The 461373-nt window shown below is 70.6% G+C and carries 340 protein-coding genes, 6 tRNA genes, 6 pseudogenes and 2 CRISPR repeat arrays (2 of these 354 cut by a window edge); of the genes and pseudogenes, 180 read left to right on the forward strand and 172 right to left on the reverse strand.

The window, feature by feature from the left end:
- Together AOM46_RS00965 and AOM46_RS00970 are read right to left on the reverse strand one after the other, a co-directional pair.
- On the reverse strand, positions 1-136 hold the beginning of the coding sequence (locus AOM46_RS00965; RefSeq protein WP_062204157.1) for an amidase. Its footprint begins 1289 nt before the window's first position; only the first 136 of its 1425 coding nucleotides appear in the window; its start codon is at positions 134-136; its stop codon lies off the left edge, out of view.
- Positions 133-1104 carry a D-2-hydroxyacid dehydrogenase gene (locus AOM46_RS00970; protein WP_062204160.1) on the reverse strand — a complete coding sequence of 324 codons (972 nt, stop codon included), beginning with the start codon at positions 1102-1104 and terminating at the stop codon, positions 133-135. Before AOM46_RS00970 ends, AOM46_RS00965 begins: the two co-directional genes overlap by 4 nt.
- Before the next feature lie 170 nt (positions 1105-1274).
- On the opposite strand from AOM46_RS00970, the gene AOM46_RS00975 reads away from it, so the two are divergent.
- Both AOM46_RS00975 and AOM46_RS00980 read left to right on the forward strand, forming a co-directional pair.
- Positions 1275-2189, forward strand: coding sequence for an aspartate/glutamate racemase family protein (locus tag AOM46_RS00975; RefSeq protein ID WP_062204164.1), 915 nt, complete (start codon positions 1275-1277; stop codon positions 2187-2189).
- 8 nt (positions 2190-2197) lie between these two features.
- A complete protein-coding gene (locus AOM46_RS00980) occupies positions 2198-2938 on the forward strand; it encodes a decarboxylase (protein WP_062204167.1) in 741 nt (246 codons plus the stop codon).
- A 52-nt stretch (positions 2939-2990) separates the two neighbouring features.
- Here AOM46_RS00980 and AOM46_RS00985 read toward each other — a convergent pair whose 3' ends face one another.
- Complete coding sequence (locus AOM46_RS00985) at positions 2991-3386, reverse strand: hypothetical protein (RefSeq protein ID WP_062204169.1); 396 nt, start codon at positions 3384-3386, stop codon at positions 2991-2993.
- Between the two features lie 84 nt (positions 3387-3470).
- Positions 3471-5225: an EAL domain-containing protein gene (locus tag AOM46_RS00990; RefSeq protein WP_078856356.1), complete on the reverse strand. Its 1755-nt coding sequence runs from the start codon at positions 5223-5225 to the stop codon at positions 3471-3473.
- A 358-nt stretch (positions 5226-5583) separates the two neighbouring features.
- On the opposite strand from AOM46_RS00990, the gene AOM46_RS00995 reads away from it, so the two are divergent.
- Complete coding sequence (locus AOM46_RS00995) at positions 5584-6798, forward strand: M6 family metalloprotease domain-containing protein (RefSeq protein ID WP_062204171.1); 1215 nt, start codon at positions 5584-5586, stop codon at positions 6796-6798.
- 69 nt (positions 6799-6867) lie between these two features.
- Here AOM46_RS00995 and AOM46_RS01000 read toward each other — a convergent pair.
- The 3 genes from AOM46_RS01000 to AOM46_RS01010 all read right to left on the reverse strand — a co-directional run bounded on the left by AOM46_RS01000 (position 6868) and on the right by AOM46_RS01010 (position 8358).
- Positions 6868-6941, reverse strand: a tRNA-Lys gene (locus tag AOM46_RS01000).
- A 109-nt stretch (positions 6942-7050) separates the two neighbouring features.
- The gene (locus tag AOM46_RS01005) at positions 7051-7413 is read right to left on the reverse strand and encodes a hypothetical protein (RefSeq protein ID WP_062204174.1); all 363 of its coding nucleotides are present in this window, start codon (positions 7411-7413) and stop codon (positions 7051-7053) included.
- Between the two features lie 18 nt (positions 7414-7431).
- Complete coding sequence (locus tag AOM46_RS01010) at positions 7432-8358, reverse strand: phosphatase PAP2 family protein (protein WP_078856357.1); 927 nt, start codon at positions 8356-8358, stop codon at positions 7432-7434.
- Between the two features lie 153 nt (positions 8359-8511).
- Here AOM46_RS01010 and AOM46_RS01015 point away from each other — a divergent pair, with 153 nt between their 5' ends.
- Complete coding sequence (locus AOM46_RS01015; protein ID WP_062204177.1) at positions 8512-9108, forward strand: histidine phosphatase family protein; 597 nt, start codon at positions 8512-8514, stop codon at positions 9106-9108.
- Between the two features lie 70 nt (positions 9109-9178).
- On the opposite strand, the gene AOM46_RS01020 is transcribed toward AOM46_RS01015, so the two are convergent.
- Entirely contained in the window at positions 9179-10603 is a 1425-nt protein-coding gene (locus AOM46_RS01020) for a hypothetical protein (RefSeq protein WP_062204178.1), read from the reverse strand.
- A 178-nt stretch (positions 10604-10781) separates the two neighbouring features.
- Between AOM46_RS01020 and AOM46_RS01025 the strand changes: the two genes are divergently transcribed.
- Together AOM46_RS01025 and AOM46_RS01030 are read left to right on the forward strand one after the other, a co-directional pair.
- Positions 10782-11141 (forward strand): hypothetical protein, encoded by a 360-nt coding sequence (locus AOM46_RS01025; protein WP_062204181.1) that lies wholly within the window; start codon positions 10782-10784, stop codon positions 11139-11141.
- Between the two features lie 76 nt (positions 11142-11217).
- Positions 11218-12081: a spermidine synthase gene (locus tag AOM46_RS01030; RefSeq protein WP_062204184.1), complete on the forward strand. Its 864-nt coding sequence runs from the start codon at positions 11218-11220 to the stop codon at positions 12079-12081.
- 352 nt (positions 12082-12433) lie between these two features.
- Here the strand turns inward: AOM46_RS01030 and AOM46_RS01035 are convergent, their stop codons facing one another.
- The 4 genes from AOM46_RS01035 to AOM46_RS01050 are packed head-to-tail and all read right to left on the reverse strand — an operon-like array spanning position 12434 to position 17209.
- Complete coding sequence (locus AOM46_RS01035) at positions 12434-13852, reverse strand: GH1 family beta-glucosidase (protein WP_062204187.1); 1419 nt, start codon at positions 13850-13852, stop codon at positions 12434-12436.
- A 57-nt stretch (positions 13853-13909) separates the two neighbouring features.
- Positions 13910-14833 carry a carbohydrate ABC transporter permease gene (locus AOM46_RS01040; protein WP_062204191.1) on the reverse strand — a complete coding sequence of 308 codons (924 nt, stop codon included), beginning with the start codon at positions 14831-14833 and terminating at the stop codon, positions 13910-13912.
- A complete protein-coding gene (locus tag AOM46_RS01045; RefSeq protein WP_062204193.1) occupies positions 14833-15858 on the reverse strand; it encodes a carbohydrate ABC transporter permease in 1026 nt (341 codons plus the stop codon). Before AOM46_RS01045 ends, AOM46_RS01040 begins: the two co-directional genes overlap by 1 nt.
- A 13-nt stretch (positions 15859-15871) precedes the next feature.
- A complete protein-coding gene (locus AOM46_RS01050; protein ID WP_062204197.1) occupies positions 15872-17209 on the reverse strand; it encodes an ABC transporter substrate-binding protein in 1338 nt (445 codons plus the stop codon).
- A gap of 233 nt (positions 17210-17442) precedes the next feature.
- Between AOM46_RS01050 and AOM46_RS01055 the strand changes: the two genes are divergently transcribed.
- The 3 genes from AOM46_RS01055 to AOM46_RS01065 all read left to right on the forward strand — a co-directional run bounded on the left by AOM46_RS01055 (position 17443) and on the right by AOM46_RS01065 (position 22565).
- Positions 17443-18480 carry a LacI family DNA-binding transcriptional regulator gene (locus AOM46_RS01055; RefSeq protein WP_062204200.1) on the forward strand — a complete coding sequence of 346 codons (1038 nt, stop codon included), beginning with the start codon at positions 17443-17445 and terminating at the stop codon, positions 18478-18480.
- A gap of 297 nt (positions 18481-18777) precedes the next feature.
- Positions 18778-19836, forward strand: coding sequence for a WD40 repeat domain-containing protein (locus AOM46_RS01060; RefSeq protein ID WP_158920168.1), 1059 nt, complete (start codon positions 18778-18780; stop codon positions 19834-19836).
- 35 nt (positions 19837-19871) lie between these two features.
- Complete coding sequence (locus AOM46_RS01065; protein ID WP_062204206.1) at positions 19872-22565, forward strand: WD40 repeat domain-containing protein; 2694 nt, start codon at positions 19872-19874, stop codon at positions 22563-22565.
- Between the two features lie 466 nt (positions 22566-23031).
- Here the strand turns inward: AOM46_RS01065 and AOM46_RS01070 are convergent, their stop codons facing one another.
- Positions 23032-24423, reverse strand: a complete 1392-nt coding sequence (locus AOM46_RS01070; RefSeq protein WP_062204210.1) for a glycoside hydrolase family 6 protein — start codon at positions 24421-24423, stop codon at positions 23032-23034.
- A gap of 571 nt (positions 24424-24994) precedes the next feature.
- On the opposite strand from AOM46_RS01070, the gene AOM46_RS01075 reads away from it, so the two are divergent.
- On the forward strand, positions 24995-27064 hold the full coding sequence (locus AOM46_RS01075; protein WP_062204213.1) for a glycoside hydrolase family 48 protein: 2070 nt from the start codon (positions 24995-24997) through the stop codon (positions 27062-27064).
- A gap of 141 nt (positions 27065-27205) precedes the next feature.
- On the opposite strand, the gene AOM46_RS01080 is transcribed toward AOM46_RS01075, so the two are convergent.
- The gene (locus AOM46_RS01080) at positions 27206-28045 is read right to left on the reverse strand and encodes a hypothetical protein (RefSeq protein WP_062204215.1); all 840 of its coding nucleotides are present in this window, start codon (positions 28043-28045) and stop codon (positions 27206-27208) included.
- A 235-nt stretch (positions 28046-28280) separates the two neighbouring features.
- Between AOM46_RS01080 and AOM46_RS01085 the strand changes: the two genes are divergently transcribed.
- Entirely contained in the window at positions 28281-29123 is an 843-nt protein-coding gene (locus AOM46_RS01085) for an SOS response-associated peptidase (protein WP_062204218.1), read from the forward strand.
- On the opposite strand, the gene AOM46_RS01090 is transcribed toward AOM46_RS01085, so the two are convergent.
- Entirely contained in the window at positions 29110-29745 is a 636-nt protein-coding gene (locus AOM46_RS01090; protein WP_078856472.1) for an NADAR family protein, read from the reverse strand. The genes AOM46_RS01085 and AOM46_RS01090 overlap by 14 nt on opposite strands.
- A gap of 215 nt (positions 29746-29960) precedes the next feature.
- Between AOM46_RS01090 and AOM46_RS01095 the strand changes: the two genes are divergently transcribed.
- Both AOM46_RS01095 and AOM46_RS01100 read left to right on the forward strand, forming a co-directional pair.
- Entirely contained in the window at positions 29961-30620 is a 660-nt protein-coding gene (locus AOM46_RS01095) for a ThuA domain-containing protein (protein WP_107079948.1), read from the forward strand.
- A gap of 265 nt (positions 30621-30885) precedes the next feature.
- On the forward strand, positions 30886-33984 hold the full coding sequence (locus AOM46_RS01100; RefSeq protein ID WP_062204224.1) for a ThuA domain-containing protein: 3099 nt from the start codon (positions 30886-30888) through the stop codon (positions 33982-33984).
- Between the two features lie 96 nt (positions 33985-34080).
- Here the strand turns inward: AOM46_RS01100 and AOM46_RS01105 are convergent, their stop codons facing one another.
- Both AOM46_RS01105 and AOM46_RS01110 read right to left on the reverse strand, forming a co-directional pair.
- On the reverse strand, positions 34081-35196 hold the full coding sequence (locus AOM46_RS01105; RefSeq protein WP_062204227.1) for a Gfo/Idh/MocA family protein: 1116 nt from the start codon (positions 35194-35196) through the stop codon (positions 34081-34083).
- Entirely contained in the window at positions 35193-35960 is a 768-nt protein-coding gene (locus tag AOM46_RS01110; protein ID WP_062204230.1) for a ThuA domain-containing protein, read from the reverse strand. The genes AOM46_RS01105 and AOM46_RS01110 overlap by 4 nt, the downstream gene beginning before the upstream one ends.
- A 292-nt stretch (positions 35961-36252) precedes the next feature.
- On the opposite strand from AOM46_RS01110, the gene AOM46_RS01115 reads away from it, so the two are divergent.
- The gene (locus AOM46_RS01115) at positions 36253-37269 is read left to right on the forward strand and encodes a LacI family DNA-binding transcriptional regulator (RefSeq protein ID WP_062204233.1); all 1017 of its coding nucleotides are present in this window, start codon (positions 36253-36255) and stop codon (positions 37267-37269) included.
- A 15-nt stretch (positions 37270-37284) separates the two neighbouring features.
- Here AOM46_RS01115 and AOM46_RS01120 read toward each other — a convergent pair whose 3' ends face one another.
- The 10 genes from AOM46_RS01120 to AOM46_RS01165 form a co-directional block, all read right to left on the reverse strand.
- Complete coding sequence (locus tag AOM46_RS01120; protein WP_062204235.1) at positions 37285-38331, reverse strand: ABC transporter substrate-binding protein; 1047 nt, start codon at positions 38329-38331, stop codon at positions 37285-37287.
- 55 nt (positions 38332-38386) lie between these two features.
- A complete protein-coding gene (locus AOM46_RS01125; RefSeq protein ID WP_078856473.1) occupies positions 38387-39265 on the reverse strand; it encodes an ABC transporter ATP-binding protein in 879 nt (292 codons plus the stop codon).
- Entirely contained in the window at positions 39262-40326 is a 1065-nt protein-coding gene (locus AOM46_RS01130; RefSeq protein WP_062204239.1) for an iron chelate uptake ABC transporter family permease subunit, read from the reverse strand. The genes AOM46_RS01125 and AOM46_RS01130 overlap by 4 nt, the downstream gene beginning before the upstream one ends.
- Entirely contained in the window at positions 40323-41381 is a 1059-nt protein-coding gene (locus tag AOM46_RS01135; protein WP_062204241.1) for an iron chelate uptake ABC transporter family permease subunit, read from the reverse strand. Before AOM46_RS01135 ends, AOM46_RS01130 begins: the two co-directional genes overlap by 4 nt.
- Positions 41382-41576: 195 nt before the next feature.
- Positions 41577-42395 carry an AraC family transcriptional regulator gene (locus AOM46_RS01140; RefSeq protein WP_158920170.1) on the reverse strand — a complete coding sequence of 273 codons (819 nt, stop codon included), beginning with the start codon at positions 42393-42395 and terminating at the stop codon, positions 41577-41579.
- A gap of 53 nt (positions 42396-42448) precedes the next feature.
- Positions 42449-42700 carry a DUF6480 family protein gene (locus AOM46_RS01145; protein ID WP_062204248.1) on the reverse strand — a complete coding sequence of 84 codons (252 nt, stop codon included), beginning with the start codon at positions 42698-42700 and terminating at the stop codon, positions 42449-42451.
- 280 nt (positions 42701-42980) lie between these two features.
- The gene (locus AOM46_RS01150; RefSeq protein ID WP_067225805.1) at positions 42981-44144 is read right to left on the reverse strand and encodes a ferric reductase-like transmembrane domain-containing protein; all 1164 of its coding nucleotides are present in this window, start codon (positions 44142-44144) and stop codon (positions 42981-42983) included.
- 266 nt (positions 44145-44410) lie between these two features.
- Entirely contained in the window at positions 44411-46813 is a 2403-nt protein-coding gene (locus AOM46_RS01155; protein WP_062204249.1) for an excinuclease ABC subunit UvrA, read from the reverse strand.
- Positions 46814-46884: 71 nt separating this feature from the next.
- The gene (locus tag AOM46_RS01160) at positions 46885-47295 is read right to left on the reverse strand and encodes a VOC family protein (RefSeq protein WP_062206217.1); all 411 of its coding nucleotides are present in this window, start codon (positions 47293-47295) and stop codon (positions 46885-46887) included.
- Between the two features lie 5 nt (positions 47296-47300).
- The gene (locus AOM46_RS01165; protein WP_062206214.1) at positions 47301-47750 is read right to left on the reverse strand and encodes a helix-turn-helix transcriptional regulator; all 450 of its coding nucleotides are present in this window, start codon (positions 47748-47750) and stop codon (positions 47301-47303) included.
- 163 nt (positions 47751-47913) lie between these two features.
- On the opposite strand from AOM46_RS01165, the gene AOM46_RS01170 reads away from it, so the two are divergent.
- A complete protein-coding gene (locus AOM46_RS01170) occupies positions 47914-49131 on the forward strand; it encodes an MFS transporter (protein ID WP_062204252.1) in 1218 nt (405 codons plus the stop codon).
- On the opposite strand, the gene AOM46_RS01175 is transcribed toward AOM46_RS01170, so the two are convergent.
- Complete coding sequence (locus AOM46_RS01175; RefSeq protein ID WP_062204255.1) at positions 49094-49852, reverse strand: class I SAM-dependent methyltransferase; 759 nt, start codon at positions 49850-49852, stop codon at positions 49094-49096. The two genes, AOM46_RS01170 and AOM46_RS01175, sit on opposite strands and share 38 nt — an antisense overlap.
- Positions 49853-49966: 114 nt before the next feature.
- Complete coding sequence (locus AOM46_RS01180) at positions 49967-50875, reverse strand: NADP-dependent oxidoreductase (RefSeq protein WP_062204257.1); 909 nt, start codon at positions 50873-50875, stop codon at positions 49967-49969.
- Between the two features lie 122 nt (positions 50876-50997).
- On the opposite strand from AOM46_RS01180, the gene AOM46_RS01185 reads away from it, so the two are divergent.
- Together AOM46_RS01185 and AOM46_RS01190 are read left to right on the forward strand one after the other, a co-directional pair.
- Entirely contained in the window at positions 50998-51441 is a 444-nt protein-coding gene (locus tag AOM46_RS01185) for a helix-turn-helix domain-containing protein (RefSeq protein ID WP_062204259.1), read from the forward strand.
- Between the two features lie 393 nt (positions 51442-51834).
- Positions 51835-53385 carry a polysaccharide lyase family 1 protein gene (locus tag AOM46_RS01190; RefSeq protein WP_062204265.1) on the forward strand — a complete coding sequence of 517 codons (1551 nt, stop codon included), beginning with the start codon at positions 51835-51837 and terminating at the stop codon, positions 53383-53385.
- A gap of 82 nt (positions 53386-53467) precedes the next feature.
- On the opposite strand, the gene AOM46_RS01195 is transcribed toward AOM46_RS01190, so the two are convergent.
- On the reverse strand, positions 53468-55402 hold the full coding sequence (locus tag AOM46_RS01195) for a serine/threonine-protein kinase (protein WP_062204268.1): 1935 nt from the start codon (positions 55400-55402) through the stop codon (positions 53468-53470).
- 308 nt (positions 55403-55710) lie between these two features.
- Here AOM46_RS01195 and AOM46_RS01200 point away from each other — a divergent pair, with 308 nt between their 5' ends.
- The 3 genes from AOM46_RS01200 (at position 55711) to AOM46_RS01210 (ending at position 58326) form a co-directional block, all read left to right on the forward strand.
- Complete coding sequence (locus tag AOM46_RS01200; protein WP_370592616.1) at positions 55711-56229, forward strand: hypothetical protein; 519 nt, start codon at positions 55711-55713, stop codon at positions 56227-56229.
- The gene (locus AOM46_RS01205) at positions 56226-57518 is read left to right on the forward strand and encodes a nucleotidyl transferase AbiEii/AbiGii toxin family protein (RefSeq protein ID WP_067225808.1); all 1293 of its coding nucleotides are present in this window, start codon (positions 56226-56228) and stop codon (positions 57516-57518) included. Before AOM46_RS01200 ends, AOM46_RS01205 begins: the two co-directional genes overlap by 4 nt.
- Before the next feature lie 79 nt (positions 57519-57597).
- Positions 57598-58326 (forward strand): VWA domain-containing protein, encoded by a 729-nt coding sequence (locus tag AOM46_RS01210; protein ID WP_062204271.1) that lies wholly within the window; start codon positions 57598-57600, stop codon positions 58324-58326.
- Between the two features lie 43 nt (positions 58327-58369).
- On the opposite strand, the gene AOM46_RS01215 is transcribed toward AOM46_RS01210, so the two are convergent.
- From AOM46_RS01215 to AOM46_RS01240, 7 genes and pseudogenes are all read right to left on the reverse strand, one after another.
- Positions 58370-59218 carry a hypothetical protein gene (locus tag AOM46_RS01215; RefSeq protein ID WP_062204274.1) on the reverse strand — a complete coding sequence of 283 codons (849 nt, stop codon included), beginning with the start codon at positions 59216-59218 and terminating at the stop codon, positions 58370-58372.
- Complete coding sequence (locus tag AOM46_RS01220) at positions 59215-60375, reverse strand: AAA family ATPase (protein WP_078856360.1); 1161 nt, start codon at positions 60373-60375, stop codon at positions 59215-59217. Before AOM46_RS01220 ends, AOM46_RS01215 begins: the two co-directional genes overlap by 4 nt.
- A gap of 85 nt (positions 60376-60460) precedes the next feature.
- Positions 60461-60592 (reverse strand): annotated as a pseudogene (locus tag AOM46_RS31305) (DNA-binding protein); the annotation flags it as partial.
- Between the two features lie 16 nt (positions 60593-60608).
- A complete protein-coding gene (locus AOM46_RS01225; RefSeq protein WP_062204277.1) occupies positions 60609-62822 on the reverse strand; it encodes a SpoIIE family protein phosphatase in 2214 nt (737 codons plus the stop codon).
- Positions 62823-62955: 133 nt separating this feature from the next.
- Complete coding sequence (locus tag AOM46_RS01230; RefSeq protein WP_062204279.1) at positions 62956-63861, reverse strand: carbohydrate ABC transporter permease; 906 nt, start codon at positions 63859-63861, stop codon at positions 62956-62958.
- Positions 63861-64760, reverse strand: coding sequence for a carbohydrate ABC transporter permease (locus AOM46_RS01235; RefSeq protein WP_062204281.1), 900 nt, complete (start codon positions 64758-64760; stop codon positions 63861-63863). The genes AOM46_RS01230 and AOM46_RS01235 overlap by 1 nt, the downstream gene beginning before the upstream one ends.
- A 113-nt stretch (positions 64761-64873) precedes the next feature.
- Positions 64874-66175 carry an ABC transporter substrate-binding protein gene (locus tag AOM46_RS01240; RefSeq protein ID WP_062204288.1) on the reverse strand — a complete coding sequence of 434 codons (1302 nt, stop codon included), beginning with the start codon at positions 66173-66175 and terminating at the stop codon, positions 64874-64876.
- A gap of 350 nt (positions 66176-66525) precedes the next feature.
- Between AOM46_RS01240 and AOM46_RS01245 the strand changes: the two genes are divergently transcribed.
- The 5 genes from AOM46_RS01245 to AOM46_RS01265 are packed head-to-tail and all read left to right on the forward strand — an operon-like array spanning position 66526 to position 71215.
- Positions 66526-67644: an ROK family transcriptional regulator gene (locus AOM46_RS01245; RefSeq protein ID WP_078856361.1), complete on the forward strand. Its 1119-nt coding sequence runs from the start codon at positions 66526-66528 to the stop codon at positions 67642-67644.
- Positions 67641-68771: a substrate-binding domain-containing protein gene (locus tag AOM46_RS01250; RefSeq protein ID WP_062204294.1), complete on the forward strand. Its 1131-nt coding sequence runs from the start codon at positions 67641-67643 to the stop codon at positions 68769-68771. The genes AOM46_RS01245 and AOM46_RS01250 overlap by 4 nt, the downstream gene beginning before the upstream one ends.
- Positions 68768-69535, forward strand: a complete 768-nt coding sequence (locus AOM46_RS01255; RefSeq protein ID WP_078856362.1) for an ATP-binding cassette domain-containing protein — start codon at positions 68768-68770, stop codon at positions 69533-69535. The genes AOM46_RS01250 and AOM46_RS01255 overlap by 4 nt, the downstream gene beginning before the upstream one ends.
- On the forward strand, positions 69532-70788 hold the full coding sequence (locus AOM46_RS01260; protein WP_062204296.1) for a sugar ABC transporter permease: 1257 nt from the start codon (positions 69532-69534) through the stop codon (positions 70786-70788). Before AOM46_RS01255 ends, AOM46_RS01260 begins: the two co-directional genes overlap by 4 nt.
- Positions 70789-70798: 10 nt before the next feature.
- Positions 70799-71215: an Imm10 family immunity protein gene (locus tag AOM46_RS01265; RefSeq protein WP_062204298.1), complete on the forward strand. Its 417-nt coding sequence runs from the start codon at positions 70799-70801 to the stop codon at positions 71213-71215.
- A gap of 8 nt (positions 71216-71223) precedes the next feature.
- On the opposite strand, the gene AOM46_RS01270 is transcribed toward AOM46_RS01265, so the two are convergent.
- The 3 genes from AOM46_RS01270 to AOM46_RS01280 form a co-directional block, all read right to left on the reverse strand.
- A complete protein-coding gene (locus AOM46_RS01270; protein ID WP_062204300.1) occupies positions 71224-71781 on the reverse strand; it encodes a hypothetical protein in 558 nt (185 codons plus the stop codon).
- A 246-nt stretch (positions 71782-72027) separates the two neighbouring features.
- Entirely contained in the window at positions 72028-72504 is a 477-nt protein-coding gene (locus tag AOM46_RS01275) for a hypothetical protein (RefSeq protein WP_062204303.1), read from the reverse strand.
- 53 nt (positions 72505-72557) lie between these two features.
- Positions 72558-73277: an SGNH/GDSL hydrolase family protein gene (locus AOM46_RS01280; RefSeq protein WP_062204305.1), complete on the reverse strand. Its 720-nt coding sequence runs from the start codon at positions 73275-73277 to the stop codon at positions 72558-72560.
- 362 nt (positions 73278-73639) lie between these two features.
- Between AOM46_RS01280 and AOM46_RS01285 the strand changes: the two genes are divergently transcribed.
- The 7 genes from AOM46_RS01285 (at position 73640) to AOM46_RS01315 (ending at position 123197) form a co-directional block, all read left to right on the forward strand.
- The gene (locus AOM46_RS01285) at positions 73640-83059 is read left to right on the forward strand and encodes a type I polyketide synthase (protein ID WP_078856363.1); all 9420 of its coding nucleotides are present in this window, start codon (positions 73640-73642) and stop codon (positions 83057-83059) included.
- On the forward strand, positions 83056-94737 hold the full coding sequence (locus AOM46_RS01290; protein ID WP_062204309.1) for a type I polyketide synthase: 11682 nt from the start codon (positions 83056-83058) through the stop codon (positions 94735-94737). The genes AOM46_RS01285 and AOM46_RS01290 overlap by 4 nt, the downstream gene beginning before the upstream one ends.
- A 244-nt stretch (positions 94738-94981) precedes the next feature.
- Positions 94982-101353: a type I polyketide synthase gene (locus tag AOM46_RS01295; protein WP_370592635.1), complete on the forward strand. Its 6372-nt coding sequence runs from the start codon at positions 94982-94984 to the stop codon at positions 101351-101353.
- 52 nt (positions 101354-101405) lie between these two features.
- Positions 101406-117839 carry a type I polyketide synthase gene (locus AOM46_RS01300; protein ID WP_062204315.1) on the forward strand — a complete coding sequence of 5478 codons (16434 nt, stop codon included), beginning with the start codon at positions 101406-101408 and terminating at the stop codon, positions 117837-117839.
- Between the two features lie 99 nt (positions 117840-117938).
- Positions 117939-119543, forward strand: coding sequence for a cytochrome P450 (locus AOM46_RS01305; protein WP_062204318.1), 1605 nt, complete (start codon positions 117939-117941; stop codon positions 119541-119543).
- Between the two features lie 380 nt (positions 119544-119923).
- Positions 119924-121690, forward strand: coding sequence for a carbohydrate-binding module family 20 domain-containing protein (locus AOM46_RS01310; protein WP_078856366.1), 1767 nt, complete (start codon positions 119924-119926; stop codon positions 121688-121690).
- Between the two features lie 79 nt (positions 121691-121769).
- Positions 121770-123197 (forward strand): serine hydrolase, encoded by a 1428-nt coding sequence (locus AOM46_RS01315; RefSeq protein ID WP_199823902.1) that lies wholly within the window; start codon positions 121770-121772, stop codon positions 123195-123197.
- A 215-nt stretch (positions 123198-123412) separates the two neighbouring features.
- On the opposite strand, the gene AOM46_RS01320 is transcribed toward AOM46_RS01315, so the two are convergent.
- Positions 123413-124177, reverse strand: a complete 765-nt coding sequence (locus AOM46_RS01320) for a class I SAM-dependent methyltransferase (RefSeq protein WP_062204321.1) — start codon at positions 124175-124177, stop codon at positions 123413-123415.
- Positions 124178-124565: 388 nt separating this feature from the next.
- Here AOM46_RS01320 and AOM46_RS01325 point away from each other — a divergent pair, with 388 nt between their 5' ends.
- Both AOM46_RS01325 and AOM46_RS01330 read left to right on the forward strand, forming a co-directional pair.
- Positions 124566-125015 (forward strand): Rrf2 family transcriptional regulator, encoded by a 450-nt coding sequence (locus tag AOM46_RS01325; protein ID WP_062204324.1) that lies wholly within the window; start codon positions 124566-124568, stop codon positions 125013-125015.
- An 85-nt stretch (positions 125016-125100) separates the two neighbouring features.
- Positions 125101-126561 carry an MFS transporter gene (locus AOM46_RS01330; protein WP_062204327.1) on the forward strand — a complete coding sequence of 487 codons (1461 nt, stop codon included), beginning with the start codon at positions 125101-125103 and terminating at the stop codon, positions 126559-126561.
- 116 nt (positions 126562-126677) lie between these two features.
- On the opposite strand, the gene AOM46_RS01335 is transcribed toward AOM46_RS01330, so the two are convergent.
- Positions 126678-127430 carry an SDR family NAD(P)-dependent oxidoreductase gene (locus tag AOM46_RS01335; RefSeq protein WP_062204330.1) on the reverse strand — a complete coding sequence of 251 codons (753 nt, stop codon included), beginning with the start codon at positions 127428-127430 and terminating at the stop codon, positions 126678-126680.
- A gap of 116 nt (positions 127431-127546) precedes the next feature.
- On the opposite strand from AOM46_RS01335, the gene AOM46_RS01340 reads away from it, so the two are divergent.
- A complete protein-coding gene (locus tag AOM46_RS01340) occupies positions 127547-128542 on the forward strand; it encodes an AraC family transcriptional regulator (protein ID WP_062204333.1) in 996 nt (331 codons plus the stop codon).
- Here AOM46_RS01340 and AOM46_RS01345 read toward each other — a convergent pair.
- The 3 genes from AOM46_RS01345 to AOM46_RS01355 form a co-directional block, all read right to left on the reverse strand.
- Positions 128520-129941: a DUF234 domain-containing protein gene (locus AOM46_RS01345; protein WP_062204336.1), complete on the reverse strand. Its 1422-nt coding sequence runs from the start codon at positions 129939-129941 to the stop codon at positions 128520-128522. The two genes, AOM46_RS01340 and AOM46_RS01345, sit on opposite strands and share 23 nt — an antisense overlap.
- A 62-nt stretch (positions 129942-130003) precedes the next feature.
- On the reverse strand, positions 130004-130390 hold the full coding sequence (locus AOM46_RS01350; RefSeq protein ID WP_062206228.1) for a helix-turn-helix transcriptional regulator: 387 nt from the start codon (positions 130388-130390) through the stop codon (positions 130004-130006).
- 92 nt (positions 130391-130482) lie between these two features.
- Positions 130483-131265: a cation diffusion facilitator family transporter gene (locus AOM46_RS01355; RefSeq protein ID WP_062204340.1), complete on the reverse strand. Its 783-nt coding sequence runs from the start codon at positions 131263-131265 to the stop codon at positions 130483-130485.
- A gap of 164 nt (positions 131266-131429) precedes the next feature.
- On the opposite strand from AOM46_RS01355, the gene AOM46_RS01360 reads away from it, so the two are divergent.
- Entirely contained in the window at positions 131430-132266 is an 837-nt protein-coding gene (locus AOM46_RS01360) for a tyrosine-type recombinase/integrase (protein WP_062204343.1), read from the forward strand.
- Positions 132267-132294: 28 nt separating this feature from the next.
- Here AOM46_RS01360 and AOM46_RS33750 read toward each other — a convergent pair.
- Positions 132295-132432 (reverse strand) — tRNA-Arg (locus tag AOM46_RS33750).
- Between the two features lie 1472 nt (positions 132433-133904).
- Between AOM46_RS33750 and AOM46_RS01370 the strand changes: the two genes are divergently transcribed.
- Positions 133905-137312, forward strand: a complete 3408-nt coding sequence (locus AOM46_RS01370) for an RHS repeat-associated core domain-containing protein (protein ID WP_158920172.1) — start codon at positions 133905-133907, stop codon at positions 137310-137312.
- Positions 137299-137754 (forward strand): hypothetical protein, encoded by a 456-nt coding sequence (locus AOM46_RS01375; protein WP_158920174.1) that lies wholly within the window; start codon positions 137299-137301, stop codon positions 137752-137754. The genes AOM46_RS01370 and AOM46_RS01375 overlap by 14 nt, the downstream gene beginning before the upstream one ends.
- A 797-nt stretch (positions 137755-138551) precedes the next feature.
- Here the strand turns inward: AOM46_RS01375 and AOM46_RS01380 are convergent.
- The 10 genes from AOM46_RS01380 to AOM46_RS01425 all read right to left on the reverse strand — a co-directional run bounded on the left by AOM46_RS01380 (position 138552) and on the right by AOM46_RS01425 (position 160885).
- Positions 138552-139973 carry a DUF234 domain-containing protein gene (locus AOM46_RS01380; protein WP_062204350.1) on the reverse strand — a complete coding sequence of 474 codons (1422 nt, stop codon included), beginning with the start codon at positions 139971-139973 and terminating at the stop codon, positions 138552-138554.
- A 225-nt stretch (positions 139974-140198) separates the two neighbouring features.
- Entirely contained in the window at positions 140199-145799 is a 5601-nt protein-coding gene (locus AOM46_RS35040) for a hypothetical protein (RefSeq protein ID WP_062204352.1), read from the reverse strand.
- Positions 145796-147451: a hypothetical protein gene (locus AOM46_RS01390; RefSeq protein ID WP_062204354.1), complete on the reverse strand. Its 1656-nt coding sequence runs from the start codon at positions 147449-147451 to the stop codon at positions 145796-145798. The genes AOM46_RS35040 and AOM46_RS01390 overlap by 4 nt, the downstream gene beginning before the upstream one ends.
- On the reverse strand, positions 147442-151776 hold the full coding sequence (locus AOM46_RS01395; RefSeq protein WP_067225810.1) for a serine/threonine protein kinase: 4335 nt from the start codon (positions 151774-151776) through the stop codon (positions 147442-147444). Before AOM46_RS01395 ends, AOM46_RS01390 begins: the two co-directional genes overlap by 10 nt.
- Positions 151776-153200, reverse strand: coding sequence for a hypothetical protein (locus AOM46_RS01400; RefSeq protein ID WP_062204356.1), 1425 nt, complete (start codon positions 153198-153200; stop codon positions 151776-151778). The genes AOM46_RS01395 and AOM46_RS01400 overlap by 1 nt, the downstream gene beginning before the upstream one ends.
- Positions 153197-155347, reverse strand: coding sequence for an N-6 DNA methylase (locus AOM46_RS01405; protein ID WP_078856371.1), 2151 nt, complete (start codon positions 155345-155347; stop codon positions 153197-153199). Before AOM46_RS01405 ends, AOM46_RS01400 begins: the two co-directional genes overlap by 4 nt.
- A 244-nt stretch (positions 155348-155591) precedes the next feature.
- Positions 155592-157721 carry an AIPR family protein gene (locus AOM46_RS01410; protein ID WP_234313578.1) on the reverse strand — a complete coding sequence of 710 codons (2130 nt, stop codon included), beginning with the start codon at positions 157719-157721 and terminating at the stop codon, positions 155592-155594.
- A gap of 264 nt (positions 157722-157985) precedes the next feature.
- Entirely contained in the window at positions 157986-158177 is a 192-nt protein-coding gene (locus AOM46_RS01415; RefSeq protein ID WP_062204358.1) for a hypothetical protein, read from the reverse strand.
- Positions 158178-158470: 293 nt separating this feature from the next.
- The gene (locus AOM46_RS01420) at positions 158471-159196 is read right to left on the reverse strand and encodes a PaeR7I family type II restriction endonuclease (RefSeq protein ID WP_062204361.1); all 726 of its coding nucleotides are present in this window, start codon (positions 159194-159196) and stop codon (positions 158471-158473) included.
- Between the two features lie 12 nt (positions 159197-159208).
- Positions 159209-160885: an Eco57I restriction-modification methylase domain-containing protein gene (locus tag AOM46_RS01425; protein WP_078856372.1), complete on the reverse strand. Its 1677-nt coding sequence runs from the start codon at positions 160883-160885 to the stop codon at positions 159209-159211.
- A gap of 165 nt (positions 160886-161050) precedes the next feature.
- Here AOM46_RS01425 and AOM46_RS35045 point away from each other — a divergent pair.
- The 10 genes and pseudogenes from AOM46_RS35045 to AOM46_RS01475 form a co-directional block, all read left to right on the forward strand.
- Positions 161051-161784, forward strand: a pseudogene (locus tag AOM46_RS35045) (transposase); the annotation flags it as partial.
- A 1409-nt stretch (positions 161785-163193) separates the two neighbouring features.
- On the forward strand, positions 163194-163895 hold the full coding sequence (gene cas6, locus AOM46_RS01435; RefSeq protein ID WP_062206243.1) for a CRISPR-associated endoribonuclease Cas6: 702 nt from the start codon (positions 163194-163196) through the stop codon (positions 163893-163895).
- Between the two features lie 77 nt (positions 163896-163972).
- Positions 163973-165334, forward strand: coding sequence for a hypothetical protein (locus AOM46_RS01440; protein WP_234313579.1), 1362 nt, complete (start codon positions 163973-163975; stop codon positions 165332-165334).
- Entirely contained in the window at positions 165334-166392 is a 1059-nt protein-coding gene (gene cas7i, locus AOM46_RS01445) for a type I-B CRISPR-associated protein Cas7/Cst2/DevR (RefSeq protein WP_062204366.1), read from the forward strand. The genes AOM46_RS01440 and cas7i overlap by 1 nt, the downstream gene beginning before the upstream one ends.
- Complete coding sequence (gene cas5, locus AOM46_RS01450; protein WP_078856373.1) at positions 166389-167084, forward strand: CRISPR-associated protein Cas5; 696 nt, start codon at positions 166389-166391, stop codon at positions 167082-167084. Before cas7i ends, cas5 begins: the two co-directional genes overlap by 4 nt.
- Before the next feature lie 8 nt (positions 167085-167092).
- Positions 167093-169471, forward strand: a complete 2379-nt coding sequence (cas3, locus tag AOM46_RS01455) for a CRISPR-associated helicase Cas3' (RefSeq protein ID WP_234313580.1) — start codon at positions 167093-167095, stop codon at positions 169469-169471.
- Positions 169468-169998, forward strand: coding sequence for a CRISPR-associated protein Cas4 (locus AOM46_RS01460; RefSeq protein ID WP_062204372.1), 531 nt, complete (start codon positions 169468-169470; stop codon positions 169996-169998). Before cas3 ends, AOM46_RS01460 begins: the two co-directional genes overlap by 4 nt.
- Positions 169998-170978: a type I-B CRISPR-associated endonuclease Cas1b gene (cas1b, locus tag AOM46_RS01465; protein WP_062204375.1), complete on the forward strand. Its 981-nt coding sequence runs from the start codon at positions 169998-170000 to the stop codon at positions 170976-170978. The genes AOM46_RS01460 and cas1b overlap by 1 nt, the downstream gene beginning before the upstream one ends.
- A gap of 10 nt (positions 170979-170988) precedes the next feature.
- Positions 170989-171252 (forward strand): CRISPR-associated endonuclease Cas2, encoded by a 264-nt coding sequence (gene cas2, locus AOM46_RS01470; RefSeq protein WP_062204378.1) that lies wholly within the window; start codon positions 170989-170991, stop codon positions 171250-171252.
- Positions 171253-171317: 65 nt separating this feature from the next.
- A CRISPR array of direct repeats spans positions 171318-172335; the repeat unit is 29 nt; unit sequence GTTGCGAACCCTCCGGGGTTGATGAGGAC.
- A 633-nt stretch (positions 172336-172968) separates the two neighbouring features.
- Positions 172969-173601 (forward strand): HAD-IA family hydrolase, encoded by a 633-nt coding sequence (locus AOM46_RS01475; protein WP_158920176.1) that lies wholly within the window; start codon positions 172969-172971, stop codon positions 173599-173601.
- On the opposite strand, the gene AOM46_RS01480 is transcribed toward AOM46_RS01475, so the two are convergent.
- Positions 173587-174063 carry a hypothetical protein gene (locus AOM46_RS01480; protein WP_062204384.1) on the reverse strand — a complete coding sequence of 159 codons (477 nt, stop codon included), beginning with the start codon at positions 174061-174063 and terminating at the stop codon, positions 173587-173589. The genes AOM46_RS01475 and AOM46_RS01480 overlap by 15 nt on opposite strands.
- A gap of 143 nt (positions 174064-174206) precedes the next feature.
- Here AOM46_RS01480 and murF point away from each other — a divergent pair, with 143 nt between their 5' ends.
- Positions 174207-175502: a UDP-N-acetylmuramoyl-tripeptide--D-alanyl-D-alanine ligase gene (gene murF / locus AOM46_RS01485; protein WP_078856374.1), complete on the forward strand. Its 1296-nt coding sequence runs from the start codon at positions 174207-174209 to the stop codon at positions 175500-175502.
- On the opposite strand, the gene AOM46_RS01490 is transcribed toward murF, so the two are convergent.
- The 7 genes from AOM46_RS01490 to AOM46_RS01520 form a co-directional block, all read right to left on the reverse strand.
- Positions 175499-176197, reverse strand: a complete 699-nt coding sequence (locus AOM46_RS01490) for a glutamate ligase domain-containing protein (protein WP_158920178.1) — start codon at positions 176195-176197, stop codon at positions 175499-175501. The genes murF and AOM46_RS01490 overlap by 4 nt on opposite strands.
- Before the next feature lie 110 nt (positions 176198-176307).
- Complete coding sequence (locus AOM46_RS01495; RefSeq protein WP_158920180.1) at positions 176308-176607, reverse strand: hypothetical protein; 300 nt, start codon at positions 176605-176607, stop codon at positions 176308-176310.
- 14 nt (positions 176608-176621) lie between these two features.
- Complete coding sequence (locus AOM46_RS01500; protein ID WP_067225813.1) at positions 176622-177008, reverse strand: S-adenosylmethionine decarboxylase family protein; 387 nt, start codon at positions 177006-177008, stop codon at positions 176622-176624.
- Positions 177005-178132 (reverse strand): hypothetical protein, encoded by a 1128-nt coding sequence (locus AOM46_RS01505; RefSeq protein WP_062204393.1) that lies wholly within the window; start codon positions 178130-178132, stop codon positions 177005-177007. Before AOM46_RS01505 ends, AOM46_RS01500 begins: the two co-directional genes overlap by 4 nt.
- The gene (locus tag AOM46_RS01510) at positions 178129-178824 is read right to left on the reverse strand and encodes a class I SAM-dependent methyltransferase (RefSeq protein ID WP_062204396.1); all 696 of its coding nucleotides are present in this window, start codon (positions 178822-178824) and stop codon (positions 178129-178131) included. The genes AOM46_RS01505 and AOM46_RS01510 overlap by 4 nt, the downstream gene beginning before the upstream one ends.
- Complete coding sequence (locus AOM46_RS01515) at positions 178821-179600, reverse strand: class I SAM-dependent methyltransferase (RefSeq protein ID WP_062204400.1); 780 nt, start codon at positions 179598-179600, stop codon at positions 178821-178823. Before AOM46_RS01515 ends, AOM46_RS01510 begins: the two co-directional genes overlap by 4 nt.
- Positions 179597-180721 carry an NAD(P)-dependent oxidoreductase gene (locus AOM46_RS01520; protein ID WP_062204403.1) on the reverse strand — a complete coding sequence of 375 codons (1125 nt, stop codon included), beginning with the start codon at positions 180719-180721 and terminating at the stop codon, positions 179597-179599. Before AOM46_RS01520 ends, AOM46_RS01515 begins: the two co-directional genes overlap by 4 nt.
- 235 nt (positions 180722-180956) lie before the next feature.
- On the opposite strand from AOM46_RS01520, the gene AOM46_RS01525 reads away from it, so the two are divergent.
- From AOM46_RS01525 to AOM46_RS01535, 3 genes are read left to right on the forward strand one after another with little or no spacing between them, the layout of a single operon-like run.
- A complete protein-coding gene (locus AOM46_RS01525; protein WP_199823903.1) occupies positions 180957-181466 on the forward strand; it encodes a hypothetical protein in 510 nt (169 codons plus the stop codon).
- Positions 181467-181487: 21 nt separating this feature from the next.
- Positions 181488-182288: a helix-turn-helix transcriptional regulator gene (locus AOM46_RS34505; protein ID WP_067225815.1), complete on the forward strand. Its 801-nt coding sequence runs from the start codon at positions 181488-181490 to the stop codon at positions 182286-182288.
- A complete protein-coding gene (locus AOM46_RS01535; protein WP_078856375.1) occupies positions 182285-183502 on the forward strand; it encodes a M20 family metallopeptidase in 1218 nt (405 codons plus the stop codon). Before AOM46_RS34505 ends, AOM46_RS01535 begins: the two co-directional genes overlap by 4 nt.
- 104 nt (positions 183503-183606) lie before the next feature.
- Here AOM46_RS01535 and AOM46_RS01540 read toward each other — a convergent pair whose 3' ends face one another.
- The 5 genes from AOM46_RS01540 to AOM46_RS01555 all read right to left on the reverse strand — a co-directional run bounded on the left by AOM46_RS01540 (position 183607) and on the right by AOM46_RS01555 (position 187544).
- A complete protein-coding gene (locus AOM46_RS01540) occupies positions 183607-183807 on the reverse strand; it encodes a DUF397 domain-containing protein (RefSeq protein ID WP_062206253.1) in 201 nt (66 codons plus the stop codon).
- Between the two features lie 100 nt (positions 183808-183907).
- Positions 183908-184801, reverse strand: coding sequence for an aminoglycoside phosphotransferase family protein (locus tag AOM46_RS01545; protein ID WP_062204406.1), 894 nt, complete (start codon positions 184799-184801; stop codon positions 183908-183910).
- On the reverse strand, positions 184798-186171 hold the full coding sequence (locus AOM46_RS01550) for a helix-turn-helix transcriptional regulator (protein ID WP_062204410.1): 1374 nt from the start codon (positions 186169-186171) through the stop codon (positions 184798-184800). The genes AOM46_RS01545 and AOM46_RS01550 overlap by 4 nt, the downstream gene beginning before the upstream one ends.
- 272 nt (positions 186172-186443) lie before the next feature.
- Positions 186444-186641: a DUF397 domain-containing protein gene (locus tag AOM46_RS31495; protein WP_078856376.1), complete on the reverse strand. Its 198-nt coding sequence runs from the start codon at positions 186639-186641 to the stop codon at positions 186444-186446.
- 15 nt (positions 186642-186656) lie between these two features.
- On the reverse strand, positions 186657-187544 hold the full coding sequence (locus tag AOM46_RS01555; protein ID WP_062204415.1) for a helix-turn-helix transcriptional regulator: 888 nt from the start codon (positions 187542-187544) through the stop codon (positions 186657-186659).
- Positions 187545-187943: 399 nt separating this feature from the next.
- Here AOM46_RS01555 and AOM46_RS01560 point away from each other — a divergent pair, with 399 nt between their 5' ends.
- The 20 genes from AOM46_RS01560 to AOM46_RS01660 all read left to right on the forward strand — a co-directional run bounded on the left by AOM46_RS01560 (position 187944) and on the right by AOM46_RS01660 (position 205149).
- The gene (locus tag AOM46_RS01560) at positions 187944-188393 is read left to right on the forward strand and encodes an ATP-binding protein (protein ID WP_062204418.1); all 450 of its coding nucleotides are present in this window, start codon (positions 187944-187946) and stop codon (positions 188391-188393) included.
- Between the two features lie 568 nt (positions 188394-188961).
- Complete coding sequence (locus tag AOM46_RS01570; protein ID WP_062204424.1) at positions 188962-189378, forward strand: hypothetical protein; 417 nt, start codon at positions 188962-188964, stop codon at positions 189376-189378.
- A gap of 27 nt (positions 189379-189405) precedes the next feature.
- Positions 189406-189867: an NUDIX domain-containing protein gene (locus AOM46_RS01575; RefSeq protein WP_062204427.1), complete on the forward strand. Its 462-nt coding sequence runs from the start codon at positions 189406-189408 to the stop codon at positions 189865-189867.
- A gap of 12 nt (positions 189868-189879) precedes the next feature.
- Positions 189880-190854 (forward strand): Scr1 family TA system antitoxin-like transcriptional regulator, encoded by a 975-nt coding sequence (locus tag AOM46_RS01580; protein WP_062204430.1) that lies wholly within the window; start codon positions 189880-189882, stop codon positions 190852-190854.
- A 221-nt stretch (positions 190855-191075) separates the two neighbouring features.
- Positions 191076-191567, forward strand: a complete 492-nt coding sequence (locus AOM46_RS01585; RefSeq protein ID WP_158920182.1) for a hypothetical protein — start codon at positions 191076-191078, stop codon at positions 191565-191567.
- 395 nt (positions 191568-191962) lie between these two features.
- Positions 191963-192433, forward strand: coding sequence for a hypothetical protein (locus tag AOM46_RS01590; RefSeq protein WP_062204436.1), 471 nt, complete (start codon positions 191963-191965; stop codon positions 192431-192433).
- A 172-nt stretch (positions 192434-192605) separates the two neighbouring features.
- Entirely contained in the window at positions 192606-193157 is a 552-nt protein-coding gene (locus tag AOM46_RS01595; RefSeq protein ID WP_234313582.1) for an SAF domain-containing protein, read from the forward strand.
- 41 nt (positions 193158-193198) lie between these two features.
- Positions 193199-193924, forward strand: a complete 726-nt coding sequence (locus AOM46_RS01600) for a hypothetical protein (protein WP_158920184.1) — start codon at positions 193199-193201, stop codon at positions 193922-193924.
- Between the two features lie 41 nt (positions 193925-193965).
- Entirely contained in the window at positions 193966-195276 is a 1311-nt protein-coding gene (locus AOM46_RS01605) for a CpaF family protein (protein WP_234313634.1), read from the forward strand.
- On the forward strand, positions 195273-196184 hold the full coding sequence (locus AOM46_RS01610; protein WP_234313583.1) for a type II secretion system F family protein: 912 nt from the start codon (positions 195273-195275) through the stop codon (positions 196182-196184). The genes AOM46_RS01605 and AOM46_RS01610 overlap by 4 nt, the downstream gene beginning before the upstream one ends.
- The gene (locus tag AOM46_RS01615; RefSeq protein ID WP_062204449.1) at positions 196181-197074 is read left to right on the forward strand and encodes a type II secretion system F family protein; all 894 of its coding nucleotides are present in this window, start codon (positions 196181-196183) and stop codon (positions 197072-197074) included. Before AOM46_RS01610 ends, AOM46_RS01615 begins: the two co-directional genes overlap by 4 nt.
- 40 nt (positions 197075-197114) lie before the next feature.
- Positions 197115-197336 carry a hypothetical protein gene (locus tag AOM46_RS01620; RefSeq protein ID WP_062204451.1) on the forward strand — a complete coding sequence of 74 codons (222 nt, stop codon included), beginning with the start codon at positions 197115-197117 and terminating at the stop codon, positions 197334-197336.
- A complete protein-coding gene (locus AOM46_RS01625) occupies positions 197329-197718 on the forward strand; it encodes a TadE/TadG family type IV pilus assembly protein (protein WP_062204454.1) in 390 nt (129 codons plus the stop codon). The genes AOM46_RS01620 and AOM46_RS01625 overlap by 8 nt, the downstream gene beginning before the upstream one ends.
- Complete coding sequence (locus AOM46_RS01630; protein ID WP_062204457.1) at positions 197715-198116, forward strand: TadE family protein; 402 nt, start codon at positions 197715-197717, stop codon at positions 198114-198116. The genes AOM46_RS01625 and AOM46_RS01630 overlap by 4 nt, the downstream gene beginning before the upstream one ends.
- Positions 198113-198577 carry a pilus assembly protein TadG-related protein gene (locus tag AOM46_RS01635; protein WP_062204460.1) on the forward strand — a complete coding sequence of 155 codons (465 nt, stop codon included), beginning with the start codon at positions 198113-198115 and terminating at the stop codon, positions 198575-198577. The genes AOM46_RS01630 and AOM46_RS01635 overlap by 4 nt, the downstream gene beginning before the upstream one ends.
- On the forward strand, positions 198574-201162 hold the full coding sequence (locus AOM46_RS01640; protein ID WP_158920186.1) for a BTAD domain-containing putative transcriptional regulator: 2589 nt from the start codon (positions 198574-198576) through the stop codon (positions 201160-201162). Before AOM46_RS01635 ends, AOM46_RS01640 begins: the two co-directional genes overlap by 4 nt.
- Before the next feature lie 581 nt (positions 201163-201743).
- Positions 201744-202490 (forward strand): DUF317 domain-containing protein, encoded by a 747-nt coding sequence (locus tag AOM46_RS01645; protein WP_062204465.1) that lies wholly within the window; start codon positions 201744-201746, stop codon positions 202488-202490.
- Positions 202491-202534: 44 nt separating this feature from the next.
- Positions 202535-203251, forward strand: a complete 717-nt coding sequence (locus AOM46_RS01650) for a DUF317 domain-containing protein (RefSeq protein WP_062204468.1) — start codon at positions 202535-202537, stop codon at positions 203249-203251.
- Between the two features lie 22 nt (positions 203252-203273).
- A complete protein-coding gene (locus AOM46_RS01655) occupies positions 203274-203942 on the forward strand; it encodes a hypothetical protein (RefSeq protein ID WP_062204471.1) in 669 nt (222 codons plus the stop codon).
- A 181-nt stretch (positions 203943-204123) separates the two neighbouring features.
- Positions 204124-205149, forward strand: a complete 1026-nt coding sequence (locus AOM46_RS01660) for a phosphotransferase enzyme family protein (protein ID WP_078856377.1) — start codon at positions 204124-204126, stop codon at positions 205147-205149.
- Between the two features lie 517 nt (positions 205150-205666).
- On the opposite strand, the gene AOM46_RS01665 is transcribed toward AOM46_RS01660, so the two are convergent.
- The 12 genes from AOM46_RS01665 to AOM46_RS01720 all read right to left on the reverse strand — a co-directional run bounded on the left by AOM46_RS01665 (position 205667) and on the right by AOM46_RS01720 (position 218471).
- The gene (locus AOM46_RS01665) at positions 205667-206284 is read right to left on the reverse strand and encodes a hypothetical protein (RefSeq protein WP_062204476.1); all 618 of its coding nucleotides are present in this window, start codon (positions 206282-206284) and stop codon (positions 205667-205669) included.
- Positions 206284-206865 (reverse strand): hypothetical protein, encoded by a 582-nt coding sequence (locus AOM46_RS01670; protein WP_062204480.1) that lies wholly within the window; start codon positions 206863-206865, stop codon positions 206284-206286. The genes AOM46_RS01665 and AOM46_RS01670 overlap by 1 nt, the downstream gene beginning before the upstream one ends.
- Complete coding sequence (locus tag AOM46_RS01675) at positions 206862-208070, reverse strand: hypothetical protein (RefSeq protein WP_062204483.1); 1209 nt, start codon at positions 208068-208070, stop codon at positions 206862-206864. The genes AOM46_RS01670 and AOM46_RS01675 overlap by 4 nt, the downstream gene beginning before the upstream one ends.
- The gene (locus tag AOM46_RS01680; protein WP_062204485.1) at positions 208067-208390 is read right to left on the reverse strand and encodes a hypothetical protein; all 324 of its coding nucleotides are present in this window, start codon (positions 208388-208390) and stop codon (positions 208067-208069) included. The genes AOM46_RS01675 and AOM46_RS01680 overlap by 4 nt, the downstream gene beginning before the upstream one ends.
- Before the next feature lie 115 nt (positions 208391-208505).
- Complete coding sequence (locus AOM46_RS01685) at positions 208506-209453, reverse strand: bifunctional lytic transglycosylase/C40 family peptidase (RefSeq protein WP_062204488.1); 948 nt, start codon at positions 209451-209453, stop codon at positions 208506-208508.
- Positions 209450-210304, reverse strand: a complete 855-nt coding sequence (locus AOM46_RS35785; protein ID WP_078856378.1) for a replication-relaxation family protein — start codon at positions 210302-210304, stop codon at positions 209450-209452. The genes AOM46_RS01685 and AOM46_RS35785 overlap by 4 nt, the downstream gene beginning before the upstream one ends.
- A gap of 89 nt (positions 210305-210393) precedes the next feature.
- Positions 210394-212583 (reverse strand): type IV secretory system conjugative DNA transfer family protein, encoded by a 2190-nt coding sequence (locus AOM46_RS01695; RefSeq protein WP_370592620.1) that lies wholly within the window; start codon positions 212581-212583, stop codon positions 210394-210396.
- Positions 212584-212777: 194 nt separating this feature from the next.
- Positions 212778-214562 (reverse strand): VirB4 family type IV secretion system protein, encoded by a 1785-nt coding sequence (locus AOM46_RS01700; RefSeq protein WP_062204503.1) that lies wholly within the window; start codon positions 214560-214562, stop codon positions 212778-212780.
- A complete protein-coding gene (locus tag AOM46_RS01705) occupies positions 214559-215455 on the reverse strand; it encodes a PrgI family protein (protein ID WP_062204505.1) in 897 nt (298 codons plus the stop codon). Before AOM46_RS01705 ends, AOM46_RS01700 begins: the two co-directional genes overlap by 4 nt.
- A complete protein-coding gene (locus tag AOM46_RS01710) occupies positions 215452-217044 on the reverse strand; it encodes a hypothetical protein (protein WP_062204510.1) in 1593 nt (530 codons plus the stop codon). Before AOM46_RS01710 ends, AOM46_RS01705 begins: the two co-directional genes overlap by 4 nt.
- Positions 217041-217334 carry a pilin gene (locus tag AOM46_RS01715; RefSeq protein WP_370592621.1) on the reverse strand — a complete coding sequence of 98 codons (294 nt, stop codon included), beginning with the start codon at positions 217332-217334 and terminating at the stop codon, positions 217041-217043. Before AOM46_RS01715 ends, AOM46_RS01710 begins: the two co-directional genes overlap by 4 nt.
- A 327-nt stretch (positions 217335-217661) precedes the next feature.
- On the reverse strand, positions 217662-218471 hold the full coding sequence (locus AOM46_RS01720) for a sigma-70 family RNA polymerase sigma factor (protein ID WP_062204514.1): 810 nt from the start codon (positions 218469-218471) through the stop codon (positions 217662-217664).
- 771 nt (positions 218472-219242) lie between these two features.
- Here AOM46_RS01720 and AOM46_RS33755 point away from each other — a divergent pair.
- The 4 genes from AOM46_RS33755 (at position 219243) to AOM46_RS01735 (ending at position 222338) form a co-directional block, all read left to right on the forward strand.
- Positions 219243-219506, forward strand: a complete 264-nt coding sequence (locus AOM46_RS33755) for a hypothetical protein (protein ID WP_158920188.1) — start codon at positions 219243-219245, stop codon at positions 219504-219506.
- A gap of 40 nt (positions 219507-219546) precedes the next feature.
- Positions 219547-220437, forward strand: coding sequence for a DNA methyltransferase (locus AOM46_RS01730; RefSeq protein ID WP_062206260.1), 891 nt, complete (start codon positions 219547-219549; stop codon positions 220435-220437).
- A gap of 105 nt (positions 220438-220542) precedes the next feature.
- Complete coding sequence (locus tag AOM46_RS31500; RefSeq protein WP_078856380.1) at positions 220543-220779, forward strand: AlpA family transcriptional regulator; 237 nt, start codon at positions 220543-220545, stop codon at positions 220777-220779.
- A gap of 50 nt (positions 220780-220829) precedes the next feature.
- Entirely contained in the window at positions 220830-222338 is a 1509-nt protein-coding gene (locus tag AOM46_RS01735; protein ID WP_234313585.1) for a tyrosine-type recombinase/integrase, read from the forward strand.
- A 130-nt stretch (positions 222339-222468) separates the two neighbouring features.
- Positions 222469-224193: a CRISPR direct-repeat array (repeat unit 29 nt; unit sequence GTTGCGAACCCTCCGGGGTTGATGAGGAC).
- Positions 224194-224992: 799 nt separating this feature from the next.
- Here the strand turns inward: AOM46_RS01735 and AOM46_RS01740 are convergent.
- Positions 224993-225065: transfer RNA gene (locus AOM46_RS01740), tRNA-Arg, on the reverse strand.
- A gap of 248 nt (positions 225066-225313) precedes the next feature.
- Here AOM46_RS01740 and AOM46_RS01745 point away from each other — a divergent pair.
- The 7 genes from AOM46_RS01745 to AOM46_RS01775 all read left to right on the forward strand — a co-directional run bounded on the left by AOM46_RS01745 (position 225314) and on the right by AOM46_RS01775 (position 233929).
- Positions 225314-226987 (forward strand): dynamin family protein, encoded by a 1674-nt coding sequence (locus tag AOM46_RS01745; RefSeq protein ID WP_078856381.1) that lies wholly within the window; start codon positions 225314-225316, stop codon positions 226985-226987.
- 46 nt (positions 226988-227033) lie between these two features.
- Entirely contained in the window at positions 227034-228773 is a 1740-nt protein-coding gene (locus AOM46_RS01750; RefSeq protein ID WP_078856382.1) for a GTPase, read from the forward strand.
- Between the two features lie 226 nt (positions 228774-228999).
- Positions 229000-230412 (forward strand): thioester domain-containing protein, encoded by a 1413-nt coding sequence (locus AOM46_RS01755; RefSeq protein WP_067225819.1) that lies wholly within the window; start codon positions 229000-229002, stop codon positions 230410-230412.
- Between the two features lie 251 nt (positions 230413-230663).
- A complete protein-coding gene (gene ettA, locus AOM46_RS01760; protein WP_062204520.1) occupies positions 230664-232328 on the forward strand; it encodes an energy-dependent translational throttle protein EttA in 1665 nt (554 codons plus the stop codon).
- A gap of 4 nt (positions 232329-232332) precedes the next feature.
- On the forward strand, positions 232333-232815 hold the full coding sequence (locus AOM46_RS01765; protein WP_062204523.1) for a thioesterase family protein: 483 nt from the start codon (positions 232333-232335) through the stop codon (positions 232813-232815).
- Complete coding sequence (locus tag AOM46_RS01770; RefSeq protein WP_062204526.1) at positions 232812-233468, forward strand: hypothetical protein; 657 nt, start codon at positions 232812-232814, stop codon at positions 233466-233468. The genes AOM46_RS01765 and AOM46_RS01770 overlap by 4 nt, the downstream gene beginning before the upstream one ends.
- A 74-nt stretch (positions 233469-233542) precedes the next feature.
- Complete coding sequence (locus AOM46_RS01775; RefSeq protein WP_062204529.1) at positions 233543-233929, forward strand: globin; 387 nt, start codon at positions 233543-233545, stop codon at positions 233927-233929.
- Positions 233930-233947: 18 nt separating this feature from the next.
- On the opposite strand, the gene AOM46_RS01780 is transcribed toward AOM46_RS01775, so the two are convergent.
- The 10 genes from AOM46_RS01780 to AOM46_RS01825 form a co-directional block, all read right to left on the reverse strand.
- On the reverse strand, positions 233948-235021 hold the full coding sequence (locus tag AOM46_RS01780; protein ID WP_062204533.1) for an ABC transporter permease: 1074 nt from the start codon (positions 235019-235021) through the stop codon (positions 233948-233950).
- On the reverse strand, positions 235018-235752 hold the full coding sequence (locus tag AOM46_RS01785) for an ABC transporter ATP-binding protein (protein ID WP_062204538.1): 735 nt from the start codon (positions 235750-235752) through the stop codon (positions 235018-235020). Before AOM46_RS01785 ends, AOM46_RS01780 begins: the two co-directional genes overlap by 4 nt.
- Before the next feature lie 70 nt (positions 235753-235822).
- Positions 235823-236842, reverse strand: coding sequence for an FHA domain-containing protein (locus tag AOM46_RS01790; protein WP_062204540.1), 1020 nt, complete (start codon positions 236840-236842; stop codon positions 235823-235825).
- 173 nt (positions 236843-237015) lie between these two features.
- Positions 237016-238239: a PP2C family serine/threonine-protein phosphatase gene (locus tag AOM46_RS01795; protein ID WP_078856477.1), complete on the reverse strand. Its 1224-nt coding sequence runs from the start codon at positions 238237-238239 to the stop codon at positions 237016-237018.
- Between the two features lie 911 nt (positions 238240-239150).
- Positions 239151-241622, reverse strand: coding sequence for a serine/threonine-protein kinase (locus AOM46_RS01800; protein WP_062204548.1), 2472 nt, complete (start codon positions 241620-241622; stop codon positions 239151-239153).
- Complete coding sequence (locus AOM46_RS01805; RefSeq protein ID WP_062204550.1) at positions 241619-242902, reverse strand: hypothetical protein; 1284 nt, start codon at positions 242900-242902, stop codon at positions 241619-241621. The genes AOM46_RS01800 and AOM46_RS01805 overlap by 4 nt, the downstream gene beginning before the upstream one ends.
- 181 nt (positions 242903-243083) lie before the next feature.
- On the reverse strand, positions 243084-244118 hold the full coding sequence (locus AOM46_RS01810; protein WP_062206270.1) for a glutamate ABC transporter substrate-binding protein: 1035 nt from the start codon (positions 244116-244118) through the stop codon (positions 243084-243086).
- Between the two features lie 68 nt (positions 244119-244186).
- Positions 244187-245653 (reverse strand): hypothetical protein, encoded by a 1467-nt coding sequence (locus AOM46_RS01815; protein ID WP_199823904.1) that lies wholly within the window; start codon positions 245651-245653, stop codon positions 244187-244189.
- Between the two features lie 207 nt (positions 245654-245860).
- Positions 245861-246484: a GNAT family N-acetyltransferase gene (locus AOM46_RS01820; protein ID WP_062206273.1), complete on the reverse strand. Its 624-nt coding sequence runs from the start codon at positions 246482-246484 to the stop codon at positions 245861-245863.
- A 59-nt stretch (positions 246485-246543) separates the two neighbouring features.
- A complete protein-coding gene (locus AOM46_RS01825; protein ID WP_370592622.1) occupies positions 246544-247431 on the reverse strand; it encodes a mechanosensitive ion channel family protein in 888 nt (295 codons plus the stop codon).
- Positions 247432-247647: 216 nt separating this feature from the next.
- Between AOM46_RS01825 and AOM46_RS01830 the strand changes: the two are divergent.
- The 4 genes and pseudogenes from AOM46_RS01830 to AOM46_RS01840 form a co-directional block, all read left to right on the forward strand.
- Positions 247648-248169 (forward strand): annotated as a pseudogene (locus AOM46_RS01830) (HNH endonuclease); the annotation flags it as partial.
- A 307-nt stretch (positions 248170-248476) separates the two neighbouring features.
- Complete coding sequence (locus tag AOM46_RS33760) at positions 248477-248704, forward strand: hypothetical protein (RefSeq protein ID WP_158920190.1); 228 nt, start codon at positions 248477-248479, stop codon at positions 248702-248704.
- Positions 248704-250767, forward strand: coding sequence for a 4-alpha-glucanotransferase (gene malQ, locus AOM46_RS01835; protein WP_062204559.1), 2064 nt, complete (start codon positions 248704-248706; stop codon positions 250765-250767). Before AOM46_RS33760 ends, malQ begins: the two co-directional genes overlap by 1 nt.
- A 46-nt stretch (positions 250768-250813) precedes the next feature.
- Complete coding sequence (locus AOM46_RS01840) at positions 250814-251029, forward strand: hypothetical protein (RefSeq protein WP_062206276.1); 216 nt, start codon at positions 250814-250816, stop codon at positions 251027-251029.
- 177 nt (positions 251030-251206) lie between these two features.
- Here AOM46_RS01840 and pepN (AOM46_RS01845) read toward each other — a convergent pair whose 3' ends face one another.
- The 4 genes from pepN (AOM46_RS01845) to pepN (AOM46_RS01860) all read right to left on the reverse strand — a co-directional run bounded on the left by pepN (AOM46_RS01845) (position 251207) and on the right by pepN (AOM46_RS01860) (position 258667).
- Positions 251207-253771 (reverse strand): aminopeptidase N, encoded by a 2565-nt coding sequence (gene pepN / locus AOM46_RS01845; RefSeq protein ID WP_062204561.1) that lies wholly within the window; start codon positions 253769-253771, stop codon positions 251207-251209.
- Positions 253772-254013: 242 nt separating this feature from the next.
- Positions 254014-254205 (reverse strand): hypothetical protein, encoded by a 192-nt coding sequence (locus AOM46_RS01850; protein WP_234313588.1) that lies wholly within the window; start codon positions 254203-254205, stop codon positions 254014-254016.
- Between the two features lie 660 nt (positions 254206-254865).
- Positions 254866-255861, reverse strand: coding sequence for a hypothetical protein (locus tag AOM46_RS01855; RefSeq protein ID WP_062204563.1), 996 nt, complete (start codon positions 255859-255861; stop codon positions 254866-254868).
- A gap of 214 nt (positions 255862-256075) precedes the next feature.
- Entirely contained in the window at positions 256076-258667 is a 2592-nt protein-coding gene (gene pepN, locus AOM46_RS01860) for an aminopeptidase N (RefSeq protein ID WP_062204567.1), read from the reverse strand.
- A 223-nt stretch (positions 258668-258890) separates the two neighbouring features.
- On the opposite strand from pepN (AOM46_RS01860), the gene AOM46_RS01865 reads away from it, so the two are divergent.
- Positions 258891-259538: a DsbA family protein gene (locus AOM46_RS01865; protein WP_062204570.1), complete on the forward strand. Its 648-nt coding sequence runs from the start codon at positions 258891-258893 to the stop codon at positions 259536-259538.
- 169 nt (positions 259539-259707) lie between these two features.
- Here the strand turns inward: AOM46_RS01865 and AOM46_RS01870 are convergent, their stop codons facing one another.
- Positions 259708-260349, reverse strand: a complete 642-nt coding sequence (locus AOM46_RS01870) for a superoxide dismutase (RefSeq protein ID WP_062204573.1) — start codon at positions 260347-260349, stop codon at positions 259708-259710.
- Positions 260350-260400: 51 nt separating this feature from the next.
- Positions 260401-260589 (reverse strand): hypothetical protein, encoded by a 189-nt coding sequence (locus tag AOM46_RS01875; RefSeq protein WP_062204576.1) that lies wholly within the window; start codon positions 260587-260589, stop codon positions 260401-260403.
- Positions 260590-260680: 91 nt separating this feature from the next.
- On the opposite strand from AOM46_RS01875, the gene AOM46_RS01880 reads away from it, so the two are divergent.
- Genes AOM46_RS01880 through AOM46_RS01890 form a run of 3 tightly spaced genes read left to right on the forward strand, consistent with a single transcriptional unit; the run spans position 260681 to position 262633 of the window.
- Positions 260681-261286: a biotin transporter BioY gene (locus tag AOM46_RS01880; protein WP_062204579.1), complete on the forward strand. Its 606-nt coding sequence runs from the start codon at positions 260681-260683 to the stop codon at positions 261284-261286.
- A 58-nt stretch (positions 261287-261344) separates the two neighbouring features.
- Entirely contained in the window at positions 261345-261821 is a 477-nt protein-coding gene (locus AOM46_RS01885; RefSeq protein ID WP_062204581.1) for a ribose-5-phosphate isomerase, read from the forward strand.
- Positions 261821-262633, forward strand: coding sequence for an Fpg/Nei family DNA glycosylase (locus tag AOM46_RS01890; protein WP_062204584.1), 813 nt, complete (start codon positions 261821-261823; stop codon positions 262631-262633). Before AOM46_RS01885 ends, AOM46_RS01890 begins: the two co-directional genes overlap by 1 nt.
- A gap of 69 nt (positions 262634-262702) precedes the next feature.
- Here AOM46_RS01890 and AOM46_RS01895 read toward each other — a convergent pair whose 3' ends face one another.
- A complete protein-coding gene (locus AOM46_RS01895) occupies positions 262703-263935 on the reverse strand; it encodes a GNAT family N-acetyltransferase (protein WP_062204587.1) in 1233 nt (410 codons plus the stop codon).
- A gap of 158 nt (positions 263936-264093) precedes the next feature.
- Here AOM46_RS01895 and AOM46_RS01900 point away from each other — a divergent pair, with 158 nt between their 5' ends.
- Together AOM46_RS01900 and AOM46_RS01905 are read left to right on the forward strand one after the other, a co-directional pair.
- Positions 264094-265251: a PP2C family protein-serine/threonine phosphatase gene (locus AOM46_RS01900; RefSeq protein ID WP_062204590.1), complete on the forward strand. Its 1158-nt coding sequence runs from the start codon at positions 264094-264096 to the stop codon at positions 265249-265251.
- A gap of 233 nt (positions 265252-265484) precedes the next feature.
- Entirely contained in the window at positions 265485-266312 is an 828-nt protein-coding gene (locus AOM46_RS01905) for a M23 family metallopeptidase (RefSeq protein ID WP_158920192.1), read from the forward strand.
- Between the two features lie 65 nt (positions 266313-266377).
- Here AOM46_RS01905 and AOM46_RS01910 read toward each other — a convergent pair whose 3' ends face one another.
- The gene (locus AOM46_RS01910) at positions 266378-267526 is read right to left on the reverse strand and encodes an acyltransferase family protein (protein ID WP_067225822.1); all 1149 of its coding nucleotides are present in this window, start codon (positions 267524-267526) and stop codon (positions 266378-266380) included.
- A gap of 523 nt (positions 267527-268049) precedes the next feature.
- Between AOM46_RS01910 and AOM46_RS01915 the strand changes: the two genes are divergently transcribed.
- Positions 268050-268262 (forward strand): hypothetical protein, encoded by a 213-nt coding sequence (locus tag AOM46_RS01915; protein WP_062204595.1) that lies wholly within the window; start codon positions 268050-268052, stop codon positions 268260-268262.
- 128 nt (positions 268263-268390) lie between these two features.
- Here AOM46_RS01915 and AOM46_RS01920 read toward each other — a convergent pair.
- Positions 268391-268461, reverse strand: a tRNA-Gly gene (locus AOM46_RS01920).
- Positions 268462-268639: 178 nt separating this feature from the next.
- Between AOM46_RS01920 and AOM46_RS01925 the strand changes: the two genes are divergently transcribed.
- The 5 genes from AOM46_RS01925 to clpX all read left to right on the forward strand — a co-directional run bounded on the left by AOM46_RS01925 (position 268640) and on the right by clpX (position 273336).
- A tRNA-Pro gene (locus AOM46_RS01925) sits at positions 268640-268716 on the forward strand.
- Between the two features lie 100 nt (positions 268717-268816).
- Entirely contained in the window at positions 268817-270265 is a 1449-nt protein-coding gene (gene tig / locus AOM46_RS01930) for a trigger factor (protein WP_062204598.1), read from the forward strand.
- Between the two features lie 216 nt (positions 270266-270481).
- Complete coding sequence (locus AOM46_RS01935; RefSeq protein WP_062204601.1) at positions 270482-271096, forward strand: ATP-dependent Clp protease proteolytic subunit; 615 nt, start codon at positions 270482-270484, stop codon at positions 271094-271096.
- A gap of 100 nt (positions 271097-271196) precedes the next feature.
- Entirely contained in the window at positions 271197-271847 is a 651-nt protein-coding gene (locus AOM46_RS01940) for an ATP-dependent Clp protease proteolytic subunit (protein WP_062204604.1), read from the forward strand.
- A 193-nt stretch (positions 271848-272040) separates the two neighbouring features.
- Complete coding sequence (gene clpX / locus AOM46_RS01945; RefSeq protein WP_062204606.1) at positions 272041-273336, forward strand: ATP-dependent Clp protease ATP-binding subunit ClpX; 1296 nt, start codon at positions 272041-272043, stop codon at positions 273334-273336.
- 104 nt (positions 273337-273440) lie between these two features.
- Here clpX and AOM46_RS33765 read toward each other — a convergent pair whose 3' ends face one another.
- Positions 273441-274640, reverse strand: coding sequence for a hypothetical protein (locus AOM46_RS33765; RefSeq protein ID WP_158920194.1), 1200 nt, complete (start codon positions 274638-274640; stop codon positions 273441-273443).
- A gap of 212 nt (positions 274641-274852) precedes the next feature.
- Here AOM46_RS33765 and AOM46_RS01955 point away from each other — a divergent pair, with 212 nt between their 5' ends.
- From AOM46_RS01955 to AOM46_RS02000, 10 genes are all read left to right on the forward strand, one after another.
- Positions 274853-277474 carry a valine--tRNA ligase gene (locus tag AOM46_RS01955; RefSeq protein WP_062206279.1) on the forward strand — a complete coding sequence of 874 codons (2622 nt, stop codon included), beginning with the start codon at positions 274853-274855 and terminating at the stop codon, positions 277472-277474.
- Between the two features lie 70 nt (positions 277475-277544).
- The gene (locus AOM46_RS01960; RefSeq protein WP_078856384.1) at positions 277545-279116 is read left to right on the forward strand and encodes a folylpolyglutamate synthase/dihydrofolate synthase family protein; all 1572 of its coding nucleotides are present in this window, start codon (positions 277545-277547) and stop codon (positions 279114-279116) included.
- Complete coding sequence (locus AOM46_RS01965) at positions 279116-279457, forward strand: DUF4233 domain-containing protein (protein ID WP_062204612.1); 342 nt, start codon at positions 279116-279118, stop codon at positions 279455-279457. The genes AOM46_RS01960 and AOM46_RS01965 overlap by 1 nt, the downstream gene beginning before the upstream one ends.
- 122 nt (positions 279458-279579) lie before the next feature.
- Positions 279580-279999 carry a nucleoside-diphosphate kinase gene (gene ndk, locus AOM46_RS01970; RefSeq protein WP_062204615.1) on the forward strand — a complete coding sequence of 140 codons (420 nt, stop codon included), beginning with the start codon at positions 279580-279582 and terminating at the stop codon, positions 279997-279999.
- A 354-nt stretch (positions 280000-280353) separates the two neighbouring features.
- Positions 280354-281373, forward strand: coding sequence for a rod shape-determining protein (locus tag AOM46_RS01975; protein WP_062206285.1), 1020 nt, complete (start codon positions 280354-280356; stop codon positions 281371-281373).
- Positions 281374-281479: 106 nt separating this feature from the next.
- On the forward strand, positions 281480-282532 hold the full coding sequence (gene mreC, locus AOM46_RS01980) for a rod shape-determining protein MreC (RefSeq protein WP_078856385.1): 1053 nt from the start codon (positions 281480-281482) through the stop codon (positions 282530-282532).
- Between the two features lie 3 nt (positions 282533-282535).
- Positions 282536-283237, forward strand: coding sequence for a rod shape-determining protein MreD (mreD, locus tag AOM46_RS01985; RefSeq protein WP_062204619.1), 702 nt, complete (start codon positions 282536-282538; stop codon positions 283235-283237).
- The gene (mrdA, locus tag AOM46_RS01990) at positions 283234-285621 is read left to right on the forward strand and encodes a penicillin-binding protein 2 (RefSeq protein WP_067225825.1); all 2388 of its coding nucleotides are present in this window, start codon (positions 283234-283236) and stop codon (positions 285619-285621) included. The genes mreD and mrdA overlap by 4 nt, the downstream gene beginning before the upstream one ends.
- Positions 285622-285637: 16 nt before the next feature.
- On the forward strand, positions 285638-286822 hold the full coding sequence (locus tag AOM46_RS01995; RefSeq protein WP_370592636.1) for an FtsW/RodA/SpoVE family cell cycle protein: 1185 nt from the start codon (positions 285638-285640) through the stop codon (positions 286820-286822).
- A 118-nt stretch (positions 286823-286940) separates the two neighbouring features.
- Positions 286941-288863 (forward strand): TIGR03960 family B12-binding radical SAM protein, encoded by a 1923-nt coding sequence (locus AOM46_RS02000; RefSeq protein WP_062204625.1) that lies wholly within the window; start codon positions 286941-286943, stop codon positions 288861-288863.
- A 580-nt stretch (positions 288864-289443) separates the two neighbouring features.
- Here AOM46_RS02000 and AOM46_RS33770 read toward each other — a convergent pair.
- The 11 genes and pseudogenes from AOM46_RS33770 to AOM46_RS02050 all read right to left on the reverse strand — a co-directional run bounded on the left by AOM46_RS33770 (position 289444) and on the right by AOM46_RS02050 (position 309240).
- Positions 289444-289701 carry a hypothetical protein gene (locus AOM46_RS33770; protein WP_158920196.1) on the reverse strand — a complete coding sequence of 86 codons (258 nt, stop codon included), beginning with the start codon at positions 289699-289701 and terminating at the stop codon, positions 289444-289446.
- The gene (locus AOM46_RS02005) at positions 289698-294140 is read right to left on the reverse strand and encodes an RHS repeat-associated core domain-containing protein (protein WP_158920198.1); all 4443 of its coding nucleotides are present in this window, start codon (positions 294138-294140) and stop codon (positions 289698-289700) included. Before AOM46_RS02005 ends, AOM46_RS33770 begins: the two co-directional genes overlap by 4 nt.
- 427 nt (positions 294141-294567) lie before the next feature.
- Positions 294568-295536 carry a MerR family transcriptional regulator gene (locus AOM46_RS02010; protein ID WP_107079951.1) on the reverse strand — a complete coding sequence of 323 codons (969 nt, stop codon included), beginning with the start codon at positions 295534-295536 and terminating at the stop codon, positions 294568-294570.
- Between the two features lie 108 nt (positions 295537-295644).
- Positions 295645-296490: a DUF899 family protein gene (locus AOM46_RS02015; protein ID WP_062204630.1), complete on the reverse strand. Its 846-nt coding sequence runs from the start codon at positions 296488-296490 to the stop codon at positions 295645-295647.
- 130 nt (positions 296491-296620) lie between these two features.
- Positions 296621-297580, reverse strand: a pseudogene (locus tag AOM46_RS02020) (family 43 glycosylhydrolase); the annotation flags it as partial.
- Positions 297481-300573: a glycoside hydrolase family 2 TIM barrel-domain containing protein gene (locus AOM46_RS02025; RefSeq protein WP_067225828.1), complete on the reverse strand. Its 3093-nt coding sequence runs from the start codon at positions 300571-300573 to the stop codon at positions 297481-297483. The gene AOM46_RS02025 and the pseudogene AOM46_RS02020, both read right to left, overlap by 100 nt.
- Before the next feature lie 89 nt (positions 300574-300662).
- Positions 300663-301523: a carbohydrate ABC transporter permease gene (locus tag AOM46_RS02030; RefSeq protein ID WP_234313589.1), complete on the reverse strand. Its 861-nt coding sequence runs from the start codon at positions 301521-301523 to the stop codon at positions 300663-300665.
- Between the two features lie 80 nt (positions 301524-301603).
- Complete coding sequence (locus AOM46_RS02035; RefSeq protein ID WP_062204635.1) at positions 301604-302614, reverse strand: sugar ABC transporter permease; 1011 nt, start codon at positions 302612-302614, stop codon at positions 301604-301606.
- 1 nt (position 302615) lies between these two features.
- Complete coding sequence (locus AOM46_RS02040) at positions 302616-304265, reverse strand: extracellular solute-binding protein (protein ID WP_107079952.1); 1650 nt, start codon at positions 304263-304265, stop codon at positions 302616-302618.
- 859 nt (positions 304266-305124) lie between these two features.
- A complete protein-coding gene (locus AOM46_RS02045; RefSeq protein WP_062204640.1) occupies positions 305125-307290 on the reverse strand; it encodes an alpha-galactosidase in 2166 nt (721 codons plus the stop codon).
- A 27-nt stretch (positions 307291-307317) separates the two neighbouring features.
- Positions 307318-309240 carry a glycoside hydrolase family 127 protein gene (locus tag AOM46_RS02050; protein ID WP_062204643.1) on the reverse strand — a complete coding sequence of 641 codons (1923 nt, stop codon included), beginning with the start codon at positions 309238-309240 and terminating at the stop codon, positions 307318-307320.
- A gap of 147 nt (positions 309241-309387) precedes the next feature.
- On the opposite strand from AOM46_RS02050, the gene AOM46_RS02055 reads away from it, so the two are divergent.
- Entirely contained in the window at positions 309388-310173 is a 786-nt protein-coding gene (locus AOM46_RS02055; RefSeq protein ID WP_067225831.1) for an alpha/beta fold hydrolase, read from the forward strand.
- A gap of 57 nt (positions 310174-310230) precedes the next feature.
- Here AOM46_RS02055 and AOM46_RS02060 read toward each other — a convergent pair whose 3' ends face one another.
- Entirely contained in the window at positions 310231-311253 is a 1023-nt protein-coding gene (locus tag AOM46_RS02060; RefSeq protein ID WP_067225936.1) for a LacI family DNA-binding transcriptional regulator, read from the reverse strand.
- Between the two features lie 78 nt (positions 311254-311331).
- Positions 311332-312582, reverse strand: a complete 1251-nt coding sequence (locus tag AOM46_RS02065) for an alginate lyase family protein (RefSeq protein ID WP_062204653.1) — start codon at positions 312580-312582, stop codon at positions 311332-311334.
- Positions 312583-312929: 347 nt separating this feature from the next.
- Between AOM46_RS02065 and AOM46_RS02070 the strand changes: the two genes are divergently transcribed.
- Together AOM46_RS02070 and AOM46_RS02075 are read left to right on the forward strand one after the other, a co-directional pair.
- A complete protein-coding gene (locus AOM46_RS02070) occupies positions 312930-317669 on the forward strand; it encodes a fibronectin type III domain-containing protein (RefSeq protein ID WP_158920200.1) in 4740 nt (1579 codons plus the stop codon).
- 148 nt (positions 317670-317817) lie between these two features.
- Entirely contained in the window at positions 317818-318822 is a 1005-nt protein-coding gene (locus AOM46_RS02075) for a hydroxyacid dehydrogenase (protein WP_062204660.1), read from the forward strand.
- A gap of 455 nt (positions 318823-319277) precedes the next feature.
- Here the strand turns inward: AOM46_RS02075 and AOM46_RS02080 are convergent, their stop codons facing one another.
- Together AOM46_RS02080 and AOM46_RS02085 are read right to left on the reverse strand one after the other, a co-directional pair.
- On the reverse strand, positions 319278-320297 hold the full coding sequence (locus AOM46_RS02080; protein ID WP_267887787.1) for a LacI family DNA-binding transcriptional regulator: 1020 nt from the start codon (positions 320295-320297) through the stop codon (positions 319278-319280).
- 135 nt (positions 320298-320432) lie between these two features.
- Positions 320433-321500 carry a LacI family DNA-binding transcriptional regulator gene (locus AOM46_RS02085; RefSeq protein ID WP_062204665.1) on the reverse strand — a complete coding sequence of 356 codons (1068 nt, stop codon included), beginning with the start codon at positions 321498-321500 and terminating at the stop codon, positions 320433-320435.
- A gap of 208 nt (positions 321501-321708) precedes the next feature.
- On the opposite strand from AOM46_RS02085, the gene AOM46_RS02090 reads away from it, so the two are divergent.
- The 5 genes from AOM46_RS02090 to AOM46_RS02110 all read left to right on the forward strand — a co-directional run bounded on the left by AOM46_RS02090 (position 321709) and on the right by AOM46_RS02110 (position 327970).
- Positions 321709-323403, forward strand: a complete 1695-nt coding sequence (locus AOM46_RS02090; protein ID WP_067225938.1) for a glycoside hydrolase family 43 protein — start codon at positions 321709-321711, stop codon at positions 323401-323403.
- Between the two features lie 286 nt (positions 323404-323689).
- Positions 323690-324997 carry an ABC transporter substrate-binding protein gene (locus tag AOM46_RS02095; RefSeq protein ID WP_062204669.1) on the forward strand — a complete coding sequence of 436 codons (1308 nt, stop codon included), beginning with the start codon at positions 323690-323692 and terminating at the stop codon, positions 324995-324997.
- Between the two features lie 109 nt (positions 324998-325106).
- Positions 325107-325982, forward strand: a complete 876-nt coding sequence (locus tag AOM46_RS02100; protein WP_062204673.1) for a carbohydrate ABC transporter permease — start codon at positions 325107-325109, stop codon at positions 325980-325982.
- Positions 325979-326860, forward strand: coding sequence for a carbohydrate ABC transporter permease (locus AOM46_RS02105; RefSeq protein ID WP_062204676.1), 882 nt, complete (start codon positions 325979-325981; stop codon positions 326858-326860). Before AOM46_RS02100 ends, AOM46_RS02105 begins: the two co-directional genes overlap by 4 nt.
- A gap of 48 nt (positions 326861-326908) precedes the next feature.
- Positions 326909-327970: a LacI family DNA-binding transcriptional regulator gene (locus AOM46_RS02110; RefSeq protein ID WP_062204679.1), complete on the forward strand. Its 1062-nt coding sequence runs from the start codon at positions 326909-326911 to the stop codon at positions 327968-327970.
- Positions 327971-328021: 51 nt separating this feature from the next.
- On the opposite strand, the gene AOM46_RS02115 is transcribed toward AOM46_RS02110, so the two are convergent.
- The 4 genes from AOM46_RS02115 to AOM46_RS02130 all read right to left on the reverse strand — a co-directional run bounded on the left by AOM46_RS02115 (position 328022) and on the right by AOM46_RS02130 (position 330697).
- Positions 328022-329017, reverse strand: coding sequence for a pirin family protein (locus AOM46_RS02115; RefSeq protein ID WP_062204682.1), 996 nt, complete (start codon positions 329015-329017; stop codon positions 328022-328024).
- Positions 329014-329487, reverse strand: a complete 474-nt coding sequence (locus tag AOM46_RS02120) for a carboxymuconolactone decarboxylase family protein (RefSeq protein WP_062204685.1) — start codon at positions 329485-329487, stop codon at positions 329014-329016. The genes AOM46_RS02115 and AOM46_RS02120 overlap by 4 nt, the downstream gene beginning before the upstream one ends.
- Positions 329488-329550: 63 nt before the next feature.
- The gene (locus AOM46_RS02125) at positions 329551-329937 is read right to left on the reverse strand and encodes a GNAT family N-acetyltransferase (protein ID WP_062204688.1); all 387 of its coding nucleotides are present in this window, start codon (positions 329935-329937) and stop codon (positions 329551-329553) included.
- Between the two features lie 103 nt (positions 329938-330040).
- Positions 330041-330697 (reverse strand): hydrolase, encoded by a 657-nt coding sequence (locus AOM46_RS02130; RefSeq protein WP_062204689.1) that lies wholly within the window; start codon positions 330695-330697, stop codon positions 330041-330043.
- Between the two features lie 195 nt (positions 330698-330892).
- Between AOM46_RS02130 and AOM46_RS02135 the strand changes: the two genes are divergently transcribed.
- Positions 330893-331357 carry a MarR family winged helix-turn-helix transcriptional regulator gene (locus AOM46_RS02135; protein ID WP_062204692.1) on the forward strand — a complete coding sequence of 155 codons (465 nt, stop codon included), beginning with the start codon at positions 330893-330895 and terminating at the stop codon, positions 331355-331357.
- 41 nt (positions 331358-331398) lie between these two features.
- Here the strand turns inward: AOM46_RS02135 and AOM46_RS02140 are convergent, their stop codons facing one another.
- Positions 331399-331809 carry a hypothetical protein gene (locus AOM46_RS02140; RefSeq protein WP_234313590.1) on the reverse strand — a complete coding sequence of 137 codons (411 nt, stop codon included), beginning with the start codon at positions 331807-331809 and terminating at the stop codon, positions 331399-331401.
- A 171-nt stretch (positions 331810-331980) separates the two neighbouring features.
- Complete coding sequence (gene dxr / locus AOM46_RS02145) at positions 331981-333192, reverse strand: 1-deoxy-D-xylulose-5-phosphate reductoisomerase (protein WP_062204697.1); 1212 nt, start codon at positions 333190-333192, stop codon at positions 331981-331983.
- 288 nt (positions 333193-333480) lie between these two features.
- Here dxr and AOM46_RS02150 point away from each other — a divergent pair, with 288 nt between their 5' ends.
- The gene (locus AOM46_RS02150) at positions 333481-334128 is read left to right on the forward strand and encodes a dihydrofolate reductase family protein (RefSeq protein ID WP_062204700.1); all 648 of its coding nucleotides are present in this window, start codon (positions 333481-333483) and stop codon (positions 334126-334128) included.
- Between the two features lie 173 nt (positions 334129-334301).
- On the opposite strand, the gene AOM46_RS02155 is transcribed toward AOM46_RS02150, so the two are convergent.
- From AOM46_RS02155 to AOM46_RS02190, 8 genes are all read right to left on the reverse strand, one after another.
- A complete protein-coding gene (locus AOM46_RS02155; protein WP_062204703.1) occupies positions 334302-336254 on the reverse strand; it encodes a TIR domain-containing protein in 1953 nt (650 codons plus the stop codon).
- Between the two features lie 78 nt (positions 336255-336332).
- Positions 336333-336785: a hypothetical protein gene (locus AOM46_RS02160; protein ID WP_062204705.1), complete on the reverse strand. Its 453-nt coding sequence runs from the start codon at positions 336783-336785 to the stop codon at positions 336333-336335.
- Positions 336734-337090 (reverse strand): hypothetical protein, encoded by a 357-nt coding sequence (locus AOM46_RS02165; protein WP_062204708.1) that lies wholly within the window; start codon positions 337088-337090, stop codon positions 336734-336736. The genes AOM46_RS02160 and AOM46_RS02165 overlap by 52 nt, the downstream gene beginning before the upstream one ends.
- An 88-nt stretch (positions 337091-337178) precedes the next feature.
- The gene (locus tag AOM46_RS02170) at positions 337179-338072 is read right to left on the reverse strand and encodes an anchored repeat-type ABC transporter permease subunit (RefSeq protein ID WP_199823905.1); all 894 of its coding nucleotides are present in this window, start codon (positions 338070-338072) and stop codon (positions 337179-337181) included.
- Positions 338072-338818 carry an anchored repeat-type ABC transporter ATP-binding subunit gene (locus AOM46_RS02175; RefSeq protein ID WP_062204711.1) on the reverse strand — a complete coding sequence of 249 codons (747 nt, stop codon included), beginning with the start codon at positions 338816-338818 and terminating at the stop codon, positions 338072-338074. Before AOM46_RS02175 ends, AOM46_RS02170 begins: the two co-directional genes overlap by 1 nt.
- Entirely contained in the window at positions 338815-339822 is a 1008-nt protein-coding gene (locus tag AOM46_RS02180) for a choice-of-anchor M domain-containing protein (RefSeq protein WP_062204714.1), read from the reverse strand. The genes AOM46_RS02175 and AOM46_RS02180 overlap by 4 nt, the downstream gene beginning before the upstream one ends.
- A gap of 102 nt (positions 339823-339924) precedes the next feature.
- Positions 339925-341490, reverse strand: coding sequence for an anchored repeat ABC transporter, substrate-binding protein (locus tag AOM46_RS02185; RefSeq protein ID WP_078856391.1), 1566 nt, complete (start codon positions 341488-341490; stop codon positions 339925-339927).
- Positions 341491-341586: 96 nt separating this feature from the next.
- Positions 341587-343569 carry a choice-of-anchor M domain-containing protein gene (locus tag AOM46_RS02190; protein WP_062204717.1) on the reverse strand — a complete coding sequence of 661 codons (1983 nt, stop codon included), beginning with the start codon at positions 343567-343569 and terminating at the stop codon, positions 341587-341589.
- A 481-nt stretch (positions 343570-344050) separates the two neighbouring features.
- Between AOM46_RS02190 and AOM46_RS02195 the strand changes: the two genes are divergently transcribed.
- Both AOM46_RS02195 and AOM46_RS33775 read left to right on the forward strand, forming a co-directional pair.
- Complete coding sequence (locus tag AOM46_RS02195; RefSeq protein WP_158920202.1) at positions 344051-346336, forward strand: protein kinase; 2286 nt, start codon at positions 344051-344053, stop codon at positions 346334-346336.
- 85 nt (positions 346337-346421) lie between these two features.
- Positions 346422-348758, forward strand: coding sequence for a serine/threonine-protein kinase (locus AOM46_RS33775; RefSeq protein ID WP_062204722.1), 2337 nt, complete (start codon positions 346422-346424; stop codon positions 348756-348758).
- A 14-nt stretch (positions 348759-348772) separates the two neighbouring features.
- On the opposite strand, the gene AOM46_RS02205 is transcribed toward AOM46_RS33775, so the two are convergent.
- Complete coding sequence (locus AOM46_RS02205) at positions 348773-349561, reverse strand: hypothetical protein (RefSeq protein WP_062204725.1); 789 nt, start codon at positions 349559-349561, stop codon at positions 348773-348775.
- 88 nt (positions 349562-349649) lie between these two features.
- Between AOM46_RS02205 and AOM46_RS31320 the strand changes: the two genes are divergently transcribed.
- On the forward strand, positions 349650-351428 hold the full coding sequence (locus tag AOM46_RS31320) for a tetratricopeptide repeat protein (RefSeq protein WP_370592624.1): 1779 nt from the start codon (positions 349650-349652) through the stop codon (positions 351426-351428).
- Between the two features lie 9 nt (positions 351429-351437).
- Here AOM46_RS31320 and AOM46_RS02215 read toward each other — a convergent pair whose 3' ends face one another.
- Positions 351438-352607 (reverse strand): helix-turn-helix domain-containing protein, encoded by a 1170-nt coding sequence (locus tag AOM46_RS02215; protein ID WP_062204728.1) that lies wholly within the window; start codon positions 352605-352607, stop codon positions 351438-351440.
- A gap of 157 nt (positions 352608-352764) precedes the next feature.
- Here AOM46_RS02215 and AOM46_RS02220 point away from each other — a divergent pair, with 157 nt between their 5' ends.
- From AOM46_RS02220 to AOM46_RS02250, 8 genes are all read left to right on the forward strand, one after another.
- On the forward strand, positions 352765-352998 hold the full coding sequence (locus tag AOM46_RS02220; protein ID WP_062204733.1) for a hypothetical protein: 234 nt from the start codon (positions 352765-352767) through the stop codon (positions 352996-352998).
- A 272-nt stretch (positions 352999-353270) separates the two neighbouring features.
- Complete coding sequence (locus AOM46_RS33780; protein WP_158920204.1) at positions 353271-353459, forward strand: hypothetical protein; 189 nt, start codon at positions 353271-353273, stop codon at positions 353457-353459.
- A 26-nt stretch (positions 353460-353485) separates the two neighbouring features.
- The gene (locus tag AOM46_RS32970; protein ID WP_158920206.1) at positions 353486-353818 is read left to right on the forward strand and encodes a hypothetical protein; all 333 of its coding nucleotides are present in this window, start codon (positions 353486-353488) and stop codon (positions 353816-353818) included.
- Between the two features lie 21 nt (positions 353819-353839).
- Positions 353840-354256: a hypothetical protein gene (locus tag AOM46_RS32975; protein WP_062204739.1), complete on the forward strand. Its 417-nt coding sequence runs from the start codon at positions 353840-353842 to the stop codon at positions 354254-354256.
- Between the two features lie 21 nt (positions 354257-354277).
- Entirely contained in the window at positions 354278-354646 is a 369-nt protein-coding gene (locus AOM46_RS02235) for a hypothetical protein (protein ID WP_062204743.1), read from the forward strand.
- Between the two features lie 105 nt (positions 354647-354751).
- On the forward strand, positions 354752-355183 hold the full coding sequence (locus tag AOM46_RS02240; RefSeq protein WP_062204746.1) for an Rrf2 family transcriptional regulator: 432 nt from the start codon (positions 354752-354754) through the stop codon (positions 355181-355183).
- Positions 355184-355270: 87 nt separating this feature from the next.
- Entirely contained in the window at positions 355271-355996 is a 726-nt protein-coding gene (locus AOM46_RS02245) for an NIPSNAP family protein (RefSeq protein WP_062204749.1), read from the forward strand.
- Positions 355993-356475, forward strand: coding sequence for a hypothetical protein (locus tag AOM46_RS02250; RefSeq protein WP_062204752.1), 483 nt, complete (start codon positions 355993-355995; stop codon positions 356473-356475). The genes AOM46_RS02245 and AOM46_RS02250 overlap by 4 nt, the downstream gene beginning before the upstream one ends.
- Here AOM46_RS02250 and AOM46_RS02255 read toward each other — a convergent pair.
- The gene (locus AOM46_RS02255; RefSeq protein WP_062204754.1) at positions 356456-357073 is read right to left on the reverse strand and encodes a TetR/AcrR family transcriptional regulator; all 618 of its coding nucleotides are present in this window, start codon (positions 357071-357073) and stop codon (positions 356456-356458) included. The two genes, AOM46_RS02250 and AOM46_RS02255, sit on opposite strands and share 20 nt — an antisense overlap.
- A gap of 116 nt (positions 357074-357189) precedes the next feature.
- Between AOM46_RS02255 and AOM46_RS02260 the strand changes: the two genes are divergently transcribed.
- A complete protein-coding gene (locus tag AOM46_RS02260; RefSeq protein ID WP_062204757.1) occupies positions 357190-358185 on the forward strand; it encodes a zinc-dependent alcohol dehydrogenase family protein in 996 nt (331 codons plus the stop codon).
- Between the two features lie 81 nt (positions 358186-358266).
- On the opposite strand, the gene AOM46_RS02265 is transcribed toward AOM46_RS02260, so the two are convergent.
- Positions 358267-359169, reverse strand: coding sequence for a LysR family transcriptional regulator (locus tag AOM46_RS02265; protein WP_062204760.1), 903 nt, complete (start codon positions 359167-359169; stop codon positions 358267-358269).
- 110 nt (positions 359170-359279) lie between these two features.
- On the opposite strand from AOM46_RS02265, the gene AOM46_RS02270 reads away from it, so the two are divergent.
- Complete coding sequence (locus tag AOM46_RS02270) at positions 359280-360191, forward strand: DMT family transporter (RefSeq protein ID WP_067225834.1); 912 nt, start codon at positions 359280-359282, stop codon at positions 360189-360191.
- A 101-nt stretch (positions 360192-360292) separates the two neighbouring features.
- Complete coding sequence (locus AOM46_RS02275; RefSeq protein WP_062204763.1) at positions 360293-361102, forward strand: ABC transporter ATP-binding protein; 810 nt, start codon at positions 360293-360295, stop codon at positions 361100-361102.
- Here AOM46_RS02275 and AOM46_RS02280 read toward each other — a convergent pair.
- Positions 361060-362370: a M14 family metallopeptidase gene (locus tag AOM46_RS02280; protein ID WP_062204766.1), complete on the reverse strand. Its 1311-nt coding sequence runs from the start codon at positions 362368-362370 to the stop codon at positions 361060-361062. The genes AOM46_RS02275 and AOM46_RS02280 overlap by 43 nt on opposite strands.
- Before the next feature lie 566 nt (positions 362371-362936).
- On the opposite strand from AOM46_RS02280, the gene AOM46_RS31325 reads away from it, so the two are divergent.
- Positions 362937-363506, forward strand: coding sequence for a transglycosylase SLT domain-containing protein (locus AOM46_RS31325; protein ID WP_234313593.1), 570 nt, complete (start codon positions 362937-362939; stop codon positions 363504-363506).
- A gap of 83 nt (positions 363507-363589) precedes the next feature.
- On the opposite strand, the gene AOM46_RS02290 is transcribed toward AOM46_RS31325, so the two are convergent.
- The 6 genes from AOM46_RS02290 to AOM46_RS02315 all read right to left on the reverse strand — a co-directional run bounded on the left by AOM46_RS02290 (position 363590) and on the right by AOM46_RS02315 (position 368956).
- Complete coding sequence (locus AOM46_RS02290) at positions 363590-364579, reverse strand: ABC transporter substrate-binding protein (protein WP_062204769.1); 990 nt, start codon at positions 364577-364579, stop codon at positions 363590-363592.
- A 111-nt stretch (positions 364580-364690) separates the two neighbouring features.
- Positions 364691-365461: an amino acid ABC transporter ATP-binding protein gene (locus AOM46_RS02295; protein WP_062204771.1), complete on the reverse strand. Its 771-nt coding sequence runs from the start codon at positions 365459-365461 to the stop codon at positions 364691-364693.
- The gene (locus AOM46_RS02300) at positions 365458-366423 is read right to left on the reverse strand and encodes an amino acid ABC transporter permease (RefSeq protein WP_370592637.1); all 966 of its coding nucleotides are present in this window, start codon (positions 366421-366423) and stop codon (positions 365458-365460) included. Before AOM46_RS02300 ends, AOM46_RS02295 begins: the two co-directional genes overlap by 4 nt.
- Positions 366424-366485: 62 nt before the next feature.
- Positions 366486-367034 carry a GNAT family N-acetyltransferase gene (locus AOM46_RS02305; RefSeq protein ID WP_062204777.1) on the reverse strand — a complete coding sequence of 183 codons (549 nt, stop codon included), beginning with the start codon at positions 367032-367034 and terminating at the stop codon, positions 366486-366488.
- A 474-nt stretch (positions 367035-367508) separates the two neighbouring features.
- Positions 367509-367970, reverse strand: coding sequence for a GNAT family N-acetyltransferase (locus AOM46_RS02310; protein WP_062204781.1), 462 nt, complete (start codon positions 367968-367970; stop codon positions 367509-367511).
- A gap of 47 nt (positions 367971-368017) precedes the next feature.
- Positions 368018-368956, reverse strand: a complete 939-nt coding sequence (locus AOM46_RS02315) for a chlorophyllase (RefSeq protein WP_062204783.1) — start codon at positions 368954-368956, stop codon at positions 368018-368020.
- A gap of 119 nt (positions 368957-369075) precedes the next feature.
- On the opposite strand from AOM46_RS02315, the gene AOM46_RS02320 reads away from it, so the two are divergent.
- Together AOM46_RS02320 and AOM46_RS02325 are read left to right on the forward strand one after the other, a co-directional pair.
- Positions 369076-369672, forward strand: a complete 597-nt coding sequence (locus AOM46_RS02320) for a TetR/AcrR family transcriptional regulator (protein WP_062204788.1) — start codon at positions 369076-369078, stop codon at positions 369670-369672.
- 223 nt (positions 369673-369895) lie between these two features.
- Positions 369896-372055, forward strand: coding sequence for a glycoside hydrolase family 36 protein (locus tag AOM46_RS02325; protein ID WP_062204792.1), 2160 nt, complete (start codon positions 369896-369898; stop codon positions 372053-372055).
- A 13-nt stretch (positions 372056-372068) separates the two neighbouring features.
- Here the strand turns inward: AOM46_RS02325 and AOM46_RS02330 are convergent, their stop codons facing one another.
- The 5 genes from AOM46_RS02330 to AOM46_RS02350 all read right to left on the reverse strand — a co-directional run bounded on the left by AOM46_RS02330 (position 372069) and on the right by AOM46_RS02350 (position 378504).
- Positions 372069-373256 (reverse strand): ROK family transcriptional regulator, encoded by a 1188-nt coding sequence (locus AOM46_RS02330; protein WP_062204795.1) that lies wholly within the window; start codon positions 373254-373256, stop codon positions 372069-372071.
- A gap of 28 nt (positions 373257-373284) precedes the next feature.
- On the reverse strand, positions 373285-375306 hold the full coding sequence (locus AOM46_RS02335) for a beta-galactosidase (RefSeq protein ID WP_062204798.1): 2022 nt from the start codon (positions 375304-375306) through the stop codon (positions 373285-373287).
- A gap of 54 nt (positions 375307-375360) precedes the next feature.
- Positions 375361-376161 (reverse strand): carbohydrate ABC transporter permease, encoded by an 801-nt coding sequence (locus tag AOM46_RS02340; protein ID WP_234313594.1) that lies wholly within the window; start codon positions 376159-376161, stop codon positions 375361-375363.
- Positions 376162-376250: 89 nt separating this feature from the next.
- Positions 376251-377204 carry a carbohydrate ABC transporter permease gene (locus AOM46_RS35060; protein WP_062204804.1) on the reverse strand — a complete coding sequence of 318 codons (954 nt, stop codon included), beginning with the start codon at positions 377202-377204 and terminating at the stop codon, positions 376251-376253.
- A gap of 22 nt (positions 377205-377226) precedes the next feature.
- Complete coding sequence (locus AOM46_RS02350) at positions 377227-378504, reverse strand: extracellular solute-binding protein (protein ID WP_158920208.1); 1278 nt, start codon at positions 378502-378504, stop codon at positions 377227-377229.
- A gap of 280 nt (positions 378505-378784) precedes the next feature.
- On the opposite strand from AOM46_RS02350, the gene AOM46_RS02355 reads away from it, so the two are divergent.
- Complete coding sequence (locus AOM46_RS02355; RefSeq protein ID WP_062204812.1) at positions 378785-379966, forward strand: ROK family transcriptional regulator; 1182 nt, start codon at positions 378785-378787, stop codon at positions 379964-379966.
- A gap of 486 nt (positions 379967-380452) precedes the next feature.
- Complete coding sequence (locus AOM46_RS02360) at positions 380453-381046, forward strand: transglycosylase SLT domain-containing protein (RefSeq protein ID WP_370592626.1); 594 nt, start codon at positions 380453-380455, stop codon at positions 381044-381046.
- Between the two features lie 56 nt (positions 381047-381102).
- Here AOM46_RS02360 and AOM46_RS02365 read toward each other — a convergent pair whose 3' ends face one another.
- On the reverse strand, positions 381103-383064 hold the full coding sequence (locus tag AOM46_RS02365; RefSeq protein ID WP_158920210.1) for a LamG domain-containing protein: 1962 nt from the start codon (positions 383062-383064) through the stop codon (positions 381103-381105).
- Positions 383065-383563: 499 nt separating this feature from the next.
- Complete coding sequence (locus AOM46_RS02370) at positions 383564-384649, reverse strand: hypothetical protein (RefSeq protein WP_062206299.1); 1086 nt, start codon at positions 384647-384649, stop codon at positions 383564-383566.
- Between the two features lie 171 nt (positions 384650-384820).
- Here AOM46_RS02370 and AOM46_RS02375 point away from each other — a divergent pair, with 171 nt between their 5' ends.
- The 13 genes from AOM46_RS02375 to AOM46_RS02435 all read left to right on the forward strand — a co-directional run bounded on the left by AOM46_RS02375 (position 384821) and on the right by AOM46_RS02435 (position 404054).
- Positions 384821-385276 (forward strand): hypothetical protein, encoded by a 456-nt coding sequence (locus AOM46_RS02375; RefSeq protein ID WP_062204820.1) that lies wholly within the window; start codon positions 384821-384823, stop codon positions 385274-385276.
- A gap of 812 nt (positions 385277-386088) precedes the next feature.
- Positions 386089-388350, forward strand: coding sequence for a glycosyl hydrolase (locus AOM46_RS02380; protein ID WP_062204824.1), 2262 nt, complete (start codon positions 386089-386091; stop codon positions 388348-388350).
- A 195-nt stretch (positions 388351-388545) separates the two neighbouring features.
- Positions 388546-389070 (forward strand): pyridoxamine 5'-phosphate oxidase family protein, encoded by a 525-nt coding sequence (locus AOM46_RS02385; protein ID WP_062204828.1) that lies wholly within the window; start codon positions 388546-388548, stop codon positions 389068-389070.
- A 125-nt stretch (positions 389071-389195) separates the two neighbouring features.
- Positions 389196-389735, forward strand: coding sequence for a GNAT family N-acetyltransferase (locus AOM46_RS02390; protein WP_062204831.1), 540 nt, complete (start codon positions 389196-389198; stop codon positions 389733-389735).
- Positions 389736-389882: 147 nt separating this feature from the next.
- Positions 389883-390662, forward strand: a complete 780-nt coding sequence (locus AOM46_RS02395; RefSeq protein WP_062206302.1) for a TIGR03936 family radical SAM-associated protein — start codon at positions 389883-389885, stop codon at positions 390660-390662.
- A 199-nt stretch (positions 390663-390861) separates the two neighbouring features.
- The gene (locus AOM46_RS02400; RefSeq protein WP_062204834.1) at positions 390862-394650 is read left to right on the forward strand and encodes an Rne/Rng family ribonuclease; all 3789 of its coding nucleotides are present in this window, start codon (positions 390862-390864) and stop codon (positions 394648-394650) included.
- A 231-nt stretch (positions 394651-394881) separates the two neighbouring features.
- The gene (gene rplU / locus AOM46_RS02405; RefSeq protein WP_062204837.1) at positions 394882-395205 is read left to right on the forward strand and encodes a 50S ribosomal protein L21; all 324 of its coding nucleotides are present in this window, start codon (positions 394882-394884) and stop codon (positions 395203-395205) included.
- Positions 395206-395219: 14 nt separating this feature from the next.
- On the forward strand, positions 395220-395480 hold the full coding sequence (rpmA, locus tag AOM46_RS02410; RefSeq protein WP_062204838.1) for a 50S ribosomal protein L27: 261 nt from the start codon (positions 395220-395222) through the stop codon (positions 395478-395480).
- Positions 395481-395614: 134 nt separating this feature from the next.
- Positions 395615-397057 (forward strand): GTPase ObgE, encoded by a 1443-nt coding sequence (obgE, locus tag AOM46_RS02415; RefSeq protein ID WP_062204843.1) that lies wholly within the window; start codon positions 395615-395617, stop codon positions 397055-397057.
- Between the two features lie 245 nt (positions 397058-397302).
- The gene (locus tag AOM46_RS02420; protein ID WP_062204846.1) at positions 397303-398808 is read left to right on the forward strand and encodes a bifunctional cytidylyltransferase/SDR family oxidoreductase; all 1506 of its coding nucleotides are present in this window, start codon (positions 397303-397305) and stop codon (positions 398806-398808) included.
- The gene (locus tag AOM46_RS02425; RefSeq protein ID WP_062204851.1) at positions 398805-400859 is read left to right on the forward strand and encodes a hypothetical protein; all 2055 of its coding nucleotides are present in this window, start codon (positions 398805-398807) and stop codon (positions 400857-400859) included. Before AOM46_RS02420 ends, AOM46_RS02425 begins: the two co-directional genes overlap by 4 nt.
- Before the next feature lie 160 nt (positions 400860-401019).
- Positions 401020-403749, forward strand: a complete 2730-nt coding sequence (locus tag AOM46_RS02430) for a CDP-glycerol glycerophosphotransferase family protein (protein ID WP_078856480.1) — start codon at positions 401020-401022, stop codon at positions 403747-403749.
- A 29-nt stretch (positions 403750-403778) separates the two neighbouring features.
- Entirely contained in the window at positions 403779-404054 is a 276-nt protein-coding gene (locus AOM46_RS02435; RefSeq protein ID WP_062204853.1) for a DUF6087 family protein, read from the forward strand.
- A 4-nt stretch (positions 404055-404058) separates the two neighbouring features.
- Here the strand turns inward: AOM46_RS02435 and AOM46_RS02440 are convergent, their stop codons facing one another.
- Positions 404059-405213: an acyltransferase family protein gene (locus tag AOM46_RS02440; RefSeq protein WP_062204855.1), complete on the reverse strand. Its 1155-nt coding sequence runs from the start codon at positions 405211-405213 to the stop codon at positions 404059-404061.
- 126 nt (positions 405214-405339) lie between these two features.
- Between AOM46_RS02440 and AOM46_RS02445 the strand changes: the two genes are divergently transcribed.
- Positions 405340-405984: an alpha/beta family hydrolase gene (locus AOM46_RS02445; protein WP_062204856.1), complete on the forward strand. Its 645-nt coding sequence runs from the start codon at positions 405340-405342 to the stop codon at positions 405982-405984.
- Between the two features lie 107 nt (positions 405985-406091).
- On the opposite strand, the gene AOM46_RS02450 is transcribed toward AOM46_RS02445, so the two are convergent.
- From AOM46_RS02450 to AOM46_RS02480, 9 genes and pseudogenes are all read right to left on the reverse strand, one after another.
- On the reverse strand, positions 406092-406334 hold the full coding sequence (locus AOM46_RS02450) for a hypothetical protein (protein ID WP_062204857.1): 243 nt from the start codon (positions 406332-406334) through the stop codon (positions 406092-406094).
- Positions 406335-406364: 30 nt separating this feature from the next.
- On the reverse strand, positions 406365-406889 hold the full coding sequence (locus AOM46_RS02455) for a hypothetical protein (protein WP_062204858.1): 525 nt from the start codon (positions 406887-406889) through the stop codon (positions 406365-406367).
- Positions 406890-406990: 101 nt separating this feature from the next.
- Entirely contained in the window at positions 406991-407599 is a 609-nt protein-coding gene (locus tag AOM46_RS02460) for a DUF5753 domain-containing protein (protein WP_370592638.1), read from the reverse strand.
- A gap of 15 nt (positions 407600-407614) precedes the next feature.
- Positions 407615-407827 (reverse strand): annotated as a pseudogene (locus tag AOM46_RS35970) (helix-turn-helix domain-containing protein); the annotation flags it as partial.
- Positions 407803-408336, reverse strand: a complete 534-nt coding sequence (locus tag AOM46_RS02465) for a DUF6879 family protein (protein WP_062204864.1) — start codon at positions 408334-408336, stop codon at positions 407803-407805. The pseudogene AOM46_RS35970 and the gene AOM46_RS02465, both read right to left, overlap by 25 nt.
- Positions 408320-408526 carry a hypothetical protein gene (locus AOM46_RS35065; RefSeq protein ID WP_078856398.1) on the reverse strand — a complete coding sequence of 69 codons (207 nt, stop codon included), beginning with the start codon at positions 408524-408526 and terminating at the stop codon, positions 408320-408322. Before AOM46_RS35065 ends, AOM46_RS02465 begins: the two co-directional genes overlap by 17 nt.
- 474 nt (positions 408527-409000) lie before the next feature.
- The gene (locus AOM46_RS02470) at positions 409001-409204 is read right to left on the reverse strand and encodes a DUF397 domain-containing protein (RefSeq protein WP_062204867.1); all 204 of its coding nucleotides are present in this window, start codon (positions 409202-409204) and stop codon (positions 409001-409003) included.
- A gap of 65 nt (positions 409205-409269) precedes the next feature.
- Complete coding sequence (locus AOM46_RS02475; protein ID WP_062204870.1) at positions 409270-409473, reverse strand: DUF397 domain-containing protein; 204 nt, start codon at positions 409471-409473, stop codon at positions 409270-409272.
- Complete coding sequence (locus AOM46_RS02480) at positions 409470-410300, reverse strand: helix-turn-helix transcriptional regulator (protein ID WP_067225841.1); 831 nt, start codon at positions 410298-410300, stop codon at positions 409470-409472. Before AOM46_RS02480 ends, AOM46_RS02475 begins: the two co-directional genes overlap by 4 nt.
- A gap of 252 nt (positions 410301-410552) precedes the next feature.
- On the opposite strand from AOM46_RS02480, the gene AOM46_RS02485 reads away from it, so the two are divergent.
- From AOM46_RS02485 to AOM46_RS02505, 4 genes are all read left to right on the forward strand, one after another.
- On the forward strand, positions 410553-410915 hold the full coding sequence (locus AOM46_RS02485; RefSeq protein ID WP_062204875.1) for an ATP-binding protein: 363 nt from the start codon (positions 410553-410555) through the stop codon (positions 410913-410915).
- Between the two features lie 400 nt (positions 410916-411315).
- Positions 411316-411669 carry a hypothetical protein gene (locus tag AOM46_RS02495; protein WP_062204880.1) on the forward strand — a complete coding sequence of 118 codons (354 nt, stop codon included), beginning with the start codon at positions 411316-411318 and terminating at the stop codon, positions 411667-411669.
- 33 nt (positions 411670-411702) lie between these two features.
- Complete coding sequence (locus AOM46_RS02500; RefSeq protein ID WP_062204884.1) at positions 411703-412161, forward strand: NUDIX hydrolase; 459 nt, start codon at positions 411703-411705, stop codon at positions 412159-412161.
- Between the two features lie 388 nt (positions 412162-412549).
- Positions 412550-414859: a beta-L-arabinofuranosidase domain-containing protein gene (locus tag AOM46_RS02505; protein ID WP_062204887.1), complete on the forward strand. Its 2310-nt coding sequence runs from the start codon at positions 412550-412552 to the stop codon at positions 414857-414859.
- 21 nt (positions 414860-414880) lie between these two features.
- Here AOM46_RS02505 and AOM46_RS02510 read toward each other — a convergent pair whose 3' ends face one another.
- The gene (locus tag AOM46_RS02510) at positions 414881-416953 is read right to left on the reverse strand and encodes a hypothetical protein (RefSeq protein WP_158920212.1); all 2073 of its coding nucleotides are present in this window, start codon (positions 416951-416953) and stop codon (positions 414881-414883) included.
- Between the two features lie 432 nt (positions 416954-417385).
- On the opposite strand from AOM46_RS02510, the gene proB reads away from it, so the two are divergent.
- The 5 genes from proB to AOM46_RS02535 all read left to right on the forward strand — a co-directional run bounded on the left by proB (position 417386) and on the right by AOM46_RS02535 (position 422574).
- Positions 417386-418504, forward strand: a complete 1119-nt coding sequence (proB, locus tag AOM46_RS02515; RefSeq protein WP_062204892.1) for a glutamate 5-kinase — start codon at positions 417386-417388, stop codon at positions 418502-418504.
- 190 nt (positions 418505-418694) lie between these two features.
- On the forward strand, positions 418695-419132 hold the full coding sequence (locus AOM46_RS02520) for a hypothetical protein (protein ID WP_370592627.1): 438 nt from the start codon (positions 418695-418697) through the stop codon (positions 419130-419132).
- A gap of 74 nt (positions 419133-419206) precedes the next feature.
- Entirely contained in the window at positions 419207-420493 is a 1287-nt protein-coding gene (locus AOM46_RS02525) for a glutamate-5-semialdehyde dehydrogenase (RefSeq protein ID WP_062204895.1), read from the forward strand.
- Positions 420494-420543: 50 nt separating this feature from the next.
- The gene (locus tag AOM46_RS02530; RefSeq protein ID WP_062204898.1) at positions 420544-421413 is read left to right on the forward strand and encodes a hypothetical protein; all 870 of its coding nucleotides are present in this window, start codon (positions 420544-420546) and stop codon (positions 421411-421413) included.
- An 81-nt stretch (positions 421414-421494) separates the two neighbouring features.
- The gene (locus tag AOM46_RS02535; RefSeq protein ID WP_062204901.1) at positions 421495-422574 is read left to right on the forward strand and encodes a hypothetical protein; all 1080 of its coding nucleotides are present in this window, start codon (positions 421495-421497) and stop codon (positions 422572-422574) included.
- Between the two features lie 27 nt (positions 422575-422601).
- Here the strand turns inward: AOM46_RS02535 and AOM46_RS02540 are convergent, their stop codons facing one another.
- Positions 422602-423735 (reverse strand): M48 family metallopeptidase, encoded by a 1134-nt coding sequence (locus AOM46_RS02540; RefSeq protein ID WP_078856399.1) that lies wholly within the window; start codon positions 423733-423735, stop codon positions 422602-422604.
- A 138-nt stretch (positions 423736-423873) separates the two neighbouring features.
- On the opposite strand from AOM46_RS02540, the gene AOM46_RS02545 reads away from it, so the two are divergent.
- The 5 genes from AOM46_RS02545 to AOM46_RS02565 all read left to right on the forward strand — a co-directional run bounded on the left by AOM46_RS02545 (position 423874) and on the right by AOM46_RS02565 (position 427732).
- A complete protein-coding gene (locus AOM46_RS02545) occupies positions 423874-424056 on the forward strand; it encodes a hypothetical protein (RefSeq protein WP_062204904.1) in 183 nt (60 codons plus the stop codon).
- An 11-nt stretch (positions 424057-424067) separates the two neighbouring features.
- Positions 424068-424691: a nicotinate-nucleotide adenylyltransferase gene (gene nadD, locus AOM46_RS02550; protein ID WP_062204918.1), complete on the forward strand. Its 624-nt coding sequence runs from the start codon at positions 424068-424070 to the stop codon at positions 424689-424691.
- A 22-nt stretch (positions 424692-424713) separates the two neighbouring features.
- Positions 424714-426507 (forward strand): LCP family protein, encoded by a 1794-nt coding sequence (locus tag AOM46_RS02555; RefSeq protein WP_062204922.1) that lies wholly within the window; start codon positions 424714-424716, stop codon positions 426505-426507.
- Positions 426508-426635: 128 nt separating this feature from the next.
- Positions 426636-427091: a ribosome silencing factor gene (gene rsfS, locus AOM46_RS02560; protein WP_062204924.1), complete on the forward strand. Its 456-nt coding sequence runs from the start codon at positions 426636-426638 to the stop codon at positions 427089-427091.
- Between the two features lie 23 nt (positions 427092-427114).
- The gene (locus AOM46_RS02565) at positions 427115-427732 is read left to right on the forward strand and encodes a histidine phosphatase family protein (RefSeq protein ID WP_199823907.1); all 618 of its coding nucleotides are present in this window, start codon (positions 427115-427117) and stop codon (positions 427730-427732) included.
- A 55-nt stretch (positions 427733-427787) separates the two neighbouring features.
- On the opposite strand, the gene AOM46_RS02570 is transcribed toward AOM46_RS02565, so the two are convergent.
- On the reverse strand, positions 427788-428642 hold the full coding sequence (locus AOM46_RS02570) for a helix-turn-helix transcriptional regulator (protein ID WP_062204929.1): 855 nt from the start codon (positions 428640-428642) through the stop codon (positions 427788-427790).
- A 113-nt stretch (positions 428643-428755) separates the two neighbouring features.
- Between AOM46_RS02570 and AOM46_RS02575 the strand changes: the two genes are divergently transcribed.
- From AOM46_RS02575 to AOM46_RS02590, 4 genes are all read left to right on the forward strand, one after another.
- Positions 428756-430267, forward strand: coding sequence for an MFS transporter (locus AOM46_RS02575; protein WP_067225844.1), 1512 nt, complete (start codon positions 428756-428758; stop codon positions 430265-430267).
- Between the two features lie 204 nt (positions 430268-430471).
- Positions 430472-430705: a hypothetical protein gene (locus AOM46_RS02580; protein ID WP_049575784.1), complete on the forward strand. Its 234-nt coding sequence runs from the start codon at positions 430472-430474 to the stop codon at positions 430703-430705.
- A gap of 99 nt (positions 430706-430804) precedes the next feature.
- Positions 430805-430877, forward strand: a tRNA-Ala gene (locus AOM46_RS02585).
- A gap of 184 nt (positions 430878-431061) precedes the next feature.
- Positions 431062-431496 (forward strand): VOC family protein, encoded by a 435-nt coding sequence (locus AOM46_RS02590; protein ID WP_062204932.1) that lies wholly within the window; start codon positions 431062-431064, stop codon positions 431494-431496.
- A gap of 112 nt (positions 431497-431608) precedes the next feature.
- On the opposite strand, the gene AOM46_RS02595 is transcribed toward AOM46_RS02590, so the two are convergent.
- Positions 431609-432199, reverse strand: a complete 591-nt coding sequence (locus AOM46_RS02595) for a TetR/AcrR family transcriptional regulator (RefSeq protein ID WP_062204935.1) — start codon at positions 432197-432199, stop codon at positions 431609-431611.
- A 184-nt stretch (positions 432200-432383) separates the two neighbouring features.
- On the opposite strand from AOM46_RS02595, the gene AOM46_RS02600 reads away from it, so the two are divergent.
- From AOM46_RS02600 to AOM46_RS02610, 3 genes are all read left to right on the forward strand, one after another.
- Positions 432384-433337 (forward strand): LLM class flavin-dependent oxidoreductase, encoded by a 954-nt coding sequence (locus tag AOM46_RS02600; RefSeq protein WP_199823908.1) that lies wholly within the window; start codon positions 432384-432386, stop codon positions 433335-433337.
- A 254-nt stretch (positions 433338-433591) separates the two neighbouring features.
- A complete protein-coding gene (locus AOM46_RS02605; protein WP_062204941.1) occupies positions 433592-434500 on the forward strand; it encodes a lysozyme in 909 nt (302 codons plus the stop codon).
- A 128-nt stretch (positions 434501-434628) separates the two neighbouring features.
- Positions 434629-435309, forward strand: coding sequence for a peptidoglycan recognition family protein (locus tag AOM46_RS02610; RefSeq protein WP_062204943.1), 681 nt, complete (start codon positions 434629-434631; stop codon positions 435307-435309).
- 18 nt (positions 435310-435327) lie between these two features.
- On the opposite strand, the gene AOM46_RS02615 is transcribed toward AOM46_RS02610, so the two are convergent.
- From AOM46_RS02615 to AOM46_RS02635, 5 genes are all read right to left on the reverse strand, one after another.
- Entirely contained in the window at positions 435328-436107 is a 780-nt protein-coding gene (locus AOM46_RS02615) for a 4'-phosphopantetheinyl transferase superfamily protein (protein WP_062204946.1), read from the reverse strand.
- Positions 436104-438458, reverse strand: coding sequence for an SDR family NAD(P)-dependent oxidoreductase (locus AOM46_RS02620; protein ID WP_062204948.1), 2355 nt, complete (start codon positions 438456-438458; stop codon positions 436104-436106). The genes AOM46_RS02615 and AOM46_RS02620 overlap by 4 nt, the downstream gene beginning before the upstream one ends.
- Positions 438451-439833, reverse strand: a complete 1383-nt coding sequence (locus tag AOM46_RS02625; protein WP_062204951.1) for a cytochrome P450 — start codon at positions 439831-439833, stop codon at positions 438451-438453. The genes AOM46_RS02620 and AOM46_RS02625 overlap by 8 nt, the downstream gene beginning before the upstream one ends.
- Positions 439830-445892: an SDR family oxidoreductase gene (locus tag AOM46_RS02630; protein WP_062204955.1), complete on the reverse strand. Its 6063-nt coding sequence runs from the start codon at positions 445890-445892 to the stop codon at positions 439830-439832. The genes AOM46_RS02625 and AOM46_RS02630 overlap by 4 nt, the downstream gene beginning before the upstream one ends.
- Before the next feature lie 67 nt (positions 445893-445959).
- The gene (locus tag AOM46_RS02635) at positions 445960-447507 is read right to left on the reverse strand and encodes an acyltransferase domain-containing protein (RefSeq protein ID WP_062204960.1); all 1548 of its coding nucleotides are present in this window, start codon (positions 447505-447507) and stop codon (positions 445960-445962) included.
- A 767-nt stretch (positions 447508-448274) separates the two neighbouring features.
- Between AOM46_RS02635 and leuS the strand changes: the two genes are divergently transcribed.
- From leuS to AOM46_RS02650, 3 genes are all read left to right on the forward strand, one after another.
- Positions 448275-451127, forward strand: a complete 2853-nt coding sequence (leuS, locus tag AOM46_RS02640; RefSeq protein ID WP_062204963.1) for a leucine--tRNA ligase — start codon at positions 448275-448277, stop codon at positions 451125-451127.
- 78 nt (positions 451128-451205) lie between these two features.
- A complete protein-coding gene (locus tag AOM46_RS02645; RefSeq protein WP_062204967.1) occupies positions 451206-451850 on the forward strand; it encodes a hypothetical protein in 645 nt (214 codons plus the stop codon).
- Between the two features lie 66 nt (positions 451851-451916).
- Entirely contained in the window at positions 451917-452762 is an 846-nt protein-coding gene (locus tag AOM46_RS02650) for a DegV family protein (protein WP_062204971.1), read from the forward strand.
- Positions 452763-452803: 41 nt separating this feature from the next.
- Here AOM46_RS02650 and holA read toward each other — a convergent pair whose 3' ends face one another.
- Entirely contained in the window at positions 452804-453799 is a 996-nt protein-coding gene (gene holA / locus AOM46_RS31520; RefSeq protein ID WP_078856482.1) for a DNA polymerase III subunit delta, read from the reverse strand.
- A gap of 48 nt (positions 453800-453847) precedes the next feature.
- On the opposite strand from holA, the gene AOM46_RS35070 reads away from it, so the two are divergent.
- Both AOM46_RS35070 and AOM46_RS31530 read left to right on the forward strand, forming a co-directional pair.
- Entirely contained in the window at positions 453848-454087 is a 240-nt protein-coding gene (locus tag AOM46_RS35070; RefSeq protein WP_078856483.1) for a hypothetical protein, read from the forward strand.
- A 148-nt stretch (positions 454088-454235) separates the two neighbouring features.
- The gene (locus AOM46_RS31530; protein ID WP_078856484.1) at positions 454236-454694 is read left to right on the forward strand and encodes a pyridoxamine 5'-phosphate oxidase family protein; all 459 of its coding nucleotides are present in this window, start codon (positions 454236-454238) and stop codon (positions 454692-454694) included.
- Positions 454695-454972: 278 nt separating this feature from the next.
- On the opposite strand, the pseudogene AOM46_RS31535 reads toward AOM46_RS31530, so the two are convergent.
- The 3 genes and pseudogenes from AOM46_RS31535 to rpsT form a co-directional block, all read right to left on the reverse strand.
- Positions 454973-456952, reverse strand: a pseudogene (locus AOM46_RS31535) (ComEC/Rec2 family competence protein); the annotation flags it as partial.
- Positions 456953-457184: 232 nt separating this feature from the next.
- Positions 457185-458063, reverse strand: a complete 879-nt coding sequence (locus AOM46_RS02660) for a helix-hairpin-helix domain-containing protein (protein WP_234313596.1) — start codon at positions 458061-458063, stop codon at positions 457185-457187.
- A 627-nt stretch (positions 458064-458690) separates the two neighbouring features.
- Positions 458691-458957 (reverse strand): 30S ribosomal protein S20, encoded by a 267-nt coding sequence (gene rpsT, locus AOM46_RS02665; protein WP_062204977.1) that lies wholly within the window; start codon positions 458955-458957, stop codon positions 458691-458693.
- 255 nt (positions 458958-459212) lie between these two features.
- Between rpsT and lepA the strand changes: the two genes are divergently transcribed.
- Positions 459213-461078, forward strand: a complete 1866-nt coding sequence (gene lepA, locus AOM46_RS02670; RefSeq protein WP_062204980.1) for a translation elongation factor 4 — start codon at positions 459213-459215, stop codon at positions 461076-461078.
- A 152-nt stretch (positions 461079-461230) separates the two neighbouring features.
- Positions 461231-461373, forward strand: partial view of a long-chain fatty acid--CoA ligase gene (locus AOM46_RS02675; RefSeq protein ID WP_107079956.1) — the 5' end (the start) only. It continues 1711 nt past the right edge of the window; the window shows 143 of its 1854 coding nt (coding positions 1-143); it begins with the start codon at positions 461231-461233; the stop codon falls past the right edge of the window.

Consider the following 461373-nt stretch of genomic DNA (forward strand, 5'->3'; position numbering starts at 1 on the left):
GCGTGAAGGCGTTCACCGCGGCCTGCGCCGCCTCGGCACGCTCCAGCGTCGCGCCCACGACCTCCACGGGGGACGCGTCGCCCGCCGCGTACTCGGCGGTCAACTCGGCGGCGGTCAGCGTGGCCAGATCCGTCATGTGTCCTCCGTGGGTACATAGCCGAGCTTCTTGTCCACGACATTGAACAGGGGCCGCCCCGCCAGCCACCGGTCGAAGTTGTCCAGAAACTGCTCCGCGAGATCGTCCCGCCAGCCGAAGGTGTCACCACTCATATGCGGCGAGACCATCAGCCCAGGCACGTCCCACAGCGGGCTGCCGGCCGGTAGCGGCTCCTCGTCGAACACGTCCAGGGCCGCGCCGGCCAGCCGTCCGGCGCGCAACGCCTCGGCGAGGTCGTCCGCCACCACATGCGCCCCCCGGCCGATGTTGATCAGGCGCGCGGTCGGCCGCATCAGCGCGAAGGCGTCCGCGTCGAACATGCCGGTGGTGGCCGTGGTGAGCGGCGCGGCGCACACCACCCAGTCCGCTTCGGGAAGGAGTTCGGGGAGTGAGTCGGCGGCATGCACCCGCCCGAACGCCGGGTCGCGGACCCGGGCGCGGCGGCCGACCAGCTCCACCACCACGCCGAGGGTCTGCAACATCGCGCCGATCCGCCGGCCGATCGGGCCCGACCCGACGACCAGGGCTTTACTGCCGTGGACCTTGGCCGTCTCACGGTGTTGCCAGCGGTGCTCCCGCTGGGCCTCCCAGCTTCCGTGAAAATCTTTCGCCAAAGCCAACACAAGTCCCGCCACATATTCGGCGATGGGACGGTCAAAGACGCCACGTGCGTTGGTGATCATGGCGTCCGATTCGATCAGTTCCGGAAAGAGCAGGCGGTCGACGCCGGCGCTGGCGGTGTGTACCCAGCGGGGCCGGGGTCCTTCGCCCGGCCAGGCGTGTCGGACCGCGTCGGAGGTGAAGTCCCAGACCAGCAGGACATCGGCCTCGGGCAGGCGTTTGGCCAGCGAGTCCGCGTCGCTGTGCAGCACTTCCGCGCGGCCGGCGATCCGGTCGAGTCGGGGCAGGGGGTCAGCGTCCAGAACCAGGACACGAGGTGCGGTCATTAGCGAGAAACCGTTTCGAAACGAATGGCTGTTTGAGTGAGATGACGAGGATTGACCACGCTAGGAACCGGAACTACCTTCGTCAATGAAGGCATCTGCGAAAGCCAGTATCCCGGCCGGGGTTTCCCCATCCCCGACGCCGCCCCTCCGTCCGTGAATCGGGGTTCGACATGGATGTCTCGTTTTTGGGTGGGCCGCAACCACAACGCGGGATCGGAGTCGTCGCACCATTCGATTTCGCCCTCGACCGCGAGCTATGGCGTTGGGTACCGGACGACGTCTCGCTCCACCTCACCAGGACGCCCTTCGTGCCCGTCGAGGTCAGCCTGGACCTCGCGCGGCTGGTCAGCGAGCACGAGACGCTGCGCGAGGCGGTGCGCGCGCTGATCGCGGTCAGCCCCGAGGCGGTGGCCTACGCCTGCACCTCGGGCAGTTTCGTCGGCGGGGTCGCCGGGGAGCGGGCGATGAGCGCGGCCATGGCCCAGGCGGGCGAGGTCCCGTCGTTCACCACCTCGGGGGCGCTGCTGCTGGCCCTGCGCGAGCTGGACGCCCGCCGGATCGCGGTGGTCACCCCGTACACCAGGTCCGTCACGGACGCCCTTGAGGACTTCCTCAGGGAGGCCGGAGTCCAGGTCTGCGGGCGCAGCTATCTGGGGCTGACCAGGGAGATCTGGCGGGTCGGCTACCGCGATGTGGTCGACATGGCCCGCGAGGCGGTGAGCGAGGGGCCGGACGCGCTCTTCATCAGCTGCACCAATCTCCCTACCTATGACGTGATCCCCCAGCTTGAGGCCGAGCTGCGGATGCCCGTGATCTCGGCCAACCAGGTCACCATGTGGGCCGCGCTGCGCCGCATCGGCAAGTCCGCCGTCGGCCCCTACCAGGCTCTGCTGGACGCGGCGGCGCGCAGCGGCCCGGCCTCGATGGCGCCGGTGCCGGTCGTCGAACCGCTCGCCCCCAGCCAGCCGATCGCCGACCCGCCGCTCCCCGAGCCGGCCCTGGCCGAGGCCACCGAGGCGGCCCAGAGCTACCCGGACGCGTATCCGGACGTCTTCCCCGACGTGTACCCCGACGAGGAAAGGTGAGGTGACGGATGGTCGCCACGGTCGGTTTCCTGTACCCGGGCCACTCCGCCGAGGACGAGTTCCCACGCCTTGAGGCGCTGCTGAACGAGGACGGCGCGGAGGTGCGGTTGCCGCTGACGCATACCGACATCGGCACGGACGCACACCGGGTCGACGCCCTGCTGGAGATGGGCTCGATGGACCGACTGAAGGCGGGCCTCGCCGAGCTGACCGCCGGACATCCCGTCGAGGCGGTGGTCTGGGCCTGCACCTCGGCCAGCTTCGTCTACGGGTACGAGGGAGCCCAGGAACAGGCGCGTCAGCTGTCCGCCGCGGCCGGGCTGCCCGCGTCCAGCACCTCCTTCGCCTTCGCCCGGGCCATCGCCGCGCTGGGCGTCTCGCGGGTCGCCATCGCCGCCACCTACCCGGAGGACGTGGCCGCGCTCTTCGCCGACTTCCTGAAGGCGACCGGCGTCGAGGTGGTCGCGATGCGCGGCAGCGGCATCATCACCGCCGCCGAGGTCGGCACCTGGGGAAGGGACGAGGTGGCGCGGCTGGCGGCCGAGGGCGACGATCCGACGGCCGAGGCGGTGCTGCTCCCGGACACAGCGCTGCACACCGTGGCCTGGCTGCCCGAGCTGGAGGAGGCGCTGGGCAAGCCGGTGCTCACGGCCAACCAGGTCACCGCCTGGGAGGGGCTGCGGCTGCTGGGCCACCGCCCCGTCTGCCCCGCGCTGGGCCGGCTCTTCACCCGTTCGGCGGTCTCCTGACGCTCCGGTGCTCTGACGCTTCGGCGCTTCGCGGGCTGAGCCGTCGGCGCTGTCAGGCCGCGCGCCGGCGGTGCTGCTTGCCGCCGGTGCGGAAGGCGTGAATGGCATGCCCGTGGCCCTTGGCCGTGCGCACCGCCTCTTCCCAGCTCAGCGCCCTGGTCCGCTGCTGGCCGGCCACGAAGAGCGGTCCTTCCGTCCTGCCGTCGAGGAGCGGCGTCAGCAGCTCGGTGGCGCGTTCGCTCAGTTCCACCGGGAAGCCCGGCGCCGGTCTCACGATCCGTCTGCTGTCCGGATCCACCTCCGCAACGGAGAGCGAGAGCAGATCCAGGATCCTGATCTCGGACTCCCACAACAGCTGCCACAGCGCGCGGTGCACCAGGGGGATCGACTGGTCGGTCAGAAGGGCGTCAAGGCGTTCCGGGGTGATGGTTTCAGCCACGATCGTCATGGCCTGGCAGTATTCCGCCATCTTCGGCCGCAGTACAGGGTTTCTGAGCGGTAGCCAGCGTGGTGGGGCGCGTGTCCCGGGGGATCAGCCGCGACCGGCCAGCATGGCGGCGAGGTGATCGGGCGACAGCGGTCTGGCATAGTGCCAGCCCTGGCCGGTGTCGCAGCCGATGCGCCGCAGCCGCTCCGCCTGCGCCGGGCCCTCCACGCACTCGGCCGTCACCGTGAGGCCCAGTTTGTGGGCCAGCTGCACCAGCGACGTCACAATGGTCTCGTCCGCCGGGTTGAGATGCCGCGCGGTACGGAAACCGCGCACAAAGGTGCCGTCCAACTTGAGCGCCCGCACGGGGAGTCGGCTGAGGTAGGCGAGGTTGGAATAGCCGGTGCCGAAATCGTCGATGGCGATCCGCACCCCCATGTCGGAGAGCGCCTGCAGTGCCTGCAACGGCCGGCCGGCCGATCCCATCACCGCGGACTCCGTCAGCTCCAGCTGCAACAGCCCCGACGGCAGCCCGGACTCGCGCAGCGCGCACGCCACGTCGTTGACCAGGTCCGAGTCCCATACCTGACGCACCGCCACGTTCACCGAGACGAACAGCGGCGGCCCCGGATGCTCCTGCTGCCAGCGGCGGGCCTGGCGGCACGCCTCGTTGAGCACCCAGCGGCCCAGCGGGACGATCGCGCCGTTCTCCTCGGCCAGGCCGATGAAACGGTCGGGGCCCAGCATGCCGAACTGCGGATGCCGCCAGCGCACCAGCGCCTCGGCGCCGCGCACGATGTCGTCGGCGAGCCCCACGATGGGCTGGTATTCGAGGGTGAACTCGCCGCGCTCCACCGCGTGGCGCAGCGTGGAGGAGAGCGACTGCCGGGTCATCCGGTGGGCGTTGCGCTCCGGGTCGAAGAGCGTCCAGCGGGCCTTTCCGTCGGCCTTGGCCCAGTAGAGGGTGGTGTCGGCGGCCTGCATCAGATCGGTGGGCGTGGTGGTGGCGCATTCTCGCTCTACCACGCCGATGCTGGCCGAAACCGCCAGGCGTTGCCCCTCCAGGTCGAACGGATGCTGAAGCGCCGCGAGCATGGCCCCGGCCAGCACCGTCAGCTGCTCGGTGCTGGTGGAGCTCTCCACCAGCACCGCGAACTCGTCGCCGCCGAGGCGGGCCACCAGATGCCCGCCGGCGCCGGTGGCGCATTCGGTGAGACGTTTGGCCGCCGCGCCCAGCAGCTGGTCGCCGACCCGGTGGCCGAGGGTGTCGTTGACGGCCTTGAAGCCGTCAAGACCCAGGTAGCAGAGCCCGATCCGGCCGGTCGCCGAGTCCGCCAGCGCGTTGTTGAGCCGTTCGAAGAACAGGGCGCGGTTGGGCAGCCGCGTCACCGGATCGTGCATCTCGATGTGCCGCAACCGGTCCTGGAGGTCCCGCCGCTCGCTGATATCGGCCACCGTCAGCAGCGCCACGGTGCGCTGCCCGCCGGTGGGCGCCACCGTGATGTCCGCCCACAGGGTGTGGCCGTCGGTGTGCTTCAACCTGCGGGTGCAGCGGAGGAGTTCCCGGTGGCCGGAGAGCACCGCGTGGTAGGAGCCCTGCGCGCGGTCGTCCAGGCCGAGGCCGGCCACCGAGTCCGCCGCGCGGCCCGTCAGCTCGTCCGGGGCGATGCCGAGCAGGGTGCCGAGCGCGGGATTGGCGGACAGGATCTGGCCGGATCTGCCCACCAGGGCCATGGGTAGCGCCGCGATGCGGAACGCGGCCTGGTAATCCCGGAGAACTTCACTCTCCGTGATGGCGTGGGGAGTCGCGGCCAGGCCGCCTCCGGGGGTCTGGCCCGGTCCTTCGGGGGGTCCGTTCACCGATTGCTCCGGGAGGGGATGGGGCGCCCGCGGATGGTGCCGTCGGGCACTCCCCGGCTGCCCGCATGGCGTATCCACGCTGGAAATGTGCCGATCATAGAGGTTCTGGCGTGGGCTGATCCAGTGCCAGGCGGGCCTGTCTCGATTCCAGGAATCTCCAGGAATAACCGCCTCCGACAAGTTTTCGAGCAGCTGATCGTTTCTGCTCGACGGCTGCGCCCTCCCGATCGTTCCCGACTGATGTGCACGCTCGGTAATCGCAACCCCGTTACCTGACCGGGCTATTGAAACAGGGCGTATCGCAGCAAAACCAAACAAGGTGGTCTCGGCGACTCCACAGGCTCGATGGGAGGTCGATGTGCGCCGTGATCACCGCCGACCCGCCGCCGTACTGACGGCGCTCGCCGCCCTGCTGGCCACCACCATGACCTCGGCCCCCGGCACCGGCGCACTCGCCGACGCCCCCTGTGGCCTGCCGCGCTCCGGCGCGCACCACTCGTTGGGCCTGGACACCTGGAACGCCGCCTACCCCAAGCCGGTGGGCTCGATCAAGGCCGTGATGCTCTTCCTGTCCTTCCCCGACGCCACCCCCAAGCTCACCCCCGAGCGCATCGCCGAGGACTACTTCCCGGCCACCAGCGACTACTTCGACCAGGCGTCCTACGGCCGGCTCAGCCTGGAGACGGAGATCGTCGGCGAATGGCTCGGCATGCCCGCCGACTCGGCGGACTACGGCATACAGCGGGACTGGCCGGCGGAGCTGCGCGCGGACTACCTCCACGACGCCCTCGCGGTGATCGCCCCCCGCGTCGACCTCGCCGCCTACGACATCGTCTATCTGGTCGCCGACCCGGACGCCCCCGGCGTGGACTCGGACGCCACCAAGGTGGTCAACTTCAACAGCCCGATCACCATCGGGGACGCCGAGATCCGTCGCCTGGTCACCGTCTTCGAGCACCGGCGGCCCGACCGGAACGTGCTGGCCCACGAGACCGGCCATGTCTTCGACCTCCCCGACCTCTACAACCGCCCCGACGAGGGCATGGGCGACTGGGACACCCATGTGGGGGACTGGGACCTGATGGGCAGCCAGTTCGGACTCGCCCCCGACCTCTTCGGCTGGCACAAGTGGAAGCTGGGCTGGCTGGACGCCGAGCATGTCGCCTGTGTGCGCCCGACGGGCACCAGCCTGCACACGCTCCAGCCGCTCGGCGCCCCGCTGGACGACAGCAGTCCGCGCGCCGACACCCGTCTCGCGGTGATCCGCACGGGCCCGGTCGAGGCCCTGGTCGCCGAGGCCCGCACCCCCGTCGGCAACGACAGCGGCATCTGCACCAGGGGGGTGCTGCTCTATCGCGTCCGCAGCGATGTGGCCTCCGCCGACGGCCCGATCGAGGTGGTGGACGGCCATCCGGACACCGAGGGCTGCCATGGCACCTCGGTACACCCCCGGCTGGCCGACGCGCCCCTGGAAAGCGGCGAGAGCTACTTCGACGAGAAGACCGGCGTGCGCGTGGAGGTCGGCGACCGCACGGCCACCGGCGGTTGGGATATCAAGGTCGCCAGGGAATGAGCCGGCCCGGTGCACACACGAGGAAGGCCCTCATCGTCGTTTCCGACCGATGAGGGCCTTCCCATCAGGTGCGCCGCCAGGGACTCGAACCCCGGACCCGCTGATTAAGAGTCAGCTGCTCTAACCAACTGAGCTAGCGGCGCCTGCTGACGTCGTAGACTTTAGCACCCCGATCCGGTGAAGCAAAAATCAGTTCCGGAGCCGCTCGGGCGGGCGTTTGCGCAGCCCACGGGCCTGCCGCAGGGAAGCGGCTCAGGAGGGGGAGCGGCGGCGCAGCAGCTGTCGCCCGAACTCGACCATCCGCTCCGTGTAGTCCTCGGTCCAGCCCGCGCGGTCCGCGATCGCGGCCGTGGACAGCCGGTCGAACCGCGCCGGATCGGCGAGCTGCGCGGCCGCCACCGCCTGGAACTCCACGGCCCGGTCCGCGGCGGTCTGGAAGGCCACGGCCAGCTCCGTCGCGCGGCCGAGCAGCTCCTGGGGATCGGTGATCGACTCCAGGGAGAAGAAGTGCTCCTGCTCCGACGCCCCGGCCGGCGGCTCGAAGAAGAGCGCCGCCGGCCGACGGAACTGAGGCCCTTCGCCGGCGGGTTCTCGACCCTGGCCCGAGTCGGACATGCGGGATCAGCCTCCAGATCAGGACGGGGGAGTGAGGTGGCGTTGTTGCTGCCCTGATCCATTGTGCCGCGCGCGCGGGACCGTGGGGGTGGCGCCGGGAGCGCCCGAAGCCGCCCCGTCCTCCATCGCGCGCGGGCGCGGGCGCCGGGCGTGCTCCTCGATGGTGGGGAGGGCGGCATAGCCGGAAGCGGCCTGGTCGGCCCCGCCGAAGCGAGCCCTGAGCCGGCCGGAGAGCCGCAGCAGCGGCCTGGCGATCAGCAGGCCGGCGATCATCACCGCGACCCCGGCGACCGCGTCCAGGAAGTAGTGGTTGGCGGTCCCCATCACCACGATGGTGGTGATCAACGGATAGCCGACGGCGGAGGCGCGCATCCAGAGCGAACGCGACCCGTAGTGCCACAGTGCGACCCCGCACCACAGCGCCCAACCGACATGGAGGCTCGGCATGGCGGCATACTGATTGGTGAAGTCGCCCATCCCGCTCGGGGCGCTCGCGTCGTCGGCCCACCAGCCCCAGCTGCTGTACTGCGACAGGCTGTCCACGAAGCCCTGGCCGCCCGGCAGCAGCCGGGGCGGGCTCGTGGGCATCAGCGTGAAGCCGATCAGGCCCATCATCGTGGACGCCAGCAGCCAGGTGCGCATCAGCCGGTACCGCACGGGGTGGTAGCGGAAGAGCCAGACCAGTATCAGCGGCGTCACCAGGTAGTGCAGCGAGGCGTAGGCGAACGAGGAGGGCACCCCCAGCCACGGCTCCTGGGTGAACAGCTCGTTCAGCGGCTCCTCGGCGTGCAGCCAGAGGGCACGCTCCAGGCGGAGAATGCTCAACCCGTTGTCCACCGCGGTGGAGACGTCACCGCGGGCCAGCAGTCTGGCGCAGGTGTAGGCCCCGTACGCGACCAGGATCAGCAGTAGTTCGGTCCACCAACGTGGCCGCTCTCGGGGCATGGGGGCGAACTCCGGATCATCTCGTCGTTGGCTTTCGGTAAGACGCACGCCAGTCCACCGTACGGCGAACTGCTGTGAAAGAGACGCCCGGGGAGCCCTCTACGGTTGCGTGGGGAATGATGTGTGGCGGTTGATACGGCGGAAAGGATCTCTATGCCAGCGCGCGTCCTGTTGGTCCGGCACGGGCGAACGGCCTGGTCGGTGTCCGGGCGACACACCGGGCTGACGGATGTCCCCCTGTTGGAAGAGGGCCGGGAGCAGGCCAGGGCGCTGGGCGAGCGGCTGCGCGCCGAGCCGTGGAACGGGCTGCCGGAGGCCCGGATCCGCACCAGCCCGCTGTCCCGCGCCAGGGACACCTGTGTGCTGGCGGGGTTCGGCGAGCGCGCCACCGCCTGGGACGCGTTGCGCGAGTGGGACTACGGCGAGGAGGAGGGGCTGACCACCGAGGAGATCGCCAAGGCGAGGGGTGGCAGCTGGGTGATCTGGCGGGACGGGGTGCGCGGCGGCGAGACCATGGAGCAACTCGCCGAGCGTGCCGACGAGGTGGTGGACTGGGCCCGCGCCTCCCAGCGGGACAGCGTGGTCTTCGCGCACGGGCATGTGCTGCGCGCGGTGGCGGCGCGCTGGCTGGGCCAGGAGGTCGACTTCGCGGCCCGGCTCCGGCTGGATGCCGGGGCGCTGTCCGTGCTCTCCTGGGCCTACGGGGAGCCTGCCGTCGAACGCTGGAACGACTCAGCGCATCTCGCCTGAGCCCTCCGGGGCCCTGGCGCCCCGCGCCCGTGGCCGGCGCGCGGCGCGGCCACGGGGGGACGAGGCCCGCTCACAGCGGGCGGGAGCGCTGGCGGCCGAGGAACGCGGCGACCGTGGCGTCCCCGCGCGCCGGGTGCAGCCGGCCGGCGGTGTCGGCCAGCAGCTCCGTGATCCTGGTGGAGCGCACCCCGTCCAGCAGGTCAAGCGTCTGGTTGCCGACCGTGGCCGCCTCCTCCGGCTCGCCGGCCCGGGCCAGGAAGCTCGCCAACTCGGCCGAGTAGAGCGCGCTGTTGCGGGCGAAGTGCGGATCGTTTCCGGCGGCGGTCACCGCCTGGCGGGCGCAGGCGCTGGCCTGTGCCCAGTCGCCGAGCAGGGCCCAGCACTGGCCCTCCAGGCTGGCGAACTCGCCGTCGCCGAAGAACGACATCCACTCCGGGGACTCGGGCGCATCGCCCTGCTCGTACGCGGTGCGGGCCGTGGAGAGGGCGAGTTGGCAGCCGCCGCGGTCGCCCATCCCGGCCCAGCCAGCGGCCTCGCGCAGCGCCAACAGGGAGCTCAGGCGCTCGGAGCCCAGGGCGTGCGCCGCTCGCGCGCCGGCTTGCGCGGCGCGCACCGCCTCCCGGGGGCGTCCCGTGTCACTGGCCAGGAACGCGGTGTTGCAGAACGCGTGCGCCTCCAGCGCGGCATCCCCGCCCACCCTGGCGGTGGCCAGCGCCTCCGCGTAGTACGAGCGGGCCTCGATATACCGGCGGGAATCATGGGCCAGCCAGCCGACGGAGATCGCCAGCTCTCCCGTGCCGTTGTGCAACTCGTCGCTGACGGCGGAGTTCTTGGCGCCGATGTCCAGCAGTTCGTAGGCCGTCCGCAGGGCCTCCCCGGCCGGCCGGTAGAGGGCGTCGGCGCCGTGTCGGTCGTCCAACAGCCGGATGTCCCGGACCGCTTGGCGCACGGTGGCGACCTCCGTCATCCCGGGGCGTCGGCCGCCGGCAGCGGCGGCGGGGGTGGTGGTGCCCAGGGCGGTCAGGGACGCGATGGCGGCGGGGCCGCCGGTCATGAACGCGCGACGCAGCACGTCGCCCTCCTCCGTGTTGTGGGTGTGCTCGCCGTGGGTGGCCGGACCGAGCTGAGGCCAGGGCGGCAGGAGTCCGCCCACCGCATGCGATGTGGGGGTGATGAGGGGCGGCGCGGCACGGGGCGGTGGGGTGGCCCGTGGGCCGCGCCCCCGGACGGCTTGCCGGGGCTCGAAGCCCAGGTCGGTCAGAGTGCGACCGGGGAACATATGAAGGAATACCCGTTCGTACGCGTAGTTAGGGCAGCGGATCTCGCCGGCTTCCACCCGCCCGATGTAACGCGCGTCACAGGAGACGCGTTCGCCGATCTCCCGCGCCGCCCGCCGCACGGCCGCCGCGAACTCCCCGGGGGACAGGCCGCCCCGCAGCTGTCGGAAGATCCGGTTGGGAGCGGCCGGTCGGGACGTGGATGATGACCTCGCCATGGCCGGGAAGGTACCGGTTGTATCGGGTTGCGTACGGCCCGTTCCGGGGGAGATCAGCCGCCCGCCCAACAATCTGCCATCAACTGCCATCCAAAGGAGGGGATCCCGGCCGTAGCCGTTGACAGTGGTCCGCCGTTAAACAAACGCACTCGAAACAGCACCCCTGGAGGAGGACCCCATGGCGGACACCGGCGAAGCGGCGGCCTGCGACCTGGTCACCGTCCCCGCACGGGAAGGGCTGGAGGCCGTCGATCTGCTACGTCTTCGGCATGGAGTAGGACCCGTTCTGCACGACAGGGAGGGCGGCACGCTGGGCTTCCTGGTGCCGCCGGGCACCGCCGCGCGGTGGAACCTGCCGGGCAGCGCCTGTACCCGAACGAGGGGGACGGAACAGGGCGGCGCCCGGCCGCCGGTCACCGGCAGCGGTTGGCTGGTGCCACCGGAGGGCGCGGTCGCCCGGTCCACCGAGCCCGAGCGACTGCGCGCGGCCATCTACGAGGCCGTGAACATGCTCGCCGTGGTGGACCGCTGCCGCTAGCCCGGCCCCGTCGACCGGAGTTCCCGACCCGAGGGGCGCCGCCCCGGAGGAACGTTCCTCGGGCGACACTGAGGGGGTGGCAGGAAGAAGAGCGCGGCGCTCCGTTGACCGGCGGGAGACGACCGAAGAGGTGGGCGGCGGCATCGCCAGGCTGGTGCCCGACCAGGATCGGGAAGGCTCCTGGGAGCTGTTGCTGGACGGCGCCCCGCAGTCCCATGTGGATCTCGCCGACCCGACCCGGCTGGTCTTCGAGTACCAGCGGCGCCTCGGCCATGTGATCGACCTGCTCGCCCCGGCCGGGCGTCCCGTCAGGGTGCTGCACCTGGGCGGCGGCGCGTTGACACTGGCCCGCTATGTCGCGGTGACCCGACCGCGCTCCACCCAGCAGGTGGCGGAACCGGACACCGAACTGACCGCGCTGGTCCGGCGCGAACTGCCGCTCCCCGACGGCGCCCGGGTGCGGGTGCGCGCCCAGGACGCGCGGGCGGTCCTCGCCAGGGTCGGCGAGGGCTGGGCCGATCTGGTCATCACCGATGTCTTCGCGGACGCGCGAACTCCGGCCCACTGCACCAGCGTCGAGTTCCTCGACGAGGTGCGGCAGGTGCTGGCGCCCGGTGGTCGGTACGCCGTCAACTGCACGGACGGACCGCCGCTGGCCCATCTGCGGGGACAGGCCGCCACCCTGCTGGCCAGGTTCGCCGAGGTGTGCTTGTTGATCGAGCCGGCGGTGCTGCGGGGACGACGGTTCGGGAACGGTGTGCTCTGCGCGGCGGACCACCCGCTGCCGACCCGCGACCTGGGACACCGGGCGGCCGGCGATCCGTTCCCCGCACGGCTGTTGACCGGGCGCGATCTGACCGACTTCACGGCCGGCGCGGCCCCGGTGACCGATGCGACGGCGCGCCCCTCACCGCCTCCGCCCGAGGGTGCCTTCGGCTGACGGGCACGAATTGTCAGTGTCTCGTGACAGAGTGTGAAGCCCATGGGGGATGGGACGGGTCACGAGGAAGGGAAGGCCGATGGCCGTGGCGATGGCGGTACGAGGAACGCATGGGCTGGGGCGGCTTCGCGCGCTGTGGCGCCCTTCGCGGCCGGCGGGGCCGCCCGCGGCGGGCGGGGCCCCTCGGCGCTGGCGCGCCCGATGGCTGCCCGGACGCGGCTGCCCCCGGCCCGGTCGTGTCACGCACGACGACGAGCCGGGGGCGAGTCTCCCCTGTCCCCCTCTCCGCGCATGGCCGAGGAGAGGCTTCCGGGTAGGACACGGGAAGTTTCTGCGGGGCGGAGCCCCTGGCTCAGTCCGCGGCCGGCAGCTGTCCGGAGCCGATGACATCCGCGTACCAACGGGCGCTGGCCTTGGGGGTCCTGCGCAGCGACTCGAAGTCCACATGCACGATGCCGAAGCGCTTGCTGTAGCCGTAGGCCCACTCGAAGTTGTCCAGCAGGGACCACAGGAAGTAGCCGCGCACGTCCACGCCCTGCTCGATCGCCTGGTGCACCGCGCCCAGATGCCCGTGCAGGTAGCCGATCCGCTCCGGGTCGTGCACGGAGCCGTCGGCGTCCACCTTGTCCTCGAAGGCGGCGCCGTTCTCCGTGATGTACAGCGGAATGTCGGGCGCCTCCTCCTGGAAGCGGCGCAGCAGCTGCCCCAGGCCCGTCGGGTCCACCACCCAGCCCATGTCGGTGCGGTCGCCCGCCTCCAGATGGAAGTTCACCGTCTCGGAGCCCACCCACGGCGAGTGCTCCGAGGCGCCGTGGCCGTCGTTGCGCGGGCTGGTGTCCCCCTCCACCGGCGCGGAGACCACGGTCGGCGTGTAGTAGTTGAGGCCGAGGAAGTCCAACGGCTGGTGGATGGCGGCCTCGTCCCCCTCCTTAACGAACGACCAGTCGCTGACCTGCCGGGTGTCCCGCTTGAGGTCCTCGGGGTAGCTCCCGTGCAACACGGGATCGGTGAAGATCCGGGTGTGCAGCGCGTCGATCCGGCGCGCGGCGTCCAGGTCCTCGGGGGAGTCCGTCCGCGCCCTGATCACACCGGGGTTGACGGTGATGCCCACCTGCGCGTCGCTCGGCAGCACCTCGCGCAGCACCTGCGCGCCGAGCCCGTGCGCCAGGTTGAGGTGGTGCGCCGACTTCAGCACGGACTCCGGCTCGGTGCGGCCCGGAGCGTGGACGCCGGAGCCGTAGCCGAGGAACGCGCTGCAGAACGGCTCGTTCAGCGTGGTCCACAGGCGCACCCGGTCGCCCAGCGCCTCGGCGACCAGCCGCGCGTAGTCGGCGAACCGCTCGGCCGTGTCCCGCTCCGGCCAGCCGCCGGCGTCCTCCAGCTCCTGGGGGAGGTCCCAGTGGTAGAGCGTGATCGCCGGGGTGATGTTCCGCTCCAGCAGCCCGTCGGCCAGCGAGCGGTAGAAGTCCAGCCCGCGCTGCACGGCGGGGCCGCGCCCGGTGGGCTGTACGCGGGACCAGGACACCGAGAAGCGGTAAGCGCCCAGACCGAGTTCGGTCATCAGGTCCAGGTCCTCGGACCACCGGTGGTAGTGGTCGCAGGCGACATCGCCGGTGTCGCCCTCGAAGACCTTGCCGGGGGTCCGGCAGAAGGTGTCCCAGATGGACGGCGTACGACCGTCCTCACGAGCCGCGCCCTCGATCTGGTAGGACGCCGTCGCGGAACCCCACAGAAAGTCGGACGGAAAAACCCGTGGTTGCTTTTCAGTCATGGAAGCGCTCCCATTCTTGCTCGTAGTGAGGGTATCGAACCGTGGCTGGCGAAGCGCTCAGCCCTTGAGTGCGCCGTTCATGATGCCGCCGACGATCTGCTTGCCGAACAGCACGAACGCGATCAGCAGAGGCAGCGTGCCCAGCAGCGCGCCGGCCATGATCACGCCACGGTCCGGCACATAACCCTGGCCGAGCCCGGTCAACGCGACCTGCACCGTCGGGTTCTGCTGGGTCAGCGCGATAATTGGCCAGAAGAACTCGTTCCAGGCCAGCACGAAGGTCAGCATGCCCAGCACGGCCATGGCGGGTCGGGCGGCGGGGAAGACCACGTGCCACACCACGCGGAGGCTGTTCGCCCCGTCCATCCGAGCTGCCTCGATCAGCTCCGACGGCAGCGCCTGTACCAGGTACTGGCGCATGAAGAACACGCCGAACGCGCTGACCATCGTCGGCAGAATGACTGCCTGGAGCTGGTCGGTCCACTCCAGCTCGGCGATGGCCATGAACAGCGGAACCACCGTGAGCTGCGGTGGCACCATCATCGTGCCGATGACCAGGAGGAGCAACAGGTTCTTGGCCCGGAACCGCAGCTTGGCGAAGGCGAACCCGGCGAGCGTCGCGAACAGCACCGTGGAGATGGTGATGGTGCCGGCCACGAAGATCGTGTTGAACATCGCCTTGCCGAGGTTGGCGTCGTTCCAGGCCCGGTCAAGGTTGTCGAACAGGCGCCCGCCGAACCAGAACGGCGGCGTGGGCTCGGAGAGCCGGGAGTTGGTGTGCGAGGCGGCGATCGCCGACCACACCAGGGGGAAGAGCGAGCCCACGGAGAAGACGATCAGGATCAGATACGTCAGCCAGCCGGCGCGCAGATGCCCGCCCGCCTGGTTGGCCTTCCCGCGCGGCTTGCGCGCGCTCCGCCGAGGAGCGGGTTCCGGCTCGGCGGTGGTGTCCGTCGCGACGGCGTCGGTGGTGCTGGCCATCACGCCTCCTCGCCATTGCTCTTGCCCACCAGGCGGGTGAGCAGCCAGTAGAGAAGCCCGATGACGATCAGCAACAGGAACATCGCCCAGGCGATGGCCGCCGCGCGGCCGAGGTGGAGGTTGACCCAGCCCGTCTCGTACAGATAGAGCCCGAGCGTCTGGTACTGGCTCTGCGAACCGCCGTTTGGACTACCTGCCAACAGCAGTGGCTCACCGAAGAGTTGGGTAGCCCCGATGGTGGAGACCACCACGGTGAAGATGATGGTGGGCCGGAGTGAGGGGATGGTGACATAGCGGAACTGCTGCCAGCGGGAGGCGCCGTCCAGCGAGGCCGACTCGTAGAGATCGTTCGGCACGGCCTGCATGGCGGCCAGATAGATCAGGGTGTTGTAGCCCGTCCATCGCCAGATCACGATGGTGGAGATCGCGAACTGCGAGGTCCAGGTGCCGGCCTCCCAGTTCACCGGGTCGATGCCGACCAGCCCGAGAGCCCAGTTGATCATCCCGTAGTCGCGCCCGTAGAGCATGGCGAAGACGAGGGTGGCCGCCGCGATCGAGGTGGCGTACGGAGTGAGCATGGCGACGCGGAACGCCATGCTGCCGCGCAGCTTGTAGTTGAGCACATGGGCCAGGCCCAGGGCCATCAGCAGCTGTGGCACGGTCGAGATGATGCCGATGGTGAACGTGTTGCGCAGCGCGTTCCAGAAGAACTCGTCGTTCCACAGGCGGGTGAAGTTGTCCAGGCCGACCCAGGTCATGTTGTTCGGGTCGATCAGCGACGACTGGTGGAGTGCCGCCCACCCCGTGTAGATGAGCGGGAAGAGCCCGAAGGCGGCGAAGAAGAGGAAGAAGGGGGAGATAAAGGCGTACGGGCTGTACTTCAGATCCCAGCGGTACCAACGGGACCGCCGCTCCAGCTTCTTGGCCTCCCGTTCGGTGGGCTCGCTTGACTTGTCGGATGTGTGGCGCGGGGCCGCGCCCCCCGAGGAGTCGGGGGGCGCGGCCTTGGCGTGGTCAGTCGTCATCTACCTGTCCTGGTCATTCCGCGAGTGCGTTGTCCAGCTGGCTCACGACGCTGCTCCAGGCATCGTCGGGAGAGAGCCCCTGCTGTTCGAGGGCGACCAGGCCGTTGGTGATGTTCTCCTGGATGATCTGGTCCGACGGGCCGATGATCGTGGTCGGGATCTCGGCGGCGGCCTGGGTGAAGATCTCGCCGATGGGCGCGTCCTGGAAGTACTCGTGGGTGGCCTCAAGCACCTCGGGGAGCTGGTGCGCCTCGGCGGAGCTGGGGAAGCTGCCGCGCTCGGCGAAGAGCTTGGCCTGCTGCTCGGGGGCGGTCAGCCAGGCGGCCAGCTTGACGGCCTCCTCCTTGTTGCTGCCGGCCTCGGGCACCCCGATGAAGGAGCCGCCCCAGTTGGACGGGCCCGGCGACTGGGCGACATCCCAGTTGCCCAGGCCGTTCTCGCCGGCGTGCTCCTGGATGTAGCCGAGCATCCAGGCCGGGCAGGAGGCCACGGTGGCGAAGGCTCCGTTGGCGAAGGCGCTGTTCCACTCGTCCTGGAACTGCTGCTGCTGGTCGGTCAGGCCGGCCTCGGCGGCCTGCACGGAGAGGTCCCAGGCGGTCTGGACGGCTTCGGTCTCCTGGTAGTTGATCTCGCCGTCGGCGCTGTAGTAGCGCTCCTCGTAGCCGGAGACCACCGCGTTGAACATGCCGCCGGCGGAGTCCAGATAGGCCACGTCGGCCGGCCCGTTGGCGGCGAACTCCTCGCCAACGGCGAGGTACGCATCCCAGTCGGTGAAGAGGGCGCTGACCTCGTCGCGGTCGGTCGGCAGCCCGGCCTCTTCGAAGTAGTCCGTGCGGTAGCAGATGCCGGTCGGGCCGATGTCGGTGCCGAGCCCGATCACACGACCGTCCTCGGAGGTCGCCTGATCCAGCTTCCAGGGCAGGAAGTGGCCGGTGTCCACGTCCTCGTACTCGTTGAAGTCCACCCAGCGGCCGTTGAGGTCGCCGGCCATCTCGGCGATGTTGCCGACCTCGATGGCCTGGATGTCCAGCAGGCCGCTGTTCTGCGCGAGACGGGTGCGCAGCTGCGTGATGTAGTCGCCGTTCTCGGCGATCGAGTCCTGCTCGATGGTGACGTGTTCGTTGAGCGCCATGTACTCCTCGTACAGGCCGGCCTCCTCGAACCCGAACTGTCCGAAGACACCGATGCGCAGGGTCACCTCACCATCGCCGTTGCCACCGTTGTCGCCGTCGTCGTCGTCACTGCTGCAGCCGGCGAGCAGGCCGGTGGCGAGAGTGGCGGCGACGCCGATGGCGAACATCCTGGTGGATCTGCGGCTGGGTCGGTAAGAAGTGCGTGCTCTATCGCGCATGACGCGTCGTCCTCCTGGCGCTCAGATGACGTTGCCGTTCCAGGCCGTGGTGCGGCTGTGGGGGGACGGGCCCGGGTTGGAACGTACGGGTTGTAGGGTTCGAGCGCGTGGGAGCGCTCCCAGATGTGGTGGGTTGAAGGCTTCCTGAGCCCTCGGCGAGTGTCAAGTCGTAGAACGAGTCGTCTCGGTATCCGTGATGTAGTTGGATTCTGGGGCGCAAACGGGAGGAACCGATGGCAGTATCAAGGCGCGGCGCTGGACGTGACGGAAGACCGACCCTGGAGCAGGTCGCCGCTCGCGCGGGCGTGGGCCGAGGGACGGTGTCCCGTGTGATCAACGGGTCCCCCCGGGTCAGCGAGCGCACCCGTGCGGCGGTTGAGCAGGCCATCGCCGATCTGGGCTATGTGCCGCACCGAGCGGCCAGGGCCCTGGCCGCCAACCGTTCGGACGCCATCGCGCTGGTGGTGCCTGAGGCGGAGACGAGATTGTTCGCCGAGCCGTACTTCTCCGGGATCATCCGGGGCGTGAGCGCTGAACTGGCGGACACCGACATCCAGTTGCTGCTCACGCTGATCCGAACACCCAAGGAACGAGCCAGATTCGCCCAGTACGCGGCCAGTCATCGGGTGGACGGCGTGCTGCTGGTCTCGGTCCACGGCGACGACCCCATGCCCGATCAGTTGGCTGAAATGGGCATCCCCGTCGTGATGAATGGGCGGCGTTCATCGGGCGAAATGGTCCCGCATGTCGACTGTGACAACGTCGGTGGCGCACAGTTGGCCGTGGAGCATCTGCTCGGTCGTGGGCGTTCCACGGTGGCCACCATCACGGGTCCCGCCGATATGTATGTGGCCCGCTGCCGGCTGGACGGGTACCGCGAGGCGCTGCGCGCGGCGGGGCGGGAGCCCGAGGAGGAGCTGACCGCCAAGGGGGACTTCTCCGAGGAGAGCGGCCATGCCGCGATGCACCAGCTGCTGCGGCGCCGGCCGAGTCTGGACGCCGTCTTCTGCGCGTCGGACCTGATGGCCATCGGCGCCCGGCGCGCCCTGCGTGAGCTGGGGCGTTCGGTTCCGGGCGATGTGGCCCTGGTCGGCTTCGACGATTCGGCGCTGGCTCGGCACATGGATCCGGCGCTGACCAGTGTGCGGCAGCCGATGGAGGGGATGGGGCGGGCCATGACGCGCGCCCTGTTGGCGGAGATCTCCGACGCCGGGCCCGACCGGCCCCGGTTGGTGCTGCCGACCGAGCTGGTGCGTCGCTCCTCCTCCTGAGCCGCCGAAGCCGTCCGTCGCGCTCCTCCGGCCGACGGGCGGCGACCTTCGGGCCGACGGGGGATCCGGCCGACACTCCCGGATCCCCCGTCGGCGGCCTTCCGATCGGCACCCGCCCGTAGAAGCGCTCCCACAGCGCAGGTTCTCGGCCAAATCGGCGCTGTCCGACTGCCTGCCGACCGCCGGCCGACCGCTGTCCAACCGTTCTCCGATCGCTGCGCAACCGCCGTCCGACCGTTGTCAGAAGGTTGTGCAAGGGAGCGTCCACTGTCGGTGCGGCGGTCTATGGTCCCTTGCATGGCTGTTCGACAACTCTGCGCGCCAGGCGATCTGGATCTTCGCCGGCCGTTGCCCGGACGGCCGGCCGCCGCGCAACGCGTCACCGCCGTCGCGGCCACGGCCGGGCTGTCCCGGATCGCCGTGGCCACCGCCGCGCCCTGGTTCCCCGGCCTCGCGGAGCTGCTGCTCTGCCGGGCGGGCGAGGTCGGCCCGCCCCGGCGGGTCCCGTTGGCCCGCCGTCCGCAGGGGGCGGTGGTCAGGGATCTGCTGTTCAGCTCGGGGGAGGCAGCGCTCACCGTCTCCCTCGGTGGCACCGAGGAGCAACAGATAGGTCAGATAGCGCACTTCGCGCTGGAGCCGGAGATATCCGAGCGCTGGCGACGTTCGCTCAGTCGTCCGGTCTACGGCGGCTTCGGCGAGAGCGACGCGCTGCGCCTCGCCGTCAGCCAGGACGGAAGGACCGTCGCCGGCTGTGATCAGAGCAGCCGGAGCGTGCTGGCCTGGTCGGCGGTCGACGGGGGCCGGTTGGTGGACGGTGCCGCCGAACCGCCCAGGGTCGGCGGCAGCGAGGCCATCGCGGTCGACGCGGACGGGTCCCGGCTCGCGTTCCGGCTCTGCCGCCCCTACGAGCGCGCGCCCGACGGCGGGATAGCCGTGCTCACCCCGGCCAGCGGGGAGTTGGCCGTGGTGCCCACCGGGCTCGACTGGTGCGCCGGCCTGGCCTTCGCGCCGGACGGAGGGACGTTGGTGGTGCTCGGCGTGGTCGCCGGGGCCGCCGAGGCGGTCTTCGTCGCGGTCGACGGGACGGTCGACGGGACGGGGGTCGGCGCGCGCCGCCGGTTGGGCCCGCTGCCCGGTGAGGCCAGCCAGCAGACGCTCCGTCCGGTGTGGGGGCCCGACGGCCCCAGGGCCGCGGTGCGCGCGGGCCGGACCGTCACGGTCTGGCAGCTGGACACCGGGGAACCCCTGTGCTCGGTGTCCGATCTCGGCCGCTCCACGGCCTGGTCGCTCACCCCCGACGGCCGCGCGCTGGTCGTGGCCACCCCGGCCGAGGTCCGTGGCCACGACCTCGGCTGACCGCCGACACGCCCGCCGAACCTAGGACCAACGCCATGCCCCCCTCGGACCACGATCTTCCGCACCCCTCGAACTCCCCGCACTCCTCCTGTTCTCCGCATGTCGATCGCGTTCCCGAGCCGCCGGGCCCGGATCTTGACCAGGGCCCGGATCTTGACCCGGAGCTTGACCCGGACCTGGACCCGGGGGCGCGGTCGCGGGAGCTTCTGTCGGCCCGGCCGAACGAGGCGGGCTGGTGGGAGATCTGCCGGCTGCTGGAGCGGCTTCCCGGGGACGAACTGCTCGCCCTGCGCCCGTTGGTGCTGCGCTGGCCGGCCGCCCAGCGTCCGATGCCGGACGACTGGTGGGCCCGGTGGACCGCGGGCGACATCCGCCCTTACCACGCCCTCGCCGGCACCCGGGCGCTCGGTCGTCTCGACCATGTGGAGACCGGCACGGTGCCCCGTCCGGTCGCCGAGGACTGGGCGGACGAGCCCGAGGAACAGCCGTCGGACGAGGAGTTCCTGGACTGCCCGGAGGGCGGCGAGGGCCGCGCCGCCTATTTCTACAACGGCGCGAGCGCGGTCGCCGCGCCCTCGGGTCTTGGCTGGTTGGCGATGGCCGCCGCGGCCGAGTGGCACCACAACGGCGGTGACATCGTCCGTTGGGAGACCACCAGGGACGCCCCGCTGGTCTGGTATCTCGACGGCGCCGGTCACCATGACGAGTCCTATGACTTGGCGATCAGCCCCGACGACGAGGTGGTGGTGGCGGCGGTCGAGGGCGCATGGGTCGGCTGGTCGGTGCGCACCGGGGAACGCCTCTGGCGGGTGTCGCCGCATCAGGAGCCGGTGCCGGACGGGCGTCCGGAACCGGTTGCGAACGGGTGGGGCGCCCCGACCGCCGATTCCGACGACACCGGCGCCGGCATGGATGATCTGGTCCGCTTCGGCTTCTCCGCCGACGGCCGGCGGGTCGCCGTGGGAACGGGAAGTTCCGATGTGGTGGCGGTGCTGGTCGGCGCCACCGGCGAGGTGCTGTTGCGGATCCCGGAGGGCGAGGACGCCTTTGGGCCCGTCGCCCTGGACGGCACCGGGAAGTTGGTCGCGCACACCGGTCCTGCCGGCCGGGTCGTGCTGCGCGCGGTGGCCGACGGGCGGGTGCTGGCGGTGGCCGACACGGGGCTCAGCTCGATCGCGGCGCTGGCTCTGGCGCCCGCAGGCGACGGCCTGTTCGTGGTCGGCGGCGCGGTCGGCGGAGTGCCCGAGCGGGCCGGTCTGGCCACGGCCGCACGCCCCGCCGCCAGGCTGTTCATGGTCGAGCGCCCCGCCGATGGCGGCGCCACGCTGGTCGGCGGCCGGCTGCTGCGCCCCGGCGGGTTCACCGAGGGCCTGGACGCCGACTCGCCGTCCGCCGCGATCACCGCGCGCGCCTGCTGGACGTCGAGCGGACCGTTCGCCTTCATCGGCGCCGACTTCGGTTCGCTGCTCTTCGACGGCGCGGGCCGCACCCTGTGGGCCGACCCGGCCGGGGCCATCGGTGGGTTCACCGCCGACGGTCGGGCCCTGGTGGTGGTCCAGGAGGACATCGACGCCTGGTTCCTCGACGGGCTGGCCAGGCCGGACGGCGACGAGGAGCCGGCCGGCGAGGAGCCGGGCCCCGGCCGGGTGCTGCTGACCGGGCTGCCGCCCGCGCTGGCCGGCCGGACCTCGGCGGATCCGCGTCCGGGGCCTGATCCGGAGCCGGACGAACTGCCCTGCTCCCACTGGTCGGTACGGGTCGCCGCGGTCGCCGACCGGGCCCGTGCGCTGGCCTTCTGCACCAAGCTCGACCGGGACTCCGTCGGCCGCCCCCAGGTGCTGTGCCGGTGGCCGTCGGACGACGCCGGGGAGGGCCGGGTCGACGCGCTGCTGCTGCCCCCGGTCGAGGGCGCCGCCTACCTCTCCGACCTGGCGTTCTCCCCACGCGGCGACGTGTTGGCGCGCGGCCTGTTGGGGGAGGAGACGGTGCTGGCGTTGGACGAGGTGGCGACCGGCCGCACCCGCTGGGTGTTCACCCTGCCCACGCTGCCCTGGGACGAGGAGGAACGACTCCGGTTGGCCTTCAGCGCCGACGGCTCGCGGCTGGTCATGGCGGCCCATGTCACGGGCCGGGTCGTGGTGGTCGATACCGCGAGTGGAAAGCCGGTGCTCTCGCTGGCCGAACCCCTGAAGGACACCGTCTCCTGGCGCGGCACCAGGGTCGACCTGGCGGCGCTGGACGCGACGGGCGAACGGTTGGCCTTCGGCGTGCGGGACGCGCTCAGCCGGGTGATCGTCCGCGAGGTGGGCGGCCCCGCCGTCCCCGTTCCGGTGCCGGCCGGGCTGCGGCAGATCACCGGCCTGGCCTTCTCGCCCGACGGCGAGCGGCTGGCGGTGGCCGGCGCCACCCATCGGGGGCACGCCGGGCTGTGGCTGCTTCCGCTGGGCGAGGGCGCCGGCGACGCCACGGTCGCGCCCACCACGGCGGTGCGGGATCTGCCGATACACGATCAACCGGACGGCCAGCTGGTGTGGTCGACGGCCGGCCCCCGCGCGTACTTCCCTGGCAGTCACGGTTGGGGCGTCCTCTGGGACGCGGCCACCGGCCGCACCCTGGCGGAGATACCGTTCGGCTGCGCCGACGGCGGCGTCGCGCTCTCACCCGACGGTCACACCCTGGTCACCGTAACCCAGTTCGGCGCCCGCCTCTGGCCGTTGCCAACACGGTGAGGCTCACGCGGTCTGGCTCGTGCCGTGCAGCCGACGTGGTGCGGCCCGTCGCGCGAGACCTGCGGTGCGGTCCACGGCCGTGTCATGCCGAAGCCGTTCGCTCCGTGCGGCGAGGCCGACGCCCGTGCGCGCGCTGCGTGTTGCTTGCGTCGCGCGGACTGCTCCGTGCAGTGCAGGAGCTGGCTGTGCGGTTGACGTCGCGCCGTCCGTCCCGAGGCGCCGGCCTTGCACAGTGAGCCCGTGCCGGGACGCCAGCGCCGCGCGGCCGTTTCGTGCCGTGCTGCTGGACTTTCGCAGCGAACCGGCCCCGGGCTGCTGATGCCGCGCAGCGAACCCGCCGTGTGTGGTGGGAGGCACCGCGCCCCCCGGGCCGGGGTGGGCCAGGGGGGCGCGGGCGTGGGGGGTTTTCTCTGGTTGTCACCAGGTCCTTCGGGCAGGGTTGGTCACCCGGTCCGAAGGGCTCGGATCACAGGGGCGGGTAGGCGTTCGCCAGCAGCTCCTGGAACTGCGCGGAGAACCAGTGCCCGGAGATCGGCGCGTCGGGCAGGGCACCCGACATGTTGTAGTTGTTGAGCGCGTTGCCCTCGTAGGTCGGGTCGCACATCCGGTCGAAGCCCTTGCCCTCGTCGTTCGGGATCTCCTCGCTGGAGCCGTCCGACTCACCCGGGGGCTTGATCCACACGTAGGCGTCGATGCCGGGCGCGGGCGAGGCCTCGGGGCGCTCGCCGAGACCGGCACCGGCCTGGTTGCACCAGTTGCCGGTCTGGAACCGCTTGTCGACGCGGCTTTCGTCGACATAGGTGTCCAGGTCGGTCGAGGAGCTGGTGCCGGTCGGACGGTCGGAACCGCCCCAGCCGCTGCGCGAGGTGTCGATCAGCATGCCGATGTCCGAGGAGAAGCCCTTGGAGACCAGCTCCTGACGGAACGCCTGGGCGAACGACTGGTTGTCGTTGTAGTTGTTCCAGTCGACCCAGGAGCCCTCGCGCACCGAGCGGCCGTTGACCGTGTCGGTGACGTCGTAGTAGGGCTCGACCGCCGGACCGAAGTTGGCCGTGTTGACGATGAAACCGTGCACGTTGTCGACGGAGGCACCGCCGGTGGTGGCGGTCTCCGCGAACAGTTCGGCCGAGGCGCCGAAGTTGTTGTCCCAACCGATCCAGCCGTAGTGGCCGGCGTCGATGTAGTTGTAGACGTTCTCGATCGCGCCGAGCTGCTCGATCGCGTAGGCGATGCCGTTGACGTAGTTGCCGTTGGCCAGCATCTCGTCACACTCGGGCACGGCCGTCTCGCGCGGGCTCACGTTGGTGACGAGGTTCGGCAGCGAGTCGATCTCGATGATCGTGACGATCCGCAGGTCGGCGTAGGCCGGGTCGCCGATGATCTCCGCGATCGGGTCGATGAACTCGTTCTGGTAGGTCGCCAGGTCGTCCGGCGCCAGCTCCCCGTTGGAGGCGAGCGCGGCGCAGTCACGTCCCGGCAGGTTGTAGACCACGACCTGGAACACGAAGTTCTCGTGGTCCTGGGCCTGGACCAGCGCGTTGTCGAGGTGCTCGCGCAGTCCGGTGCTGTTGCCGGCCGAACCGCCGTCGATCGCGGCGCGGCGGTCCAGCCAGACCGCGGTGGGCTGGTCGGCGATGGCCGAACCGCCCGGCTCGGCGGAGGCGTTGGCCGCCCAGTCGGGGTTCACATAGACGCCGGCGCCCTCGTAGGGGTTGTCGACGCGGGCCAGCGGCTGGGCGTCCTCGTTGGCCGAGGCCATGCCGAGGGTGCTCACCGTCATCACTCCAGCGCCGAGCAGGGCACCCGCGAGGAGCGCGGTCTTCCTGCGTCGATGCCGTGGGGGGTTGGTGCGGCTCATGCGGTACTTCCTCCAGATGGTTGCGTCGGCCCAACGGAGATGACGTGTTGGGGCCGTCGTGCGTCAGGCAGGGAAGGGCGAACCGGTGGGCTCACCTGGTCCGTGGGGCGTCGACGGGCGTGCGGGCCGGGGCGACCGTGTGGTGCCGCCGCACGGTCCCGTCCGTCGCCCGCCCACGGCGTACCAGGGGGCCCGGCCGGCGGCTGTGCAGCCCGCTGCGATGTCCCCGGCGATGGCCGGGAACGGTGGCCGAACTCTTCTGGGAGGTGGTGGGGGTGGTGGGGGACATGGGGGGTGCATTGGAGCGACTCCAGTCGTCCGGCGCCGGTGCACGACGCCTCGAACTCCTTGGGACCGCTCCCACTGGTTGAAGGGACCGTAGGCCAAACAACCCCCGTTCGCCAAGGGGTCGTTCAAGAATTCGCCGCTGACCTGCCCCTTAAGCATGGGATTTGTCGGAGGGGTTGACGTGTTCAGGCAATGCTCGGATTCTTGGGAGCGCTCCCACTGGCCGGGTGCGCGTCACCAGACGGGCGCCTTATCTCCCCCCACCGAGCCGCGAGGAGGGTCGATGCGAGTCCACCGTGGATCTCCCGTCGAGACTTCAACAAGAGCGAGATCACGAAAGAAGGGCCGCCGCCTCTGGGTGGCCGGTGCCGTGGCGCTGTCCCTGCCGCTGGGGCTGACCCTGGCCGGCAGTGGAACCGCCGCTCCGTCGGCCGCCGACGGCATAGACGCGCAGCAGTACGAAGACCAGTTCCTTGAGCTGTACGACAAGATCAAGGACCCGGCCAACGGCTACTTCTCCCCCGAGGGCATCCCCTACCACGCGGTCGAGACGCTGATCGTGGAGGCACCCGACCACGGGCACGAGACCACGTCGGAGGCCTACTCCTATCTGATCTGGCTGGAGGCGCAGTACGGCCAGGTCACCGGCGACTGGGGGCCGTTCAACGACTCCTGGGCGCTGATGGAGGAGTACATGATCCCCGGGGCCGTGGATCAGCCGACCAACAGCTTCTACGACCCCTCGTCGCCGGCGACCTACGCGCCGGAGTCCAACGACCCGTCGAACTATCCGGCGGCGCTGGACGGGAACGTTCCGGTGGGCGACGACCCGCTCGCCAACGAGCTGTCGTCGACCTACGGCACGGACGACATCTACGCGATGCACTGGCTGCAGGACGTGGACAACGTCTACGGCTACGGGAACACGCCCGGCGATCCCTGTGGGAACAACGCCGACGGGCCGTCGTTCATCAACACCTTCCAGCGTGGTCCGCAGGAGTCGGTGTGGGAGACCGTTCCCCACCCGTCCTGCGACGACTTCACGTTCGGTGGCGAGAACGGCTACCTCGACCTCTTCACGGACGACGCGGCGTACGCCACCCAGTGGCGTTACACCAACGCTCCGGACGCCGACGCCCGCGCGGTGCAGGCGGCCTACTGGGCCAACCAGTGGGCGACGGAGCAGGGCAACCAGGGTGCCGTCGCCGATACCGTGGCCAAGGCCGCTGAGCTGGGCGACTACCTGCGCTACTCGATGTACGACAAGTACTTCAAGCAGGTCGGCGAGTGCGTCGGGCCCACCCAGTGCCCCGCCGGCAACGGCAAGAACAGCTCCCAGTACCTGATGTCCTGGTACTTCGCGTGGGGCGGGGCGCTCGACGCCTCCGCGGGTTGGGCCTGGCGGATCGGCTCCAGCTTCAACCACTTCGGCTACCAGAACCCGTTGGCCGCCTACGCGCTCTCCAACGACTCCGCGCTGATCCCCGACTCGCCGACCGCTGGCGACGACTGGGGCACCAGCCTGGACCGGATGGTGGAGTTCTACCGGTGGCTGCAGTCGGACGAGGGTGGCATCGCCGGTGGCGCCAACAACAGCTGGGACGGCGCCTACGCCCAGCCGCCGGCCGGCACGTCCACCTTCTACGGCATGTGGTACGACGAGGACCCGGTCTACCACGACCCGCCGTCCAACGAGTGGTTCGGCATGCAGGCCTGGTCCATGCAGCGTCTGGCCGAGTACTACTACGAGTCCGGTGACGCGCTCGCCGGCGAGGTGCTGGACAAGTGGGTCGCCTGGGTGCTGCCCGAGGTGACCGTGGGCAACGGTGCCGACTTCGCGATTCCGTCCACCCTGTCGTGGTCGGGTCAGCCGGACACCTGGAACCCGGACAACCCCGGTGACAACTCCGATCTGCATGTGACCGTCGCCAGCCACTCGCAGGACGTGGGCGTGGCCGGTTCGCTGGCCAACGCGCTGTCGTTCTACGCGGCCGCCACCGGTGACACCGCCGCGCAGGAGACCGCCGCCGGGCTGCTCGACGCGCTGGTCGCGAACTCCGACGACCTCGGTGTCGCCACCGAGGAGGAGCGGACGGACTTCGGTCGGTTCGACGACGAGGTCTATGTGCCGGCCGGCTTCAGTGGCACCATGCCCAACGGGGATGTCGTGGAGCCCGGTTCGACCTTCGAGTCGATCCGGTCCTTCTACCACGACGACCCGAACTGGCCGCAGGTGGAGGAGTACCTCAACGGTGGGGACGCCCCGACGTTCACATACCACCGCTTCTGGGCGCAGGCGGACATCGCCATCGCCCTGGCGACCTACACCAACCTCTTCGGGGACGAGGGGTAGGAGGCCGCGAGGCGAAAGCTCGGTGGGTGATCCCCTCCATTGACCCACCGGTCACCGAGGGCCCTGGTGAGAGCGCACCAGGGCCCTCGGCATGTCCCGCGCGGGGCGCCCGGTGGCGCGGCGGTCACCAGCTCCTGAGGGTCACCAGCACCAGAAGAGAACGCAGGTGTCGTCCTCGTCGCCACCGCCGTCACCCTCGTCGTCCGGCGGTGGGGTGGGCTCCGGGTCCTGGGGCGGCGGGGGCTGCTCGCCGGGGTCGCCCGGGGTCGGGTCCTCGGTCGGCTCGGGGGCCGTCGACTCCTCCGGGGTGGGTCGGGGCGCGACGGTGCCGCCCTCCTCGACCGGCGTGGGCGCCTCGGCCGGGGACGACGCCTCGGCGTCCGTCGACTCCTCGGGCGGGGGCTCGGATTCGGCCGTCTCCGCCGTCTCGGCCGCCTCGGTGGAGGGTTCGCCCGGTGTCGGCTCCGATGCGGAGGAGGACGGATCCTGCGTCGCGCTCTCCAGCGGCGAGGAGCTGGCGACGGCCTCGATGTCCCGTTCCTGGGCCGAGCCGCCGGTGGGCAGCACCACCTCGCCGACCTCGGCGACGGCTATCCCCAGCACCGTCAGGCCCAGCACCGCCGCCAGCAGGTAGCGGCGTCTGGTGTTGCGGGTGGCGGCGTGGCCGGCGCGGCGGCGGACCGGCTGCCTTCTTCTCCTGCCCCTTCCTCTTTCCCCTTCGCTTCTGTGAACCAGGGTCGGGGATGTCCCGTCCGACCCCGGGTGGGTCTTGTCCTCCGCGGCCGGCGTCGGCACGGTCTTCGTCTCGGCGGCGTCGGCAGGGCCGGCCTCGGCAGGACCCGCTTCGGTCCTGGGCTCGGATGCGTCGGTGTCGGTCGCGCTCGCGTTCGGCGCGGACAGGGACCAGGCGGCCAACGCCCCGCAGCCGGGGCAGATCAGTGCGCCGTTGATATGACGGCGGCAGGCTTCGCAGTAGTCCATGGCTCCCCGTTTCGTTGCGATGGACCAGTGGGGGTGTCGAACACCATAGCGTCGGCCAAACCCGCGTCCTGGGGCGGGCGATGGTGTCCTGAGCGCGGTCAACCCCGGGGCTCCGGGGCGGTGTTGTCGGACCGGCCGGGGCGTTCGACGGGTCGTCGCAGGTGGCGGCGGGCGCGGACCCCGGGTCCGGCCTTCGGGCGCGCGTTGTCAGAGGGCCGCACTACTCTTGGGCGCCATGTGCGGAAGGTATGCGGCGAGCAGGCGGCCCGAGGATCTGGCCGGCCTCTTCGACGTCGAGCTGCTTGATCCGGCGGAGCCCCTGCCGGCCGACTGGAACGTGGCGCCCACCAAGGAGGTGTACGCCGTCCTTGAGCGGCCGGTGAAGGAGGCCGGGCCGACGCCGGTGCGTCAGCTGCGGAAGCTTCGTTGGGGGCTGGTGCCCTCCTGGGCGAAGTCGCCGGAGGGTGGCGCCCGGATGATCAACGCCAGGGCCGAGACGGTGCATGAGAAGCCGTCCTACCGCCGCCCCTTTGTGGCCCGCCGCTGTCTGCTGCCGGCCGACGGCTACTACGAGTGGGTCACCGGCGACGCCGAGCGGGTGGAGGAGGAGAAGGGCAAGCGCAAGCGCCCGAGGAAGCAGCCCTATTTCGTCACCCCGGTCGACGGCTCGGTGATGGCGTTCGCCGGGCTCTACGAGTTCTGGCGTGATGCCTCGCTCCCGGACGACCATCCGGCCGCCTGGTGGGCCACCTGCACCGTGGTCACCACGGAGGCGGAGGGCACCTCGTTGCCGGGCCGGGCCGTGGAGGCCATGGAGGCCGAGGGGGATCAGGCGGAGGGGCCGCGCACGCTGGCCGATATCCACCCCCGGATGCCGTTGACGCTGCCGCCGGAGCGGTGGGACGCCTGGCTCGATCCGGCCCTGCGGGAGCCGGAGGAGATACGGGGGCTGCTGGCTCCGCCGCCGCCCGGCTCCTTCCGCGCCTATCCGGTGTCCACCCGGGTCAGCAACGTGCGCAACAACGGCCCCGAGCTGCTGGCCGAGTTGGCGGGCCCTGAGGAGGTCACCCTGTTCTGACGCCTTCCCGGCCGGGGTCGGCGAGCGCCGCCCTGGCCGCCATCAGCGCGAAGCCCAGCAGGTTCTGGCCGCGCCAGCGGGACGGCGAGGCCGCCCGTTCGTCGTCCGCCGCCAGCCCGATGCCCCAGATCCGGTCGACGGGGCTGGCCTCCACGAGCACCCGTCCCGCCGTGGAGAGCAGATAGTCGCGAAGCTCAGGATGCTGGCCGAACTTCGCCGCGCTGGCCCGGACGACGATGTCGAAGCGCCGCGCGCGCCAGGTTTCCTCGTCGAAGGGGGAGACCTGGCGGCCCAGCTCCTTGGCCGCCGCCGGATGCGGCGCGTTGAGGACGCGGGCGGCCGTCTCCTCGTCGCCGAAGAGCCGGGCCTTGGCCGCCATCATGTAGTGCTCGGCGCTCGGGTAGGCGATGCCGTCGACGGTGAAGGGGACGGGCCACCACTGGCTGAGGTACCAGGGGCCCGGGCCGCCGTGGCGGGGGCGATGTCCCCAGAAGTAGAGGTACTTGAGGCGTTGCCCACCCCGGTCGAGCCGCCCCTGCGGCCCGGGCTGTTCGTGCTGGTCCAGCTGTTCGAGGCGACACAGCTCCTGGAGGTCACGGGGCGGCGGTTCGAGAAGGCCCATGCCGTCAGCCTGCCAGGCCACCCGCCGATCCGGCCAGCGGCCGGTTCGCCGCCCCGACCCGACACTACCGATTATTTTCGAAATGTTTCCCGGGACCGTGTTCGAAGCCTTGACGGCCTCGACAGCGCTTTCTACAGTGCTCGCGCAGTAAGCGGTTTTTTTCGAAATATTTCGAGGACGGGGGCGGCGCGGTGGGGAAGGAGCTGGGGAACCCTATGGCCCCCGGAAGGCGGCAGGTGCTTGTGGTGCGCGGTGGCTGGGAGGGTCACCAGCCCCGGGAGACCACCAATCTCTTCATGTCCTTCCTCCGTGAGAACGGCTTCCGGATCCTGGTCGAGGATTCCCTGGAGGTCTACGAGGACGAGAAGCTGCTCGCCCAGACGGATCTGATCGTCCAGTGCTGGACGTTGGGCGACATCACCCGGGCGGAGAGCGAGGGGCTGGCCGCCGCCGTGCGCGCCGGCACCGGCTTCGCCGGCTGGCACGGCGGGATCCTGGACGCCTTCCCCGACGACCGGGCCTACCGGCTGCTGGTCGGCGGACAGGCGGTGCCGGACATGCCGGGCCCGCGTTCGCAGCGGGTGCGGCTCTCCGGCGAGCACGCCGACCATCCCGTCATCGCCGGTCTGCGCGACTTCGAGGTGCCCACCCCGCCGTACTGGGTGCATGACGACCCGTTGAACGACGTGCTGGCGACCGTCACCTTCGACGCCGACGAGGCCAGGGAGCGCCCGGTCGCCATCCCCGCCGTGTGGACCAGGCGTTGGGGGCGGGGCCGGGTCTTTGTCTCCACGATCGGCCACGGCCTCGACGACTTCGCCGTCCCCGAGGTGCGTGCCATCACCGAACGCGGCCTGCTCTGGGGCAGCCGCTGACCGTCCCCCCACCAGAGCCCCGAGACCCCCAGGAACCCCGAAGAACCCCACGTCGCCCCCCAGCCGCATTCCCTCAAGGCCCGCGTACCCGCAGATTTCCCCGCCCGTGGCCCGGCCGCGCGGTGGGGGACCGGGCTGGTCAGGCCCATGGCCGACCCACCCGCCCAGCAGGGTCCTCACGCCCGGGGAGCCGCCCCGGAACCGAAGGAGCCCAACACCCCCACCTGTTCAGTGAGGAGCAGTGTTGAGAGCAACAGCCCAGCGAATGTTCAGACCGACGGCGCGCTTCGGCGCCGTCGCCCTGGCCCTCCTGGTGGGCGCCGGCGTCGCCGTCGCGCATCCGGGCCATGATGCCGAGAACTTCAACGCCCTCGTCTTCAGCAAGACGGCGGGCTTCCGGCATGACTCCATCCCGGCCGGGATCGCCGCCATCGAGGCGCTCGGCGAGGAGCACGGCTTCGATGTCACCGCCACCGAGGACGCGGCGGTCTTCAACGACGAGGACCTCGCCCAGTACGAGGTCGTCATCTGGCTCTCCACCACCGGCGATGTGCTCGACGAAGACCAACAGGGCGCCTTCGAACGCTATATCTCCGCCGGCGGCGGCTACGCGGGCGTGCACGCGGCGGCCGACACGGAGTACGACTGGCCGTGGTACGGCGAGTTGGTGGGCGGCTACTTCGCCGGTCACCCCGAACCGCAGACCGCCACCGTCCAGGTGGAGGACCCCGACCATCCGTCGACCGCCTCGTTGCCCGCCGAGTTCGAGCGGCATGACGAGTGGTACAACTACGCGCCCAACCCCAGGGAGGACGCGCGCGTCCTCGCCACGTTGGACGAGAGCAGCTACAACGGCGGTAGCATGGGGGACGACCACCCCATCTCCTGGTGCAAGAACGTCGATTCGGGCCGCGCCTGGTACACCGGCATGGGCCACACCCAGGAGTCGTTCCAGGAGCCCGAGTTCCTGGCGCATCTGCTCGGCGGCATCCAGACGGCTGCCGGCGCGCTGCCGGCGGACTGCGGCGGCGCCGTCGAACCGCTGGACGAGGGCTTCGAGAAGGTGACGCTGGACGACAACACCAGCAACCCGATGGAGCTGGCGGTCGCCGACGACGGTCGGGTCTTCTATATCGACCGCAACGGCGCCGTGAAGGTGATCGGCACGGACGGTTCGGTGGCCACGGCCGGCACCCTCTCCGTCTACACCGGTCAGGAGTTCGGCCTGCTGGGCATCGCCCTGGACCCGGACTTCACCGACAACGGCTGGATCTACCTCTACTACTCGCCGCAGGGCACCGAGGAGATCGACCGGGTCTCCCGGTTCACCGTCCAGGGCAACACCCTCGACCTCGCCAGCGAGGAGGTGGTTCTGACGGTGGACACCCAGCGTCAGGAGTGCTGCCATGCCGGTGGGGCCCTGGAGTTCGACACCCAGGGGAACCTCTACATCGCGACCGGGGACAACACCAACCCGTTCGCGTCCGACGGCTACTCCCCGATCGACGAGCAGGAGGGGCGGGCCGCCTGGGACGCGCAGCGCACCTCGGCCAACAGCGCCGTGCTCAACGGCAAGGTGCTGCGCATCACCCCGCAGCCGGACGGCGGCTACACCGTGCCGGACGGCAACCTCTTCGCCGAGGGCACGGAGAACACCAGGCCCGAGATCTACGCCATGGGCTTCCGCAACCCGTTCCGGATCGGCATCGACCCGACCACCGACGGCCTCTATGTCGCCGACTACGGTCCCGACGCCGGCAATGTGAGCGAGGACCGGGGCCCCGACGGCCGGGTCGAGTGGAACATCGTCAACGAGCCCGGCTTCTACGGCTGGCCGTACTGCGTCGGTGACAACACCCCCTATATCGACTACGACTTCGCCGCGGGAAGCTCGGGCGCCGCGTTCGACTGCTCGGCGCCGGTCAACGACTCGCCCAACAACACCGGGGTGACGGAGCTTCCGGCCGCCATCCCGGCGGAGCTGTGGATGGGCAAGTCCACCACGGGGTCGCCGGAGATCGGTGGCAGCGGTGCCCCGATGACCAGCGGTGCCTACCAGTTCGACCCGGAGCTTGACTCGGCCGTCAAATGGCCCGAGGAGTACGACGGCAACGTCGTCTTCGCGGACTGGAACGACAGCCGGCTCTTCTCGCTCACCCTCGACGACGCGCGTGACTCGGTCACCGAGGTGACGCGGATCTTCGAGGACATGGGCTTCAATCGTCCGCACGCCCTCCAGTTCGGCCCGGACGGGGCGCTCTATGTGATCGAGTGGGGCAGCGGTTTCGGCGGCGACAACAGCGACTCGGGCGTCTACCGGATCGACTATGTGCAGGGGAGCCGTTCCCCCGTCGCGAAGATCACCGCCGACCGCACCTCGGGGCCCGCGCCGTTGGAGGTCAACTTCGACTCCGAGGGGTCGCACGATCCGGACGGCACCCCCGTGACGTTCGCGTGGGACTTCGACGGTGACGGTTCGGTGGACAGCACCGAGGCCACCGGCAGTCACACCTACACCGAGCCGGGTCAGTACACCGCGCGGCTCACCGTGACCGACGCCGACGGCAGCACCGGGGTGTCCAACCTGACCATCGTGTCGGGCAACACCGCTCCGGTGATCGAGGTCACCGCCCCGGTCGACGGCGGCTACTTCGAGTTCGGGGACACCATCGCCTACCAGGTGTCCGTCACCGACGCGGAGGACGGCGAGGTCGACTGCCAGGACGTCGTGGTGCAGCCGGGGCTCGGCCATGACGAGCACTCCCACGGCTACGAGCAGTACCGGGGGTGCTCCGGCACCTTCCCGCTGCCCGGCGACGAGGGGCATATCGGTGCCAACATCTTCGGCACCGTCACCGTCACCTACACCGACAAGGGCAACGGTGACGCCCCGGCGTTGACCACCCAGGAGGTGCTGGTGCTCCAGACCAAGCACCGGGAGGCCGAGTACTTCGACAGCACGGGCCGTCTGGAGTCCGCCGGTGGCGGCGGTGACCCGGGTGTCTCCATCGAGGACACGGGTGACTCGGCCGGTGGCGGCAAGAACATCGGTCATATCGACAACGGTGACTGGTGGGCCTGGGAGCCGGCCAACCTCACCAACATCGACGAGATCAGCCTGCGCGCGGCGACCAACCAGCTGGGCGCGACCGTCGAGGTCCGCACCGGAAACCCGGACACCGGGCCGACGGTGGCGACCATCGAGCTGGACGCCACCGGCGCCTGGCAGGAGTACGACAACTTCACCGGGACGGTGAGCGGCGACTCGACGACCGAGAGCGGCCCGCTGTACTTCGTGAAGACGACCGGCGAACTCAACGTCAACTGGGTTGAGTTCATCGGTCAGGGCATCACCGAGGACTGAGCCCTCGTGATCCGCCCGCACGCGGGTGCCGTCCGGTCGTCCCCTCGCGGGGGCGGCCGGGCGGGGCCCGGCGGTCCGTCGCGCCGTCCGGCGGCGTCAGCCGAGCGCGGCCACCACGGACGGCCAGGCCGCCAGCCGCTCCCGCTCCAGTTCGCCGGCGTCGGCCGACGCCTCCCGGTGGGCGGCCTCCAGCAGGTCGACGATCCGCACCCGCCGATCCGTGGTCGCGGACTCGACCGCGGCGAACACCATGGCCAGCGTCCACACGTTGTCGTGCACCTCGCCCATCGGGCGCTGCCCGGTGCGCAGCGCGTGGACGAACTCGGCCAGCGAGCCGGCTATCCCCTTGCCGCCCGGCCCTTCCGCCTCCGTGTCCCGGCCGGCGGCACCCTCGATCTCGGGCGGTCCGCTGCCGTCCCAGCTGGCCGAGCCGTGTTCGGCGCTCAGCCGCCAGCTGCCGTTCCACGAGGTCTCGGCGCCCGGAGCACACCAACTGCCGGTGTAGACATAGCGCGCGCCGTTGGCCATCTCGAAGACGGCGGTCGCTGCCGCGTCCCCCTCGTACCAGCTCCAGGGCGGGTTGTACGACGCGCAGTGGACGGCGACCGGTTCGGCGTCGAGCAGCCAACGGGCGGTGTCGAACGCGTGGATCGCCATGTCCACCAGCAGCGGTTGGGCCATCGTCTCGCGGAACCCGCCGAACCTGGGCGCCCGGAAGAACTCCGTGCTGAGCACGCCGATCCGGCCCAGGCCCCGGGCCCGCGCCCGGAGGGCGTACAGCTGCGGGTGGTAGCGCCTGGACTGGCTGACCATGAAGAGCCGGCCGCTCGCCTCGGCGGCCGCGGTCAGCCGCAGCGCCTCGGGAAGCGTGCCGGCCAGCGGCTTCTCGCCCAGCACCGGCAGCCCGAGCGACAACGCCGTGAGCGTCACCGGCAGATGCGCCTCCGGCACGGTGACGTCGATGACGGCGTCGGGCTCGGTCCGTCGGGCCAGCTCGGCGAGTTCGGTGCCGACGGGCACGTCGGCGAGGCCCGCTTCGGCGAGCGCGGCGGTCGCCCGGTCCGGGGCGAGATCGACCAGCCCGACCAGGGTGGTGTCCGGACTGTCCCTGACCGCGCCCAGCCAGGCGCGGCCCATCCCGCCGGCCCCCACCACCAGCACCCGCAGCGGCTCGCCGTCGTCGGCGAGGGTCGCGAACCCGGGCCCGGTCACGCCGGCCCGCCGGCGTCCTCGAACCAACCGGCCTCGCTGTGAGTGAGCCGGGGCACCGCGCGGATCGCCTCGGGCGCCGCCCAGCCGACGGCGTTCGCGATCACCCGCCGCACCTGGGGATGGTGGTAGACGGGGTACTCCTGGTCGCCGGGGCTGAAGTAGAAGATCCGGCCGTTGCCGCGCCGGAACGTGCAGCCGCTGCGGAAGACCTCGCCGCCGCTGAAGGAGCTGATAAAGACCAGTTCCTCGGGCGCCGGTATGTCGAAGAACTCGCCGTAGGTCTCCTGTTGGTCGATGACGATCGGATGGTCGACGCCGGCGGCGATGGGATGGGCGGGGGCGACCGTCCACACCAGTTCGCGTTCCGCCGCGTTGCGCCAGCGCAGGGTGCAGGTGGTGCCCATGAGGCGGGTGAAGATCTTCGACCAGTGCCCGGAGTGCAGCACGATCAGCCCCATGCCGGCGAGCACCCGGCGGTGCACCCGGGTCACCACCTCGTCGGACACCTCGCGGTGGGTCAACTGCCCCCACCAGGTGAGTACGTCGGTCTCGGCGAGGGTGGCCTCGGTCAGCCCGTGTTCCGGCTCGTCGAAGGTCGCCGTGCGGACCGACACCCGTGCGCCCAGGTGTTCCTCGATACCCTCGGCGACGGCGCCATGGATGCCGTGCGGGTATCTCTTGGCGACCTCGGGATCCTGTTGTTCGTGGCGGCCCTCGTTCCAGACGGTGACGCGCAGGGGCGGGGGGAGTGACGATGACGACAATGGGCTCTCCTGTCGGGAGTACCGGGGTGGCGCCCCGCGTCGGCAGCGGGCCGGGCAGCCGGAGGCAGCACGGTGTCGATCAGTTTTCGAAAACAGGTCGTAGGGAAGCTAGATGTCGGGCGTCGGCCCGTCAAGGCAGGGGAAGGAACGAGAACTGGTCACTGTCCGTGGAGGCCGCGCCGACCGGCCGGCCCCGGGGTGACGGACTCGGTGTGGGCCGGGGGGTCCCCCGGATTACAGTGTCTCGAAAAGTATCGGAAGAGCAGAGAATGGACTCGTGACCGAAAGCAGGATGCCCCGCCCCACTCTCGCGCACATCGCCGAGATGGCGGGTGTGTCGATCTCCACCGTCTCCAAGGTCCTCAACGGCCGGGACGACGTCTCGCGGGACACCCGGGCCAAGGTCGATGACGCACTGCGCCAGCACCACTATGTGCGCCGGGGCACCTCGGCCTCCGAGCCGGCGATCCGCACGGTCGACCTGGTGCTGAGCGGGTTGGACGGCTCCTGGCCGGCGAGCGTCGCCAGCGGCATGGAGGCGGCGGCCTACGAGGCGGGGGTGCATGTGGCGATCTCCGTCGCCCGTTCGTCCGAGGCGGCCACCAACCACCGGGCGCAGGACTGGGTGGACCGGGTCCTGGAGCGCGGCAGCGCGGGTGTGGTGCTGGGGCTGATCGAGCCCAGCCAGGACCAGTTGGGGCGGCTGGCCCAGGCGCGGGTGCCCTGTGTGGTCATCGATCCGCTGAGCGATCCGCCGCCGGACGTGATGTCGGTCGGCACCACCAACTGGGCCGGCGCCTATGAGGCGACCACCCATCTGCTGCAGCGAGGACATCGGAGCATCGCGCTGGTCACGGGCCCGCCGCACCATCTCTACACGCGGGCCAGGACGGCGGGTTACCGTTCGGCGATGGCGGCCGCCGGCATCGAGGTGGCGTCCGGGCAGGTGCGGCACGGCACCTACGACCGGGCCAGCGGCGCCGAACAGGTGCGGGCGCTGCTGGAGTCGCCCGACCGCCCGACGGCCATGTTCATCTGCTCGGACCATATGGCCATCGGCGGCTATGAGGCCATCGCCGGCGCCGGCCTGCGGGTGCCGGACGACATCAGCGTGGTGGGCTTCGACGATCTGCCGGAGGCGCGTTGGGTCTCCCCGGCCCTCACCACGGTCCGTCAGCCGTTGAAGGAGATGGGCGGCAGCGCGCTGCGTACCCTGGTCCGGCTGATGAACGGCGAGGAGCCGGAGAGCCCCCGCGTCGAGCTGGCCACCACCCTGGTGGTGCGGAACAGCACCGCCGCCGTCTCGTAGGGCGGGGCCCGGCGTTCAGTCGCCGGCGACGGCCGAGGCCAGTTCGGGCAGCAGCGCGTCGAGGGCGAGCGGGATGCTCAGCACGCTGGCCGCGCTGAACGCCTGGGAGACGTCCCCCTCGCCGTCCAGAAAGACTGCGCGCTCGTCCCTGACCACCTGGAGGGACTGGATCAGCGGGTCGGCGAGCAGTTCGTCCAGGGTGTAGCCGATGGGGAAGAGCACCGCGACCTCGGCGTCCAGGACCTCCACCTGCTCGGTCGCGACCGGCGCGTAGAAGCCCTCGGACGAGGGGAGTTCGGCGACGGGCCCGTGCAGTTCGAAGCCGAGCTGGGCCAGCAGGTCGAAGCGCGCGTCGCCGGGCAGGCTGGCTCCGTAGGCGTCGCCGAACTTGGATCCGGTGACGGCGCCGACGCCCTCGAACTCGGGGTGTTCGGCGGCGGCAGCGGCGATCCGTTCCTCGACCTCCGTCACCAGCCGTTCGCCCTCCGCCTCCTTGCCGAGCGCCTGGGCGACCAGCCTGGTCTGGGTCTCCCAGGGGGTGGCGAAGGCCGGGGTGTCGGCGGGCGGCGAGACGGTGGGCGCGATGGAGGAGAGCCGTTCGTACTGCGACTCGTCGTTGGCGGAGCGGGTGTTGAGGATCAGATCCGGCTCCATCGACTGGATCTGCTCGTAGTTGACCGACTGGTTAACGTTCTCGATCACCTCGGGGGTCTCGTCCCCGAAGAGTTCGGTCGCCCAGGGGCCCACGCCCTTCTGGTCCTCGCCGAAGCCGAGCCAGTCGTAGACGGCGACCGGGGTGACGCCCAGGGCCAGCGCCGCCTCGGCGTCCGACCAGCCGAGGGCGACCACGGTCAGCTCGCCGTCCGCCGGCGCGGGGATGTCCACGGTGCCGTAGGCGGTCTCCACCGAGGCGAGCAGTTCACCGCCGCCGCCCCCGTTGTCCTCGGCGTTGCCGCCGTCGGCGCCGTTGTCGGAGGAGGAGCAGGCGGTCAGCAGCAGCCCGAGCACGGCGGCGCCGGTGGCGACGGCGGTGCGGCGGGGGGCACGGAACAGGGAGTTCATCGCGAAACGGTCCTTCGGTTTCGGGGGCTACGGGGGTTACGGGGGTGTGCGGGATTCAGGAGTGGGGGCGTCCGGTCCGGTGGGCGCGGTCGGCGCGGGGGATCACCAGCGGGGTGCCGGTCTCCGGATCGTCGATGACGCGGGCGGGAACGCCGAACACCTCGTCGACCAGCCGCTCGGTGACGACCTCGGTCGGCGCTCCCCGCGCCACGATCCGGCCGTCCTTCATCGCGATCAGATGGGTGGCGTACCGGGCGGCCTGGTTGAGGTCGTGCAGCACCGCGACCAGGGTCCGGCCCTCCTCGTGCAGCCGGGCGCAGAGATCCAGCACGTCCAGCTGGTGCGCCAGGTCGAGAAAGGTGGTCGGCTCGTCCAGGAGCAGCAGCGGGGTCTGCTGGGCCAGCACCATCGCGATCCACACCCGCTGCCGCTGCCCGCCGGAGAGCTCGTCCACCAACCGGCCGGAGAGCCCGGTGAGCCCGGTGGCGGCCAGCGCCTCCCGGACGGCGGCCTCGTCCCTGGTGGACCACGGGCGCAGCGGCGACTGGTGCGGATGCCGTCCCCGGGAGACCAGATCGACCACCGTGATGCCGTCGGGCGCCGTCGGGCTCTGCGGCAACTGGCCCAGCCTGCGGGCCAGTTCCTTGGTCTTCAGGCGCGCGATGTCCCCGTCGGCCAGGAGCACCCGGCCGGCCTCGGGGCGCAGCAGCCGCGCCAGGGTGCGCAACAGGGTGCTCTTGCCGCAGGCGTTCGGACCCACGATCACGGTGAACGAGTTGTCCGGGATGTCCACGTCCAGCCCGGTCAGGATGGTGCGCCGGTCGTATCCGGCGGTCAGCCCTCGGGCGCCGAGCGGCACACCGCCGGGGTGTGTGAGTTCGGTCAACGGATCGGTCCCGGTCTCGTCGTGGTAGATGGTCGTCCGGTCCTTCATGCCGTCCCCCGCCGGGCGCCGGACCACAGCAGCCAGACCAGATAGGCGCCGCCCAGGCAGACGGTGACCACGCCGACCGGCAGCTGGGACGGGGCGACCACGGTGCGGGCGATGAGATCCCCGCAGGTCAGCAGCAGCGCGCCCATCGCGGCGGCCGGCAGCGGCCGGATCCCGCCCGAGCGGGTCAGCCGGATCGCCAACTGGGGCGCCACCAGCGCGACAAAGGCGATCGGCCCGGCCACCGCCGTGACCACGGCGGTGAGTCCGACGCCGACCAGCAGCATCGCCAGCCGGGTCCTCTCGACCGGGACGCCCAGGGCGCGCGCCGCGTCGTCGCCCAGTTCGAGCAGCCGCATCCGGCCGGTCAGCAGCAGCGCGGCCGGCAGCAGCAGCGCGGTCGCGATCAGCACCGGCCACACCTCCGGCCAGCCCACGTCGTGGAACGAGCCCGCGCCCCAGGTGGCGGCCGCGATGGCCTCCTCAAGGCGGAGGCTGACCAGCAGATAGCTGTTGACCGAGGTGAGCAGCGCGCTCACCCCGATGCCGACGATGATCAGCCGATGGCCCTGGACGCCATGGCGGAACGCCAGCACATAGACCAGCAGTCCGGTGCAGACCCCACCGAGCAGCGCGCCCGCCGTGGTGCCCAACTCGCTGTCGCCGACCAGCAGCGCGGTGAGCAGGGTGCCGGTGTAGGCGCCGGCGTTGAAGCCGATGATGTCGGGGCTGCCCAGCGGATTGCGGGTGAGGGACTGGAAGATCGCCCCGCTGACGCCCAGCGCCGCGCCGCCGAGCAGCCCGAGCAGGGCGCGCGGCAGCCGCCACTCCCGCACCACCCGGGTGATCCCGCTGTCGGCGTCGCCGGTCAGCGCGGCCAGCACCTCGCCGGGTGCGATGGACAGTTCGCCGATGGTCAGCGACCAGAGGCACACCGCGAGCGCGGCCAGCGTCAGCACCGCGCTGACGGCGGCGACCCGCAGGTCGACACGGATCCTGGCGTCGGGCCAGGGCAGCCGTAGCAGCCGGGTGCGCGCCGGCCAGATCCGTTCCGTCGGGCTCATCCCGCGCCCCCCGGGCGGCGGCGGGTGAGCGCGATCAGCAGCGGTGCGCCGAGGAAGGCGGTGACCACGCCGACCGGCAGTTCGGCCGGGACCAGCACCCGGCCCAGGACGTCGGCGGCCAGAAACAGCACCGGCGCCGCCAGCAGTCCGGCCGGCAGCACGCGCCGCAGATCGGGCCCGACGACGGCCCGGACGCCGTGCGCGACCAGCAGCCCGAGGAACGAGATCGGCCCGGCGGCGGCCGTCGCCGCGCCACAGAGCAGCGTCACCGCGAGCAGGCCGGTCAGCCGGGTGGCCACCACCCGGGTGCCCAGCGAGGCGGCCGCGTCGTCGCCCAGCGCCAGGCTGTTGAGCGAACGGGGCAACGCCAGCGCCAGCAGCGTGCCGGCCGCGACAAACGGCAGGATCGCGAGCACGGTGTCCCACTGCCGGCCCTGGAGAGAGCCGACCTGCCAGAACCTGAGGCGGTCGAAGGTCTCGGGCCGGACCAGGGTGACGGCGAGGGCCAGACCGCTGAGCACGGCGCCCACCGCGACCCCGGTGAGCACCAGCTTCGCCGCGCCGTGCGAGCCACGCCCGCCGGTGCCGACCGTGTAGACCAGCACGGCCGTCGCGGCGGCGCCGGCCAGCGCCAACCACACCTGCCGGTTGGTGCCGTTCACCCCGAGGAACGCGGCGCCGAACGCGACCGCCGCGTAGGCGCCGGCGTTGACGCCCAGCAGTCCCGGATCGGCCAGCGGGTTGCGGGTCAGGGCCTGCATGACGGCGCCGGCCAGGCCGAGCGCACCGCCGACCAGCAGCGCCAACACGGTCCTCGGCACCCGGTATTCGCGGATCAGCAGCTCGTTGGTGGTGTCCCCGTCGCCGCGCCCGAGCAGGGCGTCGACGGTCTCGGCCATGCCGATGGAGCCGGAGCCGATCAGCAGGCTGGCCGCGACCAGGACCACCAGCAGCAGCGAGCAGCCGAGCGCCATGGCAAGCGCGCCGGGACGCGAGGACCGCTCGCGCACCAGGTCGTCGTCCTGCGCGACGGCGGGCGGCGCCGTGGGTGGCATGGTCGTGCTCCGGGCGGTGAAGGGGACGGCAGGGGGCTGGCTGGGATCCGACTGGGGTCTGGCTGGGGTCCGACGCGGGACGACCGGACAGGCGACGGCAGGGGAAACCGCCCACCAAGTTAGGTTAGGCATCCCTAAGTCGCCTCATGTTATGCGGGGGCCCGAAATGGCGCAATCGCGCCGATGTGACGTCGGCTATCGCGAATCGGACAGCTGCGCGTGATGGTGCGCGCTCGGCGCGTGCCCGGTCACCCGGCGGAAGGCCACGGTGAACGCGCTCGGGCTGGTGTAGCCCACGGCCCGCGCCACCTCGGCCACCGGGGTGCCGCCGGCCAGCAGCGCCAACGCCAGATGGACCCGGAGCACCGCGCGCCACGCGGAGAAGCTCAGCCCCGTGGAGTCGGCGAAGGCGCGGGCCAATGTCCGGGTGCTCACGCCCAACTCGGCGGCCCAGTCGGCCAGGCCGCGCTCGTCGGCCGGATCGGCCGCGACCGCCACCGCGATCTCCCGCACCCGGGGATCGTCCGACAGCACCACATGGTGGTCCCGCCGGGCCGGACGCAGCAGATCGAAGACGACCCCCTCGGCCCGCGCCCTGGCGTCCGGGGCGAGCTCGGCGTCCGTCAGATGCAACAGCAGCTCGTGCAGCAGCGGGGTGACCTCGATCGGGACCGGCTCGCGCGGCACATCGGTGACGGCGGAGGGGGCGAAGAAGCCGGCGTGGTAGCTGGTGCCGTCGGCCGCGCTGCCGGCGTGCCCGACGCCGGCCGGTATCCAGAGGCCCACCCGGGTGGGCAGCGCCCAACGCCGCGCGCCGATCTCGATGTTGAGGACGCCACGGACGCTCCAGATCAGCTCGTGCACCGGATGGCTGTGCGCGGTCCACCGGGTGGGGCGGGTCAGCGTCTCCGCCTCGCCCACGATGCCGAACGGGATGCGCGGCTCGCCCGCCGGGCTCCTCGTCTCGGTGCCCACCGCGTGCCGCGCGCCACCCATCGCCGTCCCCCTCCGCACGCCGCCGCCCCTTTTCGGCCAGCCAGCGTAGCCGGGGGCGGGGCGGCGTGCGGCTAATCGATCCAGATCCAGACCGCGTAGACGATGAAGAACGCCACAAAGAGCGCCGTCACCACGGACACCGCGGTGAGCGGCACGGCGGCCCAGCCCCGGCTCGGCGTCGGCTCCTCGTCGGGTCCGGTGAACGTGGTGCCGCTCTCGGCCGGCGGCGTCTCCCCCGGCGGGGTCTCACCGACGCGACCGGGGGCGCCGGGGCGGTACCCGGGCGTGTGATCCGGATCGGGGTCCGGGTTCGGGGCAGTCATGGCCGCCGGGTACCAACCTGAACGGTTACTACACCCCAACGCGGTCCCGAAAGCGGAAACCGGGCGACGGGGCGGGGACGGCCGGTTTATCGCCGGGAACTTTCTCGCCGCTCCCGGCGACACACCCGATTACGTTCACGAAAGACGCCAACGACCCGCTCCCGATCAGGTTCCCGACGGCGGGAAAGATCTTCTCCCATTTCCCCGTTCCGGGACCCCACGGCAATTCCCGGCGAGCGGGAAAGGGCCGCATGGAAAACCGTTGTCAGGTGACGTGACGTCAACTCCGGTCGGCGGGACCGGTCGCCGCCGGCTCCTCGTCGGAGGCATCCGAGGCGCCGGGGGCGTCGGGGGCCTCGGGGCTGTCGGGGGCGGTCCTGCGGCCCCCGGTGTGCCCTCGGGGGCGGAGTCGGATGACGACGGCGAGCACGGCGAGCGTGAACAGCAGCAGGCCCAGCCAGAGCACCCACTTCTCGGGCCAGGGCGGCGGAGACGAGCCGCCCTCGGGGGAGCGTCCGCCGTCGATGCCGGTGACGACGACCGCCACCAGGCCGACGAGGGTGGCCCCCACCACGATCCGGCCGGCCAGCCGCGCGCTGATCGGCAACGCGCGGTCGCGGCGGCTCGGCTCCCCCAGCCGGAGCCGTTCGCCCGACCGGGCGGGGGAGAGCAGCCGCCACAGCAGCAGACCGGCGATGGGTATCTGGGTCAGCCAGAGGAAGGTGCGGAACGGGCCGTCGTACCATGCCTGGCTGCTGTACAGCAGGGTGTGCCAGGCGCTGAGGATATAGACCACGATGACGAAACGGTGCACGGCCAGCCACATCCGTGGCCCGGTCCGGTGGCGCAGGTAGAACGCCAGGCCCAGTGGGATGGCGAGATAGAGGGCGAGCAGGCCGACCAGGATGGCGACCCGGCCGGTGCCGGTGGCGTATCCGCCGGGCACAAAGCTGTCCACAAAGGCGGTCCACACGCTGCGCCCGAACGACCAGCGGTCCCGGTTGTCCCTGATCTGGTCGGTGAAGAAGAAGAACGCGTGCATGAACATCAGCCCGATGGTGGTCAGGCTGGTGGTGCGGTGCCATTTCTCCAGGCGGGCGGCCGGCAGCCAACCCCAGCGGGGGCGCGGCCCGGAGCGCATCAGCCCGAACACCACGGTGATATAGGCCCAGATCATCGCCGACCAGCCGAACGCCTGGCACATCCAGTACATCCAGAACTTGTCCGCGTCCGCCAGCATCGGCATGATCTTGATCGTCGCCGAACTGCCGTTCTCCACGCGGACATAGAGCAGCCAGTAGATCAACCCGGTGATCACCAGGGCCAGTGAGGCGTCGGGCACGGCGCCCCGAAGATCGGCGCGGAGACCGGCCCAGTCGAAGCGGGCCCGGCGCTTTCTCTCCCGTTCCGGGGAGGAAACCGCCGATTCGGAGACCTCTGCCATCGCACAACTCCGTTTTCGGTATGGCTCGCCGACGGTCCATCACAATGAATGTCCCGTGGCGACATGGTGGCCCCGCGCTCCCTGCCGTGAAGAATAACGACGTTCGCCCCGCCGCGGAAGACATCGATCCGGTTCCGGATTACCCGTCACCGATGGGGAATTGGGCGAGAAAAACCGTGCCGGCCGGGAACTCTTCGGCGGTCGGAAACGACGCGGGCCCCGGACGCGCGGCGGCGTCCGGGGCCGGGACCGAACGGAGGGGAGCGTCAGGCGCCGACATAGGCGGCCAGATGCTCGCCGGTGAGGGTGGTGCGGTCGGCGACCAACTCGGCCGGGGTGCCCTCGAAGACGATCCGCCCGCCGTCGTGGCCGGCGCCCGGGCCGAGGTCGATGATCCAGTCCGCGTGCGCCATGACCGCCTGGTGGTGCTCGATGACCACCACCGACTTGCCGGCGTCGACCAGCCGGTCGAGCAGCCCGAGCAGCTGCTCCACATCCGCCAGATGCAGCCCGGTGGTCGGCTCGTCGAGAACGTAGACGCCGCCCTTCTCCCCCATGTGTGTGGCCAGTTTGAGCCGCTGCCGCTCCCCGCCGGAGAGCGTGGTCAGCGGCTGGCCGAGCCGGAGATAGCCGAGCCCGACATCGTCCAGCCGCCCCAGGACGGCGTGCGCGGCCGGGGTGCGTGCCTCGCCGGCGCCGAAGAACTCCTTCGCCTCCGCGACCGACATGGCCAGCACCTCGCTGATGTCCCGGCCCCCGAAGCGGTATTCGAGCACCGCCGACTGGAAGCGACGCCCCTCGCACTCCTCGCAGGTGGTGGCGATGCCGGCCATCATCCCCAGATCGGTGTAGATGACGCCGGCACCGTTGCAGTGCGGGCAGGCACCCTCGGAGTTGGCGCTGAACAGCGCCGGCTTCACGCCGTTGGCCTTCGCGAACGCCTTACGGATCGGATCCAACAGCCCGGTGTAGGTCGCCGGGTTGCTCCGCCGGGAACCCTTGATCGCGCCCTGGTCGATGGAGACCACCTCCGCTCCCTCGACCCCGGAACCGGCGACCAGCGAACCGTGCACCAGCGAACTCTTCCCCGACCCGGCGACGCCGGTGACCACCGTGAGCACCCCCAGCGGAATATCGACGTCGACATCCCTGAGGTTGTGGGTGGCCGCGCCCCGCACCTCGATACGGCCGGTCGGCTGCCGCACCTTCTCCTTGAGCGAGGCCCGGTCGTCGAGATGCCGCCCGGTCAGCGTGTCGCTGGCCCGCAGCCCTTCGACGGTGCCCTCGAAGCAGACCGAACCGCCCCCCGTTCCCGCGCCGGGCCCGAGGTCGACGACATGGTCGGCGATCGCAATGGTCTCCGGCTTGTGCTCCACGACCAGCACCGTGTTGCCCTTGTCGCGCAGCCGCAGCAGCAGATCGTTCATCTGCCGGATGTCGTGCGGGTGCAGCCCCACCGTCGGCTCGTCGAAGACATAGGTGACATCGGTGAGCGAGGAGCCGAGATGCCGGATCATCTTGGTGCGCTGTGCCTCGCCGCCGGAGAGGGTGCCGGCGGGCCGGTCGAGGGAGAGATAGCCGAGGCCGATCTCCACGAACGAGTCGAGCGTGTGCCGCAACGCGCCGAGCAGCGGCGCGACGGACGGCTCGTCCAGCTCCGACACCCAGGCCGCCAGATCGCTGATCTGCATCGCGCACGCGTCGGCGATGTTGACGCCCCCGATCCGTGAGGTGCGGGCCGGCTCGCTGAGCCGGGTGCCGCCGCAGTCGGGGCAGGCGGTGAAGGTGACCGTCCGGTCGACGAAGGCCCGGATATGCGGCTGCATCGCCTCCCGGTCCTTGGCGAGGAACGACTTCCGCACGCGGGGCACCAGCCCCTCGTACGTCATGTTGGTGCCCTCGATCTTGATCTTGGTGGGCTCGCGGTACAGGAAGTCGTGCCGCTCGGTCTCGGTGTAGTCCCGGATCGGCTTGTCCGCGTCGAGCAGGCCGGTGGCGCTGAAGAGCCGCACCATCCAGCCGTCCGCCTTGTAGCCGGGGATGGTGATCGCGCCCTCGGCGAGCGACTTGCTCTCGTCGAAGAGCTGGGCCAGGTCGAAATCGCTCACCCGGCCCAGGCCCTCGCAGCGCGGGCACATCCCGCCGAGGACGGAGAAGGTCTTCCGCTCCGCCTTGCGGTCGCCACGCTCCACGGTGATCGCGCCCGACGCCCTGACCGAGGGAACGTTGAACGAGAACGCGTTGGGCGAGCCGATATGCGGCTGGCCCAGTCGGCTGAACAGGATCCGCAGCATCGCGTTGGCGTCCGTCGCGGTGCCGACCGTGGAGCGGACGTTGGCGCCCATCCGCTCCTGGTCGACGATGATCGCCGTGGTCAGCCCCTCCAGCAGATCGACGTCGGGCCGCGCCAGCGACGGCATGAAGCCCTGCAGGAACGCGCTGTAGGTCTCGTTGATCATCCGCTGCGATTCGGCGGCGATCGTGCCGAACACCAGCGAGCTCTTGCCCGAGCCGGAGACGCCGGTGAACACCGTGAGCCGCCGCTTGGGGATCTCGATCCGGATGTTCCTGAGGTTGTTCTCCCGTGCGCCCGCCACCCGGATCAGCTCGTGGCTGTCCGCCGTGTGCGGTGCGGACGAACGCTCGTCCGCCGTCCCGGCCGTGCTCATGCTGTCTCCCTTGTCGCGGCGGAGGCCCGCCGTGGTGTGCTCTCGGCGGATAGCGTCGGGCCCGATCCGGGTCAGCGCCGCTCCTGGACGCGGATCAGATTGCCCGCCGGGTCCCGGACGGCGCAGTCCCGCACGCCGTACGGCTGCTCCGTCGGCTCCTGGACGATATCGGCGTCGCCGGCCTGCAGCCGCTCGAAGGCGGCGTCGAGATCGGCGCTGGCCAGCAGGATCGAGCCATAGGTGCCCTTGGCCATCATCTCCGTGATGGTGCGCCGCTCCTCCTCCGTGATCCCCGGGTCGGCCGCCGGCGGGTGCAGGACGATGGACGTCTCCGGCTGGTTCGGCGGGCCGACGGTGAGCCAGCGCATCCCCTCGTAACCGACGTCGTTGCGCACCTCGAAGCCGAGGGTGTCGCGGTAGAAGGCCAACGAGGCGTCCGGGTCCAGATGCGGGAGGAAACTGCTGTGAATGGTGATATCCATGCCCGTCACGCTAGACGCGGTGCCGGCGCGCCCGCTTCTCGATTCCTGATCGGTCGTGTCACCCGCTGCGCGACACAGGACGGCATGCCGGCGGTGGCCGGCGCCGCCTCCCGCCGGTAGACGCTGGGCGGCACCCCGACCAGCTCGGTGAAGCGACTGCTGAAGGTGCCGAGCGAGGAACAGCCCACCGCGAAGCAGACCTCCGTGACGCTGAGATCCCCCCGGCGCAACAGCGCCATCGCCCGCTCGATGCGCCGCGTCATCAGATAGGAATAGGGCGATTCGCCATAGGCCTGCCGGAACGCGCGGCTCAGATGGCCCGCCGACATGTGCACGCCCCTGGCCAGCGCCTCGACGTTCAGCGGCCGGGCGTACTCCCGATCGATCCGGTCGCGCACCCGACGCAGCAGCGCGAGGTCGCGCAGCCGCTGGGCCGGATCGGATCTGCTGGTCACAGGCGCGATGGTGCCATGCCGCACTGACAATTCCCAGCGGAGCGGAAACGGCCGGGAACGCGGGCCGGGGAACTTCCGCCGGCAGCCGCACGACCAGTCCTTGCATGGGCCGTCCGCGCCGGACCGGCGGCCCGGCCGACCGGCAGCCGAACGGAGGTCCCCCTTGGACGGGCGCCGCGCACCATCCGCGTCACCGCCCGGGGCGTGGCGGGCCCTCGGCCGGGCCAGGCTCGCGCTGCTCGCCGGCGGGCTGCTCGTCAACGTCGGCACCTTCGCCGTCTACCCCTATCTGGCGGTGCTGCTGCGGGACCGGCTCGGCGTCGGCATGGCGCAGGTCGGCATCGTCCTGGGGATCGCCACGCTGGCCCAGTTCGCCAGCGCCCCCCTCACCGCCGCGTTCGCCGAACGCTTCGGCCTGAAACGGACGTTGACGCTCGCCACCGTCGGCTATCTGCTCGGCGCCGCCGCCTATCTCGGCGGGGTCGACCGGCCCGCGCTGACCCTGCTGGGGCTGCTGCTGAGCTGCGGTGCCGGGGCGCTCTACTCGCCCGCCTACCGGGGCTATCTGGTGCAGGCCGCCGACGTGGCGGAACGCCCTCGGCTGGTGTCCGCCGGCAATGCGGCCGGCCAGCTGGGCATCGCCGTCGGACCCGTGGTCGGGGCCCTCCTCCTGCACGAACCGGCCCGGCTCTTCACCCTGACCACCGCGCTCTATGCCGCCCTCGCGCTCGGCCACTGCCTGCTGCGGCCCGAGCCGCCGCCCGACCGGCAGCCGCCCGTCGAACCGTTCCGCCGGGTGCTGCGCGGCGTGGCGGTGCTGCCGTTCACCGTGACCGTGCTGACCCACTACCTCTATATGCAGTTCTACCAGTACCTCGCGACCTTTGTTGACGGCCGGCTGCCGGCCGCCGTCCTCGGCGTGGTCATGATGGGCTACGCCCTCGGACTCGCCCTGGGCCAACCGCTGTTGGCGCGCCGGATCGGGCTGGCCGGCTATCCGGCGGCGATGGCGGCCGGCTTCGGCTGCATGGCCGTCGGACTGGTGGCGATCGCGGACGGGAGCGTCGCCGGCGTCGCGGTCGGCGCGCTGGCGATGAGCGGCGGCACGGCCGTGCTGTTCCTGAAGAACGATCTGGAGGCGCTGGCCCTCTCGCGGCGCTCCGCCACGGTGACCTTCGGCCAGCAGCGCCTCGCGGTCGGCCTCGGCGCGCTGGCCAGCGGCGTGCTCGGCGGCAACCTCTACGGCCTGCTGGAACGCGCCGACCGGCTCTCCTGGTTCTGGCTGGCCGTCGCCGCCCAGTGCCTGCTGCTGCCGCCGCTGGCGCTGCTGGCCGGCCGCCGGCTCAGCCGTCCGAGGCCGCCGGCTTCTCGTAGACGGTGACATAGGAGCCCTCGCCACGGAACGGCTCCCCATGCCAACCGCCCCACCGGTGGCGGCGCTCAAGACCCGCGAGACGGGCCATCAGATCCAGCTCCGCCGGCCAGGCGTAGCGCAGGAACGCGGGCGCCAGCCTGATGCCCCGGTCGGTGATCAACACATGCTGTCCCTCGAAGCGTTGCTCCACCGGATCGTGTCGCACGGTGGTGAGCCGGACATGGCCGAGCCCCACCTGGTGCGCCTCCACCCGCTGGTTGCGGTCGTAGCGCGCCACATCGGGCATCGGGCACTCCAGCACGAACCGGCCACCGGGCAGCAGCCGGTCGGCGACATTGGCGAAACAGCGGATCTGCTCCTCCTGGGTCTGGAGGAAGAAGAAGGTGGAGAACACCACGAAGACCATGGCGAACCGGGCGTCGGTGTCCGGGGCGACGTCCGCCATATCGCCGATGGCCACCGGGATCCGCTCCCCGCCCGGCTTGGCGCGCATCCGCTCCACCATCGCGGGCGAGGCGTCCACCCCCCACAGGTCGATGCCGCGCGCCGCCAGCGGGATCGTCACCCGGCCCGTGCCGACGGCCAGTTCGAGCACGGGCCCGTCCGGCCCCTCCTCGATCAGCGCGGCCAGGGCCTCGACCGCCTCCGTCGGGTCGAGTGTGGAATGCCACTCGTCGTAGATGTCGGCGTTCAACTCGCCATAGGTCTCAGGACCGTGGTTCTCCACGAGGTTTCCTTCCCGACACGGGGGCGGCGAGGGGCCGAGGAGCCACCGCTCGCCGAGGGCACATCCAACAGGTCGGCCCGCCGCCCGCCGAAGTTCCCGATGTGCGCGGCCCCGTCAGGGCCGCAGCACAAACCGGCCGCGCACGCCGCCGGCGGCGAGCGCGCGATGCGCGGTGGCCGCCTCGTCGAGCGGCAGCACGGCGTGCACCCGGACCGGCAGCCGGCCCCGCGCGGTGGCGTCCAGCAGTTCGGCCAGCCGGGCGGCGTCCGGCTCGACCCCCACCACCCGCACGGTCACCCCGCGTTCGGCGGCCGGCGGCGCGCTGGGCCGCACCCCGACGAAGAGTCCGCCGTCGCTGACCAGCTCCACACCGCGCTCCTGGAGCCCGGCGCCGTCGGCCACCGCGTCCCAGCCGGGGGTGGGCGCGGACTGGAACTCCGCGCCCAGGCCGCGCACGAACTTCTCGTCGGCCGGCCGGGCCAGCCCGGTGACCCGCCAGCCGCGTTCGCCGGCCAACGTCAGGACGTATCCGCCGACCGCGCCGGCCGCCCCGGTCACCAGCAGGCGCCGCCCGTCGCCGTCGCCGAGCAGGTCGACCAGCTGGGCGGCGGTCAGGCTGTTGAGCGGAACGGTCGCCGCCTCGATCAGATCGAGCCCGTCGGGCACCGGCGCGGTCACCCCGACCGGGACGACCAACTGCTCGGCATAGGTGCCGAAATCGCGGTCGAATCCGGGGACGAGCCCCGCGATCCGACTGCCGACGGCAAGGTCGACGCCGGGCCCGGTCGCCGTCACGGTGCCGGCGAAGTCCCAGCCGAGGCCGGTGTGTCGGGGCTGGTGGACGAGGCCGAGCTGGTGGAAGACGCCGGCGACGACGCCGAGGTCGACGGGGTTGACGCCGGCCCCGGCGATGGCGACCCGGATCTCTCCCGGCCCGGGTTCCACCACGGGCACCCGGACGATCTCGATGGTGTCGGGGCCGCCGGGGGTGCGGACGACCGCCGTACGGAAGGTGTGGGACATGTTCGCCTCCGATGGGGGAAACCGTTTCAGTGACTCCACTCTGGTTGGGTAGCTTTCTCCTGGGAAGTAGGCACTTGAAGGTGCGTAGGCCACCTCGGGGAAAGCACGGGAGAGGAATGTCGATGGCGACGACGACGGCGGCCCAGCAGCGGGCGCTGGCCAAGCAGGAGTACAACGCGTTCCTCGCCGGTTGCCCCAGCCGCCAACTCCTGGACCGCATCTCCGACAAGTGGGTGGCGCTGGTGCTGGCGGCGCTCGGCAGCGACGGCCCGCATCGGAGAGGGGAATGCGCCGGCGAGCCCAGGGCGATGCGGTACTCCGAGCTGTCCCGCCGGCTCGTCGGGGTCAGCCAGAAGATGCTCACCCAGACCCTGCGCGCCCTGGAACGCGACGGACTGCTCACCCGCACGGTGACCCCCACCGTTCCGGTCACCGTCACCTATGAGTTGACGGATCTCGGGCTCTCGCTCCACGAGGTGGTGCGGAACGTCAAGTGCTGGGCGGAGACGCATATGGACGAGGTGCACCTCCACCGCGAGGCGTACGACAAGCGCGAGGAAGCCTGACCCGGCGGATCCTCCCCGACGTGCCGGAGCGCGGTATTGTCCACGCCCCGCGCTGAATTGTTCGAGCCCCGCCCCTACGCTGTGGTCAGTGAGTCACCCGAAGGGGCGGAGGGACGCCGCCCCTGACGGCAAGCGCTTACTCGCCGCCGGTCCGGCGGCCGTCGCCACCCCCCTCCCGGCGTTCCCCCCTTCCACCCCCCTCTCTTCTCAGCTCTCCCGACCAGGAGTTGACCCCACCACCCGATCAACGCCCGCGGGGGCGGTGACCTCGGCATGCCGCGTCCCGTGGTCGCCGTGCCGCCCCCGCGTCGGCCCGGCCTGCCCTCGCCGGCTCGGCCGGACCCATGGAACGCCCAGCTCTCCGCTGTTCGAAGACGAAAGGCGAAACCCAGGATGAGACAACCATTCGTGCTGCGCTTCAGATTCCTCGCCGCGCTGGCCCTGATGGCCGTGGTGGCCGCGACCGGCGTGGTGCTGTCGTCGCCCGAGGCGTCGGCCGCCACCGGCTCGGCCACCGGCTTCGCGACCCAGAACGGTGGGACCACCGGCGGCGCCGGCGGCCAGACCGTCCGGGCCACCACCGGCACGGCCATCCACGCGGCCCTCTGCGGTCGGGCCAGCAGCAGCACCCCGATCGTCATCGAGGTCGAGGGCACCATCAACCACGGCAACACCAGCAAGGTGTCGGGCGGCAGCTGCAACACCGCCGACGGCGTGATCGAACTCAAGCAGATCAGCAATGTCACGCTGGTCGGCGTCGGAAACGGCGCGGTCTTCGATCAGTTGGGCATCCACGTCCGGGAGTCCAGCAACATCATCATCCAGAACGTGACGGTCCGGAACGTCAAGAAGTCCGGCTCGCCGACGTCCAACGGCGGCGACGCCATCGGCATGGAGGCCAACGTCCGCAACGTCTGGGTCGACCATGTCACGCTGGAGGCCTCGGGCGGCGAGTCGGAGGGCTTCGACGGGCTCTTCGACCTGAAGAACAACACCCAGTACGTCACGCTCTCCTACAGCATCCTGCGCAACTCGGGCCGTGGCGGTCTGGTCGGCTCCAGCGAGAGCGACACCTCGAACGGTTACATCACGTACCACCACAACCTGTACGAGAACATCGACTCCCGGGCGCCCCTGCTGCGCGGCGGAATCGGCCACATGTACAACAACCACTATCTGAGCGTCAACGACTCCGGGATCAACTCCCGTGCCGGGGCGCGCGCCAGGGTGGACAGCAACTACTTCGAGGACTCCAAGGACGTCCTGGGCACCTTCTACACCAACGAGGCCGGCTACTGGCAGGTCAACGACAACATCTTCGACAATGTGACCTGGTCGAGCCCCGGGAACCAGAACAACCCGGCCGGCCCGAACCCGCAGTCCAACACCACGGTCTCCATTCCCTACTCCTTCAGCCCGGACGCCGCCAACTGCGTGCCCAGCGTGGTGCGCGACACCGCCGGCGCCAACAAGGGCAACCGGGTGTCGGACGGCAACTGCACCCCGCAGAACCCGGATCCGACCGACCCCACGGACCCGACCGACCCCACCGACCCGACGGATCCGACCGACCCGCCCGGCGGGACCAACCTCAGCCTGGGGGCCGACGCCGACGGCAGCAGCAAGGCCAGCGGCACCTCCTACGGAAACGTGCGGGACGGCAACCTGAACACCTACTGGTCGCCGAACGGTTCGACCGGCTCCATCTCGATCAAGTGGGGCACCGCGACCACCGTCTCCGCCATCAACATCCGTGAGGCGGCGGGCTCGGTCGGCACCATCGGCAACTGGCGGATCGTGAACGCCGACACCGGCGCCGTGCTGGCCAGCGGCAGCGGTGCGGGCGCCACCACCTTCCCCGCCACCTCGCTGCGCAAGATCACTTTCGAGATCACCAGCGCGAGCGGCACTCCGCAGGTCGCCGAGTACGAGACCTTCGCATAGCCGCCAGGCAGAAACCCCCCGGTCGGGGCAACTCGGTTGCCCCGACCGGGCGTCGACGCGCCCGGGGGCCTGGACTCCGCGCCTACTCGGGGGAGTTGACGGTCGGCTCGGCCACGGCGCAGTCGGCCAGGCCGTAACGGTCCATGATCTCCGCATAGGTCCCGTCGTCCATCAGCGTCTGAAGGGCCTCCTGGACGACATCCCGCAGCTGCTCCTCGTCGCCGCTGACCGCGATGCCGAACGGGATGACCTTCCACTGCTCCCCGGCCATCACCAGATCCTCGGCCGCCCCGCCCTCGCCGGTGTGGTGGGCGGCGGTCAGATAGCTGACCAGCGCGCCGTCGGCCATTCCGTTCCGCACCGCCTCGAACATGGCCAGCTCGTCGGCCATCGGCCGCACCTCGACGCCCTCGTCGCAGTTGTCGACGCTCTCCTCGATCAGCTCGGTCAGTTCGTCGCCTGGCCAGGTCACCACGGTGCCGCCGCACAGCCCGGACAGGCCGGTGGTGTTCCCCGAGTCCTCGTTCACCAGGAGGACATCGCCCGCCCGGTAGTAGTCGACCAGGTCGACGCCCTGCTGTCGGGTGTGCTCGGTGTCCGCCAGGTCGAAGGCGAGATCCGCCTGGCCGGCGAGCAGCGACGGCTCCAGCTGCTGGAACGGGACCTGCTGGAAGACCAGCTCGACGCCCAGCAACTCTCCGATGGCGGCGGCGAGTTCGCGGTCGACGCCGGCCCCGTCGTCATCAGGGTAGGAGAGCGGGGGGCGGGGGCCCGGCGTGGCCACGATGATCTCTCCCGACTCCAGGATGTCGGCCGGCAGCCGGTCGCGCGACGGCTGTTCCGCGTCGTCGGTGGCGGGCCGCTCCTCCTCGGTGGTGGGCGTCTCGGAGGGGCCACGGCCGGTCGGCTCGTCCTCGTCGCCCATCCGTGTCACCACCACGGTCACCACCAGCGCGGCCACCACGGCGACCGCCGAGGCGGCCAGGGCGGCCCGCCGGCCCCGACGGGACGGCGACGGCGGCGCCGGCATCAGAGTCGGCGGAGTCGGCGTCGGCGTCGGGGTGGCTGGGGCCGTGACGGGGAAGGGCGCGGGCCGGTGCGTGGGCGGGGCCGGCGGGCCCTCCCAGTCGAGCAGCCGGACCACCTCCCGTCCCACCCGGGCGGCCAGGGCGTTCGGAAGCCAGCCGCCATACGCCGGCTCCCCCTCGGTATGAGCCGAGGCCAGCCCACCGATCTCCTCGACGGTGGGCCGGTCCGCCGGGTCCCTGGCCAGGCAGCGGGCCGCCAGCTCGCGCAACGGCCCGTCCAGCGAGCCGAGTTCGGGCTCCTCGTGCAGGATCCGGTAGAGCACCACATGCGCGGGCACCTCGCCGCCGGAGAACGGCGCCGTGCCGGTCGCGGCGTGCACCAGCACCGCGCCCAGGCTGAACACATCGGCGGCGGTGGTCAGTTCGACCGCTCGTGCCTGTTCGGGGGCCATGAACCCGGGGGAGCCGATCACCGCGCCCGTCCGGGTCGCCACCGAGGCGTCGACGGCCTTGGCGACGCCGAAGTCGATCACCATCGGCCCGTCCAGCGTCACCATCACATTGGACGGCTTCAGATCCCGGTGGATCAGCCCCGCCGCGTGGATGGTGCGCAGCGCCTCGCTCAGCCCCCAGAGCAGCGGCCAGAGGGTGCTCGCCGGCAGCGGGCCGTGCCACGAGTCCACCACCTGGCGCAGCGTCGGCCCCGGCACATAGCCGGTCGCCACCCAGGGCAGCTCCGATTCGGTGTCGGCGCCGTGCACCGGCGCGGTCCACCGGCCGCCGACCCGTTGGGCCATGGCCACCTCGCGGGCGAACCTGCGGCGGAAGTCGGGATCGTCGGCCAACCCCGGATGCACCAGCTTCACCGCGGTCAGCCGGCCGCCGTACGAGCGCCCCAGATACACCCGCCCCATGCCGCCGGCGCCCAACCGTCCCAGCAGCCGGTAGGGACCCACCATGGTCGGGTCCCCGGGTGTCAACTTCTGCACTGCGCCCCCCTTTTGCGGCTCCTCCTGTGTGGCTCCCCGACGGCCCTCCGATCCTGCCGGGCGGCACCGGGCCCGCCGGTCCGAACTCCGTGGCGAACGGGCCGCCCGGCCTGCGACAGTACCGCCATGCGCGGATCGCGATCCCTGGACCCGGTGGGCGAACGCCCCGATATCAGCGGCGAGTTGGAGACCCATCTGACGGTGGACTGCCCGCCCGCCGAGGTCGGGACACTTGCGGCCTGGGCCGCCGCGCGGGGCCTCGGGTTTGTGCATATCCGGCTGGCCAGGGGCCGACCCCCTCCCAACCCATGGTCAACCTCACCGGCACCGGCCGCCTCGCCGACCGAAGCCGCGCCGCCGACCGGCTGGCCGCCGAGCTGGCGGCGGCCGGCTACCCCGTGATCAGGACCAAGACCGAGGCCGCGCCCTGGGCCGACGGCGTGCCGGAGCACGACACCGCGCCCGGCGTCGCCGATCCGGGCCGTTACTTCGAGCACCATGTGAAGCTGCTGCTGCCGCCCGACCACGACCGGACCACGCTGGCCCGGGTCGTCGCCCCGCGGCACGCGCATCTCTCCTGGAACGCCCGCCGGTTCCGCGCCGACGGCCACCAGGAGCGGTTTGTCACCCAGCGCTGCGCCCGGGTCGGCCGGGCCACCGCCGAACGGCGGCTGGCGGCCCTGCTGCGGGCCCTGGACGCGTCGACGGTCCCCGCGTCGATCGTCGAGGTGGAACGGGAGTATGTGGTGCACGACAGCAACCTCGCCTTGGACGACGGCTGGTTGGCGCCGGCGACGATCCACGGCGGAGCGGAGCCCACCCGGTGACCGCACCCGACCCCGACCCCGGTTCCGAATGGCGGGGGCTCTACCGCGCGGCCGAGATACCGCACACCCCGCTGGACGAGGAGCAGCGTCAACGCCTGAGCCTGCCACCGACGTTGCTGCCCACCCCGGACGGGCTGCGACAGCCGCCGGTCTTCGACCCCGCGCTGAAACAGTTCGCCAACGCCTACCGCGCGGGCGAGCCCGTGTTCGAGGACGCCGCCGCGCGGCACGCCTGGCACCGCGCCCGCCGCACCGCGATCGACCTGGTGCTCAGCGGGCTCGCCGGTGGCCGGTGGGCCGGTCATCTGGTGCTGCGCGGCAGCGTGTTGCTGGCCACCTGGTTCGGCGACGCCGCCCGCGACCCCGGCGATCTCGACTTTCTGGTCACCCCCGTCGACTGGGCGATGGAAGGACCGGAGACCGCCGGTCTCCTCGACGACCTCGCCCGGGACGCCGAGGCGGCGGCCCGGGCGCACGGCGGGGTGACGATCGACGCGGCCGGCCGGATCGTCGAGTCCATCTGGACCTATGAACGGGTCCCGGGACGCCGGATGGTGCTGCCCTGGGCCGCGCCCGGCACCCCGGGCGGCGTCGTGCAGCTCGACATCGTCTTCAACGAACCGCTGCCCGTCCCCGCCGAACGCACCACGCTGCGGCCGCTCGGCGAGGGTCCTGGCTCGGCGGTGCTGGGCGTCACCCCGGGGCTCTCGCTGGCCTGGAAACTGCTCTGGCTGGTCACCGACACGTACCCCCAGGGCAAGGACCTCTATGACGCGGTGCTGCTCGCCGAACACACCCCGCCCTCCTACCCGTTGGTGCGGGACGCCTTCCTGGCGGCCGGCGAGGAGGCGCTGCGCCCGCCGGGACCGCACTGGGTGGAGAGGCTGGACGTCGGCGACGGCTGGCGCCATTTCGCCGCCGACCACCCGGAGTTGGCGGCCCGGGCCACCGACTTCCCGGACCGGCTGCTGCGGGTGCTGGGACCGCTGCTGGCCGAGGCGGCGCGCCCGGGGGAGAGCGAGCACGACCGGTGGGCGCGCTGGCTCGCGCCATGGGTGCGCGCCGTCCGGGCCCGCGCCGAGGCCGAACCCGCCTCGGCCGTCGGCTGGTTGAGCGCCGAGAGCCGGGAGGGGCTGGCCGCCGCCACCGTGATCGTCCGGGCGATCCTGGGGCCGGGGACGGTCGGCGTGGAGGAGGCCCTGCGGGCCGTGCTGGCCGGTGACGAACGGTGGCGGTGGTGGCGGGAGCACCCCGAGGCCCTGCCCGGCGTCCGGTGGTATTTCCGCTGATCGGTCGGCTTCCCCAACAGCCCGTCGCGGCCTCGTCCCGGCTGGTAGCGTGCCGGGACGGCGAGAGGGGTGGGGCGGCATGGGAACTCCGGCGATCAGTCTGGAGAAGGTGCGGGCCACGGGGGGCGAGGCGCTGGCCGGCGCCTGGGAGTCGGCGCGTGTCTCCTTGGAGAAGCTGGGTCTGGGCGGTCAACGCGCCGCCGTCTACCTGGTGTTGGACCGGTCGGGATCGATGCGCCGCTACTACCGGGACGGCACCGTCCAGCATCTCGCCGAGCAGGCGCTCGCCCTCTCGGCGAACCTGGACGACGACGGCGTGGTGCCGGTGGTCTTCTTCTCCACCGAGGTCGACGGCGTCGCCGATCTCTCGCTCGACGCCTACCGGGGCCGGATCGCCCAACTGCACGACTCCTACGGCCACATGGGGCGCACCAACTACCACCTCGCGATGCGCGCCGTCATCGACCACCATGCCGCCTCCGGCGGCGCTGATCCGGCGTTCGTCATCTTCCAGACGGACGGCGGCCCGAGCTCGCGCCGCGCCGCCGAGCAGCTGCTGTGCGAGGCGGCGCGGCTGCCGATCTTCTGGCAGTTCGTGGGCTTCGGCGATCCGGACGACCAACAGTTCGCGTTTCTGCGGAAGTTGGACGAGCTGCCGGTGCCCGCCAGGCGTGCCGTGGACAACGCGGGATTCTTCCCCGCCGGCACCGACCCCCGGGCGTTCTCCGACCGGGAGCTCTACGACCGGCTGATGGCGGAGTTCCCCGACTGGCTCACGGCGAGCCGCGCGGCGGGCATCCTCCGCTGACCCACGGATGCCCACGTGCTTCTGACGACGTGCGGCGAGCCGGTCAGTCGGGGCGAAGCAGGCCCAGATCGCGGAACATCTCCTGGCACCAGGCCAGCGCCGAGTCCAACGTCTCCCACTGCTCCTCGGTCTTGTCGAGATACGGCAGCACATAGGCGTTGGCGACGCCGTCCGGCAGGTCCTCCTGGTAGCAGGTGAACGGCAGTTGGCCGTAGTTGGTGTCGGCCATCCGCCGGGCGACCGGCTCGGGTTGGGTGTCCCAGACGGCGAACCAGAGGCGGCGCAGCATCGCCGGATGCGCCATGGCGAAGATCAGCCGGCCCAGGTCCAGCGGCTCCGACGGCGAGATCACCCGGGCGACCGCCGCATACCGTTCGCCGTCCGGGTTGCTGGCCCACCCCGACCAGACCTCGACGCTGTGCCCGGCGCCGACGATCGCGGAGCAGAGCGCGGCCAGCGCCAACCCCCGGTGCTGGATGAAGGCGTTGGGCGTGCCTGCGGTGCAGACCGCCGGCACCAGCAGCGTGACCACCCGGCCCACGGTGGTCGTCAGCTGCGGCACCGCGTCGATCATGCACTCGGGTTCGCCGGCCAGATAGGCCGCGATGTCCACCTCGCTGCCGGTCACGTCCCAGCGCGGTTCGAGCACGGTGGTCCGCACCCGCTGGCCGGTGCGTTCCCGCAGCGTCGCGATGCTGACATCGGTCTCCGGAAGCGCCCTGGCCCAGCCGTCGGTGGCCAGCCGCAGCGCCCCGGCGAAGTCGGCGCCGGCCCATGCGTCGTCCCTCTTGCGGGAGTGTCCTTCGGCATGCGCCATCCGGCCGGCGACCAGCTCCAGGAACTCCCCCCAGGACCAGATCGGCGGCAGCAGCAGCGAGGTGGCCGGCCTCATGCGCCGCCCTCGGGGGAGTCGTTCCCATCCGTCTCGTCTGCTTCGAGGGCGGCGCGGTGCGCCGCCGACAGGCCCCGCAACACCCGCCATTCCAGGACCTGTTCGAGGGTGGCGCCGGCTTCCAGCAGCTTCGCCGAGTCGATGCTGGCGCGGGGCGAGAACATCACCGGCAGCCGCTTCCGTTCGGCCGTGGACCGCAGCGAACGGACCTTCGCCAGCACGGCGCGGGCCGCCAGCGGCTGGGACGGGGCGTTGGCGAGCGTCAGGCGCTCCTCCAGCCGTTCGTCCACCGGCACCTCGACCAGGGTGAACCGGTCCAGGGTGGCCGCATCCAGCGCCTGTCGGCCGGTGTACTGCCGGTCGGGGCCCGTGCCATAGGTGTTCGCCGTCGCAACGACCCGGAAGTCGGGGTGGGCGCTGACCATATCGTCGGCGAAGGCGCAGACGCCGAGCGAGAGCGCCTGGTTCAGCTCGGAGAGCAGCCCCGGATGCCCGGCGTCCAACTCGTCGAGCAGCATCACCCCGCCGTGTTCGAAGGCCCGCCGGAACGGGGTCGGATGGTAGGTGCCATGCGCGTCGTAGTAGCCGAAGATCTTGCTCATCGGGGTGGTCGGCCCCAGCGAGAGCGCGTGGAAGTCCAGGCCGAGCGCGGTGGCGATCTGTTGGGCCAGCATGGACTTGCCGGTGCCGGCCGGGCCGACCAGCAGCGCGTGGCAGCGGGCCTTCAGCACCAGCAGCACCTCGGGCAGCACCCGGTGGTGCGCCTCGGGGAGCCGGACGGCGGGGCCACGGCCGGTGTTGATCTCGATCACCGGGGGCACCGCGTCGTCGAGCATCCGCTCGGCGCGGGCGCGGGCGAAGGCCAGGAAGTCGAGTTTGGTCTCCTCCAGGGCGCGCTGCGCGTTCCGCTCCGCGATCCCGGCGGCCTCGGCGAGCAGCCGCGTCCTGAACTCGCCGTCGTCCGCGAGCCGTTCGTCGAACCGCCGGGCCACCAGCTCCTCGGCGCTCTCCGCCACCGCGGTCTCGACGGCCGCCTTCACGGCGTCCTCGACTTCCAGCCGCAACGGCCCGGCGCCGCCGCCGATGGGGTTCTTCCAGGCATCCCTGACGGCGTCCCAGGCCAGGCTCCGTATCTTTGCTTCCGTTTTCTGGCGCATCGCTCCCTCTCATCGCCCGATCACCGCACGCAGCCATTTTCAGCCACCCGGAATCGGCCCCGGGGAGCACCCCCGGCGGGGCCGGTCAGAGCGCGATGACGACGACGCGCGGATCGCACAACGCGGTGATGTCCTCCGGATCCGAGGTCAGGACGGTGACGGGCCCGGGGGCGGCCAGTGCGGTGGCGCTGAGCATGGCGTCGATGGCGTGCAGGTGGGCTCACTCATGCCTCTTATCCTGCCCGCTGTCCCCCCGTGGGGTCTCCGGTCGGGCCGCCGCCGGATCGGATCGGCCGGCCGTTCGGCGTGGTCGCGCAGCGGACCAGGAGCAGGGCCACGTCGTCGGGGCCGACACGGGTACGCGGTGCCTCGTCGAGCAGCGCGTCGGCGATGGCGCCCGGGGATTCGTGGGCCACCGCCCGCAGGCGGTCGGCCAGTTCGGCGAGGGAGTCGCCGATGTCGACCCCGGGCCGCTCGACCAGCCCGTCGGTGTAGAGGAGAAGGGCGCTGCCCGGCGGCAGGGGGATCTCCGTCGAGGTGTAGCGCGCGGTGGGGTCGATGCCGAGGAGGGGCCCCGGGGTCACGTCCAGGATGGTGACCTCTCCCTCGGGGTCCACCATGAGGGGAGGGAGGTGGCCGGCGGTGGCCAGCCGCGCGCGGTGGCTGGTGAAGTCGACGTAGACATAGAGGCAGCTGGTGAAGAGCTCGACGCCGAGGTCGGTGAGCAGTCGGTTGCTGCGCATCAGCACATCGCCGGGGTCGGTGCCCGCGGTGGCGTGGACGGCGGCGCGGACCTCGCCCATCAGGGCGGCGGCCGTCATGTTGTGTCCCTGGACGTCGCCGACCGCCGCCGCGCAGTGCCCGTCGAGCGGGATGAGGTCGTAGAAGTCGCCCCCGACATCCAGGCCCCGGGTCGCGGCCCGGTAGCGGGCGGCGACCTCGACCCCCGGGATCTCGGGCAACTCGCGCGGCAGCAACAACTCCTGGAGCCGGTGGGCCAGTTGATGTTGGGTGTCATAGAGCAGGGCCCGGTCCAGGGACTGCGCGAGGAGCCCGGACAGGGAGGTGAACAGGGTGCGGTGGCCGGAGCCGAACGGATAGGGCTCGCGGTAGCCGACGCCGACGCAGCCGACCGGCCGCCCGGAGGCGGAGAGCGGCAGCAGGGCGCAGGCGGCGAGCCCGCTCGTCGCCGACCAGCCGGGACGGTCGCGGTCCAACTCCTCCGGGGTGCTGAAGAACAACGCCTGTTGGTCGCGTACGCAGCGGGCGGCGGCGCTCCCCCCGTCCAGCGGATGGTGGTCGAGCTCCTCGGCGAACTCGTCTGTGAGCCCGCGATGGCCCAGGAGGCGCAGTCTGTCCCCCTCCACGGTGAGGAGCACGATGGCGTCCGCCTCGAAGGCGGACATCACCGGGTTGCGCACGATGGTGACGATGTCCCGCACGCCGATGGCCTCGCCGAGCACCAGGCTCAGGTGCATCAGGTGGTAGACGGAGCCGACCCGGGTGGGCGCCTCGTCGCCGGCCTGGGTGGCCTCGGCGACCCTGGCCTCCGCCTCGGCGGTCCGGCCGGGCGGTCCCGAACGGGGGTTCTCGTCGGGCGGCGCCGTCTCCCAGACGCGCGCGCTGATGCCGGAGATGCCGGGGAAGAGATTGACGGAGAGCCACCGGTCGGGCGGGCGCAGCACGGTGAACGAGGTGGGTTCGCGGGTGAAGAGGGCCCGACGGTATCCGTCCTCGTAGACCGGGTCGCTCAGCCAGGGCAGCACGTCCCAGGGCAGCGCGCCGAGCAGGTCGGTCACCGGGCAGCCGAGCAGTTCGGCGGCGCCGCGGGTGACGAAGGTGACCTCGCCCTCCAGGTTCATCGCCAGGCTGCCGCCGGGCAGCCGCTCGGCGAAGCGGGCCCCGGCGTGCGGATCCTCCTCGGCGTGCCCGCTCGTCTCCTGCCGGGGAACGGCGAGGGGTTCGGGAAGGGGCCGCACGGGGCGCCCCTCCTGGGCGTACCGGTTCAGCAGCTCGCTCAGCCGGAGGGCTCCCGCGTCGACCGCGGCCAGCTCGGCCGGCACCGGCTCGGCGGGGTGCGAGCCCGGCCAGAGGATGTTGAGGACGCCCCAGAGCCGGTCGCCGGTGAAGAGGGGCGTGTCCGCCACGGCATACGGGTAGGGCGCGGCGACGGCCGACTCCGGGTAGTCGGTGGCGCGTTCGTCCGGGCCCATCCAGATCTGTCGGCGCTCCCTGGCCGCCCGGGCGATCGCGAAGTCGGCGTTGAGCCAGATCCGCTTCCAGGGGCCGGTGAACTTGACGGGGAAGCCGCTGACCAGCGCCATGCGGAGCATGGCCTCGTTCGGTGAGAGCAACATCAGCAGCCCGCCGTGGGCGCCGCTCTCCTCGATCACCTGGTTGAAGGCCGGGACCAGGATTTCGGGCCCCCGGGCAGGCGAATCCGACATATGCGCACCTTATGTCCTGCGCGGGCGGGTGCGGCCGGGCGGCGCGGCCGGGCGGACGTCCCCACAACGCCGTGTCCCCGCCGGGGAGGGGCTCCCTGGCGGGGACACGGGCGGAACGGGTGCGGGGGCGGGGTCAGCTCTTGACCGACCCGGACATCAGGCCGCCGATGAAGTACTTGCCGAGGACGATGTACACCAGCAGGGTCGGCAGGGAGGCGAAGAGCGCTCCCGCCATGGAGACCCCGTAGTTCTGGAGCAGCGCGCCGTTGGCTAGGTTGTTCAGGGCGAGTGTCACCGGGCCGTTCTGGCTGGAGGAGAAGAACACCGCGAACAGGAAGTCGTTCCAGGCCGAGGTGAACTGCCAGATCAGCACGACCACAAAGCTGGGCAGCGACAGTGGCAGGATCACTGAGGCGTAGGTGCGCAGCAGCCCGGCGCCGTCGATCCTGGCGGCCTCGATCAGCTCGTGCGGGATCGTCTGGTAGTAGTTCCGGAAGATCAACGTGGTGATGGGGATGCCGAACACCACGTGCAGCAGGATCAGCGTGGGGATGCCGCTGGGCAGCGACAGGTCCAGCACCAGCTCGTTCAGCGGGATGATCACGGCCTGGTAGGGGATGAACATCCCGAACAGGATCAGGGTGAACACCAGGTTGGCGCCCCGGAAGCTCCAGCGCGCCAGCACGAACCCGTTGATCGAGCCCAGCACCGCGGCGATGACCGCCGAGGGCACCACCATCTGGAGGGTGCGCCAGATCGACGGGGCCAGGGCGTCCCACGCGGTGCGCCAGTTGTCGAGCGTCCAGTTGGACGGCAGGTTCCAGGCCCGCTCGGGCGAGGCGTCGCCCGGGCCCTTGAAGCTCGTCACCAGCAGGACGTAGACGGGTATCAGAACGATCAGCAGGAAGAAGAGCAGCGCGGCGTAGCGCAGCGTGCGCGCGAGGCTGAACCCCTTGCCGCGCCGGCCCCCGCCGGTTGCCTGGCCCGGCTGGCCCGCGGTCTCCTTCGGCGGAGCCGCCTGGGCGGAGAGCGTGGCCATCACTTCTCCTTGCGATTCGTGCGGATGAGATAGGGCACGACCACCACGGCCACGATGACCAGCAGGATCGACCCGATGGCGGCCGCGTTGGCGTAGTCGAAGCTCGACTTGTAGATGTACATGTCGATGGCGGGAACCTTGGTCTGGTAGTTCGCCGGCTTCGAGATGGACATGATCAGGTCGAAGGACTTCAACGACATGTGCCCGATGATGATCAGCGCCGAGAGCGCGACCGGCGACAGCTGCGGGAACAGCACGTGCCGGTAGAGCTGCCAGGTGGTGGTGCCGTCCATCTTGGCGGCCTCGCGCAGCTCCTCTGGGATGCCACGGAAGCCCGCCAGGAAGAGCGCCATCACATAGCCGGACAGCTGCCAGATCGCGGGTATCGCGATCGCGGTGATGCCGTAGTCGACGTTGTTCCACCAGTTGTTCTGCAGGAAGTCGAGGCCGACCATCTGGAACAACCGGTTGAGCCCGGTGGCGCTCTGGTCCTGCCCCGAGTTCAGCAGCCACCGCCACACCACACCCGAGGCGATGAACGAGACCGCCATCGGGAAGAGGTAGATCGAGCGGAAGATGCTCTCGCCCCTGATCGGCCGCTCCAGCAACCACGCCCACAGAAAGCCGATGAGCAGGGTGCCGCCGAGGAAGAGCAGGGTGTAGAGCGCCAGGTTCTTCAAGGAGTGCTGGAACGCCTCGTTGCCGAGGAGGTCGAAGTAGTTCTTGAACCACACGTTGCTCGACGGCTCCTGGCCGGTCGTCTGGGCGGCGGTGTGGATGTCGGTCGTCGACGTCCCGAAGTTCACGGCGATGAGGCCGTAGACGAAGATGCCCACCAGGATCAGCGAAGGAGCCAGCAGCAGCAGCGGCGGCCCGACTCGTTTGAGGGTTCTGTTCATCGATGTCTCCCTGGAGCGCCGTGGCGCGTCGACACGGGGGGCGACGACGCGCCACGGCGCGGTCCGGATCCGGCCCGGGGCGATGCGCGCATCGCCCCGGGCGGAGCCCCGACTCAGCCGGCGGCGGCCGCTGAGGCGAGTTCCGACTGGAACGTCGAGAGGTCGGAGGCCCCGGACGTGAACTTGCTGGTGGCGTCCGTGACGGCGTTCAGCGTGGACACCGGGGTCGCGGCGCCGTGGGCCAGCGAGGAGACGATGGTGTCCTGGCCGAACGACTCGATGGCCGTCTGCTGGTACTCGGAGAAGTCCGCCGGGTCGGCGTCGGTGCGCGCCGGGATGGAACCCTTCGCGGCGTTGAACGCGGTCTGGCCCTCGAGCGAGGCGACCGTCTCCAACCAGGCGTGCGCGCCACCGCCGTTGGGGGCACCGACCGGCAGGGTGAACGAGTCGGCGAGGAAGTCGAAGACGCCGTCCGTGCCGGGGACCGGGGCGGCGTTGAAGTCCGTGCCGAACTCCTTGCCCTGCTCCTCGAACGCGGCGACCGCCCAGTCGCCCATCACGTTGAACGCGGCGTTGCCGTCGATCACCAGCTGGGTGGCCTCCGGCCAGTCCAGGCCGTCCCGGTCCCCGTTGGTGTAGCTCATGGCCGTCTCGAAGTCCTCAAGGGCGGCCGTGACCTCGGCGCCCTCCCAGTCCGTGGTGCCGTCCCACAGCCCGTTGTAGGCGTCGGGGCCCAGGTCGGCGAGGAGGATCGTCTCCAGCAGGTGGACCTGGGTCCACGCGGTGGCGACGGAGAGCGGGGTGACGCCCGCCTCCTGCAGCGTCTCCAGGTCGGCGAACCAGTCGTCGAGCGACGCGTATTCGGCGTTCGGGTCGACCCCGTTCTCCTCCAGCACGCTCGGGTTGCTCCACAGCACGTTGGCCCGGTGGATGTTGGAGGGGATGGAGTAGATGTTCCCCTCGTGGGTGAGCCGCTCCACCAGGTCGGACGGGAACGCCTCGCGGAGGTCGAACTCGTCGTAGAGGTCGGAGACGTCCTCCAGCTGGCCCGCGTTGATGTAGTCCAGCAGCTCCATGCCGGCGTGCGCCTGGAAGGTGTCCGGCGGGTCGTTGGCCTGGAGCCGGGACTGCAGGAGGTCCTTGGCCGCCGAGCCGGCGCCACCGGCCACGGCCCCGTTCACGAACTCGGTGTCGGGGTGCTGCTCGTCGAAGACGGCCACCAGCGCGTCCAGGCCGGCCTTCTCCGAACCGGCCGCCCACCAGGTGAAGACCTCGACCTCGGAGGCGGAGTCGCCGCCACCGGAGGAGCCGGAGCCCCCGCCGTCGCCGCCTGAGCCGCCGCTGCACGCCGAGAGTGTCAGGGCGCCGATGGCGGCACCCGCCACCAGCACGCTGGTTCTGCGATTGACCCGCATGAGATTTCCTTACGCCTTCGTTGCCGTATCGGGGGATCGGCGCGCATGGGGATGAGCATCGCCGAACCGAAGCGTCGTGGGGCGCCCTTGTGTTCCGACGCCCGCGTCGTCCGGAGGCTCATCAAAGGACCCCGCGAGCTTGAAGTCAAGAAGTAAATCCAAAGAGACGCTAAACGGCAGGTTGCAGTCGGATCACATACACAAGACGGTCCGGTCTCGTCGTCTCCCAGGCACTCCTCACGAAGGGATCCCCAAGTGGCACGTCAGGCGCTATCCTTCTCGCTGTGCGCGCTGACCGGGTGACACCTGGCTCGCAGACTTCACTACGTGAGGCCAACCGAGCCCGGATCGTGAGTGCTGTCCAACGCCGGGGATCGCTCACGCAGATCGAGCTGGCCGGCGTCACAGGGCTGTCCCCGGCGACCGTCTCCAATATCGTCAAGGAGCTGACGGCCGGCGGCGTTCTGCACACCTCCCCCTCCACCCGCAGCGGCCGACGGGCCCTGCAGGTCACCCTCGCCCGCAACCTGGGCCTGGTCGCCGGAGTCCACTTCGGCACCCGGTCCCTGCGGGTCGCCCTCGCCGACGCCTCCATGCAGGTCCTCGGCGACCAGTCGATGCCGCTCGCCCCCGACCACCGGGCCGACGCCGGACTGCGCCGCGCCGCGCTGCTGGTCATGGAGATGATCGAGTCGCTGGACGCCAGCCCCGACGAACTGCTCGCCGTCGGCATCTGCCTCCCCGCCCCCGTCGACCGGCGCACCGGCCGGATCACCGCGCTCGGCATGCTGCGCGGCTGGGACGGAGCCTCGGTGCCCGAGATCATCGCCGAGGAGCTGGACGTCCCCGTCGGCATCGACAACGACGCCAACCTCGGCGCCCTCGCCGAGACCCGCTTCGGCGCCGCCGTCGGACGCGACTCCGTCGCCTACCTCCGGGTCTCCCACCGGGTCGGCGGCGGCCTCATCCTCGGCGGACAGCTCGTCCACGGCCGCGCGGGCGGCGCCGGCGAGATAGGGCATGTGACGATCGACGAGAGCGGCCCCATCTGCCGCTGCGGCAACCGCGGTTGCCTGGAGACCTATGTCGGCGCGCCCGCCCTTCTGGAGATGCTGACCGCCAGCCACGGTCATCTCACCCTGCGCGATGTCATCGTCCGCGCCAAGGACGGCGACCCCGGCTGCCGCCGGGTGCTCTCCGACACCGGGCAACACCTCGGCGTCGCCGCCGCCAACCTCTGCAACCTCGTCGATCCGGAGATCGTCGTCGTGGGCGGCCAACTCTCCGGCGCCGGCGAGATCCTGCTCGGCCCGATGCGGACCGTCGTCGAACAACGCACCATGGCCAGCACCGCCGGACGCGTCGAGGTCGTCGCCGCCGAGCTCGGCGCGGCCGCCGAGGTGCGCGGCGCCCTCGCCATCGCCCTCGACACGGCCGGCGTCGGCAGCGCGCCGCTGGTGGGCGGATGAGCCGGCGCCCCGCCGATCCCCGCTCACGCCCCATCGCGCTGGTCGCCGCCGTCCTGGCCGTGGTGTTGACACTGACCGGGGCCGTGCTGGTCTCCGCCGCCTCCCGTGACGAGCCGCCCGAGGGCGCCATCGCGCTGCTGCTGCCCGAGGTGAAGACGGCCCGCTACGAGACCACCGACCGGCCCGCGTTCCTCGGCGTCGTCGAACAGCGCTGCCCCGGCTGCGCCGTCTACTACGCCAACGCCGACCAGGACGCCGCCACCCAGCAGCAGCAGGCCGAGTCGATGCTCGCGCGCGGCGCCGACGTCCTGGTGCTCGACGCCGTGGACACGGTCGCCGCCGTCAGCATCGTCCAGGAGGCGAAGCGCCACGGGGTGCCGGTGATCGCCTACGATCGCTTCATCGCGGACGCCGATGTGGACTACTACGTCTCCTTCGACAGCGAGCTGATCGGCTATCTCCAGGGCACCGCCCTGGTCAGCGCGGTCAGGGAGCGCGGCCCACGGGCGGACGGGCGCCCGCCCGGCGTCCTGCTGGTCCACGGCTCGCCGACCGACCCCAACGCGGCGCGGCTCGCCGCCGGAGTCCACCGGGCGCTCGACGGAGAGGACATCGAGGTGCTCGCCGAGTACGACACCCCCGACTGGAGCCCCGACATGGCCACCGACTGGGTCGAGAGCCGGCTGACCGAGTTCACCGGCCGGGTCGACGGCGTCTACGCCGCCAACGACGGCACCGCCGGGGGCGCCATCGCCGCGATGAAGGCCGCCGGAATAGACCCCGTGCCGCCCGTCACCGGGCAGGACGGCGAGCTGGCCGCGACCCAACGCATCATCGCCGGCGACCAGCACATGACCGTCTACAAGGCCACCACCGAACAGGCCCGCACCGCCGCCGAACTGGCCGTCCGCGTCCTGCGGGGCGAGACCCCCCGCACCACGGCGGTGATCGACGGCGTCCCCAGCCTGCTGCTCGCCCCCCGCGCGGTCGGCGCCGAGGACGTGGAACGCGTCCTGGTCGTCGGCGGCGTGCACACCGTGGAGGAGATCTGCACCCGCCACTACGCGGCGGACTGCGCCAGGATCGGCCTCGGCACGGACCGGGACGACGACGAGGAGACGGCATGAACGCGTCCTCCCGTTCCGCGCCGGTGCTCTCCCTGCGCGGCGTCTCCAAGAACTTCGGCGGCGTCCGCGCCCTGGTCAACATCGACCTCGACGTCCACCCGCGCGAGGTGCTGGGCGTCGTCGGCGACAACGCCGCCGGCAAGTCGACGCTCGCCGGGGTGATCGCCGGCGTCTACCGGCCCGACGCCGGACGGATGCTGCTCGACGGCGAGGAGGTGGTGCTCAACTCCCCGGCCGCCGCCAGGGATCACGGCATCGCCGCCGTCTTCCAGAACCTCGCCCTCTGCGACAACCTCGATGTCGTCGAGAACCTTTTCCTCGGCCACGAGCCGACCCGAGGCGGGTTCCTGGACGAGGTCGCCATGGAACGCGAGGCATGGGAACTGCTCGGCCAGCTGGCCACCAGCGTGCCATCGGTGCGGGTCCCGGTCCGCACGTTGTCCGGCGGGCAGCGGCAGGTCGTCGCCGTCGCCCGCGCCCTGCTCGGCTCGCCCCGGGTGGTCGTCCTCGACGAGCCGACCGCCGCGCTCGGCATCCGCCAGACCGCCGAGGTCCTCAACCTGGTGGAGCGGCTGCGCGAACGCGGCCTCGCCGTCGTCCTCATCAGCCACCAGGCCGTCGACCTGCAGGCCGTCGCCGACCGCTTCGTGGTGCTGCGCCTCGGCAAGGTCGGCGGCGAACTCGACGCGGCGAGCGCCGGATACGAGGACCTGCTCGCCGCCATGACCGGGGTCAGCAGGCCCAGCGGCAGGAGACCGGGATGACCCGCGGCCCCGCGTCCCCGGTGCGGGACCGTGCCACCGAGGGCGGCGAGGCCCTGCCGGGACTGCTGCGGATCCTCCCCGACCGGGAGCTGGGCGTGGTCCCGGCGCTGGTGGTCCTCTTCCTGATCTGGATCGTCTTCGGCATCGTCAACCCGGCGTTTCTCTCCGCCGAGAACCTGGTCAACCTGACGCTGCAGAGCGCCCCGACCGGCATGATCGCCCTTGGCGTGGTCATCGTCCTGCTGGTCGGGCAGATCGACCTCTCCGTCGGTTCGGTCAGCGGCCTCGCCGCCGCCGTCATCGGCGTCACCACCGGGCTGCACGACTGGCCGGTCGGCGTCGCGGTGCTGCTCGCCCTCTCGGTTGGCGTCCTGGTCGGCCTCGGCTACGGCTTCTGCGCCACCCGACTCGGACTGCCCAGCCTGGTGCTCACCCTCGCCGGGCTGCTCGTCCTCGCCGGACTGCAGCTGCGGGTGCTCGGCCCCCAGGGATCGATCAACCTGCCCTTCGAGTCCCGCCTGGTCTGGTTCGCCCAACAGGGCTTTCTGCCACCGCTGATCGCGTGGGCGCTGGTCGTCGGCACGGTCGCCGTCGTCGCCGCCAGCCAGTGGGTGCGGCGCTCCCGGCGGGTGCGCGCCGGACTGCCGAGCATCAGCCTGGCCCAGTTCCTCGGGCGGACGGCCGCGCTCGCCGCGCTCCTCGCCGCCACCGTCGGCTATCTGGGCACGGCGCGCGGTATCGGCTATCCGGTGGTGCTGTTCGTCTCGCTTGTCGCCCTGGTCGATGTGGCGCTGCGCCGCACCCGTTGGGGACGCTCGGTGCGCGCGGTGGGCGGCGACCGCCGCTCCGCGCTGCTCGCCGGCGTCGCGGTGCGCCGGACCACGGTGTCCTGCTTTGTCGCCTGCTCGACGCTGGCCGCGCTCGGCGGCGTCCTCGCCGCCGGGCGGCTCGCCGCCGCCAACCAGGGCACCGGCGGCGCCGAGACCTATCTCACCGCCATCGCCGCCGCCGTCATCGGCGGCACCAGCCTCTTCGGCGGCCGGGGCAGTGCCTGGTCGGCGCTGGTCGGCGTGCTCGTCATCACCTCGATCTCCAGCGGCCTCACACTGCTCGACCTGGACACCGCCTCCCGCTATATCGTCACCGGCGTCGTCCTCGCCCTGGCCCTCGCCGCCGACACCCACCTCCGCGCCGTCCCCACCCACCCCGACCTCGCCTCCGGCATCCGCGGCCGCGGCCGGCCGTGGTGGTGAGGCGGGCGCGATGATGATCACCGCACGGCTGGTCGGAGCCGACGACGACGAGTACGACGACGTTCTGGAGGCGGGCTTCGCCGAGGGAACGGACTCCGGCCTGGCCGTCTCCTTCCAACGGATGAGGTCGGCGCCCGACCCCTGGCAGGGCGTCGTGCGCGACCGGGACGACCTCTTCGACAACAGCTACTGCGTTGTCGTCGGCGGCGCGACCGTGTACGGCGGGCTGCTCTCCGTCGACCTCACGGCGCCCACCGCACGTTTCCGCTTCGCCCCGTATGACGCCGCCGTCCTCCGTCTCGCGGACCCCACCCTCGATGTCACCTTCGACGTGCCTCCGGACGAGCTCGCCGCGTTCACCGGCATGCTCCGCCGCGTTGTCACCTGGGGCACCCCCACCCAGATACCCCGGCTCACGGGCCTCTGAGCCGCCACTCACCGGTCCCCGTCGCCCCGCTGCCGCTCGAACCGTTCCAGCACGGCGAGTTGACGCCGATGCGCGGCGAGAGTCCAGCGGGCCATGGCGGGCATGAGGGCGACAAGTGCCCCGGCGAGCGTGAGCAGCGCCAGCGCCAACGGCGGGGTGTCGTGTGCGTAGCCGGCCCCCAGCAGGGCCGCGACCGCGCCGATCAGCAGGAAGGCACGGACGGCCGAGGTGCCGTTCCGGTCGAAACGGTGGACCGCGATCCTGGCCGCCCCCGCCTGCGCGGGCGTGACCGCGTCCGGCAGTTGCCGCAGCCGCGGCGGCAAACAGCTCTCCCACCAGGCCCCGTTGGCGCGGTGGAGGGATGTGGTCAGGGCCGCGCGACGCCGGGCGTCCGGGGCGTCGTCCCGCACAAGGATCAGTGTGAGGAGCGCACCGCCACCCCGTATCTCGTCCAGCCGGTAGCCGAACTCATGGGCGATGGCGACCTGTAGCCGGCCGTCGTTGGCGACCTGCACGGAGACCCGCTCCGAGCCGTCGAGTCGTCCGATGAACTCATGCTCGTTCAACGGGCCCTCCCTCGCGCCGAGGAGGCCGGAGCTGTCGGGCCCTGCCCGTCCGTTGTCGCGCCGGTAAAATCTTTCCCAAGCATCTTCGCTGGAATTCGGCTATCCATCCCTTTTGGTCAAAATATCGGTGGTCCGGGGGATATCGGGTGACCCCGGGGATTGTCGTGTCGACAAGTCTGAATCCTCCAGGGGTAATAAGGAAGACCTGGGCGTGTTTGCTCGACGCAATAGCGGCTGCTCGTCGGCTCAGTCGGCGTCGTTCGGCGTTTGTGCGCTGTCGCGCACCCCGCGCAGCAAACGCGGCACCAGGAGTCGGTGTGCGCCGGAGCGAAATACCAGCATGCGGTAGACACTTCCGTGCGGCCCGGGGAACGCCGCGTAGGAACGGGCGCTGAGCAGCGTCCCGTTCTCCTCCGGGGTCAGCCCGAACACCAGCTCGTAGCGGGAGAACCGATGCCGTCCGGTCAGTCGCAACCGCCGGTCCGGTGTGGCCTCCGCCACCCGGAAGCCCGGCAGTGTCGCCCCCCGGCTCAGCGAGTCCCCCGATGACACCCGGGGGTCGGCGCCGACCAGCCGCGCATAGGCCGGCGCGTTGACGATCCGACGCCCCGACAGGCGTACGCCGAGCGCCCGCCAGACGGCGGCGGGACCGGCCGCCACCCACAGTCGATGCTCATCGAGGAACGGCAGGCCATCGCCTTCACCACCGGAGTCATAAGCCATGAGGACACCTTCGCATCCGCTGTCGACCCCAACTCCCAAGCCAGGAGCGGGTGTCACTCGCTCGGCAGCTTGCCCGCCACCGAACCGGCCCACCGGCGGTAGCCGGAGCCCGACGGATGGAAGCCGTCCCGGGAGAAGAAGTCCGCACCGACCGGCAGCAGTTCGGCCGAATCCACCCACAGGGCCCCCGGCCGCTCACCACAGACCCGCCGGGACACCTCGTCCAGGGCCTGCGCCCGCTCGTCCAGAAAGCGCGCCAACGTTCGCGGTAGCGACGGAAACGCCCGAAAGGCGGGGATCCCGGGAACGACCACCCGCCCGGCGCGCGTCGTCAACTCGTCGATGACGGCGGCCAGATCATCGCCCCAGTCCCTGGGCGAGCGGCGGGAGAGCACATCGTTCACCCCGGCCAGCAGCACCGCCGTGTCGAACTTCCCGTCGAACTCGGGAAGCAGCCGATACCTGATGCGCCGCGCGGTCGCGCCGTGCTGGCCGACGACCTCCCAGGTCACGGGCCGCCCGGTGCGCGCCGCCAACTCCCCGGCCAGACAGCCGGTGAAGCCCTCGGCATGCGAATCCACCCCGCAGCCGGCGGCCGTCGACTCGCCCAGCACCCCGAGCCGCAGCGCGTCGTCCGAGGTATCGTCCGGCGCACCGTCATCGCCCGCCGGCACCCGGCCCGTGAGCGGCCCGGACGCCGGAGGCAGGACCTCCGTCGAGGACCGCACCCGCATACCCTGCACGGCGACGACCGGCAACAACAGCGGATTCATGCGACACCCCGCGCCACGACCACGACCACACCATCTCCTCGGGCGTCGACCCGGGCGCAACACTGGTCGACGGAGCGCCCGGCACCTCGCGAGGATGACATGACGGCTGATGTTTCCTCAAGTCGCCGATGATTTTACAGAATTTCAACAAACACGCCGTCATATTCCGTGCTGGTTCTCCTCGTTAATAGTCATCTGTCTCATAAGTCCCGATGGTAGGGTGCCGACGGCCGGCCGGCGCCAATGGGGCGACAGCATGCTCTTTCGGGTACTCACCTGCGCAGCTTTCGGCCATGACCTGTTGCTCCCCGTGCCTACGCAACCGGGGAACGCGACCCATCCATTCATGACGGGGGAATGCAATGCCAGGTGACGCTCGTCAGCAGGTCGCCATCGTGGGAATCGCCTGCCGGATGCCGGGCGCCCCCGTGCCCCAGGAGCTGTGGCAGCTGCTGCACAGCGGCACAAGCGCCATCCGTGAACGTCACCCCGACCGGCCCGTCGGCCCCGACCGCGGCGGATTCGTCGACGGCATCGACGAGTTCGACGCCGACCTCTTCGGCATGTCCCCGCGCGAGGTGGCCGAAACCGATCCCCAGCAGCGGCTCGCCCTCGAACTCGCCTGGCAGGGCCTCGAAGACGCCGGCGCCGCCAACCCCGACAGCTGGCCCGACCGCATCGGCGTCTTCCTCGGCGTGATGGCGGCCGACTACGCCGACCTGGTCGCCATGGCCGGCGCCGAGAACGTCAGCCGCCACACCCTCACCGGCGTCGGCCGCGCCATGATCGCCAACCGGGTCTCCCACACCCTGAGGCTCACCGGGCCCAGCATGACCGTGGACACCGGCCAGTCGTCCTCCCTCGTCGCGGTCCACCTCGCCTGCGAAAGCCTCCGCAAGGCCGAGACCGACATCGCCATCGCCGGCGGCGTCCACCTCAACGTCTCCCCGCTCAGCAGCGCCGTCGTCGACGCCTCCGGCACCCTCTCGCCCGACGGCACCTGCTACGTCTTCGACGAACGAGCCAACGGCTATGTCCGTGGCGAAGGCGGCGGCATCGTCGTCCTGAAGCCCCTCGAACGGGCCGTCGCCGACGGCGACCACATCTACGCCGTCATCGAGGGCAGCGCCCTCGGCACCGGCACCGGCGAAGCCGGCCTCACCGCGCCCAGCGCCACCGCACAGGCCCGAACCATCACCGACGCCCTCGCCCAGGCGCGGATCGAGCCGACCCGGGTGGGCTATGTCGAACTGCACGGCACCGGCACCCGCGCCGGTGACCCCGTCGAGGCCGCCGCCCTCGGCACCGCCTACGGAAGCCGACGCCCCGACGCCCCGCCGCTGGCCGTCGGCTCCATCAAGACCAACATCGGCCACCTGGAAGGCGCCGCCGGAATCGCCGGCCTCGTCAAGACGGCCCTCTGCCTCGACCGGCGCGAACTCGTGCCCAGCCTCAACTTCAACAGCCCCAACCCCGCCATCGACCTGGGCGAGTTGGGCCTCCGCGTCGCCACCGCCAACGAGCCCTGGCCCACCGGCGACGGCCAGCCGCCCGTCGCCGGCGTCACGTCCATCGGCATCGGCGGCACCTGCTGCCACATGCTGCTCAGCGCGGCCCCCACCGTCGAGCGGTCCCCCGCGGCTCCGGTGCGTGGTGTGGGGGTGGTGCCGGTGGTGGTGTCGGGTCGTGGGGTTGCTGGTTTGCGGGGTCAGGCGGGGCGGTTGGGGTCGTATCTGTTGGCGGATGGGGGTGCGGGGTTGGTGGATGTGGGTTGGTCGTTGGTGTCGTCGCGGGCGGGGTTGGAGCGGCGGGCGGTGGTGGTGGCTGCTGATCGTGGTGGGTTGTTGAGTGGGTTGGGGGCGTTGGCGGAGGGGCGTCCGGTGGCGGGTGTGTTCGAGGGTGCGGTGGTTGCGGGTAGGACGGGATTCCTGTTTACGGGGCAGGGTGCTCAACGTCCGGGGATGGGTGTGGAGTTGGCGGGTGAGTATCCGGTGTTCGCCGAGGCGTTGGGGGAGGTGTGTGCGGAGCTTGATCCGTTGTTGGGGCGTTCGCTGCGGGAGCTGTTGGGCGAGGAGAGTGGGGTGTTGGACGGGACGGAGTTCACTCAGGCGGCGTTGTTTGCGGTTGAGGTGGCGTTGTTCCGTCTGGTGGAGTCGTTGGGGTTGCGGGCTGATGTGGTGATGGGGCATTCGGTGGGTGAGATCGTTTCCGCTCATGTGGCGGGGGTGTTGTCGCTTGCTGATGCGTGTCGGTTGGTGGCGGCTCGTGGTCGGTTGATGGGTGGGTTGCCTGCTGGTGGTGGGATGGTTTCGGTTCGGGCGACGGAGGCGGATGTTGTTGCGGGGATTGGTGACCGGTCGGGGGTGTCGATCGCTGCGGTGAACGGGCCGACGTCGGTGGTGGTGTCGGGTGAGTTGTCGGTGCTGGATGAGCTGGTGGGGGAGTGGGAGGGGCGGGGTTGGAAGGTGACGCGGCTGCGGGTCAGCCATGCGTTCCACTCGCCGTTGATGGAGCCGATGCTGGAGGACTTCCGGGCGGTTGTCTCCGGTCTGACGTTCACGGCTCCTCGGATTCCGGTGGTCTCCAATGTGACCGGTCGAATAGCCACCGACGAGTTGACTGATCCCGAGTACTGGGTGCGGCATGTTCGGGAGGCGGTGCGGTTCGCCGATGGTGTGCGGGCGTTGCACGAGTACGGCGTTACGCGTTTTCTGGAGTTGGGCCCGGACAGCGTGTTGTCGACCATGGCTCGCCACTGTCTGGAGGAGCAGGCCGAGGACGGAAGCGTGGCGTTCGCTTCCACGTTGCGCGCCAAGCACCCCGAGGTGGAGACGTTCGCCGGGTTCCTGGGCCAGGCGCATATCGCCGGCGCGAGCGTCGACTGGAACGCGTTCTATGCCGGGACCGGCGCCCAGCGCGTCGACCTGCCGACCTACGCCTTTCAACGCCAGCGCTACCCGCTGCCCGATCTCTCCGGAGTCGCAACGCCGCGTCAGCCGAGCCGGACGTTGCCGGCCGAGGAGCCCCTGGACGAGGACGAGAAGAACTGGCTCTCGGAACGGCTCGCCGAGGTCCCATCACACGACCAACAGACGGTTGTGCTGGACGAGTTGGTGCTGCCCCAGGTTGCCGCGATCCTTGGCCACGCGTCGCCGAAGACCATTGACCCACTGCGGGCGTTCAAGCAGCTCGGCTTTGACTCCTACGCCGCCGTCGAGTTGCGGGACCAGCTGATCCAGGCGACCGGCGTGCGACTGCCCACGACCCTGCTCTTCGACCACCCCTCCCCGGCGGCGGTGGCGCGGCTGTTGGTTTCCGAGGTGGCGGGCGCCGTGGAGAGCACCCCGTCGGGGGCTCGGAAGCGGCGGGCGGACACGGACACGGATGAGCCGTTGGCCATCGTCGGCATGAGCTGCCGCTACCCGGGCGGGGTGGGCTCCCCCGAGGAGCTGTGGGAGCTGGTCTCCTCGGGCCGGGACGTCATCTCCGCTCTGCCGGAGGATCGCGGCTGGGACCTGGAACGACTCTACGATCCGGATCCGGAACAGGCCGGCACGGTCTATACGCGCGGCGGTGGATTCCTCGAACGCGCCGGGGACTTCGATGCGGAGTTCTTCGGTATCTCGCCGCGTGAGGCGCTGGCGATGGATCCCCAGCAGCGGTTGATGTTGGAGGCGGCCTGGGAGGCGTTCGAGGACGCGGGTCTCGACCCCACCTCCCTGCGCGGCTCCGACACCGGCGTCTTCACCGGCGTCATGTCCATTGACAGCTACGGGAGTTCGGCCCAGCCCGAGTTGGAGGGATTCCGGCTCACCGGCACCACCAGCAGCGTCATATCCGGGCGGATCGCTTATAGCTTTGGGCTTGAGGGTCCGGCGATTTCGGTGGATACGGCGTGTTCGTCGTCTTTGGTGGCGTTGCATATGGCTTCGCAGGCGCTGCGGAACGGCGAGTGTTCGTTGGCGTTGGTGGGTGGGGTGACGGTGATGGCCGGGCCGTTCCTGCTGATGGAGTTCAGTCGGCAGCGTGGGTTGGCGGCGGATGGTCGGTGCAAGTCGTATGCGGCGGGTGCGGATGGGACGGGGTTCTCGGATGGTCTTGGGTTGGTGGTGTTGGAGCGGTTGTCGGATGCGCGGCGTAAGGGTCACCGGGTGTTGGGTGTGGTCCGGGGTAGTGCGGTCAATCAGGATGGTGCGTCGAATGGGTTGACGGCGCCGAACGGTCCTTCGCAGGAGCGGGTGATTCGTCGGGCGTTGGCGAATGCGGGGTTGAGTCCCGCTGATGTTGATGTGGTTGAGGGGCATGGGACGGGGACTCGGTTGGGTGATCCGATCGAGGCCCAGGCGTTGTTGGCCACCTATGGGCAGGGGCGGTCGGAGTCGGGTCCGTTGCGGTTGGGTTCGATCAAGTCGAATATCGGGCACACGTCTGCGGCGGCGGGTGTGGCTGGCGTCATCAAGATGGTGATGGCGATGCGGCATGGGTTGCTGCCGCGGACGTTGCATGTGGATGAGCCGTCCCCGCATGTGGATTGGGAGGCTGGTCAGATCCAGTTGTTGACCGAGGCCCAGGAGTGGACGGGTGGGGGTCGTCCGCGTCGGGCGGCGGTCTCGTCGTTTGGGGTGAGCGGGACCAATGCGCATCTGATTCTTGAGGAGGCGCCTGAGGTTCGCGAGGCTGCTCCGGTTTCGTCGCGTGATGTTGCGGTGGTGCCGGTGGTGGTGTCGGGTCGTGGGGTTGCCGCGCTTCGGGGTCAGGCGGGGCGGTTGGGGTCGTATCTGTTGGCGGATGAGGGTGCGCGGTTGGTGGATGTGGGCTTGTCGTTGGTGTCGGGGCGGGCCGGGTTGGAGCAGCGGGCGGTGGTTGCTGCCGCTGACCGGGTGGGGTTGCTGGCGGGTTTGGCGGCGTTGGCGGAGGGGCGTCCGGCGGCGGGTGTGTTCGAGGGCGCGGCGGTTGTGGGCAGGACGGCGTTCCTGTTCACGGGGCAGGGTGCTCAACGTCCGGGGATGGGTGTGGGGTTGGCGGCCGAGTATCCGGTGTTTGCCGAGGCGCTGGCCGAGGTGTGTGCCGAGCTTGACCCCATCCTTGGTCGTTCCCTCATGGAGCTGTTGGGCGAGGAGAGTGGGGTGTTGGACGGGACGGAGTTCACTCAGGCGGCGTTGTTCGCGGTTGAGGTGGCGTTGTTCCGTCTTGTCGAGTCGCTTGGGTTGCGGGCCGATGTGGTGATGGGGCATTCGGTCGGTGAGATCGTCTCCGCCCATGTGGCGGGGGTGCTTTCCCTCGGTGATGCCTGTCGGTTGGTGGCCGCTCGTGGTCGGTTGATGGGCGGGTTGCCTGCTGGTGGTGGGATGGTGTCGGTCCGGGCGACCGAGGCTGATGTCAAGGTGGGGATTGCTGACCGTGCCGGGGTGTCGATCGCTGCGGTGAACGGGCCGACGTCGGTGGTCGTCTCGGGTGAACTGCCTGTTCTCGACGGCCTGGTTGAGGAGTGGGAGGGCCGGGGTTGGAAGGTGACGCGGCTGCGGGTCAGCCATGCGTTCCATTCACCCCTGATGGAGCCGATGCTGGAGGACTTCCGGGCGGTTGTCTCCGGTCTGACGTTCATGGCTCCCCGGATCCCCGTGGTCTCCAATGTCACCGGTGAGATTGCCACCGACGAGCTGACTGATCCCGAGTACTGGGTGCGGCATGTTCGGGAGGCGGTGCGGTTCGCCGATGGTGTCAACGCGCTGAACGAGTACGGCGTTACCCGTTTCCTGGAGCTGGGCCCGGACACCGTTCTGGCGACCATGGCTCGCCACTGTCTGGAGGAGCAGGCCGAGGACGGCACCGTGGTCTTCGCTTCCGCCCTCCGTGCCAAGCACGCCGAGACGGAGACCTTTGCCGGGTTCCTGGGCCAGGCCCATATCGCCGGCGCGAGTGTCGACTGGCAGGCGTTCTACGCTGGCACCGGCGCCGAGCGCGTCGATCTGCCGACCTATGCCTTCCAACGCCAGCGCTACTGGCTGCCTTCGGGGGCCGGTGCTCATGACCCGGCCGCCGCCGGCCTGGGCCGGTTGGATCATCCGCTGCTGGCCGCCGCCGTCCAGGTGGGGGAGCGGGACGAGTGGCTGTTCACCGGGCGGCTGTCCCATGAGACGGCGCCCTGGGTGCAGGATCACGCGGTGCTCGGCACGGTGCTGGTCCCGGGGACCGCGCTGGTTGAGTTGGCCATCGCCGCAGGTCAGCACGTGAACAGTCCCGTGTTGGACGAGCTGGTCCTGGAATCCCCGCTCACCGTGCCGGAACGTGCCTCGGTGCAACTGCAGGTCACCGTGGGGGAGTCCGCGGAGGACGGCCGTCGCGCCGTCGCCGTCTACTCGCGCGTGGTACGCACCGTGGGCATCGGGGACGAAGGCCCCCGGGAGGCCAGCTGCCATGCCAGGGGCTGGCTGACGGGCGAGACGGTCGAGCCGACGACCGCGTTCCCGACGCAGTGGCCGCCTCCCGCCGCCCAGGCCGTTCCGCTTGACGCGCTCTATCTGCGTCTGACCAAGGCGGGTTACGACTATGGCCCCGCCTTCCAGGGGGTGAGCGCCGCCTGGCGCGAGGGCGAACAGGTCTATGCCGAGGTGGTGTTGCCGGATGGCGTCGGCATCGAGAGCTTTGGGCTTCACCCGGCGCTGTTCGACGCCGCGCTGCACGGCGGCCTTGAGGATGTCGGCCTGGACGGTGACTCGGGGACCGGCCTGCCGTTCTCCTGGTCGTCGGTCTGGATCGATCCGCGTGGTCTCCGACGCGCCCGGGTGCGAATAACTCCGGCCGGTGCGTCCGCCCTGCGCATCGATATCGCGGACGAGGCGGGCCAGTTGGTCGCCGGAGTACACAACCTCGCCTTCCGGCCGGTGGATTCGGCGCAACTGGTGAGCGGCGCGGCGGATGCCGAGCGGGATTCGTTGTTTGCGGTGGACTGGGTGCCGGTGGCGGTGTTGGAGGGTGCCGGCGCGGGCCGGGTGGCGTTGCTGGGCGAGGTGGCGGGCGCTGCGGGCGGCGCGCGGTTCGCCGATGTGGCGGCGTTGGACGAGGCGTTGGCGGCCGGCGGTGAGGTGCCGGAGGTGGTGGTGGCCGAGGTGAGGTCTCTCGGTGGGGATGATGTGGCGTCGGGTGCGCGGTCGGTGGCCGAGCGGGCGCTGGCACTGGTCCAGTCGTGGCTGGCCAGCGACCGGCTCTCGGGTTCGCGTCTTGTGGTGGTGACGCGGGGTGGGGTCGCGGTCGGCGACGAGTTGGTGGATGTGGCGGTGGCTCCGGTGTGGGGTCTGGTGCGGAGTGTTCAGTCGGAGCATCCGGGGCGGTTCCTGCTGGTGGATGTGGACGGGAACGGGTACGGGGAGGCCGATTGGTCCGCTCTGGCGGCTTCGGATGAGCCGCAGTTGGCCCTTCGCGGCGGTGGGGTGTTGGTGCCTCGACTGGGTCGCGCCGAGGGGTCGGTGGATTCGCTGGACGGAGCGTGGCGGCTTTCCGTGGAACAGCGCGGGTCATTGGACGGCCTGGTGGTCGTCGCTTCGGATGGCGGCCGTGCGTTGGCGGCGAACGAGGTGCGGATTGGGGTGCGTGCGGCGGGGTTGAATTTCCGGGATGTGTTGATTGCTCTGGGCATGTATCCGGGGGAGGCGCCCCTGGGCAGCGAAGCGGCTGGTGTGGTGTTGGAGGTGGGGTCCGGGGTTGCTGACTTGGCGGTCGGCGATCGGGTCTTCGGCCTGATTGTGGATTCGTTTGGTTCGGTTGCGGTGGCGGATCGGCGGATGGTGGTGCGGATGCCGGATGGGTTTTCGTTTGTTGCGGCGGCGGCGATTCCGGTGGTGTATTTGACGGCCTATTACGGGTTGGTTGATCTGGCGGGGTTGCGGCGGGGTGAGCGGTTGTTGGTGCATGCGGCTGCTGGTGGTGTGGGTATGGCGGCGGTGGGGTTGGCGCGGCATTTGGGTGCGGAGGTGTTCGCTACGGCGAGTAGGCCGAAGTGGGATGCGGTGCGGGGGTTGGGTGTTGCGGAGGGGCGGATCGCGTCGTCGCGTGATCTGTCGTTCAAGGAGGCGTTCCTCGGTGTGACGGACGGTGCCGGCGTCGATGTGGTGTTGAACGCGTTGGCGGGTGAGTTTGTGGACGCGTCGTTGGATTTGCTGCCGCGTGGTGGTCGGTTTGTTGAGATGGGCAAGGCGGATGTGCGGGATGCGGATGTGGTGGCGGAGGAACGGTCGGGGGTGGTGTATCGGTCGTTTGATCTGTTTGAGGCGGGTCCTGATCGTATTCAGGAGATGTTGCTGGAGATTGTTTCGTTGTTCGAGTCGGGGGTGTTGGTACATTCCCCGGTTCGGCGGTGGGATGTGCGGCGTGGTCGGGAGGCGTTCCGTTTCCTCCGTGAGGGGCGGAATGTGGGCAAGGTGGTGCTGACCGTTCCCGTCCCGTTGGGGGAGGCCGGGGGAACGGTGTTGGTGACGGGTGGTACGGGTGGGTTGGGTGCGTTGTTCGCTCGTCATCTGGTGGTGGAGCACGGGGTGCGGGATCTGTTGTTGGTGTCGCGTCGTGGTCCGGCGGCTGAGGGCGCCGGGGAGTTGGTGGCGGAGTTGGAGGGGCTGGGCGCCGAGGTGCGGGTAGCGGCCTGCGATGTGTCGGATCGTGAGCAACTGGCCGCGTTGATCGCGCCGTTGGACGGCCGGTTGAGTGGTGTGGTGCATGCGGCGGGTGTGTTGGACGACGGCTTGGTGGAGTCGTTGACGCCGGAGCGGTTGGCGCGGGTGTTGCGGCCCAAGCTGGATGCGGCGCTGCATCTGCATGAACTCACCGCCGGCATGGAGCTGTCGGCGTTTGTGCTGTTCTCCTCCGTCGCCGCGTTGATTGGTAGTCCGGGTCAGGGGAACTATGCGGCGGCCAATGCGTTCCTGGACGCCCTGGCCGCGCGGCGTCGTGCGGAGGGTCTGCCGGCGACCTCGTTGGCCTGGGGGTTGTGGGCGGAAGAGCGGAGCATGGCGGGCAGCCTCGACGAGGGTGCCGTCGCGCGCTGGGCCCGGATGGGCATCAGCCCGCTCTCCAACGAGCTTGGCCTGCGTCTCTTCGACCAGGCATGCCTCACGGACGAGGCGATGGCCGTCCCGGTGCTGCTGGATCACGCCTCGCTGCGAGCCCAGGCGCGGTCCGGGATGCTGGCTCCGCTGCTGCAGGGGCTGGTGCGGGTGCCGACCCGTCGCACGGAGTCGGGCGGTGGCTCGTCGCTGGCGCAGCGGGTGGCCGGTGCGTCGCGGGAGGACGGCGAGCGGATCGCGCTGGAGCTGGTGCAGGCGCAGGTCGCCGCGGTCCTCGGCCACGCTTCGGCGGCCGTGATCGATCCCGAGCGGGACTTCAAGGCGCTCGGCTTTGACTCCCTGGCCGCGGTCGAACTCCGTAACCGGCTGATTCAGGCCACCGGAGTGCGGCTACCCACCACGCTGATCTTCGACCACCCGACGCCCGCCTCCGTCACCCGCTTTCTGCTCGGCGAGATCGGCGACGTGGGCGGCCCGTCGTCCTCCTCGCCCTTCGAGGACGAGCTGCAGAAGATCGAGGCTCTGCTCACCGCGGTCGCGAACGACGAGGCACAACTCGCCGCGTTCGAACCCCGGTTGCGCTCCCTCAACAACCGGCTGCTGACCGTGCTCGGCGCGGCCCACGGCCAGTACGTCGGTCGGGACGACGAGCCTGACGAGGACCTTGACGAGGTCTCCGACGAAGACATGTTCGACCTGATCGACAAGGAGCTTGGAACGGCATGAGTCAGGGCACGGACAATTCGCGGGGAGCCTCGATGGCGGACGAGCAGAAGCTCCGGACCTATCTGCGGAAGGTGACCGGGGAGCTTCGTACCGCGAACCGGCGGGTGCGCGAGCTGGAGCAACGCGACCTGGAGCCGCTGGCGATCGTGGGGATGAGCTGCCGATACCCCGGCGGCGTCTCCTCGCCGCAGGAGCTGTGGGAGCTGGTCGCCAACCGTCGGGACGCGGTATCCGAGCTGCCCGACGACCGTGGCTGGGATGTGGCGAGCCTCTACGATCCGGACCCGGACCAGACCGGGACTGTCTATGCCAGCGGCGGCGGATTCGTCGAGGGCGTGGGCGACTTCGACGCGGAGTTCTTCGGCATACCGCCGCGTGAGGCGCTGGCGATGGACCCCCAGCAGCGGCTGATGCTGGAGGCCGCCTGGGAGGCCCTGGAGGACGCCGGCATCGACCCGGCTTCCCTGCGCGGCTCCGACACCGGCGTCTTCACCGGCGCCCTCACCTCCGACTACGGCGGCACCATGCCGTCCGAGCTGGAGGGCTTCCGGCTCACCGGCACCACCACCAGCGTCATCTCCGGCCGCGTCGCCTACACCCTCGGCCTGGAGGGGCCGGCCGTCACCGTGGACACGGCGTGCTCCTCCTCCCTGGTGGCAATCCATGTGGCGTCCCGGGCCCTGCGCAGCGGTGAGTGCTCGCTCGCCCTGGTGGGCGGCGTGACGGTGATGGCCGGCCCGTTCCTGCTGACGGAGTTCAGCCGGCAACGTGGCTTGGCCGCCGACGGCCGCTGCAAGTCCTATGCGGCCGGCGCCGATGGGACGGGCTTCTCGGACGGCCTCGGCCTGCTCGTCCTGGAGCGGTTGTCCGACGCGCGCCGCAAGGGCCACCGGGTGCTGGCCGTGGTGCGCGGCAGCGCGGTCAACCAGGACGGTGCGTCGAACGGGTTGACCGCGCCGAACGGTCCCTCGCAGGAACGGGTGATCCGCACGGCATTGGCCAACGCCGGGTTGAGCCCCGCCGATGTCGATGTGGTGGAAGGCCATGGCACGGGCACCCGGCTCGGCGATCCGATCGAGGCCCGAGCCCTACTGGCCACCTATGGCCGGGAACGGTCGGAGTCGGGGCCGTTGCGGCTTGGGTCGATCAAGTCGAATATCGGGCACACCTCTGCGGCGGCGGGCGTGGCCGGCGTCATCAAGATGGTCATGGCCATGCGCCATGACCGCCTCCCGGCCACCCTCCATGTGGATGCTCCCTCCCCGCATGTCGACTGGGACGCCGGCCAGATCCAGCTGCTGACCGAAGAGGAGAAGTGGACCGCCGGCACCCGCCCTCGGCGCGCCGCAGTCTCGTCGTTCGGCATCAGCGGGACCAACGCCCATCTGATCCTTGAGGAGGCGCCGGCGGTTGAGGCGCCGGAGGAGCAGGAACAGGCCGCTCCCGTTCCGGTGCGTGGTGTGGGGGTGGTGCCGGTGGTGGTGTCGGGTCGTGGGGTTGCTGGTTTGCGGGGTCAGGCGGGGCGGTTGGGGTCGTATTTGTTGGCGGCTGAGGGTGCGGGGTTGGTGGATGTGGGTTGGTCGTTGGTGTCGTCGCGGGCGGGGTTGGAGCGGCGGGCGGTGGTGGTGGCTGCTGATCGTGGTGGGTTGTTGAGTGGTTTGGCGGCGTTGGGGGAGGGGCGTCCGGCGGCGGGTGTGTTCGAGGGTGCGGTGGTTGCGGGTAGGACGGGATTCCTGTTTACGGGGCAGGGTGCTCAACGTGCGGGGATGGGTGTGGGGTTGGCGGCCGAGTATCCGGTGTTTTCCGAGGCGTTGGGGGAGGTGTGTGCGGAGCTTGATCCTCTTCTTGGTCGTTCGCTGCGGGGGTTGTTGGGCGAGGAGAGTGGGGTGTTGGACGGGACGGAGTTCACTCAGGCTGCGTTGTTCGCGGTTGAGGTGGCGTTGTTCCGTCTGGTGGAGTCGTTGGGGTTGCGGGCCGATGTGGTGATGGGGCATTCGGTGGGCGAGATTGTCTCCGCCCATGTGGCGGGGGTGTTGTCGTTGCCGGATGCCTGTCGGCTCGTTGCTGCCCGTGGCCGGTTGATGGGTGGGTTGCCTGCTGGTGGTGGGATGGTGTCGGTCCGGGCGACGGAGGCTGATGTCACCGAGGCGCTTGCTGACCGTTCGGGGGTGTCGATCGCTGCGGTCAATGGCCCCACCTCCGTGGTTGTCTCCGGTGAACTGCCCGTTCTCGACCGTCTGGTTGAGGAGTGGGAGGGCCGGGGTTGGAAGGTGACGCGGCTGCGGGTCAGCCATGCGTTCCATTCCCCCCTGATGGAGCCGATGCTGGAGGACTTCCGGGCCGTCGTTTCCGGTCTGACGTTCACGGCTCCTCGGATTCCGGTGGTTTCCAATGTGACCGGTCGAATAGCCACCGACGAGCTGACCGATCCCGAGTACTGGGTGAGGCATGTCCGCGAGGCGGTCCGGTTCGCCGACGGTGTGCGGGCCTTGCACGAGTACGGCGTCACCCGTTTCCTGGAGCTGGGCCCGGACAGCGTGTTGTCGACCATGGCCCGCCACTGTCTGGAGGAGCAGGCCGAGGACGGAAGCGTGGCGTTCGCCTCCACGTTGCGCGCCAAGCACCCCGAGGTGGAGACCTTTGCCGGCTTCCTGGGCCAGGCCCATATCGCCGGTGCGAGCGTCGACTGGACCGCGTTCTACGCCGGGACCGGCGCCGAACGCGTCGACCTACCGACCTATGCCTTCCAGCGCCAGCGCTACTGGGTGCCCTCGGGTGCCGGCGCCGGGGAGGCGGCTGCCGCTGGACTGGCGCGTTTCGGCCATCCGATGCTCGGGGCAGCGGTGCAGATCGGCGATCGGGACGAGTGGCTGTTCACCGGAAGTCTGTCCACCGACCGGCAGCCCTGGCTCGGCGACCATGTGATCCTCGGAAACATCGTGGTCCCCGGCACCGCGCTGGTGGAACTGGCGCTGACGGCTGGGCGCCAGGCGGGCAGCCCGGTTGTCGACGAACTGGTGCTTGAGGCGCCGCTGGTCCTCCCGGAACGAGCCTCCGCCCAGGTGCAGGTGTCCGTTGGCGAGGCCGCCGAGGAGGACGGCCGCCGCGAGGTGGTGATCTTCTCTCGCTCCGTGTGTCATGCGCGTGGGTGGCTGGTCGCGGATGCGGGCGTGGCGGAGCCCTGGACCGTGGGCGGCGGGGCCTGGCCGCCGGCGGGTGCCGAGGCGGTGGGGGTCGAGTCGCTGTATGGGCGGCTGGCGGACCTGGGCTATGAGTACGGTCCCCTTTTCCAGGGTGTGGGCTCGGCCTGGCGGCTCGGCGACGAGGTGTTTACCGAGGTCGGGCTGCCGGACGGGGTAGGGGCCGCCGGCTTTGGGCTCCATCCGGCGCTGTTTGACGCGGCCCTGCACGGTGGGTTGTTGGAGAAGGAGGCCGGTTCGTCCGCCGAGCTGCCGTTCTCCTGGTCCGGGGTGCGCTTGAACGACGTGGGCGCCCCCACGCGGCTGCGGGTGCGCATAACCCCCGCCGGCGAGTCCGCTCTGCGCATCGAGATGGCCGACGAGCTGGGCCAGTCCGTGGCCACCGTCGACACCCTGGCGCTGCGCCCGGTGGACTCCGCGCAGATGCTGAGCGGTTCCGGGGCTGTTGAACGGGATTCGTTGTTCACGGTGGACTGGACGCCGGTGACCGTGCCGGCGTCGGATGGCGCCGATGCGGGACGGGTGGCGCTGTTGGGTGATGCCTTGGCGTTGGACGAGGTGCTGGCGGCGGCCGATGGTGAGGTGCCGGAGGTGGTGGTGGCCGAGGTGGGGGCCGCCGTTGGGGATGATGTGGCGTCGGGTGCGCGGTCGGTGGCGGAGCGGGCGTTGTCGTTGGTGCAGGAATGGCTGGCGAGTGAGCGGTTCTCGGGTTCGCGTCTTGTGGTGGTGACGCGGGGTGGGGTCGCGGTCGGTGACGAGTTGGTGGATGTGGCGGTGGCTCCGGTGTGGGGTCTGGTGCGGAGTGCTCAGTCGGAGCATCCGGGCCGGTTCCTGCTGATGGACGTGGACAGGGACGGGGAAGGGGAGGCCGATTGGTCCGCTCTGGCGGCTTCGGACGAGCCGCAGTTGGCCCTTCGCGGCGGTGGGGTGTTGGTGCCTCGGCTGAGCCGGGCCGAGAAGCCGGCGGTATCGAGTGGTGTGCCCTGGCGGTTGGGGTCGACGGCGAAGGGGTCGCTGGAGAATCTGTCGATCATCGGCTCCGACGGCGGCCGTGCCTTGGGGACGGACGAGGTGCGGATTGGGGTGCGTGCGGCGGGGTTGAATTTCCGGGATGTGTTGATTGCCCTGGGTCTTTATCCGGGGGAGGCGCCGTTGGGGAGTGAGGCGGCTGGTGTGGTGTTGGAGGTGGGGTCCGGGGTTGCTGATGTGGCGGTGGGGGATCGGGTGTTTGGGCTGGTTCTGGATTCGTTTGGTTCGGTTGCGGTGGCTGATCGGCGGATGGTGGTGCGGATGCCGGATGGGTTTTCGTTTGTTGACGCGGCGGCGATTCCGGTGGTGTATTTGACGGCCTATTACGGGTTGGTTGATCTGGCGGGGTTGCGGCGGGGTGAGCGGTTGTTGGTGCATGCGGCTGCCGGTGGTGTGGGTATGGCGGCGGTGGGGTTGGCGCGGCACTTGGGTGCGGAGGTGTTCGCTACGGCGAGCAGGTCCAAGTGGGATGCGGTGCGGGGGTTGGGTGTTGCGGAGGGGCGGATCGCGTCGTCGCGTGATCTGTCGTTCAAGGAGGCACTCCTTGGCGCGACGGACGGCACCGGCGTCGATGTGGTGTTGAACGCGTTGGCCGGCGAGTTTGTGGACGCGTCGCTCGATCTGCTGCCGCGCGGCGGCCGGTTCATCGAAATGGGCAAGGCCGATCTGCGGGATGCGGAGGCGATCGCCGAGGAACGGCCGGGGGTGGCCTACCGGTCGTATGACCTTTTCGAGGCGGGCCCCGAGCGCATTCAGGAAATGCTGCTGGAGATCGTGTCGCTCTTCGAGTCCGGGGAGTTGGCGCATTCCCCGGTCCGACGCTGGGATGTGCGGCGCGGCCGGGAGGCGTTCCGTTTCCTCCGTGAGGGGCTGAACGTCGGAAAGGTGGTGCTGACCGTTCCCGTCCCGCTGGGTGAGGCCGGCGGCACGGTGTTGGTGACGGGTGGTACGGGTGGGTTGGGTGCGTTGTTCGCTCGTCATCTGGTGGTGGAGCACGGGGTGCGGGATCTGTTGTTGGTGTCCCGTCGTGGTCCTGCGGCTGAGGGTGCCGGGGAGTTGGTGGCGGAGTTGGAGGGGCTGGGCGCCGAGGTGCGGGTGGTGGCCTGCGATGTGTCGGATCGTGAGCAACTGGCCGCGTTGATCGGGTCGTTGGACGGCCGGTTGAGTGGTGTGGTGCATGCGGCGGGTGTGTTGGATGACGGTTTGGTGGAGTCGTTGACGCCGGAGCGGTTGGCTGGGGTGTTGCGGCCGAAGTTGGATGCGGCGGTGCATCTGCATGAGTTGACCGCTGGCATGGAGTTGTCGGCGTTTGTGTTGTTCTCCTCGGTGGCTGCGTTGGTGGGGAGTCCTGGGCAGGGGAACTATGCGGCGGCGAACGCTTTCCTGGACGCCCTGGCCGCGCGGCGTCGTGCGGAGGGTCTGCCGGCGACCTCGTTGGCGTGGGGGTTGTGGGCGGAAGAGCGGAGCATGGCGGGCAGCCTCGACGAGGGTGCCATCGCGCGCTGGGCCCGGATGGGCATCAGCGCCCTCTCCAACGAGGAGGGGTTGGACCTCTTCGACAAGACCCAGCGGCTTGACGCGGCGCTCTTCGCCCCGGTCCGCCTGGATCTGGCGGCGCTTCGCGCTCAGGCGCGGTCCGGAGGTCTCTCCCCGCTGCTGCAGGGGCTGGTGCGGGTGCCGACCCGTCGCACCGGATCGGGCGCTGGTTCGTCGCTGGCGCAGCGGGTGGCCGGTGCGACGCGGGAGGACGGCGAGCGGATCGCGCTGGAGCTGGTGCAGGCGCAGGTCGCCGCGGTCCTCGGCCACGCTTCGGCGGCCGTGATCGATCCCGAGCGGGACTTCAAGGCGCTCGGCTTTGACTCCCTGGCCGCGGTCGAACTCCGCAACCGGCTGATTCAGGCCACCGGAGTGCGGCTACCCACCACGCTGATCTTCGACCACCCGACCCCGGCGGCGGTGGCTCGGCTGCTGATATCCGAGGTGGCGGGCGCCGTGGAGAGCGCCCCGTCGGAGACTCGGAAGCGGCGGGCGGACACGGATGAGCCGTTGGCGATTGTGGGGATGAGTTGCCGCTATCCGGGTGGCATCGCATCGCCCGAGGATTTGTGGGAGTTGGTGTCTTCCGGACGGGATGCCATTTCTGGTTTGCCGGAGGATCGCGGTTGGGATCTGGAGCGGCTTTATGACCCGGATCCGGAGCAGACCGGCACGGTGTATACGCGTGGCGGTGGCTTTGTCGAGAATGTCGCCGATTTCGATGCGGAGTTCTTTGGTATTTCGCCGCGTGAGGCATTGGCGATGGATCCCCAGCAGCGGTTGATGTTGGAGGCGGCCTGGGAGGCATTCGAGGACGCGGGCATTGACCCTGCCTCTCTGCGTGGCTCCGACACCGGTGTCTTTACCGGCGCCGTGACCTCCGACTATGGGCCGACCATGCCGCCCGAGTTGGAGGGCTTCCGCCTTACCGGCACCACCACCAGCGTGGTGTCCGGGCGGATCGCCTATAGCTTTGGGCTTGAGGGTCCGGCGATTTCGGTGGATACGGCGTGTTCGTCGTCGTTGGTGGCGTTGCATATGGCTTCGCAGGCGCTGCGGAGTGGTGAGTGCTCGCTCGCCCTGGTGGGTGGGGTGACGGTGATGGCCGGGCCGTTCCTGTTGATGGAGTTCAGTCGGCAGCGTGGGTTGGCGGCGGATGGTCGGTGCAAGTCGTATGCGGCCGGCGCCGATGGGACGGGGTTCTCGGACGGCCTCGGTCTGCTGGTGTTGGAGCGGTTGTCGGATGCGCGGCGTAGGGGTCACCGGGTGTTGGGTGTGGTCCGGGGTAGTGCGGTCAATCAGGATGGTGCGTCGAATGGGTTGACGGCGCCGAACGGTCCTTCGCAGGAGCGGGTGATTCGTCGGGCGTTGGCGAACGCGGGGTTGAGTCCCGCTGATGTCGACGTGGTTGAGGGGCATGGGACGGGGACCCGGTTGGGTGATCCGATCGAGGCGCAGGCGCTACTCGCCACCTACGGTCGGGAGCGATCGGAGTCGGGGCCGTTGCGGTTGGGTTCGATCAAGTCGAATATCGGGCACACGTCTGCGGCGGCTGGTGTGGCCGGTGTCATCAAGATGGTGATGGCGATGCGGCATGGGTTGCTGCCGCGGACGTTGCATGTGGATGAGCCGTCCCCGCATGTGGATTGGGAGGCTGGTCAGATCCAGCTGCTGACCGAAGCGGAGGAGTGGACCGCCGGCACGCGGCCCCGGCGCGCCGCCGTTTCGTCGTTTGGCATCAGCGGGACCAATGCGCATCTGATTCTTGAGGAGGCGCCTGAGGTTCGCGAGGCTGCTCCGGTTTCGTCGCGTGATGTCGCGGTGGTGCCGGTGGTGGTGTCGGGTCGTGGGGATGTCGCGCTTCGGGGTCAGGCTGCGCGGTTGGGGTCGTATCTGTTGGCGGCCGAGGGTGCGCGGCTTGTGGATGTGGGCTTGTCGTTGGTGTCGTCCCGGGCGGGGTTGGAGCAGCGGGCCGTGGTGACGGCTGGCGACCGCGCCGAACTGCTGGCGGGTTTGGCGGCGTTGGCGGAGGGGCGTCCGGCGGCGGGTGTGTTCGAGGGCGCGGCGGTTGTGGGCAAGACGGCGTTCCTGTTCACGGGGCAGGGTGCTCAACGTCCGGGGATGGGTGTGGGGTTGGCGGCCGAGTATCCGGTGTTTGCCGAGGCGTTGGCCGAGGTGTGTGCGGAGCTTGATCCTCTTCTTGGCCGTTCGCTGCGCGAGCTGTTGGGCGAGGAGAGTGGGGTGTTGGACGGGACGGAGTTCACTCAGGCGGCGTTGTTCGCGGTTGAGGTGGCGTTGTTCCGTCTGGCGGAGTCGCTTGGGTTGCGGGCCGATGTGGTGATGGGGCATTCGGTCGGCGAGATCGTCTCTGCCCATGTGGCGGGGGTGTTGTCGTTGCCGGATGCCTGTCGGTTGGTGGCCGCCCGTGGCCGGTTGATGGGCGGGTTGCCTGCTGGTGGTGGGATGGTGTCGGTGCGGGCGACCGAGGCTGATGTCACCGAAGAGCTTGCCGGCCGTGCCGGGGTGTCGATCGCTGCGGTGAACGGCCCCACCTCCGTGGTCGTCTCGGGCGAACTGCCCGTTCTCGACACTTTGGTTGAGGGGTGGGAGGGCCGGGGTTGGAAGGTGACGCGGCTGCGGGTCAGCCATGCGTTCCATTCACCCCTGATGGAGCCGATGCTGGAGGACTTCCGGGCCGTCGTTAACGGTCTGACGTTCACGGCTCCCCGCATCCCCGTGGTCTCCAACGTGACCGGTGAGATTGCCACCGACGAGCTGACCGATCCCGAGTACTGGGTGCGGCATGTCCGCGAGGCGGTCCGGTTCGCCGATGGTGTCAACGCGCTGAACGAGTACGGCGTTACCCGTTACCTCGAATTGGGCCCGGACACGGTCCTGGCGACCATGGCTCGCCACTGTCTGGAGGAGCAGGCCGAGGACGGCACCGTGGTCTTCGCCTCCGCCCTCCGCGCCAAGCACCCGGAGACCGAGACCTTTGCCGGGTTCCTGGGCCAGGCCCATATCGCCGGCGCGAGTGTCGACTGGCAGGCGTTCTACCAAGGCACCGGCGCCGAGCGCGTCGATCTGCCGACCTATGCCTTCCAACGCCAGCGCTACTGGCTGACGTCAAGTGCCGGCGCTCATGACCCGGCCGCCGCCGGCCTGGGCCGGCTGGATCATCCGCTACTCGCGGCCGCCGTCCGGGTCGGGGAGCGGGACGAGTGGTTGTTCACCGGCCGCATTTCGCAGGATTCCGCGCCCTGGGTGCGGGACCACACCGTCCTCGACACGGTGCTGGTCCCGGGGGCGGCGCTGGTGGAGTTGGCCGTCGCCGCAGGCCGGCAGGTCGACAGTCCCGTGCTGGACGAACTGATCCTGGAGGCCCCGCTGGTGTTGCGGTCCGGCGCCGCCGCCGTGCCCCTGCAGGTGACGGTCGGCGAGGCCGAGGAGGCCGACGGGCGGCGTGAGTTGGCGATCTACTCCCATGCGGAGGCGGGTGGCGGTGAGACGACCTGCCATGCGCGAGGCTGGTTGGCCACCGGGGCGGTCGAGCCGCCCGTTCCGTTCCCGGCCGAATGGCCGCCGGCCGGTGCCGAGTCGGCCTCCGCCGACACCCTCTATGCGCGGCTCGCGCGGGCGGGCTATGACTACGGGCCCTTCTTCCAGGGGGTGCGCGAGATCTGGCGGGACGACGAGCACGTCTACACCGAGGTGGCGCTGCCGGCCGAACAGGCCGACGAGAGCGCTGGGTTCGGGCTGCACCCGGCGCTGCTCGACGCCGCGCTGCATGGTGGCCTGGATTGGCTCGACCAGGGCGAGGGAACGTCCGCCGGTCTGCCGTTCTCCTGGTCCGGAGTGTGGATCGGACAGCAGAAGCCCGGCCGGCTTCGGGTGCGGATCGGCCCGGCGGGCGAGTCGGCGTTGCGCGTCGACATGGCCGACGAGCACGGTCAACCGGTCGCCGGCGTCGACACGTTGGTGGTGCGTTCGGTGGACTCGTCCCAGCTTGCGGACGCGGGCTCGTCGGGCGGCGATTCGCTGTTCCGGGTGGAGTGGAGCCCGATCCCGCCGGCCGCGCGGAACGGCGCGGAGCTGCCTCGGGCGGTGAGCCTGGGCACTCCGGTCGGCTCGACCGAGCACTTCGCCGACTTCGGTGCGCTGGAGAAGGCGCTCGCCGATGGCTTGGCCGCCCCCGAGCTGGTGCTTGCCTCCGTGGAGTCCGTCGGCGGTGCCGGCGAGGCGGGTTCGGTGAACGGGGTGCGGTTGACGGTCGAGAGGGTGCTGGCGTTGGTGCAGGGGTGGTTGGCGAGTGCGGAGCTTGCTGGTTCGCGGTTGGTGGTGGTGACGCGGGGTGGGGTCGCGGTGGGGGACGAGGTGCCGGATGGGGCGTTGGCGTCGGCGTGGGGTCTGGTGCGTAGTGCGCAGTCGGAGCATCCCGGCCGGTTCCTGCTGCTGGATGTGGACGAGGGGAGTGATCTGACCGGTTGGGCGGGTCTGGCGGCCCTGGACGAACCGCAGTTGGCGGTGCGTGGTGGTCGGGTGTTGGCGCCTCGGTTGGTGCGGGCCGGTGGCTCCGGTGGGGGCCAAGTGCCGTCGTTTGGTGGGGTGTTGGGTGGTCCGGTGTTGGTGACGGGTGGTACGGGTGGTCTGGGGGCGTTGTTCGCTCGGCATCTGGTGGTCGAACACGGGGTGCGGGATCTGTTGTTGGTGTCCCGGCGTGGTCCGGCGGCCGAGGGTGCGGACAAGTTGGTCACCGAGTTGGAGGGGTTGGGTGCCCGGGTGCGGCTCGCCGCCTGTGATGTGGCCGACCGCGCTCAACTCGCGCGGCTCATCGAATCGTTGGACGGTGGGCTGGGCGGAGTGGTCCATTCCGCGGGTGTGTTGGATGACGGTTTGGTGGAGTCGTTGACGCCGGAGCGGTTGGCTGGGGTGTTGCGGCCGAAGCTGGATGCGGCGGTGCATCTGCACGAACTGACCGCCGGTATGGAGTTGTCGGCGTTTGTGTTGTTCTCCTCCGTCGCGGCGTTGGTGGGCAGCCCTGGTCAGGGGAACTATGCGGCGGCGAACGCGTTCCTGGATGCTCTGGCGGTGCGGCGTCGTGCCGATGGTTTGCCTGCGACGTCGTTGGCTTGGGGTCTGTGGGGCGATGTGGGTGGAGTGGGCGGTATGGGTGGGGAGTTGGCGGCCGCTGATGTGGCGCGGTTGGAGCGGATGGGGGTGCGTCCGCTCTCCGCCGAGGTGGGCGTCGAGCTGTTCGACCGTGCGACGGCTTCGGGTGAGCCGTTGGTGGCCCCGGTGCGGTTGGACCTCGCCGCGCTGCGCGTCCAGGCCAGGTCGGGAACGTTGCCCCCGCTGCTCCGTGCCCTGGTCCGCGTCCCCAACCGCCGCACAGCCGAGGTGGAGGTGCCGCTCGCCGAGCGCCTTGCCGGGGTGCCGGAGGCCGAGCGGGAGCAGGCGGTGCTGCAGCTCGTCCAGGCGCAGGCCGCGGCGGCCCTCGGGCATGCCTCGCCGGGCAGCATCGCCCCGACACGCCAGTTCACCGATCTGGGTTTCGACTCGCTCTCCGCCGTCGAGTTCAGGAACCGGCTGATCCGGGTCAGCGGCGTTCGGCTGCCCGCCACCCTTGTCTTCGACCATCCGACCTCGGAGGCGGTGGCCCGGCTGCTGTTGACGGAGGTCGGCGGCGATGTCGAACCGCCGTTTGAGCGTGGTTTCAAGCAACTTGAGGGGCTGCTCGCGGCCATGGGCGGCGACGAGAAGCAGCAGGCGGCGGCAAGGCTCCGCGGGCTGTTGGACACCCTCACCGACGACCGAAGGCGTGCCGGGAAACAGCACACCAGTGAACGCATCGAAGCGGCCACGACGGCGGACGAGATCCTCGATCTGATCGACGCCGAGTTCGGTGACGCATGACGGCACGACCAGCACGACCAGCACCACCGGCACGCCCGGCACGACCAGGAAAAGCGCGAATTCGTACCCCGAGGGGACCCCAGCCATGAGCGCGGAGAACGACGGCCAGCAGGAGAAGCTCGTCCGCTATCTGAAGAAGATGGCCGGCGATCTCAACGACACCAGGGCGCGGCTGCGGAAGTTCGAGGACCAGGCCGGAGAGCCCCTGGCCATCGTCGGGATGAGCTGCCGCTATCCGGGCGGGGTGACGTCCCCCGACGAGCTGTGGCAGCTGGTGGCCGACGGACGCCATGGCATCGCCGAGTTCCCCGAGGACCGGGGCTGGGACGTGGAGAACCTCTACGACCCGGACCCGGACCACCCCGGCACCGCCTACACCAGGGGTGGCGGGTTCCTGGAGCGGGTCGCCGACTTCGACGCGGACTTCTTCGAGGTGTCGCCGCGTGAGGCGCTGGTGATGGACCCGCAGCAGCGGCAGTTGCTGGAGTCGGCGTGGGAGGCGTTCGAGGACGCCGGTATCGATCCGACGTCTCTGCGTGGCAGCGATACGGGCGTCTTCTGCGGTGTCATGTATCAGGACTACGGGTTTGTCGCCGGCCAGAGCGACCGCCGGCCCGAGATCGAGGGTTATCTGACGATCGCCTCGGCGGGCAGCGTCGCGTCCGGTCGGCTCAGCTACACCTTTGGCTTCGAGGGGCCCGCGGTCTCCGTCGACACGGCCTGCTCCTCGTCGCTGGTCGCCATCGATCTGGCCGCCAAGTCGCTGCGGGCGCGGGAGTGTTCACTGGCCCTGGTGGGCGGGGTGACGGTCCTGGCGCGGCCCAATGTCTTTGTCGAGTTCAGCCGGCAACGCGGGGTCGCCGTCGACGGCCGCTGCAAGTCCTACGCGTCGGCGGCCGACGGGGTGGGCTGGGCCGAGGGCGTCGGCCTCCTGGTGCTGGAGCGCCTGTCGGACGCGCGCCGCAACGGGCACCAGGTGCTGGCCGTGGTGCGGGGCAGCGCGGTCAACCAGGACGGGGCGAGCAACGGTCTCACCGCGCCCAACGGACCGTCGCAGGAACGGGTGATCCGCGCCGCGCTGGCCAACGCCGAACTGGGCCCGGCCGATGTGGACGTCGTCGAGGGGCATGGCACCGGGACGCCGCTGGGCGACCCGATCGAGGCCCAGGCGCTGCTGGCCACCTACGGCCGGGAACGCGCGGACGGCCCGCTCCGCCTCGGGTCGGTGAAGTCCAATATCGGCCACACCCAGGCCGCCGCCGGGGTGGCCGGCATCATCAAGATGGTCATGGCGATGCGGCACGGGCTGCTGCCCCGCACCCTGCATGTGGACGAGCCGTCGCGGCATGTGGACTGGGACGCCGGCGAGGTCAGGGTGCTGACCGAGGCCGAGCCCTGGCCCGCCGACGAGGGGCGGCCGCGCCGGGCCGGGGTGTCCTCGTTCGGCGTCAGCGGCACCAACGCGCATGTGATCATCGAGGAGGCACCGGCCGAGGAGCCCGCCGAGGCCGACGACCCGACCGACACCGATGGACTGTCGACGCCGCCGGTCACGCCGAGGGTGCTGCCCGCCGTGCCGGTGCTGCTCTCGGCTCGGGGCGATGCCGCGCTGCGCGAGCAGGCCGACCGGCTGCGCGCCCTGCTGATCGCCCGCCCGGAGACCGCCTGGCTGGATATCGCCTTCTCCCAGGCCACCACCAGGGCCCATCTGGAGCAGCGGGCCGCGGTCGTCGCGGCTGACCGGGGGGAGTTGCTGACCGGGCTGGCCGCGCTCTCCAAGGCCGAGCCCTCCCCGAATGTGCTGGAGGGCGATGTCGCCGGCGGCAAGGCCGTCTTCGTCTTCCCGGGGCAGGGCGCCCAGTGGGACCGGATGGCCGTCGAACTCCTCGACACCGCACCGGTGTTCGCCGAGGAGATCGCCGCCTGTGAGGCCGCCCTGGCGCCCCATGTCGACTGGCGGCTTGAGGATGTGCTGCGCGGCGTGGACGGCGCGCCGTCGCTGGAGCGGGTCGACGTGGTGCAGCCGGCGCTGTTCGCCGTGATGGTGTCCCTGGCCCGGCTCTGGCGCTCCCACGGCGTGCGGCCGACGGCCGTCCTGGGGCACTCCCAGGGCGAGATCGCCGCCGCCTATGTGGCGGGCGGGCTGTCCCTGGAGGACGCCGCCCGGATCGTCGCCCTGCGCAGCCGCGCCGTGCGGGAACGCCTCGCCGGGGACGGCGGGATGGTGTCCGTCGCCCTTCCGGTGGACCAGGTGGAGGCGCGGATCGAGCCCTATGCGGGCCGGGTGTCGGTCGCCGCCGTCAACGGCCCGGCCGCCGTGGTCGTCGCCGGTGAACCCGCCGCGCTCGACGAGCTGTTGGCTGGCTGCGAACGGGACGAGATCCGCGCCCGCCGGGTCCCCGTCGACTACGCCTCGCACTCCCCTCAGGTGGAGGCGATCGAGGACGAGCTGCTGCGGCTGCTGGCGCCGATCGCGCCACGCTCGGGGGAGATCCCCTTCTACTCGACGGCCCGTGGCGAGTTTGTCGACACCGCCCAACTGGACGCCGCCTACTGGTACGCCAACCTCAGGGGACGCGTCGGCTTCGAACCGGCCGTGCGCGCCCTGATCGAGAACGGCACCAACTGCTTTGTCGAGGTCTCCCCGCACCCGGTGCTGCGGATGGCCGTGGAGGACACCGCCCTGGCGGTCGACGCCGCCGACCACGTCCGGAGCGTCGGCTCGCTCCGCCGCGACGAGGGCGGCCTGGCCCGGTTCGCCAGCTCCCTCGCCGAAGCCCATGTGGCGGGCGTCGACATCGACTGGGCCGGGTTCTACGCCGGCACCGGCGCCCAGCGCGTCGCGCTGCCCACCTACCCCTTCCAGCGGCAGCGCTACTGGCTGTCGCCCGGCGCGCTGGCCGGCGACCCGGCCGCCGCCGGCCTCGGCCGACTCGAACACCCGCTGCTGCCGGCCGCCGTTCAGGTCGGGGACCGGGACGAATGGGTCCTCGCCGGCCGGGTCACCCAGGAGAGCGCGCCCTGGCTGCGCGACCACGCCGTCTTCGGCACGGTCATCGTCCCGGGCGCCGCCCTGGTCGAGCTGGTGCTGACGGCCGGACGGCAGGCGGGCAGCCCGGTCGTCGACGAACTGGTGCTTGAGGCCCCGCTGGTGCTCCCGGACGAGGAGGCGGCCCGCCAACTCCAGGTCACCGTGGCCGCGCTCGGCGAGGACGGCCGCCGCGAGGTGGCGGTCTTCTCCCGCGCCGAGGGCGGCGACGAGGGCACGCGGGACGCGGTGTGCCATGCGCGCGGCTGGCTGCTCTCGGACGAGGGCGCCGCGTCGCCCTGGACCGTCGGCGGCGGGGCCTGGCCGCCGGCGGGTGCCGAGGCGGTGCCGGTCGATTCGCTGTACGGGCGGCTGGCGGACCTGGGCTACGAGTACGGCCCGGTGTTCCAGGGCGTGAGCGCGGCCTGGCGGCTCGGCGAGGAGATCTTCACCGAGGTCGGGCTGCCGGACGGGATCGCGGTCGACGGATTCGCGCTGCATCCGGCGCTCTTCGACGCGGCCCTGCACGGCGGGCTGTTGGAGAAGGAGGCGGGTTCGTCCGCCGATCTGCCGTTCTCCTGGTCCGGGGTGCGGTTGAACGACACGGGCGCCGCCACACGGCTGCGGGTGCGGATAGCCCCCGCCGGCGAGTCCGCAGGGACGGCAGCGGTGCGCCTCGACGCGGTGGACGAGACGGGGCTTCCGGTCCTGAACGTCACCGCGATCACCCAACGCCCCATCGACCCGGCCCAGTTGGAATCCGCCGGACGCGGCAGGTCCAGCTCGCTCTACCAGCTCGACTGGATCCCGGTGACGCTGTCGGGCGCCTCGGGCCGGGTGGCACTGCTGGGCGAGGTGGCCGGCGACGACGGCGAACGGTTCGCCGATCTGGCCGCGCTGAACGAGGCGTTGGCGGCCGGCGGCGAGGTCCCCGAGGTGGTGGTCGCCGAGGTGCCGGCGCCCGGCGGGGATCTGGTGTCGGGCGCGCGGTCGGTGGCCGAGCGGACGCTGTCGCTGGTCCAGTCGTGGCTGGCCGACGAACGGCTCGCCGAGGCACGCCTTGTGGTCGTGACACGCGGCGGGATCGCCGTCGGCGACGAGCTGGTGGATGTGGCGGTGGCTCCGGTGTGGGGTCTGGTGCGGAGTGCTCAGTCGGAGCATCCGGGCCGGTTCCTGCTGGTGGACGTGGATCCCACCGCCGACGCGGACGCCGACTGGTCCGCCCTGGCGGCCTCGGACGAACCGCAGTTGGCGCTGCGGAACGGCCGAGGAGCCCTGGCTCCCCGGCTGGGCCGCGCCGAGGCGCCGAAGGTGTCGAGCGGCGCGCCCTGGCGGTTGGGGTCGACGGCCAAGGGCTCGCTGGAGAACCTGTCGATCATCGGCTCTGACGGCGGCCGCGCCCTGGGGACGAACGAGGTGCGGATCGGTGTGCGCGCCGCCGGACTGAACTTCCGCGATGTGCTGATCGCCCTGGGCCTCTACCCGGGCGAGGCGCCGCTGGGCAGCGAAGCGGCGGGTGTGGTGCTTGAGGTGGGTTCCGGAGTCGACGATCTGGCGGTGGGGGACCGGGTCTTCGGCCTGATTCTGGACTCCTTCGGCTCCGTCGCGGTGGCCGACCGACGGATGGTCGTGCCGATACCGGAGACCTTCTCCTTCGTCGAGGCCGCCGCCATTCCGGTGGTGTACCTGACGGCCTACTACGGGCTGGTCGACCTGGCCGGACTGCGCCGGGGCGAGCGACTGCTGGTGCATGCCGCCGCCGGTGGTGTCGGCATGGCGGCGGTGGGCCTGGCACGCCATCTGGGCGTGGAGGTCTTCGCCACCGCGAGCAAGGCCAAATGGGATGCCGTAAGGGAGTTGGGCATTCCGGAGGGGCGGATCGCTTCGTCCCGTGATCTGTCGTTCAAGGACGCGTTCCTCGGCGCGACGGACGGCGCCGGCGTCGATGTGGTGCTCAACGCGTTGGCCGGCGAGTTTGTGGACGCGTCGCTCGATCTGCTGCCGCGCGGCGGCCGGTTCATCGAAATGGGCAAGGCCGATCTGCGGGACGCGGACGTCATCGCCGACGAACGGCCGGGGGTGACCTACCGCTCGTATGACCTCTTCGAGGCGGGCCCCGAACGCATTCAGGAGATGCTGCTGGAGATCGTGTCGCTCTTCGAGTCCGGGGAGTTGGCGCATTCCCCGGTCCGACGCTGGGATGTGCGGCGCGGCCGGGAGGCGTTCCGTTTCCTCCGTGAGGGGCTGAACGTCGGAAAGGTGGTGCTGACCGTTCCCGTCCCGCTGGGCGAGGCCGGCGGCACCGTGCTGGTCACGGGCGGCACCGGCGGGTTGGGCGCGTTGTTCGCCCGCCATCTGGTGGCCGAACACGGCGTGCGGGACCTGCTGTTGGTCAGCCGACGCGGTCCGGCGGCGGAGGGCGCCGACAAGCTGGTCACCGAGCTGGAGGGCCTGGGCGCCCAGGTGCGGCTCGCCGCCTGCGATGTCTCCGACCGCGAACAACTGGCGGCGCTTCTCGCCTCGTTGGACGGCCGGCTCAGCGGAGTCGTGCACTCGGCGGGTGTGTTGGACGACGGCCTCGTCGAGTCGCTGACCCCCGAACGGCTGGCCCGGGTGCTGCGGCCCAAGCTGGACGCCGCCGTCCATCTGCATGAACTCACCGCCGGAATGGAGCTGTCGGCCTTTGTGCTGTTCTCCTCCGTCGCCGCGATGATCGGCAGCCCCGGGCAGGGCAACTACGCCGCCGCCAACGCGTTCCTCGACGCCCTGGCCGCGCGGCGCCGCGCCGACGGGCTGCCGGCCACCTCCCTGGCCTGGGGCCTGTGGGCCGACGCGACCGGCATGACCGGCGAACTCGGCGAGGCCGAACTGGCCCGCCTGGAACGGATGGGCGTCAGCGCCCTGACCAACGACCAGGGCCTGGACCTCTTCGACGAGGCCCAGCAGCTCGACGAGGCCCTGCTCGCCCCGGTCCGCCTGGACCTCGCCGCGCTCCGCGCCCAGGCAAGGGCCGGGATGCTGGCCCCGCTGCTGCAGGGCCTGGTGAAGATGCCGGCCCGCCGCGTCGAGTCGGCGGCGGGCGGTTCGCTGGTGCAACGACTGACCGGAACACCACAGGAGGAGTGGGAGACCGTGGCCCTCGACCTGGTGCGGGCGCAGGTCGCCTCCGTACTGGGCCACGCCACGGCGGACGCCGTCGCGCCCGACCGCGCCTTCAAGGAGCTGGGCTTCGACTCGCTCGCCGCCGTCGAACTCCGCAACCGGCTCAGCCAGACCACCGGCCTGCGGCTGCCCACCACCCTGATCTTCGACCACCCGAACCCGACCGCCGTCGCCCGCTATCTGGTCCCGGCCGCCATGCCGGGAGCGACCACAACCGTTCAACAGCGGTCGGAAGAAGACGAGATCCGCGAGGCGTTGGCGTCCATCCCGATCAGCCGACTGACCAGGGCGGGACTCCTCGAAACGCTGCTGGAACTGGCCAAGGGCGATACCGAGGCCCCCGAGGCGGACCAGAACGAAGCCGAGTCCATCGACGAGATGGACGCCGAGGCCCTGATCCGGATGACCCAAGAGGACATGGCATGAGCACAGTTGAGAACGCGGTCGCCAGCGCGCGCCAGAACGGGAAGGCGTAACCATGGCCACGGATCAGAAGGCTCTTGTCGAGGCCCTGCGGAAGTCCCTCAAGGAAACCGAACGCCTCCGGCAGCAGAACCAGCGCTACCTCGCCCAGTCCAGCGAACCGCTGGCCATCGTCGGCATGAGCTGCCGCTACGCCGGCGGCGCCACCACCCCCGCCGAACTCTGGCAGCTCGTCGCCGAAGGCCGCGACGCGATGGCCGGCTTCCCCGACGACCGGGGCTGGGACGTGGAGAACCTCTACGACCCGGACCCCGACCAGGTGGGCGGCATCTACGCCAGCGGCGGCGGATTCGTCGACGGCGTGGGCGACTTCGACGCCGAGTTCTTCGGCATCTCGCCGCGTGAGGCGCTGGCGATGGACCCCCAGCAGCGGCTGATGCTGGAGTCCGCCTGGGCCGCGTTCGAGGACGCCGGCATCGACCCCACCTCGCTGCGCGGCTCCGACACCGGCGTCTTCTGCGGCGCGGTCGCCTCCGACTACAGCCCGGCCATCATGCCGCCCGAACTGGAGGGCTTCCGCCTCACCGGCACCACCACCAGCGTCGTCTCCGGCCGAATCGCCTACACCCTCGGCCTGGAGGGGCCGGCCGTCTCCGTCGACACCGCCTGCTCCTCCTCCCTCGTCGCCCTCCACATCGCCGCCCAGGCCCTTCGCAACGGTGAATGTTCACTGGCGCTGGTCGGCGGAGTGACGGTCATGGCCGGCCCGTTCCTGCTGACGGAGTTCAGCCGGCAACGCGGACTGGCCCCCGACGGCCGCTGCAAGCCCTACGCCGCAGCCGCCGACGGCACCGGCTTCTCCGACGGCCTCGGCCTGCTCGTCCTGGAGCGGTTGTCCGACGCGCGCCGCAAGGGCCACCGGGTGCTGGCCGTGGTGCGCGGCAGCGCCGTCAACCAGGATGGCGCGTCGAATGGGTTGACCGCACCCAACGGTCCCTCGCAGGAACGGGTGATCCGCGCCGCGCTGAGCAACGCCGGCCTGAACGCGGACGATATCGACGCGGTCGAGGGCCATGGCACGGGCACCCGACTGGGCGACCCGATCGAGGCCCAGGCGCTACTGGCCACCTACGGGCAGGGACGGTCGGAGTCTGGTCCGTTGCGGCTGGGTTCGATCAAGTCGAATATCGGGCACACCTCTGCGGCGGCCGGCGTGGCCGGCGTCATCAAGATGGTGATGGCGATGCGCAACGGGCTGCTGCCCCGGACGCTGCATGTGGACGAGCCGTCCCCGCACGTCGACTGGGAGACCGGCCGGATCCAGCTGTTGACCGAGGCCCAGGAATGGGCCGGCGGGGACCGTCCCCGACGGGCGGGGGTGTCTTCCTTCGGCATCAGCGGCACCAACGCCCACATCATCCTGGAGGAGGCGCCTGCGGTTGAGGCGCCCGCGGCCGTGCCGCCGTCGCGTGATGTCGCGGTGGTGCCGGTGGTGGTGTCGGGTCGCGGGGATGCCGCGCTTCGGGACCAGGCCGCGCGGTTGGGGTCGCACCTGTTGGCGGACGAGGGTGCGCGGTTGGTGGATGTGGGTTGGTCGTTGGTGTCGTCCCGGGCGGGGTTGGAGCGGCGCGCGGTCGTTGCTGCCGCTGATCGGGGCGGGTTGCTGAGCGGCTTGGCGGCGTTGGCGGAGGGGCGTCCGGCGGCGGGTGTGTTCGAGGGCGTTGAGGTCTCGGGCAAGACGGCGTTTCTGTTCACGGGGCAGGGTGCTCAACGTCCGGGAATGGGTGTGGAGTTGGCGGCCGAGTACCCGGTGTTCGCCGAGGCGTTGGGGGAGGTGTGCGCGGAGCTTGATCCGTTGCTGGGGCGTCCGCTGCGGGAGCTGTTGGCCGAGGACGGCGCGGTGTTGGACGCCACGGAGTTCACTCAGGCCGGGCTGTTCGCGGTTGAGGTGGCACTCTTCCGTCTTGTCGAGTCGCTTGGTCTGCGGGCCGATGTGGTGATGGGGCATTCGGTCGGTGAGATCGTTTCCGCCCATGTGGCGGGGGTGTTGTCGCTTGCTGATGCGTGTCGGTTGGTGGCGGCTCGTGGTCGGTTGATGGGGGCGTTGCCTGCTGGTGGTGGGATGGTTTCGGTGCGGGCGACGGAGGCGGATGTTGTTGCGGGGATCGGTGACCGTTCGGGGGTGTCGATCGCCGCGGTGAACGGGCCGACGTCGGTGGTCGTCTCGGGTGAGTTGTCGGTGCTGGATGAGCTGGTTGGGGAGTGGGAGAGCCGGGGTTGGAAGGTGACGCGGCTGCGGGTCAGCCATGCGTTCCACTCGCCCCTGATGGAGCCGATGCTGGACGACTTCCGGGCGGTTGTCTCCGGCCTTGAGTTCCAGGCTCCCCGGATCCCGGTGGTCTCCAATGTGACCGGTGAGATTGCGTCGAGCGAGCTGACCGATCCCGAGTACTGGGTGCGGCATGTCCGCGAGGCGGTGCGGTTCGCCGATGGTGTGCGGGCGTTGCACGAGTACGGCGTCACCCGTTTCCTGGAGCTGGGCCCGGACAGCGTGTTGTCGACCATGGCCCGGCACTGTCTGGAGGAGCAGGCCGAGGACGGCACCGTTGTGTTCGCGTCCGCCCTCCGCGCCAAGCACGGCGAAGCGGAGACGTTCGCCGGCTTCCTGGGGCAGGCCCATATCGCCGGGGTCAACGTCGACTGGCAGGCGTTCTACGCCGACACCGGCGCCGAGCGCGTCGATCTGCCGACCTATGCCTTCCAACGCCAGCGCTACTGGCTGACCCCTCTGGCCGGGGCCGGCGATGCCGCCGCCGTCGGGCTGGGGCGGCTGGGCCACCCGCTGCTGGCGGCGGCCGTCCGGGTCGGGGACCGGGACGAGTGGCTGTTCACCGGCCGAATATCGCAGGACTCCGCGCCCTGGGTCACCGAGCATGTGCTGCTCGGCAACATCGTCGTCCCGGGCACCGCGCTCGTTGAACTGGCGCTGACCGCCGGCCGGGAGACCGGCACCCCCGTGCTCGACGAACTCGTGCTGGAATCGCCGATGCTGCTCGCGGAGGACGGCAGCGCGCTTCAGGTGCAGGTCACCGTCGGCGAGGCCGACGAGGACGGCCATCGCGAGGTGGCGATCTACTCCCGCCCCGCGAACACGGACGCTCCCGAGGCGGAACGGACAACGTGCCATGCGCGTGGTGCGCTCGCCCCGGATGCCCAGCCCGCGCCGGACTGGCCGACCGAATGGCCGCCGGAGGGCGCGGAGCCGCTTCCCGTCGACACTCTCTACGCCAGGTTGACCGACATCGGCTACGACTACGGGCCGGTTTTCCAGGGCCTCCGTGCCGCCTGGCAGGACGGCTCCGAGGTCTATGCCGAGGTCGCACTGCCCGATGCCGACGCCGACTCGGCGCAGGCGTATGGGATTCACCCGGCGCTGTTCGACGCCGCGCTCCAGAGCGGCGCCGTGCTGCTGATCGGAGGAGACGGCGACGGCAACCGCGGACACCGGATGCCGTTCTCCTGGTCCGGCGCGAGCCTCGCCCGCCAGGGGCTGTCACGGATGCGCGTGCGCGTCGCCGAAGTGGGCGACTCGGCGCTGCGACTCGACGCGGTGGACGAGTCGGGGGCGCCCGTTGTCTCCGTGCGCTCCATCATCGCTCGCCCCGTTGATCCGGCTCAGCTTGAGGCGGTTCGGGTGGGTGGGGGGCGTGGTCGTGGGCGTGGGGATTCGTTGTTTGGGGTGGAGTGGGTTTCGGTCTCTGGTGGTGGTTTGGGTGATGTGGGTGATGTGGGTGGGGTGCGGGTTGTTGAGGTGGGTGGTGGTGTGGGTGTGGTTGAGCGGGTGTTGTCGTTGGTGCAGGGGTGGTTGGGGGATGAGGGGTCGGTTGGGGAGCGGCTTGTTGTGGTGACGCGGGGTGGGGTTGCGGTGGGGGATGAGTGGGTGGATGTGGGGGTGGCTCCGGTGTGGGGTTTGGTGCGGAGTGCGCAGTCGGAGCATCCGGGGCGGTTGGTGTTGGTGGATGTGGAGGGTGAGGGGGATGTTGATGGGGTGGCTTTGGTGGCTTTGGGTGAGCCGCAGTTGGCGGTGCGGGGTGGTCGGGTGTTGGCGCCTCGGTTGGTGTCTGTGGGGGGTTCTGTTGTGGGTGGGGAGGTGTCTCCGTTTGCTGGTGGGACGGTGTTGGTGACGGGTGGTACGGGTGGGTTGGGTGCGTTGTTCGCTCGGCATCTGGTGGTGGGGCATGGGGTGCGGAGCCTGTTGTTGGTGTCTCGTCGTGGTTCGGCGGCTGAGGGTGCTGGGGAGTTGGTGGCGGAGTTGGAGGGTTTGGGTGCTGAGGTGCGGGTGGTGGCTTGTGATGTGTCGGATCGTGAGCAACTGGCCGCTTTGGTTGGGTCGTTGGATGGCGGGTTGAGTGGTGTGGTGCATGCGGCGGGTGTGTTGGATGACGGTTTGGTGGAGTCGTTGACGCCGGAGCGGTTGGCTGGTGTGTTGCGGCCGAAGTTGGATGCGGCGGTGCATTTGCATGAGTTGACGGCTGGTATGGAGTTGTCGGCGTTTGTGTTGTTTTCTTCGGTGGCGGCGTTGATTGGTAGTCCGGGGCAGGGGAATTATGCGGCGGCGAATGCGGCTTTGGATGCGTTGGCGGCGCGGCGGCGTGCTGAGGGTTTGCCGGGGGTTTCGTTGGCGTGGGGGTTGTGGGGGGATGCGACGGGGATGACGGGTGAGTTGGATGAGGGTGAGTTGGCGCGTTTGGAGCGGATGGGTGTGCATGCGTTGTCTCGTGAGGAGGGTCTTGGGTTGTTTGATGAGGCGTTGCGGGTGGGTGGGGCGTTGTTGGCTCCGGTGCAGTTGGATCTCGGTGCACTTCGGGCGCAGGCTCGGGTTGGTGGGTTGGCTCCGTTGTTGCGGGGTTTGGTGCGGGTGCCTGTGCGTCGGGATGGTGGGGGTGGGGGTTCGTTGGCGCAGCGGTTGGCTGGGGTGGCGGTTGATGAACGGGCTGCGGTGGTTTTGGAGTTGGTGCGGGGGCAGGTGGCTTCGGTGTTGGGGCATGCTGGGGCGGATGCGGTCGCGCCGGATCGGGCGTTCAAGGATCTTGGGTTTGACTCGTTGAGCGCGGTTGAGTTGCGGAACCGGTTGACCCAGGTCAGCGGGGTCCGTCTGCCCTCAACCCTCGTCTTCGACCACCCGACATCGGAAGCGGTCGCCCGACTGCTGCTCTCCCAGGTCTCCGGAGTCGAGGACAGTCCTCGCCCGTCGGCACCGCGTCGTCGGGTGAAGGCGGATGAGCCGTTGGCGATTGTCGGGATGAGCTGCCGCTATCCGGGGGGCGTGGAATCGCCCGAGGATTTGTGGGAGTTGGTGTCTTCCGGACGAGATGCCATTTCCGGTTTGCCGGAGGATCGCGGTTGGGATCTGGAGCGGCTTTATGACCCGGATCCGGAACAGGCCGGCACGGTCTATACGCGTGGTGGCGGATTCCTGGAGCGCGCCGGGGACTTCGATGCCGAGTTCTTTGGCATTTCGCCGCGTGAGGCATTGGCGATGGATCCCCAGCAGCGGTTGATGTTGGAGGCGGCCTGGGAGGCATTCGAAGACGCCGGCATCGACCCCGCCTCTCTGCGTGGCTCCGACACCGGTGTCTTCACCGGCGTGGTCACCTCGGACTATGGCGGCGCGATGCGGCCCGAGCTGGAAGGCTTCCGGCTGACGGGCACCACGGCGAGCGTGGTTTCGGGACGAGTGGCCTACAGCTTTGGGCTTGAGGGCCCAGCCGTCTCCGTCGACACGGCGTGTTCGTCGTCGTTGGTGGCGTTGCATATGGCTTCGCAGGCGCTACGGAGTGGTGAGTGCTCGCTCGCCCTGGTGGGCGGGGTGACGGTGATGGCCGGCCCGTTCCTGCTGGAGGAGTTCAGCCGGCAACGGGGGCTGGCCGCCGACGGTCGCTGCAAGTCCTACGCGGCCGGCGCCGACGGCACCGGCTTCTCGGACGGCCTCGGTCTGCTGGTCCTGGAGCGGTTGTCGGACGCGCGGCGCAAGGGCCACCGGGTGCTGGGTGTGGTCAGGAGCAGCGCGATCAACCAGGACGGGGCGTCCAACGGGTTGACGGCGCCCAACGGTCCCTCACAGGAACGGGTGATCCGCGCCGCGCTGGCCAATGCCGGGCTGAGTCCCGCCGATGTCGACGCGGTCGAAGGCCATGGCACGGGCACCCGGCTGGGTGACCCGATCGAGGCCCAGGCACTACTCGCCACCTACGGTCGGGAACGGTCGGATTCCGGTCCGCTGCGGCTTGGGTCGATCAAGTCGAACATCGGACATTCATCCGCAGCCGCTGGTGTGGCCGGCGTCATCAAGATGGTGATGGCGATGCGCAACGGGCTGCTGCCCCGGACGTTGCATGTGGACGAGCCGTCACCGCATGTCGATTGGGAAGACGGTCAGATCCAGCTGCTGACCGAGGCCCAGGAATGGACCGGCGGGGATCGTCCCCGACGGGCGGGGGTGTCCTCCTTCGGGGTCAGCGGCACCAACGCCCACATCATCCTGGAGGAGGCGCCTGCGGTTGAGGCGTCTGCGGCCGTGCCGCTGTCGCGTGATGTTGCGGTGGTGCCGGTGGTGGTGTCGGGTCGTGGGGTTGCTGGTTTGCGGGGTCAGGCGGGGCGGTTGGGGTCGTATTTGTTGGCGGCCGAGGGTGCGGGGTTGGTGGATGTGGGTTGGTCGTTGGTGTCGTCCCGGGCGGGGTTGGAGCAGCGGGCCGTGGTGACGGCCGCCGACCGCACCGAACTGCTGGCGGGTTTGGCGGCGTTGGCGGAGGGGCGTCCGGCGGCGGGTGTGTTCGAGGGCGCGGCGGTAGCGGGTAAGACGGCGTTCCTGTTCACGGGGCAGGGTGCTCAACGTGCGGGGATGGGCGTCGAGTTGGCGGCCGAGTATCCGGTGTTTGCCGAGGCGCTGGCCGAGGTGAGTGCCGAGCTTGATCCTCTTCTTGGCCGTTCGCTGCGCGAGCTGTTGGGCGAGGAGAGTGGGGTGTTGGACGGGACGGAGTTCACTCAGGCGGCGTTGTTCGCGGTTGAGGTGGCGTTGTTCCGTCTGGCGGAGTCGTTGGGGTTGCGGGCCGATGTGGTGATGGGGCATTCGGTCGGCGAGATCGTCTCCGCCCATGTGGCGGGGGTGTTGTCGTTGCCGGATGCCTGTCGGCTCGTTGCTGCCCGTGGCCGGTTGATGGGTGGGTTGCCTGCCGGTGGCGGGATGGTGTCGGTCCGGGCGACGGAGGCTGATGTCACCGAAGAGCTTGCCGGCCGTGCCGGGGTGTCGATCGCTGCGGTGAACGGCCCCACCTCCGTGGTCGTCTCGGGTGAACTGCCTGTTCTCGACAGCCTGGTTGAGGGGTGGGAGAACCGAGGGTGGAAGGTGACGCGGCTGCGGGTCAGCCATGCGTTCCATTCCCCCCTGATGGAGCCGATGCTGGAGGACTTCCGGGCCGTCGTTAACGGTCTGACGTTCACGGCTCCCCGCATCCCCGTCGTCTCCAATGTCACCGGCCAGATCGCCACCGACGAGCTGACCGATCCCGAGTACTGGGTGCGGCATGTCCGCGAGGCCGTCCGGTTCGCCGATGGTGTCAACGCGCTCCACCAACACGGCGTCACTCGTTTCCTGGAGCTGGGCCCGGACACCGTTCTGGCGACCATGGCTCGCCACTGCCTGGAGGAGCAGGCCGAGGACGGCACCGTGGTCTTCGCCTCCGCCCTCCGTGCCAAGCACGGCGAGACCGAGACCTTTGCCGGGTTCCTGGGCCAGGCCCATATCGCCGGCGCGAGTGTCGACTGGCAGGCGTTCTACCAAGGCACCGGCGCCGAGCGCGTCGATCTGCCGACCTATGCCTTCCAACGCCAGCGCTACTGGCTGACGTCAAGTGCCGGCGCTCATGACCCCGCCGCTTCCGGGCTGGGCCGGCTGGATCATCCGCTGCTGGCCGCCGCCGTGAGGGTCGGGGACCGGGACGAGTGGCTGTTCACCGGGCGGCTGTCCCACGAGACGGCCCCCTGGGCGGTCGATCACGGAGTGCTGGGCACGGTGATCGTGCCGGGCACCGCGCTGGTGGAGCTGGCCATCGCCGCCGGCCGGCATGTCGACAGCCCGGTGCTTGAGGAACTGGTCCTGGAGGCCCCGCTGATCCTGCCCGCCGAACTGGCGGTCCAGGTGCAGGTCACCCTCGGCGAGGCGGACGCGGATGGCCGTCGGGAGATGGCGATCTACACCCGGGACTCGACAGCGGACGAGTCGGAGGTCGAGGCCACCTGCCATGGGCGCGGCACCATGGTGCCGGACGCCGCTCCGGACGCGGAGCCGCTGGCCCCGTCCTGGCTGCCCATCGAGTGGCCGCCGGCGGAGGCCGAGCCGATCGCGGTGGACGCGCTGTATGCGCGTCTCGAAGAGGTCGGGTTCGAGTACGGGCCGGTCTTCCAGGGCCTCCGTGCTGCCTGGCAGGACGGCGACGAGGTGTATGCCGAGGTCGCGCTGCCCGATGCCGACACCGACTCCGCTCGGGCCTATGGACTGCATCCGGCGCTGTTCGACGCCTCGTTGCACGGTGGTCTCGGCTGGCTTGACCAGGGCGACGATTCGACGGCGCGGTTGCCGTTCTCCTGGTCCGACGTTCGGTTCGGCGAGTCGGGTGCCGCACGGGTGCGGGTCCGGATCGGCCCGGCCGGGGACTCCGCGCTGCGCGTCGATATCGCGGGCGAGCACGGCGAGCCCGTCGCGAGCGTCGGGCGGCTGGTCTTCCGCACGGTTGATCCGGCTCAGCTTGAGGCGGTTCGGGTGGGTGGGGGTCGTGGTCGTGGGCGTGGGGATTCGTTGTTTGGGGTGGAGTGGGTTTCGGTCTCTGGTGGTGGTTTGGGTGATGTGGGTGATGTGGGTGGGGTGCGGGTTGTTGAGGTGGGTGGTGGTGTGGGTGTGGTTGAGCGGGTGTTGTCGTTGGTGCAGGGGTGGTTGGGGGATGAGGGGTCGGTTGGGGAGCGGCTTGTTGTGGTGACGCGGGGTGGGGTTGCGGTGGGGGATGAGTGGGTGGATGTGGGGGTGGCTCCGGTGTGGGGTTTGGTGCGGAGTGCTCAGTCGGAGCATCCGGGGCGGTTGGTGTTGGTGGATGTGGAGGGTGAGGGGGAGGTTGATGGGGTGGCTTTGGTGGCTTTGGGTGAGCCGCAGTTGGCGGTGCGGGGTGGTCGGGTGTTGGCGCCTCGGTTGGTGTCTGTGGGTGGTTCTGTTGTGGGTGGGGAGGTGTCTCCGTTTGCTGGTGGGACGGTGTTGGTGACGGGTGGTACGGGTGGGTTGGGTGCGTTGTTCGCTCGGCATTTGGTGGTGGGGCATGGGGTGCGGAGTTTGGTGTTGGTGTCTCGTCGTGGTTCGGCGGCTGAGGGTGCTGGGGAGTTGGTGGCGGAGTTGGAGGGTTTGGGTGCTGAGGTGCGGGTGGTGGCTTGTGATGTGTCGGATCGTGAGCAACTGGCCGCTTTGGTTGGGTCGTTGGATGGCGGGTTGAGTGGTGTGGTGCATGCGGCGGGTGTGTTGGATGACGGTTTGGTGGAGTCGTTGACGCCGGAGCGGTTGGCTGGTGTGTTGCGGCCGAAGTTGGATGCGGCGGTGCATTTGCATGAGTTGACGGCTGGTATGGAGTTGTCGGCGTTTGTGTTGTTTTCTTCGGTGGCGGCGTTGATTGGTAGTCCGGGGCAGGGGAATTATGCGGCGGCGAATGCGGCTTTGGATGCGTTGGCGGCGCGGCGGCGTGCTGAGGGTTTGCCGGGGGTTTCGTTGGCGTGGGGGTTGTGGGGGGATGCGACGGGGATGACGGGTGAGTTGGATGCGGGTGAGTTGGCGCGTTTGGAGCGGATGGGGGTGCATGCGCTGTCTCGTGAGGAGGGTCTTGGGTTGTTTGATGAGGCGTTGCGGGTGGGTGGGGCGTTGTTGGCTCCGGTGCGGTTGGATTTGGGGGCGTTGCGTGTGCAGGCTCGGGTTGGTGGGTTGGCTCCGTTGTTGCGGGGTTTGGTGCGGGTGCCTGTGCGTCGGGATGGTGGGGGTGGGGGTTCGTTGGCGCAGCGGTTGGCTGGGGTGGCGGTTGATGAACGGGCTGCGGTGGTTTTGGAGTTGGTGCGGGGGCAGGTGGCTTCGGTGTTGGGGCATGCTGGGGCGGATGCGGTCGCGCCGGATCGGGCGTTCAAGGATCTTGGGTTTGACTCGTTGAGCGCGGTTGAGTTGCGGAACCGGTTGACCCAGGTCAGCGGGGTCCGTCTGCCCTCAACCCTCGTCTTCGACCACCCGTCGCCCAATGCCGTGGCCCAGCTACTGCTCGCCGAGGTCGGCGGGTTGGGGGACAACGAGGCATCGGCCGCTCGGCCAAAGGCACGACGCCGTCCGGCAAAGGCGGATGAGCCGTTGGCGATTGTCGGGATGAGCTGCCGCTATCCGGGCGGCGTGGAATCGCCAGAGGATTTGTGGGAGTTGGTGTCTTCCGGGCGAGATGCCATTTCCGGTTTTCCGGAAGATCGCGGTTGGGATCTGGAGCGGCTTTACGATCCCGACCCAGATCGGCTGGGGACCGTCTATACGCGCGGCGGCGGATTTGTCGACCGTGCCGGGGAATTCGATGCGGAGTTCTTTGGCATTTCGCCGCGCGAGGCATTGGCGATGGATCCCCAGCAGCGGTTGATGTTGGAGGCGGCCTGGGAGGCGTTCGAGGACGCGGGCCTCGACCCCGCTTCTCTGCGCGGTTCCGACACCGGAGTCTTCTGCGGTGTGGGCGCCTCGGACTATGGCGCGACGCCGGCCGGCAGCCTGCCCGAGGTGGAAGGGCTGCGGCTGACGGGCGCGACGACCAGCGTGGTGTCCGGGCGGATCGCTTATAGCTTTGGGCTTGAGGGTCCGGCGATTTCGGTGGATACGGCGTGTTCGTCGTCGTTGGTGGCGTTGCATATGGCTTCGCAGGCGCTACGGAGTGGTGAGTGCTCGCTCGCCCTGGTGGGCGGGGTCACGGTGATGGCCGGCCCGTTCCTGCTGATGGAGTTCAGCCGGCAACGCGGGCTGGCCGCCGACGGTCGCTGCAAGTCCTATGCGGCCGGCGCCGATGGGACGGGCTTCTCGGACGGCCTCGGCCTGGTGGTGTTGGAGCGGTTGTCGGATGCGCGGCGCAAGGGCCACCGGGTGTTGGGTGTGGTCCGGGGTAGTGCGGTCAATCAGGATGGTGCGTCGAATGGGTTGACGGCGCCGAACGGTCCTTCGCAGGAGCGGGTGATTCGTCGGGCGTTGGCGAATGCGGGGTTGAGTCCCGCTGATGTCGATGTGGTTGAGGGGCATGGGACGGGGACTCGGTTGGGTGATCCGATCGAGGCCCAGGCGCTACTCGCCACCTACGGTCGGGAGCGGTCGGAGTCGGGGCCGTTGCGGCTTGGGTCGATCAAGTCGAATATCGGGCACACGTCTGCGGCGGCGGGTGTGGCTGGCGTCATCAAGATGGTGATGGCGATGCGGCATGGGTGGCTGCCGCGGACGTTGCATGTGGATGAGCCGTCCCCGCATGTGGATTGGGAGGCTGGTCAGATCCAGCTGCTGACCGAGGCCCAGGAATGGACGGGCGGGGGTCGTCCGCGTCGGGCGGCGGTCTCGTCGTTTGGGGTGAGCGGGACCAATGCGCATCTGATTCTTGAGGAGGCGCCGGAGGTTCGCGAGGCTGCTCCGGTTCCGTCGCGTGATGTCGCGGTGGTGCCGGTGGTGGTGTCGGGTCGCGGGGTTGCCGCGCTTCGGGGTCAGGCGGGGCGTTTGGGGTCGTATCTGTTGGCGGCCGAGGGTGCGCGGCTTGTGGATGTGGGCTTGTCGTTGGTGTCGTCCCGGGCGGGGTTGGAGCAGCGGGCCGTGGTGACGGCCGCCGACCGCACCGAACTGCTGGCCGGTTTGGCGGCGTTGGCGGAAGGCCGTTCCGCCTCCGGAGTGTTCGAGGGGTCCGCGGTCTCCGGCAAGACGGCGTTCCTGTTCACGGGGCAGGGTGCTCAACGTCCGGGGATGGGTGTGGGGTTGGCGGCCGAGTATCCGGTGTTTGCCGAGGCGTTGGCCGAGGTGTGTGCGGAGCTTGATCCTCTTCTTGGCCGTTCGCTGCGGGGGTTGTTGGGCGAGGAGAGTGGGGTGTTGGACGGGACGGAGTTCACTCAGGCGGCGTTGTTCGCGGTTGAGGTGGCGTTGTTCCGTCTGGCGGAGTCGCTTGGGTTGCGGGCCGATGTGGTGATGGGGCATTCGGTCGGCGAGATCGTCTCTGCCCATGTGGCGGGGGTGTTGTCGTTGCCGGATGCCTGTCGGTTGGTGGCCGCCCGTGGCCGGTTGATGGGCGGGTTGCCTGCTGGTGGTGGGATGGTTTCGGTGCGGGCGACCGAGGCTGATGTCACCGAAGAGCTTGCCGGCCGTGTCGGGGTGTCGATCGCTGCGGTGAACGGCCCCACCTCCGTGGTCGTCTCGGGTGAACTGCCCGTTCTCGACGGCCTGGTTGGGGAGTGGGAGGGCCGGGGTTGGAAGGTGACGCGGCTGCGGGTCAGCCATGCGTTCCACTCGCCCCTGATGGAGCCGATGCTGGAGGACTTCCGGGCCGTCGTTAACGGTCTGACGTTCACGGCTCCCCGCATCCCCGTGGTCTCCAATGTCACCGGCCAGATTGCCACCGACGAGCTGACCGATCCCGAGTACTGGGTGCGGCATGTCCGGGAGGCGGTCCGGTTCGCCGATGGCGTCAACGCGCTGAACGAGTACGGCGTTACCCGTTACCTCGAATTGGGCCCGGATACCGTTCTGGCGACCATGGCTCGCCACTGTCTGGAGGAGCAGGCCGAGGACGGCACCGTGGTCTTCGCCTCCACGTTGCGTGCCAAGCACCCGGAGACCGAGACCTTTGCCGGGTTCCTGGGCCAGGCCCATATCGCCGGCGCGAGTGTCGACTGGCAGGCTTTCTACCAAGGCACCGGCGCCGAGCGCGTCGATCTGCCGACCTATGCCTTCCAACGCCAGCGCTACTGGCTGACGTCAAGTGCGGGCGCTCATGACCCGGCCGCCGCCGGGTTGGGCCGGCTGGATCATCCGCTGTTGGCGGCCGCGGTCCAGGTGGGGGAGCGGGACGAGTGGCTGTTCACCGGCCGCATTTCGCAGGACTCCGCGCCCTGGGTGCGGGACCACACCGTCCTCGACACGGTGATCGTGCCGGGCACCGCGCTGGTGGAGCTGGCCATCGCCGCAGGCCGGCAGGTCGACAGCCCCGTGCTGGACGAGCTGATCCTGGAAGCCCCGCTGATCCTGCCCGAGGGTGCGGCGTTCCGGCTGCAGGTCTCGGTCGGGGAGGCGGACGAGGCCGATGGGCGGCGCCCGCTCGCGATCTACTCGCGGCCCGAGCCTCGCGCCGGCCAGGAGCCGGGCGAGGCCACCTGCCATGCGCGTGGTCTGGTCACCCAGGAGACCGAGCCGCTGCTGTCGCCGCTGCCGGCGGCGTGGCCGCCGGCGGGTACGCGGCCGGTCGCCGTCGATGCCGCCTATGCGCGGCTTGCGGATGCCGGCTATGACTACGGGCCCGCGTTCCTGGGCCTGCGGTCGGCGTGGAGCGATGGCGAGCATGTCTACGGTGAGGTGGCGCTGCCGGCCGAACACGCCGAATCGGCCCGGGGGTTCGGGCTGCATCCGGCGCTCTTCGACGCCTCCCTGCATGGCGGTCTCGACTGGCTCGACCAGGGCGAGGGAACGTCCGCCGGTCTGCCGTTCTCCTGGTCCGGGGTGCGCTTCGGGCAGGTCGACGGTCTGGACCGGGTGCGGGTGCGCATCGGTTCGGCGGGTGAGTCGGCGCTGCGGATCGATATCGCGGACGAGCACGGCCAAGCGGTCGCGAGCGTCACTCAACTCGCCTTCCGGCCGGTGGAGCAGGCCCAGTTGGAGGATGCGCGGCGGGACTCGCGGCGCTCGCTGTTCAACGTCACCTGGTCGCCCGTCGACGCGAGTCGGGGCGCGCGCCCGGGGGACATCCGGGCCGCGTTCCTCGGCGACCTCGATGGCGAGGGCACGCACCACGCCGATCTGGCCGCGCTGGTCGCATCGTTGACGGAAGAATCGGCCCGCCCGGAACTGGTGTTCGCCGAGGTCAAGGCGCCCGCCGGCGAGGCGGGTTCGGTGAACGGGGTGCGGTTGACGGTCGAGCGGGTGCTGGCGTTGGTGCAGGGGTGGTTGGCGAGTGCGGAGCTTGCTGGTTCGCGGTTGGTGGTGGTGACGCGGGGTGGGGTCGCGGTGGGGGACGAGGTGCCGGATGGGGCGTTGGCGTCGGCGTGGGGTCTGGTGCGTAGTGCGCAGTCGGAGCAGCCCGGCCGGTTCGTGCTGCTGGACATCGACGACAGCCCGGTCGACTGGCCGGCCCTCACCGTCCTGGACGAACCGCAGATGGCCCTTCGGGCTGGTCGGGTGTTGGCGCCTCGGTTGGTGCGGGCCGGTGGCTCCGGTGGGGGCCAAGTGTCGCCGTTTGGTGGGGTGTTGGGTGGTCCGGTGTTGGTGACGGGTGGTACGGGTGGTCTGGGGGCGTTGTTCGCTCGGCATCTGGTGGTCGAACACGGGGTGCGGGATCTGTTGTTGGTGTCCCGGCGTGGTCCGGCGGCCGAGGGTGCGGAGAAGTTGGTCACCGAGTTGGAGGGGTTGGGTGCCCGGGTGCGGCTCGCCGCCTGTGATGTGGCCGACCGCGCTCAACTCGCGGGGCTCATCGAATCGTTGGACGGCGGGTTGGGCGGAGTGGTCCATTCCGCGGGTGTGTTGGATGACGGTTTGGTGGAGTCGTTGACGCCGGAGCGGTTGGCTGGGGTGTTGCGGCCGAAGCTGGATGCGGCGGTGCATCTGCACGAACTCACTGCCGGTATGGAGTTGTCGGCGTTTGTGTTGTTCTCCTCGGTGGCTGCGTTGGTGGGGAGTCCTGGGCAGGGGAACTATGCGGCGGCGAACGCGTTCCTGGATGCTTTGGCGGTGCGGCGTCGTGCGGAGGGTTTGCCTGCGACGTCGTTGGCTTGGGGTCTGTGGGGCGATGTGGGTGGAGTGGGTGGTATGGGTGGGGAGTTGGCGGCCGCTGATGTGGCGCGGTTGGAGCGGATGGGGGTGCGTCCGCTCTCCGCCGAGGTGGGCGTCGAGCTGTTCGATCGGGCGACGGCTTCGGGTGAGCCGTTGGTGGCCCCGGTGCGGTTGGACCTCGCCGCGCTGCGCGTTCAGGCCAGGTCGGGAACGTTGCCCCCGCTGCTCCGTGGCCTGGTCCGCCTGCCCAACCGCCGTACCGGCGGGACCGGTTCGCTGGTTCAGCGGCTCGCCGGGGTGCCGGAGGCCGAGCGGGAGCTGGCGGCGACGGAGTTTGTGCGCGAGCGGGTGGCGTCCGTGCTCGGCCATGCGTCGGCGGAGGCCGTCGATCCGGACCGGGAGTTCAAGGCGCTCGGCTTTGACTCGTTGGCGGCCGTCGAGTTGCGGAACCGGCTGAGTCAGGACAGCGAGGTTCGGCTGCCCACCACCCTGGTCTTCGACCATCCGACGTCGGCCGCCGTCGCCCGGCTGCTGCTGACCGAGGTGGGGGAGGTGCGGCCGGCGTCGGCCGCCGCGCCGGCGGGAGTTGCCGCGCGCGGGGCGCGGGAAGCGCTGCCGGGCGGTACGCTCGACGCCCTGCTACGTCATGCTCATGCCCGGGGCGCCATTGTGGATGCGGTGCCGCTGCTGACGGAGGCGTCCCGGTTCCGGCCGAGCTATGCGTCCGCAGACGAACTGGGCGACAGCGAGGGGTATGTGGTGCGTCTCGCGTCCGGCGACGGGGGGCTGCCGAAGCTGGTCTGTGTGCCGTCGTTTGTGGTCGGCTCGGGGCCGCACCAGTTCATGCGGTTCGCCGACCGGTTCGAGGGGAGTCGCGACGTCTATGTCTGCTCGCTGCCCGGGTTCCGGGGTGACGAGCCGGCGCCGGGCAACTGGAATGCCGCCGTCGAGGTGTTGGAGCGGGCGGTCCGTTCGGCGGTCGGCGACGACCCCTTTGTTCTGGTCGGCTACTCCATCGGCGGCGTGGTGGCCCACTCGCTGGCGGCGCGGCTGGAGGCGACGGGCACCGCGCCGAGTGGGCTGGTCATGATCGACACGCCCACGCCCGAGGGGGAGACCGAGACCAATCTGGTCTTCTCCCTGGTGATGACGGAAATCCTCGGGCGCGAGCACGAGGCCATCGCCGTCGACGACGCCAACTGGCTGGCGATGGGCACCTATATGCGTCTGCTGACCGAGCGGCGCACGGAGCGGATCGCGGCCCCGTCGCTGCTGATCCGTGCGGGGGAACCGCTCGGCGCCGAAGGCGAGGCGTCGGCCTGGCCGGCCTGGCAGGTCGGCGACGAACAGGCCGAGATCGCCGCGGACCACTTCGCCCTGATCGAGGACGCCGTGGCGGAGACCGCAGAGGCCACCGAGAGGTGGCTCAAGTCCTGAGACACCAGGCCGGTCGGGTCGGCCCAGCCATGATCCGACCGTCAACTCGTATAACTCTTACAACTTTTGCAACTCTTGTGTGAGAAAGGCTGACCTGAATTGGACGCTTCCAAGCGAGGCCCGGCGGAGTCCCCGGCGGACACGGGCGAGAACGAGCAGGCCGGGAAGGACCTGGCCGCCGAGGCGGCCGCCGCCGGCTGCCCGGTGGACCACACGGCCCTGGCCACGGCCGGGTCGGCGAAGTCGGCCGAGGCCGAGGCCCCCGCCGCGGAACCCGCCAAGGCCAAGGCTGCCAAGGCCGCCAAGGCCGTGGCCGAGGAGCCGGCCCAGGCCGCGGCGCCCGCCCCGATACCGGCGGAGTCGCTGCCGGGGCCCAAGACGCCCGCCCTGATGCAGATCGTCAAGTACTGGAAGGACCCGGCGACCTTTGTCGAGCGTTGCCGGGAGGAGTACGGCAGTCGGTTCGCGCTCCGCATCCGGATCCCACCGAAGCCGCTGTATGTGCTGTCGGACCCGGACGAGATCAAGCAGATGTTCCTCGCCCCGGCCGATGTCCTGCACACCGGCACCGGCTCGTCGACGATCGAGAAGTTCACCGGCCAGAGCGGGCTCGCCTGGCTGGACGAGGACGATCACAAGAAGCGGCGCAAGCTGCTGATGCCGAGCTTCCACGGCAAGGCGCTCCAGCGGGTGGACACCGCCATCGACGAGATGGCCGTCGAGGATGTGGCGAAGTGGCCGCGCGGCGAGTCCATGGCGCTGCACCCGCATATTCACCGGTTCACGCTCCATGTGATCCGCGAGGTGATCTTCGGAAAGGTGTCGCCGAAGATCTGGGACGAGCTGCTTGAGGTCCTGATCGGGATGATGCGGTTCAACAACCGCATGGGCTCGGCGATGATGATCCACAAGATGCCCTCGGCGGCCGTGAAGCTGCTGACCGCGATCCGGCCGCTGGGGCTGCACCAGTTCCTGAAGCTGCGGGAACGGGCCGACGCGCTGATCGCCGAGGCCGTGGCGGAGCGCAGGGAGGTCGGCGACCTCGGCGACGACATGCTCTCCGTGCTGCTCGGCATCACCCATGAGGACGGCTCTCCGCTGACCATCAGGGAGATGCGCGACGAGATGATGACCATCTTCCTCGCCGGCACCGAGACCACGGCGGCGGCGATCGCCTGGGGCTTCGAGTACCTGAGCCGGGAACACGCCGCCAGGGAGCGCCTGGTCGAGGAGATCGACAAGGGCGAGGAGGACACCTTCCTGACGGCGACGGTCCACGAGGTGCTGCGGCTGCGTCCGTCCATCCCGCAGATCATCCCGCGCACGGTGATGAAGCCGATCGAGATCGGCGGGGTGCGCTACGAGCCGGGGATGCTGCTGTGGGCGAGCGCCTACCTGATGAACCGTCACCCGTCGCTGTACGACGAGCCCGACGCGTTCCGTCCGGAGCGGTTCCTCGGCACCAAGCCGGGCGTCTACACGTGGATTCCGTTCGGTGGCGGCCGGATTCGTTGCCTCGGCGACAAGATCGCGCTGCTGGAGATGAAGGCCATGTTCCGTGAGGTGCTGTCCACCTGCGAACTCCACCGGACGGACATGACGCCGGAAGCGACCCGCAGCCGCAGCGTCTCGACGCTGCCGGAGCACGGCACCCGGCTCGAACTCCGCGCCAGGGACCGTAAGGTGAGCCTCGCCGGGAGCTGAACCGACGGCCGGGAGCCGGGCACCGACACCGGATGCCCGGCTCCCGGGGCCGGCCGCCGCGCCAGCGCAGGGAGGGGGCCGTGGACACGGCGCGCCGTACCGGGGCTTCTTGCAAGTTCTGTCAGCGGTCGCGCGGGCGGCGTCCGCCGGGGCGCGGTTTCGCCCGTTCCGGCCCGCGTCACCGCCGGTGCCGGGGACCGGCCGGCCGTCGTACGGGTGGGGTGGCGGCCATCCGTGCGCGGGGTATTGACCGCGTTTCGGCGGCGCTCTACGTTGCGTGATGCAAATCCTTGCAGAAAGAGTCGCGTGAGGTTGGCTGTTCTTGCGACAGGGCGCGTTGTCTCCGGTCGGCCGCACCTCACTCCTCGCCAGGAGGCATCATGTCCGCACGCTCCCAGGGGCGTTCCCAGGAAAGATCCCGCCCTCGAAGACTCAGACGGTTCGGCAGCGCGCTCCTCGCCGGTCTGGTCGCCGCGACGGCGACCGTCGTCGCCCTCACCACGCCCGCCGCGCAGGCTGCGCCCGCCGGCGACCGGGATGTCACAGCGGTGCTGTTCAACTGGAACTTCGACTCCATCGCCCGCGAGTGCACCACCAGGCTCGGCCCCGCCGGCTACGGCCATGTGCAGGTCTCGCCGCCGCAGGAGCAGATCCAGGGCGGCCAGTGGTGGACCAACTACCAGCCCGTCAGCTACCGGATCGACAGCCGCCTCGGCAACCGCGCGCAGTTCCAGAACATGGTCGCCACCTGCCGCGACGCCGGCGTGGGCGTGATCGTCGACGCGGTGATCAACCATATGACGGCTGGCTCGGGCACCGGCACCGGCGGATCGTCGTACAGCAAGTACGACTACCCCGACGCCCCCTACAGCGACTGGGACTTCAACGACTGCCGTCGGGACATCGGCGACAACTACGGCGACCGCTACAACGTCCAGAACTGCGAACTGGTCGGCCTGGCCGATCTCAACACCGGCAAGGACTACGTCCGGCAGCGCATCGCCGACTACCTCAACGACCTGCTCTCCCTGGGCGTTGCCGGCTTCCGGATCGACGCCGTCAAGCACATCCCCGCCGGCGACCTCGCCGCCATCCGCTCCCGCCTGACCGACCCGAACGTCTACTGGAAGCAGGAGGCGATCTACGGCGCCGGCGAGGCGATCCACCCCGACGAGTACCTGGGGACCGGCGACGTCCAGGAGTTCCGCTACGCGACGGACCTCAAGCGGATCTTCGAGAACGAGAACCTCGCCTATCTGGAGAACTTCGGCGAGAGCTGGGGCTTCATGCCCAGCGGCAGCTCGGCGGTCTTCGTGGACAACCACGACACCGAACGCAACGGTTCCACCCTCAACCACCGGAGCGGCGCCAACTACACCCTGGCCAACGTCTTCATGCTGGCCTGGCCCTATGGCACCCCCGACGTCCACTCCGGCTACGAGTTCACCGACCATGACGCGGGACCGCCCAACAACGGCCAGATGAACGCCTGTTGGCAGGACGGCTGGACCTGCCAGCACGCCTGGCCCGAGATCGAGAGCATGGTCGAGTTCCGCAATGTCAGCCGCGGCCAGCCCGTCACCGACTGGTGGGACAACGGCAACGACGCCATCGCCTTCGGGCGCGGCGACCGGGCGTATGTCGTCATCAACCACGAATCCGGTTCGCTGAGCGGGACGTTCCAGACCTCGCTGGCCGCCGGCACCTACTGCGATGTGCAGAGCGGCGGTTCGGTCACGGTCGACGGCGCGGGCCGGTTCACCGCCACCCTCGGCGGCAACACCGCGTTGGCCCTGCACACCGGGGCCCGCGGCTGTGGAGGCGGCGGCAACCCGGGCAACCCCGACCCGGTCGCGGGCGCCTCGTTCCAGGTCGACGCGCGGACCGTGCCGGGCGAGAACATCCATGTCGTCGGCAACCTCCCGCAGCTCGGCGGCTGGAACCCGGAACAGGCGGTCCGGCTCAGTGCCGACGGCTACCCGGTCTGGCGCGCCACGCTCGCCCTGCCGACCGGGAGCACCTTCGAGTACAAGTACATCCGCCGCGTGGACGGACAGTCCGGCGTCGTATGGGAGAGCGGCGACAACCGCAGGGGCACCGTCCCCGAGAACGGATCGCTCACCCTGAACGACACCTGGCGTTCCTGACCCCCGGCCGGTGCCCCCTCGTTCCGTGGGGGCACCGGCCGGACCTCGGGTGTCCGGGCGGGTCTGCTAGAAAGTCGGAATGTCGTCCCAGCGAACCCTGCTTCCCCGTTCGGCGCCCGCCGCCTCCGGGATATCGTCCCGTTCGATCGCCGCGACGCTCGACCGGCTCGAAGCGCGATCCGGCGAGACCCATTCGCTGATGGTCGTGCACCGGGGTCAGGTCGTGGCCGAAGGCTGGTGGGCGCCGTACTCGGCCGACCGCCCGCACCTTCTCTACTCGCTCACCAAGTCGTTCACCTCGACCGCCGTGGGGCTCGCGATCGGCGACGGGCTGCTCGCGCCGGACTCCCGCGTGGTGGACGTGCTACCCGACCACGTACCGGCCGACGTGTCGGCGCAGGGGCGCCGCATCACCGTTCACCACCTGCTGACCATGACGGCCGGGCACCCCACCGACAGCCTCGCCGAGGCATGGCAGCGGGAGCCGGACGATCTGGTGAAGGGCTTTCTCAGCCTGCCGTTCGCCACACCCGAGGGCACCCGGCACGTCTACGACAACTCGACGACCTTCCTGCTGGCCCGGATGGTCGAACGGGTCACCGGCCAGGGCCTGCCGGAGTTCCTTGACGCGCGCCTGTTCACGCCCATGGGCATCGACCACGCCGAATGGGACCGGGTGGCCAGCGGCGCCGCCTTCGGCTTCCACGGACTGCACCTGACGACCGAGGCCGTCGCCGCCTACGGCGAACTGCTCCGCAACGGCGGCCGATGGGGCGACCGCCAGCTTGTCCCCCGCGACTGGGTCGAGTTGGCGACCGGTCGACACATCGACAGCGAGTGGATCCTCGACGGAACCCCCCTGGCGGACTTCTCCCACGGCTATGGCTACCAGTTCTGGATGGCGCGGCACGGCTACCACGGCCAGGGCTCCTACGCCCAGCAGTGCCTGGTGATCCCCTCCCACGACCTGGTCGTCGCCGTGACCGCCCAGGGGAACGCCCAGGACGTGTTCGACGCGGTGTGGGAGTGCCTGCTCCCCGGCGTCGGCGCCCCGGCGACCGCCCGGGACGACGCGGCCCTCGCCGATCGGCTGGCCCGACTGTCGCTGCCGTTGGTGCCGGGCTCGGCCGACCCGGGGCGCACGGTGACCGCGCGCCTCGACGCCTCACCCGAGGGATCGGCCCTGCCGGACGGAACGACGGTCACCGTCGAACCCACCGACGGCGGCTGGCTCGTACGGTTCGAGCCGATCCTCGAAATCGCGGTGGGCCACGACGACTGGCGGGAGAGCGCCCCGCTCGGCCGCCCCATCGTCGCGACCGGCGCCTGGCAGGGCGGCACCTATGTCGCCGACCTCTATGTCATCACCACCCCGCACCGCGTCCGACTGACCGTCGACACCACCACCCGAACCGCGACGGCAACCTGGTCCACCCCACCCCTGACCGGCCCCGACCTCGCCCTGCACGCCCGATCCCCCCTGATGACCCGCCCCGACGTCGCCTGACGAGCCGGCCGGGGGGCGGCGGTGCGACTCACCCGTCGGCGGACGAAGCGCAGCCGTTGACGGGTGGGGCTGACCGTCATCAGGTAGTCGTCGAGGGTGTACCCGTACTCGTGGGCGATGGCGACCACCCGGGCGGGCGTGCGGTCGACGGTCAGCGACACGCGTTCCCGGCCGGCGAACGACCGGATGATCTCCTGGTCCCGCATGTGTCTCGACTACACCTCCGGGCTCGCCGCCGTCGGCGGTACCTCGACGACAAAGAACACAAAGCACGTCTTGGTCATGAGGTCATGGAAGTCGTCCGGGAACAACTCCCGCGCGGCCGGGTCCGGTTGGGGCTCGCTGATGGCGGAGATCCGGAAACCGGCGGCGGTGAACGCGTCGGTCATCGCGTGCAGCGGCTTACGCCAGAACCTCATCGGTACGGACCGCCCGCCCAGCTCCCAGTCCTGGGTGTAGCTGGTGGTTGCGAAGTAGTCGGGCCGGGGATCCCGGTACACGTAGGCCCCGAAGGGGTGGTCCAGCGAGGCGATCAGCCGCCCGCCGGGCCTGAGCACCCGGCGCAACTCGGCCAGCGTCGGACCCCAGTCCTGGAGATAGTGCAGCACGAGCGACGCGACCGCATCGTCGAACGTGCCGTCGTCGAACGGCAGCCGGTCGCGCAGGTCGACCAGGTGCAGCGCCGCTTCGTCACCGAGTCGCCGTCTGGCCAGCTCCAACATCCCGGCGCTGCCGTCGATGCCGGTGACCTCCGCCCCGCGATCGCGCAGGGCGGCGGACAGCGGGCCGGAGCCGCAACCGGCGTCCAGGATCCGTCGCCCGGCCACGTCCCCGGCGAGCGCCAGCATCGCGGGCCGCTCGTAGTACGCGTTCAGGAGGTTGTTCTCGTTCTCGGCCGAGTACGCCTCGGCGAAGCTGTCGTAGTCGTTCGCCCGCGCCGGCCGCCCGGCGCTTTCTGGCACATCGGAAATCCGTTCCATCACCGCAGACTAGGCCACGACCATCCTCGGCGCCCCGCTCAAGTCCCCCGCCGCGCCAGGGAGTTCCGAACCGCGCGCCGCCCCCGTCGCCGCGACCCCGCCCCGGACCCGGCCTTCGACAGCGGCTTCCGCGCCGGCCTCGGTGGAACGGTGAGGAGGACCCCACGGCGCTCGGTTCTCCCCCGCGAAACCGCCACCGAGGAGGGCCACCCCATCTCCGAATGGACCACCACCATGACGGCCCTGCGTGAGTTCTTCCACGACTTCTGTAGCTGAACGAACAACACGGGTCGCAACCCCACGTCCCACAGGGGGAATTGACGCGCGGGCCGAACTGATACTACCGTGGTTGCGGTTGGGTTGGTGGGGTGGCGGCCACGAAGGGGGCATGGTGAGTATCAGCAGCAGGACCGCGGTCGCGATTCACGCGTTGACCATGTTGGGGCGCTGGGATCGCTCGTTGACCTCCGTGGAGATCGCGGAGAGCCTGGCCAGCAATCCGGTTCTGGTGCGGCGGATCCTCGGTCAACTGCGGGACGCGGGCCTGGTCTGGTCCGCCGAGGGGCGCGCCGGCGGCTGGTCGCTTGCCCGGCCCGCCCGTGAGATCACGCTCTTCGACGTGTACGCCGCCGTCGAGGCGGGGCCGATCCTCTCGCGGTACCCGCATCCGCCCAGCGCCGAATGCGAGGTGGGGCGGAACATGCAGAAGCTGCTTGAGGTGGAGTTCCAGGACGCGGAGCGGGCCATGAAGGAACGGCTCGGGCGGACGACGATCGCGCATCTCGTCCGGCAGGTGCTGGCCAGTGAGCGTGAGGTCGCGCGACGCGTCACCAACTGACCGACGGCGGAGGCTATGTCCTCCGCCTCCCTTTTACCCAAACTGTAACTACTGCGGTGGCGGTAAGCCGCCCGAAGGGCCTCGTATGTCTTCCACCTCGACAACGACCGAGCGGACCGGTTCAGGACTGGGCTTACTGGCCGTTCTGATGCCGGCGATCCTCGTCACGGTCGCGGCCAGCGACATGGTCAATCTGATGCTCCCGACGATCGGATCCGAGTTCGGTGCGTCCGAGGCCGAACTCGCCTGGGTCGTCACCGGCTTCCTGTTGATGTTCTCGGTCGGGATCCCCCTGTACGGCCGCGTCTCGGACCGCGTGAGCCTGCGCCGTCTCTTCGCCTTCGCACTCCTCACCTACGCCCTCGGCAACCTGATCTGCGCGATCTCCTCAAGTCTCGTCGTGCTCGTCGCCGGGCGGATCGTGACCGGCATCGGCGCGGCCGCGATTCCCGTGCTCTCGATCATCGCCGTCACGACACTGCTGCCGCCGGAGCGGCGCGGCGTCGGGATCGGCGTCGTCTCCGCCGGCGCGGGCGTCGGCACCGCCGTGGGCCCGGCGTTGGGCGGCGGCATCGGGGACGCGCTCAGCTGGCAGGCGCTGTTCTGGATCATGCTGGTGGTCTCGCTGCTGCTGCTTGTCCCGGCCCTGCGCGTGCTCCCGGACGAGACCCCGCGGGGCTCGGGCCGGCTCGACCTGCCCGGCGGCCTGCTCCTCGGCCTCGGGGCCGGTCTCGTCCTGTTCGGCATGACCCGGGCGCAGGTCTCCGGCTTCGCCGAGCCTCTGTCCTGGGGCAGCCTCGTGGTCGCCATCGCGGCGCTCTCGCTCTTCGGGCTGCGCACCGTCCGCGTCGACCAGCCGTTCGTTCCGCCGGCGCTGTTCACCAACCGCGTCTACCGGACGGGCATCGTCGTCGCGTTCCTGGCCATGGTCGTCAACCTCGGCGGTCTGGTGTTCGTCCCGCTGATGCTGGTGGAGGTCAACGAACTCAGCCCGAGCCGGGGCGCGTTGGTCATGATCCCGGCCGGGGTGGTGACCGCGCTTGTCGCGCCCTGGATCGGGCGCCTCGCCGGCCGCGCCGACGCGCGGCTCCTGGTGCTCCTCGGGCTCGGCCTCATCGGGCTGTTCTCGCTGTTTCTCTCGTCCTTCACCGGCGACTCCTCGGTGGCCTTCGCCGGCGTCGGGATCCTCGGGCTGAGCATCGGCTTCATGTTCGTGATGACCACCATCATCAGCGCCGCGGCAAGGGAGTTGCCCCCCGAGAAGACCGGTGTCGGCCTCGGGATCCTCCAGGGCGCCCAGTTCCTCGGGGCCGGCACCGGCCCCGCCGTGTTCGGCGTGCTGCTCTCCGCACGGCAGGAGGGCGGCGACGGCGCCGTCAACCCCCTCTTCGACGGTGCTGACGGCTTCGCCTACTCCGACGTCTTCCTGGCCATGGCCGCGGTCGTCGTCCTCGCCCTCGTCGTCGCGTCCCGGATGCGTCCCGGGGCCAGGACCGGGGCCGACGTCGCCCCCGTGGAACCTCCGAATGCCTCATCGCGTTCCTGAAGCGGGCATGACCGCCTGCCAAAGCACCCGCTCTCCACGGAACACACCGTCACCGCCCATGTGTTCACCGCCGAGGACGGGAGGCCGTGTGGGGCGGGCCGCCGTTCCTCGCCCGCTCAGATCTGGTTCGCGCCCCCGTCGACATAGAGGTTCGCGCCGACGACATAGCTGCTCTGGTCCGAGGCGAGGAAGGCCACGGCTGCGGCGGCCTCCTCGGGTTGGCCCATGCGTCCCCTGGCCACCGTCGCGGCGACATTCTCCTTGACCGCCCGAGCGGTCTCCTCGTCGCCGAAGGCGGCGGTGCCCCCGGGGGTCTCGATCCAGGCCGGCGAGACCACGTTGACCCGGATGCCACGGCCCTTGAGCTCGGCGGACCAGGTCCGCGCGAAGGACCGGACGGCCGCCTTCGACGCCGCGTACGCGCCGAACGCCTCCACACCACGATCGCCTGCGGTCGAACCGACCAGGACGACCGAGGCCCCGTCGTTGAGCAGCGGCAACGCCTTCTGCACGGTGAACAGCGTGCCCCGGACGTTGACCGCGAAGGTCTGGTCGAAGTGCTCCTCGGTGGTCTGCTCCAGCGTCACGAACGTGCCGATCGCCGCGTTCGCCACGAGCACGTCCAGCCCCTTGCCTCGGACTCGGACCGCGTCGTAGAGCCGGTCCAGGTCGGCCATCGTGGAGATGTCGCCGGCCACCGCCGTGGCCCGGTCCGGTCCGATGGTCCTGACGGCGGCCTCCAACTCGGCCTCGCGTCGCCCGGTGACAAACACATGCGCGCCCTCGTCCGCCAGGCGTACGGCGGTCGCCAGGCCGATTCCGGTACTGCCCCCGGTGACCACCGACGTCTTGCCCTCCAGCTGTCCCATGCGGGTGCCTCCATCGCTTTCTCGATCCGTTTGCTATCGAGACTGCGGGAGCAGCGGAGTATGATCCATGATGCAGAGTCCGGAATTCTTTACGTATCGTCCATGAGGTGCCCTCGATGCTCGGCTTTCGGGATCCGGTGGCGGACGCGATCGGCCTGCTCAGGCCCCGCACGGTGATCGGGCCCAGCATCCGCGCCGTGGGCGAGTGGGCGTTGCGCTTCGACCCGTTCCCGCATGTGCGGATCGGCGGCCTGGTGCGCGGCAGGTGCTGGTTGATCGTCGAGGGCCACGAGCCGGTGCTCCTGCGGGAAGGGGACACCTTCATGCTGGGCAACCCGCCGCCCTATGTGCTCGCCAGCACCCCCGACGCGCCCCCGCGCCCGGCGGCGGAGGTGTGGGCGGGGGCCGAGGACGGATTTGTGCGGATCGGCCCGGAGTCCGAGGACGACCTCTACCTCTGCGTCGGGCATATCGCGTTCGACGACAGGAACGCGGCCCTCCTGACCGATCTGCTGCCGCCGCTCGTGGTCGTCCGTGTGGCCGATCCTCACGGCATGCGGCTCGCGCAGCTGATCGATCTCCTGGCCACCGAGGTCGGGGTCGACGCCGCTGGCGGCCCGCTGGTGCAGAACCACCTCGCACAGATCCTGCTCGTCCACATGCTGCGTGCGCACGCGGCCCAGACCGACCGACCCACCGGCTGGCTGGGGGCCCTGAACGATGACGGTATCGGCGCCGCGCTGCGCGCCGTGCACGCGGACGTGGCCCACTCCTGGAGCCTCAGGGAACTCGCCGAGATCGGTCACATGTCGCGTTCCGCGTTCGCCCAGGCTTTCAAGAGCCACGTCGGGGTCCCACCGTTGGAGTACCTGATCCAGTGGCGCATGAGCCTCGCGCGCGACGCCCTCACCCGCGACACCCTGTCGATCTCCGAACTCGCCCGCGCCACGGGCTACTTGTCCGAGAGCGCGTTCAGCACCGCGTTCCGCCGCGTGGTCGGCTCATCACCCGCACAGTTCCGCAACCAAGCACGCCAACCAGCCGACGCCCGCCCCACCAACGCCTCCGCGCCGTCTGCGGCGCCTGAGGTCAGCGGGGGCGCCACGCGCTGAGGAGTTCGTTCGGACCGAAGACCGCCTGAAGGCCGGAGCAGGTGGTGCCGCTTCGGGAGACCGCGACGAGGGGGATCGGTTCGTCGGTGAGCGCGGCCCTGTGCTTGTGCAGGGTGGCCAGGTCATGGGCGTCGAACGGGGCCGTCTCAAGCCACTTGATCGACCCCAGGAACAGCAACTGCTTCGCCACGGGCTGCCGATCCGCGCCCACGAGGTCGATCTCGATGTCGTTGCCGCGCGTCCAGTAGCCGCCGACAGCGGGGGCGGCGGGCAGTTCGCCGTCCGGCAGGATCCGGGCTAGGGACTCCCGGATCAGCGGCTCGACCGCGCGTCCCCGCCAACTGGTCCACTGCTCGCGGATTCGGGCCAGGGTGAGGTCGCCTCGCATCCGCTCGATCTCCGCCATATGGGGGTCGAGGAACGCCAGCCAGAAGCGGAGATAGGGGTCCGCCACCCGGTAGCGGCGCTCTTTCGAGGGACGCGGGGAGATCGGAAGTTCGGCCGCCACCACCCGCTTGTCGATCAGCAGGTCGGCTGCCCTGCTGAGCGTGCTGTGGGCGATGCCGCCGGCGGCCCGCGCGATGTTGGTGAAGGTCCGCTCGCCCGATCCGATGGCCCGCAGTACGTCCCTGCCCAACGCCTGCGGCGGGAACTCGGCGGCGAGCGAGCGCTCGGCCGAGACCAGGAGGGCGGAGATCGGGTTCTCCAGCGACGCGTCCAGGAAGTCCCACATCGAGGCTCCGGCCCGCCATTCCCGGCAGATCAGCGGCAGCCCGCCGGTGATGAGCGCGGCGTCGAAGGCGGCGGCCGGTTCCAGGTCCAGCATCTCGCCGATGTCCGCCGGCGTCAGCGGCCCCACGACCATCTCCCGACCCCGCTGGTGGAACGGCCGGTCGTAGCTGTTGAGCGCTTCCATCATCGAGAGATCCGAACCGACCAGCAGCAGCAGGACCGGCTTGCGGCTGAGCAACCGGTCCCAGGCGCGCTGGAGCATGCCCTCGAAGGCGTCGACGCGCCTCATGAGGTAGGGCACCTCGTCGATGACGACCACGCTCGGGGCGTCATCGGGCAGTGTCTCCGCCAGGAGCCGGAAGGCCGCGTTCCACTGGCTCGGCGTCTCCTCCGCGAAGAGCGAGCGATCCGGCAGGGAGGAGTCGGCCACGGCATCGACCAGCTCCGCCAGCTCGTCCTCCGCGGAGCCGCCGGCGGCGGTGAAGAACAGATGGGGGACCCCTGCCCGGGCAAGGAACTCCTCGACCAGAGTGGACTTACCCACGCGCCGCCTGCCCCGCATGAGCAGGCACCGGCCCGGCTGCGCCGCGCCCGCCCCGGCGCGGACCTCGTCGAGCGTCCGTCGCAACGTGCGGAGCTCGTGGTCCCTACCGATAAAGCGGTGCATGAGAGGCGATCCCGTCGTAGCAGCGTCAATCCTCGACACGATGGATAGTATCGGTAGCGATACTATCTGCTCCGCAACTCTTCTGCGCTTGCTCCGCGGGGCGCGGTCTCGGTCAGATCGTGGTCGGCATGGCCCAGGGCCTCGTCGACGAGGCGGGCGATATGGCTGTTGCGCAGGGTGTAGACGACGCGGCGTCCCTCCTTGCGCGTGGTGACCAGTCCGCCGAGGCGGAGTTTGGCCAGATGTTGGCTGACGGCGGGGCGGGCCGCGCCGCAGGCGGTGGTCAGCGCGGTGACGTCGGCCTCGCCGGCGCTGAGGGTGTGGAGCAGGACGAGTCTGGTGCGGTCGGCGAGCAGGGTGAGCACGTCGGCGGCCCGCGCGTACTGTTCGGGGCTCGGTTCCCCGTGGTGTGAGGCGACCGGCGGCCGCGGGTGCGCAGGTGCGTTCATGCGCACATGGTGCGGGGGTGGGTGGGGCTTGTCCAGTGACGCCTCCCCGGTGGCCGACTCGGCGGTCACCCGGGAGGCGCGACCGTTCGCCGTCAAGCGTGCGAGTGGGCTTCCAGGTAGCGGCGTCGTGCCTCGGGGCTCGCATGGTGGTCGGTGAGGTGATGCGCATCGTCCGGGGTGGCACCGTCGCGCGATGGATGGACATGGACGCCCACGCTCTCCAGGTGGGGGATCGCGTGCAGGAGTCGGTGGTGGGTCAGCTGGGCGAGATCGTGCCCTTCGGCGATGGTGAGATCCGCGTCGACTCCGATGGTGAGATGTGCTTCCAGGCGGTGGCCGCTCCAGCGGGCCCTGACGTTCGAGACGTACTCGACGCCGGGGACGGTGGCCGCCGTCCGGTGGATCGCGTCGACCAAGCCGGGCTCGACTCCGTCCATGAGGCGGCGAATGACGGTGCGCGCGGAGGAGACGAGGATCGCCAGGACGGCCACGGCGATCAACAGGCCGATGATCGCGTCGGCCTGGCGGAAACCGAGCCAGACTCCGACGACGCCGAGGATGACGCCGAGGGAGGTGAGGCCGTCGACGCGGGCGTGATGTCCCTCCGCGACCAACGCGGCGGAGCCGATGCGGCGCCCGACCCGGTTGCGGTAGACGGCGACCACCTCGTTGCCGAGTGCCCCGACGACTCCGGCGGCGAGAACCCAGCCGAGATGGGTCGGCGGGCGTGGGTTGACGACGGCGTCGATCGACTCCCGGACGATCAGCACGGCTGAGAGCGCGATGACGGCCGCGATCAGCAGGCCCGCGAGGTCTTCCGCGCGGCGATAGCCGAACGTGTGGGTCCTGCTGGGCGCGCTCCTCTCCGCCCGCAACCGCCACGACCACCGAGCGCCCAGCCCAGAACCCAACTAAACAAAAACCGGCCCCCCCGCCCGACAAACCCGCAGTTCAACAAGAGTCGCCCCCGCACCCGCGGGGATCGTCCGAGAACCCGCTGCCCAAGGGGCGGGGCACCAGCCCCAAGGCCGCCACCGCAGTGGACAAGCGGTGCCTGCTCAACCCCGAGCAGACCGCCGGCCTCCTGGCCTGGGTGCGGCAACGGCCCCGGGGCGGTGAACGACTCCACGCCTACTTCGCCACCCTCTACTACGCCGGCCTCCGACCCGAAGAGGCTGTCGCGCTGAACGTCATGGATCTCCGGCTGCCCGACGAGGACGACACCACCCAATGGGGTGAAATCGTCGTCCACACCGCCACGCCGGAAGTGGGGAAGCACTGGACCAACTCCGGCAAGGTCCACGACGAACGGCATCTGAAGGGGCGCGCAGCGGGGGAGGTCCGGGTGGTTCCTGCCCACCCGGCGCTGGTGAAGATCCTGCGCGAGCACATCACTCGCGAAGCACTCCGGGATGCGGCCCTGCTGTTCCAAGGAGAGCGGGGCGACCGACTGGCCGGCTCGGTGATCCGCCGCGCCTGGGGACGGGCGCGGGAAGAGGTCCTCACCCCTGCCGAGTACGGCTCGCCGCTCGGGCGCAGGGTCTATGACCTGCGACACACATGCCTGACAACCTGGCTGAACAACGGCATCCCACCCGCCGACGTGGCCGAGTGGGCCGGCAACAGTGTCCCCGTCCTCCTCAGCACCTACGCGCGTTGCCTTGATGGGCAGAAGAAGGACCTTCAGCGACGGATCGAAGCCGCCCAGGACCTCACCGGACGGGCTGTCGCCCCGGCCACGCCGACGGAAAACTTGGACACGTATTTGACACGGACACCGGTAGAAGGCCGATCAGAGCCGGCCCAAACCGGACATCGAGCCCTCCCGCCGTCGCCCCCCGCAGCACCGCCGAGCAGTCGACGACACGCCCGATGACCTGCCAAAACATCGGTGAGAAATGGTGCGCCCCCGGCAGGACTCGAACCTGCGGCCAAGTGCTTAGAAGGCACCTGGAGTCAGGAGGCGAACGTCGCGCTGATCTGCGCTTTGGTAGTTGACCGCCTTGTCGTCCGCAGGGCTTCAACACCCATTCGGCAGGGGCGTTCCCGGCGTGTAGCTGAACCACCTGCCCCCTGGTGCATTTTGACGGTCCCTTCGGGGAGCACTGATTGCCGCTCTCCGCTTCAGCCTCGGACTCGGGCATGACGGCGCTCGACCACACCGAAGCAGAGGGGGCGAAGCCTCCACATCCGACACGCTACTTGGTGGCAACTGCCGCCACGTTGTGCGATGCCCCAGTTCCCAGGCCGTCGCACCACCGCCCCCTGTGGGCCCCATTGTTACCGCGCTGGGGTCGACCGGATTGTTCCTTGATAAGGGGAGGACTCGCTTCGGATGCGTGGCTGTCGGGCGTGGCCCGCTGTACAGAGTTGCACAGTGGCTGAAAGTTACGGACTTTGACGCTCCGTACCTATGTTATCTAGGGTGTTCTGAGGTCTCGTCCTGGGGGTGGGTCATGGCGCGTGCGTCCGACTGGGGTCCGGTGGACATGGATCGGGACCCGACGCCCGGCGATCCGGATGCGGTTCGGGAACTGGCCGATGATCTCCAGGAGTTCGCCGACGATGTCGGGGAGGCGCTGGGGAAGATCCGTGGCTTGGCCTCGGAGCGTGCGGTGTTGGACTGGGCGGGGCTGTCGGCAGACGCCTTTCGCGCCGAGTTCGATGGTGTGCCGGGCAACCTGACCAAGTTGGAGGGGAGTTATTCCCTCTGCGCACGAGCGCTCCAAACCTATTGGCCGAAGCTCCAGACCGCGCAGGCCATGGCGGACCGGGCGTTGGACCGGGCGATTTCCGCGCAGGCCGATCTCGCAACCGCGCAGTCGGTGTTGGGCGACGCCGAGGACTGGGTCGGCCGTGCCGGAGACGAGGCCGAACGGCTGCAACGTGAGGGCGAACGGGAGAACGTCGAGCCGCCGAGCGAGGACGCTGTCCGCGCTGCGGCCCGTGACCGCCAGGCCGCCGAGGCGGCGGCCGGCGCCGCCCAGAGCCGGGTGAACGACGCCGACGAGCGCCTTTCGGCCGCCCGTCAACTCGCGCGGGACGCACAAGAGATGCGCGAGGAAGCGGCACGCGAGTGCGCCCGCGACGTTGATGAAGCCTCCGACGCCGGCATCCAGAACCGGCGCTGGTGGGAGAAGGCCATCAAGTGGGTGACCGACAACTGGGACACGTTGGTCGAGATTTGCAAGGTCATCGTCGCCGTTCTCGGCGTCGTCGTCATGATCATTGGTGGCCCGCTGGCCTGGGTGGTCCTGGCCGCCGCTCTCGTCGTCCTCGCGGACACCCTCATTAAATTCGCGCGCGGAGAAGCCGGACTTCTCGATGTCGCGTTCGCCGCACTCGACTGCATTCCCGGCATGAAGGGGCTGACGACTCTCGGCGGGCTTGCGCGGGGCCTTCGCGGAGTCGCGTCAGCGGGGCGCACCGGCCTGCGTGGGCTCGCACAGGGGGCGCGCGGTCTCGGCCGGAACGAGCGGTGGACTGGGGACGTCGTAACTTCTCCCCCGACCCGGTGGACTTCGCCACCGGCGAGGTGGGGTGGCCGTCGACCGACCTCGAACTGCCCGGCGTCCTTCCATTGGTTCTGCGTCGGCATCACCTCTCGTCCTATCGGAACGGTCGACTCTTCGGGCGCACCTGGGCCTCCACACTCGACCAGCGACTCATTCTGGAGGAACATGGCGTCCGGTTCCTCGCCGAGGACGGGAAGGAACTGCACTACCCCGTTCCGCTCACCGACGTAGATGACCCGGTGCTGCCTGTTGAAGGTTCTCGATGGCCGCTGAGTTGGGATGGACAGCCGGGATCTGAGTTCCGGGTCCATCGGCAGGACAGTGGTCTGACGTTCCGGTTCGCGCCGATTACCGGGCACACCCCCTCCGAGTGCCTTCTGCTGGCGATCGAGGATCGCAACGGCAATGTCATCGCGCTGAGTTACGACGAACATGGTGTGCCCACGGAGGTGCGGCATTCCGGCGGTTACCGTGTCGGTGTCGCGGTCCTGGAAGGCCGTGTTACCTCGTTGCGACTCCTGAGCCACCCCGACCAGCCTCTGTTGCGGGCGTACGAGTACGACGAGTCGGGAAACCTCGCGAAGGTCTACAACCCGTCAGGTCTTGCCCTTGAGTACTCCTATGACGAGGCCCAGCGGCTCACACGGTGGGAGGACCGAAATGGCATGTGGTACCGCTACGAGTACGACGAGTCCGGGCGATGCGTCTTCGGTACGGGCACCGATGGCGTACTCGAATACCGGTACCGCTATGAACCCGAAGAGCACCGCACCACGGCGATCAACTCTCTGGGCAACGCCACGGTCTACCAGTTCAACGACTGCTTTCAACTTGTAGCCGAAACGGACGCCTTGGGCTACAAGACGCTGCGCACCTGGGATCGCTATGACCGCACCATGACGGTCACCGACCCCCTGGGACACATGACCCGCTGCGAGTACGACGGAAGCGGACACCTCGCGGCCTTGACGCGTCCCAATGGTGGGACTGTGCGGGTTGAGTACAACGAACTTGGCCTGGTCACCAGTCTCACTGAGGCAGATGGCTCGCTCTGGCGGCAGTCCTTCGACGCACGGGGTAACCGGACCGCGGTCCTCGATCCGGCCGGCCATCGCACCCGCTATACCCACGACGAGCATGGCGGCCTGTCCTCGTTCACCGAGGCCACGGGAGAGATTACGCGCTTCGAGTGTGACGCCGCAGGGTTGCCACTCTCCGCCACGGACCCGATGGGTGAGACGACCCGCTACCGCCGGGATCCCTTCGGCCGGGTCATCGAACAGGCCAGCCCACTGGGCGCCGGCCAGCGTGCGGAGTACACCCCCGATGGCAGACCACTGCGGAAAGTTGACCCCTTGGGGGGCGTGCAGACCTGGGAGTGGGATGCCGAGGGCAACCTTCTCCGTCACGTCGATGAGCATGGTGGTATCACCCGCTTCGAGTACGGTCCATTCGACCTGCTGACTGCCCGGAGCGAACCGGACGGCGCCCGCTACGAGTTCCTGCGCGACTCGGAGACCCGCGTCACTCGGGTGATCGCGCCTCTGGGTCAGACCTGGGAGTACGTCTACGACGCGGCGGGGCACCTGGTCGAGGAAACGGACTACGACGGGCGCACCAGCACCTACATGGTCGACCCCCTGGGCCGTGTCCTCTCCCGCACCAATGCCACCGCCCAAACCGTCACCTACCGCCGTGACTCGCTGGGCAACATCATCGAGAAGCATGCCGGCGACCAGGTCACCACCTACGGTTACGATCTTCTGGGGCGTCTGGCGACCGCCGAGGGGCCTTCGTGTCATCTCGGGATCGAGCGCGATCAGTTGGGGAGAATTCTGTCCGAGACCGTCGACGGCCATACCCTCATCCACACCTATGACGCGACGGGGCGCCCACTTTCCCGGACCACTCCCGGCGGAGTCGTCAGCACCTGGGCCTACGACGAGGCGGGACGCGCCGCGACCCTCACCACCGCCGGTCGCACGCTCAGCCTTCGGCGGGATGCCGAGGGGCGTCTGACCGAGCGAAGCTTGGGCAGCGACATTGTTCTCGGGCAGGGGTGGGACGGCATAGGACGGCTGACCAACCAGACGCTCACCCTTGCCGGCCAGCAGGTTCGAGACCGCAGGTACGTCTATCGATCCGACCACCACCTCACGCGCATCACCGACAACACGGTGGGGACCGTGGAGGAACTGACGCTGGACCGGGCCGGCCGCGTCACCACCGTCGCCCGGCCCTGGGGCGCTGAGTCGTATGCCTATGACCTTGCCGGGAACCAGCTTGCCGCCCATCTCACGGGTAGCGGGGGCAGCGTCCCGGGCACCGCGGAGCACGACGGCGAGCGCACCTTTATCGGCAGTCGGGTCACGCGAGCCGGCCGCTTCCGGTACATCTACGACCAGGCCGGGCGCACAGTAACGCGTCAGAAGACGATGTTGTCCAGGAAGCCCGAGACCTGGCGATACGAATGGGATGCCGAGGACCGTCTGGTGCTCGCCATCACTCCCGACGGCGTGGGCTGGCACTACCGTTACGACCCCCTGGGGCGCCGAGTGGCCAAGGAGCGGCTGGCCGAGGACGGGCGGGTTGTCGCACGGACCCGGTTCACCTGGGACGACTTCACACTCGTCGAGGAGACCAGCACCGGCCGGCCTGGCGGCGAGTCGGTCGCACGCACCTGGGAGTACGAGGGGCCGCACCCCGTGGTCCAGGTGGACAGCGCCGGGGGACCGCGATCGGACGACATCGACCGCCGTTTTTTCGCGATCATCACCGACCTGGTCGGAACGCCCACTGAACTGGTCGATGAGGCCGGGGCGATCGCCTGGCGATCGCACACCACGCTGTGGGGCCTTGTCACCCATGAGTTGCCCGGTGGCACTGAGGCGCCACTGCGCTTCCCAGGGCAGTACCACGATAGGGAGACGGGTTGGCATCACAACGTCTTCCGGCACTACGACCCGGCTACCGCGCGGTTCACCAGCCCTGACCCGTTGGGGCTCGCGGCGGCGCCGAATCACTATGGTTACGTCCACAACCCGTGCACGCTGGCCGACCCACTGGGCCTGACCGGGGAGGAGATCCTTCCGCCCGGCTACGCTCCCTCCCCCGCGCTGGAAGGCGACCCCTACCATCCCGACATGGTCGCGGAACGCAGCCAGCAGAACCGGGATGTGTACGGGCCGTCCGTGACCGAGCGCGCACGGGAATTGGGCTACGACCGGCGCATCCCACCCAACCGGGCACCGTTCAACTCACATGGTCAGCCGGTCTTCTCGAATGGTAGAAACTACATCACCCCTGATGTGGACGGTCACAACGTCGGTGATGGCTGGAAGATGTTTGACAGGCGCGGCAGGCGCACCGGTACCTACGATTCGGCGCTGAACTATGTCAAGAAGTGACGTATTCGCTATCACCCTCGACCCGGGACAGCTGTCTCCGGACGCGATAGGGCAGGTCGAGGCGCTGGGCGTCATCCGCATCGGAGCCTTTCAGGAAGAATTCCACGCGAGTCTCAGCTTCTGGAGCGCTGATGACTACCGCCGCAGTTGGCGAGCCGGGTTTGCCGTTCTTGCCGATGATCCGGCCGCGACATCGTGTCTGGTGACATCCATCAGCGACCCGGCAACCAGCAACTTCGTCTTCTGCTGGCCGCTATACCGCTCGGGCGAGACCGTGTACGTTCAGAATTCCCTCATCTTTCTGGAAGAACTCACCTCCCCTTTCGACCCGGCGGCACCGTGGCACTCGGTCCTGCCACGAGAGACGGTCGGTGAGGAGGATCAGCCGATCTCCGAATGGACGACCAACATGACGGCGCTGAGCGAGTTCTTCTCCGGCTGAACGAGAATATGCCGATCTGGCTCGTCTACGAGACCCACGCCACCGCCAGTGACAACGAGGTTGGGATCGTCACCGGTTGGCTACCGGGCGTCCTCTCACTGGCCGGCCGCCGACCGGCACGGGGAACGCTGTCGCAACGACGGCATCACAGCGGTGTTCACCTCCGACGGGCGCCGCGCGGATCGCCTTCGAGGGCACCACAGTGGCGATCCGTCAGGATCGCCGTCTGCTTGAGTGCGACTACGGGCGCCTCAACGGTTGCCCGCAGACAGCCCGTGCCGCACCGCGGAGCCGACACATCGACGAGCCGTTTTCCGGCGGACAGAGCTACCGCGAGGTTCTGGCCGCCACCGAAGCACTCCTCGGCGACCAGGCCACCTACTGGGACGGGAGCCGCGTTCTGTCGATGGGCCCTTGACTGCTTGCTCACCGGTGCCGACCTCGAAGAGCTCGTCAAGGCCCCGGACCGCTGGCGCCAGCGGATACCCCGGTGCCCTCACTGAAATCACCCGCCGCAGCACCGGCCTCTACGCCCAGCCCGCCACCCACTGGATCTCCTACAGCGCGGGATCCCTGTGCACGCCGAGGCTCGGCCGCAGCCCGGTTGGAGGTGTCCGCCTCTGTCGGCGTGTAGGTCCTTCGCTATCGCGCCCACTCCTGGAGCCGGCTTCCTCTGCGCGTCTGGAGCCGCTGGAATCTCGTGCCCCTTTCGGCGGATCAAGGCCAACCAGCCGCGCGCACGGGTGATGACCGGAACGGCTTCTGTCATCCGGCCGGTCCCATGGGCGACCGTCCGATCAGCGGGGCCGCCATGCCCTGAGGAGTTCGTTCGGCCCGAAGACCGCCTGAAGGCCGGAGCAGGTGGCGCCGTTTCGGGAGGCCGCGACGAGGGGGATCGGTTCGTCGGTGAGCGCGGCCCTGTGCTTGTGCAGGGTGGCCAGGTCATGGGCGTCGAAGGGGGCCGTCTCAAGCCACTTGATCGACCCCAGGAACAGCAACTGCTTCGCCACGGGTTGCCGATCCGCGCCCACGAGGTCGATCTCGATGTCGTTGCCGCGCGTCCAGTACCCGCCGACAGCGGGGGCGGCGGGCAGTCCGCCGTCCGGCAGGATCCGGGCGAGGGACTCCCGGACCAGGGGTTCGACCGCGCGTCCCCGCCAACTGGTCCACTGCTCTCGGATCCGTGCCAGCGTGAGGTCGCCGCGCATCCGCTCGATCTCCGCCATATGGGGGTCGAGGAACGCCAGCCAGAAGCGGAGGTACGGGTCCGCCACCCGGTAGCGGCGTTCCTTCGAGGGACGCGGGGAGATCGGAAGCTCGGCCGCCACCACCCGCTTGTCGATCAGCAGGTCGGCCGCCCTGCTGAGCGTGCTGTGGGCGATGCCGCCGGCGGCCCGCGCGATGTTGGTGAAGGTCCGCTCGCCCGATCCGATGGCCCGCAGTACGTCCCTGCCCAACGCCTGCGGCGGGAACTCGGCGGCGAGCGAGCGCTCGGCCGAGACCAGGAGGGCGGAGATCGGGTTCTCCAGCGACGCGTCCAGGAAGTCCCACATCGAGGCTCCGGCCCGCCATTCCCGGCAGATCAGCGGCAGCCCGCCGGTGATGAGCGCGGCGTCGAAGGCGGCGGCCGGTTCCAGGTCCAGCATCTCGCCGATGTCCGCCGGCGTCAGCGGCCCCACGACCATCTCCCGACCCCGCTGGTGGAACGGCCGGTCGTAGCTGTTGAGCGCTTCCATCATCGAGAGATCCGAACCGACCAGCAGCAGCAGGACCGGCTTGCGGCTGAGCAACCGGTCCCAGGCGCGCTGGAGCATGCCCTCGAAGGCGTCGACGCGCCTCATGAGGTAGGGCACCTCGTCGATGACGACCACGCTCGGGGCGTCGTCGGGCAGTGTCTCCGCCAGGAGCCGGAAGGCCGCGTTCCACTGGCTCGGCGTCTCCTCCGCGAAGAGCGAGCGATCCGGCAGGGAGGAGTCGGCCACGGCATCGACCAGCTCCGCCAGCTCGTCCTCCGCGGAGCCGCCGGCGGCGGTGAAGAACAGATGGGGGACCCCTGCCCGGGCAAGGAACTCCTCGACCAGAGTGGACTTACCCACGCGCCGCCTACCCCGCATGAGCAGGCACCGGCCCGGCTGCGCCGCACCCGCCCCGGCGCGGACCTCGTCGAGCGTCCGTCGCAATGTGCGGAGCTCGTGGTCCCTACCGATAAAGCGGTGCATGAGAGAGATCCCGTCGTACCAACATCATCCGCGAAACGGAAGATAGTATCGACAGCGATACTATCTGCTCCGCAACTCTTCTCCAGGTTTGCGAGGCGTCGTGGCCTGTCGTACTACGTCACCCAGCCCGTGGAACGCCAGCGTGAGAGGGGGCGGCTGCGCGAGAGACCGGTCAGGCCATCCGACCCGCCCGAACAGTCAAACGATGACACCACGAGGTCGGCCTCAGTAATCGGATGCCGTTTTCGTGCCCCCACCGTGTTGCGTTACCCGGGGTCGGCACCGGACGCGTACAGCGCCGTGGGTGAAGGCCAGGTCTGTGGCCTTGCTCGACCAGATGTATGCCTCGCCCGGGCCGAGCTGAGCGAGTTTCTCCGCAGTGAGGCCGGACAGAGCAGCATTCGCCTTCTGTAGGTGCTTGAGCCAGGCCGGAGACGTGAATTTGTGGAGGATGATGTGGTTGGAGAGCTCAATCAGCTGTACGGGTACGGATGGCGGGTCCTGGCTTGCGACCAGGATGCTCATACCCTTGTGACGCATTTCGCGGACGGACTCGACCAGGCCCGCCACAAGGTCCGGACTGTCGATGTACTTGTGGGCTTCGTCAAAGACGACCAGTTTGTTGAAGCGACGGTCACCGTCGCGGGCATCGGCGAACAGCTGCATCAGGACGACGAACAGGCCGAGGGCGTCGTCCTTTTCGATGAGGTCGTCGCGCAGGTCGACGATGACGAGGCGTCCGGGGCGGATCAGGCTGCTGAGCCGGACATTGTCGTCGATGTACTCCGCTGCCAGCTCCAGGCGGTCCTCTGCGAGGTCTTTGATGTGGTCCGGCATCCGAGAGTTGGCCAGTTCATGGCGGATCGTGTCGAGAGTGAGGTTGTTGCGGTGTTTACGGATGGCCTTGGCGATCTGCTTGATGTACGTGGACCGGCTCCCGACGGCGCCGAGCAGGAACTTCCAGTGCTTGGCCTTGAGTTCGGCTGATGAAAAGGCCAGTGGGTGCACTTCGATGCCCGGGTATTGCGCGCGACGTTCGTCTACCTGGGCCTCTGGTGCGAGAAGGACGACGTCCGTCAGAGCTCGCGGCTCGGTGCCGTAACGTTCTTTGAGAGCCGCAAGTTGGGCGCTGTCATCGTTGGGGTGCACCATCGAGGTGAACTCGGGTGCGTAGTCCTGGGTCTTGCTGTAGTGGAAGACCACCGTAGCCAGCGGGTGCGGCAGGACGTTGATGGCCGGCGCTGGGAGCGAGGCTGCTTCGATGACGCTGCCCAGGGTGTAGCTCTTGCCGCCACCTTGGACGCCGAAAAGGCTGATGGTGTGGGTCTCGTTGAGGTCCAGGGAGACGGTACGGCCAGCGATTTCCCCCAGGACGCCGTGCTGGAGAGACGGACGGGTGACACCGAGGTAGATCTCTGGTTTGTGGGTGCGGGGCGCAGGCGGAGCGGAGGGCGGGGTGACGGGGCTCGGGCCGTCCGGGGGAGGGGCGCCGCGAAGGTTCTGTGGGGTGACTCCGGTGATCTCGGGCGGCGCGTCGGGCAGAACCGGGTCTGCCGTGGTTGGCGGAGCTGTCCGGACGGACTCCCCTTCCAGGCGGGCAGGTTGATCGCGCGTCGGTTGTAGTGGGGCGGAAGCTTTCTCTCCGCCCGACACTGGTTCCTCCTCCCGCGCTGGCTGTTCCGTTTCCGCCACCACACCGTCGTCCGCGCGGAAGGCCGCATCAGTGGGACGCGGGAGGGAGAGCTGGAGCAGAGCCAGGGTCGGAGCAGTCGCGGCACCGTCGGGTGCCGGGACGCCGTGGTCGTCGACCATGGGCTCGACGTTGTCCCGCAGCTCCGGCACACCTGGTCGCACCGTCGGGATCGCCGCGACGAGTTCGGTGATGAGGTCTTGGCCGATGCGGTGGAACTCCACATCGCCGTCGGTTTCCTGGTCGGTGCCGCTGCGGGCGAGGTCGAAAATCAGGCCGCTCCGGGTGAAGCGGAGCTGGTAACCGTCGTCGAGGCTGTCGAGCAGTTGATGGGCTACGGAGCGGGCGGTCTGGTTCAGGGTGCCGTGGCGGGCTGCGCGCTCCAGGTAGAAGCGGAGCATGGACGCGAGGGTGAGGTTCTTGACGGGGCGATCGACGCGGTCGGGGGCGGTGAGGTTTGGGTCGAAGGACTCGGCGAGTACCGTTTGGCTGCGTTCCAGCTGCTGGGTGACCTTGGTCTTGAGCCGCTGGTAGGAGCCGACGTCGTCGAGCGCGGTGTAGCACTTCACCTCGACGAGACGGCAGGTGATGGTCCGTCGCCGTGCGTCGAGTTGGAACAGCGCGAGGTCGCTGCGCTGGAAGGAGAGGGAATCGCCGAGTTCGCGAGCTTGGCGGCGGGCCTCGGTGTACAGCTCGGGGTGGGCGTCGAGGGGCACGACGATCTGGTTGTGCAGGACGTCTTGGTAGTCCAGGTAGAGACGGGCCAGGGCCAGGCCGAGGACCTCGGTGCGTTGGTTGGGCGCGGTGGACGCCAGCTTGAAGGCCAGGTTGCCCGACAACAGCCGGAGCTGGTCGAAGAACGTGTTGAGGTGGCGTTCTTCGACGGCGAGTCCGTGCTGTTCGGCTGTCGGCCGGAGGAGGGTGCGCAGCTCGTCGACCGAGTTGGAGCTGACCATGATCTGGTGTCCGAGCCCACTGCCCTGGGCGGGTGCGTAGTCGATGACGTACTCGGGCCTACCGTGTTGGCTGGCGTCGTCGAAGTACTCCAGGCCCAGTGTGCGGTCGATGGTGACGACCCAGTCGCCGGACTGGTGTGCCTGGTAGAGGAGATTGCGGGCATCGACATCGAGCGACAAGACGGTGCACGGGACATTGCGCAGAGCCTGGCCAGCGGTGGCTACGCAGGCTGCGGCAGTGGCGAGCAGGGCGGGGAGGCGGCCCATCAACGTGGTGAGGTCTTCGGCGTCGTCTACCGCGAGGGCCGTGCCATGGCGTGGGGCGGTGCGCCAGACAATCTGCTGGTCCCTCTCCTCGTAGGCGGAGGCGGTTGCCTGCACCAGTCCGTGGACGGGCGCGTGGGTGATGTCCTGGCGCGCCGTGGAGGCATGTTGCTCGCCGCCGAAAGCATCGATGAGGATGGTGAGATGGGCGTCGAACTCCGCTGGCTGTCGAGTGAACTCGTACACCGAACGCACGGAGTGGACGAGTTTGGCTACCCGGGCTGGACCAGTGGTGTGCAGGAAAGCTTCGGCCTCGGCGGAGGGGATCTGGCTCTGTGCGCTCTGCAACTCCATCAGGGCGGCGCCGGTCTCGGGGGCCTCGGGATCGATCACGCAGAGACGGATGTCGTAGGTGAGGTCGTGTGTTGCCGTACGGCGCTGCAGTTCGAGTAGGGCGTCGGCGACGATCTCGGCCCGGCCCGCGTTGACTACGTTCATCACGAGGCTGCTGACGTACGGGTGCAGGCGGACGTAGCGCTCGATGCGGTCGGCCAGAGCCATCCCGGATAGCGCACCGCTGCCGTTGGTAGTGGCCTGGGCGTTCTCGGGAGGGAGGTTCAGGGCAGTGGCGAGCCGGCCGATCACCCCGCGGGGGTCGGCGGTCTCGCTCGGCAGGTACACGCCCCAGTACGGGGTGAGATTGTCGGTCGCGGCCATCAACCGTCCGTCCTGACGCGGGACGGCGAAGGGGAAGCCGAGGGGTGCCGGTGACACCAGCAACGATTCCCGTACGGGGAGGACCGTCTTCTTGTCTCCGGAGGCCAGGCGGCCTGTCCAGTCCAAGCCGAGTGCCGACCACGTGGCCAGCCACAGCGCCCGCAGCGGGTGGGTGGGGGCCACGAGCAGGACGGTGTCGCGTCGGCCCGTTCCGTCGGTGAGCGTCGCTGCCACGCAGTCGATCTGCTGGACGCGGGCGAGCGCCTCCAGAGCGTCGCCCCGGGTAGTGTCGGTCGCTCTTTCGACTTGGAGCGCGGCTGCGTCGACGAGCTCGGCGTACGCCTCGGCGTACGCGGCGAGTTCGTCGCGTACTTGCTCGAAGTCGATCGCTTCACTGACCAGGAGCTCGGCGGGTTCGATGGCCTCGGCCGTCTCGCCTGTGATCGCGGTGAAATAGGCCCGCCGGGCGGCGACGAACGTGTCGTAGGCCTCGGCTGCCCGGCTGTAGAGGGAGCGCCCGAGGTCCCTGTCGTCCCCATCGGGCAGTCGAGCGGTGCCATCCGGGTGCAGGAGCAATCGGCGCAGACTGGTGTCGCCGGGGTGTGCGAGCAGATGTTGCTGGGTTTGGACGAGCAGCGGGGACAGCCGGATTTCGCCATTGCCCGCAGCGTGAATTTTCGCACTGAGGGTGCGGTGTGGGCTCCGGGCGCTGAATGCTTTCCACCGGATGTCTGTGGCGGTGACCTGCGTTGGGTCCTCTCCCGCGGCGAGTGCGTCCAGTTGCAGGGAGCGTAGAGCCTGGGTGAGGCCGGGAAAGCGTCCAGCGTTGCGTTCCGGTGGCTCCTCGGCCTCAGCGTTGGGGACGACGTAGAACCGCTCGCTCTCTCCGCCGGGCAGGTCGTGGGCGCCAGGGGCGACGTGAAGAGTCTCGTCTTCCGCATTCAGGGGGACGACGCGGACGTAGTGCCATCCCTCCTCCCAGTCGATCTTGTTGAGGCGGCCCAGTGCCTTCTTGTACTCGGGCTTGGCCGTCTTCCCCTTGCCGATGTGGGACGCCCTGCCGATCGGGCCACCGCTCTCGGAAACGATCTCCACGCGGAAGCGCTCCAGCCCTTCCACCTTGCGTGGATTGGGCCGCACGGCAAAGCGCACGGTGATGTCGCGGACTCCCTTCTCGCCGGTGAGGAGGTAGGGCTGGCCTGCGATGGAGGCCAGTGCCGGGTAGTCCGTCAGGTGTTGGGAGTTGTCGCCTGCTGAGGGCAGGCCGAGTTCGCGAAGGTCGATGGAGAGGGTGGCGCGGTGTCGCTCATCGATGCGCCAGTTACCGAAGGACAGGCCCCAGTTCTCCCGGTCGATGACAATGCGGCGGGTCCACGTCTTGGGGTCTTCCAGGCCACAGCGGGTAGCAAAGGCAGCGAGGCGGGTCGCGAAGTCGCTGTCGCTCAAGCCGAGGTCGAGGACGCGTTGGCGTTCGGAGCGTGGTGAGTCGGTGAGCTTCTGCACCAGGCCGTGGTTCTTGCCGACTCGTTCCCGTACCTGGGCTGGGTCGGTGAACAGGTCGAAGTCCGGTACGAGGCCGAAGTGGTAGACCGCCGCTCCGGCGACTGGGCCACGGTAGCCGTTGATCTGAAGGGTGAGGAGATATTGGGTGATGGCACGATCGCCTGTTTGTCGCCCGTCAGGGCGGGTGCGGATGGCAGCCAGCAGTTCGTCGACGCCAGGACGCAGCTGCTGCGGCACTTGGTCGAGAAGATGACCGGCGAGATGAGCGTATGTGTCGCCCAGCGGGACTTCCTCGAACGTGGCGATGCCGAAGGAATCCTCGGCACTGACCCGGGTGCCCGGCGGCACGAAGACCATGAGCGGGCCGGGGAGGGCGCCTTCGCCGTCCCTGCGGTTTCGTAGTTCAACCAGCTTGGTGCTGCTGACGCCCACGTCATGCAACGGCCTGTCCGGGGAGAGATCCTCGGCGGGCCAGAGCAGACAGACCGTAGCATCGGGACCGAGCGCACCGCGCAGCCGACGCACCAGGGAGGCGGCGAGTTCGGGCTCGACTTCGGTGACACGCATGCAGTGCCCCGCGCCGCGCTCGGCGACGAGCTTGGCCAACTGGGGCACGAGGATGCCTTCGAGGGCCTCGCGTAGGTCCTTCGCGGTGGCCTCGACCAGGCCGGTCGTGCCAGTCGGGGGGCTGGTCATCGGATGCTGGCCTCCGTCCGTGCGCCGGTGCCGATGGCGTACCTGGGAGTGATGGTCTGCGTCAGGTAGGCATCGGACATGTCCTGGTAGTAGCCGATCTCGCGCAGGCGGTTGAGGAAGGCGGCGGAGTTGGCGCGTAGCGCCGCCTGGTCGTCGAGGTGGGCGCCGGTGAAGCCGTCGCCATCGGGGAGGCGGTCGATATAGAGCCCGTATCGGGAGCGCAGCAGCGCGAGAAATGCGTCCACCCGCATCGGGGCGGTGGCCAGATCACCGTTGCCGTCGGCGTCCTCGCGTAGCAACGAAACCTGGAGGAGGACTTCGAGGAGACGCCCGTCCAGAATGAACCGACGTGCGGAGTCCGCGCCGCCACCGCGAGGCTGGGCCAGGAGGGCGCCTGGACGGTGTTTCAGCAACATCGAGTCGAGACACTTCACGAACTGGCTCCGGTAGTAACGGCCGCGGTAGTGCATGAGCATCTCGGTGTACTCGTCGAACGGGTCGAGTCCGAGCTGGATGATCTGCTTGAGTTCGGGCGGGAGGTCCTCCTCCTCGTCCCGCACCCGGTTGACGCGCTGGAGGAAGAAGGCGTCGCGGTCCTTGCGGCGCTTCTTGTCCAGGAGTCGCAGCGCCTCTTCAGGGGTGAAGTGGTTCCGACCGGCAGGTCGGCTCAGCGTTCCAACTTTGGCCAGGGACTCGGCGAAGTCATCAAGCTTCTTCACCTGGTAGGTCGCCTGGATGAATCGGGGGATACGCCGGTACCAGATGTCCGCGCTGTGCTCGGCGAGGGCGGCGGACGCGGTGCCGGGGGTGCCGTCCGCATCGAGGAAGAGCCGCACCTGGTGCGGGCAGCGGTCCGCCGTGGCCTGCGAGCCGTGCCCCTTGCGGCAGGTGTCCGGCACTGTGCCCCTGGTGACCGTCGCGGGCAGTAACTTCATCATCCGCAGGTGGTACAGCGCCAGGTGGAAGGCGAACAGTGTTTTGAGGTAGTCCACCAGTACGGTGCGCGGCATGTGGTCCTGGTGGTAGAGGAGCCGCATGACGTCCTGGCAGAGCAACTGTGCGGGTTCGGCGCACAGAGGCGGATAGGGAGTGCGAGGCTTGCTCGTGTCCGCCTGGTCCTGCATCCGCCCGCCCGCCAGCTTGACCAGGTGCAACAGTGCCTGCGTCTCCACGTCGGTGTCCGGGCCAGGGCTGATGGCGCCGGTGGCCCGGTCCACGTCGGAGAAGAAGAACTCCCGCAGTCCCTTAAGGGCGCCGTCGTCCGCACAGAGCATCTCGTACAACTGCTCGTCGGCTCCGTACGGGCGGGATTTGCGGCTGTTGCGAAACCTGTAGGTGAAGCCGTGCAGCGGCCTGGGAGCGGCCACGGCTTCATCGGACCTGCCGCGATTGACCATGTCCATGAGATGGGTGACGGTCCAGCGGGTGGTGGTCTCCCGGTCGAAGCCGTCGAACACCTCGGGGTGCTCCAGGAACAGCTTGACGAACACGTCGACGTCGAGCGTCGATGTACGGCTGATCTTGCTTGGCATGCCCTGGTGCCACAGCCGGGCAAGCAGCGCGGTGAGAACCCGGTCCATGTCCAGCGGCTTGTAGTCGATCCGGCTGACCCCGGGGTGGTGGAACGTGCCGAGCGATCCCGTCAGCGCCATGCCGTCTCCTCCGCCCCGTCGGTGTGTTGGTCGTCGTCCAGGCCGCCGGCCGCATCTGCCGAGGCGGCTGCCAGGTCTTCCATGTGTAGGACGCCGTCCTCGGAGCGGTGGACGCGGCGCAGATCGTGTCCGTGTGTGGTGAGGAGCACTTCCTGGTAGGGGACAGCGGCCAGCCGGTTCTTGAACACGGCCAACGCCAGTTGCTGACCCTGGAGGTCGGCCACCGAGGGCCGGTATCCCTGACCGAACCGCTGCAACAGCTCGAACAGGTCGAGCCGGATGTCCAGCTCCGCGATCCCGCCCTGCCGGCCCGCGGGGTCCTGGTAGGTCAGACGCAGCGCCGTGCGACCGGATTCGATGTAGGCGGAGGCAGTCGGGGGTCCCGGCGCGAGGCGGAACCCTTCGGCGGGGAAGCGGCGGTAACTACGGACGAGACCGCCCGACACCTCGCGCACCTGCAGGGCCAGCGACTTGCCGATGCGGTCTGGAGCGGTCAGACCCTCTCCCCGGTTGAGGGCGCGCAGCACCCAGTCCCGTGCCTCATCGATGGAGGCATCCGTGCTCAACAGCTCCATGAAGTGCAGCACCGAGGGGTAGGGCAGCATCCGCGCCGCCCGCTCTTCATCGTGGAGTTCGAAATAGAGCAGCCGACGTGCCGCGTCGAGGTAGCGGCGGTGATCGGCTGCCTGGCCTGCGTGGCCTCGACCTTTGAGGTTCGACCGGCCGAGTTCAGCGAACCGCTGCGTCAGCAGAACCCGATCCCGAGTTCCGCGCCCGTCCACGGTGACCAGGGCACCGTCCTCCAGCAGCCCCGCATAGTCGAGGCGGCGGTCGAGGCGTGGCTGCGGCACGGCGGCGACGTCGGCCTCTCGCAGCAGGGAGAGCAGTCGGTCGCGCTCCCTCGGGCTGCCGTCATCGGCCGGGGGAGTGCCCTGGTGCGCGGTGAAGTAGAAGCTGTCCAGGACAGCTCGGGCGTCACCGGCCGCGTACAACTTGTGGATTTCCGCGCAGTCACGGCCCGAGGTGAGGGTGAAAGCAAGCGCCGAGCGCAGGTCGCGCAGGGTGATGTGCAGCTTGCCGCGCAGCTGCGTCAGTTCGTAGAGCCGCCGTAGCCGCCGCATCGCCTGTGGCCCGGCGGAGGGGTGCTGGAAGGTCTGCGCGTTGTGCCGGGCATAGCAGGTGGTAGCGAGGTCGCAGGTCGCGCACTCCTCCCAGAACCGTTCGTGCGTCATCCGTGTGAGCATCCGCTCCAGCAGTGACTCGCCGTCCAGCGGAACGCCGTCCGCGTCTGCCGGACGGGCCGCCACGTCACGGGCGTTCAGGTTGACGACGGCGACTGTCTGTCCCGTCTGCCGCCCAGCGAGGCCCAGGTTGACGAGTTTGGCGAGGTAGGGAAAGCGGTCGTGGTGGTGGCTCAGGAAGTCGATCAGCCGCCCCTCGTTGACCGCGATCAGCCGCGTCTCACCCTCGATGCCGTCCCAGCCGGACTCGTCCTCACCGGCGAATGGCGCGAAGAACTCCTCCAGGACGTCGTCCCCGCCGACCTCGCCTTCGTCCTGGCTGCCGTCGTGGTTGGTGCGGAACCGGCGGCCGTCCAACGTGAAGTCGTTGCCGTTGGGCCGCCGGGGCCCGAACTCGGCGCCCAGCTCAAGGGCCTGACGCTCGAAGCTTTCCAGGAACGCGGTCTTTCCATCGCCCGCGTTCCCAGTGACGACGACGAGTGCGTGCTTGCCCTGCCGCAGCGCGGGGACCAGCTCGCGGTCCAGGGCCGTCTCGACGTACACGGACATGGTGTGCGGGTCGAGGCCCCGCGTGCCGCGGTTGCTGCGTCGGCTCTGGCTGTACAGGGTCTGCAGATGCGCCACGAACGGGTTGGTGTCGGGTTCGGAGACCGATTGTTCGCCAGGACCATCGCTGGACGGCGGGACGGGCGGCAACTCCAGGCGCTCGGGTGTGGGAGCGGGGGGCGGTACATCCCGTGCGGACTCCAACGTCTGGAGCGCCTGGAGCAGTTCCTCTGCCGTGGTGAACCGCTCGCTGCGGCTCGGGGAGATCGACCGGAGGAGGATCTCGGCGAAACCGGGGGCGAGATCGCCGAAGCCGCTGTACGCGACCCGAGGGTCGGTCGGCGCGACGTTGGGCAGCGGTGAGTTCGCGTCCCACGGGTACTGCCCGCCGGTCAAAGCCTCGTACAGCGTGACCCCCAGACCGAACAGATCACGATCGACGTATCCGGTCGCGTTGGCCGGCACCTGGTCCAAATCAGGCGGGCTGTAGCGGGCGCTGGTGTAGGTGTGTCCTTCGGAGGAGTCGGCAGTCTTGGCGATCCCGAAGTCGATCAGCCTGACGCCGTCGTCGGTCCACAGCAGGTTGCTCGGCTTGATGTCGCAGTGCCACACCCCGAGGTCATGGATGTGTCGCAGCCCACGCGCGGTATCGACGGCAAGCCGCAGCACGTCCGCCGCGCCCATTCTCCCGCTGCGGATCACCTCGGCGACGTCCTTGCCCTCGACGAACTCGAAGACCAGATACGGGTACGGATCGGGGGCGGCCAGCCGGTCCGCGTCCACCATGGACACGACATTGGGGTGCGGCGTGCCCTGCAGCCGCTGCAGCACGTCGGCCTCGCGCTTGAGCCGCTCCAGCGGGGAGTCGCGGTCCCTGAGGACCAGCTTCACCGCCCGGTCGACGCTCCGTATCGTGTCGTACACCCGGTAGGCCACGCCGAATCCGCCGGGTTGGCCAAGACGGTGGCGCACCAGGTACTTGGTGCCGAGCTGGAAGTCGGCGGGCAGACGTTTGAAGAAGTCCGCTCCACGCGGTGCGTCCGGGCCGCCGGATTGGTCGGCAGCGGATGATTGCATCGGTCGCGCGGCCGAGGAGCCGATCCGCTTGGCCCCGGCGCGGCGCGCGCCGATCGCCAGGTCCAGGCGGCGCAGCGCTTCCAGGGCGCTGGGCCGCGCGTCCGGGGCCGTCGCGCACAGCGTTCGCAGCCAGTGCGCCAGCTCCACCCGGACCCCGGCGTTCTCCAGCCCGTCTGCCGGTAGTTGGCCGGCGGCCCCCGCCTGTTCGGTCACCGAGCCGAACGGCAACTCTCCAGTGAGCAGTTGGTAACCGATGACGCCGACTGCGTAGACGTCCGACGCCATCCCCATGGCGGCGGGGTCGGTGTGGCATTCGGGAGCGAGGTACGTCGGGTCGGCGACCTGCCGGGCCTCCTGAAGCACCGTGTGACCGCGCTGCTGAGCGGTCTTGGCGTACTCGAAGCCGGTCAACATCGCCCGGCCGTCCTGCGCGATCAGAATCGTCGAGGGGTTCAGCTCGCGGTGCGCGATCCGCCGGCTGTGCGCGTGCGCGAGCCCCTGCAAGACGTGCCGAATGCTGCGCAGCTTGGCGTCGGCGGTCAGCGGGTCGGCGGCCCCGGTCAGGTGCAGCTTCAGGGCATGCCCGGGTACATCGTCGAAGACGGTGACGTACACGCCCCGGTCCTCGTCGGCGAAGAAGTCCCGCACCCCCACGATGTTCGGATGCGCGGGCAGCTTGCCCAACGCCTCGTAGGCGATCCCGATCCGCTTCTGCTGCCGCAACCGCTCGGCCTCCGGCGCGTACGGGTCGGCCTGGCGGACCTGGAGCCGGACCGTGCCCGAACCCTGCACCGCGAGGGCGTTCTTCGCCCGGTACTCGTCCAGAACATCGGCGCCCTCGGCGTGCTGGGACTCGCTGAGCCGCTCGATCACCTCCCAGCTGCCGTATCTCAGCGGCCCCGACGGCGCGTGCGAGGCGCCCCGCACCGTGTTCACGATCGCCTCGTGGTGCGCGGAGATATCCGTGTCGAACCGACCGGACGACGCAGGCATCCGGCCGACATCCGTCAGGCGTCCGATCAGAGCCGGCAGAGCGACCGTCGCCTTCGCGTCGCGCTGCACGGGCGTGTTGTCCACCAGGACCGCGTCCCGGGCCGAGAGGACGACCAGCGCATCGGTCCAGAGCCGGGACAGCGGCAGGTGTGCGGTCTCCAGGATCGTCTTGAGCTGCTTGGCGTGGCTCTGCAGCTTGGGAACCGGGCTCCGGAACGGGGCCCGCCTCGCCGGATGCCAGCGGCTGCCATCGACCTCGATCCGGCCGCTGGTGCCCTTGACGTCGATGACGTACACCGCGTGCCCGGTGACCACCACGAGGTCAACCTCGAACAGACGGTTCCCATACGAAATTTCGACGGAGTGCAGGACTGTCCAGTCGTCCGGCGCGTGATCACGCAGGTGCGCGATCACGCGCCGCTCGGCATCGTTGACGGCCTCCCCAACAGCAACGATCCTGGCACCCATCAGCCAACGGCCTCCTCAACGGCAGCGGTGAGCAGCGCGAGCGCCTTGTCCTCAAGGACATCGGCGCGGTCGCGACATCGGTAGGCGGTGCGAACGGTGGCGGCAATGCGCTCGCGGTCGGCGGGGGGAGCGATCGGAACCGGGATCTGGGTCCGCAGGAACTCGTGGATATCCTGCTGCTTGCCGCCGACGCTGAGTGATCGCAGGACCCGGAAGGCTGTCTGGGAGCGGAAGAAGGCGAAGAGGTACGCACCGGAGACGTCGGGGGCGCCAGTGACTACGCGGAGGAAATGCTGGGTGTAGGCGTAGTCAAGCCACTTGCCGGTTACGAAGATGGGTTGGCAGAACACCTCGTTCTCACCGAGGGTTCCTTGTGCCGCGATCATGACGGTCTCGTCTTCAGCGAAGATGCCGCCCGGCGCATGGGCGGCGCTGATCCAGCGGCCTTCCGGACGCAGCCAGAAGCCCTGCCTTTGACCTACGAGTTGAACGCCGTTCTCGGGATCGCTGTCGACTCGCTTGAACCGGACTCCCGACCCAAGGTGGCCGCCGGAGCAGATGTCCCCGAGCTTGGCTCCCGGCACCGTTTCGAGCTTCTCGATCAACCGCTGAGCCCTCGGCGCAAAGTTCAACGCTCGCAGAGAGGTCGGCCCCACGCTGGCGACCTCGAAGCCGAGATCCCGTTCCTGCTGATGCCACCGCAGCTCGTTCAGCTCGGAGAGCCCGTTGCTGTCGAAGAAGTCCTTGGTCGCGGCTACGAGTTCGGCCTGGTGCCGAGCGCGCAGCTCCGCGCTCTCCTCCACCAGCTCATGAATCTCGGACTCCACCCGATCGCCGAACCTCGGAACCGGCAGCCCCGCAATGTGGTGCGGCTCGATGTGCTTAACTGCCGATCCGTACACCGACCCGCGTACGAGTGCCTCGCCGAACCGGCTGAGCAGGAAGGCGTACAGATATCCCGACTTGATCTGCTCGGGGTCGGGCTGCACCTTGAGGGTGTCCTGCGAAGACCAGATGCCGTCCATGTCCGGACGGACATAGGCCCGCCTGCCTGCGTTGAAGCCTGAGCACGAGATCAGCGTCATCCCCGGCTTGAGTTGCAGGTACGACAGTGCCGCTGAGTGGGCGTCGGCCTTCCGCAGCCTGGGTAGCCCGGTGAGGTCGGCGGCCATCATGTCCTTCGTGCCGAGGAACGGCACACTGTGCTCGGGGTCGGTGAGGTAGACCCGGCGGAACATGGGGCCGTTGAAGATCCCACCGTTGTGTCCTGTCGTCAGGCTCGCCAACGGCACCGTCTCTGGAAGCCGTTGTAGCAGCTTCCTCACTTTCAGCGCGCCCGAGACATACGGCGAAGCGTCGAGTCGGAGCCCTTGTTCCTGGAACCAGGCGGATGTCACTGGGTTGGACAGGTTGGCGATCTTCACGCGCCCGCCTCCGTGCCCTGGCGCGGGTCGGTGCCCGGCACCGGGTACTTGGCTCGGAATTCCCGGTAGTTTGCCGCGATCACCGGTAGGTCGTTGTCGATGACCCGTTTGCTGCGCCGTAGAGGTCGGACGACCTCCTTGCCGCGAATACGCAGACGCTCCTGCTCGACCGAGGTCTCGACCACGATCTTCCCGTTGGGCTCTCGCTTGTGTAGTTCGTTCCCACGTCGGTCGAAGCCGACCTTCTCGGCGACTGCCATGAAGACCGGATACTCCTTCTCCGTCCCTAGCCGGTGATTACGGATTTCCTGGTCCGTCTTGCGCTTGAGGAAGAGGAGTGTGGTGAGAATGTTGACGTTGGCATCGACGACGAACGTCTCCACAGGCAGTTCGATGCTTGCGAGGATCCAGCAGTGCTCCAGGATGTACCGGCGGATCGCCTCGTCGGTCGGGCCCGGGTTGGACAGGATTCCGTTGGGCAGGACGATGCCGATGCGGCCGGCAGGCTTGACCCACTCGATGGCGCGTTGGATGAACAGCTGCTCGGGAGCCATGCTGCTCGGCTTGCTGGTCAGGCTCTCCTCGATCTCACCCGTTTCCTTGTTTCGACCCCAGGACTTGGCGATTCCGTCGCGGAAAGATCCCAAGACCGACTCGTCGCTGACCGGGATGTCCGCCCCGAATGGTGGGTTGGTCAGCAGAACGTTGACGGTCTTGCCGAGCGGGATCTTCTTCTTCGCTTCCTCGACGCCCGGGAGGTGCCCACGCGGGAAGGCGAGAGAGTCCATGTGGAAGACATTCCCGGTGGTCTCCGCAAGCGTCATGATCGACATGGTGGTCGCACGGACCAGGAAGGGGTCGAAGTCCGCACCCATCAGGTGCTTCTCCGCGTACTCCTTCAGCCGGTCCCGGTAGCGCTCCCGTTCCTCGTCAGTGTCCGGGAAGCCATAGGTGCCGGCCTTCTTCTTCCAGGTGTCGTGCAGGTGCTTGAGCGTGGCCTGGAGGAAGCCGCCGGTGCCGCAGGTCGGGTCGAGGACCGTCTCGTCCTCCTGTGGGTCGAGGATCTCGACCATGAGATTGACCGCGCCGCGCGGGGTGAAGTATTGACCCCGGTCACCGCGCAGATTGGTGCCGACGAGCTCCTGGTATGCGAGGCCCTTGGCGTCGACGTCGGTGCCGCTCAGGTCGTACGGAGCGATCTCGCTGACGATGAACGCGAGCGCCCGGTCGGAGAGGGTGATCTCGTCGGTGGGCCTGAACACGTCCTTGTACTCGCGCTTGACGTCCTCGAAGAGCTCCCTGACGCGGGCGCTGATCGCTGCCCGGCCGTCCTTCTCGAACATCTCCTTCAGGCCAGTGCGGAAGCGGCCATGGCTGGTGCCCCGGCTGACCCGCTCGTCGTACATCTTGGCGAAGAGCAGGTAGAGGAACTGCCAGAAGGCGGCGTCCTTCGGCATGCCCTCGTTGCCGTGGATGTAGTTGTGGCAGCGCCGGAACGCGGTCTTGAGGCGCTCGGGCTCTGCTCGTCGCAGTCGCTGGTGCGAGGCGACGGTGCGGCTGCCGAGGGTCCCGTCGGCGACTGCCCAGTCACTGCGATCCTCAAAATCCGCACCGAAGTCGCTGACTACCTTCTTGAGGAAGAAGAAGTCGACTCCGTCTGTCCACATGCCGTCCGCGCACAGCGGGCGTTCCTCGTTGCCCATCAGCTCCTGGAGGGCTTCAAGATCCTTCTGCGCCTGGCCGGGCTCACGGAGTTTGACGACGTTCTTGCCCTTGCTCTTGGGTTCCGGCTTGCAGATCACCACGCGGCGTAGGTTCCCCGGGGCGTGCGGCGCGCCTGACTCGAAGATCGCGATATCGGCCGACTTGGTCCGCTTCCGCTTTGAGCCCTCTTCGCTGACTGTGACGCGGAAGTCGCGCGCCATGTCGGCGGGGTCGATGCCGTGCTCGTGGACGAGGGCCCGGGCGATGCGCTGGCGGACCTTCTCCTTCTCGGTCTCCTTGATCGCCTCACCGGTGATGTAGTCGACGATCTGCCCTTCTTCCAGGGCCGTGACCTGTGGCTGGGTCGCCTCCGCTGACGCCGCCCGACCGGCACCGTCCGCAGGTTGCTGCGGGCTGTCCAGATCCAAGGTCAGTTCCTCCATCGGCGGATGCTTCTTCCCTTTGCTCGGTGGTGCGTGAGATACCAGCCGCTTTAGGGCTCTGCTGCGGCTCTGCAGGCTCTCCCGCAACGGCTGTCACCTGCGATCCTACGGCCCAGAAACCGACGGGCGGAGCCTTCCTGGAGAAGGCATATCGACCCCTTTCGCAAGCCCGTTGACCTTAGCGACAGGCACTGACAATCACCGGCGACCGGCGGTCAGTCTCGCGTCCGTTGCCTCCCGCCTGTCACGGCTCCGTCGGCCCGGTGTCGGTGTCGGTCCCCTCGTTCTGCCGCACCTCGTAGGCCAACTCTTCGAGTGAGCCCTCGTCGGGCACGAACCACCGCACTGTGCCCTGTGTCGAGGTGTTCACGCCTGACGCCTCCGCCCGCATTTTCCGGGCCAGACCACTGGGTGAGTACCACTTTTGGTCCGCGGCCCAACGCAGAGGATTCCTGTTGCCGTTCTCGTTCGACCATGTTGCACGGGCACGGTCAGGATTCGCCGCGAGCCAGTCCGTCATCTCGCGCCGTTCCGGCCGCGAGAAGGGGCGGAACTCCAGCTCGGTGCCCTCCGCGATGCGGCCTGCGGTGATGAGGGTGACGACCGCGTTGACCTGCCGCCCGCGCTGCTCGGCTCCCGCGACCTGGTATCCGTCCTGAAGAGTGGGAGCGGCGCTGCCGGAGTCAAGTCCCCGCATGGCCGCGCGGACCACGCGCTGCATGCGTTCGGCGTTGCGGACCGCAGCGATGATGTGGCTGCTCTTGCCATACTCGTCGTCGATCGCACGCAGTACCCACGCGAAGGTGTCCTGCACCAGCTGCGGCACCTTGGCGAGTTCGCCCGGCCAGTTGAAGTCCGGGTTCTCGATGGCAGTGGTGTTCAAGCGGCGGAAGACAATGTGGGTGACGAGAAGGTCACCCTGCGAAGCGGCGGCATCGGCGCGCCAGAGCAGGCCGTCGCGGAGCGCCTTGAGCTCCTTTCGGACCGCGCGGAGCAGTTCGACCGAGCGCCAGACCCGGTACACGTTCGGGGACGTCCCAAAGATCTGCTCGTAGACGCTGTCTTCCCAAAGACCTGCGAGGTTCTGGTCTCGCTTGGCCACCGCCGCGAGCTGAGCATTGGGGTGGACGGCGGCCAGGGCCTCCGCGGCATCCGCCATGGAGCAGCCGTGCTGCTCCTCTTCCGGGGGACGCTCACCGCGCTTGATGACGTAGCTACGGTGCAGCAACAGGGCGAAATCCTCGCGGAGCTGGATCTGTCCTTGATCGAGCGACTTGAAGTCGCGCTCCTCAATCGGGTTCTGCGTGTTCGTCGTGGTGGTGACCTGGTCCCCGAAGCCCTCCGGGCAGTCCTCCAGGGAGATCAGCCGCACGGTGACCCGGCCGATCTCCGCGGTGTCGGGATCCTTGACGAAGGCCCGATGCAGGGCGCTCACGGTCTGCGCGCCGTTCACCACACTGATGCCGGTCAGCTTGAAGTCACCGACCTTCCCGGGGACTGCTCGGCCGACCGGCTTGATCGTCTCGCAGAGCATGGTGATGCCGTTGCTGAAGTACCAGAAGTGCTCAGGCTGTTCCAACAGCGTGTTCTGAATCTTGATATTGACGTCCGTCAAGTCGAGAGAATCCCGGATGTTGCGAGCGAAGAGCCCTCGGCTGTGCTCGCCGTAGAGGTCCGCGAGGTCGGGGACCGTCATGGTGCCGTAGAGCGCCTTGTACGGGGTCGACTCCTGCACGAACCCATCAAGCCTGACCGAGGCATCGATCTTCGGCGCAGCCGCGTCGCCGAGGATGGTTCGGTGGAAGTCACGCAGATCGAGAACCTTGTAGTCGACGATCTCATCGACTTCGTTCTGCGCGGCGACCTTTTCTTCCAGCAACTCCCGCACTCTGGGGTCAAGGGGCGCGGTCCGCATCAGCGCAAGGACGATGGTCACCTTCGGCAGGCCCAATTCGAACGCCTGCTGGAGAGTTGGCACCAGTGGCTGGAAACGACTGTTGAACTTCGAGTAGGCCCGGTCGAAGAGCAGGTCAAGGCCGCGGAACAGCTTGTGCACCGCCTCCTCGTCAAAGCCGCCCTTGCCCGCGTCGCTCCACTTGGCTTGCACCAGACAGATCCGCGGCTGCGGAGTGCTGAGCTCCACCGAGATCGCGTCCAGGCCGCGGTCGTCAGCGCCGTCGAAGACGCATGCAGCGGCGGCCCGCGGACCGACCTGGTGTTCATACTGCACGGCGAGCGCCGCGATACCGCGACTGAGGAATGCCTGTCGACGACCCTGTGCGGAGGTCGATTTCGGCAGGTCTGACATGTCCAGCAGGTCAGCGTACCGCTCGTCGATGGCGTTGCGGATGTACTCGATGTGCAGCTTGCTCATGGCGTGCTCCTGCCCCCCCCGGAACTTACTGATGGGGAGGAGGGTATAAGGCGAAGATCGCTCTCACGCAACTTTTCGCCAGCTGGAGGAGGTTCCGTTGCAATCCTTTGTGGGTCGGTCTTGAGGGCGTCGACGACTGCCCGCGCGGTCCCGCATCCGCAAGGCTGGTGCAGATTCGGAGCGGTCCGCGCCGCACATGCCGCCGGACTGTCATGGCATGAGTGCCGGCGCCGCTGTCTGTCCAGCCGCCCGACCAGCTGCTAGTCAGACGACGACGGCCACCGGCCGGTTAAGGGCCTGCTCGATTAGCGTCGCGAGGCCGGCGACCTCGCCCGTGCCCATCGTCACCACCACTTCCGCGGGCCTGGCAGCGGGCCTCTCCAGACCTGCGGCCCGGCAAACGCGGGCCCCGACCGTTACGGTCAGGGACTGCTCGCTGCGGGCCAGTTGGTACATCTCGCCGCTGCTGAGTTCGTCATTGAGGTGCTGGTGTAGGCGAGGCGGTCGTCGATGGGCCGCTCGCGACGTCTTGAACCGCCAACAAGCGCGCCCCCGCCTGACCGGCCAGTAAGCGCAGCGGCTCGACGCCGTGGTCGTCTCACGAGGGCTCGGCGCCGGAGCCCTCGCCGATGCTCATAGGAGGGCCCTCACCTCCGCCGTGGATAGAGGCGAAGTCCCACTCTGAGGGCTTCTGTCATGCGGGCGTCGAGGGTAGTTCCCGGTCACGGGGGTGAACGCAAGCCACGCACCTATCCGGGGATGCCGAGGTCCTTCAGATAGGTGAGGCGGGCGTTTATCGCCGCAGAGAAGTGGCGCCAGTCTAGGCTTTCGACAAGTTCGATCGGCTTCGGGTTTTCGGCCGAGGATGTGACGTAGCACGCGGCGTCATACAACTGCTCGGCCATGAGCCTTTCGCAGAAAATCCCGAACCGGTTCTGGTACGAGGTTCCTTGCCAGATGCTATCCGCAGGAAGGGCGCCCTTGGCTGTCTTGACCGGCCTCCTGGATCCTTCATCGTCCTGCATGATGAAGAAGTAACCCAGCCAGGGCTTCTCCTTCGGGTACAGCTCGGCGAGGGCCGCTCGGCGCAGGTCTATGGCGCTTCCCAGCGCCTCCTCGACCCTGTTGTTGTAATTGTTGCCGTACGACGGTCCACCCAGTGCTTTCAGCTCGAACGCCGCCACGAGGACTTTCTCGTGGACGACCACGAGGTCCCACTGCTTCTGAGGCCGGTAGTAGCCAGGTAGTTCAAGCCCCTGTGACTTGCTGACCCGGATACTTTCTGGCGGGTACCCAGCATCAAGGAAGAACTTTGACAGCAGAACGGCGATGACGTCGAAGTGCTTGCCGCCACGCACGGAGCCTGCCGTGCCCGCTCCCACGGCGGCCTTGATGGTCGACTGATCCCTCTGCAGCTCCTTGGCGCCCCAGTACGCCGCGATGGCGTCTTCGAAGTCTTGGCGGGTGACCGTCAAGATCCGTTCCTCCTAGTCAGGCAGTTCGGTGAGCCTGTAGACACGCAAAGCGGCCTCAGTGGCGGCCTCCACGTCGCGCTTATCGAAAGCCTCCGCGAGAGCGTCCTGGTCGCTTGCGCTGATCGTCGCGGGATCCGGGACGCGGATCTTCCGAAGGTACTGGGCTTGGAAGCGAAGGGTTCCCCCGCGCATCTTGACCGCGTACGCCCCCACGAATGCCTCCGCGACCCTGGACAGCAACAGACCACCGAGTACGCGCATATCCCAGACGTCCGAGACGATGAAGTACAGGTTGTGGTGAGGGTACAGGTCACCTTCATCGAGGACCGGATGGATCCTCAGCTTCATGTCTGGAAACAGCAGCTTTGGACGGCCGGTGAGGTGGTGGTCGACCTTGTCGATGGTCTTGTACCAGCGCTGCGGCTGCTTGACCGCGATGTAGCGCTTGCGTAGGGCCTCACCGTGCTTCTCGAAGTAGGAGGCGAGACGTGGAAACGCTTCGAGGTCGACCAGAGCCCCGCTGGCCGTCCAGGGGTTGACCAGGTATGTGCCGTCCCAGTTGATCCTGCCGCTGGTGGTGTCGCGGACCATCGCCATGGGAAGCAGCCGGCCTTCTTCGACCAAGTCCTTGTCCTTGGTGAGGAATACCTTGTCCGCACCGGTGGCGATGCCAATGCCGACCCTCGTCCCCGTCTTGGTGTCTTCAAGGGGGCGGAAGCGCTCGGTGAGGTCCTCAAGGATCGCGAGCCTGGCCGGCGAAGCAGATGGCCATGAGTCCTCTTCCGGAAACCAGTGAGGCATGCGAGCAGCCTGGTAGGAAACGGTGGCAATCGTCGGCGGCTTGCCCTTCAGGTACCAGCCGGCGAAGTCTCCCGCCTGTTCCACTCCGAAGGACCGGTTCGTGTCCGCGGCGACTGCCGCGCCTTGGCGCTTGTTTGAGATGAGGGTGATCGCGGGGTACGCCGAAACCTGCTCGTCGAAGGCGTCGACGTCGTGCATCATGAGGGCGAGGTCCATGCTGAAGTGCCTGGTCACCAGCTGCCTCAGCCGTCGGCCGTATTGGTTCCGCATCCAGCGATCCGCGCAGATGAACCCCAGCTGGCCGCCTCGATTGAGACTGCGAAGGGCCACCTCGTAGAACCCGATGTAGATATCGGCCCGGCCACCCATAGTGGGGCAGGCGCGGCGGTAAGCGGCCATCCGGTCGTCTGGAACGTCTTCGAGCCGGATGTATGGAGGGTTGCCGACGACGTAGTCCGCGCGATGCTCAGAGTCTGATTGCAGGAGGTAGTCGGCCTGCTTCACCCACGCTGTGGCGACCCTCCTCGCGTCCTTCGGCTCCCAGCCCTCTCTCTGCAATGTCTCTGCGATCAGCGCCCGGCTCTGTTCTACGTTGCGGCCCAGCAGGTCGAAGGCGCGGACGGCACCGATCGCATCCGTGATGGGGCGCTGGTGCACATGGCATGAGGCGCTGATCCGGGACGCGACGACGGTCAAGAACGCGCCGCCGCCGCAGGCCGGCTCCACGAGCCTCAGCTCGCAGAGATCCTTCTCCGTCGTGTAGCCGAGAAGGTTCAGAATGAGCTCGACAACCCAGGCACGCGTGGACACCTCACCGTACTCCACGGGCTCTTCCAGAGACTCAGGGAAGGAGAGGTCGTCGGTGCCGAACAGCTCGATAGTTGCCACGCAAGGACAGTACCGCCCAGCTCTCCCGCAGCTTGACTTCTATCCACAGATGGTAGTCATTCAATAACTCAATCGAAGGTGAGGTGTCAGGGGTCGGCCTGCTCCCGACCGTCCCGACGCGTCCAGGAACACACCAATCACCTGGTGTTGGAGATGAGAGCCCGGTCGATCCGCAAGCTCGCCGCCTACCTGTGCCGGGCGCCAGGACGCGCCATCCGTATCGGCCGCGAAGACTTACGCTGCCTGCTCCAGCGCTGCGGGTTCACCTTCCAACGCACCAAGACCTGGAAGGAGTCTCGCGACCCCGGACGCGACGCCAAGCTCGACCGGATCGAGCACGTGCTGGACCGCTTCCCGGACCGGTTCTTCGCCTTCGACGCGTTCGGGCCGCTGGGGATCCGGCCGACCGCAGGCTCCTGTTGGGCGAAGCAGGGCAAGCCCAACAGACTACGCGCGGCCCACCGCCGCACCCACGGCGTCACCTACTTCCACGGCTGCTACTCCGTGGATGACGACCGGCTGTGGAACGTCAACGGCCACCGCAGGGACACCGCCAACGCCCTGGCCACACGGAAGTCGATCCGCGCTGCCCGGCCCGACGGAGCCCCGATCTACATCACCCTGAACAACCTCTCCGCCCACACCGGCACGGACATCCGCCACTGGGCGAAGAAGAACAAGGTCAAGCTGCGCTCCACCCCGACCTACGCCTCTGGGCCAACCCGATCGAGGCCCACTTCGGCCCACTGCAGCAGTTCACCCCGGCCAACCCCCTACCGCCGAGGCCGAGGGCCACACCGTCTCCTGCCCAGGTCCCTCGTCTGAGCGCCGAAAGAGTATCTGTGTTTGAAGGGACGTTTCTTCTCAGATCCCATCACCTTGCAGTCTGGGCGATGTAATACCGTGGGGCAGGTCGGATAGGCTCAATGGTTGGAGTCGTTTTGTATGAATCTCCCCTTGTCGGGGCAATCCCGGTCGTGTGTGTGATTATCTACGGCTGGTCATTTGTCCGCGTTCGCATTTCCCTCGAATTCAACTAGGCCGCGCGGTAGGCACTCTGACCTGCCAGGACCGAAGGGCCTACCGCGTTCAGATATTTCCGGGTCGTGTAGCAGCTGACGGAAGATTGGTGCCGCAGCGACTCTCGGTTCGTTAGCCCTCTAGGGCTGATAAGGATCGTGGCCCCTTGGCTGGCGCCCCGTGCAGTCTGGCGTTGCGAACCCTCCGGGGGTAAATGAGTGCACAGCAACCCCGTTATACCTCGCTCCCCTGTGTTGCGCCCCTCGGGAGGTGAGGGCCGGTACCCAAAAAGACTGCGGCGCCCGACGAACCCCCGGGCGCGCCCCCCGGGGGGTGACGGGACCCGGGGAGCCCCACGGGCCGCGCGGCGCAACCAGCGCTGCGCGCCCCTCCAAGTGCTATGACGAACCCAGTTGCATGGCGTTCATCCCTCTCAGCAGCGCGCGCGTTGCGAACCCTCCGGGGTTGATGAGGACGTTCGTCGTCCCGCCGCACCGCCGCACCCGGCCAGTCAGGTTGCGAGCCCCCCGTGGTTGATGAGGACCTGCGGCCCGGTGACATGGTCACGGCCGTCAACCAGTTGCGAACCCCCCCGTGGTTGATGAGGACGCAGCGCGTCTACGAGGCGAAGCGCACCCGGCGGGACATGTTCCGAACCCCCCGGGGTTGATGAGGGCGCGTGTTGGGCGACGGGCAGCTGCTGCTGCCCAACCGGTTGCGAGCCCCCCGTGGTTGATGAGGGCCTGCCGACCACCACCCCCGGCTACGAGGCCCGGCTCACGTTGCGAACCCCCCGGGGTTGATGAGGGCCCATGCCCGCACGGTACGCGGGTACCAGCGCTCAGTGGGTGTTGCGAACCTCCCCCGGGGTTGATGAGGGCGGCCACCCTGCCCGGCATCGCCCGCATCCGGATCATCGGGTTGCGAACCCCCCGGGGTTGATGAGGGCCCGAGAGTAAAGGCGCTGGTCAGAGTGGGCAGACGGGGCTGCTCTTCGGGGTGAGGTGCAGCAGGTCGGCGGTAGTACATCGGTGCTGGTCAAGGGGGGCGTCGAGGTGGCCGAGTGTTGGCTTGCGGTGCCAGCCTCGTTCGGGAGCCCGAGGCGCGGGCCTGTCTTGGTGAACTCGCTGTGACTGGAAGCTCACTATCACAACTAGGCGAGTTTCATCTGGATTTAGGCGTTTTCGTCCGCCGGATCGTCGCATGCGACTATCTTGCACTGCGTGTCATCACATCGCTGCTCGCAGTGATGTGCGGATGAGTCTATCGATCCTGCCGTGGGGGTGTGGTGAGAGTTCGTGTGGACGTCGCGGCCGACGTGCCGGTGGTGCCGTGGGAGGAGGTGCATGGGCCGGCGCGGGGGACGTTGTATGGGCTGTTGTCCGAGGTGGAGCCGGAGTTGGCGCGGTCGTTGCACGACGGTGGGTGGGGTGGGCATCCGTTGCGGCCGGTGGGAATGACCAGTCCGTTGTTCAGGGGAGCGCCCGTGCGGGCGGGGGTCTTCACGACATCGCAGGACGGCTCGTTGTGGTTCGGGTCGCCGGTGCCGGAGATCGCTTCCGCGTTGGTGCGCGGGCTGGCGGCGCGGTCGGAGATTCGTTGGGGCTCGGCGCGGTTGTCGATCCGTGGGGTGGAGCTGGAGCAGGCGGATCAGGTGGGGGAGGAGAGGGAAGACGGGCTGGTTGAGTTGAGTTCCGTGACCCCGGTGGTGGTGAAGCGGGAGGGGCGGTATCTGTTGCCGGGCGACGAGCACTACGTCGAGCGGTTGCGGCACAACCTGGCGCACAAGGCGGATGTGTTGGGTCTGCCGGCGCCGCGTGGGGTGTGGGTGGTGGACGCGGGGCCGAGGCGGCGGTTCACCGTGCGGGGGGCGCCCAGGATCGGGGCCCGCGTGCGGGTGGCGTTGGAGGCGGACCGGCGGTTTGTGGCGGCGGTGCGGTGCTGGGGGCTGGGGTTGGACACGGTGCAGGGCTTCGGGTGGGTGCGGTGAGCGTCGCCCAACTCCCAGTGGATCAGGGGGCGTTGGTGATGTCCGGTCACCCGTTGCAGCGGGCAGGTGCCTGGGCAGTGGCAGTGCTGGCGGAGCGGGCGAGCCCGGTGGAGGCGACGGATACCGATCTGGCAGCCGTCGCTGTGCGGATTGCCGAGGACGCGTCCCGCGCCGCAGTGGCCGACAAGGGCACGGCAGCCTACGACTGGTGGAAGGTCCTGTTCGCGCTCTATCCCAATTCCAAGGCCACGCACAGCAAACGGCCCAAGGATCGGACGGCGCTCCGCGACGCGATCGTCGAACTGTTGGCTCCGGAAGGAACGGACACGGCCAAGCAGTTGCCGTGCACCTTCTGCGGTGCACAGACAAGGGCTGTTTGGTCGAAGTCGAACCTTCCGTTGTTCGATACGAACAAGATGCTGAACACGCTGCCGCCCGGAGTACCCGGCTGGCCGGTGTGTCGTGGGTGTCGCGTGGCGGCCTGGGCGTTGCCGTATGGGGCGTGGGTGACGGCTGGTTCGGCGACGGTGTTCTCCTGCGAGAGCGAGGTGGCCGAGCGGCGGTTCGCGGAGCGGAACGTGTTGCGGGCCCGGCGGGTGATGCAGTTGGGGTTCGAACGGCTTGGGGTGGACGGGCGGCCGGAGTTGGTGGCGCTGCGGGCCCTGCGGCACGCACGGGTCGAGCTGTCGGCGTCCACGTTGTGGAGCTTCAAGAACGACAACCAGGAGCCGTGGCTGCGGGTGACCTATACCCGCAGGGCTGCGCCGCGCTTTCTGGCGCTGGTGGAGGGGAACACGCCGCTGCGGCGCGGCTGGCGGCTGTTGGAGATCGCGCTGACCCGGCGCGACAAGAAGGGCGCCGTGGTCAGCGGCGGTGCGGCCGAGGCGGCGCGGCTGGTCTTCGAGGTCGAGGACGGTCGCGGTCGTTCCTTCCTCTGGGAGCTGCACCGCCTGTTGACCGGCTCGGAGCACCGCTGGACCCCACAACACGCGACGTGTCTCGCGCGACTCGCCATGACCTATGCCAAGGAGGTGCTCGGGATGGACCCGGATCTGAAACCGGTGACGCAACTGCTCGTGGACTGGATCGAGCACGGGGGGAGTGGCGGGCCGAGGGGGCGCTGGGCGGAGTATCAGCGCGTCGCCCTCAACCCCTATGAGCTGGGCAGGGTGTTGCACAGAGCGCAGAGCCGGCTCTTCCTGGACGGCCGCGAGATCACCGCGAACGGGGAGCACTGGAAGCCGCTGATCCAACGGCATCCCCGCGCCTGGGAGCAGCGGCTGCTGCTGAGCGTCGCCGTGGTGCAGGCGCTCCAGGAACGGAACGTGCGGGTGAACGACAAGCCGGCCGACGCCGAGGAAGCAGAGCAGGTGGCGGCGATCGAGAAGCAGATCGACGAGGCGGCCATCCTGGCCGACGACTCCCTGGGGGCGATGTAATGGCGTATCTGGCCGGGAAGATGGTGTTGTCGGTGCGGGCCGCCGCCCCGAACAACGGTCGGGGTGAGCCGACCAAGGCCAAGGTGAAGACGGTGCGCACCCATGAGGGCACCTTTCCCTATGTGTCGGCGCAGGCCGTGCGGCGGTGGCTGCGGGAGAGCATGGTGGAGTTGGGCTCGGTGCCCTCCCCCGTGACCCGGGTCGGCAAGGCGCAGAACAAGGCACAGAAAGCCAACACCGAGGCCAATCCCGCCCGTTACGCCGACGACGATCTGTTCGGCTATATGAAGGCCGGCCCCAAGGGGGACTCGGAGGCGACGACGCTGCGGGACAGCCCCTTCATGCTGGGCACCCTGCTGTCGGTGGCGCCGACCCGGGTCACGGACGACTTCGGGGTGATGGCGCGAGGGGTGAGCGAGCCGGTGCTGCACGAGCACGAGTTCTTCACCGCCGACCTGGCTGCCCCCTTCCTGCTGGATCTGCCGCGCATCGGCACGTTCACCCTGCCCACCAAGGCCGGCGTGGGGCGGCCCAACTACCTGACGCAGGAGGCCGCGCTCCAGGTCGCGGAGGCGGCCTCGGCCGGGGCATCCAGCGTGACGTTTCGCGACCAGCCGGCGGTTCGGCTGCCGCTCGCTGAACGGCGGGAGCGCGCCGCGCTGTTGCTGGAGGCCATGGCGCAGCTGAGCGGCGGGGCGAAGCAGGCGCTGCACTATGGGGACCGGGTTCCGGATCTGCTGGTTCTGGTGCCGTTCAAGGGCGGGGTCAACCCGCTGGCCCATGTGGTGGACGGCGAGCCCGGCCGTGGCCTGCGGGTGCGCGGTGACGTGCTGCTGGGGGAGTTGGAGGCGTGGGAGGGGGAGTGGCTCTCCCCGGTGCGGGTCGGCTGGCGGCCGGGCTTCGCCGACGACCAACGGGACACGTTCGAGCGCGTCTGCAAGGAGAAGATCGAGGCGGGCGAGATCGTGATCGGTCATCCCCGGACGGTGTTGCGCGACCTGGCGGCCGAGTTGCGCGCGGGTGAGCTGGACATGTGGTTCGAGGATCCCGAACGGTGACCGTGACGGCGCGGCAGGAGCTGTTGCCGGCGTGGCGGTTGGCGTTCTTCGCGCCCGTCGCCTCGTTCCGCGACCCGCTCTTCCCCGGGCTGAGCCGTGGTCTCCCGGTGCCTCCGCCCTCGACGGTTCGTGGCCTGTTGGCGGCGGCTACGGGGGAGTTGGCGGAGACGCTGCCCTTCGGGATGGCCGTCCGGGTGGAGGGGAGAGGCATCGATGCCGAGACCTACCATCCGGTGCTGTCCAACGCCACCAGCCCCACGGTCGGCGGTCGAGCCCCGGCCGCCAAGGGCGGGATGACGCTGCGCGACCGTGCGTTCCTGGCGGGCGTTCACCTCACCCTGTGGCTGCCGGGTGAGGAGGGCGAACGAATCGCCCGCGCGCTGCGGCGCCCCCGTTGGGCCCTGCGGCTGGGACGTTCCCAGGACCTCGTCCACCCGAAGGCCCGTGATCGCGTGCTGCTGGAACCGGCGGGGGAAGCCGCCGTTGGCTATGCCGTTGCCCCGCTCGGCGGCCACGACGACGGCTCGGCCCGGCCGGTGCGGATGGCCGCCAGCGTCTCGCCGGATCGGCTGGCCACCCGTTGGGCCGAGTACCTGTGGTGTGACGCGCCCGGCCCGGTCGGCCCGGTGCGCGGCGCCTACCGCGAGACAGGTTCCCACGAGGGCCAGGCCGTCTGGCTGCTCGAACCGTGAATCGCACCGTGACCGGCACACCCGGGGCACGTCCGCTGACCCAGGTCCTGGCCAAGTCCAAGCCTGTCAAAGACCCCGAGCGGCTGACCTCCCACTCCCTCACCGTCTACGAGACCGTCTCCCAGGTGGAGGCCCGGATCGGCCGGACCGGGCTGCTGGCCGCGGAGCCGGACTTCTGGTCACGGGTGCGGCGCGCCGCGCTGCTTCACGACACCGGCAAGATCGCGGAAGGCTTCCAGCGGCAGGTGCGGCCCGGTGGGGCGGTCTGGGGCGAGCGGCACGAGGTGCTGTCACTGGCCTATGTCGATCTGTTGGCCACGGCCGGGCGCTGGCCGCATCACGACCATCTGATGATCGCCACCCTGGTGGCCACCCACCACCGCCCGCTGTTCTCCGGCGCCGCTCCGCGCGGCAAGCCCAGCCTCGACGCGCTGTACACCTCGGCCACCCGCTGGGACGAGGCGTTCACCCGCACCCCGGACCCCAATGGCGGATCCACCGTTCAGGTCCAGCGCGGCACCCACCGGGAGTTGCTGGCCTGGTTCGCCGGGATGCTCCGCCTCGACCCGCCCGTTCCGGCTCGCGACGACCCGACGCTTGCCCAACGTGCTCGCCTCTCCCTGGCCCGGCTCTTCGTCGCCTGGGAACGGCCGGTCGCCCCCGAACGTGGCCTGCTCGCCGTCCTCGCCCAGGGCGCGGTGACCCTCGCCGACCGCGCCGGCTCGGCCCATGTCGCACTCCAGACCCATCTGCCGCTGACCGCCGACTACCTGGCCCGGCTGTCCCACACCCCCTACCCCCACCAACGGCAAGCCGCCGCCACCGACGGTCATCTGCTGCTCGTCGCCCCCACCGGCAGCGGTAAAACCGAGGCCGGCCTGGCCTGGGCCGCCAGCCAACTCGCCCACCTGCCAGGACTGCCCCGCGTGGTGTGGACGCTGCCCTACCGCGCCTCCCTCAACGCCGCCCGGCAACGCCTCCGCGCCACGTTGACCCCGGCCCCGGGACAGCAACAGCCCGATATCGGCCTGTTGCACGGCACCGTCGCCCACACCCTCCTCACCGAAGCCACCCAGGACGACTGCGCCCCCACCCAGGCCCACGCAACCAAGGCACGCCAACAGGCCGGCGCCATGCGCCTGTTCGCCCAACGCCTTCGCGTCGCCACCCCCCACCAACTCCTCAACGGCGCCATCGCCGGGCCGGCCTACTCCTCCGTCCTGCTGGAACAGGCCAACTCCCTCTTCGTCCTCGACGAACTCCACGCCTACGAACCGCAGACCTTCGGCCGGATCTGCGCCGCCATGCGCCTGTGGGAACACCTAGGCAGCCGCACCGCCGTGCTCTCCGCCACCCTCGCCCCACCGATGATCGACATCATCCGCGAGTCCCTCACCCAACCCGTCACCCTCCACCGCGCACCACCCGGCACCAGCCCCGTCCGGCACCAACTCGCCCTGGACGACGAGCCCATCACCGAGCCTGCCGGCATCGCCAGGCTGCGCGGCTGGCTGACCGAGGGGCACAGCGTGCTGGTCATCGTCAACCGGGTCGCCACCGCCCAGCACCTCTACGCGCTCCTGGCGGACGACGCCCGCAAGGCCCTCCCCGACGACCCCGACGCGGCCCTGCTCCTCCACTCCCGCTTCAGAAACCGCGACCGCGCCGCCATCGAGACCCGTCTGCTCAAGCGTCACCCCGAACGCGCAGTCGGCGAGCGGGCGGCGCGCGGCGGGCTCGTCGTCGCCACCCAGGCCGTCGAGGTCAGCCTCCAACTCGACTTCGACCGAGGCGCCGTCGAATGCGCCCCCATCGAAGCCGTCGCACAACGCGCCGGCCGCGTCAATCGCCGTGGCCGACACCCCGACGGCGCGGTCGAGTTCCGCGTCCACCGCGCCGAGACCGAACGCCCCTACGCCAAGGGCGCCATGGACGCCTCCTGGCGCGCCTTGACCCGACACGTCGAGACCGGCTCGGCGGCCCTCAGCGAAGAGACCATCGACACCCTCCTCGCCGACGCCTACGACACCCCCTGGGGCCGCGCCTGGGCCGAGGAAGCCCGAAGGGCCCGCGACGAGTTCACCGAAACCTTCCTCACCTTCACCGACCCCTTCCACGACCGGGGCGAGTTCGCCCACCGGCTCAGCGAACAGTTCGACAGCGTCGAAGCCGTGCACGAGGACGACGCGCCCGAATTCCACACCCTCGTCAAGGGCCCCGACGGCGACCCGCTCCTCGCCTCCGGCCTGCTGATCCCCCTGCGCTACACCCAATTGCCCGCCTACCGCGCCCGATACGACCGAACCCTCCACGTCCACGTCATCGAGGGCCGATACAACGAAACCCTCGGCCTCAGACCACCCGAGGAACCGGAGACCGTCCTGTGAACCAACCCCCCTTACCGGAGGAGGACCCGGGCTCCAACGACGCCCCGCTCGGCGGCGTCCACCTCAAGTACCTCCACCACTGCCCCCGCCAACTCTGGCTCTACACCCACGGCTACCGCCCCGAGCAGCGCAGTGATCTGGTGGCGTTCGGCGAGGTCATCGACGAGACCACCTTCACCCGGCGCCGCGATATCGACCTCGGCGAAGCGAAGATCGACTGGGTCACCGCCGGCGCCGTCATCCACGAGACCAAATCCTCCCGCGTGCCGGCCCCCGCCCACGCCGCTCAGGTCCGCCACTACTGCCTCCTCCTGGAACGCCGGGGTGTCGCGGTGCGCGGCGGGGTCGTCCACTATCCGCTCATCCGGCGCACCGTCGACGTCCCCTGGAACGACGTGGCCCGAGCCCAGGCCCGGGACGACGAGGCCCTCGCCCGTTCCGTCATCGCCGCCCCCGCCACTCCACCCCGCCTGCCCCGCCGCGAGTGCCGGGGCTGCTCCTACCTCGACTACTGCTGGGGAGACTGATGCCCGCCGTTGGCCGCACCTACTGGCTGACCGAGCCTTGTCGCATCCGCCGCGAGGACAACAGCCTGCGCATCGAACGCCCCGACAACACGCCTGTGCGCATCCCCATCACCGACGTCCGCGACCTCATCGCCTTCGACCACGTGGACATCAACACCTCCGCGCTGTCCATCCTCAGCCGCAACGGCGTCAGCCTCCATGTCCTGGACCACTACGGCAACCACGCGGGCCACTTCGCCCCTACCGACGCGATGTCCTCGGGCCCCGTCCTCCGCCGCCAGGTCGAACTCACCGCCGACCCCGACCTACGTGCCACCATCGGCCGCGCCCTGATCCTCGCCGCAGGCGAGAACCTCCGCTGGTCTCTGGACACCGACCACCTCGCCCCCGCCCTCGCCACCCTCCGCGCCAAGCTCCCATCCTGCGATGAACGGGACGCGATCATGGCCCAGGAAGGCAACTACCGCCGCACCGGCTGGGCCGTCCTCGACACCCAACTCCCGCCCTGGCTCCGCCTCAACGGCCGCACCCGCCGCCCACCCACCAACGCCGGCAACGCCTTCATCAGCTACCTCAACACCCTCGTCTACGCCCGCGTCCTCACCGCCATCCGCAGCACGCCGCTCCACCCCGCCATCGGCTTCCTCCACGCCGACACCGACCGCCGCCGCAACACCCTCGCCCTCGACCTCGCCGAACCATTCAAACCCCTCTTCGCCGAACGCCTCCTCAAACGCGCCGCCAGCCAGAAACACCTCAAACCATCCGACTTCGAAACCGAGGTCGGCAGGGCATCTCTGAGCAAGAGCGGCCGCAAGAAGGTCGCTGTCCTGATGCGGGAAGAGCTCGACACCACCGTCTACCACCGCACGCTGAAACGAAAAGTCAGCTACGAGGAAATCATCCACCTCGAAGCCCTCAAAATCGTCCGCCTATGCCTCGAAGACAAGCCCTACAAGCCGTTCCGGCCCTGGTGGTGAGAGTGCCGCCATGTACGTCATCCTCGTCTACGACACCGCCGTCGAACGCAACCCCAAAGTCCTCAAAGCCTGCCGCAAATACCTCCACTGGACCCAACGCAGCCACTTCCAAGGCGAACTATCCACCGCCCAATACCGCGCCCTGATGGCCACCCTCAACGCCACCATCGACCCCGAACACGACAGCATCGTCGCCTACACCACCCGCTCCCCAGAATTCGTCCAATCCACCACCCTCGGCCAAAACCTCGGCGGCCCAGGCGACATCCTGTAGCTCCACACGTTCTCTAGCCGACGGTGACAAGGAGCAGCATCAACTGCGGGACGGGCCGGGGGAGGTGTGTCAACCTCCGGGGGCTGATGAGGACCAGGGCGTCGAGCATCTCGGGCGTCGGCTGCATTGCGTTGCGAACCCTCCAGGGTTGATGAGGACTGGCCGAGGAGGCGGGTGTCCCCCGGGAGACCACCGTTGCGAACCCTCCGGGGTTGATGAGGACGAGTGAGTACCGCCGTGAGGCGGCCGCGCTCCTGGCGTTGCGAACCCTCCGGGGTTGATGAGGACCAGCGGTATGGGCGATCGCGTCGCCGTGATCGACACGTTGCGAACCCTCCGGGGTTGATGAGGACCCCAGGGTCACATGGACATGGAGGTGCGGGTCACCGGGGGGTTGCGAACCCTCCGGGGTTGATGAGGACCCGGTAGCAACTGGGGCACCAGGCCCGCAGGTCAGGTTGCGAACCCTCCGGGGTTGATGAGGACACGGTCCTCCGTGAATGCCGCCCGCCGGGGGTGGCGTTGCGAACCCTCCGGGGTTGATGAGGACGCCGGATCGGAACATGCATCACCGGCCCCCGTTCCTGGTTGCGAACCCTCCGGGGTTGATGAGGACTCGCCGAGGACCCCGCCGCCCGCGACCGCCTCCGCGCGTTGCGAACCCTCCGGGGTTGATGAGGACCCGCCTCGTCCTCGGGGACTCCGCCCATCAGGTCGCGTTGCGAACCCTCCGGGGTTGATGAGGACCCACGCCCGCCGGTCACCCGGCATCGGCACCAGCGCCCGGTTGCGAACCCTCCGGGGTCGATGAGGACACCTCGACGGGGTCGTCGACCTCCCCGGCGGCTGCCTGTTGCGAACCCTCCGGGGTTGATGAGGACCCGCGCAGGAATGGCAGCCCGCGATTTCACGGCTGGTGTTGCGAACCCTCCGGGGTTGATGAGGACGACCACGCCGCCGGCAATCACGCCGGCCGGCATCGTCGCGTTGCGAACCCTCCGGGGTTGATGAGGACCCGGGACGCGGGTGGCGGCGAGCGGCGTCAGGGTCAGGTGTTGCGAACCCTCCGGGGTTGATGAGGACCCGAGTGTAAAGCCGCTGGTTGAAGGGCAGATCTGGGTGCCGTGGGGTGGGTGAAAGTGCAGCAGTCTGGCGGTAGTGCAACATCGCAGGTCAGAGGGATGAGTGGGGCGTCGCTCAGAAGGTCCGGGATCGGCCCGTGGAGTCTTGGGCTGATGGGGCCAGCCTAGCTTCAGCACAGGAGTTGTTGGCTGGTGTCATGGCCGGAGTGTAGGGGGAGTTGGTCGGTCTTGGGCCCACGTACTGCACGGAACCTCTGCTTCGTCGCGCCGACGCCCCTCGGTGGTGCTCCCGACGGCCTTTCCGGTATCGGCCATCCCTGTCCTCTCCCGCCCGCTGCGGCGCGCTGGAGACTGTGAGGTCGGCGAGCCGAGGACGAAAACCTGTGGCGCGGTGGATCCTGGCCCGCAGGGCACGAGGGCCACCTCGTCCGGCGCCGGCGCCGCGTCCATCCGTGTGCCCAGGACCCGGCCCGCCGCGTAGGTGGTGATGGAGGTGGCCCCGCCCGACGGCAGGCCGTCGACTGTCAGGCGTGCGTGACAGCAACGGTGTGCCGGTCGTGGTGCGAGTGGGCACTTCGCCCAGGCCGCGGACGAGGGGCTGCTGCTCCGTCTCTCCGGACCTTAGGCTTTGGGGATGGCGATGACCGCAGAGCCCAGGTTCGACGGTGTGATCTTCGACTTCTTCGGGGTCCTGACCTTCAACATGGTCGAGGTGATCTCGTATTTCGAGGACCGGGAGCGACTTGCTCGGGGAACGTTCCTCCGGGCGTGGGCCGACCCACGGGGGCAGGAGCTCTTTCGCCAGCTCGAACTCGGCAAGATCAGTCAGACGGAGTGGAACAGCGGGTTCGCTGCCCTGATCGGCGTGGAACCGGACAACCTGATGGCCCGGTATCTGCACGACGCGTTCCCGGCGCATCAGGTACTCAGCGCGGCGCGACAGGCGCGCGCGGCTGGGATCAAGACCGCCGTGTTGTCCAACAGCCTCGGTCGAGAGCCCTACGATCCCTACGCTGGGTTCGACTTGTACGGCACCTTCGACGCGGTCGTGCTCTCCGCGGAGCATGGGGTACGCAAGCCCGATCCTGACATTTTCCGACTGGTGCTCGACAAGCTTGGGGTGTCGGCTGAGCGGTGCCTGTTCCTCGATGACAGCGAGCAGAACCTGGCCGCCGCCCATGGCCTGGGATTGACGCCGCTGCTGGCACTGGATGAGATGGTGGCGGCCAGGCGTCTTCGCGAGATGTTGGGTCTATTCGACCTGTAGGAACTCGCGGACCGCCGGGTGCGCGGTGTGGGGTACCAGTTTCTCGCGGAGGCCGTTCAGCTCGGAGGTTGAGCGCGCGGACTCCACCGACCCGAGGCACCGGGCCGCACGGTGTGTCGTGGCGACCGCAGCGTCCAGATCGTGCATGGCCAGATGTGCCTCGGCGGCGCGGGCAAGATAGATCGCGTGGCTTCGCGGATACTCCTCCTCGCCCGGGTACGACGCCTTCACGCCGGCCTCGAAGCGGCGTAACGCCTCGGCCGGGTCCCCGAGTTGCAAGGCGGACGAGCCGGCGATCATTTCGACCTCGCCGTAGTCCACCCAGTACAGGGACTTGGGATCGTCGTCGTGTGGTCCCTTGTCCAGTGCCGCGCGGGCGATGTGGAGGTGGTGGGCGCACTCCTTCTTGGCGCCGGTCTTCGACAGCGCGCGGGCGGTGCGGGCGGCCAGCATCGCGTGCATGCGCGGAGTCGCCGTCCGCTTCACCTGCTCCAGCGGCGTCTCCAGGAGTGATACGGCCCTGCCTGCCTGTCCGGGTGTGGAGTAGCACTGGATCGCGGCGAACGAGAGCGCATAGGCCCCGCTGATCGGGTCGCCGGCCTCGGCTGAGGCGTGGAGGGAACCGTCGAAGAAGCGTTGCGCTACGCCGGGGCGGCTCTTACGCCGAAGCGGCCGTCGCGTCCGGGGCGGTGGCGGTGTTGGCGACCCGGCCGGTCGGTGTTCAGGCCGTGGTGGTGGACGATGTGTTGGACGCGCTCGCGGCGCTGGCCCGTACGGTGTTGGCTGCTGTGCCGGAGGCGAGGGTGATCGGGCTGACGGGCTCGGCGGGCAAGACCAGCACCAAGGACCTGATCGCCCAGGTGCTGCCCGAGTTGGGGCCGACGGTGGCCACCGTGGCGTCGTTCAACGGGGAGCTGGGGATGCCGTTGACGATCACTCAGCTTCATCGTGATGTGCGCTTCCTCGTCCTGGAGATGGGGGCGCGCGGCATCGGCCATATCGCGCACCTGACGGGCATCGCGCCGCCCACGGTCGGCCTGGTGCTCAACGTCGGTACCGCGCATGTCGGTGAGTTCGGAGGGCGGGACAAGATCGCCGCCGCGAAGGGCGAGTTGGTCGAGGCTCTGCCCTCGGCCGTCGAGGGCGGTATCGCGGTGTTGAACGCGGATGACGAGCTGGTCGCCGCCATGGCATCGCGCACCCGCGCCCGGGTGGTGACGTTCGGCGTCCGGCAGGATGCCGATGTGCGGGCTGAGGATGTCGCCCTCGACTCGGCCGGCCGCCCCTCGTTCAGCCTGGTGGCGGGGGGCGAGCGGGCGCGCGTTGAACTGTCCTTGCACGGTGCCCACCAGGTGTCGAACGCCTTGGCCGCAGCGGCGGTGGCCGTGGCGCTGGGCGCCGATGTGGGGCTGACGGCCGCCGCACTGTCGGGTGCGCGGCTGGTGGCCGCCGGGCGGATGGAGGTCACCAACCGACCGGACGACATCGTGATCGTCAACGACGCGTTCAACGCGAACCCCGAGTCGATGCGGGCCGCCCTGGACGCGCTGACGGCCATGAGAGGCGAGCGCCGGGCCGTCGCGGTCCTGGGGGAGATGCGGGAACTCGGTCCGGACGCCGGCGAGGAACACGCCCGGGTCGGCCGTCTGGCCGCCGACGCCGGACTCAGCGTGTTGGTGACGGTCGGCGGGGACGACGCGCGGGCGATGGCCGACGCCGCGAAGCAGGCGCGGCCGGGCCTGGAGGTCGTCGAGTCCCGCGACCGGGACCACGCCCTCACCCTGGCCCGTGAACTGCTCCGCCCCGGTGACGTCATCCTGGTCAAAAGCTCCCACAGCGTCGGGCTGGAGCATGTGGCGGTGTGCCTGGCCCAGCCCGACCCCGTGAGCGACACCCGCTAGACGACGGCGGCCACCGGCCGGTCCAGGGCCTGCCCGATCAGCGTCGCGAGACCGGCAACCTCGCCCGTCTCCATCGTCACCACCACATCCCCGGGCCCGGCGGCGGCGGCGACCACGGCGGCGGCCTCCGCCAGACCTGCGACCTGGTGCACGCGGGCCCCGGCCGCGACGGTGGCCCGCGCGATCCCGTCCACGCCCACCGGCCCGGCCGCCGGGGCGAACGCGTCCCGCACCGGCAGGAGCACCACCTCGTCCGCCGCCGCCAGCGCCGCGCCCATCCGCGTGCCCAGGACCCGTACGCGCGGCACTCCGCACGGCTCGAACGCGACGATCACCCGGCCGCCGGCGGCCAGTTCCCGCGCGGTGGTGAGGTCCGCTCGGATCGCGGTGGGGTGGTGGGCGAAGGAATCCACCACCCTCACCCCATCCCGCGCTCCGGGGAGAGTCTGCATCCTGCGGTGCACCCCAGCGAAGCCGGACAGCCCGACCGCCAACGCTTCGGGCGCCTCGCCCAGGGCCCGGCCCGCCGCATACGCGGCGACGGACGCGAGAACAGCCGGACGGCCGGGGGTACGCACCGTCCATGACGCCCGCGCCCCGCCGAGGTCGAGCACGGTCACCGTGCTACCCGCCGCTGCGGGCACCGCCGACAACAGCCGCACGTCGGCGCCCGTGCTCTCGCCGTAGGTGACCACCCGGGTACCCCTGCCACCGCCGTTGCGCCGTCGGACACGGGCGGCGACCTCACGGGCGCCGGCATCGTCGGCGCACACCACCAACGCCCCGGCGCCGGTGGCGAAGTCCGTCAGCGTGGCGACCGCGTGGCGACCACATCGCCGGTGCCGGCATAGGTCTCGGGGTGGTCGTCGTCGGCGTTCAGCACCACCGCCACATCGGCCCGGTACCCTGCCACGCTGCGGTCGCTCTCGTCCCCCTCGACGACCAACAGCCCCGAGCCCGCCCGTGCGTTGAGACCGTCGGCGACCGAGTTGGCCCCGGCCACCCAGGACGGGGCGCGGTGGCCCAGGGCGGCGGCCAGCATCAGCGTGGCCGTCGACTTCCCGTGCGTTCCGGACACGACGACCGACCGGTCGGCGTGCGACACGAGTTGGGCGAGTGTCACGGCTGCGGCGAGCCCGCCGCGTTGTGTCGGCTGGCAGGGCGTCCGAGGGGAGAGGGCGTGTGGCGTCGGATGTCCTGTTTGTGCGTGGCTCGGCTGCCGAGGATTTCGATGATGGGGTGGAGTGCTTCGTTGGCAGGGGCGTCGGCCCGGCAGGTGAACAGGTCGACGTGGGCGAGGCGGTGTTCGGGCCAGGTGGATACGACGAGGTGGGACTCGGCCAGGACGAGGACGCAGGTGAGACCGTGGGGCTGGAAGGGGACGGCGAGCGCGTCGAGGACCGTCGCACCGAGTCGGTCGGCAGCGGCGTACATCGCTGTAAGAAGCCGTTCGGCCGGGATGTCGGGGGTGGAGCAGTCGAGGAGGTCGTAGACGGCGCAGATCATGGGGTGGTTCCCCCGCAGGTTGGTGAGGGGGCTCGCCGGAGGAGATGTGCGAGGTGGTCGACGGTGTAGGAGCGGTGGAGTCGGCGGGGCTCGGCCGCCCAGCGGCAGGCTTCGGCCCACAGGACGGTGAGGGCATCCTCGCCGTGGTCGTCGAGGAGTCGGTCGAGGTTGAGGAACGCCTCGGGTAAGTCGGCGTAGTCCGGCCCGTAGCGCACGTACAGGGACTTCGACAGTTTGCCTCCCGTCCGGTCAAGGATCATCGGCGTGAAGATGCTGACGGGCCAGCGGTTGGTGGGGATGCCGAGGGCCGCGAGGGCGGGGGCGAGTACATGGGCGTGCCAGGCGCCGCCCCAGTCGGCGCCGTCGATGGAGACGGAACAGGCCCGGTAGAGGTCACGTTCGGCGGCCAGGAGGTAGCCCTTCTGGATGGATCTCACCGGGGTATTGGCGTCGTACCAGCCGTTGGTGCCGGCGATGTCGATGGTTTCGCGGTAGAGGCCGTGGGCGGGGCAGCGGGAGTCCAGATGAACCGCGCCGGGTTCGGCGGTGATGCGCAGGTCGGTCGCGGCCTTGTCCATGAGCCGGCAGTGCGGGCAGCGGGGCCGGACGCGGACGATGCCGTCGCCGGGGGCGACGATGGGTGCGAAGTCGGCTTGGCGGGAGGCTATGTGGTGCAGGCACTCCCGCACCGGGGGCAGCAGTTGGTAGACGCCGTAGGGGCGGAACTCGTAGCGCACGCCGCTGGCGGCCGAGGCCCAGGCGAGGAGCCGCTGGAATCCGGAGGTGCGCTCGGTGCGGTCGATGTGGCCGGTGTCGATGAGGTCGGCGACGGTGCGGATATAGCTGCGGCCGTCGATGTCGATGTGCTCGGCGGGTGCGTTGTCCAGTGCGTCGAAGATGACAGTCGCGGGTAGGTCGAGCCGCTGTGCGGCGTGGGCGGTGAGGGCGAAGACGGCCATGACCGTGACGACGCTTCCGATGTGCGGGGTGCCGTTGAGCTGGGCGGCGGTCGTCACCCGCAGCCGCTCGGCGTCGCGCGCTGCCGGGCGGATCAGGTCCGCGTTGGTGTCGGTGAGGTGGGCGATCCCCGTGGGCGCGAAGATCAGGCCATCGTCGGGGTTCATACGGTCCTCCTGGTTGCCGTGTAGAGCCAGAGGGATGGGAAGTCGGGGTCGGCGCTGGGCAGTTGGCGTAGCTCGGCGAGGTCGAGGCCGGCCCGCTCGGCAGCGCGCCGGTAGAGCTGTTCGTCGAGCGTGACGCGCCCGTCGGAGGGGCTGGCGCGGACCCAGTTGGCTCCGGCGGCCTGCCCTCCGGGGGCGAGAAGGCGGTGGAGTGCGGTGAAGCAGGCGGTGAAATGGTCGGCGCTGCGGCATAGGCCGAGGAGTCCGAACTGCGTGACGAGATCGAAGCCGCCGGTGGGTAGGTCAGGGTGGACAGGTGTGTGGCCGGTGAGGCAGTCCGCGCGGACGGTGGCGTTGAGGGATCGGCAGCGGGCTGTGAAGTCCTCGGAGCGGTAGCGGTGACACAGCTGAAGGGCGGTGCGATGGATACCGCGCGGACGCGCCGCGGTGGTGAAGGCACGCAGGATCGCGAGTCGTCGCGGATCGGTGTCCACCGCGGTGAGGGAGTCCGCTTGGAGGGCGATGGCCCACAGCATGGTCTCCGAGCCGCTGCCGAGATCGGCCCACCTCCGCGCGGGCGGGAGGCCGTTGAGGGTGGCCAGGATGTGTTCGGTACCCAGGCCGAATCGGAACGCGTCGCTGTAGTACCGCTTCCAGTACGCCCCGGCCGGCAGCACCGTGGACGGGCCGTTCATCGGCTGGTTCCGTTCGCGACGGCCAGAACCTCCGAGAGGCCGCCGTCCCCGGGCAGAAACCGCATGTCCTGGAACGCCGCCGCGTGCAGAACGGCACCAAGCCCGTGAGGCTCCAGGAGCCGTAGATCGACGGACGCGGTGTGCAGCCGGGCACCGGCGCTGTCCTGATAGGCGAAGTCGATGCGCACGGCGTCGCCGTCTTCGTGGTGCACCCGGCGTCGCCGCGCGACCGCACCACCACAGGTTGCTGGGTCGAGACGTCGGTCTGTTTGCCAGGCACCCGCTGGCTGGTGCGGATCGTAGAAGGAGGCGGCATCGACGGTGCGGTTGTCGTGGCGGCACAGCACCTGCATCAGCAGACGCGCCCCGGGTGCCATCGCGGCGCGAAGCGCCCCCAGCACGCGCGGCAACGAGGTCTGGGCGGTCAGCTGGTTCAGTGCCGCGTTCGGCACGATGACGGTATCCACGCCGGGCAGTGCTGGCAGACGCTGCACCCGGCATGAGACCGTCCTCATCCGGTGGGTGGGAATGCCCGCGTGGACTCCGGCAGCGACAGCGGCGGTCAGCATGCGGGGGCTGCCGTCCACGAGGGTCACTCCACAGTTGGCCGCCGCGTAATCCCTGAGGAAGTGCCCCGGGCCGCAGGGGACTTCAGCAACATGAACGGCGTTGGCGATGGCTTCGGCCAGCAGCCTGGGCCTGGCCGTCCGCGCCTCACCGCCGGCGAAGGCGGCCCGTTCGTCGTAGGCGGCAAGGACCGCGTCAACGGAGGTCACCCAAGACCCTCCAGACCGTAGAAGGCCGCGTGCTCGCGGAGGACCGGGTGTACCAAGCGGCCGTTACGGGCGATACACGCCGACGCCACCTGGGGGTCGGGCTGTCCGGTCAGGACGTGGCGAGCCAGCCGCACCAGGTACGGAGCGGCGGAGGCGGTGTACGCGTGGCTCGCGGTGCGGGGCACCAGGACGGGCAGCGCGTCCTGCTTGACATGCAGGACGCCGCGCACCAGGCGAGGTGGGTCACCGGGGCGTTGCACCGGTCCGGCCGTAGGAAGGTAGCCGGTACCGTACCCGCAGGTGGCATCCACGATGACCGCCCCGTCCTGCATCCGTTCGAGGTCCGCCTCGCAGATCATCGCCGGGGTGCCATAGGTGGAGATGAGGATCGCGCCGATCACCAGATCGGCGCTCACCAACAACTCCCGCAGCTTCGCGGGGCAGTTGACTTCGACGCTCACCCCGTGGGGAGCACGCTGGCGGTAACGGTCCGCGCTCTGGCGCGTGTGGGCCAGCACGGTGACCTGTGCGCCGAGGGCGGCAGCGGTCTGGGCGGCGGCCGAACCGACGTTGCCGCAGCCGATCACGACCACGCGAGCAGGGCTGGCGCCGGGCGCGCCGCCGAGCAGCACACCTCGGCCTCGTGGGTCCTGCAACGCCTGTGAACCGGCCAGGACGGCCTGGACGCCGGCGATCCGCCCGCCGGCCGAGGCGAGGGGGAAGCGGCCGGCATCCCGGAGGAACTCATAGCTGAAAGCAGTGGTCTTGCTGTCGGCCAGCGCGGCCAGCATCGCGGGGTCGCCCTCCGCGTGGAAGAGCGCACCGATGCTCTGCGCGGGAGTGAGACGGGACAGATCGCTTGGATGAGGGTTCTTGTAGCGCAGCACCAGCGGCGCGGCCCAGACGTCGTCGGGCGCGGCGAAGCAGACGCCCTCGCGCTCCAACTCGGCGTCCGTATTGCCGATCCTGGCGGCGATGCCGGATTCAGCCAGGACAAGGACGCCGGCGGTGGTCATGGCGCGGGCGGTTGTGGGAGTGAGAAGGGTGCGGCGGTCCGAGGCAGCGGATTCCCGGGGGAATCCCACGGCGGTCGGAGCTTCGACGGGTGAGGTGGAGAGCACGGGTGTACCTCCTGGATGTGGTCACCTTCGGCACCTTCACGATCGGGGCACACCCCGGGGAATCCCAGCTCACCGGCTATGCACAGGGTTGTTCATCACCTGTTTATCGCCTTGTCCACCACCGATGACAAAAGCGCGCAGCCGCCTGCGACGCATCGTCCACATCGCTACAGTGTCGTCACGCACCGCGCGAGGAACGATCTCCAACAGGCACGGACACTTAGGGAGCAGCGGGTTGCAAGACGCCCTGTTCGACGGCATCGCCACCAGCTCCGAGCCGGTGCTGATGTCGCTCAACCCCGAGTACTACGACCTCATGTGGCGCGGACTGAAACGGCATGAGTTCCGGCGTCGCTATCTGTCCGGCCGCCCGACCACCTGGTACGTCTACCTCACCACCCCCGCCTCCCGCCTCGCGGCCGTGATCGACCTGGGCACCGCGATCGAGGACACCCCGGAACGTATCGCCGCTCTCGCCGAGGAGGTACGGGAGGGCAACGGCGCCTCTGTGTACGCCTACCTTGACGGCCTGGAGCGCGGATTCGCCATGCCCATCCGGCGGGCAAGGGAGTACGAGGGCTTCAGCGCCGACGAACTACGCGACCTGCTGGGAAGCTTCCACCCACCCCAGGGCTACACCTTGATCGGCAGGCATCCACAGTGGCAGGCGGTCTGCGACAAGCTCACCGCCCAACCAACCGCACGGGGGACGACGCTGCCCATCGCGGTGGCCGACGACAGCTGAACACGACCGCCCGGGGGGGCCATGGCACGTGCACGGCACAGCCCACAGGGGAACAGCCCACTGCGCGCCGCCCGCTTAGCGATCCCCGCCACCCTGGAACAGGTCTGCGCCGACCTCGACAAGCTCAGCCCGGACGGGGCATCCGGCGTCACCCCGAGCATGCTGTCGGGTTGGGAACGCGGGCGACACACCACCAGCATTCGCTACCGCACCTTGCTGGCCGACTACTACAGCCAGCCCCCCGACATCCTCTTCGCCCACCAGGACATCCAGCTGTCCGCCGGCTCCGAGAACCCGGCACTCCTGGCCAGCCACCGCGAACTGCGCAACGCCATGATCAACGTCGTGAACGACGCCGAAGAGTACCTGGCCGTCATCGGCTCCCGCTCGCGCGACGCCCATTACCTCGCCGCCATCGAATCCGCCCTGGCGGCTCGTCCCGAGCTCGTCCACTACCGCATCCTCATCGGTCCACCCAGACACCCGGAACTCCCCCAGCACCTTCTCCGGCTCCTCGGCCTCCGCGACCCTCATGACCGAAGCCTCGGAATGAAGACCCTGCGCATGGGCATCATCGATCACCACGACGTTCCCGAACGCTTCTTCTGCGCCTCGGAGAAGGCCGCCGTCGTTCCCGTGCCCTCCCTCACCTCTGCGGACGGCTTCGACTCCGGCGTACTCCTGGGCCCCTACGCCGCCGAGCGGCTCATCGACCACGCCCGCCAGTGCTACGCCGCCGCCCGCCGCATCGAACACCAAGACGCCATCACAGCCCTCTACCCTCTCCCCGAACAGGGGCGGCCAAAGGACCGAGCCACATGAACCACTCCCGTCACCTGGGCCCGGACCCGGTCGGCATCCACGCCGCCGCCGAGGCCGACCACGCCGCCGTCATCGAACTCACCCGGGACCTGGTCCGCATCCCCAGCCGCGCCGGCATTGACCCCTACGAGCCGATCATCGGCCACCTCACCGCCTGGTTGAGCAGCCGCCGGCTGGCCCCGGCGGTACTGCGCGACGACACCGGTGCCCCCGTCGCCGTGACCGCCGAGCTTGTCGGGCAACGTCCAGGGCCGCACTGGGTGTTGGACGCCTGCCTGGACACCGCGCCGTTCGGCGACGAGGACCGCTGGACTCACCCACCCGCATCAGGACATCTGGAAGACGGCTGGCTGTGGGGCCGAGGCTCAAGCGACTCCAAGGCCGCGGTGGCGATCTTCAGCCATATCGCCGCCCGCCTCGCAACGGTCGCCGACCGCCTCTACGGGCGGCTGACCCTGCTGTTCGACCTCGACGAACACACCGGTGGCTTCGCCGGCGCCAAGACCTTCTTCGAAGGCCCCGACGCACCAGGCGACGTGGCCGGCGTCATGATCGGCTACCCCGGACTCGACCATCTGATCATCGGCGGCCGAGGCGTCCACCGAGCCCAACTCCACGTCCACGGCGTCGCCTCCCACTCGGGCGGCAGCAAGACCACCCCCGGCGCCATTGCCAAGGCCGCCCACCTCGTCCGGGAACTCACCGACCGCCCCCTGCCATCGGCCACCACGGAGCACTTCCCGCTGCCCCCGAAACTCACCGTCACCGCCATCACCGGCGGCCAGGGCTACAGCATTACCCCGGACCTGTGCACCCTCAGCATCGACATCCGCACCACCCCCACCTTCGACGACCACGCCGCAACCGAGCTCCTCACCCGGGCAGCCAGCGACATCGACAAGGAATGGCCCGATACCCCAGCCACCCTGCTCCAGAACCACCTGAACTGGCCGCCCTACGCCCTCGAACCCGCCTCCCCGCTACGCGCCGCCCTCATCAACGCGGCACGCGTCCACGGCCTGTGGGTGCGCCCCAAAGTCGCCGGCCCCTCCAACATCGGCAACTACCTCGCCGGCCTCGGTATCCCCGCCACCGCCGGCTTCGGCGTCACCTACCAAGGACTCCACGCCACCGACGAACGCATCCGAACCGACACCATCCCCACCGTCCAAGCCACCTACCACACCGCCCTGGAACACCTCCTCGCACGTTGACAGCCGGGTACAGGATGATCGATGGGAGGCGACCGCAGGTCACCGCCCACACCAGCGGCCCCCGGGGTGGGCCCCGGGGGGCGGGTGTGTGTTCGGTTCGCGCTTTAGCGGGCCGCGTCGTTGTCGCCGACGTCCGTGAGGAATGCCTGCCAGGACGTGGATCCGAAGGTCAGGATTGGGCCGTCCGTGCGCTTGGAGTCGCGGGCGCCGTGCGTTTCCTTCGCCAGCACGGCGACCTCGACGCAGTCGTTTGTGCTGCCGCTTCGGGATGACTTGATCCACCGGACGCCTGATGTGCTGCTCAACGGTTCGATTCTCTCTGTGGTCACAGCGTCTTCCTGATGTCGTTGATGAGTTCGTGGTGGCCGGTGGTGCGCCCCGCCTGCTTGCCGGCCGCTGCCGGAATCAGGCTGCGGGGGGCCAGCGCCAGGGGCGTGGGCCACGTTGTCCTTGGATGCAGGCAAGGCGGTGGTGGGCTTGTTCGGCCGCAGTGGGATTCTCGCTGGCGATCTGGAACGCGAAGGTGACCTTGCGGAGTTCGCGTATGCCCCGGAGCGTTGGGTAGCCGGGCCAGGTCATGACGTCGTGGCCGTAGACGGTGCAGAAATGCTCGTACTCCGTACTGGACAGCGCTCCTAGGGTCTGGTGGTCGACGGCGGTTGCCGTGAGGTCCCATTCTGGTGGGCCGAGCGAGGTGCGTTCGAAGTCGAGCAGGTAGGCGGTGCCGGTCACGCTGACCGCGACGTTGCCGCGCCAGGCGTCGCCGTGGAGTACGCCTTCGGCCAGGCTGGTGGGGAGGGCGGCCCATTGTTGCCGCAGGGTGGCGAGGTGGTTGAGGAGCCACTGCCGGTCGTGGTCCGCGAGCGCGCTGGCGGCGTTGATCCGCTCGGTCAGGCGGACGAAGGGGTCCAGACGACCGAGTCCGAGGTCGTGCGTTGGCTGCGGCAACTCGTGGAGGGCCTTGAGGAGGGAGGCCAACTCGCCTCCGGTGCCCGGCCGGTGGGGTGGTAGCTCTTCCCAGAGGGTGGCGCTGCGGTCGTTCACCCGTATGGGTTGGTCGATGGGGAGCGGCCGGACGGCCGGGACCTTGTGCTCGGCGAGCCAGCGGGTGACGGCGATCTCCCGTGCGGCGGCGGCCTGCTGGCCGGGGCGGGCGATCCGGACGACGACCTTGTTCGGCAGCCGCCACAGGTCGTTCTCGCCGAGGCGGATGGGCTCCGCGCCCGCTGTGGAGACGCCGGCGGCAGCCGCGACCCGCTGGAGGACGGTGAAGGAGGCGGCGACGCGTTGCTCGGTCATGGCAGGACCGTAGTCCGGATCCGCTCCCGCAGCCCGGCGACCTCCGGCCGCACGGCGTACTTCGCCGAGGCCGTCGCCAGAGCCCGCACATCGGTGATCGCGCGCTGGGAACGGAGCTGTCCCATCTCGTCCAACGCCCGGTGGGCGATCAGGACCGCTTCCTGTGGGTCGCCTCGGTGCATGGTAAGGGTGGCCAGTTTCGTGCCGGACAGGGAGCGGGAGCGGACGTAGGCGTCGGTGTGATGCCGAGTCGCGATCCTTAGCCGGGTGGCAGCGAAATCCGGCGACTGGCCGGGGAGGAGGGCGATGTCGAAAGCGGCGTGTCCGGTGTCTCCGTGGTGCTGCGCGTAGTCGTAGTAGGCCATCCACTCCGCGTCCTCGCCATCCCGGGTGTTGGCGAAGGCGTCGTCCCCGGAACCGATGGCGGCGAGTGTCGCCTGGCGATCGCCCATTTGCGCGAAGGCCCTCGCGCGGGCGCCGTGCAGCATCGCCTTCTCACGCGAGGTGAGGCGGTCCGCGCGTACCAGCCCCATCTCGGCATAGGTCAATCCCGAGTCCGGGGCGCCTCGCCAGGTGGCCTGTCGGGAGCGCCAGTTGAGTGCCCGTGCCCGCAGGTGCCAGTTGTCGGAGTGCTCGGCGCACTGGACGGAGAGGTCGAAGAGCTGAGCCGCGTGATCGTGTTCGTAGGCATCGAAGGCGGAGGCCCCCATCACCGAGGCGAGCGCTCCCACGGCGGAGAACAGTTCGGGTTCGAGCTTCGGCGGGCAGGTGACATGCAGCAGGTTCGTGGCCCACATCAACTGCCCGATCGCCCGCGCACGGACTAAGCCGCCCCCGCCGAACCGGTTGTCCCAACTGGCGTGGTCCCGGGCCGCCACCCGAATCTGGGCGATGTCCTGCGGTCGTACGCTCTTCGGAAGATCGCCCGTGAGGTGGGGGACGAGGTCGCTGAAGGATGTGGCGGCTACGCCGCCCGCTGCAAGGAAGGCTCGGCGTTCCACCGGCGGCTCCAGAGGCAGGGATTGGTCGTTCCCCAGTCTGCCCGGCGGTGCGGGGGCGATGCGATGCACACGTTCGATTTTGGCGGTGCTGTCCGCATCGTTGCCACTGTTCGCACCGTCCTCCACCCGTCTCCAGAGGCGCCGCAGAGCCCCACCGGCCTGGAGCGCGTCGTCGAAGGCAGCTGCCAGTTTGGCGTTGCACGATCGTTCGGCCTTCTCGATCCGCTCGACCGATGTCTTGCTGAGCTGCACCTTTCTGCCCAGCGCCGCCGTGCTCAGACCTCGGGCCTTCCGCCAGTTCCGCAGCTCGACGCCGAACCAGGCGCGCATCGAAACGGTGTCGTCCAGGGAGCGTTCTGGCTGTGGCATGGCATCCTCGCTGGTGCTGATGCGGACAACCCGGCTGGTGTGGGGCTGTCCCCATCACCGGCCGATCATTTGCTGGTGTCTCTACTCGTCGGGGGGCGTCTGCCCGGACCGCTGTGGGAACAAGTTCCTTCTGGTGCACGGCGGTTCGTGGCTCGGATCGCCCGTCCGTGGCCTACGACAGCGGTCGGGCGCGAACGGGACGGAGAGGAAGCGGAACTGGCCCGAAACCGTTCTCAGGGGTTCCGGGCCCGTGACCGCCGGGGCGGTCGAGGTCAGCTGAGGCCGTTGGCACGGAGGGTTTCTATGAACGTGGCCCACGTGGTGGAGAAGAAGGCAACCTGAGGGCCGCCGGGGACCTTGGAGTCACGGGCCAGGATGTATCGCGACGCCCTGGCGCACTCGACGCACTCGTTGTTGGGTGCGCCGCTGTACGAGCTTTTGAACCACCGGGGTTCGGTCTGATCTGCCATTACCCTCTACTTCTCTCACAGATGCGACTTGCTGGCCTCGGCGATGAGGCGGGCCGAGGAATCTGGGGTGAGCGCTTCCTCACGCAGGAAGGCCAATGCGCGTGCGTAGACCTGCTGGGCGTCCGGTTCCTCCAGGAACAGGGAGCCACCGGCGGTCTCGATAAAGATGACATCGAGGGACGGGTCGGCGCCGCCGTAGATGATGAAGTTGCTGAGCGCTGCTGCATAGGCGCCATGGGCGAAGGGGAGCACCTGAACGGTGATGTTCGGATCCTTCGCGCGTCGCAGGAGGTGATCGAGTTGCCTGGCGGTCACTTCGGGGTTGCCCACGACGCGGTGTAGCACGCTCTCGTCGAGGAGGACCTGGAGTTTCGGAGGGGTCTGCCGGTCGAGGATCCGTTGCCGTTGCATCCTCATGGCGAGGAGCTCTTCAACTTTTTGGGGCGGCACCGCGCTTCCTGGGGTGTCCTTGATCGCCCGTGCGTACTCCAACGTCTGCAACAACCCGGGCACCACGCCGGCCGCGTACTGGTCGATGCGTGCCGCTTCGTCCTCTATCGCCAGCAGAAGCCGCATGGGACGGCTGAGCCGACCTGCGTACGGGAGCCACCACCCGTCGGTCGTCTTGCTGTTCTTCGCCAGGGAAATGAGTTCCTGGGTCTCCTGATCCGTCGCGCCGTACGCCCGGCACAGAGCTTCCACCTGGTTCCATCGCACGTTGCCGTGGCCACGCTCGTACCTACTGACGGTGGCCTGGGACACCCCGGCGCGTTCTCCTGCCGCACCGGTCGACAGGCCCGATTCGTCCCGCAGCGCCAGGAGGCGGAGCCCGAGCTGGCGGCGCCGTGTCGTCGGGCCCAGATGCTCCACGTCGGCCTTCTCGGCCGGTCTATCCGCCGTCACACGCGCTCCCTTGAACAAGTGCCACCAGTCTCCGCGTCGGGGTGCGGTAGCCACAAGGATCGCATGGTGGATCAACTACTCACGGTGCATCAGCCATGCGGACACTTCCAAGGTGAATGATGCATGGCGGATGAATCCGTTGCCATACTCCCAACTCCGCCCGCTCCAGGCCCCGATCCGAGGGACTTTCCGGTGATCGTTTCACCCGCATCCAGGACTTCGCCTCTGCGACGAGTCATGCGCAGAGGCGGCCTTCTGGGTAACGAGAAGCCGTCAAGACGGCAATGGGTGACCAAGCCGATCGCCCCTTCTCCAACGGCAGATGAGCAGAACTGTGCGACGTCGGCGACGAGATGGAGCGCTCGCCGCTGTTCGCGAGCACGCATGGCTGGAGGAACCATGACCGTTCCTGTCTCACTCATCGACAGCGCGCACGCCTACGAAGCCTCGTTAACGGTCACTGCGGAGGGGATCGCGGGCTGGCGCCGGGAGGTGGTGGCGCTGCTCGGCAGATGGGGTGTCTCACCAGAGGCCGAGGGGGTCATTCGGCTCGGCGTCTCAGAGCTGCTGTCGAACGTCGTGCGGCACTGCCCGACGCGTCGCTGTCGCCTGTGCATCGTGCGCGTGGGGCCCGACGTCGTGGTCCACGTCTTCGACGAGTCGAGATGCCTTCCGAAGCTTCCGGTAATGGACCAACTCGCCGAAGACGGCCGCGGTCTGTGGCTGCTGCGAGAGATGGCCGACGCCTTCGGCTTCATGCCCAAGCAGTACGTCTCCGACGCCGGCCCGGCGCTCGGGAAGATCGTCTGGTTCGCGTGCTGGGGCGCGGTACCGAGGGAGAAGTCCTGAGGTGGGCACCTCGGTGAGTGCGCGCCCGCCCGATGGCTGGGAATTTCTGGCACCGGAGCCGGGTCGTGGGGAGGGTACTTGGAGCCTGGGCCCATGCTGGTTCTTCTGCGGCCACCAGGTCACGGCAGTGGTGTGGCTCGGCTGCGTGACCACCGTGGGGGCCAACGCTCCGCTCTACGCGTGCGAGCCGTGCCTTGGCCTCCTTCACGCGATGGTCTGGGACTTCACCGAGGCGTCCTGGGACGCGCCGATGGATGAGGTGGGGCGGCTGCTCCCGCTGTACCCGCCGTTGGCGGCCGACGTCCCATCTGTGCCGATCCGTTACCGCAGTCGGGACCGCCCGTTCCGCACTCCGTTTGGAGCCCGGCTGTCTCGGCTGATCACCGAGCCACGCGATGAAGTCGACGACGGAGTCGCGAGCACGGCGGTTGGAGGTGCCCTCGGCGCCACGGCAGCCCAAACAGGCAGGAGCAACCTGACCGACATGTCGGCCGACGACGGAAGAACCCCCGAACGGTCATCTCCTCGCCAGAGATGAACCGTCCCCCGAGCAAGGGAGATCAACGCGATGAGTGAACCGAACCGGCCGTTGTGGGGCGGGAGCGAGGTGGCTGAGCCGGTCTCGATCGTCCGGGGCGCGGACTGGGTGTTGTGTGAGGAACGGGGCGCGGGTGCGCCAGCGGCGATCTATGGGGCGGAGTGCTTCAGCTGCGGGCAGCGGTCGCCGCTCTTCGACGATGACGCGTTGCCCGTCGCGGTCTGGTGCCTCCAACACTCACAGCAGGAGCCGAGGCACACCCGGTACCTCTCCCGCACCGAGAAGCACTGGCGGGTTGAGCGTCGGCCGGAGGAGGCCGAGGGGGGTGGGGACGGGCGGGCGAGCCCGGTCGGGGCGTTTCTGGACCGGGCGGTCGGGCCGGCGTTTGTCGGGGTGATGTGCCTGCTGACCGCCGCCTCCGGACTGTTGCCCGCCCTCGTCAACTGATAGCTGACCACGCTAGGAGAGTTACTGATGTCCATGACCCTTCCGGGACCGGGCGGGCTGCCGGTCACCTTCCATATCCTGGCCATGACCAGGGCCAACGACGCGCTGATGGTGCGTGGGGAGAAGAGTCCGGGCGACGAGGGCTGGGTCCTTCCGAACGGCACGGTGCCCGCCGGGCAGTGCCCCATCCTCACCGCCCGCAAGACCCTGACGAAGGCCACCGGCTACGACCGCGCGCTCACCGACGTACTGGCGTTCACCCTCACCACCGACGACCGGGGCGCGGTCAACGGGGTGACCTACGTCCTGGACGGAGATGTGGTGCCCGAGGTGCCGCCGATGGAACCGAACCCGAGCGTGGGGTGGGTGCCGCTGCGCGAGTTGCACGAGCCGCCGGGGCTCTACCAGTACGCGATCATCGCCGCCGGCCGCCGCCGCGCCCTTCCGCTCCTTGTCGATGGCGACCGTCCTGAGGCTGCCTTCCACTGAGCACAGCACAGCATGCGACCGGCCGCTGCCGACCAGTGGCGGTCGGTCGCTGAACACCACTCGAAGACAGAGGAGTCAGTCATCTTCCCCGGCCACGCCGTCGTCGGCGCCTACCTGCGAGCCTTTCGTCGCGACCGGAAGCTGAGGCTCACCGACGCCGCCCGCACCATCGGCGCCTCCGCTGCCAGGGTCTGCCGGATGGAACTCGGCACCTCGGAGAGCAAGCCCGACGCCGTCCACGCCCTCCTCAAGAGCTACGGCCTGTACTGCCCCCGCTGCCTGAAAACCATCAACGAGCTTCTTGCCCCGCCCGCCGCACGCGATCGATTCGTCGACACCCAACCCGGCTGCCACACGCGCCTCCGTGCCTGCGAACAAGACGCCAACCGGCTCCGCTACTTCAGCTCCTACCTCATCCCGCCCGCCTTCCGCACCCACAGCTACACCACGGCCCTCCGTGCATCCGACGCCCTCAGCGCCCACCTCCCCTGGTCCACCCACCACTCTGCCGAGCTCGCCACCGAGGTTGTCGGCCCCGACACCCCGACTCGCCGCTATGGGACCCATCTCTGGCTCCCCACCACCGGACTCACCACCCGCGAAGCCACCCTCATTCTTGACGCGTCGGTTCTCCGACGCACCGTCGTACCCCCCGGTGTTCTCGCCGAACAATTGCGCGCCCTACGAGATGCCGCGCACCGCGGACGCCTCACCCTCCGCGTCCTCCCACTGACCGCTGGCGCCAGCGGGTACCCCGGTGCCCTCACCGAAATCACCCGCCGCAGCACCCGCCTCTACGTCCAGCCCGCCGCCCGTTGCTTTCACTACAGCGCGTCGGGCTCCACTGCCACCTCCGCCGAATGGTGCTTCACGAACAGCGAGAACGAAGCCCTCTCCGCAGAGGGCAGCCTCGCCGCCATCGAGGAAGCCGCCATCCAACTCGCCCAACTCGCCGAGCGGGACGCAGCCGCCAGTTGGTTCTCCTGACGAGACGACTGGCCGCCCGGGACCTCCCGGTGCGATGGCGGACCCGGTCGCGTCTTCGGCGTGAAATAAACCTGTGCTGAAAGGTTTTCCCAAATTCGCCGTCGCTGAAGTGGGCTAATTGACCCTGCCCGGGCCTGACTTGTCAGGCATCATGGCCGCACAGCATGGTGCTCGGGTATCGCAGGGGGTCGGGTTCGGTGAATTGGCGGGCGGCGCTTTCCATGGCGTTCGTGGCCGGCTTGGTGGCGTGCGGGAGTTCGACGGATTCCGGCCGGGCTGAGCAGGTCGATCCGGAACCTCCTTCCCCGTCCGTGACGCCTGTGGAAGAGGATGAGGCCGTTGCGGCCTACACAGCGATGTGGGAGGACGCGGCCGTGGCCTCGCGAACCTCGGACATCGATCACCCCAGGTTGGATGACCACGCTGCGGACAATGGGTTGATGCTTCTCGAATTCATTATCTCCTGGAACGCCGATAATGGGCATGTCGCCAGAGGGCGCCCCTCGCATGAGGTGTCGGTGGTCGAATCCTCGGCCGAACAACGGGTGTTGCAGGATTGCCTCGACGAAACCGAATGGCTTCTCTACACGCCTGAGGGAGATCCTGTGGATGACCTTCCAGGGAACCGTCGGACGGCTCACGCCACGGTCGAGCTGCGCGAGAGCCGCTGGCTGGTCACCGACCTGTACCTGGAAGAACCAGGAACATGTTGAGACGCCGCAGGCACGCTCTGCTTCTTTCCACAGCTATCACCTGTCTGTTGCTTGACTCAGCGCCGCCTGCTTTTGCCAGTGGCGCCGTTCCGTCGAATGGCGACGTGTCCTGCGAGGGCGGAAGCTGCCGCCTGACCGCTTCCACGGGGGAGCAATTTTCGGCGGCTCAGGACGCTGACCGCTCACCTGGTCGGGCTGAAGCAACTGCGAAGCCACGCCCTTCCGAGTCTGGGCCCAAGGAAATCCCGCGGCCTGACTGGGAACCTCCGCGGCCGTGCTCGGCGAACCTTTCCGGGCCGAGTGTCACGTCCGGTCTCTGCTTCGTGAAAGCTCCTACGAGGACCGGGCGCCAGCGCCAGGAGAGGCCCGTCCCCGACGCGGCCGAGGTCGGGCGTATGGCGGTGGAGCAGTTGGAGTTGCCCTCGCCAGTCATTCACATGAGTCCGTCCGAGGATGCCTATCAGATGGTTCGGGTGCCGACGTGGTTGTGGATCGGGTCGGAGGGGTGGGGGGCGGTGGAGGAGACGGCCAGTGTTCCCGGGGTTTCTGTGACGGCGGTGGCGCGGCCGGTGCGGGTTCGTTGGTCGTTGGGGGATGGCAGCGTGGTTGTGTGCTCCGGGCCCGGGACGCCGTTTTCGGCGGACTTCTCGCCGGGGGATGAGTCGCCGGATTGTGGATACACCTATACGCGTTCGTCGCTGGCGGAGCCCGGTGGCGTCTTTACGGTGTCTGCGGAGCTTGAGTGGGACGTCGTCTGGGAAGGCGCGGGTGAATCCGGGCGAGTCCCCGGGCTGCGTACGTCCTGGGAAGTCCCGGTAACCGTGGATGAGATACAGGCCCTGGTGGTGGATCAGCCCAGCCGGTGAGTCCGGGGCGTTCGGCGGCCCGTTTCTTGTTCATTTTCCTCTGTGGAGTGGTGTGTTGAGTCCTTCCTTGTCTTCTGCGGCCACGTCGGCGCGGTCGGCGGCGCCTGCCCGGGGTGTGGCGGTGCCCGGGGTGGTGCGTCGGCGGCCCGGTTGGGTGTGGGGTGGGGCCTCGGTGTGCCTGGCGTCGGCGGTGGGGTTCGCGGCGTTGGTGGGGGAGGCCGGGGATCGGCGGGCGGTGTTGGCGGTGGCGGATGATCTGCCGGCCGGTCATGTGATCGCGCCCGGGGATCTGCGTGAGGTGCGGGTGGCGGCGGATGGTGGGGTCGTGGCCGCGAGTGAGATGCGGACGGTGGTGGGGCAGTTGGCAGCGGTGCCGTTGACGCGCGGCTCGTTGCTGGCGCCGGGGCAGGTGGCGGGCGAGGCGGCGTATCCGCCGGAGGGGTTCTCCGAGGTGGCGTTCGCGGTGGCGGCCGGTGATGCGCCGAGGGTGGAGCGGGGGCAGCGGGTTGCGGTGTTTCCCGGGCGGCAGGCGGGAGAGGACGGTGCGGTGCCGGGCGGTGTGGTGGGCACGGTGAGCGAGGTGGCGGAGGTGGGATCCTCGACTGGGATGCGGTTGACGTTGTTGGTGGAGTCGGCGGCGGCTGAGCGTGCGGCCGTGCTGAGCCATCCCCGGGTGGCGGTGCTCTCCTCGCAGGACGGCTCGGGGGACGGGGACGAGCGGTGAGGCGTCTGATCGCATGCGCCTCCGTGAAGGGTTCGCCGGGGGTGACGACGACGGCCGTGGCGCTGGCCGGGGCGTGGCCAGTGGATCTCGACGGTGGGGTGCGTCCGGCGGTGGTCGAGGCCGATCAGGCCGGTGGTGACCTGGCTGCTCGGCATGGAGTCCCGCACAGTCCCGGGCTGTTGGACGTTGCGGCTGCGGCCCGGAGGGCGCAGCCCGGTTCGTTGTTGGGGGCGGCTTCGAATCTCCCGATCGGGGTGCGGGCGGTGCTGGCTCCCGCGGGTGCCGGTCAGTGCCGGGAGGCTGTGCGCCTGTTGGAGGAGGACCGGGGGCGAACACTGCGCGGTGGCCCTGAGGATCGCGGCTCGGTGGTGGTCGACGTGGGGCGCGTCGAGTCGTTGACGTCGGGGCTTGTGGCGCTGGCGGATGCGGTGGTCCTGGTGTGCCGGGCAGGCGTTGACTCGCTGGCTCATGTGCTCGCCTTTCGCGAGGCCCTCCCGGCTTGGGATCAGCGTCGGGTCGTGCTGGCCGTGGTGGGGCCGTGCCCCTATCGGGTTGCTGAGGTCGGGGCGGCTGTGGGGGTGGAGCGGGTGGTCGTGTTGCCGTGGGCGCCGCGTTCGGCGGCGGTGTTGTCCGGCGCGGCCGTGCCGCGTCGGTTGCGCGGGTCCGGGTGGCGGCCCTCGGCGCTCGCCTCGGCGGCGGCGCGACTGGCCGAGCTGTTGGCCGAGGCCGGTATCCGGAGCGAGGACCTGGTGGGGAGCGGGCGGTGAGGGTCACGGGCGGGCCTTCGGAGTTGCTGCTGCCGGGGCAGCTGGCGCCTCCTTCGACCTGGGCGGAGGCGATCACAGAGAGCGTTCTGCAAAGGCTGGCGCAGTACGCGCACGCGAGGGAGTCGGCGGGCCTGCCGCAGGAGAGTGGTGAGGAGCATCGGGCGACGGCGGCTCGGCTGGTCGCCGACGAGTTGCAGCGCCATGCCCGCGCGGAGCTGGCTGCCGGGCGCCCCTCGCCGAGCCCTGAGGATGAGTCGGCCGCCGCCGAGAGCGTCCTCGACGCGGTGTTGGGCGCCGGCATGTTGGAGCGTCTGCTGGCGGATCCCGAGGTGGAGAACATCACCGTCAATGGGGCCGACCGGGTCTGGCTGCGGTTGGCCGATGGGACGAAGCGTCGCGGGCCGGCGGTGGCGCGGTCGGACGAGGAACTGGTCGAGCTGGTGCGCCTGTTGGCGGCACGGGCCGGTGAGGACGAACGCCGCTTCGACCGAGGCGTTCCCAGCGTCAATGTGCAACTGCCGGACGGTTCACGGCTTTTCGCGGCGATGGCGGTGACGCGGCGGGTCTCCCTGTCGATCCGTAAACACCGCTTCACCCGGGTCACCCTGGCGGACCTGGTCCGGCTGGGCATGTGCGACCAGATGGTGGCGGATGTCCTGGCGGCGATGGTGCGGGCGCGGAAGAACATCGTCGTCGCGGGCGGCACCAACGTCGGCAAGACGACGTTCCTGCGGGCGCTGGCCTCACAGATCCCGCCCGAGGAGCGGTTGGTGACCATCGAGGACACCTTCGAGTTGCGGTTGGACGCCGACAGCCGCGCGCATCCGGATGTGGTGGCGATGCAGGCGCGGGCGGCCAATATCGAGGGGCAGGGGGCGATCGACCAGGCGGAACTCGTGCGTTGGGCCCTGCGGATGTCCCCCGACCGCGTGATCGTCGGCGAGATCCGCGGGTCGGAGGTGGTGCCGATGTGCAACGCCATGAGTCAGGGCAACGACGGGTCGCTGTCGACCATCCACTCCTCGACCTCGCGCGGGGTGTTCACCAAGCTGGCCGCCTACGCGGCGCAGTCCCCCGAGCGGTTGTCGGCGGAGGCGACGAATCTGCTAGTCGCCTCGGCGGTGCACTTCGTCGTGCACCTGGGCTGGGACGCGGCTCGTCGGCGGGCCGTCACCTCCATTCGGGAGGTGCTGGACGCCGACGGCAACCAGGTCGTCTCGAACGAGGTCTTCGCGCCGGGGCCTGATGGTCGCGCTGTCCTGTCCGCGCCCCTGCGGCCGGAGACCATGCGTGAGTTGGGCGACGTCGGGTTGCCGTTGGATGCCCTCAGCAGTGGATGGGGGTTGTCGTGACGGTGCACGACGTTTTCGTACCGCTGGCCGTCGTGTTGGGCGGGGCGGCGGGGGCCGGCCTGATGCTCGGCGTGGCCGGCCTTCGGCGTACGGCTGCCAGGCCCAGTGCGCGGTGGCCGGTGTGGGGCTGGTGGCGATCCTGGTCGAAGCCCCGCCTTTTCGTCGCGTTGGTGGCCGGTCTCCTGGCGGTGGCGGTGACGCGGTGGCCGGTAGCGGGCGTGCTGGTTGTCGTCGGTGTGGTCGCTCTGCCGCAGCTGCTGGGGCCGGATCGGCGGGGCGCTCGGCGGATCGAGCGGATGGAGGCCATCGCCACCTGGACGGAGATGCTCCGGGACACACTCTCGGCCGCCGCCGGGCTGGGGCAGGCCCTGTTGGCCACCGCCCCTCTCTCACCGGGCCCGGTGCGGACAGAGGTGGCGGCCCTGGCCGACCGTATTCGCGCGGGACAGCCGTTGCCCGAGGCACTGGAACGGTTCGCGGTCGAGATGGACGACCCGGCGGCGGACACCGTGGTGACCGTGCTGCGGGTCGCCTCGCACCGGCAGGCCGCGCAACTGGGCCCGCTGCTTGGTTCCCTGGCCGAGGCCGTGCGCGACCAGGTCGCCATGCGGCAGCGTGTCGCGGCCGGGCGTACCAGCACCCGCACGTCGATCCGCGTCTGCTGCGGTACGACGTTGACCCTGGCGGCGGGGCTGATGGTCTTCAACCAGCCCTACCTGGAGCCCTTTGGCACACCGCTCGGTCAACTGGCTCTGGCCATGGCCGGGGCCCTGTTCGCGGCCTCGTTCGCGTGGCTGCACTCCATCGCGCGCGTCAGCGAGCCACCGCGTCTGCTGTCCCGCGATAACGCTCTCGCGGATGGCGGCGCCCGGGTGATGCCGGCGCCGCGCTCGGCGGTGAGCCGATGATCCCGATCCTGTTGGGCGCGTTCTTCGGCGCCGGTCTTGCCGTCCTCGCCTATGGGCTTCGTCCGCCGCGTCCGCATCTGGCCAGTGCGTTGGCACGCCTGAGCCGGCCAGCTCGCTCACCCGAGGATCGCGAAAAGCCCCGATCCGGCCGGCCGTTGGAACGGTGTGGTCGCGGGCTGGTACCGCTGCTGCGAACGACCGGCCTGCCGTCCTCGGCGCTCCGACGCGACCTGGTGGTAGCCGAGCGCGGCGTCGAGACGTTCCTCGCCACCAAGGCTGCCACGGCCGGGATCGGGCTCCTTCTCCCCTGGCTGGCCTGCGCCCTCTTGACCGTGGGTGTCGGCTGGACGGGCTGGTGGATGCCGACCTCCGCCAGCCTGTTGCTGGCCGTCGCCTTCTTCTTCCTCCCCGACGGTGAGGTACGCGGACTCGCGCGCCGACGCCGGGAGGAACTTCGCCACACCCTCTCCGTGGTGCTCGACCTGACGGTCATCTCCCTGGCCGGCGGCGCGGGCATCCACCAGGCGCTCCACGACGCCACCAACGCCTGCCGGGGCTGGGCCGCAGGCCAGATGCGTCAGGCGCTGGCCGCAGCCCAGGTCACCCGCACCAATCCCTGGCAGCATCTCGGCGGCCTCGGCCGGCGCACCGGCGTCAGCGAACTGGAAGAACTGGCCGGCACGGTCATGCTCGCCGGCACGGAGGGCGCGAAGGTCCGCGCGTCCCTCCAGGCGAAGGCCCAGGCGATGCGCCGACGCCAGCTCACCCAGGCCGAGGGCGCGGCCCAGGCGGCCACCGAGCGCATGGCGTTCCCCGTCCTTCTCCAGTTCCTCGGGTTCCTCACCTTCATCGGGACCCCGGCCCTCTCCCACGTCCTGTCCGGTCTGTAGGACCAGCCCTCCCACGTTCGTTCCATCGGAAAGCACCACCATGCTCCTGCTGCTCAAGCGCCTCCCCGTCCGCGTTCGCCGTCACCTGCGGACGGTCCGCCGACGCCTGTCCACCGACGGTGGATACGCCACCGAGGCCGTGATCATCACCGCCGTCCTGGCCGTCCTGGGCCTGGCGGCGGGCGGCATCATCGCCACCAAGGTCATCGACCGCGCCAAGGGCATGGACCTGGAGGCGGAGGTCGAGATGGTCAGTGAGTAGCCGACGAGACCGTGGTGCCGTCTCCGCGCAGCTGGTCGTCCTGACCCCGGTCCTGATGTTGTTGCTGCTGGTCGCCGTCCAGTTCGCCCTGGCCTGGCACGCCCAGCACATCGCGCAACTCGCGGCCTCCCAGGGCCTGGCGGACGCCCGCGCGGCGGACGGCGACGAGTCGGCGGGAAGCGACGCGGCCCAGGCTGCCATCGACAACACGGCCGGGCGGGTTCTGCGTCAGGCACGCGTTCATACCTCGCGGACCGAGTCGGCCGCCTCTGTCCGCGTCGACGGCCAGGTCCTCCCGCTCATTCCCGGGCTCAACCTCACCGTCAGCGGGTATGCGGAGGGGCCGGTCGAGCGGTTCACCACCCCGGGGGGCGCCCCGTGAACCCCCGAAGGGACGACGGCTCGGCCTCCCTCGAACTGGTCCTGCTCACCCCCGTGTTGATCCTGTTGACCATGCTGGTCGTGGGTCTGGGCCGGGTTGCCGACGTCCGCATCCGGGTGGAGGACGCCGCCCACCACGCCGCCCGCGCGGCCTCCCTCGCCTACGACACCGAGCGCGCGCAGCACGCCGCGCATCAGGCCGCCGGCGCGGCCCTCGCCGGCTGCGCCCAGCACTTCGTGAACCTCGATCACGACGGCCTGCTCCCCGGCAGCACGGTGACGGCGACTGTCTCCTGCCGAAGCGACCTCACCGACCTCGTCGGCACCGGCCTGCCAGGGGCCCTCACCCTGACGGCCACCAGTACCTCGCCCGTCGATACCTACCGGAGTACCGAATGACGTCGGTCAGCAGCAGACTGCGGCAGACGCGACGGGCAGCAGCCGGTGACGAGGGGCAGATCACCGCGTTCGTCGTGGGGATCTTCGCCGGACTCTGGCTGGTGGCCGGCATCGTCATCGACGGCGGGATGGCCCTGGTGGCCAAGACCAACGCGCTGAACACCGCCCAGGAAGCGGCCCGCAGTGCGGCTCAGCAACTCGACATCACGGCCCTTCGCGCCGAGGCCGACACCCGCCTGGACGAGGAGAGCGCCCAAGCCGCCGCACTGGACTATGTCGCCGCCACCGGGGGAGAGGCCACCGTCCGGGTGGCCGGAGACCGCGTCACCGTCACCGTCACCCGCCAACAACCCACGCAGATCCTGCGATTGGTCGGACTCCACCAACTGGCCGTCAGCGGCGAGGCCGTCGCCAGGGCAGAACGCGGAACCGCTCGCACGACGCCGGAGGAAGACCGTTGACCAGAATCCGGCCACGGAGGGACGAGAACCGAGCCGGCGCGGTAGCCGCCGCCGGTGCGTTGCTCCTGCTGCTCATCGGGGTGCCACTCGTCCTCGCGGCGGCCACCGGACTGCCCTGGCCACAACGCACCACCGGCCTCGACGACCTCCTCGACCGGCTCGCGCAACCGCCCACCGACCCGTTGATGGTCCAGATCCTCGCGCTGCTGGGCTGGTTGACCTGGGCGGCGATGCTGACGACCCTGGCACGGGAGGCCGTCTGGTACCTCCGCAACCTTGTGCACCTGCGCGCCGATGGCGACCTGCACCGCGCCCACCTGGAGACATTGAACGTCCCCCGGCTGGTGGCCGCCCTCTGCGTCGGCACCGTCGTCGTCGCCGTGCTGGCCACCCTCCGCACCGCAACGGCGAGCGCTCTGGTTCCCCCGGCGACGGCGGTCAGCCTGAAGGCCACGAACACGATCGCCGAAGAGCCCGAGATAAGGCAGCACACCGCGTACACCGTCCGGCCCGGAGACACCCTCTGGGAGATCGCCGGACGCTGTCTCGACGACCCCATCCGCTGGCCCGAGATCTACGCCCTCTCCACCGACCTCGCCCAACCGGACGGCGGTCGGCTGACCAACCCCGACCTCCTCCGCCCGGGATGGACCCTCCACCTTCCGGTAGAAGCGGAGCCACCTCCGCCGTCCGAGGACCGTCCCGACGAATCCACCGACCACCCCGGCGCCCCGCAGGAAGCCGAGGAGGAAGACACCGTCAAAGCCCCGGAGGTCGGGGCGCCGCGACCCGTCCACGTTCCCCTGGGCCCGGCCGCGCTGATCGGCGTCACCCTCGCCGCCGGTATCACCGCAGCCGTCGCACGATCCCGCCTCCGCGCACGTCGCCACCACGACGCCGACCTCACCGTTGACACCGCACCCGCGCCCCTCAGCAGCGCCGTGCGCAACGCCACCCATGCCACCCTCGCCGCCATCCGCGCCGAACGCGACCAGGCCGAGGCCGCAGAGGCCGAGATCACCCGACGACCACCGTCGGCAGCCCCCGCACCACCCGGCACCATCACCATCGCCCACCGCGACCACACCGAACTCGACATCAACGCCCTCGCTACGCCCGGCGGTTGGTCGTTCCACGGCGACGGCGCACCCGCAGCGGCGCGAGCCCTGATCGTCTCCACCCTCACGGCGGCCCAATGCTCCCCGGCCCGGCCACTCGCGGCACGACTCATCGCCCCGCGCACACTGCTGGCCGCCCTACTCCCTGCCTCTGCGGAAACCGTCGGACGACTTCCCGGCTGCATCCGCGCCAACGACGACCAGGAAGCGCTCCGCATCGCCCAGTCCGGCAGCATCCGACGTGCCCGCCTACGGGACACCGAGGCCCCACCGGACGAGGCGGCCCCGATGGACATCCTCCTCCTGCACACCAACGTCCCGCCGGAGGCGGCCACGTTCGCCGCCGACGCCGCACCCGGCGAGCTGGCCGTACTGCACTTCGGCGACCGCCAGCTGGGCAACGCCGCCGAACTCACCGCCGACGGCACCGTCCGACACCACACCGGACCCCACGGCCCAGCCCTTCGCGGCGCCCAACTCTTCACCCTCACCGCGCAGACCGCCTCAGAACTGCTCGACTGCCTCCAACCGGAAAGCTCACAGAACGAACCGCCGTCGATCCCACCACAAAGTGACAAGCATGACAGCGGTATCGGGCCCGGAATTGTTAGCATTCACCAAAACCGTACGGATGTCGTCGAGAGAGAGGACAACAGCAGAGAGCCGCCCGTCAGAGTCCGACTTCTCGGCGGAATGTCACTGTTCATTCGAGAAGAAGAAAACCCCCTCGGAATGAAAGAAGCCGCCAAGGAATTCCTCGCCATCCTGGCCGCCCACCCCCAAGGGCTGCGCAACGACACCCTCACCGAACTCCTGCGCCTCTCAACCACCCCGGAACAGGCAACCAAAGACCTCGTCAACCTCCGCCGCGCCGTACGCCGCACCCTGCGTCAGGCGACGGAAAGCCGCAGCGCCGCCTTCGTTCTCCAAACCGCCGACCGCCACCGCCTCGACCCCCAACTCGTCCGCAGCGACGCCACCGACTTCACCCACGCCATCGAGACCGCCCGCCGCACCCGCGAGCCGGAAGCACGCACCCAAGCCCTGGAACGAGCGATCGACCTCTACCAGGGGCCCCTCTGCGACGGCGCCGACTACCCCTGGGCCGACGAACTACGCCAGTGGCTCCACCACAAGGCCATCGACGCCGCGATCCTCCTGGCCGACCACCACACCACCCACTCCGAAGACCACCACCAGGCCCGCAACCTCCTGGAACGCGCCGCCGGATGGGAGCCCACCTCCGAACCGATCTGCCAACGCCTCATGCGCCTGCACCTCAAGAACGGCCACCCCGAGGCCGCTCACCACGCCTACCAACGCCTTGCCCGCCACCTCAAGGAGATCGGCGTCCGCCCCGGCGACACGACCCGCTCCCTCCTCACACCGCCGACACCACGGACCCCACCCCCTCGGTCGACGCGGCCTCCCGCCGCCCCCACGAGGCCCGCCCCCTCCCGGCGTTGAACCCGCTGCCTGCGACCGGTCCCCTCCCTGCTCCACAAGGCCGCTCCTGCCAGTGATCCCGTCGAGAACGGACCACCCGGCCCGCACATAGCCGCAGGCCAGGGGCACGCTCACCAGGCCCGGCCCGTCGCGACTGTAGATCGGTACAGGTAACGAACCCCGATCTGCCAACGCCCGACCGCCGGCCAAATATCCCCTTCTCTCCCTCAACGGTGCGCCGCCTGCCTGCCCCGCTCGCCAGCTTCATCACCGGCACTCGCCCGTGAACTGCTCCGCGATGCCCGGCCCGCCGCCCCCTGCTTGCGCGCCTGCCTGACGACGCCTGCCCCCCGACCGCCGGCCCCTGACGCACGTTCAGCGCCGCGCGGATTCCCCAACCACACTGACTTCAAGCGGGGCACGACGCTTTCCAAGGGTAATTCCATCCGGGACGACAGAAGTCCCTACGAATTCACGGGAATTCCAGCATTTCAGACCCCTGTTTCGACTGGCGAGCACCACTGGACCCGAGCTATGTTGGAAATGACCCCGAAAGAATGGGGGTTGATGGAAACGGCTGAACGGAATAGGAGAAACCCAAGATGATCCCCATTCCTGATTTCCGTGCCACCCCGCGCGACACCTCACATGACGACGTGGCGGTCAGCCCCAGACACCTGGCTGGCAGCGGCGACTATCCCGACGACGCGTTCGCCCCCCTCACAGCCGACCACTGGCGACGCTATCGCGATGACGTGGGCAACAGCTACGCCATCAGCGACACAGCCAACCTCCAAGTCGCCTACCTACCTGACCTCGACGAGAACTGGCAACTCGATGCCCGCGCCTACTCGGGCGCCCCATGGGGGCAACTCTGGACAGCCACCTTCAGCATCGACACCCCGACCGAATTCGTGACCGCCGTCACCACGACACTCCAACGCGACCTCGGGGCAGAGGCTCAGGGACGTCAACGCGCGCTACGCGCTGACCCACACGACAAGGACGATGACCCGAACAACGTCTGGGAAGCCCTTCGCGCCGCGCGCTGGCACATCGCCACCCGACGGTGCGCCATCACCGCCACCTCACCGGACGGATTGGTGGATATCCACTACCGGGCCGACGGAGCCTTCGTCACACCCCGCGAAGCGTGGACGGTCACCGCCTCCTTGACCCGCGACGACCCCTTCGCCCTCTGGGACGCGACCTTCCACGAGGCCACCCCACCCCACCTGATCACCGCCTTCGCCCAAGCCCTGACCGCGCCCCAGCCCCTTACCCGACGCAGCGCCCAAATCGCGCGGACCACAGCCCCGTATGCGCGGCCACTGCGTACCGCCGCCTGACATGCCACAGGCCAACGCCAGTTACCAGGAACGGAGCCACCCCGATGCCCGACCCCACACGCCCCACCCACCACCCGAGTCGCGAGGACTTCCTCGTCACCCCGCGCTATCTCGCCGGCGCCGATGACGCGCAACCGGTTACCGGACTGCTGGCCCACGTGGGCTGGCTCACCTCCCGCGACGACACGGGAGCGACCCACTACTACCCGGGCGACCAGCGCTATCGCGTGTCCTACCCGTACGTCTGCGAGGATCTCCTGACCGGTGAGGCAGGCACTGCCTGGCACATCTCGGAACGCGGGCGAACCGACCAAGGCCCGCTCTGGCAAGCCGTCATCACCGGCGACTGCCCACCCGAGATCATCGCCGACGCGGTGGAGCCTCTTCTCACCCAGCGAAGCATTCCTCTCCCCACGGATTCCGTCACCCTCATCACCGAGGAGCTGATGCAGGCCGATTGGGACCTGGAGATAGCAGACGGGGCGATGACCTACACCAACCCTGCTGGCCACCTTCAGGTCCGCTATTTCCCGCCCCCCACGGGCGCCAGTATCAGCGACCTCCGCACCACCCTCTGCTGGTACACCCAAGCGGCCCTCAGCTCGGCCAACGTCCTCTGGTACGCCGGCTTCTCAGCGACCACACCCGCCCACGTCATCAAGAGCTTCTGCGACGCGCTCCTCAACCCTGAACCTGTCGCCCGCTACACCGAGGACATTCACCCGCTCGTTCGTCCCCACCTCACCATCCGGCAAGCCTGAGATACCTACGGAGGTTCGGATCATGACCACCAACGACCACCCAGCCCGCTTGCCTCACCCCTCCACCACCAGCGACAAGAAGTCCAAAGTCCTCATGAAGGTCTGGGCGGCCCTCGCCCAGCACTCCGACGCCACCACAGCCGAACTCGCCCTCGCCGCAGGCATCGCACGCTCCACCACCGGAAAGGCCCTGACCTTCCTGGAGGAGAAGAACCTCGCCATCCGCACCCGAGGCACCCGCGCCGGCCACCACCGAACCCCCGACCGCTGGAACCCCCACCCCGACCGCCTCCCCACCCCCAAGCCCACCGCGCCAACCAACCCCCCGACCGACGCGGACCCGGCGCCGGTGGTCACCTCCGCGGCCACCGTCACCCCCGAGAGCGCCGCTACCGGCACGCCCACCCCCGCACAACCGGTCACCGAACAAGCCCACACACGCCTCGCACCGGGCCAACTGCGGAAGATGGTCGTCGAGCACCTGAAGGCCTACCCGGACTCGGAGTTCACGGCCACCGCCATCAGTCGCGTTATCGGCAGAAGCTCCGGCGCCATCGCCAACGCGCTGGCCACCCTCACCGAGCAGGGCATCGCCCAACAGGTTTCACCGGCACCACGCCGCTACCGCCTCGCCGACGACGTACCAAGCAGCGCGCGAGCGGCCGTTCCAGCACCTCGTCAGGGGAGCTGATACAGGATCCGGTCGGTGGTTGGTACGGCTGCTCTTTCCCGCCGTGCCAACGACCCTCGGTATTCGCTGGCCCGCCCGTGGTCGTCTCGGTACCGTTCATGGTGTGAGGTGATCCGTTACGCGGCACGTGAAGTGCCGCGCACGAGGCCGAAGCCGTCGCCGGTACCTGGCGGCGGTTCTCTTGTCGATTCCGGAGAACCTCACCACCATGTCGTTACACGCCACGTCGCCCAACGGCGACTTGCCCGGCCATCCCCGCTCGGATCCCGCTGTCTCCTCGAATGCTGAGCCGCAGCGGGTGCCGAGTTGCCAGGAGATCTCCGCCGCACTGGCACTTCACTGGGGTTTGCCCGGTGTCGAGGTAACTCCCCTGATGGGCGGCATGAACTCCGCGACCTGGAACGTTCGCCTCGGGGACACCCGGTGGGTGGCCAAGGCCGTACCCCGAGGGGAGCCCGAGGGGCAGTTCCACTACGGGCTGGGCCTGTCGGTCCAGGTGGAGGAGGCGGGCATGTGGGCTGGCGCGCCCGTGCCATCGTCCGCTGGACACCTGGCGACTCCGGTCGGCGACCACGCCCTCGCGCTTCTGCGCTGGGTAGCAGGCCGCGAACTCCAGGGCCACAGCGACAGCGATACCGTGCTCATGGGCGCGACGCTCGCCCGCGTCCACGGCGTCCTCGGCATGGAACCGGTCACCCCAGGTGAGGCGTGGTCGCAGTTCGATCTGCTGGCCGATAGCCCCGATGACGCCGCCCTGAACCTGCGGCCATGGATCCGACCAGCCATTGAAGCGGTTACGGCGCGACTGCGGCGACTCCGCCCGGAGACGCTGACGTGGGGACCCGTGCACGGAGACCCAGCACCCGAACACTTCCGGTTCGACCCGTCCACAGGCAACTGCGGTCTCATCGACTGGGGCGCGGCCAGCTTCAAGCCCCGGATGTACGACGTGGCCACGGCGGTGAGGGACGCCCAAGGCCCTGACCGCGCGCAACTCCTGCTCCGCGCCTACCTGGACCAAGACGCCCTGCCACGCGCAGAGATCGAACGCGCGCTGACACCCATCCTGGACTTCCGGTACACCATCAACACCCTCTACTACGCCGGCCGGATCCTGCACGGTGACATCACCGGCGTCGACACCCCTGCCGGAAACGAAGAACGCCTGGAGGAGGCACGCCAGCGGCTCACCCGACCACCCCGCTGATCCGTAAGCAACTCGGGACGTGATCGTTCGGCTCGTGGGCGCTGAGCAGGGCATCGCCCAACAGGTCTCACCAGCCCCCCGCCGCTACCGCCTCGCCGACGACGTTCCGAGTAGCGCGGGTGCGGCCGTTCCGGCCCCTCGGCAGGGGAGCTGATACAGAATCCGTCGCTGTGGTTGGTACGGCTGGTCGTTCCCGGCCGTACCAACCGCTCACGTTTCAAGTGTTCGTGTCCTCACGGGCTCCGTGAACAGGCATTGTTGCGGCGGGCACACGTGGGCCGACGGGGTACTTCTTGCTGGCGGAATGTGTAGCGATACCTCGCTCTTCGCACCAGGGGCGCCGCGCTGGTCACCACCGCCGCACCCCCTGTCCCGATCGCTGGACCGTGGGCCAAGGATCTGCGCTGCATCAGCGGTGCCTGATGCGAAGGCTGTTGGCCGCCACACCTTTGGCGTGGCGCCGGGCCTCCTCCCACTCAGGTGGGGAGGGGGTCTGCGGCGGCCCAGCCAGACGGGGTCACTGATTGTCGGTCTCCGCCTCAGTGGTGAAGGCGAGGCTACGCAGCAGATCCGCTACCAGGGGCATATACGTGTCCCAGTCGGTGGCGGCCGGTGTGCTGAATGTGATGTTGAGCAGGGCCTGTTGGGGAATTGAGGGGTCGTCGGGTACTGGGATGATGGCCTGGAGTTCGTGGAAAGGCACCGTTGGCGGTTTCACGGTGGGGAGTGTGTAGATGCGCGCTCCGGTGACTACTGCTGCTGGCTGTCCGCAGGGCAGCGGATAGACCTGGCCGGACCACGCGTTTCCCCGGGCGGCGACGAGGGCCTGCATCGCGCCTTCGGCCGCCGTTTCGGCACTGTCGCCGTAGCGGAACTCGTTGGCCGATACGTTCAGTGTCGCCAGGGAGAATCTGTCACCGATGGTTCCGGCGGCGACGCCTGAGAAGATGGTGCCGAGATCTTTCAGTGCTTTCGACAGACGGTTCAGCTGCGCTGCTTGCTGCTCCAGACCGGCCGGTTGGTGGGGTATGCCGGAGCGTTCGTGCTGCTGGGTGATGTGGTCGATGGACTCGGCCAGCGACATGCCGACGGGTATGGGGCGGAATGCGGCGGGGACGTCGAAGTAGGCGTACATCAGCGTCCTTCTGGCTGCTCAGGTGAGGGGTAGACCCGCTGGCGTTCGAACTGTTCAAGGTAAGCGATGTGTTCGGGGAGCGCGGCCCGTGCTTTTCGTCGACTCCATGTCATGAGCCAGCCGCCGAGCCCTGCCATCACCAGGGGCAGGAGCACTGCGGCGGGGGTCGACGCCTTGGCGAGGGCCCAGGCCCCGATGAGGGTGAGGGACATCAGGACGCCGAAGGCGAGGAGTAGTTGGCGCCATGGGTGGTGCCGTTGTTGGTGGACGGCGATGCGGTAGGCGGCGGCGTCGTCCGGGGAGATACCCGAGGCGGGCGGTGGGGTCGGCCAGCAGGAAGCCCACCAGGCACCGGAGGTGCGGTGGTGGTAGTCCGCCCAGGCCGCGCGGCGCCGTGCTTCCTCGCTGTTGTCACGGACGAAGCTCATCCGGAATCGGGTTGGTCGGACCGTCATGAGGTAGTCGTCGAGAGCGTAGCCGTACTCGTGCGCTATGGCGACTACGCGGGCGGGGGCGTGGTCGACGGTGAGCGAGACGTGCTCCTGGCCGGCGAACGACTGGATGATCTCGTGGTCCTTCACCCCTCGCCTCCTTGCCGCCAGGCGTTCTCGAAGCCGATGAGGAGTGGGCCGCCTGGAAGGAACATCTGCCCAGTTTGACGGCCGTCGGTGGGTATGAAGTACGTGAGTGCGCTGGGGTTTTCTACGGTCCCGGCGATGCTGTCCATCAGTCCGCCGAAGGAGAGCCCCTTCGTCGCGATGCTGTTGCCGACGGCATGGGCGATTCGGCCACCGTTCCTGATCTTTCCTATCAGGGGAATCGTGCCGAACAGGTCCTGACTGAAGGTGCGGGCGGACACGTCCGCCCCACCAAGCCAGGCGACACCATGGGCTGCCAGAGCGCCCATGGCGAACCCCATGGAGACGATGTCGGCGCTGGCCGATGCCGCACCGAGGACCAATGCGACGGGAGGCACCCACACCATCGCGGCGGCAGCTCCCTGTAGACCCAGCGAAATGACACCGGCCAGAGTGCTCATGACCGCCAACACATCGCCGATGGCGGCTATGCGGGCGGCGTTCTCCGCGATCCAGGAGCCGATGTTCTGGAGGACGTCGGCTGCGATGGAGACAACGTCTTCGATGACGCCGCCCAGCCAGTCGCCGAGGCTGGAGAGCCAGCCTGGTTTGTTGGGGGCGATGTCCATGGCGTGGCCGAGGCGGTCGGCGATGTGTTCGCCGCGTTCGGTGTAGTCCTGGGCCAGGGCGTGGGCTCGTTGGCGGATGGCTTCGAGGTCCGCGCCCGCGCGATCGAGGTCGTCCTGGGCGCGCTGTGCGTCGGCGATGGCCTCGTCGCGTTCCTCGCCCGCGTCGGTGGTGAGGAGTTCGCCGAAGCCGGCGGGGGTGGGCAGGCGGTCGATGCGGGCCTGGGCGGCGTGGGCCTCTTCCTCCAGTTGGAGGGCTTCTTGTTGGGCTCGGGGCATGTGGTTCGCCCACTCTTCCAGGGCGATCGCCGCGATGCGGAACGACTCGTGCGCGGCCTCGATCTTGGGGCGGAAGTCGTCGTCCCACTGTTCGCGCCACGCCTCGGCGGAGCAGCCGCGCCACTCGTTGTCGCCGGTGCCGCGTAGCAGGCTGACGACATCGCCGAGCGCGGTGGTGGTCTGACGTACTTGCTGGGCCACGTGGCTGGTGGTGGCGGCGTCCCCTGGGCAGGGCACGAATCCCAGGGCGGGATATTCGTACTGCTGTGAGGGCGCGGGGACGACGGGGACGGTCCAGTTCATATGGTGATGTACCTCTCCCCGTCCCCAGCACTGTCGTCGAGTCCCTGGGCAAGGCCGTCGTCGATGGCCTGGAAGGCATTGAGCACCTCGGTCAGGCCGTTGGCGGCGGCGTCCGCGAACTCGGCAAGCTGGGAGATGCCGTACTCCCACTCCCCGCCGAAGTCGTCCATCCGCCGCTCCAGCCGCGACACCCCCATGGCCGCGCCGCCCACCTCGGCCATCGCCTGACACGGCTGTTCCATCAGCTGCGCAATATTGCGGATGTTGTCCCGGTTTGCCTGCAACCGGTCGTAGTCCAGGTAGAGATCGCTGTGGCTCATCAACCCCCCAAGGCAACTCAGAGCACAGGAGATATCACTGTAATCGAACGGATGCGTATTGTCATGCATGGAAGGCTCGGGAAAGCGGGGCGAGTTGGGGCCACAGGGGCCTGGCTCAGCCTGGCCCCGGAAGGTGCTGTGCCCAGGGTCTGGTGGCGCCGAGGTAGTCGTCTCCTGGGTAGCGGTAGGGCTCTTCGCGAATGGGTTCGCCGGGTCTGGGGGCGTTGATCATGTGGCCGTTGCCGGTGTGGATGCCGACGTGGTGGATGTTGTTGGGGGTGCCGTAGAAGACGAGGTCGCCGGGGAGGAGGGGTGTGCTTGGTGGGAGTTGGGGGCCGGCGGCGTGTTGGTCGGCGGCGGTGCGGGGGAGGTGGATGCCGGCGGCGGTGTAGGCGGCTTGGGTGAGGCCGGAGCAGTCGAAGCCGGGGTGGCCGGCGGTGGGGCCGTTGCCGCCCCAGAGGTAGGGAAGGCCGATCTGGTCGCGGGCGTAGGCGAGGGCGATGGCGGCTTGGAGGTTGGGGGCGGGGCCGGTGTTGGTCGGGTTGGGGTGGGCGGTGTAGCGGGTGGCTTGGTCGAGGACTTGGGTGACGTACCAGTTGGCGTGGTTGTAGTGCCAGATGGCGCGTTCGATATCGCGTCCCTCGCGGGCTCCGTGGGCGCAGAGGAGGCGGGCGGCTGCGTGGGTGGCGTTGATGGGGTCCCAGGGGGTGGGTGGGTCGGAGCCGCCGGGTGGGATGGGGTGGTCGTAGAGGGCGAAGGTGGTGGGGAGGAACTGCATGGGGCCGAGGGCGCCGGCGGTGGAGACCATCGTGGGGTGACGGGCGTGGTCGGTCTCGACTTTGCCGATGGCGGCGAGGATCGTCCAGGGCAGTCCCGGGCATTCGGCTGCGGCTTGTTGGTAGAGGGCCAGGTAGGTGGGTGGGATGTCGTCGAGGGCGTGGCGGCTGGGGAGGGGGTTCGTTTCCGCGTGTGCGGTGTGGTGGATGAGGCCGGTGGTGGCGGCTGTGGTCGCGATGATGAGGGCGAGGGCGCTGGTGAGGGTGGCGCCGATGGCCTTCTTCACCGGGGCGGTAGGGGTGGGATGGGGCGCCAGGGTGGTCGGTTGGCGGTGGGGTGGGCTGCGGCTTCGAGGGCTTGTGGGGTGAGGGCGGGGGTGAGGTGGGGCCAGTAGGAGGCGAGTCGGCTCAGAGGATGGCGTTGTGTGGTGGATGGTTGGAGGGGGAGCCAGTCGTCGGACGTGTGGGCGGTGGCGATGGGGAGGTTTTCCTGGGCGGCGATGGGGGCGAGGCGTTGGCGAAGGTGGCGTTCGCGGGTGGGGGTTGAGGTGTGGATGAGGAGGGGGGTGGTGGTGTTGGTCGTGGTGGCGAGGGTGGCGTAGCCGGCGAGTTTGGCTTCGACGCGGTGGAGGGGTTCGGTGCCGGTGTCGTGTTCGAGGAAGAACGGCAGGACGTGGTCGTGGTGGTGCCAGTGGGCGTAGGCGTCGGGGCGGGCGTGGTCGCCCCAGAGGCGGGTGGTGGAGCGGGCGGAGATCCACAAGGTCAGCTCGTCGTGGGGTTCGTGGTGGTGGGTGGCGGCGAGGGTGACGAGGTGGGTGGTGGTGGCGAGGTCGTGTTCGAGGGTGGGGGAGAAGGCGGTGCGGGTGCAGGTGTCCTTGCGCCAGGCGAGGTGTTTGGTCTCGGTGGCCCAGTGGGCGGCGAGCAGGGTGGCTCCGGTGGGGCCGAGGGTGTAGTGCTCGGGGGCGGAGCCCTGTGGGGTGAGGGGTCGGAAGGAGTCGAGGACGTGGAGTTGGTGGAGCTGGCGTAGGCGTCGGTTGGTGACGCGGTGGCTGGTGTTCCAGAGCGCGGTGATGTGGTGAGAGGTGAGGACGCGGTGCTCGTGGAGCATCTCCAGCAGCCACATGTCCCGGGGTGTCATCCGGCCGGCGAGTGTGGCGGTCTCGCGGCCTCGATGGGGTCGGCCGCGTTGGAGTGCGGTGCGGGGGACGTAGCGGGAGCGCGGGGGGTTCACGTGAGGGTCTCCCGTGTTGTGGGGGAAGAAGCCGTCGCCGTAGTTGGCGGCCTGTTCGCGGACTGCCGCAGGTGGTGGGCACGGCCGGGGGTTGGTGGGGGAGCGGGGTTGGTGGTGAGGGTGAAGGCGCTGGTGGCGGCGTTGTCGGTGAGGAGGCGGGCGGCGGCTTGGTGGCGGCCGAGGTGGGCCAGGTCGTGGGCGGCCAAGCTCGGTTGGGTGTGGCGTTCCAGGGCGCGGGCGTCCTCGGGTGAGGCGGTGAAGAAGATCTTGTTGCGGGCGTTGGTGGAGATGGCTTCGCGGAGGTCGGTGGGGAGTTGGGCGAGGTGTTGGTGGGCGAGGTTGAGGGAGAGGCGGTAGCCGCGGGCTTCGGCGAGCATCTCTTCGAGGGGGTAGGGCAGGTTGAGGAAGTTGTGGCATTCGTCGAGGTAGAGAGATGCGTCGACGCGGGTGTGCTCGGGTCGGTGGGCGCGGGCGGTGGCGGCCTGCCAGGTGCGGGCGACGAGGAAGGAGCCCAGGAGGCGGGCGGTTTCCTCGCCGAGGGTTCCTTTGGGGAGGCGGGCCAGCAGGATTCCGCCGTTGAGGATGTTGTCCAGGCGGTAGGTGGAGGGGCCGTGGGCGATGGCGCGGCGGGTGAAGTCGCGCAGGAGAAAGGCACGGAGCTTGTTCATCAGTGGACCGGTCACCGCTGCCCTGGCGGGTTCGGAGAGGGCGTCGTATCCGGTCCAGAACCCGCGTAGCAGGGGGTCGTTGACGCCTGGCGTGATGCGTAGCCGGTAGGCGGGTTCGGCCAGAAGGCGGGGGATGTCGGCGAGGCTGACGGCCTGGCCGGTGGTGCGGTGGTGGTGCAGGAGCGTCAGGCAGCTGGCGCGCATCAGGTCGTCGGTGCGCGGTCCCCAGAAGGCGGCGAAGATCCTGCGGAAGATGCCGGTGATGTTGTCCACCACCATGTCGTTGTCGTCGCCTTCGAGGACGTTCAGGCAGGGCGGGGGGCGGTGGTCGGCGGGGTCGATGAGGACCAGGCGCTCCGCGCAGTCCTCGGGGAGACGTTCCAACAGGTCGGTGACGAGGTCGCCCTTGGGGTCGACGACGATCAGGCCGCGCCGGTGGCGGGCGTCGTCCAGGGCGAGGTGGGTGATCAGGGTGGACTTGCCGGAGCCGGTGGCGCCCATGAGGTGGAGGTGGTGACGTGCCGCGTGGGTGGGGAGGGCGATGGCGCGGCGTGGGCCGGCGTCGCTGTGCCCCAGCGGGCGCGCGGCGCTGCTCGGTGGGGGGATCGACGTGGGGGGCGGGATGGAACGGGCTCCGGCTCGGGCCAGGCCGGGGGCGTCCGGGTCGGTGGGTAGATGGGCGAGTGCGGCCAGCTCTGTGACGGAGAGCAGAGCGGCGCGATGGGGGAAGTGGCGTCGTTTAAGGCGTTGGTGGGGGTGGGGGAGGCGGGTGCGGACGAGCCAGTTGCGGGCGGCGAAGAGCCCGAAGGCGGACGCGATGGCGTGGGCTCGCCCGCGCACGGCTTCTCGGGCGTTGGCGGCGGGTGGTGTGCTTGCGGCGTAGGTGAGGGAGGTGGCCCAGAGGGGGCCGGTGAGTTTGTCGGCGGCTTGTCTGACGGCGGTGTGGTGGTCGGCGTCCTGTCGTGCTTCCAGGGCGGGTTGGGGTCGGTGCGCTGCCCAGGCGGCCATGCCGCGCAGAGGCGTGAGCCGGTGTTGGTGGCCGGTCTTCAGCGTGCGGGCGGCGCGCCTGACGCGTCGGCGTCTCCGTCCGGTTGCCGGTCGGGCCAGGACTTGCACGATGACGCGTTCACCGTCGTTGAGTCCTGCGGCGGCCTGGAGCAGAGCGCGCAAGGGGTCGACGTGGTGTCCGGTGCGCAGGGTCGCCACTTCGGGGCGGGCGAGCCTCAGTCGTCCGGCGGTGACGGTGTGGCCTGCGGGAACGGGTTCCGCCGCGTCGGTCACGGTGGTGTGGGCGCCCGGCCAGGCAGCCTCGACGGCCTGACGCACCAGGGCGATGGGTACCTGGTTGGGTGTCCACAGCCTGATGTCCAGGCCCTGGTGGGTCCAGGAGTATTCGAAGGCGACGTGCGGTTGGCCGCTGGCGAGGCGGTGCCACCAGGGGCGCAGCAGCCCGGACAGTTGGGCCCACAGCAGTTCGCCACCGTGGTCGGTCACCTGGGGTGGGGCTTGGATGGTCACACAGCGCGCTCCTCGCGCGAATGCCTTGGCCCGTCTCCGAGCCAGGAGCGAGCGCGCGACGAGAGTGGTCACGCCGGTGGCCGTGGCCAGGGCAAGCAGTTCCCAACGGCTGCTCAGAATCCCCCATGCGTTGTTGATGAGGGCGGGCCAGAACGAGAACGGGTCGGTGAGGAAGTTCGTCATCCAGGGGGAGTTCACGTATCCCGCCCGGCGAGTTCGGCGGGGTCGGTGGTGATCAGTTCGTGCTCGTGAGGCGAGGCGACCGTGTTGATGGCGGCTCGGTGGCGGTGGCTGCCGAGGAGTAGCGCCTCGCCTTTGCGGGCGGTCAGCAGGAAGTCGCGTTCGCCTCGGGAGAGGAGGAAGGTCTCGGCGATGGGGTCGATCGCTTGGGCGGACTGGCGTAGGAGGAGTTGGGTGGCGGCGTTGGAGACGATGGCCCGGCCCAGGGGTGAGGCGAGGACGTCGTCGGCGTCCTGGGTGACGAGGGCCAGTCCGCACCAGTGACGGCGGCCTGACTTGGCCAGCCGGAAGAGGAACCTGCTGCCTTCCGGTTCGCGCATCAGGAGCCATGCCTCGTCGACCATGATCAGGTGCCGCTGTTTCGGTCCGGTGGTGACGCGACGCCACAGCGCGTCCAGGGCGAGGACCATGGCGGGCGCGCGGACTTCCTCCGGGAGTCGTCGGACGGAGAAGACCAGGAGGTGCCCGGACAGTTCGCAGGTGGTGGGCCCGTTGAACAGGTGGGCGTGCGAACCGGTCACAAAGGGCGTGAGTTGGTCAGCGAGCCCGTGGGCCAGAGGGCTGTCGTTGCCGAGGAGGATGTGGTGGAGGTCGGCGAGGGTGGGCGGCGGGTTGGTGAACGTGGCCGTGTCGGTGGTGATGCCGGCGCGTGCGTAGGTCTCCAGGAGCGCGCGGTCCAGCACGGCCTTCTGGGCGGCGTCCAACTCGGTGGAGAGGAGGACGCCGAGGAAGGTGTGCAGGAACAGCACCTTGCGCACCAGGGTCTCGCCCTCGTCGGCCGCTGCGCGCGGCAGGTCGAAGGGGTTGATCCGCACGCCGGGGGCGCCGAGGCGGATGGTGTGGCCGCCGACCGCCCTGGCCAGGCGGAGGTACTCGTCCTCCGGGTCGATCACCGCGGCTCGCACTCCGGTGAACAGCAGGCGCAGCAACTCCAGTTTGGCGAGGTAGGACTTGCCGGCGCCGGAACGGGCCAGGGTGACCGAGTTGTAGTTGTCGAGGCTTGCGGCGAAGCGGTTCCAGAACACGGGAGTTCGGGAGAGGGCGTTGAGGCCGTAGAGCACCCCGCCGGCGACGGGTTCGCTGTCGGGGCGGTGGGGGAGGTCAGGGCTGGCGAAGGGGAAGAACGCGGCGAGGGCGATGGTGTCGAGGGTGCGGCGCACCCGCATGGTGTCCAACCCGAGAGGTCGGGTGGCCAGCCAGCCGGGCAGTGCGCGGAAGGTCGTGGGTTCCACGTTCATCAGCAGGGACTCGGCCACCGCGCGCACGGCGGCGGTCTCGTCCGCCAGGTGCTGCTCGTCCGGGGCGTGGACGGTCAGGTAGAGGCCGACGCGGAAGAGTCGGGATTCGCCGCGTGCGATGCGGTAGGCGAGTTCGGCGGCGTCGGCTGCGGCTGCCTCGCTCTCGGGGTCGTCGAGTTGTCCGTGGTGCAGGCCGCTACGGCGGGTGGATTCCAGGCGGGCGCGCTGTTTCTTCAGGCTGGAGGCGGCGACGCTGGTGGGTACCGGCTCGATATGCAGGGCGATGTCCACGCGTCCGGGGTGGTTGAGCAACGGGGACAGCCAGCCCGGCGCCACCTCGGCGGGATAGCCCGTCACCACCAGGGTCTGGGCCAGGCCATGGTCCAGCTTCACGTGGTGTGCCCGGATCTCGATCGCGGGCGGTCCGACGGGTTCGAGCAACTCCTTGGCCTGGACGGTGGAGATCTCATGGGTGGAACGAGTTCGCCAGGGTCGGGTCATCGGTCACCGTCCTCAACGCGACGCGTATCGGAGGGTTGGCAGGCGTCGCGCACGGTGGTGGACGTTTCGGCGGCGTTCATCGGGCGGGCGTCGATGTCGGCGCCGGCCAGTACGTTGGTGGCCTCGGCGAGACGTTGACGGGCGCGGTTGCCCGCGGAGACTCTGCGGTCCGGCTCGCGGGCGGCCACGAGGATCTGGCGGCGTTGCACCTCGCATGCGGCTCCGAGCCGGGCGAGGTAGTCGGCGTGGGCACGCGCGGCGGCTGCCAACTCCGGATGGTGCAGCTGGTCGCCGGCGCTGTGTACGGCCTCGGCGGCCGGCTTGAGGTCCACCGGGTGGGAGCGCAACACGATCTGGGTGGGGCCGGTCAGCGAATTGAGCCACCGCGCGAAGACGCCGGTCAGCTCGGCCTGTTCCGCCGCGCTGCGCAGGCCGAAGTTCACCGTCGTGCACTCCGCCAACGCCACGCTGCCATCCCGCCCAACGTTCAGGACTCCGGCATCGTCCACTCCCCGACAGGGGAGTTCGGCGGCCACTGGGGGCGGGCCGGCCGCTCTGACCAGGCTCTTGCTGAGGAAGTCCGGCAGCGCCGGGCCCCCTTCGGGCGCGTGGACCTGGCGCTTGGGCGCTTTGAGATGGGCCAGGGCTGCGAGTGCGAAGCGGTCCATGCTGATGCCCTCGCGCCGCCCCAGCGCGATGGCCATGAGCGCGCCGGCCGCTGGGACGGCGATGACCAGGAACGGCACAACGCCCAGGAGGGGCCTGGCCATCCAGTACCCGCCGTACAGCAACAGGGCCCCGCCGCCCACGATCGCCGTCTGCCGCGCGGTGAGCGGGCCCAGGATGCGGTCCTCACGTTCGATGTCGGCGGGGATGCGGACCGAGTGACTCAACTCTTCTGCCTTTCGGACGAGGTACGGGGTGCGGCGTCGGGCTCGGGCGCGCGGAAGAGCGGCGAGGCGTGGTCGACCGGACCGGTCGCCCGACGCGTCGGCGTGGTACGGGGCGCCTCGGGGACGGGAGGACGGAAGGATGTCGGCACCGCCGGTGGCCCTGCGGAGGATTTCGGGGGTGGCGCGGTGCGGCTCACCGCAGAGCCGGAAGAGGCCGGTTGCGGGCTGGTCCGTGCTGAAGGCACGAGCGCTGGCGCGGGCTTGACGGGCTTCGGCGTCGGGGGCGCACCGGGCCCAGGTGGGTTCGTGGGCGGCCGACCCCTTCCCCCTGCCGAAGGGGGCGGCAGGAGGCGACCGGTGGTGGCTGGTGTGGGCCGCGTCGGGGTGGGGCGGGCGGGTAGGTAGCGGTGCAGCAGCATGGCCAACGCCGCGCCGCGCAGCATCCGCACCGGCGCCGGGGCGTGCGGCACGGTGGCCGGCGTGCCGCGCAAGATGACCTGCGTGGCCCACCCGGGGATCTTCCACAGCACCCAGAACATGCACAGCCCGGCCAGCAACGTCCCCAACTGCCCCGGCCCGGCCGGCACCAGAAGCGAGTTTCCCGGAGCGAAGAACAGCCGCAGCCCCACCGCGAGGGCCGTGGACTGCGCCACCTGGATGACCAACGCGCCGGCCAGGGCGCGCCACCACAGTTTGGCGACGCCCTCGGTCTGGGGGAGTCCGTGGCAGGCCAGGGCGAGCGGCCCGGAGACGGCGAGTAGTGCGATCACGGCGACGCGGACCAGGTAGCCGACCAGCACCCCGGCGACCAGCACCAGCAACACCAGTGCCAGGACGAGAAGATGGACAGGGTTGCCCCCGCCGAGAGTGTCCCCCAGCAGCATCCGGGCCAGGCCCTCGCCGAGCCCGTCCGCGTCCGAGCCTAGGATCGCGGTCGACAGTGCGTTGGACAGGTCGATGGCCTGCCCCACCACGAGGAGGGAGAGGCTGGCGGCCACCACTCCGAGGACGATCCGGGGGGCGATCTGCTTGACCGCGTACCGGGTCTGGACCGTCTCGTAGCCCATCAACGTCAGCCCGCCGGCCATCACCAGCAGCACATACGAACCGAGAGCCAGGCCCCAGGACGTCGTCCACATTTCCACCAACACGGGATGGGTGGACATGGCCGGGGTGGCCAGCAGCGTCTCGCCCAGCAGGCCGAGGAACGGTTCGGCCGCCGACTCGATCAACTCCGCGATGAAGTCCATGATCGCGTCGCTGATCGTGCCCGGAAGGTCGAACCAGCCCCCGCCGAACAGGCCACCGAACCAGTTGTCGAACCACCCGCCCCCGCCACCATCTCCCTCCGACGGCAGATCACCGAGGTCCTCGGCGGACGGCGACAGACCCGGAACGACCGGCTCGGACTCCGGGGCCGGTTCCGGCGGAAACGGCGCCTCGGGGTGAGGCGGTGGCCCGGGGGCAGGACCGGGCTCGGGCTCGGCGGGGTCGGCCATCGCGGCGGGCGTCAACACCCACAGGGCGAGCACGACCGGCAGCGCGAGGAGCAGACCAGCCACCGTGACGGCGCGGCGCGGCAGGCTCACGCGCCCCCCACGATGCCTTTGAGCACCGACACGAGGACGGGGGCGAGGATGACGATGCCGTAGCCGATCGCGGAGGCTTTCAACGCCCGTTTCGCCGCCTCGATCTCCCCGGGGTCCCCGCCCGCCATCAGGTAACGCAGGCCACCGATCGTCAGGAACAGCGTCGCCAACAGGGCCACGATCCCCACGATCCACGTGGTCAGATTGACCACCACGGCCTCGATCGAGCGCTCCGCCCCCCAGGCCACCCCGGCACCGGCCAGCACCAACACACCGGCGAACAGCGACACCAACCCCAGACGGCGTCGGCGGGCGGATACGGAGTCGAACAACACAGGGGACACCTCCAACAGGGCAGCGCGCCGAACGGCGACAAGCAGCCCTCTTCAGCGGCGACCGGGTCGCACCCGCCAGCACGCACTCCTTTCCACAGGAGGCAGAAGGGGGAAACGACTCGGGTGTCAGCACGAGCCCAAAGGGGCCCGGCCACCACCGAAGAAGGCGGACACCCGGCCCGACCGGTCACCGATCCGGGCCGGTCCGGGTGTGCACCCTCTATAGAGAAATGACCCCGTCGGCTGTGCCAAACCGCAGGTCAGCCGCCCTTATCGCAACCACTATCGCAACCGCGACTCATTGGTCAGGTGCTCGGCCAGCCGCGTCTCGGCCTGCTCCCGGAGGCGGTACAGATGCCGTCGACTGACCCGCCACTCGTGGGCCACCGCCGTCATCGACTCCCCGTTCAACCGCGTCAGTGCGATGATCCGTGCCTGCCGGCAGGTCAACACCCTGTCCTGCACGGCCCGCCACAGCACCAGGTACTCGTCCCCGCCCTCCGACGCCTGGAACAACGCCGGGTCCATCGGCCGATCCTCCAGCGCGTGAACCGTGTTGTGTGCTCGCCGGGTTGCCGCATACACGGCCCGGTGCGCCGCCCGGTCGGCGGCCCGGAACAGTTCCCGGTCCAGCTGCGGATCCGACGGATCGAGATTCCGCAGCGCGGCCATCAGCGCCGCCAACATCTCCTGCTCGATCTCGCCACGCTCCACATAGCCGCGCGGGACCCGTGACAGCACGCGACGCAGCACCGGCACCGCGAACCCGGCGACCACGGTCACCCACGGCTCCCCACTCCGCCGTGCCCGTGCGACGGCCGCACTCCAGATGTGTGCCCTGCGCTCCGGGCTTGTGGCCGGATGCGCCAACTCCACGCGCAGCTCGCCCACCTCCAGCCCAGGACCCTCCTCGTCCGGCAGCGGCAACCGCACCGGACGACCTCCCTCCCCCAACTCCAGGAACACCCGGTCCAACTCATCCAACGGAGAGAAGATCTCCCGCATCCCGGCCCGCTCCGGCTCGGGTGATCCGGACATTCGACGGTGCATGAACGCCTCCAGCAGCGATCGGTGGTGCACGAACACCGCCATCACTGCCAACCACCCCCGCCACACCCGAGCGACCACCCCACGCCGGCCGGACCACCCTCGTGCCACCTCCTCGCCAGCCGCGCGCACCGTGCATGGCGAACGGGCCCCTGACCAGCGGCGACCCGTGAACGTGACGAGCTGAGAAGAGGCGCGAAGAATCCCGAAAAAGTCCGGACCGCACGCCGGATCAACGCCCCGGAGCGAGCCAAGCGCTCTGCGGTCCGCCTCCGGAACCGCGTTGCGTTTCCGCCCCTGACCAGCCTCTTTGCCATCAGTGTGCGGGGGTGCTGCGTTCGAGGGAACCTGCGGCCGGGGCTGGCACGGTGGGGTGTCCGGTTTCCCTATGAGGGGTGTCAGCACGAGACCGCGCCCCCGTCCACGCACCGCGCCATGGCCGCAGCCCCTGTCCCCGCGCCTCGTCACCCGAGTTCGATGCCGCCCCCCGCCGTGTGGCTGGCACCGCCCTCTCCCGCCGGAAAGCCCGGCCAGCGCACTGACGACCCGCCCGGTCCGCTCCTGCCCCGATGGGCGATCGACCGCGTCCGTCGCGAGTTCACCCAGCACGGCCCGCGCCGTGCTCCGGTGCCGTTGCTGTGTCTGGACGTTCAGGACACACGCCTGGGCATGGACGCCCACACCTACGTGCGCGCCTCGAAGAGTGCCGACATCAGGCGCGGCGCTCCCGTTCTCCTGGCGCAACTGCCACACCACATCCCGTTGGGCGGGCCATCGGATCGCCTGCCGGGCTTCTTCTATCGGACGTACCGCCTGTTGTCTGATTCCACCGGCATGTTGCTGGTCGCCTGCCGGCAGCACCACGAGGCGGGCGGGGAGTTGATCGACCCCTGTGGGCAGGTGGTCGCCGCAGCTCGCGGCGCCGGGTTCGCCTACCGCCAACACATCCTGGTCGTCCACGCCTTCGCCCACGACGGTCGCCTCCACCCCACCCCGGACGCCCCGCCGCCACACACTCAGGGCGCCACCTGGCGCCATCGGACCATCCACACCGACCTCTTGGTCTTCACCCCCGCCTGAACCCACCCCTCGAAGGAGAAGACCGCCCGTGCCCTACTCCGTGTGGAACACCGCACCCACCACCGCACCCGTGCAACGCCATGGCCGCTACCTCGCGGGAAGCTCGGCGCATCCGGCGAAGATGCTCCCGGCCATCGCCGCCCACGCCATCCGCCGCTACAGCCAACCCGGCGACCTCGTCCTGGACCCCATGTGCGGCATCGGCACCACCCTCGTCGAAGCCATCCATCAGGGGCGCGACGCCCTGGGCGTGGAGTTCGAGCGCCGCTGGGCCCACCTCGCCCGAACCAACGTCCGCCACATTCTCACCACCGCTGGGGAGCGCTATGGCGCGGTGATTCACGGCGACGCCCGCCACCTGCCCGACCACGTCGACGAGGCCCATCACGGGCGGATCGCCCTGGCCGTCACCTCACCTCCTTACGGCAACTCCGTCCACGGGCGTGCGCTCACCACGGGCAGCGGAGGCGTCGTCAAGTGGAACCACCGCTACGGCAACGACCCGCGCAACCTCGCCCACACCACCAACGACCGCCTCCAGACGGCCTTCACCCAGATCCTGCGCCACACCCACCGACTGCTACGCCCGGGCGGCACGGTTGTCGTCACGGCGCGGCCGTGGCGGGAACGCGGCGAACTTGTCGACTTTCCCACCACCGTCGCGACCTGCGGCCAAGCCGCCGGGCTCACTCTCGTCGAACGCTGTGTCGCCCTCCTGGCGGGCATCCGCGACGACCACCTCGTGCTCCGGCCGTCGTTCTTCCAGCTGAAGAACGTCAGCGATGCCCGCCGCCGAGGTGTGCCCCTGCACCTCATCGTCCACGAAGACGTCCTCATCTTCCGCAAACCCGGTCTTGCTACCCATCACCAGCGGTCGAAGTGTGATGTGCCTGCACATGGCGTGCGCACACGGGTTTGTGCTCATTCCTGACCGGACCGGAATGGGTGATTGCGGGTATTCGTGCTGGCGAGCGTCCATGGGAAGGGGAAACGGAATTCGACCACTGGTCGCTAACAGGGAAGTCGGTGACGGTTCATGAGGGAAAACCAAGGGGGCGAGAATCGGAAGCAAGTGGACAGGAAATCCGCACTGGGTCGCTTGCTGACGGTGGAACAGGTCTGTTCGGAGCTACAGGTTTCCCGCTCGACTTTCTATGACTGGCGACAGAAACGGCGTGCCCCGCAGTGCCTGCGCTTGCCCAGTGGGGCTCTGCGTGTGCGGCGTGCGGAACTCGACAGTTGGCTTGCCGGTCGTGAGGAGGTGGCGAGGTGACGCCGACCAGTTACGACGTCAGGATCTGGAAGACCTCCGTCTACCAGGGGGTGCGGAAGACGACGCATTCGGTGCGGTGGTGCGTCAACGGTAAAGAGTTCCGTGAGTCGTTCGCGAATGCCGCGCAGGCGGATGCCTTCCGTGCGGAACTACTCGCCGCCACCAAGAAGGGCACTCCCTTTCTCGTCCTCTCCGGATTGCCCATCAACTACGAGTCGTCGGCCGCAGGTATCTCCTGGTACGACTTCGCCATCGCCTTTGTCGACGAACGCTGGGCCCACACTTCGGGGAACACCAGGAAGACCACGGCGAAGGTTCTTATGGCCACCACCATGGCCCTCCTGAAAAAACAGCCCGTCACCTATCAGCCGGTCGCCGTTCGGACCGCTCTTCGGGAATATGCCTTCAACCGAAGCCGACGCTCCCAAGCCCCCGACGATGTCGTGCGCATCCTGGAATGGGTACGACGCAACACTCCCACCATGGCCGTCTGGGAAGACCCGGCGGCCGTCCACCGTCTGTTGGCCGCGCTCGACCTGAAACTCGACGGCACCCCAGTGGCCGCCTCCAGCGTCCGGCGCACCCGACGGGTCCTCAACGTCGTACTGACCTTGGCCATCAGCCGCCGCGTCCTGCACACCAACCCACTCCCCAAGGGCCGTTCCGCCACCGCGCGCAAGCCCGCCAACACCGTCGACAAACGCAGCCTCCCCAACACCCAACAGGCCGCCCGGCTCCTGGCCCGCGTCAGGAGCCGGCCGCGCGGCGGCCCGCGTCTGCACGCGTTCTTCGCCACCCTCTACTACGCCGCCGCACGCCCCGAGGAAGCCGTCGCGCTACGCGTCGCCGACATCCGCCTCCCCGGGCAAGACGTTCCGGACCGATGGGGGGAGCTTGTGCTGCACACCGCGACACCCGAAGTCGGCGGGCAGTGGACGGACACCGGACACCGCTACGAGGAGCGCGGCCTCAAGGGCCGCGCGGCGGGGGAGACGCGCCCCGTTCCCTGCCACCCGGCCCTGGTGCGCATCCTGCGGGACCACATCACCCGCGAAAAACTCGCCCCGACCGACCGTCTCTTCCAGGGCGCCGAGGGCGGGGAACTGGCCGGCTCGGTCATCCGGCGGATGTGGAGATCGGCACGGAAAAGCGAACTCACCGACGCCGAGCATGACTCGCCCCTGGCCCGCCGCATCTACGACCTGCGCCACACCTGCCTGACCGGCTGGCTCAACGCCGGCATCCCACCCGCCCAGGTCGCCGCCTGGGCCGGCAACAGCGTCCCCGTCCTACTGTCCACCTACGCCCACTGCGTCACCGGCCAGCAAGCCGAACTCCTCAAACGGATCGAACAGGCCCAGGACCTCACAACGCTCTACCCCACCGAAGAGGACCTCACGGAAGACCTGCTGGCGGATTGTTCCGCGTATTCACCGTGGGCAACCGAATCCCCTCACGACAAAGAGCACACAACCAACGTGAGTGTCGCCGAGTTCCCCCACCCCCGCCATCTGCGGCTCGTGGCGAATACCCGAGCTGACCTGCGGAAACGCGGATAGGCAACGGGTAGGGAAGGAGACGCGCCCCTGGTAGAACTCGAACCTACGGCCCCGGTGCGCAGCAGGCGTCTGAGGTTGCCGGGTGGCGAACAGGGTGCTGACCTGCACGTTCAAGTTCCATGAGCATCCCCCAAGCCACCCTCCAGGGGTGATGAGGATCCTGCGCCTGGAACAACGGGTTCACCACCTGGGGCTACGTGTTGCGAACCCTACGGGGTTGATGAGGACTCCCCGACCCCACCCACACGGGCCCGGGCCGGGGAGGTTGCGAACCCTCCGGGGTTGATGAGGACATGCGGCGCCCGGCCGGCGGCGGGCAGGAGGGCTTGTTGCGAACCCTCCGGGGTTGATGAGGACACGACCGGGAGTTCCGCCGGATCGTCGGCCGGCTCCTGGTTGCGAACCCTCCGGGGTTGATGAGGACGCCGTGCGCCAGCGCGACCGCGCCCTCGCGGAGACGTTGCGAACCCTCCGGGGTTGATGAGGACGCGGGGGCGAACTCCTCGTCCTGGCCGATGCAGAGGCGTTGCGAACCCTCCGGAGTTGATGAGGACGCGGGGTGGTGGGCGCGGTTACTGGGTGGGTCGGGGTTGCGAACCCTCCGGGGTTGATGAGGACTCGGATACACCGTGGACGAGGCGCTGGCCCTCCCGTTGCGAACCCTCCGGGGTTGATGAGGACAAGCCGCGGCCCTCGACCGGCCCGCCCCTGCGGGACTGTTGCGAACCCTCCGGGGTTGATGAGGACCACTTCTCCACCGCGGACCCGGCCAGGCGGGCGAGGTTGCGAACCCTCCGGGGTTGATGAGGACGGCCACCATCCGATCCATCACCCCCCCAGCCGACATCGTTGCGAACCCTCCGGGGTTGATGAGGACCTGACAGTTCGACACGAGACGGAGTGCCCGCCATGAGGTTGCGAACCCTCCGGGGTTGATGAGGACCAACGAGACTTGGTCCAGCAGGGGTGCGCCCGCCGGGTTGCGAACCCTCCGGGGTTGATGAGGACGCGGTGCCGGTCCAGCGGGAGCCGGCGGCCGGTCACGTTGCGAACCCTCCGGGGTTGATGAGGACCTGAACCCCAGCTCCTCCGCAGACAGTGAGCAGTGTTGCGAACCCTCCGGGGTTGATGAGGACACGGCACCGGCCGCGTACCCAACAACCGCAACGAGAAGTTGCGAACCCTCCGGGGTTGATGAGGACGCGGCCGTGCTGGTTGGCAGTATCGGCCACCGCCCGGGGTTGCGAACCCTCCGGGGTTGATGAGGACCCAGCCGACGCTCCGGCGGAGCATCCGGCGCCGGTGTTGCGAACCCTCCGGGGTTGATGAGGACTCGGGATGCTGCGCGCGTTCGGCGCGTGGGCGCAGGAGACGTTGCGAACCCTCCGGGGTTGATGAGGACACGGCGGGTTTCACCGAAGGCGAGCTGGCGGCCATGTTGCGAACCCTCCGGGGTTGATGAGGACCTGCTGGCGGCTCGACTGCGGCACGCGGACGCGGCCGGGTTGCGAACCCTCCGGGGTTGATGAGGACGCCCGGCCGCCCCATAGATCGGCGGACCACAGCGGTTGCGAACCCTCCGGGGTTGATGAGGACGCCCGAGCCTTGCTGCAGCAGCTGATGGCCGCCACGTTGCGAACCCTCCGGGGTTGATGAGGACTAGACCACCGTGGCATCCGCGCGCTCCGCCCAGGGTTGCGAACCCTCCGGGGTTGATGAGGACGCGCAAGCTCGTTGCCGGCGCCGCCGCGCTCACGGTCGGGTTGCGAACCCTCCGGGGTTGATGAGGACCAGGGTTCGGATCCACGACCTGCGCCGGCCATTCGGTTGCGAACCCTCCGGGGTTGATGAGGACCCGAGTGTAAAGCCGCTGGTTGGGGGGCAGGGCTGGGTGCCGCGTGGGGGTGAAAGTGCAGCAGTCTGACGGTAGTGCAACGTCGCAGGTCAGAGGGGTGCGCGGGGCGTTGTGCAGGAAGTGTGGGAGTGGTCCGTGGGGTCTTGGGCTGATGGGGCCAGCCTAGCTCTGGTGGCAGGAGCGGCACCTGGAGTGCTGACAGGCTGTCTGGGAGTGCTCGGTCGTGGGTGTGGGGCCAAGGGGGCTGGCGTGGGGGTGGTGGGGGAGTGGTTCGGTCTTGGTGTCCACGCATGGGGCGGGGCCTCGGCCTTGTCGCGTCGATGTCCCTCGGCGGTGCTTCCGACGGCCCGTGTCCAGTACCGGTCATCGCAGGTTCTCTTCCTCCTGTGGTGGGGCCGGTGGGTGGGGAGTTCGCGGCGCGCGACGGGGTGCGGGAGTGCCGGCCGGCCGGGTGTTCCGTGAGGCCGTTTGAAGCCGTTCGGTCGTCCGGTGGGTGGGGAGATGGGCACGGAAGAGTGAACTCGTCCCGGGCCAGCGCGGCCGGTCTGTGATTCCCGGCACAGTAGGCCGGGTCGGGCTGCTCCGCCGGCCTTTCGGCTGAGGCGTCGGCGAACTTTTCCGTGTATTCACCGTGGGCAGCCGAATCTCGTCACCACAAAACGGACACAACCGGCGGGGAGGAGGTGGAGAGCGCCCCCGAGGGGCCCCGGAGGGCCGGAGTCCACCACACCTGCGGCTCGTGGCAAACAATGCCGCTGACCTGCGGGAACGCGCATAGACGGCGGCGTAAAAGATGGTGCGCCCCCGGCAGGACTCGAACCTGCGGCCAAGTGCTTAGAAGGCACCTGCTCTATCCGCTGAGCTACGGGGGCCGGTGTTGGTCATGGGCGTGGGACGTGCCCCCTCGGTGACCTCGCCGCGGACAGGATAGAGCGTCGAGGGGTTCGCCCCGGTTGCTTCACGGCAGCACCCTTGTGTGGAGATCCAGTGAAGCAGCCCCGATAATCGCAGGCGAGTGCGAAGTGCGCAGCGGTTTTGAACGCTCAGGGGAGGGGTGTTGCGCACTCGTTATGCCGCGCCACGGGGTCTCACGTCCGCTTTGGGGCGCGTTCGGCGGAATATGCTTTGGAAACCGCTTGAAGTTGGGCATTCTGCGCATGTGGCGATCTTGGACGCACGGCCCGAACTGCTGGACGCATTGACCCTCCTACGGGAGCGTCTCGCTGCCGCGCGCTTCCCGCTGGAGTTGCCCGGGGTGGAGCGTGCCCGGCGGTCGTGTGCCGAGTTGCTCGCCCAGCTGGACGGGTATCTGTTGCCCCGGCTGCGGCAGCCGGACGCGCCGTTGCTCGCCGTGGTGGGGGGATCGACGGGGGCGGGGAAGTCCACGTTGGTGAACTCGCTGGTGGGGCGGCGGGTCACCGAGGCCGGGGTGCTGCGGCCGACCACCAGGACGCCGGTGCTGGTGTGCCACCCCGACGATCACCACTGGTTCTCGGGGAAGCGCGTGCTGCCGCAGCTGGGGCGGGTGTGGATGCCCCGGCAGGAGGCCGAGCAGCCGCCGCCGGTGCGGCGGGACGGGCAGTTGGCGCTGGCGGTGGAGACGACGCGGGCGCTGCCGGCCGGTCTGGCGCTGCTGGACGCGCCCGATATCGACTCGCTGGTGGAGGCGAACCGCGATCTGGCCGCCGATCTGCTGGGCGCGGCCGACATCTGGGTGCTGGTGACCACCGCGTCCCGGTACGCGGACGCGGTGCCCTGGCATCTGCTGCGCAGCGCGCGGGACGCCGATGTGACGGTGGCCACGGTGCTCGACCGGGTGCCGCACCAGGTGGCGGCCGAGGTGTCCCGGCACTACGGCGCGCTGTTGGAACGGGCCGGGCTGGGCTCCATTCCACGGTTCACCGTGCCCGAGCTGCCCGAGTCGGCGCGCGGCGGCTCGGGCGTTCTGCCGGCCACCGCCGTGGCCGGGCTGCGGGAGTGGCTGGCGCACCGGGCGCGGGATCACGAGGCCAGGGCGCTGGCCGCGGCGCGCACCGCGCGGGGCGCGCTGGCCGGGCTGCGGGGGCGGGTGATGGCGCTGGCCAGCGCGGCGGCGTCGCAGCACGCCACCGCCGTGCGGCTCGACCAGCGGCTGGACGAGGCGTTCGACGAGGCGGCCCAGCGGGTGCGCGGCTGTCTCGCGGACGGCGGTCTGCTGGCCGGTGAGGCGCGCGCGCACTGGATGGCGTTCCCCGACGACGCCAGCTCCGACGAGCTGATGGACGCGTTGACCACGGCGTTGGCCGGTCTGCTGGTGGAGGCGGTGGCCGCCGCCGACGAGCGGACGGACGCCGCCTGGCGGCAGGAGGCGGCCGCGCCGCCCGCGGATCCGGAGGAGCCGGGCGCGGTGGCGGACCGGGTGGGGGTCGCGGTGCGTCGACTGCGGCGCTGCCTTGAGGAGTTGGCCGAGGAGGCGCGGACCAGCCCGCTGATGCTGGGGCAGCCGACGGAGCGCCGTCAGCTGCCGGGGGAGGACGGGGAGACGGCCGCGCTGTTGGCGGCCTCGCTGCTGGGCGGCCGGGCGGCCGGCGTCGCCCAGCAGACGTTGGCCGGGGCGCTGGGCCCCAGGGGCGCGGCGCGGCTGCGGGACAAGGGCGGCCAGCAGCTGAACGCCTGTGTCTCCCGCGCGTTGGGGGCGGAGAAGCGGCGGCGGGGCGCGCCGCTGCACCGGTTGGGGATCACCGCGGACACCCAGGTGGAGCTGGTGTCCGCGCTGTCCTCGGTGCGCGCCGAGCACCGACCCACCACCGTCTGAGTCCCACCACTGTCTGAAGACCGGTCAGAAGCGCGAGGAGTACCAGGTGACGGAAGAGCAGGCGTCGATCCACGGGTTCGGCGGGGAGTCGCGTGACCCCAGGGGTGCTGGCGACGGGGGGCCGCCCCGTGGCCAGGGCGGCCCGACCGGTCTTGAGGAGGACGGGGCACTGCGGGCGCGGCTCGGCGCGCTGCGGGAGCTGGTCGGGCTGTCCAGGACCCGGCTGGACGAGCGGGTGTTGGCCGAGGCCGGCCGGGTGTTGGACGAGGCGGCGGCCAGGGACCGGCTGCCCCGGGCGTACACCACGGTGGCGATCGCCGGGGCCACCGGGAGCGGGAAGTCGACGCTGTTCAACGCGTTGGCCGGGGCGCAGCTCTCGGAGGCCGGGGTGCGCCGGCCGACGACGGCGACGCCGGTCTCCTGCACGTGGGAGGCGGGGCGTGGGCAGAGCCCCGACGGTCTGCTGGAACGGCTCGGGGTGCCGGCGCGGGCGCGACGTCGGGCGCATGTGCTGGATCCGGGGTTGCGCGGGTTGATCCTGCTCGACCTGCCGGACTACGACTCGGTCGATCCGGCGCACCGGGAGCAGGTGGACCGGCTGCTGGGCCTGGTGGACGCGGTGGTGTGGGTGGTCGATCCGGAGAAGTACGCGGACGCGCTGCTGCACGAGCGCTATCTGCGGGCGTTCGCCGGGCATGCCGACGTTTCGTTGATCGTGTTGAACCAGGCCGACCGGCTGCCCGCGGAGGCGGTGGACGCGGTGTTGGACGATCTGCGGCGGCTTCTCGACGAGCGGGGGGTGGCGCTGGGGGAGCACGGCGAGCCGGGCGCCTGGGTGCTGGCCGGATCGGCGCTGACGGGCGACGGGGTCGGCGAACTACGCAAGCTGATCGGCGAGTTGGTGGCCGCACGGACGGCTGCGGCGCGGCGGTTGGCGGCGGATGTGGACGGCGTCGCGCGGCGGCTTGAGGCCGTCTATGTGGCGGACGGCGCGGCGGCGCCGGCCGGGTTGACCGACGAGGCGCGGGAGGAGTTCGAGGACCGGCTGGCCACGGCCGTGGGCGCGCCGGCCGCCGGGCAGGCGGCGGAACGCGGCTGGCTGCGGCGCTCGGACCGGGCCTGTGGCACCCCGCTGGCGCAGGGGCTGCGTCGGCTGGCCGCCCGGCAGGCCGAACGGCGCGGGGAGCCGCCGGCGTTGGCCGCCAAGCGGCTGCGCGGGGACGAGTCCCCCACGGTGTCGGCGCCCGAGGTGGAGCAGGCGGTGCGGCGGCTGGCCGACGAGGCGGCGGACGGGCTGCCCGAGCCCTGGGCCAAGGCGGTGCGGGACGCGGCCTGGCGCGGCGCGGGAACGTTGCCCCGGGCGTTGGAGAGCGCCCTGGTGGGGCGCGGACCGGCGACCCGTCCGCCCCGGCCCGGTTGGTGGTCGGCGGCCGCCGCCGGCCAGGCGGTGCTGCTGGCCACCCAGCTGTTGGGGGTCTGCTGGCTGCTCGCGGTGCTGGTCGGCCAGCCGCTGATGGGGCGTTGGCTGCCGGTGACGCTGCTGGTGGTGGGCTCGGTCGGCGGGCCGCTGCTGGCCTGGGGCTGCCGGATCGCGGCGCGCGGCCCCGCCCATGCGCACGGTCGGCAGGAGGAGTGGCGACTGCGCCGGCTGGCGGCCGAGTTGGGTCACCGTCAGGTGCTGGAGCCGGTGGCCGCCGAGCTGTTGCGGTACCGGGAGGTACGGGAGCGCTATGTGGTGGCGGCTTCACCCGCGGGGGTGACGGAGTTGTCCACAACCGGCCCGTAATCCACAGGACTCGGCGGAATCTCCGCGACTGCCCCATCATGGGGTCCGGTGAGGCGTTCGGCGAAGTCACCAGGTAACGATTCCACTTCGGAATGTGTGAGCCCGCGGATCGACGGGGACATTGTCGAACTGCCTCTCTACGATCCACCGTACGCACGGGGATGTTGATGAGCGTGCCGTCGGAAGATGCGGCTGCGCCCTGTGATCTCGTGGAGGGGACACACACATGATGCACGCGCGCAAGCGGGTGGTAACCCGCCTTGCGGCTACGGCCGTCGCCACCGGGCTGTTCGCGGGAGGCGCCATAGCCACCGCCGGCTCGGCCATCGCCGACGAGCAGAACCCGCGCAGCGGGGGAGCCACGGCGGTCCTCGACGGATTGACGGTCAGCGACCGCGTCGAGGTCACCCACAACGGGGAGACCCACACCTACGGGGCCGGCCTCTTCTACCTCACCGCCGACGACGGCGGCACGCTGAAGACCTACTGCATCGACTTCGCCACCGGTGCGCGGGACGGCGCCCAGTACAAGGAGACCGACTGGGAGTCCTCGACGCTCCACGGCAACCCGGACGCCGGCAAGATCCACTGGATCCTGCAGAACTCCTTCCCCGTGGTGAACGACCTGGCGGGCCTCGCCGAGCAGGCGGGCGCCGAGTCGCTGAACGAGGAGCAGGCCGCCGCCGGCACCCAGGCCGCGATCTGGGAGCTGTCCGACGGGGTCGACGCCGTTCCCACCAACGAGAACGCCGCGAAGCTCACCGACTGGCTGCTGGAGAACGCCGGCGATGTCGCCGAGCCGGGCGCCTCGCTGGCGCTGAACCCGCCGCAGGTCTCCGGCCAGCCCGGCCAGGTGATCGGCCCGGTCACGCTCACCACCAGCGCGGACGCGGCCTATGTCGCCCCCGACGCCGGCGCCGCCGAGCAGGGCGTGACGATCGTCGACGCCAACGGCGAGTACATCACCGAGGACCAGCCGGTCGCCGATGGCACCGAGCTGTACTTCTCGGTGCCCGAGGACGCCGAGGACGGCCAGGCCTCGCTGACCGCGACGGCCACCTCCCAGGTGCCGGTCGGCCGTGCCTTCACCGGCATCGACACCCGCACCCAGACCATGATCCTGGCCGGTTCCTCGGACTCCTCCGTGACCGCTTCGGCCAGCGCCAACTGGGCCTCCGCCGGCCAGCCATCCGTCGCGGTCAACGCGGTGGAGAAGTGCGCCGAGGGCGGCGTGGAGATCACCGCCACCAACGAGGGTGACGTCCCCTTCACCTTCGAGCTGGACGGTCAGGAGCACGAGATCGGCCCCGGCGAGTCGCACTCCCAGGTCGTTCCCGTCGAGAACGGCCAGGCGTACGAGATCACCATCGAGAACTCCATCGACGGCGCCGAGCCGTGGGTCTTCAGCGGCGTGCTGGACTGCGAGACCGGTGACGACGGCGGCCAGGAGCAGATCGACGACAACGAGCCCGCGCCGGCCAGCACCGGCGGCGAGGGCGAGGACGGCCCGGACCTGGCCGAGACCGGCAGCAGCGGGGGCAACCCGGCCCTGATCGGTGGGGCCGCCGTGGCCCTGCTGGTGATCGGTGCCGGCGTGGTCTTCTTCATCCGCCGCCGCTCCACCACCGCGGGCGAGTGACCTGACGGTCACCCCCTGAGGTAACAGCGGTACCGAACGCGCCTGGGGGCGGGTCCTACACGGGCCCGCCCCCTCGGCGTTGCCCGGGCGCCCGCGCCGCCCCCGGTGCCCCCGGCGCCCCGGCACCGGTTTCGTCCGGGGCCGGGGGATGCGGCAGGATGGTGGCAGGCTTTCCGCCGCCTGATTCCCCGCCCCCAGACATCCCGCCCCCGACATCCCACCCATGACGACAGCTAGCCGGACGGTTTCTCTTGGCTGAGTACATCTACACCATGCGCAAGACGCGCAAGGCCCACGGCGACAAGGTGATCCTGGACAACGTCACCCTGAGCTTCCTGCCCGGGGCCAAGATCGGTGTCGTGGGCCCCAACGGCGCCGGCAAGTCCACGGTGCTCAAGATCATGGCCGATCTTGAGCAGCCGTCCAACGGCGACGCGTTCCTCACCCCCGGCTACACGGTCGGCATCCTGCTGCAGGAGCCGCCGCTGGACGAGTCGAAGACGGTGCTGGAGAACGTCCAGGAGGGCGTGGCCGAGACCAAGGCCAAGCTCGACCGGTTCAACGCCATCGCCGAGCAGATGGCGACGGACTACACCGACGCGCTGATGGAGGAGATGGGCCAGCTCCAGGAGGAGCTGGACCACGCCGGCGCCTGGGATCTGGACGCCCAGCTGGAGCAGGCCATGGACGCCCTGGGCTGCCCGCCAGGGGACTGGCCGGTGACCAACCTCTCCGGTGGCGAGAAGCGCCGGGTGGCGCTCTGCAAGCTGCTGCTCGAACAGCCCGATCTGCTGCTGCTGGACGAGCCGACCAACCATCTGGACGCCGAGTCCGTGCAGTGGCTTGAGCAGCACCTCGCCAAGTACCCGGGCACCGTGGTGGCCATCACCCACGACCGGTACTTCCTGGACAACGTGGCCGAGTGGATCCTTGAGCTGGACCGCGGTCGCGCCTATGTCTACGAGGGCAACTACTCCAAGTACCTGGAGACCAAGCAGACCCGGCTCAAGGTCGAGGGCCAGAAGGACGCCAAGCGCGCCAAGCGGCTCAAGGACGAGCTGGAGTGGGTCCGCTCCAACGCCAAGGGCCGGCAGGCCAAGTCCCGTGCGCGGCTCGCCCGTTACGAGGAGATGGCGGCCGAGGCCGAGAAGACCAGGAAGCTGGACTTCGAGGAGATCCAGATCCCGCCGGGCCCCCGGCTCGGCAATGTCGTGGTCGAGGTGGACAGGCTCGGCAAGGCGTTCGGCGACAAGGTGCTGGTCGACGGCCTCTCGTTCACGCTGCCGAGGAACGGCATCGTCGGCGTGATCGGCCCCAACGGCGCCGGCAAGACCACGCTGTTCAAGATGATCCTCGGCCTGGAGACGGTGGACTCGGGCTCGGTCCGGGTCGGCGAAACGGTCGACATCTCGTATGTCGACCAGAGCCGCGCCCATATCGACCCCAAGAAGACGCTGTGGGAGGTCGTCTCCGACGGCCTGGACTACATCAACGTCGGCCAGGTCGAGATGCCGTCCCGCGCCTATGTCAGCGCCTTCGGCTTCAAGGGCCCGGACCAGCAGAAGCCGGCGGGCGTGCTCTCCGGCGGCGAGCGGAACCGCCTCAACCTGGCGCTCACCCTCAAGCAGGGCGGCAATCTGCTGCTGCTGGACGAGCCGACCAACGACCTGGACGTGGAGACGCTCTCCTCGTTGGAGAACGCGCTGCTCGAGTTCCCCGGCTGCGCCGTGGTGGTCTCCCACGACCGGTGGTTCCTGGACCGGGTGGCCACGCACATCCTGGCCTACGAGGGCGATTCGCGCTGGTTCTGGTTCGAGGGCAACTACGAGTCCTACGAGAAGAACAAGATCGAGCGGCTCGGCGCGGAGGCGGCCCGTCCGCACCGCGCCACCCACAAGAAGCTGACCAGGGGCTAGGACGATGCGGCATCGCTTTGAGTGCCCGCTGCGCTGGTCGGACATGGACTCCTTCGGCCATGTCAACAACGTGGTCTTCCTGCGCTATCTCGAAGAGGCGCGGATAGATTTCATGTTCCGGCTGGCGCGGCAGGCCGATTCGGGTGCGTTCACCGGCGGCTCGGTGGTGGCCCGGCACGAGATCGACTACCGCAAACCGCTCACCCACCGACCCGAACCGGTCGTCGTCGAACTCTGGGTGACCAAGCTGGGGTTCGCCTCGGCCACGGTCGGCTATGAGATCAAGGACGAGAGCGGCCTCTATGTCACGGCGCAGACCGTGATAGTCCCCTACGACCTGGAGCTGAGCCGCCCCCGGCGGCTGACCGACGAGGAGCGGACGTTCCTCTCCCGCTACTTCGACGACGAGGCGACGGGCGGCGACGAGGCGGGCGGTGCCGACGAACCGGCCGAGGCGGGCGAGGCGAGGGACGCCGACGCGGCATGACCGGGCAGCCCGAGTTGGCGTTCGCACGGCCGGGGGAGGCGACGGACCTCGTCGCCTTCCTCGGCCGCCAGCTGCGGTGGGACCGCACGGCCGCCGCCCGGGTGCAGGGCGACGGAGAGGTGGTCGCGGTCTTCACCCAGCCGGCCAGGTTCGGGGTGCTGGCCGTCCGCCCGGTGCCGCTGCGCGCGCCGGTCCGGCTGGATCGCACGGTCTCCGCCGGGGAGTTGCTTGAGGCGGTGGACGAGGAGCGCGGGACGTTGGCGCTGCCGGCCGCCGTGACCGGCCCCTCCTGGGCCGGGCTGCTGCCGCCGCGCGGCGGCTGGACCGCGCTGGCCGAGGTGCCGCACCAGCTGGTGCGGCGGGCCGCCGGCGCGGTGGTCGCCGAGTTCCGGGAGCGCACCGAGGGGCTGCCGCCCGAGGAGCGCACCAGGAGCGCGCTGGACGCGCTGGCCGAGGAGATATGGTCCCGCCCGCTGGCCGACACCACGCTGCCGCTGCGCGCCGTGCACGCGGCGCACGCCCTCGGCCTGCTGCGGGCGGCGGAGCCCGTCACCGTGCTGGAACGCGGCCCCTGGCTGCGGCTGCGGACGGCGCTCGGCTCGACGGCCGTGCGTCGGGCCGGCGTCGGCGGCCTGAGCGTCACCCCCGTCTAGCGCGGGCCGCCCGGCTACCGGCGGGTATCCGGACCAGCGGCGTCGGGCCCTGGCGGGTCTGCCACCATGGAGCCATGGAGATCCAGCAACTGACGTTCTACGAGCTGGTCGGGGGCGAGCCGACCTTTCGGGCGCTGGTCCGCAGGTTCTACGAGGGCGTGGCCGACGACCCGATCCTGCGGCCGATGTATCCGGAGGAGGATCTCGGCCCCGCCGAGGACCGGCTGGCGCTCTTTCTGATGCAGTACTGGGGCGGGCCCCACACCTATGGCGAGACCCGGGGGCATCCCAGGCTCCGGATGCGGCACGCGCCGTTCACGGTCGACCGCGCCGCGCACGATGCCTGGCTGCGGCATATGCGCGACGCGGTGGACAGTCTGGAGCTGGATCCCAAGCTGGAGAAGCAGCTCTGGGACTATCTGGTGTTCGCCGCCCGCTCCATGATCAACACCCCGGAGTAGCGGGCGGGGTCGGCCCGGTCAGGCGTCGTCCCAGCGGAACAGCCGCGCCGCCACCGCCGTCAGCACCGCCGTGAACAGCAGCAGCCCGCCGATCACCGGCAGCGCGTCGCCCCAGCTCCCGCCCCGGGTGAGGACATCCTGCATGGCCTCGTTGAGATGCTTCAACGGCATCGCGTTGGAGATCGCCGCCACCCAGCCGGGGACGCCGTCCAGCGGGAAGAACGATCCCGACAGGAACGCCATCGGCATGATCACCAGCTGGAGCGCCGCGTTGGCCGCCTCGTCCGTCTTGGCCCAGGCGCCGATCAGCAGGCCGACCGACATGAAGGACAGCGTGCCGGACGCCACCAGCGGGATCGCCAGCCACCAGTGGCCGGTGAGTTGCAGCCCGTAGAAGGGGATGGTCGCGATGCCGATGAAGAGCGCCGTCTGCAGCAGCGCCATCCCCAGGCTTACGCCGATCCGGGCGCTGATCACCGTCGCCGGCGAGATCGGGGCCAGCCATAGCCGGCGCAGGATCCGCTTCTTCCGCCAACTCACCAGCGTGAACGCCGACATGAAGGCGGCGCCCATGGCGATAGCCCAGCCGAGCAGGCCGGGCGCCAGATACTGGATCGCCTTGACCGAACGGTCCTCGATCTGGTCGGTGGCCAGCTCGAACGCCGGCGGCTGACCGGTCGCCGCCACGTTGGCGCTCTGCACCAGTGACTGCATCAGCCCCTGCACGGTGCCGGACCGCGCCGGATCGGCCGCCGAGTAGCGCAGTTCGACGGTGCCGTCGGCCGCCTCCCAGACCACGGCGTCGGCCTCGCCGTCGCTGACCCGCGCCAACGCCTCGTCGCGGTCCGCCAGATGCTCCACGTTCAGCGCCTCGGAGAGGTCCCGGCGCTGCTCGGCCGACAGATCGTCCAGGACGGCGACCTCGCCGACCTGGAGCACATGGGAGCGGGAGACAGAGTCGTTCTGGAACAGCGCGCCGAACAGCAGCAGGAACATCAGCGGGAAGATCAGCGTGAAGAAGGACGCCGTGCGGTCCCTCAGCAGGGCGAACAACATCGCCCTGGACAGGCTCTTGAGGGCGGTGACGCTCATTCCCGGTACTCCCGTCCCGTGAGCTGGAGGAAGACGTCCTCCAGGTTCTTCACGCCCAACTCCGCGACGAGATCGGCCGGGGCACCGACCCGCAGGATGCGGCCGGCGTCCATGATGGCCACCCGGTCGCAGAGGATCTCGGCCTCGTCCAGGTAGTGCGTGGTGAGGACGACGGTGCGCCCCGCGCCGTTGATCCCGCGCAGCAGATCCCACAGGTTGCGGCGGGCCTGCGGGTCAAGCCCTGTGGTCGGCTCGTCGAGGAAGACCAGCTCCGGATCGTGCACCAACGCGCAGGCGATGGAGAGCCGTTGGGCCTGCCCGCCGGAGAGCTTGTCCTCGCGGGTGTCCGCCTTCTCGGTCAGGCCGACCGTCTCCAGCATCTCGTCGGCCCGCGACGACGAGACGCCGTAGAGGGCGGCGAAGGTGTGGATCTGCTCCCGGGCGGTGAGCTTCTCGAAGAACGCCGACGCCTGGAGCTGGACGCCGATCCGCCGCAGCAGCCGTTGGTCCCGGGGCCAGGACGGAACGCCGAGCAGCCGCGCGGTGCCCTCGTCGGGCTCGCGCAGCCCCTCGATCAGCTCCATCGTGGTGGTCTTGCCGGCACCGTTGGGGCCCAGGATGCCGTAGAACTCACCTTCCGTAACCTCGAAGGTGACCCCGTCGACGGCCTGGACCTCCCCGTAACGCTTACGCAGTCCTTCGACCGATATGGCGGCTATGTTATTCGTCACTCTGCGATCGTAGTGCTGGCCGAAACCTCACCATCGGTGGGCCACCGGAGAGCGGTCGGGGGCCGCCCGGTCACTGACGGTAGAGGCGCAGCGTGGTCCAGGCGCCCACATGCACCCGGTCACCCTCCTGGAGCGGCACCGGGACGAACGGCTGGATCGGGTCCTCGGCGCCGTTCACCGTGGTGCCGTTGGTCGAGTCCTGGTCCACCACGGCCCAGCCGCCGTCGGGCTGCTCCACCAGCACCGCGTGCTGATGCGAGACGCCCGGGTCCTCCGGCTGCTGGGAGAGGTCGATATCGGGCGACTCACCCGTGGAGTTCCGGCGCCGGCCGATGGTCATCTGCGGCCCGTTGAGCTGGAGTTGCTGCTCCGGCGCATAGGCGGGCAGCGACAGCTGCGCGGCCTCGGGGCCCGAACGGTGCATCATCGCCGCGAAGTACTCGGGGTCGGGACCGACCGACACCAGCCAGACGCCGCCGCTCAGCTGCTGGCCCGGATAGCCGGGCGGGCCCGGCTGCGGCGGCCCGACCGGCGCGCCGCCGGGCGGCGGCAGCATCCAGTCGCCGGACGGCTGCGGCGGGCCCTGCTGGTACTGCTGCCGCTGGTGCGGCGGCGCCGGCGGCTGGCCGAACCCGGGCGGCCCCGGCGGCTGTTGCTGCCCCAACGGCTGCTGCCCGACCGGCGCCGACTGCGGCCCGCCCGGATAGGCGGGGGCCGGCGGGGTGTAGGTGGTGGGGGAGTTGGTCAGGAAGTTGAACCGGCACTCCTCGCAGAACGGGGACTGCGCCTCGCGCGGGGTGCGGCACTGCGGACACAACTCGGCGGCCGGCATCGGCGCCGTGACCGGCCCACCCGGCGGCGGATAGCCGGGCCCGCCGTGCTGCTGCTGCTGGCCCGGATACCCCTGCGGTCCCGGCTGGGCGGGGAAGCCCTGCCCCGGCGGCGGGGGCGGCGGCCCCGGGTGGCCGGGAAAGTCCTGCCCCGGGGGCGGCGGTGGTGGCATGGGGACGGCGGGTGCCATGATGCGGTGTCCACAGACCTCGCACCAGTCCTCGGCCATCGACTGGTGGCCGTTAGGGCAAGTCGGCATGGACTGCCTCCCCCTTACATCACTTCTTCACTCGGTATCGAATCTGGTGTTCTTACACGGTTGTTCGCGTCTGTCGCACTGCTGTGGTACCTCTCACCGGCGGCGCGACAGGTGCCCCTCAGCGAACAGTACCGGTCGATCACGGCCCAGGGGCCATGACCTTCGGCACGTTTTCAGCTCTCCCCCTCGCGGCCGGGGGCGGGCCGGGGCGGCGGAAACGGGATGAGGGCGACGGTCACATTGTCGTGCCCGCCGGCGTCCAGAGCGTGTTTGACCAGCCGCTGCGCACCGGGCAACGGCGTCGACCTGGACCCCTCCGGCACCAACCTGGCCATCTGGTCGGCGCCTTCCGCGTAGTTCCACAGCCCGTCGGTGCAGACCACCACCACACCCGGCCGGTCCGGCTGGAAGGTCGCGGTGTGCGGCTCGACGTCCTGGGCGTCGGCGCCCAGCCAGGCGGTGATCGCGTGCGCGCGGTGGTCGGCCATCGCCTCGGCCTCGGAGAGCAGCCCCGCGGCCACCATCTGCGCCGCCCAGGAATCGTCCTCGGTGAGCCGGGCGGCACCCGCCCGGTCCAACGGCACCCAGTACGCCCTGCTGTCGCCGATCCAACCGACCGTCAGCTGGCCGCCGGCGGCGATGGCGCCGACCAGGGTGCAGGCCGGCGCGTTGCGGCCCGGCTCGCGCTGGGCGTCGGCGAGTTGGTTCACCGCCTCGGCCGCCACCAGCACCGCCTCGTGCATCGCCTGCTCGCCGGCCATCCCGCGCGGCAGCGCGGCCAACAGAAAGGCCGCCGCCGCGTAGGCGGCGGCCTCGGACGCCTCGTGCGGGCGACTTGAGGACGACACCCCGTCGCACACCACGGCGACCACGGCGGGTGTGCCGTCCGGGAGCGCGGTGTTGCCCACGCTGAACGAGTCCTCGTTACGGTGATGACGCCGACCGAGATCGCTGACGGCCGCCACCGTGCCCAGGCCACGCTCCACGTGGTCGCGGTCCCCCGGATCCGGCTTGGCGCAGTCGACGCACCGGCCGTCCACCTCGGCGCCGGTGCGGCCGCAGACCGTGCAACGGGGCGCCGCCGGCGCGGCGGCGGCGCCGGCGCGGGGATCCGCCGACGCGCGCGGCGCGATACGGGGATCGGCCGGCGGCAGCGACCGGGGATCGGGCCCCTGCGGCTGCGGCTGCGGCTGGGCGGCGGCCGGTGGTGCGCTCGGGGGCGCCGGGAACTCGCCTTCGGACGGCAACGGCGACGGCAAGTGGAAGTCCGGCTCCGTCGGCGTATACGCCTCCGGCGTGGACGCCGTGGAGGGTGCGGGTGGATTGCCGGCCTGCCGGCTGGACGCCGACGCCTGCGCGGCGGGCGGTGGTTGGACGGGCGCGGACGCCTGCGGCACGGCCGGTGCGGGAGGTGCGGATGCCTGCGGCGCGGCCGGTGGTTGGGGCGGCGACGGAACGGACGCCGGTTGGGCGGGCGCGGATGTCCGTGGGGCGGCCGGTGGTTGGGCGGGCGCGGATGTCCGCGGCGGTGCCGGTGGTTGGGGTGGCCGTTGCGCTGGGGCGGTGGTTGGGGGTGTCGGTGGTGGGCCTGTCTCGGTGGTTCCCGCTGGGGGGCGCCGCTGCGCCGGGCCGCCGGTTGTCGCTGGCGGCTGCGCCTGGCCGCTGGTTGCGGTGTGCTGTGTGCCCGGGGCTGTGGGGCCTGTTGGGGCTTGGCGCTGTGCGCTGCCGGCTGGCGGTGGTCCCGCCGCTGCTGGCCCCGGCCGGGCTTGCGGCGCGGCTGCCCGCGCTCCCGGCTCGGCCGGGCCGCCCGCCGCCTGCCCTGTTCGGGCTGGCGGTTGTGCTGGGGCGGTGGTTGGGGGTGCCGGTGGTGGGCCGGTCTCGGTGGTTCCCGCCGGGGGGCGTTGCTGCGCCGGGCCGCCGGTTGTCGCTGGCGGCTGCGCCTGGCCGCTGGTTGCGGTGTGCTGTGTGCCCGGGGCTGTGGGGCCTGTTGGGGCTTGGTGCTGGGCGCCGTCGGCTGGCGGTGGTCCCGCCGCTGCTGGCCCCGGCCAGGCTTGCGGCGCAGCCGCCCGCGCTGCTGGCCCCGGCCGGGCCTGCGGCGCAGCCGCCCGCGCTGCTGGCCCCGGCCGGGCTTGCGGCGCAGCCGCCCGCGCTGCTGGCCCCGGCCGGGCCTGCGGCGCAGCCGCTCGCGCTGGCGGTGGGGGTGCCGCATGGCGTAGGTCTGTGCCGCAGACTCCGCAGAAGCGGTCGTCGGCCTCCAGCGGCTCCCCGCAACCGGGGCAGGCGGAGAGTTGGTCGAGCTGCGGCATCTTCACACCCATGTCCTGGGGCGGAAGCGGTTCGCCGCCTCCACCAGTTCCGTCCGTTCCCTACTGGTGGGTGCCAATCTGGCCAGTCTTCGGTAGGAGCGTTCCAGACCGAACCTGACACCCGTCTCGTCGAGCGACGTGCCCAGCAGCTGTTGGCCGGCCAGCGCCTCCCGCTGGTGCGAGCCCCCCGACAGCAGCCAGTCCAGAGCGCATCCCAGCACTTCACAGGACAGTTGTTCGCTCAACGATGGTTCCAACCCGGCGGCACGCAAACGCGCGACCTGTTCGCCGGCCGCGAGCAGGTCGGGGAGGGCGTGGACGCCGTCCGTCGGTCGCCACAGCCGGGCGCGCACGGCGGCCACCCGCGCGGCCGGGTAGTGGGCCGACGTCTCGGGGATCGACTCCAGGGCGGCGACGGCGCCCGGCCGGTCCTCGACGGCGAGGCGGACCCTGGCCAGGCCGAAGGCCGCACTCACATGGCTGGGGTCGCAGGTCCAGACCAAGGTGTAGTAGTCGGCCGCGTTGTCCCACTGGCCCAGTTCCTCGGCGCAGACGGCCAGCGCCAGCTTGGGCGCCACCTCGCCGGGGAACGCGTCGTACACCGCGTCGAAGGCGTGCGCCGCGGTGGCCAACTCGCGTTCGGCCAGGGCGGCCAGGCCCTGGTACCAGACCACCCGCCAGTCGTCGTGGTGGCGTTGGCGCAGCGTCGTCAGCAGCGCGCGCACGGCGGGGGTGGACGTCGGGCCGTCCAACCTGAGGTGCGCGCGCACCTCTCTGATCCGTCGTTCCACCGAGTCCGTGGGGGCCGCGCCCAGTGCCACCAGCAGATCGGCGGGGGCGCTGGCCATCACGCCGGCGAGGAAACCGGCGTTGGGGTCGTCCGGGTCGATCAGGGGCACCGGCAGGGCCAGCGCCGCCGCCCGCGCCGCCGGCGGCCGGACGGTGGGCGTGGTGACGGCCGGGGCGGTGGCCCGGCCGCGCCGGTTGAGGGGGCGGACGCCGAGCCGGGAGACGCTGCCGGCCGGGGCGCGCAGCGGCTCCGGATCCACCACCCGTTCCTCGGGGCCGAACAGGGGGGAGACGGCCGGCTGTGGGCGCCCGGTGCGGGTGGCGACCAACTCGCGCAGCACGCCGGTGAGTTGTTCCGCCATCTCCTCGGCGGACGCGAACCGCCGCTGGGGGTCGGGGTCGGTGCCGCGGACCAGGAAGCGGTAGAAGGACTCGTGCTCCCGGAACACGTCGATATGCATCGGGTCCGGCAGGCTGTCGGCGAAGACGGTGGTGTAGCCCTGGAAGTCGAAGGTGAGCACGGCCAGGGTGCGGGCCACCGTGTAGAGGTCGGAGGCCACCGACGGGCCCAGCTCGGCCACCTCGGGGGCCTGGTAGCCCAGCGTGCCGTAGATGGCTGATTCCTGGTCGTCCATCCGGCGGACGGCGCCGAGGTCGATCAGCTTGAGCTGGTCGCGCTGCTGGATGGCGTTGTCCACCTTGAAGTCGCAGTAGAGCAGATTGCGGCTGTGCAGATAGCCCAGCGCGTCAAGCGCCTCGATGCCGTAGGCGCAGGCCTGTTCCACCGGCAGCGGATCGCGGCGCCCCTGGGGGGTTCTGCGGGCGTTGGCGATCTCCTTGAGCGACTTGCCGCCGATGTACTCCATGACGATGTAGCCGTCCATGCTGCCGGTGCGTCGGTCCAGATGCTCAACGAAGTTGTAGATCCGGACGATGCTGGAGTGCTCGATCTCGGCCAGAAACCGTCGCTCCGAGATCGCCGCCGCCATGGCGTCCTCGTCACCGGTGTCCAGCAGGCCCTTGAGCACCACCCACCGGTCGTGGACGGCGGTGTCGACGGCCAGATAGATCCAGCCGAGGCCACCGTGCGCCAGGCAGCCGGTGACCCGGTACTGCTCCTTCACGACATCCCCGGCGCGCAGCTTGGGGACGAACGAGTAGGGGTGGCCGCAGTGGGTGCAGAAGCCCTCGGTGCGTCCGGCGCGGCCGTTGCGGGAGCGCCCGACCTGGGCCCCGCAGGCGTGGTTGCCGCAGAACCGTTTGCGTTCGGGCACCTCCGGCCGGTCGAGTACGGCGGTGCTCGGGTCGTGCGGCGGCACCTCGGGCACCGTCACCAGGCCGGCGCCGAGCCGGGAGCGGACGGAGAGCCCGGTCTTGGTGCGCGAGCTGCGCACCGTGATCGACGGGTCGAGCGATACCGAGCCCTCGCGGGAGAGCCGCCCGGAGACGGAGCGGACGGAGGCGCGGGAGCGCGTCGAGTCCACCGATCCCTGGCCGTCGCCCCGATCCGTCTCGTGCACCACCTGGGTGCCGGTCGGGGCGTCCCCGATCATGCCCTCGGGGGATACCACCGGGGCCAACCCGCACTGTCCGCAGTGCAGTTGACCGTCCTGGCCGCGCAGATAGCGGCCGTCGCAGCCGGGGCGCTGGCAGAACGTTCCGGTCTCCTCGCCTTCCGTGCTCATGACTCCCCTCGCGATCCGGTGTCGTGGTCCGACAGGTCGGCGGTCGAGGGCAGCAGGGCGTCCGCCGCCGCCTCCTGGTAGCGCAGTACCGCCGATTCGGCGGCGCGTAGATCGCAGGGCGCCGTCCACAGCATCCGGCGGGCCGCGTCATAGCGCGCGGCCAGCACCGGTTCGTCGGCGCGGCCGGCCCGGACGACCCTGGCGCGCCAGGCGTCGAGACGGCCGCGCAGCTCGGCGCGGACCGCCAGGGGCGCGGTGACGGCGGAGAGCGAGTCGCGGGCCCGCCGCAACTCCTCGTCGGCGCGCTGCTCCAGGGATTCGAGCAGCGGCGAGAGGCGGTGCCACTGGGAGCGCCGGCGGAAGTCGGCGGCGGCGATCAGCTGTTCGCCCAGCGCCTGGGAGGGCCCGCTGACCGCGGGGACCTCGGAGGCGGCGATCTTGGCCAGCACCTCGCCGCGCGCGATCCGCGCCTCCGCGAGGGTGCGGTCGGCACGGGAGAGCACGTCGCGCAGCCGGATCAACCGCTGCTCGGCGTCCTTGCGCACCCCGATGACCGCGTCCACCTCGCGGCGAATATCGTCCAGCGCGCGCGCCGCGCGGTCGTAGCGGGTGGTGTCGGGGCGGCCCCCGCCGGGCGCGCTGCTGCCGCCGGCGGGCGTCCAGAAGGCCAACGGGTCCGCGATCACCTCGGCGCGCAGCGTGGTCAACTCCTCGGTGATGCCGGTGAGTTCGTCGCCCGCCGGATGGGCGCCGGGGCGGACGCCGACCGAGTGGGCCAGATCCCGCAGCCGATACAGCTCGGTGGCCAGCAGATCTATCCGGGCGGGCAGCGCGGACCAGACCACGTCGGCGGCGACCAGCAGATCCAGCACCTCCGCATAGCCGGCGTTCATCCGGCCGATCAACTCGGGCCAGCCCAGATGCTCGACCCCGCCGTCGGCGTCGGCGACGCCGATGGTGGCGCCGTCCAGCACCATGCTCAGCTGCAGCAGCTCCTCACGGCCCGGATCGCGGCGGCGCCCCCGCAGTTCGCGTGCCGTCTCCAGGGCGTCGGTGAGCTGGTCGAAGTCGTTCCACAGCCGGGTGATGACGCGCTCGGCGCGCGCCCAGCGGTCCCGGGTGGCCCCGGTGAGGTCGGCGCCCTCCAACAGCCGGCGGCCGGCGTGGTCCTGCAGGGCGAGCAACGAGATCTCGATCGCCTCGTGTTCGGCGCCGAAGCGCGCCAGCGAGCGGTCCACCTCCTCGCGGCTCAGCACGGTCCCGCCGGAATCCGGGGCCATCGCACTCCCCTCTGTCTTTCCCGCCGGCTCTCACACGTCGGCTGTGGTCTCGGGCTGTTCGGGTACTCGGGTTTGTTCTTCGGGTGCTCTTCGGGATGTTCTGGTTCGTCGGTCTGCTCGGGTGTGGTGGTCGGTGGTCGATCCTGTCGCGATCTCTTCCCCGGTCGGCACGCGGGGTATGTCAGTCCCGGTAGCGGGGTTCCGGACGGGTGACGGCGCCCGGCGGGAGGTAGTCGCTGAGCCATGTGTCGAACGCGTCCTGCCAGCGGCTGTCGTTCTCGTCGCCGATGTAGTCCTCCAGCACGGCGTTCACCCAACGCACCAGATCGTCGTCGCCGGGCCGCATCGCCACACCGTAGGACTCGACGGTCAGCTCGTCCCCCACCAGCTGCATCGAGGGGTCCTGCGCGACATGCCCGGCGGCCAGCGCACTGTCCGTCATCAGGGCGTCGGCGTCGCCGAGTTGGATCTGCACCAGGCAGTCGAGGTGGTTGGGCTTCTCCATCAACTCCGCGTTGTGCTCGCGCCGTTTCAGCTCCAGGCTGGCCGTGGACTCCTGGGCGCTGCACACCGTGAGGCCGTCAACCGTCTCGTCGAGGCCGGTGACCTCGGACTGTCTGGGCACCAGCAGCTGTTGGCCGGTCTGGAAGTAGGGGATGGAGAAGGCGACTTCCTCCAGCCGCTCACAGGTGATGGACATGCTGCGCACCACCATGTCCACATGGTTGCGTTCCAGCGCCCTCTCCCGTTCGGCGGTGGGGATGGCGCGGAGGACCAACTCGCCACCGGGGTCGAGCACATCGTCGGCGATGGCCTGGGCCAGCTCGATGTCGAAGCCGACCAGCTCCCCGGACTGCGGCTCCCGGTAGCCCCAGCGGTAGCTGTTCTGGTCGACGCCGATGACCAGCCGCCCTCTCGCGTTGATGGCGTCCACCGTGCTGCCGCCGGCGCGGCTGGCGGGCTGCGGGGACTCCGCCGGGTCGAAGGGCACCCCGTCCGCGTCCCGGCACACCTCCGGGGCGGCGGTGGGCACCGGATTCCGGGTCATGGCCTGGGCGGCCTCGCTGGCCCCGCCGGGCGGCGGCCCCGGTGGCACGCTCGCCCCCTCGGGCAGCGAGCCGATCATCACCGTGCCGGCCAACATCAGCCCGGCGGCGCCCAACAGCAACGCCCGCCGGTCCCGCGCCGCTCCGCGCCCGCGTCTCGTTCGTCGCATGGTCCCCACCCTCCGTTCGCCGTCCGGGCGGCGGTCGTCCGCCGGCCGGCGGCGCCCGCTCGCCCCGTTCACCGGTACTCCGCCAACCGGCGTCCGATCCCCAGCACGATCGCGGTGCCGGCGAGCAGGGCGAGTCCGACGGCCAACGAGGGCACCGGGCCGAGCCAGTTGACGCCGCTGCCGACCGCCGCCCGGAACTCCTTCTGCTGCAGACCGACCGCGTCCCTCAACTCGCCGTCCACCCGGTCGAAGGACTGCCCGGTCGAGTCCGTCTCCCCGATCACCAGCTGGATCGCTTCCTCGTAGTCGCCCTCGGTCTCGGCCGTCGTGACGTCCCCGTGCCGCTGCCGCCACTGCTGGGAGGCCGCGATCGCGGCCTCCACCTGGGCCCCGCCCGCCTCGCTCCCGACGCGCGTCAACGCCTGTCTGAGCAGCCCGGCCTCGGCCCCTTCGTCATCGGCCAACAACCGGTCCATGGAAGCCTGGTAGTCGTCCTCGAACGTGGTGTTGTTCTGCGCGGTCGCGATATCGCCGCCGCGCGACACCAGCGTCAGATTCTCCGAACCGCGCGCCCGCATCGCCTCCGTCCACGCGTCGCTGAGCGTGGTGAGCGCCTGGCCGGGGCCGTTCTCCGCGTCGTTCAACGCCGATCTGGCGAGGGTGTGCGCGCCGACCAGCCAGGCCAGCAGCAGGCCGGCGGCGGCGGTGGCGGCCACCAGGCCCGGGTTCAGCACCCGGTTGGTGCGCCGGTACTGCCGCCACTGGGCCCAGCCGAGCGCCGCCAGCGCGGCGCCGCCCAGGGCCGTGGAGAGCCATGGCCAGGCGCGGGCGTCGGCCAGATCCCGCTGGTAGCGGGCGGTCTCCAGCTCGTACAGCTCGGCGGCCGGGTCGAGCAGCGTCTCCTGCATCTGCTCGTCGGCATAGCGCAGATAGGCGCTGCCCAGCGGCAGGCCCTGGCGGTCGTTGGCCCTGGCGGTCTCCACCAGCCCGGTGTATGTCGGCAGTTCGGCGTTGAGCCCGGTGATCAACGCCTCCGCCGCGTCCGAGTCACCGACCTGCCCGGCCGCCGAGGAGAGCAGGGTGGAGGCGTTGCCGATGCGCTCCTCGTAGCGCTCGCGCACCTCGGGCTTCTCGTCGGCGCCGGCCAGGAAGCCGCTGGCCGCCGTGGTGTTGGCGTCGGCCAGCGAACGGTAGATGTCGGCCGCGGCGCGGCTCAGCGGCTGACTGCTCTGCCGCGCGGTCTTGGCCGCCTCCGCCCGATCCGACAGCTCGGCGTAGGTGCTCAGCCCGAACAGCAGCGTCAACCCGGCCAACACCGCCCCGATCAACCGCAGTCGACCCGGCTCGGTGCCCATGGCCGCACGCAGCCGGCCGGCGTTCTCCACGAACGCGCTCCGCCGGCGCGGCGGGGCGGACGGCGGCGGGTCGACCGAGGGGAGAACGGGCCGGGGCGACGGCAGCGACGCCCCCGCCCCGGCGCGCGGAGCCGGCGCGGCCGGCCCCGAGACGGGCGGGGCGGTCGGTGGCTGGGTCACGTGGTGGGCCCTCCCCCTCGCGATGTCGGCATGGGCCACGGCCAGCAGTATGCCGTTTGGCGTGCCGGACCACACGGCACTTGCCCGGATCTTGTCGCATTCGCGATCTTTCCCCGGGGCGCCGAACGGGCCATGGCACCCGACTCCTCTCCGGGAACGCGCCGCCCCCGAGCGCGCTCCCCGCCGCGCCCGGTCGAGCCGGGCCTGTCAGAGCCGCAGGCCGAAGTACAGGGTCTCCGAACTCCCGTCCGGGGGCGGGATCTCGTGGAAGCCCATCCGCCGGTAGAAGGCGCCCGCTCTGGTGTTCGCCGGGTTCATACCCAGGTGCAGGCCGGGCACTCCGCGCTCGCGCAGCGCGTCGACGAACGTCGTCATCAACCGACTGCCGAGCCCCCGGTGTTGGCCCTCGGGCAGCAGGTCGATATGGAGATGCGCCGGATAGTCGACGGCGAGCGAGGGCACCAGCATCGCCTCGGCGTGGTGCAACAGATGACGCAGCCCCTCGTCCCGGCCGGCCGGCGGCTCGGCCGGCGCGGGGAAGCGCTCGGCGACGGTGGGCAGCCAGCGCTCCCGGAACTCCCGGTAGAACCGGGTGCTGTCGGTGGTGCCGAGGACATAGCCGATGGGCCGCTCACCGTTGTCGACGACGAAGACCAGCTCCGGCTCCAACTCGGCGTAGGGCGTTGCGAAGATCGCCGGGAAGATCTCCGGCTCGGCGAAGTGCCCTGTGGCGTCCTCGCCCGCGTGGGCGGTGCGTATGCAGATGTCTTCCAGCGCGGCGCGGTCACCGGGACGGTAGCCGCGAACGGTGACGGGTCGGGTGTTGTGCATGGCGGTCATTCTGCGCCAGACCTCCCCCGACCGGCAGGGGGTTGTCGTCCCGGTAACCGTCAGTCCGTCGGCTTGGCCAGGGAGACGTCGGGGCCGTCCACCTGCGAGATGCCGGCCGCGTCCAACGCGCTCTTGATGCGCCAGCGCAGCTCCCGCTCCACCGGCTCCGCCTTCCCCGGCGGGGTCTTCACGCTGACCTTGAGGACCATCGACTCCAGCGCCACCGAGGTCAGGCCCAGCACCTCGACCGGCTCCCACAGCAGCTCGTGCCAGGGCTCGGCCGCCGACATCTCGGCGCCGGCCTCCTCGATCAGCTTGCGGACCCGCGCCACATCGACGTCCGAGGCCACCGCCACCTCGACCGAGGCGGTCGCCCAGCCCTGGCTGAGGTTCCCCACCCGCTTCATCTCCCCGTTGCGCACGTACCAGATGGCGCCGTTCTCGCCACGCAGCGTGGTCACCCGCAGGCCGATCTCCAGCACGGTGCCGGTGACCTCGCCCGCGTCGATGGTGTCGCCCACCCCGTACTGGTCCTCCAGCAGCATGAACATCCCGCTCAGCACGTCGGTCACCAGATTGCGCGCCCCGAAGCCGATGGCCACGCCGACGATGCCCGCGCTGGCCACCAGCGGGCCGAGCTGGATGCCCAGTTGGGAGAGGACCATCAGCGCGGCCGTGCCCAGGATCAGCACCGAGGCGGCGCTGCGCAGCACCGAGCCGATGGCCTCCGACCGCTGCCGGCGACGTTCCGCGTTCACCAGCCGGCCGCCGCGCGCCGCCCGCCGCTTGCTGTCCTTCTCGCCCTCCCGGTTGAGCCGCGCGATCAGCCGGCTCAGGGAACGGCGCACCACGAAGCGCACGGCGAACGCGACCACCGTGATCAGCAGAATGCGCAGCGCCACCGCCAGCCAGGTCTCCCAGTTGCCCATGCGGCCCTCTCCGCTCACCCGTTCCTCGCCCCGTGCCGCGGTCAACCGTAATCGGCGCGCGGCCCGGGACGGCGCGGGTCCCGAGGGGGCGGGGGGAAACCCGGGGCGGACGTGGCGGATGACACATGGGACACATTCCCGGATCGTGGTGGCGCCGGTGCCCCTGCCCACGACACACTGAGGGAGATCGTCACGGCGCGAGCCACGTGCCGCCGACGGAAACGGAGGGCGTTCGTGCCACACGTCTTGGTCCTCAACGCTTCGTACGAGCCGCTGGGTGTCGTGCCGGTCCGCCGCGCGCTCATCCTGCTGCTCAACGACAAGGCCGTCAGCCTGGAGAGCTCGGGGCTGCTGATGCGCAGCGCCAGCCACGCCATTCCGGCGCCCAGCGTGGTCAGGCTGAAACGCTTTGTGCGTGTCCCCTACCGCACCGCCGTGCCGCTGACCCGACGTGCGCTCTTCGCGCGGGACGGCGGCCGTTGTGCTTACTGCGGCGGAGTGGCCACCAGCGTCGATCATGTGATCCCGCGCAGCCGAGGCGGCCAGCACGCCTGGGACAACGTCGTCGCGGCCTGTCGCAGTTGCAACCACATCAAGGCCGACCGGCAGGTCGCCGAGCTGGGCTGGCGGCTGCGCCACCCGCCGGGGCCGCCCTCGGGCCTGGCCTGGCGCATCATCGGCACCGGGCACCGCGATCCGCGCTGGCTCCCCTATCTGCGGCCCTACGGCGCCGATGACGCGCTCGCCAGGATCGAGGCCCATCCGGTCCGCGCGGGGAAGGGCGGCAAGCCGGCCAAGCCCGTCAAGCCGAGCGAGCCGGCCGAGTCCGTCTGACACCCCCGCGCCCTCACCCGATCGGATGGCCGGCGCCCGGCCTCGCCGGCCGGCGGACCAGGCCCCGTCCGATCGCGAAAAACATGGGCCTGTCGGGCCCTGCGGCAACAAGATTTCTCGCGTCGACCGACGTGAGGTGCGCCGCTTTCCCGTCGCGGCCACGGATGCGATGACGTTCACTGGGTAGAGCAGTACCCAAGACGACTGCCGTCCCTGAACGGAGACCCCCGTGGCCGTTGCCACTCGGAACCAGTGCAAAAGCAAACGTGTCAGCCAGCAGGGCCCGCCGCCGATGATCGGTGTGCCCGCCCAGGCCGCCGCCCGTGAGGTGCCGCTCACCAGCGAGCCCCCGCTCGGCGATCTCGCCCCCCTCACCTCGGAACAGCCCCTGGCCGCCCAGTCGCCCCTGGTCTCCGAGCCCAGCGGTCGCGGGGGCGCGGAGGCCATCGGCGTCTGATGGACGCCCTGGCGCGGCTCGCCGCCGCCCACTCGGTGGCCACCTCCTACGCCCCCTCGCCCGGGGAGTCCATCGAGGTACCCAGGTCCACGGTGGTGGCCGTGCTCGCGGCGCTCGGCGTGGACGCCGGCACCCCGGCCGCCGTCGAAGCGGCGCTCGCCCAACGGGCCGAACGGACCCGACGGCTGCTGCCCCCCACCCTGGTGGCCCGACCGAGCGCCCCCGTCACCCCGCCGCCGGTGCCCGCCGGCACCGTGTGCACGCTGGTCCTGGAGGACGGTTCACGCCGCCCGCTGGACGCGACGCCGCCCCCCGTCGGCCGGCACACCCTGCACGCGCTGGCGCCCGACGGGCGCGCCGCCCACGCCACGGTGCTCGTTCCCCCCGACACCGCGCCCACCCCCGGGGCGCGGGACATCGGGCTGATGGTCCAGCTCTACTCGCTGCTCTCGCGCGACTCCTGGGGCATGGGCGACCTGGCCGACCTCGCCGCGCTGGCGCGCTGGGCGGGCCCCGCGCTCGGCGTCGGCTTCCTCCAGCTCAACCCGCTGCACGCGGCCGTCCCGGCGCCCGAGGGCGAGACGGTCGATCCGTCCCCCTACCGCCCGGCCACCCGCCGCTTCGCCGATCCGGTGCATCTGCGGATCGAGGCGATCCCCGAGTACGCCGCGCTGGACGCGGCGGCCCGCGCCCGCGTCGCACCGCTGCTGGAACGGGCCGCCCGGTTGCGCCGGGCGGTGCTCGACGAACGCGCCCCCATCGACCGGGACGCCGTCTGGGCGGCCAAGCGCGCCGCGCTGGAGATCCTGCACCCGGTGCCGCTGGACGCGGCGCGGGCCGCCGCGTTCCGCGCCTACCAGGACGACTGCGGACAGGCCCTCACCGACCACGCCACCTGGTGCGCCCTGGTCGAGCTGCACGGACCCGACTGGCACCGCTGGCCCGCCGGGCTGCGCCGCCCCGACACCGCCGAGACGGCCGCCGCCCGGGACGCGCACCGCCCGCTGGTCGACTTCCACCGCTGGCTGACCTGGCTCACCGATGTCCAACTGGCCGACGCCCAACGCGCCGCCAGGGACGCCGGCATGGGCATCGGCCTGCTGCACGATCTGGCCGTCGGCGTCCACCCCGACGGCTCCGACGCCTGGGCCGGCCAGGATGTGCTGGCCGACGGCATGTCGGTCGGCGCGCCCCCCGACACCTTCAACGAACGCGGCCAGGACTGGGGCCTGCCGCCCTGGCGGCCCGACGCGCTGGCCGAGGCCGGCTACGCGCCCTGTCTTGAGCTGGCCGGCGCCCTGGCCCGGCACGCCGGCGGGCTGCGCGTCGACCATGTGATGGGACAGTTCCGGCTCTGGTGGATCCCCCGGGGCGCCGAGCCGCGCGACGGCACCTATGTCGGCTATGACGCGGACGCGATGCTCGCCGTGCTGGCACTGGCCGCGCACCGGGCCGGCGCCGTGCTGGTCGGCGAGGACCTGGGCACGGTCGAGCCCGGCGTCCGGGAGCGGCTGGCCGAACGCGGCGTCGCCGGCACCTCGGTGCTGTGGTTCGAACGCCACTGGGACCGCGAAGGCCGCCCGCCGCTCGACCCGGCGGACTGGCGCGCCAACTGCCTGGCCACGGTCACCACCCACGATCTGCCGGCCACCGCCGGCCGGTTCGACGGATCCGACGTCCGGCTGCGCCGCCGGCTCGGCCTGCTGACCGAGCCGGATCGGGCCGTCGCCGAGGCGGACGCCGAGGTGCGGGACTGGACGGCCACCTTCCGCCGCATGGGGCTGCTGGGGGACGGCCCGGCCGAGGAGGAGGCGGCCGAGGAGGAGTGGATCGCCGCCGCCTACCGCTTTCTGGCGCTGACCCCGGCCCGGCTGGTCGGCGTCTGGCTCCCCGACGGCCTCGGCGACCGCCGCCCGCAGAACGTCCCCGGCACCTGGCGCCAATACCCCAACTGGCGGCTGCCGGTGGCCGATGCCGGCGGACGCCCCATCCCCCTGGAGGAGCTGACCGCGTCCGAGCGGTTGGCCCGGCTGGTCGCCTCGGTACGCGACCCGGGGCCCTGAGCCACGGCCGGCGCGAGGCGTTCGTTAGTGTGGGGGCGTGGTCAACATGAACAAGAAGCGTGCCGCCGCGGTCACACTCGGCACGGTGCTGCTGATGACGCTGTCCTCCCCGGCCGCCCACGCCGCGTTGCACCGTGACGACGGCGACGACCCCGGCACCGGCCTGAGCATCGCCGAGACGCTGGGCCTGTTCGTGGTGGCGCCCGTCGTTCTCTTCGCGCTGATCGCCTGGGCCGTCGTCCTCGGCGAACGCAAGCGCTGACGCCTTCCCGGCGGAGCCACGCGAGCTCCCGCCCGCCCCGACGGTCTTCGGCCGACGGCCGCGCCGGCACAGCGGATCGCCGGCCCCGGAGATCCGCCGGCAGGCTCCGGCTCCGACGCCCTCGACGGTCTTCGGCCGGGCCCTCCTTCGGGGCCCGGCCGAATCGGCTTCCGGCGGTCAGGCCGCCGCCGCGTCCGCCCGCTGGGCGCGCAGCGCCCGCTCGATGCCGGCCCTTGACTCCGTGACCAGCCGGCGCAGCGCCGCCGTCGGCTCCGTCGCCGCCAGCCAGGCGTCCGTCGCCTCCAGCGTCTCCGGCGACGTCTGGGTCGCCGGGTAGAGGCCGATCGCGATGGCCTGCGCGGACTCGTGGCTACGGGTCTTCCACACGTCCTCGATCACCTCGAAGAACGACTTCGCGTACGGCGCCAGCAGCTCCCGCTGGTCGGTCTGGGTGAAGCCGTTGATCGTCGCCTCCCTGATGGCGTTCGGCAGGCTCTCGTCGAACACCGCCGCCTGCCAGGCCGCCGCCTTGGCCTCGGCCGTGGGCCTCGCCGCCCTGGCCGCCGCCGCGTGCTCCTCACCGGCGGAGGTCGGGTCGCGCCGCAGCTCGGCGGCGATGGCCTCCTCGTCGGCGCGGCCCCTGGCCACCAGCCGCAGCAGCAGCGACCAGCGCAGATCGGTGTCCACCGCGAGGCCAGGCACCTCGGCGCTGCCGTCCAACAGCCCGGCGAGCAGGGCCAGTTCCTCGTCGGCGCGCGCGGTGGCCGCCAACGCCCTGGCCCAGGCGAGCTGGTGGTCGCTGCCGGGCTCGGCCGCGTGCAGCTGCTTCAGGGTCTCGGCCGACCAGACGGCCAGCCCCTCGGCCCGCCACTCGGGGTCGGCATAGAGGTCGAGCGCCAACTTGACCTGGCGGTGCAGCGACTGGACGACGCCGATGTCCGTCTCCTTGCCGATGCCGGCCAGCACCACCGACAGATAGTCGCGCGTCGCCAGCTCGCCGTCCCTGGTCATGTCCCAGGTCGAGGCCCAGCACAGCGCCCTGGGCAGCGATTCGGTGAAGTCCCCGACGCGGCGGGCGACCTGGGCCGTCGACTCCGGGTCGAGCCGGACCTTGGCATACGACAGATCGTCGTCGTTGAGCAGCACCACGGCCGGCCGCGCCCTGCCGACCAGCGCCGGCACCTCCGTCTCGGCGCCCGTCACATCCAGCTCGATCCGGTCGGTGCGCACCAGCGCGCCGTCCACCGGGTCGTAGAGGCCGACCGCGATGCGGTGCGGGCGCAGCGTGGCCTCGCCCTTGGCGCCGGCCGGCAGCGGCGGCGCCTCCTGCTGGACGACGAACCGGGTGATCACGCCGTCCGCGTCGGTCTCGACCAGCGGGCGCAGCACATTGATACCGGCCGTCTCCAGCCATGCCCTGGACCACGCCTTGAGATCCCGGCCGCTGGTCTCCTCCAGCGCGGCCAGCAGATCCGTCAGCCGGGTGTTGCCCCAGGCGTGCCGCTTGAAGTACGTCCGCACGCCCTGGAAGAACTCGTCCCGCCCGACATAGGCGACCAGCTGCTTGAGCACCGAGGCGCCCTTGGCGTAGGTGATGCCGTCGAAGTTGACCAGCACATCGTCCAGATCGGTGATGTCAGCCATGATCGGGTGCGTGGACGGCAGTTGGTCCTGCCGGTACGCCCAGGTCTTCAGCTGGTTGGCGAACCCGGTCCAGGCGTGCGGCCACCGGCTGCCCGGCGCGTGGGCCAGGCAGGCGACGGAGGTGTAGGTGGCGAACGACTCGTTCAGCCACAGGTCGTTCCACCACTCCATGGTGACCAGATCGCCGAACCACATGTGGGCCAGCTCGTGCAGGATGGTCTCGGCCCTGCTCTCGTACGCCGCGTCCGTCATCTTGGACCGGAACACGTACTGGTCCCTGATGGTGACGGCGCCCGCGTTCTCCATCGCGCCCGCGTTGAACTCGGGAACGAAGAGCTGGTCGTACTTGGCGAACGGGTACGGGTAGTCGAACTGTTCCTCGAACCAGTCGAAGCCCATCCGGGTGACGGAGAGGATCGCGTCGACGTCCAGGTGTTCGGCGAGCGACGGGCGGCAGTAGAGGCCCAGCGGCACCGAACGGCCGTTGCCCTCCCAGGTGCTGTGCACCGCGTGGTACGGGCCCGCGATCAGCGCGGTGATATAGGTGGAGACGCGCGGCGTCGGCTCGAACCGCCACACGTTGTCCGCCGGCTCCGGCGTCGGCGAGTTGGAGATCACCGTCCAGCCCTCGGGCGCGGTGACGGTGAACGCGAACGTGCCCTTGAGGTCCGGCTGCTCGAAGCAGGCGAACACCCGGCGGGCGTCGGGCACCTCGAACTGGGTGTAGAGATAGGTCTGTTGGTCGACCGGGTCGACAAAGCGGTGCAGTCCCTCGCCGGTGTTGGTGTAGGCGCAGTCCGCGACCACCAGCAGCTCGTTGGCGCCCTCGGCGACCTCGGGGAGCGCGATCCTGGAGTCGGCGAAGACCTCCGCCGGGTCGAGCGCGGTCCCGTTGAGCATCACCTCGGCCACCCGGGGCGCGATCAGGTCGACAAAGGTGGACCCGGCCTGGCGCGCGGTGAAGCGGATGGTGGTGCGGGACGGGAAGGTGCCGCCCCGCGGTGCCTCGGACAGGTCGAGCGTGATCTCGTAACCGTCAACGCTGATCAGTTCGGCGCGCTCTTCGGCCTCTTGCCGGGTCAGGTTCGTACCGGGCACCTGGTTCTCCTTCTGTCTGCCTGTCTGCGGTGAATGCGGCGCGTTGGGGGAGGCCGTCGTCCGGCGTCATCCTCGCACGTTGCCGGAACCCGGCTGCCTTGAACGGCGAGCCCCCGGCCGGCCGGCGGCGTGGTCCGCGTTCGGCGCCTCGGGGCGCACCTCGGCTGGTGTGGCACCGGCCGCGACGTCGACCCGGCCTCGGTCGGTGGGCCCGGGTGTTCTCCCCGCCGGAGGCGACCCGTTCAGGCGTGGGGGCCCGCGCCGTGCAGCAGGGTGTCGATGACCCGGGCGGCGAGCGTGTCCGGGTCGGAGCCTTCCGCGCCTTCGGCGCTGTCGCGCAGCGCCTCCCCGAGCAGCGCGTAGTAGACGCGGCGCGTCCAGTCGAGATCGGCCGTCTCGTCGATGAGCCCGTCGGCCCGGGCGCGCTCAAGCACGGTCAGGCAGCGGCGGTCGGCGTCCGGCGCCCGGCGCGGGCCCCCGCGCGGGCCGGAGCCCTGCCATGGCCCGGCCGGCGCACGGAACCTGGCGCCGGGCCACGGCCCGTCGGGTCGCCGCGCCGCCCGTAGCCCGGCTCCGCCCCACCCCGTCCCGCCTCTGCCTTGTCCAGACCCCGAAGACGTCGTGCCGCTGCACCGGCCCACACCCTGCCCCGGCTTTCCCATGTCCGGGCCCCGGAGCCGGGTCACCGCCCGTCGGGTCGCTTCCCGGCCCCGGCCCGACCCTTCCCCAGCCTGGTCCCGGCCAGGGCCGGGACCATGGGGGCGGCTCGGCGCCGGTGGTTGTGCCACGGTGGGCGGCTGCCAACTCGTCGGCCCTGCCTCGCGGGCATGCGGAAATCGGCGCACCCCATCCGGCGACAGCGGCCATCCCCGCCCCGGGCCCAGCGCCCTGGCTCCGGCGCCGAGCGCTTACGTCCCCATGCGGCTGAGGCCCAGCGCCCAGCGCCCCGCGCGCGCACGTCCTGTCCGTCCGTCCCGTGGCCGAGGCCGAGTGCCAACGTCCCAGCGCCGCCGCCGGCCCCGGCCGAGGCCGGGGCCGGCGGCGGGGCCGGTCCGTGGCTGAGGCCCAGTGGCAACGACCCAGTGCCCAACGTCTCAGTGGGGGAGGACGACCACCCAGTCGGTGGTGGGGCGGGTGGCTGCCGCCTGGAGGGCGGCGCGGACGGCGGTGGCCTGGCGGCGCCAGGACGCCTGGAGGGCGCGGGGCGGGATCCGTACCAGCGTGACGCCGAGTCCCTTCAACGTCTGTTCGCGGCGGTGGCGTTCGGTCTCGCGTGGTGTGGGGTGGTGGCCACGCTGGCGGGGAACGCGGGTGTCGAGGTGGATCGCGACGGACGCCTCGGGCCAGTAGGCGTCGACCCGGCCGAGGAATGGGCCGTCCGGCAGCCAGAGGGAGACGTTCCAGCAGGGGTCGGGGAGTCCGCCCTGGCGGACCATGTGGAAGAGCAGGTCCTCGGCGGCCGGTCGGCCGGCGGCCAGGAGATCGTCCACGGCCACCGCGACCCGGGGGTCGTCCAGCCAGCCGGCGTGTTCCAACTCGGCGATCAGGGACCGTGGTTCGCAGTGGCCCCGGCGCACCGCCTCGTGCAGCGGGAGGTGGTTTCTGGCGTCCTCCGGCAGATGGGGCAGGGCGTCGGCCAGTGCGCGGGGGACGCGGGCGACGGGGAGGCCGGCGAGCCGTACCGGTCGGGGCAGCCGCGCGGTGCGGGTGATGCGGGCGGGGCCGACGGAGCGCAGCCGTCTGGTGTGCGGGACCAGTACGTCCACCCGGTCGTCCAGGGCGCCGAGTTGGGGCAGTTCGGCCAGTCCGTGCAGGGCCAGCGCGGCGCGGCCGGTGAGGACGGCCTCGCCCGAGCGGCCGGCGGTGTAGCGGAGCACGGCGTGCAGCAGTTCGTGTTCGCCCGGCGGGTCGGCGTGCAGCAGTACCACGCCGGGCAGCGGCATCTGCCAGGGCCCGCCGGGGCGGCAGCGGCGCCGGGCGGTCGCGGGGGAGACTCCCTGGGCGCGCAGCGCCTCGATGGTGGTCACCCGCCGTGCTGCGTCGGCGAGTTCGGGCCGTTGTCCAGGCGTGAGCGGCACGTCGTGGTTCATGCAGCGGCGATTCCCGCTGGGCACCCGTTCGGCTACCTCTGTTACACAGCCGTGGAGAAACAGCGACATCCCGCCGCGCTTCGGGCAAATGTTCTGCCGCGTCGCGCCCTTGTGGCCGACGCGAGGGCGGGGTATGGACCGGCGTTCCGGCAGCAGTGGGTCGAGCGGCCGGCGCGGATGCGCGCCGGCCGCTCGGGGGGTGTCGCGGTGGATGTCAGACGTCGGCGGCCTGGGCGGTGAGGGCCCGGGACAGGTTGGCGCGCGCCTCGATCACCAGCCGCCGCAGGGCCGGCGGCGCCGACTCGTGGGCCGTCAGCCAGTCGTCCGTCGCGGCCAGGGTCTCCGGGGAGTCCTGGAACGCGGGGAAGAGGCCGCGCACGATGTCCATGGCGATCTCGATGGTCCGCTCCCGCCAGATGTCCTCGATGACGTCGAAGTACCGTTTGGTGTAGGGCTCCAGCAGCTCCCGCTGGTCGGGCTGGGCGAAGCCGTCGATGCTCGCCTCGACCAGCGCGTTGGAGAGCCGGTCGCTGTCCACCACCGAGGCCCAGACCTCCGCCTTGACGGCGGCGTCGGGCCGCGCGGCCAGCGCGCGTACCTGGTGCCGGATGCCGGAGGCGGTGTCGTCCCTGGCGCGTTCGGCCGCGATCTCGTCCGCGCCGACGCGGCCGTCGGCGGCCAGCGCCTTGAGCAGCAGCCAGCGCAGCTCCTGGTCGACGTCGAGCCCGTCGATCCTGGCGTTCCCCGCGAGCAGCCCGGACAGCAGTTGGAAGTCGCTGTCGGATGCGGCGCGGCCGGCGAAGAAGCGGGCCCAGGCCAGCTGGTGGTCGCCGGCCGGCTCGGCGCGCCGCAGCTCGCCGAGCGCCGCCCCGGCCAGCTCCGCGCCGGCCTCCGCGCGGCGCGGCGCGGGAGTGTAGGAGTGCAGCGCGGTGCCCGCCCAGTCGTGCACCATCTGGAGCACGCCGATCTCGGACTCGGCGCCGGCGAAGTCCCTTACCAGCGCGAGGAAGTCACGCGCGGGCAGCAGGGCGTCCCTGGTGAGGTTCCACAGCGCCGACCAGCACAGGGCGCGGGCCAGCGGGTCCTCGATATCGCCCAGATGGGAGCGCAGGGTGTGCAACGAGTCCTCGTCGAACCTGGTCTTGCAGTAGCTCAGGTCGTCGTCGTTGACCAGGATCAGCTCGGGCCGTTCGGCGCCGGTGAGGGCCGGCACTGCGGTGAGCCGGCCGGCCACGTCGACCTCGGCCTGCGCGTAGCGGGTCAGCGGGCCGATGCCGCCCTCGCGCCGGTAGAGGCCGACGGCGACCCGGTGCGGGCGCAGCGTCGGATGCGCCGGATCGGCCTCCTGCCGCACGGACAGCTCGGTGATCCGGCCGTCGGCGGCGTAAGTGACCTGCGGGGTGAGGGAGTTGACGCCGGTGGTGCCGAGCCAGGCGGCGGCCCACCCGGCCATGTCCCGGCCCGAGGTCTCGCCCAGCACGGCCAGCAGGTCCTTCAGCGTGGTGTTGCCGTAGGCGTGGCGCTGGAAGTAGCGGCGGGCGCCCTCGAAGAACGCGTCCTTCCCGACATAGGCGACCAGCTGCTTGAGCACCGAGGCGCCCTTGGCGTAGGTGATCCCGTCGAAGTTGAGCTTGGCGTCCTGCAGATCGCGGATGTCGGCGGTGATCGGATGGGTGCTGGGCTGCTGGTCGGCCTGGTAGGCCCACGCCTTGCGGCGGTTGGCGAAGCTGATCCAGCCCTCGGTGAACTCGGTCGCCTCGACCAGCGCGTAGGCGCCCATGTAGTCGGCGAAGGACTCCTTGAGCCAGAGGTCGTCCCACCACTCCATGGTCACCAGATCGCCGAACCACATGTGCGCCATCTCGTGCAGCAGCGTGTTGGCCCGGCCCTGGTAGGCGGTCCTGGTGGTGCGGCCCCGGAAGACGTACTCCTCGCGGAACGTGACGCAGCCCGGGTTCTCCATCGCGCCGATGTTGTACTCGGGGACGAACGCTTGGTCGTACTTGCCGAACGGGTACGGGTAGCCGAAGTGGTCGTGGAAGAAGTCGAGGCCGCGGCGGGTGGTGTCGAGCAGCGTCTCGGCGTCGAAGTGCGGGGCCAGCGCCTTGCGGCAGAGCACGCCCAGCGGGATGTCCAGCGTCTCGCCGTCGTCGAGGCGGCGCCGGTAGGAGCCGGCGACATAGTGGTAGGGGCCGGCGACGACGGCGGTGATATAGGTGGAGATCGGCTTGGTGGTGGCGAACGTCCAGGTCGCGGCGGTGCCGCCGGTCAGCTGCTCGCGCCGCTCCTCGGCCCCGTTGCTGAGCACCACCCAGTGCGCCGGCGCGGTGATCCGGAAGGCGAACGGGGCCTTGAGGTCCGGCTGTTCGAAGTTGGCGAACACCCGGCGGGCGTCGGCCGGCTCGTACTGCGTGTAGAGGTAGGTCTCGCCGTCCTCGGGGTCGAGGAAGTGGTGCAGCCCCTCGCCGGTGTGGCTGTAGGCGCAACTGGCGTCCACCACAAGCTCGTTCTCCGCGCGTAGCGCGGGCAGCGCGATCCGGGTGCCGTCGAAGACCCGGTCGGTCGGCAGCGAGGCCCCGTTGAGGGTCACCGAGTGCACATGGGGCGCGAGCAGGTCGGCGAAGCTGTCGGCGCCCTCCTCCGCGCAGGCGAACCTGATGGTGGTGGTGGAGCGGAAGGTGCGCGGCCCTTCGGCCGGCGCCGGATCGGTGGCGGCGCGCAGATCGAGTGCGACGTCGTAGCCGTGCACCGTCAGCAGCCGGGCCCGCTCGCGGGCTTCGTCGCGGGTGAGGTTCTCTCCGGGCACGCGTATGACTCCCTGTTGTGACGTGCATCTTTCCGCCTCGCGGAGGGTCGGCGTGAAACGCTTCGGCCTGGCACTCCCCGCGCGGGCGCGTGTCAGCATGTCACGGCGGGCTGGGCGCCGCACGGTGGAATGCGATCGGCGCACCTCGTGTTGGTCACGACGACCGGGGCGTGGTCGGCGCCCCGGCGCGGCCCTTGCCCAACCCTGTGAAGAGGAGAAACAGATGGCGGAGAACGCGACCGGGGACGCGGTGCGGGCGGACTTCTGGTTCGATCCGCTCTGCCCCTGGGCCTGGATGACCTCCCGCTGGATGCTGGAGGTCGAGAAGGTGCGCCCGGTGCGGGTGAGCTGGCATGTGATGAGCCTGGCCGTGCTCAACGAGCCCAAGCTGGACGAGCTGCCGCCCGAGTACGCCGAGGTGCTGCGCGATGCCTGGGGCCCGGTCCGGGTCTGCATCGCGGCGGAGCAGGCGCACGGCAACGAGGTGCTCGGCCCGCTCTACACGGCGCTGGGCGAACGCTTCCACCACCGGCAGCAGGAGAAGAACCGCGCCACCCTGGTCGAGGCCCTGGAGGAGGTCGGGCTGCCGGCCGAGCTGGCGGACGCGGCCGAGACCGACGCCTATGACACCGAGCTGCGGGCCTCGCACAAGGTGGGCATCGACCTGGTCGGCCAGGATGTCGGCACCCCGGTCATCTCGGTGCCGGGCGCCGACGGCGAGCCGGTCGCCTTCTTCGGCCCGGTGGTGACCCCGGCGCCCAAGGGCGAGGCGGCGGCGCGGCTCTGGGACGGGACGCTGCTGGTGGCGAGCACCCCCGGCTTCTACGAGATCAAGCGGACCAGGGACGTGGGCCCGCAGTTCGACGTCTGAACCGTTCGACGGCTGCCCAGGAAGACCGCCCGGACCACGGGCACGGAGACGGCCCCCGCGCGATGCCTCCGCGCGGGGGCCGCTCCCTTCACCGGCCCGCCCCACCCCGACGGGGCGTGAGAAGACGATCGGGCGAACCGGGGCCTCGGTACGACGCGGCGCCGCGCCGTCAGGGCGCCAGCGTCAGCGCGGCGGCGTTGTTCCTGGCCGAGGTGTAACGGGCCGCGACGTCCTGCCAGTTGACCACACGCCACATCGCCTCGACGAAGTCCACCTTCTGGTTGCGGTACTGCAGATAGAAGGCGTGCTCCCAGGCGTCGAAGACCAGCAGCGGAACGGAGCCCTGGCCGACGTTCCCCTGGTGGTCGTAGACCTGCTCCACCACCAGACGCCCGCTGACCGGCTCGAACGCCAGCACGCCCCAGCCGGAGCCCTGGGTGGTCGCGGACGCCTTGGAGAGCTGGGCCTTGAACTTCGCGAAGGAGCCGAAGGACTCGGCGATGGCGTCGGCCAGCTCCCCGGTGCCGTCCTTCTCCAGCGGCTCGCCCCCGCCGTCACCGGTCATGTTGCGCCAGTAGATGGAGTGCAGGATATGGCCGGAGAGGTGGAAGGCGAGGTTCTTCTCCAGCCCGTTGATCGAGTCCCAGGCGTCCTTGTCCCGCGCCTCGGCGAGCCGGTCCAGGGTGTCGTTGGCCCCTTTGACATAGGCCGCGTGGTGCTTGTCGTGGTGCAGTTCGATGATCTCCCCGCTGATGACCGGCTCCAGGGAGGCGTAGTCGTAGGGGAGGTCGGGGAGCGTGTAGGTGGCCATACCGTTGCCTGTCTCCACTAATTGCGAGTGATGTGCAATAGCGGCACGCTATCAGTAGTGCCCGCTCAGCGCCTTGCGAAGCACCGTCCCGGCGTCCCGCGCCACCCAGGTCACCACCAGCCGCTCCCGGTCCGGCTCCCCGCCCCACTGCGCGTACCGGATCCCGGCGAGGGGAACGGTCAACTCCGGTCGGTCGGCGAGCAGTTCGATCGTCATCCGCGTCGTCATCCGCATCGTCATCCCGGCAGTGTCGGCAAGCTCACTCCGACGGGGCCACCGCATTCGGCTAGCGTCGGATGGTCCCGCTCGCTCGAAGCTCTGGAGTATCCCCATGAGTTCAGCCATCGTCGCCGGCCGGCCGGGTGCCGTGCTGGCCGATCTGCTCCCCGCGGCCAGCCACGCCTCGGCCCGCGTCAGAGACGTGGCGCTGATCCTCGGTGGCGCCGCGCTCACCGGCGCGGCGGCCCAGATCGCCGTTCCCGTCCCGGGCTCGCCCGTCCCCGTCACCGGCCAGACCTTCGCCGCGCTGCTGATCGGCGCCTCGTTCGGCACCGGCCGCGCCGCGCTGTCCATGTCCCTCTACGTGCTGGCCGGCATGGCCGGGATGCCGTGGTTCTCCGAGGGCACCTCCGGCTACGGAATGCCGTCCTTCGGCTATCTGCTCGGCATGCTGCTGGCCGCCGTCGTCGTCGGCTCCCTCGCCCGCCGGGGCGGTGACCGCACGGTGCCGCGCACCATCGGCACCATGGCGATCGGCAGCGTCATCATCTACGGCATCGGCGTCCCCTATCTCGCGCTGGCCACCGGGATGTCGGCGAGCGAGGCGATCTCCGCCGGGCTGACGCCGTTCCTGCTCGGCGACGCCCTCAAGGTGGCGCTGGCCATGGGCGCGCTGCCGGCCGCCTGGCACCTGCTGGGGCGCCGCTCGGGCGACTGACGGACGAGGGCGGGAGCCGGCGGCGGACGACCGCCGGCGCCATGCCATATTGGGGGCCATGCGCGTCTACCTCGCCTCCGACCACGCCGGATACGAACTGAAGAACCACCTGGTCGACTGGCTCACCCAGCACGGCCACCAGCCCGTCGACTGCGGCCCCACCCGGTACGACGCCGAGGACGACTACCCCCCGTTCTGCCTGCGCGCGGCCGAGCGGGTCGCCTCGGACCCCGAGGCCCTGGGCATCGTCATCGGCGGCTCGGGCAACGGCGAGGCCATCGCGGCCAACAAGGTCGCCGGCGTCCGCTGTGCCCTCGCCTGGAGCGAGGAGACCGCCCGGCTCGGCCGCGAGCACAACAACGCCAACGTGCTGAGCGTCGGGGCCCGCATGCACACCACCGACGAGGCCACCTCGTTTGTCGCCGTCTTCCTCGACACCGACTACTCGGGCGCCGAGCGACACAGCCGGCGGATCGACATGCTCGCCGCCTACGAGACGGACGGCACCCTGCCCCCGCTGCCCGAGCAGGGCTGATGCCCGAAGGCCACGTCATCCACCGGCTGGCCGCCGACTACGCCGAGCGGTTCGCCGGCCGGCCGGTGCGGGTGGACAGCCCCCAGGGCAAGTTCGCCGACACCGCCGCACTGCTCGACGGCCAGCCGCTGACCGGCACCGAGGCCCACGGCAAACACCTGTTCCTCGGCTTCCCCGAACTCCTCGGCTGGGTCCATATCCACCTCGGCCTCTACGGCAAGGTCGCCTTCGGCACCGGTCCCGCGCCGGCCCCCGTCGGCCAGATACGACTCCGGCTGGCCAACGGGGACCACTGGGCCGAACTCCGCGGCCCCAACACCTGCGCCCTGCGCACCGACGACGAACGGGCCGCCGTCGCCGCCCGCCTCGGCCCCGACCCGCTGCGCGCCGACGCCGACCCGGAGGCCGCCTGGCACCGCGTCTCCCGAAGCCGCTCGGCCATCGCCACCCTGCTGATGGACCAGCAGGTCATCGCCGGCGTGGGCAACGTCTACCGCGCCGAGGTCCTCTTCCGGCACGGCATCGACCCCCACCGGCCCGGTCGTGACCTCAACCGGGCCGAATGGGAAGCCTGTTGGACGGATCTGGTCCTTCTGATGCGCGAGGGTGTCAGACTGGGCCGGATCGATACCGTTCGACCCGAACACACCCCCGAGGCGATGGGGCGCCCGCCCCGGGTGGACGACCACGGGGGCGAGGTCTATGTCTATCGCAGGGCCGGTCAGAGCTGTCTGGTCTGCGCGGGGCCGGTGGCGACCGCCACCCTCGCCGCCAGAAATCTCTTCTGGTGTCCACGCTGTCAGCCTCGCTGAGACTGCCGGATGTCGGTGCGGGCCCGTATCCTCGGGCTTCATCAGGTGACTGGGGGTGGAATGTTGGGGTTAGAAGCCATGCGGCAACCAGGGCGCCAGGTGATGGCCGAAGGCCGTCGAGGTCGACGCCAGTGCTCCCGCGCGCTCCTCGCCGACCAGCCCGGCCGTCGCCAGCCCGGCCAACGAGCTGTCGCCCAGATAGACCGTGCTCAACGCCCGCACGTCCAGGGACAGTTCGGCGGCGTCCCCGGTGCGCTCACAGACCGCACCGGCCGGGCCGCCGCTCAGCCGCCAGCGGCCCGCGTTCCACGGGCAGAAGTCGTCCCGCACATCGAGCACCACATCCACCTCGGTCGCGTAGCGCCGCGCGGCCAGCGCCGCCCCCACGTCGACGGGCCGCAGGTAGAGCCGGTCCCGCACCTGCAGCGAGCAGCTGCGGATATCGTTCACCAGATGGGTGAAGGCGTCGTCCAGCGGCCGGCCCGACAACTGCACCCAGGACATCAGGTCCAGGTCCAGCAGATAGCGCAACAGCGCGGCGTAGGCGGCCGGATCGAGCGTGTCCAGATCCCGCACCAGCACCTGGCCCGCCGCCACGGTCTGCTCCCAGACCGGCTTGGTCGCGTAGCGGGCGTAGCCGAGCAGTTCGCCGTCCCGTTCGGCCAGCACACAGCGCCGCTCGGACGCGCCGTCGCGCTCCCGCTCCGGATCGAGCAGCGGCAGCCGCTCCCAGCCGGGGCGCCGCTGCAGCATCCCGGGCCGCCGGCCCAGCAGTTCGGCGTAAAGCGCCTCGCAGCGGTCCAGCGCCTCCTCGGGGGAGACCACGGTCAGCTCGATATCGTCCGTGCCCGGCGGGGTGAAGGCCAGCCGCACCCGATGGGTGTCGATCCGGGCGGAGAGCGAGCGCGTCGCCACGCCGTAGCCGAACCTGCCGTAGATCGCGGCCTCGGCGGCGGTCAGCAACGAAAGGGACTCGCCCCGCTCATGGGCGTCCCGCAGCCCGTCGCCCATCAGCCGGCGCAGCAGCCCGCGCCTGCGGTGCGTCCCGGCCACGGACACCATCGTCACCCCGCCCGCGTCGACCACCGCGCCGCCGGGCAGCGAGACGCCCAGGTTGAAGGTGCCGAAGGTGCCGATCACCCGCCCCTTGTCGAACGCGCCCACGCTTCGGTCGAGATCGGCCAGATCCCGCCAGAGCGTCGCCTCCTCCGGCGCTTCGAGAACACCGCCGAACGCCCACTCCAGGGCGCCGTACCAGCGCTCCCACTCGTCTTCCTCGATGGTCCGTACCTCGATCGTCATATGGACACACCTACCAAGGATCACCCTGCCGGGCGATTCGATTTCCCGGCCCCGGCGCGGTCGGGGAGCCGCGCCAGCCCGCCCCGCGTGGGCGCACGGATGTCCGAGCACCCCAGGGGTTCGACGTGCGGCTGACCCGGTGGATAAGGTCCCAAATCATGACACGCCCCAGCGTGCCCGTCCCTCCCAAGGAGAGCCTGCGGGCGCGGAGCCGCAAGGTGCTCCACCGCGCGCGCGTCGGGCTGCGCCGGTCCGCCGTGGACTACTTCAGGGGCGGCGGTTCCGACTGGATCGCCTTCACCGCCCTGATGTTCTCCATCCCCATGCTCGCCTTCGGCACGGCGACCTGGCCCGAGTGGTGCCCGCCCGAGGCGCTGCTGCTGCCGCTGGTCGCCGCCGGTCTGCTGCTGCGCCCCGCCAGCCTGCTGGGCCTCTATGCCGCCGCCGCCACCGCGCTGGTGCTGGAGACCGCGTTGATCGACGCCGAGCGCTCCGCCCCCGACCCGGTCACCCCGGGAACGATTCTGCTGGTCGCCGCCGTCGCGCTGATCGGCCTGCTGATCGCGCAGTTCCGCAGCCGGGTCGGCGTCCCCTGGCGGCGCGGCCACACCATGCTCTTCGACCTGCGGGAACGCATCAGGGCGCAGAGCGCCCTGCCGGGCCTGCCGGCCGGCTGGCACCACGAGATGTCGCTGCGGCCCGCCGGCGGGCAGTCCTTCTCGGGGGACTTCGTGGTCGCCGCCCGCACCGGGCCCGGACGCCGCACGCTTGAGGTGGTGCTGACGGATGTCTCGGGCAAGGGCATGGACGCGGCCTCCCGTTCGCTGCTGCTCTCCGGCGCCTTCGGCGGTCTGCTCGGCTCGCTGCCACCGCACGGCTTCCTGCCGGCGGCCAACGGCTATCTGCTGCGGCAGAACTGGCAGGAGGGCTTCGCCACCTCCATCCATCTGGTGCTCGATCTGGACACCGGCGACTACGAGTTGCTCTCCGCCGGGCATCTTCCCGCCCTCCAGCTGAACGCGGGCACCGGGCGGTGGCAGGAGACCACCGCCGAGGGCCCGCTGCTCGGCGTCTACGACGGCGCCGAGTTCCATCCGGCCAAGGGCACGCTGCGCCGGGGCGATGTGCTGATGCTCTTCACCGACGGCCTGGTCGAGCGGCCCGACCAGGATCTCTCCGAGGGCATCGACCGGCTGACCGGCGCCGCCGACCGCTATGTGGCCACCGGCTTCCGCAACACCGCCTGGCATCTGATCGAGGCCGTCGCCAAGGACGTCAACGACGACCGCGCGCTGGTCCTGATCGGTCGGGAGTAGCCGCCCGTCCATGCGGCTCGGATCGTTGTCCGTCGGTTTCCGTCAGCTTCGGTCCTTCGGGTTCACCCACCCACTGGGCTGATCACCCGGCGGAGCGTAATGCGCACGTTCCGTGTCGCCGGTGGTGAGCTGCGGGGATGGTCGGCGCCCGGGCCCCCGTCCTGGGCCGAACGGCCCTGGCCGCCGCCCCCGCCCTGATGCGACGCGCCCGTGGGTGGCCTTGGCTCGTGATCATGAGCGATGTCAGAAACCCAGGACACCCGGCGGAACCGGAGCAGGCGGCGAACGTTGAGAAGGCCGACGGGCCGGAGAGACCCGGGGCGCCAGGGAAGACGGAGGCCCGGCGCCTCCCCGTTCGACGGACGGCCGCGCGTTGGGCCCGGCGGGTGTCGGCGCCGCTGGCCGCCCTCAGGGGCCGCCGCCTGCTGGCCCGGCGGGCCGCCGGCTGCACGGCGCTGGGCGCGCTGGCGATAACGGGGCCCTGGGCGGTCGCGGCCATCGGCCACGAGGACAGGACCGACCAACCGACAGGCGAGATCAGCCAGTTGCTCGGCGGCCTCGGCGACAACGCGGCCGGGGACGCGCTCGGCCCCTACTTCGGCGGCCTCGGGGACATGGACGAGGCCCCGTGGTACTGGCAGCCGCTCGCCGCCGAGGAGTGGGCGATGCCGGTCAGCGGCTACCCGATCTCCGCCGCCTACGGCCGGCCGGGCAGTTGGGCCGCCGGCTACCACACCGGCGTGGACTTCGCCGTGCCCGTCGGCACCGCGATCCACTCCGTGGGCCCCGGCACCGTGGCCGAGACCAGATACCACCCGGACTACGGCGCCATGGTGCTGGTCGCCCTGGACGACGGCTACTTCGCCCTCTTCGCCCATCTCTCCGGCATCGCCGTCGAGCCGGGGCAGCGGGTCGCGGCGGAGAGCTGGATCGGCGACTCGGGCAACACCGGCCGCAGCACCGGCCCGCATCTGCACTTCGAGATCAGGGCCGACCGGAACTACGGCAGCGATGTCGATCCGCTCAGCTATCTCGCGAACCACGGCGTGGCGGTGCCCTGAGCCGCCTCCGGTGCCCTGAGCCACCTCCGGTGGCCCACCCCGCGCGGTGGGCCACCGGCCGCACGTCAACCCGCCTTGACCGGCTTACGGTTGCCCGTCTCGTCGGACCGGCCCCGCTCGCCGCCGGCGCCGCGCTCTTTTCGTTCCGTCTCGTCGTCGCCCCGGAACACCCAGCTCAGGGACGGTTCCACCATGAACCGGAAGACGCGGCGGACCGGTGCGGTGCAGAGCAGGGTGACCACCAGCGCGCCGAGCGCGGTGACCGCCAGACGTCCGCCCGGGGTGTCCACCCAGGCCACGTCGTACCACTCCCACCAGCGCGACGCCTTCACCACGAAGCCGTGCAGCAGATAGCCGTAGATCGTGCCCGCGCCCAGCGCGGTGTACCAGCGTCTGCGCCGGGGCACCCAGGACAGGAAGGCGACGCTGAGCACCAGGCCGCAGCCGAAGAGCGCCAGGCTCATCACCACGCCGATCCACCAGTCGAAGCCCATCTCCTGGGCGCTTGAGCTGCGGTAGAACCAGCCGGCGTCCATCCGGGGGACCGCCCAATAGGCGGTGACCAGCGCGCCGAGCAGGACGGGCAGCGCGGCCAGCCGCACCTCGCGGCGGCGCACCAGCTCGAAGTGCTCGGGGCGCAACCGCATGCCCAGCACGAAGAACGGCAGGAACTGCAGGACGCGTTGGATGTTGAGGTCGTTGCCCAGCGAGGGCGTGAAGCTGGCCAGCGCGGCGACCGTCAGCGCGATCGGCATCGGCCAGCGCACGACGTTCCACAGCGGGGCCGTGATGCGCCAGACGAAGAGCGCGATCAGAAACCAGGTGAGGTAGTAGGGGTCCAGAAGGGCGAAGGGGTAGTCCGGGCTGTCGGTGCCCCAGCGGACAAACAGCACATAGGCCACACCGAAGATCAGATAGGGCGCCAGTACCCCGCTCACCAGCCGTCTCAACTGGTGCGGGCGGGCCGTGAAGTTCCGCGAGAAGTAGCCGGCGATCATGATGAAGGCCGGCATGTGGAACGCGTAGACGAACATGTACAGCGCCGCCATCGTGCGGGAGTCCTCCCGCAGCGGGGTCCACGCGTGGCCGATCGCCACCAGGACGATGGCCAGGTACTTGGCGTTGTCGAAGAATGGGTCGCGCGAGGTGCTTCGGGCTTGACCGTCCGTGGTAGCCGGTGGGGGGACGGCCTTCGTCGCCCGGACCTCGGGCAAGGGGGCTCGTTGGTTACGGACGTGCAACATTGTTCGCACGATAGCGCTTCTTCAGGTGATCCGTACATTCGCCCGACGGAATGCGGGAATCCTCATGAGGATTCTGATGACGAAACGAGAATCTCCGGTGGGCGACGTCCGGTCAGTGTCTGAAATCGGGTGATTTGACTGCGGTAAATCCAGACTAAACAGTCTCTATCGGGCGGCCCGTCGACGACCGGTGAGCCCCGCGATGTGGGAGGAATGGCCGACGAATAGCCCGCGTCGGCCGTCGAGCAAGGGCTCCCGAACGTCGGCGCCGCGCGCTGGAATTGTCGTCGGCCCGGGGGGTGCGGTGGCTAACGGACAGATAACGGGCGAAGCGGCGTCCGAGCTCCCCCGGACGCCGTCCGACGGGTCTGTCGGAGGGTCATCCGCCTCCCTTGGACCGGCAGTTGATGGCACGATGGTGCCTGCGGGGGTGTGGCGGCCGTGGTCAAGCCCCTGACGGAGCAGTGGCGACCTTCCGAAGGTGTGATCAGTTGTGGTTATCTCGTTCTCTCTGGCCCTGCTGTTCGGCGTGATCATGTTCTTCATGATCCGAAGCGGGGCGGTCAAGTGGGGCCCGGCCATCGTGGCGATCCTCTTCGGCTTCTCCCTGGCCTCCACCGGCGCCGCCGACCCGATAAACGACTTCCTGCGGTCCGTCACCGACGGGGTCAGCGACGTGGACGACTCCATCAACAGCGCGCCCTGACCCGGCCACCCCGAGGCCGCACCCGCGACCGGCGGGACAGAGATGAGGCCCGGTCCCCGAGAGGGGCCGGGCCGGGCGCCGGTGGATCGGGCGCGGGTGAGAGGGAACGAGCCGGACGGCAACGAGAGAGCGGGCGACGGGAATCGAACCCGCGTAGCTGGTTTGGAAGACCAGGGCTCTACCATTGAGCTACGCCCGCACGCGCCGAGGCGGCATGCGCCTCGGAGACGCTGAGCATCGTACCAGCGCCCAACGGCCCACCCCGCCCGCCGACATCGCGGGCGCGCTCGGCGACGGCGGTCGGCGGGCTCGCCGTGGGCCCGAGAGTCGGCCCGGCCCACAGCCCTGTACGCTACGTACCGCGTCGTGAGCCACGACGGGGTGTGGCGCAGCTTGGTAGCGCGTCCGCTTTGGGAGCGGAAGGTCGTCGGTTCGAATCCGGCCACCCCGACCACGTACGATGACTTGCCTGTGCGCCTGTGGTGTGTCCGCATGACGGGGCGCTTCAGTCGTTTCGCCAGATCTCTCGATTGTCAGCCCCAAGGAGACCGACCGTGAAGAGCGCCGTGGAGACCCTGAACCCCACCCGGGTTCGGCTCACTGTCGAGGTGCCCTTCGAGGAGCTCAAGCCCAGCCTCGACGCGGCGTACCGCAAGATCAACCAGCAGGTCCAGGTGCCGGGCTTCCGTAAGGGAAAGATCCCGGCCCGGATCATCGACCAGCGCTTCGGACGTGGTGCGGTCCTTGAGGAAGCGGTCAACGAGGCGCTGCCCAAGTTCTACACGGACGCGGTCAACGAGGGCGAGCTGAACCCGCTCGGCCAGCCGGACGTCGACATCACCGAGCTGAAGGACAACGAGACGTTGACCTTCACCGCCGAGGTGGACATCCGCCCCGAGCTGGAGATCCCCGACTACTCGGGCATCGAGGTCACCGTCGACGCCGTCGAGGTCTCCGACGAGGACCTGGAGAAGGCCGTCGACCAGCTGCGCTACCGTTTCGCCTCCACCACCGTGGTCGAGCGCGAGGCCGCCGACGGCGATGTCGTCAAGATCGACCTTGAGGCCAAGGTCGACGGCGAGGTCCTTGAGGACGGCGTGGCCACCGGGGTCAACTACACCATCGGCTCGGGCCAGATGCTCGAAGGTCTGGACGAGGCCGTCATCGGCCTCGCGGCCGGCGGCACCGCCACCTTCACCAGCGAGCTGCGCGGCGGCTCGGGCGCCGGCCAGGAGGCCGAGGTCACGGTCTCGGTCGAGTCCGTCTCCGCCCGTGAACTGCCCGAGCTGGACGACGACTTCGCCCAGCTGGCCAGCGAGTTCGACACGCTGGAGGAGCTGCGCGACGACAGCCGCAGGCGGCTCACCGAGGAGCGCACCTACCAGCAGGCCACCGAGGCCCAGGAGAAGGTGCTGGACGCGCTCCTCGAACTGGTCGAGGTCCCGCTGCCGGAGAAGCTGCTGGCCGAGGAGATCAAGACCCGCAAGCACAACCTGGAGCACCACCAGCTGCCCCAGCTCGGCATGGACCTGGAGGCCTACCTCAAGCTCCAGGAGAAGACCGCCGAGGAGTTCGACGAGGAGCTGCGCGAGCAGGCCGCGAAGGGCATCCGCACCCAGTTCGTGCTCGACGAGATCGCCAAGCGCGACAACCTCAACGTGAGCCAGGAGGAGCTGACCGAGCACCTGGTGCGCCGGGCGCAGTCCTCGGGAATGAGCCCCGACCAGTTCGCCAAGGCGGTCGTCGAGGGCAACCAGGTCCCGATGCTGGTCGGTGAGGTCACCCGGGGCAAGGCCCTGGCCGCCGTGGTCGAGCAGGCCACGGTCAAGGACAGCAACGGCGACCCGGTCGAGCTGGACGACGAGCCCGAGGACGCCGACGCCGAGGTGAACGAGGCCACCGACGAGGCCGACGATGCGGCGGACGAGGTGGCCGAGGCCGCGGCGGCCAACGAGGCTGCCACGGCCGGCGGGACGAAGAACGAGAAGCCCAACGACGCCTGAGCCGGCGCGAGTAGCGACCTCGACGGGGCCGGACGCCCACCGCGTCCGGCCCCGTTCGCTACCCGGGATGGGGGTGACCCTGCGCTCACAGCGAACAGTTCCCTGGTCGGGATGGGTCTGTCCGAGCCGCGCGTTAGGGTCCGTAGAAACAAGCCAGATGTCGAGTGACGGCCAGGCGCACAGGCTTAGGCCGTCCAGGAATGAGCAGGTGGATACGTGACGCTCTTGATGCCCTCCGCCGCAGCGGAGCCGACAAGCGGTGGCCTCGGCGATCAGGTCTACAACCGGCTGCTCGACGAGCGCATCATCTTCCTGGGTCAGCCGGTGGACGATGACATCGCGAACCGGATCACGGCGCAGCTGCTGCTGCTCGCCGCCGATCCGGACAAGGACATCTATCTCTACATCAACAGCCCCGGCGGCTCGATCTCGGCCGGCATGGCGATCTACGACACCATGCAGTACGTCAAGAACGACGTGGTCACCATCGCGATGGGCCTGGCGGCCTCGATGGGCCAGTTCCTGCTGACGGCCGGCGCGGCCGGCAAGCGCTACGCGCTGCCCAACGCCGAGGTGCTGATCCACCAGCCGTCGGCCGGTCTCGCCGGCTCGGCGTCGGACATCAAGATCCACGCCGAGCAGCTGCTCCGCACCAAGCGCAAGATGGCCAGGCTCTCGGCCGAGCACTCCGGTGTCTCCTTCGAGCAGTGGGAGCGGGACGCGGACCGGGACCGTTGGTTCACCGCCGAGGAGGCGCGCGACTACGGCCTGCTGGACCGGGTCATCACCAGCGCGGCGGACATCTCGGGCGGCGGCGGCACGGGCGCCTGAGCCCTCGGGGGCCCTCCGGCTCCCGGCGTCCCAGGACCGTCCAGCACCGAAGCTCGCCAGCCCGCTCGTAAGCCACAGACCCAAGGCGGTACACACCCCGATGAACAAGTTCCCTGGCTCCGGCCTCTACGACCGTCTGCCGGCCGAGTCCCGTTATGTGATCCCGCGCTTCGTCGAGCGCACCTCGCAGGGCGTGCGCGAGTACGACCCGTACGCGAAGCTCTTCGAGGAGGGCGTGATCTTCCTCGGCGTGCAGATCGACGACGCCTCGGCCAACGACGTGATGGCCCAGCTGCTCTGCCTGGAGTCCATCGACCCCGATCGGGACATCCAGATCTACATCAACAGCCCGGGTGGCTCGTTCACCGCGCTGACCGCCATCTACGACACGATGGTCTTCGTCAAGCCCGACATCCAGACCGTCTGCATGGGCCAGGCGGCCTCGGCCGCCGCCGTACTGCTGGCGGCCGGCACCCCGGGCAAGCGCATGGCGCTGCCGAACTCCCGGGTGCTGATCCACCAGCCGTACTCGGAGACGGGCCGTGGTCAGGTCTCCGACCTGGAGATCGCGGCGCGCGAGGTGCAGCGGATGCGCACCCAGCTTGAGGAGATGTTGGCCAAGCACTCCACCAAGCCGATCGAGCAGATCCGTGACGACATCGAGCGCGACAAGATCCTTACCGCCGCCGAGGCCGTCGACTACGGCCTGATCGACCAGATCATCACCACCCGCACCTCCACGGCCGACTAGGCCGCCAATCGGTACCTGTGCCGGATCACACATTCGGCGCGATAAACGGCTCCATCCCCTTTGACGGGAAGGCCCCGCCGAGGGGGATTCCCGTCAAGGGGGACCATTCCACCGGGCCGACGAGGTACCGTCGTCTTCAGTAAGCACTCGGCACCGTCGCCCCGGCGGTGCGCAGTCGAAGGGGAAGCACCTCGTGGCACGCATCGGTGACGGCGGCGATCTGCTCAAGTGCTCGTTCTGCGGCAAGAGTCAGAAACAGGTGAAGAAGCTCATCGCGGGCCCGGGGGTCTATATCTGCGATGAGTGCATTGATCTCTGCAACGAGATCATTGAGGAGGAGCTGGCGGACTCGCCGGACTCCGACCTGGGAGAGCTGCCCAAGCCGCGGGAGATCTACGACTTCCTGGAAAGTTATGTGGTCGGCCAGGAGGACGCCAAGAAGGCGCTTTCGGTCGCGGTCTACAACCACTACAAGCGGGTTCGGGCCAGCGACTCCCACCAGTCGCGGGACGAGGAGATCGAGCTCTCCAAGTCCAACATCCTGCTGCTCGGCCCCACCGGCTCGGGCAAGACCCTGCTCGCCCAGACGCTGGCCAGGATGCTCAACGTCCCCTTCGCCATCACGGACGCCACCGCCCTCACGGAGGCCGGGTATGTGGGCGAGGATGTGGAGAACATCCTGCTCAAGCTGATCCAGGCGGCTGACTACGACATCAAGAAGGCCGAGCAGGGGATCATCTACATCGACGAGATCGACAAGGTCGCCCGCAAGAGCGAGAACCCGTCGATCACCCGCGATGTCTCGGGCGAGGGTGTCCAGCAGGCGCTGCTGAAGATCCTGGAGGGCACCACGGCCGCGGTGCCGCCGCAGGGCGGGCGCAAGCACCCGCACCAGGAGTTCCTGCAGATCGACACCTCCAACGTGCTGTTCATCGTCGGCGGCGCCTTCGCCGGTCTCGACGACATCATCCGGGCCCGCTCGGGGGCCAGGGGGATCGGCTTCGGCGCCGATATCCGCTCCAAGCGGGATCGGGGCAGCGCGGAGCTGCTCACCGAGGCGCTTCCCGAGGATCTGGTCAAGTACGGCATGATCCCCGAGTTCATCGGCCGGCTCCCCGTGATCACCTCCGTCCACAACCTGGACCGCGAGGCCCTGCTGCGCATCCTGGTCGAGCCCCGCAACGCGCTGATCAAGCAGTACCAGCGGCTCTTCGAGCTGGACGGCGTGGAGCTGGAGTTCGATCTTCCGGCGCTGGAGGCCATCGCCGACCAGGCCATCCTGCGCGGCACCGGGGCCCGTGGCCTGCGGGCGATCATGGAGGAGGTGCTGATGTCCGTGATGTACGAGGTGCCGTCCCGGCAGGACGTCGGCCAGGTCCTGATCACGGAGGACGTCGTCAAGTCCAACGTCAACCCGACGCTGGTGCCCCGTTCCCGGCTGGCCAAGCAGCGGGACACCTCGGTGCCGCCGCAGGAGAAGACGGCCTGAGCGGGGGCGCACCGCTCGACACGACATGAGGCGGGCCCGGAACCAGCTGGTTCCGGGCCCGCCTCATGTCCGTTCGGGTGCGGGGGAGTGCCGACCCTATGACCTCACGGAGCGACCTCCGCCGGGTTCTCGTCCTCCGGGGCACCCTCGGTGTCCCCGCCGGCGGACCCGGCCTCGACCAGGGAGGCGTTACGCAGCTGCGCGGTGTGCGCGGCGGCGTCCTCAAGGGACATCTCCACCGTGCCGGTGCCGGTCTGCTTCTGGATGATGGTGAAACCGGCGGTGCTGTAGTCCGCCCACACGCACACCGGGACCGGCACCATCTCGTTGGTGAACATGTCCCGGCTCTCGCCCTGCTGGCACTTCAGGACCGCGCCGTTGAGACCGTCCGGGTTCATGGTCTGCGGCTCGCCGTGGAGGGTCATCTCCGAGGTGGCGGCCGCCTCCTGGGCGCCGTAGGCCAGGAACGCGTCGACGGCGCCCTCGGGGTCCTCGATCCGACCCCACATGCCCAGCGTCAGCAGGGTGTGGACCTCGGTGCTGCCCAGCTCGGCCGGGTCCTGCAGCTGGCTGGCGTCGATGAGGCTGATGCCCGCCAGGTACATGGCGCTGGCGCCCTCCGCGTCGGCGAGGCCGACCTCGGCCAGCTCCTCCTCGGTGAACTCGTCGCTGCTCTGGACCGGCTCGGTCAGCTCGTAGTCGCCGAAGCTGTCGGGCAGCTCCAGCACATAGCGCGCCTCCGGGTCGGTGCCGGCGCTGTTGCCGCCGCCCCCGCCGCCGTTGTCGTCGTCGTCCTTCAGCAGGAAGAAGCCGAGGCCGCCGATGATGGCGAGCGCCACCACCGAGGCGATCACGATCACCAGGGTCTTGTTGCCACCACCGCCGCCGGGCGGCTGCGGCTGGCCGTAGGGAGGCTGCTGCCCCGGGAACTGCCCGGGCGGCTGCTGTCCGGGGAACTGCCCCGGCTGACCCGGTCCCGGCTGACCCGGGAACTGCCCCGGCTGGCCCGGCTGACCCGGGAACTGCCCCGGCTGTGCCGGTGGCTGCTGTCCATAGGGCCCGGGCTGGCCAGGGGGCTGCTGTCCGTACGGGCCGGGCTGCCCGGGGGCACCCGGCTGTCCCGGCGCATCGGGCTGCTGCGGATATCCGTACCCGGGCCCACCGGGGGCGCCGCCCTGCGCGTACGGGTTGGGGCCGCCGGGCGGCGGGCCCTGCGACGGTGGCGCCCCGTACGGGCCGGGCTGCCCGGGCGGCGGGCCCTGCGGGGGCTGCTGCCCGTACGGACCCGGCTGGTTCTGACTCATACTGCTTCCCCTCACGAGCCCTGCGTCGTCTGCGTCACGCACATCCTGTCGGATGAGATGGCTTCCTGTACATCCGCCCCCATTGCGGTTCCTGGCCGAAGGCGAGACGATCTTCCGTTCCGCGCAACGCCGTTACCGGACCGTGCGGGGCGGCCGGGAAACCTCGGCGCGGACTGTCGGTGCGGGGTCCTAGACTGAGCGCCGTGACCGAGATGACCCAGCCGCCCGCCAACGGGCCCCGCAGCGCCCCCTCAGATCTGCCGACTCAGTACACGCCGGCCGACGTAGAGGGCAGGCTCTATGAGCGGTGGGTAGACCGGGGTTACTTCGAGGCGGACGCCAAGAGCGACCGCGAGCCGTACGCGATCGTCATTCCACCGCCCAACGTGACCGGCAGCCTGCACCTCGGGCACGCCTTCGAGCACACGCTGATCGACGCGCTCACCCGCCGCAAGCGGATGCAGGGCTTCGAGACGCTTTGGCAGCCCGGCATGGACCACGCCGGCATCGCCACCCAGAACCGCGTCGAACGCGAGCTGGCCAAGGAGGGCGTCTCCCGGCACGATCTGGGCCGCGAGGCGTTCATCGAGCGCGTCTGGCAGTGGAAGGCCGAGTCCGGCGGCACGATCTCGGGGCAGATGCGGCGGCTCGGCGACGGCGTCGCCTGGTCCCGCGAGCGCTTCACGATGGACGAGGGCCTTTCCCGGTCCGTGAACACCATCTTCAAGCGCCTCTACGACGACGGCCTGATCTACCGCGCCGAGCGCATCATCAACTGGTGCCCGCGCTGTATCAGCGCCATCTCCGATATCGAGGTCGAATACCAGGACGACGCCGGCGAGTTGGTCTCCATCCGCTACGGCGAGGGCGAGGACTCCCTGGTGGTCGCCACCACCAGGGCCGAGACGATGCTGGGCGACACCGCCGTCGCCGTCCATCCGGACGACGAGCGCTACCGCCATCTGGTCGGCCGCGAGATCCGGTTGCCGCTGACGGACCGGACGATCCCGGTCGTCGCCGACGCCCATGTGGATCCCGAGTTCGGCACGGGGGCCGTCAAGGTCACCCCGGCGCACGACCCCAACGACTTCGAGATCGGCCTGCGGCACGGCCTGCCGCAGATCTCGATCATGGACGAGCAGGCCACGATCACCGCGCACGGCCCCTTCCTGGGGCTCGACCGCCTGGAGGCGCGGGCCGCCGTGGTCGGCGCGCTGCGCGCGGAGGGCCGGATCGTCGCGGAGAAGCGCCCCTACCAGCACTCCGTCGGCCACTGCTCGCGCTGTCAGACGACGGTCGAGCCCCGGCTGTCCATGCAGTGGTGGGTCAAGGTCGCCCCGCTCGCCGAGGCCGCGGGGGACGCGGTCCGCGACGGCCGGGTCGCCATCCACCCCAAGGAGATGTCCACCCGCTACTTCGAGTGGGTGGACAACCTCCACGACTGGTGCATCTCCCGCCAGCTGTGGTGGGGCCACCGCATCCCCGTCTGGTACGGCCCCGACGGCGAGATCCGCTGCCTCGGCCCGGACGAGGAGCCGCCGAGCGGCCCCGGCTGGCACCAGGAGACGGACGTCCTGGACACCTGGTTCTCCTCCGGGCTCTGGCCGTTCTCCACGCTGGGCTGGCCGGAGCGCACGGAGAGCGTCGACAAGTTCTATCCCAACTCCGTGCTGGTCACGGGGTACGACATCCTCTTCTTCTGGGTCGCCCGGATGATGATGTTCGGCCTCTATGCGATGGACGGCGTCCCCCCGTTCCACACCATCGCCCTGCACGGCATGGTGCGTGACCAGTTCGGCAAGAAGATGTCCAAGTCCTTTGGCAACGCGGTCGATCCGCTCGACTGGATGGACGCCTACGGCTCGGACGCGGTCCGTTTCACGCTCGCCAGGGGCGCCAACCCCGGCGTCGACGTGCCGATCGGCGAGGACTGGGTCCAGGCCTCGCGGAACTTCGCCAACAAGATCTGGAACGCCACCAGGTTCGCGCTGCTCAACGGCGCCACGGTGGCCGGCCCGCTGCCGGCGGCCGAGGAGCTGTCCGCCACCGACAGCTGGGTGCTCTCCCGGCTGAACGCGGTGGTCGCCCAGGTCGACGCCTACTACGAGGACTACCAGTTCGCCAAGCTCAGCGACGCCCTCTTCCACTTCGCCTGGGACGAGGTCTTCGACTGGTACGTCGAGCTCTCCAAGACCACGTTCGCCGCCGGCGGCCGGCCCGCCGAGGTCTCCCGACGGGTGCTGGGCGAGGTCCTCGACGTCACGCTGCGGCTGCTGCACCCGCTGATCCCGTTTGTCACCGAGGAGCTGTGGACCACGCTCACCGGCGGCGAGTCCGTGGTGATCGCCGACTGGCCGGTCGACTCCGGCTTCCGTGCCCCCGAGGCCGAGGCGGAGCTCGACGCCGTCCGTCAACTGGTCACCGAGGTCCGCAGGTTCCGCGCCGACCAGGGGCTGCAGCCCGGGCAGCGGGTGCCGGCCACGCTGGCCCTCGCCGACACCCGGCTGGCCGCCCACGAGCCGGCGATCAGGTCCCTGCTGCGGCTGGAGCCGGCCGGCGACTCCTTCGCCGCCACGGCCACCCTGCCGGTGGCCGGCGTCGAGGTGGCGCTCGACCTCTCCGGGGCGATCGACTTCGCCGCCGAGCGCAAGCGCCTCTCCAAGGATCTGGCCGCCGCGGAGAAGGAGCTGGCCCAGACCACGGCCAAGCTGGGCAACGAGGCGTTCCTCGGCAAGGCGCCCGAGCCGGTGATCGCCAAGATCCGGGGCCGCCGGCAGGCCGCCGAGGAGGACATCGCCCGCATCTCGGCCCAGCTGGCGAAGCTGCCCGCGTAGCGGACCCGCGCGATCGGCCCCCCGTCCCCCAGGGCCGGGGGGCCGTCGCCGCTTCCGTAGACTGGCCACCGTGAGTGACGCAGAGCCCGACCGTGGCCAGGAGCCGGACGACTTCCCGGCCTTTCCGCAGCGCGACGCGGCGGGAGACGCAGCCGCCGACGGCGGGGAGTTCGACGAGATCGTCGCCGCCGAGCGGGACCGCGACCCCGATCTCGCGGTGATCGAGGCCGGCAGTCGCACCCTGCGGGCGCTGGCCGGCCCGCCCGGCGGCGATCTGCCGACCCGCCCCGACGACCCGGAGCTCGACCGCGCGCTCGCCGAGGTCGAGGCGGAACTGCTCGCCCGCTGGCCCGAGACCAAGCTCGACCCGTCGACGGCCCGGATGACCGCCCTGATGGATGTGCTGGGGGAGCCCCAGCGGTCCTATCCGGCGATCCACATCACCGGGACCAACGGCAAGACCACCACCGCCCGCATGATCGAGGCGCTGCTCGGCGGCTTCGACCTGCGCACCGGCCGCTACAGCAGCCCGCATGTGCAGTCCATCACCGAGCGGATCAGCGTCGACGGCGTCCCGCTCGCCGCCGAGCGTTTCGTCGAGACCTACCGCGACATCACGCCCTACCTGGATCTGGTCGACGTCGCCCAGGAGCACCGGCTGTCCTTCTTCGAGGTGCTGACCGGCATGGCCTACGCGGCCTTCGCCGACGCGCCCGTCGATGTGGCCGTGGTCGAGGTGGGCATGGGCGGCAGCTGGGACGCCACCAACGTGATCGACGGCTCCGTCGCCGTGATCACCCCGATCAGCCTGGACCACACCGCGCGCCTGGGGGACACCCCGGAGCGGATCGCCGTGGAGAAGGCCGGGATCATCAAGCCGGGCGCCCGGGTGGCGCTGGCGCAGCAGCAGGTCGACGCGGCCTCCGTGATCCTGCGCCGCGCCGTCGAGGTGGACGCCACCGTGGCCAGGGAGGGCATGGAGTTCGGGGTCCTCTCCCGGGAGGTCGCCGTCGGCGGCCAGCTGATGACGCTCCGCGGGCTCGGCGGCGAGTACCCCGAGATCTTCCTCCCGTTGCACGGCGCGCATATGGCGCACAACGCCGCCGTGGCGCTGGCCGCCGTCGAGGCGTTCTTCGGCGTGGGCGACGGCCGGCCGGCGGCGCCGCTGGACGTGGAGGTGGTACGGGCCGCGTTCGCCTCGGTCACCTCGCCCGGACGCCTTGAGACGGTGCGCACCAGCCCCACCGTGCTGCTGGACGCGGCGCACAACCCGGGCGGCGCGCTGGCCACCGCCGAGGCGGTCACCGAGGCGTTCGGCTTCAGCCGGCTGATCGGCGTGGTCGGCGCCACCGAGGGCAAGGACGTGCGGGGGCTGCTGGAGGCGTTCGAGCCGGTCTTCACCGAGGTGGTGGTGACCCGGAACGCCACCCAACGGGCCCTGGACGTGGATGAGTTGGCGGCGCTGGCGGTCGAGGTGTTCGGCGAGGAGCGGGTGCAGGTCGAGCCCCGTCTCGACGAGGCGATCGAGGTGGCCGTCGAGCTGGCCGAGGAGGAGCACGAGTACGCCGCAGCCGGCGTTCTGATCACCGGATCGGTGATCACCGTCGGCGAGGCCAGGCTGCTGCTGAAGGGCGGACGGTGATGCGCACGCTCTGCGCCAGCACGCTGGTGGGCGAGTTCCTGGTGATCGGCCTGGCCGGTCTGGTGGCCGATCGGATGTCGACCGCCGCCACCGGCACCGTCTGGTGGGTCTGTGGCATCGCCATGGTGCTCTCCCTGCTGCTCTGCGGGGTCGCGGGCCGGCCGGTGGGCGTCTGGCTCGGCTGGGCGCTCCAGGCGGGGCTGATCGCCGCCGGCTTCGTGCTGCCCGCGATGTTCGTGCTGGGTCTCGTGTTCGGCGGCCTGTGGTGGGCCTCCGTTCACTTCGGCGCCAGGATCGACGCCTATCGTGCGGGCCGGGCGGAGGCGACTCCGGCCGGCTGACCGGCCCCGCCGCCCGCTCTCTCCGGCCAGCCCGGTACTCTTAGGCGCCCCCGCGCCGACGGCGCGGCCCGGTCGGCGCATGCCCGTCGCGCATTCCCACTCTCCTCCCAGGAGCCGCCCCCATGAGCCAGCGCACTCTTGTCCTTCTCAAGCCGGACGCGGTCAGCCGGGGGCTGATCGGCGAGATCGTCGGCCGGGTGGAACGCAAGGCAGGCTGGCGGATCACCGCGCTCGAACTGCGCACCCTGGACCGGACGACGCTGGAGACGCACTACGCGGAGCACGAGGGGCGTCCGTTCTACGAGCCGCTGTTGGAGTTCATGGCGTCGGGCCCGAGCGTCGCGATGATCGTGGAGGGCGAACGGGTTATCGAGGGGCTGCGCACCCTGGCCGGGCCGACCGACCCGATCGCGGCGCCACCGGGATCCATCAGGGGCGATCTCGGCACCGTGGTGCGGGAGAACCTGGTTCACGCGTCCGACTCCGAGGAGTCGGCGGACCGCGAGGTGAAGATCTTCTTCCCCGATTTCCCTCGGGGTTGAGCGCACCACCCCGGGGCCGGTGACCGCCCGTCAGAAGACCGGCACGTCGGACCGCTCCGGCCACGCCCGGCCCGGCGGAATGCGATGGTCCGCCCCGGTGGGTATGGTCGGTGCGGGGAACCCTTCACCCGAACGCGACGTCACCATGATGGAGGGTGGGGCTGGTTCCGCCGACAATGGCGAAAGCGGCGCTCCGGCGCTCCGTGTTAGACCGGCCGTGGATACGATGGCGATGCCGCGCCTCTTCTCCCTTCGGCGGGAGAGGCCCCGACGCGCAGCCCATCGCACCCTCCGCCGACCTCCCCGCACATTACGCACAGCTGGAAGGCCAGATGCATCCCTATGGCGAACAATATGTCGTTCATCGGTCGTGACATGGCAGTGGACCTCGGGACGGCCAACACGCTGGTGTACGTCAGGGGTCGAGGGATTGTCCTCAACGAGCCGTCCGTCGTCGCGATCAACACCAACACGGGGGGCATTCTCGCCGTTGGTGCCGAGGCGAAGAAGATGATCGGCCGGACCCCCGGCAACATCGTGGCCGTTCGCCCGCTCAAGGACGGCGTGATCGCCGACTTCGAGATCACCGAGCGGATGCTGCGCTACTTCATTCTGAAAATCCACCGACGGCGCTATCTGGCCCGACCCCGGGTGGTCGTCTGTGTGCCTTCCGGAATCACCGGAGTGGAGCGCAGGGCGGTCATCGAGGCGTCGACGCAGGCCGGCGCGCGGCAGGTGCACATCATCGAGGAGCCGATGGCGGCGGCGATCGGCTCGGGCCTGCCGGTCCACGAGGCCACCGGCAACATGGTCGTCGACATCGGCGGCGGCACCACCGAGGTGGCCGTGATCTCGCTCGGCGGCATCGTCACCGCGCAGTCCATCCGGGTGGCCGGCGACGAGCTGGACAACGCGATCATCCAGCACATCAAGAAGGAGTACAGCCTTCTGCTGGGCGAGCGCACCGCCGAGAGCATCAAGATCACCATCGGCTCGGCGTACGAGCTGGACCAGGACGAGCACACCGAGATCCGGGGCCGGGACCTGGTCAGTGGCCTGCCCAAGACCGTGGTGATCTCCTCGGCCGAGGTGCGCAAGGCCATGGAGGAGCCGGTCAACGCCATCGTCGACGCGGTCAAGACGACGCTCGACAAGTGCCCGCCGGAGCTGTCCGGCGACGTGATGGACCGGGGCATCGTCCTCACCGGCGGCGGCGCCCTGCTGCGCGGCCTGGACGAGCGGCTGCGCCAGGAGACCGGCATGCCCATCCACATCGCCGAGGACCCGCTGGACTCCGTGGCGCTCGGTTCCGGCAAGTGCGTGGAGGAGTTCGAGGCGCTCCAGCAGGTGCTCGACGCCCAACCCCGGCGCTAGCCGGGGCGGCATCCGCCGGAGAAGCGGAACGTCGGCCGGGAACGTCCGGTTAGCCGGGCGGACCCGGGATTATGTGGACTGATCCAGAAAGGCACGGCCGCCGCACGTGAGGGACACCCGAGAGAGCCGGCTGCTTCTCGTACTGCTGGTATCCATCGCTTTCGCGCTGATCACGATGGATATCAGGGGTGGCGACAATTCCCCGCTCAACGGCCCACGAGAGGCGGCAGCGTCCTTTTTCGGGCCGGTGGAGGAAGCCGTCGCCGGAGCCGTCGATCCGGTCGCCAATGCGATCACCGCGGTCCGTGAATCCGGTGACCGCCACGACCGCGTCAGCGAACTCGAACGGGAAAACGCCGAACTGCGCCAGGAGTTGGGCAGCGAGGCGCACCGCGAATCGCGGATAGAACAACTCGACGAGCTGCTGCGCACCGCGGGCGCCGGACGTTACGGCATCGTCGGCGCCCAGGTGATCGCGGTGGGCGCGGGCCAGGGCTTCTCCTGGACGGTCACCATCGACGCGGGCAGCGAGGACGGCATCGCCAAGGACATGACCGTGCTCAACGGCGACGGGCTGGTCGGCCGGGTCACCACCGTGGCCAGGGGCACCGCCACCGTGGTGCTCGCCAACGACCCCGGGTTCACCGTGGGCGCCCGTCTTGAGGGCAGCCAGGAGCTGGGCTTCGCCACCGGTCGCGGCGACAACACCCTCGACGTCCAACTGCTCAACCAGCGCGCCGAGGTCGGCGAGGGCGACCGGATGGTCACCTTCGGCTCGGCCGACAACAAGCCCTTCGTGCCCGGCGTTCCGGTGGGCGAGGTGGTCAGCGTCGAGCGGTCCAACGGCGATCTGACGCGCACCGTGCAGGTCCGGCCCTATGTCTCCTTCACCCAGCTCGACCTGGTGGGCGTGGTGGTCGAGCCGCCCAGGGACAACCCCAGGGACTCGGTGCTGCCACCGCTGCCCGAGGACCTTGAGCAGCGCTCGGCGCCGGCCGAGGGCGCCGCCCCGGAGGAGGCCGAAGGGGACGAGGGCGCGGTGGACGAGTTCCCCGAGCCGGACGGTCTCGAACCGCCGGACGAAGGCGAGGACCCGGACTACGAGTTCGGCGCCCAGGCTCCCGGCCGCACCCGGGACGACCCAGCGACCAGGAGCTGATCCATGCGCGTCTACCGCACGCTGCTGTCCGTGGTGCTGGTCTTTGTCGCCCTGATGGCGCAGGTGACCATGCTGGCGCGGCTCGGGCTGCCGGGGGCCGTCCCCGATCTGCTGCTGCTCACCGTGCTGGGCCTGGCCCTGGTCTACGGCCACACCGGCGGCGCGCTCGTCGGCTTCGCCGCCGGCCTGCTCGCCGATCTGGCGCCTCCGGCCGACCACGCGGTCGGCCGTTACGCCCTGGTGCTGTGCGTCATCGGCTACGCGGCCGGGCTGACCAAGCCGGAGAACGGTCAACACCGGTCGGCCACCGTGCCGATGCTGGTGGTCGCCGGCGGCGCGCTCACCTCGACGCTGCTCTACGCCGGCGTCGGCGCCCTGGTCGGCGACACGGCCGCGCGCGATGTGGGGCTCTCCAGCCTGCTGCTCACGGCGACCCTCTACGACCTGCTGTTGGCCCCGTTCGTCGTGCCGCTGATCATGGCCGCGGCGCGGCGGACCGAGGGTGACCCGCTCTCCGGGGACGGTTCCGGCGGCGGCTCGGACAATCCGATCAGCTGGCTCGGCGGCGCCGGCACCGGGCTGCGTCCCCGGGCGCCCCGGCGCAGCCGCTACGGCAAGGCCGCCGGCATCGGCCAGCGTTCCCCCCTGCTCAGCCGTTCCGCCCGCAACCGCGCGGGCCGCATCAAGGGAGTCAAGCGGCTGTGACCAACATTCCCGAGACCGGCCGGACTTCGCGGATCACCATCCGTCTTGTGGTGATCCAGATACTGGTCTTCTCGCTGCTGCTCACCCTCGGCGGGCGGCTGTGGTACCTCCAGATCAGACAGGGGGACGAGTTCGCGGCGGAGGCCGCCGGCAACCATGTCCAGCAGGTGGTGCAGCCGGCGGTGCGCGGCTCCATCGTGGACGCGCGCGGCGTGCCGATCGCGGACAACGAGACCCGGCTGGTGGTCTCCGTCGACCGCACCGAGCTGTCCAAGCTGCCGGACGACGGCGAGGAGGTGCTTTCCGACCTCGCCGAGCTGCTGGAGCTCAGCGAGGAGGAGGTCGCCAACCGGGTCAGGCTCTGCGACGCCGAGACCCCGCAGCCCTGCTGGAACGGTTCTCCCTATCAGCCGATCCCGATCACCGACGAGGCGACCACGGAGCAGACGCTGCAGATCCGGGAGCGCTCCGAGGAGTTCCCCGGGATCAGCGCCGAGCCGACCGCCGTGCGCCGCTACCCGGCGCCGGCCGACTCCAGGGCCGCGCAGGTCCTCGGCTATCTCTCGCCGGTCACCGACGACGAGGTCGCCGACTCCGAGGACACCGACTCACCGCTGCTGCGCTCCGACCAGATCGGCCGTTCCGGTCTGGAACGGACCTATGACGGCTATCTGCGCGGCGAATCGGGCGTCACCCGCTACGAGGTGGACAAGTTCGGTCGGGTCCTGGGCGAGGCGGAGAACGATCCGGCGGTGGCCGGCGCCAATGTGGTCACCAGCCTGGACACCCGGCTGCAGGCCGTGGTCGAACAGCAGTTGGCGGGCGCGATGGAGCGCGCGCAGAACGAGCACGACGACATCACCGGCCGCGACTACGAGGCGGACTCGGGCGCCGCCGTCGTCCTGGAGAACGGCACGGGCCGGGTGCTCGCCATGGCCTCGGCGCCCGACTACGACCCCAACGTCTGGGTCGGCGGCATCTCAAGCGACGAGTACGCCCGGCTGACCGGCGAGGACGCCAACGACCCGCTGATCAACCGCGCCATCCAGGGCCAGGGCCCGCCCGGTTCCACGTTCAAGGTGGTCACCTCCGCCGGCGCCGTCAACGCGGGCTACGACTTCGACGACCGCTACAACTGCTCCTCGTCCTACGACATCGGCGGGCAGACGTTCCGAAACTTCGAGACCACCTCCTACGGCATGATCACCCTCGGCCAGGCCATCGAGGTCTCCTGCAACACCGTCTTCTACGGGATCGCCCACCGCGAATGGCAGCGGGAGGGCGGCAACAACCCGACGGACGATCCGGAGGACTTCCTCTTCGAGGCCGCGCACGGTTTCGGCCTCGGCACCCAGACCGGCATCGACCTGCCCAACGAGGTCCCGGGGCGGATCCCCGACCGGCAGTGGAAGTACGACTACTGGGAGGCCAACGAGGAGAACTGGTGCGAGATCGCCGAGTCCGACCGGGACGACTACCCGGCCCGGATCGCCCGGGAGAACTGCACCGAGGGCATGAAGATGCGCGCCGGTGACATGCTCAACTTCTCCATCGGGCAGGGCGATGTGCTGGTCACCCCGATCCAACTGGCCACCGTCTACGCGGCCCTGGGCAACGGCGGCACCCTCTACCAGCCGTCCGTCGGCCGCGCGGTGATCGCGGCGGACGGTCAGGTGATCGAGGAGTTCGAGCCGCAGGTGACCGGCGAACTCCCGGTGGACGACGAGACCATCGCGGATCTGCGGGCCGCCACCGAATCGGTGATCACCACCGGCAGCGCGGCCTGGAAGTTCGGCGGCTGGCCACAGAACGAGATCACCCTGCGCGCCAAGACCGGCACCGCCGAGGGCGCCGGCGACCAGCAGACCTCGTCCTGGCTGGCCACCTACACCGACGACTACACCGTCGTGATGACCATCTCCCAGGCCGGCACCGGCTCCGGCGCCTCGGGTGACGCCGTGCGCAGCATCTGGGAGGCCATCTACGGCGTCCAGGGCGGCGGCGTCAACGAGGACGCGGCACTGCTGCCCGAGCCGATCACCGAGCTGCCGGAGATCGACGAGACCGGCGCCATCGTGCCGGCCCCGCTGGACGACCCCGAGGACTCCGAGGAGTCCGACGGCTCCGAGGACGCCGGTGACGGTGCCGAGGACGCCGACGGTGCCGGGGGTTCCGAGAACGACGGCGACGTCGGCGTCGAGCTCGACCCGGGCACCGGACAGCAACAGGAACAGCCGGACGGCGCCGAGCAGTTCGTGCCCAATGCCGCCGCCGCGCTGTCGGGCGGCTCGCAGGTGTTCCACAGTTCACCGTTCCCCGAGCCGGTGCGGACGCCCGGCGAACCGCCCGGCCGGGAGCCCCGGCCGTGGCGAGAAGGCGAGTGAGGGCCGGCCGTTGAGCATCCACCGTCTCACCGTCGACCGGCTGGCCCCGGATCGCGGCACCTGGCGACGGCTGACCGCGCGGGACTCCGTGCTGCGGCGCGTGGACTGGATCCTGTTGCTGGCGGCGCTCGCGCTGTCCGTGCTGGGCATCCTGCTGATCTGGTCGGCGACCAGGAACCGCACCGAGATCAACGGGGGCGATCCGCACTTCTTCCTGGTCCGGCAGGGCATCAACCTGGCGCTCGGGGTGACCCTGGCCGCCGGCGTGATGTGGCTGGGTCACCACCGGCTGAGATCGGCCGTCCCGCTGTTCTTCGCCCTGTCCATGGGCTTCATGCTGCTGGTGTTCACCCCGCTGGGCACGGAGATCAACGGGCAGCGGGCCTGGCTCTCCATCGGCGGCTACACGCTGCAGCCGGGCGAGTTCGCCAAGGTGGCGATCATCCTGGGGATGGCGGTGATACTGGCCGACCAGGTCGACGCGGGGGACCGCGAGTTCCCCAGCCGCCGCGCGGTGCTGCAGGCGCTGGCCCTGGCCGCGGCCCCGCTCTGCGTCGTGGTGATCGACGACATGGGCATGGCCATGGTGATCAGCGTGATCGTGCTGGGGATACTGCTGGCCTCCGGGGCCTCCCTGAAGTGGTCGATCGGACTGATCCTCGCCGGGGTGGCCGCGGCGGTGCTGATCTGGACGCTGGGGGTGTTGGACGAGTACCAGATCGACAGGTTTGCCGCGTTCGCCGACCCGTCCAGGGATCCGGCGGGCGTCGGATACAACACCAACCAGGCCAGGATCACCATCGGTTCCGGGGGTCTTGAGGGCAAGGGCCTCTTCAAGGGCACCCAGACCACCGGGCAGTTCGTGCCGGAGCAGCACACCGACTTCATCTTCACCGTGGCCGGCGAGGAGCTGGGCTTCATCGGCGCCGGCGGGATCATCGTCCTGATCGGCGTCGTGCTGTGGCGGGCGCTGCGCATCGCCAGGGGCAGCACCGAGCTGTACGGGACGATCATCGCGGCCGGCATCGTCGCGTGGTTCGCGTTCCAGTGCTTCGAGAACATCGGGATGGCGCTGGGCATCATGCCGGTCGCCGGGGTGCCGTTGCCGTTCCTCTCCTATGGCGGCACCGCCATGTTCGCGGTGTGGATCGCGATAGGGCTGCTGCAGTCGGTGCGGATGAAACGGCCGCTGTCCGCCTGAGCGGGCCGCGGCCGTGCTTCCGGGCCGACGGCGGCGGGCGCGCGTTCCGGCGGCCGGTACGCTGAGGGGTCCAGCCTTCGTCATCGGTCATCCGTCATCGTCGCGAAAGACGTCAGCCATGCCCATCGAGTCGGTCTTCCCTCGCCTGGAGGCCCTTCTTCCGCACGTCCAGAAGCCGATCCAGTACGTCGGTGGTGAGCTGAACTCCACGGTCAAGGACTGGGACGCCTGTGAGGTCCGCTGGGCGTTGATGTATCCGGACGCCTACGAGGTCGGACTGCCCAACCAGGGCGTGATGATCCTCTACGAGGTGCTCAACGAGCGCCCCGAGGTGCTGGCCGAGCGCACCTACAGCGTCTGGCCGGACCTGGAGAAGCTGATGCGGGAGCACGACGTCCCGCAGTTCACCGTGGACGCGCACCGGCCGGTGGGGGCTTTCGACCTGCTGGGCGTCTCCTTCTCCACGGAACTCGGCTATACCAATCTGCTGACCGCGCTGGACCTGGCCGGCATCCCGTTGTCCGCCGCCGACCGCACCGAGGACCATCCGGTGGTCGTCGCGGGCGGGCACGCGGCGTTCAACCCGGAGCCGATCGCCGAGTTCATCGACTGCGCGGTGGTCGGCGACGGCGAGCAGGCCGTGCTGACGATGAGCGATATCGTCCGCGACTGGAAGCGGGAGGGCCGCCCCGGCGGCCGGGAGGAGCTGCTGATGCGGCTCGCCCGCACCGGCGGCGTCTACGTTCCGGCGTTCTACGACGTCGAATACCTGCCGGACGGCCGCATCTCCCGGGTGGTGCCCAACCGTTCGGGGGTGCCGTGGCGGGTGTCCAAGCACACCGTGATGGATCTCGACGAGTGGCCCTACCCGAAGCAGCCGCTGGTGCCGCTGGCGGAGACGGTGCACGAGCGGATGTCCGTGGAGATCTTCCGGGGCTGCACCCGGGGCTGCCGCTTCTGCCAGGCGGGCATGATCACCCGGCCGGTGCGGGAACGTTCGATCACCGGCATCGGCGAGATGGTCGACAAGGGGCTCAAGGCGACCGGCTTCGAGGAGGTCGGACTGCTGTCACTCTCCTCCGCCGACCACAGCGAGATCGCCGATGTCGCCCAGGGGCTCGCCGACCGATACGAGAAGGACAAGATCGGTCTCTCCCTGCCCTCGACCCGGGTGGACGCGTTCAATATCGATCTGGCCAACGAACTGACCCGCAACGGCCGCCGCTCCGGCCTGACCTTCGCCCCCGAGGGCGGCAGCGAGCGGATCCGCAAGGTCATCAACAAGATGGTCTCCGAGGACGACCTGATCCGCACCGTCGCCACCGCCTACGGCAACGGCTGGCGCCAGGTGAAGCTCTACTTCATGTGCGGGCTGCCCACCGAGACCGACGAGGACGTGCTGGAGATCGCCAGCATGGCGACCCGGGTGATCGCCAAGGGTCGCGAGGTGTCCGGCTCCAACGACATCCGCTGCACCGTCTCCATCGGCGGCTTCGTGCCCAAGCCGCACACCCCGTTCCAGTGGGCGCCGCAGCTCTCCGCCGAGGAGACGGACGCGCGACTGGCCAAGCTCCGCGACGCCATCCGCGAGGACAAGCGCTACGGCCGTTCCATCGGCTTCCGCTACCACGACGGCAAGCCGGGCGTCGTCGAAGGGCTCCTCTCCCGAGGCGACCGCCGCGTCGGCTCCGTCATCCGCGCCGTCTGGGAGGCGGGCGGCCGCTTCGACGGCTGGCGCGAGTTCTTCTCCTACGACCAGTGGATGACCGCCGCCGCCCCCGCGCTGGCCGCCTTCGGCGTGGACGTCAACTGGTACACCACCAGGGAACGCACCTACGAGGAGGTCCTTCCCTGGGACCACCTCGACTCCGGCCTCGACAAGGACTGGCTCTGGGACGACTGGCAGGACGCCCTCGACGAAACCGAAGTCGAAGACTGCCGCTGGACCCCTTGCTTCGACTGCGGCGTCTGCCCGCAAATGGACACGTCCATTCAAATCGGACCAACGGGGAAGAAGCTGCTGCCACTTCAGGTGCTGTGAGTCTCTGACCTGCGGGAACGGGGTGAGGCGCGGTGCACGCTGTGGAGGGGCTGTCTGAGGCCGAACGGGTGAAGCTGGCCGAACGGGTGAAGCTCCTTGCTTCCCTCACCGCCGGCCGCCGCCCGCAGCGGTGGCCAGCCCGGCCCGCCCCTCCTCCTCAGCCGCTGCCGCCGCCCCGGCGGCGGCCGGAGGTTGAGAGTGTGGTGGAGTGGGTTGAGTAGGGCGTGGGGCAGGTCGAGTGCGGCAGGATATGGAACCAATAGGGCTCCTGTGTTGCTGAGTTAAGACGTCGAACACCTCCCTCAACGGCACGGGCGCGCTGTCCGTTGCGCACTCCGATCCCACACCACCCTGTCACTCGATCAGTGGGCACGCTGAAAACGCTCAATCATCGATCTTGGTGGTTGTGGTCGGCGGTGAGCATGGGCGCGACGGCGGTGGCTTCCCGACCGCTGACGGGAGCGGGCTCGGCCGGTCAAAGTCACGGTGTCGCGCGCATCGCCGGTGCGGCGCGGTTCGGGGGCAGTGTGGTGGGGTCCCTGTTCGTCGCTGAGCGTCCGAAGTGACCCGTTTGCGGAGCCTATTCGTAGACGAACGCGGCGCTGAAGATCATCGCGATGAGCGCCCAGTCAGGTTGTTCCGGAGTTTCCTTTCCCTGGTTGGCGAAGAAGCCGTGCATGGAACGGGTCCAGTATGCTGCTGCCTTGACGTAGTCGACTGATTGCTCGTTCTCCTGCCGGATTTCTCCTTGTTCGACTCGCTGTGCGAGCCGGAGTAGATATGCGGCGAGTTCTTGTCGAGAGGTGATTCCTGAAAGGTCTGGGGCTGGCATCGTCACGGGATATTCCACACCTCGTCTCGTTCACGTATGACAATGGACATACCGTCGGTCACTGTCGTGAACTTCCAGGATTCGTTGATGGCTTCGGCGGCGGTTGCCATGCGGAAGGGAACGGGCGTCCCTGCCATCTGGAAGGCGACCAAGCGCCGGTTGTCCAGGGTGAACAGGTTACCTTCTCTCATGACGAGTCGGATCGCGGGGAAGTCGGCGGGGTTCAGCCAGCCCGACCTCAGGCCCGATGCTACGTGGGCGATCGTCATTCCGTCGGAGAACCGGTAGCTCACTTCGTCCTGGGAGAAGCGCACCAGGCTGGGGTTGATGCCGGGTGTCTGGTGGGCGGCGAGTCCGAACGGGTCGGACCACGTGTGGGGGTTGTCGACGTAGGTGTAGTGATTGGCGCTCGGTTCGAGGCCCAGTGGGTCCGGCGTGGTGTAACGCGCGGTCTCGGGGTCGTAGTGGCGGTGGAAGTTGTAGTTCCAGCCGGTCTCGGGATCCGCGTACTGGCCTGGGAATCGAAGAGGAATGGAGACACGGTCATCGGCTGATGCCGAGGTCACCCCCCAGAGTGTCGACCGTGCGCTCCACGTTATCCGCCCGCTCTCGTCGACGAGGTCGGTCGGCGTCCCGATCAGATCCGTGACGATCGAATAGAACCGGGCGTCAGCTTCCTTCTTTGAGTATTCGGGGTGCCGCCTGCTCTCGGTCTGCGCGATGGGGCGACCGTTCTTGTAGTCCCATGTGAGGCTGACCGAGGAGGGATTCTCTGCTTCGGTGGTTGTCTGTTCCACTAGGTCAGTGCCGAACCAGGTAAAGCCCGTCCGCTCCACCACATCGCCGGAGGCGTCAAGTCTTTCTTTCGCGATCCGGCGCCCGAGAGGATCGTAGCGATACCGCCATGTGGTGCCGTCCGGCGTGACGACCCCCGTCAGGTGGTCTTCCGCATCCCAGCGGTACCGCCAGACATCCGCCTTCCGGGAAAGCCTTGCCTTCCGCTTCAGGGTGACGCGCCCGGCGCGGTCAAACTCGTAGTGCGTCCGCCCGGCGCGGACCACGCGCATCCCCGTGATGAACCGGTCGCCCTGACTTCCGTCGTCGTCCACCAGGTCCCACTTGGCGGCGGTCTGATTGCCGGCGGCGTCGTACTGATAGCTTTCGCGCCACATCGGGGTTCTGACCTCGGTGATGCGGCCAAGGGCGTCCGGCAGGAAGCTCACCTCGCCCTCGTCGGGGCGTGTGACACCGGTGAGAACGTGGTCGGCTCGGTAGGCGTACGAACGCTCTCGCAGCGTTCCATCCCGCGTGCTCACTGCCTCACGAGCCAGTCGACCGACCGCGTCCCAGGTGAAGGTCATATCCACCCCAGGGCCGATGGTCCGGTGCGTCTCGCGTCCGGCGGCGTCGTGGGCGAAAGCCAGGGTACGGCCACCCGTGGCCAGAGCCGTTTCGCGCCCCACGGCGTCGTACGCCCAGGTGCTCGTGTGGCCGGCGGGCGACACGCGGACCAGCGGACGTCCCAGCTCGTCGTAGGACTGGGTGACGGACTGCCCGTTGAACGTCTCCCGCGATATCCGGCCGAGGCGGTCGCGTTCGATGATCAGCTCGTCCCCGGAGACCGTCGCGTGGATGAGCCGGCCGACCTCGTCGTATCCGTACGTCGTAACGAGGTCGCCCACGTCCTTCCGGACGATCCGGCTGTGCACGCCGCGGGTGAGGAGGACCGACTCTCCCGCGGCGTTGGTGCGGGCGATGAGCTGCCCGGTCGCGTCGAGGGCGTAGGTGACGGTTCGGCCGTCGAAGTCGGTTTCGGAGATCAGTCGGTGTGCGGCGTCGTATTCGTAGGACCACGTCAGGCCATGCGGTCCCGTTACCCCAACGAGCCGTAGCTCGGTGTCACGTTCGAAGGTGTAGTGGGAGCCGTCCGGGTTGGTCTGCGAGATGGGCTGGTCAAACGGGCCGTACGAGAAGCGAGTTGTGCCCCCGTGCTCGTCGACGTGGGTGAGGCAGTTGCCTTCAGCATCCCAGGTCCACCTCTGGACGGAGCCCAGCGGGTCCGTGAGGGAGACCTGGTGTCCCTCCACGGTGTAGGCGGCCCGGTGCTCGCCACCCAGGGGGTCCGTCACCCCGACGAGGCGGCCGAACGCGTCCCGGTCGTAGCGCGTTGTTTCGCCCATGGCGTCCGTGAGGGAGATGGGTAGCCCCGTGGCGTCACAGCGAACCCACGTGGTGCGTCCTGTCGGGTCGGTGACGGATACCACGGCCCCGTGCTCGTCGTACGCCATGCGGGTCCGACGTCCCTCTGGATCCACGGTGGCCACCCGATTACCCGCCGCGTCGTACGAGTGCTGCCACGCGGTGCCGTCCGCCTGCGTGACTTCCACGGGCAGGCCGAACTCGTTGTACTTCGACCGGACATGGGAACCGTCGGGGCGGGTGGTCAGGGTGACGTTGCCCTGGTCGTCGTGTTCGTGACGGGTCGTGCGGCCCAGGGCGTCGGTGCGGGCGACGAGGTGGTTGTTCTCGTCCCATTCGCGGTATGTGGTGTGGCCCAGCGGGTCGGTTTCGGCGACCAGTCGGAAGCGGTCGTTGAGCTGGTAGATGGTGGCGTGGCCCAGGGAGTTGGTCGCGGTGGTGCGCAACGCCGCCTCGTCGTAGGAGTAGCGGTACTCCAGGGCCCGGTCGGTCCCGGTGGTGTACACGCAGCGTCCCGAGGCGTCGTACTCGTACCGGTAACAGGTGCCGTTGCGGTCCTCCCAGCGTGTCATTCGGTGCTGGTCGTCGTAGGCGAACGTCAGCGGCAGCCCGGAGGAGTTGTACACCTTGGCGAGGTTGCCCGCTTCGTCGTACTCGAACGCCCGCAGCAGCGGCGTGTCCTGGGCGGACAGCAGGGTGAGGGCGGTGACCCGGCCCTCGTGCACCGCGACGCCGACCCGGTAACCGCCGGAATGCGCGACCTCGTGTGGCGAGCCCTCCTCGTCATACGTCACTTCGATGCGGTTGCCGTTCCTGTCCGTGACGGCGATCAGGGGCAGCTCGCCGGCAGGACGGCCGGGAACCGGCGCGAAGTGGAGAGCCCGGCCCCTCGCACGCTGGTGGAGAGTGAACACTCCGCCCGGCTGGCCGTCCCAGGCCAGGCTCCAGCGCGGCCCGGTGACCGGCAGGACCGGGTAGTCGGGGTCGGCCAGCGGAACGGGGTAGTGCAGTCGCATCCCGTCCTCGGCGTAGAAGTCCACCCCGTACTCGTCCAGCACCAACCGCTGGTCCAGGGTCGAGGCCCACGACCGGCCGAACCAGTGCCCGTGCCGATAGCCGGAGAGATGCTCACGCTGGAGGATCAGGGCCAGAACGCCCGGGAGTTCGAGGTCGACGTTGTGGAGCGTCATCTCGCCGGTTGCGATGTCGATCGGGTCGCCGACAAGCACCTTTCCCACTCCGCGAATGCCCTCCGCCTCCCACATCCGGCCCAGGTTCCGCAGATTGCCCGCGTAACCGCGCAGCCCGGTTCGCGCGGCGCGGAGGCCACCGCGAAGTCCCTGGGCGAGGCCACCGAGGGTGGTGATGCCCTTCATGCCCGGGATGCAGTCCAAAGCCGCAAAAGCGACGTCGAGGAGTCCGGCTTCTCCTCTGGCGTACTTGATCAGTGTGTCGGCGAGGACGACGAGGGCGGCGGCGAGGACGACCCAGGCCAGCGGTCCGCCGATGATGAGGACGACGACGCCGAGGACGGCGACGATGACCTTGCAGATCTCGACCAGGGTGTCCCAGTTGTCGGTCACCCACTTGATGGCCTTCTCCCACCAACGCCGGTTCTGGATACCGGCGTCACTCGCCTCGTCGATGTCGCGGGCACACTCGCGGGCCGCTTCCTCGCGCATCTCCTGGGCGTCGAGCGCCAGTTGGCGTGCTGCCGACAGCCGCTCCTCCGCGTCGTTCACCCGGCTCCGGGCGGCACCGGCGGCCGCCTCGGCGGCCTGCTGATCACGCGCGGCCGAACGCACATGGGCCTCGTCAGGCGGCTCGGCTCCCTCTCGCTCCCCCTCTCGCTGGAGCCGCTCCGCCTCTTCCCCCGCCCGCCCTACCCAGTCGGTGGCGTCCCCCAACGTCGACTGCGCCGAGACGAGATCCGCCTGCGCCGTGATCGCACGATCCAACGCCCGATCAGCCATGCCCTGCGCCGTCTGCAACTTCGGCCAGTAGGTGTGTAGCGCCTGACTACAGAGGCAGTAACTGTCCTCCAGCTTCGTCAGGTTGTCCGGGACACCGTCGAACTCACGGCGGAACGCCTCCGCCGACAGCCCCGCCCACTCCAGCATGGCGCGCTCCCCCGCCATGCCCCGGATTTTCGCCAACGCCTCACCGACATCGTCGGCGAACTCCTGTAAGTCGTCGGCGAGTTCACGCACCTCATCAGGGTCGCCAGGCGTCGGGTCGTGATCCATGTCCACCGGTGTCCAGTCAGGTGGCCGCACCACAACTCTCATCCCCCCTGGTCATCTACTCACCGTGACGACATATTAGGTGAGCGTAATGATCATTTCAACGAGTTGCCATAGGAGTACGTTCCGTCTCTGACACCGTATGCGCTGAGGGGGACGGTCACCGGACGTTCGCCAAGCACCGGTACAGACCGAAAACCGGGTCACCTCCACAAGCAGGAGCCGCCTGCATAGCGGTCCACGCGATGTTCCCGGCACCCCAGATATCCGAGCATGGACCATCTCCACTTGAGCGGATGTGGTCGGCACCAGGAATCCCGGCTAGGAACTGAATCGCGTGCTCTCCGCGCCCGGAGGTGGTCCGGGATCTGAGGGGCGCCGTGGTGGTTCGGGTCCCCAACAGTCGGCCTATCACAGCTCATCGTCCCTACTACGGATCACAACAGAACGCCTTCGTCCCGTTATTGCTGTGTCCGGAGGCGGAGGCCTGGGTGGACCAGGTGAATGTCGGGGTCAGACTCTCGGGGGTGGGCCAGTCGTTGACCACTGCGAGTAGTTGGAGGTAGCGCTCCCTGCGGGGGTCGTTCGCGTTCTCCAGTCGGGTCGTCAGCCGGCGGCGGAGTTTGGCGTTGTCGGGGGAGCCGAGGAGGTGCGCGTAGTGTGCCGTGAAGGTCGCGACGATCGGGTCGGCCTGGGGTGAGGCCGGGTCGAGGCCGGTGGTCAGGGCCGGGCCGACCTGGTCGCGGATGGTTGCGACAACGTCGCGTCGCGGAACGGTCGTGTCGCTTTGGGCCTGCTCGGCTGCCTGGTCCTCGATCATTCGCCGCATGGCGGCGCGGAAATCCGGGTCCAGGGACATCTCGGCCAGCTCCACCCACGCCTGGACCTGTTCCGCCTCCGGGTTGTCCGGTAGCTCGGGGGTCATCGAGCGCATGGCGCCCGCGAATGCGGGGGCCGCGTCAAGGCCGCCGAAGACGGCGTCGAGGAAGTCGTCGATCAGACGTCGGCGTTCGTCCTCGGAGAGCTGGGCCAGCCGGTGCATGAGTTCCGTCTCCTCAGGTGTGGACCCGCGCTCGGCCACCGCCGTCAGCACCGCGCGCCGTAGGCGCAGGACGCGGATCTGCACGGCCAGTGCTTCGGCGTGCGCCGCGGCGACCTCGGGAAGCGAGAGCTCGCGGTCCACGACCTTGCGGATCGTGGGGAGGTCGAGTCCCAGCTCGCGCAGGGTCCGCACGAGGTCCAGGCGTGCGACGGCGTCGATGGTGTACAGGCGGTAGCCGGCCGGGCTGCGGTCCGTCGGCGCCACGATTCCGCGATCGGAGTAGAACCGAACGGTCTTGACCGTGAGACCGGTTCGTCGAGCCAGCTCGCCGATCGGGTAGAGCGTGTCGCCGTCCATGCCCCTACCTTTGCGTCTCCCCCTACGGGAGGCTCAAGTCCGTTCGTCTGCCGGCAGGGACCCGTGACGCCGGTGGTGCGGGCTGGGCACGTGTCATGCGTCACGCGTTCAGTGGCAGTGACGGGGCTCGGTCGTCGGGTCGGTGCCGGTGTCGGTGGTGCCCAGGTCGTCGGAGTGGTTGGTGTCGATGCGTGGCCACTGTGCCGTGGGACGGCCGCCGGGCCATTCTCGCAGTGGTGGCCAGTCGGGGGCGCCGCCGAGGGTTCGTGTGGCCTGTCCGAGGTGTGGCCAGCCCCTCGGTGAGTCCTCCCAGTTCTCCTGGCGTCCGAACGCGGTGAGGTCCATGAGCGCGTAGCTGTAGTCGACCACCTCGGCCCCGCGGTGCTTGGTCCAGTACGTCTCGTAGACGCGGTCGCCGTCGCGCAGGTAGCACACCAGGTGGAACAGGCCGAGTTCGCGGCCGACAAGTAGCGAGTCGAGGGAGGGCTGGGCGGAGTACCACGGCATTGTCCAGCCCATGAAGGCGCGGTAGCGCAGGCTCTCCTCGTAGGACGTCTGCGCGTCCCCGAAGCCGTAGGCCGTGTTCCGTCCCTGACTGAACACGGCGAAGGTGATGTCGCGGGAGTGCAGATAGGCCAGCTCGCCCACGTGGCTCATCACCCAGGTGCAGCCCTCGCACTGGTCGGCGGCCGGCCTGCCGGGCCACCACATGAAGTAGTAGGCGATCATCTGACGTCGCCCCTCGAACGCGTCGAGGAGCGTCGTGGGGCCGTCGGGCCCCAGCAGCGGGCTGTCCGCGGCCACTTCGACCATCGGGAGCCTGCGGCGTGCCGCGGCGATGGCGTCGCCTTCGTGGGTGTGGGCCTTCTCCCTGGCCCGCAGCTCGTCCAACCGCTGCTCGAAAGCCGCGCGGTCGACCACCGGCGGTTGCGCCCTGCTGGGGTTCTCGGACATCAGCGGCTCCTGGAATCGCTTCGTTGCGACTAATGCGCAATCCGACCTGGCTCTGGCGTCTCGGAATATGCCAGCTGGCGCCGGGTTGCCCGGCGCGCCACCCCGGCCGGGGTCATAGCGGTGGGTGGTCCGTCCAGTTCAGGGACATGGTGTCGGGGGTGGGGAAGGTGATGGGCAGCCAGACGTAGGCGGAGTCGTTGACGAGGCCGCCGTGGGCGCCGGCCCAGCGGTCGGCCAGGTAGAGGTAGCGGTGGGGGCCGGGGAGGACGAAGGCCGTCTGGGAGTCGTGGGCGGTGGGGTCGCCGACGTCCCGCATCGGGGTCCAGCCGTCGGTCGGGCTGGTGGAGGTGGCGTAGCGCTGTTGGTTGGGGCGCCAGCCGGTGGCGCCCGAGGTCAGCATGAAGTAGACGCCTTGGCGTTTGAAGAGGGCGGGTGCCTCGCGGTGGCCGCCGGGCCAGGGGTTGGCGATCAGTTCCGCGATATCGGTGTAGTCGTCGGTCAACCGGTAGATGTGCAGGTCGTAGTTGTCGCGGGCGGCGGAGACCAGATAGCCGGTGCCGTCGTCGTCGACGAACGTGGTGAGGTCGCGGGACATGTGCCCCAGCGGTCGGAAGCTGCCGAGCCAGGTGTAGTCGCCGTCGACGGTGTCGCAGACGGCGACGGCGGCCCGGGCCTCGTGGTAGTCGCGGCCGTTCTCCTTGTGGGCCCAGAGCACGAACCGGCCGGTGGCCGCGTGGTGGATCACCTTGGGGCGTTCGAGGTTGGCCCGGGCCAGCTCCGGGTGGGAGGACTGGCTGAGCACATGGTTGCGGAATTCCCAGGTGCCGAGGTCGGTGGAGCGGTAGACGGAGATATGGCGGAAGCCGTCGTGGTCGTCGTGGCGGTTCTCGCCGAACCAGTAGTAGGCGTCGCCCACCCGCAGCACTCCGCCGCCGTGCGCGTGGATCGGCCGGCCGTCCCCGGTGGTGAACGGGGTGCCGTTGCTCGCGGTCATGCGGTCGGCTCCTGGGGACTGAGGGGGCGCAGGGTGAGCGCGAACCGGGTGGGGGCGGCGTGGAGTTGGTGGGGCGGGAGCACGCCGGGGCCGCAGGACTGGCTGCCCAGGCCGTGGTGGGCGTGGTCCAGGTTCACCCAGAGGTGCTGGTCGGGGGTGAGGTCGGTGGGGTGGTCCGCGGCGGCCAGTGCCTCGCTGGTCCAGGGGCGGACGGTGAGGTGGAAGGTGGGGTGTCCGGCGACGGCGAGCCCGGCGCCGTTCGGGTCGGTGATCGTGGCGTGCCGCACGTCGCGGCGGGCGCCGTTCTCCTGCGGCTTGACATAGGGCGTCTGGAGGGCGGTCACGGACGAGGCGAACGCGCCCACCCGGACGGCCCGTCGCGAGTCCGGGTAGGACTCGCCGGGGCCGAGGCCGAACCAGCCGACCTCGGTGAGGGTGGGTGGCAGGCCCAGCCGCAGGCCGATCCTGGGCAGCGGCACGGGCCGGCCGCTTCCCGTCCCGTGGGCCACCTCGAAGAGGTTCCTGGTGAACTGTCCCCGGGGCTCGACGCGCACGGACAGTTCGACGGCGTCCCCCTCGCCGGCGCGCCAGGTGAACGTGGTCAGCAGGCCGGCGTCGGTGGCCGCCGTGCCGGTGCGGACGGTCACCACCAGGGCGTCGTCCGCCTGCTCGACCGCCACCAGGCGGCTGGTGGCGCGGTGCAGGCCGAGGGCACGCCAGCCGCCGGCCGCGTCGTCCCCGTGCGGGGCCGCGTCGTTGTCGGTCGGGGCCCGCCAGATGTCCAACCTGGGTCCCAACAGCGGGAGTTGGCCGAGCGCCAGCAGTGTTCCCCGCCGGTCGAAGCGGGCCTGGCCCAGCGTGAAACCGTTCTCGTCCGCCGTCACCGGGGGGCCGATGAACGCGGTGGCGGGCGTGGCGACGGCCGGCCGCTCCAGGCCGGTGAGCCGGTGCTGGGCCCAGGCCACTTCGTGCTGGGCGGGCGCCCAGGGCTGGTCGGCGGCCAGCCGGGCGCTGACCGTCAGCCAGACCTCGGCGCCCGGCGGCGTCGGCTGGCGGAGGGCGTCGGCGCACGCGGTCAGCAGGTCGACCGAGGCGTGCGCGCCGGGCGCCAGCTCCGGTACGGCGAGCCGGCCGGTGGCGCGGGGCACGCCGTCCACCTCCAGTGTCCAGCGGTGGGTCAGATGACCGGTCGAGATGTGGTCGAAGCGGCTGTGGGCGGTCAGTTCGAGGGTGTCGACGCCGTCGCCGGTGAAGGTCAGCCGCAGCGGCGCGATCACTTTGGCGTACTCGACCAGCCCGGGGGAGGGGGTGCGGTCGGGGAGGAGCAGCCCGTCGGCGACGAAGTTCCCGTCGTGCAGCACCTCGTCGAAGTCGCCGCCGTAGGCGAAGAACTCCGTTCCCCGGCGCGGCCCTTCGGCGGCGCGCTGCCGGATGCCGTGGTCCAGCCACTCCCAGACGAAGCCGCCGTGCAGCCGGGGATGCCGGTCGAACAGCTCCTCGTACTCGCTGAGCCCGCCGGGGCCGTTGCCCATGGCGTGCGCGTACTCGCACAGCAGATGCGGCAGCGCGCGACGGTGGGCGTCCAGCGCCGCGTCGTCCGTGCGCTCCTCGGCCCGCTGCCCGATCCGGGCCAGCTGGTCGGGGTGGGTGTACATCTGGCTGTAGACGTCGGCGAGCCCGTGGTCGTAGTCGCCCTCGTAGTGGATCAGCCGCTCCGGATCGCGGGCCCTCGTCCACTCGGCCATGGCCCGCAGGTTGGCGCCGGCTCCGCTCTCGTTGCCCAGGGACCACATGAGGACGCTGGGGTGGTTCTTGTCGCGTTCCACCGTGCGGCGCATCCGGTCCAGCAGCGCGTCCCGCCAGCGCGGGTCGTCCGAGGGGTTGTCGCGCCAGCCGGTGAGGAGGAAGCCGTGGGTCTCCAGATCGCACTCGTCGATCACCCAGAGGCCCAGCTCGTCGCAGAGGTCGAGAAAGCGCGGGTCGGGCGGGTAGTGGCTGGTGCGCACGGCGTTGATGTGGTGCCGCTTCATCAGCAGCACGTCCCGGCGCATGGTCTCCTCGTCCAGGGTGCGGCCGGTGTCCGGGTGCCATTCGTGCCGGTTGACGCCCCGGAAGCGGACGTTGCGCCCGTTGACCAGGATCAGCCCGTCCTCGACGGTCACCGTGCGGAAGCCGACGCGGACGGTGACCCGTTCGGTCGCGGTCCGCACCGTCGCCTCGTAGAGCCGGGGATGCTCGGCGCTCCACGGCTCGACCGCCTCGACGGTCAGCTCCTCGTTCGTCTCGCCCGCCAGGCCGAGTTCGGGAACGGAGACCAGGGCCGGCTCGCTCGTCTCGACGCGGAGCGTGCCCCGGCCGGTGCGGTGGTCGTAGCCGGCGTGCACGAAGAGGTCGTGGACGCCGCCGGCGGGCCGGGCCAGCAGGGTCACCGGGCGGAACACCCCGGAGACCCACCACATGTCCTGGTCCTCCAGATAGCTGCCGGCCGACCACTGGTGCACCCGCAGCGCCAGCACGTTCCGGCCCGGCAGCACGGCGTCGGTGACGTCGAACTCGCTGGGCAGCCGGCTGCCGGTGGCGTGGCCGAGCGGCCGACCGTTGCACCAGACCGCGAAGGAGGAGTCCACGCCCTCGAAGCGCAGCACCAGTCGGCCGTCGAACTCGACCATCTCCTGGGGGAGTTCGAAGACTCGGCGGTACTCGCCCGTGGGGTTCTCGTCCGGCACCTGCGGTGGGTCGAGCGGGAAGGGGTAGACCTGATTGGTGTAGGCGGGCAGCCCGTAGCGGGCCTTGCCCCGTTCCAACAGCTCTCCGTCCGGGGAGCGCAGCCCGGCGAGCTGCCAGCAGGACGGCACCGGCAGCCGGTCCCAGGCGGCGTCGTCGAACGCCGGCTCCTGGAAGCCCCGGGCCAGCTCGCGCAGCCCCGGCACCAGCCGGAACGCCCAGTCCCCGTCGAGGGAGAGGACGGGGGCGTCGCTGGGCGAGGCGGCGCGGGGCGGCAGCGTGCCGGAGCCGGGCGCGAACGACGTCACATAGCCGGCCGTCTCCAGGTTGTCGGCGGGACGGGGGGTGACGGCGGGGGGCGTCATGGAGCGAGGTCTCCTTCGGTGTTCTTCGCGGTTCTTGGGTCTTCTTCGGTCTGCTTCGGTGTTCTTCGGCCGGGGACGGCGCGCGGCCGTCAGCCCTTGATGGCGCCGGTGAGCACACCGGAGGTGAAGTACCGCTGGACAAACGGGTAGACCAGCAGGATCGGCAGGGTCGCGGCGACGATGATCGCCATCTGGAGGGTGATCGCCGGGGGCGGCGGGGCGTCCGGGTTGGGCGTCATGCCGGGGATCGGGGAGGCGGCGATCACGTACTGCTGGAGCACCACCTGGATCGGCCACTTCTCCGGATCGTTGATGTAGATCAGGGCGTTGAAGTACGAGTTCCAGTAGCCGACCGCGTAGAACAGGCCCATCACGGCGAGGATCGGACGGGACAGCGGCAGCACGATCCGCAGGAAGATCCGCCATTCGCCGGCGCCGTCGATCCGGGCCGACTCCATCAGCTCCCGGGGCAGCTCCATGAAGAAGTTCCGCATCACCACCAGGTTGAACGCGGAGATCAGCCCCGGCAGGATCAGCGACCACAGCGAGTCCAGCAGGCCGAGCTGCTTGACCAGCAGGTAGTTGGGGATGATCCCGGCCCCGAAGAACATGCTGGCCAGCACGAGCACCAGCACCACCCGCGCGCCCGGCACCTGCCGGGTCCTGGTCAGGCCCCAGGCCAGCGTCGAGGTCATCGCCAGCGACAGGATGGTGCCGGTCGCGGTGACCAGGAACGACACCCACAGACCCTGGGTGACGACCCCGCCGGAGAAGATCGCCCGATAGGCGTCCAGGCTGAACTCGGTGGGGAACAGCACGCCTTGTCTGGCCTGCCGGGGCGAGGCCAGGCTCATCACGATCACATAGGCGATGGGGTAGAGCATCACCAGACAGATGCCGGTGATCACCAGGGCCTTGAGCGTGGAGACCGGACGCGAGGTCTTCCGCATCCACGGCGGCGGATCCTCCGCCGGGGCCCTCCGGGGCCGCCGCCTGGCGGCCGGTCTGGTCGTTGCGACGGTGTCGGCCATCAGAAGATGCCACTCCCTCCGAGACGCTTGGCCACGCGGTTGGCCCCGATGATGAGAATGGTCGCGATGACGCCCTTGAGCAGCCCGGCCGCCGCCGAGACGCCCCACTGACCGCCGGCGACACCCCGGTAGTAGACGAAGGTGTCCAGGACCTGCGCCGCCTCCGCTCCCACCGCCGGCTGTTGGAGCAGCAGTTGCTCGAAGCCGACGGTCAGCACGTTGCCGATCTGGAGGATCAGCAGCAGGGTGGTCACCGGCAGCAGCGCGGGCAGGGTGATGTTCCAGGTTCGCCGCCAGGCGCCGGCACCGTCCACGGCCGCCGCCTCGTAGAGGTCGCGCGGCACGGCAGCGATGGCGGCGAAGAAGATGATGGTGCCCCAGCCGACGTCCTTCCAGATCGCCTGGGAGACGACCAGTGCCTTGAACGTGTCCGGATTGGTCATCGCGTTGAACGGCTCGCCGCCGAACTCCTCCACCACGGCGGCGACAAAGCCGTTGCCGCCCAGCAGCTGCTGGCAGAGCGAGATGACGATCACCCAGGAGAGGAAGTGCGGCAGATAGACGATCGTCTGCACCGTCCGCTTGATCCGCTCCGACAGCAGGCTGTTGAGCAGCAGCGCCAACGCGATCGGTGCGGGGAACGCGAAGACGATCAGCAGGAACGAGATCGTCAACGTGTTGACCAGCGCGTCGCGCAGCTCCGGATCGTCCACCAGCGCACGGAAGTTGTCCAGGCCCACCCAGGGCGACTCCTCCAGGCCGAGGAACGGCGAGAAGTCCATGAACGCCACCACGTTCCCCAACAGGGGGACATAGACGAACAGGACGAAGAACGCGAAGCCGGGGAGGATGAACGTGTAGGAGACCCGCTCCCGTTTGACCCGTGCCCAGAGACCGGCCGGTGGTCGCACCTCGGGGGCCCTGGGGGTCTCGGGGGCCTCGGGGGTCTCCGCTGTGGGAGGGGTTGGGGCGGCCGCGCTCCCGTCGACCGCCGGCTCGTCGACCGCCATCTCAGCCCCGCGCCTGCAGGGCCTCGTCGTACTCACGGCGGATCTGCTCGCCGCCCTGGTTCAGCCAGGAACTGACGAAGTCGTCGAAGTCCGCGAGCGAGGAACGGCCGGAGACCACCGCGTTCTGCTGGTCGAGCAGCGCCGAGTTGAGCTGGGTGCCCTTGGTGGCCAGGGTCGAGGACGCCAGCCCGGCGATGTCCTTGGGCACCGACTGCTCGGCCGCCCGGGACGCCACCCGGAAGAAGCTCTCCGCCCAGGGCTCGGACCGGGGCGCCAGGGTGTAGACCGGATCGCCCGCGCTGACCGAGGTGTACTGGGTGCTCGGCGGGTCGGTCGGGGTGACCAGACCGTCGCGCATCTCCCAGTGCACGCCCTCGATGCCGGAGTCGACGAAGAGACGTTCCTCGCTGCCCCAGGGCGCGCTCAGATAGTCCAACACGTCAAGGATCTCCGCCAGTCGGTCGGCGTCGCCGGCCACCCGTGAGGAGACGGCGATGGACCGGCCGTGCGGCAGGTTCCGCTCCCAGCGGCAGTCGCCGCCGTCGAAGCCCTTCAGATCGAGGAAGTCCAGCCGCACGCCCTCGGTGTCCGACTGCCAGGTGTCCAGGTTGCCGCCGCCCACCGAGTCGGACCAGGCCGTGGGGTGGAAGACGGCGTTCGCCGCCGGGCCCTCCGGCTTGGTGCCGCTGAGCGCGTCCGGGTTGAAGGCGCCGGCCTCCCAGCAGCGGGCCAGAAAGGCAAGGGACTCCCGGTAGGCGTCGGTCTCGATCTTGTGGACGAAGCCGCCCCCGTCGTCCAACTGCCAGTCGCAGCCCACCCGGTACATCGCCTCGATGGTGGTCTGCAACGCGTCGTCGTAGAGCGCGATCCCGTGCACCGGCAGGCCGTGCGCCTGTCGCACGGTGGCCGCCTCGGCGAGCAGCGCGAACAGCTCGTCGGCGTCGGCGGGCGCCGGGTTGGCGCCGATCCGCTCCGCGATGTCCAGCCGGATCAGCGGGAAGATCGACAGCGGGTGCACCGGGCTGGGCACGGTCATGATCCGCCCGTCGCGGAGCGAGGACCGCCACGCGGCCTCGCGCCGGGCCGCGAGGTTGGGCCACTGGAGAACGTTGTCTCCCGAAAGCGTCTCGCTCAGATCGGCGAACGCGCCGTCCCTGATGGCCTGGAGGGCCACCGGGTTGTTGTCGTCGACAAAGACCAGATCGGGGACGTTTCCCGAGGCCAGCGTGGTGGCCAGCTTGTCGCCGTACTGCGCGGCCGGCACGAAGGTGGTCTTGATCTCGCCGCCCAGCCGGCTGTTCAGCTCCTGCCAGTACGGGTCGTTCGAGACATCGGTCGGCGGGTTGCCCCAGGTGAACTGGAAGGTCGTTATCTGGCCGCCGGACAGCGGCTTGCCCTGGTAGGTGGCGTGGTACTCGGCCGGCTGGCCGACATAGACGTCGCACATCGCCTCGTGCTCGGCGACGAAGGCCGGATCGAGCGCGGGTGCGGGCGGCGCCCTGAACGTGGGGATGTCGAACGGCGCGTCACTGCGGGCGGCACCGCCGCCCCCGCCGCCTCCGCCGCAGGCGGAGAGCGGACCGGCGAGCGCGACCCCACCGAGGGCCATGCCGACCCCACCGAGGAAACGACGGCGCGAGAGCTGAGTCATGGCGTGAGTACTCCGATCGGTCAGGGAGCCGTCGCGGCCCGCGAGGCGGATTACCCCCCGGAACGTGAACGTGCACGTCGGCTGCTGCGGGAGGCCGCCGGGATGGCTGGACGGCAGGGAGAAGCGCCTCTTTGCAGGCAATATGCCGGCGCTTCAGCGGCAGATTAGGGAGCGGGCATCCTGCGGGTCAAGAGGCGTGCGTGAACGATCACGAAAGACGGGCGCTGCGCGCGCCTTGGCCACCGGGCTTGCCGTGGTGGCGGGCGGTTGGCGGCCCGTGGGGTTGGCGGGGTGGGGCGTTGGGCGTTGGACGCAGGCGGTCTGTTGCGTGCTGGGGTGGTGGGGTGGTGGGGTGATGGGGTGATGGGGTGGGGTGCCGGGCGTGACGGCGGACAAGGGCCGTGGACCGTTGGGGCGTTGGCCGCTGGGCGCGGGGCGCCGGCTGCTGCCCGTGCTGGGGGTGTTCGTCGGGCGCGGGTTAGGGGTCACCGGGGTGTGCGTTGTGGGACGACTGCCGTGTGCCGCGCGCTGGCCGTTGAGCGCTGGCGCTGCTTGCCGGGCGCGGGTCACGGGCCAGCGGGCTGTGCGCTCCCGAACTGGTGTCGGCCGGTGCGCGCGTGGTGCCGGCTGCTCCCCGTGTTGGGGGTGTTCGTCGGGCGCGGGTTAGGGGTCACCGGGCTGTGCGCAGCGCGCTGAAAGCCGTGGCCGGGCGGTATGGGCAACGGGGCTGGCTGCTGTGCGCTCTCTGACCGGCGTTGGCCGCCGCGCGGCGGCCAACGCCGCGCCGCGCGCCGCGCGCCGCGTGGACCGGCGGCCGGTGGCCAACGGCGCGCGGCGTGCGCTGCTGGGGTGTGGTGGGTCAGTGCGGGGTGAGGCGTAGGAGGGTTGCGGTGTAGGGGGTGGGGAGGGGGACCGTGAGGGTGGCGGTGGGTGGGGTCCAGGTTGGGGTGGGGGGTGGGGGAGCGCTGGTGTGGAGGGTTTCCAGTTCGACGGGTCGGCCGCGCAGGGCGGGCAGGGGGAGGGTTTTCTGCGGCTCGGTGCCTTCGCGGCGCCAGATCGAGAGATAGGTCCGGTCGCCGTGGCGCAGTCCCAGGGCCGTCCAGGGGTCGTTCCAGCCGGGGAGGCCGAGCGGCCAGAAGGGCACCGCGTGGGGCAGGTCGCCACGGATCGTCCGGTAGACGTCGAGGGCCCGGCGGACCTGGGTTCGTTGGGCGGGGGGCATCCGGTCCAGGTGGCCGGAGAGGTGCACGCGTCCCAGCAGCGCGCCGGCCAGGGCGAACGCGTTCTCCTCGGCGCTGAACTCCGGCTGCGGGTAGGCCCAGACCGCGCCCTGCTCCGGCGGCACCGCCGTCGGAGCGGCGGCGGCGATCGGAGGGTAGCGGCGGTGGTCCTGCTGGTCGCTGGTGGACTGGAGTTGGACCAGGGACAGCAGCGCGCCGTCCATCCGCATCCCGCCGGAGGCGCAGTTCTCGATCACCAGCCCCGGGTGGCGGTCCAGGACCGCGCCCAGCCAGCGACGGTGGGCTCGGGCGTGGCCGAGGAGTCCGGCGCCCGGGGCGGAGGCGCCGCCGCCGTCGGTACCCGGCGGCACGCTGATGTTGTAGTCCAGCTTGAGATAGCCGACGCCCCAGTCGTGGACCAGGCGGTCCACCGTCTCGTCCAGGTGCCGCACCGCCGCGGGATGGCGTAGGTCCAGGTGGTGGCGGCCGTGTTCGCGGATCCGCACCCCGTCCCGTCGGAAGAAGGCATCCGGGGGCAGGGTTCGGGTCAACGGGCTGCGTACGCCGACCACTTCGGGCTCCAGCCACAGCCCGGGCACCATGCCGTGGGCCCGGACGCGGCCCAGCACCTCGTGGATGCCGCGTTCGCCGGGGAAGCGGCCGGCGGCGGGGCGCCAGGCGCCCACGGCGTCCCACCAGCCGTCCGCGTCGTCGTCGTACCAGCCGGCGTCGATCACGAAGTACTCGGCGCCGACGTCGGCCGCCGCGTCGATCAGCGGCAGCAGTTTCTCGGTGCTGGGGTCGCCCATCAGCGTGTTCATGAAGTCGTTGAAGACGATCGGCAGGGTGGTGTGGTCCCGGTGCGGGCGGCGGATCAGTCTGCGGTAGCGGGTCAGCGCGGCGAACGCGGCGTCCAGGCCGCCGTCCTGGCCGCCGTCCTGGCCGCCGTCCTGGCCGCCGTCCTGGCCGCCGTCCGTGACGGCGATCGACGTCGGTTCGGTGGTGAACGCGTCGCCGGGCGCCAGGAGTTGGCGCCACTGGTGCTCGGTGTCGCTGGCGCCCTGGAGCGCGAGGTAGGTGGCCTCCTCCCGTTCGCCGACCTCCCAGGACCAGCCGCCGGTCGAGGTCTCCACCTGCCACAGCCAGCAGCGGCCGTCGGCGGCCGTCAGCGCTCCCATGGGCAGTCGCCCGTCCGTGGACCAGCTGCCGCGTCCGCTCACTGCCAACCGGCCCCTGCTGTCCCGCTCGTGCAGCCGGCGTCCGAGGTCCGGCAGGTGGTCGCCCAGCGGTTCGGCGCGCCAACGGCACTCCGCCAGCCAGTCGTTGTCCGCCCGGTGCACCGTCAGCTCCCGGGGCGAGGGCAGCCCGCCGAGGGACAGGGGGACGACGGCCAGCAGGGTCACCGGGGTCGCGCCCTCGTTGCGCACCTCGGCCACCGCCCGCACCACGGGCAGCCCGTCCGGTGAGGAGAGAACGAGGTCGACGGCGAGGCCGCCGGCGGGGTCGGCCAGCGAGAGGCGCAGCCGGTGCCAGGCCCCGTCCCGTTCGGCGTGGTGCCCCACCAGGCGCAGTCGGCCGCCCAGCGTCGTCTCGATGGAGCGCTGTCCCGACCAGTCGCCGCCGTCTCCGAGGGCCAGCAACTCGACGACGGGGGTGGCCTGTTGGAGCGGGCGGGCCGGTGCACCCGGTGGGCCGAGCCGGACGGTGCGGGTGGTGCCGTCGGCCGCCGTGGCGAACTCGACGGCGAGGGCCGCATGGCCCCAGCGCACGGGGGCGGCGGGTTCGGCCGGGGGAACGTGGGACACGGTGCTCTCCTGGTTGGGGTGTGGGGCTCAGCCGGCGCGGAGCCAGACGCGCATGGCGCCCTCTGACCTGTTGGCCCACAGGTGGTAGGGGATGGCCAGCAGGGGCACCGTTCGGGCCGGCTCCGGCGGTTCGTGCGCGGCGGGGCCGTAGGGCCACCAACCCTCGGGCGGCGGCGGGGCGATCCGGCCGGTGAGGCGCAACACCGTGGCCCCGCCGAGGAGTTCGGCGCGGTGTTCGGCGACGGGGCGTTCGTCCCCGGGCACGACGATGTCGGCCAGGTCGACGCCGGGCGGCTGGTCCGTCGCCTCCAGGCAGTAGACCAGTGGGCCCCGTTCCAGCGCGAGGCAGCCGCGCAGGGCGTCCACCCGGGGCGGTGGGGTGGTGCGCCGGACGGTCAACGGCAGGTCCAGCGTGATCCGTTGGCCCGGCCGCCAGCGGCGGGTGAGCCGCAGCCAGCCCGTCTCGGGGCGGGCCAGTGCGACGCCGTCGAGCAGGACCTTCCCGGCCCAGGCGGGGACGCGCAGCGCCAGCGTCCACTCCCGGTCCGCCGGGGCCTCGACGACGGTCACGTCGATCCGCCCGTCCCAGGGGTAGTCGGTCGCCACGGAGACCCGGCCGCCCCCGGCCGCCCAGCTGCCGGTGGCGTACTGGTGCAGGACGAGCCCGTCGGCGTCGCCGGTCGCGGCATACGTCGGCAGCGCGGCCAGCAGCCGCATCACGTTGGGCGGACAGCAGGCGCAGCGGAACCAGGGCGTGCGGCGCACCGTCTGGTCGCCGGTCCGCTCCTCGTGGCCCGGCCTGACCTGGAGCGGGTTGACATAGAGCCAGCGGTCGCCGTCCAGCGCCACGCCCGCCAGAAAGCCGTTGTAGAGGGTCCGTTCGACCAGATCGGAGTAGCGGGCCTCGCCGGTGAGCAGCGCCAGGCGCCAGCCGAACTGGATGGACGCGATCGCCGCGCAGGTCTCCGCGTAGGCCCGGTCCGGCGGCAGCTCGTACGGTTCGCCGAACGCCTCGCCCTCGTAGCGGGAGCCGACGCCGCCCGTCAGATGGGTCTTGGTGGCGGCCATCGACTCCCACAACCGGACGGCGGCGGCGGTGAGTTCGGCGTCCCCCGTCTCGGTGGCCACGTCCACGACGCCGGCCAGCAGGTAGAGCTGGCGCACGGCGTGGCCGGTGACGGTCTCCGCCCGGCGGACGGGGAGGTGGTCCTGCCAGTAGGCGGCGCCGGGGGAACGGTCGTGTCCCCGGTCGAAGCCGGCGTCCAACAGGCCGTGGCCGCGCCGGTCGACGAGGGTCGCCGCCAGGTCGAGCCAGCGTCGTTCGCCGGTCTCCCGGAACAGCTCCACCAGCGCGGTCTCGATCCCCGGATGCCCGCACACCCCGCGCAGCCGGCCGTCGGGGCCCAGCACCTCGTCGATATGGGCGGCGAACCCGGTGGCCACGGCGAGGAGTTCGGGGCGGCCCGTGGCGCGATGGTGGGCGACGGCGGCCTGGATCAGATGGCCCGCGCAGTACAGCTCGTGGCCCCAGCCCAACTCCCGCCAGCGCAGCTCGGGATGGCCGACCTGGTAGTAGGTCTGGAGGTATCCGTCGGGCTCCTGCGCCGCCGCGACCAGCGCGACCAGGCGCTCGACCTCGTCCGCCAGGGCGGCGTCGGGGGCGTCGGCCAGCTGCCAGCAGGCGGCCTCCAGCCATTTGTGGACGTCCGAGTCCTGGAACTGGAAGTCGCCGTGGAATCCCTCCCGCGCGGCGTCCGACGACGGCGCCGCCGCGGCCCGCAGATTGGCCAGGTTGCCGGCGGCTTCCAGCCGTCGGGGCCCCTGGGCGATGCTCGTCGCCGCGTTGACCTGTCGCCTGGCGGCCCAGAAGCCGCCGGTGACGCGTGCCTCGTCCGGCGGCGACTGCCGGGCGCAGGAGCCCTCGGTGCGGCGTATCGGGCCCACGCTCATGGTCGGTTCCTCTCCTGGGGCCCGGCTGTCCAGGGCCGGGGGCGGTTGCGGTTGCCGGTGCGGTGGCGCTTGCGGACCGGCATGATAGTAATCGTTTTCTACGGTAACGGTAGGGCGGCGCCGGGGCGCCGGGCAAGGGGAGGACGGATGCGGACGCTGGACACCGGCCCGGTGGGGCGGGGCGGCTGGACGCTGCTGCTGGTGCACGGCTGGGGGAGCGACGCCGAGGACTGGCGCCCCCTGCTGCCCCGACTGACCCGCTGGGCCCGGGTGGTGGCCCCCGACCTGCCCGGCCACGGCCGGCCGGGGACCCGGCTCGGGCGCGGCCCCCTCACCCCCGTCGCCCTCGCCGACCGGCTGGCCGCGCTGCTGCGCGGGCTCGGCACCGGGCCGGTGGTCGCCGTCGGGCACTCGCTCGGCGGGCAGCTGGTTTCGGCCCTCGCGGTGGCCCACCCGGAGCTGGTCAGGGGCGTCGTGGTGCTGGCCCCCGCCTACGGCGGCGACCCGGCCGACCGTCCCCGCATCCGCGCCGAGCAGCGGGAGCTGCGGCGGCGCGGCAGCGGCTGGGCGGTGGACTTCGTCGCGGGCGCCTTCGGCCCCTCGGCGCCGGAGGGGCTGCGGGACCGCCATCGGCGGCTGATGGCCCGAATGTCACCCGAGGTACTGGCGCGTTACCGGCACGGTCTCTATCTGGCGCCCGGCGCGTTCGGGCTGCGGCCGGCCACCGAGGCGTTGCTGCGCCGTCGCCGCTGCCCCGTGCTCGCGGTGCACAACGTGCCGGCCGCCGCTGCGTGGGAGCGGGGCCTGTCGCGCCATCCCGCCTCGCGGGTCGAGCTGTGGCCGCGGTGCGGTCACTATCTGCACGAGGAACGGCCCGGCGCCCTGGCCCGGACGCTCGCCGACTGGTGCGCCACGCTGCCGCCGGTCGGTTGACGCGGGGCCGGGAGCCGGTTGACGCGGGGCCGCCGGCGGGTTGACGCGGCGCGGGCCTCAGCCGGATTCGCGGGTCAACAGCCGGTGGTGGCGTTCCCACTGGGCGCCTCGGCCGGTGCGTGGGGCCTGGCCGGCGAGGATGTCGGCGGCCGCGTCGACCGCCGCCCGGCCGAGGCCGCGCGGGTCCAGGTCGACCGTGGTCAGCGGGGGCGAGCTGTAGGCGCCCAGCTGGATGCCGTCCATCGCGATCACCGCGACGTCCTCCGGGATCGCGATCGACCGGCGGTGGAGTTCGTGCAGCACGCCCAGCGCCATCACGTCGTTGAAGACGAACAGCGCGTCGATCCCGGGGGAGCGGGCCAGCAGTTCGTTGACGGCCGTGGCGGCGCCGGCCGGGGACTCGTCGGCGCTGACCACCCCGCCCCGTTCGTCCCAGATCCCGCCGGCGCGGGCGAGGTCGGTGAAGATCGGGGCGCGGACGCTCGGGCCGCCGGTCGTGGTGCCGTCGATCATCGCGACCCGGCGGCGGCCCGTCTCCACGAACCGCCGTACCACCAGCTCCAGATCGTGCTCCACGGCGAACCGGAAGCCGGCGTCCGTGCTGGTGGGGTCCGAGATGTCCAGCTGGATCAGCGGGCCGGTGAACGAGGGCAGCGCCCCGCCGATCCCGGGCGGCAGATAGCCGATGACGGCGTCCACCTCGGGGGCCATGTCCCGCACCACGGCGGGGGCGTCCCGGCCGCCGGAGCCGACATAGCTCAATTGGAGGTTCCACTGGCGGCCGTGCACGGCGTCGATGACGCTCTCGGCGATCTCGGCGAAGAACGGGTTCCACAGCGAGCGGATCACCAGGCCGAGCGTGGTGCCCGAGCCCTGGACCATCGCGCGGGCGGCCCGGTTGGGCCGGTACCCCAGGAGGGAGGCCGCGCGCAGCACCCGGGTCCTGGTCTCCGCGCTGATGCCGGTCATGTCGTTCATGGCCCGGGTGACCGTCTGCCGGGAGACGCCGGCGAGACGCGCCACGTCGTGGATGGTGACCCGCCCCTCGGCGGCGGCCGTCCCGCCTTCAGCTGTGCTCACCCGCACATGCTAACGACCGCCCCCGCCAGCCCGTTCGGTGCACCGACGGGCCCGGCGGGGGCGGTCGCCGCCGGCGGGTCAGCGGACGTAGGCCAGCGTGCCGAAGCCGAGTTCGTCGAAGCCACCGCTGGTGGTGCCGTAGTCACCGCCGCCGCCCTCGGGGCTGTTGGCCCGGGCGATGGCATCCAGGTTGGGGGTGGCCAGGCCCCGGCGTCCCGCGTAGTGGTGGTAGACCCGCTCCCAGACCGGGCGGACCTGCCCGCGCCCCGCGGAGCTGATCACCGTGTGCTGCTGCGGCGCGCAGTTCTGGCCGGTGCCCCAGTGGTACGGGGTGAACGGGACGTCGTGGCCCAGGTTGTAACGGGCCACGTACTCGCTGGCCTTGAGGAAGCGGTTGTTGTCCGCGCCGTAGAGGTCGACGCCCTGGTTCCAGGCCATCTCGCAGATGGTGCCCATCAGCCCGATGCCCATGATGGTGTGGCCCTGGTCCCGGCCGCTCTCCTGCCACTGGGCCAGCTCGCCGTGGAGATGGGGCACGGCGTGCGGGAGCGAGCCGTTGCCCTCGCCGTTGTGGAAGTAGTCCACCGCGCGGTCGAAGAGGGCCTGGTCGTCGTTGAGGATGCCGAAGGACATGATCGCGGCCATGTTGCAGAGGTCCCAGTTGGCCCAGTAGTTGGTGATGCAGGCGTCGTTGTGGTTGACCAGGAAGCTGTCGCACAGCGGGTAGAAGACGTCCATCAGCATGGACTGGAAGCGGCCCAGGTCGAACCCGCCGTAGCCGCGCATGATCTCGGCGGCGTTGGCGAACTGGTAGCCGTAGAGCCCGGACGCCAGGAAGCGGTCGGCGTTGCCGGTGACCGTGGTGAGGGTGCCCGACCAGGCGTTGAGGATGTCGCGTGCCTTGTCGCCGTGGGCGGGGTCGCCGGTGATCTTCCAGCGCAGCGCGTTCTGGTAGGCGGCGTGCACGTCGTTGTAGAGCTGTGGGTAGTTCTGGCCGTCGCCGCCCCGGATGATGGTGGCGGTGGGGCGCTGGGCCCAGCCGGCCGAGGAGCGGCCGTTGGCGGTCAGCCGGTTCCAGCCGGACAGCCAGGGGTTGGTGCCGGCCGCGACCCGGTCGCTCATCCGGTCGAAGTCGGCCTGGGTGTGCAGCATTCCCGGGTGGGTGAAGGCCAGCGGGCGGACCGGGTCCGTGTCCGTCGCGGTGGCGGGCGGGCGGGTGGCCTGCGCGGTGTAGGCGAGGCCGCTGAGGGCGGCGGCCCCCGTGCCGAGCACCGCCGTCTTCAGCAGCCGACGGCGGCTGGTGGTGCCGCGCCCATGTCGTCCCTGCATGAGAGAACGTACCTCCGTGTGTGGGGGGTTGAGTGCCCGACATGGTGGCCGGGAACGTTCACGACGGTTACCGGCCGTGCGGTGATTGGAAAGTTTTCCGTGCGTGGGGTGGGGGTCGGTGATAGATAACGATTGTCTGTCGCATGGCTACCGTCGATGGCCGAGGCGGTGGCGAGCCCGGGTGCCGCGTGGTGTTTCCTTCGGTTCTGCCCGAATAGATGGCGGTAACTCCCGGCCTTCTGCAGGTTTTTCGTGTCGGGGTGGTTCTCGTCGAAGGTGAGTGCGGGTACCTTCCTCCGTCAGAAATCGATATCTGTCTCCATCGATCAGGAGCCGTGATGAACCCCATGCGAAGAGCGGTCCCCGAACCCCCGCCCCGGGCCCGGCCGCCCGTGCTGGTCGCGGCGCTTCTGCTGGCGCTGGTGGCCGGCCTGTTGAGCGCCGGCGTCACCGGCAGCGCCCGCGCCGCCGACCGGGGGGACAACGTGGACGTACTCGTCTTCGGCGACGAGGAGTCCGAACGCGACCACGGGCTGACGGCCCCCGACACGGTCGTGGAGACCGGTGGCTCGGGCGAACCCGCCCGCGTCGCCCGGCCCACCGACCCGCCCGGCATCCGCGCCGGCGATCTCACGTTCACCATGGCCGTCGACCCGAGGGCGCAGAACTACCTCACCGTCAAGTTCTGGGGCGGCGACACCACCACCGAGAAGACCCTCGTCCATGTCAACGGCGAACAGCTGGGCTACCGCCGCTCCGGGGACTGGGAGGCCGTCAACCCCGGCCACGCCAGCCCCGTACCCGACCGGCACTACTACGCCACGGTCCTGCTGCCGCTGTCGATGACGCAGGGCAGGGAGCGGGTGGAGATCACCCTGGCGTCCTTCTCCGGCGACTTCGCCACCCCGCTCACCGAGCCCTCGCGCGGCTTCTACCGGGCCTACACCCACACCGACCCGTCCGTCGACATCCGGGGCGAGGAGCTGCCGGCCGAGCCGCTGCCCACCTCGGTCGCCGACGAACTGCCCGCCGAGGAACGGCAGGCCCTGGTCGACGGCTACCAGCAGACGCAGATCGACAACTTCCACGCCATGTCGGAGACCGTCGACGCCGATCCGAACGCCCGGCTCAGCATCGAGCGTTACAAGGACGACCTGCGCTTCTACGCCACCGCGCTGACCACCGACTGGTCCCCGGCGGGGACCCCCGAGGAGCGGGCGGCGGCCCTGGACCGGATCTTCCGGACCATCGACAACTGGGTGATCAACTACTACGGCGACACCATGTCGCTGGGCAACGGCGGCCACCAGTCCGACTGGGGCGGCTACTACGGCGCGCTCGGCGAGGCCCTGTACATCGTGGAGAACCTGATCGCCGACGAGGAGATCCTGGGCCGCGAGGCGTTCGAGGCGTTCCTGGCCGAGCCGTTCGACACCGGCACCGAGGCGGGAGAGACCTCGCTGGCATCCGTCGACTGGGACGGCGGCGAGCTGACCAGGGGCGAGGCATGGGAGCGGACGCTCAAGGCGAACTTCGACTTCGCCCGCTCACGGCTGTCGTACATCTTCAACCAGGTGATGTACACCTATGAGGGCGCCTGGGAGGCGCATGAGGGCCTGCGCGTCATCGGCAGCGACTTCTACGAGGGCAGGGAGCGCAGCCACCGGATCGCCAGGGAGGCCCTGGGCCTGGCGCCCTTCCTCGGCGAGGAGGTCCTGGTCGGGCCCGACGGCCGGCAACTGGACCTGTTCCACTCGCTCTTCTACCACGACCGCACCGCCCGCTACACCGACGACTACCGGTCGGTCGTGATGAAGGGCCTGGCCACCAGCGCCCTGGACGAGAACGGTGAGATCGAGCGCCGCCGTCCGCTGGGCGACCACTACACCGCCATCACCCCGGCCGGCCTCACCCGCGAGAACGGCTATGTCGGCAACTACGGCGAGTCCACCAACTACCTCCCCGAGTGGTTCCACCGCACCTGGGGCCACCAGGGCGACGAGGAACTCAACGACGACATCCTGAAGTTGGCGCTCCGCAACCACCACGCCCGCTCCTTCACCCGCTACAGCGACACCGACGCCGACGGCAACCGGGTGATGCGGATGAACCAGGTGGTCGACGAGCGCAACACCGGCTTCCCGGGCAAGCTCGCCTACATCAGCGTGGACCGGCCGATGCACTACGCCTCGCTTGAGCACCACATGGCCGAGCACCCCGAGCGCTACGCCGGCGAGGAGTGGGAGGAAACCTGGCGCCACGCGGCCGAGGCGGTCGGCGCGATGCAGCAACAGCTCGCCGACCACCAGTACTTCAACAACTTCACCGGCTACGCCGCGAACAAGTGGCGTGAGGATCTGCGGCTCCCCGCCACCTACGCCTATGTCACCGGCGAACGCGCCGCACACGAACGCTTCGACGGCCGCACCGAGGCCGGGCTGGCGCTGCCCCAGACCGACTTCACCCGCTACACCGAGGAACAGCTCGCCGAACTCGCCGTCGACCCGGCCGACTACGAGCGCTTCGCCTGGGTGGACGTCGACAACGCCTTCGTCTCGCTGCGCGACGGCGACACCCGGATCTTCGGCGCGCTCAACGAGCGGCAGCGGGGCTACGCGGGCAACGGGCGGTTGCACGTCCAACGCGGCGACCACAACGCCGTCGTGCAGATCGAGACCGAGGGCGTCTTCCGGTACGAGGACCACTACGGCCGGATGGACAACATCGACGTCGACTTCATGGAGGACCAGCAGACCGGCGGCGCGGACGCGCCCCAGGCGCTCGCCGGCGAGATCGCGCCCATCACCCTCCAGCCGGGCGTCGGCGAGGTGCGGCGGGAGAACTTCGAGGCCGACCACGCCTATTCGGGCTACCCCGACCTGCTCACCGCGCAGTACGAGGACTACCTCTTCGCGTTCAACACCACCCGCGAGGAGTACGGCAACGAGACCGTCCACGAGGTCGCCGTGCCGCCCGGCACCGGGGGCCGGGTGCTGGACCTGGTGACCGGCGAACGGTTGCGGGTGCGCGGCGGCGCGGTCCGACTCGACCCGAACACCGCCGTGGTGCTGAAGCTCGACGACACCCGCAGGCCGGCGACCCCGGCGAACGTGGACTTCGTCCACGCCGTCGCGGGGGACGGCGAAGTGGCCCTCAGCTGGAACCCGTCGGCCGGCGCCGAGTCCTACACCATCCGGCGCGCCACCCGGGAGAACGGCCGCTACGAGACGGTCGCCCGGGGCGTCACCGACCTCCAGCACCTGGACGAGGGGCCGCGCGACGGCCGCACCTACTACTACACCGTGACCCCGGTCAACGAGCACGGCGCGGGCAACGCCTCCTACCGGGCGGCGGCCGAGGTCCCCGAGCCGGTCTCGGGTGAACTGGCCGGCTCCGGCTGGCGCGACGGCCGGCTCGGCTCGATCACGGCCGGCGGGGCGAGCGTCGACGGCGACACCGTGACCGTCACCGGCGGCGACGGCACCGGCCTGGGCGAGGGCGACGACTACATGCTCCACACCCGGGACATCGACGACGCGCTGCACTTCGTCCACCGCCCGCTGCTCGGCTCCGGCGGCGTCACCGCGCGGCTGGACGCGCACGAGGGCGCGGCCGGCGGGGTCATGCTGCGCGACAGCGCCGGCCAGGACACCCGTTACGACCGCTACGCCTATCTCGGCTTCGACGCGGCGGGCGAGCTGGTGTTCGCCAACCGCTCGCGGGACAGTCGACACGACTGGCAGGACGACGTCCGCAGCCCGTCGAGCGAGACGGTGGCGGGGATCACCGCCGAGTCCCACCCCTGGCTGCGGCTGACGCGGGACGTCGAGACGGGGTTTGTCACGGCGCTGGTCTCGGCCGACGGCACCGACTGGCGGGTCGTGGGGCAGCTGTTCACCCCGCTGCCCCGGGGCGTGCACGCCGGCGTGACGGCGGCCGGATCGGGCACGTTCTCCTCCGTGGACGTGGCCGGCACCGAGCAGGGGCTGCTCACCCCCTGGCTGCGACAGGAGGCCGACGAGGTCACCCTGGAGTGGAACAAGCCCAAGGACGCGGTCCGGTTCGAGGTCTACCGCACCGCCGACGCCGGGACCGCCGCCGGCGATCCGGGCGCCGACCCGGACGGCTGGGAGCTGCTGGCCGAGGGCCGCGCCACCACGGCGAGTGACCAACTCCGCGCCGGCGAGGCGCACTACCGGGTGGTGGCCAGGCTCGCCGACGGCGGCCACCGCACCTCGCCCGAGACGCTGACCGCCAGGGCCGAACCGCTGGCCGAGGTCATCGCCAGGGCCGAGGCCGTCCAGCGGGACGGCTACACCCGGGGCAGCCACTTTCTCTTCGCCGAGGAGGTCGCGGCCGTGGCCGGGGCCGCCGAGGAGCCCGACGCCGACCAGGCGGCGCTGGTCGACCGGGTCTACGCGGCCCATGAGCTGCTGGTCTCCGCCGACAGCCTCCTGGTGCCCGTTCCGGTGACGGAGGAGATGGTGCTGGCCTCGACGCCGCCCTGGGGCGACCCCGAGGGCAGCCCGGCGGCCAACGGCTGGCGGGCCTTCGACGGGGACGTGGCCACGTTCACCGACACCACGGCGGCCACCAGCTGGATCACCGTGGACCCGGGCGAGCAGGGGCCGTTGACCGTCGACGCGCTGCGCGTCCATCCCCGGTCAAGTCACGTGTCCCGCGCCAACGGCACGGTGGTGCAGCTCTCCGGGGACGGCGGGGAGAGCTGGGAGACCTTCCACACCATCGACGGCGTCAGCGAGGCGCGCTGGTACGGGACGACGTTCGCCGAGCCGGTGCGGGCTCCGCTGCTGCGGTTCCTGGACGAGCACGACGGCCGCTCCAACCTCGCCGAGATCGAGCTGCGCCGGCGGGCGGTCGACACCACGTTGACGGTCCTGCTGCTGGAGCGGGTCGACGGGCTCGACCGGGACGGCTACACCGAGGAAAGCCTGGCCACGGTGGACTCGGCGGCCGAGGCGGCACGCGCCGCCCTGGCGGCGGAGCCGCCGGAACAGGAGGCCGTGGACGCCGCCACCGACGCGTTGACGGAGGCCGTCGACGGGCTGGTGCCGAGGGGGAGTTGACCCGGCGCGTCCGGGATCGGAGCGGCCCGCCGGCATGCCGTGAACGGCGCCGGCGGGCCGCCCGCGGCTTGACCGGTCTCGGAACGCCACTTAGGTTCTAGCGTTTAGAGAACGATTTCTATAGCTGATCTGGAGGGGCTTCCCCCTGATGACAGAGCGTCCCTCGGTGCTGTTCGCGCTGGACCCCGTGCACCTTCCGCTGCTCTTCCCGCCGGACCTGATGGCCCGTCTCACCGCCACGGCCGATATCGACCCCACCGTCGTGGCCGACCTGCGCGACCCCGGGGCGCGCCGACTGCTCGGCGAGACCGAGGTGCTGATCACCGGCTGGGGCTGCCCCCCGCTCACCGTCGAGACACTGGACGCCGCCCCCAAGCTGCGCGCCGTGCTGCACACCGGCGGCTCCGTCAAGTACCTGCTGCCCGACGAGGGTTGGGAACGAGGGCTGCTGGTCTCCTCGGCCGCGACGGCCAACGCGCTGCCGGTCGCCGAGTACGCGCTCGGCATGATCCTGCTGGCCGGCAAGGGCGTCTTCCAACTGGCCGGCCGCTACCGCGACGAGCGGGGCTTCACCCTGGGCGAGGTGCACCCGCACGTGGGCAACGTCGGCCGCCGGGTCGGCGTCATCGGCGCCTCCCGCATCGGCCGCCGCCTGATCGAACTGCTGCGGCCCCACGACCTGGACGTCGTGCTGCACGACCCCTATGTGGACGAGGCGGCGGCCGCCCGGCTCGGGGTCCGCGCGGTCGGGGCCGCCGAACTCTTCCGGGAGAGCGATATCGTCACCGTCCACGCCCCCGCCGTCCCCGAGACCGACCACCTGGTCGACCGCGCCGCGCTCGCCTCCATGCGGGACGGCGCGCTGTTCCTCAACACCGCACGCGGCAGCCTGGTCGACCACCGAGCGCTCACCGCCGAGCTGGTCTCCGGGCGGCTCAGCGCGATCCTGGACGTCACCGACCCCGAGCCACTGCCGGCCGACTCCCCGCTGTGGGGCCTTCCCAACGTCCTGCTGACCCCGCATATCGCCGGCTCCCAGGGCAACGAACTCCGCCGCCTCGGCGGCACCGCCGTGGACGAACTGGCCCGCCTGGCAGCGGGCCACCCCCTGCACCACCGCGTCCACCGAGCCGAACTCCCCCACGCGGCGTAGCCCTTCCCGGGCGGGGCGGACGGCCCACCCCGGGGCGGGAGGCCCCGCCGGGCCCGGGGGCTGTCGCCGGCATCCGCGCACACGCTGGCGCGGCTTGGGGCCCTGGCCCGGATGGGGCTCGGGCCGGGGCCGCCGGGCGGGGCGGACGGTTCCCCGGGTGGGCCCTGGCCGTCGGGTCGGTGAGGGGTGGCGGGGCATGGCCGGATGGCTCCGGGGCGTGCGGGCGCCTGTGCGGTTCGGTTCAGCGGGGCGGACGGCCCGTCCCCGGGGCGGGAGGCCCCGCCTGGGTCGGGGTTGTTGCCGGCATCCGCGCACGTCGGCGTGGCCCCCCCGCCCCGGGCGTCGCCGCTTTCCGGTGGTGTGCGGTCGGCGCCCCGGCGGGGTGCTTCGCGCTCGCGTGTCGGCGTGGTGGGGTGGGCCGGCCGTTGGGGGGCCGGCTTTCGCGGTGGGTGGGGTCAGCGTGGGGGTGGGGCTGTGGAGTCGCGGATGACCACGTGGGTGGTGAGGAGGGCGTGGCGGGGCTCGGGGGGTGGGCCGCCGTCCGGGCCCAGTGCCAACGTGACTGCCGTGCGGCCCATTTCGGCGTAGGGCACATGCACGGTGGTCAGCCGGGGGTGCAGGTCGGTGGCCGGGGCGACGTCGTCGTAGCCGACCAGGGAGACATCGCGCGGCACGGCGAGACCGGCGTCCTGGAGCGCCCCGAGCGCGCCGGCCGCGACCTCGTCCGTCGCCGCGAAGACGGCGGTGAAGTCCGGTCCCCGGGCCAGCCGCGCGCGCAGCGCGGCCTGCGCCTCGGCGCGGGCGAACGGGCACTCGACGACCAGTTCGGGCGAGGCGGGCACCCCCATCGACGTCAACGCCCGCCGGTAGCCGGCGAGTCGGCCGGCGGCGGTGGTCGAGCCGTCCGCCCGGGCGCCGAGAAAGAGCACCCGGCGGTGCCCCTCGGCCAGCAGGCGGCTGGTGATGGCGAAGGCGCCCGGTTCGTTGTCGTACTCGACCACGGTGGTCGGGGTGCCGGGCGCCAGCGGTGGTCGGCCACAGAGCACCAGCCGGGACCCCGAGGCGTCCAGGGCATGCGCGATCGTCGTCATCTGGCGCCGGTACTCGGCGTTGTCCACGACGCCGCCGATGAGGATCACCGCGTTGGCGCCCTGTTCGCGCATCAACCGGACCACGGCCAGCTCCCGTTCGGCGTCGCCGTGGGTGGTGCAGATCAGGCTGAGCAGCCCGGCGCGCGCCGTCTCCTCCTCGATGCCGTGGGCGACCTGCGCGAACGAGGGGCCGCGCACGTCGTTGAGGACGAAGGCCACGCTTCCCGTCCGCCGGCCGCGCAGGGCGCGGGCATGGGTGTTGGCGACATAGTCCAACTCCCGCACCGCACGCAGCACTCGCCGCCGGGTGCCGGGCGCGACCGGGTAGTTGTCCGCCAGCACCCGGGAGACGGTGGCCATGGAGACACCCGCGTGCTCGGCCACCGACCGGAGCGTGACCCGGCCCGGAACCACTAGGTCGACCTCCGGTGGACACACCTCGGGAACGGGTCCGGGAACACGCCCGGGAACACGTCCGGGAACACGCTGAAGAACACGTTTTCTCTCACTCTCCGCAGTCTAGGCACGGGCCGGGGTCGGCCCGTCCGTCGGGGAGGCCGCCGGCGGCCCGGTGCTGGCGCCGACGCGCAGCCTCGGCGGTAGCTCGGCCCAGGCCCCGCCCCGCGGCCGGCCTCCGCCGTCCAGGAGCAACGCCAGTGCCTCGGCGGCCAGTTCGCCCACCGGGCGGCAGACGGCGGTCAGCTCCCTGGTGCCGCACCATTCGAACGGCGGCTCGCCGAAGCCGACCACGCTCACGTCCTCCGGCACCCTGACCCCCCGGGCGGCGCACTCCCGGAAGACCACGGGGCCCAGCGCCTCGGCCGAGCCGAAGAACGCCGTGGGCCGGTCCGCCCGTTCCAACACCGCGCCGACGGCCCGCCGTACCGAGCCGGGGCCGGGTGAGCAGACGAGGTTCCCCGGCACGCCAAGGCCCCGGGCGGCCAGCGTCGCGCGGAAGCCGGCGACCCTGGCCCGGTCGGCCGCCGAACCGTGGGCGCCGGTGACCACCGCGATCCGCCGGTGGCCCAGGGCGAGCAGATGCTCGGCGGCCTGGGCGCCGGCCAGCCGGTTGGCCGTGGCCACCCAGCGGACCTCGTGCGGCGGCGCGGTCTCCGGGTCGACCATGACGAAGCGTGCCCCGTGGTCGAGCAGCCGCTCGTAGACGGGGAGCGGCAGCGTGTCCAGGTGGAACAGCAGCCCGTCGCGCGGCAGGCGGCGCGGACGCGGTAACCAGTCGACCGGCTCACGTTCCCAACGGCTCGGCGGCGGCGCGACGGAGACCAGCAGCCGGAACCCCCGTAGCCGCGCGGCCCGTTCGACGGCCTGGAGCACGGCCGCCGTCCTGGGCCGGTCGAGTCGGTCGGTGACGAGCTCCAGCAGCGGGCGGCCCGCCGTCCGGTCGGCGGCGGTCGGCCTGGCGTAGCCCAGGCGCCTGGCGGCGAGGACCACCAGCCGTCTGGTCTCGGGGGCGATGCCGGGCCGCCCGTTGAGCACCTTGGAGACGGTCGGCACCGAGACGCCGGCGGCGCGGGCCACCGCGGCCATCGTGGGTCCCGCGCTCCGCGACGCGGCGCCGGTGCCGTCCATCGCTTCTCCTCCCGGGTGCGCACACGAAGGATGGTGGTAAACGTGTTCTGCACATTACGCATCAATGACCGGCGCGTGAAGCCGTCGTATGCCGTTGACACTGTTGACGATCGCACTGGTCCTGCATAGTTTCCAACAAACGTTATCTAAAGGTTGGCGGGTGTGGCCCCGGTGGCCCGCGCTCGCCCGTGTGTCACCGGAGGAACAGGTGCCCGATCCCGCGCCGCGCACGATCGTCAACCCCGTGCTGCCCGGCTTCCATCCCGACCCCTCGATCGTCCGGGTCGGGGGCGACTACTACCTGGCCACCAGCACCTTCGAGTGGACGCCGGCCGTGCGTCTGCACCACTCAACGGATCTGGTGCGTTGGCGCTCGTTGGGCGGCGCACTCGACGGTGCCGATCTGCCCGAGCTGCGCGGGGTGCCGGACTCGGGCGGCGTCTGGGCGCCCTCCCTCAGCCACCACGGCGGTCTGTACTGGCTTGTCCACAGCGTGGTGCGCCATGTCGGCTCGCCCTACAAGGACGTGGACAACTACCTGGTCACCGCCTCCTCGCCGACCGGCCCCTGGTCGGATCCCGTCCATCTCAACTCCTCCGGGTTCGACGCCTCGCTCTTCCACGACGAGGACGGCCGGCACTGGCTGGTCAACGTCGAATGGGACCACCGGCCGGACCACCCGTCCTTCGGCGGCATCGTGCTCCAGGAGTACGACGCCGAGCGGCGGCGGATGACCGGCCCGATCACCACCATCGCCCGCAAGGACCGACTGATCGAGGGCCCCAACCTCTACCGTCGCGACGGCTGGTACTACCTGATGCTCGCCGAGGGCGGCACCGGCTGGGAGCACGGCATCAGCATGGCCCGCTCGCGCGAGATCACCGGGCCCTACGCGTTCGACCCGGTGCCCGACGTGCTCACCTCGCGCGGCCGGCCCGACCTCCCGCTGCAGAAGGCGGGCCACGGTGAGCTGGTGGCCACGCCCGAGGGCGAGTGGTATCTCGCCCATCTCGCCAGCCGCCCGGTGGCCTCGCCCGAGGGCGAACCCCGCTGTGTGCTGGGGCGGGAGACCTGTCTGCAGCGGGTGGTCTGGCGCGACGGCTGGCTGCGGCTCGCCGACGGCTCCACCGAGGCCGCGCTGACGGTCCCGGCCCCCGCCACCCCGGACGTTCAGCTCCCCGCCATCCCGGCCGCCCCGGCCCCGTCCGCGCCGGCCGGCCAGGCGCCGGCCGCTCAGGCACCGGACCGGGCCGCGGACGAAACCCCGGACGGGGACCCCTGGCGTTCCCCCGAGTGGAGCGCGCTGCGCCGCCCGATCGACGCCTCCTGGGCCTCGTTGACCGAACGCCCGGGCTGGCTGCGGCTGTTCGGCGGGCAGAGCCCGCATTCCCTCTTCGACCAGAGCCTGTTGGCGCGGCGGGTCACCGCCACCCGTCAGTCCCTCACCGTCCGGATGGAGTTCCGTCCCACCCGGTTCTCGCAGGCCGCCGGCGTGATCGCCTGGTACGACACCTCCACCTACTACTGTCTGCGGGTCACCCACGACGAGCGGCGCGGACGGGTGCTCGGTCTGGTGGTCCGCGACGACGGCGCCTACGCCGAGCCGCCGGAGACGGTCGTGGAGCTGGCGGACTGGCCGGACGAGATCCTGCTGCGGGCGCGGCTCGACGGCGCCTCGCTGTGGCTGGAGGCCGCGCCCGCCGAGGGGCGTTGGCGGACGATCGGCCCCGAACTGGACGCCACCCGGCTGTCGGACGACTACGGCAGCCGGCTCCGCTTCACCGGGGCCTTCCTCGGCGTCTGCGCCCAGGATCTGGGCGGAACCCGCACCCCCGCCGACTTCCGCGCGCCCGAGGTCGAGATCGCGCCCGGGGGCCGGGACCGGGTGGCCCCGAACCATTGACGTCCGTCGCGGTGGCGTCTAGCGTGCGGGGGCATATCGTCATCACGACCGGTGAGCACTCCGCCCATCGTAGAAAAGGTTATCTACGAAGCGGGCTGTTCATCAGGGCGGGCCGTGCTCCCCGATGCGAAGCCACCGGGAAGCGCCCTCATTTGTCGCGCTCTTTCCCCCGTGCCGGCGAGCCGGCGGCGGGCGGGGGCGGACGTCAGAATAGAAAACGATTGCTGTAATGCCATCCGTTCGGCCGGTAAGAACCAGACCCACGAGAAGAAGGCAGGAACCCAACATGGGCAACGCGAAGAGGCGCTGGCTGGTCGGGGGTGTCGCCTGTGCCCTGATGGCCACGACCGTCGCCTGTGGTGGCGACGACAACGGCGCGGACGGGCCGGTCGTCATCGAGCTGTGGAGCGACAAGGCCGGCACCCCGGCCGGCGTGGAGGCGTTCAACGCCGCCCACGAGGACATCCGACTCCGCTATGTCGAGGTCCCTTCCGTGGAGATCCCGGGCAACCTCAACAACGCGCATCTGGCGGGGGACCCCGCCGAGACGGCCTGTCTGGCGCAGACCGACAACCGCAACGGCGCCATGCTGGTGGCCCAGGGCGTGATCGCCGACCTGGGCGAGCCGCTTGAGCCCCACCGGGACAGCTTCGCCGACGGCTCCCTCCAGTCCCTGTCGATCGCCGAGACGGTCTACGGGGTGCCCAACCAGCGGCAGCCGATCTTCACCATGTTCCACCGCCCGACTTTCGAGGAGCGCGGTCTCGACTACCCCACCACCTGGGAGGAGGCCATCGAGGTCGGCCGACAGCTGCGCGGCGAGGGCATCCACATTTTCAACCTCGCCGGCGAGGACCCGTCCACCTTCATGAACCTGGCCTGGCAGGCCGGGGCCCGCTGGTTCCAGGTCGAGGGCGACGCCTGGCGGGTCGACCTGCTCGACGAGGGCTCGCTCTGGGCCGCGGAGATCATGCAGACCCTGCTGGACGAGGATCTGGTGGAGCGCATCTCCTATGCCGAGTACGCGGCGATGATGCAGCGCTACGACCAGGGCGGCATCGCCATGCGGCAGCTCTCCACCTGGCAACTCGCCGGCCACCAGCGGAACATGGACGCCTCGCTCGGCGACTGGGAGCCGGCGCCCAACCTGGCGGCACCCGGGCAGGACGTCGCCCTCTCCGCCGCCGACACCAGCGGCTACGCGGTGCCCGCGCTCTGCGAGCACCCGGAGGAGGCCGTCGAGGCGGCCGTCTGGCTGGCCACCGAGGCGGAGCCGGTCGCCGCCATGGCCGATCCGGTCGACGGCTCCGGCTGGTACCCGGCGGTCAGCGACCCCGAGCCCTTCCTCGACGAGCTGGTGCCCGAGCAGCTCTTCGGCGACCATGCGGACCGGACCGTCCCCGTGATCGAGGGCGCCTCCCAGTTCGCCGAGGGCTGGACCTACGGCCCCAACTCCACGGCCATGTATGAGGAGTTGGCCGACCAGTGGGGCAAGGCGATGAACGGGGAGATCACGGTCGCCGACGCGCTGTCCCATATGCAGCGCTGGACGGTGGACGACCTCGCACGTCAGGGCGTGAACGTTGTCGAGTGACCGGGTGACCACCGCACCGTCCACGGCCCCCGCCGCGCCGGAGCCCGGCCCGGCGGGGGCGCCCCGCCGGGGGCGCGGGCCCTCCTGGAGGTCCCCGCGCTGGCAGACGGTGCGCGCCCTCAAGGGCGCCGCCTTCGCCGCGCCGTTCTTCGTCGGCTTCCTCTTCGTCTTCGCCCTGCCCGTCGGCTACGCCGTCTACGAGAGCCTCTTCACCGAGCGCAGCTCGGGCCTCGGCATCGGCGGTCAGGAGCGGGTCTTCGTCGGCCTCGACAACTTCACCAGGGGCCTGGGCGACGGCGCGTTCTGGGCGTCCATGCTGCGGGTGCTCGTCTTCGCCTGTGTGCAGATCCCGGTGATGCTCGGGCTGGCCCTGCTGATGGCGCTGCTGCTCGACACCCTGGCCACCAGGACGGCGCACCGCTTCCGGCTGGCGTTCCTGATCCCGTACATGATCCCGGGCATCGTGGCCGCGCTGATGTGGATGTACCTCTACAGCCCCCGACTCGGGCCGCTGACCGATCTGCTGGACACGATCGGCATCGGCGCGGACTTCTACGCCTCGGAGATGCTCTGGCTCTCCCTGGGCAATCTGCTGACCTGGAACGGCGTCGGCTACAACATGCTGATCATCTACGGCGCGCTGCTGGCCGTGCCCAGGGAGCTGTTCGACGCGGCCCGGGTGGACGGCGCCTCCGAGCTGCGGATCGCGCTGCAGATCAAGGTGCCGTTCGTCCGGGGCGCGCTGGTGCTGACGGGGATGCTCTCCATCATCGGGATGCTCCAGATCTTCAACGAGCCGCTGCTGTTCCGGCAGGTCGCCCCCGAGACCGTCACCAAGAACTACACCCCGATCCTGATGATCTACAACCAGGCGTTCGACGCCAACGACTACCACTACGCCGCCGCGCTGTCGATCATCCTCGCGCTCATCGTGGGCGCCGTCTCCTTCGTCTTCTACAAGCTCACGAACAGGCCCCAGGCATGAAGAAGCCAGCGCAGCGCGCGACGAAGCCCGGTGCGGGGCGGTCACGCCGCACCAACGCCCTGGTCCTGTGTGGACTCGCGCTCTTCACCGTCTACTCCGTGGCCCCCGTCTGGTGGCTGCTGGTCTCCGTCACCAAGAACCAGCGCGATCTGCTGCACTCCAACGGGCTGTGGTTCGGCGACGGCTTCCACCTCGTCGACAACCTCCGCCAGGTCTTCCGCTACAACGACGGCATCTTCTTCCGGTGGATGCTGAACTCGCTGCTCTACGCCGGGGTCGGCGCCCTGGTGTGCACGGTGATCGCGATCAGCGCCGGCTATGCCCTCTCCCGTTTCCAGTTCTTCGGGCGGGGCGTCGCACTGGGCGCGGTGATCGGCTCCTTCCTCATCCCCTACGCGATGCTGACCCTGCCGCTGTATCTGCTGTTCTCCCGCATCGGCCTGGTCAACTCCGTGTGGGCGGTGCTGATCCCGTCGTTCGTCAGCCCGTTCTCCGTCTATCTGGCGAAGGTTTATGTGGACGGCGCGATCCCGGTGGAGCTGATCGAGGCCGCCCGCATCGACGGCGCGGGGGAGGTGCGGATCTTCCTCCAGATCGTGCTGCGGATGATGACGACGGGCGGCGCGACCGTCTTCCTGCTGGCCTTCGTGCAGAACTGGAACCAGTTCTTCCTGCCGCTGACCATGCTGCGCGGCGAGGAGCAGTGGACGCTGAGCCTGGGCCTGTTCGCCTGGAACGCCAAACGGGACGAGGCCGAGATCGACCTGTCGGCCCTGGTGCTCACCGGCTCGCTGCTGTCGATCGTGCCGCTGGCCGTCTTCATGGTGGCGATGCAGCGCTACTGGCGCACCGGGGTCACCCTGGGCAGCCTCAAATGACGTCCGGCACCACCGCCGGTGTCGCCGGGGAAAACTAGACTGGGCCGGGTGACGACCAAGGCTGACCAGACGCCGCGCCCGGGGCGCGCCACGCTCAAGGACGTCGCGTTCCGCGCGGGCGTCTCGGTGCCGACCGTCTCCCGGGTGATCGCGGGGAACTACCCGGTCGCGGTCAGCACCCGGCGCAGGGTGGAGAAGGCCCTCCGCGAGCTGGACTATGTCGCCAACACCCATGCCCGCGCGCTGCGCGGCCAGGCCATCAAGGCGGTCGCCTTCATCCTCAACGACGTGCGCGGCCCGTCGTTCGCGCAGGTCGCGCACGGCATCGAGGAGGAGGCGGCCAGGCGCGGCCGGCTCTGTCTGATCTGCACCACCAGCGGCGATCCGGAGCGGGAGCTGGACGCGGTCCGGCTGATGCGGGAGCAGGGTGCCGAGGCGGTGATCCTCATCGGCAGCGTCCGGGACGACGAGGCATACCGGCGGCAGATGCGTTCGCTGGCCACCTCGCTGGACCAGGCCGGCTCCCGGCTGGTGCTCTGCGGCCGGCCGTCGCTCGGCCCCGAGGTGCCGGCCACCGTCGTGGAGTACGAGAACGAGGCCGGCGCCTACGCGGTGACCGGCCGGCTGCTGGCCGCCGGCCACCGGCGGGTGCTGTTCTTCGGCGGCGAGGACGAACAGACCACCTCCGCCCAGCGGTTGGCGGGCTACCGCCGTGCCCTGGCCGACTACGGGGTGGAGTTCGACGCCTCGCTGGTCGAGCCGGTGGACTTCGTCCGGGATGTCGCCTATCTGGCGCTGCGCGAACGGCTCGCCAGGCGGCGGGACTTCACGGCCGTCTTCGCGGTCACCGACCAGATCGCCGCCGGCGCGCTGCGGGCCGTCACGGAGGCGGGTCTGTCGGTGCCGGGTGACATCTCCCTGGTCGGCTACGACGACGTGCCCCCGGCCACCGATCTGCGCCCCCAACTCACCACCGTGCACGTCCCCTACGAGGAGCTGGGCCGCACCGCCGTCCGCCTCGCCCTGGACCGGCAGGCCGAGCAGCATGTCCTCCTCGGCACCCACGTCGTCATCCGCGATTCGGTCGCCGCCCCCGCCGACCGGGCCTGACACGGTCGCGGGCGGAGGCGGAGGTGCCGTGGTTCCCGGCCGGCCGGTGCCCTATGCCCGGGGGCGCATGCGGGAGTTGGGCAGCGGCGGTGCCGGCAGGGGTGCTGGTTGGCCAGGAGGGAACGCGCCGAACAGAGCCGGCTTGTCGGCGTCGGTCGGGTCGGCGGGTTCGAAGCCCAACTCGGCCTGGTAGCGGCGCCGGAACTCGACGATCTCGTCGTGGCCGCGTCCGATGAAGTTCCACCACATCACGATCCGCTCCCGCAGCGGGACGCCGCCCAGCAGGATGACGCGGGCCCCGCCGTCCCGCGCGGTGATCACCAGGGTGTCGGATCCGGGCGGGACATAGGCGAGCGAACGGTGGTCGACGTCCGTCGAGTTGACGGTGACCTCGCCCCGCTCGGCGAGGACGGCGTGCTCGAAGTCGGAGCGCACCGTGAGCCGGGCCGAGGCGCCGGGCTCCAGGATCAGTTCGGCGCCGAGCAGGTCGGGCGTGCGGGTGTCGACCGGTGAGACCGAGCCAAGCAGCTCGCCGATGAACACGCGCGCCGTGACGCCGGGCAGCGCGACCGGCTCCGGGACATGACGGACGAACGCGTTCTCGCTGAAACGTGTCTCGTCCGGCAGCGCGTACCAGAGCTGCACGCCGTGCAGGGCGTTCGACCCCGGGGCGCTGATCTCCTGATGGGTGATGCCACGGCCCGCGATCATCAGGTTGAGCTCTCCCGGCACCACCGAGGCCGCGTTGCCGCCGGAGTCGAGATGGTCGACGCTTCCGGCGAACAGCCAGGACACCGTGGCAAGCCCGGTGTGGGGATGGCGCGGCACCAGCATCCCGCCGGTCTCCGAGACGTCGTCGGGGCCGAAATGGTCCAGAAAGCACCAGGAGCCCACCAGCGATCTCCGCCGCTGCGGGAGGGTCCGGTACACCGTCGTCGCCCGCACGCCGCCGAGCGGCACCTGGCGCGGCGTGAGGATTTCCACCGCCGTGCACGGCTGCCCCTGCTCCAGGACTTCCGGTCGCGGGTGGGGCTCCAGGTTGGTCATCGCACAATCTTCCCGTCGGCGTCGCGGGGACGCACCGGATGTTCGCTCAGTATCGATATGCGGTTGAACGCGTTGATGGTGACCGCCACCCACTCGGCCGCGACAAACGCCTCCTCGCCGAGCACCGACCGTGCGCCGAAGAGATCGGCGTTCGACTCCTCGGTGGTGGGGAGCGAGGTGACCGCTTCGGCCACCGCGAGCACCGCCCGCTGCCGGTCGTCGAACAACCCGGTCTCCCGCCAGGCCGGCAGCAGGTCCAGCTTCTGCTGCGCTATCCCGACCTTTCTGGCCTCGCGCGCGTGCAGATCGATGCAGTAGGCGCACGCGTTGATCTGCGAAGCGCGCAGCTTGATGAACTCGACCTCCTGCGCGGAGAGTCCGCGCTGCAACGCCGCCTCGCGGATCGCCGTCGAGAACGCTCCGGCCGCCCGCCAGGCCTCGGGCATGACCTTGTCCAGAAAGGGACGCATGGTGTTTCCTATTCCGCTCTCGGGGGCGGCGTCGTGGTGCCGGGACGCCGCCGGATGCTGATCTCAGCTCCGGGTGGTGCGCCTGACCAGCGCGATATCGGACGCCTTCGGCCGGCGGAACGCGCCACCTTCGGCGACGAATTCCGCGCCGTGCCTTTCCAGATGGCGAGCGAACAGCGGGCACACGGGAATGACGGTAATGTTTCTCCTCCTGCTGTCCCTGAGCGCCGCACGCACCAGCAGTCCGGCCAGACCGCGTCCACCGAACTCCCCGTCCACCTCGGTGTGGAAGAATATCCGCTCCCCGTCCTCGCCGGGAGAATCGACGAACTCGGCCCTGCCGACCGGGGATCCGTCGCCGATACGCACGGTGTAGGAGCTGATCGGTCCGCCGGGATCCAGCTCGACCGTCACGGGCGCTCCGGTGTTGTCGGCCAGTTCCTGAGCCATCGGGCTCTCCTTTCGTAGGGGTTCGCGGCCGGCTGGCCGGAACCGGCCCCGGTGCGGCGGCGCGTTCCGGCACCGCCGCCCCGGGGCCGGGATGACGGTCGGGTCAGACGGAGCTTCCGGCGCGCTCGGCGAGGAGCTGCAGCTCCCAGGCGAAGGCCACGCCGCTGGCGCCGCCGTGCTGCGCCTGGACCTCGGCGGCGCCCGGCACGGTCTTCTCGCGGGCCCAGTCGCGCTGCCATTCGCCCAGCACGGCGAGCCAGGTGATCGGAACGACCCCCGCCTGGATCAGGCGCTGCACCGCCATGTCATGGGCCTCCTTGGAGACGCCGCCCGAGGCGTCGGTGACGGCGAAGACGTCGAAGCCCTCGCCCGCCGCCTGGATGGCCGGCATCGCCACGCAGATCTCCGTCCAGAGGCCGGCGATGATCAGCTTCTTGCGTCCGGTCGCCTTGACGGCGTCCACCACGCGCTCGTCCTGCCAGGTGTTGATAAGGGTCCTGTTGATGGGCTTCTGCTCCGGGAACACGTCCTGCACGGCCTGGATCAGAAGGCCGCCGCGCTCCTCCAACACGGTCGTGAGAATCGTCGGAACGTCGAACACCTTGGCCGCCTTGGCGAGTCCGGTGACGTTGTTGACAACCATCGTCGGTTCGTGACTGTTCAGGTTGGCGAACTGGAACGGCTGGTGATCGATCAGTACGAGAACGCTTTCCTCGGGCGTCAGCAGCGCGTCGAGTCCGGCCTTGTTCTCGGTGCTCATGGGATTCCCCTTCTGGAGCTTCGTTTCCCTTGGGCGGGCTGGTGGCCGCCCGGCGGGCCCCGCATCATGTAGTTGATGCATCACCTACGTTAGGCGTCAGTCCTTGAATCGTCAACCAACCCCCGGGGAGGCGACTTTCGGGCAGCTGTCGACGGGACGGGCACCCGGTCCGAGCTGCGCCGTTACGCTTCCTCCATGAACGCAACGCCTCACTGGCTGACGGCGGAGCAGAAGGCCGCCTGGGACAGCTTCATCAACATGCAGGAGAAGCTGATCGGACGGCTCTCCCGCCGGGTCCAGGCCGACTCCGGGATGTCACCAGCCGACTACATCGTGTTGGCCAAACTCACCGAAGCCGGCGGGCGGATGCGCTTCATGGACCTGGTGCGGCTGGTGGAGTGGGAGAAGAGCCGCATGTCCCACCAGGTCGGGCGGATGACGAAACGCGGACTGGTGGCCAAGGAGGACTGTCCCGACGACGGACGCGGGGCGTTTGTGGTCGCCACCCCGGCCGGCTACCAGGCGATCGGCGACGCCGCGCCGCTGCACGTCGAACACGTCCGCCGACTGTTTGTCGACGCCCTCACCGCCGAAGAACTCGACACCCTCGCCCGGATCTCGAACCGCGTCCTCGCGCACATGGAGAAGCAGCCCGACTGACCGCGCGGCGGATCGACGCGCGGAGCGGAGTCACCGGGGTCCTACTCGCCGACGCGTCCCGGGGGCAGGGCTCCGAGCAGGTGGTCCGCGTCGTGTGGCATCACGGCGAGAAGCACCTTGCCCTGGGGGGAGACGCATTCGACGATGCGGGATCTGCCGTTGATCCTGATGGCCTCGCGGGCGGTGGGGGAGCGGACGCCGACGCGGCGCAGATCGGCCGGAAGCGAGATCCCGGCTCCGGACCTGGTGCGCGGCTCCCAGGCCAGCGTGGAAGGACCGAGCAGAACGCGCCCGCGCAGCCAGCGATCACCCCGGGACGGATGCCTGAGCAGACAGGTGAAGGTGATCGCACCCCCCTGATCGGCTTTGTCCGCACGCCGCTGCGCCCTGCGGCGGAACAACCACGTTGTCAGTCCGGCGGCCAGGCAGGCGACAACCACGAGTCCGATCACGGACGTATTCAAGCAGTCGCGGGGCTCCCGCTCGCGCCTACCGGCGGGGCGTCGCCTGGGCCGCCTCGGCCGTCGCGCCGAGGCGGCCTACACCGCGCCGAGCGAGTCCACGGCGTGAACGCGGACCGGCAGGGGAGCCCGGTGTGACGGGCCACCGGACGGTCGCGCCTGTCAGCGGGCGCCGGTCACTTCGAGGGCGCGGCGGCGCGCCCAGTCCTCGGCGTCGGCGACGGCCTCAAGGGTCATGGACTCGCCGGGGACATGGTCGTGTTCCTCGACGATCTGCCGCAGGGTGTCGACGATCGCGTTGAACTTCAGCTTCCCGGCGACAAAGCCTGCGACGCACTCCTCGTTGGCGGCGTTGAAGACGGCCGGCATCGTGCCGCCCGCCTCGCCCACCTCGTTGGCCAGGCCGAGGGCGGGGAACGCCTCGTCGTCCACCGGGAAGAACTCCCAGGTGGACGCCTTGGTCCAGTCGCACGGCGGGGTGGCGTCGGCGACCCGGTCGGGCCAGCCGAGCCCGAGGGACAGCGGCAGCCGCATATCGGGCGGGCTGACCTGGGCGAGTGTCGAGCCGTCCGTGAACTCGACCATCGAATGGACCATCGCCTGGGGGTGCACCACCACGTCGATCCGGTCGAAGGGGATGTCGAAGAGCAGATGCGCCTCGATCACCTCAAGTCCCTTGTTGACAAGGTTGGCGCAGTTGATCGTCACCACCGGGCCCATGTCCCACACCGGGTGCGCGAGGGCCTCCTCGGGGGTGACATCGGCCATCTGCGCACGGGTGCGGCCACGGAAGGGGCCGCCGCTCGCGGTGAGGACGAGCCGTTTCACCGCCTCCCTCCGGTCGCCCTGGAGGCACTGGAAGAGCGCCGAGTGCTCCGAGTCGACGGGGATGATCTGGCCCGGCTTGGCCCGCCTCTTGACCAGCGGGCCGCCCACGATCAGGGACTCCTTGTTCGCGAGGATCAGCCGGCTGCCCGCGTCGAGCGCGGCGAGCGTCGGGGCCAGACCGACGGAGCCGGTGATCCCGTTCAACACCGAGTCGCAGGGCAGGGCCGCGAGTTGGGTCGAGCCGTCGGGGCCGGAGACGATCTCGGGCAGCGCCCGGTCGGTGCCCCGGTCGGCTAGCTCGTCCCTGAACGCCTCCCGCAGATCGGACACCGCCGTGTCGGTCGCGACGGCGACCGTCTCCACCTCCAGGTCCAACGCCTGCCGGGCGAGAAGGCGGACGTTCCTCCCACCCGCGGAGAGCGCCTTGACGCGGAATCGTTCCGGATTGCGCCGGATCACATCGATGGCCTGCGTTCCGATGGACCCGGTCGAGCCGAGGATGACGACGCTGCTGGGCTCAGTGTTGTTGGTGTTCACGGCGGTCATGATAGGGCGTTCCGCTATGGGCGGACCCCCCTTCGAAAGCACTCGCCAACAGGGTTGGCGCGCCCGAAAACAGCCCGTTCCATGGCGTTCTCTCGACCCCCGAATTACCCGCCGAAAGGTGAAATGGTGGCCGAGTTGGTGCGGGTCGGAGAAAGTCCGGACAGATTTGCGCACCTGCGCGAGTGCGCCGGGCGAGGTGTTCGCTTCGGCGGGGACAGGCGACGGAGCGATGAGTTCCGGTGGTCCGACGAGTCACACCTTCGTTCGTCGACCACCAAGGAGGAGCGCATGGCTCAGCTGCTGAGAGTCCAGAACTTCGGTGTTTCCCGGGACGGGATCGCCGCCGGCGAGGACCAGAGCCTGGAGAACCCGTTCGGCCCCGGCATCGACCCGGGGCGGTTGTTCGCCTGGGCCGGCGCCACGGCGAGCTGGACCAACCGGACGGAGCCCGGCGGGAGCCGCGGCCTGGACGACTACTTCACCCGGGACTTCACGCACAACATCGGGGCCGAGATCATGGGCCGCAACAAGTTCGGGCCGCAGCGCGGGCCCTGGACCGACCACGAATGGCAGGGCTGGTGGGGTGACGAACCGCCTTTCCACACCCCGGTGTTCGTCATGACCCACCACAAGCGTCCCTCGTTCACGCTCTCCGACACGACGTTCCACTTTGTCGACGGCGAGCCGGCCACCGTCCTTGAACAGGCGCGGGAGGCCGCGGACGGCAGGGACGTGCGGCTCGGCGGCGGGGTCACCACCGTCCGGGAGTTCCTGGCCGCCGATCTGGTGGACACCCTGCATGTGGCGGTCGCCCCGATGGAACTCGGCTCCGGGCTGCGCCTGTGGGAGTCCCCGGACGAACTGCTCGACCGGTTCCATCTGGAGGTCGTGCCCAGCCCGAGCGGGGTGACGCACCACCTGTTCTGGCGGAAGTGACCGAAGCCTTCACGGGGCGCGAGCCTTGATGGGGCGCGAGCGTTCACCGGGCGTGCTGGGCGCTGACCAGATCGATGCCGCAGAGCGCGGCCAGTTCCCTGGCCGCCGCCGTCAACGGGTCGCGCAGGGCGGCGAGTTCGGCGCGCATCTGGGGTGAGCGGTCCCAGCGCCGCTCATGGGCGACGCCGCCGGCGCCCGGTGGGCAGGCGGCCTCCCAGGAGCGGAGCGCCGGATGCCAGGTCGACAGGAACGGGCGCAGATGCTGGTTGGCGACGCGCAGCGCGATGCCGGGCAGCACCCGGGGCCCGGTGGCCTCGGCCGACATCCGGTGCAGCACCTCGCGGGTCGTCCCGAAGAGCGAGTGCAGCGAGGCCAGGGCCTCCCGCAACGAGCCCTGTTCCGGGTCGAGTTGCTGGACGCCGACGCGGGTCACCAGCTCGATCTGCAGATCGAAGGCGGCGGCCCGTTCGACCGTGCCGGCGGCGGGGCGGGGCGCCGCCGCCGGCACGGGGGGGCGCGTCGCCGGCCCTGGCCCCGCGCGCCGGGGTGAGCGCCGGCGTCAGGTTGCGCAGCAGCACCCGGCGCAGATCCTCCAGCCTGGCGGTGTCCTCGTCATGGCGGCGCACCGCGCGGGCCAGCACCGGATGCACGCTCCAGGACCACTCCTCGGCGGCGGCCGGGCAGAGCGCGCCGGTGCCCCGCAGCGTCTCTATGGCGCCGCCGACCAGGGAGCCGAGATCCCACGGATCGTAGGGGCCGGAGGCGGCGAGGGCGTCCTCAAGCGCCGACTGGCACAGCGGCGCGGGACTGGCCAGGGCCAGCAGCCGCAGCACATCGTCCGTCAGGGCGTCCCCGGACAGCGGCTCGGCCAGAAACGTCTCCCACGCGCCGGCCGTCCGCCGGGGCGTCAGCACATCGCCGCCCGCGCCGTGGAACGTCTTGCGGAGCCGCCCGAAGTCGCCGCGTTCGGCCAGGTCGGCGAGGAGTTCCAGGGCCTGCGGATGCCCGTCCACATCGCGCACCAGGGCCAGCGCCGCCGCCCGGTCCGGCTCGTCCCGTGGCGGGCGGCGGGACGTCAACAGGCGGTAGCCGTCATGCTCGTTGACGGGGGTGACGTCGATCGGTTCGCCGAACGAGCCGTAGTGGAGCGAGCGGGTGGTGACCAGGGTCGAGCAGAGCAGATGCGGGCCGCGCAGCAGATGGAGCTGGTCGGGCGGCAGCCCGTCGGGCACCCCGTCGACCACCCAGAGACAGGGCGCGTTCCGCTCGGCCAGGGCCACGGCGAAATGGCTCAGCAGCCCGGTGGGCGAGCGGTCGGGGGGATCCACGCCGAGAGCCGAGAGCGCGGTGGCGAGCTGGTCCGCGTATCCGGTGACGACCTCCCGTGGGCTCGCGGCGGCCAGCGGATGCAGATCGAACCAGAAGATCCCGCCGGGGAAGGACGAGCTGAAGTGCAGGGCGTACTCCTGCGCCAGCAGGCTCTTGCCGATGCCCGGCATGCCGCGGAGTTGGGCGATCCGGCCGGCCGCCGTCCCCGACAGCAGGGGCGCGCGGTGGCGGTGCAGCGCGGTGTGGACATGCCACTGTTCGGCGAGCCGGCCGGTGAACCGCGTCGATCCGGTGCGGGCCGGCGCCGGCAGCCAGGGCACGACGGGCGTTCTGGCGATGTCCCCCATGGGGGTGTCGATCCGGTCGACATACTCCGCGACCCGCTTCGCCAGCGGGCCGGCGGCCTCCTGGTCGGCCGGCCACCGCCAGTGCCTGGCGTCGCGCAGCTCCATGGGGTGGACATGCTCGACGGAACGCTCCGGGTTGATCAACAGGGTGCGGCGGAGCGGATCGCCCTCGTGCTGACCGGTGAGATAGGCGTAGGTCAGCTCCCACTGACAGGCGCGCCGGCGGGGGTAGTCGGCGGAGTAGAGGGCGAGCAGCACCTTGCAGCGGGCCAGGGCGTCGGTGATGGTGGCCGTGATCGAGGCGAAGTCGTCGACGGCGGTGTCGTCGACGAAGACCCGGAGGCCGGCGGCGCGCAGCGCGGCCACCACGCCGATGATGCGGTGCTCGTCGGACCGGCTGTAGCTGAGGAACACATCCCACTCGGCCTGGGACAAGCCGGCTGTCGCCACGGTCCGCGACCTTTCTTCTGGCCGACACGGGAAGGACTGCCCGCTGACTCGGAGCCGATCGTTGAGCATCACCCGATGCTAGGCCGTGTCCTCCTCCCGCGTGCCCGAGGGCGGGCGTTGGGGCGGTGGGGCCGGGGTCGGGTCCGGGGCGGAGTGGGCGGAGCGGTGCAGATGGCCCTCCGGGTCGGGGATCCCGGCGATATCGCCGAGGCCGATGACATAGGGGCGGAGCCGTCCCTGGAGGGCGCGCAACTCCCGCCGGAACTCCGCGTTCCGCGGCCATTCGGACTCGTCCCGGCCGGGATGCTCCTCCTCGAACCGCCTGAGGCGGGGGTGCCAGGTGGCGAGGAACGGGGCGAGTTCGACGTTGAGCATGTCGAGCGCCAGCTCGTAGACGGAGTTCCCCTTGGCCGGGGGTAACGGTGCCGTGTCGGACTCCAACGGCTCCCGGTAGAGGTCGAACAGGGTCTTGAGCGAGGTCAGCGCCTCGCGGAGGTTTCCCTCCCCGTCGCCCAACGGCCTGGTGGCCACCCGGTCGCGGCCTGGAAGAACATCCGCTGGGCGGCCTGCCGCATATCGGTCCTGGTGCGGAACGACATCTCGCTGCCCAGCACCGTGAGGCGCACATCGGTCAGTTGGGCGGATCTGCGGTACAGCTCGGCGCCGAGCACCAGCGCCACCCCGATGAGGCAGCCCACCACGACGGACAGTCGTTGGCCACCGGTCTGGCTGATCGAGTAGGCCGCGATCCCCACGACCCCACCCACGATCCCGGCCAGCACGGTGCGTAACGCCGTCTGCACGCCCCGCGCGGAGACCCGTCCCCGTTTCGCCATTCCCCACCCCTCGCTCCCACGTCGCGGACCGACGTGCCTGGGACCCGCATCTTTCCGGATCGCGGGTCCCGGACTCAACCGGGCGTGCTCACGCCCCCGTTGCCGCCGCGCCCGCCACCCGGCGGCGCAGGCGTCGGGTCAGCCGGGCCAGCATGCCGTGGCGTGGGGCCAGGGTCCAGGCCAGGAGGAAGAAGCCGGTGGCCACCAGGACGATGGTGCCGCCGGTCGGGAGGTCGATGCTCCAGGAGAGATAGAGGCCGACCAGCGCCGAGGCGCCGCCGATCAGCGGGGACAGCAGCATCATCACGCCGAGCCGGTCGGTCAGCAGCCGCGCGGTGGCGGCGGGGGTGACCAGCAGGGCCAGCACCAGGATGTTGCCGATGGTCTGCACCGAGATGACCACCGCGATCGAGACCATCACATAGAGCGCCAGATCCAGCGCGAAGACCGGCAGGCCCAGCGCCCGGGCCGACTCCCGGTCGAGGGTGACGGCGACGAACTCCTTGTGGAACAGGAAGGTCAGGACCAGCAGCACGGTCGAGGAGACGGCGACCACCACCAGGTCCTCGTCCGGGATGCCGGTGATCGAGCCGAAGAGGAACTGCTGGAGCGAGCCCGAATAGCCGGGGGAGCGGCTGATGATCACAATGCCGAGCGCGAACGCCGCGACAAAGAAGACACCGATCACGCTGTCCTCGCGCAGCCGCCGGTTCTGCGCGAAGACGGCGACGGCGACGGCGGTGAGCACCCCGGCCACCGCGCCGCCCAGCACCAGGTTGCCCTGCACCACGAACGCCACGGCGAGCCCGGGGAAGACGGCGTGCGCGACGGCGTCGCCGATGAACGCCATCCCGCGCAGCACCACATAGCAGCCGATGACGCCGCAGACCGCCGAGGACAGCAGCGCCACAAAGAGCGCCTTCGGCAGGAACGAGAGCGCGGGGTTGACCAGATCGGCGAAGAACTCCTGTGGGGTCAGCATCAGTTGACCCCAAGCGCGGCCAGCAGCGGACTACCGGCCCGGATGCCGAACGCCGTCCGCCACAGCTCGGCGTCACGCAGCTCAGCGGGTGTGCCGGTGGCCACCACCGTCCGGTTGACCAGACAGAGCCGGCCGCAGGTGTGCAGCGCGGCGGCCAGATCGTGGGTGGTCATCAGCACCGCCCTGCCCTCCCGGCTCAGTTCGGCGAAGAGATCGGTCAACAGCTCCTGCGTCGGCATGTCGAGGCCGGTGAACGGCTCGTCCAGCAGCAGCACGCTCGGCCGCAGCGCCAACGCCCTGGCCACCAGGACCCGTTGGCGCTGGCCGCCGGAGAGCTGCCCCACCGGGCGGTCGGCCAGCTCCGTCATCCCGACCCGGGCCAGCGCCGCGCCCGCCGCGCGGTAGTCGTCCACCCCCGCGCGGCGCAGCCAGCCGACGCGGCGCACCCGACCGGAGAGCACCGCGTCGGCGACATCGATGGGGAAGTCCCAGGCGAACTCGTGGCGTTGCGGCACATAGCCGACCCGTTGCCTGACCCGGGCGATCGGCGCGCCCTCCACCTCGACGGTGCCCGAGGCGGGCCGGACCAGGCCGAGCACCGAGCGGAGCAGGGTCGTCTTGCCGGCCCCGTTGGGGCCGATCAGCCCCATGAAGTCGCCGCTCTCCACGGTGAGTTCGACATCGCGCAGCACCAGCCGCCCGCCGAGGGCGACGTTCAGGCCGCGCACCGAGACGGCCGCCGTCATGACGCGTCCCCCTCGGGCCCTGCCGGGGCTTCCGGGGCGGCCGCGAGGCGCCGGGCCCGTCGGCCCCGTGCGGTGACGGTCACCACGGCGGCCAGCAGAGCCACGGCCACCGCGCCCACCGCGAGCAGCACCGCCGGCAGGGACGATGTCGCGCTCTCGTCCCCGGCCGCCGGCTCCTCCTCCTGGGCCCCGTCCGGTTCCGGTGTCGCCGGGACGGGCGTGGGCTCGTCGGCGGTCGTGGCGAAAGCCTCGTCCACATCCGTCGCCTCCCCGACGGCGAAGCGCAGCGGTGCGCGGTCGGCGACGGTCTCCCCGGTGATCAGCTCGGCCGAGACCTCGAAGTCCACGACGTAGACGCCGGGTTCGGTGAACACCCAGTTGGCGTGGGTGTGGGTGTTGACGTCCACCCACAGCTCCTGCGGGCCGGGCTCGTCACCGTCCCACAGCACCTGGGGCGCGCCGAGGTCGCCGTTCTGGAGGAAGACCGCGAGATGGCCGGGGCCGTCGACGCCGTGCATCGTCAGCGTCACCCCCCGGTTGACCCGCGCCATGACCTCCGGGTCCTGGGTGTTCCAGCCCAGCCAGACCACCTCGGGCGCCTGGGTCTGGGGGATGACATGGAGGTCGCTGCCGGGCTCGGCGTCCAGAAACGCGAACCGCGGGTTGTCCGGGGCCTGTTGCACGGCGTCGTCGACGACTCTGGTCACCACATCGGTCAACGACCGCCATACCGGCGGCGACTGGGAGTCGTCCCGGCCCTGGATGCGCCATGCGCCGTCGACAAAACGGGGGCCGATGTCCACATGGCCGATGTCGAGCACCGCCCGGCCGGTGGCGTTCTCCTCCTCGGGGGCCACGGTCTGCTCCAGATCGTCGCCCTCGTCGGCGTTCTCGTCGGCATGGACGGCCGGCGCGGCCAGGGCGAGGAGGCCGACGGCGAGCAGGGCCGTCACCGGAACGGCCCGCCGGCGCGACGGGCCGGGCGGCTTGCGGAGTTGAGGCATCGGGAGTCCTGGGTTCTCTCGGTCTGGGAAGGGCTTCTTGGGGGCTTGAGAGCTTGGGGGCTTGAGGGCTTGGGACTTGGCGGGGCTCGGGGGGCTCGGGGGTCAGCCGAGGCAGTCGCGCAGTGAGTCGGCGTTGGCGCGCATCATCGCGACATAGCTGGTGACGTTCTCGTCGAAGGCGTCGCCATAGATCACACACACCTCCACGCCGCGCTCCTCGGCGATCTGGACGAGGGTGCTGGAGCGGCTGCGGAGGTTGGGCTCCAGGAAGACGGCGGGCACAGCGAGGTTGTCGATGGTCTCGCCCAGCCGGCGCCGCTCGGCCAGGCTGGGCTCGGTGGCCGGGTTGGGCGTCACAAACCCGGCGATGTCCAGTCCGTAGGCCGCGCCCAGATAGCCGAACGCGTCGTGGGTGGTGACCAGTTGACGGCGGGAGGCGGGTATCTCCGCGATGGTCTCCGTCAGATGCTCGTCGAGTTCCTCCAACTCACCCAGGTAGTCGCTGGCGTTGGCGCGGTACTCGGCGGCGTGGTCCGGGTCGATCTCGATCAGGGTGTCGCGGATGATCTGCACATAGGCCATCGCGTTGCGGACGTTCTGCCAGAGATGCGGATCGATCTCGCCGTGCACATGGCGGCCGAGAACCGCCTGGGGCAGCTGGTGGATCTCGTCGCCGGCGCGGCCCAGCATCCGGAACCTGAGGTCGCCCGGCACCTCGGTGAGCGCCTTGTTGGGCACCTCGATCACCGTTTCGGCCGGGGCGTGCGACTCCCGGTGGGCATGGCCGCCGTGGCCCTCCCCGTCGGCGAGGATCGTCACCCCCTGCGGCCCGTCCAGGTCGACGGTGATATCGGCGTGCCCCCCGCCGAGGACGGTCGCCCCGGCCATGCCGGGAACGGAGTGCGGGTCGACGCCGACGGCGAAGGTGATCGTGGTCCCGCCCACGGGCAGCGGCCGGCTGGTCTCCTCGGGCACCAGCTCGGCCGCCAACTCAAGGCGGTAGACGCCTGGTTCGGTGAACGCCCAGCTCATATGGGTGTGGGCGTCCGGCGGGAGCAGCGCGGTGTCGTGTCGGTAGCCGTCGCCGGCGTCGAAGCCGTCGGAGGAGTCGAAGAAGACGGCCGGCTCGCCGAAGGTCTCCGTCAGATAGCCGACCAGCTCGCCCGGTCCGTCGAGAGCGGTGGCCTTGAGCCGCACCTCCGACGTGCGGTTGGCCCCCGACTCCTCGCCCGTGCCCCGGACGCGCAGACCCAGCCAGATGGTGTCGAGGTTGACGTTCTCCACCAGCGGGATGATCTCGGCGGCATAGCGCACCGCGCGCTCGGCGAGCGAGATATTGGGCACGTCGTCCGGCAGGTTGGCGTCCAGCGCGCGGATCAGGTTCTGCTCCTCCAGCATCAGGTAGTTGCTGAACGCGGCGTCGGCGTAGACGATGTCCCGCACATCGCGCAGCGTCGGCTCGTGCGAGTGCGGATCGCCGCCCTCGGGCACCAGCGACTCGACGTCGACCCGTTCGCCGCCGACCTGCCGGGCCAGATCGGCCAGGATCCCGGTGGTGGTGACGACGCTGACGCGGCCGTCGTCCGGCGGGGTGGCCAACCCGCCGCAGCCGACGACCGTCCATGTCAGCGCGGCGGCGATGGCCAGCGCGGCGCTTCTTCTGGCCATGGGCCGACTGCCTCTCCTGGTGAACATCCCTGTGTCTCCCGTGGTGTTGGGCCGACGGCGCCTGCCGGGGAGGGGCGCCGTCGGCCCGGTCCCGCGTCAGGCGATGGCCGTCCGCTGCCGTCGGGCGAGCAGGAACGCGCCGGCGCCGGCGGCCAGCAGGGCGGTGCTGAGCCCCGCCACCAGCAGGGGCGGGAAGCCGCTGCCGGTGCTGGCCAGGTTGCCGACCGCGCCGCCCGTCAGGTCGTCGTCGGCGTTGTCGGCGAGCACGCAGTCCTCGCCGTCGGCCGTCCGGCCGGCCGTCGCCGTCCCGCTGGCGGCGCCGTCGGGGGCGTCCCCGACCGCGAAGGTGTAGGTGGCGGCGTCGCTGGTGATGGCCTCGCCGGTGGCCGGGTCGGTGGCGGTGGCCCGGGCGGTGAGGGTGTAGGTGCCGGGGTCGGTGAACGTCCACTGGGCGTGGGTGTGCGCCGGGGTCTCCTCCCGGATGGTGCCGGGCAGGTCGAAGTCGCCCTCCTCCAGCAGCGGGACGACGCCGCCGAAGGTGTTGGTGGTGTAGAGGAAGACCTCGCCCGGGCCCTCGACGGCGCTGACGGCGATCTCCACGTCGGTGTAGCCGCTGCCGGCGGTGCCGTTGGTGTTCCAGCCGGGCCAGATCAGGTTCGGGTCCTGGGTGAGCGGCAGCAGATAGCCGCTGGGCGAGCCCGGGTACCCGTCGGGGATCTCCTCGGTCCAGGCGTCCTGCTTGACGTGCAGCAGCACATCCTCGGGGGCGTGCGTCACATGGCTGCCGGTCACATCCTCCTGGAGGTCGAGGGTCAGCTCCTCGCCCTCGGCCTGGACGTTGAAGGCGTCGATATGGCCGTGGTCGAGCACCAGCGCGTCGCGCGTGTCGCCGTCCCGGTCGACGGGGAAGCACTGCGGCTCGTCGTCGCCACCGTTGCCGCCGGCGGTCGCGCCGTCCGAACCGCCGTTGCCGGACGAGCCGTTGTCGCTGCCCCCGTCCTGCCCGTCGCCGTCGCCGTTGCCGCCGTCGTGGCCGCCCGAGCCGCTGTCCTGACCGCCGTCGTCGCCGTCGCCGTCGTGACCGCCGTCGTGGCCGCCCTCGTGGCCGCCCTCGTGGTCGTCGATGTGGATGGTCACCGGCTCCGATGCGGCGGCCACCTCGTGGTTCTCGTCGAGCAGTTCGGCCCGCAGCTGCTGGCCGTCCACCTCGGCGGTGCCCGAGTACCGGTCGCCGTTGCCGCCCTCGGCGGCCTCCCACTCGGCGGCCTCGGAGTCCCTGGTGTACCAGTGGTAGTGGTCCAGCTCGGTCTCCACCTCGGGGACGGCCGTCAACTCGACCGGGTCACCGGTGTGGTAGTGGTGCGCCAGCCCCTCGATCGACAGGCTGGTCGGGTCCGGGTCGGTCGGATCGGGGTCCGGGTCGGGGTCCCCCGGCACGCCGACCGCGAAGGTGTAGGTGGCGGCGTCGCTGGTGATGCTCTCGCCGGTGGCCGGGTCGGTGGCGGTGGCCTCGGCGGTGAGGGTGTAGGTGCCGGGGTCGGAGAACGTCCACTGCGCGTGGGTGTGTGCGGGGGTCTCCTCCCGGATGGTGCCCGGGAGTTGGTAGCCGCCGTCCTCCAACAGCGAGGTGACGGTGCCGAATCCGGTCAGCGTGTAGAGGAAGACCTCGCCCGGGCCCTCCACTTCGCTGACGGCGATCTCCACGTCGGTGAGGCCGCTGCTGGCGGTGCCGTTGGTGTTCCAGCCGGGCCAGATCAGGTTCGGGTCCTGGGTCAGCGGCAGCACATAGCCGGCCGGCGAGCCCGGGTACCCGTCGGGGATGCCCTCGGTCCAGGCGCTCTCCTTGACCTGCAACAGCACGTCCTCGGGGGCGTGTCGGACATGCGAACCGGTGACGTCCTCGGCGAGGTCGAGCACGACCTCGCCCCCCTCGACGGACACGTTGAACGCGTCGATATGCCCGTGGTCCAGCACCAGCGGATCGGCCGCCTGGGCGGCGCCCATGGCTCCGACCACCAGGGCGGAGGCCATCAGACCCGCGACGGCGGGTCGCCATCCGGGGCGTATTCGGGTGGTCATGTGGTGGGTTGCTCCTTCTGCTCTTCACGGCACCGCGGAAACGAGCCGGCCGCGGCTCTCGGAAGGCGAGCGTACGTAACGATAATCGTTTTCATCAAGGGGTTCGGGGGCGCCCGCTCCGTGGGTTGTCGACATCCCACGCCCGGCACGGCTCGGCGCCGGGGCGGCCGGCCGCGTCAAAAGGGCCAGCTGGCAGCGGAGTTGAAGACCCCCGGCCCGCTCAACGTCGTCGCGCCGCATGTGACACACGACATAGCGGGGGGTCGCTCCTCGGGACCTCGGTCCCGGGGGTCGCTCGCGCCGTCGGGTGCGAGGTGGCTCGGTGGGCGAATATCGTCCGGGGGCCGGGTCCCGGCCGGGCGCCATAGGGGTGTTCGAAGTTCGAACACATAGGATGGCTACCGCAAAGAAAGCGTGCGGGCCGGTCGTTGTGGCGTGCGGGAGAAGGGGAACGGGGCGGCGGGTGCTTCGGGAACTGAGGGTGGGCACGCCGGCGGAGGTCGGCCCCTATCGGCTGCTGGCGTTGCTCGGCGCCGGCGGCATGGGCGAGGTCTGTCTCGGCTCGCGGGACGGGGAGTTGGCCGCCGTCAAGACCGTGCGGCGGGAGATCGCCGTCGACGGCGAGTTCCGCGTCCGGTTCCGGCGGGAGGTCGCCGCCGCCCGCGCGGTGCGGCACCCCCGGGTGGCGCGGGTCCTCGACGGGGACGCGGAGGCGGAGCGGCCCTGGTTGGCGACGGAGTATGTGCCGGGCCCCAGCCTCCAGGAGGCGGTGGCCAGGTGCGGCCCGCTGCCGGTGCCGGTGGTGCGGCGGCTCGGTGCCGATCTGGCGCGGGCGTTGGCCGCCGTGCACGGCGCCGGTCTTGTGCACCGTGACGTCAAGCCGGGCAATGTGCTGTTGGGCGCCGAAGGACCCCGGCTGATCGACTTCGGCATCGCCAGGGCGACGGACGCCAGCACGCTCACCGCCACCGGCAAGATGATCGGCTCGCCCGGTTTCATGTCCCCGGAACATATCGCCGGCGGGCGGCATGTCACGGCGGCCTCGGATGTCTTCTGCCTCGGCGCGGTCCTCTGCTTCGCCGCGACCGGCGGCGGACCGTTCGGCGAGGCGCCGCTCGCCGTGCTGCTCTACCGGATCGCCGAGGGCGAATCGGACCTCTCGGCGGTGCCCGAAGAACTCCGCGAGACGCTGACCGCCTGTATCCACCCCGAGCCGGCGCGCCGCCCGCAACTCGCCGAAGTTATCGAGCGGTTCGACGAAGCGGGCGAGGGCGAGCGCGCCTGGCCGGCCCCGGTGAGGGAGCTGATCGAAGGTCAGGAGGCCGAGGTCCGCCGGCTGACCGCCCGCCCCCCGATGCCCCCGGGGCCCCCGCCCGGGCCCGGCCCGCTGGTAACGGTCAGCCCCGGCACCGCCGTCGGCGCCCGCCGGCGCCGGCCGCGCGCCGGCCTGCTGCTGGCCGGCGTCGGACTGGCCGTCGGCCTCACCGCCCTCTGGTGGTCGCGCGGCACCGACGAGCCCGAAGCGGGCGGCGGAGCCCCGCCGGACGTGGGAACGGTCGCCGAACTGCCCCCGGCCGAACGGGTCACCGTCGACGCCATGGGCGGGCCCGACCGTGGCCGGAACTTCTCCGCGCACACCCTGGACCGCCCCGAGGAGTGGCGCGAGTGGTCCGGCGCCTTCGCCGGCGCCCCCGAGCACTGCGCGCTGGGCAGTTCCCTGCTGGTCTGCCGGCTCGCCGACGGCACCCTCCAGGCGCTGGCGGTCGCCGACGGCAGCCCGTTGTGGCAGGCCACGCCCGACGACGCCGCCGCGCCCGACTCGCTGGGCGCGCCCGCGCTCGGCGGCTCGCTGGTGCTGTCCGCCGAGGGCGGCCGGCTGGTGGCCCGCAACACCGCGACCGGCGAACGGTACTGGGACGTCGACCTGCCGGGCGACCGCCCCGAGGCCGGCGGGCAGCCGCTGACCGCCGACGACACCGTCTTCCTCGCCACGGCCGGCGACGACGGGGTGACGATCGCCGCGCACGCCCTGGCGGACGGCGCCGAGCTGTGGCGGCACCCCGCCGGCGCACCGCACCGGGACGAGGAGGACCGGCCCGTTCCCGCCGTGCAGGCGTATGGCGGGGGAGCGCTCTTCGCCAACGACGCCGACGGCCTGGTGGCGTTGGACGGCGCGACCGGCGAGGAACGGGCGCGGGACGGATCGGGCGCCCCCTACTGCGCGAACGGCCGGCTGGCCGGCAGCTATCTGGCCTGCGCCTACCTCGCGGACTCCGAACGGGCCGGCGGCTTCTACCAGTTGATGGCGAGCCAGGGCCTTGAGGTGAAGATCGACGATGACGACGAGGGGCGTCCCGACCCCTGGCTGACGCCCGGCACCATCCCCTCGCCCGGCGATACGGACGGGTCACGGGAGACGGTGCGGGCGTTCAGCAGTGGCACCATGCTCACCCTGCGCGGCGATCCCGGGGCCGAGGAGTTGCTGATCCGCGACCTCAGCTACTACGACGAGCGGCCCCGGACGCTCTGGCCGAGGCCTGGCGGGCAGGCCGACGCGCGGGTCGGTTCGCCCGTGTATGTGGGCACCCGCGCGGTCTTCGTGGCCGGCGACACCCTCTATGTCCACGAGCCGGGCGACGGCCAGGAGTGGGAGGTGCCGCTGCCCGCCACCGGCGCCGGCGCCGATTCGCCCCAGCTGCTGGCGGTCGGCGGGTTGGCGTATCTGGTGTGGTCGGACGGCACGGCGGTCTCGGTCGAGATCCCGTGACGGGCGGCGAATCCCCCGACGGCCCCGCGACGGGCGGCCGGTGGGGCGGGCAAAGCGAGCGAGGTCGGTCCGGAGGAGAAGCGGGATGCTGGAAGCACTGACGCCACACGACCCGGCGTGGGTCGGCCCCTACCAGCTGCTGGCCCGGCTCGGCGCCGGCGGCATGGGCGAGGTCTATCTGGCGCGCCGGGACGCCGCCGACCCCGGCGGCGAGCTGGCCGCCGTGAAGACCATGCTGCCCGAACTGGGCGCCGACCACGACTTCCGGACGCGTTTCCGGCGCGAGACGGCGGCGGCCCGCGCGGTCAGCGGCCCCTACACCACCGCCCTGTTGGACGCCGATCCGGACGCCGACCCGCCCTGGCTGGCGACGGAGTATGTGCCGGGCCCGACGCTCCACGCGGCGGTCGCCCGGTGCGGCCCGTTCCCGGTGCCGGTGGTGCGACGCCTGGGCGTCGATCTGGCGCGGGCGTTGGCCGCTGTGCACGGCGTCGGTCTTGTGCACCGTGATGTGAAGCCGGGCAATGTGCTGTTGGGCGCCGAAGGACCCCGGCTGATCGACTTCGGCATCGCCAGGGCCGCCGACGCCACCGCCCTCACCGCCACCGGCATGCTGGTCGGCTCGCCCGGCTTCATGTCGCCGGAACAGGTCCGGGCCGACAGCCCGACGGCCGCCCCCTCCGACGTCTTCTGCCTCGGCGCGGTGCTGTGCTTCGCCGCGACCGGCCGCAGCCCCTTCCACGACGAGGAGACCGCCGCCGTCCTGCTGCGCATCAGCCGGGCCCAGGCCGATCTCACCGCCGTCCCCGAGGAGTTGCGGGAGATCCTGGCCGCCTGCCTGCGCGCCGCCCCCGACGACCGGCCCGAACCCGCCGAACTCGTCGAGCGGTTGACGGATCCCCGTGCGAGCGCTGCGTTCCCGTGGCCCGCCCCGGTGGGTGAGGTGATCGACGGGCACGCCGCCGAGCTGGCCCGGGTGCTGGCCCAGGCGCCGGCGCCGCCGTCCGCGCTGGACACCATGTCCGCGCCGCCCGGCCCCCCTTCCGTTCCTGGTCCCGCCCCGGAGGCGACCACGGCGGCGCACGGCGGCCGCCGGCGCCGCGTGCCGCTGCTGCTCGTCGGCGGCGCCGCGCTGGCAGCGGCCGGTGGACTCCTCGCCGGGCTCCTGCTGTTCGGCGGCGACTCCGACAACGACAGGGAAACGGCCGCGCCCACCGAGACATCCGACGACCAGAACGGCGAGACCGGCGAGGGCGGCGAGAACGGTGACGGGACGCCGGCCGAACCACAGCCCACATCCGCCGAGTTCTTCCGCAACACCTTCGCCATCCACCCCGTCACATCGGAGATGCGCCCCTTTGTCGCCCTGCCCGCGCCCACCGACCCCGCCCTCCGCCCGGAGGGCTGGGCCCCCTGGCAGGCTCAGCTGGACGGACTGCCGGACAGCTGCTCCGTCAGCCACGAGTTGATCTCCTGCCTGGTGGACAACGGCGAGAGCCGGCAGGTGAGGGTGCTGAACGCCGCGAACGGCGAGGAGATCACCCGCGACGCGTGGCAGTCCCAGCAGGGCTTCGGCGCGCCCACGGTGAGCGGCGGCTTCGTCTACCTGGTGAACGGCGTGGACGTCGTCCGGGTGCGAGCCGTCGACGACGAGGTCGAGACCGTGCTGACGGGCCCGCCCGGCTATACCGTCGGGCGGGTCGTCGTCGAGGGAGGCGTCGTCTATGTCAGCTACTTCGGCGACGCCGGCGTGGGCTCCTCGTTCAGCATGCTGTTCCGCGCGTTCCAGGAGGAGGATGGCGAACGGCTGTGGGAGCGGGAGGTCACCGGTGCCTACCCGCAGTCCATGCGGCTGGCCGGCGGCAGGATCTTCCTGGAGAGCGGCATCGCCTCCGGCGAGGTGTTGGACGCCGCCACCGGCGAACCGGTGGAAGGTGCCAGCGGGGCCTGCTCGACCTGGCTGCTGGCGGACGGCCTGGTGTACTGCTCGGAAGCCCTCGGCAGCGGGGGGACCGGTTCCCTCTGGGACATCGAGACATGGGAGCCCCTGATACTGCCGTCCGGCGTGGAGCCGGTCTCCGGCGAACACGGCATCGGGATCGACCGCTCGGACCCCGAGGTGGTGACGGCCCGGGGCCTGCGGACCGGCATCGCGATGTGGACCGCCCCGGCGGAGGACTTCTACTACCACAGCGACCTCGTGGCCACCGGGGACCTCCTACTGGCGTCGGGGCTCGGCCAGTTGGACATCTACCGGCTCTCCGACGGCGAACTCCTCGGCCCTCCGGAACTCCCCGAGGACTGGCTCGGCGCGGTCCGGGGCGGCACCGCCCACGACCCGCTCGCCATCGCCCACGGCGGCATCCTGCACATCTTCTACCAGAACGGGGACGTCATCAGCACCGAACTCCCCACGGGCTGAGGGGCGACCGGGGCTCAGCCCGGGTCGCGCGCCAGTCCGCTGCCGTCGGCGTCCATCGAGTAGTGCCAACGCCCGTCGCCCACAAAGCCGAAATCGATCCGCAGTGGCCCGTTCCCGGGGCCGTCGCCCCGGACACGCCGGACATGGATCTCGCTGTACCCGGCCGGTTCCTCCCCGTTCTCGGCGACAAACTCCGCCCTCGCCCGTTCGAACGCGGGCTGGATCTCGTCCCACGCCACCTCGTCCAACGAGAACTGCCCGTCGGCCGAGAGCGGTTGGATGGCGTCGTTGCCGCGCCCCGCCTCGGTCACGTCGCCCTGCTGATAGCCCCACAGACGCACCCACCGCTCGCCCGGTTCGATCGGCATATGCGCCCATACCGCCGCCGTGCTGATCGTCACCTCCGTGGCCTGCCGATGCCCGGCACGGTCGCTGAGCGCCGCCAACGCGGCCTCCAGCGCCTCCGGTTCGTGGATGGGGACGGCGGGCTTCTCGTCGCCGATCGCCTCCACACGATCGACGATCGCCTCCCTGGACGGATAGACGGCGAGCAGCAACCCCAGCGCCAGCACCAGCGCCCGGCCGACGGCCCGCCCCGGCCCGCCCCCCTTCGGCAGATCCAGCTCCCGGCCCCTCACCACCCGGGCGACCAGCCAGACCACCACCAGCACGATTCCCACCAACGCCGGCCGGTGGTCGACTCCCTCACCCCCACCGACGGCCTGCGCCACCATGCCGCCGACAACCAGCCCGACCCCGAGCAGCACGACAACCGCCCACAGCGGTCTGACGAAACGGTCCATCCCCGTATGCTGCCGCAGCGACTGTCAGCGTGGGGTGGTTGGGTAGGACCCGCCGTTGTAGTCGGTGTTGTAGTCGGAGCCGTAGTCGGTGCTGCAGTCGCAGTCGGAGGGGGGCGGCGTGGAGCCGTTGGGGGCGGGGGACCCGGAGCGGGTGGGTGGCTTTGTGCTGCGCGGTCGGCTGGGCGCCGGCGGCATGGGCGAGGTGTTTCTGGGCCGGTCGCCGGGCGGGCGGGAGGTGGCGGTCAAGATGGTGTACCCGCATCTGGCGCGGCAGCCGGAGTTCCGGGCCCGTTTCGGCCGCGAGGTCGCCGCCGCCAGCTCGGTCAGCGGGGCGTTCACCGCCCCCGTGGTGGCGGCCGGGCCGGACGACGACCGGCCGTGGATCGCGACCGTCTACATACCCGGGCCCGACCTGGCCAGAGCCGTGGCCGAGGCCGGCCCGCTGCCGGAGGGATCGGTCTGGGCGCTGGCGGCCGGTCTGGCGGAGGCCCTGCAGGCCATTCACGCCGCCGGCCTGCTCCACCGCGATCTCAAACCGTCGAACGTGCTGGTGGCGGCGGACGGACCCCGGGTGATCGACTTCGGCATCGTCCGCACCGTTGAGGGCACCTCCCTCACCGGCACGGGCACGGTGTTCGGCACCCCCGGCTTCATGTCCCCCGAACAGGCCGACGGCTGGGAACTGGGCCCGCCCAGCGATGTGTTCGCCTACGGCGCCGTGATCGCCTTCGCCGCCACCGGCGTCGAGCCGTTCGGCCAGGGCCCACCGCTCGCGGTCGTCCACCGCGTCATCTCCGGCGAGCCACAACTGGGAACGCTGAACGGCCCGTTGCGCGAGTTGGTGGTGGCATGCCTGGCCAAGAACCCCGCCGACCGGCCCACGCTCCCCCAACTGCTGGAACGGATCACCACCCACTGGACCCCGCCGGACGCCTCCCCCTGGCCCGCCGCCGTGACCACCCTCATCCGCCCCCCGACCACACCCCCCACCACACCCCCCACGACGCCCTACGAGCAGCCCGCCGCCCCCGGCGCGGATCTGTCCCGCCGTTCCGAAGAGGCCCGACAGGCCGGCCAGGCCGGCAACCACGCCGAGGCGGCACGCCTGATAGCCGAGGTCGCCGCCGACCAGGCACGCGCCCTCGGCGCCGACGACCCCGCAACGCTGTCCTCCCGCCATGAACACGCCTTCTACACGGGGGAGTCGGGCCGTTTCGCCGAGGCGGAGCGGCTGATGGGCGAGGTCGCCGCCGCCCGGGTGCGCGTTCTCGGCGCCGACCACCCCAGGACCCTGGCCTCGCGCTACAGCCACGCCTTCTACGTCGGTCAGTTGGGGCGGCACGCCGAGGCCGCCGGCCTGATGGCGGAGGTCGCCTCCGATCAGACCCGGGTCTTCGGCCCCGACCACCCCGGCACCCTGACCTCCCGCTACAACCACGCGTTCTATGTGGGCGAGTTGAAGAGGTATGTCGAGGCCGCACCCCTGATGGGCGAGGTCGCCGCCGACCGCGCACGCGTCCTCGGCGCCGACCACCTGGTGACCCTGGCCTCCCGCCACCAGCATGCCTTCTACATAGGCGAGTTGGGCCGGCATGCCGAGGCCGCCCGCGTGATGGGCGAGGTCGCCGACGCCCGGGTACGCGTTCTCGGCGCCGACCACCCCTCAACTCTGGCGTCCCGCTTCAGCCACGCGTTCTACGTCGCCGAGCTGGGACGGCACGCCGAGGCCGCCCGCCTGATGGGCGACGTCGCCACCGACCAGTCACGCGCCCTCGGCGCCGACCACCCCCGCACCCGCTCCGCCCGAGACAAGCACGCCCAGTACCTGAAACGGGCGGCCGAACACGGCGCTGCCCCGGGGCGGTGACACCAGCCGTCAGAACGCGACCCCCGCGCGCCTGGCCAGGCGCGTCAGCCGGGGGTTGCTGCGGCGGTGCAACGAGGTGAGCACGCGGACGAGTTCCTGACTCGTCGGATGCACCCGAGCCATTTCGGGCGCGACGTCCCACGCCTCTTCGAGCGATGCGAGGGCGGCCTCCCGGTCCCCCAGGGCGAGATGCGATCGGCTCAGGCTCATATGCAGCGGCCCGATCCTGGTCGCGGGCAACGATGTGCCCGTCCGCAACAGATCGTCGGCGGTCCTCAGCGCGTCGCGGTACTCCTCCATATCGGACGCGGTGGAGATGACATGCACGGCGGTGTTCTCCGGACCGAAGTGGATGCCGTGGTCGGCGATGTCCTCGGGGAACTCGTCCGCCGCCCGCCAAGCGGCGTCGATATGCCGCTGCGCCGTCCGCTGGTCCTTGATCCGGCCAGCAAGGGTGAGCCCGCGCAGGTGCAGGATGCCCAGGCCATAGGCACGGTCACGCCCTCGAAGCGTCGCTTCCGCCTCGACGACGGCACGGTCGACGACGGCCAACCCGCCGGCGAAATCCCCCGAGTTGAGGAACGCGCCGGCCTCGTCACGGGCCGCCACCGTGGCGGCGATCGGCCGGGCCCGTTCGGCGGCGAGCCGCTGCTTGATGACGGCCAACTCCGCCAGATGCATCCAGCGATGCCGCGCCGCCAGCCAGTACACGACGCTGTAGGTATCGGCGACCCGCTCCCAGGCATCGGGTGACTGCGTGGCATGCGCGTGGTTGGTCCCGTCGGCAAGCACATCGGGAAGCTTCTGAAGGACCGCACCCAACTGTGTCCGGTGACGGTGCTCATTCAGCTCGGCCAGCTTCTGCGGCAGGTCCTCGGGGTGCGCAGGAGGCGAATCGGGGATGTCAAAGCGTCGAATGGCATGGTTCAGCGCGGTCAGACTGTCCGCATTACCCCGCGTGACGGGGGCCGTGCCCAGTAGTTCATCAAGCGTCAACCCCATGGCCTGGGCCAACGCGGCGGCCATGCCCTGCGTCAGAGCGCGATCCCCGATCTCGATCTTGCTCAGCAGCGAAACCGACATGCCGGCCTTACGGGCGAGAGCTACCTGACTCAAACCGCGTGACTTACGACAGACAGCTACATTCGCCCCAGGACCGGGAATCTTGGTCACGCTCATGAGGTGTGCCTTCCCCGCTCGTCTCGAATAACGTCCCCCAATCGTCTCACCCTCAGCACCGGCCCACTCGCTCCCTGTGCATGTGCTGTGCAAGTTCGTTGCCAGCCAGAGCAGTTCTCTTGGGTGAGACACGGGTGCACAGGTGGAACGAGGACTCATGGCATCGACACGTGAGAAGACGTTGCTCGAACACTGCGAGCCGCCCTATCCGGTGGGAACGGTGGTCGAGGACACGAGCGCCGGCCGCATCGGGGAGATCAAGGGTGCACTGATCGAGCGAGGGGTAGACGGGCGGCCCATGGGCACAACCGTCTATTTGCGGCCGAAGGGGGGCGGTACTGAGTGGGAAACCCTTCCGGAGTCCATCCTCCCGGTCGCCCCGAACGGCTGACCTGGCCGACGAAACGCGCCGCAGTCGTCGTTCCGGGCGATGTTGTCGGGTACGCGGGGCAGTGGCGCACCGTCGCGGAAACCAGTACGGCCCGAGGGCCATTGGGTGGTCTAGCCGTGGTCCTCACCTGGGAGGAAGGCGGCTCGGCTCGCTTCCCGGCGGGAGACGAACTACTGGTGCCTCGGTCACAACCGTCCACCGAAGAGTGAAGCACTGCCGCTCCCACACGAGGCCCCCAAAGGGCTCTCCATTGCACGAGAGGGTGAACCACATTGACCAGTTCATCAGACGAGGAACCGCTGCCGGTGGCGATTGCCGACATGGGGAAATCCGCGACGCCGGCCGATTCCACGGAAGTGGAGCAGGACGCCGACCGACACGCGCAGTTGCGGGCCAGGCTCCGCAGGATCAATACCGCCAGCGAGGTCAACTACCAGACCAAGAGTGGTGAATTGCCGTGACCCCGATCATCAAGGGTGCGGACTGGGTGCTCACCGACGAACTCGGGCCAGGGGCGCCGACCGGGATATACGGCGTGGAGTGCATGGTCTGCGAGGCCCGCTCCCCGCTCTTCGACGACGACGCGAAGCCCGTTGCGGTTTGGACCGTTCAACACACGGCCCAACATCCGGACCACGACCTGTTTCTCGCGCGGGCGGAGAAGCACTGGCGCGTCGTGCGCCGCCGGCACGAGGACGAGAACCAAACGCCGCCGCGAAAGCCCGTGATCGCGTTTCTGGACCGCGCATTCGGGCCGGCGTTCGTCGGGCTGATGTGTCTGTTTACCGCCCTGACCGGCTATTTCATCTCCCTCAACTAAGCAACAAGGACAAACAACTTCATGCTCATCACCTTCATGGTCCTGGCCACCACCCGGGACGGGCACCTGCTGATGGTCCAGGGCACGGACGGCTGGACACTGCCCCACGGCACCATCCCACCCGGCCGCTGCCCCGTCCTCACCGCACGCGAAACGCTGATGGACACCACCGGCTACGACCGATGCGTCACCGACGCCTACGCCATCAGCCTCACCCACCACCCCACCAACACCCTCACCTACGTCCTGGACGGCGGACACACCCCCACCATCCCCGCCGGCGCACACAAACACCTCCCCACCAACGCCGCCTGGCTCCCACTCCGCGAACTCCACGAACCACCCCCCATCATCCGCAACGCCCTCACCGCCGCCGCCCAACGACGCCGCGTACCCGTCCTCGTCAACGGCGAACGCCCCGACGCCGCCTACACCTAGAACAGGAACAGAGAAAAGCACATGGCACAGCAGACCCTCATCGTCCTCGTCACCACCCGCAACGGATACGCCCTCCTCCACCGCGACGAGCTACCGCAGGCCACCGTCCCCAACCACGGCGACCTCGCCCTCACCGGACGGCTCACCCTCGCCCGCCAGACCGGCCACCTCACCGACATCACCCGCGCCTGGACCGTCCAACCCACCACCGACCACGGCGAGTTGTGGGTGCTGGACGGGGGAACGCTCGACACCGTCCCCGACGCCACCGAGGACACCAGCCCCAACGCCCGCTGGGCACCGGTCACCTCCCTCACTGACAACGCCGCCGTCCAGGAAGCCCTCGACGCCGCCGAGACCGGCGTCAGCATCCGTCTCCCCGTCAACTGAGGGCGGTGCCGGGGGCCGGCCATGGATCATGGTCGGCCCTTTGGTGCGGGCCCTTGACCCCGCCGGGGGCTGTAACAGAAACTGTTGCAGCAGGGAGGGGGATTGATGGCGGCGAACAGTCGATTGACCATTGCCACGCACGCGTTGGCCTGGATGGCGCTGGCGCGGCGGCGGGGGCAGGACGTGCTCACCTCGGAGCAGGTGGCGGCCAGCGTCAACACCAATGCCGTGATCATCCGGCGCAGCCTCGGCGATCTGCGGCGGGCGGGTCTGGTCGAGGTCCGCCACGGTGCCGGCGCGGGCTGGAGCCTGGCCCGCGAGCCGGCGGAGATCACCCTGCTTGAGGTGTATGACGCGGTCGACGCGCAGCCGCCGTTCGGGCTGCACCGCAGCGAGCCCAATCTGGAGTGCCCGGTCGGCCGGGGGGTCCGCCCCGCGTTGAGCGAGGTCTATGGCCGGGTCGAACGCGTCATGCGCCAGGAGTTGGCGGAGACCTCGATCGCCGACGTCCTGCGCGACACGTTGGCGGCGAACTGAGCGAACCTGTCCGTTGATCGGACCTTCGTTACCCGCGCCCCTTGTTGTAACAAAAACTGTTTCAGCTGTCGAAGGTGAGCGAGCCTGATGGACGTACCACGATGTCCCGTCGTCGAGTTGCGGCAGTACACGCTGCACCCGGGGCGGCGGGATGAGCTGATCGAGCTGTTCGACCGGGAGTTCGTCGAGTCGCAGGAGGCCGTGGGCGCGACCGTCCTGGGGCAGTTTCGCGATCTGGACGACCCCGACCGCTTCGTCTGGCTTCGCGGCTTCGCGGACATGGCGGGTCGTTGCAAGGCGCTGGAGGACTTCTACGGTGGGCCGGTCTGGCGCGAGCACCGCGACCGGGCGAACGCGACGATGGTCGACTCCGACGATGTGCTTCTGCTGCGGCCGGCCTCGCCCGACGGCGGGTTCCCGCCGCCGGCCGGCCCCCGACCGGCGCCCGGCGAGCCGGCACCCCGGGCCTCGTCGCTCATCCTCGCCACCGTCTGCCACGGCGACAACGGCGACAACGGCGACAACGGTGGCGACGGCGACGCCTCGTTCGAACGGCGGCTGCGCCCGCTGCTGGCCGAGAGCGGCGGCGAACCGCTGGCGTGTCTGCGGTCGGAGCACGCCCGGAACACCTTCCCGGCATTGCCGGTGCGAACGGGCGAGGAGGTCGTCGTCCGGTTCGCCAGGTTCGGCGACGAACGCGATCTCGACGACCACCTGCGGCGGCTCGACCGGTCGGCGGCGGGTTCCGAACGGTGGCCCAGGGTTCTGCAACGGCTGCGGCTGGTCCCCACGGAAAGGTCCACGCTGCGATGAGTTCCGATCCGCCCGCCGACGGGCGTTCCGACTTCGACTTCCTCTTCGGCCGCTGGCGGGTGCGCAACCGCAAACTGGTGGATGTGGTCGATCCGGCCTGCGAGGAGTGGATCGAGTTCGACGCGGCCTCGGCGGTGGAGCCGATATTCGGCGGTCTCGGCCATGTGGACCGGATCCGGGCCGACTCCTTCGAGGGCTTCACCCTGCGGCAGTTCGACCCGGCGGCGGGGGTATGGCGCATCTGGTGGGCTTCCAGCGGTCGCCCCGGACATCTGGACCCCGCGATGGAGGGTTCGTTCACCGACGGCGTCGGCCGGTTCTTCTGCGATGACGTTCTCGGCGGGCGGCGGGTCGGGGTCCGCTTCCGGTGGACGGCGCGGCCGGCGCACGGTCCGCGCTGGGAGCAGGCGTTCTCCTATGACGGCGGGGCCAGTTGGCGCACCAACTGGACCATGGACCTCAGGCGGGAATCCCCGTAGCACCGGGGCGGACCGGGGCGGGGCGCCCGGGGTTGCCCGGGAGTCCCGAGAGGAAGTGTTCCGCCGCTTCCTGGACCCTGGCCCGGTCGCCGGTGGCCAGGAGGTCGAGGAGCAGGCCGCGGATCGTCGCGATGACGAGGGTGGCCTCGCGGGTGGCCGCCGCCGGATCGGTGTGCGGCCCTTGCGCGTCGCGCAGGGAGTTCATCCAGTCGGTGACGACATGGTCCAGGAAGTCGGAGAACTGCCCGGGGGCCTGCAGCGCGCGGCCGTAGACGGCGAAGAACAGCCTGAACTCGGCGTCCCGCTCCGGGGAGGACGTCCGCTCCCAGACCGCGCGCGCCGCCTCGGCGAGGCCGGGCCGCCGGCCGGTCGTCGCCGCGTCGGTGGCTTCGAAGATGCGCTCCCGCAAACGTTCGAGGACGGCTTGGAGCATCTGCTCCTTCGACCCGAAGCGGTGCACCAGCGTGGTGGGCGATACATCCAGAGCGGCGGCGATGGGGCGCCACGAGAGGTCGTTGAATCCGTGCTCGACCGTGTAGTCCACCACGCGGTCAAGCAGCTCGGCGCGCCGTTCGTGATCCACCGGCCGGCCTGCCATCGCTGCCTCCTGATGCTTCCGCTTGACTTACTAGAACGACTGTACAAAGAATGAGGGGGGTCGGCAAGCGGTGCCACCGAACGGGGTGGTGCCGCGCCGTCGGAGGGAGTCATGTCATGGCGCGAGTTGTTGTTTTCGATGAGACCGGCGGCCCGGAAGTGCTGCGCGTCGTCGAGGAGCCGGTCGGTGATCCGGGGCCCGGAGAGGTACGCGTCAGGATCGAGGCGTTCGCCGTCAACCGACTGGACGAACTGACACGCTCCGGCGCCGCCCCCATGCCGATCCGACTCCCGCACGCCCGGCTGGGCTGCGAGGGGACGGGCATCGTCGACGCGGTGGGCTCCGGCGTCGACGGGCTCGGCGTCGGCGACGCCGTTCTTGTCACCGCCGTGCCCGACATGACGTCCAACGGCACCTACGCCGACTACACCGTGCTGCCGGCCGCACGGGTCGTCAAGCGTCCGGCGGGGCTGGACCCCGTGAAGGCGGCCGCCCTGTGGGTCGCCTACTCCACCGCCTATGGCGCGCTGGTGGAGAAGGCCGGGATGCGGCCGGGCGACCATGTCCTGATCACCGCCGCCTCCGGCACCGTCGGCCTCGCGGCGATCCAGATCGCCCGCCGGATCGGCGCCGTCCCCATCGCGGTGACCCGGCGTACCGCCAAGAAGGACGCGCTCTTCGCCGCGGGCGCCTCCGCCGTCATCGCCACGGACCAGGAGGACATCGTCGAGGCCGCCCTCCGGCACACGGGCGGCGTCGGCGCCGACATCATTCTCGACTCCGTCATGGGCCCCGGCCTCGCCGAACTGGCCAGGGCGGCCAGGCAGATCACCGGCACCCTGGTCACCGTGGGATGGCTCGACCCGCGCCCCGCCCCCTATCCCTCGCAGGCCATCACCATCCACCGGTACATGAGCTTCGAGCACACCCTCGACCCCGAATCCGTGCGGCGCATCGCGGCGTTCCTCTTCGCCGGCCTGCGCGCGGGTGCGCTGGATCCCGCGGTCGACAAGGTATTCGCGCTGGACGAGATCGCCGAGGCCCACCGCTACCTGCAGCGGGGCCAGCGGGCCCACGGAAAGATCATCGGGACCGGCGCCGCCGTGGCGTGAACGGTGGCGAGGGCGGGGCCCTTCCCTCCGCGCGATGCGCGTGCGCGACCCCGCACGCCCCGGTCGGCCAGGCCGCGTCGGCTAGGCCGCGTCCGCCTGGGCGTGTTCGCGGAGTGCGTTCAGCAGGGCGGTGACGGCGGGTTGGGCGAGGGAGACCTCGCGGATGGCGGCGTGGACGGTGCGGACCGGTTCGGGGTTCTCGATCGGTCGGATGACGATGTCCGGATGCCGGTTGACCAGACCGAGTCGGGGGAGCACGCCGATGCCCAGGCCGGCGGCGACAAAGCCCTGGGCCGTCATATGGTCCTCGCTGCGCACCCCGAAGTCGGGCGCGAAGCCGGCCGCCGCGCAGGCGTCGAGCAGGGGGTCGAGGCAGGGGCCCGGCCGTTCGCTGGCCACCCAGGGTTCCGTCGCCAACTCGGCCAGCTCCAGCGCTCGTCGGGTGGCGAGCGGGTGGTCGGCGGGGAGCACGGCAGCGAACGTGTCGTCCAGGAGCCGTTCCAGCCGCACGCCCTCGCGGGGGCGGCCGGGGTGGCCGACGATCAGGGCCAGATCGGCGTGGCCCCTTTCGACCTCGGCGAGTGAGCCGGCCGGATCGTCGATCAGCTCCAGGTCGATCCGCACCCCGGGGTGCTCGCCGCGCAGACGGGCCAGGGCGGGGGCGACGAGCGCGGCGCCGGACGAGGTGAAGTAGCGGATGGCGAGATGGCCGGTGCGGCCGGCCTTGAGATCGGCCAGGGCGGTCTCGGCCGCAGCGACGCCCCGGCTCAGCAGGCCGGCGTGCTCGCTGAGCAGCCGGCCGGCGGCCGTCGCGCGCACCCCGCGTCCGGTCCGTTCCAGCAGGGGGACGCCGGCCTGTCTCTCCAGCACCGCGATCTGCTGGCTCACCGCAGAGGGGGTGTAGCCGAGGTGGGCGGCGGCAGCGGTCACCGTGCCGCTGCTGATCACCGCCCGCAGGATCTGCATCCTTCGCACGTCGAGCATGAAGCAGAGCTTAACGCCAACCATAGAACCTTTCGCTTGTCCTGTTGGCTCACGCCGGGCGATGGTGAGGGCATGGCGGCCACCGGGGCCGGGCGAGGGGGAGAGGGACCGTGAAACCGTGGATAAGGGTGGGCGTGCTCGCGCTGCTCTGGGGGTCGACGTTCCTCTGGACCGAGCTGGCGCTGCGGGACTTCCCGCCGTCCCAAGTCACCTTTGTGCGCAGCGCCTTGGGTGCGCTGGTGTTGACGGTCGCGTGCTTCGCCGGCGGGCGTCGGCTGCCCCGCGACCGGTCGGTCTGGCGCCATATCGTGGTGGGCGCGTTTCTCTGCAACGCGCTGCCGTTCCTTCTCTTCAGCCTGGGGCAGCAGCGGGTGGACTCGGGGCTTGCCGGGGTTCTCAACGCGACCACGCCGCTCTGGGCGTTCGCCATCGCGCTGGCCATCGGCGCCGAGCGCGGCGGTCAGCCGGCGAGGGTCGGTGGGCTGCTGCTGGGCTTCGCGGGCACGGTGGTCATCTTCGCGCCCTGGCGGGGGACGGGTTCGGCCGGTGGGGGCGCGCTGCTGATCCTGGTCGCGGCGGGGAGTTATGCCGTCGCGTTCGCCTATCTGGGCCGCCATCTGGTCGGCCGGGGCATCCCCACCATCGTGCTCTCCGCCGCGCAGCTGATCGCGGCCACCGGCTGGTCCCTGTTCGCGTTGCCCGTCGGCGGCCTCACGCTGCCCCGGCCGGGCGGCACCGCGCTGCTGGCCCTGGTGGTCCTCGGGATCTTCGCCACCGGGCTGACGTTCCACCTCACCTATCGGATCATCGCCGACGAGGGTGCGGTGAACGCGGCGACGGTCGGCTATCTGCTGCCGCCGGTCTCGGTGGCGCTCGGCGCGCTGGTTCTCGACGAGCGGCCGGGGGTGCGGGTGTTGGTGGGGATGGGTGCCGTGCTGGTGGGGGTCGCGTTGACCCGGCGTCGGCCGCCGGTGCCCGTTCCCTCGCGATCGGCGGATCGGGCGCGCCCCCTTGACGGTTAGGTAAGGCTAACCTTAATAATGGGATGCCTGGTTGGCTGGTTCCGAGCGAACGGGAGTCCCCTGGTGGCGTTTTGTCGGGTGAACGTCGGAAGGCCCCACTGGTGACGGCGCTCTCCGTCCGAGGGCTGACCATGGCCTACGAACCGGACGAGCCCGTGCTGCGCGGTCTCGATCTGGAGGTCGCCGGCGGCGAACTCACCGCCGTGCTGGGCGCCTCGGGCGCCGGCAAGACGACGCTGCTGCGGATCATCGCCGGCTTTCTGACGCCCACCGGCGGGACCGTCACCGTCAACGGCCGCACCGTCTCCGCGCCCGGGGTGCGGGTGCCGCCGGAGAAGCGGGGCATCGGCATCGTCGGCCAGGAGGGCGCGCTCTTCCCGCACCTGAGCGTCGAGCGCAATATCGCCTTCGGCCTGAGCCGGGTCAAGCGCGTCGACCGGCGGGCCAGGATCGAGGAGTCGCTGGCGCTGGTGGGCCTCGACGGGTTCGGGGGCCGCATGCCCTACGAGCTGACCGGCGGTCAACGTCAACGCGTCGCGCTGGCCCGGGTGTTGGTGCCGCATCCGGCGCTGGTGCTGCTGGACGAGCCGTTCGAGACGGTGGACAGCGCGCTGCGGGTGGGGCTGCGCAACGATATCCGGCGGGCCCTGGCCGCGATGGGCAGCACCGCGATCCTGGTGACCCACGACTGGCGGGAGGCGCATTCGGTCGGGGACCGGGTGGCGGTGCTGCGCGACGGCCGGGTGGTGCGGCAGGGCACCCCGGAACGCGTCCACCGCCGGCCGCCGGGGGGAGTCGGGGAGCGGCGCCATGACCGGCCTGGCGCGGCGGCCGGTCATGGCGCCGGTCATGGCGCCGGTGGGGGCGGTCAGCTGGCGCAGTACTCCGCTTCCAGACCCGCGGCCCGATAGGCGCAGTCCGCGTAGTCCAGCAGCGTCAGCACGGCCTCCCGGTTGCGGCTGGTCTCCCGGTCGATCACGCTCCCGGGCGGATAGAACCCGCCGCCCAGCTGGGACGTCGGGTACATCTCGAAGGTGAACGAGAAGATCCCCTGGTCGGCCCAGAGCCAGTCGTTGATCGAACCGTCGGTGATATAGAGGTCGCTCGACTGCTGCGGGGTGTAGCCGTTGGTGTCGGCCAGCTCCGTGCCCAGCGCCTCGAACGCCGCCGCGTCGTCGGCCGTCAGCCCGGGCGCGGTGTCGGAGTAGGTGTAGCCATAGGGCCACAGCACCAGCTCACCGTAGGTGTGGAAGTCGATATGCGCGGTGATCTGCTGCTCGCCGCCGACCACCCGGCCGCGCACGAAGTCGGCCACGACGGCCGTCTCGGGGCCCGACTCGGGCCCGGAACCACGGTAGGTGTCGCTGCTCGGCGAGCTGGACGAGCCGCCGCAGCAGCCCCACTCGTAGGCCCAGTTCCGGTTCAGATCGGTGCCGATGGCGGACGAGCCGGCGTTGGGCTGCCGGTTCTTGCGCCAGCTGCGGAACGAGCCGGACTCCTGGTCGTAGATCTTGCCGTCCGGGTTCACCGTGGGGATCACCCAGACCTCGCGGCTGTCGAGGAGGGCGGTGATCTCGGGGTCGGTGCCGTACTGGGAGGTCAGCTCGCCGAGGGTGTAGAGCGCCATCTCGACGGTCAGATGCTCCCTGGCGTGCTGGTTGGCGGTGAACAGCACCTCGGGCTCGTCCTCGTCGACGGTCACGTTCGCGCTGACCTTGACGGCGACGATGTCGCGGCCCTCGTAGGACTCGCCGATCACCTGGCTGCTGACCAGGTCCGGATAGCCGGCCTCCAGCTGGTCGACGGTGGCCAGCGCCTCGGCATAGGTGTGGTAGTCCTCCGGGGCGGCGATGCGGAAGTCGTCGCCGCGTACGGAGGGCGCGGTGAGGGCCGTCAGCCGGTAGCCCAGCTCGGCCAGCCGCTCGGCGTGGGCCTGGTCGGTGGTGATGACGACGGACGAGTCGCGTACCTCGTCGATCGCGGTGCCGGTTCGGGCCAGGTCCGTCCGCTCGACGGCCGTGGCCACGCCGTCGACCTCGTACTGCCGGACGGTGGTCGCGGTCGGCTCTGTCTCGTCAGGGGCGGCGTTGGCCAGGGCGCCGCCGGAGGCGAGGGCCAGGGTGAGGGTGAGAACGGTTGCGGCGATGGCGGTCCGCCTGCCGCGCGGGATTCTGCGCATGCGCGTCTCCAGAGTGGGGTGGCGCCATGATCGCGAAAATGGCATGCGCAGGTCAATATGGTCTACGTGGAGTATCTGTGCGGTTGCTCTGGGGTGGGGGTGTGGGGTCCCGGATTGTGATGGCGGTTACGGGACTTTGGTCGTGTGCGAGGTGGGGTGGTGGGTGGTGGGGGTGTGGGTTGGGGCGTGGTTCGGGGGGTGGGGTGGGGTGTGGGGGTGGGACTTCTGTCCTGGTCTACGAGGTGTCTTCGCAGGTCAGGGGCTTGTGTTGGGGGTGGGGTGGGGTGCATGTTGGCTGCTCGCCGCGTTTGGGCGGTGGTCTTCGTACGGGGTTTCGGGAGGTTACGACCATGACTGTTTCTACGCACGGTGCGGGTGCTCGCGTTGTTCGTCCGGTCGTGATGGCTGGTCTGGTGACGGTGGGTGCTACGGCGCTGTCGTTGCCTTTCGCCACCTCTGCGATGGCTGCTGAGGCCGAGGGTGTGGGTGCGGCTCGGGCGGCGGAGGGTACGTCGGCTCCTGCGGCGTTCGCTCCCGAGGGTGGGGATGGTCCGTTGGGTCAGCCCATGACGGTCACGGCCGACGGGGACGACGAGGGCGCTGAGGGTGCTGGTGAGGGTGACGCGCCGGCCGCTGAGAAGCCCGAGAAGCCTGCCGATGACAAGCCCGAGAAGGCTGAGGAGGCTGGGTCGGGCGATGTTGATGGTGTGGCTGATGGGTTTGATGAGGATGAGGGTCGTGGTGAGGAGTACCACGATGATGGTTCGCTGGTGGTGATTCCTAAGGCTGAGCAGCCGACGCCGGAGCCGGCTTCGGATGAGGAGATCGACGGGTGGATTCGGGAGGCTCTTGAGGTGCTGGAGGATGAGGGTATTCCGGCCAGCTATGAGGGTATTCATCGGAATCTGATGCGGGAGTCGAGTGGTGATCCGCTGACGATCAACCTGTGGGACACGAACGCGGAGCAGGACATTCCGTCCAAGGGTCTGCTGCAGGTGATCGATCCGACGTTTGAGCAGTACCACGTCGAGGGGACCAGCGAGAACATCTACGACCCGGTTGCCAATATCGCGGCTGCCTGTAACTACGCGGCCGACCGGTACGGCTCGATGGACAACGTCGACAGCGCGTACTGACCAGAGCGAGTAGTCGGCCACCGACCAGCGAGCCCCGCCCCCCGGCGGGGCTCGCCGTCGTGTGTGCTTGGTCGCTCGGTCGGTCACTCGGTGGGCGGCAGCCCCGGCGGGTTGATCTCGGAGGCCTCGATCGCCTCGTCGGACAGGCCCCAGCGGTCCAGCACCTCGGCATAGGTGCCGTTCTCGATCACCTCGCCGAGCGCCGCGTGCAGGGCCTCGACGAGGCCGTTGCCGCGCTGGGTGGTGGCCGCTATCTCGCCCTGGAGGCCGTCTCCGGCGCCGGAGAAGCTGCCGATGATCTCCGTCTCGCCGGTGACCCTGGCGTGATAGGCGGCGCTGGGGTTGGGGCCGAGATAGGCGTCGAGACGGCCCGAGGAGAGCGCCAGATAGTAGTCGGTCGAGTTCTGGTAGTAACGGATGTCGGTGGGTTCCAGGCCGGCCGCCTCGTTCTGCTCGCTCCAGCTGATCAGGATCGCCTCCTGGTTGGTGCCGGAGCCGACGCCGATGGTGCGGCCCGCCACGTCCTCGGGGCCCTCGACGCGCCAGTCGCCGCCCACCAGGGTCTCGAAGGCGATGTTGTCCAGCCGGTAGGTGGCGAAGTCGTACTTCTCCTTGCGCTCCTCGGTGACGGTGATATTGCTGAAGCCCACGTCGTAGCGGCCGCTGTCGAGGCCGACGAAGATGTTCGCCCAGTCCACGACGTTGTAGTTGATCTCCAGGTCCAGCACGTCGGCGACCAGCGAGGCGATATCGGTCTCCACACCGATCACCGTCCGGTCGTCGGTGGCGTAGAAGGACAGCGGCGGCACGGTGCCGGCGGAGTTGACCACCTCAAGGGTGCCGCGCTCCCGTATCTCCTCGGGGACCAGCGCGGCGATCTCGGGCACGGCCTCGGTGCTGATCCGGTCCTGCTCGGGGCTGAGGTTGACCTCCAGGCCCGGCGAGGCGTCGTCGTCGCCCGCCGCCGGCTCCACGCCGGCGTCCTCGGGGTCGGCACAGCCGGCCAGCAGCAGGACGGCGGCGAAGGCGATGACCGCGAGCGATCTGGGGGCACGCGTCGGGCGGGGATCCATGGGGCCTCGTTTCATCACGGGAATGGGGACAGGGAATGGGGACAGGGAATGGGGGACGGGGAACGGAGACGGGGGGACGTGGGGACGGGGAAGGAGAACGGCGCGGGTGGGTCAGCGGACCTGGGCGAGGAAGGTGCGGGTGCGTTCCTGGGCGGGGGCGTCCAACACGGCGCCGGGCGGGCCCTGTTCGACGATCTGGCCCTGGTCCATGAAGACCACGGTGTCGGCGATCTCGCGTGCGAAGCCGATCTCGTGGGTGACCACGATCATCGTGGTGCCGCCCCTGGCCAGATCCCGGATGACGGTCAGCACCTCGCCCACCAGCTCCGGGTCGAGCGCGGAGGTGGGCTCGTCGAAGAGCAGCACCTTCGGGGTCTGGCTCAGGGCGCGGGCTATCGCGACCCGCTGCTGCTGGCCGCCGGACAGCTGGCGCGGATAGGCGTCCAGCCGGTCGCCGAGGCCGACGAGGTCCAGCAGCTCGGCGGCCTGCCGACGGGCCTCGGCGCGTGGCCGGCGCAGCGCGGCGATCGGGGCTTCGGCCACGTTCTCCAGGGCGGTGAGATGCGGGAACAGATGGAAGTTCTGGAACACGAAGCCGATATGCGCCCGCTGCCGCAGCACCGCGCGTTCCTTCAGCTCGTACAGGCGGTCTCCGCTGCGCCGGTAGCCGATGACCTCCCCGTCGACGCGGACCAGGCCGGCGTCCGGGGGTTCCAGATGGTTGATGGCGCGCAGCAGGGTGGACTTGCCGGAGCCCGAGGGGCCGAGGATCACGGTCACCTCGCCCGGCCGCACCCGGAGGTCGATGCCGTGCAGCACCTCGACCGCGCCGAAGCTCTTGGTCACCCCGCGCACCTCGACCATGGGGGTCGCGCCGCTCATCGTCCGGCCCCCTTCTCCGGTCCCGCGCTCAGGGGGTCGGCGGCTCCCGGCGGTCTGAGCCTGCGCGCGGCGCGGGGCGGGCGGGGGAGCCGGGGTGGTCGGTTGCGCAGTCGCTCCAGCGCGCCGGGGGTCGGCTGCCGCTCGGCGCCCCTGGCGAAGCGGCGCTCCACATAGTGCTGGGCGACGGAGAGCACGGTGGTCAGCAGGATGTACCAGACGGTGGCCACCATCAGCAGCGGCACCACCCGCCCGTTGCGCCCGTAGATCACCTGCACCTGGTAGAACAGCTCGCCCACCGCCATCACCGAGACGATGGAGGTGCCCTTGAAGAGGCTGATGATCTCGTTGGCCGCGTTGGGCAGGATGCCGCGCATGGCCTGCGGCAGCACGATCCGGCGGAACTGTCGCAGCTTGGGCAGTCCGAGGGCGGCCGCCGCCTCGCGCTGGCCCGGGTCGACGGCGATGATGCCGCCGCGCACGATCTCCGCCGCATAGGCGGCCTGGTGCAGGGCCAGGCCGATGACGGCGGCGGTGATCGGCCCGATCAGATGCATGGTCTCGAAGGTCCAGAAGACCGGGCCGAACGGTATGCCGAAGCCCAACTCCTGGTAGAGATAGGCGAGGTTGAACCAGAACAGCAGCTGCACGATCAGCGGTATCGAGCGGAAGGCCCAGATATAGGTCCAGGCCACGCCGCGCAGCACCGGGCTGCTGGAGAGCCGCATCACGGCCAGCAGCACCCCGAGGGTGAACCCCAACGCCGTGCCGTAGAAGGTGAGTTGGACGGTGAGCCAGACCGCCTTGAGCACGCTTTCGGCGAACAGGTAGTCGACGAAGGTCGACCAGTCCCAGCCGGGGTTGGTGGCCAGGCCGTAGCCGAACTGCGCGACCAGCACCAGGGTGGCGGTCCCGGCCAGCCAGCGGCCGTAGTAGCGGGCCGGCACCACCGTCAGCCTCGACAGCTCGTCGGGGTCGTCCGGCGCGGCGCGTTGGGCGGGGACGGGGGCGGCGGGGGGCGCGCTGTTCACGGTGCCTCCGGGCGGTAGGAGCGGTCGCTTCGCCGCTGGTCGTGGTGCGGGACGGGGGGTGCGGGGACGAGGTGCTTCTCGAAGGGGAGGTAGGGGAGCGTTTCCGGGTCCGCCGTGACGTCGAACAGCGGGGTGTAGCCGGAGTCGAGATAGAGCAGCCTGGCCTCGGGCTGCCGGGGGCCCGTGGTCAGCCGGATGCGCCGGTAGTGCCGGGCGGCGGCACGCTCCAGCTCGGCGACCACGCGGCGGGCCAGCCCCTGGCGGCGGTGCGCGGAGTGCGTCCAGATGCGTTTGAGCTCGGCGGTGTGGGCGTCATAGCGCCGGTAGGCGCCGCCGGCGACGGCGTTGCCCTCGTGGAGCAGGAGCAGCAGCAGGCCGTCGGGTGGGGCGAACTCGGCCTCGGGATAGCGGCTCATCTCGCCGTTGGCGGCCGCGCCGTACCGGGAGGTGTACTCGTGCTCCAGCTCGCGCAGCAGCGGAAGGGTCAGCGGATCGGACAGGCGCACCGAGGTGACGGTCAACTCATGGGCGGAAAGAGACGACATCGCATGTCCTTCGCTCAGGGGTGGGCGACGGCGGGGCGGCCGACCCTCCAGGCGCGGGGGCGCACGCCGTGGCGGACGCGGCGGACGGGCGGGCCGGCCGGGGCCGGGCGCGCCCGTCAGCGCGATGCGACGGTCGTCGGAGGGTGGCGCGGGGGCTCCGCGCGGCGGCAGGGCAAGGGACGGCCCGGCGGCGGGGCGGAGCGAGGAGAACTAGCGGGAGAGAGTCAGACGCGCGGCCGGCTCAGCCGGCGGGGCGCCTGGGGCATCAGCGCGGACAGGACGCCGACCACACTCGACCCAGGTCGATGTGGTCACGCGTGATCAAGGCCAACCCGACGCTCACGTCGACTAGTTGACCGTAAGCACGGCACCTAGTCAACAGGGGAGGGCGACCGATGCGCGGCGACCGATGCGCGGGAACCGATGTGGGGGGACCGATGCGCGCGGACTGATGCGGGAAAGGGGGGAGAGCCGTCAGCGGCTCTCGTCGAGTATCAGCAGCAGGTGCTCGTGCTCGTCGTACCTGAGCGTGCCGGCGCGCCGGAAGCCGTGCTTCTCCAGCAGCCGCACGGAGCCGACGTTCTCGACAAACGGATCGGCGTGCAGCGGGCGGGTCTTCTCCTCGGCGAGGAAGAGCTCCAGCGCGCGGGTGCCGATGCCTCGGCCCCAGTACTCCCGGCCCAGCCAGTAGCCGAGGAAGCGGCGGTCCTCGTCCCACCAGGCGACGGCGTTGCCCGCCAGCACGCCGTCGACGGTGATGGCCCGGACCAGGACCGTGGGGTCCCCGAGGACCCTGGTCTTCCAGTGGTTCATGAAGACCTCGCGCTCCCTGGGCGGGAAGTTCGCCCGCCGCGCGGACTCGGGATCGATCTCCTGGCGGTGGAACACCTCCAGGTCGGCCGGTCGAACGTCGCGCAGCGACACCTTTTCGTTCATATGGCGGAGTCTGTCACCCGCCACTGACAATGGCGGTTCTCGGCGAGCTACTTGGCGTCGATCCGGCCGAGCGGGTCGGTCGCGGACGCCAGCGCCGCACGTTCCGTCCGCCAGGCGGGATCCGTCGGGTAGAGCTCGCCGCGCAGATAGGCCCAGGTCAGCCGGGCGACGGCGGCGACCCGTTCCGGGTTCTCGTCCGTGGTCTCGGCGACGTCGTAGCCGGAGATCCCGCCGAGCCCGTGCTCCGCGCCGAACAGGGTGAGCAGGGACTTGGGTCCGGGGGCGAGGGCGTAGGGGTCGGTGTGCCACTCCGGGCCCGCGACCGTCAGAAAGGCGGAGTCGTCCCGGTCGCCGGCGACCACCAGCGCGGGCGTCGTCATCGTGGAGAAGTCCGTGGTCAGGAAGAAGGGGTAGTGCTCGACGGTGAACTCGGTGAGGGCGTCCCCGCCCCGCCCCGGTGCGGCGAGCAGCACACCCGCCCTGATCCGGGGATCGGCCAGGTCCACCTCCGTTCCGTCGGCCGGGTCGGTGAGCCGGGCGCCCAGCAGCAGGCTCGCGGTGTGTCCGCCCATCGAGTGCCCGGCGACCGCGACCCGATCCCGGTCGAGCCGGCCGGCGAGCTGGGGGACGGCGGCCTCGATGGCGTCGAGCCCGTCGAGGACGCGCGTCATGTCCTCGGCCCTGGTGCGCCAGTGCGCGCCGGATCCGGGGGCGGCGGGATCGGGGCTCAGCGTCCTGGAGTCCAGATGGGTCGGCTGGATCACGACAAAGCCGTGCGCCGCCCAGTAGTTGGCGAGCGGGGCGTAGCCGTTGAGGGAGGAGAGGTGGTGGGAGAAGCCCAGACCGTGCGAGAGCAGGATGATCGGCAGTTCGCTTCCGGTGACGGGCGCGGAGATCCGCAGCTGGAGGTCCACCGCCCGGTCGGGGGTCGGCAGTACCACGGGGCTGACGGAGAGGACGGGGGTGGGTGCGGTGGCTTCGGTCATGGTGGGCGTGCCCTTCTGATGGCCGCGGTCGGCTAGGGTGCAAGCGGATCGTTGTTCCGATTACGAAGATACGGATCGCCGATCCGTTTAGTCAAACGTCCGGCCGGGAGGAGAATCTGGTGTCCACTGCGGATCGATCCGAGGGGGTCCCCGCCCGGGGCAGGCGGGCGGATGCGGTGCGGAACCGGCGGATACTGCTCGACGCCGCCGCCGAGGCGTTCGTCGCCTCCGGGGTCGACGCGCCGATCCGGGAGATCGCGGCCCGGGCCGGCGTGGGCCTCGGGACGCTCTACCGTCACTTCCCGACCCGGGCGGAGCTGGTCACCGCCGTCTACCGGCACCAGATCGAGGCCTGTGCCGAGGCCGGTCCGAGGCTGTTGGCCGAGGCCGCTTCGCCGGCCGAGGCGCTGGGCCGGTGGGTCGACCTCTTTGTCGACTTCCTGGTCACCAAGCACGGGCTCGCCGACGCCCTGCGGTCCGACAGCGACCGCTTCGCCGCGCTGCACACCCACTTCCTGGACCGGCTGCTGCCCGTCTGCGCCGAACTGCTCGACGCCTCGGTCGCGGCCGGCGAGATCAGACCGGGCGTCCGGCCCTATGAGCTGATGCGTGGCATCGGCAACCTCTGCGTCGGACGGGACGACGACCCGGAGTACGACCCCCGCCGGCTGATCGAACCGCTCCTTCGGGGGCTGCGCCGCTCCCCGGTCGACTGACGGTGGCGGCGACGTTCCCGGCTCCCGGAGGGTGATTTCGCGACGTAATCCTGCTCCGACGCGCCGCCTTGCGGCTGCCGGGATTTGTCCGGGATTTCGCACAGGAAAGCGGCGTGGACAGGGCTTGCCCAACCGGCGTAGGTTTTGCCTCAAAGCCCATGCCCATGGGTCGTCCTGTCCGGCCGCAGCGGCCCCCGCGCGCCATCACGGAGAGCAAGTCCCCATGCCTGAGCAGACCGCCAACCCACCCGTCGCCCCCCGCACGCGGCTGACCTGGGGCGGTGGCGCGGTACGGCTGATCCTCGGGATCGGCGGCGAACTGCCGGTCAGCTGGCTGTCGTTGCGCCCGCTCGACGCGGCCCCGGCGCCGGAGATCGACGAGGCCGCGGCCCCGCCGCTGGTGGAGCTGCAGGCGCTCGGCCACGGCAGGTTCCCCGGCAGCCACCGCTACGCCGACACCACCCTGGGCACCCGGCTGCGCTATCTCTCGCACGCCGAGACCATCGTCGGCTCGGACGCCGAACTACGGGTGGAGCAGGCCGACTCGGCGACGGGTCTGCGGGTCACCTCGGTCTTCCGGGCGAGCCCCGGCACCCCGGCGGTGCGGGTCTGGACGGAGGTGACACTCGCCGGCGCCGGGGAGCTGCGGCTGACGGCCGTCTCCTCGGCGGTGACCGGCGCCTTCCTGGCCGACTCGGGCCGGAGCGTCGACCAACTCGACGTGCTGCACGGCGACTCCGACTGGGTGGCCGAATCCCGCTGGCGGCGGGTGCCGCTGCGCGCCACCGGGCTGGTCGACATCGATGCCGAGGTGCACCACCACGCCTCCCGCAGCCGTTTCCCCGTCACCTCGCGCAGCTCCTGGTCCACCGGCGAGCGGCTGCCCACGGGGGCCGTCGTCGCCGCCGACGACTCCTGGGCGTTGGCCTGGCAGATCGAGCACAACGGCGCCTGGCACTGGGAGTTGGGCGAGCGGCGGATCGGCGCCTATCTGGCGCTGCTGGGCCCGACCGACGCCGAGCACCAGTGGAGCACGGTGGTCTCCGCCGAACGCGCCTTCCGCACCGTGCCGGTGTCCCTCGCGGTCGCGGCCGGCGGCGTCGACGCGGCCTTCGCCGCCCTCACCGCACAGCGCCGGGCGCTGCGCGCGGGCCGCTCCCGACGCCTCCCCGTCATCTTCAACGACTATATGAACACCCTGATGGGGAGCCCGAGCACGGAGAAGCTGCTGCCCCTGATCGACGCGGCGGCCGACGCCGGCGCCGAGTACTTCTGTGTGGACGCCGGCTGGTACGACGAGGGCGGCAACTGGTGGGACAGCGTCGGCGAATGGCGCCCGTCGACGACCCGCTTCCCCGGCGGCCTCGGCGAGGTCACCGGCCGGATCAGGGACCGTGGCATGGTGCCCGGGCTGTGGCTTGAGCCCGAGGTGGTAGGCGTCCGCTCCCCGATGGCCGAGCGGCTGCCGGCCGACGCGTTCTTCCAGCGGCGCGGCGAACGCGTCGTCGAACACGGCCGCTACCACCTCGACCTACGGCATCCGGCGGCCAGGGCGCATGTCGACGCGATCGTCGACGGGCTGGTCGACGAGTTCGGCGTCGGGTTCTTCAAGTTCGACTACAACATCATGCCCGGCCCCGGCACCGACCTCGGCGGCGCCGACCCGGGGGAGGGGCTGCTCGACCACAACCGGGCCCATCTCGACTGGCTGGACGCCCTGTTGGCGCGCCATCCGGAGCTGCTGATCGAGAACTGCGCCTCGGGCGCGATGCGGATGGACTACGCCCTGCTCTCCCGGCTCCATCTGCAGTCCACCTCCGACCAGCAGGACCCGCTGCGCTACCCGCCCATCGCGGCGGCCGCGCCCGCGTCCGTGCTGCCCGAGCAGGCCGGCAACTGGGCCTACACCCAACCCGAGATGACCGTCGAGGAGTCGGCGTTCACCCTGGCCACCGGCATCCTGGGCCGGCTCTACCTCTCCGGCTACCTCAACCGGATGACGCCCGACCAACTCGCCCTGGTGCGCGAGGCGGTGGCGGTGCACAAGGAGCTGCGCGCGACGATCGCCCGTTCGGTGCCGTGCTGGCCGCTCGGCCTGGCCCGCACCGACGAGCCCTGGGTGGTGACGGGGCTGCGGACGCCGGAGTCCGAACTGCTGCTCACCGTCTGGCGTCGGCCCGGCGCCAGCCGCGAACTCACCATCCCCGTCCCGGCGTCGCGCGGCGACGAGCTGCTGCCCGAGGTGCTTTTCCCAGGGCCGGGCGCCGGCGCCGCCACCTGGGATCTGGACTGGGCGGCCGACTCCGGGGTGCTGCGGCTGACCAGCCCGGAGACCGCCGATGCCGCCGCCACCGCGCGGGTGATCCGGCTGCGCCGCCGCTGAACCCGAGAGAAGGTCAGGGCGCGCCGGCGAGATGGGCCCTGATGGCCTCGACCGCCGCCCCGCGCGCCCAGTCGCCGAAGTCGTGCGGCCTGGCGCTCAGTCGGAGACCGCCCAGGCCACGGCGCCGCGTCAGAATGCCGCGCTCCAGCTCGTCGCGCGCGACCCGGGCGAGGTCGACGGAGGCGCCGGCCACGATGACGGTCTTCACCAGGCCGCTGTTGGCGACATGGGCGATCACCACCCCGAGCGCCCAGGCCGCCGCCCGGACGGCCCCGGCGCAGGACGGGTCGCCGGCCCTGGCCAGCCGCACCACCTCGGCGAAGTCCGGGACGCGGCCCAGGCCCTCCGCCGCCGCGATCCGCACCGAGTCGGCGGCCAGCCACGCGGTGACACAACCCCGGTGCCCCTCCGGGCACATGGGGCCGCCGGGGTCCAGGATCTGGTGCGCGAACTCCGCCCGATCGGCCTCGCTACCCCGGACCGCCAGGCCGTGCACGAAGAGCGCGTAGCCGATGCCGTCCCCGACGCCGTCGTCGAGGGCGATCACCGCGAAGTCGCTCTCCTCGCGGGCGTCGCCGAACCACTGGTGCGCCGCGGCCAGCGCCGTCACATCGTGCCCGACGACCCAGGGCATCCCGAGCCGCTTCGCCAGCAGCCGCCGCAGCGGCACCCGCCGCCAGCCCAGCGCGCCGGCGTCGACGACCTCCTCGCCGGCCGGGCCGTGTTCGGCGCCGCCCAGCGTGACCCCGGCGGCGACCGGCCGCCGCCCCTCACCCGTCAGCCGCTCGGCCAGCCGAGCGGTGCGGTCCACGACCGTGTCGGGCGCGGGATCGGGCAGCGGCTCACTCTCCCGCGCGACCACCTCGCCCCGCAGATCGGTGCGGACCCCGTACAGCGCGCCCGAGGTCAGCTTGACGCCAAGGAAATGGTGGGTGTCGGCGACGATCTCCAACGGCCGGGTGGGCCGGCCATGGGTGGGATCGTGCTCGACCTCCCGCTCCACCACCAGGCCCGACTCCACCAGGGGCTTGGTCAGCCGGGTGAGGCTGCCGGTGGACAGCACCAGCCGTCTGGCGAGCGCCGTCCTGGACTGCGGGCCATGGATCACCAGCTCCCGCAGGATCGGCCGCGCGGCCCGTGGCACCGACGCCCAGGCGTCACCGCCCGCCTCCCCGCCACCCGGGCCGCTCACCTCGTTCATGGCGAAAGAATAAGGGGCCGGCGCCGGGTCACCCGGTCGAGCCTGGTGCCGTCACGGGCCGCAGCACCGCCACTCCGCGCCGTGCCAGCCCGACCTCGGACGGATGCGCGCGGCCGGTGAGCAGATCGTGGTGCGGCCCGGGCAGCGGAACGGTGACCGCCTCGGGGCCGTGGTTGATCAGAAACAGGTGCCCGCCCCTGACGACGGCCTCGACCTGCCGCGGCAGCGCCGGCAGCGGCGGCCTGACGCCCGCCTCGGCGGCGGCCCCGGCCAGCAGCCCGACCAGCGCCGGGGGCTCCGGCAGCGTGGACAGGTACCAGGCCGTGCCCCGCCCGTGGCGGTGCCGGGTGACGGCCGGCCGGGACGCCAACTCGCCGTCCGCGTAGGCCATCACCGTCTCCGCGCCGGCCGGCGCCAGCTCCTCGCTCCACAGCGTGCCCACCGCGCCGGCGTCGGTGCCGTCGTCAAGCCGGACGCTCTCCCCGGCCGACAGCGGCGCCCACTCGTGCACCGCCAGGCCGAGGAGCCGGCGCAGCCGCTCGTCGACCAGGCCCTCGCGGATCCGGTCGTCCTCGTCCGCGACGCCGGTGAAGAAACCGCAGACCAGGGTGCCGCCGTCGGCGACATAGGCGAGCAGATTGTCCAGCGCCGCGTCGCTCAGCAGATACAGCTGGGGGATGACCACCATCCGATAGCGGCCGAGATCCGCCTCCGGAGGGGCGAAGTCGCAGGTCAGACTGCGCTGCCAGAGCGCGTGGTGCCAGGCGGCGAGCAGCGCCGGATAGTGCGGCTCGGCCGAGGGCCGGCCCGGCTGCTCCGACGCCCACCAGGCGTTCCAGTCGTGCAGCACCGCGATCTCGGCGGTCACCTCGCCGCCCAACACCGGTCCCAGCGAAGCGAGTTCGGCACCAAGATCCCGGATGCCGGCGAACGCGCGGGTGCCCTCCCCGGCGTGCGGCAGCATCGCCGAGTGGAACTTCTCGCTGCCCTGCCGGGACGCGCGCCACTGGAAGAAGCAGACGCCGTCCGCGCCGCGCGCCACCGCCTGCAGCGACCACTGCCGGGTGACCCCGGCCGGCTTGGGCCGGTTGACGGGCCGGAAGTTGACGGCGGACGCGGCCTGTTCCATCAGCAGCCAGGAGCCCCCCGCCTGGGAACGGGTGAGGTCCTGGACCAGCGCGCCATGCGCCGGGCCCGCCGGATCGTCCGGGCCCACGGCCGGATCGGGATAGATGTCGACGGAGACCACGTCCTCCTCGCCCGACCAGCGCCAGCCGTCCAGACCGGCGAAGAGCGGCATGAAGTTGGTGGTCACCGGGATCTCCGGGGTGCGGGCGGCGACGATATCCCGTTCGGCGCGGAAGCACTCCAGCAGCGCGTCGCTGGTGAACCGGCGGAAGTCCAGCAGCTGGGCCGGGTTGTTCAGGTACTGGGCGCGGCGCGGCGGGATGATCTCGTCCCAGTCGTCATAGCGCTGGCTCCAGAACGCCGTGCCCCAGGCCGAGTTGAGCGCGGCCAGGGTGCCGTACCGGTCGCGCAGCCAGCCCCGGAAGTGGGCGGCCGTGGTGTCGCACCAACAGGCGGTGCCGTACTCGTTGTTGATATGCCACATCCGCAGCGCCGGATGGGAGCCGTAGCGGTCGGCCAGATCCTCCGTGATCCGGGCGGCGTGCTCCCGGTACACCGGGGACGAGGCGCAGAACTGGTTCCGCGCGCCGTACCAGACGACCGTTCCGTTCGGATCGCGCGGCAGCGTCTCGGGGTGCCGGGCGCCCATCCAGGGCGGCGGGGAGGCCGTGGGCGTGGCCAGGCAGACCCCGATACCGCCCTCGTGCAGCAGATCGAGCACCCGGTCCAGCCAGCCGAACTCCCGTGCCCCCGGCCGGGGTTCGAGGGTGGCCCAGGAGAAGACGCCGACCGTCGCCAGGTTGACGCCGGCCTCCCGCATCAGCCGGATGTCATCGACCCACACCTCCTCGGGCCACTGCTCGGGGTTGTAGTCGCCGCCGAACAGCAGCGCGCCTCGGGTGGCGTCGGTCAGTGTGGGCATCGCTCGGTCGTCTCCTGTGCTCGCTAATCCAAGGGTGGTGTGTCGGCCGGGTCTCTATCCTCGGAGCCCGCCGCTGATCATGTCGAGCCGCCAGAACCGCTGGAGGAAGAGCAGCAGCGCGACCAGCGGGATGATCGAGACGGCCGTGCCGACGATGGCGATGCCATAGAGCGCCGGCTCGCCCGAACCCCTGGTCAACACGGTGTAGAGGCCGAGGTTGATCGGGTATTTGTCCTCGTCGGCGAGCATGATGTACGGCAGCAGGAAGTTGTTCCACGCCCCGACGAACTGCAGCATGAAGATGGTGACCATGCCGGGCAGCATCATCGGCAGCCCGATGGTGGCGAAGATCCGGTACTCGCTGGCCCCGTCGATCCTGGCCGACTCGATGATCGAGGACGGTACCGAGGCGTCCGCGTAGATCCGCGCGAGATAGATCGCGAACGGTGAGATCAGCCCCGGCAGCAGCACCGACCAGTAGCTGCCGACCATGCCCAGCTTGGCCATGATGATGTACTGCGGGATCGCCAGCGTCATCGCCGGCAGCAGCACCCCGGCCAGGATCAGATAGAAGATCGCGTTGCGCCCCGGGAACGAGTACCGGGAGAACGCATAGCCGGCCGCCGCGGATATCAGCGTGCACAGCAGCGCGCCGACGCCCGCGTACAGCAGGCTGTTGAGCGCCCACTGACCGTAGACGCCGTCGTTGTAGGCGAACAGGTCCCGCACGTTGTCCAGCAGGCTGGTGCCCGGCCGGAAGGTGAACGTGGAGAACAGGTCGGCCCGCGACTTGCTGGCCGCCACGAAGATCCAGACGATCGGCACCAGACAGTAGAAGGCACCGATCAGCAGCACAGCGGTCGGCAGGATCCTGGCCCGCCGCCCGGTCCTCCGCGGTTCCTCCCGGGGCACGGCCGAGGGGAGACGGGTTGTCGTCGACGCGCTCACTGGTGTCCTCCAAAGGCCCGGCGCTGGGCCACCCGCAGCAGCAGCAGGGAGACGGCGAACGTACCGATCGCCAGAATGACGGAGCCGGCGGCGGCCATGGGCAGATCGTCCTGGATGAAACCGCTGCGGTAGATATGCATCAGCGGGACCCAGGTACCGGAGATCTCGGTGGTCATCGGCGCCAGCGTGGTCGGCTCCCCGTACACCTGGAGCGTGCCGACCAGCGAGAACAGCCCGGTGAGCAGCAGCGCCGGAACCACCAGCGGCACCTTGATCCGCCATGCCAGCTGCCATTCGGTGCAGCCGTCCATCCGCGCCGCGTCATAGATCTCCGGCGGGATGGAACGCAACGAGGTGTAGATGATCAGCATGTTGAAGCCGACCCCGCCCCACAGGGCGATATTGGCCAGCGAGGGAAAGATGTTGGTGCCGTCCAGGAACGGGATGGCGTCCATCCCCAGCTTCTCGGTGAGATGGCTGAACGGGCTGGTCGACGGCAGATACATGAAGCCCCACAGCAGCGAGGCGATCACGCCCGGCACCGCGTAGGGCAGGAAGATCGCCGCCCGCGAGAAGCGCCGCGCCCGCGCGCCGGCGTGGTCGAGCAGCAGCGCGAAGCAGAGCGCGAGACCGAGGGTGAGGGGCACCGCGATCAGCCCGTAGACGGCCAGCCGGCCGAACCCGGACCAGAACGTCCCGTCGGTCAACGTCTCGCGGTAGTTCGCCAGACCGACGAACACCTCCTCGCGGGTGCCGAAGACACCTCCCTCCACGATCCGCATGCCCTGGAGGCTCAGATACAGCGCATAGACCACCGGTATCGCGAGAAACGCGAGAAAGAGGGCGAGCGCGGGACCGAGAAGGACATAGGGGGCCGCGGTCCGCGGCCGTCGTTTGGCCGTGCGGCTCCCCAGGGGTCCGCCGACCCGCTGGGTGACATCTCCTGCCATGGCTACCTTGGCTACCTTCGTGTCAGTCGGTGAGGTCGAACCCGTCGCGCGCCATGTCGTCGACCACGGCCCGATGGGTCTCCCGTAGGGCGTCCACCAGGGACTTCTGGCCGCGCAGCGCCGGCGAGACGGCGTCGGAGAACTCGGACTGGGCGGTGTTGACGTTCGGTCCCCACTGGATGTTCGGCAGGGTGTGGGTCGCCGCGTAGTTCGCGACCTCCCAGTAGTCCTCCTGCTCGCCGGCGAGCGGCGGCGGGGGCTGCTCGGCCGTCATCTCCTGCCCGGTGATCGAGGCCGGATACTCGCCCGCGGCGATCTGCAGCGCGCACGCCTCCTCGGAGGTGTTCATCCACGCGATGAACTCCACCGCCGCCTCGACCTTGTCGTCGTCGGTCACGGTCAGCGCCGAACCGCCCTGGAACGGGACCGCCGCGCCGCTCTCGCCCCAGCCGGGCAGCGGCGCTATCGCCCAGTCCCCGGCCTGGGACTCGGCGATGCCGTAGATCACGCCAGGGCCCCAGACGCCGGTGGGCCACGCCAGGATCTCGCCCTCGTTGAGCTTGTTGTTCCACTCGGGGGTCAGGATCGGCCCGCCCTGGATCAGGTCCCGTTCCAGCAGGTCCTGCCAGAAGGCGGCCACCTCAAGGGAGGTCTCGTCCGCGATGCCGACCGTCCACCGGCCGTCCTCGACCGCCCACCACTGGCCCCCGGCCTGCTGGGCCAGCCCGGCGAAGCCGCCGAACCCGTCGGGGGGCAGCGTCATCACATAGGTGTCCGGGTCCCGCTCGCGGGCCTGGGCGGCGACGTCGGCGAACTCGTCCCAGGTGGTGGGGACGCTCAGCCCCAGCTCGTCGAAGCGGGCCCGGTTGTAGAGGAAGACCATCGGGCCGATATCGATGGGGACGCCGTAGACATGCCCGTCGAAGCTGGTCAGCTGCCAGGTGCCGGGGTCGAACCGGTTCGGCAGATCCCCGGCGTGGTCGGTGATCTCGACCAGCGCCTCCGAGACGACCAGCGCGGGGATCGTCTGGTACTCCACACAGGAGACATCGGGCGCGTTCCCCGCGCGGCTGGCGGTGAGCAGCTTGATGGACGAGTCGTTCCCGCCGCCCGCGTCCGTGTGGTTGATCCGGATATCGGTGTGGGTGGCGTTGAACTCCTCCACCTTGGTGGTCTCGCCCCAGCACCAGTAGTCGAGCGTCACAACGCCGTCGTCGCCGCCCCCCACACCGCAGGAGGTCAGAAGAAGCGCCGTCACGCCGGCGAACGCGCCCGGGCGTGCGAGGAAACGTCTCCTCAAGGGTGTTCTCCGTCCATGTGCCAGTCCCGTGTCCATGCCACCCCTTGACCCGTGGCTTGTGGCGCACAACCTACTCTCGCCAAATCGGCAGTGTCTACGTTGAAGACTGTGCGATTTTCTTTGGAAAGTTGGGGCAAAAGGGGTCAGTGGTGGGGGTAGAGGCTTCACACCAAAAGCGTTCGACTGTTCGTTCGACTACGTTCTCGGTGGTCGTTCGACAGTGTTCCCACGGTGTTCCCGCGGCGGTTATGGCGATCGCGGCGCCCCGTAGGGTGGGGCCGTGCGCATCACGGATGATCCCGGGGGCCGGCCCGAGGTCCAGGCGTGGCGGTCGGTTCCCCGCCCGGCCTGGCCGATCCTGCGCGAGCTGGTGATCCACGGCCCCCAGTCGCGCACCGCGCTGGCCAGAAAGGTCGGCCTCTCCGGCGCCAGCCTCACCCGACTGACCAAACCGCTGGTGGAGTCAGGGCTGATCGCCGAGCGCGATATCGCCTACGACCCGGTCAACGGCCGCCCGACCCGCCCCCTTGAGGTCGTCGCCGACAGCCTCCGCTTCCTGGGCGTCAAGATCACCGCGGACCGCGTCTTCGCCGTGGTCACCAACCTGCGCGCCGATGTGGTCGCCGAGGACGAGGTCGCCCTCACGGGCCTGGCGCCCACCACCGTGGTCGCCCAGATCGGCGAGCTCGCCGACGCCCTCGTCGCCAGGACCGGGCCCCCCGTCGCCGCCGGCATCACCCTCGGTGGCGACGCCCACACCCCCGCCGCGCTCGACGAGACCGAACTCGTCGACTCCGGACGGCTCGGCTGGGAACGCGTCCCCATCCGCCGCCTGATCGGCGAACGGCTCGGCATCCCCTGCGTGGTCAAGAACGATGTCACCGCGCTCGCCTACTCGCACCAGTGGTTCGGCGCCGCCCGAGGCGTCAGCGACTTCGCCGTCGTCGCCATCGGCGCCGGCATCGGCTACGCCCTCGTCCTCCACGACCGCGAGGTACGGGCCACCGAGGCCGATATCGGCGAGTTCGGCCACCAGATCCTGGACCCGAGCGGCCCGGCCTGTGCCATCGGCCACCGGGGATGCGCCTCCGCCTACGCCACCACCCGCTCCGTGCTGCGCGCCGCCGGACAGGGCCTGCGCCGCTCGCCCAGCTACCCCGAGGTGCTACGCCTCGCGGAGGCCGGCGACCCGGTCTGCTCGGCGGTCGTCCGGGAGGCCGCCTGGGCGCTGGGCATGATGATCGGCAACGTCGCCAACAGCACCATGGTCAAGACCGTGATCGTCGCCGGCGAGGGCGGCGACGCCGCCCGGGTCGCACGGGCCGACCTGGAACGGGGGGTCGCCGCCCGGCGCCGCGACTACGCCTCCCTCGCCATCCTCACCCAGCCACACCACTTCACCGACTGGGCCAGGGGGGCCGCCGTGGCGGCCATCCGCTCCTATGTCGAGGGCACCGACTGACATCAGCCGGTCACTCCCCGTCGATTTCACCGGCCGCCGACTGTGATGGCGGTTACGGGACTTTGGTCGTGTGCGAGGTGGGGTGGTGGGTGGTGGGGGTGTGGGTTGGGGCGTGTTTCGGGGTGTGGGGTGGGGTGTGGGGGTGGGACTTCTGTCCTGGTCTACGAGGTGTCTTCGCAGGTCAGGGGCTTGTGTTGGGGGTGGGGTGGGGTGCATGTTGGCTGCTCGCCGCGTTTGGGCGGTGGTCTTCGTACGGGGTTTCGGGAGGTTACGACCATGACTGTTTCTACGCACGGTGCGGGTGCTCGCGTTGTTCGTCCGGTCGTGATGGCTGGTCTGGTGACGGTGGGTGCTACGGCGCTGTCGTTGCCTTTCGCCACCTCTGCGATGGCTGCTGAGGCCGAGGGCGTGACGCGGGCGGCGGAGGGTACGTCGGCTCCTGCGGCGTTCGCTCCCGAGGGTGGGGATGGTCCGTTGGGTCAGCCCATGACGGTCACGGCCGACGGGGACGACGAGGGCGCTGAGGGTGCTGGTGAGGGTGACGCGCCGGCCGCTGAGAAGCCTGCGGACAAGCCCGCGGCTGAGAAGCCTGCGGACGACAAGCCCGAGAAGCCTGTCGAGGAGAAGGCTGGGTCGGGCGGTGTTGATGGTGTGGCTGATGGGTTTGATGAGGATGAGGGTCGTGGTGAGGAGTACCACGATGATGGTTCGCTGGTGGTGATTCCTAGGGCTGAGCAGCCGACGCCGGAGCCGGCTTCGGATGAGGAGATCGACGGGTGGATTCGGGAGGCTCTTGAGGTGCTGGAGGATGAGGGTATTCCGGCCAGCTATGAGGGTATTCATCGGAATCTGATGCGGGAGTCGAGTGGTGATCCGCTGACGATCAACCTGTGGGACACGAACGCGGAGCAGGACATTCCGTCCAAGGGTCTGCTGCAGGTGATCGATCCGACGTTTGAGCAGTACCACGTCGAGGGGACCAGCGAGAACATCTACGACCCGGTTGCCAATATCGCGGCTGCCTGTAACTACGCGGCCGACCGGTACGGCTCGATGGACAACGTCGACAGCGCCTACTGACCCGAGCAGCGAAGCGAGCCCCGCCCCCCGGCGGGGCTCGCCGTCGTGTGCCTCCCCTATGTCGCGGGGGCCCGGTGGTAGAGCTGTCGTGCGTCCTGCGCGGTGACGATCCGGTCCCAGAGCCGCACATCGTCCAGCACGCCGGGGAAGAACGCCCCAGCGCCGTCCGACCCCAGCAGCAACGGACCGTCGGCGTTCACCGCCCGCTCGGTCGGGGCCGTGCCGACCGGGTCACCGTTCACATAGAGGGTGAGCGTTCCGGCGTAGGCGTCCTGGACGCCCACCAGAAACGTCCACTCGTCCGGCTCCGCCGTTCCCCCGACCGCCGCCGCGCCCTCGGCGCCGGGCCCGCCGAACGCCCAGCCGCCCTGCTCCGCCGCGTAGAAGAGGCGGAAGCCCGGGCCGTCCCGACCGGCCTGGGTGGCAACCACCGCGTCCTCGGCCGGCAGCTCGTCCAGCCGGACCCAGGCGGCGACGGCAAAGTGCCATCGGGTGTCCAGCACCGGCGTCCCGGCGTTGGCGTAACCGCTGACGCCGTCGAGACGCAGCCCCTCCCCGTGCACCGCCGGGACGCCGAACTCGGCGCCCCCGTGTACCTGGGCCGCCGGCACCTCGGCCGCCGCCGAGACCCGCTGCGCACCGGCCGGCTCGTCCAGGCCCAGGTACGCGACCGCCGGCCGTCCTTCGGTGGCCGGATCCGTCGGGTGATCGAAGAACCTCACCTCGTCGATCAGCCCTGGGAACGCGGCGACCGGCTCCCCGTCCGCCGCTGCCGCCGCGCCGATCCACACCGGACCGCGCGCGTTCCACTCCGCCCGGTGCGGGGCGCCGGCGGCCAACTCGCCGTCGACAAACAGGCGTAGCTCCCCCTGTTCGGCGTCATACGCGCCGACCAGCCGCGTCCACTCCCCTTCGACCACGGCGACATCCGAGGCCAGCGCCACCGCCGCACGGTCGTCGTCCGCCCGGTCGGCGAGATGCTGACGGAACGCCCAGCTGTCGTCGTCGGCGGAGTAGTACAGCTCGAAGCCCGACCGGTGCACGCCGGACTGGCTGGCCACCACGGCGTTGTTCGTCGGCTTCTGATCGAGCCTGACCCATGCGGACAGGGAGAACGACCGGTTGGTGTCGACCAGCGCACGCTCGGTGACCGCGTGGCCATCCACTCCGTCCAGTTCCAGCGCCGAGCCCGACACCCCCTCGGCCCCGGCCGTCGCGCCGCCGTGCAGCGCGGCCCACCGCTCCGACGCCGCGCCGGCCTCATCCTCCAGCGCCCAACCGGCCCTCGGCGGGGCGCCGAGGGCCACCCGGATCTGGTAGACGGTGGGCGGCGACATGTTCCCTGCCCGGTCGAACGACTGTGCGTAGAACGAGTAGATCCCCGGGCTCTCGGGCAGGACGAGCACCGTGCGGGGCTCACCCCCGCTGGTGGCGATCTCGCCACCCGGGCGGCCGTTCAGCTGCCAGCTGTAGCCGATGACGTCCTCGTCCGAGGTGGACAGGGTGAACTCGCCGTAGTGGCCGGCCCCTTGGTGCCAGGGGTCGATCGGGCTCGCGGGATTCGACTCCGGATAGTCGGCCGAGAAGACGGTCGGCGCCGCCGGCACCCCCGTGTCCAGTGTGAAGTGGCAGGCGTGCCCCTCGTCACCGGTGTCCGACCACGGGCTGTACGACTCCCCGTCGTGCGACCGCGCGATCAGCCGCACCGGCGTGTCCGCCGGCAGTTCCTCGGGCAGCCGCACGGAGAACGACGAACCGGACCGCTTCGACGTCGAAAGACCCGACCCCCACCGCACCACGTCCCCGGCACCGTCGCCGGCGTCCCACGCGGCGGCGAACTCCACGGCCACCTGGTCCCCGTCCGGATCGGTCACCCCGTCCGCGTGGACCTGCCCCGGCGACCGTATCCAGGCCGCGTCGTCGGCGGGCGCGCACGCCCCGCCGTATTCCAGCCGCAACTGCCCCGGCCGAATCTGATCGGGCCCGACCCCAGCCGCCACCGCGCCCGAAACGTTCACCCCCACAAGGAGGGCGCCAGCCAACGCCACCGCCCCCATACGTCTCCTCAAGTCCCTTACCCCCTCCATGAGTTGTCCACCTCAACGGCTGCCGTGCACTGTAGACGGACGGGGGCGATATCGGCTGCCGATAATCATCTCGACGGTCTGTAGCGGCTGGTTACGATGAGTGCGTTCCAACAACTTCCGCACCTCCCGGTGCACCGGCCATCGGCTACCGGGCCTGTTCGCAGTGCATCGGGCTTCAGCCCGGTGGTGAAGTGTGGACGAGGTCGCATTGCTCACCTGGGCTGAGGTCAGAGCGGTCGGTTCTGTTGCTCGATGTACTGCTTCACGGTCGACAGGGGGCTCCGCCGACCGATCCGGCGAAGTACGAGCCGGACCGTACAGGCCGCCTACGACGCTCAGGTGGTGACCCGGGCGATCCCGGAGACGGTGCCGCTCATCGAGGCCGGTCGGAACGCCGGCTGGCCCTGGGAGTAGGCCCTGGCCCGCGCGTTCAACCGGTGGTGCGGGCCTCGTCCAGGCGGCGGATCTCCCGCACGGGATAGGGGGTTTCGCGGCTCTCGTGCTGGAACGCGAGGTTGAACCCCGAGATCACCGCCGCCATGGGGGCGTGCCGGGTGAGCAGTGCCGCGGCGCCCGCCGGGATGCCGGTGGGGCGCTCACCCGCCGCATAGGCGCGCACCCGCGCGGCGCGCCCCTCCTGATCTCCTCGCCGGTGGCCGTACAGCGCGGTGACCAGCCAGTTGACCAGATAGCTCGCGGTGTAGCAGCGGTCGTAGTCCCGGTGTCGTTCGAAGAAGTCCGCCTCGTCCCCTGCCAGTTCGAAACGGGAGGAGAGGGCGAGGCCGTAGTCCGCGAAGTAGAGGCGCCGGCCGTCGGTCAGGATGTTCTCGAAGTGCCCGTCGAAGTGCAGCAGCCCCTGGCGGTTCATAAACGAGACACCGGCCGCGAGTTCCCGTTCCACCATGGCGCAGGCCCGGTCGGTGGCCTCCTCCCCCGCCTCGATCCGGTCGCCCAACCACTGGTGCAGGTTCTGCGGGAGGTATTCGAGGAACAGTGTGATGCTCGCCGACGCCCCTTCCAGGGCCTCGATCCGGCGACGCATCTCCGTGCCGCCGCCCCAGTACGCCACCGCCCTTTCCACATCGGCCAGTTCGTCGGGCAGCGGCGCCGAATGCGGCAGCACCCGCCAGTGGTACATCAGGGGAAAGCCCTCATGGTCCCCCGACAGTGCCCAGTTGGTCGTCTCGGCGTGCACGGCCAGCTCCCGCCAGGCCCCGAACCCCGGTGTGCCGACGGTGCCGACGCCGTAGTGGGCGAAGACGGGCAGCCCGAACAGGTTCGCCGTGGAACGGACATGCTCCGGCCGCCGCTCCAGATCCGTCAGCGGCAACCGCTTCACAAAGACCGGCGTTCCGGCGACATCGAGCAGCGCCGTCACCCCGCCGATACCGGACCTGACCGGCACCGCCGAGTCCACCAGCGCGCCCAACTCCTCGTCCCCGCGCCGGGCGAGAGCCGCGCTCACCGCACCGTGCGCGGCACGACGAGCACCGTGTGCCCTATCGGAAACCCGCACCGTCACCGTCTCCCTCCGGCCGCACCCTACGCGAGGGCGTGCCCCAACTCTTGACGTCTCAGCCGCCTTTCGCTTCCTTAAGGACCGCACGCTGTCGAACCCCAAGCGGAAAGGCACCCCATGAGACCGTCATTATCGCGTCGAACCGCCCCGCTGGCATTTGCCGGAGCAATGCTCCTCGCGGCGCCCCTCGCTTCGACCGCCTCGGCCGCCGAGGCACGGGCGACCGACACCCCCTTCCATGTCACCTCGGGTGACCGCTGCGAATACGGATCCTCCGAGGGCACGTTGACCTGGGACGGAACCCGCCCCAACGGAGTCTGGATCACCGGCTCCGTGCGCGACAGCGGCCCCGACGGCCTCTGCGCCGACGACGGACTGTTGACGCGCGTCACCTTCACCGGCCTCTCGCGCGGCCAGGAGGTCGACCGGGCCGAGCAGACCGTCGACAACGACACCGAGAACTTCCGCTTCCTGCTCGGCGACGACGTGGTGATCGGCCCCGGCCCCCTGGACGAGGTGGTCGTGCGGATCTGCCGCGTCACGGCGTCCGCCCCCGACCCCGGCCTCGGGTACTGCGGCGAGCCCCGCACCTACCCCCGCACCGAGTTCGGCCCCACCCACTGACCCCCCGGCGCGGGCCGCCTCCCCCGGCCCGCGCCACCCCACCCCCCGATCTTTGCAACCGGGTACGCCCCCCGGCTGGGCCCGCCGGGGACACCCCCGTGGATCCGCAGTCCACACGCCGGGCCGAACTCCGTCGCTACGTAGGGACGTTGGCCGTGGCCCAGGTGGCTCCGCCGCGCCCACCGATGCGGGGTCCTCCCTGCCGCCATCGCCGGTGAACTCCGTTGCTACGTGGCAACGTTCAGTCAGTGCACCCCGGTGCACCCCCCCGCTCACCATGGCATGGGCGTTGCACTCCCGCCGGTCCCGGTGAACTCCATTGTCAGGTGCCGCTGTTCAGCCGGCGTATCCCGGGCGCCCGCTGTGCGCACTGTGCCCACCGGGCCACCGGCTTCGCACCCCCACCGGAGCCGGTGAACTCCAGTGCCACGTGCCACCGCCCCGCCGGTGCCCACCGGGCACCCACCATGCCCACCAAGCCACGGGCGTCGTACTCCCGAGGGGCTCTCCGCCCGCACACGGCCGAACTCCGGTGCCACCTACCGGCGTTCCGCCGTGCAACTCCCCGCCCCCGAAGTCCGCCGCTCCACGCGGCGCGGCCTGCCCCGCCGGGCCGCCGAGGCCCGGCGTTTGCCGAACGCCGCCCGCGCAGGGCCCCGTTCCGGTTCCCGTTCGATCCATTGACACGAAATAGGCCCGTCTCTAGGTTCAGAGCGCATCAAGAGAGCGCTCTCAGCCGTCCCGTTCCTGTCCCGTTCCCGTCCACTCCCCGTCCCGTTCCTTCCCCCCACCGGTTGCGAGGTACGACGCAAATGCGGCCACTCACCCACACCAGACGCATCGCACTGATGCTGACGGCCGGCGCCACCGCGTTGGCCGGGCTCACGCTCATTCCCGGTTCGGCCGGCGCCGCCGAAGTGCCCGTCGGCAACGGCGGTTACTCGGACGAGCGTCCGGCGGGCACCGTCGGCCCGCTCGACTCCGCGGGCAATCCGGTCCTCCCCCAGCTGACGGACGCCGTCGCCGGTCAGCCGGTCCCCACCAACGACTGGTGGACGTCGTTGGTGTTCAAGCGGTACGCGGACATCCCGCACTCCCAGCCGATGTACGGGCATCCGCTCAGCTACCGGGCCGTGGCCGGCGGCCTTGAGGTCGGCTACCAGACGCAGCCCAACGTCGACGGCTCGTACTACAACTTCCCGCACCAGGCGGACCTGACGCTCGGCGTCGCCGGGCTGAACTCGCCGGACACCAAGGCGGACGGGTGGTCCGACTGGACCGTCACGCCGTACTGGGAGGACGCGGGGCACACCTTCCGCGCGACCATCGGCCATGGCAGCCCGTATGTCTACGCCGAGGGCACCGGCGGCAACGCCGAGATCGTGACGGCCGGTCCGGCGGAGGTCTTCGCCGACGAGGGCAGCACCCTCGGCGTCACCGTCAACGGCCGCGACTACGCGCTCTTCGCGCCCAGCGGCAGCAGTTGGAACGTCTCGGGCACCACCATCAGCTCGGACCTCGGCGGCGCTGACTACTACTCGGTGGCGGTCCTGCCCGACCAGGGCGCCCTCGACCTGTACGCCCAGTACGCCTACAGCTTTGTCACCGGCTCGGTCGTGGACTGGGACTACAACGAGTCGGCCGGCCAGGTCAGCGCGACGTACACCCTGGAGACCGAGGCCAGGGAGGGCGACGAGACCGGCACCATCCAGGCCCTCTACCCCCACCAGTGGGCCTACACCTCCGACACCCTGACGGACTACGAGTACGTCTCGCCGCGCGGCGTGATGCGGGTGCGGGACGGCAACTCGTTCACCACCACCCAGGACGTCACCGGCGTGCTGCCGGCGCTGCCGGAGACCGACGGCGTCGACCAGGGGCAACTCGCCGCGTTCGTCAACGAGGTGGCGGCCGACGCGTCCATCGGGTTCGGCGACACCTACTGGAGCGGCAAGCAGTTCGGCCGCCTCGCACAGGTGGTGCCGATCGCCGACCAGATCGGTGAGACGGCGGCCAGGGACCAGCTGCTGGAGGCCATGAAGGCCGGCTTCGAGGAGTGGTTCACGGTCGGCGGCCCCGCCGAGTTCTCCTACGACTCGGACTGGAAGACCCTCACCGGCTACCCGGCCTCCTACGGCAGCGACCAGGAGCTGAACGACCACCACTTCCACTACTCCTACTTCGTCTTCGCCGCCGCCACCATCGCGGCCTACGACCCGGCGTGGGCCGAGGAGTCCGCCTGGGGCGGAATGGTCGAGGAGCTGATCGCCGACGCGGCCAACCCGTCCAGGGACGACGACCGTTACCCGTTCCTGCGCGGCTTCGACGTCTACGCCGGCCACAGCTGGGCCGCCGGGCACCAGGGCTTCGAGGCGGGCAACAACCAGGAGTCCTCGTCCGAGTCGGTCAACCTCAGCGCCGGCCTCATCATGTGGGGCGAGGCCACCGGCGACACCGAGCTGCGCGATCTGGGCGTCTACCTGCTGACCACCGAGTCCGAGTCGATCCGGCAGTACTGGTTCGACGGCGACGAGGAGAACTTCCCGGCCGACTACCAGCACAACACCGTCGGCATGGTCTGGAGCAACGGCGCCTCGCACTCCACCTGGTGGACCGGCAACCCGGAGGAGATCCACGGCATCAACGTCCTCCCGGTGACCGGCGCCTCGCTCCACCTCGCCAGGGACAAGGACGCGATCATCCGCAACCTGGAGGAGCTGGTCGAGGAGAACGGCGGCCCGCCCGTCGAGTGGAAGGAAATCCTCTGGGAGTTCCAGGCGCTGGCCGATCCGACGGCGGCCCGCGCGGCCTACGACAGCGACGGCGGCGGGAGCTACACCCCGGAGGCCGGCGAGTCCTGGGCCCACGTCTATCACTGGATCTACACCCTGGACGCGATCGGCGCCCCCGACACCTCGATCACCGCCGACAGTCCGACGGCGGCGGCGTTCTCCGACGGCACCACCACCACCTATGCCGCGCACAACTACGGCGGCAGCGAACGGACGGTGACCTTCTCGGACGGCACCACCCTCACGGTTCCGCCCGGTTCGTCGGCGAGCACCACCGGCTGATCCGTCAGCTCGTCAGCACCAGGCGCCCGCGCCCCCCGGCCAGCCGCCGGGGGGCGCGGGCCCGTGCGCGGGGCGATGAGTTCCGGAGCGCGCGCGAGTCCCCTTCTTCAGGACCCCGGGACCGAAGAGCCCGCGGGCCGAGGGGAAACCCGGGAAAACCCGCAGGGATCCCCCGGAGAAGAAGAGGACGACCGAATGACGGGCGAACCGACCAGCACCACCCTCAGCCGCGAGTTCAGCGAGCCGGACGCGCGGCCGACGCCCTGGGACACGGCGCTGCGCGCCCTCACCTCGGCGGAGGTCTTCTGGCTCTCCACGGTCCGCCCGGACGGCCGGCCCCATGTCACCCCGCTGCTGGCGATCTGGCAGGACGGCAGCGCCTGGTTCACCACCGGCGCCGGGGAACGCAAGGCGAAGAACCTCGCGGCCAACCCCGAGGTGGTGCTGACCACCGGGCGCGACACGCTCGACGAGGGCCTCGATCTCACCGTCGAGGGCCGGGCCCGACGGCGGACGGAAGCCGAGCCGCTGCGCCGACTGGCCGACGCCTACGCCGCCAAATACGGTCCCGACTGGGCCTTCGAGGCCCGCGACGGGGCCCTGCACCACGCCGAGGGCGGCAGCGCCCTGCTCTTCGAGATCGTCCCTTCGCGCGTCTTCGGATTCGCCAAGGGCGCCTACTCACAGACCCGTTGGGACTTCCGAAGCGATGCCGCATAACCGGGACAAGAAAAGTCGCAGTCGGTAGTCCCCCTCTGACCTGGCGTTATTCACCCGAGGTCCGAGGCACGCCCGGAGGCCTGGTTGCCGTGGGCCCGGGGCGCACGCAGGATGGATTGGTGCCCATGCTGATCACGCCCCGCAGCGCTCTGCGGAACACGTTTCTTGACGCCGTTCGGGAGTTCCGGTCGGAGGGCCGCGGTACCGCCGCGGACGACACGATGCTCGGCCGGGACATCGAGCTTTACGGAGACCGCTGGCAGGAGCCGGCGGTCTTCGAGGACTACGTACGCCGGCTGATCGCCGACGCGAAGGCCGAGACGGCACGCCCCGCCGGCATGGTGCCGTCGACCACGCTGTGGTTCGCCGAGGGGGACGTCTTCCTCGGCCGGCTCTCCATCCGGCACCAGCTGACGCCCCGCCTCATGGAGTGGGGCGGCAGCATCGGCTACGACGTCCGGCCGTCCGCGCGGGGGCATGGGCACGGCCGGGCCATGCTGCGCGCCGCGCTGCCGCACGCCTGGGGCCTGGGCCTCGATCCGGTGCTCGTGACCTGCGACACGACCAACATCGCCTCCCGCAAGGTGATCGAGGCCGCCGGCGGCTCCTTCGAGGACAAGCGGGGCGACAAGCTCAGGTACTGGATTGCCACCGCGCCGTCGTAACCTGGTCGCGGGGTTCCGACGAGCCCCGCGACACGGCAACACAGTCACGTGCCCCACCCCGGCGGGGTCGGCGCGCGGCCGGAGCGACCGAGGGACTGAGGACAACTGGGCAAGCGACAGCCCGTAGGACCGCCCCCTGCACCCGTGGTGCAGCGCGTGCGGCTGCGGTACACCAAGCGCGGCCGTCTGCGGTTCACCAGCCACCGCGATTTCCAACGGGCCTTCGAGCGCGCCCTCCGCCGGTCCGAGGTGCCGATGGCCTACTCGGCCGGCTTCACCCCGCACCCCCGGGTCTCCTACGCCAACGCCGCGCCCACCGGCACGGCCAGCGAGGCGGAGTATCTGGAGATCGCGCTGGCCGAGCCGAGGGAGCCGGCCGAGCTGCGGGCGCGCCTGGACGAGTCGCTGCCCACCGGGCTCGACATCGTCGAGGCCGTTCCCGCGCGCACCGGCGACTTCGCCGACCGGCTCGCCGCCTCCGTGTGGGAGCTGCGCCTGGACGGCGTGCCCGTGGCGACGGCCCGACAGGCCGTGGCCGTCTTTCTCGCCGCCGACGAGGTCATGGTGCGCCGGCAGACGAAGAAGGGCATCAGGGACTTCGACGCCAGGGGCGCCGTGGTCTCCCTCACCGCCGACGAAGGCGGGTCCGATAGGCCCGGCTCCGCTCCCTGTGCGATACTGCGCCTGGTAGTACGGCATACCACCCCCGCCGTACGACCCGACGACGTCCTGTCCGGTCTCCGCGCTACGGCCGACCTGGCGCCGCCGGTCCCCGCTGCGGTGACCAGGCTGGCGCAGGGGCCGCTCGATGAGGAGACCGGCACGGTGCTCGACCCGTTCGCGCCCGACCGCGACGCTGCCCAGGCCGCATTTGCCACGGCCCCAGGACAGTCACCCGCGGCGGCGCCGGGAGCCGCCGGACAGTGATGCCGTCGCCGCGCCGTCGAACCGCTTGGGGCCAGGGAGCCACTCGGGCCCGACCGTTTCAGCCGGCGCATCGACCAGCAGACTTTCGCCGTAGCCGGGCCGAGTAGGTCCGGAACCGGCGAGCGACACGAAAGCTCCCGAGCGGCGCCCGCCGTGACAGGGTGGGGTGCCCGGGAGCATGACGGGAGAACCGCCCGCAATGCACGATCGACACGAGTCCGCGAACGCGGAAGGTGCGGAACGCACCGACGACAGCAACACACCGAGCGACACCCTTCCGCCCCGGCGGCGTCGCCGCGTCGCGAGCCGCCCGGCGGGACCGCCGACCAGCGTGGCCGAGCCGGTGTCCGCCGAGGTCACCGAGGTGACGCCGCCGGCGCCCCCGGCGCCGGAGGAGGCCGCGCCCGCGGCGAGCCCGCCGGCCGACGAGCCGGCGCCGCCGCGCCGCCGGCGCCGCGCCACCAGGGCGACCAGCGAGCCACGGCCCGCCGAGAGCGCCGAAGCGGCCGACCAGGCCCAGGAGACGGAGACACCGACAACCCCCGAGACACCGACGACCCCCGAGGCGACCGAGGAGACCGTGCCGGAGGTCGCCGAGCTGGCGGATGTGCCGGAGGTCGTCGAGGTGGCGCCGCGTCGCCGCCGCCGGGCCGTCCGCGCCGCCGCCGAGCCCGGGTCCGAGGCCCCGGTGCGCCGCAGGCGGGCCGCCAAGAGCGAGGCCAAGGCCGTGGAGCCGCCGGCCTTTGTGGCCGAGTCGGAGCCGGTGGCCGAGCCCCCCGAGGAGCCGGCCGTCGAAACCCAGGAGGAGCCCGAGGCCACGCCGCGTCGGCGCCGCCGGGCGACCAGGGCGGCGGCCGAGCCGGCCGCCGCGCCCGAGCCGACCGAGGAGCGCGAGACGGGCCGCCGACGCAAGCGGTCGGCGCGCGCCGAGGCCGAGCAGCGGGCCGATGCCGAGCCCAAGGCGGGCGCCACGCGGCCGGAGGAGGAGCTGCCGCAGCCGCCGGCCGCCCCGGCCGTGGTGTTCCGGGCGCCGGTCTTCCAGGCCCCCATGTTCCAGACCCCGCAGCGCGCCGCCGAGGAGGCGGCCAGCCGCTACGCCGAGTCGGCCAACTCCGCCGAGGACGACGAGGAGCTGGACGAGTCCGACGTCGACGACGAGCTGACGGCCGAGGCGCCCGAGTCCGCGCCCGTCGCGCTGCCCCCTGCCGCCGAGGCCGATGACGAGGCCGCCGACGAGGCGGGCGGTCGCGACCGCCCCGCGAGGCGCCGCCGCCGGGGCGGCCGACGCCGCCGCCGGGGCGAGCTGGCCGAGCGCGCCGCCGAGGCGGCGGCCGACGAGGCCGGCCCCGACGAGCCGGCCGAGCCGGTCGAGGAGCAGCCGGCGGAGGAGCCGGAAGCCGAGTCGGAGCACGACGGCGACGCGGAGGAGCAGGCCGGCGAGAACGGCGGCGGTTCGTCCCGCCGGCGTCGCCGCCGCCGGCGCCGCACCGGCGACGCGGGCGAGCAGCCGACCGGCGAGGACGACCCGGAGCGCACCGTCGTCAAGGTGCGCGAGCCGCGCCGCAAGCGCGAGGAGGGCGTCGAGTCCTCCGACGGGGTGCGGTCCATCAAGGGCTCCACCCGTCTGGAGGCCAAGAAGCAGCGCCGCCGCGAGGGCCGTGAGCAGGGCCGGCGGCGGGTGCCGATCATCACCGAGGCCGAGTTCCTGGCCCGCCGCGAGGCCGTCGAGCGGGTGATGGTCGTCCGCCAGCACGGCGAGCGCACCCAGATCGGGGTGCTGGAGGACAACGTCCTCGTCGAGCACTTCGTCAACAAGGAGCAGTCCTCCAGCTACGTGGGCAACGTGTACCTGGGCAAGGTGCAGAACGTGCTCCCGTCGATGGAGGCCGCGTTCGTCGACATCGGCAAGGGCCGCAACGCGGTGCTCTACGCCGGTGAGGTCAACTTCGAGGCGCTGGGCCTCGGCCATGGGCCGCGGCGGATCGAGACGGCGCTGAAGTCCGGGCAGCCGGTGCTGGTGCAGGTCACCAAGGACCCGATCGGGCACAAGGGCGCGCGGCTGACCAGTCAGATCTCGCTGCCGGGACGCTATCTGGTCTATGTCCCCGAGGGCTCGATGACCGGGATCAGTCGCAAGCTGCCCGACACCGAGCGGTCCCGACTGAAGCAGATCCTCAAGAAGATCGTTCCCGACGACGCCGGCGTGATCGTGCGCACGGCCGCCGAGGGCGCCACCGAGGAGGAGCTGACCCGGGACGTCGAGCGGCTGCAGGCGCAGTGGACGGAGATCCAGAAGAAGAGCAAGAAGGGCAACGCCCCGACGCTGCTCTACGGCGAGCCGGACATGACCGTCCGGGTGGTCAGGGACATCTTCAACGAGGACTTCTCCAAGGTCATCGTCAGCGGCGACACCGCCTGGGAGACGATCCACGGCTATGTCTCGCATGTGGCGCCCGATCTGGCCGAGCGGCTGACGCGCTGGACGTCGGAGGTGGACGTCTTCGCCACCTACCGGATCGACGAGCAGCTGATGAAGGCGTTGGACCGCAAGGTCTGGCTGCCGAGCGGCGGTTCGTTGGTGATCGACCGCACCGAGGCCATGGTGGTCGTCGACGTCAACACCGGTCGTTTCACCGGCCAGGGCGGCAACCTGGAGGAGACGGTCACCAGGAACAACCTGGAGGCGGCCGAGGAAATCGTGCGTCAGCTGCGGCTGCGCGACCTGGGCGGCATCATCGTGATCGACTTCATCGACATGGTGCTGGAGTCCAACCGGGATCTGGTGCTGCGGCGGCTCCTGGAGTGCCTGGGCCGGGACCGGACCAAGCACCAGGTGGCCGAGGTCACCTCGCTGGGCCTGGTGCAGATGACCCGCAAGCGGGTCGGCCAGGGCCTGTTGGAATCGTTCTCCGAGCCGTGTGTGCACTGCAACGGGCGGGGCGTGCTCGTGCATATGGAGCATGCCCACATCACGGGCGGTGGCGGCGGTGGCGGTGGCGGCAAGAAGGGGCGCAAGCGCGGCAAGGGCGCGGCCGCCGTGGAGGCCGCCGCGATCGAGCACGCGACGGAGGAGGTGCCCGAGCCGGTGGGCGCGGCCGAGGAGCCGGAGCCGGTGGCCTCGGTCGAGCCGGTGGAGCCGATCGTGCCGGCCGGGACCGCCCAGGACGTGGAGCGGGACGAGCCGCTTGACACCCTTGAGCCCGCCGAGCCCGCGGTGCCGGCCGTGCCGGTCGAGGAGCCGACGTCCGGCGGTAGGCGGCGTCGGCGCGCCACCCGTAAGGCGAGCGCGCCGGCCGGGCCGCCGAAGGTGGCGGACGAGGGCGTGGTGACCACGGTCACCGTGGCCGAGCCCGAGCCGGTCGCGGCTCCGGAGCCGGAGCCCGAGCCGTTGGTCGCCGAGGAGCCGGTGGCCAAGCCGGCGAGGCGGCGTGGCAGCCGTAAGGCCAGCGCCCCGGCCGGTGCGCCCAGGAGCGCAGCCGAGCCGACGGTGCTGGTGGTCTCCAACGAGCAGCCGGAGCCGGTGGTCGAGGCCGAGCCGGCCGAGCCGGTCGCGGCCCCCGAGCCGGCGGCCCCGCGTCGGGCGGCCCGTCGGGCCTCGGCGCCGGCCGGTTCGCCCGAGGGCGCCGAGGAGGCGGTGATCACCGTGGTGGCCACCGAGCCGCCGGCCGAGCCCGAGGAGGCGGAGCCCGAGCCGGCCGAGCCCGAGCTGGCGGAGTCGGTGGCGGAGCCGGCCGAGCCCGAGGAGGCGAAGGCCACGGCCAGGAAGACCGCCAAGCGCGCCACCACCAAGAAGACGGTGGCCAAGAAGGCGGCCGGCACGGCCAAGAAGAGCACGGCGAAGAAGGCCACCAAGAGCGCCCCCGCCAAGAAGACGGCGGCGAAGAAGACCACCACGAAGAAGGCGACCACCAAGAAGGCCGCCGCCAAGAAGACGACGGCCAAGAAGTCCACGACCAAGGCGGCGGCTTCGGCCCCCTCCGAGGAGTGACCTCGGCCACGGCCGTGGGGCGGGTCGAATCCTGGCAGCGCGCCAGGATTTGACCCGCTTGTTGGCCCCTCCGTATTCTTGGCGATCGGCGTGTCACTGGACACGCCATGCCTCTGAGCACCTTCCTCCCATGGTGCCGCGCCGTCCCGTCAGGGCCGGGTGGTCGGGGAGAGGCCGGGTTCGCCCGTCGCTGGCATCAGAGGCTCCGCATCGAGTGAGAGAGAGTTCCGCGTGTACGCGATCGTGCGCACCGGCGGCCGTCAGCAGAAGGTTGCTGTGGGCGACGTCATCGAGGTTGACCGACTGGCGAAGAGCGAGGTCGGCGACACCGTCGAGCTCTCCACCCTGCTCGTTGTGGACGGCGAGACCGTCACCAGCGACCCGTGGGTTCTTGCCGGCGTGAAGGTCCAGGCCGAGGTCGTCGACCATCACAAGGGTCAGAAGATCCGGATCCAGAAGTTCAAGAACAAGACCGGTTACCGCCGGCGGATGGGTCACCGTCAGCTGCACACCCAGCTGAAGGTCACCAGCATCCCCGCCCCGGCCGCGAAGTAAGGGACTGAAGCGAGATGGCACACAAGAAGGGCGCGTCCTCCACGAGGAACGGCCGTGACTCCAACGCCCAGTACCTCGGCGTGAAGCGGTTCGGCGGCCAGGTGGTGAACGCGGGCGAGATCCTGGTCCGCCAGCGCGGCACCCACTTCCACCCCGGCAAGGGCGTGGGCCGTGGCAAGGACGACACGCTGTTCGCGCTGGAGGCCGGCGCGGTGCAGTTCGGTACCCACCGCGACCGCCGGGTCGTGAACGTGGTGCCGGTCGCCGCCGGCTGAGCGCGCGACCGACGAATTCTCCAGGGCGGACCGTTCTTCCCCATGGCGGGAAGCGGTCCGCCCTTGGCTTTGTTGGTACGAGCGACGTACGACCGATGACACACAGCACGCACAACTGCCGGGAGGCACCTGTCATGACAACCTTCGTGGACCGCGTCGAGTTGCACGTCGTCGCGGGTAACGGGGGCCACGGCTGTGCCTCCGTGCATCGGGAGAAGTTCAAGCCGCTGGGCGGTCCCGACGGGGGCGACGGCGGTCGGGGCGGGGATGTGATCCTGGTGGTGGACCCCGAGGTCACCACGCTGCTGGAGTACCACCACCGGCCGCACCGCAAGGCCACCAACGGCAAGCCGGGCGCCGGCGGCAACCGCACAGGGGCCCTGGGCAAGGACCTGGTGCTGCCGGTGCCCGACGGCACGGTGGTGCTGGACGCCGACGGTCGGGTGCTGGCCGATCTGGTGGGCCCGGGCACCGCCTTTGTGGCCGGGCAGGGCGGCCGGGGCGGTCTCGGCAACGCGGCGCTGGCCTCGCCGCGCCGCAAGGCGCCGGGCTTCGCGCTGCTGGGGGAGCCGGGGGAGAGCCGGGATCTGGTGCTGGAGCTGAAGACCATCGCCGATGTGGCGCTGGTCGGCTATCCGAGCGCCGGCAAGTCCTCGTTGATCTCCGTGCTCTCGGCGGCCAAGCCCAAGATCGCGGACTACCCGTTCACCACCCTGGTGCCCAACCTCGGCGTGGTGACGGCGGGGGACGCCGTCTACACGGTGGCCGATGTGCCCGGGCTGATCCCGGGGGCCAGCGAGGGCCGGGGCCTGGGCCTTGAGTTCCTGCGGCATGTGGAGCGCTGCGAGGTGCTGGTGCATGTGCTGGACTGCGCGACGCTGGAGTCGGAGCGCGATCCGCTCTCCGACTTCGCGGTGATCGAGGAGGAGCTGGCCCAGTACGGCGGGTTGGACGACCGGCCGCGGCTTGTGGTGCTCAACAAGACGGACATCCCAGAGGGGCAGGATCTGGCGGATATCGTCCGGCCCGATCTGGAGGCGCGCGGGCTGCGGGTCTTCGAGGTGTCGGCGGTGTCGCGCAAGGGACTGCGGGAACTCTCCTTCGCGCTGGGCGCGCTGGTCGCCGAGGCGCGGGCCGCGAAGCCGGTCGAGGAGGCGACGCGGGTGGTGATCCGGCCCAAGGCGGTCGACGACGCGGGCTTCACGGTAACCGCCGAAGGTGAGGATTTCTTCAGGGTTCGGGGGGAGAAGCCCGAACGTTGGGTGGTGCAGACCGACTTCGCCAACGAGGAGGCGGTGGGCTATCTTGCCGACCGGCTGAACCGTCTCGGCGTCGAGGAGGAGTTGGTCCGCGCGGGCGCCAGGGAGGGCGACGGCGTGGCCATCGGCCCGGAGGACAACGCGGTGGTCTTCGACTGGGAGCCCACGGTGTCGGCGGGCGCGGAGATGCTGGGCCGACGTGGCGAGGATCACCGTATGAACCCGCTGCGCCCGGCGGCCAGGCGGCGGCGTGACCGCGAGGCCGAGCGAAAGGACTCCGCGCAGCGGGAATTCGAGGAATTCGACCCCTTTGAGTGAGCTGGGCGGTATTGGCTGCGTTTGGGGCGGTTTCTGATCGTCGGACGGGTCGTTCCGTTATCGGTTCAGCGGCGAAAATGCCTGGTCACCCGAGCGCTTGGGGGGTCGGCAGGGTAAAGGTACGCTGTCTCGAACCGATAACGGTCGGCAACGGTTAGTCCGACTTAGGGGTCAAGCTTCTACGGGGGTTAACCTTCTCCTCGCGTAGGCGACACTTCTTGATACCGGCAGGAGCTTCCTTGACCATGCAACCCAAAGGGCCGTCCCCGCACACCACAGCGGTCGTTCTGGCCGGTGGTACGGGCCAGCGTGTGGGGCTTTCCATACCGAAGCAGCTGATCAAGGTCGCGGGTAAGGCCGTCATCGAGCACACCCTGGCCATCTTCGAGGAGGCCGACGACATCGACGATGTCATCGTGCTGATGGCCCCCGGGTACGCGCAGGACGTCGAGCGCATTGTCGCCAAGAGCGGGTTGACCAAGGTCAGTCGGGTCCTTGAGGGGGGCGCCACCCGGAACGAGACCACCCAGCTCGCCATCGCCGCGCTGGGCGAGGGCCTGGCCGAGGGCGAGGAGCGCCACGTCCTCTTCCACGACGCGGTGCGTCCGCTGCTCTCCCAGCGGGTGATCAGCGACTGCGTGCGCGCGCTGGAGCGCTACCAGGCGGTGGACGTGGCCATACCGTCCGCCGACACCATCATCGTCACCCGCACCCATGGCGAGGACGGCGAGTTCATCACCGACGTGCCGGACCGTTCGCGGCTGCGGCGCGGCCAGACGCCGCAGGCGTTCCGGCTCTCCACCATCCGCCGGGCCTACGAGGTCGCCGCCGACGACCCCAACTTCCAGGCCACCGACGACTGTTCCGTGGTCCTCAAGTACCTCCCCGACGTCCCGATCCATGTGGTGCCGGGCGACGAGTTCAACATGAAGGTCACCCAGCCGGTAGACGTCTTCCTCACCGACAAGCTCTTCCAGCTCGCCTCCACGGCCGCGCCCGCGCAGTCCGACGAGGCCGCGTACCGGGAGCGGCTGGCCGGCAAGACCGTGGTGGTCTTCGGCGGCTCGTACGGCATCGGCAAGGACATCGCCGACCTGGCCGCCAGCTACGGCGCCGCCGTCTACCCGCTGGGCCGCTCCACCACCGGCACCCATGTGGAGAACCCCAGGGACGTCGCCGAGGCGCTGGCCAAGGCGCACGCGGACACCGGCCGCATCGACTACGTGGTGAACACCGCCGGCGTGCTGCGCATCGGGAAGCTCGCCGAGACCGACGACGCCACCATCGAGGAGGCGCTGAAGGTCAACTACCTGGCCCCGGTGCGGATCGCCCGCGCCGCGCACCGCTATCTCGCCGAGTCCCAGGGCCAGTTGCTGCTCTACACCTCCAGCAGCTACACCAGGGGCCGCGCCGAGTACAGCCTGTACTCCTCGACCAAGGCCGCCATGGTCAACCTGACCCAGGCGCTGGCCGACGAATGGGCCGCCGACGGCGTCCGCGTCAACTGCGTCAACCCCGAGCGGACCGCGACCCCGATGCGGACCAAGGCGTTCGGCCAGGAGCCGGCCGGCACCCTGCTCTCCTCCGAGGCGGTCGCCCGCACCTCCCTCGACGTGCTGCTCTCCACCATGACCGGCCATGTCATAGACGTCCGCCAGCAGGACCCGACGGCCGACGCCAGCCAGGCCGGATCCTTCGAGCACGCCCTGGCCGCCGCCCTCAGCGCCGAGGCCGCCGGGGGGGTGGCATGACCCTCGGACTGTTGCGCCGGCTCGCCGGCGTGACGACCACCGCCGAACTCCTCGTCGCGGTGGTCGTGGTGTTCAGCTATCCGGCGATGCTGCTCACCGCCCTGCTGCCGACCACCGGCGGCTTTGTCGCCGCCGCCGCCCTCAGCTATCTGGGCGACCACTATCTGCACCGCAGGGGCAGCTATCTGCTGGTCCGCATGGGCAAGGCCAGGGTCGGCCTGACGGTCCGCTTCCTGCTCCGCCAGCTGCTGCTGGTGCTGCTGCTGGCCCGCACCGACTGGACCGGCGAGACCGTGACCCATGTCGCGGTCGTCGGGCTGCTGGCGTTCTACGCCCTGCAGATCCCGCACACCGCCCTGGTCACGGTGCTGCGCCGGAAGCGCAGGCTGCCGTTCGCCACCCGCAACATCGACCTCGGCTCGATGCCGGTGCCCGACGGCGCGCCCCGCTGGCTCACCCACCGCGCCGTGGAGAAGGTGCTGCACGCCGAGGTGCCGCTGTTCGCCGGTCTGCTGGTGACGGTCCTCACCGACAACACCACCTTCGGCTATGTCGGCGCGGTGGCCACCCCCGTGGTGGTCCTCCTCTATCTGCTGGTGCTGCTGCCCTACCTCCGCGCCGCCAAGCTGCCGCCGGACCCGGAGGCGGCGCTCGCCTGGTTCGACGGCTGGCTGCGGGAACACCAGCCGCGCACCGCGCTCTACTTCTCCGGCTCCAAGGAGTCCGTCTACCAGGCCGACATGTGGCTGGAGACCATGGAGCAGCTGGACACCAAGCCCCTGGTGATCCTCCGCGAACGGTCCATCCTCAGCCGGCTGGCCACCACCACGGTGCCGGTGGTGTGCGTGCCCAGCGCGGTGCACCTGATGAACATGGACCTCTCCACGCTGCGCGTCGGGCTCTACCCGGCCAACGTCGGGAAGAACCTCCACCTGCTGCGCGTGCCCACCATGAAGCATGTCTTCATCGGGCACGGCGACAGCGACAAGATCGCCAGCATCAACCCCTACGCCAAGGCCTACGACGAGGTGTGGAGCGCCGGCCGGGCCGGCCGCGACCGCTACGCGCTGGCCGATGTCGGGGTGCGGGACGAGGACATCGTGGAGGTGGGCCGCCCCCAGCTGGCGTCCATCCGCCCGGCGGGCGACCGCCCCGAAGGCCGCATCCCCACCGTTCTCTACGCCCCCACCTGGGAGGGCTGGACGGACGATCCGGGCAACACCTCGCTGCTGCTGGCCGGCGAGAACATCGTCCGCCGGCTGCTCGAATCCGAGAGCCCGGTGCGGGTGATCTACAAACCGCACCCGTTCACCGGCACCAGGGACCCGGCCGCCGGCGTCGTGCACCAGCGGATCGCGGCCATGATCGAGGCGGCGGCCGCGGCCCGCGCCGCCGACCCGCGCTGGGCCGCCGAGGCCGAGCGCACCGCGGCCGACCGGGCCGCCGCCCGCGCCGCGCTGCGCGCCGTCGAGGAGCGGGGCCGGGTGGGCCAGCCGCTGCTCGGCGCCGTCTGGGACGACGCCTCGGTCTCCAGGGACGCGCAGACGCCCCTCGACCAGGCGGCGATCGAGGAACGCGGCTTCGCCGAGTGGAACGACGCGTTCTGGCGCTCCCTCGGCTGGTGGGAACACCGGGTGATCACCGGCTCCGAGCCGCGTCTCTTCGACTGCTTCAACGAGTCGGACGCGCTGGTCTCGGACATCTCCAGCGTGGTCTCCGACTTCATCGCCAGCGGCAAGCCCTATGCCGTCACCGACTCCGCCGGGCTCGGCGCCGACGAGTTCCGCCGGCAGAACACCGCCGTGCGGGCCGCCGTCATCCTGTCCAACGACGCCGCTCAGCTCGACCAGCTGCTCGCCGCCGTGACCAGCGAGGGCGCCGACCCGCTGGCCAGGGACCGGCGCGAGCTGAAGCGCTATCTGCTGGGCCCCGACGAGCCCAGCTCGCTCCAGCGGTTCAACGAGGCGGTCAACGCGCTCGCCGCGCGGGCCGAGGCGCGGAACCAGAAGCTGGGCGAGACGGGGGCCGCGGCCGTGGTGACCGCCACCTGATCGCCTGACCCGTTGATCCCCTGGCCCCCCTGACCCCATGTGGCCGCCGCCGGTTGGCCCGCCCCCACAGCACCAAGGTTCACAGCAAGACGAGGAAGAGGCACGAGAATCCGTGGTCGCGAAGCCCGAAGAGATGATTCCGGAGGAACTCCGGCGGCGGATGCGGTTCCTGCCGGAGGCCACCGAGGCCGAGCGCGGGGAGTTCTTCGACGCGGTCGGCGAATTCCTGGCGGCTGAGGCGGGAAGGGCCGACAGGCTCGCCACGTTCCCGCCGGTCGCGCGGATCAAGTGGCATCTGGCGAAGGCGCGGCGCGCCGACGACCTGCTGGCGGTCCTGCGGTTCGAGCGGGAGAACCCGGCGGCGTTCCCGGTGCGCGGCCGGCTGCGGCCGTCCGTCGCGATCCCGGGCGTCAACACGGCCTCGCTGCCCTCCTCCGTGCCCCGGCTGCGGCTGCGCGAGATGCCCGTGCGGGCCAAGGCCACCGACGTGCTGTGGCGGGACGGTCGGCTGGTGCTGCGCGGCTTCGGCTATGTGGTCAACCTGCCGGACGGGTCGCACAGCCCGCTGCCCCGGCTCGCCTGGCTGCGCGCCAAGGGCGGCCGCCGGATACCGGTGAAGTTCCGCGCCGAGGAGGCCACCCGCGCCACCCGGGACTCCAAGCAGGCCCTGCACAACTACGACGACGCCGGCTTCGAGCTGGTGATCGACCCCAACAAGCTCAAGTCCAGGGGGCGTTGGCGCGCCGGCACCTGGGGCCTCACCCTGGCGCTGCCCCGCCCAGGCGGCTATGTGCCGGGCCATGTGGACCGCGTCGACGTCGGCTCGGCCGGCCACTCCCAGTCCCGTGACCTGGGCGACGGCGCCCGTCTGGTGGCCAGCTTTGTCGAGGGCCGCTTTCAGGTGCGGGTCGAGCTGCCGGAGGCGGAGATCACCGACCAGCGGGTGGTGGACGGCCACGCCCTGCGCCTCGGCCTGCGCTCCCCGGCCGCCGGCAAGCTGCCGACCAAGCTGCGGGTGGTGCGCAAGAACGCCAAGACGCCCACGAGTTACCCGCTGGTCCGGGCCGAGGGCGACGACAGCTGGTCCAGGTTCACGGCCGATATCCCGCTGGCCGACCTGTCGGTGGCCGAGGCGCCCGACGAGAAGACCATCGACTTCCTCACCCATATCGAGTTCGCCGACGGCACCGACCGCCGAGCCACCGTCCGCGAGGGCTTCGCCCCCGGCCGCCACACCCGCCCCGCCGGCCGCGAGATCGCGGTCACCACGGACGGGCCCGGCCTGCTCAAACTGCACGACCGCGCCCGGCAGGCCGTGGTCGACGCGATGCGCTGGAGCGGCGGCGCGCTCGTCCTCGAAGGCGAGTACGAGGGCCCAGGACACAGCAAGCACCTGGTGCTGCGGCACGGCGAGCGCTTCGAGGAGCATGTCCTTCCGCTGGACTGGTCGGACGGCCGCTTCGAGGCCCGGATCAAACCCGACAAGGTGACCACCTACGACGCGGTGCTGCCGCTGCGCGCCGGCCGCTGGTATCTCTGGCTGCGCGACAAGTCCGCCTGGGGCAACGGCGCCGACATCCCCGTCAAGCTGCGCGCCGATCTGATCGACGGCCTGCTGCCGCTGCGCAAACGGGTCGCCGGCCGCACCTACACCGTCAACCGCCGTTACTTCGACCGGCTGTTCCTCGGCTCGGGCCCGGTGCTCACCGCCGAGGAGCGCGGCGCCTACCGGCAGCGGCAGCTGCGGCAGGTCCTCACCCCGCAGTTCAAGCGCGAGCCGCTGCGCGAGGCGGTCTTCTACAACAGCTTCGGTGGCAAGCAGTTCTCCGACTCGCCCCGGGCGATCTACGAGGAGCTGGTCCGCCGGGGCGTCGAGGTCGAACACCTCTGGTCCGTCGCCGACGAACAGGTGGCGCTGCCCCCTGGCGTCCGCCCCATCGAATGGCACAGCACCGAGTGGTACGAGGCGCTGGCCCGCAGCCGCTATGTGGTGACCAACGTCGGCCTCGGCGACTGGTACGAGCGGCGCGAGGGGCAGTGCGTGGTGCAGACCTGGCACGGCACCCCGCTGAAGAAGATCGGCGCCGACCTGCTGGGCACCCCCAAGGCCAACCTGGCCTATATCGCCAGCCTGCCGCACCGCTTCCGCCAGTTCGACATCGTGGTCTCGCCCAACGCCTTCACCACCCCGATCATGCGGAACGCGTTCCGCTGCGAGGGCGAGGTCCTGGAGGCGGGCTATCCGCGCAACGACATCTTCCACCGGCCCGACCGGGAGAAGATCGCCCAACGGGTGCGCGCCACGCTGGGCATCCCCGAGGGCAAGAAAGTCGTCCTCTACGCCCCGACCTGGCGCGACGACCAGCGGCACACCGCGTCCAAGTTCAAGCTCGACCTCCAGGTCGACCTCACGGCGGCCCGCGAGGCGCTGAGCGACGACCACGTCTTCCTGTTCCGCAAGCACCCCAAGATCCTGGACGCCATCCCGGGCGCGGGACAGGGCTTCGTCTACGACGTCTCCGCCTACCCGGACATCGCCGAGCTGTACCTGATCACGGACGTCCTGATCACCGACTACTCCTCGGTGCTCTTCGACTTCGCCCACTCGGGCCGGCCGATGCTGTTCTTCACCTACGACCTGGAGCACTACCGCGACACCCTGCGCGGCTTCTACTTCGACTTCACCGAGAAGGCCCCCGGCCCGCTGATCAAGACCTCCCCCGAACTGGTCGCCGCCATCCGCGACATCGCGTCCGTGCGACGCGACTACGCGGCCAAGTACGCCCGCTTCGTCAAGGACTTCTGCGAACCATCCGACGGCCTGGCCACCAGCCGCGTCGTCGACCGCATGCTCCAAATCGCCAAGAACCACGAGCGGGGCGGCAGCTAGCCTGGCCGGCGGCCTGAGACCATTGGGCTATGGGAAAGCATCGCCGCCCCGGGCCGCCGAACCAGCCGTCGCGTGCCGTCCCACGCGTCGACGAGGCCGACCCGCTCGCCGCGTACCGCAGGCGGCGCCGGCCGCCGATGGATGTCCACCGCCGGCACCGCCCCGTCAATGGCGGTGCCGGTCATGTTCGGCCCGGTGAGGCTCGGGTGCTGGAGGAGTGGGACGGGTTCGCCTACCAGGTGGTTGGCACCGCCGCGGATCTCGCGGCGGCCCGGGAGTGGGTGAACACCCCGGGCCGCGGCTAGCACTCTAGGAGCGGGGCGTCGCGGTGTCGGGGTTCCGTTCGGGGGCGGTGGGGGCCCGGGCCGGCTCCGGCTTTTTGGGTGCTGTCAGTGCCTCGCGGCCGAAGAACCACTTCATCTGTGGCTCGACCAGCGGGCGCAGCAGCCGTTGCACCGGTGGGGCGCAGAGCAGCGAGATGCCCACGGCCGCGATCACCGTGGTGATCAGCAGCCCCGTCCAGATGTTCTGCATCGGCTCGGGGTCGTACCAGCCCCACTCAACCGAGCCACGGACCAGGAACCCGTGCAGCAGATAGCCGTAGAGGGTGCCGGCGCCCAACGCGGTGAACCAGGCGTGGCGGCCCGGCACCAGGGCCAGGAAGCAGGCCGTCAGCAGCACCGCGCAGCCGAACAGCGCCAGCGTCATCAGCACGCCCGTCCACCACGGTTCGCCCAACTCCTGGGCGCTGCCCCGGTGGTAGAGCCAGGCGTACTCCATGCGCGGCTCCGCCCAGTAGGCGACCAGCGCGGCGACGGCGAGGATCGGCACCGCCAGCAGCCGCGCCGCGCGGCGGCGCACCAGCTGGAAGTGCTCGGGGCGCAGCGTCAGACCCAGCACGAAGTACGGGAGGAACTGCACCACCCGCTGAAGCTGCAGGTCACTGCCCATGGTGGGGGACGCGGTGGCCACGGCGGCCAACAGCAGCGCCAGCGGCACCGGCCAGCGGACCGTCTTCCACAGCGGCACGGTCAGCCGCCAGATGAACAGCGCCACCAGGAACCACAGCAGCCAGCGCGGCTCGAACAGCGGCAGATAGTTGTTGTCGTTCTCGTCCAGGCGGCGCAGGAAGTAGGTGTAGGCGACCTGGAAGACCAGATAGGGCGCCAGCACCCCGGTGACCAGGCGTCTGACCCGGTCGGGCCGGCCGTCGAAGTTCCGCGAGAAGTAGCCGGCTATCAGGATGAACGCCGGCATGTGGAAGGCGTAGACAAACATGTAGAGCGAGGTGACCACGCGGGAGTCCGCGCGCAGCGGTTCCCAGGCGTGTCCGATCGCGACCAGCACGATGGCGAAGTACTTCGCGTTGTCGAAGAACGCGTCACGCTGCTTGGGCCGAGCGGTCTGGCGCGGCAGCCGCGCGGCGTGCTGACCGCGTTCCCTGGACGGCGTCGGGCCCGTCATGACGGCTCCTGCGTTTCGCTGAGACGAGTGGGGGGAGAGGAACAGCTCATTACCCCAGCACCCTAACGGCAGGCAGCCGCCCGGTGACCCGGGGGCGTCCACCCGGTGACGCGGCACACTGACCCCATGAGTGAGAAGACCCCACGACGGCAGACGGTTGCGACGCCGGGCGGCGACGCCCGCGTCCACTGGTACGAGGCGGACGCGCCGCGCGCCGTGCTGGCCCTGGGCCATGGCGCGGGCGGCGGCGTTGAGGCGCGGGACCTGGCGGCGCTGGCCGCGGCGCTGCCGGCTGCCGGTTTCACGGTGGCGCTGGTGGAGTCCCCCTGGCGGGTCGCCGGCAAGAAGGTCGCGCCGGCGCCGCGCACCCTGGACGCGGGCTGGCGCGCGGTGGCCCCGGCGCTGGCCGCGCCCGGCCTGCCGGTGGTGGCCGGCGGACGCAGCGCCGGCGCCCGCGTCGCCTGCCGCACGGCGGCCGAGACGGACGCGGTCGCGGTGCTCGCCCTGGCCTTCCCCCTCCACCCACCGGGCCGCCCAGAGAAGTCCCGGGCGGACGAACTCCCCCTGGGCGAACTACCGTTGCTCGTCGTCCAGGGCGGCAACGACCCCTTCGGCCGTCCGACGGAGTTCCCCACCGACGCCCCGGTGGTGGAGATCCCCGAAGCGGACCACTCCTTCGCGGTGCCGAAACGGTCCGAGCTGAGCCAGGACGAGGCGCTGCGCCTCCTGACGGAGGCCGTCACGGACTGGATCCCGGGGGTGGTTCCGTGAACCACCCACTGCTGAGCTCGGGGCCGGCCACGGACCAGCCCAGACCACGGAACGCCCCTGCCGGCTTCGGCAGGAGCGTTCGGCTGTCCGGTATACGCCGTCGGCGGTCAGCCGTCCTTCGGCGGGATGACGAAGCCTCGTGTCGGTCCCGAACCTGGTTGCCCCTTGGGGAACTTGGCGGCCACGGACGCTAGCGCGTCGGCGGTCACGTCCCGGCGCGTGGCCGGATCGGCCGTGTCGTACACGCGCCATGGCCCTGCCGTGTTCTCCGGGTCCTCCGGTGCGACTACTCCGGGGATGCCCAACTGCCTGAGCATGGCGTCCACCTGCCGGGCCTCGTCAGCGTCCACATTTCCGCCTTCCCTCGGGTGGTTGCCACCCTAATTACCACCGCCACCGCCACCGCCACAGCCTCCGCCACCGCCGTCACCGCCCGAGCAGTGCGAAGCACAATTGCCCGGATTGATCGGTCCACAACCGCCGGGCTTCGGCGTGTGGGAGCAGTTGGCCGCCACTGCGGTCAGCGCCTGGGGCGGGCTTGTCCACAGTTCGCTGTCCACCGTGTGTCCGGCCCGCTCGATGATGGCCACCGTGTACGTGAGCGCGTGTTGGTCGTGCCGCTCAGCGTCGGGCCGCTCGGGCCAGTGGTGCACGAACCGCCCCAGGCGTTCACACAGCTTGTCGTACAGGTTCGTATGCAGAATCAGAGCGTGCCACCCCTCGTCGACCACGTTGGAGGGGGTGATCTTGACGGTGGGGAACTGCGCGGCGGCATCCACGAACTTGAGTGCTTCCATCACGATCCGCTCAGCCGTATGCAGCGCCATGCCGGGGTTGTTGTCGACGACAGTCGCTACGACACCGCCGAACGCGCCAGGGGTGAGTAATGCCCGTACCTCGTGCATGCGTCGGTTCCTTCCTGTTGGGGTGTCTCGCCCTCGGTGAGATGTGATCGTCACTCGGGTCGGAGAAGGAATCTCGATCCATGCGCGTTGTCGACTAAAGATCATCGGCGGCAGTGTGCGGCCCAGGCGCCCAGGTACTCCCGGGCTTGCTCGCCGAAGAGCGCGTGTTCCTCATAGCTGGTGAAGCGACGGACAAGCTCCTGAACATCCTGACTCTCGCGGAAAACGATGGCTCCCAGGTCGAGTTCGGCGGTTGCCAGGCTCTCGTCGTAGATGGTGAACGTGTTCAATGCGCCCGAGGCGAAACGGACCTCCATGGGAATGACGCCGAGTCGGATATTCGGCTGGTAGGTCAGGGACGCCAAACGGTCGATCTGTATTGCCAGTTCGCCAGGTGGGACAAGCGGGTATCTGACGGCTTGTTCTGTCATGATGAACGTGAAGCGCTTTGAGCGGTCGAACAGGACTCTCTGCCGGTCCAGCTTCATCGCCACGGCTTTGGGCTGCTGCTCTGGTGGCGCCTGAGCCAGGCTGGCGCGGACATACTCGGGCGTGGCCAGAAGTCCCGTGATCATTGAGAGGAGAAAATATCGGAACGTCGTCGACGATGCTTCGAGACCGGCTAGCTGTGTCTGTTTCTTGTCGAGCCCCTTCCTGCGGAGCGCCCTGCCATCCTGCCATTCCGTCTGGGCGATGCGGGCCAGGGCCATCACCTCAGCTGCTATAGCGGGAGGAGTATCCAGGCATCGAAGGAGCTGTTCCACATCTAGAAGAGACGGACGAGCTTTATTGCTCTCAATTCTGCTGATCTTGGATTGAGACATGTTGCAGCGCGCGGCAAGCCGGACCCCTGAGAGTCCGGCTTCCTTACGAAGGTGCCTGAGGATTGCCGCCAGTTCGCGGCCACTCTGGTCTAGTCGAGCAGGGTCGATGGCCACCGTTTCACGTACTCTCCGAACGGCACCGACTCCGCAAGGGCGATGCGCTGGTACTCGATGTACGGCGCAGGATCACCCTCATGGAGTTGGCGATCGATCTGCGTGCCATCCTCCGCATAGTTCATGAGGACAACTTCTGCTCGGTCAAACAACCAGAAGTCCTGAATTCCGTCCAGCGGATTCGCGCAGTCTGTCACGTCGAGAATGCGAATGTCATCCCCCGCCAGCGAGTGAGCCTGGTAGTACATGAACTCGTAGCGCAGATAGTCCGTCAGGGGTCGCCTGACGATGTGAACCCGCCCCTTCTTCTTTCCTGCGGCCCGGATTCTCCGTAGACCCTCCGTGTAGCCGGAGGTGTAGCTGTGGGGGGAAATTCGATGTCCGGCAAGAAAGTCCCGGATGTCTCCATCCTCGCTGGGGACGCGATACCAGGGAAGGGTTTCGAGCCGCCATGCTTCCTGTCTGAAGCCCTGAACCTTGGCGGTCCAAGCGTCACCATCCAAGAGCACGTACGGCCTCCCTCAATACACTCTCGGGGATCTCCACGAGTCCTTCCCCTTCGGGGGGATCGAACGCCTTGGAAACGTCGCCCTGAACGACGAACGAGCCTCGCCCGGTCCGGTAGACGTTGGGACAGTCGTCGTTGTTGCAGTTCCCGTTCCCGTTACCGGTAAGGCGGGTCAGTTCCTCCCGTGTCATAGCTGAGAACCTCTCGCTCTGGCCCCGGTTGGGCTGATTGATCACGACGATACGAGGGCCAGGTGCGGCCGTCTATGCGGGGACGTGACGATGCACGTCATCGCATAAATTCGTTGCCTCGGCTGATCGGTGCGGAGGCAGGCGGCAGCGGTGGGCGGTCTACGTGGCGGGTGCGCGGCCGGGTTTCCGTGGCGTGCGGATGGCTGCGTGGGGGCTGGCTGGGAGGGGGAGGTCGCGGGGCGGGCGGGGGTTCGCCGTCGGTGGGGTGGTGGGGTGGTTGGGGTGGGTGCCGGTTGGGCGCGGGGACGCTTGGTGTTCTTGGGACGCCTTGCCGGTGGGGGTGCAGGCTGCGCGCACCCTGCTGCGCAGGGCCTCTCGCGGTGCCGCGCCTGTTTGAATCCGCACCGTTTCGTCGGGCTGCCGTCGGCGGGGACGGGAACGGCCCACGCCGCATGGGCGTGGGCCGGGTTGGGGTCAGTGCTTGAGGTGGTCGATGAAGGTCGACCAGGCGTGTGTCGGGAGGACGAGTGCGGGGCCGGGGTTCTTGCTGTCGCGGACGGGGATCGCGCCGGGGTAGCCGTCGGCGACCTCGACGCACTCCCCGTTGCCCGCGCTCCTGAGGGGTTTGCGCCAGGTGGCGTGGGCGAGGTCCCTGGCCTGGCTCGGTTCGGTGTGCATAGCTCCGACATCCTGTTCTTGACGATGCCGGCGTCTCGGAGACGCCGGCATCCTCGGTCAGTGGGTCAGTGCTTGAGGTGGTCGATGAAGGTCGACCAGGCGTGCGTCGGGAGGACGAGTGAGGGGCCGGGGTTCTTGCTGTCGCGGACGGGGATCGCGCCGGGGTAGCCGTCGGCGACCTCGACGCACTCCCCGTTGCCCTGACTCCTGAGAGGCTTGCGCCAGGTGGCGTGGGCCAGGTCCCTGGACTGGCCCGTTCCGCTGTTCATAGCTCGGACATCCTGTTCTTGATGAGTGCCAGCGTCTGGGAGACGCTGGCCGCGTTGGCTCGCAGGTTGTCGAACAGCAACTCGTAGCGCTCGCTGTCGCGGACATACGGATCGCTGTTGGACTCGACATACACCACGTCCGCGTCCTCCTGATGCTCGAACTGGAGGATGACGAACGGCCCCACCAGTGTCCCCGGATGGGCACCGTTGGAGAAGGGGATCACCTGGAGCAGGATGTTGGGTTGGCTCGCCAGCTCCAGCAGCCGGCCGAGCTGTTCCTTCATCACTTGGGGCCCGCCCACTACCCGGGCGATGGCCGACTCGTCGATCACGGCCCGAATCTGCACCGGGTTGGCCAGTTTGAGCAACTCCTGGCGCTGCAACCGCACATCGTGCCGCTGCTCGGCCGTGTCATCGCTCATCCCGGGCACGGTGGAGCGGTTGACCGCCTCCGCATAGCGGCTGGTCTGGAAGAGGCCAGGGACGACGGGCTGGTAGGTCAGGATGGTCCTGGCCTCCGTTTCGAGGCCGATATAGGTCGAGTAGGGGATGTCGGTGTAGAGCTGCCACCAGCCCTTCTTTCGCGCCTCCTTGGCCAGCTTGAGCAGCTTCTCCCGCTCCTCCCCCTGCACCTCGAAGAGGTCGAGGAACGCGGTCACATCGGCCAGCGTGGGCGCCCAGCGTCCCGTCTCCGTGCGGGACATCTTCGAGGCGGTCCAGTTCAACTTCTTTGCCACCTCGGCTGACTTGAGGTTGGCGTTCTCCCGAAGGCGCTTCAACTCTTGTCCCAGTCGGCGGCGTCGGACCACCGGGCTCGCAGTCGTCATGCCGGCAGTGTGCGACAAGAGCTGGCGGCTTGTCGACCCTAGCTGCAATTTCACTCTGGGGCGGTATTGCAATTCGAGTGCCCCTCGGGTCATTCTGTCTCACGACGCGGAGCGCTCGCACGGTTACGGGGCGTTCATCTCGTCTGCCCACCCATGCGCGCGTCGTGCGCCGGCTCCGGGAGGTGTCCAGTGGTCATCATTCCTCATCCCACCGCTGAACAGGGCGTCTAAACCTGGGAGTTAACGGCTCGGGTGCGGGAGATCGAGCGCTGGCGGGCGGTCGCGGCGGTTGTTGTGCAGCGGCTCGGTGGTGACGCTGAGGCAGTGGAGCTGGCGCGGCTTGGTGTGAGCGAGCTGCTGTGCAATGTCACCAAGCATGTGGCATACGACCCCCGCTGCAGACTGAGAATCACTCGTGAGGGTGAAATTGTTTGCGTCTCCGTGGACGACCACTCGCCTCAGGAGCCCAAGGCCGGTGTCGCCGACTGGAGTTCGGAGTCCGGGCGGGGCCTCTGGCTGCTGGGCGAGATGGTCCAGGAGTGGGGCTTTGCCCGCCGGGGGGAGGGGAAATCGGTCTGGCTCCGCTTCCCCGTCGCGAGCCGGGGCGCACGGTGAACGAGCCGGCCGGGGCACCCGTTGACTGGGAGCTCCTGCTTCCGGTGCCGGGCCGGAGGGAGGGTGACATCTGGGTGTCCGGGCCCTGTTGGTTCTTCTGCGGACATCGGGTCGCGAGCGTGCTGTGGATCGGGTGCGTCACCAGCGTGGGGGTCAACGCCCCGCTGTACGCGTGTCGGCCGTGCCTGGTGCAACTCCACGACATGGCCTGGGACTTCGCGGAGGCCGCCGAAATGACGCCGAGAGACGGGAACGGCCGGGCGTCGCCGCTCTACCGACCGGTGACGGCGACGGACAACCCGCCCGTCACCGGGCGGCGTCGGCGGGCGGCGCGTACCGCGTTCGGCGCCCGGCTGGCGCAAACGACAGCGAACCGCGAGACGAAGAGGGGGGATCCGGGATGACCGAGATCGTCAAGGGCGCGGACTGGGTGCTGACGGAGGAACGCGGACCGGGGGTGCCGGAGGGCATCTACGGAGTGGAGTGCATGACGTGCGAGGCCAAGTCCCCGCTCTTCGACGACGATCCACTCCCGATAGCGGTCTGGTGCATTCATCACACACAGGACAAACCGGATCACACGCTCTTCCTCGCCCGGACGGAGAGGCACTGGCGGGTCGTCCCCCGCCCCCATCCGCCGGCCACGCCGCCCGCGAACGACGGGGGCGGAATCGCAGGGCCGGTGTTCGTCGGGTTGATGTGCCTGCTCACCGCCCTGGCCGGGTTGCTGCCCGGACTCCAGTTAGTCAACTGACCTGTCAACCATCCAACTGATTAAAGGGAAGTCATGCATACGACGATCGTCCGCTCCAGCCTGCCCATCACCTTCCATATCCTGGCCACCACCCAGACCAACCATGTGCTGATGGTGCGCGGCTCGCACGAGGGAGTCGACGACGGCTGGGTGCTGCCTCATGGCCGGCTCCCCGACGGACGCTGCATGATCCTCACCGCCCGCGAACTTCTCATGGACTCCACCGGCTGTGACCGCGCCCTGTCCGAGGTCCTTGCCTTCGCCCCCACCACCGACGACAACGGACACCTCAACGGGCTCGCCTATGTCCTGAACGGCGGGGTCCTTCCCGATGTGCCGTCCAACGCGCCCAAGGACGGGTCGAGTTGGGTGCCGCTGCGGGAGCTGCACGAGCCGCCGGCCCTCTACCAGTACGCCATCGTCGCCGCCGGGCAGCGACGCATGCTTCCCCTTCTCGTCAACGGCGACCGCCCGGAGGCCACCTTCTGTTGAGCGGGAGGGCGGTTCGGCCGGCAAGCGGCACGGGTCCGCCGTTCGAGATACCGAAATTCCTAACCCGGTTTGACCCCGAATCTCCTGCCCGGTGTTCGTGATATCGAATCGCAGGGCTTTCGTTCGGGATTTCGGAGCGGCGTGGCGTCTTCGTCTGTCCCGTGCCGGCATTTCCGCGCGGGACAGACGAAGCGGGATGGACCTGTTAATTCATTGGAAACAGGGGATTGCCAACGCGCTGTGGCCACGTAAAAATGGTCTGCGCTCACCACGGCCGGGCCTGGCTCGTATGGAAGTTACCGCTTTTCAGTCCCCACTTTCGGCCTTCATCTGCCGAAAACCTGAGTTCGGAACCCGAGTCGAGACCCGAGCCGAAAAGAGTGCAGAGATGTCCTTCTCCCCGAGTCGGCGGCGGCTGCTGCAAGCCGCCGTCGCCACCGCCGCCGTGCCCGTCGTCGGTATCTCGTCCGCCCGCGCCACGGCCGCCGCCCCGGCCGCCCTCGTCGAGGCCGCCGCGTCGCCGTTTCCCCCGGGCCGCGTCCGGCTGACCGAGAGCCGTTGGCTGGACAACCAGAACCGGACGGCGGAGTACCTCCGCTTCGTCGATGTCGAGCGGCTTCTCTACAACTTCCGGGCCAACCACGGCCTGTCCACCGGTGGTGCCTCCCCCAACGGAGGGTGGGACGCGCCGGACTTCCCGTTCCGCACCCATATGCAGGGGCACTTCCTCAGTGCCTGGTCCTGGGCGCACGCCGCCACGGGGGACGACGTCTTCCGGCAGCGGGCGGAGACGATGGTGACCGGTCTCGCCGCCTGCCAGGCCAACAACGGGAGCGTCGGGTACCACGAGGGCTATCTGTGCGGCTATCCGGAGTCCGACTTCGACGCGTTGGAGGAGCGCACGCTCTCCAACGGCAACGTTCCGTACTACACGATCCACAAGACCCTGGCCGGTCTGCTGGACGTGTGGCGGCTGCTCGGCGTCGAGCAGGCGCGTGAGGTGGCGCTGGCGCTCGCCGGCTGGGTCGACTTCCGCACCGGGCGGCTCTCCGAACAGCAGCGTCAGGCCATGCTGGCCACCGAGTTCGGGGGCATGAACGACGTGCTGGCCGATCTCCACCAGGAGACCGGTGACGACCGCTGGTTGACGGTCGCCCGGCGCTTCGACCATGCCGCCGTCTTCGATCCGCTGGCCGCCGGACAGGACCAGCTCAGCGGATTGCACGCCAACACGCAGGTGCCCAAGTGGATCGGCGCGGTCAAGGAATATCAGGCCACCGGGGAGTCCCGTTATCTGGACATCGCCACCAACGCGTGGAACTTCACGGTCGGTGCCCACACCTATGCCATCGGCGGCAACAGCCAGGCCGAGCACTTCCGGCCGCCGAACGCCATCGCCGGCTATCTCGCCGAGGACGCCTGCGAGAGCTGCAACACCTTCAACATGCTCAAACTGACCAGGGACCTGTACGCCCTGGACCCGGACCGGGTGGAGCTGTTTGATTTCTACGAGCAGGCGTGGCTCAACCACATGATCGGGCAGCAGGACCCCTCCAGCGCCCATGGCCATGTCACGTATTTCACCCCGCTCAACCCGGGCGGCCGGCGGGGCGTCGGCCCCGCCTGGGGCGGCGGCACCTGGAGCACGGACTACGACAGCTTCTGGTGCTGCCAGGGCACCGGCATCGAGATGCACACCCGGCTGATGGACTCGGTGTACTTCCACACCGACGAGGCGCTGACCGTCAACCTGTTCGTGCCCTCGGTCCTCGACTGGTCCGAGCGGGGCGTCACCGTCACCCAGAGCACGTCCTTCCCCGTCGGCGACACGACCACGCTGGAGATCGCCGGCACCGGCGAGTGGTCGCTGCGGGTTCGGATACCCGGGTGGACGACGGGCGCCACCATCGGCGTCAACGGCGAGACGCAGGACGTGTCCACCACCCCCGGCACCTATGCCACCCTCACCCGCACCTGGTCGGACGGGGACACCGTCACCGTTCACCTGCCCATGGAGATCACCCTGCGGCCTGCCAACGACGACGGCGACGTGGCGGCCGTCGCCTACGGCCCCGTGGTGCTCTCCGGCGACTACGGCGACAGCGACCCGGGCGGCCTGCCGGCCCTGGAGGTCTCCTCGATCGCCAGGACGAGCCAGGACGCACTCGCCTTCACGGCGACCGCCGACGGCTCGTCCGTCTCCCTCGGCCCGTTCCACGACGCCCACCGCCACAACTACACCGTGTACTGGCGCACCGGCGGGCAGGGCGGCCCGTCGGCCGTCCGGCTGGTGAACGCCGCGAGCGGCCTGGTGCTGGGCATCGAGGGGATGTCGACGGCGGACGGTGCCCTGGCCGTCCAGTGGCACGACACCGGCACCGCCGACCATCGCTGGGAGATCCTTCCGCGCGGTGGCGAGGTCACCTTCCGCAACATCAACAGCGGCAAGGTGCTCGGGGTGCGCGACATGTCCGTCGCGGACGACGCCCCCGTGCTCCAGTGGTCCGACACCGGCACGGCGGACCACCGCTGGACCACCCTGGACCAGGGCGACGGCACCTACAAGATCCGCAATGCCAACAGCGGCAAGCTGCTCGGCGTTCTCGGCGGTTCGGCCGAGGCCGGCGCGCATGCCGTACAGGCGTCGGACGACGGGTCGCCCGACAACCTGTGGCGGATCGTGGACGGCGCGACCTGACCCGGAGCCGTGGGCACCGGCTCAGCGCACGCGCCGCGCGGTCGCCAGGGTGTGGAGGGTGTCGACCGCCTGTTGGAAGCGGGTTTGGGGCGGGGGGTCGGTGGGGCCGAGGAGGAAGGCGCGGAGGTCGTGGCGGGCCTTGGCGAGGCGGTCGCGGCGGGGGTCGACGACGGAGGCGAGGAGTTCGGGGAGTTCCCGCGCGTCGGGGCTGAGCACGGTCGCGGCGCGGACCGTGGGGTTGGCGGCGCGGAACTCCGCCTCGTCCAGGCCGCTGGTGTTGACCACGGCATAGGGCTTGACCCCGGCCAGGTAGTCGGCGACCACGCTGGACACGTCGGAGATCAGCAGGTCGACCTGGTTGAAGCAGCTGTACAGGTCCGGGCGCGGCCCGGTCAGCACGAGGTGGCCCTCCGGCGGCTGGGCCGCCCAGAACGCGGCCCGCCAGGCGCGGGCCGCCGCCGCCACGGCCTCGGCGCGGCCCGGGTCGGGCGCCGACTGCCACATCATCCGTTCCAGATCGTCGCAGGCCGGGCGGCCGCCGCCGGCGTTGGTCAGCTCGTCAAGTCGGGCCGTCCGCTTGGCCAGTTCGCGGGTGGTCTGGTCCTGGTGCGGGGCGCGGGTCGCGGCCAGCGCGCCGCGTTCGGCGACCGGGCCGCCGGCGCGGCGCAGCAGCGCAGCGCCGCGCCGGTCCGGCTCGGCGGCGGAGGCGGCGGCCGCCGCGCGGTGCGTCTCGGCGGCCTGGACCAGCGCCCTGATCCGGGCGTCGGCGGCGCCGGCCCTGGGGTCGACGGAGCCCGTCATCGGATGCGGTTTGTACAGGAGCCTGACCCGCCGGTCGGCCAGCAGGGCGCGGACCAGCTGTTCGCCGGCGAGCAGCACCGAGGTGTTGCCCGGATCGTCGGTCCAGCCCTCCCAGGTGGGGGCGTAGAGCACGGAGACGGGGCCGTCGGCGGGCGGCGGCCCGGTGTAGCTGTGGATGGGGGCGAGCTGGGGGCGGCCGACCTCGACGACGTCCCGGTCGTCGACCCCCACATCGGCCAGCGCGTAGCGTTCCCGCGCGGCGGGGCCCGCGACCCACACCTGGTCGTAGACCTTGGCGTACGGGTTGCAGCTGGAGAGCTTGTCGCTCTCGCCGTGGTTGACGAAGGCGTGCTTGATGGTGGGGATGCGCAGCACCTGGGACGTCTTGGGGGCGTTGGCCGGGTGGATCAGCACTCGGAGCGTGGAGTGCTCCAGCCGCATCAGATGGACGACCTTGGGCAGGCAGACGACGGGCAGTTCGGTGGGGGCCAGCTGTTGGACCATGGCCCGCTCCCGCAGCACCACCATGGTGTTGTTGGTCAGCGCGGCCATGGTGGAGAGCCACATGTTGGCCTGGTAGGCGGTGCCCGAGCCGCCGGAGAAGTACAGCCCGACCTGGGGTTTGTAGGAGTCCAACCAGCCCTGGAACCAGGTCAGTACCTCCTCCTCGCCCGGCGGTCGGCGCGCCGGCAGCAGCCAGCTGGCCAGGCGCAGCGCGCCGCCCGTGAAGAGCAGCAGCGAGACGCCGACGCCGAGCAGCCCCCAGGCGGCCCGCTCGGTGGCGACCGTCGCCAGCATGCCGACCGTGCCGGGCACGGCGAACAGCGGCATCCGGCGGTGGGCGCCGGTCAGCAGCCGGGGCGGGGCCGGGGTGAGCCGCAGCCCCGAGGTGTCGATATTGCGGGTGAGCACGGGCAGCGTGCGGGAGCGACGGACCAGCACCGCGACGGCGCGGGTGAGGAAGTGCGCGGCGTAGGACGCCAACAGGCCGGCGACCAGCAGCAGTCGGACGGCCGTCGACACCTCGGCGAGATGGGCCAGGCCCAGCACGATCAGCAGATCGCGGATGAGCTGCCGCACGGTCTCGTCGCAGCGCACCCGGGCCAGCGGCACCAGGGTGCTGGGCCACCAGCGGCGCAGCGCCAGATCGAGGGCGAGGCCGATGCCGCCGGCCAGGCACAGCAGTGGCCCGTTGGGGAGTTGGGCGCCCACCAACTGAGCGCAGAAGAGCAGCAGTAGCGCGCCAAGGGCGAGTCCTTGGACGCCACGGCGCAGCGTCGGTCCAGCAGCCACAGGAAGTCAGCTCCGGTTCGGGGCGGGGGGAGGGGGAGGGCGGATGCCCTGGCCTACGGAACGATGCGTCTATCGCAGAGAACGCGGGGAGTTGCCCGAAAGCGGGCGGAATTCACCCTTCCGGGTGGTGGGGTGAGGACGCCAGGAACGAAACGGCCGGGCACCGCCTCGGCGCGGTGGCATAGATTACGGTCGGCGGGCCGACCTGCTCCGTGACTCCGCCCGACGACGGGAACTCCCAGTTGGGACGGGGTCGGGGGACGGCCGGGCAGGGGGTCGACGGCGACCGAAGGGGCCGGGCGCGCTCAGGCGCGGTCGTTCCGGGCCCGGGATATCCGCCGGCGCGGCGCCGGGCCGGCCGACAGGTGCGCACAGGGGCATGAACGCGCACACCCACGCGCACGGGAACATGAACGCGGACAGGAAGGTGCCATGACAGCGGCACGGCAGGACGTCTCCGACGCCCGCAGGATCGTCGTCAAGATCGGCTCATCCTCGCTGACCACGGCGGCTGGTGGGCTTGACGCCGACCGGGTGGACGCACTGGTCGATGTGCTGGTGAAACAGGACGGAAGGCAGATCGTACTGGTTTCCTCGGGTGCCATCGCCGCCGGTCTCGCGCCGCTCGGGCTGGTCGGCAGGCCGCGCGACCTGGCGCGTCAGCAGGCCGCGGCCAGCGTGGGGCAGGGGCTGCTGCTGGCGCGCTACACCTCCTCGTTCGCCCGCTACGGCCGCCGCGTCGGGCAGGTGCTGCTCACCACGGCGGACACCAGCCGGCGCGCGCACTACCGGAACGCGTACCGCACCCTTGAGCAGCTGTTCGCGATGGGCGCGGTGCCGGTGGTCAACGAGAACGACACGGTGGCGACGGACGAGATCAGGTTCGGCGACAACGACCGGCTGGCCGCGCTGGTGGCGCATTTGGTGCGGGCCGATCTGCTGGTGCTGCTCTCCGACGTGGACGGACTCTACGACGGCGATCCGGCGCTGCCCGGGAGCCGCCGGCTCGACGTGGTGAACGGTCCCGACGATCTGGCGGGCGTGCGGGTGGGCCGGGCCGGGAAGGCGGGGGTCGGCACCGGCGGCATGGTGACCAAGGTGGAGGCCGCCGGCATCGCCACCCAGGCCGGTATTCCCGTGGTGCTGACCTCGGCAGGCGAGGTCGGGTCCGCGCTGGCCGGCGCCGCGACCGGCACCTACTTCCGGCCGACGGGTCGGCGTTCCACCAACCGGCTCCTGTGGCTGGCGCACGCGTCGGAGCCGTCGGGGGCCGTGGTGCTCGACGCGGGCGCCGTGACCGCGATCACGGAGCGCGGCAGCTCACTGCTGCCGGCCGGAATCGTCGCCGTGCGCGGGGAGTTCGTCGCCGGCGAACCGATCGAGCTGCGGGACGAAACGGGTCGCGCGGTGGCCCGCGGGCTGGTGAACTTCGACTCACGGGAGCTTCCCAGGCTGCTCGGACGTTCCACCAAGGAACTGGCGCGCGATCTGGGGCCCGCCTATGAAAGAGAGGTCGTCCACCGTGATGACCTGGTGCTGTTGCGGGCATAAGCACGATGAGGGGGCTGTATACGTGAGGCTTGGCCGGCCGGTGCCGGATCTGTGAAAGACCAGCCTTTCCACCGAAGGTTCGGGGAAAAGCGCCCGCCCGCCGGGACCAGCTGGTCCACTCGTGCCTGGTGCCCTGCCGGCACCCGACCGCACAACCAGCACGACTTCGCACCATGTCAGGAGGCTGTCGGTGAGACGACTGGCCAGCGTCGAAGGAGGCCGGCCGGCCAGCGAACGGGGCTCCCCCGCGCACAGTGAGCGACCACGGGGCGATGTCGACGACCAGCCGGCACGGCTGTGGCACATCACCCTGAGCGTGGCCGGCCGCGCGGTTCCGCTGTCCGACGTGCGGCGCGCGCTCGAACGGCTGGCGGACGACCATCCGTTCCTGTTGACCAGCCGCTACGCGGAGGATCACGCGGAGATCAGATACTGGGAGGAGGCCAGGGACCTGCATGACGCGGCGGCCGTCGCGCTGCGGCTGTGGGGGGAACACCGGCGCACCGCCAAGCTGCCGCCCTGGGAGATCGTCGGCCTTGAGGTGATCGGCCGGGAGACGTACCACCAGCGGATCTCGGAGGGCTATGGGCCGCCGCCCGCGCATCCGGTGGGCGTCCACCCCTTCTGACGCGTCGGGCGCCCCGGTGTTCGCATGCTGGCCGGCCGGTGCCGGGGGTGCGGGGCGGTGGTTACGATGCCGACATGAGCAGCTCAGGACCCACCGCCCAGGAGTCTCAGGTCATCGCCACCGCGCGCCGCGCCCGGGAGGCGGCGGCGCTCCTCGCGCCGCTGCCGCGCACCGCGCGGGACGCCGCGCTCGAAGCGGTGGCCGACGCGCTGACGGCCAGGTCGGCCGAGGTGATCGAGGCCAACGCGCGGGATGTGGCGCGCGCCCGCGCCGCCGGGACGCCGGACAGCATCGTGGACCGGCTGACCCTGACCGAGGCGCGGATCGCCGCCATCGCCGCCGATGTGCGGGACGTGGTGGCGCTGCCCGATCCGGTGGGCGAGGTGGTGCGCGGCTCGACGCTCCCCAACGGCCTTGAGCTGCGCCAGGTCCGGGTGCCGCTCGGCGTGGTGGGGATCATCTACGAGGCCCGCCCCAATGTGACGGTGGACGCCGCCGCGCTCTGCCTGAAGTCGGGCAACGCGGTGCTGCTGCGCGGTTCCTCGTCCGCCTATGCCTCCAACACGGCGCTGGTGGCGGTGCTCAGGGACGCGCTGGTCGACGCCGGGCTGCCGGCCGACGCGGTGCAGCTGGTGCCGGGGGAGAGCCGGGATTCGGTGCGGGAGCTGATGACGGCGCGCGGACTGGTGGACGTGCTGATCCCGCGCGGCGGCGCCTCGTTGATCCGGACCGTGGTCAGCGAGTCGACGGTGCCGGTGATCGAGACCGGCACCGGCAACTGCCATGTCTATGTGGACGCGTTGGCCGATGTGGACATGGCGGTGGAGATCCTGGTCAACTCCAAGGCGCAGCGGCCCAGCGTCTGCAACGCGGCCGAGACGGTGCTGGTGCACGCGGATATCGCGGACCGTTTCCTGCCCGCCGCGCTGGCGGCGCTGACCAGCGCCGGGGTGACGGTGCACGGGGACGAGGCGTGGCGCAAGGCCGGCGCCGAGGCGGGCGTCGAGGTGGCGGCGGCCACCGACGAGGACTGGTCCTTCGAGTATCTGAGCTATGACATCGCCGCCGCCGTGGTGCCCGATCTGGACGCGGCGGTGGCGCATATCCGCCGCTGGACCTCGGGCCACACCGAAGCCATCGTCACCCGGGACACCGCGGCCGCCCGCCGTTTCGTCTCCCGGATGGACTCGGCCGCGGTGATGGTGAACGCCTCCACCCGGTTCACCGACGGCGGCCAGTTCGGCTTCGGCGCTGAGATCGGCATCTCCACCCAGAAGCTGCACGCGCGCGGCCCGATGGGGCTGCCGGAGCTCACCTCGACCACCTATGTGGTGACGGGCGACGGTCACACCAGAGGGTGAATTCCGCGCGGGCCTCCCCGAGTCGCGCTCTTCCGCCTACGCTGGGAGGCGTGCCGGACGACGTGGGAGGCCCGCCGTTCCCGGACGGTGACGGGCCCGACAGCCAGAACTCGGGGGCCGCCGAAGAGGCGTTCGCCGCCGTGGTGCTCGACGAGGCCTTTGTCGCCTCGGCGAAGATCCATGAGCCCAGCGCCGCCGAGCGGATGCGCCGGGCCGGCGTCGACGCGGCCGAGCCTTCCGATGCCGAGCGCGCCGACGACGGCTTCGACGATGACGGCTTCGACGACGGGTTCGGCGACGACGAGCTCTCCGAGGGCGAGTTCCCCGAGGGCGTGGACGAGGGCGTCTCGTTCTACCGCGATCCGGATCTGGATCCCGGCGGCCTGGAGGCCCTGGACGGCCTTCCGGTGCGCGGCTCGACGGATGTCGACGGGCTGGACGCCTCGGATCCGCTGGGCGGACTGGACGGGCTCGACGCCCTGGGCGGGTTGGACGACGCGGACGACGAGGGCCGCTTCGACCGTTCCGACTACACCCGTTATCTCCCCGGGGACGCCGATTCCCCGCCCGATCCCCTCGCGCCGGGCCGGCGCCCCGACGGGCCTGCCTCCGGGGGCGGCGCGGGCGCGCCCCGTCCGCGCCCGGCGCGCGCGCCGGGGGGACGACGGCGCCCCGCGCTGACCTGGCAGCGGTCCGTGGCCTGTCTGCTGGCGATGATGATGAGCCTGAGCGTGATCGCGCTCACCCTGATAGCGATCCAGCGCGCCGGCGGCTCCCGCGATCCCTCGCCGGCGCCGCCGCTGCCCGCCGGCACCACGGAGGGCCTGGCGGGGGACCCGGGGGAGCCGGAGGACGTCTCGGGCCGGACGGTCGCCGACGCCGGTCTCGCCGATACGGAGGCGCTGGGCGAGGGCCCCTGAAAGCCGCTCGTTGCGGGTACGTGGCCAAATCGCCACCGGCGGGGGCTGTTGGCGCCTTCCCCGGCGACCTAGGCTGGACGGGTGGCCGGGCAAGCAGATCCTCCCGAAGGTGTTCCCGGGGGCGCTCCGGGAGCAGGGGACGAGGAGTACCGATCGATCGTCTTCGACGAATCGTTCGTCAATGCTGCCCGTCTCCAGGAGTTCTCCGCCGACGAGCGGCTGACGGATCACACGGTCGCCGTCCGGGACCGCGAGCCCGATCCGGGGCTCGCCCTGGTCCGCGCGGTGCCCAAACAGGGCCTCGCGCTGGCGATGATCATCCTGCTGGCCTTCGCCGCGGCGATCTATCTCGGCGCCAACAACCCCTATCAGTCGCCCCGTTCGCTGGCCTCGGGCCGGCCCGCCGGTCATGCCGTGGCGCTGGTGCCGGACGGCGAGGTGCCGGGCGAGATCGATGTGGAGGCGCTGTTCGGCACCGGCCCGGTGCGCGAGTTCGGCGTCGGGGCCGGCGGTCTCGACCTGCCCGACCCGCACTCCACCGAGCACTTCTCGCGTGAGCAGGTGCTGACCGCCCTCACCCTGGCCAAGGAGTATCTGACCGCCAGCGCCCTCAACCCGGATGTCCTGGTCGGTGGCGCCTACGGGGATGTCCGGCAGCTGCTCGGGGAGGAGCAGCAGCGGCAGTTCGACCAGGCGCTGGTGGGCGAGGGCGGCGCCTCCTGGGCCACCGACTGGCTGGTGCGCTTCGACGCCGGGCGGGTGGAGCTGGCCGATCCCCATGTGCGGGTCAGCGGCGTCTTCACCTTCGGCGAGGCCACCGAGGACGTGCTGGAGATAGCCGGCCGGCATGTCTTCGTCTACGCGTTGCGCGCCCCCGGCGAACTGGGCGGGCCCACCTCGCTGTTCGGGGTGCAGCGCGAGGTGCGTTTCCTGTTCGGCAAGGAGGAGCTGCGGGACCGCACCGTGGTGCTCAGACAGGCCGACACGCTGGCCGGGCCGATGGCCTGCGAGGTGGATCTCTCGCTGGAGTTCCATCCGCTGCTGGCGGGCGAGTCCGCTCCGCAGCAGGTCAACGCCGGAATCGACCTGCTGGCGCTGGACGCCGACCGCCCCGTGCTGTGCGGGGCCCTCACCCCGAGCGAGCTGACCGTCGACCGTTGACGTCGCCCGGGGCGGGGCCCCGGATCGCTAACCGGACTCCCGGCCCCCGCCGTTCGCCCCGCCCCCGCCGTTGCTCCCGCCGCGTCCCGTCGCGAAGTCCCGCAGCCGGCCGCCGAGATCGCTGGCCCCGCCGGCGACATCGTTGACCAGCTTGAACAGCGGGTCCTTGCTGGTGCGGACGGTGCGCGCGTAGTGGCTCGCCGACTCCCGCATCGAGGCGCTGACGGAGGCGTCGCCGTCCTCGTCGCGGCGCGGGTAGTGGCCGTCCATGATCCGCTGGAAGTCGCGGGTCTTCGACCAGTCGTGCAGCTCGGCGGCGCGCACGGCGGTGAACGGGTGGGTGCGGGGCAGCACGTTGAGGATCTTCAGCACGGAGTCACGCAGATCCCCGCCGGCCTCGTACTCCCTGGCCTGGTCGAGGAACGCCTCCACGTTCATCTCGTGCAGATGGTCGCCGCCGGCCAGCTTCATCAGGCCGCGCATGGACGCCTCTGGATCCTGACCGACCAGCAACCCGGCCCGGTCGGCGGAGAGTTCGGACTTGCGGAACCATTCGCGCAGCGCCGTCACGATGGCGGCGATCGCCACGTTCCCCAGGGGTATCCAGGCCACCCGGACGGCCAGGTTGGTCAGGAAGAGCAGCAGCGTGCGGTAGACCGCGTGCCCGGAGAGGGCATGGCCCGCCTCGTGGCCGATGACGGCCCGCATCTCCCGTTCGTCGTCGAGGAGTTCGACCAGACCGGTGGTGAGCACGATGATCGGCTGGTCGAGCCCGATGCACATCGCGTTGGGCTTGGGATCCTGGGTGACATACAGCGGCGGCACCCGCTCCAGATCCAGGATGGCGCAGGTGTCCAGCAGCATCTCGTGCAGATAGGCGAACTGCCGCTCGTCCACCCGCACCGAGTCGGAGAGGAAGAGCAGCCGAAGGCTCCGCTCCGGCAGCATCCCGCTCAGCGCCTTGAACACCGTGTCAAAACCGGTCAGTTTCCGAAGCGCCACCAACGCCGAACGATCGGCGGGGTGTTCATAGGCGCGCGAGGACAGTCCGGGAAAGCGGCGGCGTCCGTCCCCCGGCCTGGTCTTCGCCAGCTCGATGCCCGGCGACTCGCCGGCGCCGGCCTCCCCCTGGCTCTCCGCGCCATCCGTGTTGTCCGTCATGCCGGGACCCCCTCCGTCCGTGATGCGGCTACTGTCCCACCCTGGCCGCACGGACGGGTGGGGGCAAGAGGCTTCGTCCACCTCGTCCGCTTACCATGACCCTACGTCCCAGCGTCCCGTTCCCGGATAGGCCGTCGTATGACCCAGTTCACCGCCGTCACCTCCCTCGTCCCGTCCTCGTCGGCCGCCGAGGCCGTGCTGCCGCTCGCCTCCGAGGGAGGCGCGCACGACAGCCTGAACGCCTACGCCATCGGCGGGGGCGCGCTCGCCGGCCTGCTGTTGCTGCTCTGGATCACCACCCGGCTCAACCGCGACCGCTAGGGTCATCCGTCATGCGAGACCGGATATCCGAAGGCAGGCGGCGCCTGGGGGTCATGGGCGGCACGTTCGACCCGATCCACCATGGCCATCTGGTCGCCGCCAGCGAGGTGGCCGCCCGCTTCGACCTCGACGAGGTCGTCTTCGTGCCGACCGGTCAACCGTGGCAGAAGGGCCATCGGTTGGTCTCGCCGGCCGAGGACCGCTATCTGATGACGGTCATCGCCACGGCGTCCAACCCGCAGTTCTCGGTCAGCCGGATCGATATCGACCGGGGCGGCAAGACGTACACCATCGACACGCTGCGCGAGCTGCGTGCCCAGTACGCCGAGGCCGACCTGTTCTTCATCACCGGGGCCGACGCGCTGGGGCAGATCCTGGGGTGGCGTGACGCCCCGGAGCTGTTCTCGCTGGCGCACTTCATCGGGGTGACCCGGCCGGGCCATGTGCTGGCCGACCCGGGCCTGCCACAGGGCGGCGTCTCGTTGATCGAGGTGCCGGCCCTGGCCATCTCGTCCACCGACTGCCGGGCGCGGGTGGCCCGTGGCGACCCCGTCTGGTATCTGGTGCCCGACGGCGTGGTGCGCTACATCAACAAGCGCGCCCTCTACCGGGACCCGCCGCAACCCACCCGCTGACACGGACCGAAGGGCGGCACTGGTGAACGACCGACAGCAGCCGTACGGGCAGATCTACGGCTATGACGAGTACGGGCGCCCGCTCTACCAGCCCCTGCCCGAACAGCCGCTCGGTCACGAGGGGGTCCAGGGAACCCCGGGGGTCCAGGGGGCCCCGGGTGTCCAGGACGGCTATCCGGCCCAGCCGGCCGAGGGCTACGCCGGCTACCCGGGGCACCCCGGATACGAGGGCTACGACGGCTACCAGGGCTATCAGGAACACCAGGGCTACCAGGCCCCGGGGGCCTACCAGGGCTATGCCGCCCCGGCCGCCCCGACTGCCCCGGCCGCCCCCACCGGCTACGACGGTTACCAGCCGGTCGCCGACCAGGACACCACCGCTCAGCGGGGCTATCCCGCCGAGTACGGCGGCTACCAGCCCGTCGCCGACTACGACACGGGGCAGCAGTCCCCCGTCCCGCCCGCCCCGCCGGCCCCGCCCGAGCCGTCGACGCCCGCCGCCGAGGCGGCCGTTGTGCCCGAGCAGCGACGCCCCGGCGCCGGCGGGGACGCTCTCGACGAGCCACAAGACGACTACCGGACGGAACAGTTCTCCTTCGTCGAGGAACAGGACGAGGAGTCCGAGGACGTCATCGACTGGCTGAAGTTCAGCGAGAGCCGCACCGAGCGCCGCGAGGAGGCCAAGCGGCGAGGGCGCGGCCGGCGCCGGCTGCTGGTCGTCACGCTGGTGCTGGCGCTGGTCGGCGGGCTCGGCTTCCTCTGGGCCACCGACCGGATCCCGGGCCTCGGCGCCGAGGAGGAGGCCCCCGTCGCCGCGGCGGAGAGCCGCGATGTGATCGTGGTGCATCTGCGGCAGGTGGACTCGCCGGAGACCGCGACCGCGCTGCTGGTCGCCGACGAGACGGCCGGCACCGGCACCACGCTGCTGCTCCCCAACAACCTCTCCGTCACGGCCGACAGCGGCAGCATGACGCTGGGACAGGCCGTCGTCGAGGAGAGCGCCGGCTCGGTGCGGGAGGCGCTGAGCGGGCTGCTGGGCGCCGGTATCAAGGGCACCTGGCGGCTGGGCACGCCCTATCTCTCCAACCTGGTCGACCTGGTCAGCGGGATCACCGTCAGCACCGATATCGAGGTGCCGGGCTCGGACGAGGACGAGGGCCCGCTGGTCGAGGCCGGCGAGAACGTCTCCCTCAACGGTCCGGCGGCCGTCGCCTATGCCACCTACCGGGCGCCGGACGAGCCCGAGTCGGCGCAGCTCAACCGCTTCGGGCAGGTGATGCAGGCGGTGCTGGAGCGGCTGCCGGAGAGCGAGTCGGCGACCGTCACCACGATGGAGATGCTGCGGCAGATCCAGGACCCCTCGCTCTCGGAGCAGGAGCTGGGCGTCAGCCTGGCCCGGCTGGCGGCCTTCGCGGCGCTCGGCGAGTACCGGACCAGCGAGCTGCCCGTCGAGGAGGACGGCACCATCAGCGACGCGACCGCCGACGGCCTGGTGCACGAGGTGCTGGGCGGATCGGTCAGCAACGCCGACCCCGGCGGCATGGCACGGATCGGCATCCGGGACGCGAGCGGGGTCGAGGGCATGGGCGAGGCGGCCAGGATCACGTTGATCAACGGCGGCCTGACGGTGGTGGACAGCCGGCCGGCGGACGAGGCGCTGGCCGAGTCCCAGGTGCTCTACTCGGTGCCGGAACACCGGGAGATCGCGGTCGAGGCGGCCAGAACCCTGGGCCTGCCCGAGGAAGTGGTCACCGAGGGCGACGGGCCGGGCACCGCCGATGTGACCATCGTGCTGGGCGAGGACTATGGGAGGTGACTGTCAGTGCGACATGAGACCCTGGGATTCCAGGGTCGGGCCGCGAGTACGACATCGCCCGTGGCAGCGCGGGCGGTGGGAGCCGCCGGCGGAGGCGACCCCTTGAGACCGAGGAGACTGCCGTACCTGTGACCGCCACGGACCGCGCCACCGAGCTGATCAGCGCCGCCGCCCAGGCCGCCGCCGACAAGCTGGCGCACGACATCATCGCCTACGACGTCAGCGACGTCCTGGCCATCACCGACGCCTTCCTGCTGGCGTCCGCCCCCAACGACCGCCAGGTCAAGTCCATCGTGGACGGCATCGAGGAGCGGCTGCGCGAGCTGGACGCCAAGCCGGTCCGCCGGGAGGGCGAGCGGGACGGCCGTTGGGTCCTCCTCGACTATGTGGACATCGTGGTGCATGTCCAGCACTCCGAGGAGCGGGTCTTCTACGCCCTGGAGCGGCTCTGGAAGGACTGCCCCGAGCTGCCGCTTCCCGAGGACGCCAAGGCCACCCGTGGCCGGGGCGCGGCCGAGGGCGAGAGCGCGGACGGCTCGGCCGGTGGCTCGGCGGACGGTTCAGCGGGTGGTGAGTCCCGCTGAGCGCCCAGGACCGTCGGCGGATCGTGCTCTGGCGGCACGGCCAGACCGCGTGGAACGTCGAGAACCGCTTCCAGGGCACGATGGACATCGAGCTGACCGAGGCGGGCGTCGCCCAGGCGCGGCGCGCGGCCCAGCTGTTGGCGCGCCTTCGGCCCGATGCCGTCATCTCCTCCGATCTGCGCCGCACGGCGGCCACGGCCGCCGAGCTGGTCGAGGTCACGGGCCTCTCGGTCTCCTATGACGAGGGGCTTCGGGAGTCCTTCGCGGGGGACTGGCAGGGCCTGACGCATCCCGAGATCGAGGCCCGCTTCGGCGAGCAGTACGCGGCCTGGAAGCGCGGCGAGCCGGTGCGGCGCGGCGGGGGCGAGCTGGAGACGGAGGTCGCCGACCGGGCGGCGCCCGTGGTGGAGCGCGCGGTGGAGAAGCTTCCGCCCGGCGGTCTGCTGGTGGTCGTCAGCCATGGCGGCACCATCAGGACCACCATCGGCCGGCTGCTCGGCCTGGCGCCGAGCAGTTGGGAGGCGCTGGGCAGCGTCTCCAACTGCTGCTGGTCCGTCCTCGGCCAGGGCGTGCGGGGCTGGCGCCTGCTGGAACACAACGCGGGCTCCCTCCCCGAGCCCGTCATCGGCGACGACGTCTGACGAGGCGTGACGACGTCTGACGGCGTCTGGCGTCCGGCGGCTTCGGGGTGGGGCGTCAGGACGCCCCCGGGGGCGCGGCGTTCGGGGGTTCGCCGGCGACCAGTCGGCGGCTGTGTTCGTCGCTGGGCAGATAGACCACCATCCGGGCGTCCGGTATCCCGTTGACCGTCAGGGATTCCGAGCGCAGCCGCAGTGTCCCCGAGGGGTGCCGGAAGGTCTTCACCCTGGGCCCCGGCGGCACCACGTCGCCGCTCGCCCACATCGCGGCGAAGTCGGCGCTGGCGCCCGAGAGTTCGCGGATAAAGCCCTCCCAGGCCAGCTCGCCGACATGGTCGCCGTAGCCGGAGCGGAACGTCGCCACCATCAGCCGCAGCTCGTCCTCCCGCATCAGCAGCGGACAGTCCTCCTTCGAGCTGGTGAACATCATCCACATCACGTTCCGCCCCCGCCCGGAGAAGCGGCCCAACGGGTCGAACACCCGCATATAGGCGGCGTTGTGGCCCAGCACGTCGAACCGCTGGTTGTAGATCACCGCGGGCAGCGGATCCAGGCCGTCCAGGATCAGCCGCACCTCCTCGCTGACCAGATCGGCCCCGGGCACCGCCACGGTCGCCTCGGGGGCGAACGGCACCTCGGCCAGACGGAAGAGGTGCTCCCGCTCGGCGGCGTCCAGCCGGAGTGTCCTGGCCACGGCCGTCAGCACCTGCGCGCTGGCGTTGATCGGCCGGCCCTGCTCCAGCCACGTGTACCAGGTGACCCCCACGCCGGCGAGCTGGGCGACCTCCTCCCGGCGCAGTCCGGGTGTGCGCCGCCGGAACCCGGGCGGCATCCCGACGTCCGCCGGCCGCACCCGGGCCCGTCTCGCGCGGAGAAACGCGGCCAACTCCGTTCTCCTGCGCCCTGTCGCCATCGTTGTCGCCACCCCTTCAGCCTGCGGGCCGCCCCCCAGCCCTGCCAGGTGCTGTCGGTACCAGTATCGGCGGGCTCTCGTTACCGGTATCGCGCCGGTCGCAGGCTCGGGCCATGACCACCGTTCCCACCAGCTCTTCCACCAGCACCGGCACCGCCGCCGGGCGGGCCGGCGGCCCGGCACGGCCAGGCTGGCTGCTGGCCGTCGTGCTCGCCGGCCAGTTCATGGCGCTGCTGGACGTCTTCATCGTCAATGTCGCGGCGCCGACCCTGCGCGCCGACCTCCAGGCCACCGACAGCCGGCTGCAGCTGATCGTCGCCGGCTACACCATCGCCTACGCGGTGCTGCTGGTCACCGGCGCGCGGCTGGGCGGCAGATTCGGCCCCGGGCGGCTCTACCTGGTGGGCCTGGCGTTCTTCACCGTCCTCTCGCTCGCCTGCGGACTGGCGGGCGACGACCTGTGGTTGATCGTCTTCCGGGTGCTGCAGGGCGCGGCCGCGGCGCTGATGATCCCGCAGGTACTGGCCCTGATCCAACGTTCCTTCGAGGGGGCGGCCAGGGCCAGGGCGCTGTCGCTCTTCGGCGCGGTGATCGCGGTGGGCGCCGCCGCGGGGCAGCTGTTGGGCGGACTGCTGATCAACGCCGACCTGTTCGGCTGGAGTTGGCGCCCGGTCTTCCTGGTGAACGTGCCGATCGGGCTGCTGCTGCTCGTCGGCGGGCTGCGGGTGCTGCCCCTGGGGCGGCCGCGGCTGGCGGAGCGGGCCCGTTCGATGGACCTGCCGGGCCTGTCGCTGCTCGCGGTCGCCGTGCTGCTGTGCACGGTGCCGCTGGTGCTGGGGCAGGAGTGGGGCTGGCCCGCCTGGTGCTGGGCCGCGTTGGCGTCGAGCGCCCTGGTGACCGGGGTGCTGCTGGCCCACGAGACCCGGCTGTCCCGCCGGGGCGGGGCGCCGCTGATCTCGCCCCGGGTGCTGGTGTCGTCCGGGGGCCCGATGGCGTTGATCTTCGTGGTGATGGCGCTCAACGGCGGTCTCACCTTCGCGCTGGCCCTGCATATCCAGGGGCCGGAGAGTCAGGCGGGACTCGGCTACGGCGCGCTGCGCGCGGGGCTGACGTTTCTGCCCACCGCGCTGGCCTTCGGCGGGATCTCGCTCTACTGGCGCCGGCTGCCGGCCGGTTGGCGGCCGGCGTTGCCGCCGGTGGGACTGCTGTCGGCGGCGGGTTCGCTGCTGGCCCTCGGTGTGGTGCTGCGGGACGGCGGGGGCGGGGCGGCGCTGGTGGCGCTGAGCGCCGGGGCCGGTGTCGGCCTGGCCCTGGCCTATGGCCCGACGCTGGACGCGGCGCTGAGCCGGGTGCGGCGCGAGGACGCGGCGGACGCTTCCGGGATGACGGTGATGATGACCCAGCTGGGCATGCTGGTCGGGGTCGCCACCTTCGGCACGCTCTATCTCAACCGCGCCGCCCACACGGCCTCTTCGGCCGAGGGGGCCTGGTCCGCCTCGGCGGCGCTGGCGGCCGCCGCCCTGGCCGGCGCGGCCCTGGGCGCGCGCGGCCGGCGCTCGGGGCGGCGGACGTCCGGCGGTGGTGAAGCGGTGGCGGCCGGGCGTGGAATGCGAGTGGAAGGGTAGCTGGACGGACGGCGACAAGGCGTCGTCGTGGGTCTCGATCCCGTCTCCTCTTGGTCGAGGCGGCGCCAAGCGGCTTATCGGAAAGCCCATGACATGGCAGAATCGTGGACACGCCGGGCAGCGGACGCTCCGGCGTGTCACCCGGTGGCGACGGAGGGGTATGCCTCGTGTGCACGGCCCACAACCGAGGGTGGAGCTGATCGCATGGGTGCACACAGCAGAAAGTGCGATTGGTGCGGTGCCGGCACCCCCATCGTGCGCGATCTGCAGCCGGTGAACGTCGCGTACCAGTACTGGTGCGTGGAGTGCGCCAGGGCGCTGATCATCAAGGGCGATCCGATCGAGGTCTACCGCGAGCTGGAGGGCGAGCCCATCTATGGGCGTCTTCTCGACGAGCACTGCGCGCTCAAGCGGTTCTACTCCTTCGCGAGCGTCTGACCTGCGCACCCTGCCCCACCACCCCGATTTGGCATTCGACCCCGGTTCCTGTGTAAAGTAGGGATCACCGCGAGGGGGAAACCCCGAACGGACAGGCAAGGGGCTATAGCTCAGTTGGTAGAGCGCTTGCATGGCATGCAAGAGGTCAGGAGTTCAATTCTCCTTAGCTCCACAGCAGCCGAAGAGGCCGTCTCCCGCAGGGGAGGCGGCCTCTTGGCTTTGCCCGGGCGACCGTAGGCCGTCCGCCTCCGAAGTCGCCCGCTTCTTCGGGGACTTGCCGCCCGGTGGGCCGGGTGGCGCTTCGTCGGGGCGATACGTGGGGGGCGCCGGGGTGGGCGACTTGTTAGTGTGCGCTGGTGTCATCGATCAAAAAGCTGCAGATAACCTTCGACTGCGCGGACCCCGAGCGCGTCGCCCGCTTCTGGGCCGAGGCCCTGGGGTATGTCCTGCCGTCGCCGCCCGAGGGGTTCGACAACTGGGACGAGTACAACCGTTCCCTCCCTCCCGAGGACCGGGGTGCGTGGTTCGCGTGCTCGGACCCGTCGGGAGTGGGTCCGAGGCTGTACTTCCAGCGCGTTCCCGAGGGGAAGGTCGCCAAGAACCGGGTGCATCTCGACGTACGGGTCGGCACCGGGCTGGTGGGGGACGAGCGCCTGGCGACGCTTCAGGCCGAATGCGATCGACTGATCGCCCTTGGCGCGACGCATGTGCGGACCATGCTCGCCGACGAGGAGAACGAGTCGTGCATCTCGATGCAGGACATCGAGGGCAACGAGTTCTGCGTCGACTGAGCGCCCGGACCCGATGAGCACGGCACGGCGCGGCGCGGCGCGATCGGTGGCCGTGGCGCAGCCGTAACGGCCGCCACGCGTCGGTGCGTGGCCTGCCGCCCGGCTCCGGGTGTCAGTGCGCGGCGGTGGTCGGGCGGATGCCGGCGAAGACCACCGCGAGCAGGCGGTCGATGCGGTCGGCCGAGGCGTCCCGCCCCTGCTCGTGGGCCCAGGCGACGCCGGAGACCAGCAGGAAGAAGTCCGTGGTGCCGACGTCGGGGCGGACCTCGCCGGCGTCCCTGGCCCGGTCGAGCAGTGCCTCGCCGGCCTCGCGCATCGCCAGGCAGGCGGCGTGCAGGCTGGAGTCGGCGTGGTCGAGGGTGTGGGCCACCTCGCCGGTCAGCCCCCGGAAGGTGGTCGTCGCGGCGACAAAGGCGCGGGTCCACTCGGTGAGCGCGGGCCAGGGGGCGCGGCTGGTGACCAACTCCCGCCCGGTGGCGCCCAGTGCGTCGAAGTGCTCGCGCAGCAGGGCCTCCAGCAGATGCTGCCTGCTGGGGAAGTGCCGGTAGAGCGTGCCGATGCCGACTCCGGCGCCGGCGGCGATCTCTTCGAGCGAGGCGTCGGTGCCGTGTTCGGCGAACGAGGCGCGCGCCTCGGCGAGCAGCCGTTCGCGGTTCCTTCTGGCGTCGGCGCGCGGGAGGCGCGTCGTCGTCGTGTCGTCCAACCTTCTCTCCTCGGTTCGCCGTGCCGGGCCGCGAACTCCCGGTTCCCGGGCCGGGGCGGCGCCTCGGTGGCCAACCGGAGCCTACCTCCGTTATCGTGACCGGGCTAACCGGAGGCTGCCTCGGTTTGGCGGGTTCGGAGGTCGACGCGGCATGCGCCGGAGTGGGGGAACAGTGCGAACTACCGTGTCGTCGAGGGGCGTTCGACCGTCGGGCGAGCCGGGCCCGACGGTGGTGGAGCTGGCGAGGCGGCGGCTCGGCCGGTTCGGGGTCTGGCTCGCGCCGGACGCGGTGCGGTCCACGCCGGTGGCGGTGCTGCGGACGCAGGCGCGTCGGATCGAGGAGTTGGGCTATGGCTCGCTCTGGACGGGGGAGCCGCCGGTCGGTGCGCCGGTCGCCGGGCGGGAGATCTTCAGCCTGCTGGCCGTTCTGCTGGCCGCCACGGATCGGCTGGTGCTGGGCGCCGGTGTCGCCAACGTGGGCATGCGCGTTCCCCAGGCCATGCGGTCGGCCGCCGCCGGATTGGCCGAGGCGTATCCCGGGCGGCTGGTGCTGGGCCTCGGCGGCGCCGAAGGACCCCGTCCGCTGCACCGACTGCGCGGCTATCTGGACGCGATGGACGCGATGGGCGAGGCGGATGGGACGGATGGGACGGGCGGCCGGCGGTATCCCCGGGTGCTGGGGGCCATCGGGCCCCGGGCGCAGGCGTTGGCGGTGGAACGCGCGGACGGGGTGCACCCGTTCCTTCAGCCGGTCGCCCATACCGCGCGCGCCCGAGGGGCCGTCGGCGACGGGGCGCTGCTGATTCCGCATCAGGTGCTGACGCTGGAGGAGGAGCCGGAGGCGGCCAGGGGGCGGCTGCGCGCCGTGTTCGGCGCGGTGGGCGGGCGGCCGTTGGCGGAGAACGCCTATACCCGCAACTTCCGTCGACTCGGCTACGACGACCGGGACTTGGCCGACGGCGGTTCGGACGCCCTGGTGGACGCGGTCCTGGCGCATGGCGGTGCCGCCGCCGTGGCCGCCCGGCTGCGCGCCCAACTGGCCGCCGGCGCCGACCATGTGCTGCTGCATCCGCTGACGGATGATCTTCCCTCGGCGGTCGACGAGTTGGAGCGGCTGGCCTCCCCGCTGCTCGACTGAGGTCGGGGGAGGGGGGGAGGGGGAGCCGGAGTACGGGGGCCGTCGGCGGTGGGGTGCCGCCGTCGCGTCTGTGAAAGTTCCCGATACAGGGGGCGCGTTGGTGCAGGCGGGGGTGTTTTTCACAGGGATAGACCGGTGGGGTGCGCCGAGTGCTCTTCCCCGGGGATGGGTCTACGTGCGTAAACTGGGACATGACGTGACCGCGTCAAGTGCACTGATCCGTTCCATCCCCCCTCGATACTCAGGAGTCGGTCATGCTCTTCACCAGATCACTCTCCCGGCGCCTCAGGTGGCGAATGGCCACCCTGGGTGGCGTGTTCGTGGCCGTGTTCGGGATTCTGCTCACCACCCCGTCGGCCGCGGCCGGTGCGTCGAGTGTCGCGGCCGGTCCGACCGAGGTGCCGGAGGCCGTGGGCACCCTGGAGCCCGGTGAGGCGTTCATGGGCGCCGGCACCGCCATCCACGAGGGCCGCGCGCTGGACACCGGCGAGCTGTCGTTGGAGCCCTTCGACACCAGCGGCGTCCAGGGCATCGACGTCTCGCACTGGCAGGGCGCCATCAACTGGACCTCGGTGCGCGGCGCCGGCATCCAGTTCGCCTGGATGAAGGCGACCGAGGGCACCAGCTTCAAGGACTCCAGGTTCAACACCAACTACCCGGCCGCGCACGGCGCCGGCGTGATCAGGGGCGCCTACCACTTCGCCCGCCCCGACGTCTCCAACGGCGCCACCCAGGCCAACTACTTCGCCTCCAACGGCGGGGCCTGGTCGCGGGACAACCTGACGCTGCCCGGCGTCCTGGACATCGAGCACAACCCCTACGGGGCGCAGTGCTACGGCCTGTCCACCACGCAGATGCGCACCTGGATCAACGACTTCTACAACACGTACAAGTCGCGCACCACCCGGGACGTCGTGATCTACACGACCGCCAGCTGGTGGAACACCTGCACCGGCAACTGGACGGGTATGTCGGCCAAGGCACCGCTGTGGGTGGCGCACTGGACCACGGGCAGCCCGACCATTCCCGCCGGGTTCCCGACCTGGACGGTCTGGCAGTACACGGACTCCGGCTCGATCAGCGGCATCTCGGGCAACGTGGACCGCAACAAGTTCAACGGTTCCAGGGACCGCCTGCTGGCGCTGGCCAACAACACCGCCTGACGTCGGCTCGTACCCCGCTCGACACGTACATGCGCACGGTGGAGCCGGCGGATGCCGGCTCCACCCCCTCGTTGTGGTTCCCCCCCCACTTGGGGCACCAAGAGCCCCAAGGAGCGCAAGGAGTCCTGATGGAACGCGAGTTCTCCCTTCGGCGCAGAATGCTGTTCACCGCCGCCGCCGGTGTCGGCGCGGCGGCTGCCCTCTCCGGCACGGCGCGCGCCGCCAACCCCTCCGCGACCCCCTCCGGGTCGAGTTCCGCGGTCGAGCCCGATATCGACGGCACCGGCGCCTGGGGAGCCAGGGCGCCGGGCGGCACGATATCGGTGCTGAACTACCGGCCGAGCATGATCATCGTCCACCACACGGTGAGCGAGAACACCACCGACTACTCCCGCGCCCAGGCGCATGCGCACAGCCACTGGGTGCAGGACCTCCATATGGACGGCAACGGCTGGGTCGACACCGGCTACAACTTCCTGGTCAGCCGGGGCGGTTGGATCACCGAGGGTCGGCACCGCAGCCTGGAGACGTTGCAGGGCGGCACCAGCTTTGTGCTCGGCGCGCACACCTCGGGCCAGAACGGCGCGGGCGTCGGGATCGCCAACGAGGGCGCCTACCACGACGGGGCGACGCCGCCGGCCGCGCAGTGGGAGGTGCTGGTGCAGCTGTGCGCTTATGTGGCGACGCAGTACCGCATCCCGGCCACCGAGATCTACGGCCATATGGACTTCGGCTCCACGCTCTGCCCCGGCATCTTCCACGAGATGCTGCCGCAGCTGCGGTCCGAGGTGGCGGACGCGATCGGCTGACGCCGCCCGTCCGGCGGTTCACCTCCGGGGGCGGCCCCGGCGGGTGGCCGTGCCGAGCAGGGTCGTTCCGTCGTGGGCGGTGGGGTGGGGCGCGGCCCCACCGCCGCCGGCGCCGATGACGGCCAGGGCGCCGTGGTAGCCGTCCCCGGTGTGCCGGTGGTCGAGATCGCGCAGGGTCACCCGCCCTTCGGACGGGCGGAGCGCCGGCTCCAACTCCCTTACCAGCGGCGGCTCGTCGGCGGTGGAGACGACCAGTCGGGCGGGCGGCCGGGTCAGTCCGACGCCCAGCGCCTTGAGCGTGGCCTCCTTGCGCGCCCACACCCGGGCGAAGGCGGCGGCGCGGGCGCCGGGATCGAGACGGAGCAGCGCCCGTGCCTCGTCCGGCGCCAACGCGGAGGCCAGCAGGGCGCTGTCGGGCGACAGATCGAGGTCCCGGTCGATCCGGGCGATGTCCAGGCCCAGCGGGGCCGGCCCCACGGCCACCCCGACCCGGGCCCCGGAATGCGAGACGGACAGGCCGAGCCCGGCGTGCCGGTCCGGCAGCCGGGGCCGGCCGTGCGGGCCGGCGCAGTCCTGGCAGTCGGAACGCAGCGGCACGCGCCGGGCCGGCAGGCCCAACCGGCGGCCCAGCACCAGCCGCAGCAGCGCGCGCCCGGTGAGGTAGCTGCGGCCGGCCGCCGGCAGCCGGTAGCGGTCCAGCCGCGCCAGCTCGTCGGGGGCGAGCAGCGCGCGGAGCGCCGGGTCCGCGTCGTCGGGCGCCGCCCACCACACCTCGAACCCGTCCGCCCCCTCCGTCACGGTGTGCCCGACACCCAGGCGGCGCCCAGGAGTTGGGCCACCTCGCCGCCGTCGGCGGCTAGCATCCGGTACGCGGGCCCGGTCGCGTGCAGCGCCGCCGCCGGCCGGTCGGGGGCAGTCAGCCGCAGCCGCTCGGCCTTCCACAGCTCGCCGCGCCCCGCCCCGGGACGCAGCGGGGAGATGGCGACGGCCGCCTCAAGGGCCGCGCTCGGCAGCCGTGGATGCGGCGGATCGACCAGCGCGAACCACTCCGCCGGGCGGATCGGCTCCACCTCGGCCCGCCAGCCGTCCGCCGCCCGCCAGGGGCCGACGGACAGCAGATACGACGTCCAGCCGTAGCCCTCGTCGGCGGCCGTCGGCGGGTTCGTCGGCCGGGGTCCGGCCGGTGTTTCCCCGCCGTTCGTCAGCGGGGATTCGGCCAGCGCCACGGTCGCCTCGGCCGCCACCGTCCCGCCTCGGGTGAGCGTGACCCGGGCGGTGTTCAGCGGGGTGGCCGCCAGTTCGGGGTGGTGCGCGGTGGCCTGGTCCAGTCGTGCCTCGCGGGTGAAGTCCAACGTTCCGCCGTCCCCGACCCCGTCCAGTCGGAGCGCGCCGGGCCGGATCGCGATGTCGAGCAGCGCGACGGGGGTCGCCGGTTTCCCGCCGGGGAGCAGCCAACCGGCGCCGTCCAGCAGGTATTCGAGGGCCAGGGAGAGCGGCAGTGCCGGGGCCCCGCGCACCGTGACCTCGGTCAGGCAGCTGGCCCAGGACGGGTCGAGACGGTGCTCGGTGACCACGGTCGTGGTGGGCGCGTAGGTGGCGACCTCGCCCAGGAAGAAGCGGCGACTCAACATCGGGGTGTGTCCCGGCCAGTCGGACGGTACCGCGATGCCGCGCAGGTGTTGCGGGGTGAGCAGCCCGTTCTCGCCCATGAAGCAGACCTCGCCGCTGCCCTCCCTGGTGATCTCGGCCAGCCAGGCGTCCACGCCGTCGGCCACACTGATCGGCGTCATATAGCGGGAGGCGGCGTCCAGGTTGGTGATCAGCCCCACCCCGTCCCAGGTGGGCCAGGCCAACACCTTGACGGGGTAGGGGAGTTGCCGCCCGGCGTGCAGCGCGAGGCGGGCCAGGCCCTCGTTGGCCGCCGCGTAGTCGGTCTGCCCGACCATGCCGCCATAGCGGCCGGTGAGCGAGCCCACCGCGCAGAGCATCTTCAACGGGGTGTCGCCCAGGGCGTCCAGCAGGTGCAGAAAGCCGTCGACCTTGACGCCGATGACCTCGCGGTAGCCGGCGAAGGACTTGCCGGGCAGCCGGGTCGGCCGGTCCACGCCGGCGTTGTGCACCACCATGGAGAGCCCGGGCCCGGCCGCCGCCACCAGGGCGCGGACCTGCTCGGGATCGGTCACATCGGCGGCGACATAGGTGATGTCGGCGCCCGCCTCGGCGGCCCGCGCCAGATTGTGGTGTATCTCGCGCAGCTGGGCCATCCGGTCCAGCCGGCGGCGCACGGCGTGCAGCGGTTCGTCCGGGGCGCGTTCGGTGTAGGCGCCTCGGCTCAGCGCGGCGAACGCGTCGGCTGAGGCGGTGAGCCAGGCCGGCCGGTCGTCGGGCAGCGGGGTCCGCCCACCGACCAGCACCCGGCAGCCGGTGCGCAGCGCCGCCGCCAGGGCGAACTCGAAGCCGATGCCCCGGGCGCCGCCGGTCATCAACAGCACGTCGTCCGGGGTGAGATCGATCGGCTTGCCGTCGATCCCGGCGACATGCGCCAGCAGCGCGTGCCGTCCCCCCGCGTCCCGGCCGACTTCGAGGAGTCGGCCGGCCGTCAGTTCGGCGACGACCGGCGGGCCGGGGTCGAGGGACGCGTCCAGGTCGAGCACCCGCACATCGCAGGCGGCCAGCTCGCGCGGCAGGGTCTTGGCCAGCCCCGCCCAGAGGCCGCCCAGCGGCTGCGCGCCGGGCGCATCGGCCAGGCCCATCGAGCCGCCCAGCCAGGTCACGGCCAGATAGTGCAGCCGGCGGGCGTCGGTCTCGGCCGCCCAGTCGGCGTGGACGTGTTGGAGCGCGGCCAGGGTGCGGGCCATCGCGGCATGCCAGGAGCCGGGGGCGATCGGCGTGCCGGGCGCGAGACCGCCGTCCACGATGGCGTCGACCGGGGTGGGGCGGTCGGGGCGGCCGGCCGTCTCGTCCCAGTCGGCCGGGATGCCGCCGCCGGCGGTGACGGCGGCCCGCACCGAGGCCCTGAAGGCCGGATGCCCGCCCAGGACCAGCACGGTGCGCCCTGTCAACGCGCCCTCGGCCGGGGGCGGTTGGGCTGGCAGTGGGGCCAGCGCCAGCAGATGGCGCAGGATCGGCGCCCCGCCCGGTTCAGCCATGGGCCCGGCCGCCCTCGCGGGCCCTCAGCCTGACCCACATCTCGCCCATCGGGCGCAGCGAGATCACCGAGTCGCCGTAGCGCGTCAGATCGCCCGGCACCGGCTCCAGGCGGAAGCGCTGGGTCACCATGGCCAGGATGATCTTCAGCTCCATCAGCGCCATCAGGTTGCCGATGCACATCCTCGGCCCGCCCCCGAAGGGGAAGTAGCCCATCCTGGGGCGTTCCTTGACGGCGGCGGGAGTGAACCGCAGGGGGTCGAACGCCTCCGGGTTCTCCCAGACCGCCGGGTTCCGGTGGGAGACCAGCGGCGACAGCATCAGGGAGCTGCCGCCCGGTATGTGGAAGCCGTCCAGGACGTCGTCCTCGACGGCGTCCCTGGGGTAGAGCCAGATCGGTGGATAGAGCCGCAGGCTCTCCTCGATCACCATCCGGGTGTAGTCCAGGGTCGGCAGCTCGGCCTCGGTCGGCGCCCGGCCGTCGAGCACCCCGCTCAGCTCGCCCTCCAACTCCTCCCGCACCGAGCGGTGCGTGGCCACCGCGTGCAGCGTCCAGCAGGCGGCCGTCGCGGTGGTCTCATGGCCGGCGAGATAGATGGTGAGGAGTTCGTCGCGGATCTCCTCGTCGGTCCACGGCTCGCCGGTCTCCGGATCGCGGGCCTCCTCGGCGAGGCGGACCAACACGCCCTCGCCGGTGGCCGCGTGCCGTTCCCTGATGTCGTCGACCACCCGGTCGAAGATCCGGCGGTTCCGCCTGATCAGCCGGTTGCGGGCGGTCGGCAGCCACTGCGGCAGCATCTCGCTGACATAGCCGTGCGGGAACATCACCTCGATGCTCTCGTCGACCACCCGCTTCAGCAGCGGGGTGCGGTCCCTGATGTCGTAGCCGAAGAGCGACTGGCTGAGCGTCACCAGGGTCAGCCGCATCATCTCGGCGATCAGGTCGACCGGTTCGCCCGCGCGCTCCGCCGCCTCCCAGCGGTCCAGCATCTCGCCGGTCGCCTCGACCACGTTGGGGATGATCGCGTCGATCGCCTTCCTGGCGAACGCCGGCTGGACGGCGCGCCGGTGGCCGCGCCACTGCCGGCCGTCCGTGGTGAGCAGCCCGGTGCCCATGACCAGCTTGAACTGGTCGTAGAGCTTGCCCCGCACATAGTTGGCCTGGTTCTCCACCAGCACCCGGCGCACCGCGTCCGGCGAGGTCGCCAGGTGCACGGTGTAGGGGCCGAGCCGCAGCCGGCTCAACTCGCCGTGGTCGCGCTGGAGTCGCAGCAGGAACTGCGCCGGGTCCCGACGGTAGGGGACGAGGCTTCCGAAGCCGGGCGCGCCGCGCGGTCCGGGGGCGATACGGGGGGTCGCGGTGGCGGTGTCGGTCATAGCGGCAGGGCTCCGATCCGTTGGGCTTCCTGTGCCGGGTCCGGCAGGTTCTCCACGGTGGCGCGGTCCACGGGCCGGCCGGTGCGGGAGTCGAGATAGCCGAGCGCGAAGCCGGACACGTCCTGCATCTGGAGCAGCATGGTGCCGTCGGGCAGCGTCGCGGTGAACCTGCTGGCCAGGTCCGAGCCTTCGAGCAGCAGCCCGCGCGGGGTGGCCGACAGCTCGATCCGCTCGCCGCGCTGTCCCAACTCCACGTCGTTGTCAGGGACATAGAGGTCGATACGGCGGATGCCGCTGGGCGCGGCGACCGGGATGTAGTGCTCCTTGACGAGTTCCAGCACGGCGAGCCTGGCCATTCCGTCGAGCATCAGGCTGGGCACCAGGAACTGCTCGTAGACGCTGCCGGGGGCGACCGGCGCGGTATAGCGGGCGAGCTTGCCCAGCGGGTGCAGCCGGGTGTCGGCGGTGGTGACGAACGCCCCGCTCAGATACACGGAGGCGCCGTCGGCGTGGTACGGGTCGGCGATGGGCGTCTCCGGCGCCGCCGGCCACGGGGACCAGCGCGGCGCGGGCGGATGTTCGGCGGCCAGCACCACGGTGGCGCTGAAGTGCTGGCGGTCGCGGGCCAGCACGATCCCGGTCGGCGAGACGGTGTCCCCGGTCACCCGGACGCCGACCACGGCCCGGTCGGCGTCGCGGCGCAGCAGGGTGGCGGCGATCCGGCGCGGGCTGCGGTCGGTTGTGCCGCCGAGCCGCAGGAAGTGGTCGAAGGTCACGTCCCGGAAGCCGACCACCTTCAGCTCCGGCACCAGCAGCAGCGCGGCCTCGGCGGCGAGTTCGGTGACGAAGCAGCCGGGCAGCGTGGGCACTCCGCGCACCGTGTGGTCACGGAGATAGCCGTCCCGCTCGTCGAACTGTCGCTCCACGATCAGGGAACGGTCACTCTCGCGCAGCACCCGGTCTACATAGAACGAGCCCTTGCCCTTCGCGGCGGGTTCGGGGGCGGGGGCGGGCGCGGGTTCGGGGGTGGGCGCGGGCGCCGGGCGGGGGCCGAAGTAGCCGGGGATCATCTGCTCCATCGCGGCCCGTTCCACATCGCCCAGATGGTGGGTGACGGGGGAACGTTCGGCCGCCTCCAGCTCGGCCAGGAAGTGCCGCACGCCCTCGGCGGTGGGCATCTGGGTGAGCACGTTGGCCATCTCGCCGTCGTTGAAGAACGACTGGTGGACCTCGCTCGACGCCATGCCGACCTCCTTCCACAGCGTCCAGCCGATGGCGAACTCGCCCTGTCCGGCGGCGGTGTTGTGCAGGGCGGCGGTGCCCAGGAAGTCGTTGCTGGCGGCGTAGTCGGTCTCGCCGAGCTGGCCGGTGAGGCCGATCAGGGAGGCGAAGGAGCACCAGGTGCGCGGCAGCCGGCCGCGCAGCGCGCGCCGCAGGTTGAGATAGCCGCCGGCCTTGATGGCGCGCACCTCGCGGAAGTGGTCGAGCGGCTTGGTGGCCAGCGCGCCGGCGCGGTTGACGCCGGCGGCGTGGATCAGCAGGTCGATCGGGCCGTGCGCCTCGGTGATCCGGTCGAAGGCGCCGGTCAGCGCGGTGGCGTCCAGCACGTCGGCCCGCAGATAGTGGACCCGCCCCGGGCCGCAGTGCCGCTCCATCGCCGCCAGATTGCGCAGGATCTCGGCGGCGCCCGCCAGCTGTTCGTACTCGCGGGAGATCTCCCGCACCGGCCGGCCGGGGCGCGCTGCCATGGCATCGCGCAGAAAACCCACCCGGCTGGGCAGCGCGTCCGGGCCACCGTATCCGTTGATCCGGTCGGTCAGTTCGGCGACCGGTTTGGTGCCCAGGGCGTAGATCACCGGGCGGTAGCGGCGGGCGACGGCCTTGAGCAGTTCCGCCGTGATGCCCCGGCCGCCGCCGGTGGCCACCACCACGCTGTCCCGGCCCAGCGGCGGCAGGGGCCCCGCGGCCGGCGCCGGCACCTCGTCGATGACGAGGGTGTGCCGCAGCCCGTCGGCGTGGACGGTCACCGGGAGCAGCTGGCTGGCCCGCGACTCCTCCGTCAACTCGTCGAGCAGGGTGGGGAGTCGATCCCCGGTGCTGAAGACGCCGGCGACCAGTCGGCCGGCGAGTTCCAGCGACGCGCTCTTCAGCAGCCCGGTGAAGAGGCCGCTGAACGGGTGCGCGATCCGGCGGCGGGCGTCATAGGCGCGGGCGAACCCGGCCAGCACGGTGGAGCCGGGGGCGCGCAGCGCCGGCTCGCACGCCTGGAGGGTGAGGAAGAACGCGTCGTGCAGCCGGAAGTACGGCTCCGGGTCGGCGTCCAGGGCCTCTTCGGCGGCGGCAGGACCCGACAGGTCGGTGAGCAGCCGGACCTGGCGGATCGACGTCAGCTCCTCGCCGAGCGCGGCGCGCACCGAGGCGGCCGAGATCTCGTCCAGGACGCGTCGGCGCCGCCCGGTGGTCGGAACGGTGGAGAGCACCAGCGGATCGTCCGGGCGGGTGCCCAACTCGCCCAGCAGCTCGGGCGTTCCGGTGAGCACCACGGCGTCGGCGGGCAGCACGTCGGCCGCCGGGCGGACCCGGTCGTTGGCCGTCGGCTGCCAGCGCGGCACATGGCGCCGCACCAGGTCCCGGGCCTGTTGGGCGTCCTGCGGCTCCTCGTCCGGCGCGGTGCCCCCGGGGCCGGTGAGGCGGAGGTCGAGCGAGAGCCGGTCGTCGTCCGGGGTGTCGCCGGCGACCAGCACGGCGTGGTCCGTGCCGCCCGACTCGGCGTGGTGCAGGGCGCGCAGCAGCGCGACCGCCGAATCGGCGCCCAGATAGCGGGGGGTGTCATGCGCGGGGTGCGCGGCGCCGGCCGGAAACCTGGTGGCGGTGGCGGCGTCGCGGGTGGGCTCGCCCCGGCGCAGCCGCCCCAGGGTGGCGAGCACCGGCAGGCCGGCCGCGTCGGCGGTGGCCCGGCGGGTCAGCGCGAACATGAAGGCGCCCTCGGCCAGTTCGACCTCGGGGACGCCGAGCAGTTCGCCGGCGAGCCGCGTCATCACCCGGGTCGAGTTGCCGTTGACGCCGCCCACCAGGGCCACATCCACATCGTGCGCGCGCAGATAGCGGGCACCCACCTCAAGGGAGCCGAGCGCCGAGCCGAAGCCCAGATCGACGGTGAGATTGGGACCGTTGAGATCGAAGTAGTTGGAGACCCGGGCCGAGATGACGTTCGGCATGATCCCGGGGAACGAGTCCTCGTTGGACGGCTGTACGCCCTCGCGCACCGCCTCGCGGAACGAGGCGACGATCCGCTCGTCCAGCGCCACGTCGGCGGGCAGCCGGCCGAGCGCGGTCAGCGCGTTGTCCAGATGGCAGCGTTTGCCGTAGAGCACGGCATGCCGGGTGGGGCCCATATGCCCGAGGAACACGCCGGTGCGGGCGCGGTGTCGGTCCCACAGCGGTTCGCCGAAGGCGTCCCGCAGCTCCTGGGCGCAGCGCAGCACCATCAGCTGGCAGCGGTCGAGGGTGCGCAGCACCTTGGGCGGCATCCGCAGGCCCATGCCGGTGTAGTCGTAGGCGGCGCCGAAGCTGTGTCCCGGCCCGGGACCGGTGCCGGCGAGCCAGCCGCGCACCGCGTCCGCGTCGGCGAGCCCGGGGAGATGCGCCGACCAGGCGGTGACCACGATCTCCTCGCCGCTCGACGGTCCCTCGGCGACGGGCGGCAGGGGCTGGGCCGCGGGCCGGTCCCGCACGATCAGATGGGCGTTGGTGCCGCCGAAGCCGAACCCGGAGACGGACGCCACCCGGGCCTTCGCCGGATCCGCCGGCCAGGCCACCGGCTCGGTCGGCACCCGCAGCCCGGCGTCGTCCAGGCCGTAGGCGCCCGGGCTCCGGGCGAAACGGTGCTGCGGCAGGATCGTCTGCTTGCCGAAGCTCTGCAGCACCTGGATCAGCGAGACCACGCCGGCGGCCCAACCGGTGTGTCCGATCAGGGACTTGTTGGAGGTCACATAGGTCGAGCCGGTGCCGGGCATGGTCTGGCGGATGCTGGTGATCTCGCAGAGGTCGCCGGCCGGCGTTCCGGTGGCGTGCGCCACCACCCAGTCGGGGCGCCGCTCCGGATCCGGCGCCTTGGCCAGGGCCCGTTCGATGGCGAGCTTCTGGCCCGCCGTGTTGGGCGCGTAGACGGCCTTGCCCTTGCCGTCGGACGAGGTGCCGATGGCGGATATGTAGCCGAGGATCCGGTCCCCGTCCCGGCGCGCCAGATCGAGCCGCTTGAGGGCGACGGCGGCGGCGCCGTCGGAGAACAGCACGCCGTCGGCGTCCTGGTCCAACGGGCGCAGCCGGCCGCTGACCGAGAGGCCGTGCAGCTTGGCGAAGAGCACCGCGTTGCGCGGGCCGACGGCGAAGCTGCCGCCGCAGACGGCGGCGTCATGGCGGCCTTCCAGGATGCCCTTGACCGCGATGTCCACGGCGTAGAGGGCCGAGGAGCAGGCGGTGTCCACCATCAGCGTCTCGGTGCCGTCGGGCAGCAGCCCGGCGATGGCGCGGTTGCCCACCTGGTGGGGCAGCAGGGTGGTCAACTCGGCGCGGTGCAGCGGGTAGTGGTCCTGCAGCGCCGCCCTGGCCGATGCGGCGAGCCGGGCGCGGCGCGCCGGGGCCCAGCCGGCGGCCGCGCCGGCGCGGTCCAGATCCTCCAGCAGGCTGTTCAACACCAGGGCGTCCTCAAGGTGTTGGTTGCCGTCGGCGGTGTAGCCGATGACGCAGGACAGCCGGTCGCCGGCGGGCAGCCGCACCCCGTCCAGCGCCTCGTAGAGGGCGTGCCGGAACCACTGGGTGGTGTAGTCGGTGCGGCGGCGGTCATCGCCCAGCTCGGCGGCGAGCCGGGGGTGCGGGACATAGTCGTCCACATAGCCGGACCGCACTTGGTAGGTCTTGTCCTCGGCGTCGGCATCGGCGGAGTGGAACGCCTCGCTGGGGAACCGGCCGGGACGGTCGGCGTCCAGCAGGTCGGGGCCCTCGGTCAGCAACTGCCAGAACTCGTCGGGGTTGTTGGCGCCCGGCACCACCAGGCCCATGCCCACCACGGCGATGGTGGCGCGCTCGGCGGCCGCCACCTCGTCGGAGGGATCGGGGGCGGGGGCCGGCTCGTCGACGCGGAGGGCGGCACGCGGCGGCGCGGGCGTGGGGGCGGGCGTCGGGGCGTGGGCCGGTGCGGTGGCTTTCGGGGTCGGGGCGGGCGTGGGCGTGGGCTTGGCGGCGGGGGCTTCGTCCGCTTCGGCGTCGAGGGTGTGCCAGTGGCTGGGCGGGGTCAGCATCGCGCCGCCCAGGGAGAGGCCGCCGTCGGCGACCAGGGTCTGGCCGGTGATCCAGCTCGCCGCGTCGGAGAGCAGGAAGAGGACCACCTCGGCCAGCTCCTCGGGGCGGCCGAGCCGCCCCAACGGGGTGTTCCGCGCCACCAGTCGGTACATCTCCTCCGGCTCGGGGAAGAGGCTGGCGACATCGCCCTCGATCAGCCCGCCGGACGCGGTATTGACCCGGATGTTCGCGGCGGCGAACTCGGCGGCCAGATAGCGGCTCAGCGACTCAAGCGCCGCCTTGGCCGTCCCGACCGTCACATAGTTGCCGACGGCCAGCCCCGCGCCCAACGAGGACAGGTTGACGATCGCGCCGCCGCCGGCCGCCCGCATCAGCGGCTCGGCCCGCTGGGCGCACCACAGGGCGCCCTTGAGGTTGACGTCCAGGGCGCGGTCGAACGCCTCCTCGCCGGTGTCCAGCACCCGGTCGAAGGAGCCGCTGGCGGCGTTGTTGACGAGGTAGTCGAGCCGGTCGTGCCGCTGCCGGATGTCCCCGAACATCCGGTCCACCTGCTCCCGGCTGGCCACCGAGGCCCGGACGATCTCGATCGTCAGTCCGCGCTCGGCGAGTTCGGCCCGGAACTGCTTCGCCTCCGCGAAGGAGTGGAAGCAGTTGACGATGACATGGGCGCCGAGTTCCGCCAGCCGGGTCGTGATGATCCGGCCGATGCCTCGGGCGCCGCCGGTCACCAGGGCGGTCCTGCCACTGAATCGCTGCATGTTGCCTGTCTCGATGGTTGGGTCCCGATGGGGCGCGGGTGGGCGCGGGAACTGCCTGGGCCGGTGGTCAGGAGGCCGCGCGCGCCGGGGTCGGGGCCTGGAGCACCATGTCCGCTATCCGGCCGAAGGTGGCGTACTCGGATATGTTGAACTCCTGCGGCTGCGGCGGCAGTTGGTACTGCCTGGCGACCCGGCCCAGCAGATCGGTCTGCTTCACCGAGTCCACGCCCAGATCGGCCTCCAGCATCACGTCCTCCGTGAACACCTCGGCCGGGTACTCCAGCGCGGTGCCGTACAGCTCGGCGAGTTCGGCCAGCACCGTCGACCGGTCCAGAGCCCGCCCGGGCACGGGCGCCGGCTCCGACTCGACGCGGGCGACGGGGGCGACCGGCGCGGTCCGTTCGGGCACCACCGGCTCGGGCCGCACGGCCTCCGGCGCGGTGGCCTCCGGCGCGGTGGGCTCCGGCTCCACCAGCTCGGGCACGATCGCCCTGCCGGTGAACCGGTCGTGCAGCTGCCGGATCGCGCGCAGCGCCGCGACGCCCTCGGACTGCCAGAACCGCTCGAACCCGGCGGAGTCCGCCAGGCCCGCCGGGTCCCCGCCCAGCAGATGCCGCACCGCCGAACGCAGCTGCTCGTTACCGCCGTTGGCCAGTCGGACGATGTCCCCCAGTGCGGTGCCGCGCCGGCCGCTCTCGTCCACGGCGACGGCGGTCCAGCCCGGCTCGTCGGCCAGGATCTTCCCCACCAGCTCGGTCAGCGTCTGGCGACCGCCGCACTCGACGAACAGCTCGGTGCCCTCGCCGTGGGCGTGCCGCACCGCCGCCGGGAAGTCGAACGGCGTCACCAGCTGCTGCGCCAGCAGCGCGGCGAAGTCGTCACCCTCCTCGTAACGCCGGTTGAGGATGGGGGAGTAGACCGCGACATCGGGCGCGGTCCAGCGGATGTCGGCGAGGGACGCGGCGAAGCCGGCCGCCGCGTCCGCCAGCACCGGACTGTGGAAGGCGTGCGGCGACTCAAGCCGAACGGCCGAGACATCGGCCTGGCGCAGCAGCTCGCGCGCCAGCAGCATCGGCCCGGCCGCGCCGGAGAGCACCACCTGGTTCTCGCTGTTGACACCGGCCAGCGCGACCGAGTCGTCGTCGAGGAAGGCGAGCAGGCCCCGCGCGCGCTCCGGGCCGGTCCGCACCGCCAGCATCATTCCCTCGGCGTGCTCCAGCGCGGCCAGCGCGCGGATCCGCCGGGCCACGACGCGGGTGCCGTCCTCGACGGAGCAGGCCCCGGCGGCGGTCAGCGCGGCGATCTCGCCGAAGCTGTGGCCGATGTGCAGACCGACCTCGACGCCGTCCTTGCGGAGCGCCAGCGCGGAGGCCACCGAGGCGGCGAAGATCGCCACCTGGAGCAGTTCGGGCGCGTCCCGCAGCAGCGTCGCGGTGTCGGCGGTGCCGTCCTCGACGAGCGCCTTCAGATCGACGTCCAACTCGTCCCGCGCCACCCGGTGCACGGTGTCGACGACCTCTTCGACGATGGCGGAGCGGTCGGCGAGTCGACTCAGCACGCCCGGCGTCCAGGCGCCCTGGCCGGGAAACAGCAGAGTGGTCCGTGCGAGAGACATAAAACCCCCAATGTGGTCCGAAACGCCGCTGACGGCGCCCGGGGACGGCGGGTGGAATCCCTCGCCTGTTCGGCGCTGATTCAGCGGGGACTCCCCCGGTAACAACGCACCGGCGCCTACGCGAATGGACATGTCGGAATCGGCGTGTCCTCAGGTCACATTTCCACCGGAAGCAGCGCCAGAATCCTGGGCGGCACGGCCGAGCAATGTCAATCGAACTGGCAGAACCCTGTCAGGGCCCAGGGCCGCTCAGCCTACCCAACTCGCCGGCTGGCGCGACTCGTTAATCGCCCCGTGCGGGACGCGGGACAGCGGGCCGGCGCCCGCCGTTCATGGACCGGCGCCTTTTATCGCGATTCCGCCATAAACCATTATCCGTCCATCTCGCCCCTTCCGAAGCCATTGTCCGGCCGGGGTCGCCGTAAGGTCCGGCCGGGGTCGCCGTAAGCCGCACGGGACCGCGCGGGGAATTCCCGGGACGGCCGGCCCCCGGCTCTTTCGTTCCGTCCACCGGCGGCGGCGCGTTCCGCATGCCGGGCCCGTCGGACGAATCGGGCGCCGACGGCGGTCCTGACGCGCGGCGGGCGGCCCGGGCGAGTGCGCTACCCTGTCTTCCATGCGTGCCGTTGGCCTCCTTCTTCCGCGGCCGCGCTGAGCGAGACCTTCGACGCCGGCGCGGCCAGCCCCTCCTGTGCGAGGGGCTTTTTCATGGGCAGGCGCAGCCGGAACCGGTGAGGACCAACGAGGCTTAGGGGACTTCGAGGACGATGAGCGAGACACACAGGTACGACGCCGCGCTGGCCGCGAAGATCGAGGCGCACTGGCAGGAGCACTGGGAGCGCGAGGGCACCTTCCAGGCGCCCAACCCCGTCGGCGAACTGGACGACGACGCGGCGCAGGCCGCCAAGCCGAAGAAGTTCGTGATGGACATGTTCCCCTACCCCTCGGGTGCGGGTCTGCATGTGGGCCATCCGCTGGGCTATATCGCCACCGACGTGTACGCCCGCTTCCAGCGGATGACCGGCCACAACGTGCTGCACACCCTGGGCTACGACGCGTTCGGCCTGCCCGCCGAGCAGTACGCGGTGCAGACCGGCACCCACCCCCGGGTGTCCACCGAGGCCAATATCGAGACCTACCGTCGTCAGGTCCGCCGGCTGGGCCTGGGTTACGACGAGCGGCGTTCGTTCGCCACCATCGACCCGGAGTACTACCGCTGGACCCAGTGGATCTTCCTGCGGATCTTCAACTCCTGGTACGACACCGAGCAGGGCAGGGCCCGGCCCGTCGACGAGCTGATCGCCGAGTTCGCCGAGGGCGAGCGGAAGACCCCGGACGGCCGCCCCTGGGCCGAGCTGACCAACGTGGAACGCGCCGAGCTGCTGGGCCGGTACCGGCTGGCCTATGCCTCCGAGTCCCCCGTCAACTGGTGTCCGGGTCTCGGCACCGTGCTGGCCAACGAGGAGGTCACCGCCGACGGTCGCTCCGAGCGCGGCAACTTCCCGGTCTTCAAGTCCAAGCTGCGGCAGTGGAACATGCGGATCACCGCCTACGCCGACCGGCTGCTGGCCGATCTGGACACGGTCGACTGGCCCGAGGCGATCAAGCTGCAGCAACGCAACTGGATCGGCCGCTCCGAGGGCGCGCGGATCGCGTTCCAGGTGGGGGACAGGGACACCGGCGGCACCGGCACCGTCACCGTCTTCACCACCCGGCAGGACACCCTGTTCGGCGCCACCTACCTGGTGCTGGCCCCGGAACACCCGCTGGTGGACGATGTGCTGCCGGCCGCCTGGCCCGAGGGCACCAGGGACGCCTGGACGGGCGGCCACGCCACCCCGGCCGAGGCCGTCGCCGCCTACCGCAGGCAGGCCGGCGCCAAGTCCGACGTCGAGCGGCAGGCCGACGCCCGGGAGAAGACGGGCGTCTTCACCGGCGCCTTCGCCACCAACCCGGGCAACGGCGAGCGCATCCCGGTCTTTGTCGCCGACTATGTGCTGGTCGGCTACGGCACCGGCGCCATCATGGCGGTGCCGGCGCACGACAGCCGCGACTTCGCGTTCGCCCGCGCCTTCGAACTGCCCATGCGCTGCGTGGTGCAGCCCACGGACGGCCGGGGAACCGACACCGACACCTGGGACGACTCCTTCACCTCCCACGACGCGACGCTGGTCAACTCGGGGAACGACCAGGTGTCGCTGGACGGGCTGAGCGTGCCCGAGGCCAAGGCCCGCACCACCGCCTGGCTGCGGTCCACAGGGCTGGGCGAGGGCACCGTCAACTTCCGGCTGCGGGACTGGCTGTTCAGCCGCCAGCGGTACTGGGGCGAGCCCTTCCCCATCGTCTACGACGAGGACGGCGTGGCCCACGCGCTGCCCGACTCGATGCTGCCGCTGGAACTGCCAGAGGTGGAGAACTACTCGCCGCGCACCTTCGAGCCGGAGGACGCGGACACCGAGCCGGAGACCCCGCTGTCCCGGAACGAGGAGTGGACCCACGTCACCCTGGACCTGGGCGACGGGCCCAGGCGGTACCGCAGGGAGACCAACACCATGCCCAACTGGGCCGGGTCCTGCTGGTACCACCTGCGCTATCTGGACCCGCACAACGACCGGCAGCTGGTCGACCCCGAGGTCGAGAAGTACTGGATGTCCCCGCGCGAGGGCATGCCGTCCGGCGGCGTCGACCTGTATGTGGGCGGCTCCGAGCACGCGGTGCTGCACCTGCTGTACGCCCGGTTCTGGCAGAAGGTGCTGTTCGACCTGGGGCATGTCTCGGCGCCCGAGCCGTACCACAAGCTGTTCAACCAGGGCATGATCCAGGCGTATGTCTACCGCGACGCCCGGGGCTTCCCGGTCCCGGCGGCCGAGGTGGAGGAGCGCGACGGCGGCTACTACTTCGCCGGCGAGGCCGTCACCAAGGAACTGGGCAAGATCGGCAAGTCCCTGAAGAACGTCGTCTCCCCGGACGAGATCTTCGTCGCCTACGGCGCCGACACCCTGCGGCTCTACGAGATGGCGATGGGCCCGCTGGACGTCTCCCGACCCTGGGAGACGCGCGCCGTGGTCGGCCAGTACCGCCTGCTGCAGCGGATCTGGCGCAATGTGCTGGACGAGACGACCGGCGAGGTGACCGTGGTGGACACCGAGCCGGACGAGACCACCCTGCGGGTCACCCACAAGGCGATCCACGGCGTCAGCCAGGACCTGGACCAGCTGCGGTTCAACACGGCCATCGCCAAGATCACCGAGCTGAACAACCATGTCACCAAGCTGACCGAGGTGCCCAGGAGCACGGCCGAGACGCTGGTGCTGCTGGTCTCCCCGCTGGCCCCGCATATCGCGGAGGAGCTGTGGCGGCGGCTGGGCCACGAGGGCAGCGTCGCCCACCAGGACTTCCCGCTGGCCAATCCGGCCTATGTCGCGGACGAGACGGTCACCTGTGTCGTCCAGGTGCGCGGCAAGGTGCGGGCCCGTCTTGAGGTGGTGCCGGGGATCGCCGAGAGCGAGCTGGAGGCGCTGGCGCTGGCCGAACCGGCCGTCGTCCAGGCGCTGGGCGGCGCCGGGATCCGGAAAGTGATCGTGCGCGCGCCGAAGTTGGTCAACATCGTTCCCGCCTGAGCGCCGACCGCTCGGGGGTTGCCTCGGACGTCGACGCGACGTGGGGTCGTTGTCAGGACGAGGGCCTACTCTGGAGGTATGGAGGTGGCTCTCGTCCTGTTCTTCTTTCTGGCGCTGACCTTTGTCGCGTCGGCCATCGCGGTGCGGCGTGGCGTGCGCGCGCTGCAGCGCCGGGCGACCGTCGCGCGGCAGGAGCTGCGGCGCCGGGCCGGGGACGCGGCGCTCTCCGCCCGCGCCGCCCAGCCGGGCGCGGTGGGCGAGGTCGCCCGCACCCGCAAGGAGCTGCGGGCCAGCGTGGAGAGCGCCCGCGCGATCCTGCTGGCCGGCGTCGCGCACGACCCCTCGCTCGGCGAGGCGCTCGCGCTCAGCGAGCAGCTCGCCGGCCATGCCGCGCGGCTGGACGCCGAGCTGGCGGCGTTGGTCGTCGGCGGCGAGCGGGACCGCGCGTTGATCGCCGAGCGGCTGCCCGCGCTGCGGGCGCGCGCCGAGCGGATCCGGGCTTCGGCCATAGCGCTGCGCGAGGCGGCCAACGAGCGTGCCCGGCATGACGAGGGCGAGGATCTGGACACCCTGCAGGAGCGGATCACGCTGGAGGCCAAGGCGCTGCGGCACTGGGCGCCGACCGTCCCCGGGGCCGCCAGGCGGCCGAGCGGCCGGCCGGTCGACGGGCCGGCGTCCGGCGCCGAGGGCCGCCTGCCGGGCCCGGAGGAGGCGCGGGGCTGAGCCCGCCGGAACAGCGGTTCCGGACCGATCCGAGAAGGGGCGTCGCGCTCCGCTAGTCTCCGGTCTATGTCCCGCTCTGTCGCCATCATCACTGATTCCACGGCCTACCTGCCGCAACCGATGGTCGAGCGACACGGTGTAGTGGTCGTGCCGCTGACCGTGGTCCTGGGCGGCGAGGCACTGGAGGACGGCACCGACACGGCGGCGCGGCGGCTGGCCCAGGCGCTCGGCCAGAAGCAGTCGGTGACCACCTCCCGGCCGAGCCCGGCCGAGTTCGCCGAGGCGTACCGCGAGGCGGCCAGGGCGGGGGCGGGCGGCATCCTCTCGCTGCATCTGTCCTCCGAGATCTCCGGCACCTATGACGCGGCGCTGCTGGCGGCCCGCGAATCGCCGGTGCCGGTGCGGGTAGTGGACAGCGCGATGATCGCGATGGCGCTGGGCTTCAGCGTGCTGGCGGCCAGCGAAGTCGTGGCGGCGGGCGGCGGTCTCGACGAAGCGGTCGCCGCGGCCGTCAAACGCGCCGAGGCGACGCGGGCCGTCTTCTATGTCGACACCCTGGAACATCTGCGGCGCGGTGGCCGCATCGGCACGGCACAGGCGCTGTTCGGCTCGGCGCTGTCGGTGAAGCCGCTGCTGGAACTGTCGGGGGGGCGGATCGAGCCGCTGGAGAAGGTGCGCACCGCGTCCCGCGCCATCGCCCGCCTTGAGGAACTGGCGGTGGAGCACGCCGGCTCGGGACCCGTCGATGTCGCGGTGCACCACCTCGCGGCGGAGGAACGGGCCACCCAGCTCGCCGAACGGCTGCGGGGACGGCTGCCGGGCCTGGTGGAGCTGCATGTCAGCGAGGTGGGCGCCGTGTTGGGCGCCCACACGGGCCCGGGCCTCCTGGGCGCGATCGTCTCACCCCGATAGGACTCCCGGCCGGACAGCGTTCCCGGCGGGTGGGCCGGGGGTCAACGGCGGGCGTGGGCGATGGTGATGACGGCGCGCTCCAGGGCGTAGCCCGGGTCGTAGCCGCCGCCCTTGACGGCCGCGTCCGCATCGGCGACGGCGCGCAGCGCCGTGGCCACGCCGTCGGCGGACCACCCACGGGCCTGCTGCCGCACCCGGTCCACCTTCCAGGGCGGCATCCCCAACTCCCGGGCCAGATCGGCCGGCCGCATGCCGCCGGGGGCACCGGCCAGCTTGCCGATGGCCCGCACGCCCTGCGCCAACGCGCTGGTGACCAGGACGGGGGCCACCCCGGTGGCCAACGCCCAGCGCAGCGCCTCCAACGCGTCCGCCGTGCGCCCCTCGACCGCGCGGTCCGCCACCGTGAAGCTCGACGCCTCGGCCCGGCCGGTGTAGTAGCGGGCGACCACCTCGTCGTCGATGGTGCCCTCGATATCGGAGGACAGCTGCGCGCAGGCCGACGCCAGCTCGCGCAGATCCCCGCCGATGGCGTCCACCAGGGCCTGGCAGGCGGCCGGCGTGGCGCTGCGCCCCAGCGCCCTGAACTCCCCCCGGACGAACCCCAACCGATCGGCCGGCTTTGTCATCTTGGGACAGGCGACCTCGGCGGCGCCCGCCTTCCGGGCCGCGTCCAGCAGGCCCTTGCCCTTGACGCCGCCGGCGTGCACCAGCACCAGGCTGATCTCCTCGGCGGGCGCCGTCAGGTAGTTCTTGACGTCCTTGACCGTGTCGGCGGCGAGATCCTGCGCCTGGCGGACCACCACCACCTTCCGCTCGGCGAAGAGCGAGGGGCTGGTCAGCTCCGCCAGCGTGCCGGGACGGAGATCGGGCGCCATCAGCTCCCGCACATCCGTATCGGGATCGCCGGCCCTGGCCGCCTGGACCACCTCCCGCACGGCGCGATCGAGCAGCAGCTCCTCCTGGCCCACCGCGAGCGTGACCGCGGCCGGACCGCCGCCGTCGTTCCTACTGCCCCTGCCAACCATGCGGCTCAGCATCCCACGCGCCACTGACAGCGGCGGAACCGAGCGCGGGAGAATGGGCCGGTGACTGACGCGCGACACATCCTGGTGCTGCCCGACCGCGAGACGGCGGAGGAGGTGGCGGAGAAGGTGGCCGAGCTGCTGCGGCTGGCCGAGGAGCCCGAGCCGGTGCGGGACGCCCTCGCCGGCGAGGACGACGCCGAGGACGCCCAGTGGCTGGTGGTCGTGGAGAGCGAAGTGTCCGACCCGGCCGCCCTGGCCACCCTCGCCGAGGCCCACGAGGGCTGGCTGGAACGGGACTGACGCCTCACCTCGGAAGGGGACTGACGCCCCCCGTCCCCGAGGAACCGCGCCCGAGCAACCACGGCCGGCCGGCGAGGCGTTGGCCAGGACACGACCTAGGACCATGGGCCGATCCGTCCGCCCGGCCTCCCGAAGTAGCCTCGGGATCATGGTTGACGGGAAGCCGGAGCCGCGAACTCCGGAGCGACGCAAGCGAGATGTGCTGACCCGGCTCTCCGAGGACCAGGATGTCTGGGTGGCGACCGCGGACCTGGCGGGTGAGCCCTGTCTGGTGCCGCTCTGCTTCCTCTGGTGGGATGAGACCCTGCTGATGGCCACCAAGGCCGGCAACCCCACCGCCCGGAACATCGCGGCCAACGGGCGCGCCACCCTGAGCCTGGGGCACACCAGGGATGTGGTGCTGATCGAGGCCACCGCCGAACCGGTGGCGCCCGGGGCCGTGGACGCGGCCGAGGCCGCCGCCTTCCGGGGCAAGCTGGGCTGGGACGCGACGGACCGGCCGGGCTGGGCCTCGCTGCGTTTCCGCCCCCGGACCATCCGGGCCTGGCGCGAGTCGAACGAACTGCGCGGACGCCAGCTGATGCGCGACGGACGGTGGTTGGTCTGAACCCGCCCGCCGCGCACCACCCCCAGCGGGGCGCCGGACGCGCTCTCGGCGACCGCGAGGGCTCCGTCGACATCGGTGCGCAGCACCACGGCACCCGACGCGGTCAGCGCCTCGACGGTGCTCGGCGCCGGGTGGCCGTAGCCGTTGTCCGCGCCGGCCGAGATCAGGGCCAGCCGGGGCCTTAGCCGCTGGAGCAGCGGAGGGTGCTGGCGGCCCGAGCCATGGTGCGGAACCTTGAGCACATCGACCTCGGGCAGCTCCGGGTTGGCCGCCAACAACGCCTCCTGGCCCAGCGGTTCGAGATCGCCAGGCAGCAGGATGGTCAACCCGCCGCTGCGCAACAGCAGGGTGACGCTGGCATCGTTGGCGCCCAGCCCACGGGCCCTGGCGTCGTCCGGCGGCCAGAGCATCCGCCAGCTCAGCTCGCCGCCCAGCCGGTGCTCCCCTGGCGCGGCGGGGAGCACCGGGACGCCCGCCTCGGCCGCCAGCCGCGCCACCCGCTCCGCCTGGTCCGCCGGCTCCGGCAGCGGGCTCGTCCGGATCGCCGCGACCTCTCTGCCGCGCAGCACTCCCGGCAGGCCGGCCACATGATCGGCGTGGAAATGGCTCAGCACGAGCAGCGGGACGTGACGCACCTCCAGCCGGCGCAGACAGCGATCCACGGCCGCCGGATCGGGCCCGGCATCGACGACCAGAGCCGTATGGGCCCCGGCGGCCAGCACCAGTGCGTCGCCCTGACCCACATCGCAGGCCACCAGCCGCCAGCCCGGCGGCGGCCAGCCGGTCAGCAGCCGGGGCAGCGGGGCGGGACGGAACACGGCGACCAACAGCAGCACCACGCCGACCACCGCCCCGGCACGGCGCCTGGCGGCGCCGGCGGCCAGGACCAGCAGCCCCACGCTGACGGCTGCCAGCAGCGCGGCACCCCACCAACCGGCGGGCCAGGCCAACTCGGCGCCGGGAAGGGCGGCTCCGCGCCTGGCCACCGTGGCGATCCAGCGCCCCGGCCAGGACGCCAGCCAGGCCAGGGCCGCGGCCAGCGGCGGCAGCAGTGGCGCGCTGAGCAGGACCGCCCACCCCAGCACCAGCAACGGGGCCACCACCGGCGCGACCAGCAGATCGCAGGGAATGGCCACCAGGCTCACCTGACCGGCGAAGACCGTGATCACCGGGGCACAGACCAGCTGGGCCGCGCCGGCCACCGCCAGCGCCTCGGCGAGCCGGCCGGGCACTCCCCGGCGGCGCAGGGCCAGGCTCCAGCGCGGCGCCAGCAACAGCAGGGCCGCCGTGGCCAGAACGGAGAGCAGGAAACCGAAGGACCGCGCCAGCCGTGGATCGTGCAGCACCAGCAGCAGGGTGGCGGCGGCCAGGGCGGGCAGCAGCGCCCGATGCCGGCCGGTGGCGATGGCCAGCAGCGCGATGCCGCCGCAGACCGCGGCCCGCAGCACGCTGGGGCCCGGCCGGCAGACCAGCAGAAAGGCCACCAACAGCGCCCCGCCCAGCAGCGCGGTGCCGCGCAGCGGCAGGCCCAACCGCACGGCCAGGCCGCCGCGTTCGGCTCGGGAGGCGCTGGCCGGCGTGCCGATCAGCACGGCGAAGAGGATCGCCAGATGCCCTCCGCTGACCACGATGAGATGGCTGAGCCCGGTGGCCCGCACCGCCTCGGCCAGCTCGGCCGGGATGGCCGAGGCATCGCCGATGATCAGCGCCGGCAGCAGTGCGGCGGCGTCCGCCGGCAGCGCGGAGACGGCCTCGCGCAGCCGGGCGCGGAGGGCGCCGGCGAGCCGCTGGGCGGTGGAGGGACCGGCGATGATCTCGGGCTCGGACGCGTCGGCGACGCGCAGCACGGCGGCGAACTCGTCGGCACGGCCCGGGATGGGCTCCCCGACCCTGGCGGTCAACCGGAGCCCGGTGGACGGAAGCAGGGCGAGCCAGGGCTCGGCCCGCTCGGCCTCGACCACCACCAGCACCGGGTCGGCCGTCGACCAGACCGCGCCGTCCGCGGTGCCGACGCGGCGCACCTCGGCCGTCAGCAGCACCGGACGCTCCCGCTCCGGCTGCCCCGCGCGCTCCTTGGCCTGGCGCGGGTCCCCGCCGAGCCTGACCTCGACCGAGACCTCCCGGCCCGTCAGCTCCGGCAGCGGCCCCGAGCCGACCGAGGCGCGATGGGCCCCGGCCGCCGCACCGCCGGCCGCCGCACAGAGCAGGACCAGGCTGACGGCCGTCACCAGGGGGCGGGGGCGGCGGCGCAGCGCCATGCCCAGCAGCACCAGGCCGGCCAGGCAGCAGCCGATCGACCAACAGGCGGTGGCGCGCCCTGGCAGCTCCCAGGCGAGGGCGGCGGAGCCCCAGGCCGAGGCGGCGGGCGGGACCAGCCGCAGATCCAGCGCGCGCCTCTCCGGCTGGCCGGTACGGGCCGGCCACTCGGCGAACGTCGGGGCGGGCGGGCTCGTCGGGCCCGACGAGCGGGGGATCGGCGACGGCCGACGCTCAGAGGGTGACACGGTCCCTCAGCTCCGCGAGGCGCCGTTCGCCGATCCCGGTGACCTCGCTCAGCTGGTCGATGGCCGTGAATCCGCCACGCTGCTGTCGATGGCCGACGATCTCCTGGGCCAACACCGGGCCGATGCCGGGGAGTTCCTCCAACTGCTCGGGGGTGGCCGAGTTGAGGCTGACCGGCCCCGTGGGCTGCCCGGACCGGCCCGGCGGTGGCGCCGCGCCCCCGGGCCAGGACGGTGGTGGATCGCCGCCCACCAGCAGCTGCTCCCCGTCGACCAACAGCCGGGCCTGGTTGAGCCCTTCGGCATCCGCCGGCGTCAGCGGCCCGCCGGCGGCGGCCAGCGCGTCGGCCACCCGGGAGCCGGCGGGCAGCGGATAGAGCCCGGGGGCGCGGACCTCGCCCGCCACATCCACCACCACATCGGGCAGCCGCTCGCCCGCGCCGCCCACGGCGGACGGATCGGCGACGGACGAGGCGCCCGCCCCAGCGTCCGCGCCGGAGTGCGTGGAAGCGGCGGGGCCGCCATGGGCCGCCTCGGCCGGCTCGGCGACGGAGACCGCGCGCGCCCGCCCCGCCCAGAAGTGGTGGGCGGCCAGCCCACCGGCGACGACCAGCACCACCAACAGCGCCAACAGGGCTCTCGGCTCCAGGCCACAGCGGAGCCGCAGCCAGGAGGGCATCCGCTCGGCGAACCCCAGCCGCAGCCGAAGCCACCAGGACAGGCGCGGCCCGGCCACCGGCGGGGCCGCGCCCGAAGCGTCGGGCGTATCGACCGATGACTCCGCGGGCGCCGACGACCCGACGGGCACCGAGGGCGCCGCGTCAGCCGACGCGTCGGGGAACAGCGCCGCCGCCCGGCCGGCCAACACCGGCGACGGGATCCCGCTCGGGCCCGAGAACCGGGAGCGCCGGGGGGCGGCATGCCGCCCGGGCCCCCGCCCCGCCGCACCGCCGGGCCGGGCTCCGGCCCCACCACCACGCCCCCGCCCTCGCGCCCGACGAACTCCACCGCCCGTACCGGTGCCGCCACCGGCACCAGCATCAGCACCGGCACCAGCACGGCGATCATCCAGATCCTCCCGGCCGTTCCTGCTCTCCCGGCCGTCCCACAGTTGTGTATCCATGGCCGGGAAGGTAGCCGTTTCTCACTCTCCGTGACGGATTGGCCGCGGATCTGTGGATAACCCGGCCCCTGTGGAAAACCCCGTCACCCTCCTGGGTGGATCCCACCGGCGACGTACCGGCCCCCCGTTCAGGACCGGCGACGTACCGGCCCCCCGTCCAGGACCGCGCGGGCGGAAGGCGTGGGCCCGACGCGGGCATGGCGAAGGCCCCGGCCGCCTGTTCGGCGGTCGGGGCCTTCGTCGTGTGATCTTGGTGGGCGGTGGGCACCGCACCCGCGTGGCGAACTTGGGATCAGCGTGGTGCCCGATGGGCGTCGGCCGGCGCGGAGAGAGGGGCCGCTGAGGCCGGGCCGATGCCGCTGTCGCGCCCGATCAGCCCTGGAGCGCGTTGACCCGAGCAGCCAGGGCGGACTTCTTGTTGGCCGCGTTGTTGGGGTGCAGCACACCCTTGCTGACGGCCTTGTCCAGCTTCTGGGCGGCGGTCCGGCGAGCGGCCTCGGCCTGCTCGTAGTCGCCGTTGGCGGCGGCCTCACGGGCCCGCCGGATCGCGGTCTTGACCTCGGACTTGATCGCCTGGTTGCGCAGCCGGGCCTTCTCGTTGGTCTTGATCCGCTTGATCTGGGACTTGATGTTCGCCACGAATGAGCCTTTGCAGGTTCGAGAAGAATTCGAGAGAGCCGAGAGCGTTCGGCGCCCGAATGGTTCGGATGTATCGGTCGAGCAGCGGATGGACTGTTCGTTGCCGGTGGAGCACCCCCGGCGGCCATCCCGCACCAGGGGCAGTGGACCAGCCTACCAGCGCCCCCGGTCGCCTTCCGCATCGGGCTCCGCCCCCCGCGCATGGGACCATGGGGGCGACCAAGCCACGACCGCCATTCACCGACAGGACCCCGCGTGCCCGCGATCCCCTCGAACGCGCCGGAGCCCAGCCGTACCGCCCCGGCCCTGATTCGCAACTTCTGCATCATCGCGCACATCGACCACGGCAAGTCCACCCTCGCCGACCGGATGCTCCAGCTGACCGGCGTGGTCGATCAGCGGCAGATGCGCGCCCAGTACCTCGACCGGATGGATATCGAGCGCGAGCGTGGCATCACGATCAAGTCCCAGGCGGTCCGGATGCCCTGGGGCGCCGAGGACGGCACGGCCCATGTGCTGAACATGATCGACACCCCTGGCCATGTGGACTTCACCTACGAGGTGTCCCGTTCGCTGGCCGCCTGTGAGGGCTGCATCCTGCTGGTGGACGCCGCCCAGGGCATCGAGGCGCAGACCCTGGCCAACCTCTATCTGGCCATGGAGAACGACCTCACGATCATCCCCGTCCTCAACAAGATCGATCTGCCGGCCGCCCAACCGGAGAAGTTCGCCGCCGAGTTGGCGCATCTGATCGGCTGCGATCCCGGGGATGTGCTGCGCGTCTCGGCCAAGACCGGCGAGGGCGTGGAAGCGCTCCTCGACGAGGTGATCCGGCAGGTGCCGGCGCCCGTCGGCGTGGCGGACGCCCCCGCCCGCGCGATGATCTTCGACTCGGTCTACGACGCCTACCGGGGCGTGGTCACCTACGTGAAGATGGTGGACGGACGGCTCGGCAGGCGCGAGCGGATCCAGATGATGTCCACCGGCGCCACCCACGAGCTGCTGGAGATCGGGGTGAACTCCCCGGAGATGACCCCGGCCGACGGCCTCGCCGTGGGTGAGGTGGGCTATCTGATCACCGGGGTGAAGGACGTCAGACAGTCCAAGGTCGGTGACACCGTCACCCTCCAGCGCCATGGCGCCACCGAGGCGCTGGGCGGCTACAAGGACCCCAAGCCCATGGTGTTCTCCGGGCTGTACCCGATCGACGGCTCCGACTATCCGGCGCTCCGCGACGCGTTGGAGAAGCTGCAGCTCAACGATGCCGCGCTGGTCTACGAGCCGGAGACCTCGGCCGCGCTCGGCTTCGGCTTCCGGGTGGGCTTTCTGGGGCTGCTGCATCTGGAGGTCATCCGTGAGCGGTTGGAGCGCGAATTCGGTCTTGATCTGATCGCGACCGCACCGAACGTGGTCTATCAGGTGACCATGGAGGACGGCGCCGAGTTCACCGTCACCAACCCGAGCGAGTATCCGGGCGGCAAGATCGCCGAGGTCCGCGAGCCGGTGGTGCGGGCGACGTTGATCGCGCCCAGCGAGTTCATCGGCGCGATCATGGAGCTCTGCCAGAACCGCAGGGGCGCGCTCCAGGGGATGGACTACCTCTCCGAGGAGCGCGTCGAGCTGCGCTACACGCTGCCGCTGGCGGAGATCGTCTTCGACTTCTTCGACGCGCTGAAGTCCAAGACCAGGGGCTATGCCTCGCTGGACTACGAGCCCACGGGCGAGACGGCCGCCGCGCTGGTCAAGGTCGACATCCTGCTGCACGGCGACAAGGTCGACGCGTTCTCCGCGATCGTGCACAAGGACAAGGCGTATGCCTACGGGGTGCGGATGGCCGGCAAGCTGCGGGAGCTCATCCCCAGGCAGCAGTTCGAGGTCCCCATCCAGGCGGCCATCGGCTCGCGGGTGATCGCGCGGGAGACGGTGCGCGCCATTCGTAAGGATGTGCTCTCGAAGTGCTACGGCGGCGACATCTCCCGTAAGCGCAAGCTCCTGGAGAAGCAGAAGGAGGGCAAGAAGCGGATGAAGATGGTCGGCCGGGTGGAGGTCCCCCAGGAGGCGTTCATCGCCGCGCTCTCCTCCGACTCCGACGGGGGCGGCGAGGCGAAAGGTAAGAAGTAGCACAACAACCAGGGGCACCTGACTGTTGGCCGTCCCCCTTACATGTGAGGGCCCGGCCGCTTAGTCTGTTCGCCCCAGCGGGAAGTTACCCGCAGGTCACCCCCGTTGCACTGCGGCACCCGGAGGAAGTCGTGAGCGTGAATGAGCAGGCCATGAAGAAGCGGCCCCCGTCCGTGGCGCACGTGTTTCTCGATCGGGTGGCGGCCACCCCGGAACGCGAGGCGTTCCGTTACCCGGTGCCCAGCGCCGGGGGCGGTCCCGACGAGTGGCGCAGCTACACCTGGGAGGAGGCCGG

It is taken from the genome of Streptomyces sp. NBRC 109706 (assembly GCF_000974485.1).
Taxonomy (GTDB): domain Bacteria; phylum Actinomycetota; class Actinomycetes; order Streptomycetales; family Streptomycetaceae; genus Streptomyces.

Excerpts from the sequence above, each read along its gene's own strand:
- AOM46_RS00970 (WP_062204160.1), bottom strand. The coding sequence starts at position 1,104 with ATGACCGCACCTCGTGTCCTGGTTCTGGACGCTGACCCCCTGCCCCGA.
- AOM46_RS00975 (WP_062204164.1), top strand. The coding sequence starts at position 1,275 with ATGGATGTCTCGTTTTTGGGTGGGCCGCAACCACAACGCGGGATCGGA.
- AOM46_RS00980 (WP_062204167.1), top strand. The coding sequence starts at position 2,198 with ATGGTCGCCACGGTCGGTTTCCTGTACCCGGGCCACTCCGCCGAGGAC.
- AOM46_RS00985 (WP_062204169.1), bottom strand. The coding sequence starts at position 3,386 with ATGACGATCGTGGCTGAAACCATCACCCCGGAACGCCTTGACGCCCTT.
- AOM46_RS01005 (WP_062204174.1), bottom strand. The coding sequence starts at position 7,413 with ATGTCCGACTCGGGCCAGGGTCGAGAACCCGCCGGCGAAGGGCCTCAG.
- AOM46_RS01010 (WP_078856357.1), bottom strand. The coding sequence starts at position 8,358 with ATGCCCCGAGAGCGGCCACGTTGGTGGACCGAACTACTGCTGATCCTG.
- AOM46_RS01015 (WP_062204177.1), top strand. The coding sequence starts at position 8,512 with ATGCCAGCGCGCGTCCTGTTGGTCCGGCACGGGCGAACGGCCTGGTCG.
- AOM46_RS01020 (WP_062204178.1), bottom strand. The coding sequence starts at position 10,603 with ATGGCGAGGTCATCATCCACGTCCCGACCGGCCGCTCCCAACCGGATC.
- AOM46_RS01025 (WP_062204181.1), top strand. The coding sequence starts at position 10,782 with ATGGCGGACACCGGCGAAGCGGCGGCCTGCGACCTGGTCACCGTCCCC.
- AOM46_RS01035 (WP_062204187.1), bottom strand. The coding sequence starts at position 13,852 with ATGACTGAAAAGCAACCACGGGTTTTTCCGTCCGACTTTCTGTGGGGT.
- AOM46_RS01040 (WP_062204191.1), bottom strand. The coding sequence starts at position 14,833 with ATGGCCAGCACCACCGACGCCGTCGCGACGGACACCACCGCCGAGCCG.
- AOM46_RS01045 (WP_062204193.1), bottom strand. The coding sequence starts at position 15,858 with ATGACGACTGACCACGCCAAGGCCGCGCCCCCCGACTCCTCGGGGGGC.
- AOM46_RS01050 (WP_062204197.1), bottom strand. The coding sequence starts at position 17,209 with ATGCGCGATAGAGCACGCACTTCTTACCGACCCAGCCGCAGATCCACC.
- AOM46_RS01055 (WP_062204200.1), top strand. The coding sequence starts at position 17,443 with ATGGCAGTATCAAGGCGCGGCGCTGGACGTGACGGAAGACCGACCCTG.
- AOM46_RS01060 (WP_158920168.1), top strand. The coding sequence starts at position 18,778 with ATGGCTGTTCGACAACTCTGCGCGCCAGGCGATCTGGATCTTCGCCGG.
- AOM46_RS01065 (WP_062204206.1), top strand. The coding sequence starts at position 19,872 with ATGCCCCCCTCGGACCACGATCTTCCGCACCCCTCGAACTCCCCGCAC.
- AOM46_RS01070 (WP_062204210.1), bottom strand. The coding sequence starts at position 24,423 with ATGAGCCGCACCAACCCCCCACGGCATCGACGCAGGAAGACCGCGCTC.
- AOM46_RS01075 (WP_062204213.1), top strand. The coding sequence starts at position 24,995 with ATGCGAGTCCACCGTGGATCTCCCGTCGAGACTTCAACAAGAGCGAGA.
- AOM46_RS01080 (WP_062204215.1), bottom strand. The coding sequence starts at position 28,045 with ATGGACTACTGCGAAGCCTGCCGCCGTCATATCAACGGCGCACTGATC.
- AOM46_RS01085 (WP_062204218.1), top strand. The coding sequence starts at position 28,281 with ATGTGCGGAAGGTATGCGGCGAGCAGGCGGCCCGAGGATCTGGCCGGC.
- AOM46_RS01090 (WP_078856472.1), bottom strand. The coding sequence starts at position 29,745 with ATGGGCCTTCTCGAACCGCCGCCCCGTGACCTCCAGGAGCTGTGTCGC.
- AOM46_RS01095 (WP_107079948.1), top strand. The coding sequence starts at position 29,961 with ATGGCCCCCGGAAGGCGGCAGGTGCTTGTGGTGCGCGGTGGCTGGGAG.
- AOM46_RS01100 (WP_062204224.1), top strand. The coding sequence starts at position 30,886 with ATGTTCAGACCGACGGCGCGCTTCGGCGCCGTCGCCCTGGCCCTCCTG.
- AOM46_RS01115 (WP_062204233.1), top strand. The coding sequence starts at position 36,253 with ATGCCCCGCCCCACTCTCGCGCACATCGCCGAGATGGCGGGTGTGTCG.
- AOM46_RS01120 (WP_062204235.1), bottom strand. The coding sequence starts at position 38,331 with ATGAACTCCCTGTTCCGTGCCCCCCGCCGCACCGCCGTCGCCACCGGC.
- AOM46_RS01125 (WP_078856473.1), bottom strand. The coding sequence starts at position 39,265 with ATGAAGGACCGGACGACCATCTACCACGACGAGACCGGGACCGATCCG.
- AOM46_RS01130 (WP_062204239.1), bottom strand. The coding sequence starts at position 40,326 with ATGAGCCCGACGGAACGGATCTGGCCGGCGCGCACCCGGCTGCTACGG.
- AOM46_RS01135 (WP_062204241.1), bottom strand. The coding sequence starts at position 41,381 with ATGCCACCCACGGCGCCGCCCGCCGTCGCGCAGGACGACGACCTGGTG.
- AOM46_RS01145 (WP_062204248.1), bottom strand. The coding sequence starts at position 42,700 with ATGACTGCCCCGAACCCGGACCCCGATCCGGATCACACGCCCGGGTAC.
- AOM46_RS01150 (WP_067225805.1), bottom strand. The coding sequence starts at position 44,144 with ATGGCAGAGGTCTCCGAATCGGCGGTTTCCTCCCCGGAACGGGAGAGA.
- AOM46_RS01155 (WP_062204249.1), bottom strand. The coding sequence starts at position 46,813 with ATGAGCACGGCCGGGACGGCGGACGAGCGTTCGTCCGCACCGCACACG.
- AOM46_RS01160 (WP_062206217.1), bottom strand. The coding sequence starts at position 47,295 with ATGGATATCACCATTCACAGCAGTTTCCTCCCGCATCTGGACCCGGAC.
- AOM46_RS01180 (WP_062204257.1), bottom strand. The coding sequence starts at position 50,875 with ATGTCCCACACCTTCCGTACGGCGGTCGTCCGCACCCCCGGCGGCCCC.
- AOM46_RS01185 (WP_062204259.1), top strand. The coding sequence starts at position 50,998 with ATGGCGACGACGACGGCGGCCCAGCAGCGGGCGCTGGCCAAGCAGGAG.
- AOM46_RS01190 (WP_062204265.1), top strand. The coding sequence starts at position 51,835 with ATGAGACAACCATTCGTGCTGCGCTTCAGATTCCTCGCCGCGCTGGCC.
- AOM46_RS01200 (WP_370592616.1), top strand. The coding sequence starts at position 55,711 with ATGGTCAACCTCACCGGCACCGGCCGCCTCGCCGACCGAAGCCGCGCC.
- AOM46_RS01210 (WP_062204271.1), top strand. The coding sequence starts at position 57,598 with ATGGGAACTCCGGCGATCAGTCTGGAGAAGGTGCGGGCCACGGGGGGC.
- AOM46_RS01215 (WP_062204274.1), bottom strand. The coding sequence starts at position 59,218 with ATGAGGCCGGCCACCTCGCTGCTGCTGCCGCCGATCTGGTCCTGGGGG.
- AOM46_RS01220 (WP_078856360.1), bottom strand. The coding sequence starts at position 60,375 with ATGCGCCAGAAAACGGAAGCAAAGATACGGAGCCTGGCCTGGGACGCC.
- AOM46_RS01225 (WP_062204277.1), bottom strand. The coding sequence starts at position 62,822 with ATGTCGGATTCGCCTGCCCGGGGGCCCGAAATCCTGGTCCCGGCCTTC.
- AOM46_RS01230 (WP_062204279.1), bottom strand. The coding sequence starts at position 63,861 with ATGGCCACGCTCTCCGCCCAGGCGGCTCCGCCGAAGGAGACCGCGGGC.
- AOM46_RS01235 (WP_062204281.1), bottom strand. The coding sequence starts at position 64,760 with ATGAACAGAACCCTCAAACGAGTCGGGCCGCCGCTGCTGCTGCTGGCT.
- AOM46_RS01240 (WP_062204288.1), bottom strand. The coding sequence starts at position 66,175 with ATGCGGGTCAATCGCAGAACCAGCGTGCTGGTGGCGGGTGCCGCCATC.
- AOM46_RS01250 (WP_062204294.1), top strand. The coding sequence starts at position 67,641 with ATGAGCCGGCGCCCCGCCGATCCCCGCTCACGCCCCATCGCGCTGGTC.
- AOM46_RS01255 (WP_078856362.1), top strand. The coding sequence starts at position 68,768 with ATGAACGCGTCCTCCCGTTCCGCGCCGGTGCTCTCCCTGCGCGGCGTC.
- AOM46_RS01260 (WP_062204296.1), top strand. The coding sequence starts at position 69,532 with ATGACCCGCGGCCCCGCGTCCCCGGTGCGGGACCGTGCCACCGAGGGC.
- AOM46_RS01265 (WP_062204298.1), top strand. The coding sequence starts at position 70,799 with ATGATGATCACCGCACGGCTGGTCGGAGCCGACGACGACGAGTACGAC.
- AOM46_RS01275 (WP_062204303.1), bottom strand. The coding sequence starts at position 72,504 with ATGGCTTATGACTCCGGTGGTGAAGGCGATGGCCTGCCGTTCCTCGAT.
- AOM46_RS01280 (WP_062204305.1), bottom strand. The coding sequence starts at position 73,277 with ATGAATCCGCTGTTGTTGCCGGTCGTCGCCGTGCAGGGTATGCGGGTG.
- AOM46_RS01285 (WP_078856363.1), top strand. The coding sequence starts at position 73,640 with ATGCCAGGTGACGCTCGTCAGCAGGTCGCCATCGTGGGAATCGCCTGC.
- AOM46_RS01290 (WP_062204309.1), top strand. The coding sequence starts at position 83,056 with ATGAGTCAGGGCACGGACAATTCGCGGGGAGCCTCGATGGCGGACGAG.
- AOM46_RS01300 (WP_062204315.1), top strand. The coding sequence starts at position 101,406 with ATGGCCACGGATCAGAAGGCTCTTGTCGAGGCCCTGCGGAAGTCCCTC.
- AOM46_RS01310 (WP_078856366.1), top strand. The coding sequence starts at position 119,924 with ATGTCCGCACGCTCCCAGGGGCGTTCCCAGGAAAGATCCCGCCCTCGA.
- AOM46_RS01315 (WP_199823902.1), top strand. The coding sequence starts at position 121,770 with ATGTCGTCCCAGCGAACCCTGCTTCCCCGTTCGGCGCCCGCCGCCTCC.
- AOM46_RS01320 (WP_062204321.1), bottom strand. The coding sequence starts at position 124,177 with ATGGAACGGATTTCCGATGTGCCAGAAAGCGCCGGGCGGCCGGCGCGG.
- AOM46_RS01325 (WP_062204324.1), top strand. The coding sequence starts at position 124,566 with ATGGTGAGTATCAGCAGCAGGACCGCGGTCGCGATTCACGCGTTGACC.
- AOM46_RS01330 (WP_062204327.1), top strand. The coding sequence starts at position 125,101 with ATGTCTTCCACCTCGACAACGACCGAGCGGACCGGTTCAGGACTGGGC.
- AOM46_RS01335 (WP_062204330.1), bottom strand. The coding sequence starts at position 127,430 with ATGGGACAGCTGGAGGGCAAGACGTCGGTGGTCACCGGGGGCAGTACC.
- AOM46_RS01340 (WP_062204333.1), top strand. The coding sequence starts at position 127,547 with ATGCTCGGCTTTCGGGATCCGGTGGCGGACGCGATCGGCCTGCTCAGG.
- AOM46_RS01345 (WP_062204336.1), bottom strand. The coding sequence starts at position 129,941 with ATGCACCGCTTTATCGGTAGGGACCACGAGCTCCGCACGTTGCGACGG.
- AOM46_RS01350 (WP_062206228.1), bottom strand. The coding sequence starts at position 130,390 with ATGAACGCACCTGCGCACCCGCGGCCGCCGGTCGCCTCACACCACGGG.
- AOM46_RS01375 (WP_158920174.1), top strand. The coding sequence starts at position 137,299 with ATGTCAAGAAGTGACGTATTCGCTATCACCCTCGACCCGGGACAGCTG.
- AOM46_RS01380 (WP_062204350.1), bottom strand. The coding sequence starts at position 139,973 with ATGCACCGCTTTATCGGTAGGGACCACGAGCTCCGCACATTGCGACGG.
- AOM46_RS35040 (WP_062204352.1), bottom strand. The coding sequence starts at position 145,799 with ATGACCAGCCCCCCGACTGGCACGACCGGCCTGGTCGAGGCCACCGCG.
- AOM46_RS01390 (WP_062204354.1), bottom strand. The coding sequence starts at position 147,451 with ATGGCGCTGACGGGATCGCTCGGCACGTTCCACCACCCCGGGGTCAGC.
- AOM46_RS01395 (WP_067225810.1), bottom strand. The coding sequence starts at position 151,776 with ATGGGTGCCAGGATCGTTGCTGTTGGGGAGGCCGTCAACGATGCCGAG.
- AOM46_RS01405 (WP_078856371.1), bottom strand. The coding sequence starts at position 155,347 with ATGGAGGAACTGACCTTGGATCTGGACAGCCCGCAGCAACCTGCGGAC.
- AOM46_RS01410 (WP_234313578.1), bottom strand. The coding sequence starts at position 157,721 with ATGAGCAAGCTGCACATCGAGTACATCCGCAACGCCATCGACGAGCGG.
- AOM46_RS01415 (WP_062204358.1), bottom strand. The coding sequence starts at position 158,177 with ATGTACCAACTGGCCCGCAGCGAGCAGTCCCTGACCGTAACGGTCGGG.
- cas7i (WP_062204366.1), top strand. The coding sequence starts at position 165,334 with ATGGCGTATCTGGCCGGGAAGATGGTGTTGTCGGTGCGGGCCGCCGCC.
- cas1b (WP_062204375.1), top strand. The coding sequence starts at position 169,998 with ATGCCCGCCGTTGGCCGCACCTACTGGCTGACCGAGCCTTGTCGCATC.
- cas2 (WP_062204378.1), top strand. The coding sequence starts at position 170,989 with ATGTACGTCATCCTCGTCTACGACACCGCCGTCGAACGCAACCCCAAA.
- AOM46_RS01475 (WP_158920176.1), top strand. The coding sequence starts at position 172,969 with ATGGCGATGACCGCAGAGCCCAGGTTCGACGGTGTGATCTTCGACTTC.
- AOM46_RS01480 (WP_062204384.1), bottom strand. The coding sequence starts at position 174,063 with ATGCACGCGATGCTGGCCGCCCGCACCGCCCGCGCGCTGTCGAAGACC.
- AOM46_RS01500 (WP_067225813.1), bottom strand. The coding sequence starts at position 177,008 with ATGATCTGCGCCGTCTACGACCTCCTCGACTGCTCCACCCCCGACATC.
- AOM46_RS01505 (WP_062204393.1), bottom strand. The coding sequence starts at position 178,132 with ATGAACCCCGACGATGGCCTGATCTTCGCGCCCACGGGGATCGCCCAC.
- AOM46_RS01510 (WP_062204396.1), bottom strand. The coding sequence starts at position 178,824 with ATGAACGGCCCGTCCACGGTGCTGCCGGCCGGGGCGTACTGGAAGCGG.
- AOM46_RS34505 (WP_067225815.1), top strand. The coding sequence starts at position 181,488 with ATGGCACGTGCACGGCACAGCCCACAGGGGAACAGCCCACTGCGCGCC.
- AOM46_RS01535 (WP_078856375.1), top strand. The coding sequence starts at position 182,285 with ATGAACCACTCCCGTCACCTGGGCCCGGACCCGGTCGGCATCCACGCC.
- AOM46_RS01545 (WP_062204406.1), bottom strand. The coding sequence starts at position 184,801 with ATGACCGAGCAACGCGTCGCCGCCTCCTTCACCGTCCTCCAGCGGGTC.
- AOM46_RS01550 (WP_062204410.1), bottom strand. The coding sequence starts at position 186,171 with ATGCCACAGCCAGAACGCTCCCTGGACGACACCGTTTCGATGCGCGCC.
- AOM46_RS31495 (WP_078856376.1), bottom strand. The coding sequence starts at position 186,641 with ATGGCAGATCAGACCGAACCCCGGTGGTTCAAAAGCTCGTACAGCGGC.
- AOM46_RS01560 (WP_062204418.1), top strand. The coding sequence starts at position 187,944 with ATGACCGTTCCTGTCTCACTCATCGACAGCGCGCACGCCTACGAAGCC.
- AOM46_RS01570 (WP_062204424.1), top strand. The coding sequence starts at position 188,962 with ATGAGTGAACCGAACCGGCCGTTGTGGGGCGGGAGCGAGGTGGCTGAG.
- AOM46_RS01575 (WP_062204427.1), top strand. The coding sequence starts at position 189,406 with ATGTCCATGACCCTTCCGGGACCGGGCGGGCTGCCGGTCACCTTCCAT.
- AOM46_RS01580 (WP_062204430.1), top strand. The coding sequence starts at position 189,880 with ATGCGACCGGCCGCTGCCGACCAGTGGCGGTCGGTCGCTGAACACCAC.
- AOM46_RS01585 (WP_158920182.1), top strand. The coding sequence starts at position 191,076 with ATGGCGTTCGTGGCCGGCTTGGTGGCGTGCGGGAGTTCGACGGATTCC.
- AOM46_RS01590 (WP_062204436.1), top strand. The coding sequence starts at position 191,963 with ATGGCGGTGGAGCAGTTGGAGTTGCCCTCGCCAGTCATTCACATGAGT.
- AOM46_RS01615 (WP_062204449.1), top strand. The coding sequence starts at position 196,181 with ATGATCCCGATCCTGTTGGGCGCGTTCTTCGGCGCCGGTCTTGCCGTC.
- AOM46_RS01620 (WP_062204451.1), top strand. The coding sequence starts at position 197,115 with ATGCTCCTGCTGCTCAAGCGCCTCCCCGTCCGCGTTCGCCGTCACCTG.
- AOM46_RS01635 (WP_062204460.1), top strand. The coding sequence starts at position 198,113 with ATGACGTCGGTCAGCAGCAGACTGCGGCAGACGCGACGGGCAGCAGCC.
- AOM46_RS01645 (WP_062204465.1), top strand. The coding sequence starts at position 201,744 with ATGATCCCCATTCCTGATTTCCGTGCCACCCCGCGCGACACCTCACAT.
- AOM46_RS01650 (WP_062204468.1), top strand. The coding sequence starts at position 202,535 with ATGCCCGACCCCACACGCCCCACCCACCACCCGAGTCGCGAGGACTTC.
- AOM46_RS01655 (WP_062204471.1), top strand. The coding sequence starts at position 203,274 with ATGACCACCAACGACCACCCAGCCCGCTTGCCTCACCCCTCCACCACC.
- AOM46_RS01665 (WP_062204476.1), bottom strand. The coding sequence starts at position 206,284 with ATGTACGCCTACTTCGACGTCCCCGCCGCATTCCGCCCCATACCCGTC.
- AOM46_RS01675 (WP_062204483.1), bottom strand. The coding sequence starts at position 208,070 with ATGAACTGGACCGTCCCCGTCGTCCCCGCGCCCTCACAGCAGTACGAA.
- AOM46_RS01680 (WP_062204485.1), bottom strand. The coding sequence starts at position 208,390 with ATGAGCCACAGCGATCTCTACCTGGACTACGACCGGTTGCAGGCAAAC.
- AOM46_RS35785 (WP_078856378.1), bottom strand. The coding sequence starts at position 210,304 with ATGACACCCCGGGACATGTGGCTGCTGGAGATGCTCCACGAGCACCGC.
- AOM46_RS01700 (WP_062204503.1), bottom strand. The coding sequence starts at position 214,562 with ATGACCCGACCCTGGCGAACTCGTTCCACCCATGAGATCTCCACCGTC.
- AOM46_RS01720 (WP_062204514.1), bottom strand. The coding sequence starts at position 218,471 with ATGGCGGTGTTCGTGCACCACCGATCGCTGCTGGAGGCGTTCATGCAC.
- AOM46_RS31500 (WP_078856380.1), top strand. The coding sequence starts at position 220,543 with ATGAGGGAAAACCAAGGGGGCGAGAATCGGAAGCAAGTGGACAGGAAA.
- AOM46_RS01745 (WP_078856381.1), top strand. The coding sequence starts at position 225,314 with ATGCTTTGGAAACCGCTTGAAGTTGGGCATTCTGCGCATGTGGCGATC.
- AOM46_RS01755 (WP_067225819.1), top strand. The coding sequence starts at position 229,000 with ATGATGCACGCGCGCAAGCGGGTGGTAACCCGCCTTGCGGCTACGGCC.
- AOM46_RS01765 (WP_062204523.1), top strand. The coding sequence starts at position 232,333 with ATGCGGCATCGCTTTGAGTGCCCGCTGCGCTGGTCGGACATGGACTCC.
- AOM46_RS01770 (WP_062204526.1), top strand. The coding sequence starts at position 232,812 with ATGACCGGGCAGCCCGAGTTGGCGTTCGCACGGCCGGGGGAGGCGACG.
- AOM46_RS01775 (WP_062204529.1), top strand. The coding sequence starts at position 233,543 with ATGGAGATCCAGCAACTGACGTTCTACGAGCTGGTCGGGGGCGAGCCG.
- AOM46_RS01780 (WP_062204533.1), bottom strand. The coding sequence starts at position 235,021 with ATGAGCGTCACCGCCCTCAAGAGCCTGTCCAGGGCGATGTTGTTCGCC.
- AOM46_RS01790 (WP_062204540.1), bottom strand. The coding sequence starts at position 236,842 with ATGCCGACTTGCCCTAACGGCCACCAGTCGATGGCCGAGGACTGGTGC.
- AOM46_RS01800 (WP_062204548.1), bottom strand. The coding sequence starts at position 241,622 with ATGAGCACGGAAGGCGAGGAGACCGGAACGTTCTGCCAGCGCCCCGGC.
- AOM46_RS01805 (WP_062204550.1), bottom strand. The coding sequence starts at position 242,902 with ATGGCCCCGGATTCCGGCGGGACCGTGCTGAGCCGCGAGGAGGTGGAC.
- AOM46_RS01810 (WP_062206270.1), bottom strand. The coding sequence starts at position 244,118 with ATGCGACGAACGAGACGCGGGCGCGGAGCGGCGCGGGACCGGCGGGCG.
- AOM46_RS01820 (WP_062206273.1), bottom strand. The coding sequence starts at position 246,484 with ATGCACAACACCCGACCCGTCACCGTTCGCGGCTACCGTCCCGGTGAC.
- malQ (WP_062204559.1), top strand. The coding sequence starts at position 248,704 with ATGGACGCCCTGGCGCGGCTCGCCGCCGCCCACTCGGTGGCCACCTCC.
- AOM46_RS01840 (WP_062206276.1), top strand. The coding sequence starts at position 250,814 with ATGAACAAGAAGCGTGCCGCCGCGGTCACACTCGGCACGGTGCTGCTG.
- AOM46_RS01855 (WP_062204563.1), bottom strand. The coding sequence starts at position 255,861 with ATGAACCACGACGTGCCGCTCACGCCTGGACAACGGCCCGAACTCGCC.
- AOM46_RS01865 (WP_062204570.1), top strand. The coding sequence starts at position 258,891 with ATGGCGGAGAACGCGACCGGGGACGCGGTGCGGGCGGACTTCTGGTTC.
- AOM46_RS01870 (WP_062204573.1), bottom strand. The coding sequence starts at position 260,349 with ATGGCCACCTACACGCTCCCCGACCTCCCCTACGACTACGCCTCCCTG.
- AOM46_RS01875 (WP_062204576.1), bottom strand. The coding sequence starts at position 260,589 with ATGACGATGCGGATGACGACGCGGATGACGATCGAACTGCTCGCCGAC.
- AOM46_RS01880 (WP_062204579.1), top strand. The coding sequence starts at position 260,681 with ATGAGTTCAGCCATCGTCGCCGGCCGGCCGGGTGCCGTGCTGGCCGAT.
- AOM46_RS01885 (WP_062204581.1), top strand. The coding sequence starts at position 261,345 with ATGCGCGTCTACCTCGCCTCCGACCACGCCGGATACGAACTGAAGAAC.
- AOM46_RS01890 (WP_062204584.1), top strand. The coding sequence starts at position 261,821 with ATGCCCGAAGGCCACGTCATCCACCGGCTGGCCGCCGACTACGCCGAG.
- AOM46_RS01895 (WP_062204587.1), bottom strand. The coding sequence starts at position 263,935 with ATGACGATCGAGGTACGGACCATCGAGGAAGACGAGTGGGAGCGCTGG.
- AOM46_RS01900 (WP_062204590.1), top strand. The coding sequence starts at position 264,094 with ATGACACGCCCCAGCGTGCCCGTCCCTCCCAAGGAGAGCCTGCGGGCG.
- AOM46_RS01905 (WP_158920192.1), top strand. The coding sequence starts at position 265,485 with ATGAGCGATGTCAGAAACCCAGGACACCCGGCGGAACCGGAGCAGGCG.
- AOM46_RS01940 (WP_062204604.1), top strand. The coding sequence starts at position 271,197 with ATGAACAAGTTCCCTGGCTCCGGCCTCTACGACCGTCTGCCGGCCGAG.
- AOM46_RS33765 (WP_158920194.1), bottom strand. The coding sequence starts at position 274,640 with ATGAGTCAGAACCAGCCGGGTCCGTACGGGCAGCAGCCCCCGCAGGGC.
- AOM46_RS01955 (WP_062206279.1), top strand. The coding sequence starts at position 274,853 with ATGACCCAGCCGCCCGCCAACGGGCCCCGCAGCGCCCCCTCAGATCTG.
- AOM46_RS01965 (WP_062204612.1), top strand. The coding sequence starts at position 279,116 with ATGCGCACGCTCTGCGCCAGCACGCTGGTGGGCGAGTTCCTGGTGATC.
- ndk (WP_062204615.1), top strand. The coding sequence starts at position 279,580 with ATGAGCCAGCGCACTCTTGTCCTTCTCAAGCCGGACGCGGTCAGCCGG.
- AOM46_RS01975 (WP_062206285.1), top strand. The coding sequence starts at position 280,354 with ATGTCGTTCATCGGTCGTGACATGGCAGTGGACCTCGGGACGGCCAAC.
- mreD (WP_062204619.1), top strand. The coding sequence starts at position 282,536 with ATGCGCGTCTACCGCACGCTGCTGTCCGTGGTGCTGGTCTTTGTCGCC.
- AOM46_RS02000 (WP_062204625.1), top strand. The coding sequence starts at position 286,941 with ATGCCCATCGAGTCGGTCTTCCCTCGCCTGGAGGCCCTTCTTCCGCAC.
- AOM46_RS02005 (WP_158920198.1), bottom strand. The coding sequence starts at position 294,140 with ATGGATCACGACCCGACGCCTGGCGACCCTGATGAGGTGCGTGAACTC.
- AOM46_RS02010 (WP_107079951.1), bottom strand. The coding sequence starts at position 295,536 with ATGGACGGCGACACGCTCTACCCGATCGGCGAGCTGGCTCGACGAACC.
- AOM46_RS02015 (WP_062204630.1), bottom strand. The coding sequence starts at position 296,490 with ATGTCCGAGAACCCCAGCAGGGCGCAACCGCCGGTGGTCGACCGCGCG.
- AOM46_RS02025 (WP_067225828.1), bottom strand. The coding sequence starts at position 300,573 with ATGACGCCCCCCGCCGTCACCCCCCGTCCCGCCGACAACCTGGAGACG.
- AOM46_RS02030 (WP_234313589.1), bottom strand. The coding sequence starts at position 301,523 with ATGCGGAAGACCTCGCGTCCGGTCTCCACGCTCAAGGCCCTGGTGATC.
- AOM46_RS02035 (WP_062204635.1), bottom strand. The coding sequence starts at position 302,614 with ATGGCGGTCGACGAGCCGGCGGTCGACGGGAGCGCGGCCGCCCCAACC.
- AOM46_RS02040 (WP_107079952.1), bottom strand. The coding sequence starts at position 304,265 with ATGACTCAGCTCTCGCGCCGTCGTTTCCTCGGTGGGGTCGGCATGGCC.
- AOM46_RS02050 (WP_062204643.1), bottom strand. The coding sequence starts at position 309,240 with ATGAGCGTGGGCCCGATACGCCGCACCGAGGGCTCCTGCGCCCGGCAG.
- AOM46_RS02055 (WP_067225831.1), top strand. The coding sequence starts at position 309,388 with ATGCGGACGCTGGACACCGGCCCGGTGGGGCGGGGCGGCTGGACGCTG.
- AOM46_RS02065 (WP_062204653.1), bottom strand. The coding sequence starts at position 312,582 with ATGCAGGGACGACATGGGCGCGGCACCACCAGCCGCCGTCGGCTGCTG.
- AOM46_RS02070 (WP_158920200.1), top strand. The coding sequence starts at position 312,930 with ATGCGAAGAGCGGTCCCCGAACCCCCGCCCCGGGCCCGGCCGCCCGTG.
- AOM46_RS02075 (WP_062204660.1), top strand. The coding sequence starts at position 317,818 with ATGACAGAGCGTCCCTCGGTGCTGTTCGCGCTGGACCCCGTGCACCTT.
- AOM46_RS02085 (WP_062204665.1), bottom strand. The coding sequence starts at position 321,500 with ATGGACGGCACCGGCGCCGCGTCGCGGAGCGCGGGACCCACGATGGCC.
- AOM46_RS02095 (WP_062204669.1), top strand. The coding sequence starts at position 323,690 with ATGGGCAACGCGAAGAGGCGCTGGCTGGTCGGGGGTGTCGCCTGTGCC.
- AOM46_RS02105 (WP_062204676.1), top strand. The coding sequence starts at position 325,979 with ATGAAGAAGCCAGCGCAGCGCGCGACGAAGCCCGGTGCGGGGCGGTCA.
- AOM46_RS02115 (WP_062204682.1), bottom strand. The coding sequence starts at position 329,017 with ATGACCAACCTGGAGCCCCACCCGCGACCGGAAGTCCTGGAGCAGGGG.
- AOM46_RS02120 (WP_062204685.1), bottom strand. The coding sequence starts at position 329,487 with ATGCGTCCCTTTCTGGACAAGGTCATGCCCGAGGCCTGGCGGGCGGCC.
- AOM46_RS02125 (WP_062204688.1), bottom strand. The coding sequence starts at position 329,937 with ATGGCTCAGGAACTGGCCGACAACACCGGAGCGCCCGTGACGGTCGAG.
- AOM46_RS02130 (WP_062204689.1), bottom strand. The coding sequence starts at position 330,697 with ATGAGCACCGAGAACAAGGCCGGACTCGACGCGCTGCTGACGCCCGAG.
- AOM46_RS02135 (WP_062204692.1), top strand. The coding sequence starts at position 330,893 with ATGAACGCAACGCCTCACTGGCTGACGGCGGAGCAGAAGGCCGCCTGG.
- dxr (WP_062204697.1), bottom strand. The coding sequence starts at position 333,192 with ATGACCGCCGTGAACACCAACAACACTGAGCCCAGCAGCGTCGTCATC.
- AOM46_RS02150 (WP_062204700.1), top strand. The coding sequence starts at position 333,481 with ATGGCTCAGCTGCTGAGAGTCCAGAACTTCGGTGTTTCCCGGGACGGG.
- AOM46_RS02165 (WP_062204708.1), bottom strand. The coding sequence starts at position 337,090 with ATGGCGAAACGGGGACGGGTCTCCGCGCGGGGCGTGCAGACGGCGTTA.
- AOM46_RS02170 (WP_199823905.1), bottom strand. The coding sequence starts at position 338,072 with ATGCTGACCCCACAGGAGTTCTTCGCCGATCTGGTCAACCCCGCGCTC.
- AOM46_RS02175 (WP_062204711.1), bottom strand. The coding sequence starts at position 338,818 with ATGACGGCGGCCGTCTCGGTGCGCGGCCTGAACGTCGCCCTCGGCGGG.
- AOM46_RS02180 (WP_062204714.1), bottom strand. The coding sequence starts at position 339,822 with ATGCCTCAACTCCGCAAGCCGCCCGGCCCGTCGCGCCGGCGGGCCGTT.
- AOM46_RS02185 (WP_078856391.1), bottom strand. The coding sequence starts at position 341,490 with ATGGCCAGAAGAAGCGCCGCGCTGGCCATCGCCGCCGCGCTGACATGG.
- AOM46_RS02190 (WP_062204717.1), bottom strand. The coding sequence starts at position 343,569 with ATGACCACCCGAATACGCCCCGGATGGCGACCCGCCGTCGCGGGTCTG.
- AOM46_RS33775 (WP_062204722.1), top strand. The coding sequence starts at position 346,422 with ATGCTGGAAGCACTGACGCCACACGACCCGGCGTGGGTCGGCCCCTAC.
- AOM46_RS02205 (WP_062204725.1), bottom strand. The coding sequence starts at position 349,561 with ATGGACCGTTTCGTCAGACCGCTGTGGGCGGTTGTCGTGCTGCTCGGG.
- AOM46_RS02215 (WP_062204728.1), bottom strand. The coding sequence starts at position 352,607 with ATGAGCGTGACCAAGATTCCCGGTCCTGGGGCGAATGTAGCTGTCTGT.
- AOM46_RS02220 (WP_062204733.1), top strand. The coding sequence starts at position 352,765 with ATGGCATCGACACGTGAGAAGACGTTGCTCGAACACTGCGAGCCGCCC.
- AOM46_RS32975 (WP_062204739.1), top strand. The coding sequence starts at position 353,840 with ATGCTCATCACCTTCATGGTCCTGGCCACCACCCGGGACGGGCACCTG.
- AOM46_RS02235 (WP_062204743.1), top strand. The coding sequence starts at position 354,278 with ATGGCACAGCAGACCCTCATCGTCCTCGTCACCACCCGCAACGGATAC.
- AOM46_RS02240 (WP_062204746.1), top strand. The coding sequence starts at position 354,752 with ATGGCGGCGAACAGTCGATTGACCATTGCCACGCACGCGTTGGCCTGG.
- AOM46_RS02245 (WP_062204749.1), top strand. The coding sequence starts at position 355,271 with ATGGACGTACCACGATGTCCCGTCGTCGAGTTGCGGCAGTACACGCTG.
- AOM46_RS02250 (WP_062204752.1), top strand. The coding sequence starts at position 355,993 with ATGAGTTCCGATCCGCCCGCCGACGGGCGTTCCGACTTCGACTTCCTC.
- AOM46_RS02255 (WP_062204754.1), bottom strand. The coding sequence starts at position 357,073 with ATGGCAGGCCGGCCGGTGGATCACGAACGGCGCGCCGAGCTGCTTGAC.
- AOM46_RS02260 (WP_062204757.1), top strand. The coding sequence starts at position 357,190 with ATGGCGCGAGTTGTTGTTTTCGATGAGACCGGCGGCCCGGAAGTGCTG.
- AOM46_RS02265 (WP_062204760.1), bottom strand. The coding sequence starts at position 359,169 with ATGCTCGACGTGCGAAGGATGCAGATCCTGCGGGCGGTGATCAGCAGC.
- AOM46_RS02280 (WP_062204766.1), bottom strand. The coding sequence starts at position 362,370 with ATGCGCAGAATCCCGCGCGGCAGGCGGACCGCCATCGCCGCAACCGTT.
- AOM46_RS31325 (WP_234313593.1), top strand. The coding sequence starts at position 362,937 with ATGACGGTCACGGCCGACGGGGACGACGAGGGCGCTGAGGGTGCTGGT.
- AOM46_RS02290 (WP_062204769.1), bottom strand. The coding sequence starts at position 364,579 with ATGGATCCCCGCCCGACGCGTGCCCCCAGATCGCTCGCGGTCATCGCC.
- AOM46_RS02295 (WP_062204771.1), bottom strand. The coding sequence starts at position 365,461 with ATGAGCGGCGCGACCCCCATGGTCGAGGTGCGCGGGGTGACCAAGAGC.
- AOM46_RS02305 (WP_062204777.1), bottom strand. The coding sequence starts at position 367,034 with ATGTCGTCTCTTTCCGCCCATGAGTTGACCGTCACCTCGGTGCGCCTG.
- AOM46_RS02310 (WP_062204781.1), bottom strand. The coding sequence starts at position 367,970 with ATGAACGAAAAGGTGTCGCTGCGCGACGTTCGACCGGCCGACCTGGAG.
- AOM46_RS02315 (WP_062204783.1), bottom strand. The coding sequence starts at position 368,956 with ATGACCGAAGCCACCGCACCCACCCCCGTCCTCTCCGTCAGCCCCGTG.
- AOM46_RS02325 (WP_062204792.1), top strand. The coding sequence starts at position 369,896 with ATGCCTGAGCAGACCGCCAACCCACCCGTCGCCCCCCGCACGCGGCTG.
- AOM46_RS02330 (WP_062204795.1), bottom strand. The coding sequence starts at position 373,256 with ATGAACGAGGTGAGCGGCCCGGGTGGCGGGGAGGCGGGCGGTGACGCC.
- AOM46_RS02335 (WP_062204798.1), bottom strand. The coding sequence starts at position 375,306 with ATGCCCACACTGACCGACGCCACCCGAGGCGCGCTGCTGTTCGGCGGC.
- AOM46_RS35060 (WP_062204804.1), bottom strand. The coding sequence starts at position 377,204 with ATGGCAGGAGATGTCACCCAGCGGGTCGGCGGACCCCTGGGGAGCCGC.
- AOM46_RS02360 (WP_370592626.1), top strand. The coding sequence starts at position 380,453 with ATGACGGTCACGGCCGACGGGGACGACGAGGGCGCTGAGGGTGCTGGT.
- AOM46_RS02375 (WP_062204820.1), top strand. The coding sequence starts at position 384,821 with ATGCTCCTCGCGGCGCCCCTCGCTTCGACCGCCTCGGCCGCCGAGGCA.
- AOM46_RS02380 (WP_062204824.1), top strand. The coding sequence starts at position 386,089 with ATGCGGCCACTCACCCACACCAGACGCATCGCACTGATGCTGACGGCC.
- AOM46_RS02385 (WP_062204828.1), top strand. The coding sequence starts at position 388,546 with ATGACGGGCGAACCGACCAGCACCACCCTCAGCCGCGAGTTCAGCGAG.
- AOM46_RS02390 (WP_062204831.1), top strand. The coding sequence starts at position 389,196 with ATGCTGATCACGCCCCGCAGCGCTCTGCGGAACACGTTTCTTGACGCC.
- AOM46_RS02400 (WP_062204834.1), top strand. The coding sequence starts at position 390,862 with ATGCACGATCGACACGAGTCCGCGAACGCGGAAGGTGCGGAACGCACC.
- rpmA (WP_062204838.1), top strand. The coding sequence starts at position 395,220 with ATGGCACACAAGAAGGGCGCGTCCTCCACGAGGAACGGCCGTGACTCC.
- obgE (WP_062204843.1), top strand. The coding sequence starts at position 395,615 with ATGACAACCTTCGTGGACCGCGTCGAGTTGCACGTCGTCGCGGGTAAC.
- AOM46_RS02420 (WP_062204846.1), top strand. The coding sequence starts at position 397,303 with ATGCAACCCAAAGGGCCGTCCCCGCACACCACAGCGGTCGTTCTGGCC.
- AOM46_RS02425 (WP_062204851.1), top strand. The coding sequence starts at position 398,805 with ATGACCCTCGGACTGTTGCGCCGGCTCGCCGGCGTGACGACCACCGCC.
- AOM46_RS02430 (WP_078856480.1), top strand. The coding sequence starts at position 401,020 with ATGCGGTTCCTGCCGGAGGCCACCGAGGCCGAGCGCGGGGAGTTCTTC.
- AOM46_RS02435 (WP_062204853.1), top strand. The coding sequence starts at position 403,779 with ATGGGAAAGCATCGCCGCCCCGGGCCGCCGAACCAGCCGTCGCGTGCC.
- AOM46_RS02440 (WP_062204855.1), bottom strand. The coding sequence starts at position 405,213 with ATGACGGGCCCGACGCCGTCCAGGGAACGCGGTCAGCACGCCGCGCGG.
- AOM46_RS02445 (WP_062204856.1), top strand. The coding sequence starts at position 405,340 with ATGAGTGAGAAGACCCCACGACGGCAGACGGTTGCGACGCCGGGCGGC.
- AOM46_RS02455 (WP_062204858.1), bottom strand. The coding sequence starts at position 406,889 with ATGCACGAGGTACGGGCATTACTCACCCCTGGCGCGTTCGGCGGTGTC.
- AOM46_RS02460 (WP_370592638.1), bottom strand. The coding sequence starts at position 407,599 with ATGGCCCTGGCCCGCATCGCCCAGACGGAATGGCAGGATGGCAGGGCG.
- AOM46_RS35065 (WP_078856398.1), bottom strand. The coding sequence starts at position 408,526 with ATGACACGGGAGGAACTGACCCGCCTTACCGGTAACGGGAACGGGAAC.
- AOM46_RS02470 (WP_062204867.1), bottom strand. The coding sequence starts at position 409,204 with ATGCACACCGAACCGAGCCAGGCCAGGGACCTCGCCCACGCCACCTGG.
- AOM46_RS02475 (WP_062204870.1), bottom strand. The coding sequence starts at position 409,473 with ATGAACAGCGGAACGGGCCAGTCCAGGGACCTGGCCCACGCCACCTGG.
- AOM46_RS02480 (WP_067225841.1), bottom strand. The coding sequence starts at position 410,300 with ATGACGACTGCGAGCCCGGTGGTCCGACGCCGCCGACTGGGACAAGAG.
- AOM46_RS02495 (WP_062204880.1), top strand. The coding sequence starts at position 411,316 with ATGACCGAGATCGTCAAGGGCGCGGACTGGGTGCTGACGGAGGAACGC.
- AOM46_RS02500 (WP_062204884.1), top strand. The coding sequence starts at position 411,703 with ATGCATACGACGATCGTCCGCTCCAGCCTGCCCATCACCTTCCATATC.
- AOM46_RS02505 (WP_062204887.1), top strand. The coding sequence starts at position 412,550 with ATGTCCTTCTCCCCGAGTCGGCGGCGGCTGCTGCAAGCCGCCGTCGCC.
- proB (WP_062204892.1), top strand. The coding sequence starts at position 417,386 with ATGACAGCGGCACGGCAGGACGTCTCCGACGCCCGCAGGATCGTCGTC.
- AOM46_RS02525 (WP_062204895.1), top strand. The coding sequence starts at position 419,207 with ATGAGCAGCTCAGGACCCACCGCCCAGGAGTCTCAGGTCATCGCCACC.
- AOM46_RS02540 (WP_078856399.1), bottom strand. The coding sequence starts at position 423,735 with ATGACGGACAACACGGATGGCGCGGAGAGCCAGGGGGAGGCCGGCGCC.
- AOM46_RS02545 (WP_062204904.1), top strand. The coding sequence starts at position 423,874 with ATGACCCAGTTCACCGCCGTCACCTCCCTCGTCCCGTCCTCGTCGGCC.
- nadD (WP_062204918.1), top strand. The coding sequence starts at position 424,068 with ATGCGAGACCGGATATCCGAAGGCAGGCGGCGCCTGGGGGTCATGGGC.
- AOM46_RS02570 (WP_062204929.1), bottom strand. The coding sequence starts at position 428,642 with ATGGCGACAGGGCGCAGGAGAACGGAGTTGGCCGCGTTTCTCCGCGCG.
- AOM46_RS02575 (WP_067225844.1), top strand. The coding sequence starts at position 428,756 with ATGACCACCGTTCCCACCAGCTCTTCCACCAGCACCGGCACCGCCGCC.
- AOM46_RS02580 (WP_049575784.1), top strand. The coding sequence starts at position 430,472 with ATGGGTGCACACAGCAGAAAGTGCGATTGGTGCGGTGCCGGCACCCCC.
- AOM46_RS02605 (WP_062204941.1), top strand. The coding sequence starts at position 433,592 with ATGCTCTTCACCAGATCACTCTCCCGGCGCCTCAGGTGGCGAATGGCC.
- AOM46_RS02610 (WP_062204943.1), top strand. The coding sequence starts at position 434,629 with ATGGAACGCGAGTTCTCCCTTCGGCGCAGAATGCTGTTCACCGCCGCC.
- AOM46_RS02620 (WP_062204948.1), bottom strand. The coding sequence starts at position 438,458 with ATGGCTGAACCGGGCGGGGCGCCGATCCTGCGCCATCTGCTGGCGCTG.
- AOM46_RS02625 (WP_062204951.1), bottom strand. The coding sequence starts at position 439,833 with ATGACCGACACCGCCACCGCGACCCCCCGTATCGCCCCCGGACCGCGC.
- AOM46_RS02630 (WP_062204955.1), bottom strand. The coding sequence starts at position 445,892 with ATGCAGCGATTCAGTGGCAGGACCGCCCTGGTGACCGGCGGCGCCCGA.
- AOM46_RS02635 (WP_062204960.1), bottom strand. The coding sequence starts at position 447,507 with ATGTCTCTCGCACGGACCACTCTGCTGTTTCCCGGCCAGGGCGCCTGG.
- leuS (WP_062204963.1), top strand. The coding sequence starts at position 448,275 with ATGAGCGAGACACACAGGTACGACGCCGCGCTGGCCGCGAAGATCGAG.
- AOM46_RS02645 (WP_062204967.1), top strand. The coding sequence starts at position 451,206 with ATGGAGGTGGCTCTCGTCCTGTTCTTCTTTCTGGCGCTGACCTTTGTC.
- AOM46_RS02650 (WP_062204971.1), top strand. The coding sequence starts at position 451,917 with ATGTCCCGCTCTGTCGCCATCATCACTGATTCCACGGCCTACCTGCCG.
- holA (WP_078856482.1), bottom strand. The coding sequence starts at position 453,799 with ATGCTGAGCCGCATGGTTGGCAGGGGCAGTAGGAACGACGGCGGCGGT.
- AOM46_RS31530 (WP_078856484.1), top strand. The coding sequence starts at position 454,236 with ATGGTTGACGGGAAGCCGGAGCCGCGAACTCCGGAGCGACGCAAGCGA.